Consider the following 461373-nt stretch of genomic DNA (forward strand, 5'->3'; position numbering starts at 1 on the left):
GGTAACGTGTTGAGTTGACCGGTACTAATAGGCCGAGGGCTTAACCACCCTAAACATTTTACTTGCGTCCACTGTGTGATTCACAGCAAACGAACAACCACCCTGGGAAGGGAACTTCTTGGGTTGCTGGTTGGTTCTGCTGATGGCTGTTTCGGTGGTCATAGCGGAGGGGAAACGCCCGGTTACATTCCGAACCCGGTAGCTAAGCCCTCCAGCGCCGATGGTACTGCACTCGGGAGGGTGTGGGAGAGTAGGACGCCGCCGGACTTAACTTGAAGAAACGCCCACCCCTCGCGGGGTGGGCGTTTCTTTTTTGTGCCCGAAAAGCTGGCACGTGCAGTGCTCAAGCACGTGGGGGTTGGTTCAGGAAGGGTTTCGTAGGCCGGCTGAGATTATTTCGATCATCCGGGAAGGGTCTGGCGCTGCGACGCATGCCACCAGTAGGGCTTTTACGTCTCCTCTGGTGACCTCGGGGCGGATGACGCCGGCCGCCTGGGCCTGGGTCAGCAGCTCCTGCTCCACGCCTTCCAAGTCGTGTTCCGTTCGGTTGGCGGCGGACTCCACGTCGAAGCCACCGCCGTTCAGGGCCTGGGCCAAACCCCGGTTGGTGGCTGCCTGAGTGACCAGGTAGGTGAAGAAGCTGAAGAAGGCTTCTCCTGGGGGCTCGGCTGTCATCAACGTGCGAGCCCGGCTGACGATCTCCTCGACCTTCGTCAGGACTATCGCGGCGTAGAGGGACTCCTTGGTGGGGAAGTGGCGGCTCACCGTCCCGGTGCCGACGCCTGCCCGCCGGCCGATCTCGGCTATGGACACCGCGAGCCCCTCGGTGGCGAAGGCGGCCATGGCGGCTTCGATGACCTTTGCGCGGTTGCGTTCGGCGTCCGCTCGCACGGCTGTGACCTCCACGAATGACTCGACCGCAAGTCGAGGATTGACAAACGGGACGGGCGTCCCGCATCTTCGAATAAGCGGGACGGCTGTCCCGATTCTAGGAGGTGCGGCATGTGGAGCTCCACTGACATCCCTGACCAGGCCGGGCGGGTCGCTCTGATCACCGGTGGATACTCCGGGATCGGGCTGGTGACAGCCCGGGAACTGGCGGCCCGCGGTGCGACGGTGGTGATCGCCGGGCGGGATCGGGAGCGGGCCGCGGCGGTGGCCGGCGAGCTCGGTGGATGGCCGCTGTACCTGGACCTCGGTGACATCGGATCGGTGCGGCGGGCTTCCGGGGAGTTCCGTGACCGTTTCGGGCGGCTGGACCTGCTCGTCAACAACGCCGGGCTGATGATTCCGCCCTATGGCCGTACCGGAAGTGGCTTTGAATGGCAGTTCGGAGTCAACCATCTCGGGCATTTTGCGCTGACCGGGTTGTTGCTCGACCTTCTGCGGGCGACCCCGGAGGCCCGGGTGGTGACGGTCAGCAGTAATGGGCACAAGGGTGCCGTAATCGACTTCGAGGACCTTCAGTCGGAGCGCGGCTATGACGCGATGCGTGCCTATCGACAGTCGAAGCTGGCCAATCTGCTTTTCGCGTTCGAGCTTCAGCGACGGCACCCGGAGCTGATCAGCGTGGCGGCGCATCCCGGGGCGGCCCGGACTCGGTTGCTGCGGAGCAGCCCCTGGGTGTTTCGGGTGGTGGTCTCACAGCGTACAAAAGCGTTGTTCTCGTGGTTGGTTCAGAGTGAGTGGGCTGGAGCGCAACCAGTTCTGCGGGCGGCGACCGATCCTGGGGTTGGCGGCGGGGAATACTTCGGGCCGGACGGGTGGAAGGAGTTCACCGGGCGGGCGACTCGGGTCACGGCTGAGGAGAATGCGCATGATCTGGTGGTGGCCCGGCGATTGTGGGTGGTGTCGGAGGGGCTAACCGGTGTGACCTACCCGGCGGGCGCCGGTATGCTGGCGGACGGGCCGTGACTGGCGCGTTCGGATGGTTGACCATCGGGGAGCGGCCTCGTCGAGACGACGACATGCCGTGCGCCTGGGCCTCTTCACTTCGTGATAGGGAGGTCCCATGACTGAGCTCAACGCTGAATCGATCGCTTTCCGTTCTGCCCTCGAGGTGGTCCGGTCCGTCGAGCCGCGTATCGCCGACGCGATCGCGAAGGAGCTGACCGACCAGCGCGAGTCGCTGAAGCTGATCGCCAGCGAGAACTACGCTTCCCCCGCTGTCCTGCTCGCCATGGGTAACTGGCTTTCCGACAAGTACGCCGAGGGCACGATCGGCCGCCGCTTCTACGCCGGCTGCCAGAACGTCGACACCGTCGAGTCGATCGCGGTCGAGCACGCCAAGGCGCTCTTCAACGCTCCGTACGCGTATGTGCAGCCGCACTCCGGCATCGACGCGAACCTGGTCGCCTACTGGGCGATCCTGGCCGACCGCGTCGAGGTGCCGTACCTGAAGAAGTTCGAGAAGCGGCAGATCAACGACCTGACCGACGCCGAGTGGGCCGAGCTGCGCCAGGCCTTCGGCAACCAGCGGCTGCTCGGCATGTCGCTGGACGCGGGCGGTCACCTCACCCACGGCTTCCGGCCGAACATCTCCGGCAAGATGTTCGACCAGCGCAGCTATGGCGTGGACCCGGCGACCGGCCAGATCGACTACACGGCGCTGCGCGAGTCCGCGAAGGAGTTCAAGCCGGCCGTGATCGTCGGCGGGTACTCGGCGTACCCCCGCAAGGTCAACTTCGCGAAGATGCGGGAGATCGCCGACGAGGTCGGTGCGACCTTCATGGTCGACATGGCGCACTTCGCCGGCCTGGTCGCCGGTGGCGTCTTCACCGGCGACTACAACCCGATCCCGCACGCGCACATCGTCACCACCACCACCCACAAGAGCCTGCGCGGCCCGCGCGGTGGCGCGGTGTTCTGCCAGCCGGAGCTCTCGTCGCAGGTCGACCGCGGCTGCCCGATGGTGCTCGGTGGTCCGCTGCCGCACGTGATGGCCGCCAAGGCGATCGCGTTCGCCGAGGCCCGCCGGCCGGAGTTCGCGTCGTACGCCCAGCAGATCGTCACCAACAGCCAGGCGCTGGCCGAGGGCCTGCTCAAGCGGGGTGTGCAGCTGGTCTCCGGCGGCACCGACAACCACCTGGTGCTGATCGACGTGCACCCGTTCGGGCTGACCGGCCGGCAGGCCGAGCAGGCCCTGCTGGACAGCGGCATCGTCACCAACCGCAACGCGATCCCGTCCGACCCGAACGGTGCCTGGTACACCTCCGGCATCCGGATCGGCACCCCGGCCCTGACCTCGCGCGGCCTGGGCACCGCCGAGATGGACCAGATCGCCGAGCTGATCCACACCGTGCTGGTCGGCACCACGCCCGACCCGGCGTCGAAGGCGAAGTTCACCCTCGACGCGGCGCTCTCCGAGGGCGTCTCGAAGCAGGCGTCCGACCTGCTCACGCCGTTCCCGCTCTACCCGTCGGTCAGCCTCGCCTGATCGTCATTCATCGGAACCCGCCGTCGACCGTCACTCGGTCGCGGCGGGTTTCCGCTTTCCAGCAGCTCCAGCACGAGGTGGCGCAACAGGCCGACGTCGCTCGTGGCGCGGTGGCCGGGCCGGCTCAATTCGAGAGTCCACTCGTCCGGTGGGTTCTGACTCTCCTCCGAGTCCCACGACATCGACTCGTGCATCACCCAGGAGACCGTGTCGCCGGTGGCGGTGGAGCCGGCCGGAAGGCGGTCGACGAAAGGGTGGGGGTCGGTGATGAACCGCGAGCCTCGGATCGGAGCCGGGATCTCGTCCGGAGACAGCAGGGTGAGGTAGCCACCCAGGGTGATCGGGCCATAGGTGTCCATCAGCCAGCGATAGTCGGCCGGAAGCGGACGAGACGTCGTAGACCAGTCGATCACGGGAGGCTCGATCGGCGGCGGGATCAGGGCGGTCAGGCGGCCGGGTAGGTCGGCGCCCCAGGTGAAGTCGGCGACGGCGACGATCGGCAGGTCCGAGCCGTCGTTGACGGTGCCGAGGCTGACCACCCAGTGACCTGAGCGCGACCGGATGCGATCAGGTGAGTACCTCAGCTCGTCTGCGTCGAACGGACCGGCCGGTGGCAGATCGAGCGCCCCCGCCGTCCTCGCCGCGGCCTTGGCAGCGTCGACGTAGAGCTGATCACGGGCGGCTTCGTAGGGCTCAGCGTCGTCGAAATCGTCGTAGTCGAGATCGTCCACGGCGCCGAAATCGGCCAGCTCGACTTCGATCTGGCGGTCGCGAGCCCAGGCGATGAGACCGTCGCCTTGGAAGAAGCGGTGCCGACGCCAGGGGGCCGGTTTCCAGCCGAGGCCGGTCAGGAGCACCGCGAGCGATTCTTGATCGAGAGGATCCGGATGGTCGGCCAATCTGCCGGCCAAGGCGGCGAGACGCTCGTCAGCAGCGAGTTGATCGGTCACGGACGGGGTCGGTCGATCCACTCGATCATGATGGCCCGCGGGCTGGGAGCGAGATCACCGCCTGAGTTAATAATCCGGTTTCACGGCTAATAGGTGTTGTGGCGGACGTCGGCGGAACCGGTTTCGGAAGAGCTGTTATCGGCGGCTGCGACATACGTCATGACGATTGTTAACAAGGCTCTGAACTGCGCAGACGCTGTCGAGCAGCGGCGCAAGCCCGGTGACCGGCGGCTCTGTCGGTACCGGTTCCGGAACCTCGCAACATCCTGGACATCGATCGGTAATGACTTTTAGCGTCGTGGCGCGGGTGAGCGCTCTCCCAGTCCTGGCTCTCCCGCCCCGTCCTCCCCTAGGAGACCCCATGAGACGCTCCCGCTGGCGCAGCGGCGCGATTGTCGGCCTCACGGCCGCGGTCGTCGCCGGTTATGCCGCGATCACCACGACCGGCGCCTCGGCCGCCGAGGCGTTGCTGTCGCAGGGCAGGCCCGCGACCGCTTCCTCCACCGAAGCGGCCGGCGCCTACCTCGCCTCGGAAGCCGTCGACGGCAACACCGGGACCCGCTGGTCGTCCACCTTCGCCGACCCGCAGTGGCTCCAGGTCGACCTGGGCAGCTCGAAGACGATCACCCGGGTCGAGCTGAACTGGGAGACCGCGGCCGGCAAGGCGTTCCAGATCCAGGTCTCCGAGAACGCCTCCACCTGGACCTCGATCTACTCCACGACGACGTCGACCGGCGGCAACCAGAACCTCACCGTCAACGGCACCGGACGGTACGTCCGGATGTACGGCACCCAGCGCACCACCACCTACGGTTACTCGCTCTGGGAGTTCAAGGTCTACGGCGACGACGGCGGGACCACCGTGCCCGGCGGCGGCAGCCTCGGCGCCCAGGTGACGGTCTTCGACCCGACCATGTCGAGCGCGACGATCCAGGCCCAGGCCGACGCGATCTTCAAGCAGCAGGAGACGAACCAGTTCGGCACCCAGCGCAACCTGCTGGCCTTCAAGCCGGGCACCTACAACGGCCTGAACATCCAGGTCGGCTTCAACACCTCGGTGATCGGTCTCGGTCAGAACCCGCAGGATGTGCGGATCAACGGGGACATCACCGTCGATGCCGGCTGGTTCCAGGGCAACGCGACCCAGAACTTCTGGCGGTCGGTGGAGAACATCTCGCTCTACCCGGTCAGCGGCGCCGACCGCTGGGCTGTCTCGCAGGCCGCGCCGTTCCGGCGGATGGACGTGCACGGTGACCTGAACCTGGCGCCGAACGGCTACGGCTGGGCCTCCGGTGGCTACATCGCCGACTCCCGGATCAGCGGCTCCGAGCAGCAGTACTCGCAGCAGCAGTGGTTCACCCGGAACAGCCAGATCGGCTCCAGCCTGAACGCGGTCTGGAACCAGGCGTTCGTCGGGGTGCAGGGCGCTCCGGCGAACAGCTTCCCGAACCCGCCGTACACCACGATCGGGCAGACCCCGGTGATCCGGGAGAAGCCGTACCTGTACCTCAGCGGCGGCGACTACGCGGTCTTCGTGCCGAACCTGCAGACCAACTCTGCGGGCGTGAGCTGGGCGAACGGCAACACTCCGGGCACCAGCATCCCGCTGAGCCAGTTCTACGTGGCGAAGCCGGGCGACAGCGCGGCGACGATCAACCAGGCGCTCGCGCAGGGCCTGAACCTGATCTTCCAGCCGGGCGTCTACCACGTGAACCAGACGATCAACGTGACCCGGGCGAACACCGTGGTGATGGGCCTGGGCTACGCGACGATCATTCCGGACGGCGGGGTCACCCCGATGCAGGTGGCCGATGTGGACGGCGTGAAGATCGCCGGCCTGCTCTTCGACGCGGGCACCACCAACTCGGCGAACCTGCTGGTCGTCGGCCCGACCGGGTCGTCCGCCAACCACGCGGCGAACCCGACCACGATCCAGGACGTGTTCTTCCGGATCGGCGGCTCGATCGCCGGTAAGGCCACCAACAGCCTGCTGGTGAACAGCAACAACACGATCATCGACCACATCTGGGCGTGGCGGGCCGACCACGGCAACGCCGGAACCTACGGCTGGACCGTCAACACGGCCGACAGCGGACTGATCGTCAACGGTCAGAATGTGACGGCGTACGGGCTGTTCGTCGAGCACTACCAGAAGTACGAGGTGATCTGGAACGGCAACGGCGGCAGGACGTACTTCCTGCAGAACGAGCAGCCGTACGACCCGCCGACCCAGGCGGCCTGGCGCAGCGGTGCCAACGGGTACGCGGCGTACAAGGTGGCCGACTCGGTGACCAGCCACGAGGCCTGGGCGTTGGGCAGCTACTGCTACTTCAACGTGAACCCGAGCATCCACTCGGACCGCGGCTTCGAGGTGCCGGTCAACTCCGGCGTCAAGCTGCACAACCTGCTGACCGTCTCGCTGGGCGGCAACGGGGTGATCGACCACGTGGTCAACACGACCGGCGGGCCGGCGCAGGGGACGGACACCGTGCCGTCGTACCTCGTCAACTTCCCGTAAGCGGACGGCGCCGGCGGCGCGGGACCCGGCCCGGTCCCGCGCCGCCGGCGCGTTTTCTCAGGAGATCTTGAAGATCGTCTCGACCGGCGCGCCGCCGGGGGCCGCAAAGCTGAGCTCATACGCCGGCTTCTTCTCCCGCTCCTTCGGGAAGACCCAGCCGTGCGGCCCGCGGGCGTCCCCGGACCAGATGCCCGCCACCCGACCGGTGGTCGCGATCGTCAGCCGCTGGCCGGACGGGTGCCGGAACGTCAGCTCGTCGTCGCCGACCGCGCCCGAGACCAGCATCCACGCCGGATCGAGATGCCAGCTCTGCGACCAGGCCCGCACGCCCTCGAACGCGTCACGCACCACCAGGCGGGCCTGGTGCTGAGCAATCGTGATCTCGCGGCGGTGGGGATCGCCGTAGACCTCGTCGAACACCTTCACTCGATGGGTGTCCGGCTTCGTCACGGCGGTGATCGTGCTCGTGCCGCTCCTGTGGATCCTCCCGTCGGCCGGCGCCGCCACGTTCTGGCTGCGCGGCGCGCGGCGGTAGGTGCTGAGCGGCTCCTTCGTGTCGTAGTTGTACCGGCCGGTCCCGACCAGGATTCGGGTGCCCAGGGCCGACCAGGTCAGCCCGCCGGCGCGATCCTCCTGGCCGTGCGCGCGGCGGCCCGGGCCGTAACGCACCGTGTAGTGGATCGCGTTCGGATCGGTCCAGCTGGTCCGGCCGATCATCCAGCCGGTCTCGTTGTCCCGGAGCACCAGGTCGCCCCGCACCGCCCGCTTCCTGCCGGCGACCCGGTCGGCGTCACCGACCTGCACGATGTCGCCGTCGGGCGCGGTCATGAAGGCTTGGACCCGTTCCGCCTTCCGCACCAGAGCGCGGATCTTCGCCGCCTGCGCGCCGTATCCCGGGAATCCCTCCAGCGCCTTCGCGGCGTTCTCCCACAGGCCCGCATTGACCTGCTGGTACAACGACGACTGCTCGAAGGAGACGCCCTGCGCCGAGAAGGCCAGAGGTGCCTCCGAGAGGATTCGGTTGACCGCGACGCCGGCCCATTCGGGCCGGCCCAGAATCTTCGCGGCATCGATCATTCTGAGGTTGGCCATCATTCCGTGGTTGTGGACCGCCATCTTCGGCGGCCCGGCATAGCGCTTTCCGGTCAGCACCGCGACGTCGGCTTCCATGCCGTCGACGAGGGCCGGTTCCCGGGTCAGGGCGTAGAGGCAGTTCTCCGTCGCCAAACGGCGCAGGGCGGTGCCCTCGTCCCAGCCGAACCGGATGTCGCCCGGATCCGGGTTCACGACGTGGAAGGTCACCATCTGGCGGATCATGGCGGTCAGTGAGCCGAGCTGGTGGTCCCGCGCGGCGCGCACGGCCGGGGCCGACATCCACGTCAGAGCCTGGAAATTGAGCCACCAACCGGGGTCGGTGACCGGTGGCTTCCGCCACCACTCCGCCGGGATCTCGCCCACGACCAAGGGCTGAGCCGGCTTCAGGTCGACGCGGATGGGCCGGCCGTCCAGAACCGGAGTGAGGGCCGGGTCAGGGCACACCTTCCGCACCATGGGATCGCGGTAGGGGTCGACGGGCAGGGACCAGATCACCGGCAGGGCTCCGAAAGTCGGCTGAGCAGCCGCTCTCGATGGCGGTTCGAATCTGATGACGGCGGCGCACAGCAACGCGAGCCCCACTCCGAAGAGCAGCACCCGTTTAAATTTCGTCCCCGTGCGCGCCGCCGCAAAAGCGGAGCGGCGCAACGAAATTCCCCCGTTTATTTAGGTGTGTGGAGGGACGACGCTATTCATCGCTCGTCGCGCGGAATTCCCGCCTTCGTGCCAAGGTGAGACCTCTTCCGGTTCCGTGACCTTGCGCGCCTGCTGGGCGATCAGTCCGTATACAGATGTATTTCGCACGGGAGGCAAGTCTGCGGTGTCCACAGGGTTATCCACAGAAAGGCGATAGTTATCCACAGCCTGTGTCTCGTCAGTCGAAGGTGGCGACGCGACGGTGGGTGGCGCCGCCGATCCGGGTGAAGTCGCCGCCGGCCACGATGGCGCCGAGGGCGGGACTGGCCGCGATGGCCCGGACGCCCTGCACGCCGTTGGCCTGCGGGGCCCAGTCATCGAGGTCGCCGTCCGAGTCGATGGCGGCGAGCTTGATCCGGGACCGGGCGCTGTCGACACAGTCGCCGAACCTGTCGACGTTCGGACGGGTGCAGGCACGGTCGAAGTGGCCTCCGATGTAGGCGGTGCCGTCCAGTGCGGTGACCGCCTGCACATCCCCGTCGAAGGCGCGGGACCAGCGCAGCCGGCCGTCTGCGGTCCACGACTCGGCGCGGCCGCCGAGACCGCCCAGGCCGGCGTAGACGCCGGTGTAGTCGGCCGCGACGGCGAAGACGACCGCGGTCGGTCGCGGCCGGAAGCCGGGATCCAGACGGCCGGTGGCGGCGTCGACCGCGGACAACCTCGGGGCAGCGGGGGAATCGTTGGTACGAAGGAAACTGCCACCCAGATAGACCCGGCGACCGGCCACGGCCAGCGCGTGCACCGGCGCGTCCGCGGCCGGCGTCCAGCCCCGGTCGAGCCCGCCGTCGGAGAGCCGGAAGGCGGCCAGTCGTCTGCGCGTCGCATCGTCCACCGCGGTGAAGTCGCCGCCCAGGTAGAGCCGCCCGTGCGCGACGGCCAGCGCGCGGGGGACACCGTTCACCCGGTGCGCGAAATCGCCCAGCTCGCCGGAGGCGGCGTCGAGCCGGGCCACCGCGTCCCGGGCGGCACCGGAGACCCGGCCGAAGTCGCCGGCCGCGTAGACCGAGTCGCCGGTCACGGCCAGCGCGCGTACCGTCCGGTCGGCGGTCGGTGCCCAGTCGAGCAGCTCACCGGTGCGCACGTCGAAGGCGGCGAGCCGGGCCCGTCCGACCTGGCGCCCGTGCCGGGTCGCCGCGGTGAAGTCGCCACCGACGTAGACCGTGCCGCCGCGGAACGCGACCGCGTGGACCGAGCCGTTGAACGACGGCAGGTCGCCCCGGGCCGCCGTGCCGACCGCGGCGTGGGCCGGTGACCAGCCGGGTACGCTCACGGCCGCGGCGACGCCGGCGGTGAGCGCGAGCCGCAGCCGCTGTGAGATGCGCATGCCGGGTCAAACGGTGCCGCGCCCGCCGGGGATGCGGCGAAACTCTCAACCTGGACCGCCCGTCGTCGATCAGTTGCCCATGCGGTTGCGTCGACTCGATCCGCGGGCGGGCGCGCGGACCAGTTCCCGCCTGTTCGCTACCTACGCTGCCGCCAGCTTGATTCCAGTCGTGGTGCTGGGCACCGTGATGCTGCAGGGATACCGCAGCGCCGGCACCGTCCAGGGGCGCGAGCAGGGATTGGCACAGGCCCGGGTGATCGCCGAGATGGCGGTCGCCCCAGCGCTGGATGGTGCCGATCTCGACGAGGGACTGACCGCCGGCCAGCTCGAGCGCCTGCGGAAGGCGACCGAACTGGCCGTTTACCACGGATCGGTGCTCCGGCTGAGGGTCCGCGGATTCACCGGGCAGGTGGTCTTCTCCGACGACGGCTCGACCAGTGGTGGGTTGCCCGTGGCGGATCCGGACTTCCAGGACGCAGCGAACGGGCAGTCGCGGGCGAAGGTGATCCGTGGGCCCGGGCGCGAGGTGATCCGAGCGGTGCAGCCGCTGGTGCCCAACGCCTCGGGGCAGTCCGTCGGGGTGCTCGAGCTCTATCTGCCGTACGAGAAGATCGCCGATCAGCTGCACGTCCAGCTCATGAGCTTCGCCAAGCGAGTGGCGGGCGGTCTGGCCGCCCTCTACCTGGTCCTGGCTCTGCTCGCCTGGTGGACCACCCGCTCGCTGCGGCGGTACGCGTCCCGCCAGGAGTTCCACGCCACGCACGACATGCTGACCGGCCTGCCGAACCGGGCGGCGTTCCGGACCCGGGCCGAGGCGGTGCTCGAGGCCGCCGTGCGCGACGGCGGGCAGGGTGCCGTGGTGCTGATCGACCTCAACCGGTTCAAAGAGGTCAACGACACGCTCGGCCACCACGCCGGGGACGAGCTGCTGCGAGTGCTGTCGGCCCGGATGCGGGCCGCCCTGGGCGACGGCGATCTGCTGGCCAGGCTCGGCGGCGACGAGTTCGCCATCATGCTGCCCGGCCGCGACGCCGCGCAGGCGGTGAGCGCGATGGAGCAGATCCGCGGCCGGGTCGCCGAGAAGCTGGTGCTGGACGGCGTGCCACTGAACATGGAGGCCAGCTTCGGCATCGCGCTCTACCCACAGCACGGGACCCAGCTGCAGGAACTTAACCTGCGCGCGGACGCCGCGATGTACCAGGGAAAACGCGGAGCCGAGAACATCGTGGTGTTCGCCGGCGGGACGGACGTGCACCCGCATCAGTGGTTGAAGACCCAGGCGGAGCTGCGGCACGCGCTGGAGCGTGACGAGCTGGTGCTCTGGTACCAGCCCAAGGTCGGGCTGCCGGGCGCCGAGATCAACGGGGTGGAGGCGCTGGTCCGCTGGCAGCACCCGGAGCGCGGACTGCTGCCACCCGTCGAGTTCCTGCCGGCCGCCGAGCACTCCGGGCTGATCGCGCCGCTCACCGAGTGGGTGCTGCGCCGGGCCCTGGCCGACCAGGCCGGCTGGAACGCCGTCGGCCAGGACTGGACGCTGTCGGTGAACGTGTCGGCCCGCAACCTGGAGACGCCCGGTTTCGTGGACTTCGTCGCCGGGCTGCTCGCCGAGACCGGCGCCCGGCCGGATCGGCTGATCCTGGAGGTCACCGAGACCGCGCTCGCCGGTAACGCGGACACCGCGGTCCGCGGGCTCCGGGAGCTGGGCGCGCTCGGGGTGGGCATCTCGGTGGACGACTTCGGCACCGGGTACACCAGCCTGTCGCACCTGCGCGGGCTGCCGATCACCGAGATAAAGATCGACCAGGCGTTCGTCGCGGACGTCGACTCCGACCCGCAGGGCCAGGCGATCGTCCGGTCGGTGATCGAGCTGGCGCACGGTCTGGGCTGCCGGGTCACCGCCGAGGGCGTGGAGACGCCGGAGATCCACCACTGGCTCGTCGCCGCCGGGTGCGACGAGGGGCAGGGCTACCTGTACGGCCACCCGGTGCCCTGGCCGCAGGTCGCCGTCGAACCGATCACCGAGAGGATCGCCCGATGAACGGGTTCCGCCGTGTTCTCGCCCTGTCCGGTGTGCTGGCCGTCCTCGCGGCCGGCGGCTGCGGTAAGCCCGCCGGCGGGACCGCCGACACCGGCCTGGACCTCACCGGGGCGGTGACCGTCGACGAGGGACTGCGCGCCCAGTTGCCGCAGAGCGTCCGGGACCGCGGCGCCATCCGGCTGCTGACCGACGCGAGCTACGCGCCGATGGAGTTCTTCGGCGTGGACGGCCGTACCGTCATCGGCTTCTCACCGGACCTGGCCACCGCGCTCGGTCGCGTGCTGGGCATCCGGGTCGAACTGGTGGTCGGTAACTTCGCCACCTCGCTGGAGGAGATGAACAAGGGCACCTACGACGGGGTGTTCTCCTCGATGACGGACAGCGCGGAGCGGGAGAAGAAGGCCGACTTCGTGGACTACTTCAGCGCCGGTGTCTCGATCCTGGTGCAGAGCGGCAACCCGGCGCACATCAGCAAGCTGACCGACCTGTGCGGGCAGCCGGTCGCGGCCGAGGCCGGTACCTACCAGGAGGACATGTTCCTGCGGGCGCAGAAGACCTGCGGCGACCGGCCGATGGCCATCGAGTCGACGAAGACGAACGCGGACGCGTTGCTGAGGCTGCGCACCGGGCGGGCGGTGGGCGTGCTGCAGGACTTCCCGATGGCGTCATACCTGGTCAAGAACTCGAAGACGAGCATGTACTTCCAGTTCGCCTCGACCGAGCAGTACGAGCCGGGTCTCTTCGGGATCGCGGTGTCGAAGAAGAACACCGGGCTGCGGGACGCGCTGTGCGGGGCGTTGAACCGGCTGATCAAGACCGGCACGTACGGCGAGCTGATCAAGCGCTGGGACCTCGGCGACGGTGCGGTGACCGAGGCGACGATCAACGCCTGGGATTGACGAGTCTTGTGACTACACGCATGTGTAGTAGCCTACACGTGTGAGTAGTGACAGCGACCTGACCGCTCGCGCCCGGATCCGCGACGCCGCCATCGCGCTCTTCACCGAGCGTGGCGTCGCCGGCGCCACCATCCGGGACATCGCGCAGGCCGCGGGGGTCTCCTCGGGCCTGCTCCGGCACCACTTCGGGTCCAAGGAGGGCCTGCGCGACGCCTGCGACGAGTACGCGTTGTCCCGCATCGCCCAGGTGCAGACCCGGTTCATCGAGAGCCGGACGCTGGCCCCCATCCCGCCGGACGTGCTCCATCTGCAGCAGTACCTGATCCGGGCGCTGATGGACGGCTCGCCGCGGAGCACCGAGATGTTCCGGCAGGCCATCGACCACGGGGAGCGGCTGATGGCCGGCTTCGGCCTGGAGACCTCCGATCTCCGGGCGTTCGTGGCGGTGCTCGGCGCCATGAAGATGGGCATGTTCCTGATGCGCGACCAGCTCACCGCGGTGCTGGGCGAGGACGTCGGCGTGATGCCCGGATATCTGCGGCTGTTGCGGGCCTCGGTCGAGATCTTCTCCCAGTCGCTGCTCACCCCGGAACAGGCCGACCAGGCGTTGAAGGCGCTGGATCGGCTTGCAACCCAGGAAGGGGAGCTGTAATGAGCATGGTGCTCCAATGAGCGAGCTTGTGAGCGAATCAGCTGGCTCAGTTTCAGAGTCATGCCGGCGCCGGAGCGCGGCGGAGGCGATGGCATGACCGAGGCTATTGATGTTGAAGGACTGATCAAGCGGTTCGGGAAGGTCACCGCCCTGGACGGGCTCGACCTCAAGGTCCGGACCGGTGAGGTGCACGGGTTCCTCGGCCCGAACGGTGCCGGCAAGACCACCACGATCCGGGTCCTGCTCGGGCTGATGCGCCACGACGGTGGCAGCGCGCGCCTGCTCGGCGGAGACCCGTGGGCGGACGCGACGAACCTGCACAAGCGGCTGGCGTACGTGCCCGGCGACGTCACGTTCTGGCCGAACCTGACCGGCGGTGAGGTGATCGACCTGCTCGGCCGGCTGCGTGGCGGGCTCGACCCGAAACGTCGCGACGACCTGATCGAGCGGTTCGAGCTGGACCCGCGGAAGAAGGGCCGGACGTACTCGAAGGGCAACCGGCAGAAGGTGGCGCTGATCGCCGCGCTCGCCTCCGACGTCGAGTTGTTGCTGCTGGACGAGCCGACCTCCGGGCTGGACCCGCTGATGGAGGAGGTCTTCCGTGAGGTGATCCTCCAGGAGAAGAGGCGCGGCGACCGGACCGTGCTGCTCTCCAGCCACATCCTCGCCGAGGTGGAGGCGCTCTGCGACCGGCTGACGATCATCCGGGACGGCCGGTCGGTGGAGAGCGGCACCCTCGACGAGCTGCGGCATCTGACCCGCACCACGATCCGGGCCGAGCTGACCGGGCCGGTCAACGGCCTGGCCGACCTCGCCGGGGTGCACGACCTGATCAGCACGGATGGCCGGGTGACGTTCGATGTGGACGCCGAGGCGCTGGAACCGGCGCTGAAGAGCCTGGTCGCGGCCGGGGTGCGCAGCCTGGTCAGCCAGCCGCCGTCGCTGGAGGAGCTGTTCCTGCGGCACTACACGCGTGGCGAGGCCGGGAGCGCGAAATGACCGGCACCGGCAAGCTGTTGCGGCTGATCCTGCGCCGTGACCGGGTGATCCTGCCGCTCTGGGTGTTCCTGCTGGGCATCCTGCCGCAGGTCTACCTCTCCAGCTTCGAGAAGATCTTCACGACCGACGCGGAACGTCTCGACTACGCCCACCTCGGCGCGGCCAACGCCGGGTTCGTCGCGCTCTACGGGCTGCTGCCCGGTGACAGCATGGGTGAGCTGGTGGTCTGGCGGGCCGGCTTCGTCCCGGTCATGATCGGGCTGATCACGCTGCTGACCGTGATCCGGCACACCCGGGCCGACGAGGAGGCCGGCCGCAGCGATCTGATCAGGGCCACCGTCGTCGGCCGGTGGGCCCAGCTCGCCGCGGCGCTGCTCGCCACCATGCTGGGCTCCCTGGTGATGGGCCTGATCGTGACCGCCTCGATGATCGGTGGCGGGCAACCGGCCGGCGGTTCGGTCGCGTTCGGCGTGCTCTTCACCCTCAGCGGCTGGATCTTCGCCGGGGTGGCCGCCATCGCAGCGCAGCTGACCAGCAGCGCGCGGGGTGCCCGGATGATCGCGGTGCTGGTGCTCGGGGCGGCTTACGTGCTGCGGCTGGGCGGCGACATCTCGGCACAGGGGGACGGCCGGTTGGAGTGGCTCTCCTGGCTGTCGCCGATCGGCTGGGTACAGCGGATCTTTCCGTACGGTGCGAACGACTGGTGGCCGGCCGTGCTGGGCCTGCTGTTCACCGTGGCGTCACTCGGCGTGGCCGGCTATCTGCTGACCCGGCGTGACCTGGGTGCCGGTCTGCTCGCCTCCCGGCTGGGTCCGGCCCATGCCGGTCCTGGGCTGTCCTCGCCGTTCGGCCTGGCCTGGCGGTTGCACCGAGGGCTGCTGCTCGGTTGGACCGGCGGGTTCGCCGCGCTCGGCCTGGTCTTCGGCGGGGTCGGCGGCAGCGTCGTGCAGATCGCCGAGAGCAGTAGCGGGGTCGCCGACACCTTCGCCAAGATCGGCGGAGCCGGGTCGATCACCGACGCGTACTTCACCAGCACCGCGGGGATCTGCGGCCTGATCATCGCGCTCTACGCGATCCAGGCCTGCCTGCGGATCCGTGACGAGGAGCAGAGCGGGCACGCCGAGTTGATCCTGGGCACCGCCGTGCGGCGGACCGCGTGGGCCGGCGGCCACCTGTTCTTCGCCCTGCTCGGGCCGGCGGTGGCGATGGCCGTGGAGGGAGCGCTGGCCGGCGCGACCTTCGGCGACTTCGGCCCGGTCCTGGGCGCCTCGCTGGCTCAGCTGCCGGCGGTCTGGGTGCTGGGCTCGGTGGCGGTGCTGCTGATCGGGGTGCTGCCCAGGTTCGCCGGGGTGGCCTGGGGTGCGGTGGCGGTGTGCCTACTGCTGCTGCTCTTCGGTGAGTTGGTCGAGTTTCCACAGTGGGTGATGGACGTCTCGCCGTTCACGCACGTGCCGCAGCTGCCCGGGGCGGACTTCACGGTCGTACCGGAAATGGTGCTGGTCCTGATCGCGGCCGCCGTCGGCGGCGCCGGGCTGACCGCCCTGCGCCGCCGCGACATCCCGGCCTGACCGGTCCCACGTCGTGATCCCGGCTGATGCCGGGATCACGACGTGGCGTCAATGGCTCTTGTTGCGCCGGGGTAGGACGAGCTCCTCGTGGTCCAGCTCGCGGTTGAGGATCCGCAGGTTCTCGTCGTCCAAGCGACCGGCGTCCCGCCAGCGCAGCAGCTCCTCACGCTCGGCGTCGATCACCGCCTGCCGGACCGTCAGCGCCGCCTCGTACTGCGCCGACGGTGGCGCCTCCGGCGAGTCGGCCTGTTCCAGCACGTCGAGCCGGTGCCGGTAACGGTCGAGGCGGACCTGGAGCTGCTTGCGCATGGTCTCCATGGCCTCGTCCTCGATGTGGTCGTGGTGCTCGCTCTGGATGTCGTCGAGCCGGTTCAGCGCGGCGCGGACCGCGGCCGATCGGGCCTCGTTGCGCAGCCGGGCCTTGTCGGCGTTGTTCGCGCGCAGACCGAGCCACCGGACCAGCGGGGCGAAGGTCAGGCCCTGGCCGATCAGGGTCACCAGCACCACGGAGAACGCGCAGAACGCCAGCAGGTCGCGGTTGGGGAAGGTCGTCGGGAGGCTGTAGACGGCGGCGAGGGTGATGACGCCGCGGGTGCCCGCCCAGCTCAGCGCCACGGTCTCCCGGCCGCCGAGCGGTTTCTCCCGCTGCTTGCCCTCCGGGGTCTCCGACTCGTCGTCGTCCTCACCACCCAGCCGGGTGTGCAGCGAACGGGGCAGCAACTGGGTGAGCATCAGCCAGAGCGGGCGGAGCAGCAGGACGACCCCGAGCGTGACGCACAACGCGATCACTATCGTGCTGGTGTCGTAATTCCTCAGCTCGTGCAGTACGGACCTCATGTGCTGGCCGATGAGCAGGAAGACGACGCCCTCCAGCAGGAAGTCGATCAGCCGCCAGACGGCGGCGGTCTGCAGGCGGCTGGCGCCGGTCGCGTAGCGCGGCGTGTCGTGCCCGATGACCAGCCCGGCCACCACCACCGCCAGCACGCCGGAGACATGGATGTGCTCGGCGGCCAGGTAGGCGGCGAGCGGGGTGGCCAGGGAGAGCGCGTTGGCGGTCAGCGGGTCGGCGCGCAGCACCCGGAGGAACCGCACGAGGTAGGCGACGCCGATGCCGACCAGCACACCGCCGGCCGCGGCGATCACGAACTCGCCGACCGCGGCCTTGTAGGAGAAGTGGGTCTTGCCAGTGGCGACGTCACTGGCGACCAGCAGGATGGTCAGCGCCGTCGCGTCGTTGAGCAGGCCCTCACCCTGGATCAGGGTGATCAGCTTGGTCGGCAGGCCGGCCTTGCGGCCGACCGCGAGCGCGGCGACCGGATCGGGCGGCGCGACGGCCGCGCCCAGGGCGACGCCCGCGGCCAGGGTGACCCCGCTGACCAGCAGCGAGAAACCGAGGCCGACCAGGAGCGCGGTGGCTATCACCAGGGCCACCGAAAGGCTGATCACCGTACGCATGTTGCGCCGGATGTCGAGCAGCGATGAGTCCAGTGCCGCGTTGTAGAGCAGCGGCGGAAGGATGAACGTGAGAATCAGGTCCGGTTCCAACTCGAGGTTCGGACCGGGCAGGTAGGCGTAGGCGATTCCGAAGATGGTCAGCAGGACAGCGGCGGGCAGGCCGGTCTTCCCGGTGATCCAGTGCACCGTCACGATGACCGCGATGGCGCCCAGACCGAAAAGAAGGGTCTCCTCGTGGCTCATCTGCCTATTCTTCGCTACTCCCGATCACGTCGTTGTGGCAGGTCGATGACGTGATCGGGAGGAACGGCGACAAATCAGCGACGACTGGCCAGCGCCAGCTGCGCGGTGTGCTGCTTGATCACCGGCAGACTGGCCGCGGCGATCTTCCGCACCAGGGCCTCGTCACCGTCGGCCAGTTCGGTGCGAACGAGCCGGTCGGCCTGCGCGTGCAGCGCCGTCTGGCTGGTCAGGAAGAGCGTGTCGAAAGCGGCCGTGCTGGCCGACTGGTACGCGAGGATGCTCTGCCGGACGGTGGCGTTCGGCGTCGACTCGAGCGGCACACGCAGGGCCTTCGCGACACTCTGGACGCCGATGTCGTGCTTGGTGCTGTCCGCCGCGAAGCGGGCACCCAGGCTGCGGACGGTCGGGGAGGTGCCGCGCTTCGCGGCGATCTGACCGAGCGCGATCTGGGCGAGATTCGCCTGGTGAGCGGTGACCAGGAACGAGACGTCCGGGTCCAGCCGCTGGGTTACCGGGGCCGTCTGCTCGGCGGCCACGGACATGCTTGCGGGTGCGACTGTCGCCGCGACGACCGCGAGAACTACTGCGAGATGGCGCGATCCCATAACCAATACCCCCTATGTCGGAGTCTGCAGCCTAACCGTTACGAAACCGACATAGGGGGATAATTGGGACGTTGTACCTCAGTAGCGGTAGTGCTCCGGCTTGTACGGGCCCTCGATGTCGACGCCCAAGTACTCCGCCTGCTTCTTGCTGAGGGTGGTCAGCTTGACCCCCAGCGCGTCGAGGTGAAGCCGCGCGACCTTCTCGTCCAGGTGCTTCGGCAGGACGAAGACCTGCTTGTCGTACTCACCCGGCTTGGTCCAGAGCTCGATCTGGGCCATCACCTGGTTGGTGAACGAGGCGGACATGACGAAGCTGGGGTGGCCGGTGGCGTTGCCCAGGTTCATCAGCCGGCCCTCGGAGAGCACGATCACCGAGTGGCCGTCCGGGAAGCGCCACTCGTGCACCTGCGGCTTGATCTCGATCTTCTCGATGCCCGAGACCTTGTTCAGCCCGGCCATGTCGATCTCGTCGTCGAAGTGACCGACGTTGCCGACGATCGCGTTGTGCTTCATCGCCGACAGGTGCTCGACGGTGATGATGTCGGTGCCGCCGGTGGTGGTGATGAAGATGTCGGCCTGTCCGACCACGTCCTCCAGGGTCACGACCTGGAGACCGTCCATCGCCGCCTGCAGCGCGCAGATCGGGTCGACCTCGGTCACCACGACGCGGGCGCCCTGGCCGCGCAGCGTCTCCGCCGCGCCCTTGCCGACGTCGCCGTAGCCGCAGACCACGGCGGTCTTGCCACCGAGCATGACGTCGGTCGCCCGGTTCAGGCCGTCGACCAGCGAGTGGCGGATGCCGTACTTGTTGTCGAACTTGCTCTTGGTGACCGCGTCGTTGACGTTGATCGCGGGGAAGAGCAGCGTGCCCTCCTTGGCCAGCTTGTAGAGCCGGGCCACACCGGTCGTGGTCTCCTCGGTCACGCCGCGGATCTCCGACGCGATCTTGGTGAACCGCTGCGGGTCCGACGCGAGGCTGGCGCGCAGGGTCTCCAGGATGATCGAGTACTCGTGGTTGTCGTTCTCGGTGGTCGCCGGCACCGCGCCGGCCGCCTCGAACTCGACGCCCTTGTGCACGAGCAGGGTGGCGTCACCGCCGTCGTCCAGGATCATGTTCGGACCCAGGCCGTTGCCGAAGTCGAACAGCTGGGTGGTGGCCCACCAGTACTCCTCCAGGGACTCGCCCTTCCAGGCGAAGACCGGGACGCCGGAGGGGGCGTCGACGGTGCCCTCGCGGCCGACGACGGTCGCGGCGGCCGCCTCGTCCTGGGTGGAGAAGATGTTGCAGGAGACCCAGCGCACCTCGGCACCGAGCGCGACCAGCGTCTCGATCAGGACCGCGGTCTGCACGGTCATGTGCAGCGAACCGGCGATCCGAGCGCCGGTCAGCGGCTTGGAGTCGCCGAACTCGGCGCGCAGGGACATCAGGCCCGGCATCTCGTACTCGGCGAGGCGGAGCTGGTGGCGGCCGGCCTCGGCCAGGTTGATGTCGGCGATCGCGAAGTCGAGACCGTTGACGGATCGAAGTTTGTCGCTCATGGAAAGAGGGCTCCTCCCTCTCAGGAGGCGCCCTTACGTCAACAAACCGCACCGAGCGTGGCGGACAGGGTTGTCCGTTGCAGCGCCTCTCGGATCGGCGTGCCTACTTTATCGTGTTCGTCGCTTGATCACATGCGCCGGAGAGTTCCGTCGGTATCGGTGATGAGGTACGTCCTGTCACCCAGCGGCTCGAGGTCTGTCTCGTCGATCGTGACGATGCCCAGGTCACCGAGGACCTTGCCGGATCGGGTGTCGACCCGGTAGTGCCGCCACCAGGGTCCCCCGGTGTCCTCCTCCTCGCCGTAGACCACCACGACCGCGGTCTCGTCGTCCAGGTAACCGCCGGTCCACTCGACCACCCCGATCTCAGGGTCTTCGCCGAAGTCCGCGACCGCGAGCCGAAAGAGCGTCTCACCGCCGGGGAAGGCGTGCAGAATCATGTCCTCCTGTCCCTGGTGGTCGACTGTCATGAACTGCCGGCGACCAGGGGCGACATCGATCAGGACACGGTCGTCCCACCCGTAGTCGTGCACGTTATCGCCGGGCGAGGCGAGGAAGATCCGCGAGCCGTCCTGGCCTTCGCCGACGTCCAGCATCATCCGGCCGTCACCGAGCGGGAACTGCTGACCGCCCTGGCCGGCGGTCGCGATCGGGAGGCGGCTGCGTGGCTCTCCGGTGGCCGCGTCGAGAACGATCCACTCGTCGGTCTCGGCCCGGCCCGACAGGAGGCTCGGTGCGTAGACCCAGACCAGCGAGTCGTCCGCGGAGAAGGTGGCATCCGACATGTTCGTCTCCCCGCCGGGGCCGGGCGGGTCGAACTCGAAGCGCCATTGCTCGCCGCCGTCCGGGCCGAGGCGAACCACCTCGTCGCAGGTGGCGTAGACCAGCGAGTCGCGGCCCGAGGAGATGCTCCAGCTCCCGGCGAATTCCGGCAGCGGGAAGACCCGGAGAGGCTCGAGGGATTCGTCGAACACCTGGATGCCGGCGTCGGTCCGGCGGGAGATCACTCGCACGACGGGAGCCTAGCGATGGTTCGGATAGTCACGTGATGGGATGAGAAAACATCAAGGACCTTCCATGCAACCTCAGAAACCCATCATCCTGTACGGCGTGAAGCACCCGTACCGGATCCAGGAGATCGCCACGCGCGCCGGCCTGAGCCCGGCCACCGTGGACCGAGTGCTGCACCGGCGCGGAGGTGTCCGGGAGAGCACCGCCAACCAGGTCCACCAGGCGATCGCGGACCTGGACCGGGAGTCCTCGACCGGCCGCACCCTCACCGTCGACCTGGTGCTGCCCCGTGAGTTCGGCGCCGAGATGCCGGCCGGGCTCGACCCGGAGCTGCCGGTCCAGCTCCGTCCGCACCTCACCGACGACCCGGTCGGCGCGCTCGACCAGGTCGCCCGCTCCCGCTCGGACGGGGTGATCGTGCTGGCCCCGCCGCTGCCCGAGGTGGCCGACGCGGTGGGCAGGCTGGACGTCCCGGTGGTGACGCTGAACGTGGACCTGCCGGTCGGCAAGCGGATCGCGCACGTCGGCGTGGACGACTTCGAGGCCGGCGCGACCGCGGCATACCTGGTCGAGCAGTGGCTCCACGACCGGGCCGGCGACGTGCTGGTGGTCGGCGGAGCGGGCACCCAGGAGCGGATCGCCGGGTTCCGTTCGGTGCTGGGGCCCGCCCGGCGTCGGCACACCGTGACCGATCCGGATCGGGTGCGACCCACGCTGGCCTGGACCCACACGGTGCGGGCGGTCTACGCGCCCCGGAGCGGGGGCTGCGCCGAGGTCGTCGCGGCCTTCGCGGCCGAGGACCGCAACTACGACGTGTTCGTGGCACACGGCCTGGATCGCGACAGCCTGGCCCTGCTCCGCGCGCAGCGGATCAACGCGGTGCTGCACCAGGATCTCGGCGCTGACCTGCGGCACGGCTGCCGGGCGATCCTGCGGGCGCAGGGCGCGCTGCCCGGCCCGATCCGCTCGCACCCGGCCGTGGTCCAAGTAATCACACCTTTCAACGCTCCGGTGTCCTGATCCGGCGATCCCGTTCGTCATGGTGGTAGGACCGAGGAGAGGGAATCGATGAAGTACATGATGTTCGTCTGCACCGACACCGAGCCGGAGACCGAGCTCGAGGCTCCCGACATCCACAAGTGGGTCGCCGAGAACGACGCGAACGGCCGGCGGGTGCTGGGCAACCAGCTCGTCTCGCCGTCGGCGGCCACCACCGTCCGGGTGCGCGGTGGCGAGCTGCTGCTGACCGACGGGCCGTTCGCCGAGACCAAGGAGGTGATCGTGGGCTTCGACATCCTGGAGTGTGCCGACCTGGACGAGGCGATCGAGGTGGCCCGCGCCCACCCGATGTCCTGGGCCGGCCGGGTGGAGCTGCGGCCGTTCCACGGTGAATGAGCCGATCTTCCGGGAGGCGTACGGCCGGATCGTCGCCACGCTGATCCGGCTCACCGGCGACTGGTCGCTCGCCGAGGACTGCGCGATGGACGCGGTCGAGGCGGCGCTGGAACGGTGGCCGCGCGACGGCACACCGGCGAATCCGGGCGGCTGGCTGATGACGGCCGCCCGGAACCGCGCCATCGACCAGCTCCGGCGCGCCGCGCTGGCCGACCGGAAGCTGCGTGACCTGTCGTTGCTCCAGGACCTGGAGCCGGCGCCCGCGGGGGACGACCGGCTCCGGCTGATCTTCACCTGCTGCCATCCGGCGCTGGCGATGGAGTCCCGGGTGGCGCTCACCCTGCGTACCGTCATCGGGGTCTCCACCGCGGAGATCGCGCGCCTCTTCCTGGTCGGCGAGTCGGCGATGACCCGGCGGCTGAGCAGGGCGAAAGCCAAGATCTCGCAGGCTCGGATCCCGTACCGGGTGCCGTCCGGCCCGGCGCTCGCCGAGCGGCTGCCCTCCGTGCTCGCCGTCCTCTACCTGCTCTTCACCCGCGGTTACGACGGCGAGCCGGAGCTCGCCGAGGAGGCGATCCGGCTCGCCCGGCTGCTGCCACCCGAGCCGGAGGTGAACGCGCTGGTCGCGCTCTGCCTGCTGCAACACTCGCGGCGGGCGACCCGGCAGGACGAGGCCGGCGATCTGGTCACCCTGGAGCACCAGGACCGTTCCGGCTGGGACCACGCGGCGATCGCCGAGGCGGTCGGCCTGCTCGCGGGCACGCCGGTGACCGGGCCGTACGCCATCCAGGCGCACATCGCGGCCTGCCACGCGACCGCGCCGGATTTCGCCTCCACCGACTGGCCGACCCTGGCGGCCTGGTACGACCAGCTCGCCCGGGTCCACCCGTCCCCGGTGGTCGAGGTGAATCGGGCGGTCGCGCACGGCTACGCGTACGGGCCGGCGGCCGGGCTCGAACTGCTCGCCGCGGTCCAGGACGCGGTCGCCGGATATGCGCCGGCCCTGGCCGCCCGGGCCGAGCTCACCGAGCGGGCCGGCGACCCGGCGGCCGCCGCCGGCCTGTTCCGCCAGGCCGCGGAGGTCGCCACCTCGGACGCCGAGCGGCGCGCGCTGTTGAAGAGGTCCGGCGCGATGCACATGTCGTGAGCTTTGACCAGGGCCGGTTAGCTCTCGGTTGCGGTCGTCAGTCCCACCGGAACGGTGCCGAACAGCGGACGTACCGATCGAGGGGGGATGGACATGGCGGGGAATCGTGGACTGGTGCAGTGGCTTCGGGACCGGAAGGTCTCGACGAAGGTGCTCGCGGTCGCTGGGGTGACGCTGGCCGGGACTGCGGTGATCGGCGTCCTCAGCGCGACCGGCATCAACGAGTTGGAGCAGACCCGCAACTCCGAGATCGGCCGTATGGTGCCGTATGTCCAGAACCTGAACGGCGCCGCGATCGAGCTCAAGAGTGCCGCCAACGACGAGCGGGGCTACCTGCTCAAGGGCGACACCAAGTTCCGTGACGAGGCGCTCGCCCGGCAGGCGAAGGTCAACGACTCGCTTGCCGCGGCGCGCAAGCTCGGCGACACCGGGGACGTCGCGGCCGTGGACGCGATCCAGGCCGCCACCGACACCTGGTTCAAGGCCCTGGGCTCGGAATTCGCTCTCTATCCGAGCAAGCCGCAGGATGCGATCGAGGTGGCCCTGGGCGCCAACCGGGACCTGCGCAAGGCGTACGAGGCGTTGCTCTCCACCGAGACCAACGACGCCGGCCAGGACATGATCGCCGGGAAGGACTTCGGCAACTCCGCGGATCGCACCCGCACGCTGGTGCTCGTGACGCTGGGCGTGGCCCTGCTGCTGGGTGTGGCCTGCGCGCTGATCGTGGCCCGGTTGATCAACGTGCCGCTGCGCAAGGTGAGCGAGGTGCTAAGCCTGATCGCCAAGGGCGACCTCTCCGGCGACGCCCAGGTGAACCAGCGCGACGAGCTCGGCCAAATGGCCGGTTCGCTGCGGGCGGCGACCACTTCGCTGCGGCAGACCGTCACCGAGCTGACCGACTACTCGGAGTCGCTGGCGAACGAGGCGGGTTCGCTCGCCGAGACCAGCCGGAAGAGCTCCGGCAGCGCCGAGGAGGGCGCCCAGCAGGCCGCGACGGTGGCCGACTCGGCGGCGACCATGTCGCTGAACATCCAGACCGTGGCGGCCGGCTCGGAGGAGATGGGCGCGTCGATCCGGGAGATCAGCCAGAGCGCCACGCAGGCCGTGCAGGTGGCGAACCGGGCGGTCGAGGTGACCGCGAACACCAGCACGGTGATGGCCAAGCTGGGCGAGTCGTCGGCGGAGATCGGCGACGTGATCAAGACGATCACCGCGATCGCCGAGCAGACGAACCTGCTCGCGCTGAACGCGACCATCGAGGCGGCCCGCGCCGGTGAGATGGGCAAGGGCTTCGCGGTGGTGGCCAGCGAGGTCAAGGAGCTGTCCCAGGAGACCGCCCGGGCCACCGAGGACATCGGTCAGCGGGTCGCCGCGATCCAAACCGACACCGCCGGCGCGGTCGCCGCGATCGCGGAGATCAGCGAGATCATCGGGCGGATCAACGACTTCCAGACCACCATCGCGTCGGCGGTGGAGGAGCAGACCGTGACCACCCAGGAGATGAGCCGCAACGTCACCGAGGCGGCCGAGGCCGGCTCTCTGGTCGCCGAGACGATCACCGGGGTGGCCGAGTCGGTACAGCTCACCACGGTCGGGGTGACGGAGGCGGATCGGGCGGCCACGCACCTGGCCGGGATGTCGGTCGACCTGCGACGGATCGTCGAGCGCTTCAAGCTCTGATTCTGCAAGAAGCGAGCAAGAAAGACGGTCCAGGGTGAAAGATTATGGCAAGTTCTCGGCAAAACGAGACTGACCCTTGTGGAGCAGATCACAGGACTTCTATGGTCGGCGGCATGTTCGCTCCGCCCCGCTGGGCCGCTCTCCTGGCCACGCCGCTGGTCACCCTCGGCGTGGCGATCGGCCCGGCCGACGCTGCCGCAGCCCATCCGTCCACCAGCCCCGCGGCCACCCGTGCCGCTCTCGATCCGGCTCTGGTCGCCGGGCGCGGCGCCACCGTCGCGTTCGCCGAGCAGGAGGCTGAGCACGCCGTCACCACCGGCGTCGTGCTCAGCCCCGGCCGGACCGCTTACACGCTCGCCGCCGAGGCCTCCGGTCGCTCCGCCGTCCAGCTGGACCCGGGGGAGTACGTCGAGTTCACCTTGCCCCGGGCCACCAACGCGATCACCGTGCGATACAGCATCCCGGACGCCCCGGACGGCGGCGGGATCACCGCGCCGCTCTCCGTCGGCACCCCGGGCGGCACCCGCACGATGACCCTGACCTCGCAGTACTCCTGGCTCTACAACCAGTACCCGTTCACCAACGACCCGCGGGCCGGGCTGCTGCACCCGGACTGGTGGATCACCGAGTGCGGGTGTGTGCCGGCCGCCACCACGCCGGTTCCGGAGATCGCCAAGCCGTTCCGGCCCATGCACTTCTACGACGAGCAGCGGCTGCTGCTGGGCCGGACCTACCGGGCCGGTGAGAAGATCCGGCTCACCGCGCGCCAGGTGACCACCACGATCGACCTGCTCGACTCGGAGCTGGCCGGGGCGCCGAAGATCGACCTCGGCGCGGTGAACGTGCTGCTCTTCGGCGCCGACCCGACCGGGCGGCGGGACGCCGCGCCGGCGTTCGAGCGGGCCATCGCGTACGCGAAGAAGGTCCATCGCGCGGTCTACCTGCCGCCGGGCACGTTCCAGGTGAACCGGCACATCGTCGTCGACGACGTGACGATCACCGGCGCCGGCAACTGGTACACCAAGGTCAAGGGCCACGAGGTGGCGCTGGACACGCCGGATCCGGACGGCTCGGTGCACACCGGGGTGGGCTTCTACGGAAAAGCGGGTGGCAGCCGCAACGTGCACCTGGCCGACTTCGCGATCGAGGGCGACGTCCGGGAGCGCATCGACACCGACCAGGTGAACGCGATCGGCGGCGCGATGAGCGACTCGACGATCTCCGGCCTGCATCTGCGGCACACCAAGGTCGGCCTCTGGTTCGACGGTCCGATGTCGAACACCAGCATCACCGGCAACGTCATCGTCGACCAGATCGCCGACGGGCTGAACTTCCACACCGGCGTCACCGGGTCCCTGGCGCGGAACAACTTCATCCGCAACACCGGGGACGACGGGCTGGCGATGTGGGCGGAGAAGACCACGAACCGTGGCAACACCTTCGACCGCAACACGATCCAGACGCCGACCCTGGCGAACGGGATCGCGATCTACGGCGGTACGGACAACACGGTGTCCCGGAACCTGATCGCCGATCCGATCCGGGAGGGCAGCGGGATCCACGCCGGTTCGCGGTTCGGGGCCGAGCCGTTCGCCGGGCACCTGTGGATCACGGACAACACCACGGTGCGGGCCGGGACGTACGAGCTGAACTGGAACATCGGTCTCGGGGCGATCTGGTTCTACGCGCTCGACAAGAGCATCGACGCGGACTTCCGGGTGACCGGGGACCACTTCCTGGACAGCACCTACAACGCGATCATGCTGGTCTCGGACTGGCCGGTGAAGGATCAGTACTCGATCAACGGGGTGCACTTCAAGGACGTCCGGGTGGACGGCACCGGCACCAGCGTGGTCAGCGCGCGGGCGGCCGGCGGCGCCACCTTCGAGAACGTCGACGCGCGCAACGTCGGGGCGGTCGGAGTGAACAACTGTGGCTCGTTCCACTTCACGCCGAGCGGGTCTGAGTTCACCCTCGGTGATTTCGGCGGGAACGACGGGGGCTGGCTCGGTCCGTACGTCCCGAACGTCATCACCTGCGACGACCGTCCCGCGGTCGTGCCGCCTCCGGCGCCTTCTTCCTGGTGACCATCGTCTTCGAAGTCTGAGGTGAGGGCTCGCGGCCGCACCCGACCCGTTCGGGTGCGGCCGTGGTGCTTGGTAGCCTTGTCCGCGCATTCGCCGCGGCTGAAGAGGTTGGGAACTACGTTGAGTCAAACTCTGCTGGTCACCGGTGGTGCCGGATTCGTCGGTGCCGCCCTGATCAAGTCCTTGCTGACCGAGTTCCCGGACGCCGCGGTGGTCTCCCTGGACAACTACTTCACCGGCACGCCGGAGAACCACGTCCACGACCCCCGGGTGACGTACCTGGAGGGTTCGACCGGGGACATCGCCAAGATCTGGGCCGATCGCGGCCTGCCGGCTCCCGCGCTCGTGTTCCACCTGGGGGAGTACTCGCGGATCGTGCAGTCCTTCGAGGATCACGACCTGACCTGGGACTTCAACGTCCTGGGCACCAAGGAAGTGGTGAAGTTCGCCGCGGCTGCGGGTGCCAAGCTGATCTACGCCGGCTCCAGCTCGAAGTTCGGCAACGACGGGGACGACGAGAACCTCAACCCGTACGCCTGGACCAAGGCGAAGAACATCGAGTACATCAAGAACTACTCGAACTGGTTCGGCCTGGACTTCGCCATCGCATACTTCTACAACGTGTACGGACAGGGACAGATCACCAACGGCAAGTACGCCACGGTGATCGGCATCTTCGAGCGGCAGTACCTCGCCGGCCAGCCGCTGACCGTGGTCGCCCCGGGCACCCAGACCCGCGACTTCACCCACATCGACGACATCGTCCGTGGCCTGATCATGGTCGCCCGCGGTGGCGAGGGCGACGGTTACCTGCTCGGCACCGGCCGCGAGTGGCCGCTGGTCGAGGTCGCCAAGATGTTCGGCGCCGCAGTCGAGATGATCCCGGCCCTACCCGGCGAGCGGGTGCGCGGCAAGGCCGACCTCACCAAGGCGGCCGGCCTGGGCTGGCAGCCGGAGAACCGGCTCGACGACTACATCGCCAAGTTCGTGGCCGCCAACCCTCGCTGATCCTCGCCGGAGAGGGAACCGACCACCCGGTCGCTCACGCCCGGGTGGTCACCACCGACAGCGGCGTGGCCACGTCCTCCAGGGCCTTGCCCTCGGCGTCGACGCCCAGGAAGATCTCCACGATGCCGCCGATCGCCATCACGGCCGCGCCGATCAGGTAGCCGATGAAGAGCCGGCCGGGGTCGTGGCCCTCGCCGATCAGCCAGCCGTAGAAGACCGGCCCGATCGCGCCGAAGCACTGCGCGATCGCGAAGAACACCGCGATGGCCTGGGCCCGGATCTCCAGTGGGAAGATCTCGCTCACCGTCAGGTAGGCCGAACTGGCCCCCGCCGACGCGAAGAAGAAGATCACGCACCAGGCGACGGTCTGGGTGATCGCGTTCAGGATTCCGGCGTTGAACAGGACTGCGCTGATCGCCAGCAGCACCGCCGAGGTCAGGTAGGTCCCCGCGATCATCTTGCGGCGTCCGAGGATGTCGAAGAGGTGGCCGATGGTGAGCGGCCCGATCAGGTTCCCGGCCGCGAACGCGATCAGGTAGAGCGGCGCGTTCTTCTTGTCCACCCCGTAGAAGTTGGTCAGCACCAGCGTGTAGGTGAAGAAGATCGCGTTGTACAGGAACGACTGCGTGATCATCAGGGTGGCGCCCAGGATCGACCGCTGTGGCAGCTGCCGGAACAGCACCTTGATCAGCGACAGGTACCCGTGCGCCGGAGCGGGCCGGATCTCGATCGCCCTGGACTCGTCGACCGCCGCGAGCGTCTGCCCGGAGGACTCCACCGCCCGTTCGATCCGCTGGATGCTCTCCTCCGCCTCAGCCTCCCGGCCGTGCATGATCAGCCAGCGCGGGCTCTCCGGCAGGTGCCGGCGCAGGGACCAGATGCAGGCACCGATGATCGGGCCGATCAGGAAGCCGAGTCGCCAGGCGAGGTTCAGCTCCATGTGGTTGAGCAGGACGAAGGTGCCGAGGGTGCCGAGAATCGCGCCGGCCCAGTAGGTCCCGTTGACCCCGATGTCGACCCGGCCGCGATACCTCGCCGGCATCATCTCGTCGATCGCGGAGTTGATGGCGGCGTACTCGCCCCCGATGCCGGCACCGGCGATGAACCTCGTCAGGTACAGGAAGATGATCGCTGCGACGCCGTTTCCCCAGGTCAACGCGGTGAGCGCGTTACCGGCGAGGTAGACGCCGAGGGTGATGACGAAGAGGTTCCTACGCCCCAGCCGGTCGGAGAGGCGCCCGAAGAACAACGCGCCGAACACCTCGCCGAGCAGGTAGACCGTGGCGATCGCGCCGACCTCGGCCGAGGTCATCGCCAGGGTCTCCCGCTCGGTCAGCACCGGGCCGATGGCGCTGGCGATGGTGATCTCCAGGCCGTCGAGCACCCACGCGGTGCCGAGCGCCAGGATCATCTTGGTGTGGAACGGCGACCAGGTCAGCCGGTCGATACGCGCGGGGATCAGGCTCCGGATGGTTCCCGGGCCGGTGGCGGGGGCCGGCACTCCAAGACTGTCCGGCATCGGCACACACCTCCAGATTGCCGTGATGTAGGTCACCACATACCCAGTGCGCCGTTTACCATGCGAAGCGATGGATCCGATCGGTGTCGCGATCGTCGGACTCGGCTGGATGGGCCGGGTGCACACCCAGGCGTACCTGCGGGTGCGGCAGCACTACCCGGCGCTGCCCGTACCGGCGCTGGTGGCCGTGGCTGACGACGTGCCGGGCCGGGCCGCGGACGCCGCCGCCCGGCTGGGTTTCGCCACCGCGACCACCGACTGGCGCGCGTTGCTGGATGATCCACGGATCGGCGCGGTGAGCATCACCGCCCCGAACTTCCTGCACCGGGAGATGGGCGCGGCGTTCGCCGCGACCGGCCGGCACCTCTGGATCGAGAAGCCGGTCGGGTTGAGCGCCGCCGACGCCCGCGCGATCCGGGGCGACGGGCACGTGACGGTCGGTTTCAACTACCGGCACGCGCCGGCCGTGCAGAAGGCCCGCGCGCTGCTGCGGTCCGGTGGGATCGGCGCGGTCACGCACGCCCGGTTCCAGTTCCTCAGCGACTACGCCGCCGCGCCCGAGAGTGCCCTGACCTGGCGCTTCCTCCGCCGTTACGGTGGCAGCGGGGTGCTCGGCGACCTCGGAGCGCACGCCGTCGACCTGGTCCGGCACCTACTCGGTGAGATCGACAAGGTGGTGGCCGCGGACACCGCGACCTTCATCCCGCGCCGGCCGGTGCCGAGCGGCGCGACCACCGGCCACGAGCGCGGCACCGGCCCGCTGCGCGAGGTGGAGAACGAGGACTGGTTCGCGGCGCTGCTCCGGGTCGGCGCGGCCCGGGTGGTGGTCGAGGCGAGCCGGGTCGCGGCGGGTGAGCAGAACAACTACGGCTTCGCCATTCACGGTACGAACGGCGTGCTGAGCTGGGACTTCCGCCGGATGAGCGAGCTGCTCGTGGACGGCCGCCCGATCTTCGCGGGTCCCGGCGACGGCGAGTACACGGCGTTCCAGCCCGGTCCGGGCATCGCGATGAGCTACGACGACCTGAAGGTGATCGAGGCGGCGCTCTTCCTGCGCTCGATCGCCGAGGGCGCCCCGCACGGTCCGGTCCTGTCCGACGCGATCCGTGCCGCCGAGGTCCTGGAAACCATCGAAGCGAAGGCGATTGACCGCGAATGATCAGGACCTCATGATCATCGATCGTGTCGATGACCATCCAGCAGTCCTGCCCGAAGTGTTACGCGGCGCTGAGCGTGCTGCCCGAAGCCGACCCCTGGTGCGGTACGTGCGAGTGGAACCTGGACGTGTTTCCGAGGCTGGAGGGCGTGAGCTGGTTCTGGCGCGCGATCGTCCGCCTCGATCAGCGGGCCGGGTTCCGGGCACACCGCCGACTGGCGACGGCCGATCCCGACAAACGGGGATCCCGCGTCCCCTATCTCCTCCTGGCCCTCCTCTCCGTGGTGATCGTGCTGGCCGACCTGGCGCTCGCCGGGGCCGGGATCTGGGTGCTGATCCACGGCGGCTCGCTGTTGCCGTGGCTGTTCGGCCTGCTCCTGATCGGCTTCGCGGTGCTGCTCCGGCCGCGGTTGGGCCGGGTGAAGCAGCTGCAGGACGAGAGCACGTACGTGGTGACCGCCGAGGACGTGCCGGAGCTGCACCGCCTGGTCGGTCAGGTCGCCGCCGAGACCGGTGCGCCCGTACCGGACCGGATCCATCTGGATTTCGACGCGAACGCGAGCGCCGCGGTGGTCGGGCTGCGCCGAACCCGGGTGCTCACCCTGGGCGTGCCGCTGATGCTGGCGCTGCGCCCGCAGGAACTGGTCGCGCTGATCGGCCACGAGTTGGGCCACCTCAAGTACGAGGACGGCAACCGGGCGCTGCTCATCCAGCCGGCGCGAACTCTGTTCGGGCGTCTCTCGCGCTTGGTCCGGCCGAAGATCTCGGTGATCGTGGTGCTCAACAGCGGCGTGTTCGGCGCCTTCTACCTGCTCCTGCAGTACGTCGGTGGGCTGCTGTCGCTGCTGTTCGCGACCCTGCACACCGGGCTCGCCGTGCTCGCGGCGGGCGACCAGCGGCAGGTCGAGCTCCGGGCCGATCTGATGTCCGTCCGGGCCGCGGGCTCCGAGGCGGCTCTGTCCACGATGGATGTGCTGGCGATGCACGAGATGCTCGTCGGGCACATCTCGCCGCACGTGCGCAGGGGCGAGGCCGGAGCGATGTGGCGCCGGCTGCTCGCCTCGGTCCGGGAGCGGGAGGAGCCGAACCGGGCGGCCTACCGGCAGCTCTCCAACCGGACCGACGCGTCGCTGCTGAGCGGCCACCCGTCGGCCGGCCGGCGGTACCAGTGGCTCGCCGCGCGCCCGGCCGAGTCGGCCCGCGTGGTGGTCGACCAGGCGATGGCCGCACGGCTGGAGCGGGAGATCAATCCGTATGCCGACGCCATGCACCGGCAGTTCACCGACCACCCGAGCTACTGGGACTGAACAGCAGGATCGCAAGTGCTGGCGGAACCTCGTCCGACAGACTGATTATGCCCGTGAGAAATGACATCTTGGCTGGCAACTACGAGCGACTAGGGTGAGTGGCATGACGGTGTTCCAGATCGGCGAGGCGGCCGAGTTGCTCGGGGTCAGCCCGGACACGGTGCGCCGCTGGGTCGATGCCGGGCGGCTGACCGCGTCTCGCGACGAGCACGGTCACCGGGTGATCGACGGGGTGGACCTGGCCGGATTCGTTCGCGCCCAGGCCGCCGAGCCGGACGAGCGCTCGGACTCCTCGTCGGCCCGCAACCGGCTGCGCGGGATCGTGACCGCCGTGGTCAAGGACACCGTCATGGCTCAGGTCGACATCCAGGCCGGTCCGTTCCGGGTGGTGTCGCTGATGAGCCGTGAGGCCGTCGACGAGCTCGACCTGCGGGTCGGCTCGGTGGCGGTGGCTGTCATCAAGTCGACCACCGTCGTGGTGGAGCGATCCACTCTGGGGAGGACCAGTTGAAGCTCAAACTCGCGGCCGCGGGGCTGACGGCCGTGCTCGCCTTCGGCCTGGCCGGGTGCGGGGACAAGGAGGCCGGCACGCCGGCCGCCGGCGCGAATTCCGGGTCGGCGGTCACCGGCACCGTCAACGTCTTCGCGGCGGCGTCGCTGACCGAGTCGTTCACCACGCTCGGCAAGCGGTTCGAGGCGGCGCACCAGGGCACCACGGTGAAGCTCAACTTCGCCGGCAGCTCGGCGCTGGCGACCCAGATCAACCAGGGCGCTCCGGCCGACGTGTTCGCCTCGGCCGCGCCGAAGAACATGGCGACCGTCACCGACGCCGGCAACGCGGCCGGGCCGCCCACCACATTCGTCAAGAACCAGCTGGTCATCGCGGTCGCCAAGGGCAACCCGAAGAAGATCGCCGGCCTCGCCGACCTGACCAGGGCCGGGACCAAGGTGGCGCTCTGCGCCGAGGCGGTGCCCTGCGGCGCGGCCGCCAAGACCGCGCTCGACGCCGCCGGCGTCAAGCTCACCCCGGTCACGCTGGAGCAGGACGTGAAGGCGGCGCTCGCCAAGGTCAAGCTCGGCGAGGTGGACGCGGCGCTGGTCTACCGCACCGACGCCAAGGTCTCCTCGGCCGACGTCGAGGCGATCGAGTTCCCGGAGTCGGACAAGGCGATCAACGAATACCCGATCGTCGTGCTGAAGAACGCCGCGAACGCGGCCGGCGGCCAGGCGTTCATCGACTATGTACTGTCGGCGGACGGCAAGGCTGTGCTGACCGAGGCGGGGTTCCAGGCACCGTGACACGTGGGCGGATCCCGGGGGCGCTGCTGGTGCCCGCGATCTGCGGCCTGATCTTCCTGGTCCTGCCGCTGGTGGGGTTGCTGTGGCGCACCCCGTGGTCCACCCTGCCGCAACGGCTCACCGAGCCGGAGGTGGTCGAGGCGCTCCGGCTCTCGCTGGTCACCGCGAGTCTCGCCACCGGGTTCTGCCTGCTCCTCGGTGTCCCGCTGGCCTGGCTGCTGGCCCGGGTGACCTTCCCGGGCCGGCGCCTGGTCCGGGCGCTGATCACCGTGCCGCTGGTGCTGCCGCCGGTGGTCGGCGGCATCGCCCTGCTGCTCGCTCTGGGCCGGCGCGGCCTGCTCGGCGGCTGGCTCGACTCGACGTTCGGGGTGAGCCTGCCGTTCACCACGGCCGGGGTGGTGGTCGCCGAGATGTTCGTGGCGCTGCCGTTCCTGGTCATCTCGGTGGAGGGCGCGCTGCGCGGCGCCGACACCCGTTACGAGGAGGCCGCCGCCACCCTCGGAGCGACCCGCTGGACCACGTTCACCCACGTGACGTTGCCGCTGGTGGCGCCCGGGATCGCGGCGGGCGGGGTGCTCTGCTGGGCCCGGGCGCTGGGCGAGTTCGGGGCGACGATCACCTTCGCCGGGAACTATCCGGGGATCACCCAGACCATGCCGCTCGCGGTCTACCAGACCATGGAGAGCGGTGACCTGGACGGTGCCGTGGTGCTCAGCCTGATCCTGCTGGTCGTCTCGGTGACGATCCTGGCCGCCCTCCGCGATCGGTGGCTGACGGCACCATGACCCTGATGGACGCGCACCTGATCGTGGAACGCGGCGGATTCCGCCTCGACCTCGAGCTGACGATCGGCCGGGGCGAGACGGTCGCCCTGCTCGGGCCGAACGGTGCCGGCAAGACCACCGCCCTGCGCGCGCTGGCCGGGCTCACCCCGCTCTCCGGGGGCTTCCTGACCCTCGACGGGCGGGACCTTTCGGCGACCCCGCCCGAGCAGCGCCCGGTCGGCGTGGTGTTCCAGGACTACCTGCTCTTCCCGCACCTCAGCGCGCGGGACAACGTGGCGTTCGGCCCTCGGCGGCACGGTGTCGACCGGCGGACCGCCCACGCGACCGCGGACCGTTGGCTGGAGCGGGTCGGGCTGACCGATCACGGTCGCCGCAAGCCACGGAACCTCTCCGGCGGGCAGGCGCAGCGGGTGGCGCTGGCCCGGGCGCTCGCCGTCGACCCGGTGCTGTTGCTGCTGGACGAGCCGCTGGCCGCGCTGGACGCGCGGACCCGGTTGGAGACCCGGGCCGAGCTGCGCCGGCATCTGGCCGCGCATCCGGGCGCGACGCTGCTGGTCACGCACGATCCGCTGGACGCGCTGGTGCTGGCCGACCGGCTGGTGATCGTCGAGGATGGCCGGGTGGTCCAGGAGGGTGACGCGGCGACGATCACGGCTCGGCCGCGTACGGACTACGTGGCCCAACTCGTCGGGCTCAACCTCTATCGCGGGCGGGGCGAGGGTCACGCCGTACGCCTGGAGTCGGGTTTCGAATTGACCGCGACCGACGTCGTGCACGGTGACGCGTTCGTGGCCTTCCCGCCCGCGGCCGTCGCGCTGCATCCGTCGCGGCCGGACGGCAGTCCGCGGAACACCTGGCCGGCGACCCTCACCGACATTCAGCGGCACGGCGACAACCTGCGGGTTCGGCTGGACGGGCCGATCGTGGTGGCGGCGGACATCACGCCGGCCGCCGCGGCGTACCTCGACCTGGTGCCCGGGCGGGAGCTGTGGGCCGCGGTCAAGGCGAGTGAGACCCGGGCCTACCCGGCGGAGTGAGGATCTTCCCGGTCAGGGTGCACCACCGGTCCAGCTCGTCCGGGGTGAGCGCGGCGAACCACTCGGCGACCGCGGCCTCGTCACCCGAGTCGCGCTCCGACCAGTAACGCGCGCCGGACTCGGTCGGCACCAGCCGCCGTCGGCGCTTGTCCGCCGGGTCGGGCTCGACTCGCAGCATGCCCTTGCGCTCCAGTGCGGCGACCAGCTGTGCCGCGTTCTGGTGGGTGGTGCCGAGCGCGGCGGCGGCCTCGGTGAGCGCCGGCGTGCCGAGCGCGCGCACCGCGGTGAGCAGGGCGGCCTGCTGGGTGGTGAGGCCGTCGGCGCGGAGCCGGTCGTCCATCAGGTACTGCATGCGCCGGCCCAGGACCAGGGCGAGCCGGAAGGCGCGGACTGCCGGGGTCAGGTCAGAGCCGGGGCCCAGATCGAAGAGGGTCTGTTCAGGCTGAGACATCGGCAATATATTACATAGATGGTTCGCATCTGTCTGCTGCCGCACTGCGCGTTCCTCTCCCAGACCTCCCGGATGATCGAGATCTACCGGGCGCTGCGGGATCGCGGGGTCACCCCGCGCGTCGCCACCCACGGGGGCACCTACGAGTCGGCGCTGCGTGCGGCCGGCATCGAGTACGACCTGACCGGGCCCCGGATGGACGAGGCCCGGTGCGCGCGGTTCCTCCGTGAGCAGCCGAGCAGCGGCCCGGTCTGGCAGAGCGCGTACAGCGACGACGAACTGCGCACCTACGTTCTCGCCGAGGCGGAGTATTTCGCCCGCCACCGGATCACCACGGCGGTCACCGGATTCACGCTGACCACCACCCTCTCCACCCGGCTGGCCGGAGTCCGCCTGGTCAGCGAGCACTCGGCGAGCTTCGTGCCGCCGATCTTCGAGCGTGGCCTGGTCCCGGCGCCGTCGAAACCGTTCCTCGGGCTCCGGTCCGCCTGGCTGTCGAACCGGTTGCCGAGCCGGGTCAGGTTCTACTGCGGCGGGTTCAACCGGATCGCCGGCGAGCTGGGCCTTCCCCGGATCCCGAGCCTCGCCGCGCTGATCCTCGGCGATCTCACCCTGGTCACCGAGGATCCGTCGGTGCTCGGGATCCCGCGGCTGGAGATCGAGTCCTGGCGGCCCGGCCGTGGCTACCGACCGGAGACCCGGCTCGCGGTGACCGGGCCGCTCTTCGCCCACCTCCCGATCCCGATCCCGGACGAGGTCGAGACGTTCCTGAGCGGCCCCGGGCCGATCATCTACGTGGCGATCACCTCCAGCCCGCCGTCCCTGGTCCGCGCGGTGGTCACGGCGCTGCGCCCGCTGGCCGCCCGGATCCTGGTCGCCGGGACCGTCCACGACCTGGGCGATCTGAACGACGACCGGGTGCTGGTCGGTGGCGTGCTGCCCAGCCATCTCGTGATGCCGCGGGTCGATCTCGCGGTCACCGCCGGTGGGCAGGGCAGCGTGCAGACCGCGATGGCGGCGGGAGTGCCGTTGCTGGGAATTCCGCTGCAGCTCGAGCAGGACCTCAACGTGACCCTGCTGGAGCGTCGCGGCGCGGCTCGATGGCTGCCGCCCCGGCAGGCCGGGACGGCGCGCCTGGCGGCGCTCGCTCGCAACCTGTTGTCCGATTCCGCCTATCGGCGCGCGGCGCAGGACATCCGCGCGGCCTACGCCGCGTCCGACGGCCCCGGTCGCGCCGCCGACCAGATTCTCGCTGGTGCGGCCTAGCTCACGCGTTATGACCGATTCGGTATGCCGATCTGGAGATCAAACACAGCTTATTCATAGCCTTCGATGTTCTGCTGCCTGCTTCGCCTCACAAAGGTCGAACAGGAGGAAAGTGCCCATGACATCGAGACCGGATCCCGACAACGAGGCCTACGTCCGCGAGGTACACGACAAGGGCCTCGCGTTCGACCTCGGCACCATGTCCCGCCGGCGGATGCTCACGGTGCTCGGCGGCACCGGCGCGGTCGCGCTCGCCGGTGGCGCCGCGCTGTTCGGAAGCGGTGCCGAGGCCGCGACGATCAGCTGTGCCGAGGAGGTCGAATCGGAGACGGCCGGCCCGTTCCCCGCCGACGGCTCCAACGGCATCGACGTGCGCACCGTCGCAGGCGTCGTCCGGCAGGACATCCGGAGCTCCTTCGGCGGCTCGACCACGCAGGCCAAGGGCGTGCCGCTGGTCTTCAGCCTGGTCGTCCGGGATCTCGAGTGCAAGCCGCTGGTCGACGCCGCGGTCTACGTCTGGCACTGCGACCGGGAGGGCCGGTACTCGCTCTACTCCGCCGGTGCCACCGAGGAGAACTACCTGCGCGGCATCCAGGTCACCGACCGATTCGGCCGGGTGACCTTCACCAGCATCTTCCCGGCCTGCTACACCGGCCGCTGGCCGCACATCCACTTCGAGGTGTACTCGTCGCTGGCGGACGCCACCGGCGGTGCCGGCCCGATCCGCAAGACGTCGCAGATCGCGTTCCCCGAGACGGTCGCCGACCGGATCTACGCCGAGGCGCCCGGCTACGAGCAGAGTGTCACGAACATGGAGCGCATCACCCTCGCCACCGACATGGTCTTCGGCGACGACCTCGCGGCCCGCGAGATGGCCACCATCGTCGGCGATCCCCGGGTCGGGTACGTCGCACTGCTCACCATCACCGTCGATCCGACCGCGGTGGAGGAGCCCGGTGGCGGAATGCCGCCCGGCGGCCCGGGTGGCCCGCGGCCCAGCGGTCCGCCGCCCACGGCCTCGCCCTCCGCGACAGCCACGTCCGCCTAGGTTCCCGGGAACGGCCTCGTCGGGCGGTAGACGTCCAGCTTTGGGAAGGGGGAACCCAGAGCTGGACCCCGCACGGTCCCTTTCGCAGTGCGGCGCTCAGGCCACGGGGACCAGATCTTCCGGGTACGCGGTACCGAGATCCTGGAATACCGCCGAGTTCAGCGTGAAGGCCCGCTGGGACTCGTCGACCAGGGTGTCGAGGTCGGCCGGCGGCAGGTCCAGGGCGTCGAGCCGGGCGCGATAGACGGTCTTGTACGCCTTCGGGTCGTTGATCTGGTCGAACCGGTAGAAGGCAGTACCCGGCAGGTCCAGTCGGTACGTCGCGGCGACCTTGCGGCCGACCAACTGACCGCCGGAGAGGTCACCCAGGTACCGCACGTAGTGGTGGGCCACGAAGTGCGCCGGCGAGGTGCGGCAGAACTCGCGGACGCGGGCCGCGTAACGCTCGGTGGCCGCGACCGGCTCGACCCGCGCCGCCCAGTCCGGGCCGTACAGGTGGGCCAGGTCGGACTCCAGGGCGGCGACCCGGGACAGGACCGGGTCGGCGAAGTCCGCGGCGACCGGGTTGTCACGCATGACGGCGGCCGCGGCCTCCAGCTCCCGATAGATGATCAGATACTGCGCGGTGAGCGCGGCGAAACCGTCCCGTGGGACCGTGCCACCCATCAGCCGGGTGATGAAGCCGCGGGTCTCGGCGTCGCGGTGCTCGGACATGGTGGCCTTGCGGAGACGTGCGGCGAATCCGGTCATCTGTCGGCTCGTCCTTCCTGGCTGTGGTGGGGAATCGATCAAGCTGGGACGGCCGGGAGGCCGTCCTGAGGCGTGGTGCGGGCCCGGCGGCGGCGCCGGACGAGCCGGACGAGCGCGTGGAGCAGGCCCGCGGCGATCAGCGCGACCAGGGCCCAGGGCCAGGCCCAGACGCCGGTGCCGCGAGAGACCGCGGGAAGTCTCTGGTCGAAGGAGGCGGGCACCACGGCGACGTCGACGGCCAGGCGGACCGTCGGCTGCACACCGGAGATCCGCTCCGTCACGGTCACCGAGCCGCCGGGCAGCAGTTCGGGGATCGTCAGGTCGCCGGTGCGGGCCAGCTTCCAGCCGAACGGGCCGGTCACCCGGACCGTGCCGGTGCCGCTGAGCCGGAGGTTGCCGGCGTTGTGGACGAGGTATCGGACGGTCATCACGCCGCCGTCGACCGGGTTCGCCGACTGGGCGTACTCGAGCCGGACGGAGTCGATCTTCAGCGCGGGTGCCACGGCGCCCGCGACGGTGAGGTAGACGCGGGCCGCGATCCGCCGGTCGACCAGCACCTTCTGCCCGTCCGCGGTGGTCTGCTCCTCGGCGATCGAGGCGATCACACCACCGGCGTGGTCGCCGGGCGTGGCGTTCGCCGGCACCGAGATCGAGAACGGGATGTCCAGCCGGGTGTTCGCCGGCACCTCGTAACGGTTGGCGCCGAGGGCGATCCAGGAGCCGAGGTCGGTGGGCTTCTGCGCGGCCGGGAGCAGCGCGAACGAGCCGTCCTCGGTGGTGTACGCGTCGCTGCCGTACACCGTGAAGGTGAGCGGCCGGCTGGTCAGGTTGGTGACCCCGACGTAGTCGGTCAGCCGCTCGCCGGCCGCCGCTCGCCGGATGATGTAGTCCCGGCCGTCCGGTCCCTTCGCCGTCGACGGGCGCACCGACCAGCGCACGTCGGAGCCGCCCGGCGCGGCCGGTGCCGGGGAGGCCGGCGCCAGGACCAGTAGCGACACGACGGCGGCCAGCAGGCCACGTACGAACATGGTGCTCCTTACGATGGGTGCGGGCCGGCCGGGAATCGTTGCGGAATTCCCGGCCGGTTCCCCGCCCGTGGTGAGCCCGCGGGCTCAGGCGAGCGTCAGGGTGAGCACCGCGCTGTACTCACCGGCCGCGCTGGACTCGGGGATACCGAGGCTCAGCGCCGCGCCGCAGGTGGAGCTGCCGAGGCTGCTCCCGGTCCCGGCCTTGCAGAGGGTGTGGCTGGTGCCCAGGCCGGTGCCCGCGGCGACCGGGCCGCCGGGGACGACCGCGCTGGTGACGCCCTTCGCGGAGACCAGGCCGGTGTTCGCGACCGCCGCGACCGGGGTCCAGCCCAGGTTGGCCGCCGGGATGCTCGCCCCGCCGGTCGCCGTGAAGTCGGTGACCTGGCCGACCAGGTCCCACCCGGCGTTGGTGCCGCGCAGGTCGCTGACCGTGACCGCGTTCAGGTTGCCGGTCGCGGTCTGGCCCGGCGTGGCCGCGGAGAGCGACACGGTGGAGCCGGACGAGGTGAGCGTGAGCGCCCCGCCGGTGACCGCCGCGGTGATCTTCTGCGACGCCGAGCCGTTACCGTTCCCAGGCTCTTCCGGGTCCGTCGGGTCGGTGGGATCCGTCGGGTCGGTCGCGGTGGGCGACGCGGACGCGGTGATCGGGTCGAGCGCCGAGCCGGCCGGGTAGAAGCCGGCGAAGGCGCTCGCGCCCGCACTGGTCAGCGTGGCGGCCAGGTTCGAGAACGAGACCGCGCCGTCGGTCACCGCCGGGGCGGTGGTCGCCACCGTGGCGATCTCGGCCTGGTCCAGGTGCTGCTCGGTGCTGCCACCGTTGGCGACCAGGTCCACATCGGCCAGCAGCGACCCGGTGCCGTCGCCGTCGACGACCAGGGTCGGGTTGGCCAGCGTGATCTCGAACATGTGGGCCGGGTGGGAGAAGACCACGGTCCCGCCGTAGTTGACCTTCGCGGTGCCGGCGGCGGCGTCGTAGGTGCCGCCGGCCGACGGGAAGTCGAACGTCCCGTCGGCGTTGCGGGAGGCGCCGTCCTTGGTGGCGATCGGCGGGTTGCCGTTGCCGCTGGAGACGTACGCCCGGAACGACGCCTTGAAGCCCCAGTCCAGGCTGCCGCCACCGACGGCGACCGGCGCGGCCAGGGCGGGTACGGCACCGACCAGCGCCGTGGCGGCGCCGAGGGCCAGCGCGCCGGTCCATAGTGCGGCCCGATGCGAGCCGTGAGATGTGCCCATGCTCGTGAGTTCCTTCCGAATTGGGCTGTGCCCGCTGATGCAGACTCGGTTAGGGTAGCCTCACCTAAGTTCTTGATCAAAAGCAAGATCGGGGCGGCTCGAATGTTGTGGGAGCGACAGTGCGCATCGGCCTGAGAACGGCGGCCGCGGTGCTGACTCTGCTGGTGGTGTCCCTGAACGGCACCCCGGCGCAGGCGGCGAAACGGCTCTCGGTGTCCAAGACCAGGGGACTCGACCGGGCGGGCGAGACGGTCACCGTCACCGGCCGCGGCTACGACGTGACAAAAGGCATCTATGTGGCCTTCTGCCTGGACAACGGCGCCGGTGTGATGCCCGCGCCGTGCGGTGGCGGCGCCGACCTGGGCGGTACGTCCGGTTCCTCGGTGTGGATCTCGTCGAACCCGCCGTCCTACGGCGAAGGACTCGCGAAGCCCTACGGCAAAGGCGGTTCCTTCACGGTGTCCATCAGGGTCGGTCAGCTGATCGGGGACATCGACTGCGTGGTCCGCGCCTGTGCGGTCGTCACCCGCGCCGACCACACCCGGACCGGCGACCGGTCGCAGGACGTCCGGATCCCGGTCCGGTTCGCGGCGGCCAGGGCGGGATCACCGGTGGCCACCGCCACGGCGGCCACCGGAGCGAAAGGGGCGGCGACCGGAACCCGGGCGACGCCGGTCGGGCCGCCGACCGGGCGGCTCGCCACCGCCGCGCCGCCGGTGGCCACCACGGCGGCCGTGGTGCCGGCGACCGGACTCGCGCTCACCCGGACCAGCGCGGCCACGCCGCTCGGGCACTGGTGGGCGATCGGCGGGGCGTTCCTCGGCGGGCTGCTCGCCGCCGCGGTGATCGGCCGGCTCCGCCGCCGGAAGCGGGTGACCGCGTGATCCGCCGGATCTCCGCCGCGACCGTCGTGCTCGCCCTGCTGCTGACCGCGGTGGCCGGGTGCACCGCGGTCAGCGAGGTCGGACCCGAGACGGAGACCGCCGCCGGCGGATGCGGCGTCACCACCGCGAAACTGGCCGTCGACGACATCGTCCCGCTCGATCCGGTGCCGGTGCCGAAGCTGCCGGTCACGGTGGACTCCGCGGACGGCCGGAAGGTCACCGTGCGCAGCGCCGACCGGATCCTCGCGGTCAACCTGTACGGCTCGCTCGGCGAGATCGTCTTCAGCCTCGGCCTGGGTGACCGGGTGATCGGCCGGGACACCTCCACCACGTTCCCGGCCGCCCGGAAGCTCCCACTGGTCACCCCGCAGGGGCACGATCTCTCCGCCGAGGCGATCCTCAAGATCAACCCGACGGTGTTGCTCGCCGACGACAGCATCGGCCCGAAGACCGTTCTCGATCAGGTGCGGCAGGCCGGGATCCCGGTGGTCGTCGTGGATGACGAGCAGACGCTGGCGGCGGTGCCCGAGCACATCCGCGCGGTCGCGGCCGCTCTCGGTGTCGCCGAGGCCGGCGAGCGCCTGATCAAGCGTGTGCAGGGGGAGATCGACGCGGCGCGGAAATCCATGCCGGAGAGCGCCGGACCACCGCGAATCGCCTTCCTCTACGTACGGGGGACGGCCGGCGTCTACCTGATCGGCGGCAAGGGCGCCGGCTCGGACGCGATGATCGAGGCGATCGGTGCGGTCGACGCCGGAAGTGCGATCGGGCTCGAGAAGTTCCGGCCGATGACCAGCGAAGGGCTGATCAACGCGGCACCGGACGTGATTCTGGTGATGACCGAGGGGCTCAACTCGGTCGGCGGCGTGGACGGCCTGCTCAAGCTCGCCGGGGTCGCGCAGACGCCGGCCGGGGTGAACCGGCGGATCGTCGACATGGACGACGGGGCGCTGCTGAACTTCGGGGCACGCACCGGGCAGGCGGTCGCGGCGCTGGCCAAGGCGGTCTACGGCCCATGCACCTGAGTTCCACGACCGCGGAACCCGAGGTCGAGAGCGGGCGTACGACGTACCGGCAATCGGTTCTGCTCGGCGGCCTCGCCGCCGCCCTGGTCGTCGTCGCCCTCCTCGCCGCGGGCCGCGGTCAGGTCCCGATCTCCCCCGCCGAAGTGGCCGGCTCGCTGCTGCACCGCCTCGGTCTCGACCTCGGCCCGTTGCCTTCCGCGGTCCAGGGCGAGAACGCCCTCTGGCTGGTCCGCTTCCCTCGCGTGACCCTCGCGATCCTGGTCGGGGCGTCGCTGGGCTGCGCCGGAGCGCTGATGCAGGGCGTCTTCGGCAACCCGCTGGCCGAGCCCGGTGTGGTCGGTGTCTCGGCCGGCGCGGCGGTCGGTGCCGCCGCCGCGATCGTCGGCGGGGTCACGTTTCTCGGAAACTGGAGTACCGCGGCGGCCGCCTTCGCCGGCGGCGTCGTCACCACCCTGATCGTGTACGCCATGTCCCGGGCCAACGGCCGCACCGAGGTGGTGACCCTGGTGCTGACCGGCGTCGCGGTGAACGCCACCGCCGGCGCCCTGCTCGGTCTGCTGATGTTCCTGACCGACGACGACGGTGTCCGGGCGATCGCGTTCTGGCAGCTCGGCAGCCTGGCGCAGGCCACCTGGGGCGCGGCCGGGGTGGCGCTGCCGTGCGCCGCACTCGGCCTCACGGTGGCCGTTGTCTGCTCGCGGAAGCTCGACCTGCTCGCCCTCGGCGAGGGCCCGGCCCGGCACCTCGGGGTCGACACCGAGCGGCTGCGGATCACCGCGATCGTGGCGACCGCGCTGCTCACCGCGTCGGCGGTGGCGTTCACCGGGATCATCAGCTTTGTCGGCCTGGTGGTGCCGCACCTGATCCGGATGGTCGCCGGCCCCGGGCACCGGGTGCTGATCCCGGCGAGCGCGCTGGGCGGCGCGATCGTCGTGGTGCTCGGCGACCTGATCGCCCGGACCGCGGTCGACTACCAGGAGTTGCCGCTCGGCGTGCTGACCGCGGTGGTCGGCGGGCCGGCCTTCTTCTGGCTGCTGCGCCGGACCCGGGCGCGGGCGGGAGGCTGGGGATGAGGGCTTCCGGGGTACGTGTCCAGCTCGGCGGCCGGTACGTCGTGGACGGCGTCGACCTGCACGCCGACGCCGGTGAACTGATCGCCCTGGTCGGCCCGAACGGCGCCGGCAAGTCGACGCTGCTCGCCGCGCTCGCGGGCGACGTCAGAGCCGAGGGCCTGGTCGAGATCGCCGGGCTTCCGATCGGTCGCCACCGGCCGGCCGAGCTGGCCCGGCTGCGTGCGGTCCTGCCGCAGAAGGCGGTCCTGTCGTTCCCGTTCACCGCGGGCGAGGTGGTCCGGATGGGTCGCGCGCCGTGGGCCGGCCGGCCGGAACGCGCCGAGGACGAGGCCGCGGTCGCCGAAGCGATGCGGCAGACCGAGACGACCGGGTTCGCCCGGCGGCCGTTCCCCGCGCTCTCCGGCGGGGAGCAGGCCCGGGTGGCGCTGGCCCGGGTGCTGGCGCAGCGGACGCCGCTGCTTCTGCTCGACGAGCCGACCGCGGCGCTCGACCTGCGGCATCAGGAACTCGTGCTGAGCACGGCCCGGGAGCGGACCCGCGCCGGTGCGGCCGTGGTCGTCGTGCTGCACGATCTGGGGCTGGCCGCCGCCTACGCGGACCGGGTCTACCTGCTCGCCGCCGGAAAGGTCCGGGGCGCCGGGCCACCCGCCGAGATCTTCACCGAGGAGCTGCTCAGCGAGGTCTACCAGCACGAGGTCGAAGTGTTGCCGCACCCGGCCGGAGGCGCCCCGCTGGTGATCCCACGCCGGTTGCCAGGAGTTCCAGCACAGTGATCCGGGCCGGGCGCCGGCCGGCGCCCGACCCGGATCCGCGGATCTCTGTTACCGGCCTTCCGCTCAGCCGCCGAGGCTGGCCGCGGCGGAGGCGATCGTCGAGGCGAAGTAGCTGACCTGGGTGTAGACGCCCGGCTTGTTCGGCCGCGCGCACCCGTCGCCCCAGCTCACGATGCCGACCTGGATCCAGGCGTTCGCGGAGTCCCGGCGGAACATCGGGCCGCCCGAGTCACCCTGGCAGGTGTCCACCCCGCCGGCGGTGTACCCGGCGCAGATCTCGTTGCTGGCGATGATCTCGCCGTTGTACATCGAGCTGGAGTTGCAGGTGGTGTCGCTGACGAACGGGACGGTCGCCTTGAGCAGGTAGCGCTGCTGCGAGCCACCCTCCGTGGCGGCACCCCAGCCGGAGATGGTGAAGGTCCCCGAGTCGTACGCGGTGGTGCTCGCGATCGGCAGCGTGGCCAGGCCGGTGACCGGGCTGGCCAGCCGGATCAGCGCCCAGTCCTTGCCGTTGCCGTTGTAGCCGGGAGCCCGGTAGACGTAGTTCGACTTCCGGGTGATCTTGCTGCTGGAGTTCAGATCGACCACGCCCAGGGTGGCGGTGATCGACGTGTTCGTGCCGGTCCCGCTGACACAGTGCGCCGCGGTGAGCACCAGGTTCGGGCTGTAGAGCGCGCCGCCGCAGCCCATCGAGAGCCGCACCATGAACGGGAACTCGCCCTGGGTGGCCCGCGTGCCGCCGACCACGTTGGCGTCGGCCTGTGCCGCGCCGGGTGCGGCGAGCACGCCCATCGTGGCCGCGGTGGCCGCGGCGGCCAGGGTCGCCAGAAGGGTTCGCCATCTGCGCATCTTCGGATCTCCTCGTCCCAGGGGGTACGCCGGTGGGGCGCTGAGGAGAGAATTTCATTCATATATGTAAATGTGGGTATCCCAATTCACTCATACCGTCGAGGGTGGCTAGGCGTGCGGCAGCCTCGGCGGGGTCCCCGGCCAGGGCGACCTCGGTGCCGCGGGGGCGCAGGGCGCCGAGCACGCCGTCGCGGACCGGGGTGTCCGAGGTCAACAGGCTGCCGGCGAGCACCACGGGGCCGGGGGAGCCGAGGCTGTCCAGGGTGCGGATCAGTCGCCGGACCGCGTCGGTGACGATCGCGGCGGCGTCGGGGTCGCCGCCCCGGGCCGCGGTGCAGACCATCGGGGCCAGGGCGGCGATGGCGTCGAGGGGCAGGGACTGCGCCCAGCGGACCAGTTCGTCGCCGGAGGTGACGCCGGCGTGCGCGGCGACCCGGGCGGCGAGCGGGGAGTCGAAGCGGCGGGCGGCGGTGCGGACGGCGCGCAGGCCGAGCCAGCGCCCGGACCCCTCGTCGCCGAGCAGCCAGCCGAGCCCGTCGGCGGTCTTCGTGATCACGTATCGGTCGATCCGGGCGGCCGTCGCGCCGGTCCCGGCGATCAGCACCGCGCCGGACGGTGCGGTGGTGCCGGCCGCGAACGCCGTCACCGCGTCGCCGACCACGGTCATCGGGCAGGTCAGGCCCAAGTCAGTCCACATGCTACGGAACCGCTCGTGGACGGCGGGGTCGTCGAGGGCGCTCGTGCCGGAGAGGCCGAGCACGGCCGTACGTACCGAATCGGGTGGGTGGTGACCCAGCGCCTGCCGGATCGCTGACGCGATCGCCTCGATCGCGGCCGGCCCGGCCGAGATCGGATTGCCGGGCCCGGCCCGGCCCCGACCGATGATCCCGGACGGGTGGGCGAGCACGGCGCGGGTCCCGGTGCCACCCGCGTCCACTCCCAGCACCAGCTTCATGCCGATTGATCGAAGCATGGATATTTGTTGTTGACTAGAGGTGAAGACGGTCGTAATTTTCATCAGCAACGGTAATCGATGAAAAGGATGACCACGTGACCGGTGAGAGCGGCGGACTGCTGGGACGGCTGCGGATCGAGGGCCCGGGCATGCCGGAGGCCCTGGCCCGGATCGCCGAGACGATCCTGGCCGACCCGGAGACCTCGGCACACGCCAGCATCGTCGACCTGGCCGAGCGGTCCGGCACCTCGACCGCCACCGTCACCCGGTTCAGCCGCACCCTCGGCTTCAAGGGCTACGCCAGCCTGCGGGTCGCGATCGCCACCGAGACCGGCCGTGCCGAGCAGGCCCGCTGGGAGACGGACATCAGCGGCGACATCGCCCCCGACGACCCGCTCACCGACGTGCTCGGCGTGGTCACCGCGGCCGACACCCGGGCCATCCAGGGCACCGCGGCCGGCCTGGACGTGACCGCCGTCGAGCGGGTCGCGGCCGCGATCGCCCAGGCCGGCCGGGTGGAGCTCTTCGGCCTCGGCAGCAGCGGCACGGCCGCGCGGGAGATGGCGTTCCGGCTGGAGCGGATCCGGGTGCCGGTCTGGCACCGGGTGGACTCGCACACCGCGCTGACCAACGCGGCGCTGCTGCTCCCCGGCGACGTGGCGATCGGCCTGTCGCACTCCGGCCGCACCCGCGAGGTGATCGAGACGCTGGCCGAGGCGGCCGACCACGGAGCGCTCACCGTCGCGGTGACCAGTTTCGGCCGCTCCCCGCTGGCCGAGGTGGCCGATGTCGTCTTCACCACCTCGGTGCAGGAGACCACGTTCCGGCTGGCCGCCCTCTCCGCCCTGCACTCCCAGCTGCTGGTGCTCGACCTGATCTACGTCGCCGTCGCCCAGCGCACCTACGAGCGGACCGCCGAGGCGCTGGAGCTGACCGTGCGCGCCGTCGACGCCCACCGACTGCCCGAGAAGATCCCGACCCGCAGGCGCGGACGTGCGAAAGGACAACCGTGAGTGTCACCAGCGAGGATTACCTGCAACAGATCCGGGCCGTCGTCGATCGGGTCGGCGCCGGTCAGGCCGAGGAGAAGCGGCGCGCCGCCGGCCTGCTCACCACGACCGTGCGCAACGGGGGTGTGATCCAGGCCTTCGGCTGCGGCCACTCCGAGGCGCTGGCCATGGAGATCGCCGGCCGGGCCGGTGGGCTGGTTCCGACCAACCGGATCGCGCTGCGCGACATCGTTCTGTACGGCGGCGACCCGCTCGACGCTCTGGCCGGCGGGACCGTGGAGCGCGACCCGGCGATCGCCCACCGGCTCTACCAGCTCGCCCCGGTGAAGCCGGACGACGCGTTCGTGATCGCCTCGAACTCCGGGATCAACGGCGCGGTCGTGGAGATGGCGCTATTGGTCAAGGAGCGCGGCCATCCGCTGGTGGCGATCACCTCGGCGCGGCACTCGGCCGGCGTCGCCTCCCGGCATCCGAGCGGCCGCAAACTCGGCGACCTCGCGGACGTGGTGCTGGACAACGGGGCACCCTACGGCGACGCCGTCCTGCCGTTGCCGGGCGGTGGCGCGGTCGGCGCCGTTTCCTCGATCACCGCGGCGCTGCTGGCCCAGCAGCTCGTCACCGAGGTGGTCGCCAACCTGCTCGCGGCCGGGATCACCCCGCCCGTCTACCTGTCGGACAACGTGCCCGGCGGCAAGGAACACAACGCTGAACTAGAGGCGCGGTACGCCGGGCGCATCCGGCGTACCGCATAGGAAGAGAGCCCGCTGATGAACTCAACAACCCAGGCCAGACCGTACCCCAATCGGAGAACCCTGCTCAAAACGGCCGTGAGCGCCTCGATTGCCGCGCCCCTGCTCGGCGCGTGCGTCACCTCGGGCGGGAGCGACGACAGCGGTGCCGCGGCCGAAGGCGCGCCGAAGACGGCGGACAACCCGCTGGGGGTCAAGGCGGACGCCCCGCTCGAGGTCGTCGTCTTCAAAGGAGGGTACGGCGACGAGTACGCGACCAGAGCCGAGGCCCAGTACGCGCAGAAGTATCCGCAAGCGAAGATCGACCACAAGGGACTGCAGAAGGTCGGCGAGGCCATGCAGCCCCGCTTCGTCGCCGGGAACCCGCCGGACGTGGTGGACAACACCGGCGCCGGTCGACTGGACATCGCCACCCTGGTCGCCGCGGGCCAGACGGGTGACCTGAGCGACCTGCTGGACGCGCCCGCCCTGGACCAGCCCGGCAAGAAGGTCCGGGACACGCTGCTGCCCGGCGTGGTCGACGACGGCACGTTCGGCGGCAAGCCCGTCGCGCTCAACTTCACCTACACGGTCTGGGGGCTGTGGTACTCGAAGTCGTTCTTCGCGGAGCGGGGCTGGCAGTACCCGAAGACCTGGGCGGAGATGCTCACGCTCTGCGCGACGATCAAGAAGTCCGGTGTCGCACCCTGGACCTACCAGGGCAAATACCCCGAGTACCTGAACGACCCGCTGCTCAGCATGGCGGCCAAGGCCGGTGGCCTCGACCTGATCAAGGCGGTCGACAACCTGGAGCCCGGCGCGTGGAAGCAGCCCGGCCTGGTGCAGGCGGCAACCGCCTTCGCCGAGCTGGCCGGCAAGGGCTATCTGCTCGCCGGCTCGGAGGCGCTGTCGCACACCGAGGCGCAGGCCGCCTGGTGCCAGCGGAAGGCCGCGTTCATCCCGTGCGGCTCGTGGCTGGAGAGCGAGCAGAAGGGCGTCGCGCCGGCCGGCTTCGACATGGTCCTGGGCACGGTTCCGGCGGGCGGCCCGAGCGACCGGCTGCCGGTCACCGCGGTGCAGGCGGCCAGCAGCGAGAGCTTCCTGGTGCCGACCAAGGCGACGAACCCGGCCGGCGGCCGCGAATACCTGCGGATCCTCTTCTCCAAGGCGTCCGCGACCGCTTTCGCCCAGGCCAACAGCACGCTGCCGGCGGTCGCCGGGGCCACCGACGGGCTGACGCTGAGCAGCGGGCTGGGCTCGGTCCGCGACGCGGTCACGGCCGCGGGTGCGGACACCTTCACCTACCGATTCCGTACGTGGTACGCCCCGCTCGCCAAGGCCGTCGACGACGCCACGGGCGAGCTGGCCAACAAGCGCATCAGCCCGGCCGACTGGTCCACGCGGATCCAGAAGGCGGCGGACGCGCTGGCCAAGGACACGTCGGTGCAGAAGTACACGCGCTGATGCGGCACGGGCGCTGGCGGTTCCTGCTCGGCGCGCTGGTGCCGGCGCTGGTGCTGCACGTCGTCTTCGTGCTCTCGCCGTACGCCCAGGCGTTCTACCTGTCGCTGACCGACTGGACCGGGGTGGCCGGCGCGGCGCACTACGTCGGGGCGGGCAACTACGCCCGTCTCGGCGGCGACACGCTCTTCCTGGACGCGGTCCGGAACAACGCGGTCATGCTGCTGGTGGTGCCGGCCGTGACGATCGGGCTCGGGCTGTTCCTGGCGAGCGCGCTGCACCGGGGCGGGCGCGGGTCACGCGGCGGATCGGCGTACCAGATCGTCTATTTCTTTCCGCAGTTGTTGTCCCTCGTGGTGATCGCGGTGCTCTGGGGATTCGTCTACAACCCGAACACCGGGCTGCTGAACTCGGGTCTGCGGGCGATCGGGCTGGGCGGGCTGGCGCACAGCTGGCTGGCCGAGCCACGGTTCGCGCTGGTCGCGGTGATGGCGGTGCTGATCTGGTCGTCCGTCGGGTTCTACGTGGTGCTGTTCCGGGCGGCGATCGACGCCATCCCGCTGGAACTGTTCGAGGCGGCGAAACTGGACGGCGCCGGAGACTGGAGCTCGTTCCGGCACGTCATCTTTCCGCTGCTCAGGGAGAACGTCCGGGTCGCGTTCGTCTATCTGGGGATCGCGGCGCTGGACGGCTTCGCCGTGGTGCAGGTGATGACGGTCGGACCGGGCGGCCCCGACGGGGCGACCGAGGTGATCGGGCTGTCGCTGTACCGGAACGCTTTCACGTACGGAAGATTCGGGTACGCGTCGGCGATGGGCGTGGCCCTGTTCTTCGCCACCCTGACGCTGGCCCTCCTCGCACTGCGCTCCGGGCGGGAGGAGCGGCATGCGCTCTGAACGACGGTCGAACCCGCTCCCGCCGATCGCGATGTTCTGCTGGGCGGTGGTGACCGCGTTGCCGCTGCTCTGGGCCGTGGTCAGCTCGGTCAAGTCGGATGACGAGATCCTCAACCATCCGTGGGCGCCGCCGGCCACCCCGCGCTTCGACAACTGGGTGCGCGCGTGGACCGCGGCGAACATCGGGCGGTACTTCCTGAACAGCCTGATCGTGGTCGGCGGGGCGCTGCTGCTGACCATGCTGCTGGGCGCCCTGGTTGCGTACGCGCTGGCCAGATACGAGTTCCGGGGCAACCGGACGCTCTACTACACGTTCGTCGCGGCGATGTTCTTCCCGGTGTTCCTGGCCCTGGTCCCGCTCTTCTTCGTGGTCGACCAGCTCGGCCTGCTCGGCACGTACCCCGGCCTGATCCTGGTCTACACCGCCTACGCCGTACCGTTCACGGTCTTCTTCCTGCACGCTTTCTTCCGCACCCTGCCCGCCGAGATCGCCGAGGCGGCGTTCCTGGACGGGTGCTCGCACGCCGCGGTGTTCTTCCGCGTCATGCTCCCGCTGGCGCGACCGGGCCTGGTCGCGGTCGGCATCTTCAATTTCCTCGGGCTCTGGAACCAGTACCTGATCCCCCTGGTTCTCAACCCCGACCCGGACCGGTACGTCCTGGCGCAGGGTCTGGCCGCCCTGTCGGTCAGCCAGGGCTACCGCAGCGACTGGGGCGGCCTGTTCGCCGGACTCACCATCGCGATGCTCCCGGTACTGGTCGCCTACGTCGCGTTCCAACGGCACATCCGCGCCGGAATGACCGCCGGCGCGGTCAAGTAGCTCCTTCGGAAAGGAGTCCCCTGTGCTTGGCATACGTCAAACGGCGGGAATCGCCGCAGCGGTACTCGCCGCCTCGGGCATCGTCGCCCTCGGCTCCGGCGCCCCCGCCGCGGCCGCCGACTGCGGTTACCTGTTCGACGACTTCCACTACAACTCCTCCTCGGACGCGGCGCTGACCGCGAACGGCTGGACCCCGCGCAGCTACAGCGGCGGTCCGGGCGTGGCCGGGGCAACCTGGTCACCCGCCAACATCACCTTCCCTGCCTCGAACGGCGACAGGGTCGCGCAGCTCACCGCGTACACCGACGGCACCGCGGCCGGTACCGGGCACGCCGAGCTCTACTCGACCCAGAAGCGGTACCTGGAGGGCACCTACGCCAGCCGGATCCGCTTCACCGACGCACCCACCGGTGGCGCCGACGGGGATCACATCAACGAGACGTTCTTCACGATCAGCCCACTCAACGGCGATCTCGACCCGACCTACAGCGAGCTGGACATCTCCGAATACCTGCCGAACGGCGGGTGGGGGGAGACGGGGCCGATCAACTACCAGACGACCTGGTACACGTATCGGAACGAGCCCTGGTACGCCGACAATCTGCACTCCTCGCAGCGGTCCAGTCTGGACGGCTGGCACGACCTGGTGGCGCAGGTGGCGAACGGGCACGTCGTGTACTGGATCGACGGGGTGCAGGTCGGTGACCACGGGGGGAAGTACTTCCCGCGGCAGACGATGACGATCAACTGGAACCTGTGGTTCATCGACACCGCCGGGCACACCGGTGGGCGAAGCACGTACATCGAGCAGGTCGACTGGGTGCTGTTCGCCAAGAATCAGGTGCTGTCGCCGGCACAGGCGAAGGCGCAGGCGGCCGGCTACCGCACCGGTGGCACCGCGTTCCTGGACACCGTCGCCGCCACCGGCGGGTGCACGAACCCGACCACCCCGCCGACCTCTCCGCCGACCAGCCCGCCGACCTCACAGCCGCCGGCGACCGGCTGCTCGGACGCGCCGGAGTGGTCCTTCGGCGCCGTCTACCTGGGCGGCAGCCTGGTCAAGCACGAGAAGAGCAAGTACGGCGACCCGAGCGGCCCGCCGTCCGGCCAGGGTAAGCACCTCTGGAAGGCACGGTACTGGACACAGGGTTCGGAACCCGGCTGGACCCAGCAATGGCAGGACCTCGGTCCCTGCTGACGTCTCGCACACCGCCGGAACGGCGGGGCCTCGCCCCGCCGTTCCTCTTCCGCGCGGCGGTAGGGCACGGTTCTTGTCGTACCCGCGTGCTTCGATGCCGTCATGGGTGCTTCCGGTTGGAGTTACTACGTCGCCTACCAGCCTGACCTCGGTCAGGCGCTCGACGATCTGCGGAAAAAGGTGTTCGACGAAGGCGACTACTGGTGGGCCGAGCCTTACGAGTTCGGCAAGTCCGCGATGGACTTCCCGAACCGGCCACGGATGGAGAAGGATCTTTGGGCCTCCGAGGCGGTCAAGGAGTCCGGTACCCACTCGATCCTCGACGTGCGCCGGGTGCTGCAGCCCGGTGAGAAACCGGATTACGGCACGGTCGAGCCGGTCAGTGAGCAGGAGGCGCGGGAGTGCGCCGGGGTGACGAAGCTGACCCGGGCGCACGTCACGGCGATCGACAATCTCGTTGAGCACCGCTGGTCCGGCCGGTGTGCGGTGCTGCACGACGACGCCGGTAACCCGTCCGAGCTCTACTTCTGGGGCTGGTCGGGAGACTGAGGAGGGGCCCAGGGGTGGCTTGTGCGACACACCATGTGGCGTTGCGGAGTGAGAGACGGTCCCATATATAGTGTCGATCGCAGCTGGTTCGGCGCGCCTTCGCGGGTGAGCCGAGGCAAGAGGGAATCCGGTGTGAAACCGGGACTGCCCCGCAGCGGTGAGTGGGAACGACCGCCGTCACCAAGCACTGGACCGTGAGGTCTGGGAAGCGACGGCCAGTAGGTATTGCACGACGCCCACGAGTCCGAAGACCTGCCAGCGCGCCGCACACGACCGTGTGTGGTGGTCGAAGGCCGCGTGGGACGGCCGACGCCAAGGTTCTCCGGGCTCACCCGTGCGTCCGTCGAGAAGTGGTGTCTTTCCGCGTGGTCCACGACCGTGTTGACTCGCGAGGGAAGAGGGCCATGACGCTCACGCCGGAGAAGACCAGCGTGCCGGGACAGCGCCGGCAAGTGATGCAGGTGCGCAAGCGCAACGGCGAGCTGCAGCCCGTGGACGTCAACAAGATCGTCACGGCGGTCGAGCGGTGGACCAGCGGCCTCGACGAGGTCGACCCGCTGCGGGTGGCCACCAAGACCATCAGTGGCCTGTACGACGGCGCCACCACCGAGGAACTGGACAAGCTCTCCATCCAGACCGCCGCCGAGCTGATCGGCGAGGAGCCGCAGTACTCGAAACTGGCCGCCCGCCTGCTGATCGACCTGGTCGAGCAGGAGGTCCGGGAGCAGGGCGTGACCACGTTCAGCGAGTCCATCGCGCTCGGTCACCAGCAGGGCCTGATCGGTCCCGGCACGAACGCGTTCGTCGAACGGCACCGGGCCGAGCTCGACGCCGCGATCGACACCGCCAACGATCTCCGGTTCGAGTACTTCGGCCTGCGCACGGTGGCCGACCGTTACCTGCTGCGGCATCCGACCCGGCGGATCCCGGTCGAGACCCCGCAGTACTGGCTGATGCGGGTCGCGTGCGGCCTGTCGCAGACCGCCGCCGAGGCGATCGGCTTCTACCGCCTGATCGCGTCGCTGGCCTATCTTCCCAGCTCACCGACGCTGTTCAACTCCGGCACCCGGCACACCCAGATGTCCTCGTGCTTCCTGGTCGACTCGCCGAGGGACGAGCTGGACTCGATCTACGAGCGGTACCACCAGGTCGCCAAGCTGTCGAAGTTCTCCGGCGGCATCGGGATCGCCTGGTCGCGGGTGCGCGGCCGGGGTGCCCTGATCCGCGGTACGAACGGCAAGTCGAACGGCATCGTCCCGTTCCTGAAGACCCTCGACGCCGGGGTGGCGGCGGTCAACCAGGGCGGCCGGCGCAAGGGCGCGGCCTGCGTCTACTTGGAGCCGTGGCACCCGGACATCGAGGAGTTCCTGGAGCTGCGGGACAACACCGGCGAGGAGTCCCGGCGTACTCACAACCTGAACCTCGCCAACTGGATCCCGGACGAGTTCATGCGCCGGGTCGAGGCCGACGGGAACTGGTCGCTGATCGACCCGTCCGACGCCCCTGAGCTGCCCGATCTCTTCGGCGACGAGTTCACCGAGGCCTACCGGATCGCCGAGAAGAAGGCGGTCAGGACGGTCAAGGCCCGGGACCTGTACGGCCGGATGATGCGCACGCTCGCGCAGACCGGCAACGGCTGGATGACGTTCAAGGACCGGTCGAACGCGCTGTCGAACCAGACCGGTGCCCCCGGCAACACCATCCACCTGTCGAACCTGTGCACCGAGATCCTCGAGGTCAACTCGGACGACGAGACGGCGGTGTGCAACCTGGGCTCGATCAACCTGGGCGCGCACACCACGGCCGAGGGCGTGGACTGGGAGCGGCTGCGGGCTACGGTGCGGACCGCGGTGATGTTCCTGGACCGGGTGATCGACATCAACTACTACCCGTCGGAGCAGGCGGCGGCGTCGAACCCGCGGTGGCGGCCGGTCGGACTCGGGCTGATGGGCCTGCAGGACGCGTTCTTCACGCTCGGGCTGCCGTTCGACTCGGCGCAGGCCAAGGAGCTGTCCACGCGCGTACAGGAGGAGATTCTCCTGACCGCGCTGGAGAGTTCGGCGTCGCTCGCCGAGCGGTTCGGGGCGCACCCCGCCTTCGCCGAGACCCGGGCGGCCAAGGGCGACCTGCACCCGGAGTTGTGGGGCGCCACGCTGGGGCAGCCGGCTCGCTGGGCCGTGCTCAAGGAGCGGATCGCCGCGCACGGCCTGCGTAACTCGCTGCTCGTGGCGATCGCGCCGACGGCCACCATCGCATCGATCGCCGGTTGCTACGAGTGCATCGAGCCGCAGGTCTCGAACCTGTTCAAGCGCGAAACGATGTCCGGCGAATTCCTCCAGATCAACACCTATCTCGTACGCGAACTGAAGTCCCGTGGCCTGTGGAACGCCGAGATCCGCGAGCAGATCAAGCGTGCCGAGGGTTCGGTGCAGGACATCGCGTCCCTGCCGGCGGATGTCCGGGAACTCTTCCGGACCGCGTGGGAGCTGCCGCAGCGCGCGCTGATCGACCTGGCCGCGGCCCGGGCGCCGTTCATCGACCAGTCCCAGTCGCTGAACCTGTTCCTGGCGGCCCCGACCATCGGCAAGCTCTCGTCGATGTACCTCTACGCCTGGAAGTCCGGGCTGAAGACCTCGTACTACCTGCGCTCGCGCCCCGCGACGCGCATCCAGCAGGCCACCACCGCGGTCAGCGCCGGCCCGGCCGTCACCCCGCCGGTCGCCGCGGCCGTCGTCCCGGCCCGGACCACCACGCTGGTCGCCGGCCCGTCCGGTTCCGGCCATGTCGCCACCCTCAGCCTGAACCTGCTCGGCGACACCGACGGTGCGCTCGCCGCGTCCCTTGAGAACCCCGACATCTGTGAGGCGTGCCAGTAATGCTGCTCGACCCTGGAATGGACCTGACCCTGCGGCCGATGAAGTACCCGCACTTCTTCGACCGTTACAAGGACGCCATCAAGAACACCTGGACGGTCGAGGAGGTCGACCTCCACGCCGATCTGGCCGACCTGGCCAAGCTGACGCCGGCCGAGCAGCACCTGGTGTCCCGGCTGGTCGCGTTCTTCGCCACCGGCGACACGATCGTCGCGAACAATCTGGTGCTGAACCTCTACCAGCACGTGAATTCGCCGGAGGGCCGGCTCTATCTCTCCCGGCAGCTGTTCGAGGAGGCCGTGCACGTCCAGTTCTATCTGAACCTGCTGGACACCTATGTGCCGGACGAGACCGAGCGGTTCGAGGCGTTCGCCGCGATCGAGAACATTCCGTCGATCGCGCGCAAGGCCGAGTTCTGCTTCAAGTGGATCGACTCCGTTTTCAACCTGCGCAGGCTGGAGACGAAGGCGGACCGGCGGGCGTTCCTGCTGAACGTGATCTGTTTCGCGGCGTGCATCGAGGGGCTGTTCTTCTACGGTGCCTTCGCGTACGTGTACTTCCTGCGTTCCCGCGGCGTCCTGCAGGGCCTGGCCTCCGGCACCAACTGGGTGTTCCGCGACGAGAGCATGCACATGGCGTTCGCGTTCGACGTGGTCGAGACCGTTCGGCAGGAGGAGCCGGACCTGTTCGACGCGGAGATGGAGAAGCAGATCCGGGACATGCTCGCCGAGGCCGTCGAGTGCGAGGTCCAGTTCGCGGCCGATCTGCTCGAGCAGGGTGTCAGCGGAATGTCCCTCGGTGACATGCGCGAATACCTCCAGCACGTCGCCGACCGGCGGTTGCAGATCCTCGGGATCGAGCCGATGTACGGCAGCAAGAACCCGTTCGCGTTCATGGAGTTGCAGGACGTGCAGGAGCTGTCGAACTTCTTCGAACGCCGCGTCTCCGCCTATCAGGTCGGCGTCACCGGCACGGTCACCTTCGACGACGACTTCTGATCAAAACCATTCCTCCGGTACGAACAATGGAGCCCCGCGTCCAGCCTTTTCGGGCCGGGCTCCGGGACGATCCCGCGCGGGATCGCACGTGACTCGGCTCGTAGCCCGCGGACGGGACTCCATCGGGCGTACCGGAGGAATGGTTTTTGAAGTGGAATGCGGAAGCCCGGGACTGGAGTGTCCCGGGCTTCCGCGGCCGTGTCAGACCCGGCGGCGACGCCGGGTGAGGGAGAAGCCGAACAGGCCGGTGATCGCGGCGAGGACGCCGCCCCCGGCGGTCCAGAACCAGCGGCCGGAGAAGTCCGGCAGCCAGTCCAGGCTGAAACTGCTCTCGTCGGCATCCGCCGCGGCGCTCGGCGAGGCCGCCGGTGCCGGCCCGCTCAGCACCGTGCCCGGCTGGTTGTTCGGGACCAGCGGCTTGGCCAGCTCGCCCTGGTCGGCATCGAGGTCGCCCTTGGGTGTGGCGAGACCCAGGCTGACCTTGAGAGGCAGGCCGAGGTCCGCTTCCGGCATCGTCGTGCTGGACAACCGGACGTAATACGTGCCGGGGAGCGGGTCGCCGTCCTGCGGCTCGGCCCACGACCGTACCTGTCGGAGCCGGCAGCCGAGGGTGACCTGCGCGGCGTCTTTGGCGGCGACCGGGCTCTGCTCACCGGCCACGCAAGCCTGCCGGCGGCGCAGCCCGTCGAAGACCTCGATGATCCACGACTCGTCGCCGGTCCGGCCCTTGTCGGGCAGCGTGACCGTGGCGGTCAGGTCCGGGCGCTGCCCGGCCTCCGCGGTGAACTGCCAGTACAGGTAGTCACCGGTGACCGCGCCGACCTGCACCTGCTGGCTCGAGACGATCGGTACGGCGGTCAGGAACGAGGTGCCGGCGGTGTTCACCGCGGGTGCCGGGGACGGGTCGTCCGCGAACGCGGCGCTCGGGACGGCCGCGACCAGGAAGGCCGCGACCCCGGTGGCCGCGAGGTGCTTGATCTTCATCAGTTCTCCCTCCAGGTGGCCACCCAGTAGCGGGTCACCCAGCCGGCCAGGATGCCGGCGAGCAGGCCGGCGATCGCCAGGACCAGCAGGAACAGGAAACCGCGGCCGAGGCCGGGGGCGTCCGGGACGTGCGAGGCGTCGACCAGGTCGATGCTCAGCTCGACCGGCATGCCGTTGGCGCTGACCACGTTGGACGCGAACGAGTTGGCGACGATCAGGCAGACCTCGGTCGCGTCGGTGTCCTCGGCGGCCTCGGTGGCGTCGTTGTCGGCGGCCTCGGCCGATGCTTTCGCGTCCGCCTTCTGCTCATCGGCCGACCAGCGCAGGCCGGCCGACAGGACGTCGGTCCGCCCGCTGCCGGCGTCGAGCCCGCGGACCAGTTCCCGGCCGTCCTTGGTGGCGGCCTTCAGGAGGACGCCGTAGTCCGGGTTGATCGCCCGGTCGAGCGCGATGCTCACCGACGCGCGCAGCTCCTGGTCGGCCTGGACGGCGACCCGGTAGTACCGGTGCTCGCTGATCTTCTCCCGGTCGGTGTAGACGCCGGGAGCGAGCAGCGGGGCGTTCGTGCAGTCCGCGGTGCCGGTGACCACGGCCGGCTGCACCGGCGGCGGAACCGCGGCCCGGTCGACCAGTTGCTTGACCCGGTCGGTCAGCTCCGCTTCGCTGTTCGCGGCGGCGTACGTGCCGCCGGTCGCGGTGGAGATGCAGACCAGCTGCTTGCGGGTCTTTTCGTCGGGGGTCAGGCCCAGTGTGTCGACGACCAGGTGGGTGCCCTGCGCGGCCAGGTCCCGGGCGACGTCGCAGGGGTCGGGCGGGGTGCAGGTGTCCTCGCCGTCGGTGATCAGGACGATCCGCCGGGTCGAACCGTTGTCACCGAGATCCTCGGCGGCCTTCTTCAGCGCCAGCCCGATCGGCGTGTGGCCGGTCGGCTTCAGCGTGGCGATCGCGTTCTTCGCCTGGACCGCGTTGACCGGCCCGACCGGGACGATCTGCTGGGTGTCCTGGCAGGCGATCTTCTTGTTCTTGCCGGCGTAGGTGGCGCCGAGGACCCGGATGCCGAGCTGAGTGTTCTCCGGCAGCGCGTCGACCACCTTGTTGAAGGCGCGCTTGGCCACCGCGATCCGTGTCTCACCGTCGATGTCGGCGGCCTTCATCGAGCCGCTGACGTCGAGGACCAGTTCGACGGTGGGTGGTTCGGAGTTCTCGGTCTCGTCGGCGTGGGCCGGGGCGGCGCCGAGCAGGCTGGTGGCGCCGATCAATCCAGTCGCCACCAGTATGGACAGACGTTTATGGATCACGCGCCAAGATCATAAAGGTAGGTCTGATCCATCATGGTCGGCGGGGTGACCGGCCGGCCGGGCCCTTGTGGAGCCCGGCCCGCGGTTCCGGTCGCCGGGGCGGGCGCTTGTGGCGCGCTCTCCAGCCGGCGAGCCTGACCGTGGCGGCTTTCCCGCCATCGGTTCAGCGTCTTGGCCGCCTTGTGACGGCGGGATTCAAGCACGGCGGGCGTACGTCGTCACCTGGCGCCGCGCCAGGTCGTCCAGGATCTCGGCGGTCACCGAGGTGCCGAACCGGGTGACGCCGGCCGCCGTCATCGCCAGCAGGGTGTCCAGGCTGCGGATTCCGCCGGACGCCTTGACCTGCACCTTCGCCGACACGGCCGAGCGCATCAGGGCCAGGTCGTCGATCGTCGCGCCGGTCGGGGCGAAGCCGGTCGAGGTCTTCACGAACGCCGCGCCGGCCCGCTCGGCCGCCCAGCACGCCGCCAGCTTCTCCTCGTCGGTCAGGTACGCCGTCTCCAGGATGACCTTGACGTGGGCCGCGCCGGCCACCCGCACGATCTCCTTGATCTCGGTCTCCACCGCGGCGATGTCCCCGGAGCGCAGCCAGCCGATGTTGATCACCATGTCGACTTCGGACGCACCGCGGGCCACCGCCTGCTCGGTCTCGGCCGCCTTCACCTCGGTGCTGGTGTCCCCGTGCGGAAAGCCGATCACGGTGCCGACGCGCACCTCGGTGCCGCGCAGCAGTTCCACCGCGAGCGGGACGTCGGAGGGGCGCACACAGACCGAGGCGACCTGGTACTTCGCGGCGACGGCGCAGCCCCGGCGCACGTCTTCGGTGGTGAAGTGGGGCTGAAGGATGGAGTGGTCGATCATGCGGGCGATCTGCGACACCGTGAAATCCATGACATCGAACCGTACCTGTCTAGACAACCACCTGTCTAGACAGGTTGGCTCCGTAGGCGGTCAGCCCGATCGGTAGGGTGTCCCCCATGTCCGCCGGACCAGACTTCGCGCCGCGCTACTTCCGCATCGAGCAGGAGCTCCGAGCGCGGATCGCGCAGGCCAGGCCCCATGACCCGCTGCCCTCCGAGCCGGAGCTGGCCCGCGAGTTCGGGGTCAGCCGGATGACCGCCCGGGCCGCGGTCACCCAGTTGGTGAACGACGGGCTCGCCTACCGCGCGCCCGGCCGGGGCACGTTCGTCGCGGTGCCCACCGGTCCGCGCCGTGCCGACAACCTGATCCGCCTCAGCGAGGAGATCCGCAAGCAGGGCAAGGTGCCGTCGTCCCGGGTGGTCAGCGCCGAGCTGCGGCCGGCCACCGTGATCGAGGCGACCCGGCTGCGGCAGCGGGCCGGCGACGTGGTCGCGATCTACCGGGTCCGGCAGGCCGACGGCGATCCGTTCGCCTTCGAGCACGCCTGCTATCCCGGGGTGCTGAGCGCGCTGCTCGACTTCGACCTCTCCGGATCAGTGCACGAGGCGCTGGTCGCGCTCGGCCGCGTCCCGACCCGGGGCACCTCGACGATCACGGCCCAGCCGGCGAACGAGGAGGACTCCCGGGAGCTCGGCGTCCCGGTCGGCACCTCGCTGCTGGTCGAGGACCGGCTGATCCTCGACCATGAGGGCCGCCCCCTGGAATTGAGCGAATCCCGCTACATCGGTACGAAATACCGGCTCGACGTCGCGTTCGGGGTCGAACCGCACCAGTGACCTCGGCACGAATCGGGGAATACAACCGGGCGCTGAGCGGCTAGCTTCGGTCTCAACCTGGAGTATCGACTCCGGCAGCTCCGACGGAGGCCACGGCCATGAAGGGGACCATCGCACTCATCGTCATCACCGCGCTCGCCGGCGTCACCGGTTGCGCGGCCCGGAACACGCCCGCTCCGGCGGCCACAGCGGCGCCGGCTCCGACGCCGACCGCGGTGCCGACCGGGACCACCAACGTCGCCGCGGTCACCTGGCCGACCACCCCGGTGACCGTCACCCACCAGCCCGCAGTCCCGCCGGTCCCGGTGCTCGAGGGGGTCCGGTACGCCACGCACGACGGCTACGACCGCATCGTCCTGGACATCCCCGGCGCGCTGCCCGGCTACACCGCCAAGTACGTCACCGAACTACGCCAGGACGGCTCCGGTGACAAGGTCACGATTCCGGGGAAGGCGTTCCTGCTGATCGTGCTGAACCCGGCGCAGGCTCACCGGGACGACGGCACCGCGACGGTGACCGGGACGCACCGGATCAACCTGCCCGGGATCACGTCGTACGCGGTGATCGGCGACTACGAGGGCTACGTCTCGTTCGCCTTGGGCCTGTCCGCGAAGCGCGGCTTCCGCATCGGCGAACTCTCCAACCGGATCTACTTCGACATAGCCGTCTGATGTAACCGGCCGGGCGGCGACGGCGCCGCCCGGCGGTTCAGAGCCAGACCGTGCCCAGCCAGGCGGTGACCGCGGCGGCCACCAGCAGGCCGATGTTCAGGCCGATCACCTTGATCTCACCGCGCGACACGTGCGTGACGATGCCGCCGATCTGGATCAGCACCAGGCCGATCGCCGCGGCGATCGCCGCGGCGATCGCCAGACCCGGCGCGATCCCGGTCAGCGGCGGCAGGATCAGCCCGATCGCGCCCAGCACCTCCAGCGCGCCGATCACCCGGACCACCGGCATCGGGATCTGGTCGACCCAGCCCATCATCGGCCGCAGCTGATCCTGGCTCTGGAAGACCTTGATACCGCCGCTGTAGAGGTAGAGCAGGGCGAGCAGCCCGGCCAGGATCCAGTACGCGATCTCCATGTCAGCTCCCAATGGTTACTGGTCGTAAGTGACCACATGATGCGTCACTATTGGGAGGCTTACAAAAGGCACACGCGTGTGCGTCAGGCACAGGGGGATGTCATGTCGGAGTACGAGCACACCTGCCTGATCCGGGGCGATGGCGGGCAGACCCTCCGCGCGATCCTCGACCGGATCTGCAACAAGTGGACCCTGCTCATCGTGGCCACGCTCGATCGGGGCACGCTGCGCTTCAGCGACCTGGCCCAGCAGATTCCCGGCATCTCCCAGCGCATGCTGACCCTGACCCTGCGGAACCTGGAGCGCGACGGCCTGGTCAGCCGCGAGGTCCACGCTGAGGTCCCGCCCCGCGTCGAGTACACGCTGACCCCGGCGGGCAAGAGCCTGATCCCGCCCGCGCTGGCCCTGGCGAGTTGGGCCATCGAGCACGTCCCGCACATCGAGGCGAGCCGGGCGGCGTACCAGGCCCGCTGATCCGGCGGTGGCCGGGCTACCCGGCGATACGGGCAGCCCGGCTCACCCGGGGTGGAATGCCTACTTGCAGTGCCAGACCACCGGTTGGATCACCCCGTTCGCGTCGTTGGACTGGCCCCCGATAGTCCGCCCATCGTCGCTGAGGGTGTTGGCGATGTCGGCCAACGCGTCGTCACCGAGCGGGGCCAGCCCCGGCAGCCGGATCACCTTGCCGTCGGCGAACAGCCTGGCGCCGCCCTTCTTGGCGACGAAGGTCTGCCAGCCCAGTGCGTTCATCGCGTCCGCACTCGATTCGGTCTCGTCGACGAAGACCTCGTCGGTGCGCAGGTTCCAGCGGACCGTGTGGATTTGAGCCCCCGCCCTGCCCTGCGGGGACTTCACCTTGGCGCCGCCGATGTTCGCCACCCCGGACACCCAGCCGTCGCGGATGTAGCGGACTCGCGCCTCAACGTTCTCGCTGTCCAGAGCCGGGAGGGGGAGGGCGTGGGGGGTGCCGTTCGCGGGCCAGATGTACGGCTGCCGGTTGTCGATCGTGCCGATGACGGTCCCGTCCTCGTCGATGTCCACCACCAGCACCGACGTGCTGCCGGCCGGCACCGGCAGCCGGCGCGGCTGCGCCATCGCCGACTCCCAGAGCAGCGGGTGCTCCTCGTCGTCCCCCACGATCTGGCCCTTGTCATTGATCGCGTACGCCGATCCGCGCTCGGCGCCGGGCAGCCGGGTGGCTTTGCCGTCGATGTAGACGTACGGAACCGACCTGGTCGCCGTGATGTAGCCGTAGCCCACCGCGGTGCCGCTCGCGTTGACGTCGCGCAGATCCTCCTCCCCGTCGTCCCCGGGGATCGGCACCTCCTTCCCCACGCCGTCGTGCCAGATGACCGCCTGGTAGCCGCCGCCCTTCGGATACGACCGGCCGACGAAGTACCTACCGGCCGGATCCGCGCCGCCGATGATGGCCATGGGCGCGCCCTTTGGCGCGGGCAGCTTCTCGACCGTGCAACGCGACGGCGGAACCACCTTCGGTGCGGTCGCCGTCGCGGTCGCTTTTCCCGTGGCGGTCGCCGTCGGGCCGGCCTTCGTTCCAGGGTTCAGGGCGATCGCCACCCCGGCGATGGCGACCGCGGTCAGCGCCGCGGTCCCGGCATAACCGGCGCCGCGGACCGCCCGCTTGCGCCGCGCGTCGATGATCGCCCGCTGGACGTCCACGGTGGACTTCGCGCGTGGATCCGGATCGAGGGCGCGTAACAGATCGAAGTCGGAGGATGGCATGTCAGCTCCTCAGTTCATTACGGCGAGTTCCGGCTCGCCGAGAAGGCGTCGCAGGGTGGAGAGACCGCGGGAGGTGTGACTCTTGACCGTGCCGGTGGAGCAGCCGAGCGTCGTGGCGACGTCGTCGACCGACAGGTCGTAGAAGAACCGGAGCACCAGTACGGCCTGCTGCCGGCGTGGCAGCCGGGCCAATGCGGCCCGTACGACCTGGCGCTCCTCGACCCCGCCGGGTTCGAGCGGCGGTGGTTCGGGGGCGTGCCGGAACAATCGCACGCGGGCCCACGCCAGCCGCCGCTCGTCCACGTACGTCCGGACCAGCATGGTGCGCACGTAGGCGTCGAGATGATCGGCGGCGCTCGCCCGCCGCCACTTCAGGTACAGCGTCGTGATGGTCTGCTGCACCAGGTCATCGGCGCGGTGCTCGTCACCGGAGAGGAGATACGCCAGCCGCCGCAACGCGGGTATCCGCGCCGTGACGTACTCGATGTACTCCTGGTCCGCACCATCCGGCATCGTGTCCCCTCCCCTTGGGTCATCACCACTCAGACGGGCCCGGCCGGACGTCCGGTTGTCATGCCGTACCCATGAGTTTCGATTCTTTGTCCCGGCTTCGGCCCTGACCCTGTTCCGAAACGAAAGTGGCCCAGGCCCGGGAGAAATCCCCAGGACTGGGCCACTTTGCGTAGAGCGGCTGTCGCTGTCGGTCAGGTTCCGCGAATTGTGAAGACTTTGGAGAGGCCGCCGACGACGGCGTAGTCACCCGGCGCGTAAACGCGGTAGGAGTAGGTGGCCCTGCCCGGCGGCGTCGCCACGAGCGTGAAGCGGCCACTGGCCCGCACCGTGGCGGTGCCCACCTTGCGCCAGGTCTTGTCGGCGTAGAGCCGCTGCAACTGGACGAGTTTGCCCTTCACGTAATTGGGCTTGATACCGCCGTTGATGTTGACGTTCGTACCGGCCTTCACCGACTTGGCGGCCAGCGTCGCGTTGACCGAGTAGCGCTCGGTCCGGACGTGACCGCCGTCGGACGCGATCTTCGTCGGCGGTTCCGGCATGGTCGGCTGGTTGACCCCGGGCACCCAGGCACACTGCAGCCACTGCGCGTTGGCCGCGCTGAGGGTCCGCTGGTACGTGCCGTTCGCCCCGGTCCGCGCCGTCCAGACGCTGCCCGGCTCCACGCAGCCGTTGTCCATGCTGAGTTTGAACGACAGGTTGGGCCAGGGCTTGCCGGTGGTGGCGTCCCAGGCCCGGATCTTCTGGACGACCGGCTTGCCCTTGGGCAGCGGCTCCGGCGAGAAGGTCATGTCGATCATCGGTCGGTGCGAGCTCTGCACCTGGATGCTGGGCGTGTCGACGACCGTCCGAGGGTCGACGTCCAGCGTGTTCGCAGGCGTGAGCGTCTGGTCCATGGCGTAGATGCCGACCGGTTCGATCTTCCCGCTCCAGGCGCTGGTGACCGGGATGGAGCCGGTCCAGATCCCGTCCTGTGCAGTGCCCTCGGCCAGCCGGAGCAGGACGAAGCTGTTCAGCGAGGCGTTGAAACGCAGGTAGGGCGAGGCCAGTTCCTGGCTCGCCTGGTAGTCGATGGGCTGGACACCGGTCTCGTCGGTCAGCCGGACCCGCACGCCCACGAATTGGGTCTGCAGACCGGAGACGGCGACCGAGGATCTGTCGAAAGTGATCGAGTGAAGTTGAGGCGGCGCGGTGTCCGCAGCCGGCGCGGCCGTGGCCGGGACGGCGAGAATGAGCGACAGCGCGAGGAGAGAGGCTGCCGGCGCGACGTGAGACGTACGCATGGATTTCACTGTACGAGCTGGGGCTGCTGAAACACCTCCGTGCCGAAGGCTGACACCTCTCGGCGACCCGTCCGTCTACGGCGTGCTGCGCCGGTTGGAGCAGGACGGTCTGGTCGAGGCCCGCCTGGTGCGCTCCGCCACGACCGGCGAGGCACGCTGATCGAGCCCAGCGCGAACCGTTCGGGCGAATGCCCGAACGGTTCACGGGATCAAGGCTGACCGCTGGAACGCCTCCCGGGTGCAGCCGTCGTCGAGAGCCCCGACCTCGCGGAGATAGCGCACGGTGGCCTTCGCCGCCCGAGCGATACCGGCCGCCGTCTCCTCCCGCGGGTGGCTCTCGGCCAGCACCTGCTCGACCTCGGCATCGGTGAGGCCGACCTCGAGCAGCGCATAGCTCAGCGCCTGGAAGTCGGGCTCGAGGAAGATGGTGATGAGTTCCGGCAGTAGGGGACCGAGTTGCTGCTGCTGCCCCTTCGTCAGAGCCGGCCAGAAGGTCGAGATGAGACTTCGGAAGTAGGCATGGTGTTTGCCCTCGTCCTCCGCATGATCGGCGACGACCTCCCGCACCGCGCCTGGCAGACGCCGGTCTTTCGGCAGGTCCCTCAGGATGGACGAGATCAGAGTCTCGCTCACGATCGCGAAGGCCAATGGTGCCGCACCGCGCACCGAGGGCTCGATGCTTTCGCGCACCACAGCCAACCGCGACAGGAACGACGGCTGGTCCGGTAGCGTGACCGGGACGCCGGTGTGCGCGACCACGTCGGCGATGAGGTCGTCGGAGAACTGGGCATGCCAGGCCTCGTCGGTGGTGATCTTGAAGGCATCGCGTCGCATCCGCGCGTCAAGCTGCAACCCGCACCGGCCGATGCCGATGTCCGAGGTCACCGGGATGACGGCGGAGGTCTCCAACAGGGTCGTGAAATTGAGGTACTGGTAGAGACGATGCACCAGGATGCGACGGATCACCTCCGGTCCGCGCTCGGTGATGTACGGATGCGCTACGACCGGCACCAGTTCCGGAGGGAAGTAGATATCGGATCCGTCATCGGCGTCGAGCGACCGGCGCGGGCCGACGCGGACACTTGCGCGCTCCTCCCAATTCGAGAATGCGCTTCTGTAGCGCGCGACGGTCGGCCGTTCGGGAGCATCGGAAATCTGATACATATGTGCCTCACCTGATTAAGAAAGGTGGCAGCGCAGATTCATGTGGGCAACCCGATTTCGGGCGAATTAACATGCGGCCATCTTTTATAATCGAAGTATAGCCATCGTTTGATGGCGATCGTGGACATTTCGGCTGACACCGAATAGTCCGGTCCGCCATCACACCTCGACGTCGAGAGCGATCTGTCGGCATACGTCCAGCACATCTTCGACCCAGGCCTGCGGGCGGCTGGGATCGAACGTCTGCATCGTTGTGAGCTCCCAGAACCGATCGAAGGACAATGTCGCGGACTTGATAGCCTCCATGCGCCGAGCCCGCCATTTCCGGTCCAAGCCGAATTCGTGGTAACTCAAAGCGAGCGCGTCCACTGACGCACCCAGCGCCATTTGTGCCGACAGCACGGCGGAAGTGTGGTCACCCGCCTCCATCATGCCGAGAGCGCCGCGCACATGGCCGTCGGCCTCGCCGAGCCAGCGCAGGGTCCACATGGAACGGAATGCACATTCCACCAGCTGCTTCTGTCGCTCGGCCATCCAGTCCTCCCCGGAAATGATGATGGCCTGGCCCAGCCTGCTGAGGAATATTGCCTCGGTGCCGCTCAGTCGCTGGCCGATCGAGTCACCGTTCTGGAACTCCTCCCAGGTGGCCTTAGCGAACGTCTGGTCCACCTGGTCGTCCAGCCAATAGCGGAGTTCGACGCGCTCGCCGTCGACAAACGCCCCGACGGTGGGGACGGTGGCGGGTGTGAGGGCGACGGTGTTGACGCCGTTGGTCTCACCGGTCCAGGGCTTGTCGCAGATGACGTACAGGTCCGTGTCGCTGCGGGCGTGCTGCCACCCGCGGGCGACCGAACCCCCGATGAACACCGCCAGGCAGTCATCGGAGATCAGGCCGTTCTCAGCCAGGGCGGCACGCAGACGCCGTACCTCGGCGGCGGGAAGCTGCACGGTCTTGGGTAGGTTCATGTGTGTCTGACTCCTTCGTCTAAAACGTCCAGGGGCGGATCGGTCGCGCCGGCCTCAGACTCCGGCGGATCCGCCGGAGTCTGAGGCGATCACTTGAAGCAGGCCGAGGTCGATGAGGTCCCGCAGCACCTCCAGAGTGTCGGCCAACGCCTCACTGCGGTCGATCCCGTAGTAATTGGCGACACTCGATGCCACATCGGCGACCGCCCGCCGGCCATCAAGTTGGCGCCAGATGAAGAAGGTGGTCTCCGACAGCTCGAACGCCTCCTCGTCCCATCCCACGGTGACCGTGCCCGCCACCCGCCGTACGCCCACGTCGGCCCGGGGTTTGACGACGGTTCCCGTCTCAACCGTTTCCGGCATTGTGTGTTGACCTCCTGGTATGGCTCTCACAGAGCGTGATCGGATGTGATTCCGGCGGGACACAACACCTGGGGGACCCGGTCACCGGCATACGCACGCAGCAGGGCGTGACCCACTCCGGCCGCGCCGTGGCGAAGGCCGGGCACCCACAGGCCGGTTGGTGCCGCACACACCGGGCCGTCGCTGCGGACTCGCTCGGCCGCGGCGGCAAGCAGCGCTCGCGAGCGGTCCCACATCGCCTCGCCTCCGCCGGGAACGTCGACGGTGAGCATGAGGGCCTCGGCAAGCCCAGTTGCCCCGTGGCAGAGACTGTCATCCCGGACGACCGGGTCGGGACCGGTGACCGATGAGCGCAGCGCCGAGGTGGTGCGCTGCTGTACGACGGTCAGCTGCTCCCGCCAGGCCCGGGCCAGAGGAAGCTTGAGGATTCCCGTAGCAGCGATCAAGGTCCCCGACAAGCCCCGGCACCAACTCACATCGCCGGCCGAGGCGTCCACCGGGCTGGGAAGCAGCGTCAGGATCCGGACGGCTGCGGCGATCAAAGCGGGATCGTCGAGTTCCGCGCCGACCCTCGCCAGCGCGTACGCGATGCCGTCGTCACCGCGACCGAAGCCGGCGTGGCGGTTGTGCTCGGGAACATGGCCGAGCAACTGTCGGCCGGCCCGGACAAGCATCTCCCGGCTGGCCTCGACGGCGCCCGTGCGATGCAGCGTAACCAGGGTCAGCGCCGCACCGGCGGCTCCGCCGAGGACGTCGCCGCCGACGGCGTCAGCGAGTCCACGGTCGACGGCGGCGGCCAGCCACGGAGCCGCTCGACGCTCGACGCCGGGACCCCACAGGACCCGGAGCCGGGCCAGCAGGTAGCCGAGGCCGCCGAGGTCGCCGAAGATTCCCGTGGTGCAGCCCAAGAGGTCCTCGGGATCCGGCTCCTGGTCGGGATCCAGGACTCCGCCGAGCAGATCCTCCACGACCACGCGATATCTCGGCTCGTCGAGGACGGCGCCGATCTCCGCAAGGAACAGGGCGATTCCGGTGACGCCCGATGACAGACTGAGATCGGTGGCGCCGATCGACCAGTGCTCACTGCCGAGCGGGTTCAGGGTCGCCCACTCCGGCCCGCTGCCGTCGTCATGGCGGGTGGCCAAGAGTCGGTCCGCGATCGTCCGGGCCGCGTCGAGGCACCGCTCCGGCCGGTAAACGCCCGCCCCGGTCGACGACAACCGGAGCGGGGGCGGATCCTGGCCGACCATAACGGTCGCGAACGCCGCGCGGATGCACCAGACCTGAGCGTCGAGGTCTTCCTGGGTCAACGCCGCGACGCGAGCGGTGGCAGCGGCCCAACCACTCGTGGAGAAGAAGTCGGCGACCAGTTCGCCCGTCTCGTCGGTCAATGCGGTACCGGCGACGCCCACCTGGAAGACCGGGACGTCGCCCTGCCGGAGCTGCCGGACCTCGCTGCGTAGGAACGCCTCTTGGCGCAGCTCGCCGCGATCCCCGAGCTGGGAGGTCATGAAGTCCCGGTCCGCGCCGTCCCGGAGAAGGCTCGGCTGCCAGGAAGCGGTCAGCAGTTCGGTGTACTCGCTCGTGTTGCGCAGCACGGTCCGCACCTCCGTGGTGCGGAAGGCCGACAACGGCCCACCGTCGCTAACCAGAGCGTCCTTTGTGGTCATGAGGATGCGGTAGCAGTCGACGAAGCCGCCGACCACCTGCTCGATATCGGCCGGGTCGACGCGGCCGCCGTCGCGGGTGGGCAGGTTATCCGCACGGGACGGCCGCATCCGCTGTCGGACCGTGCGCATCCGGTCGGTGCCCGCGTCGAGGATTTGGACGGTTCTCCGGGTCTCACGGTCGGTGGGACAGGAACCCCCGGTCATGCCGCTTACGTCGAGCTGATGTGTTCCCTCGTCGTCCTGCGCGATGCGCTGCTGAGGTAGGAGCAGCGTCGTGAGCACGGACTCGCGCAACTTCCGGGCGATCTGAGCGCCGTCGTCCTCGAAGTCCGCCGGCGCGTGGAACAACACCTCCAGGTCGAAGAACGAGGGGAACTCTCCGTCGGCGATGACGTTATGCATGTGCATGTCGTAGGCCCGCAGCACATAGAAGAGCGCCAGGAACGCGCCCTGCCGCCACCAGAAGCGCCGCAGTTCCTCGGCATCGGCGCACGGCCGGACGCTCACGTGCACCGCCCAGCTGTGCGTTTGGCGGTCCACCACGCCGACGGGTCGTAGGGCGTGGGTGAGCCCAGCTTCGTTTACGTACTGGACGAGACCCGCGAAGCACCGTTCAGGCGCTGCGCCGCGCGGCTTGTACACCACCCGGACCCCATCCTCGAACGTCAGGATCGTGACGCTGCGCCCGCCTCGGTGCGGGTCTCCCGCGCCGAATCCGACGGCGACGACCGCGTCGAGACCCTTCGCCGTGGTCCCGGTCAATGTGCGGATGAGGTCGAGGTCGGCGACCGTTCGTACGGCCAGCTCATGGCGCACCTCGATCCACCGCCGGACGTGCTCGACCAGCTCACGTGCCAGGACGGGATATCCCATCAGGAGCCGCGCTCCGGTGCACGGATTGGCCAGCGCGGTGGCGAAGCAGGCGAAGCGGTCCTCCGGTGCGGCCCCACACAGACGGCCCGCGGACCGGGCGGTCTCCAGCTCGAGAAGGGCCGGCTGTTGAACCATGCTCAGCAGCGTGTCGTCGTCGGCCGACAGCAGAGGATGACGGTATTCCAGGTCCACAGGGGAATCGCGGAGTCGATCGGCGAGCTCTTCGCGCGCCCATCGCACCAACGGAGCCACCCAGCCCAGCAACGACCGGACGGGGTCGTGACCCCTCGTGGGCCGGCCGCCACACAGACAGCGGGCGTCGGCGTCGACAGGTGCCGCCTCGTGAGCGGTCCACGCGGCTCGGATGATTGTCAGCCACTCCGGACGGGCCGGAAATCGTGACTTCAGCTCCGCGGAGGTCTCCCCGAGCGCGGCCGTCAACTCTTCGACACTGCTCTGTTCTGCCGCACACAGCGCGTCGAGTGACGCCACGGCACCGTGGGGCAGCCGTCTCTCCTGCAAGGCGCGCACCTTTGCCATGCCCCGTTCCCGCCGCCGCGGGTCGGTCCGCGACGGCGGTTCCGACAGACGTTCGGCGAGCGTGGTCGCGAGCCACCAATGCGCGTCGTCCCAGATATTTGCCACCGTTGTCGCCGACCTCTCGCCGCGGGAAGGTGTGGTCCGTGCGTCCGTGACGACGTATTTCCCTCGCTATTCTGTGCCGTGTTTCTATCCGAGTCGCTGCACGAATGTCAATGTAGAGAGGTGCAGTATCCGGGCAGATTCGGATTGAGCCGAAAGGTCTGGCGCCGGAGGTTGGACCCCGTATAGCGTCATCTCATCCGCCGGGGTGAACGGTTACGCACACTGAATGGACGTACCCGTCGCACGCAACTATTCCCGGGAATTAGATATACCCAGGCGAGCCTTTTCTGGGGTCGAGGAGGTGTCAACCATGAAGAAGTACTCCAAGCCGGGCGTGAAGCCCGTTTCGCAGAGCACGATGCTCCGCAACACCGTCTGATCGCAGCTTCTAAGGACGAGGAAGTGTCAACCATGAAGAAGTACTCCAAGCCGGGCGTGAAGCCCGTTTCGCAGAGCACGATGCTCCGCAACACCATCTGATCGCAGCTTCTAAGGACGAGGAGGTGTCAACCATGAAGAAGTACTCCAAGCCGGGCGTGAAGCCCGTTTCGCAGAGCACGATGCTCCGCAACACCATCTGATTGCAGCGGCGTCGCACGGTGTCCTGCGGGGCGCCGTGCGACGCCGTGCTCTTCGGGTAAGCCCTAGTCAAGTAAGGAGTCACCATGTGCGGAATCGGGGCTGTGGCATGCCTCGACGGCAGCCACCTCGGCGAGAGTGGAGACGTGCTACTGCGGGGCCTGGTCGATGCTCTCGCCCATCGCGGACCCGACGACCGGGAGATTCTCCGGGACGGCCCCGTCGGAATGGCGTTCACCCGGTTGTCATTGACCGACCCGGTTTCAGGCTCCCAGCCACTGAAGACCGACGACGGCTCACTGGTGCTGATCGCCAACGGCGAGGTCTACAACCATCGTGAATTGTTGGCGTCGCTGCCGGCGGGAACCACAATGCGCACGGGATCCGACTGCGAAGTGCTGCTGCACCTCTATCGCCAACACGGACTGAATTTTCTCGACGATGTCCGCGGAATGTTTGGCCTCATTCTGTGGGACAAACGGAACAACCATCTGATCCTTGCCAGGGACCGGTTCGGTATCAAACCGCTCTATTATCACCGCGACGGCCGCCGGATCATTCTCGCCTCGGAGATCAAGGCCCTCTTCACCGACCCGCGTACGCCCCGTCGGTTCGACTGGGAACGAGCGCTGACCACGCCGGCCGTTCCGGCGGCCGTCTACCTGACCGAGGACGCCTATCCCACGACGTGGTTCGAGGGGATCTCCTCCGTCGGTGCCGGGACCATCCAGCGCATCGACCTCACCGACGGGAGCACTCGGGAACACCGCTACTGGAAATTCCCGGGGGACGCGGACGACGTCCCGACCACCGCGGACGGGTTCGTCGAGAAATACCGCGCTCTGCTCGCCGAGTCGGTCCACGAGTGTGCGACGTCGGATGCGGAACTGGGCCTGTTCCTGTCAGGCGGCATCGACTCGGCAGCGGTCGCCGCGTTCGCCGCCGAGCGGGTGAGTGAACTGCACACCTTCACCGTGCTGGCCGCGACCACATACCACAGCGGGGACGCTTACTACGGCCATCGGGTCGCCAAGGACCTCGGGCTGCCCAACCACCAGGTCGTCTTCGACACCCAGCGGGTGCCAGACGCGCAGGAGTGGAAGCGCCTGCTGTGGCTCGTCGAGTCGCCGTTCTGCGGACCGGAGATGTACTACAAACACGAGCTGCACCGGTATGCGAAGTCCGCGCGGCCCCAACTGCGGGGGATGCTGCTCGGCGCCGCCAGTGACGAGTTCAATGGTGGGTATTCGGCGGACGTAGCGGGCGACGGCGCCTGGTCCGATTTCGACCGAAACATCCGTGCAATGCATCGGGTGGGATCGCTACGCAACCGGCCCGACCTGGCCCCGTGGTGGTCGTTGCCGGGCCAGTCGTTGATCTCCGACGAGGCCGTACGACGCTGGGCGCAACCAGCGCACGATGACGCCTATCTCGCCTACCTGGCCGGCCAGTACAGCAAGCTCCAGCAGTACAACGTCTGGCACGAGGATCGCACCGCGGCGGGCAGCGGGATCGAGGCTCGGGTCCCGTTCCTTGATCACCGGCTGGTGGAACTGGTCGCCGCCGTGCCTCCGCACCTACGCGAAGAGCTGCTGTGGGACAAGACCATTCTCCGCAGGGGTATGCGGGGAACCCTCGCCGATGATGTCGTCCACCGGCCCAAACAACCGTTCTTCCACGGTCCGGGGCTTCAGTACACCTACCGGATGGTGCTGGCGATGCTGGAGCGTGACGGCGGCGCCCTGGTCGAGGAGTCGCTGGCGGCACCCGGCGCCGCCGACCTCATCGACGCCGATGGACTCCGGCGCACCCTGAAGGACTTGCGCGAGCGCCCCGCGGACGCCCAGGTCGAGATCGCGCTTCGTGTCGTGAACCTCGGTCTGCTGTCGGCCATGGCCCATGACCTGCCGGCGCCCGTCAAGCAATTGCCGCTGTCGGCGCCTCCCTCCTCCGTCGAGGTGGCGGATTGGGCAGCACAGGAGCGGACGCTCGAGGAGGTGACGGGGCTGAGTCTCGGCCTGCGTCCCGACGATGTACCTCGGCTCGCCCCCTCGGTGCTGCTGCTGACCGAACCGGCGGACGAGCGGCGGCGCTATCTCGCCGTCGACGGCGTCATCGAGTACGTCCTGGACGACGATGAGCCGCAGTACCGGGACTTCCTGGCCCGAGTCGACGGGGTCACGCGGTTGCAAGAGGTCTTGCAGGAGATCGAATGCGACTGGACCAGCGCGGAGCGGATGCTGCGCGATCTGGTCGAGCAAGGAGTCGTCGAGTTCCGTTGATGCCGTGTGCGCGGCCCGGGCACCGGGCCGCGCACACGCCGTCAGCCACGGCTACGCGACCGCGTCCTCGGAAATCGCGGCGAGATCCACCTTGTCGTCCATGATCCGTACCCGCCTGGTTGAGCTCGTGGCGCACGTGGCGGCCTACCCGCTGTCGGCTCACGAGCCCGCTGTTCGCACCCGCCATGGTCCTGCCAGAGGAAGCCCCCATAGGCACGCTGCCGATTACTCAGCGGCTTGTGATCGATTGCTATCGATAAAATTGGGGTCGGCGTCAATGGCACGAGGAAGCGATATCGGCGGCCGTGCCTTCGACTCCGCGTCCAGGTAACGCAGCAGAGCGACACCCGCCCCCTGTAACACGTAGATGACCCGCGCTCCTGACCGCTGCTTGCGGACGACGTCGGCGGCCACCATTGTGCTGAGATGTTCGGAGATCGTGCTCGGTGACATGCCGAGTGCCTGGGCGAGCTCCGAGGTCGTCGTCGGCTGCGCCAGGCCCCGTAGCACTGCCGCCTTTCCGCGGCCCACCATGAGACCCAGGCGGTCGTGGTGAGACCGCGCGCTCGTCGCCTGCCTAGGGGCGCTGTGCAGCGTGCCGAGAGCCCCCGCGCCCTGCGCCTGATAGGTCACGGCCACGGACCCGGAACGGCTCAAAACGCACCGGGTCGTCCGGCGCCCGAAGATCTGCGGCACCAGCACGAGCCGATCGGCGCAGCGCAGCCGACACGAAGGCACGGCGGTGGGCAGTTCGAGTACCGGCGCGTTCCACCGGATCCGCCGGTCGAACCCGGCCAACGCGTTGGTCACGCCTTCACTGGCGAGCATGTGCGCTCTGGTGAGCACATCCGCCCGCAGCGCGGTGCCCACGGTGTCCCAGTACGGCGCCAGTGCCGCCTCCCAGTAGTCGAGGATCGCGGTGGGCAGCCACCTCAACCACGCCTCGGGGTGCAGGGTCGTCGGACCGGCCGCCGTCATCACCGCGCGCAGGTGGGCGTCCGGGAGCTCGGTGAGCTGGTCGACTAGGGTTTTGACCTCATCTTCGATGGACTGCTCGCCCTCCGGCACCGGAGTGAGAACGTTCGGGACGACGCCGTGCAGCCTGCGGATCCAGGCGACCAGCTCCGCGCCGGGACGCCGTTGGACAGCGCGTTCGGCTTTCCTTCCCCACTCGCTGTAGGGCCAGGGCGAGACCCGTCCCCAGGCCAACATCGAGAGGCTGGCGAAGGCCTCCCAGATCGGACTGACGACGATCCGCAGGTCACCGAGTGCCTCGTTACTCACCTCGACGTGGATCATCTCTGCCTCCGCCGGGCATCGCTTCGTGCCATGACATCGTGAACCCCCGAACCATCCGTCAGGCTGGCATCGCTCTCTTGGGATCAGTGCGGCAGCGGCTGCGCCACGGCCTGTTGGGAGTCGAGGTCGGACAGCTCCCGAAGTCCTCGCACAGGGCTGAACCACAGGAGGAGGGTGCCGATGAACACCGCCACGCACGCCTCCACCAGAGCGACCCGCGGTGACCACACCTCGGCCAGCAGTCCCGCCGTCACCGAGCCGATCGGGATGACGCTCCACGAGACGAATCGCACCGAGGCCATGACTCGGGACAACAGCTCCGGAGGCGAGGCCGTCTGACGGTGGGTGCGAGTGATCACCGATGCCACGACGGCGGAGAAGGCGAATGCGCCGAGGCCGAAGCCGAAGATCGCGGGAGCGTAGCCCGTCACGGCCAGTGGCATGGCCAGCACGAACACTGCCCCGGCCGTGGCGGTAAGCAGCAGCGCCGGCGCCGTGCCGAAGCGCCGGGCCACTCTGGCCGTAACAGCGGCGCCGAGGACCGACCCGACACCGTCGAGAGCGAACACCAGGCCCACGAACGCCGGCTCCAGACCCAGCGTTCGCACGAGGAACGGAGCGAGAACCGCGAAGATCACGCCGTTGGCAAAGTTCACCGCGGTCGCGTACAACGCGGCCACCCTGATGATGGGGTGCGAGAAGACGAAACGAAGACCGGTACCCATCTCCCGGAACAGAGGCTTCCGGGAGATCGGCGGCCTCGTACCGGTGATGCGGATGCTGCTCAGCAACAGCGCCGAGACCAGGTAGGAGATGGCGTCGATGACCATGGTGAACGCGGCACCGACAGCCTGCACCAGCAGTCCGCCCAATGACGGGCCGACGAGCTGGGTCGTTGCGACGGTGCTCGACATGAGACCGTTGCGGGCGATGAGCTGCGAGGTCGGCACGATTCCCGGAAGGAACGTCGAGTTGGCCACGTCGAAGACGTTGTTCGCCATTCCGACGAAGAATGCGACCACCAGCAGGTGCGGCAGCGTCAGCATGTCCCACCAGGCAGCCAGGGGGATTGTCGCGATCGCGGCGAACCGGAACAGGTCCATGCTGACCTGCAGCGAGCGCAGGGCGAACCGCTGGGCGATCACGCCGGCCGGAAGACCCATGACGATGATGGCCGCATAGCCGACTGCCGTCAGGACGCCCATCTCGAAGTTGGAGACGTCCAGGACGGTGAGGGCCACGAGGGGAAGCGCCAGGCTCGTGGCACCCGAACCGGTGGTGCTGATCGTGGAGGCGGCCCAGTATCGCCAGAAGGCGGACGATCGCTCCTTGCCCTGCTTCTCGGGAATCGTGTCGACGTTCATCAGCTCACCAATCTCGATGACGGCCGCTACTGCTGGCGCCTACCTGCCGTCCAGGTTTCAGCCGGAGCTGGCGCGGGCTGCCGCCGGCGGGTAGACATCGTCGAACATCCCCTCCGTGAGTCCTTCGAGATAGCCGAGGACCTCGTCGAGCCCGGTGACGTCGGCGTACTTCATATGAATGTCCATCAAGCTCACCTTGTGGGAGAGCACCGCCCGATCGAAGACCGCCTCATGCGGGACGGTGACACGAAGGTCGTAGGAGATGGCGTCCACGGCCGTGGCCCGCACGCAACCGCTCGTTGTCGTGCCCGTGATGATCAGTGAGTCGGCGCCGAGCATCGTCAGGTGACTCATCAGTGGCGTACCGAAGAAGGCCGAAGGCTTCCGCTTCTCGACGAGAATGTCATCGGCCTCCGGTGCGATCTCGGCGACGATCCGGTTGCCCATGTGTCCGTTCACGTCCACCACGTCACCGCTGCGCGTGCTCTTCGCCGTCCAGACGCCGAGGTCGAATCCATCCGAGCGCCGTGGGTTGGTCGTGTAGATCACCGGCAGCCGTTTACGCCGAGCGACCTCCAGCAGCCGTGCGATCGCCGGTATCGCGGTGGTCCACGCGACCTCGCCGCAGGAGTACCGCCAGCGTTCGATCGACTCGAGGATCGGCTCGGGCCGGTCTCCGCAGAAGTTGTAATTTACGTCGACAATCATCAGCGCCGGTCGTCGGCCGAATCCTGCCCGACGTCCCCAGCCTGCCGCTTCAAAGACCATCCGGTCGGTCTCACCAAGGACATCCGCCCAAACTTCGTCGTTGACGGCCGTCTCTTTGGCGATGTCATCACCCCGGGTGTTGTCCCTCATCGCCCGGTCTCCCCGCGCCCGTCCGCGCGCACGGAGGTGTAGAGCTGGGTCTCCGGGCTGAAGCCGGGCCGGTTGAAATCCGAACCGCTCCACCGGCGGTGCGACAGGTCGACGGCGGTCGGCTCGGCGATCGGGTAAGTGCGCGATGTGCTTTGCGGGTACCGAGCCAGATACTCGCCGCGGGCTTCGGCTACCGGACGCATTCCAGGGGAGTCGTCGGCCCATTCGGCGGTGACCTTGCCACGCATGATCGTCTTGACCGGCCAGCCATGGAAGGTGTGGCCTTCCATGATTGACCACCCGGCCCGAGTGTTGATGTGCTCCTTGCCGACGGTGACCTCGCGTCCGGCGTCGACGATGACCATGTCCGCGTCGAAGCCGGGCAGCAGCGAGCCCTTGCGGCCCCAGAGGCCGCTGGTCTTGGCCGGATTCTCGCAACTGACCTGTACCAGGCGCTCCATGCTGATCCGGCCCTTGTGCACGCCTTCGGACAGCAGAACGGGCAGGAAGAGTTCGACCCGGCTGAAGCCGGTACGGCAGTCCCAGATATTCGGGTTGTACATTTCCTCAAAACTCGCCGGTTCCCAGCCGACCACATGATCGGACCCGACGACGTCCACGGTGCCGTCGGCCAGCGCCTCCCACAGGGCGTCGATGTTTTCCCGGCGACGCAGCGGCACGTTGATCCGCCAGCCGTCCTCCGGCTGCGCCCACAGCCACGCCGGCCCGGTCTGCGCGAACACCCGCGCGCCCTCGGCGCGCGCCTTCGCGACCTCCTCGAAGCTGAGGCGCGTGGTGCAGTGCTGAAGGTACAGCGGAGGATTTCCCGGGGTCTGCCGCGCCAGATACGCGTAGGCCCGGATGTGCTGTGCCTCTAGGAAGTCGGGGGAACGGTCCGTCCAGGCGCCGAAGTCGGTGCGGTCGGCCGCGCGCAGACGGTCCTCGAAGACTCGGCCGATCTCCCAGTTCTCCGGGTGGATGTGCACCATCCCCGGGTAGCCGAGGTGGGCCACCTGCTCCATCACCTGGTAGACGGTTCCGTCGTCGATGCCCGTACCAAGACCCGCACGCCGAGACGGCCAGTTGCTGTCGTCACCGTCTCGCATGGCCTTGAGGCCACGCGTCTGCAGGTAGAGCTTGAACGAGGTGACGCCATGTCCCTCGGCATACTCCTGGATCTCGTGGGCCTGCTCATCGGTCTCGAGCATGTAGGTGAGATAGGCGTCGACGTGCGAAACGGTCTCGATCACCTTCCGCGCTGAAGGGAACGCCTGGTGGAACGAGACCACGTCGGCCCGGTTGACGACCTCTTTGAACGGCTCGGTACCCATGCGCGTCACCGGCGCCTGGATGCCCCATGTGGTCACGCCGGCGCACGCCGCGGTCCGCGACTCGGTGCGCATGTCGTATTCGAAGGGCACGTAGCAGCCGGGATGGGCCTCCGAATCGACGATGCCCGGCAGGATGTAGTTCCCGTGTGCATCGATGCGTTCCTTCGCGGGTGGCAGTAACTCCTCGGGTGCGAGGGCGACCACCTTTCCGTCCTTGACGCCTACCGCCACCCGGTGGCGTCCGTCGCCGAGTACGACGGTTCCGTTAGCTACGACGAGATCAAGGATTTCACCAGCCACGATAGTTCCTCCGGTAAGTGCGCGATACATGACGAGCGCGTAGAGCGTGATGGAACCCGCGCATTGACAGGGCGATTCGCCGATCGGCGGACGAAGTGCAATATGACCTGACGCGATCTCGCGGCGACAATACGGCGGTTTCTCGTCGCGTGCACGTTTGTGTTGCGCAAGCCAATCCGTCTCCCGGAGACGTCTTGTGCGACTGAGGATTATCAGCAGTTGGACAGAGACTCGGCTCCGGCTGCGGCTCACCGGGCCTTGGCCGCCGTGCTTCCGCTGGGCACCGCTGTCCTAGAAGCGGCGAACCGGTCAACCATTGACTGGTACCCACTGGTCTCGAACCCTGTCGCCGCCGAATCCTCCGCGACTGGCTGCTCAACATCAGCCATCAAATCTGCATGAACGGACCAGTCGCCGGCCGAACAAGAAACCCGGCCGAACCGACTCGACAATCACTCCGCCGAGCAAGTAGAAAGACCGCACGCGGCCCCGGCCCAGGGAAATTGCACGAGCTCAAACCCGCGGAATTCCGTGAGCGCCGACATTGACGGAAGCCTGCTGCGAACTGGAGGAGAGCTTGATGGCTGAAAGAACCGATGAACTCGCACGCGACGCGACATGGTGCGAGGAAGAACGAGAGGGTGACTGCAGGGAAATCCGACAGACCGCAGCGACCACTGCTGTCACCGTTCGGCACAACTTCGAATCCGCGCATCGTCTGCCGCAGCTGGGCGGAAAATGCCACAACCTCCACGGTCACTCCTGGTGGGTGGAGGCAACCGTCGCGGGCGAAGCCGGAGCCGACGGCATAGTCGTGGAGTTCCATGACTTGAAGAGCTATCTGCGGGAGTGGATCGACGAGAATCTCGATCACGGCGCCATGCTGGGAAGCGAGGACGAACTCGTGCCGGCGCTAAATGCGGCGAACTCCAAGGTATTCGTGTTCGGCAAAGCGGATCCCTCGTTCGGCCTTAGCTGGCCGACGGTAGAGAACGTCGCCGAGCTTCTCAGCCGGGTCACGGCCGGATACCTCCAATCGCGGGGGTGGCCAGGTGTGCGCGTGTCCCGGGTCGTGGTACGGGAAACCCATGTCAATGCCGCAGAGGTTTCTTGGTGAAGACAGACGAGGCCGACATAGGCTTGCTTGAGTCCAGTGACGGCGGCATGCCTGCACTGCCAGTCTCCGAGGTGTTCGGACCGACCATCCAAGGCGAGGGCCCGTATGCCGGCCGGAGCGCCTGGTTCGTTCGGCTCGGCGGCTGCAATCTCTCGTGTTCCTGGTGTGACTCGCCGTATACCTGGGACGCGCAGCGCTTTGACCTGCGGCGCGAGATCCCGATGACACCGGTGGAGGAGGTTATCGCCGGGGTTGCCTCGTCGTCGCTTGTCGTCGTCACCGGTGGAGAGCCGCTGCTGCACCAGAATCGGCCTGCGTGGCGCGCACTATGCACCGGGTTGAGAGCGCGCGGTTGCACGCTGCAGATCGAGACCAACGGAACGATCGTACCGAACTCGACCACTCGAGGCTTGGTCCAGACATTCGTCGTGTCACCGAAACTCGCGAATGCGGGTGCTCATCGCGGCAACGTCGATCCGGCACTGCGTACCGGGTGGGTCGAGGTCGCAAAATCCGGCCACGCGCACCTGAAGGTGGTGTGCACCTCGGCCGACGATGTCGCCGGCGTCGTCGACATCGCTCGCACCACCGGTTGGCCCCTTAGCCAAGTCTGGGTGATGCCGGAGGGGACGACCGCACAAGAGCTGAACGGCCGCTGGCGCGCGATCGCAGACGCGGCTGCGCAGGCCGGTATCAACGCCACCCACAGGCTGCACATTCTCGCCTGGCAAGATCGTAGAGGTCACTAAATGATTGACATCGAAAAGGTCGCATCGAGTGTTTCCGACCTTCTGCTTGCGCTTGGTGTAGAGCGTGACTCGCATACGTACGACACGCCCCGACGCGTCGCCGAAGCATGGGCCGAGTGTCTCGCCGGATACGACAACGATCCGGTCATCCACCTGGACGCGACATTCACCGGGCCGTCGGATCCCGGCCTAGTCGTGCTCAGCGGGATCCGCTTGACCTCCACCTGTGCGCACCACCTGCTGCCAATCACCGGCACCGCGACAGTCGCGTACCGCCCGCGACCGGGAGCACCCATCGTCGGACTGTCCAAGCTCGCTCGCGTGCTTCACGGGTATGCGCGGCGGCTGCAGGTCCAAGAGCACATCGGCTACCAGGTGGTGGAAGCGATACGCCAGAAGCTCGACCCGGTCGGCGCCGCGTGCATCATCACGGCGGAGCACGGCTGCATCAGCACGCGGGGCGTCCTGGAACGCGGTGTGCTGACGACGACGCAGGCGACCGGCGGCGAGTGGGAGCCGGGGCACGCCGATCTTCAAGCGATTCTCGCGGAGCACGCGGCCCGGAGCGTCTGAACATTCGAGCCGGCGCGACTCCGGCGGCGAAGGAATTCCAGATCTCCGCCTTCCTGGCCGGGCTGTGCAACTGAAGAAAATCCTCAGTTGCACAGCCGGGATCGGTTCTGCGATCGGCGTATCGCATCTACGAATGGAGAACACTGATGACCACTGTCACGAATGTGACCAGGCCCTGGTGGGCGCCGTGAAACTCGGCATTATCGCGTGGGAGAAAGCGGAGCCGGAAGCGATTGGGACGGCGGACGTCGCCAGAGAACGTGGGCACAGCGCGGTGGTGTTCGAACTCGACGACGTACGCTGTGATCCCAGCCCTGGGGGTGCGGTAGCGAGCGTCCAAGGGACCCCGTTGTCGGAGTTCGACGTCATCCTCTGCCGGTGTGACCTCAGCACGCCGCCCTGGACGGAGAAGATCCAGCAGCTTCTGCTGCTCAACGGCGAACCGGGCGTGATCGTCCTCGACCCGCTGGACGTGCACATCAGAGCGGCGAGCAAGCGAGCCATGCTCCAGCAGCTCACGTTGCACGGCATCCCCGTCCCGCCGACCAAGGAGTGCCGCAGCGCCGCCGACGTGCGTGCCGCGCTTGATGCATGGGGCCAGGTGGTGGTCAAGCCCGCTCTGGGCTACCGAGGGCTCGACGTCGAGCGCATCCTCGAAGGCCCGACCACCGCGGCCCTGCAACTCATCGACGCACTACTCGAACGGCACGGCACGCTCCTCTGTCAGCCCTATCTGGAACACACGGGCGACTACCGAGTGCTCATCATCGGGTCGAAGGTCTCCAGCTCCATGCGGTTCGACACCGCCGCCGACGGCGACTGGAAGCCCTTCTCCGGTGACCTCGCCGACGATCCGGTCAGTTCTGCCTTCGTCGAGCCGCCGGACGAGCTCACGTCCCTGGCCCTGCGAGCTGCGAAGGCGGCTGACCTGACGATCGCTGGCGTCGACATCATCATGACCGAGGCCAGCCTGACGGTGATCGAGGTGAACCCGGTGCCGGGCTGGGCCGCATGGACCCCGGAGTTGGCACGAGTCCCCAACGGTCAGCTCGTGGACTTCGCGGAGAGCCAGGCCAACGCCCAGGGTGGCGTCGGTGCGACGTCGGCGCAGAGGTGGCGATGATGAGCCACGGGGCGAAGAGCCGGTCGCAGGGCCGCAGGGACCATGCCATGGCGGAGTCGCCGACGGGAATCATCGGCACTGGTTCGTGCCTGCCGAGCACTGTTGTGACCTGCGACGAGATTGATCGGGCGCTCAATGCCAGGCCCGGATGGACCCAGCGGGCGACGGGGATCCGTGAACGGCGCTGTGCCCCCGCCGAGACATCGCTCACCGACCTGGCCGTCGGGGCGGGCCGGGAAGCTCTCCGCGCCGCCGGCGTCAGCCCTAGCGAGGTCCGCACCATCATCGTGGCTACGGTCAGCCCCGACCCGCCGGTCCCGGCGGTCGCCGCCCGGGTCCAGGACCGCCTCGGCGCGACGCACGCCTTTGCGTTCGACCTCAACGCGGCGTGCGCGGGGTTTGTCTTCGCGCTGGAGGTCGCACGGCCACTGGTCGGGGTGGATGTCGAGCGGCCGTTCGTTCTGGTCATCGGCTGTGACCTCTGGTCGCGGATGACCGACCCGCTCGACCGTCAGACCTGGCCGCTCTTCGGAGACGGGGCGGGGGCAGTGGTCCTTGGCCCGGTCAAGGAGGGCGGGTTCATGGCGACGGAGCTTGCGACGAACGGCTCGCTGGGCGATTACGCCGTGGGCGGCTTCTCACCTCCGTTGCCGGGCCAGGCACCAGAGAGCACAGGCCATCTCTTCAGGATGCGCGGCCGGGAGATCTCCGAGTTGATGTTCGAAAAGCTGCCGAAGTTGGTGAATACGGTGACGCAGATGGCGGGTGTCGCCGTGGCGGACGTCGACTATCTGATCTGTCACCAGGCGAATCCCAAACTCGTGGCGCGATGCGCCGAGGAAGCGGGATTCGCCGGGGACCGGAATGTGAGTACCGGCGAAGTGTTCGGCAACACCGTCGGAGCGTCGGTGCCACTCGGAATCGACGCGGCGGTGCAGGACGGCCGGCTGCGAGAGGGGTCTTTGGTACTGCTCGCAGCCTTCGGCGCGGGAATGTCGTGGGGAGGCACCCTGATCAGGTGGTCGAAACCGGGTGCCAGAGTGGAGGAGCGGTGAACACTAGCTGGAACAAGCGTCAGTTAGAGATCCGAGAGCGGTTCCATGAGTTCGCCACCGATCTCGTGGCGGTCGGCACCGATGCCCGCGATCGAGACGGATCCTTCGACCGGGGGATCTGGAAGGAGCTGGCGGCCACCGACTTCTGGCGGCTGCAGGTGCCGGCCGAGATCGGAGGTCTCGGCCAGGACGGCTGGGACTGGCTGGCAGCTTTGGAGGGCCTGTCGCTCGGTGCGCGCGATCTCGGTTTCCTCATGTCTGTCGCGTCGCAGAGCGGCCTGATCCGGCTGCTGGTGACGGCCGGCACCCGGGAGCAACAGGACACGTGGCTGCCGGGCCTGACATCCGGAGACATCGCGGCCACAGCGTCCACCGAGGAGTCCGGCGGATCCGACGTCCGGGGGTTCTCGACCCGGGCGGTCCCCGCGGCCGGTGGCGGCTTCATCCTGAACGGCGGCAAGGCGCACATCACGAACGCGCCCGTCGCGGATGTCGTCATGCTGGCGGCTCGTACCGACACCGAGCCCGGGGCCTTCGAACTCAGCCTGTTCGTGACGCGCACCACCGCCGACGGGGTCGAGATCGGACCCGGTGAGGACCTTCTGGGACTCCGGACGAGTCCGACCGGGCCGATCACGTTCCGCGACGTGCACCTCGATGCCGACGCAGTGATCGGCGGCGTCGGTGAGGGCCTGACACGCCTCTACAGCACATTGGCGTACGACAGGATTCTGTTCGGGATCATCGTCGGGAGCTCCCTGGAGGCACAGCTTGAGCCACTGGTGCGACAGCTCGAGACCAGGCACGCGTTCGGCGCACCGCTGAGCGGGCAGCAGTACATGCAGGAGAAGGTCGTGTCGCTCGCCATGGCCGTCGAGGGGTCCCGCGCACTGGCCTATCGGTCGTTTGGCCAGTTGGACGGCCGGCACGATGGATACAGCCTCAGTGCCTCGGTGACGAAGCTGTTCGCGTCGACAGGTCTCGTCGGCTCGGGTCTCGACCTGGTCCAGGCATTCGGCCACTCGGGCTACGAATCCGGCAGTGCGGTGGAGCGCAACCTGCGCGACTCGGTGGCCTTCAAGATCGCCGCCGGGACGGACGAGATGCAGAAGAAGAACATCTTCAACCACGTGCGGCGTGCGTACCGGTCCGACGAGACCGCTCGAGGTTCGAGCGGGTCGGGGACGTGATGACGGGAGCATCCGCACTGCCGATGGTGGATCGGGCCGAGGGGGTCATGATCGTTGACACCGACGGCCGGGAGTACGTCGATGGGTGCTCGGGCACGATCTGCGTGAACATCGGCCACGGCGTGCCCGACGTGCTCGAGGCGATCTCGAGGCAGTCGCGGCTCGTGACGTTCGCCCATCGCAGCCAGTTCCGCAATCAGCCCGTCGAAGACCTGTCCGCCGTGATCCTTTCGATCACCGGCCACGGGTACAGAGAGGTCGTCTATACCAATTCCGGCTCCGAGGCGATGGAGACCGCACTCCGGCTCGCCATGCACCACCACGCCGGGACCGGGCGGAACATCATCGTCTCGCAGCGGCCGAGCTATCACGGCATGACCGTCGGCGCGCTCGCGGTGTCCGGACATCCGCCTCGCCGTCGCAACCTTGAGGGTCTGCTCAATGGGGCGGCGAAGCTGGAGCAGGTGTCATCCTCGTGCGACACCGAGATCCTCCCTTCGCTCGAGGATTGGTTGTCTGTCCTTGAACGGATGGATCCCGCACGCGTTGCCGCCGTCGTCCTCGAGCCGGTCGGCGGGGCGGCTAGCGGAGGAGCGGAGACGGATGTCCGGACGCTCCGCGGGCTCCGTGAGTTCTGTGACCGCACGGGCGCTCTGCTGATCGCCGATGAGGTCATGACCGGATTCGGCCGGGTCGGTGAATGGTTCGGTGTCACGAAGTCCGCGATCACGCCCGACCTCTTGGTCACCGGGAAGGGTCTTAGCGGCGGTTACCTTCCGATCGGGGCCTGCATCGTGGGGGAACGCGTGATGCCCGGTATCTCGGTTGCGGAGGTGTCGATGGGGCACACGATGAGCGGCAACCCGCTGGCCGCTGCGGCGGCGCTTGCCGTGCTCACGTACACCCGCGACCACCAACTCGTCTCGCGAGCGCGGGAGGTGGGCGCCTACCTTCGGCGGGAGCTGGCACTGATCGCAGAGTCGGTTCCCTTCCTCCGGCCGCCGCGTGGACGAGGTCTGCTCCTCGGCGTGGGGATCGAACAGGACCCGGCCGATTTCGCGACCACGCCGTTGAACCGCCGGATCGTCGATGCTGCGCTGCGGAACGGACTCCTGGTGTACCCCTCGGGCGTCGACGCGCGTTCGCAGTCGGTGATGGTGTGCCCACCACTGACGATCCGTGACAAAGAGGTCGAGATGCTGATCGCACGCCTTACCCGTGCGGTGTCCGAGTCGTTCGTAGCAGAGCACGTCGGAGGAGCGTGACGATGGCGACCTTGTACGTCGGAAACTCGTTCAACGAGACCCTTGTCGGTGACCTCAGCCAGCTCGACCCCCAGACGCGCCGGATCGGCGGCAACCTGTCCTGTCGGTTGGTCTGGTTAATGGAGCCCGGCGACCTCCTGGTCAGTCCACAACCCATCAGCGACGAGTTCCTCGCCTACGCCTCCTGGCTGAAAGGCACGCCGGTCACCTCGGCAGATGTCATCGTTCCCCCGCCTGGGGAGGCCGGCGGAGACGTGCTGATGGCGGACCGGCTTCGGGGGGCCCGGTTCGTCGACGAGTTGCGAGCGACGGTCGCCGAGCGAGGACTCGATCGCATCGTCCCTTACTGCTACGACCAGATCATCGCGTCGCTCGCCCGCGACGTCGGAATCGGGTCGCGCGAGGCGAGTGTCGCGTTCTGCGAGGCCGGCGGTGCCGACCTGCTCAACCGGAAGACGGTGTTCCGGGCGCTCTGCGGGGGTGCCGGCGTCCCCATCGCAGAGGGCCTGGTGACCCGGTCGGTGAGCGACGCGGTCGACTTCGTCGCCTCGTTCATCGAGGCGGGGCGGTCCGTGATCGTCAAACAGGACGCGCTCGAATGCGGTCACGGCAATGAGATCCTCACGCCTTCGGTGGACACCGTTCAGCTGGGAGCCGCTGTGCTCACCGTCGTCGCGGACCGCCACGCCGTCGAGAAGCGGCTGGGCGAGCAGTGGCCGCGCTTCAGTTCGAACGGCCGTGATCCGGTCGTCATCGAGCACTACCTACAGGACGCGATTTCCTTAGGGTGCGAGGTGGACCTGACCGGCGAGTCCGCGGTTATGCGCCACACCGCGGAGATGCGGATGACGCCCGTCTTCGGCGGACTCCTGATACCCCCGAGTTCGATCTCCAAGGAGTGCGACACCGAGTTCTCGCGGTACGCGCTCGAACTCGCCGACGTCGTGCACGCGATGGGCTATCGCGGGCTGATCAACATCGACGGACTGGCGGCCGACGACGGCAAGACCGTCGTCCTCAATGAGTTCAACGGTCGCCTCGGGGGCTCCACCCATCTCCACTGGATCGGCCGGACGCTCGTCGGCGACGACTACCTGCTACGCCGGCACCTCATCAGCAAGAACGACCTGAAGGCGAATTCGTTCACGAGCGCCGTAGCGGCGCTGAAGCGGGCCGGCTTGGCGTTCGATCCCGAGCGTGGCGAGGGCGTCATCCTCACCTGCGATCACACCGCCCAGTCCGGTGCGGTCGAGTACTGCGCAGTCGGGGCCGACGTCGCCGCAGCCGATGACTACGAGCGCCGGCTCAACCTACTGCTGACGTCGCGCTGACGACATCGGCGGACAACTGAGCGAACGTCGGACAACGAGCCATGGCTTCCCCGGTCTGCAGTGACCAGCAGCCGTGAGGGAGCCTCGACATGTCAGGAGAAATCGCCGTGGTCAGCAATGAACGCCGTATCACCGTCAGCCCAGAGGACTCCGCTTCGCGCTGGGGAAATCCCGGTGTCGAGGTGCTGTCGACACCAGCCATCCTCGGCCACGTGGAGCGTCTGTGCGCCGACCTCCTTCAACCGCAACTGGCACCCAGCGAGATGACGGTCGGCGTGCGGGTCGTCATGAATCATCGTGCCCCCGCCCGGATCGGCGAGGTCGTCGTCATCCAGGCGACCGCTGCCGGCGACGTCTCGCAGCCTCAATTCGATTTCGCCGTTAAGAGCGTCGACGGCAGTGTGCTCTGCGACGGTGTTCACCAGCGCGCCGTGGTCGACGCCGACCGGTTCCGAGCCCGCATTTCCGGCTGAAGCCCCGATGGCACTCTGCACCTCGGCCGCTGGCGGTCCGACGACAGTCGTCGTCGACGAGCGGCCGAGGTGCGAGTCATGGGCGCCGGAGCACGGTCAGCCCCGTACCGCCGTCTGGATCAGGCCTCGGCGGACCGGGAAGTGCTCGAGCAGTGACGACGTGCCGTCGACGGCGAGGGCGAGCACCTCGACGAGCCCGTCGCCGGGGCAAGGGTGGTAGACCTTGGCCATGTCGATACGAAGCCGCCACAGTTCCGTCAGCGCGGTCATCACGTGGTCCCACAGGATCCGCTGCTCGGCCGTGTCGTCGCCGTCCAGCGGAGCGACGGCCCGGTAGCCGGCGAGAGCGACCTCGACCAGGTGCAGGGGAATCTGCGCGAAGTCGATCGCCGGATCGAACCAACCCGCGTCATCCCAATCGATCAGCGCGCCAAGCCGGCCGTCGCACTGCAGGATGTTCCCAGGCTTGAGGTCGCCATGCACGAAACGGCGATAGCGGTGGGCGTCGCTGACCGAGGGCTTCAGGGCGTTCAACAATTCGTCGAACCACTCGGCCAGATGCGAGGCCACCACGCCCGCTTCGACGAGTCCTGTCAGGATCGCGGCGTGGTCGAGCGGGCGGGTCCACTCCTCGAGCCAGCCCTTGGGATCGTCCACGTGACCCACGGTGTGGTGGAGTGTCGCGAGTTCACGTCCGACGTCGTGCCAGACGGCCGCGTCGGACGGCAGGACCCGTGCGGACGGGGTCACCGAGTCGCCGCGCACGTACTCGAAAACCGAGAACGGGACGCTGAATATCTCCAGGCTGTCGTCGAACGCAACGAGTGATCCGGTTCGAATGCCGGCGGAACTGGCGGCGGGCGCTGCAACTGACGCAGTCAGTGTTTCTCCGATCGCCCGCGGATGGTCTCGCGGTATCTTCAAGATATATTTGTCGCCGAGCCGGTACACCGAATGCACATTACCCGACGAATTGAGACGCTTCGTCTTCCGCGGGTCAATGTCGAGCTGGTACCGTTCGATAACCGCCGAGGCCTGGACCAGTGTCACGGTCGGGAATGGTGCTCCATCGTAAGGCGGCCGAATTGGGCGTCGAATCGATGTCATGGTGAAATACTCCCCGCACTAATCATGTCGATCTCCGGTTCGATTAGGTGAGATGCGCATGCCCAAACTACCTCCCCCGGCACCGATGCAAAACACTTGGAAGGAGTGTGCAATGGCTGAATCCGAGACAGGGCGACCGGAGCCGATGGCGCGGCTGGTGAGAGAGGGGTCGGTCAGTTCCTCGATCGGTCACCTTCAACAAGTGTTTTCCGGGATCACCGACCGCCTCCGAATGACACCGATCGAACAAGTCGCCACCCGGCTTCGAGCCTGGGATAATTACCAGCGCGCTTCCTTGGGGCGCGGCGAGACCCCGGCGCTGGTTGCCGGCGCCATCAAGTCTTCCTTCTCGCTGTCCGAGACCAAGTTTCAGCCTCGTGGAGAAGCGGGACTAGAACTCCCCGACTCGACCGAGGTGCCGGCGTTCGCATATCTCGACGGCATCGTGCGTCTTGCGGCGCAGCTGGCGATCCCGGAGGAATTCGACGAGCAGCGCCTTGTCGTGACACTGTTCCTCTACCGGGTGATAGCGCGCGCTGGGCAGGTCTACGAAGGATTTCTCCACCGCGACATCGCTTCTGAGCAGGAGCCGGTGGGCAGTGTGATCTTCTATCCCACGGTGCGGACGCAGAACATCGAGGGAGCCGAATTCGGGGCCCACTTCTCCGACCTTCCCACCGAGGAGCTACTGGGCCGCGACCACGACGTCACATTTACGCCCGAGGAGTACGAGGGTGCCGCACTCGTTCTTGGCTACCCGCACAATCTCGCGCACGGCGTCCGGCTGGGAAAGAACCCTCACGCTGCCCTGACGGACCCGACGAGGGCTCGCGCCGACGATGTGCGGGATCTCATCGATCCTCGCGAGACCACCTTCGTGAAGGACATGGCGGTACTGACCTTCACGAAGGCGCCGGCGATCGAGGTGGACATGGAGCCGATCCGCGCCACTCCTTGATCATCCAGCGGTCCAGATCGGCCGTCCGTCGGGCACGGTGACGATTTGAATGTTCCACCGTGACTGTGTGTTTTTTCGATCGCCAGGGCCACCGGCAACGATCCAGATCCCGTCGAAGTCGATGCCGGTGGTCGGGCCTTCGGTGGTGCACCGGTCGGTCTCGATGATTGTTCCATCGATGCTGACATGGCTGTAGTCTGCGGCCGTCGCGGCGATCAGCGTCGATTTCCGAACCTTTTCGACGACGCGGCGGATCGGAGGTGTTCGGGTACGCCGTGTACGGAAACAGCCCGGATTCGGCGTGTCAGGCGTGGAGGAGAACGTTGGATGAATGATTCTAACGGTGGCTATGGTGATCTGGATTTCCGCATCGGTATGCGACGTCATACCTGGCCCGGGAAGCTCATCGCGGTTTCAGGCATCGATGCCAGCGGAAAGACAACATTGATCCGGTGTATCGCATCGGAGGCGAGGCGCCGCTCGGTCGTGGTGCGGCGGTTCAAGTTTCCGTCTCGGAAGTTGAAGGAAACAGCGCTATTCCGCGAGTTTGACAGGGACCGCCAAGGGAGTCTGGACCGTGGGTTCATCGACCCGTTTGGGTTGACGCTCGTCCTGATGGGGGACCGCCTCCTCACACTGCACAATCAGGTGAAAAGCCATCTTCAGGCGGGGCACACGGTAATTATCGACCGGTATTTGTTCACTACGCTGGTGGAGTTCTTGCTGACGCCGTACTCGGCCGCCGAACGGCGCATCGTCTGGGACTGCGCCGGGCATTTTCCCCGGCCAGACTGCTATTTTTTCGCCGATGTTCCAGTGGATGTTGCCGCTGATCGGCTGCGGGACCGCGGGGGAGCAGAGGCGGAATCGGTCGATCTGGAAGGCATGTCCATGAGGGCGAAGCTCTTTCGCGAGTTCGCGGCGCTGAACGACGGTGTATCGATTCGAACGGATATCGGCCTTGCGTATTCCATGGGAGCTGTCAGGGAGCGTCTCACCGCCATCGGTGCGCTGCCTTCGCAGACCTGCGATACCGGGAGAGTAACGAGCGCGAGGGAGTCGCAGTGAGTCACACCGACCGAAGCGAGGATTGGACTTCTGTCGTATTAGACGGGCCGTCCCATGAATACCCCGGCCGGCTTTTGGCCGTCGAAGGGTCGGACGGGTCCGGAAAGTCCTATTTCGTTTCGTGGCTCATGGCGGCCATGCGTGACGAAGTCCCGTGCACGCACGTGTTGATGCCGGGAGAGCACATGCGCGCCTATGACCTCTGGCGGGCATGGAGCGACGAGTCTCTCGGCTTCGAACGAAGCCTCATTGACGATATTGGATTGAAGCTGATGGCGGTCGGCGATCGCTTGGTCCGGCTGCGGGCGATCATTGAACCCGCCCTTCAGCAGGGGCACCTCGTGATCTGCGAGCGATACGCCCTAACTCCGCTGGTGTTCAATTCCGAAGCGATGTTCTCGGAGCCGCTACGACGACTTTACCGACCGGACCTCGGGCTGTTGTTCGACGCGCCGAGCGATCTCCTTTTCGACCGTGTGCTGGCGCGTGCTGACTCACCCGTGCACCCGCAGACGCGACACGACAAGGATGTCGAGGTCAGGCGGTTTCGTGAGGTGGCCGAAAAGAATCTCTATTCAGTTGTGGACACGAGGCAGCCCAACGACTTCGAAGACATCAGACCCCTCTTGCGGGAGATGTTGCGACCGAGAGCGGGCGAGCTCTCACGGGTTCCGGCGAACCCCGAGGACTCCACTAATCCGCCACCACAGGCCGATGCTGCTCGTATTCCATTGGTGCGAACGTTCCTTGGGGGTATGAACCGATGAGTGATGGCGTAATGCCAGCGAAGATTCAGGGCCGCGCCCGACGGTCCGCCCGCATCCTGGGGATCGGCGCCTATCGGCCGAACCGCGTCGTGGGTAACGAGGAGATCAGCAAGCACATCGACTCTGACGACAGTTGGATCCAGGCCAGGTCGGGTATCGTCTCGCGCCGATTCGCGGCCGCCGAGTCCATCCCCGAGATGGCGGCCTGGTCCGCGAGCAAGGCGCTCAGTGCCGCCGGTCTCACTCCGAAAGACGTGTCGTGCGTCATCCTCGCGTCGATGTCCTATCTGCACCAGGCGCCGCCAGCGGCTGCCGCGTGTGCCGCGGAACTCGAGGCGACCGGTGCTGCGGTTTTCGACATCGGAGGGGCCTGTGCAGGATTCTCCCAGGCCCTTGCGTTGGCAAACAGTCTCGTTTCATCGGGCGACGCGCAGTATGTGGTGGTCGCCGGCGCCGAGCGGATGAGCGACATCGTCGACATCACAGACCGGTCCACCGCATTCCTGTTCGGCGACGGCGCGGGCGCGGTCGTGGTCGGACCCTCGGAGCAGCCGGGCATCGGGCCCGTCGTCTGGGGCAGCGACACCGAGCATCTACACGCGATCGAGCAGAGTGCGTCCTTCGCGGCCTTGAAGACACCGAGTGCTGCCCGGTGGCCCTACCTGGAGATGGCAGGTCCAGAGGTGTTCCGGTGGGCGATCAGCGCACTCGCGGATGTCATACGTGAGACGTTGGACGCCGCGGGCCTCAAGCCCGGGGACATCAACGCGCTCGTACTGCATCAGGCGAACGAACGGATAATCGAGAGAGTCGCGAGTCAACTCGAACTGCCGGCGTCCGTCGTCGTGGCGCGCAGTGTCCGTGTGGACGGCAACACGTCGGCGGCGTCCATTCCGATGGCGCTGGAGGTGTTGTGTGCCACCGGACAGGTCCGGCCCGGCGACCTGGCGTTGCTGGCCGGATTCGGCTCCGGGCTCGGCTACTCGGCGCAGATCGTCACCGTTCCCTGAGCCTACTGGCCTTCCCCTCGTTGCGTAGAGACCGTGACTGCAAGGAAGCTGAGGGTAATGGCGGGTAAGGGACGGAAGTTTGACCCTACGGGTCGGCGAGAACCCTTTGCCCAGGTTCAAGGTCATTGTCGCCAGTGACAGGTTGGTCGATCGGCAACCGGTGATTGTTGTGTCGCCGTGCCTGGTATCGATACGGCCGTTCTTGACGCCCGGTCTGAGGCTCATCCGTTACGCCAACGAGCCCTCCATAAGTGGATAAAGCCCCTCGCCGATGTCTATTGGCGAATCCAACAGCGTGAGGCCATCTGCGGGTCGGAAACGGCCTACGCGCTTCACCTCGCGAGAAACGGGGAAAGAGAACTATGACGATTACTGACCGAATCGATGGTCTCCGGCCGCCGTCACCAGCAGTCACGCGACAGCTCGGTCCGGCCGCCCGGCAAGGTACCGGCTCGTGCCATGCGCACCACGGGGAGATCCTCCAGGGCGTTTTCCCAGATCGGGATGCCCATCATCATCATGCATTGGTCACAATGCCGTTTCCGCTCTTCGCCTCGACGGCTTGCTTTACCCCGGTACAAGACGCGGACGTCGAAGGCGGGCCGCTGCTCTGGAAGGCTGTCCGCAGCGCCGAGGAGACCCTCTTGCGCATCGGGGCCCCGGACTGGGGTGGCACTGTCGAGGTTCACTCGACCATTCCGAGAGGACGAGGTCTCGGGTCCTCCACCGCCGATGTCGTGGCGACAGCACGCGCCGTCGCGCATGCCTTCGGTCGGCGGCTCAGCCCGCAGGAGATCGGAGAAATCGCAGTCGCAGCCGAGGCCGCGTCAGACTCGTTGATGTTCGATCTGCCGGTGTTGTTCGCCCAGCGGGAGGCGCTTACGCTGGAGGCATTCCCGCATAGCCTGCCGCCTTTCACCTTGATCGGCGCAGATTTTGGCGGCTCAGATGTGGATACGCTCGCCGCGCCTCAGATCCGTTATGACGCCAGGGAACGCGCCGATTTCCGAGCCCTTCGTGGTGCCCTGCGCCGGGCACTGCATCTCGGCGACAGCAGCCTACTGGCCCGGGTGTCGACCGCGAGCACCGTGATCAACCAACGGTATCGCCCGATCGCCCAGGTTGACGCTCTGCTGGCAGAGCACGCCAGCTGGGGTGCGATGGGCATCCAGGTCGCACACAGCGGCACTGTCGCCGGCGTGATCTGCCCGCTCGGAGATATGGACGCGGCGAAACGTGCCGCCGCACGGCTTGAGTCACTCGGAGCGATGGAAATTTGGAGGTTCGATGTCGGTGTCTGTTGAGGTCGCCTCGGACGTGGTCGAGGCAGCATGTCTGCCGCGGCTGATCCGGCTCGCACCGAATCTGGTCGGCGCCGCGTTCGACGTCATGAAGATGCTGCCAGCCGCCCACATGGTGGATGAGGCGATTCGGGAGGGCCGGATTGGGCCCGGCACCACGGTCATCGACACCACGTCCGGAACTTTTGGCCTGGGCCTGGCTATGGTTTGCGCGCTGCGTGGTCTTCGGCTTCACCTGGTCAGCGACCCGGCGGTCGAGGGGTTTCTGGCGCAGCGGCTGATGGACCTCGGCGCGGAGCTGACCGTGGTGCGCGAGCCGGCCGCCGATGGCGGGTTCCAGGCTGCGCGGTTGGCCGTGGTCGAGCAGCTGTGCGCTCGTTACCCAGACCATTTCGTCCCCTCTCAGTACGGCAACGTCAACAATCCGTTGGCGTACGCGGCAGTGGCTGAGCAAATCGCCCAGGTCGTGGGCGACGTCGCCTACCTGGTGGGTCCAGTCGGGTCGGGCGGTTCCATGTGTGGCACCGCCCGGGCTCTGCGGTCGGTGTTCCCCAGCCTGCGGGCTGTCGGTGTCGACACCCATCACAGCCGGCTGTTCGGCCAGCAGGACGGACCGCGGCTACTTCGCGGTCTCGGCAACAGCCTGTTGCCATCCAATCTCGACCACACCGTCTTCGACGAGGTGCACTGGGTCGACGCTTCGCCGGCATACGCCGCAACCCGGGCGCTGCATCGTCAGCACGCGCTGTACATGGGCCCCACCAGCGGTGCCGCGTACCTGGTGGCTAAGCATCTCGCCAGACGCCGTGAGGGGACGGTGGTGACGCTGCTGCCGGACGCCGGGCACCGGTATGAGGCCACCGTTTATGACAACACCTGGCTGGCCGGTGTCTGCCCGGACCTACGCCTCGACGACCGCCTGCCGACCGATCCCGAGATGGTGACGGCCGTGCCCATGCGGGGCGAAGGATGGCAAGCGATGGCCTGGGAACGGCGCAGCTTGCATGACGTGCTCGCTGATCAGGACGGGAAGTCATGAACGGGAAACTGGTGATCGTCGAGGCCCTCGGCACCGGACACGGGCTTCGCCTGCTCGAGACCGCCTGCCGGATGGAAGTGCCGACGGTATTCATCACCACCTCGGTAGATCGTTACTCGCGGGACGTCAGCCGAGAGGTGCTCGACAGCCCGCCGCCGTCGCTACGCATCTACTCCGGTGTCGACACGCGTGATGCCGGCGCGATTGCCGATTCTCTAACACGGGTTGGTCGGATCGGCGGAATCCTGGCCCCGGTCGACCGGTCGCTGTCCGCCACCGCGCAGGCGTGCGCGAAACTCGGCCTGCCTTTTCTAGATTCGGACGTGGTCGGTCGTTGCGCCGACAAGGCCGCATTCCGTGAAGCCTGTAACGAAGCTGGGGTTGCCCAGGTCCGCGCGATCGCCGCGGACACCGTCGGGGGCGCCCTGACCGCGGCGGAACAACTCGGTTATCCGGTGGTGGTCAAGCCGGCGACCGGAACGGCGAGCCTCGGCGTGCGGGCTGCGTCGTCTAGCGATGAAGTGACCCGGGCGGCGGAACTGATCCTCTCCGGCGCCGAGGGGCTGAGTTCCCGGGTCCTGGTCGAGGAGTATCTGGTGGGCCCGCTGGTCAGTGCAGAGGTATTCCGCCGGGACGGGCAGACGTTACTGCTTGGGCTCACCGACCGGATACTCAGCGCGCCCCCAACCTTCGCCGAACTCGCTTGGACGTTTCCGCTGGCGCTGCCCCCCGACACGTCGGATCAGATCCGGGATGTCTGCGTTCGCGTCCTCGACGCTGTCGGATTCACTCAGGGACCCGCCCACGTTGAACTCGTTCTCACGGCGTCCGGGCCCCGGGTGGTGGAGATCAACCCGCGGATGGCTGGCCGGGGACTCAGCTACCTGGTCAGCACGCTGTCCGGGTATGACGAGTACGCACTGACGGTCGCCGCCGCTATCGGGGCGCCTGCACCGGCCGCTGCGGCCCCGACCACGGGCAGGTACGGCGCTGAGCACGTTGTTTCAGGCCCCGTCGGTACCACGGTCGGCGAGAAGGACATGGAGATCGTCCGGAACCTGCCAGGCGTCGAATTTGTTCGACTTGCTCCTGGCGGCCGGAACGTGACCCCAATCGGCGACGGGCACTACGACCTTGGCGAGGTTCTGGCCTGGGGCGCGACCTTCGCTGAGGCACAGATGCGGGCCCGATCCGCGGCCCAGTTCCTGATGGGCCGCCTACGCCCAGATCACCCCTGAACGAAGGACAAACCACCATGCGCATTCTGCTGCTCGTCGGCTCACCCGCCGACCTCGACATCAGCCACGCTCTCTACGCCAACAACCTTGTCGACCTCGGCCATGAGGTACGGCTGGGCGTAGTCAACAGCATTTCGGCCCACGGCCCACGTCTGCGTTGTCTGTCCGGGCCAGTCACCGCCACGCTCGAACCGTACGGCGCCTACCCCGGAGAGATGACGGTCACCGACATGACCGACTGCGACCTGGTGTGGGTACTCAACCAGCCGCATCCAAAGATCAGCGCGGATGTCTGGCAACTGCTCTGGCGTGCGAATCTGCAGGTTCCGTTCGTCAACGACGTAGTCGGGCTGCTGATGCTGAACAACAAGAACAATCTGCCCCTCGTGGTTCCCTCCGAGCATCTGCCGCAGACCTGGACGGCGAACACGTTTGCCGCGCTGTCGGCGGTGTACGAGCAGAATCCACAGCAGAGGTGGCTGGTCAAGCCGCCGAACTCCGGTGCGGGCGCCGACGTGTTCGTGCTGGAGCCGGGTTCGACCAACAACCGGGCTCTGCTGCAGTCGATGACCGGCAATGACACCGCCGCTGGTTCGATCACCCGTGGCGGACTGGAGGGCCTACGCAATCGCTACTGCGTGCTGCAAGAGTTCGTCGAACACCGTGAGGAGAAGCGGGTGGCACTGGCCAACGGCCAACCGGTCCGTTCGCAGGTCAAGCGCATCTCAACGGCCGACCACCGTGGCAACATCACGCAAAGCGCCGACTTCGCGATCTGTGACCTTGATGACGACGAGCGCAAGCTGGCTGGCCGGGTCGGCGAGGCGTTGCTGGAGTTCGGCATCCGGTTCGCCGGTATCGACGTCGCGTATCCCTACGTCTTCGAGGTCAATCTGGTTAATCCGGGCGGCTTGGTGGAACCGGTGCAGTTGGGCCTACCCGACGACTCGCGCGAGGTAATCGCCGAGATTATCGCCTCCGTGCCGGATGTCGCGAAGCGGAGTCAATGAGATGAGTCGCGTTCTCATCGTGGGGGCCCGCGACTCCAGCATCGACTATCTCGATGACCGCTCGATCACAATCGACCTTTTGCAGTCGCCGGAACGGCTCACCGCTCGCCAGTCCGCCGTTGCCGACCGGGTCAGACTGGTCGACCTACACGACATGCCGGCAGCGCTGGAGGCTGCCGCGGAGCTCCACGCTGATGCACCGCTCGACGGCGTGACCGCGTTCCACGAGGCGTTCCTGGTGCTCGCCGCACGCATCCACGAGGCGTTGGGGATCGCCGGCAACCCCCTGCTCGCCACACGGGCCGCGCTCGACAAGGCGGCTACGCGGGCCGCCGTCGGCAGGTCTGGGCTGCGTAACCCGTACCACCGGGTGGTGCTTGATGCAGGGCAGCTGATAGACGCGGTACGCGAGGCCGGCCTGCCCTGCGTCGTCAAGCCGGTGGACGGGGCGGGCAGCGCCGGCGTGCGGGTGATCTCCGACCCAGCGCAGCTCGTCCCGGATACCGTCAATAGGCGATGGCCGTTGCTGGTCGAGTCCTACATCGACGGACCCGAATTCAGCGTCGAAACCGTTTCCCGAGACGGTCGACACGAGGTAATCGCGATCACCGAGAAACTGGTCACGGACGGCCAGTGGCGGGTGGAACTGGGTCATCAGCTGCCGGCGCGGCTTCCAGCCGAACTCGCCGCGCATATCTCTGAGAGTGTCGCCGCGCTGCTTGACCGCCTTGGCCACCGCGTCGGGCCAGCACACACAGAGTTTCGGCTCCGAGACGGAGAACCGTACCTGATCGAGACACATACTCGTTACGGCGGTGACCGCATCTGGGAGATGACCGGACTGGTCACAGGATGTTTCCCGCAGCCGGCCACGATCGCTGCCCTGGCCAGCCGGCCGCACCCACGGCGCGACCCGATTGCGCCTGCGGCGGCCATCCGATTCCTGACCGGGGAGCCGGGCGTCGTCGACGAGGTGACCGGGGTGGAGGAGGCACAAGCCTGTCCGGGCGTGCACGAGGTTGTGATCGATGCGGTTCCCGGTACCGAGGTCCGCCAACTTCGCAGCTCCGAGGACCGTATTGGTTACGTTCTGGCAACCGGTGACGATGTGGTTCAGGCGATCGCCGCAGCCGAGCATGCCGCGAGCCGCGTCCGGGTACGGCTTCGATGAGCGCGGCGGTCAGTGTCGATGCCAGCGCGGCAGGTCACAGGTTGTTCGCGGTCCCGGCGTTCCGGGCCATGGCGATCTCGACGATGGTTGCCGCGATCGGAAACGGGTTGTTCGCCGCGACGAGCTTCCTGTACTTCACCCGAATGCTGACCATGCCGTCGACCTTCGTTGGCACGGTACTGACCACTTCCGGCATCATCGCGATCTGTGTCGGCGCGCCGATCGGACGGCTCATCGACCGGGTGCCGGTGGCGCGGGCAAACATTGTGGTCCTCGTGGCGCAGGCGACCAGCGTGGCAGCGCTCGCATTCATACAAGGACCCATTCCATTCGCGCTGGCCGCTGGACTGGTAGCCCTCACCGGCAAGGTGAAGCTGGCCGCCAGGGGTGCACTGATTGCGTTGGCTTTCGCCGGCACTGACCGGGTGCGTACGCGTTCATGGCTGCGTAGCCTCAGCAATCTCGGAATGGCCGGCGGTAGCGCTATCGCCGCAATCGCCACCGGTGTGGACAAGCCGTGGTTGTATCGGCTGGCCCTGTTGCTTGTCTCAGCCACGTACCTGGTCTCCGCGGGACTGCTTCGCCCGCTGCGCACGGTGACCGCGTCGCCTCGGGCTGACGCGGGAGCCGGCGGCCGGCGCGGCGCGCTGCGCGACCGCGTCTACCTGACCATCGCATTGCTCAACGGCCTGCTCGGCGTGCACTACCTGTTGATCGAGGTGGGTGTGCCGGTGTGGGCGCAGAACGGTCCGCTGCGCGCGCTCTGGCTGGTATCGGCCGGCCTGATCATCAACACTGTCGTTGTGGTACTCGGCCAGGTGCCGTTGACCGCCCGTCTCTCCGGCGTCAGCTCGGCGATTCGCGCCCAGATCTTGGCGGGAGGGCTGTTCGTGGCATTCGGCGCGATGCTGCTGATCGCGGGGCACTTACGGGGTGTGCCCCAGGCCGTCTGGGCCTGCGGCGCGTTCACGGTGTACAGCCTCGGCGAAGTGCTGCAAGCCGCGGCGGCATGGGAACTCAGTTTCGAGCTAGCCGATCCGAACCGTCCAGGCGAATACCAGGGAGCGTTCGCGTCCGGCGCTGCGCTGGGGCCAGCGCTGGCCCCATTGGTCATTACCGGCGCACTCAATGCTATCGGCGATGTGGGCTTACTCGCTCTCGGCGTCGGCCTACTCGTCCTGGCCCTGCTGCAGGGCCCGATAGTAAGTCGAGTTCAGCCGTGTTGAACTGGGCCGAACTGCGTACCGAGCGGTTGTGGCTGGACCGGCCCAGGATCGACGACCTAGCGCAACTGCACGCCGTGCATGCCGACCCGCGGACCAACATGCACAACCCGGCAGGGCCGACGACCGATATGGTCCGCAGCCGAACCATGGTCGAAGAGTGGCTGACGCACTGGGATCAGAACGGGTTTGGGTACTGGGTCGTTCGGGAGGACCCGCCCGGCGAGGTGATCGGCGCCGGCGGCCTTCGCCGCCACGACGTGGATGGGGTGAGTTCTCTCAATCTCTACTACCGGTTTGCGGTGGCGGCATGGGGCCGAGGCTATGCGGCCGAGCTGGCCACCAAGGCGGTAGAGCTGGCCGCCCGGGACCTGCCAGGGGTGCCGGTCGTCGCCATCGTGCATCCGGACAACATTGCATCCTGGAAGGTGGCGGTGCGGGCCGGGCTCCGGCCGGCCGGTCACACCCAACACCATGGTGGAACCCGGCTGCTCCTTTCGACACCAGCCCACCAGAAGGCCTTTGGGTTCGACACCGCGTCAACCGTGAATGAAGTTTTACCTTCGAGCCGAACACCTTGAAACCAGACAGGGGCCCGGCGGAACGATGTTCAGCTCGACGACGGCGAACATCTGAACCGCCTGCCGCCGAACCCGCTCACGCTGAGCGCGTTCGGCCTGGTCCACCCCCGCCGCCATCGCCGTACCGGGTGCGATCAGCAGAACCCGACGCCATACACCCAGTCGATCACCCAGAAGCCTCACAGTGGACCTGAGCCAGACCCTCACCCCAAAAGGTGTCTAGACTGCCCGATGGCACATGACAACGTGTCACACACGATGGGAAAGCCACAACGGAGCCGAGCGACCTCCGCAGATCGCTCGGCGACATGGAAGGACGAATGCTGATGAGGTCGGCGGAAATCCGCAAACGCTGGCTCAAATTCTTCGAAGAGCGAGGGCACGCGGTCGTGCCTTCAGCATCGTTGATCGCGGACGACCCGACCCTGCTGCTGGTACCTGCAGGCATGGTGCCGTTCAAGCCATACTTCCTCGGTCAGGAAAAGCCGCCCTTCCAGCTGGCCACGAGTATCCAGAAATGCGTGCGCACCCCAGATATCGACGAGGTTGGCAAGACCACGCGCCATGCCACGTTCTTCCAGATGTGCGGCAACTTCTCGTTCGGGGACTATTTCAAGAAGGAAGCGATCACCCTCGCTTGGGAACTGCTGACCTCACCGCAGGACGCGGGGGGCTACGGCATGGATCCCGAGCGGTTGTGGATCACCGTCTTCCACGAGGATTCCGAAGCTGAGGCGATCTGGCGCGATGTCGTCGGCGTCCCGCCGGAGCGGATCCAACGCCTGGGCATGGGGCCGAACTTCTGGTCCATGGATGTGCCGGGACCCTGCGGACCTTCGTCCGAGATTTGCTACGACCGCGGCCCGGAGTACGGCCCCGAAGGCGGCCCGGCCGTCAACGACGAGCGCTACATCGAACTGTGGAACCTCGTGTTCATGCAGTACGAACGAGGTGAAGGAACCGGCAAGGAGGACTTCGAGATCCTCGGGGAGCTGCCGGCGAAGAACATCGACACCGGTCTCGGCCTCGAGCGGCTGGCGATGATCCTCCAGGGCGTGAACAACATCTTCGAGATCGACACCTCGCGTGCCGTCATCGACAAGGCGACCGAGCTGACCGGAGTTCCGTACGGCGCGGATCCAAAATCAGACGTCTCGCTCCGCATCGTTTCGGACCACATGCGGGCGTCGGTCATGCTGATCGGAGACGGGGTCACACCCGGCAACGAGGGCCGCAGCTACGTGCTGCGCCGGATTCTGCGCCGCGCCATCCGCAATATGCGGCTACTCGGCTCCACGGGGCCGGTGGCCAAAGCGCTGCTCGACACCGTCCTCGAGATCATGGGCGAGCAGTACCACGAACTGCTGGAAGACCGCGCGCGTATCGAAATTGTCTTGCTGGCGGAAGAGGCCGCATTCCTCAAGACATTGAAGACCGGCACCGCCATCCTCGACGAGACGGTCACCGAGACTAAACGCCGTGGTTCCTCCGTCCTGAGCGGCGACCAGGCGTTCATGCTGCATGACACGTACGGCTTCCCTATCGATCTGACCCTGGAAATGGCGGCGGAACAGGGGCTGCAAGTCGACGAGGGCGGCTTCCGGCAGCTCATGAAGCAGCAGCGGGATCGGGCCAAGGCCGACGCCCGGGCGAAGAAGGCCGGCCACGCCGACCTTTCCGCCTACCGGGAGGTGGCAGACCAGGGCGGGGCCGTCGAGTTCACCGGATACGAGTTGTTGGAGGACGAGGCTTCGGTCATCGGCCTGCTGGTCGACGGCGTCCCCTCGCCTGTGGCGTCCGAGGGCGACGAGGTCGAAATCGTCCTGAGCCGGACGCCTTTCTACGCCGAGGGCGGCGGCCAATTGGCGGACCACGGCCGAATTCAGACACACGCGGGCGCCACCGTGATCATTCACGACGTGCAGCAACCGGTGCCGGGCGTCCTGGTGCACTCGGGCACGGTGTTGGTCGGCGAAGTCACTCTCGACTCGACGGTGCTTGCGACGGTTGACGTCGAGCGCCGTCGTGCCGTCTCCCGTGCGCATTCGGCGACTCACCTGACGCATCAGGCGCTGCGCGACGCGCTTGGCCCGTCGGCCGCGCAGGCTGGCTCGGAGAACTCGCCCGGGCGATTCCGCTTCGACTTCGCCTCACCGTCCGCAGTGCCGCACTCCGTGCTCACGGACGTGGAGCAGAAGATCAACGACGTGCTGGCCCGCGAGCTGGAAGTTACCGCCGCGGTGATGACCATGGATGAGGCCCGCAAGCAAGGGGCTGTCGCGATGTTCGGCGAGAAGTACGGCGACCGGGTGCGCGTCGTTACCATCGGCGACTACTCCAAGGAGCTGTGCGGCGGAACGCATGTTCGCAATACTGCGCAACTCGGCCTGGTGAAGCTGATGGGCGAGTCGTCAATCGGCGCGGGTGTTCGGCGGGTCGAGGCCCTGGTCGGCGTCGACGCGTACCGCTTCCTGGCCCGCGAGCATATGTTGGTGAGGCGGCTGACCGAGTTGGTCAAGGGTAGGCCGGAGGAACTGCCGGAGAAGGTCGCCGGAATGATCACGCGGATCCGGGACGCGGACAAGGAGATCGACCGCTTCCGGCTGGACAATCTCATGCAGGCGAGTGAGTCGCTGGTGCAATCAACCGAGCACGTCGGCGGCGTTGCGCTGGTCGCTACGAAGGTGCGCGACGGTTTCGCCATGGACGACCTGCGGCGGATGGCACGGGACGTGTGCGGGCGATTGACGTCCACAGAGGCTGCGGTTGCCTTGTTCTCCGTCAAGGACGGCCGCCCGTTGTGTGTGGTCGTGGTGAATGAGAGGGGGCAGGCGAACGGGCTGAAGGCCGGCGAACTGATCCGTACGGCGATGACTGTCCTTGGAGGACACGGAGGCGGCAAGGACGCCATGGCGCAGGGAGCGGGCACCGACCCAGGCACCGTGGACCAGGCAATCGCCGCAGTGCGTCAGGCCGTTCTCGCAAAGACCTCGTCGTAAATCTTTAGAACTTTCGTTCCGGAATCAATTCGCAGGCCGCGGACTCAGGTTCGCGGCCTGCGGGATGTTCTCAAGTATTTTCGAACATTGATTGTTATCTGCTCTGTAGCGTTGGTAAGGCCGCCGGGCAGCCGTTGTGGTGCCTGGGCGTAGAACACGCGGTCGTCCTCGACGGTCAGCTGGATTGGGTTGTCACCGCCGTCGAACGCGAACAACGCCGGCAACCCCAGAGGCGTCCCAACTCGCCCTTGGCTAAGAGGGCTTCGCCGAAGCTGCCCTCTTAGCCCGATGTCGCGAGCATCGACAGTGCCCCGAGACCTGCCCGCTGAGCTAGGCATTGGGCCAGCCGGCGCGATTCGCGCACCACGGCTGGCACGTCAACGCCCAGCAGTTCGCCGTCGGCGATCCGTCGCTGTCCTGCCACCCAGACATCTTTTACCTCGCGAGGTCCCGCACAGTAGACGATTGCCTGGAAGGGGTCGTGGACATTGGCGAGGGCTGGCGAATCGCCGTTGAAGACAACCAGGTCGGCGGCCTTTCCGGGTTCCAGCGAGCCGACCGCGGTGTCGAGGTGCAACGCGGCGGCGCCTTCGATGGTCGCCATGCGGAGGGCTGCACGCGCGCTCAGTGCTGTGGGGTTGAGCTGATCCAGTCGTTGGAGGAGAACGCCGGTCTTGATCGCTTCCAGCATGTCCTGACGATCGTTGCTGGCCGGGCCGTCGACGCCGAACCCGACCTTGATCCGACTGCCGCGCAGCCGCGAGACCGGGCACACCCCCGATGCAAGGATCATGTTCGATACCGGGTTGTACGCCACGCCGACGCCGTGTGATGCCAGGAGGCGGACGTCGGCGTCCGTGAGCCAGACGCAGTGTGCGGCGAGTGTCGGCGAAGCGAACAGCCCGTTCTGCGCGCAGTACGCAATTGGACTCATGTGCCGAGACTGCCGAATGAACTCGATCTCCTCGCGTGACTCGTGGAGGTGGATGTGTACTCCGTCCGCAAGCGACGATGCGAATTCAACTGACCGGGCGAACATCGACGGACTTTGGGCCGCTACGGTCGCGATCCCGACGCGGAACCGGGACAGCGTGCTGCTGGCCGCGGCCTCACGTAGCGCGGCATGCTCGGCGAACGCTTCCTCTACCGAAGTCCCTGGCCGGCGATCGCTCGCACCATAGGAGACGATGCCCTTCAGCCCCAGCGCCTCCAGGCCATCGACGACTCCAGGCGTTACTGGAGTCGTCCCCGGGTCGCAGACGAACATGTCGTTTGTCAGCGTGATCCCGGTCCTCAGCATCTGAATGCCGCCGAGCAGCGTACCGATGAAGGCGCTTTCCCGGTCGAGGTGGGGGGCGACAGCGTCGATCAGGACCCGAAGCCAGTCACTGAGAGCGTAGTTCTCCGCGATTCCCGTCACGAGGGCTTCGGAGAAGTGTCCGTGAGTGTTGATGAATCCAGGAGTGACGATATCGTTCGGCCCGCCGAGAACGACGGAGGAAGGAAACCTGGCGGAGAGATCGGCGAATGACCCGACGTCTGCGATCGTGTCGCCCACTACGCGCACGGCGCCATCCGAGATCATCTCGGGTTCGGATGATGTCAGAACGTGTTTGCCGCGGATCAGGAAACCGGCATCCTGCTGACGGAGATGGGAGTTCCCCTCCGAAGATATCGCTGCATGCAGGATATCGGACCGTTCAGTCATCGGTTTGCGCCCATTCCCTATTTAATGTCGGAGTCAGTCTGATTTCGCCGGCCGATGTGGGACATCGGAGATCTACGCCTCCCTCGCTCTGCTTTCGGGCATGAGACGGGCGGACCCTTCCAGTTCCTGAGCGAAGTCGTCCCACCACTGCGCGTACCGCCGCGCGAGTTGCACCATGATGGGCGCACTGTATGAAGGGACCGCCGAGGCGAGCGAGGCCGATTCCAGCAGGCTTGACGCATTGGCCTGCAGCAATCGCAGAAGCTGGCGTCCGGCCTGCTTGTAGCGCAGCGAGGGATCATCGGCGAGCTTGGTGACGATGCTGGCCGGATCCGCCACGGCCGACAGCGAGGCCCGCAGCGGGCGTGACTCCCCGCGGCGTCGGGCCGACGAAAAACGGGCGTCCGGTCGGCGGCTCTCGTCGGACGAGAGCCCTTCCCGTATCGGATCCTCGCCTCGCGCCAGGCGGCGGCGCACATCGGCCACCGTGCTCGGCGATATCCCAGAATTCTTGGCCACCTCTCGCAGCGATGACTGCGGTTGGTCCGCCAAAATCTTTGCGGCCTTGAGCCGACCTTCCACCGTGCTCAGCGGCCGGATTCTGCCATCTCGCCCCACCCGAGCGGTCGGCAGCAACGATACGTCCTGGGTCATGTGCCGTATCTCTGCGACGGTCTTGGCCGCCATGCCGACGACCTCGGCGATCGCGCGATCGGACATCTCGGTGTGCGACACGATGATGCGTGCCGCAGCGGCGCGCCGGTCCGCTCGCGACAGAGGGAGACCATGCTTCACATTTGCCTCAACGGCGCAGAGGAACGCGTCGTCGGCAGTTCCGTCGAAGAACTCGACGCTGATGGATTCTTCCCCGTTGAGCACCGCAGCCATGAATCGATGGGCGCCGTCGATCACTTCCATCGTCCGCCGATCCACGAGAATCGGCGGGAATTCGGCGTCAACCTCCGCGAGGCGCGCGACATGCTCCTCGTCTGTTCCGTCCTGCCGTGGAGACCGCCCGAGCGAGAGGCTGGCCAGCGGAACAACCCAGGGCCCCCGCCCTGCGGGGCGGGCGTCGATCGTGACACCGCTGGACGTGGGCATCGGGTCTTCGGCGAGAGCCGATATCGACATCGCATCAACCTGGTTCAAAGTTGCAGTCCCCCGGGTCCGACCATGGCTGCGGTGGGTGACTCGACGAGCAAGCCAACTTCACTGAAACAGCCGCCTCGTTTTCGACGAGAAGAAGTCTGCCGGTGTGCGCTATCGAGCGGCTCCTCGTCCGATACCGACGCCCTCCGGGTTCGGCCGGGACTTCCCATCAACCGCGGCTCAGCCCCTGCTCAGTACCCGAGAACGCGACGCCGCCACCTGTTCCGGAAACTGACCGAGCGAACCGACCTACTGCCGGTGCGGCTGCACGACCTGCGGCACGGCGCCGAGTCCCTTCACGCACGAGGCCGGCGGGATCTGCTCGAGCAATCGACCATCGGGTCCGGCCGAGCAACGAGATCATGGACGCCTGAGACAACACAGGCGAGGCTCCCGGTAGGGGCATCTGGTCTTGGCCGATTGGTGTCCTACCTGGAGTCTCGCCTTCGTCGATCTCCTGACCGCCCAGTCCGCCTATGTTGTGGGCCGGGTGCGACGCCTCGACATCCACGACGGCTTGTCAGCCTCGTGTGCGTCTTGATCTGCCGGCCTGTCGACACGTCAACTGAACCGGTCAGCGATCGTGTTAGGCAGTCACGAGTGCCGTTGCGGTGGCGTCAGCTCGCCCGAATGTAGGCCCGTAGACCGATGTAGAGACCAGAACGCCCGTCAGGCAGTTGCACGAACGTGGCTGGCCGCCAGCGACGCTGGCCGGGCTCGCGATAGAGCAGCAAGTCACCACCGGCCGCGATCGCTTCGTATTCGCCTTCGGTGGTCGGCATGACGTCGACGAGGGAGCCGGTGGCAGCCCACCGCAGAGATGGCACGCCGTCGTCATCCAGGACCTCGTGTTCATGGTTGTATCCCAGGTAGGTGCCCACATGGTGCCCCGTGTCGAAGCCGGACGAGCCCTGAGGTGGATGCAGAGGCGAAGGCATAGCGACCCCTGCGAGTTCGGCGAAGATCTCGCTATACAACGCGCGGTACAGGTCAGGGGCCGGTCCACCGTTGGCCAGCAGTACCACGGCGAGCTGGTGCGACGGCAGTAGGCGAAGGAAAGCATTCTGGCCTACGGTGTAGCCGTCATGGCCGATGAGCGACTGTCCGTCCCAGGTCTGCCGGAACCAGGCCAGGCCAAGGGCATTGTTGTCACCGTCGTAAAAGGGCAGCTCGATCTGCGTGGACCGCATATCCCGAACGAGCGCACGGGGTAGAAGCGTGTTGCCGTCCGGGACGCGTCCGTCATTGAGATGGAAGCGACTGAACGCGAGGACATCACGTGCGGTGCAGACGATCCCGCCGGCCGGACCGTTGGATCGAGGCAGTCCCCATCGGGCCGCTGGCTGGAGTGTTCCGTCTGCCTGATGTTCATGTCCCATGGCTGCGCTATGCAGCAGTGCTTCCTCTGGGAGCGTCATCGTGGTGTCGAGGCCGAGTGGCGCAAACAGGAGGTCGTGCATCGCTCTGTCCCAAACCTTGCCGGTGACCTGCTCGATCACCCTGCCCACCAGGGAAAAGCCGGAGTTGCAGTACGAGAAGCCGGTCCCGGGTGGCAAGAGTTGCGGGACGGAGGCCAAACCGTCGACGTAGCGTTCAAGGCAGTCGTCACCTCGACCGGTGTCGGTGAACACGTCACCGGCGATACCGCTCGTATGCGTCAGCAGATGCCGCAAGGTAACCCGGTGGGCCGCGTCGTCCGCCAAGCGGAGCGTCGGGAGCCATGTCGAGATCGGCTTGTCCAGGTCGAGGACTCCATCGGCGACCAGGCGCAGCGCGGCCGTGGCCGAATAGACCTTGGTGATCGAGCCGATCTGAAAAACCGTGTCGGTTTGGACAGGAGCGCCGGTTCGCATGTTCGTCACGCCGAACGCGGCAGACATCATGTCGTCACCATGCAGAATTCCCAACACCGCGCCAGCTACGCCATGGTTCTCGGCAAGAACATCTAACCGACGCTGCCAATGTGCAGCATCAAGCGACGACGATCGGGCGGTCACGCGATTCACCTCGAACATGTTCGCATCCTAACAATCCTTCTTCCGGAGAACTAGAACCGTGAATATAAGCTGTGGGCGGAAGGTTCTCGCGCCCCTGAGTCCGATGTCGCCGAACTTATTCGCTGGAAATGCCTTAGGGTAGTCGGATTGACTTTGTCGAAATGCCTCATATTGTCATGGGCTGGTGGTCGTTTTCTTCTTCTCAGCCAGGCCGCGCCGCATTGTCCGTGGAGATATCGCCCCGACCTTCTGCGATACACAGACGATGAGAAGAAGGCCGATCATCACGAGGCCAAAGCTCGGGAGCCGGAGAATTACGACGATTCCGATATGGAATATTACGCCCAGAGCAAGTGCAATCGATCGCGCTCGACGGCCCGAGCAGATAAGAATGACAATCGCACCCTGAAGCGTGATAACAGACCACGTCAACATCGGCGAAAACCAGGGCCAACTCAGAGCGGTCTGCATCGCCTTGCCAATCAGGGGGTGCGGACCAAAAGAGGGGTTAGCTGCCAGGATGCGTAAGGCGCTGCCATCCTGCCATGCTTGATCCCTGAGCTTGGAAATTATTGCGATAAGGTAGATCGCGACTATTTGCACACGTAGCGTCGCCAGTACGGCGAAAGAGATTCCTTGCCACCGAGGTGTTAGCGGGCGGACCGGAGGTGTCCAATGCCATCGCCGGGTGTCACCGAGGCATATGAGTACCAACAGCATGGTCACTACTTGCGCGACCCTGTCTCCGCCATCATATGGCACGATGCTCGACGTGAAACTGAACGTCACATACCAATGAGGGATGCAGGTCCATTGCGGTCTAAACCCTGAGGCCACCAAGCATAGAGTCCCGATGGCCAGGAGCCGGCCGATCGTCAATGCATCGTTGCTGATTCCAGTTATGCACCACAGGCCGGCGGCATGGATGCCGCTGCAACGAGCTCCGTTCCGGGACATGGTCGCGTCCATGAAGAGCAGGTCGTTGGGCGTGAACACAATTGCTGACAGTTCCGCAACGGCGATCAGGCTTCGTCCGAATGCGAGTGGCCGGCCTCTGGGATCGAAGTCCGCCGGTAGGCGCGTCATCCGAACGATTGCGTTGATCAGCCTGCGCATGCCAAGTCCACCAAAGCGATCTTTCGGACAACATGCTCCGGTGGACGTGCACGTACGATCACCGCTGCACCGCACCAGGTGTTCGGAATGGAAAGTCCTCGGACCTCGAAAACTGCCGGTGGATCTAGATCAGTCGAGCAGTCGATTAGTTCTTTCTTCTGGCATGTTCGCCAGAAGGCATCAGGAACTCTGTCGGCGAGAAAAGAACCGAGAAGGAACTCGTTGTTGGCAATTCGGTTCAGGCCCAAAAACCGTTCATCTTCCGCGGGGCGTGACGCTCTACGAAGGTCCCAATCGCCCCCTGCCAGCTTGTAAATGGCGATCGAATCCTGCTCGGTTAAGCCGGTAAAGAATCTCCCGCTCTGCGGCCATAGCGTGGCATAAGCGTTTAGGCGCCCAGAACCGGAAAATAAGTCTGGGCAAATTTGGGTCGCCACGGAAATGAGCAGGCTCGACAGCAGTATGGTCGCTGTCACCCTGAAGGAGTGAGTCCCTCGCGCAGCGGACTCGTCCTCCTCCTCCTCTTCTTCGGGGTTGACTGACACGTCTAACGGCTCGGCGTGAGTGTTATCTCGCTATCCTACGGCCGGGACTACAGCGGCTGTCACCGAAGGATTGCGGTCGGCACCGTTATCGGGATCTAGCTGGCCGACAAGCAGCGCTACAGCAGCGATCACCGCGGAAGCGAGCATGCCTACGAGAATGGACCGCTTCATGACGCAAACTCCTCATTCGTTGTGCTGGGCGATGCAAGTCCGACGTGGCTCGACGCAGTTCAAGCCTTTTCCTGAAAGTTGCCTGAACGTCTTCCTGAAAGTTGCCTGAACGTCGCCGGCTAGCGTCGGTGCCATTGTTCCACAAGGTGGCTACTTTTTCCCTATCGGGTCGATACTCCTCGATGACGTTGTTCCGGTATCATGTCGAGCTCGGGGTTGACCTCAGTGAATATTGCATGCGAGCTGGGCAGACTCCGGTCGGGGTGACGACGTGCATGGGGCTGGTCACTTGGCGCAGCTCCGGTGAACAGGGGGAGCAGTGACGGAATTTTCGATTCTGGGTCCGTTAACGGTTCTATCTTCCGGCAAGGAGATAAGAATCGGCGGATTGCGGCAACGAAAGCTCCTCGCACTCCTGCTGCTTGACGCCAACTTGGCAACGTCGCTCAATCGCCTGGTGGATGAGCTGTGGGAAGATCCGCCTCAATCGGCCCGTCAGCAGATTCACAATGCAGTTGGCGACCTCCGTCGGACTCTGCTCGCCGCTTCGGTCGACTGTGCGATCGTCACGAATAGCGTGGGGTATCAGCTCAAGGTCAACAAAGAGTCAATCGATTCTCATGTGTTCCATGCGCGAGTCCAGGAGGCCAGGAGTGCTGATGAGCACGGGCAACTCGCGGACGCGATTCGGCTTCTCACGTCAGCGCTCGCGTTATGGCGAGGAGAAGCGTTTGCGGGCATAGACAGCCCATCGGTGCTCAACGCGGCAACGACGCTCAATGAAGATCGGCTCGTAGCCGTTGACCTACTGATGTCCGTGCGCTTGAAAGCCGGCGAATCGGCCTCTGTAGTCGGCGAACTGCAGAGCCTGGTCGCCGAACACCCCCTCCGGGAGTCGCTGCGATACAGCTTGATGACCGCATTGTTCAGGAGCGGTAGGCAGGCCGAGGCGCTCGCGGTTTTCGACGAAGGCAGACGTCAACTCGCTGACGAACTCGGCCTTGATCCAAGTCCACGGTTGAGTTCGCTACAGATAGAGATCCTCAATGGCACGTACGAGGCTGGCGGTGCGGTCTCCGATGAGGGAGGCCGCAAGCTGGACGTGGGATCGGCGGCGAGGGCCCAGAAAGCGGACATAGCGACGTCCGCATCCTCATGGTGCTCTATACCGCACGACATCAGAGACTTCTCCGGCCGGTCTGCAGAAGTCGACAGCCTCCTCGCCGAGGTTCGACAGGCCCGGACGACGGCGCTCTTGATCTCTGCGATCGAGGGCATGGGCGGAATCGGCAAGACCACGCTCGCGGTCCATCTCGCTCACCTCGTCGCCGACGACTACCCGGACGGTCAGTACTTTGTCGATCTTCACGGTTACAGCCTCGGGATAGACCCGGTCACTCCAAACCAGGCGCTTGGAACGCTCCTCCGGGCAAGCGGGATGCCGCCGGAACTCATTCCATCGAGCTTGGAGGACCGCAGCGCCGCCTGGCGATCCCGAATAGCTGGGAAGCGGGCTTTGGTCGTTCTCGATAACGCTACTGATGCGGTACAGGTGAGACCACTGCTCCCAGGAACACCGACAAGCCTGGTCCTCGTGACAAGCCGCCGGAGGCTTGGGGCGCTGGATGGCTCCGTTCCTGTCTCCTTGGACCTATTGTCCAGGGAGGATGCTATGGCCCTGTTCGCTCAGATCGTCGGAGATCAGAGGCTTGCTGACGATTCGAGCATTGTTGGCAAGGCTGTGGAGCTGTGTGGACGCCTGCCGCTTGCGATCCGGATCGCCGCGGCCCGGTTGCGAGACCGGACTAGCTGGACGGTCGCCGACCTCGTGGAGCGCTTGGACAGCCACACACGGCGTGTTCAGTTTCTGCAGGTTGACGACCGAAACGTGATGGCCGTACTCAAGTTGTCCTATCGCTACCTGAGAACACGGGAGCAGAGGATCTTCCGGCTGCTCAGTTTGCATCCGGGGTCCGATTTCGATCTCTACAGTGCGGCGGCCCTTACCGGTCTTTCGCTGGAGGACCTCGAGCAGGGACTGGAAGTACTCTTCGAATTCAACCTACTTAGACAGGGTAAACCAGGCAGATATTTCTTTCATGACCTTGTCCGCGACTGCTCGCGCCAGTTGCTATCCGATGTCGAGAATGACATGGAGCAGCAAGACTCATTGCGGGCACTTCTGGACTTCTACGTCCACGCTGCCTATCAATGGTGCAGGCGGCTAGACTCGGGCGCTTATCTGATGTCGCCATACGGCTGCGAGCACCCAAAATTCCTCCGGAAAGCCAACTCCCATCAGGAGGCGACTCGCGTCCTCGGGACTGAGTATCACAATCTTATAGCCGTTTCTAAATTCGCGGCTGCAAATGGTTGGAACAGCCACGCATGGAAGCTCCCCGTCATGCTGGTGCCCTTTCTTAAGCTTTCCAACTACGGAGAGGGCTCACTCGACATGTTCGACAAGGCGTTGTCGGCTGCTCGAATGGACGGAGACCTGCGAGGTCAGTCGTCCTGCCTGCACGCTTCAGCCGTTATCGCCGGCGAACGCCGGTCTCAACCTGACGGCGAGGCGAATCTCAAGCAAGCAATCGCGCTGAGCCGGGAAGGTGGCGACCGGAAAGCAGAAGCCCTGCAACTGGTGGATCTAGGAAACCTGTATTTCAACGATGATCGCCTGGCCTTGGCCGAAAAAGCGTACCTTTCTGCGCAGCGTGTCGATTCGAGTGCGGTTGACGAAAACTTACGTACCAGGATATTCAACAATCTGGGCACCATCTACCGCGATTGGGGGAAGTTTGATCAGGCCATAGAGATGTTAGAGAACTCGTTGGTCTGGAACTCCTCAGGTGGACCTTTGCACATGCGGTGCAATATTTCGTGGAATATCGGCATGGTGTCTCATCTCAAAGGTCAGCACCATGAAGCCGTGGAAAAATTTGAGGAAGCGCTGCAGATCAGCAAAGATGCAGGCTTTCGTTTCGGCGAGGCGCTAGCTCTGAGCGGACTATGCTCCGCGCGGCGGTCGCTCGGAGACTTCGTCAGGTCAGTGGGGTTGGGCAGGGCTGCGTTGGACATCTCTCGCGACTTCGGCCTCAGCATGGTGGAGTGCGAAGCACTGTGCTCTTTGGGCGAGGCGGCGACTTCCTCGGGCGACATCGATCGCGCGGAGGCGACGTTTAAGCAAGCTGAAGAGCGTGCTCGTCTATATGGCTATCCACGCTATCTGGCTCGCTCATTGGAAGGCATTGCGCACGTTTCCCATGCGCGGGGGCAGATTGACCAGGCGCAACAATTCTGGAAGCGCGCCATATCTACCTACCCAGATGGCATGGCTGAAGCGGCCTACCCGAGGAGACATGTAGAACTTAGCGGTACCAACGCCGCCCGCTGCTTCCGATGCGAAGTGGCGACGTAGCAAGCGGGCAGGCCTCAGGCCCTGACCTACCTCAAGACCTCCCTTGCCAACATATGTTTAGCTCAGCTACTCAGGGCCTGCCCTCCGTGAATCGGGACTGCACGCCGCTACCTGGCTCTCCTGGTCGGACGCGGCCGTTCAGCAGATCTGCTACAGCGGTTGAAGACCGACGTCTGTCGGCGTGTCTACGTGGTCGGTCGTGCACGGTTGGGACCATGCACGCTGCACTCTCGCGCGGGTCGCCGAGGTGATCGAACGCCGCTTCCACCGGGCTTGCCAGCGTGCGATCGGCCTGCTCCAGATGCGATCCGGCGGCCGGATCGTCCCGCCTGGGATACGCCTGCTCAGCGGTGGGTGTTATCGGGTGCTGGTAGTCGCCCGTGGTCAGGTAGCATGAGCAACCGCGCCCTCGTAGCTCAGGGGATAGAGCAACGGTTTCCTAAACCGCAGGTCGCAGGTTCGATTCCTGCCGGGGGCACCCAAACGATCACCCGAAACGCCCCTTGAACTGGGCGGACGGAAAATCATCGATGTGCTGCGATATGCAGCCGCGCGCCTCCGAAAGCCGCCGTTTGTCGCCAGCCGTGCAAAATACGTGCAATGGATCTTGGGGATGTTTCCCCAGGTCGGGAGCCGGATTGGTGGAGCCGCCGTGATCCTGCCGTGGCCTAGGCTGGCGGCCATGGAGCTTCCGGAGTTCGACGCTCTGGCCGGACCCTTGCGCCAGGAATCAGCGGCGGCGGAAGCCGAGTACGGTTTCGCGCTCATCGAGGGACGGACTGCCACGCCGGATGACTTCGCGAGCGTTGAACGGCAGATGGGCGTGATCCTCCCGGAGAAGTACAAGGCGTTCATGACGCGCTACGGCGGAGGCATGTTCGGCTCCGTCGAGCTGTTTCCGGTCGTCGCCGAACCGGAGGAGGGTGGCGACGATCTCTGGAGCATGAACGAGCGGGAGTTTCCCGATCGCGGCTTTGTCGCGATCGCGCCGGTCGGCACCGGTGATCACTGGGGATTCCCGGTCGCTGACGGACAGTGCCACGAGCAGGTCTGGTTCCACTTCCACGACGCCGGCGACGACGAACCGGTCGCTGCGGATTTCCTTGAGTTCGTCGCCACCCGAGGGCTCAAGAACTGACTGAAGACCGCGTCCCCGCAGATGAGGGTCGTCTTCTGAGTAGCCCGGGCGAGGTCGGAGCGCATCCGGTCGCGGATCGGGACGAGGCTGTTTCCGGTTTACTGTTGTGCGGCGCTCAGCATGCCGCCGACGACAGCGGCCACGGCCCAGAGGGCCAGTAGAACGAGGCCGATGACGACTACGGCTCTCCGCCAGCCGTGCCGCGGTTGCTTGATCCCCTCGGCGATCTTCGTCGCCTGTTCGATCTCGCCCAACGGCGTCAACGCGCTGTGCTCGGTCTGGGGGAGACCCGCCCACACCTGTGATTCAGGCTTACCGTAGGTGTTCATGGCGTCAGTATGTGCTGATCGTCAAAGCGGCCGTGCCAATTGCGGTCTTCGATCATGATGCAGGTCAGCCGGCGCCGAACCAGCAGGGCCGGTGAAAGCCACGATTCGCCCAGTGGTGCAACTGCGAGTCATCAGCTGCGCGTCAAGGTCCACAGAGGCACGCCAGCGGAGCGCCGGGGCCGGGTCGTGGGAACCTTCCAGGCCGCCGCTACGTCTCAGCCCGAGACCGACCGCCGACCTGGAGGGGCAACCACATGCACGCACGAGCGACCGCGACGACCGTCGCTCTGCTCGCCGTCCTCACCGGCGGCTGCACCGCACCCCTCGACACCGCTGGCAGCGTGCCCGCTCCGGCCCGCAGCGGTCCCTCGGCCCCTGTCGTTCGCGACCGCTGGGAGTCCTGCGACACGACGGCACCGGCCTCGGCGGAGGACCAGTTCAGCGGCGCCCAGGACGCACTCACGCTGCCGCGTCTCGGCGACGGCTTCCAGCCGGTGGCGGCGGTTGTCTGCGGCATGAGCATGCGGGAACGCCCGGGCGGCGGCTGGGAGATGGTTGCCGAGGAAGCCCGCGTCGATGATCTGACGACCCTGCTGCCCGCTCTGCGCCTGCCCGATGAGGCCGCCACCGCAGCGGCCTGCACCGATGACCTGCCGGCGGTGCCCTGGCTCGTTCTGCTCGACAGCGACGGCCGTTGGATCCGTCCCGGCATCCCGATCGACGCCTGTGGCAAGCCCCGCGGGGAGTTCCGCGAGGCTTTCGGGAAGCTGGCGACCACCACGGTGCGGAGCCGGGTGGTCCGGCGGATCGAGTCCGACTGACCCCTGCTGGGATGCCGCTGTGAGCAGCGCAAAGGCGGCTGACCGGGAGGGGCGAGGGTATAGTCGGCTGGCGTGTCCCGGGCTTCGTGGACGGCGACGAACGGCGGTATGAAGATCCCCACCACCCGATTCGGCCGGGCCCGGACGCTGCTGTTGTGGGCTGCGGTCCTGCCCACCTTCGCCTGGGCGGTGCTACGGGCCGGCGGGTGGACGCTGGAGATGCTCGCCCCACTGTTCGCCTTCACGCCGTACGCGGCAATCTGGTCTTTGATTCTGCTCGGCGCGGCCTTCTGGCTGCGGCGTTACGCCGCGGCGTCCTGCGTGTTCGTGGCAGCGCTCCTGCTGTTCCTCTGCGTCGTGCCGCGTGCGCTGCCGGACGCCGATCGCGGGCCGCGCACCGGTGTCGCCCTGCACGTTCTCACCGCCAATACGCTGGCCGGCACGGCCGATCCGGCGACGCTGGTCCGGCTGGTCCGGGAGAACGATGTCGGTGTCCTGGCGCTGCAGGAACTCACGCTCGCGGGCCGGGCCGCGCTCACCGAAGCGGGACTGGACGTGCTGCTGCCGTACTCGTCCGTGGCGGATCCTCTTTCAAAGAGTTTCGAGGACACCACCGGCTCCGCGCTCTACTCCCGGTTTCCGATGACCGATTCGGGAGTACGGCTGAACGCCGGCGGTTTCCAGCAGGCGTACGGAACGATCCACCCACCCGCCGGCGTCCCCCTGCTCGTCGAATCGGCGCATCCGGTCGCACCGCACAGCCTCGGCACCATCGACGGCTGGCGGCTTGACCTGGCGAACGAGCCGGTTCCCGAGCCGAACGGGCCACCTCGGGTGCTGCTCGGCGACTTCAACGCCACGCTCGATCACGAGCCACTGCGCCGCCTGATCGGGCGTGGGTACCGGGACGCAGCCGACACCGTGGGTAAGGGGCTGATCCCGACCTGGGGGCCGGTCGCCCTTCAGCCCGCCCGGCTGGTGACGATCGACCACGTACTCGTGGACCGGCGGATCGGCGTGTTTCGGGTCACGATTCACAATCTTCCGCGCAGCGATCACCGGGCGGTGCTGGCTGAACTTTTCGTGCCTTACTCCTAGCGGTTATGTTGTTCGGCGTGACGTTTTCCCCTCGGCGCCGTGCCCTTTCCCCGCACCTCGGGAAGGCCATTGCGGCCTCGCTCGCCCTCACTCTCTGCATAGGCGGGGAGAATTCGGTCGTGCCGACCGAGAAGACGGCTCACACTGCCGCTCAGGCCAGTCGTGCCATTAATGCCGGGTTGGCCTATGGTGACACTTTGGTCTGGATGTCCGATAAACGCCTTGGACAGGCTTTGGACGACGCCGTCACCGTTGGCGCGAAATGGATCCGTGTCGACCTTTCGTGGCAGGACATCCAGTACGACGGGCGTGACTCGTACCGGTGGGACCGCTTCGACAGGATCGTGCGCGCGGCGACGAAACGCCACCTCCAGGTGCTCCCGACCATCTCCTACACGCCGCCCTGGGCTCGCACCGCGGGCTGCGACGACTTGCGGTGCTCCCCGAAGAACACGAAGGAATTCACGAAGTTCGCCAGCGAGGCGGCGCACCGATATGCGCCGATGGGCGTTCATACCTGGGAGATCTGGAACGAGCCGAACATCCTTTTCTGGAGGCCGGCACCGAACCCTGCCGCGTACACGAAGTTGTTGAAGGCGTCGAGCACCGCGATCCGCGAGATCGACCCCTCTGCCATGATCATCATGGGCGGTCTGGCTTCGAACAAAACCCGCGGAACCTCGAAAATCGCGGAATATGAGTTTCTCGATTCGGTTCTGAAGCTGGGTGCGGCCGACTATGTGGACGCGGTGGCCTTCCATCCGTACACGTATCCGTACCTGCCGAGCGATGAAACGGACTTCCGCACCGGTTGGGAGAAGATCCACTCCGGTAAAGAGAGTCTGCAAAAGGTGCTCGAGCGCAACGGTGCTCAGCGACTGCACATCTGGATCACCGAGACCGGCGCGCCCACCGGTGGCCCGGGCAAGGCCGCGAACGGCGGCGTGGATCTTGCTCAGCACGGCATCACCCACGTCACGGAGAAGCGGCAGGCGACCATCGCGGTGGACACCATGACCACGGCGGCGGCCGATCCGCTGATCGATGCCGTGTTCTGGTACTCGCACCGCGATCTCAGCACGAACAAAGAGGAGCGGACGAACTTCTTCGGGCTGCGCCGCGCCGACGGCACGGCCAAGCCGGCGTTCGACGCCCTGCGTAACGCGATTCAGGCGATCCAGGCTCCGAGCCAGAAGCCCGAGCCGGTCAAATCCGACTGACCGGCGTCCCGTAAGCCGGTCGGGCTCCGAGTCAGGAGCCCGGACCGGCTAAGGCCGACCGGCCGGCGTCGTGCGAGCGGGCGCCAGATCCTCGAAGATGCCGAGGTAGCGGTCGGTGAGATGAGCCCAGTCGTAGCACTTCACGGCCTGCTCCCGACCGCTGCGGCCGAGCCGATCAGCGACCTGCGGGTCGCTCAGCACCCGGCGGCACGCCGCCGCCAGGGCGTCGTGATCCCCGGGCGGGACCAGCAGCCCGGTGACCTCATCGGTGATGACGTGCGGGATCCCGCCGACGGCGGATCCGATCACCGGTGTGCCACAGGCCATCGCCTCGATCAGGACCATGCCGAACGACTCCGCCGGGGTGAGCGACGGCAGGACCAGGACCGCGGCCTGCTGCATCGCGGCGACCAGGTCGGATCCGCGGAGTTCACCCGCGAAGTCGACCCGGTCGGCGATGCCGAGCTCGGCGGCGATCCGGCGGTGGTCCTCGGTGGCGTCTCCGTCGCCGATCACCCGGAGCCGCGCCCCGGGAACCGTGCCGATCGCCCGGAGAAGAACATCGAGACCCTTCCATGCGGACGTGCGATCGATCCGGCCGACGTAGAGCACGGTCGGCTGACGTTCGGACGGCGCGGGTCCCGGGGTGAACAGGGTGATGTCGACGCCGGGGGTGATCGCAACGGCATGCCGCTCACCGGACGCCAGCGACGTCGGGGAAACCGGCACGACGACGTTCGCGCGTGCGAAGAGGCGTGGCAGAGCGAGCTTCTCGTAGAGGCCGACCAGCAGGTCGGCCTTGGTTCCCTTGCGCATCGACCCGGCGTGATAGGTGAGGACCGTCGGGCGCCGGCCGGCCGCGAACACGGCGAAGTCGGCGAGTCCAGGCACCGGGGCATGCCCGTTGACGACATCGACCTTCAATCGGTGCAGCCAACGGCGGACGAGGAAGGGCCACAGCGGATTGAGCGGGGTGTTCGACAGGCGCGCCCAGGTGCCCAGCCGGATCACCGGCACGTCACCGTCCAGCTCCACCTTCGTGCGTACCCCGGTGGTGTTCGAGGTGAGCACGACCGCGCGCGCCGCCGGCGCGGCAGCGGTCGCCTGAGCCACCCGCGCCGCGTAGTTCTCCACCCCGCCGACCTTGGGCGGATAGTACGGCGCGACGACCGCGACGGTGGTCGTCCGTCGCCGGTCCAGGGCCCGCTGGAACACCTCGACGGTCCGCTCGGCCTGCCGCTGCCAGGTCAGATTGGCCGCCACGAAAGCGGCACCCGCCGCACCGAAGCGGGCGGCGAGCTCGTCGTCGCTGAGCAGGACCTGAATCTTCGCGGCCAGATCGTCGATGTCACCGGCCTCGACGAGAGACCCGGACACACCGTCGGCCACCAGCGCCGGAATGGAGCCGACCCGGGTGGACACGACGGGACGCCCGCTCGCCATGGCCTCGATGATGGCCGTGGGGAAGCTGTCGAAATGCGTCGGCAGGACGAAGACCCGGCCCCGCCGGTACGCCGCCGCCAGCTCCTCGCCCCCGAGCTTCCCGGCGAACGTGACCCGGTCGGAGATTCCCAGTTCAGCGGCGAGCTCTTGGTAGTCGCCCAGTGCCGAGCCGCTGCCGAGGACCTCCAGATGTGCCGTCGGCAGGGCCACGACCGCCCGCAGCAGGTCCGGCAGGGCCTTGTAGGCGGTCGTGTGTTCCAGCGACGCCGCGAAGACGATGCGCTGCTCGGCCGGGACCGGGGTGGGCCGGAAGCGCCGCATGTCGGCACCCGGCTCGATGACCTCGGCCCGCCCGGCGAACAGGTCCGGGAACTCCTCGACTATGTATCGCGACCCGCAGATCACCTGCTGCGCGCGCCGAGCCGTCGCGGCCAGCACGGTGTGTTCGTACACCGCGCAGATCGTGTCCGGCGCCAGCCGGCCCTTCCGCATCCGGCCACCGTGGTAGGTGAGCACGAACGGCAGGTCCCCCGCCGCCTGCCGGGCGGCGTCGGCGAACAACGGCACCGGCCCGTGCCCGTTGACGAGGTCGATCTTCTCGTCGCGGATGATCCGGCGGATCGCCCGGACCCAGCCGAGGCCGAGCGGTGTCTGCGAGATCTGGCCGCGAACCGGCAGGCGGTAGACGGTGATTCCGTCGGCGTCGGTCTGCTTGCTCGCCGGCGATCCGGGGTCGGCCGTGGTCACCACGACGACCCGGTAGTCGTGCCGGGTTTGCAGCATGCGAGCGAGGTTGGCCACGTACTGCTGCACTCCGCCGAGGTTCGGCGGGTAGTACGGCGTCGCTAGCAGGACGTTCACGCGCAGACCTCCCGGTAGTGCTGTTCGAGCGCATCGAGGAAACGGTCACGGTCGTACCGGTCGGCGCGGGCGGCGGAGGCCGCTCCCAGCCTGTTGAGCAGGTCGGCACGGCCGAGCAGCCCGTTCAAGGCGGTCGCGAGCGCGGCCGGGTCGCCCGGCGGTACCAGGACGCCGTTGTCCTCGGCGACCAGTTCGGGCAGGCCGCCGACCCGCGAGGCCACCATCGGACGTCCGGCCTGCATCGCCTCGAGGGCGACCGTCGGGAAGTTCTCCGGCCAGAGTGACGGCAGCACCACCACCGAGGCCGCCGACACCTGCTCGGTGACGGCCGCCGACGAGAGCCAACCGGTGAAGACGACGGTTCCGGCGGAGCGAAGGTCGGCGAACTCCGTCTCGAGGCGTTCCCGGTCCGTACCGTCGCCGACGATCGTGAGGCGTGCCCGGGGGTGTTCCTTCGTGATCTCACGGAAGGCCCGCAGCAGGATCTCGACGCCCTTGACGTGCTCCAGCCGGCCGACGAAGAGGAGGTTCGCGGTGTCCCGGATCGGTGTCGGCCGCGCGGTCCGCTCGATGCCGTTGGGTACGACATACGTCCGTTCGGCACCGACGTCAGGTGTCACGGCATCCGCGAAATACCTGCTCGGCGTGATGATCCGATCAATTCCGCGAAGCTTCGGAAGGTACGCGGGCCGCTGCACGAACCGCAGGTAGGCGTACCGTGCCCGATCGGCGACGGACAGGCCGCCCGGCCCGGTGGCGCTCGCGAGGTTCCAGCGGAGCAGGTTCAGCGTCCAGTCCTCCGGCCCGTGCACGGTGAGCAGCCGCGGGATGCGTGCCGTCGCCGCGAGCACCGACGGGCTCAACTCGCCGATGGTGTGCAGGTGCACGCAGTCCGGTTCGAAGTCGTCGAGAACGGCGCGGGCCCGGTCGTAGGCCTGCTGATACCAGAGCTTCCGGACGAACCGCCGCGGCGCCGATCCCCGGATCGACGGCACCAGGTGGTGTGCGAAGACCCGCTGGCCGGCGGAGAGCAGATCGGTGGCGAGGACCTCGACGTCGTGGCCGCGCTCGATCAGGCCGTCGGTGATCAGACGAACGCTTCGCTCAGCGCCGCCTGCCTCGTAGCCGATGTTGACGACTTGCAGAATCCTCATGGCTGGACCGCCGTCCGTACGTTGCCGCGACGTCCCCGCGGAAGGAGCGCCGCACCGGCGACCAGACCCGAAAGCAGATTGCCGATACCCCATGCGGCGGCGGCCCAGTTCAACCCGTCCGGCACCTTGTAGAGGGCGACACCCAGGATGACCACTACGAAGACGACGTTCGCGTACACCATCGCGCGCAGCTGACGTCGCACCTTGAGCAGGAAGTTCGCCCAGGTGTTGAACGCCACGGCCAGTGACGAGACGGTGAACAGGATCAGCGTCGTGGTGCCGGTCTCCGCGTACTCGGCGCCGAAGAGCTGCAGGATCGGCTTCGCGAGCAGGGTCACCACCACGACGCCGGCACCGACGATGGCGAGCATCAGCTTGCCGGAGCGCAGCGCGAGGACCCGTAGGCTGCCGCTCTCGTGCGAGCCTTCCGCGAAGAGCGACTCACCGATCGCGTACGACGCGGAGCTCACCAGGTTGGAGATCTGGAAGGCGACGAAGTACACGGCGGCGACGACCGCGCCGAGCTGGTGCAGGATGATGATCGGCAGCGCGATCTGCGGAATCAGGTTCAGGCTGCCGGAGAGGTAGTTGCTGAGCGAGTACTTCAGCATGCCCTGGATGGCGGCCCAGGAGATCTGTGGCCGGATCCGGATCCGCAGACTCCGGCGGATCACCACGATGCTGGCGACCGCGGCGACGGCCGAGGCGATACCGCTGGCCGCGAAGATGCCGAACGCGCCGAACGGCACCGCGAGCGCGGGCAACGCGAGCTTCGCGATGCTCATGAACACACCGTTGATGAGCAGGTTCGAGTTGGTGGCCCGGCAGGCCACGAAGATCGAGTCGGTGAGCAGGTTGACGGCGGCCCCCGTCGCCAGCAGCACGAAGAGCAGGACGTGGGTCCACGACGACCGGACGAAGCCCAACTCGTCCGCGAACATCGGCCCGATCAGCGCGAAGCTGAGCGACACGAGGATGCCGCAGAGGAACACCGAGGAGATCGCGGTGCTCGTGTCCTCCGCGCGGTTCCGGCTCGTGGGCAGATACCGGACGAGGGCGCTGCTGAACCCGAAGAGGCTGAAGTACGAGAGCAGGGCGACGCTCGACAACAACGACGACGCCTGGCCGACCTCGGCGGTCGGGTAGAGGCGGGCCACGATGAGCCAGAAGAAGAAGCCCGAACCGGCACCGAGCCCGGTGGTCAGGATGAGGAAGAGCGAGTTGCGCACCAGCGGATCACGGAGCATCGAGCTCAACTGGTGAAGCAACCGCGGTCGTGGCGCCACGCGGGTCCCGGTCATGCGCCGGTCACTGCGCAGTAGCGCCGAAGGAGTGCGTCGGCATGGTTGGACCAGGAGAAATTCCGCTGGGCGTAGTTCCGGGACCAGTGGCCCATCCGTGCCCGTCGCTCCGGATCCGCCGCGAGCGCCGTCAACGTCTTCCGGATCACCTCGGGATCGCGGGGCAGCAACGTCACGTGCTCACGGTCGAGGCCGTACGACGCGTAGCCGGGGTCGTCGGTCGTGATCACCGGCAGCCCGGAGACCATGGCCTCCTGAACGGTCAGCGGAAAGCCCTCGGAGGTCGACGGCAGCGCGAACAGGTCACAGGCGCGGTACGCGTCCGCCAGCTGTTCCGGGGTCATCCGGCCGAGGTGGTGCACGCCGGGACCGGACTCCGGGACCCCCTGGTGCCCGTCGCCCGCGAAGACCAGGTCGAACGCCGGATCGGCGGCGGCGAGCAGCAGGTCGTAGCCCTTCTTCGGCACCAGACGGCCGGCGAACAGCACCAGCGTCCGGTCCACCGGCAGCCCCAGCCGCTCCCGGATCGAACGCCGCTCCGCCAGGGAACCGCACGGCCGGAAGAGCTCGGCGTCCACGCCGTTGGGCAGGTGCCGGACCCGGTCAGGGCGTGCGCCGTTGGTCGCGACGAACTTCGCGACGGTGTCGTTGAGGACGAAGACCCGCTCGGCACGACGCAGCAGGAGCCGGCCGAGACTCGACCACACGGTCTGCTGGACGAGCCGGACCAGGCTGGACGGGTGGTCGACGATGGCCACGTGCTGAGTCATGAACATCGGCTTGCGCCGGAGCACGACCGCGGCGAAGGCCGCCCAGGAGGTCAGGTACGCCCCGTCGTGCACGTGCACGACGTCCGCCCACGCGACCAGGCGCATGGCCTGGACGAGCAGGCGGGGCCCGGGCACGGGGAACGGAATGCCGGCCCGCTCGTGCAGGCCGTCCCAGGCCGGCACCCGGACCACCCGGGCGCCGTCGGAGAGCGTCTCCGCACCCCCGGGGCGACCGGTGGTCAGGACGGTGACCTCGGCGCCGGCCGCCGCCAGGTGCCGCGCCTCCTCGGCGACGACGTTCTCGATCCCGCCGAGGTGCGGCGGGAAATAGTGGCTGACGAGCAGGACGCGGAGGGGCCGGTTCGCGTTCATCGGTAGATCTCCGCACCCTCACTGCTGTAGATCTTGTTCTTGGTCTCGTCGAGAAGATCGACCGGATAGCGGTAGGTCACCAGGTCTCCGCGATAGAAAATCGTGGCCTCGCCCTTCTGCACGGTGGTGAAACCGAGGAACACGTACGTGTTCGGGCCGACCAGCGTCGGGAAGATGTCGTTGGTCGCGGGGCGGTCGAGCACGCTCTGCATCCGGCCGAAGGTGTACCGGTCGGTCTGGATCTCGGACTGGACGTCGTCGCGTTCCGCTTCCGAGACGTGCGTCTGCAGCCAGTCGATGCTGGCGCGCTCCTCCGGGTGCAGGTAGTAGATGTCGTAGTACTGCCCGGCGTTCGCCAGGTGCAGCTGCGGCGGATAGCCCCCGGTCAGCTTCGGCACGATGCCGACCAGGTCGACGAAGAGGAACATCGCCATGACGCACGCCATGGCGGTCGCACGCTTGCCGGCCCACCGGAAGATCCAGATGGAGGCGCCCGCGATGAACGGGGCGAAGAAGAACAGCCCCTGCTGGAACGCCCGCAGGACGCCGTAGTCGACGGAGAGCTCCGGAAGCACCGTGAGCAGGGCGAGGACCCCGAGTCCGCCGGCACCGAGAGCGACGTGTTCGGGTGCCGGCCGGTAGATCCGCCGCCGTGGCACGAAGACCGCCAGGATCAGCCCGACGAGCAGCAGCACCTGCAGCAGCTTGGCGACCGACTGCCGGACGACGGTGTTCACCGTGGCGACGTTCACGCCGACCTTCTCCAGCACGGTGCCGAGCCCGGTCAGCGGCATCTTCGCCTGCTCAACCGCCTCCGCGGGATGCCGGTTGATCACGTCGAGGGGCAGGTACTCACCGTCCGCGCGATCCTCGGAGGTCTGGCTGAGGGTGTCCTCGGCGTAATCCGCCAGCCGTTCCGCCGTGCTGACCTTCGCGCCACCGAAGATGCTGTACGCCGTGTCCGAGGAGGCGCTCGCGAATTTTCCGCTGAGCAGTTGCAGGACGGTGTTCTTGGCGGTCAGCCGGGCCTGGTCACCGGTGTGGGTCAGAGGACCGGTCCACACCACCGCGGCGATCCCGGCGATGCCGATCATCCACCACGTCACGAACAGCCGGCGCCGGGTCGCGGCGATGGCCCGCTTACGGACCGCGAGCCCCCAGAAGAAGCCGAGGACGTACGCGAGACCCAGCGCGGCCAGCACGACGTAGGTCGTGGAGTAGTGGGTCAGCACGATGCCGATCAGCATGATGGTGGCGACGTTCTGCCGGATCGCGCGTGGCCGGGCCGCATCGGCGAAGAGCACCATGATGCAGCCGAGCATCACGAACGCCACCTCCTGGCGTACCAGGAAGGCCATGTCGGTGAAGAAGGTCGGGAAGGCCACGAAGTAGACCGCCGACAGCAGCGCGACGATCTGCGAGCCGCCGTGGCGCACCGAGCGGTAGAGCGCGACCGGCGCGACCGCGAAGATGACCGGGAAGACCGCCTTGAAGACGTAGACGCTCGGGATGCCGGTCAGCCGCACGATGGAGGTCGGCAGCAGGTTGAGGCTCAGGCAGGCGTTGTACGCGTTCCGGAAGTCCGCGATGTTCCACCGGCTCGCCTGGTACGTGATCTCGAAGACCTTGAACTCACGCTGGATGTCGTGCCCGGTGATGTTCCAGCCGCGCAGCGAGGTGAGGAGCAGGAGAGCGAGCGCGATGAAGAAGATGCCGACGCCCGTGACGATGGGGAGGTGCCGGCGCCGCCGGACGAGCAGGAACGTCATCAGCGCGGCGACGACGACCAGTGCCGCCATCGAGACGGTTCCGCCGAGACCGTTGTTCAGCCGGATCGCTCCGGCGACCGCCAGCAGCACCGCGACGGAGCCCAGCGCGACGATCGGGATGAGGTCCGGCGCGGGCTGCGCGCGCCACCACGGCACGCTGTTCGCGGACGGCTCACTGACCGGCGCGATCGCCGCGAGGCCGACGATGAACAGCAGAGCGCCGACGGTCAGCGGGATGGTCTGCAGTGGTTTGTCGAAACCCGCTACCGGCAGGATCGTGTTGACGCCCAGGGCGATGACGATGTCGCTGAGAACCGTGCAGCCGACGGCGAGGATCGTCCGCCCGTCCCGGGTGGAGACGAAGGCGTCGGCCGCCGCGTACCAGAGCATGATCGGGGCACCGAAGAGCAGCCACAGGCCGGCCGGCGCGAGCGCGAGTCCGGGGACCCCGGGAACGCATTCGATGACCACCGCGAGCAGGGTCAGCAGGAGCAGCGCCCGGCGCCGGAGTAGGCGTTGGGTGACCCTGCCGACCAGGCTGTCCGGACGGGTCCGCGTGGGTGCGACCGTCTCCGGCGCGGCGGTCTCCCGCGCGGCGGGCAGGTGCAGGATCTCGGTCGGCTGCTCCGCCAGCACGTCGGCGGGCCGGAGCGGGATCCGCTGGGTCGGCTGGTCCGCCAACGACGCGGAACGCTGGTGCGGGGCTCGCCGAATCGGCTGGTCCGCCAACGACGCGGGCCGCTGAAGCGGGATCCGCTGGGTCGGCTGGTCCTCGATGCCCGGCGTCTGGGGAAATTTCAAGATCGACTGCTCTCCGGCTGGATTTCAGGGCAGTGCAGGAATCACGCGAGCGCCTCGGCGTAGGCCACCTTGACGCTGTCCACCACCGCCGTCCACGTGTAGAGGCGGGCCTTGTCGGCGCTCTGCCGTGCCAGCCGTTCGAACAGTTCGGCGTCGCCCGCGACCGAGTCCAGACCGGCGGCGAGCGCCTCCGGGGACGGCTCGGTCAGGACGGCCGTGTCCTGGAGCAACTCGATGTTTCCCGGCACCGCGGTCGCGACGACGGGCAGGCCCGCGGCCATCGCCTCGAGCGCCACCAGGGGCATGCCCTCGCGGTCGGAGGGCAGCACGAACGCGTCCGCGTGCGCGTACTGCTCACGCAGTTCGGCGCCGAGCCGTGAACCGGCGAACGTGACGTTCTCCAGCCGCAGGGTTCGCGCCTGCTCCTCCAGCAGCTGCCGCTGCTCACCGTCGCCCACCACGGTCAGGTGGATCGGCTGCCGGCACAGCGCCAGCGCGTCGAGCAGGCGGGTGACGTTCTTCTGCGGGCTCAGGCGGCCCACGTAGAGCAGGCGGAGCGGCTCGCCCACCCGGGCCCGGCGCGGCGGCAGGAAATGCTCCTCGGCCACCCCGTTGGGCACGATGTGGATCCGGTGGCGAGGGACGCCGTACCGGCGCTCGACGAACTCCGCCTGCGATTCGGTGAGCACGATGACGCCGGCGGCCGCCCGCATGACCCGCCCGAACAGGTGCTTCTTGTAGTACGGCAGCAGCCGGCCGAGCGGCCCGGAAGCGTCGACGTCGAGGTGGAAGTGCAGCAGGAAGCGCTGACCGCGCAGCCGCGCGAGGACGGCGACGACCTCCGGGATCAGCGCGTGGGCGCTGTGCAGGTGCAGCACAGCGTCCTTCGGCGTACGCCAGAGCGAGCGCAGCAGGCCCGGGGCGATCGGCGTGTGGGCGAACTCCCAGGCCCGATGCCGCCGGACGGTGACCCGGCCGTTCCGGGACCGTCGCGGGGCGCCTTCCGAACCGAGGGTCGTGGTCAGAACCGTGACGTCGCTGTCGACCCCGAGGCCCGCGGCGACGTTCTCGACGACCCGCTCCATGCCACCGAGGTGCGGCGGGTAATAGGGCGAGATCTGGATGAACGTCATGCGATCAGAGCACCGTTCGGGACGTACTCGACGTCCGGGCGGCGGCAGATGTAGTCGAGCACCCGCTCCAGCCGAGCCCAGTCGCCGCGCGCGTCGACCTCCCAGCTGTGCCCCCACAGGTGGTAGACGCCGCCTTCGCGCAGGCACTTGTCGAACCAGGCCATGGCGAAGTCTTCCCAGTTGAAGTACATCTTCACCGCGGCCGCCGGACGCATCCGCGCAATCCTGAGGATGGTCGGCCCGTCGACGAGGTGGGCGTACGCGTTGATGGTCGTCTTGGCCTCGAAGAGGTCACCCACCTCGAGCGAGTGACGGTCCACCGTTCGCGCCAGCCCGAACCCGCTCTCGCGGACCATGCCGACGTGCTTGGCGTTGTACTCGCCCCGCGGGTAGCAGAACGTCGTGATCGGAGCGCCGATGATCTGCTCGAGCTCGTCCTTGCCCGCCTGGATCTCGTGTCGTGCCTCGTCGTCGGAGAGGAACGGCAGCCGCTTGTGCGACAGGGTGTGCCCGCCGATCTCGTGCCGCTCGGTGAGCTCGCGGATCCCGTCGTGGCTGAGCCGGTTCGCCGGGTCGATCTCGATGTTGCGGGGCGCGATGTAGAAGGTGCCCGGCACGTCGTACTTGTCGAGGAGCGCCGCGAGCTTCGGGTCGAGATGATGTCCGTCGTCCCAGCTCGTGGTGACCACGACTCGCGGCTGGTTCGTCATTTCGGTCACGCGTCGTCCTTGGTGTCGAGCAGATAGTGCAGGGTCTGCGAGTGTCCGGGGAGAGTCACGTCGACGACGTACGCCGTATCGCGGGCGGCCTTCACGTCGAAGCTGACCGACGCCGCCGTTCCGGGCGAGGCGTCCACCGTCTTCTCGACCGCCGGCTGGGCCGTGCCCTTGTTCCTGGCGGTCACCACGACGCGGACGGTGAAGGTGATGTCGGCCGCGCCGTGGCGCATCAGCGAGACCGGCACGGTGACCACGGGCGCCCGGGCCGTACCGCCGATCGACGGGTTCCTGGTGAAGTAGAGCTCGGTGTACTCGCTCGGCAGGCGCGTGAAGGAGGCCCGCAGCTCGGCGCGCACGGCCGGCGACACCGCAGCGGCGGCGACGAGGGCCAGCAGCAGCGCGCCGATGAGCCCCAGCCAGGCACCGGGGCTCCGCCACGCGCCGGTCACACCGCTCCCAGGCTCTCGGGAAGCGAGGACCCGGAACGCTCCCGGATCACGTGGCTCACCGGCACCGGCGTGACCTTCCGGAACCGGTGCGCGAAGAGCTGGCGGAGGTTCTCCACGCCGTCCGGCAGGGCGTTCAGCTTGACCTCGCCGCCGCGCGGCCGGTACTCGATCGGCACCTCGGCGTAGCGGAAGCCGGCCGACGTGGCGGCGTTCTTGATCTCCTGCGAGAAGGCCATGCCGCCGGAGCGCAGGTTCAGCCGCTCCCAGACGTAGCGCCGGAACATCCACATCCCGGACTGCGAGTCGCGCAGACCGTTACGGAACAGGCTGCGGCTGATTCCACTGAGGACGTGGTTCGCCGCCGTGTGGGAGACCTTCATCGCGCCGCGGTTGCTACGCAGCAGCCGGTTGGTGTTGAGGAACTCGAGCTGGTTCTCCTCGAACGTCGCGAGCAGGTGCGGAAGCGCGTCGAAGGGGTACGTGCAGTCCGCGTCGCCGGTGGCGATGACGTCGCCGTGAGCCGCGTCGAGACCGGCCCGGTACGCGTTGCCGTAGCCACGTTCGCCCTGGAAGACGACGCGCGCGCCCATGCTGCGGGCGAGCTCACCCGTTCCGTCGGTGGAGTTGTTGTCCACCACCACGAGGTCGGTCTCCCAACCCATCCGGCGCAGCTCGTCGGCGGGGATGAGCGGCATCAGGTGAGGGAGGTTCTCCGCCTCATTGAAGGCGGGGATGACGATCGAAAGCGTTCTCATCGCGGGTTCTTCCTATGGAGCGCGGACTAGCGCGGGGGGCGGGAGGGTGACGGGGATGGTCAGTACTGGGCGCGCCGCCGGCGGCCGGATTCGACGAGGTTCTCGAGCAATGCAGCGGTCTTGGCTACGTTTTCCCGGTAATAGGCCAATGGCTCCCGGACCGGCTCCTCCATCGCGGCGAGGGCTGCGCAATGGGTCGCGGCATCGAGGTCGGGGTGCTCGGCGAAGATTCGCCGGTCCAGCTCGGTGTCAGCTATGTCACTCCGATAGAAGATGCGATCTTCTACGAATTCCGCGTTGCCGGTCGACAGGTTGTCCAAGATGACGGGAGTGGTGGCGAAGTCGATGCGAGCCGAGGCCACGGTGCTGCTGATGCGCCCGGCGCCGCCGGTTGTCAACACCTTCAAGGCTCACTCCCGAGAATGGTCTGGCCATAGGAGAGAAGGCGTCGCCGAACCGGCGTAATGCCGCTTCGGTGCCCGCTCTGGGCAGCGTTCTTCTTACGTGGCGGCCTGATCAGCAGTTCATCAACCGCACTACTCCGGATGGCTATAAAGGGTGGCGCGCAGCACTCATCGACCTTCTTTGAAAGGTTGCGAGTCGGTTGCCGGGATGCATTCAACACCCTACGTCAGGAGATCTTGGAATCCAGACACCCAGAGTGAACCGACCGTACGTCTGGGCAGTCGGAGAGCCGATTTCGTGCAGGCCCTCGGCCATTCGGCCTATCGCAAACCGGACGGCGAGTTCGAATCTCCTACATGGCACCCGCTGACGAGGTGGCGATGGTTGGGCTCTCGGCCTTTTTCCGCAGGCGGCCATCCGAATGGACGACTTGCATTTACGGGAATGGGACAGTCCGGAAAGCCAGGCACGGACATGCGGTTTCGGACGCCAGTTTAGTTTCAAAACAAATGATCGTTAACCGACTTCGGCACTCTATGGAGTCAGCTGGTGCACGGGTGGTGATCGTGGCAGTTGGGCGCGGCGATGGCGGACCTCCTGCGTCTGAACTCACAGCTTTTCGCCATCAAGATCACTAATTACGCACCGTGACTTTCGGTCCGTCGAGTGCATGTACAGAAAGTGATCGCGTCGAAGCAAGCGCACCGCAGGGGTGGATCAGCGGGTGAAGGCGGCCCGCAGGAAGGCCGCGATGACCGTATATGTCGGGTAAGCGGCGTCCGGTGTCAGCCCCGTGCCGGTGTGCCGGACCGTGGCGCGAGGCCCCGGCCGGGCGACGATGTTCCGGTTGTGGCCGGCGCCGGGGACCGTATAGAAGGTCGCCGGGACCGAGGCCGCGGCGAGGGCCTCGAAGAGCAGCCGGCTCTGCTCCAGCGGGACCAGCCCGTCCTCCGTGCCGTGGATGATCATGACTGGGGGCGCGGACGGGGTCACCCGGAAGAGCGGGTTGGCCGCGGCGACCCGGTCGGGGCAGGTCTGGATCGGGCAGCCGAGCAACGCGGACTCCGGGGACCTCGCCGAGGAGTGGCAGGCGTCCAGGTGGAACGCCCGGTTGAACGACGCGCACGCGCCGGGCGGCATGTGCGGGTCCATCCGCAGGAAGTCGATCGGGGCGTACAGGTCGACGACCGCGCGTACGCCGGTGCCGGTGAATCCGGCCATCAGGGCGGTCCAACCGCCGGACGAGTCGCCGAGCACGGCCATGCGCCGCGGGTCGAACTCGAAGCGATGGGCGTTGTCGCGCAGCCAGCGGATCGCCGCCCGCACGTCGTCCACCTGCCCGGGGAACTTCGTCTGGTGGCTGGAACGGGTGGAGACACCGGCGACCACGAAGCCGTGCGTGGTGAAGTAGGGGGCCAGGGCCGGGGCGTACCCCTTGCCGTCGTCGGCGAACCAGCCACTGCCGCCCATCACGATCAGCAGGGGCTGCGGGGTCGCGGCCGGCTGCGCTGGGAGATACAGGTCGAGCAGGTGGCCGTAGGTTCCGGCGGGCTGCGCGGGGGCGTATGCGAGATCGCGGAAGACCCGCGGCGGGAGGGTCGCGGCGGAGGTCGGCGGTCCGGCGGCGACCACCGCGGTCAGGGTGGTGGCCAGGAGCGCGGCCAGCGCCAGGGATCGGGAGAGCGGGGGGTTGATCATGACGAGCCTCCCGGTGTCCACGGTGTAGACCCGATGGTCACCTGCGGTGACAACCTCACGATCCGGCCTGCGCCCACCTCGCGAAATCCCCCGGCACGGTTACTCCGCCCCATGCCATGACCGCCGCTGCTGGTTCGTGGGTGGGTGTGTTTGCTGGCCGGGGTGCGGCGGGATTGCGGAAACTCACGGTCCGGCTGGTGGTGAGAACGCGACGAGAGCGATGGAGGTAGCGGCCCGGGACGCCGAACTCGGTGACGCCTCTGACGGAGGTCAGCCGGTGACCGCGGGGAGGATCTTGCCGGTGATCTCGCGGAGTTGATCGATTTCGGTCGCCGAGAGCCGGTCGAAGATCAGGCGACGGACCTCGGCCACGTGCCCGGGCGCGAACGCCTCCAGCGCCGACCGGCCCTCCTCGGTGAGGGAGGCGATCTGGCCGCGCTTGTCGAAGGCACAGGCTTTCCGGGTCATCCAGCCGCGCTGCTCGAGGCTGGCGACGGCGTGCGACAGCCGGCTGGTGGTGGTGCCGACCAGGCGGGCCAGGTCGGTCATCCGCATCGAGTGGCCGGGAGCGCCGCTGAGCGTGGCGAGGATCTGGTAGTACGCGTGTGGGATGCCGGCGTCGTCACGCAACTGCCGGTCGAGCGCGCTGGGCAGCAGCATCAGCAGCTGCGTGAGGTTCAGCCAGGCGGCCATCTCCGGGCTGGTGAGCCAGCGCGGTTCGGTGTCGAGGGCCAGGGTGGCGTTCTGAGTCATGTCGTCTGCATCCCCATGACATGCGCGTTGATGTCCCGGACCGCGTCGCCCAGGTCCGGGATCTCGATCACCTCGATGCCCCCGGACAGGAGCGTCTCCACGCCCGTGCAGTCGGCGAAGCGCAGCGGTTCGCGTAGCGCCAGCACCACCCGGCGGAGGCCGGACGCCATGATCAGCTCGGTGCACGAGACCGGGCGGGACTTGCGGGTGGTGCACGGCTCCAGCGAGGTGTAGATGGTCGCGCCGGAGAGGTCGAAGCCACGCCCGGCCAGCTTGGCGAGGGCCTCCTCCTCGGCGTGGAAGTGCGCGTCGGTCTCGCCGGTGTACCCGGTGGCCATCGGATTGCCGGCGGGTCCGACCACGACCGCGCCGACGGCGTAGTGGGCCGGTGACGGCGGGGAGAGCCGGGAGAGGTCGATGGCCGAGCGGGTCCAGAAACGGTCGGCCTCGGAGGGAAGCGTCATGCGGCACCGGTCAGGTCGAGGGTGTGTGCGGTGTGATCGCGCTTGGCCTCAAGGTACCGGGCGTTTGCTGCGGACAGGTGAACGCCGGTCCGGATCTGCTCGGTCACTTCGACGGCGAGGTCACCGAGCTGGCCGGCCTTGTCCGGGTTGTTGCTGAGCAGCTGGATCCGGTCGACGCCGAGCGCTTGCAGCATCTGCGCGGCGGCCGTGTAGTCGCGCGCGTCCTCGGCGTGCCCGAGGGCCAGGTTCGCCTGGTAGGTATCCAGCCCCGTGTCCTGCAGGGCGTACGCGTCCAGCTTCGCGTAGAGGCCGATCCCGCGACCCTCCTGGCGCAGGTAGAGCAGGAATCCGCCGGCCTCGGTGATGCGCTCGGCGGCCTCGCGCAACTGCGGGCCGCAGTCGCAGCGCTGGCTGCCGAAGACGTCCCCGGTGAGGCATTCACTGTGCGGCCGGACCAGGGGGTTCGCGGCGTTCTGCCAATCACCGAGGGCGAGTGCCAGGTGCTCGCGCCCGTCGGCGAGGCCGGTGAAGGTGAACACCTCGGCGGTGGTGCGGTAGCCGTCCGGGAATTCCAGTGGCACCGTCACCTGGGTGCGGATGCGTGCAGCCGGAGGCCTCACCTGCGCCGTCGCCTGGCCGATCGTCATCGTCATCGCAACCCCCATGGTTGTTGAAGTTTCACTGACACTATTCGCCGGTTGCTCTTGAAACTTCAACAAGCGGGGGAGTGGGTTACATCACGACCGGTCCTGCACCGCATACGCCGACGGGGAGGCCGTGAACCGCGTCAGCGCGGTTCACGGCCTCCCCGTTCATGCCTTGGACTCCCGGTTCAGGAGTCGTCAGCGATGGGGTCGAGGACCCCAAGGGCCTGGGCCGCCGTTGCCCGGATACCCCGGTCCGCCGTTGCCCGGATAACTGGGGCCGCCGTTGCCCGGATAACTCGGCCCGCCGTTGCCGGGATAGCTCGGGCCGCCGTTGCCCGCGGGGTAACCCGGGCCGCCGGTGTCCGGCCGGCCGGGGCCGCTCGGACCGGTTGGACCACCCGGACCCGTTGGGCCACCGGGACCGGTCGGGCCTGTTGGCCCGGTCGGTCCTGCCGGACCCGCGGGGCCTGCCGGTCCTGCCGGACCCGCCGGTCCAGGCGGACCCACTGGACCGGTCGGGCCGACCGGACCACCCGGGCCTCCCGGGTGCCGGCCCGGGCGCCCCTGGCCGGGCCACTGCGGGCGGTCCGGCCAGCCGCTCGGCCACTGACCCGGCCGCCACCGGTTGCCCCAGCGGTAGTCCCAGTCGTCCTCGTCGACGATCAGGGCCCAGGCTCCCCGGCGGAAGCCCCAGCGCACCCTGTCGCACTCGTGGTGGTTCCAGGCGCGGAACCGCCGGCCGACCAGCCCGGCCCGCTCGCACGACCACAAGTCGCGGTAGTACCCCACGGTCCGCTCGTCGTCCCCCGGGCGCTGGGACCCCGTCGAGCTTGCTCCGGATCGGCCGTCGGCAGGCGCCGCCATCGCCGGAGCGCCGGCCATTGTTAGGCCGGTCAGCAGGCCGAAGCCGGCCAGCGCCACCAAGCGCAAGGTCTTCTGCATCTTCATCCCTTCTGTCGCCGCCGAAATCCCCATAACCGTGACAGAACGGACTAAAACCACCTAATACCTCAGGTCATATTTTCAGCTTCTTGTTGATCACAAAAAGGCATCAAATCCAAGAACAAGGACTATTTCCCCAGTACGACCGGTGGAGTCCCGTGCGCGGGCTACGAGCCGAGTCCCGTGCGGCACTCACGCGATTTCCGGCCCACCGAGGTCGCGGCGGCGCGCCGCGGCCCGGCGTGGCGGCGGCGCCGCGCGAGATTCCCACGGGGCGTGGCCGAGAGGCCTGGCCAGGGGGCTCCATCGGTCGTACCGAGGGATGGGTTTATGGGGTTTTCGGACGGGCCGGGAGGCCGTTTCCGTCCCGTCGTGACGCCTACGTTTCGTTACCCGCTGTATAGACAGCCAACAGGTAACATTCCGTAGTGGACAGTCGATAGCGCGGGATTGATGGGTCGCACTGGTCATTAAGGACCGATTCGGCAGTGTCCTTAGTGGGTCCAACCCCTTTCTGTTACCTAACCGAGAAGAGATCGTCACCGGGCCTACCTACGCTCCGGCGCACTCACTTCCACAGAAGGACCTGTTTCGATGCGTCCAGATATACGTAGCGTGAGCGCCGCTGCGGGCCCTCAGGCTCTCCGAGCCTTCGGCGCCGCGGCTCTGGCGACCGCCCTCGGGTTGGGCTTCTCCGGGCCGGCGTTCGCGGCCGAGGCTCAGATCCCGTTCATCAGCGAGATTCACTACGACAACGCCGGTGCCGACACCGGCGAGGCGATCGAGATCCAGGCTCCGGTCGACTTCGACCTGACCGGCTGGCAGATCGTCCTCTACAACGGCTCCAACAACCAGACGTACGACACGAAGACCATCAGCGGCGTGGTTCCGGCCGCCGGCGTGTACGTCCAGACCTACCCCACGGACGGCGTCCAGAACGGTGCTCCCGACGCGATCGCGCTGGTCAAGCCGGACAACACGGTCGTCGAGTTCCTCAGCTACGAGGGCACGCTCACGGCCGCCAACGGCCCGGCGAGCGGCCGGACGAGCACCGACATCGGCGTCGCTGAGACGACCAGCACCCCGGTCGGGCAGTCGGTGCAGAAGATCGACGGCAAGTGGCAGGCCCCGGCCGCCAACACGTTCGGCACCCTGAACCAGGCCGGGACCGGCGAACCCGACCCCGGGCCGGGCACCGGCTGCACCACCGCGGTCACCAACACGATCGCCGAGGTGCAGGGCACCGGCGCCGCGTCCCCGCTGGCCGGCCAGAAGGTCACGGTCGAGGGCGTGGTCACCGCCGACCACCGCACCGGTGGCTTCAACGGCTTCTACGTCCAGACCGCGGGCAGCGGCCACCCGGCCGCCGAGGGCGTCGCCTCCGACGCGATCCTCGTCTACGCCTCGGCGGCCAACCAGCCCGCCATCGCGATCGGCGACCAGGTCCGGGTGACCGGCACGATCAGCGAGTTCAACTCGCTCACCGAACTCACCGTCTCGGCCAAGACCGACACCGAGATCTGCGCCCACGGCGCGACCGTGCCGACCGCCTCCGCGCTGGCCCTGCCGGCCACCGACGCGGTCCGCGAGTCCGTCGAGGGCATGCTGGTCGCGCCCGCCGGCACCTACACCGTCTCGGACCCGTACTACCTCACCCAGTACGGCGAGGTCGTGCTCACCGCCGGCGACAAGGTGGCCAAGGTCCCGACCGACGTGGCCAAGGCGGGCAGCGACGAGGCGGTGGCGCTGAAGGCCGCCAACCGGGCGAGCCGCATCCTGCTCGACGACGGCAAGACCACCACCCTCTCCTCGGCCGGCCTCGCTCCGCCGTACATCAGCAAGGAGCAGCCGATCCGGGCCGGCGACAAGGTCGCCTCGTTCGGTCCGGTCGTGCTCGACTACGCGTACGGCGACTGGCTGCTCGAGCCGACCACCCCGGTCTCCGCCGACACCCCGGCCGCGAGCCGGACCACCTTCACCGCCGCCAACCCGCGCACCGCCGCCCCGGCGGCCGTCGGCGGCGACATCAAGGTCGCCAGCTTCAACGTGCTGAACTACTTCGTCCACTTCGGTGGCGACGCGCGTGGCGCCACCGACGCGGCCGCGCTGGCCAAGCAGCAGGCGAAGATCGTCTCGGCGATCACCTCGCTGGACGCGGACGTGGTCGCGCTGATGGAGATCGAGAACTCGATCCGGTTCGAGGCGAACGACCCGCAGTTGGCGCTGAAGACCCTGGTCGGCGCACTGAACGAGAAGGACGGCGCGGGCACCTGGGACTACGTCCGGACGCCGGCCGAGCTGCCCGCCGCGACCGCGCAGGACTTCATCACCACCGCGATCATCTTCAAGCAGGCCAAGGTCACGCCGAAGGGCGCGTCCCGGTCGGTCAACGACGAGACCGTGTGGTCGAACGCGCGTGAGCCGATCGCGCAGACCTTCACCGCCGGCAGCATCGACTTCACCGTGGTGGCCAACCACCTCAAGTCGAAGAGCGCCTCGGTGGCGCCGACCGGTGACAACGTGGACGCCGGTGACGGGCAGGGCCCGTACAACGGTGACCGCAAGCGCCAGGCGGCCGCGCTGGTCGAGTTCGTCAAGGGTGTCGAGAAGGACAGCGGCACCGACAAGGTGATCCTGCTGGGTGACTTCAACGCGTACACCCAGGAGGACCCGATGCAGGTCCTCTACGGCGCCGGGTACACCGACGTGCACACCACCAAGGCGCCGGGCCGCAACTCGTACGTCTTCGGTGGCGAGTCCGGCTCGCTGGACCACGCGCTGACCACGCCGTCGCTGACCGACCGGGTCACCGGCGTCGACATCTGGAACATCAACTCCGTCGAGTCGTACGCGTTCCAGTACAACGGCTACGCGCCGTTCTACAACGCCGACCCGTACCGGGCCAGCGACCACGACCCGGTCGTGATCGGCCTGGACACCAGCGCGCCGAAGCCGGTCGACCTGCAGCTGCTGAACATCAACGACTTCCACGGCCGGCTCGAGTCGCCGACCACCGGGGTCGGCGGCGCGGCCCAGCTCGTCGGGCTGGTCGACAAGCTGCGGGCGGAGAACCCGAACACGGTGTGGAGCTCGGCCGGTGACAACATCGGCGCGTCGACCTTCATCTCGTCGATCGACGGTGACAACCCGACGCTCGACTCGCTGAACACGGGCGGCCTGGCCGTCTCCGGGGTCGGCAACCACGAGTTCGACAAGGGCATCGCCGACCTGACCGGCCACGTGCAGGACCGGGCGGACTTCCCGTACCTCGGTGCCAACGTCTACGTCGGCGGCAAGCGCGCGCTGCCGGCCTACCACGTCGTGAACGTCGGCGGGGTCAAGGTCGGTTACGTCGGTGTCGTCACCGAGCAGACCACCTCGCTGGTCAGCCCGGACGGCATCAAGGGCGTGGAGTTCCACGACCCGGTGGCCGAGGCGAACACGGTCGCGGCCGAACTCTCCGACGGCGACGCGTCGAACGGTGAGGCGGACGTGGTCGTGCTGCTCGCCCACGAGGGCGCGGCGACCGAGAACATCACCAGCGCGGAGAGCCTGCAGAACGACCCGGTCTTCGGCGAGTTCACCCGGCTCAGCGCGAACGTCGACGCGATCTTCAGCGGGCACACGCACCAGCCGTACGCGTTCGAGATCGCGATCCCGGGCACCGACAAGAAGCGTCCGGTGATCCAGGCCGAGGACTACGGTCTCCGGCTCGGCCGGGCCACCCTCACGTACGACCCGGTGACCAAGTCGGTGACCAACTCCACCGCCGAGCTGATCGACGTCAAGGGCTACACCGCGAACGCCGCCGTCGCCGACATCGTCGCCAAGGCCAAGGCGAACGCCGCGGAGCTGGGCAAGCGGGAGCTTGGCAAGATCACCAAGGACATCAAGCGGGCGTACTCGAGCACCGGGTCCGAGGACCGCGGCGCCGAGTCGGTGATGGGCAACTTCATCGCCGACGTGCAGCTCGACCAGACCAGCGACGCCGGTCGGGGCGGGGCGCAGATCGCCTTCATGAACCCGGGCGGCCTGCGGAGCGACCTGCTGGTCGGCGACGACGGCGTGATCACCTACTCCGAGGCGTACGCGGTACAGCCGTTCTCCAACGACGTGGTCACCCAGACCCTCACCGGCGCCCAGATCAAGCAGGTGCTGGAGGAGCAGTGGCAGCCGGCCGGCGCGTCGCGGCCGATCCTGCACCTGGGCTCGTCGGAGGGGCTGACCTACTCGTACGACCCGGCCGCGGAGCGTGGCTCGCACATCATCGCGTCCACGCTGAAGCTGAACGGGGTCGTCATCGACCCGGCCGCTTCGTTCCGGGTCACGTCGAACTCGTTCCTCGCCTCCGGTGGCGACAACTTCACCACCCTGGGCAAGGGCACCAACAAGGTCACCACCGGCGACAACGACCTGACCATGCTGGTCAGCTACTTCGCCGGGCACACGCCGATCACCGCGAAGACCGCGCCCCGCAGCAGCGTCTACGTTCCGGCGGACACCACGGCGCCGACCGGCTCGTACTCGGTGAACGCCGCCGACGTCTGGACCGGTCAGACCGTCACGCTCACCCAGTCGGCGCTCACCGATGACGTGAGCACCGCCGAGGAGATCACCCAGGTGGTCAACTGGGGCGACGGCAGCGCTACCGAGACGCTCACGGCGGGCTCGAAGGCGGCCACGCACAAGTACGCCGGCGCCGGCAACTTCACGATCACGGTGACGATCACCGACAAGGCCGGCAACTCGGCCTCGGTGAGCGGCGGTGCGGTGACCGCTGTCGCGCAGACCGGCAAGTACAGCCTGGACAAGGGCTCGATCTGGGCCACCCAGGCGGTCACCGTCCGGGTGAGCGGCGTGAACGGCACCTCGGTGCGGATCGCCTGGGGTGACGGGTACACCAGCAGCGCCTCCGCGAACATCCCGGTGTCGCACACCTACACCAAGGCCGGGACGTTCTCGGTCAAGGTGACGCCGGTGAACGTGCTCGGCGCGGGCGCCACCGTGACGGCCGGCTCGGTCAAGGTCGTCAAGGACGTCTTCGCTCCGACGGTCTCCCTCAACGTGCCCCGCGACGCCGGCGCGGCGTCGTCCTGGGCGAAGGTGACCGGCTCGTACAGCGACACCGGTGTCGGGATCCGCAGCGTGCGGGTCAAGCTGATCGAGGCGCGGGGCAGCTACTGGTACTACTACAGCCAGGGCAAGTGGACGAAGGCGTCCTCGCGGACGGTCGCCCAGGCCAAGGCCGAGGGCGTGTACGCCACGTTCAGCGGCAGCAAGTGGAGCGTCCGGGTCCTCGGGGTCCGGACGGGCACCCTGCGGGTCAGCTACTGGGGCATCGACAAGGTCGGTAACACCTCGGCCGCCAAGGTCTTCTTCCAGAAGATCACTCGGTAACACCGGGTAGCTCGGGAGGCCCTCGCCGCGGTCGCGGCGGGGGCCTTTCCGCTTCGCTCAGCCCATCGGTTCGAAGGCCGTGCGGCAGTGCCGCAGGAACGCGGCCAGTGCGGGGCTCGTCCGTTCCTGCCACACCAGGGCGAGCAGCGCCAGGATCTCGACGCCCTCGATCGGGACGCACACCAGGTCGGAGTGCGCGGCCGCCATCGATTCGCTGAGGACGGCGACCCCGAGGCCGCGCCGGGCGAGCCCGGCGACGGTGTCCGGCGCGGTCGCGACGAGCGCGACCTCCGGTCGCAGCCCGGCTCCGGCGGTGAAAGCCTGGTCGAGCACGTCCCGGATGCCGGTGCCACGGGGCAGGCAGATCAGCGGGTACGACATGAGCTCGGTGACCGTGACGCCGTCACGCTCCGCGAGCCGGCCGCCGGGCGCGGTCAGCGCCACCAGCCGCTCGCCGACGATGACCTGCGACGCGAGATGTTCCGGCGGTCCACCGGCCAGCCCCGCCAGGACGATGTCGAAGGCCCCGGCACGGACACCGGCGACCAGCTGGTCCGAGTTCGCCTCGGCCAGCTCCAGCTCGATCCCGGGGTGCTCGTGGTGGAACGCGGCGAGCGCGTCGAAGAGTGGGGCGATCTCGCAGCCGGTCACCATGCCGATCGTCAGGCGTCCACGGATCAGCCCCTTGACGTCGTCGATCGCGTCTCGCAGGCCGAGCGTCGAGTCGAGCGCGGCCCGGGCGTGGCGCAGCGCCGCGGAACCGGCCTCGGTGAGCCGGGCGGTCCGGCCGCTGCGCAGGAAGAGCTCCGCGCCCAGCTCGTGCTCCAGTGCCTTGATCTGGGCGCTCACCCCGGACTGGGTGATGTGCACCCGCTGTGCGGCGCGAGTGAAGCTGCCGGTCTCGGCCACCGCGACGAAGTACTCCAGCTGCCGCAGATCCATGAGTGGAAATTGTAGCTACTAGAAGAACTATGCGTTGGACTTGTTGATTGCGGCGCGAGAGGGTGGAGTCATGAGCGAACGCGAGAAGGCACTGCGACCGGAAGACCTGACCCGCCTCTTCGTCGAGCGCGCCAACGCGAAGGACGCCGAGGGCCTCGCGCTGCTGTACGAGGAGGATGCCGTGATGGCCTATCCGCCCGGCAGCCAGACCGTCGGCCGCGCGGCGATCCAGCGACTCTGGACGCAACTGCTGCCGAAGATGCCCAGGTTCGAGCCGGAGCCGCCGCTGCCCACCCTGATCAGCGGCGACCTGGCCCTCACCTCGACGCCGCCGAAGGACGGTGCTGGGGCGAGGGCACAGGTGGTTCGCCGGCAGCCGGATGGCACCTGGCTGCGGGTGCTCGACCAGCCGGAGTTCAACCGGCCGGCGAGCTGAGGCTCACAGCGCGAGCCGCTGACCGACCCTGAGGCTGTTCGGGTTGCTCAGGCGGCTCGCGTTGATGCGGTAAAGAGCCTGCCAGCCGCCTTTGACGTTGTAACGCCGGGCAATGCCGGAAAGGGTGTCGCCAGGTTGCACGACATAGGAGCGCGTGGCCTTCGGTGACGTGTCGTAGGAGGCCAGGCGATAGGTGACCGAAGTGCTCTTGCGCGTATTGGTCAGGCCGCGGCGACCGCAGGTCGGCCAGGCGCGGATGCCCTGACTGCGTAGCACCCGTTCGGCGATTGCGATCTGCTGGCTCTTGGAGGCGAGATTGGCGGTGGATCCGTATTTTCCGCCGCCGTGGGCACGCCACGTGGAGCGGCTGAACTGCAAACCGCCGTAATAGCCGTTGCCGGTGTTGATTCTCCAGTTGCCGCCGGATTCGCACTTGGCCACGGCGTCCCAGTTGACGTTCGTGGCGGCGCCGGCGGGAGAGGCCTCCGCGGTGAGCAGGCCGACAGCACCCGCCAGGCCGGCCACCGCGATGGCGAGGGTGTGTCGTACGCGCCGGGCCGGAGACGGCCGGGAAAGGGCGCGCGGCGACTGGGCTCGCCGAGACAGGACACGACGAACCCGCTTGTTCAGTTGAAGCATGAAGTTTTTCCCTCCACGCCTGCGAGGTGAGCTGTCGGGTTCGGGCCGAGGAGCCCGGCCGCTTGAAAATGCGGCTTCACCCCGAGGTGCGCTCAATTCGAGTGCACCGAGGAACTGTGGGTCCCCCGCTCCATGCCTGTGTGTTTGTTGACCGTGACCAGCAGGCAGGACTCGGCGTTCCGGCCACGGTGTCCGCTGATGCGGACTGCCGACGGTAGCCACTGCCGTACGAGACCGACATGTCCGTAAGCAGGGCCGGTGACTTTGTTCTCACAAATTAGCCGCTTTAATCTTCCTTTGTGTGAATAACCCCGGGAGTACTTCGGTCGCGTCGCGACTTGCCGCCTGCACGGTCGGCCGTCCGAGGGAAACCTGACTGCAACGCATATCGGGATCCGGAGTGACCGGAGGTCGTCTGCCGACTCTGATTTTTCGGCTACGCGCAAGGATTTGCGGGATTTGCGATGGTCTGGGTGGACCGCGTGGAGTCCGGGCGGGAGCTTGTTGCTGGCGGGTGTCCCATCGGCACGGTGCGGGGTGCACAATCTCCGACCATGAGCGATCGTTCACGTGACTTCGAGGTGATCGTCTACGGTGCCACGGGCTTCGTCGGCGTACTGGTGGCACGGCATCTCGCCGGCTACGCCCCGGCCGGCACCAGGATCGCGTTGGCCGGGCGCTCAGCGGCGAAGCTGGAGGCGGTCAAGTCCCAGCTCAACGTCGACTGGCCGATCCTGGTCGCCGACTCCGCCGATCAGGCCGCGATGGCCACCCTGGCCGGACGCGCGCACGTCGTCATCACCACCGTCGGGCCGTACGCGAAGTACGGCCGGGCCCTCGCGAACGCCTGCGCGGCCGCCGGTACCGACTACGTCGATCTGACCGGTGAGGTGCTGTTCGCCCGGGACAGCATCGACGAGAACCATGAGCTCGCTCGCGGCACCGGTGCGCGCATCGTCCACTCCTGCGGCTTCGACTCCATCCCGTCCGACCTGGGCGTGCACGTCCTGCACAAGCTCATCGCGGCGGACGGCGCGGGTGAGCTGACCGACACCACGCTGGTGGTGACCCGGATGCAGGGCGGGGTGAGCGGCGGGACCATCGACTCGATGCGCAACCAGGTCGACGTGCTGAAGAAGGACCCGACCCTGCGCCGGGTCGCGGCGAGCCCGTACTCGCTGAGCCCCGACCGCCAGGCCGAACCGAAACTGGGCCGGCAGAGCGACATGGACACCTTCCCCGCTTCCGAAGTGGATCCCAGCCTGCGTGGCCGCCTCGCCCCGTTCGTGATGGCGTCCTACAACACCCGGGTGGTTCGCCGCAGCAACGCGTTGCGCGACTGGGCGTACGGCCGGACCTTCAAGTACCGCGAAGCGATGAGCGTCGGCGCCTCGCCGCTCTCCCCGCTGCTCGCCGTCGGCACGAAACTGGGCCTGGGCGCTCTGATCATGGGGCTCGCGATGCCGCCGACCCGCTTCGTGCTGGACCGCCTCCTGCCCGCGCCGGGTACCGGCCCGAGCGAGAAGACCCAGCAGGCGGGGCACTTCACGATGGACATCTTCACCGTGACGACCACCGGGGCGCGTTACACCGCACGGGTCCGGGCCAAGGGTGACCCGGGCTACGCGGCGACGGCGGTGATGCTCGGGGAGTCGGCGCTGGCCCTGGCGCTCGACCGGGCCGCGCTGCCGCAGTCCGAGGGCGGGGTGCTCACCCCGGCCACCGCCATCGGGGACGCCCTGGTCGACCGGCTCCGTCAGGCCGGCTTCGAGATCACCGCCCGCAAGCTCTGAGCGGGACGGCCGGCGGGTGGCGGTCGATCGCCACCCGCCGTCGGCCCAGTTGATCGGCCGGAACGCGATCGGTAATCCGACGAATGGGCGGTCAAGAATCGTTAATCGCGAGCTGGGGATCGGCACTAGCCGCATACGGGTCTTTATGGGCAGGATTTGAGACGTGACCGCCAGCCCGCTGCCGCACCCGCTGACGTTGGCGGGCAATGGCATCGTGCTGCGGGAATGGACTCCTGACGATCTCGAAGATCTGGTTGCGATCCTGGACGAGCCAGACATTGCACGCTGGACACCGATGCCGTCGCCGTTCGACATCGAGGCCGGACTCGCCTACCTGAAACGTGCTCGGCAGGGGCGGCTGACCGGTCGGCGGATCCAGCTCGCGATCACCGCGGACGGGGGTGCTCCGCTGGGCGAGATGCTGCTCTTCGGGGTCGATCCGGCGCTGCGCGAGGCGGAGCTGGGATATCTGGTGGGCGCGCCGTTCCGTCGCCGAGGGCTGGCGGTGGCGGCGCTGTCGCTGCTCACCGACTATGCGTGCGGAACGCTGCGGCTCAGCCGGCTGCTGCTGCGGATCGATCCGGCGAACACGGCGAGCACCGCGGTGGCCCGGCGGTGCGGGTACCGGCTGACCGGGGAGCCGCCGATTCCGCAGGCGGGGCCGTACGGGCCGACGAACTTGGACACCTGGGAATACGTGGAGGGCCTGCCGGGCGCGCGGCGGGAGCGGCTGAAGAATGTCGCGTCCCGGCGATACGGTCGGCGTACCTGACGGACCGGGAGGTGCCGCGAGTGAACACGATCGGGTTTCTGCACACGGCCGAGGTGCACGTGGCGACGTTCCGCGCCCTCGTCGCGGAGCTGGCGCCGGGGTGGCGTGATCGGCACGTGGTCGACCCGAGCCTGCTGGCGGACGCGCGTGCCGGGCTCCCGGTCGAGCAGCGGGTGCGAGCCCGGCTGGCGGAGCTGGCCGGGGCTGACGTGATCGTCTGCACCTGTTCGACGATCGGGGCGGAGGCCGAGCGGGCCGGGGTGCTGCGCGGGGACCGGCCGATGGCGCGCGCCGCGGTCACGGTGGGCGGGCGGATCGCGGTGGCGTACGCGGTGGAGTCCACCCTGGAGCCGACGACCGCGCTGCTGCGGGACGAGGATCCGGACGCCGATCTGGTGCTGGTGCCCTGCCTGGAGGCGTGGAAGTACTTCGAATCGGGTGAATTGGGGCGCTACTACGAGGTCATCGCTGAGCGGTTGAGCGAGGTGGACGCCGAGGTGATCGTGCTGGCGCAGCCGAGCATGGCTCCGGCCGCCGGCCTGCTTCCCGGGCGGATCGTGTTGTCGAGCCCGCGCGCCGTGGTGCTGGCCGTGACGAGCGTCGAACAGGGTTGACCGGGCGGGTCGTGCCGCGGGCCCGCGTGCTGGTATCGGCCGTGACGAGCGTCGAACAGGGCTGACCGGGCGGATCGTGCCGCGGGTCCGCGTGCTGGTACCGGCCGCGACGGAGTCGACCGGGTCACGGATCGGCCGGTGCGGGAAAGCGATCGAGCCCGCGCCGTGCCGGGCGCGGGCTCGATCAGGTGGTGGTCAGCGACCGCGGAACTTGTGGAGGCGGTAACCGGCGGCGATCGCGGTGCCGACGCCCCAGACGGCGACGATCACGGCGGCGATCCACCAGCCGGCCGCGCCGAGGACGATCGCGACTGCGGCGATCGCGGCGGCGAGGAAGAAGAGGGCTAACGGTGGCCGGGGCGTTCGAACACTGAAGTTGCCGCCGCCCATCCGAGCGCAGAAGTCGGGGTCGTCGCGCCGGAGCTGGCGCTCCAGCTGTGCCAGCCGTCGGCTGTCCTCTTTGCTGAGCATGTTTTGCTACCTTCCGGTCGCCGCGCCGGTGAAGCAAGGATCGAGAGCCGGCTATCCCGATCAAAGCCCATTGTTACCTCTGAGTTGCCTCCGTGATACGTCTGCGTGTGCCGATTTTTTCGGCCGATCCACCCGTGACGCGGGTCGCTGAGCCCACGGAGTGAGATGACCGGAAAGGTGTTCGGTTACCGGTACAACGGCTTTGCCGTGTTTCGATGACGGTGCGAACAGTCCAAAGTACGTCTCACTTTTCGGACCATCGGGTCAGATAGCGATAGAAACGACTCGGCGCGGGGGTGCGGGAACGCGGTGCATGTGGTGGCGGTGCTTCGGGTTCAAGCTCGCCGATCGGGCGCTGTCGCGGCGCCTCGAGCGCGATCCCGGGACGGCGCTTCGGGCGCGGTCCCGGGATCGGTGTTTGCGGTGCGGTTCGGGGGCGGCGCTTCAGGAGCGGTCCCGGGGACGGGGGCGGGCGCTTCAGGAGCGGCCCCGGGAACCGCGGAAGACCCAGACGCGCATCAGGAGGAAACGGACCGCGGTCGCGATCAGGTTGGCCAGGATCAGGACCACCAGCTCGACGAGGCGGGACGGTTGAGTGGACGCGGCGTCGAGCAGGGCCAGCGAGCCACTGGTCAGCGCCAGCCCGATGCCGAACACCACCAGCCCCTGAGCCTGGTGGCGGAGGGCGCCGTCCGCGCCGCTCACCCCGAAGGTGAGCCGCCGGTTCGCCGCGGTGTTCGCCACCGCCGTGACCAGCAGGGCGATCAGGTTCGCCGCCTGCGCACCCACCCCGACCCGGAGCAGCGCGTAGAGCACCAGGTACGCCAGCGTGCTGGCGACGCCCACGCCGGCGAAGCGGATCAGCTGACCGGTGAGGCCGCTCGGTACGCCCTGAACCGGCAGCGGGTTGCGCCCGAGCTGCTGGCGCAGTGCCGCGATCGGCAGCTTTCCGGTGCTCAGCGCGCGGGTGATCCGGACGATGCCCTTCAGGTCGGCGATCGCGGTCGACACGATGTCGACGCGGCTGTCCGGGTCGTCCACCCAGTCGACCGGCACCTCGTGGATGCGCAGGCCGGCCCGCTCGGCGAGGACCAGCATCTCGGTGTCGAAGAACCAGCCGGTGTCCTCCACCATCGGCAGCAGCCGGCGGGCAACATCGGAGCGGATCGCCTTGAAACCGCACTGCGCGTCGGAGAATCGCGCGGCCATGGTCGTACGCAGGATGAGGTTGTAGCCGCGAGAGATGAATTCTCGCTTCGCGCCGCGGACCACCCGCGAGCCGCGCGCCAGCCGGGATCCGATCGCCAGATCGGAGTGGCCCGAGATCAGCGGCGCGACCAGCGGCAACAGCGCGCCCAGGTCGGTGGAGAGGTCGACGTCCATGTAGGCCAGCACGGCCGCGTCGGAGTGCGTCCAGACGTGGTTCAGCGCCCGGCCGCGGCCCTTCAGCGACAGGTGTACCGCCTCGACCTCGGGGAATTCGGCCCTGAGGCGCTGCGCCACGGCCGCGGTGCCGTCGACGCTCGCATTGTCCGCGATGGTGATCCGGAACCGGTAGGGGAAATGGGCCGTGAGGTAGCCGTGCAAGCGCCGGATACACGGTTCGAGGTCGATTTCCTCGTTGTAGACGGGCACGACGACGTCGAGCACCGGAGTGGTGACGAGGGTCGAACCGGTGTCCTGCGAAGGCATCGTCAAAAGGCTCATGAGAAACAATTTCCGCCCGGCTTCTTTGCGCCCTGTATAAGAATGCTGTGGGCCGACTGTGAGTGCTTCCGTCCGTTTTGCGAGGGGGCGTATCCGGCGACGAAAACGGGCGGCCCCCGTCAGGGAGCCGCCCGCGTCGTCCGGGTGTGGAGGGTGCTCAGGCGGTCGTGCCGGAGACGCCCGTGGTGAGGTCGTAAACGGTGGTGCTGCCGACGGTCTTCGCGGTGAAGTTCTCGGCCACCCATGAGGCGATCTGGCCGCTGTCGCTGTTGCTCGACCCGCCTCCGCCGAAGCCGCTTCCACCGATGAAGTAGTGGATCTTTCCGGCGGCCACGTAGTCCTTGAACTGGGCCAGCGTGGGTGAGGGGTCGGTGCCGTTGAAGCCGCCGATCGCCATCACCGGCTTCTCGGTGGCTAGCTGGTAACCGGAGGCGTTCTGCGAACCGACGGCCGCGGCGACCCAGGTGTAGCTGTCCGCGTCCTGCTCCAGCAGGGTCTTCATCTCGGTGCTGACCGACGCGGCGTTGAGCAGGCCGCCCATGCCCCCGCCGCCCATGCCCCGACCGCCGCGGTTGCCGCCGTCGCCCTGGTTCTGGCCGTCACCGCCCGGGAAGCCGCCGCCGGGCAAACCGCCCGGGTTCTGGCCACCCTGGTTCTGGCTTCCTTGGTTCTGACCGCCGAGGTTTCCGCCGCCGGGGAAGCCGCCCTGGTTCTGGCCGCCGGGGAAGCCGCCGTTCTGGCCGCCGGGGAAGCCCCCGCCGTTGCCACGACCCCCACCGCGACCCCCGCCGCCCGGCCCGCCGAAGCCGCCGGCGACCGACGGACCGGCCGTCGGGATCGACCCGCTGTGCGGCTCCGACGCGGTCTGCACGGCGTACGCGGCCGGCCCGGCCAGCGCCGTGACCAGCGCGACCACCCCACCCACCAGCGCGACCCGCCGGGACCTCCGGAACGAGGCGACCACCGCGACCGCCGCCACGATCCCGACGATCAGGACCGGGGTGCGCAGCCAGGGCAGGAAGTCGGAACTACGGCCCAGCAGCCGGTACGACCACCAGGCGGTGACCCCGATCGCCGCGCCGAGGGTCAGCGCCGCGAAGAGGTTCGACCGGTGCTTCCAGAGCAGGCTCACGCCCATGCCGACCACCGCGCCGACGGCCGGCGCCAGGGCCACCGTGTAGTACGCGTGGAAGATGCCCTGCATGAAGCTGAAGATCAGTCCGGTGATCAGCAGCCACGAGCCCCAGAGCACGAGACCCGCCCGCTGCAGGTCGGTCCGAGCCCGGCGAGCCGTGATCACCAGGCCGGCCACCAGCACGATCAGCGCGGCCGGCAGCAGCCAGGAGATCTGACCGCCCTGAGAGCTGTCGAACATCCGCAGCCAGCCGGTCTCACCCCACATCCCGCCGCCACCGGCACCGCCGCCACCGACGCTGCCGGTCTCCTCGCCGTTGAGCCGGCCCAGGCCGTTGTAGCCCAGCGTGAGCTCGAGCAGGCTGTTGTTCTGCGAGCCGCCGATGTACGGCCGGGCGGACGCCGGCACCAACTCGACGATCGCGATGTACCAGCCGGCGGAGACGACCAGCGCGGCCAGCGACAGCAACAACTGCCAGATCCGTTTGAGCAGCTTGGGCGGGCCCGCGATCAGATAGGCCAGGCCGTATGCGGGTACGACCAGCAGGGCCTGCAGCATCTTGGTGAGGAAGCCGAAGCCGACCAGGGCGCCGGCGAGCACGATCCACCTGGTGGAGCCGCTCTCCACGGCGCGCAGCGTGGCATACGCCCCGGCGACCATCAGCAGTACGAGCAGCGCGTCAGGGTTGTTGAAGCGGAACATCAGCACGGCCACCGGGGTGAGCGCGGAGACCGCGCCGGCGATCAGACCGGCCGCCGGGCCGAAACCGCGCCGGACCGTGGCGTAGAGCAGGCCGGTGCTCGCCACGCCCAGCAGCGCCTGCGGGACGAGGAGGCTCCAGGAGCTGAGGCCGAACATCCGTACCGAGAGTGCCATGATCCAGAGCGAGGCCGGCGTCTTGTCCACGGTGATCGAGTTCGCCGCGTCGGACGAGCCGTAGAAGAACGCCTTCCAGCTCACCGAGCCGGCCTGGACCGCGGCCGAGTAGAACGCGTTCGCCCAGCCGGACGCGCCGAGACCCCAGATGTAGAGCAGTGCGGTGCCCGCGAGCAGCACGAACAGGGAGGGACGGATCCACGGGGCGTCGGTACGGCCGAGCAGGTAGCGCGCGGGGCCGATCCGTGGTGGCTTCTCCGCGGGCGTGGTCTCGTCGAGGGCTTCTTCCCGGATCGCTTCGCGGTCGATGACCGGTGCGGGGGTTTCAACGGCGGCCGGGGACGGTTCGGTGTCCGTCGGGGCCGGCGAGGTCGAGGGCATCGAGGTACTCCCAGAGCTGGCGGATGCGTACTCGATGAACTCTCGGCGTCGGCGCTGTCGCGTCCTTGTGCCGCTACTGTGCGCTCCCTGTGAGTCCCGCCGACCGGGGCGGGACTCACAGCAGGGGGACGGGTCAGAGGGCCCGGCGCTTGGCGGCCGCCGCGGCGAGCCGGTCCAGCACGGTGACCGTGCCGTCCCAGCCCATGCAGGAGTCGGTGACCGACTGGCCGTACGTCATCTCGCCGCCCAGGTCCTGCCGGCCCGGCACCAGGAAGCTCTCCAGCATGACGCCGCTGATCGCACGCTGCCCGGCCTCCATCTGCCCGGCGATGTCCTCGGCGACGATCGACTGGCGGTTGTGGTCCTTGCCGCTGTTGCCGTGCGAACAGTCGATCACCAGGCGCTCCGGCAGCCCCGCCTTGCGCAGCAGGGCCAGCGACGACTCCACGTCCGCGGCGCTGTAGTTCGGCTTGCCGCCACCGCCGCGCAGCACCAGGTGGCAGTCCGGGTTGCCGGTGGTGTGCAGGATCGCCGGGGTGCCGGAGTAGTCGATGCCGGGGAAGACGTGCTGCACCGCGGCGGCCTGGATGGCGTCGACGGCGGTGGAGACGCTGCCGTCCGGGCGGTTCTTCATGCCGATCGGCATCGACAGGCCGGACGAGAGCTGGCGGTGCACCTGCGACTCGACGGTCCGGGCGCCGATCGCGCCCCAGGCCACGGTGTCCGCGATGTACTGCGGGGTGATCGGGTCGAGGAACTCGACAGCGACCGGCAGGCCCCGGCCGACGACCTCGAGCAGGAGCTTGCGCGCGATCCGCAGGCCGCTGCCGACGTCACCGGCGCCGTCCAGGGTCGGATCCATGATCAGGCCCTTCCAGCCGACCGTGGACCGCGGCTTCTCGAAGTACACCCGCATCACGATCAGCAGGTCTTCGCTGAGCCGCTCCGCCTCGACCTTCAGACGGTCGGCGTACTCGCCGGCGGCGGCGGGGTCGTGCACCGAGCATGGCCCGACCACGACCAGCAGGCGCTGATCTCGGCCGTTGAGCACATTCTCGACCTGCTTACGGCCGGCCAGCACGGTGTCGTGCATCTCGGAGGTGAGGGGCAGCTCGTGGTGCAGCAGCGCTGGGCTCATCAGCGGAACGATCTTGCCGATGCGCTGGTCGCGGACGCGCTGTACTTCGGGGGCGGTCACGGTGATCTCTCTCCTTCAACCGGCCCTGACGAGAGCCGGTTTGCTCGGGGCAAACAAAAAGGCAGCGACGCTCGTCGCTGCCTTGCCGGCTCTGGCAGGGTGTCTCAGGTCATGCGGTCATGGCCGAGGCACCGGCGCGAGCCGGCCTCGTAAACCAATAGAAAGACCACGTCCTGGACACGCCCGCCAGCATAGCCCGAATCAGGCCGCCCCAGGCAGATAAGAGGTGTGAAGTTCAGCAGTTGGGATGATCGCCTGCGGGGCGTGCGGCAGCATCACGGTGAAGATCGTCTGCCCGGGCCGGCTCTGCACACCGACCTTTCCGCGGTGCGAGCTGACCACGGCGTGCACGATCGACAGGCCGAGGCCGGTGCTGCCGGCCGCCCGGGACCGCGAGCTGTCCCCGCGGGCGAAGCGTTCGAAGATGTGCGGGACCAGCTCAGGATTGATGCCCGGGCCGTTGTCGATCACCTGGAGCACCGCCGCGTTCGGCATGGTGCCGACCTTGACCGTGACCGTCGAGCCCTCCGGGGTGTGGGTGCGGGCGTTGGCCAGCAGGTTCGCGACCACCTGATGCAGCCGGGCGCCGTCGCCGATCACGGTGACCGGCTCGTCCGGCAGGTCGAGCTGCCAGTAGTGGCGCGGGCCGGCGGCGTGCGCGTCGCTGGTCGCGTCGACGGCCAGCATGGTCAGGTCGACCGGGTCCTGGGCGAGCGGCCGGCCGGCGTCCAGCCGGGCCAGCAGCAGCAGATCCTCGACCAGGGTGGTCATCCGCTTCGCCTCGGACTCGACCCGGCCCAGCACGTGGGCCAGCTCGTCCGGGATCGGCTGCCGGCTGCGCCGGCTCAGCTCGGCGTAGCCACGGATCGCCGCCAGCGGCGTGCGCAGCTCGTGGCTCGCGTCCGCGACGAACTGCCGGACCTGCATCTCGCTGGCGTGCCGCGCCTCCAGGGCGTTGCCGACGTGGTCAAGCATGCGGTTCAGGGCGGCGCCGACCTGGCCGACCTCGGTCCGTGGGTCAGTGTCGGCCTCGGGCACTCGCTGCGCGAGTTGCACCGCGCCGCGGTCCAGGCGGAGCTCGGCGACGCGGCTCGCGGTCGCCGCGACCCGATCAAGAGGCTTGAGGGTACGACGGATGATGAGCGCCCCCGCCCAACCCGCGATCAGCAGCGAACCCAGGATGACGCACCCGGTGAACCCGGCGACGGCGAGCAGCGTCGAGTTGGCGTCGGAGAGCGGTATCGCGAGGACGGAGTAGCCGGCATCCTGAATGTCCGAGCTGCTGCCCGGCCGGCCCGTGCGTGTCCGAACGATCGAAACTCGGTAGTTGCCATGATTCCCGACGGAGACGGTCTCCTTCTCCTCGCCCGGATCGACCGAGAGCAGTGCGGCCATCTCCGTGTCCGTCAAATCCTGGTACTGGAAGTAAATGTAGTGACCGGAGCTCATCATTGTTGGGGTGGCCCGATTCTGAATCAGGCCACCCTCCAGCTTGGCCATCGACGAATTCAGGGTGAGATTGATCCATCCCGCTCGTGCGCCGGGCGGGAAGTTCGGGCCCTCGTCCTGGGCCGGGTCATTCGATCCGGGACCCTTCTGCCCACCCGTATTTTTGGGGATCGCACCCTGGTCCGGGCCACTGGATCCGGAATTTCGTTGCCAATCCGAACCTCTGGGGCCGCCGGCCATCAGCCGCTGGACCTCGCCCAGTCGATCGTCGATCTGGTCGTAGAGGGACTGCTTGAGGTAGAGCTCGGCGGTGCCGCCGACGACGAGGCCCAGCACCGCGAGCAGGGCGATCATGGTGGTGACCAGCCGGGTGCGCAGCGGCCAGCCCGCCGGGCTGCGCCAGCGGGCGGGGCGGGGGTGGGCCGGGTCGGCGGCGCGCATGGGTCAGTCGGCCGGTTTGAGGACGTAGCCGGCACCGCGCATGGTGTGGATCATCGGGGCGCGGCCGGCGTCGATCTTCTTGCGCAGGTACGAGATGTACAGCTCGACGACGTTGGCCTGCCCGCCGAAGTCGTAGTTCCAGACCCGGTCCAGGATCTGCGGCTTGCTCAGCACCCGGCGCGGGTTGCGCATCAGGTAGCGCAGCAGCTCGAACTCGGTCGCGGTCAGGGTGATCAGGTCGCCGCCGCGGCGCACCTCGTGCGAGTCCTCGTCCAGGCTCAGGTCACCGACGATGAGCTGCGATTCGGTACGCATCGGGGCGTGCCCCATCCGGCGCATCAGCCCGCGCAGCCGGGCCACCACCTCTTCCAGGCTGAACGGCTTGGTGACGTAGTCGTCGCCACCGGCGGTGAGCCCGGTGATCCGGTCCTCGACCGCGTCCTTCGCGGTCAGAAAGAGCACCGGCACCTCGGGTGCCTCTCCGCGCAGCCGGCGCAGCACCTCCAGCCCGTCGATGTCCGGAAGCATCATGTCCAGGACGACGGCGTCCGGCCGGAAGTCCCGGGCCGTACGCACCGCGGTCAGCCCGTCGCCGGCGCTCTTGACCTCCCAGCCCTCGTAGCGGAGGGCCATCGAGAGGAGCTCGGCCAGCGTCGGCTCGTCATCCACCACGAGCACCCGAACCGGGGTTCCGTCCGGCCGCCGGAGTTCGGTGCTGGAGTCTGCGTTCGCCATCGTCATGCCCCCTACTGTGGTGGGCGACGCTCTGCGCCGGCTTTCCATTTCCTGTGTAGCAGCTGTGAGCCTGGCGTACAGGAAGATCGTCTCCCCCGCACAGCGGGTTGATACGGCGCGCCGTCATGGTCTTCGGCATGGCCTTCCGTACGTCAAGCGTTAGCGGCATTTCTCCGCCGTTCTTCTGGGTGTTTCAGATGTTTCGCCGGGAACCGTGAGCCTCGGAACACTCGCTGTGGCCTCGATGTTGTGCAAGCGTTGGTCATTGTCGGCGGCGCGAGCGTGGGGAGCTGCACGTGGATCTTCTCGAGGAGTACCGCAGGGCCAATTTCTTCTTCGAGTCCGGTGACCCGCTCGGCGCGGCCAAGCTGCTCGAACCGATAGTCGAGGCGGAGCCGCACAACACCGCGGTCCGTCAGTTACTCGCCCGGGCCTACTTCAACTCGGCCCAGCTGAGCCGCGCGGAGACGCAGCTCAGAGCACTGATCGAGCATGATCCTTCGGACCATTACGCGCACCACGTGCTCGGCCGGACCCTGGAACGGGCCGGCCGTTTCCGTGAGGCGCTGCCGCACCTGCGGCTGGCCGTCGCGATGAAGCAGCAGACCGACTACCAGGAGGCGCTGCGCCGCGTCGAGGCCTGGCTCGGCAAGTCGGCCGCGGAATAAGGTCTGATCATGAAGCTGAAGCTGGACCTGCACGACATCTTCAACAAGGGCCAAGAGATCGACCGGGCCCTGCGGGGGATCATCGACGAGGCGATCCAGAAGAAGGCGACCCTCGTCGAGATCATCCCGGGCAAGGGCAGCGGCGCGCTGAAGAAGAAGGTGATCCGCTTCCTCGACCAGAAGGAGATCAAGCAGCTCTACCACCGGGTGGAGAAGGACGGCGACAACTGGGGCCGCCTCTTCGTGCACTTCCGCTTCGACGCCCCGACCGGCCGCCGCGGCCGGGGTCGGTGATCTCGGGTCAGAAGTTGTAGGTCTTGGTGACGGCGACCATCTCGCTGCTGTGCGAGCCGAGGACGCCGACGCCGGACGGACGGGCCTGGAAACCGGGCATCTCGGTGATGTTGTCGCTGGCGTCCATCGCCCGCACCTTCACCGGCCCGGTGCCGTGGATCGTCAGCACGACCTTCACCCCCTCGGCCGGTGGGGCGTGGAAGACGAAGCCGAAGCCCCACCCGCCGCCGGCGGACTTGTCGACCGGGACCGTCTGGCCGCCGATCGTGGCGCTGACGACCTGGGTCGCCGCGGCCACGTGCAGGGTGGTGAAGCGGACCGCGCGTTGCGGTTTGAGCAGCAGGCTGACGACCCGGTCACCGTTCGCCGCCGGGACCTCGGACTCCTCGGTGACCTCCGGCGCGGGCAGGACGGCGGCCTGGGCGGGGCCGGTCCGCAACTCGGCCGCCCCGAACGCCGGCAGGGTCTCGGCCACCGGCTTCGGGTCGCCGGAGACGTACCGCGAGGTCCACTCCTGGGTGCTCGCCTCCGAACTGAGCCACTGGGCCCTGCCGGTGTCGGCGTCCAGCGCGTACATCAACTGGGTGAGCGCCGGGTGGCCGGCGTCGAACCGGTCCACGACCAGGCCGGCCACCGTGCAGGCAATCGCCACGAGCGCGGCGACCAGGGTGGCCAGCGTGCCCCTGCGGCGGGCGCGTAGCGCGGGCAGGCCCTGGACCGGCTCGGCGGACGGGTGGATCAGGTCGATCACCGGCAGCAGCGCCAGCAGGAGCAGCACGGTCAGGAACGCGCCCGCGGCGCCCATCCCCATGCCCAGCGCGGGGAAGAGCATGACGACGGTGGGCAGCAGGATCACCACGGCGACTCCGGCGCCGACGGTGATCGCGGCGGTCGCGGCCCACTCCCGTACGAAGAGGGCCACCAGGGCGGCGAGCGCGCCGGCCAGCGCCGGCAGCGTCGCCAGGTAGGCGCCGCCCGGGGTGAGCGCGGCCAGCAGCACGCCGAGCCCGGCGAGCCAGCCCAGACCGGCGACGGCCAGCGCGGCCGCGCCGAGCCGGCGGCGCAACAGGGCGAACCAGCAGAACACCACGGCCGCGGCGATCGCGACCACCGCGACGCGGTAGAAGCCCGGACGGTACGGATCGATCGGCAACGCTCCGTACTCCGGACGGATCAGGGTCAGCACCGTCCAGAACAGCTGGGCCAGGACCACCGAGACCACGATCGGAGCCAGCGTGAACGCCCCCGCGATGGCCAGGCGTTTCCCGGTCAGCCGGCCCCGTCGCCGGGCCAGCACGGCCAGCGCCCCGACCGCGAGCACCGCCAGCACGGCCAGCGGCCAGACCAGCCCACCCGGGTAGCGGACCAGCAGGCCGGGCACCGGGAAGTAGGTGGCGTCCCCGCCGGGGTGCCGGACCTCGTCCAGATCGATGCCGGCCAGCTCACGGGTGACCGCCAGCGCGTTCGCCCCGTGGTGCTGCAGGCTGTCGCGGTCCATCGACGACGGCAGGTCGGTGGGCGCGTGGTACACCGCCGCGCCGTCGATGTACGCCGAGTTCAGACCGGCGAAACCGGCCTCGCGGAACGACGTGAAGTCGGTGTCGTTCGGCAGCCGGCGGTAGATCTCGACGGCGAACGACGTGCCGACCGGGTAGGGCGCGTGCGCGTACGCCCCGACCAGCTTCGCGTTCCCCTCCGAGGTCTCGAACATGATCGCCGGGCCGGAGCTGCCGCGCGCCTCCAGGTTCAGCACCACGCCGCCCTCACGGGCCAGTTCGTTCTGCCGGACGAACGCCTCGGCCCCGCAGAGGCAGGCCTCCTCGGCGTCGGTGAGCACCAGCACCACGTCGTTTCGCGGCTTGGCGCCCTTGGTCAGGGCGCGGGCCGTCTCCAGGATGGTGGAGGTGCCGGCCGCGTCGTCGTTGCCGCCCGGGCCGGTCTGCGCCGAGTCGTAGTGCGCGACCAGGAAGATCCGCCCGGTGGAGGCGCTGCCCGGGATCACCGCGACCACGTTGCGCACCCGGGCCAGGCCGGTGCCGCCCGCGCTGGCGGAGAGCTCACCGCCCTGCACCGAGACGGTGTCCTGCACCTGCGGGCTCAGGCCCAGGCCGCGCAGGGTCTCGACGAGGTAGTCGCGCACCCGGTCGTTGGCGGCGCTTCCGGCCGGGTGGGGGAGGGCGGCGATCGTACGGACGGATTGGAAGGCTCTCTCGGCGCTGAACTCGTCGGCCGGTGCGGAGGCCGGAACCGCGGGCGGCGGCAGGATCGAGCGGACCGCGGCGAAGCCCGCCAGGGCGAGCACGGCGAGGACGGCCAGCGCGGCGAAGCCGCGCCGAGCCGGCCGGAGAAGAGCGGCGTCACGCATGGGTGACATCTAATCGTGGAGGTACGACATCCGGGTACCCGGTAGATCGATTGGCGCGTGCAATAGCGTTGTCGGAGTGACTACCTCGTTCGACCCGGCCGCCGTCATCGCGGAATTCATCGACGCGGTGGCCCCCTACGACCCGCAACCGGACTCCTCGCCGGTGGCGCTGCTCGGGCTGCGCACCGCGCTCGGTGATGAGACCTTCGCCCTGAGTGATCACGTGATCCGGGCGATGTGCCGGGCCCTGGCGTCCTATCGCGACCCGGAGGATCGCGGGGAGTGCGTCGCGTGCGGCGGTCGCCACCTGGACGAGAACCTGCGCTGCCAGGAGTGCGGACGGCTGCACGGCGTCCTCGGCCAGGTGATCGCCGATCATGTCCGCCGGGTGGCGGAGGCCGCCGAGGGCGGCGCTCCCAGCGGGTCGGCGTGAAGGGTGATCACTCCGGTGGTGACCGTTGTTGTGCCGCCGCGCCCGGTGGTACACGATTCCGAGGTCACCTCTGCGTGAAGTGGGGATTCTTAGATGATGGAGCGTTCGCTCGCATCCCGCACCTACGCGCTCGATCAGATGGAGCGGTTACGGGTTCTGCTGGTCGAGGACGACGAGGGCGACGCCTTCCTGGTCAGTGAGCTGCTCAGCGAGGCCGAGGCACCGTTCGAGCTGACCGTCGCCAGCAGCCTGCGCGAGGCTCGCGACCGGGTCGCCGACGCCGAGTGCGTCCTGCTCGACCTGGGCCTGCCGGACGCCGAGGGCATCGACGGGCTCCGCAAGCTGCTGGCCGTCGCCGGCCGCGCCGCGGTCTGCGTGCTGACCGGCCGCTCCGATGAGCACCTGGGGGTCCAGGCGGTCGCCGAGGGGGCCCAGGACTACCTGGTCAAGGGCCAGGTCGACGGCGTCTGGCTGGTCCGCGCGCTGCGTTACGCGGTCGAGCGGAAGCGGGCCGACGAGGCGGCCCGCCGGCTGCGCGAGGTGGAGCTGCGCCAGGCGGAGTCGGCCCGGCTGGAACGCGGTCTGCTGCCCAAGCCGCTGATGCAGACCACCGAGGTCCTGGTCGAGACGTTCTACCGGTCCGGGCGCGCGGCCGGCCTGCTCGGCGGTGACTTCTTCGACGTGGTGCAGATCGGGGACGACCGGCTGCACGTGATCGTCGGCGACGTCTGCGGGCACGGCGTGGACGAGGCCGCGCTCGGTGTCGAGCTCCGGGTCGCCTGGCGTGCGCTGGTCCTCGCCGGGGTTCCCGAGGAGAAGGTGCTCGCCTCGCTGGAACAGGTGCTGATGACCGAGCGGCGGGCGCGGGAGGTGTTCGCCACGGTCGCCTCGGCCACGATCGATCTGGCCGGCAACCGCGCGACGGTACGACTGGCCGGCCATCCGCCACCGATCGTGCTCACCGGCGGCCGCGCCGCGCCGGTGCGCGCGCGTACCGGGATCGTGCTCGGGGTACGTCCTACTCCCACACCGGCTACCGAGTTGGAGTTCCCCAGCGATGACTGGTCCCTGTTGATGTACACCGACGGCCTGATCGAGGGGCGTACCGGCGTCGGCGAGGAGCGCCTGGACGTCGACGGGCTCTGCGCTCTGCTGGCCGAGCCGGCCGCCCGCGAGGTCCCGCTGACCGAGCTGCCGGGCTGGCTGGTCGACCGGGCCGACCAGGACAACGGTGGCCCGCTCACCGACGACGTGGCGATGCTGCTGATTTCCCGGGGCGGTGGACGGTGAGCCTGCATCACTGGTCCCTTCGCGGGCGGATCGTCGCGCTCTGTGCCATGGTCGGCCTGATCCTCGTCGGCCTCGGCGTCTTTGCCGCGTTCACCGCCGCGGAGCACAACAACCAACTGGACGACGTGCTGAACCGGGCCGGCCCGATGCGTGCCGCAGGCGAGAGCCTCAGCACCGCGGTGGTGGACCAGGAGACCGGTGTTCGTGGCTACGCGATCACAGGCCGGGACGCGAACCTGGATCCGTACCGGCAGGGACGGAGCGACGAGGACGCTCAGATCAAGCGGATCGAGAGCCTGCTGAAGCCCGGCGACCAGGCGATCCGGGACTCGTTGGAACAGGTGAAGAACCGGATCGGCGCCTGGCACCGGGAGGTGGCCGAGCCGGTCATCGCGACGGTCCAGCGCGACGGTGTGCAGGCCGCCCAGGAGCAGATCGAGGCCGGCAGCACCACCCGGTTCGACGAGGTGCGTACCGCGATCGGTGAGATGCAGGGGCACATCCAGGTGCTTCGCGACAAAGGCGCGCAAGCCGCCAAGGACTCCAGTCAGACCATGGTGGCCATCGAGATCACCGCCGCGGCGATCGTCGTACTGACCGGCGTCTTCCTGCTGCTCCTGCTGGACCGGTTGATCACCCGCCCGATCCTGGACCTGGCCGGACAGGTGCGCCGGGTGGCGGCCGGCGACTACCAGCGGCACATCGAGAGCCGGTTCGGAGTGCCCGAGCTCGTCCGGCTGGCCGAGGACGTGGATCGGATGCGTCAGCAGATCGCGTCCGAGCTCGACGAGGTGCGGGACACCCGCCACCAGGTCGAATGGGTCAACCAGCAGCTGCAGAGCCAGACCGAGGAGCTCACCCGGTCGAACCGGGACCTGGAGCAGTTCGCCTACGTCGCCTCGCACGACCTGCAGGAGCCGCTGCGCAAGGTGGCCAGCTTCTGCCAGCTGTTGCAGCGCCGCTACGCGGGCCAACTGGACGAGCGCGCCGACCAGTACATCGGCTTCGCGGTGGACGGCGCGCAGCGCATGCAGCGGCTGATCAACGACCTGCTGGCGTTCTCCCGGATCGGTCGTCTGACCAGCGGTTTCACCGACGTCGACCTGAACAAGGTGCTGGGGGAGGTGCGGTCGCAGCTCGAGTCCCGGGCGGGCGCGGACGCCGAGATCAGCTGGTCCACCCTGCCCACTGTGGAGGGTGAGGAGCCGTTGCTCACCACGCTCTTCGTGAACCTGGTCGGCAACTCGTTGAAGTTCCGCCGGCCGGACGTGCCGCCCGAGGTTCGGATCAGTGCCGAGCGGGACGGCGACGAGTGGACGTTCAACGTGCGGGACAACGGCATCGGGATCGAGGCCGAGTTCGCCGACAAGGTCTTTCTGATCTTCCAGCGGCTGCACGCCCGGGACGCGTACGACGGCACCGGCATCGGACTCGCGATCGTCAAGAAGATCGTCGAATACCATGGCGGGCGGATCTGGCTGGACGTCGACGTCACTCCGGGTGCATCGATCTGGTTCACGCTGCCCGCGCTGATCGGCGCCGACGAGCCGGGCGAAGAACTTCAGACCCGAGAGGTGGTGGACGCGTGAGTATCGAACGGGAGAGTGGCACTCCGATCGAGGTCCTGTTGGTCGAGGACGATCCCGGTGACGTCCTGATGACTCAGGAGGCGTTCGAGGAGCACAAGGTCCGGAACCGGCTGAGTGTGGTGTCCGACGGCGCCGAGGCACTGGCGTACCTGCGCCGCGAGGGTCAGTACGCGGACGCGGTGCGCCCCGACCTGATCCTGCTCGACCTGAACCTGCCGCGGCGCGACGGCCGCGAGGTGCTCGCCGAGATCAAGAAGGACGAGGACCTGGGCCGGATCCCGGTGGTCGTGCTCACCACGTCGTCGGCCGACGAGGACATCCTGCGCAGCTACCAGTTGCACGCGAACGCGTACGTGACCAAGCCGGTGGACTTCGAGCGGTTCATCGCGGTGATCCGGCAGATCGACGAGTTCTTCGTCAGCGTCGTGAAGTTGCCGCCGCGTGCTTGATCAAGTTTCCGAACTGATCCGTGAGGTCGCGCAGACCGTCGTGCTGCCCCGTTTCCGGAGGCTGACCGCCGACGAGGTGTACCAGAAGTCACCCGGGGACATGGTCACCATCGCCGACCAGGAGTCGGAGCGGGCGCTGACCCGTGGGCTGACCGCCCTGCTGCCCGGCTCCGTGGTGGTCGGCGAGGAGGCGGTCGCGGCCGATCCAGCGGTCCGCGACCGGATCGGTGCGGGTGGTGCGGTATGGATCGTCGACCCGGTCGACGGCACCAACAACTTCGCCGCCGGACGGACGCCGTTCTGCGTGATGACCGCGCTGGTCCGGGACGGCGAGACGGTGGCGGCCTGGATCCTCGACGTGGTCGAGGACCGGCTGACGGTGGCCGAGCTAGGGGCCGGGGCGTTCCGGGACGGGGTCCGGCTCAAGGCTCGCGCCGACGCGCCGGCCGCCGCCGGGCTGCACGGCGTGATCTCCCGTAAATACCTGCCGGAGCAGCTGCGGAACCAGGTCGACGCGTACGGCGACGGGCTGGGCGGATACACCGGCGGGCGGCACTGTGCGGGGCACGAGTACCCGGCGATCGTCGCCGACGCGCAGCAGTTCGGGCTGTTCTGGCGGATCCTGCCGTGGGACCACGCGCCCGGCACGCTGATCGTCCGGGAGGCCGGTGGGGTCGCCCGGCATCTGGACGGCGCGGAGTACCGGCCGACGAACCGGCGCCGGGGCCTGCTGGTCGCGGCGAACGGGGAGATCTGGCAGGCCGTGCACAGCACCCTGTTTCCGGATGGACCGCCCGCCATTGAGGACTGATCGCTGGCGAGTGTCCGATATCACAGTGTGATTCGACGCGGTCGCTCGGCGATCTAGCGTGCGGGTATGACCTCGTACCTCGATGAGCTCTTCGGGTTGGGCGGGCGGACTGCGGTGGTGACCGGCGGCAGCTCCGGGATCGGCCGCGACATCGCCCTCGCCCTGGGGCGTGCCGGCGCCCGCGTCGTGCTGGTGGCCCGGCGCCCGGCGCCGATCGCCGAAGTGCTCGCGGAGCTGGAGAAATTCGGTGCCGAAGGCGGCGCGGTCACTGCGGACCTCGCGGATCGCGACGCGGTGCGAGCCGCGATCGCCGAAATCACTTCCGGGTACGGCGTTCCGGACATCTTGGTCAACTCGGCCGCCGTGAACCTGCGCCCGCCGCTCGACGAACTCACCGAGGAGGTCTGGGACATCACCCTGGCGGCGAACCTTACCTCCCCGTTCCTGCTCGGGCAGGCGTTCGGCCCGACGATGGCCCGCCGCGGCTGGGGCCGGATCATCAACATCGTCTCGCAGCAGGCGTTCCGGGCCTACGGCAACAGCGGGGCGTACGGTGCGGCCAAGGCTGGTCTGGTCGGCCTCACCCGCTCGCAGGCCGAGGCGTGGTCCCGGCACGGTGTCTGCTGCAACGCGATCGCGCCCGGAGTGGTGCACACCCCATTGACCGAACAGGTCTTCGCCGATCCCTCAAAAGTGTCCGCGCACGCCGGCCGGACCATGATCGGTCGGAACGGACTGCCAGAGGATTTCGCCGGATGTGCCGTTTTCCTGGCGAGCGGTGCGAGTCGAGCGGTAACCGGTCAGACACTCTTTGTAGACGGTGGATATTCGGCAACCTGATCGATCTTCTTCCCTCCAGGTCCGGCGCGGTAAAGTACCGGCGCTCCCGACTTGGAGGTTTCCGTGGCGGCCATCCCCCCGCGCCGGCGGACTGCTCTGTTCGCCCTCTTCACGACCGTGGTCGCGGCTGTTCTCGTAGTGTCCGGAACCCCGGCGTTCGCCGCCGATCCGGAAGGCGGGACCAAGAAGCTGCGGGCCAACCTCACGGCTGCCGCCAAGGGGTACGACCAGGCGAAGACGAAGCTGGCCGCCTCCAAGAAGCGGCAGACTCAGCTCGACGCGACGCTGAAGGCGGCACAGGGGCGGGTCGAGAGACTCACCAAGCGGGTCGCCGCCGTGGCCAACCGGTCCTATCAGCTGGGCCGGATGAGCACCGTCATGCTGCTGTTGAACAGCAGCTCGCCGGACAGTTTCGTCGAGCGGGTGCAGGGGCTCGACATGCTCGCCCAGGTGGACGGCAGCACACTCGCCTCCTACCAGGAGGACATCGACACCACCAAGAAGGCGCAGGTCGCACTGGCCGCCGAGGTCAACGAGCAGAAGCGCCAACTCCTGGTGATGGAGCGGAAGAAGAAGCAGGCCGAGGCCGCGCTCGCCGAGGTCGGCGGCGGGGCGGCCGGCGGATTCATCGACGCGTCCTCGCCGGCCGCCGCCGCGGCGCCGCGCAACTCCGACGGGTCATGGCCGACCGAGTCGTGCACGATCGACGACCCGACGTCGACCGGATGCATCACGCCGCGCATGCTGCACGCGTACCAGGAGGCTCGGGCGGACAGCTTCACGCACTACACGGTGTGTTGGAGCCAGCGGTCCTCGGGCGAGCATCCGAAGGGTCGGGCCTGCGACTTCTCGTCCAACGCCAGCACCTTCAAAGACGCGGCCGCTACCGGCAGTGACAAGGCGTATGGTGACCGACTCGCCGCGTACTTCGTGAAGAACGCGGACAGCCTCGGGGTGTTGTACGTGATCTGGTATCGCCAGATCTGGATGCCGAGCACCGGGTGGCGTGCCTACAGCGCCAGCGGCGGTCCGTCCGTGGTTCACACCAACCACGTACATCTCTCCATGATCTGACCTCCTTCTCGCCGAGGCCCGTCCCGTTCAGGGGCGGGCCTCGTGTGCTGTTCAGGGTGAATCCTGGGCGTCCACCTCGCCCAGAGACGCCGTCGAACGCGAGGCGGCCCGGCGGCAGGCGGGCAAGCGGCCCTGGCGGCGGGCGGTCCCGGCGGTGGGCGGCTCAGCGGCGGGCGTCCCGGCGGTGGGCGGCTCAGCGGCAGGCGGCCCCGGCGGCAGGCAGGCGGGCGGCCGCTTTGCGCAGGGGGAGGGGTGGCTGACTCCAGGTGGGCGGCCGTCTTGCCCGGACGGGCGAGCGGCCATCCTGCCCAAGGTCGAGGGCTGTCAAGCTCCTGTCCGACCCCGGGCTGACCGTCTGCATCGGTGGTGCCGGGGTTTCGGCAGACGACTTCGGCCCGGTAGCGCAGTTCCTTCCGAGGTGAGTTCAGTACCTCTGGCTCGGCCTGCCTTCGCCCTGGCTGAGGCGAGATTTGCCCTGTGGCCCGCTTTGAGTGGTCCGGGCCGCGAATCCGAGCGGTTTTCGGTGTGCGGCTCCGGTGGGCGAGCGACGCGGGCGAGAATCGGCGCATGGGGCGTACGGAGCGAAACGGTCAAGAGGGGCCGCTTCGCATCGCCGGGCGATATCGCCTCGTCGAGAAGCTCGGCATCGGTGGTATGTCGGTGGTCTGGCGTGGTTACGACGAGACGCTGGGTCGCGAGATCGCGGTCAAGGTGCTCTCCCCGCGACTGGCCACGGATCATGCCTTCCGCGACCGCCTGCGTCAGGAGGCGCTGGCCGCGGCCCGGCTCTGCCACCCGCACATCACCGGCGTCTACGACTTCGGTGAAGCTCTGCTCTCGGAGCATCTGACCGTCCCTTACGTGGTGATGGAACTGAACGATGGCGAGTCAGTCGGCGCCCGGATCGGCCGGCAGGGCTCGCTGGAGTGGCGGGAAGCCGTGATGGTCTGCGCCGAGGTCGCCTCCGCGCTGGCCACCGCGCACGCGCGCGGCGTCGTGCACCGTGATGTGACCCCGGCCAACGTGATGCTCACCGGAGCCGGCGCGAAGGTGGTCGACTTCGGCATCTCGGCGCTGGTCGGCCAGCGCGACGCCGGCCCGGACGGGAGTCTGCTCGGCACCCCCGCATACCTGGCTCCGGAACGCCTGGGCGGCGCGCAGGTCTCCCCGGCCACCGACGTGTACGCCCTCGGTCTGCTCCTCTACCGCGCGCTCACCGGGCGGATGCCCTGGCCCGCCGAGAACACCGCGGAAGCGCTCCGTGCCCACCTGTACGCCGACCCCGACCCGGTACCGCACTTCCCCGGGATGCCGGTCACGGTGGGCGACCTGTGCCTGCGCTGCCTGGCCAAGGATCCGGCCGACCGGCCGCCCGCCGCCGAGCTGGCCCGCGCGCTGGCGGCCACCGTCGGAGTACGCCCGATCATCCCGCCGCTCCGCCCCGGGGAACGGCCGTGGGCCCCAGCGGTGCGAACCGCGGCGGACGTCCCCAGCTCCACGGCCGAACGCGGGCGTCGCCTCGTGTGGCTGCCGAGCCCGCCAAGCCGCCAGGTTCGCAAGCTGCGGCTGCGCGCCGGCCTCAGAATCGGCGCCGCGCTGCGGATCGGTGAGGTGCGGCCGCTGGGCGGCGGCCTCTTCATCGGCACCCGGCGGCGGCGAGCCGGTGCGGCCGACGCCTGGATCCGCCGCGGCCATTTGACCCGCGACCGGCGTCGCTTGTCCGTGGTCGCCGCGTTGGCCTCCATGGTGCTGCTTGCCGGCAGCGCGTTGAGCTGGTCGGCCCGGCGTCAGCCCGCCGAGGCCGATCAGTCCAGTGCCTCCGCCGGCGGAACCGCCGCGGGTGGCGTCACTGCGCAACGGATCCGCTGCCAGGTCCGCTACCAGGTGCAACGCGACTCTGGCGGTTCCTTTGAAGCGCGGATGACGGTGCTCACCACGGGCGGGCCCGATGGCTGGTGGATCAATTTCACCTTCCCTGGCACGCAGCGGCTCGCCGGTGTGCCCCCGGCGGTCACCCAGCGCGGCCAGCACGTCATGGTGCACGGCCAGGGCCGGAGCCGGGTGCTCACCCTGCGCGGCGATTACCGTGACGGCAACCCGCTGCCGCTCTCCTTCGCCATGAACGGTCACCCGTGCCGGACCGAGGTGCTGGGCAGCATCAACGGCCCCGCGCCGGTGAAGGGCGACTCGGTGAGCGCCACCTCTGCGAAGGAGCGTCCCGGGCCGGACGAGGCGATCGGCAAGGCCAAGCGCCAGCCGTCGCGCCCGGGTGGTGCCGCGCGAGGCCGGGTCACGCCACCTCCGGTCGAGCGTTCCCCGGCCGTGCCGGCCAAGCCGAGTGGCGGTTTCTCGCTCGCACTCTGAGATCCGTGTCCTGGATTGCTGGATAGGGTCGAGGTCATGACAAGACTGGCTGTGGTCACCGGCGGAGGCACCGGGATCGGCAAGGCGACCGCCGGCATGCTGGCGGGCGAGGGCTTCGACGTGATCATCGTGGGACGCCGTCCCGAGGTGCTCGCCGACGCGGTGAAGTGGATCGGTCCGCAGGCCACCGCCGTGACGGCGGACGCCTCCGACCCGGCCCAGGTCCTCAAGGTCGTGGAGGCGGTGGCCGACCGTGCGGTGGATGTCCTGGTCAACAACGCTGGGGCCTATATCGACGGCGACGAGAGCACGCTCGACGCCGTGGCCGCACAGTGGCGGGCGAACTTCGACTCGAACGTGCTCACCGCCGTACTCATGACCACCGCACTGTTGCCGCGGCTCCGCCGGCCCGGCGGAAAGATCATCCTGACCAGCTCGATCGCGGCCCAGCGGGGCGGCGGCGGGCCCTACTCCGCGGCCAAGTCCGCCCTTCACGGGTATGCGATGAGCCTCGCCACCAGCCTCGGCGCGGAGGGGATCACGGCCAACGTGATCTCGCCCGGTTACGTCATCGACAGCGAGTTCTTCGGCGGCCGGATGACGCCCGAGGGGCATGCCGCCCGGGTCGCCACCACGCTGGTCAACCGGCCGGGCGAACCGCAGGAGATCGCCGAATCGGTGCGCTGGCTGGTCGGGCCGGGCGGCGGCTTTGTGACCGGCCAGATCATCAATGTCAACGGCGGCTCCGTCCTCGGCCACTGACCGCGCGACCCGGCTCGGCAGGGCTCTCCGCGGCCACCCGGTCCCGGCGGCTGGAACGACCGGCCGCCGGAGCGGGTGTCCGCGGGTCATCGGCCGCCTCCGGTGAATCGGCCCTCGCCCGGACGGTTCGGCCGGAAGCGCAGCCCGGACCAGCGATCGTCGATCGCCACCTGGCCGCATGGGCGCATGTCGAAATCGGCCACGATGGGCCACAGAGTGTCCCGGTTGATGTCCGCCTTGTTGCCCTTCGGATAGGCGATCCAGAACACGCCCGGCTTGTCCAGGTCGGCCCGGTGCTCGGTGAGCTGCTCACGCACGGCGGCGGCATTCTCGGCGAAGAGCACGGCGGTGCCGGCGGTGAGCAGCTCCGCGCTCTCCCGCACACCCTCCGGCATCGGGGTGAGCAGCGGGAGCAGGGCCGGCTGATTGACCCAGACGGTGGAGTTCGGCTTGATCAACAGCTTTTCGGCGATCGTTTTGCTCATGTCCTGACACTTCCATTCAGGAGTCGGTCCGGGTCGGAATCGCTGAAGCGGGGGCCGGCCGCCCGGCCGCCGGCCGGGCGGCCCTGGTGGCGGTCGGGCTCCGGTGCCGCGATCGGCCGGCCGGAGTCGCCGGCGCGGGCTCGGCCGGGGTGCTGTGCGCATGGCTTCCTCCCGTCGGTGTGGTTCGGGTGCCTCAGCAGCTTGGCTCGGTGCCGCGACCGTCGCTCGACTTTCTGTTCGGCCTGTGGACAACGGCGGACTGTGGATAACTCCGGTTCTGTCGGTGCGGGCTGATAGACATGCCGGGTGACCGAGACGACGCGGATGACGGCCGACGCTGCTGAGCGGGCGAGTGTGCGGGAGCGCGCCGAGGAGGTGTTGCGCCGGCTCGCCGGGGAGCACGCGAGACTGCGCGAGGATCAATGGCGCGCCATCGAGGCGCTCACCGTCGACCGTCGCCGGGTGCTCTGCGTGCAGCGCACCGGGTGGGGCAAGTCGGCGGTCTACTTCGTGGCCACCGCCCTGCTGCGGGCGGATGGCTCGGCCGGCCCCACGGTGATCGTGTCCCCGCTGCTCGCTCTGATGCGCAACCAGGTGGACGCGGCGGCCCGGGCCGGCATCCGGGCCCGCACGATCAACTCGGCGAACCTGGACGAGTGGACCGAGATCGAGCGGGAGATCCGGGCCGGCACCGTGGACGTGCTGCTGATCAGCCCCGAGCGGCTGAACAATCCCGATTTCCGTGACAACGTGCTGCCCGGCCTCGCGCACACCACCGGCCTGCTGGTGGTCGACGAGGCGCACTGCGTCTCCGACTGGGGTCACGACTTCCGGCCGGACTACCGGCGGTTGCGGACGTTCCTCGCCGGGCTCCCGGCCCGCACGCCGGTGCTCGCCACCACCGCGACCGCCAACGCCCGCGTGACCACCGACGTCGCCGATCAGCTCGGCGACGCGCTGGTGCTGCGCGGCACGCTCGACCGCGACTCGCTGCGCCTCGCGGTGCTGAACCTGCCCGACCCGACGCACCGGCTGGCGTGGCTCGCCGACCAGCTGGACCAGCTGCCCGGCTCCGGCATCATCTACACGCTGACCGTCGCGGGAGCCACCGAGACCGCCGACTTCCTGCGCTCACGTGGCTTCCCGGTCGCTTCGTACACGGGGCAGGTGGAGGACGCCGAGCGTCGCGCCGCCGAGCAGGACCTGCTCGACAACAAGATCAAGGCGCTGGTGGCGACGTCCGCGCTCGGTATGGGCTTCGACAAGCCGGACCTCGGCTTCGTCGTGCACCTGGGCGCGCCGAACTCGCCGATCGCGTATTACCAGCAGGTCGGCCGGGCTGGCCGGGCGGTCGAGCACGCCGAGGTCGTGTTGCTTCCCGGCCCGGAGGACGCGGCGATCTGGCGTTACTTCGCCTCCCTCGCCTTCCCTCCCGAGGAGCAGGTGCGTTCCGTGCTGGCCCAGCTCTCCGCCGAGCGGCCGATGTCCACTCAGGCCCTGGAGCCGCTGGTCGACCTGCGCCGCAATCGCCTGGAGCTGATGCTCAAGGTCCTCGACGTGGACGGCGTGGTGCGCCGCACCCGCGGCGGCTGGCTCGCCACCGGCGAACCGTGGACCTACGACACCGCACGGTTGCGACGCGTCGCCGAGGCACGCGACGCCGAGCAACAGACCATGATCAAGTATGCGGAGACGTCCACTTGCCGCATGGAGTTCCTCCGTCGCTGCCTGGACGATCCGGAGGCGGCGCCGTGCGGCCGGTGCGACAACTGTGCCGGGGCGCTCTTCGACACCGAGGTGTCGTCCGGCTCGCTGGCCGCGGCCGGGGCGTTCCTCGGGCGGCCCGGGGCGGAGATCGCACCGAAGAAGATGTGGCCGACCGGGATGGCCGCGGTCGGCATCTCGCTGAAGGGCAAGATCGGCCCGGCCGAGCAGATCGAGCCCGGCCGGGTGGTCGGTCGCCTGTCCGACCTGGGGTGGGGCACGCGGTTGCGCGGCGTGGTCGGCCCGGAGTCGCCCGACGCGCCGGTCCCGGCCGAGTTGGCGGGCGCGGTCATCGAAGTGCTCCGGGCGTGGGCGCGTGGCGACGATGCCTGGCTGCAGCGCCCGGTCGGCGTCGTGGCTGTCGGTTCACACCGTCATCCACAACTTGTCCACAGCCTGGCCGAGCACATCGCGACGGTCGGCCGGCTGCCTTTGCTCGGCGCGCTGCACTCGGCGCGGTCCAGCGCGGAGAGTTTCCGCGGCAACAGCGCCCAGCGGGTTCGCGCGCTGCATGACGCCTTTACCGTCCCGCCGGAGGTCGCGGCCGGCATCGAGGCCCATCCTGGCCCGCTGCTGCTAGTCGACGACCTGGTCGACTCCGGCTGGACGATGACGCTGGCCGGCCGTGCCCTTCGCCGAGCCGGTGCTGCGTCCATTCTCCCCTTGGCTCTTGCTGTGGCCGGTTGACCGGGAGAGCCCCGCCCGGGGTGGCCGGTTGACCGGGAGAGCCCCGCCCGGGGTGGCTGTCTGTCCGGGAGGGCCTGCCTTCGGGTGGCTGTCTGTCCGGGAGGGCCTGCCTTCGGGTGGCTGTCTGTCCGGGAGGGCCTGCCTTCGGGTGGCTGTCTGTCCGGGAGGGCCTCCCTTCGGGATGGCTGCCTGCCCGGGAGGGCCTGCCTTCGGGTGGCTGCCTGCCCGGGAGAGCTTCCCTTCGGGATGGCTGCCTGTCCGGGTGCCGATCTGTTGCCGGCTCGCTCTGAATCCGGGTCAGGTGAGGCCGAGGACGGCGTTTCGGGTAGGGCGCTGGTCGATCTCCATGTAGCGGTCGGGGCCGGCCAGGGCGGCGAAACCGGAGCGGCGATAGACCTCGTGTGCGTCCTTGGTGGCGAGCAGGAGACGGAGGATGCCACGGCCGGCCATGTCCTCGACGATGCTGTCGACCATCCAGCCGCCCAGGCCGCGACCGCGGTGCTGCTGGTCGACGAAGACGTCGCAGATCCAGGCGAAGGTGGCGCCGTCGGTGACCACGCGGGCGAAGGCCACTTGCTCGTCGCCGTGGAGGACCGAGTACGGCATCGAACCCTCGATCGAGCGGCTGACCAGTTCGTGCGGTCGGCCGGTCGCCCAGTACGACTCCTCGGCCAGCCAGCGGTGCACGCGATCCACATCGACCCGGCTCGTGTCGTCGGTCAGGACGTAGCCGTTCCGTTCGCGGTCTCCCACAGTGACTCCTTCGCGGTTTCCAGGTTCCGCCGCATCGTGTCATGGAGGCCGGACCGCCCCGCCAATACATTCCCAGCGTCTGGGGAGGCGGTACGCCCACCTCTGACACCGATGCCCCGGACAGGCCGGCTTCGAGATACCGCCGGGGGGTATGCTCAGGGCATGTCTGAGGAGGCGCACCCGCAGCACGGCCCGCACGGCTACTCCGGTGACAAGGCCGCCGTCCTCGGCCGCCTGCGTCGCATCGAGGGCCAGATCCGCGGATTGCAGCGGATGGTCGACGAGGATACGTACTGCATCGATGTCCTGACTCAGATCTCCGCGGCGAAGAGCGCGCTGCAAGCGGTCGCGGTCGGCCTGCTGGAAGACCACCTGTCGCACTGCGTCGTGGACGCGGCCCGGGCCGGTGACCCGTCCGCCAAGGTCAAAGAGGCGTCCGACGCGATCGCCCGATTGATCAAGTCCTGAGCGGACACCGCTGAAATAGCGGAAATCTCCAAAATCTCCGAAAGGCGAATGTCATGGCTGTGACCAGCACCTACACCGTCAAGGGCATGACCTGCTCGCACTGCGTCAAAGCGGTGACCGAGGAGATCTCGGCGCTTCCCGGCGTCTCCGATGTGCAGGTCGACCTCGGTTCCGGCGGGGTGTCGGTGACCAGCGCGGCGCCGCTGACCGACGACGCGGTGCGCGCGGCGGTCGATGAGGCCGGCTACGAGCTCGCGGATGCCTGACCGAGAGACGGGCATGGCCGAGCCTCGCAAGAAATCCAGGTGGGCCCTGGATCTGACGGACGCGGAGCTGACCGGAGCGGAGCTGACGGATTCGCACCCGACCGATGAGGCCGCCGCGCCGGCCCGCTCCGGCCCCGAGGGGCGTGACGCCTTCCGCCTGGCCGCGTTCGGCGCCCTGCTGATCGTCGTGCTCTTCGCGGGGTACGGCCTGGGCCGGCTCAACAACGGCACCTCCGCCGACATCTCCGTGACTCCCACGGCCACGACCACCGCCGGTACCCCGGTGATGAACGAGGCCATGCCGCACACGCACGGCACCACCGGCGCCGGCCTTCCCCTGGCCGCCGGTGCCGCGGTCGGGGGCCTCTCGCTCAGCTCCGACGGCCTCACCCTGCGCCCGGCCGGCACCATGTTCCAGGCGGGCAGGAAACAGCGGCTCAGCTTCACGATCGTGGCGGCGAGCGGCGTCCCGGTCACGTCGTACGCGATCGTTCACGACAAGCCGTTGCACCTGATCGTGGCGCGCCGTGACCTCACCGGCTTCCAGCACCTGCACCCGGAGATGTCCGCCGACGGCTCCTGGGGCATCGACCTGACCCTGGCCGAGCCGGGCAGCTATCGGATGATCGCCGATTTCACCGCGCTGGTCGGTGGTCAGCAGGTGGCCACGACGCTGGGCAGTGACCTGACGGTCGCCGGCGACTACACCCCGAAGCCGCTCCCCGCGCCGGAGCGGACGACCACGGCGACGGCGGGCCTCACCGTCACCTACGAGGGAACGCCCAGCACCCGGGCCGTCCAGCCGCTGCTGATGACGGTGACCGGCACGGACGGCAAACCCGCCGCGGTCGAGCCGTACCTAGGCGCCTACGGCCACCTGGTGGTGCTGCGCCAGGGCGACCTCGCCTACCTGCATGTCCACCCCGAGCAGCAACTCGTCGACGGCAAGGTCAAATTCTGGCTGACCGCCCCCAGCCCCGGTGACTACCGGATGTTCTTCGACTTCCAGGTCGGCGGCCGGGTGCAGACCGCCGAGTGGACGCTGAAGGTCAACTGAGCATCAGGGCCAGCGCCGGTTTCACACCCCACTGCCCGACCAGCGCGTCGTATTCCGCGCGCTGTTCGGCGGTGGGCGTCGCGCCCGTCCGGCGGGCGCGCAGCAGCAGGTTGCGTGGGGTGTGCGCGGAGTCGACGAACTCCACGACGTCCACCCGGTAACCGTTCAGCCGGAGCAGGGCGGCGCGCAGCGAGTCGGTGAGGACGTCGGCGAAGCGCTCCCGGAGGATCGCGTGCCGGGTGATCTCACCGTACGGCGACGGGGCGGTGTTGCCCTTGAGCTGTGCGGCGATGTCGTGGTGGCAGCACGGCGCGGCCAGCACCCAGTGGGCTCCCCAGCGCACGGCCTGGGCCAGCGCCTGATCGGTCGCGGTGTCGCAGGCGTGCAGCGCGAGCACCAGATCCGGGGTGAACGGCAGGTCGGCCGCCTCGATCGTGCCGGCCACGAAGGTCACCTCGGCGGAGCAGCCGAGCTGCTCGGCGACGGCACTGTTGCGTACCCGCTGATCCTCGCGGACGTCGACGCCGGCGACCTCGACCGCAACGCCGCGCTCGGCCAGATACCGGTAGGCGGCGAAGGTCAGATAGGCGTTTCCGCAGCCCAGGTCGACGACGCGGAGCGTCGGCGGCAGCTGCTCGGGCAGTGTGGCGGCCAGCGCCCGCAGGAAGGCGTCGATCTGCCGCCGCTTGGCCGCATTACCCCCGAGCACCTCGAAGAGCGGGTCGCCCGGGTCGAGCAGCCACTGCTTGGCGCGGTCATGCGTGGTCTCCGGGGAAGGCCCGGCCGCGGCGGAGCGATGCACCTGGGCCTCGCCCTTCTTGGTGATCCGCAGTTGGAAAGTGACCGAGCCGGTCTCCACGTGCCAGTTGCCGAACGGCTCGGCGAGCAGCTCGTCGATCGCGGCGGTGGCCTCCGCGCCGGGCGTGACGTTCCGCGTGTAGGGCCGGGAACCGTCATCGGTGACGATCTGCAGCCTCGGACCGCTCTTCAAAGAGACGGGGCGAATCTGGGCACGGGTGACCGAGGGCACCTGCCCGCGGCGCCGGCCGGCCGCGACGGCACGGGTCAGCCCCGGGGTGAGGAGGAGTTCGCGCACCTCGGCGAGGGCTTGATCGAGCGGTTGTGGCATGACTCCATTCTGCCCGCCCCGTCAGATCAGGCTGAGGGGCTGTGGACAGCGGCTCCACGCCGCTAGGTTGATCGATGGGCGGCGAAGGGAAGCTCCGATGTGGCATCTGACGGACCTACCGGCCACCGGCGCGCTCTCGGCCCAGCTGCGGAGCATCCTCTCGGACGCGTTCGCCGCCACGCGCCGTAGCCGCTTCGTCGAGTGCCTGTCCACCGGCCGCCTGCCGATCGCCGCCTATGCGGAGCTCGTCGCCCAGCACTGGTTCGTCTACGAATCGCTGGAGCTGGCGACGGCCGCGATGACCGACGACCCGGTGGCGGGCCGGTTCTACTTCCCGGAGCTGTACCGGGTCCCGGAGCTCGAGGCCGACCTGCGTTTCCTGCACGGCCCGCGCTGGCAGAGCCGGATCGCCGCGCTGCCGGCCACCACGACCTACTGCACCCGGATCAGGTGCGCGGCGTTCGACCGGGCGACCGGCTATGTCGCCCACCACGGCGCGCGCTATCTCAGTGATCTCGACGGCGGCCAGTGGCTGGGCGCGGCAGTCCTGGAGGCGTACGCCTTCCGCCGCCAGGGGTACCGCTTCTTCGTCTTCGAGGGCGTCGATCCGGAGCTGTTCCGGGCGCGTTACCTCGACCGCCTGGACACCACGCCGTGGAGTCGTACCGAGCGGGAGGCGTTCCTGGCCGAGGCGGCCGCGGCCGTCCGGCTCAACCTCGACCTGCTGACCGACCTGGGGAACCGCTGGACCTGAGGCGGTACGGCGGAGGAATCCTGGGACCGGAAAGGCGATCCCAGGACTCGGCGAACGCCTCAGGCCTCGGCGGTGCCGACGCCCGCCTCGGAACCGCCGGTCATGCTCTCGGCCGGCTGATCCGTGCCGGCATCCCGGCTGGTCCGCCGGCGGCGCCGCGGACGGGACTCCTCCGAGGAGTCGGCGGGGCCTTCGGGAGAAGGCGCCAGCGGGGCATCGGCCGACGATTCCAGTGGAGCGGAATCCGAGAACGGCAGCGCGGTGGTGGTCCGGCGACGACGGTTTCGGCTGCGCGGAGCCTGCTCCTCAGGAGCCGAGGGCGACTCCGCCGACGACTCGTCCGTTGTTCCGTTCGTACCGCCGGGCTCGGAACCCTGGTCCTCGACGACCCGGCGCCGGCGCCGCTGCCGTGCGGGCCGCTCCGCGCCTTCCTCGGAGGACGACGCGGCCGAGCCGTCGGACGAGGCCGGACCGGATCCGCCACGTGACCGCCCACCGCGATCGCCGCGGTCGCCGCGTCCACCCCGGTCGCCGCGCGACCGGCGGCGTCCGCCACCGCCGAGGTCCTCCTCGACCTCGGCGGAGAGGCCGGCCCGGTTCCGCTCCGCGGTCGGCAGGGTGCCCGAGATGTCGGTCGGAATGTCCAGGTCGGCGTAGAGCGCGGGGCTGGTGTGGTACGTCTCCGGCGGCTCCGGCATGCTCAGCCCGAGCGACTTGTCGATCAGTACCCAGCGCGGCATGTCCTCCCAGTCCACGAACGTCACCGCGACACCGGTGGCGCCCGCGCGGCCGGTCCGGCCGATGCGGTGCGTGTAGGTCTCCGGGTCCTCCGGGCAGTCGTAGTTGAGGACGTGGGTGACGCCGGAGACGTCCAGGCCGCGGGCGGCCACGTCGGTCGCGACCAGCACGTCGATCTTGCCGCTGCGGAAGGCCCGGAGGGCCCGCTCGCGCGCGCCCTGGCCCAGGTCGCCGTGGACCGCGGCGACCGCGAAGCCACGGAAGTCCAGCTCCTCGGCGACCTTGTCGGCGGCCCGCTTGGTCCGCGTGAAGATCATCGTGAGGCTGCGGTCGTTGGCCTGGAGGATCCGCGCCACCATCTCGATCTTGTTGAGCGGATGGGTGCGGTAGACGACCTGCTTGGTCAGCGGCGACGGGCCGCTCTCCGTCGTGTGGCCGGCGTGGATGGTCATCGGGTTACGCAGGAACCGGCGGGACAGCGCCACGATCGGGTCCGGCATGGTGGCCGAGAAGAGCATGGTCTGGCGCTGAACGGGGAGCATCGCCAGGATCTTCTCGACGTCGTCCAGGAAGCCCAGGTCGAGCATCCGGTCCGCCTCGTCGAGCACCAGCGCGCGGACCGAGCCCAGCTTCAGGTGCTTCTGCTTGGCCAGGTCGAGCAGCCGGCCGGGGGTGCCGACGAGAATCTCGACGCCCTTCTTCAGGGTGTCGACCTGCGGCTCGTACGCGACACCGCCGTAGATCGGCAGGACCCGGACACCCCGGGTGCTGCCGGCCGCGGCCAGGTCGCGGGCCACCTGCAGGCCCAGTTCACGGGTCGGGACGACGATCAGGGCCTGGGGCTGGCCGTCGGCGCCCTCGGAGGGGGCGAGAACCCGCTCCAGCAGTGGCAGGCCGAAGCCCAGGGTCTTGCCGGTGCCGGTCGGGGCCTGGCCGATGAGGTCGGTGCCGCGCAGCGCGACGGGCAGCGCGTACTCCTGGATGGCGAAGGCGTGCGTGATGCCGGCCTTGGCCAGCGCCTCCACGGTCTCGGGGCGGACGCCCAGCTCGGCGAAGGTGGGACTGTCCGAGCGGACCGGAGCGCGGTTCGTTACGGGGATCAGAGCTTGCTCATTGTCGGTCATGAAGATTTACGGGTGCCCTCTCGTGGTGCGCCCGTCGAATGTTCTGGGGCGCGGTCTGTAGTGAGGCGCGGGCCGCACGCTCGAAAGCGGGCCACACGCCGGGGCCGCCGACCTTGTCAAAATCGGATCTTGACAGATCGACGTCGGCGGCGACACCAGCCACTCTACCCGACCCAATAGCAGACACACCTGAGAGCAGTTGCAGGAGGGAACCCTGCGACCAGGGTCCCCTCCTGTCAATTCAGCGAGTGGTGAAGCCGAACGGCCGGTGCGAGGCCTCGGCGATCTCCACGTAAGCCAGCTTGGCGACCGGAATGATCACCTTGCGGCCCTTCTCATCAGCGAGCGAAAGGACGCCGTCCTTGGCCAGAGCCTCGGACACTGCCTGCTCGACCTCCGCCGGAGTCTGAGCACTTTCCAGCACGAGCTCACGCGGCGTATGTTGCACGCCGATCTTGACCTCCACGGAGTCCTCCTTTGTCAACCGTGTACCGCTTCGAAAGGCTATCCGATTTCCGGTGTGGTTCCGGCCGTTGAACCGCCCTGGAGGGGGAAGCTCGCGATCCCACGCCAGATCAGAGCGGCGACGAGGCTCTCCGCTTCAGCTTTGGGCGTACGCCGGCCGTTCGCCAGCCAGTACTGAGCGGCCGCGCCGGAGGCCCCGGCGAGCCCGGAGGCGAGCAGCTGAGCCTGGTCCGGTCGCAGGCCGGTGTCCGAGATGATGGTCTCCGTCAGGGCCTCGATGCAGCCCTGCTCGACCCGCTCCACCCGCTGCCGCACCTGCGGGTCGTTCCGCAGATCGGACTCGAAGACCAGACGGAACGCCTCGCTCTCGTGATCCATGAAGTCGAAGTAGGCCTGGACCGCGCCCTTCACCCGCTCCTTGTTGTCCGGCGTGGCCAGCAGCGATCCGCGCACCTTGGCGATTATCGCGTCGCAGTGCGTGTCCAGCAGGGCCAGGTAGAGCTCGAGCTTGCCGGGGAAGTGTTGGTAGAGCACGGGCTTGGAGACGCCCGCGCGTTCCGCGATGTCGTCCATCGCGGCGGCGTGGTACCCGTGCGCGACGAAAATTTGCTGGGCGGCGGCCAGCAGTTGCTTACGGCGTGCCGAGCGTGGCAGCCGAGTGGGGCGAGTGGTCTGAGCCCCGCCGGACGCGGCGGTCATATCTGGTGAACCTCCAGGGGGTCGGTCCCCGCGGTTTGTCGGCGCGGATTGCCCGGATCGGCGCTTGTCGCGGTCGTGTGGGCAATTGTCGCGACGCTGCAACTTATCGCCACTGCAACCACACGGTAGCCTCAGCGGGGGCGAGCGAGGAGCACGCGGTGGATGAAACTGGGCATTCCGGAGACACCGGAGCCGCGGGTGGCGGCAACGGTGCCGACGCGCGTGACCACAATCGGATGAATGGCTGGGTAAACGGCGAAAACCCGTGGTCGAACGCCGGTGCGGCGCTGGAACAGGAGGCTGACGTGCCCTCGTGGCGGCGCGCCAACATCAGCCGGCAGCCGTTCCCGGAGCGTCCGTTTGGGCCCGCTCCCAGTTCGGCCGTGCCGGCCCAGGTGCCACCGCCACCGGGTTTCGTGGACCCCCCGCCGCTCACCGAGATTCCCCCTTCCGGGAACAACGACATACCGTCGGCCTGGCCCGGCGATCGCAGCCGGTTGGCTGACATTCTCGGTCACCGACCGCGTCCGGTCGATCCTGACCCGGGCGCGTCGCCCTCCAGCGCACCCCCTTATCCGTACGAGGGGGATCTCGACGATTCCTACCGCGTCGCCCCGCCGGCCCCCGCGCAACGCGCCGCTGTCCCGCTGGCACGGCCACCCGCCTCCGCGCGCACCGATTGGACGCCCGGCGAGCCGGGCCAGAACCAGGGAGCTCCACTGAGTCGTACCGACGCGCAGTCCGAACCGATCCGCTCCAGGCACGCGCTGGTCAACGACACGTTGGCGCAGGGCCTGCCCCGGGCGGAACCTGTCGCGCAGGCGGGCGACCAGCGGTCGGCGGATGGCGAGCCGGGGCTGCCGACGTACGATGCCGCCAGTTTCTCGCGCCGGAGCTACGAGCCGGTGCCGGTCCCCTTCGGCCCGCCCGGCTACCCCGGCTCCGCGGAGGATTCCAGCTCCGCGCCGGGTGACGAGCCGAGCGGGGCACTGCCCCAGCGCGTCCCGGCCCAGCCGGACGTGCCCCGAGTTCCGGAGCCGCCCTCCGTGGAGCCATCGGCCGAAGCGCCCGCCCTGGCGCGAATCGCCACACACCTGCGCCGCGGTGACGTCGTCCCGGCGCAGGAGCGCCAGGAGGGCTTCGATGTGCAGGCCATCCTCGCCGCGGTACGTGAGGTGCCGGGCGTGCGTGACGCCTCGCTGCGCGCCACTCCGGCCGGTGCGCACAGCCTCCGGCTGGACCTCGCCGACGGCGCCGACGCGGCCGAGGTGAGCCGTCAGGTGGCCCGCCTGCTGCAGGACCGGATGGGTCTGGACGCGGCGATGCCCGGCGCGTTCGGGGGCGCCCCGATCGCGCCGCCGGCCCGAGTCGTGCCCACCCAGGCCACCCGTCCCGGCCGCGCCCCGGTCCGGCCGGTCTCGTCGGCTCCGCTGCCGGCCGCCACGACCTCCGCGCCACCCGCCCCGGCCTTCGTGCCGCCCGCCGCTCCCGCTCCCGCTCCGGTGCCGGTCTCCGCGGTTCCGGTGGCGCCGGTGTCGCCGGCGCCCCTGGTGGAGAAGCCGGCCGCCGTCCTCCCGCGCGACCTCAACCAGCCTCGCCCACTCGACCCGGGCGATCGTCCCGGCCCCCGCGTGTTGATCGAGAACGTGCACGTCAACACGTTCGGTGCGGACGCCACCGTGGAGGTGCGGCTGCGCGCCGGTGACCGGAGTACCTCCGGTGTCGCCACCGGCCCGGCCGTCGACGGTTATCTGCTGCGTCTCTGCGCCACGGCCACCGCCGGCGCGGTCGACGAGCTGCTCTCCACCACCACGCACGCCGATGGCCCGGCCCGCTGCTTCGTGGAGCACGCGGCCGCCGTCTCGTTCGGATCCACCCAGGTCGCGGTGGTGGTGCTGCTGCTCTCCTGCGGGGGCGGCTGGGTCGAGCAGCTGGCCGGCTCGGCCGTGGTCACCGGTGATGACCGGCACGCCATGGTCCGCGCCACACTGGCCGCCGTCAACCGCCGCGTCGAGGCACTGTTGGCCTAGTGAAGGGCGCGGTTCTGGCCGGGGACAGCGAGCTGTTGCCGGAAGGTGAGGTGCCGCCACCCTGGCCCGCGCGGCGGGTCCTGGTGGGCGGCGCGATGGTGCACGTCCGTGACACCCCCGCGCTGCGGCCCGACGCCGAGCCCGCGGTCTACGTGCACGGCCTCGGCGGCTCCTCGCAGAACTTCACCGACCTGGCCGGCCTGCTCGCCGACCGGTTCGCCGGGCAGGCCGTCGACCTTCCCGGGTTCGGCTACAGCGACCCCAGCCCGCGGTATTCGATCCCGGCCTTCGCCACCACGTTGATCGACTATCTGGAGGCGTCCGGCCGGGGCCCGGTCCATCTGGTCGGCAACTCGCTCGGCGGCTCCATCTCGGTGCGGGTAGCCGCGCTCCGCCCCGACCTGGTGCGCACCTTGACGCTGGTCTCCCCGGCCATGCCGTTCCTCAACCCACGCCGCACCGCGCAGGGCCCGCTGCTGCCGCTGCTCGCCCTGCCCAGGGCGGAACGCCTGATGGCCTGGGGACTGACCCGGATCACCGCGGAGCAGATGGCCGAGCAGGTGCTCGCCGCCTGCTTCGGCGACACCAGCAAGGTGCACCCGCAGCGCCGCGCCGAGGCGATGGAGGAGATCCAGCTCCGCTACACGATCGCCCACTATCCGCGCGCCTACCTGGGCACCCTGCGCGGACTGGTGGGCAGCTTCCTGCGGGCCTACCTGCCCGGCGTCAACTCGCAGTGGCGCCTGGCGGAGCGGGTGAAAGCGCCCACCCTGGTGATCGGCGGCCTCACCGACAAGATGGTCGATCCACGAGTGCCGGCCCAGGTGGCCAGGGCCATCCCGGACAGCCGGCTGCTGATCCTGCCCGGCGTCGGTCACGTCGCCCAGATGGAGGTGCCGCGCCTGGTCGGCCGGGCGATCGTCGGCATGCTCGAGGACGTGCGCTCCACCACGGCATAACGCCCATTACAAGATCGACTTGGGTGGGTGTGAGCGGTGCTCATGTGCGAGGCTGAAACTCAAGATGATCTCTCCAGTTTCGTCCGTTCTCGACCCGGAGGCTCCGCCGCCCGCGGAGGACCGCTGGCGCCAGTGGTGGCTCGCGCTGTTCGCGGTCACGATGGTGCTGCTCACGGTGGTCGCGGTGATTTCGCGCCGATCCGGTTCGCAGTCCGGGGCCGCCTCGCCTGCGGCCGCCCTCTCGCCGTCCGCGCGGCCCTCCGCGGTGCCTTCGGCGCGGCATCCGGAGTCGGCCCCGGCTTCGCCTTCGGCCACCTCGCCGCTGGTCGACCCCGAGGTGCTGCAGATCGCGGGCGCGGTCCCGACGCGCGGTTCAGGCACTTTCCGGTACGCCGACAAGCGCGGCCCGATCATGGGAACCAAGGGACCGGTACGCCGTTTCCGAGTGGCCGTGGAGAAGGGCAGCGGCGAGACCGCGGACGCGTTCGCCGCCCAGGTGGTGAGCGCGCTCGGTGACAAGCGCAGCTGGATCGGCGACGGAACGCTGCGCATGCAGCTGGTCGGCGAGCACGAACCGGCCGACTTCACGGTGTTCCTGGCCACCCGGGACACGGCCGGCGCCATGTGCCAGCGGGGTGGCACGAACATCCGGATCGGTGGGGTGCCGTACACGTCCTGCCGGGCGACCGGTCAGGCGATCATCAACCTGGACCGGTACCGCAAGTCGGCCAAGCCCTACCTGAACGCCAAGGTCCCGCTCGCGGTGTACCGCGACTACGTGATCAACCACGAGGTCGGGCACGAACTGGGCCATCACCACGAGGGCTGCCCGAGAGCGGGCGGCCCGGCGCCGGTGATGGTCCAGCAGACCCTGACCACCCGTGGATGTGTCCCGTACGCCTGGCCTCGCCTGCGCGGCAAGCCGCTCGTCGGACCCGGGCTCTGACTCCCGCCCCGCCGGCCGGTCCGCCCGGTGTCGCCGGATCGCGCGAGGCGGACCGGCTCTACGCGCGGGCCGACTCGGATCCTCCAGGTGGGTGCGGGTGCGCGGTGGGGTGTGGTTCTTCCGGTGGGGAATGCGATTCCCCTGTGACGGGCGGCGAGTCATGGCAGGCTGGCCATTGTTATGGCAAACGCGACAAATGCCTCTTCTGATCCGGCAGCCGGCGCGACCCCGCCCGCCGCCGGTCGGCGTGCCCGCAACGAGCCCGCCGACCGACGCGCCCGCAATGAACCGACCCGAGCGAAGGCGACGGCCGCGGCGACCGGGACGTCGACGAAGAGCGTCGTCACCGCACCGGCCGACAGCGCGAAGACCACCCGGGCGAGGAACGCCGCCGGCGAACCGGCCAAGCCCCAATCCGCTGAAAAATCCCCGGTGCCGAAAGCGGCCAAGACCTCCGGGCCGCGCGGCGACGTCACCGAGGAGCAGGCGGCCCCGCCGCGGTCCGCCCGGGCCACGACGCCACGCAAGACCGTCACCCAGGCCGCCGATCAGGTCCCGCATGCCACAGCCGAGCAGGAGGAGCCCGGCCCGTCCGGCGGCCGGCATCGTCGCAAGGCCGAGCCGCTCGAGAACTCCACCGGCCGCCACCGGATGACCGCGGACAGCCCCCGAGCTCGGCACCGAGCCGAACCGTCCGCGGAGGCGCCCCAGTCCCCGCCGGACGTCGACCCGGAGACCGGATTGCCGCCCGGCATGACCCGCGGAATCCTGGAGCTGGCCGCGGAGCGCCTGGCCGCGTCTCGTTCCGTTCAGCCCACCGACGGGGAAGAGCCCGAGCCGGCCGAGGAGCCCCCGCGCCCAGCCGCACGTCGAACCGGGCGTTCCGCGGGGACTCCCGGCCTGCGCGCCCCGGGCGCGTCGACCGCCGGTACCCGCCCGGGTCTCGGCTCCCGGCCGCCCCTGGCCTCCCGCCCGCCGGCCGGCCCGCCCGAGGCGGTACGCCCGCCGACCAACTATGCCGAACCGGAGCCGCGCCGCCCGCGAGCCACTTCACCCGACGAGACCGCGGCTGACCCGTCGGATTCGGATTCCGGGCCCGGACGTCCCGCCCGCCGCCGTCCGATCGTCCGCCCGGCCCCGCCGGTGTCGCCCGCACCGCTGAGTCACCCGGCCCCGCCCGTGTCGCTGAGCCATCCGCAGCAGTTTGTCCAGCCGCTGGTGACGGCAGCGGGCGACTCGTCGTGGCAGCCCGAGTCCTCGGCGGCGTACCAGGGATCGGGCGTACCGCAATCGCCTGCGGTTTTCCAGCCGGAAGAGCTGCTCGCGGCCCCGCCAGGTGACACCGCGCCCGATACCGCCGAGATCCCTCAGGTGGTCCCCGAGCCGGAGACCGAGAGCCCCGTCGGGTTCTGGTCGACCACCGATCATCCGCCGGCGGGTCTGCCGCGCAGCGTCCGTCTCCCCGCGACTCTTCCCGAGGGCCTCTGGCACCAGACCATCCGTCGGCCGGCCCCCGACGACCACCCGACTGACGAGCAGCCGGCTTGCGTCGAAGCGCCGGAGAACGCGCCGCTGGCCAGCACGGCACCGGACAGCACGGCACCGGACAGGGCAGCACCGGACAGGGCAGCACCGGACAGCGCAGCACCGGACAGCGCAGCGCCGGACAGTGCAGCGCCGGACAACGCGGCGCTGGTCAGCCCGGTGCTGGAGGACGAGGTCCCGGAGTTCGAGCCGCCCGCGAACCGGCTCCCGCATCAGCCCGTCCCCGCCCGGCCGCCCTCCGGTGACGACGCGCCGATCGTCGAGATCGACCGCACCGTCCCCCCGCCGGACGTCGACGGGCCCGCCGAACTCCACGCGCGGCTGACCCCGTCCGGCCGCAAACTGCTACGTCGGCGCCGCCGGGTCACCTTCATGGCGTACCTCCTGGTCGTCGCCATGGTCCTGGTGATCGGCCATGAGCTGCGGGATCGGCGGCAACCCGCCGCGGTCGAGGGCGGGGCCGCGCGACACGCGGCCGAGCCGATCGGCGCCGCCGCGCCGCGGCAGGATCCGGACCGGACGGATCAGGTGGGCTCGGTGCAGGGCGCCGAGCCGACCGCCGACAAGCCGTCCGGCAGGCCGGGCTATCTGACGTACGTCACGACGCGCGGCCCGATCCTCGGCGAGTCGGGCGACCTGTACCAGTTCAGGGTCGCTGTCGAGGAGACGGTGCCCGGCGTCTCGGCCGACGACTTCGCCGAGATGATCGATCGCACCCTGGGCGACGAGCGGAGCTGGATCGCCGACGGCAAGGTGCGCCTGCGCCGGATCCCGAAGCCGGACGGCCACCCGGACTTCACGATCTACCTGGTCTCTCCCGAGACGTCGGAGAAGATGTGCGCCGTGGGCGGCCTGCACACCGAGGGTTTCACGTCGTGCCGGGTGCCCCGCCAGGTGATCATCAACGGTGACCGCTGGGCTTCCGGGATCCCGGATTACAAGGGCCACCTGGACGAATATCGCCAGTACACGCTCAACCACGAGGTCGGGCACGAGTTCGGGCACGGTCACGAGGCCTGTCCGGGCAAGGGGAAGCCCGCGCCGGTGATGCAGCAGCAGACGTTCGGTCTGGACGGCTGCACCCGCAACTCGTGGCCGTTCCTGCACGGCAAGCGGTACGCCGGTGAGCCGAGCCCGTGAATATTCCGCGATCCCGCATGTCGGGCCGTGGCCGACGTCATGGGCGCGAAGCCGTCGAACGAGCAACAATGGGCGGCGATCCTTACCACCGAACCCGGGGAGTGAATTGTGGCTCTGCCCCCGCTCGTCGAGCCGGCCGCTGAGCTGAGCGTCGACGAGATCCGCCGCTATTCGCGTCACCTGATCATCCCCGACGTCGGGATGGACGGGCAGAAGCGGCTGAAGAACGCGAAGGTCCTCGCGGTCGGCGCGGGCGGCCTCGGCTCGCCGACGCTGATGTACCTCGCCGCGGCCGGCGTGGGCACGCTCGGCATCATCGACTTCGACACCGTCGACGAGTCCAACCTGCAGCGGCAGATCATCCACGGCGTCTCCGACGTCGGCACGCCCAAGGCGGAGTCGGCCGCGCGCAGCATCGCGGAGATCAACCCGCTGGTGAACGTGGTCATCCACAACACCGCGCTGGACCGCGACAACGTCAAAGAGATCTTCAGCCAGTACGACCTGATCGTCGACGGCACCGACAACTTCGCGACGCGTTACATGGTCAACGACGCCGCGGTGCTGCTCGGCAAGCCGTACGTCTGGGGTTCGATCTACCGCTTCGACGGTCAGGCCTCGGTCTTCTGGGAGGAGCACGGTCCCTGCTACCGCTGCCTCTACCCGGAGCCTCCGCCGCCCGGCATGGTTCCGAGCTGCGCCGAGGGCGGCGTCCTCGGCGTGCTCTGCGCGTCGATCGGCTCGATCCAGGTCAACGAGGCGATCAAGCTGATCACCGGCATCGGTGAGCCGCTGGTCGGCCGCCTGATGGTCTACGACGCCCTGGAGATGGAGTACCGCAGGATCAAGGTCCGTAAGGACCCGAACTGCGCGCTCTGCGGGGAGAACCCGACCGTCACCGACCTGCTCGAGGACTACGAGGACTTCTGCGGCGCGGTCTCCGAGGAGGCCCAGGAGGCGGTGACCGGCTCGACCATCACCGCCCGTGAGCTCAAGGAGTGGCAGGACTCCGGCAAGGACGTGTTCCTGGTCGACGTCCGTGAGCCGGCCGAGTGGGAGATCAACCGGATCCCGGGCGCGGTCCTGATCCCCAAGGGCGAGGTCCTCTCCGGCGAGGCGCTGTCGCGGTTCCCGCAGGACCGGCAGATCGTGCTGCACTGCAAGTCGGGCGTGCGCTCGGCGGAGGCGCTGGCGGCGCTCAAGGCGGCCGGCTTCAAGGACGCGGTGCACGTCCAGGGCGGCATCGTCTCCTGGGTCAACACCGTCGACCCGTCGCTGCCGTCGTACTGATCGTTTCGGAGGTCGGCGCCGCGGTGCCGACCTCCGAAGTGTGACAGCCCAGTGTCAGAATCGGACCATTGCGACAGATGGTCGAACGTGACGGCGAATCACGAGATCGGCGGGTAGCTTCTCTATCGTGGTCGATATCGATGCCGCCATCGGTTACGTCGTGGCCCATGGTGACCCAGTCGAGCGCGCACGCCTGTCCTACCTGCGGACAGGTCAGCCAGCGTCTCCGGAGATCATTGACCGGCTCTCCGACGGTCAGATGGCGGCGGGCGGCTGGCCCGCGTCAGCCGACGGCCAGGTCCCATCGATCGATGCCACCTGCTTCCGCCTCAGCGAGCTCGACGACCTCGGTGGTCTGCAGGCCGGTCCGGTCGCCGAGCGCGCGCTGCAGTGGCTGGCCGACGCCCAGCGCTCCGACGGCACCTGGCAGGAGCACGAGTCGCTGGCCGGCGAGGCCCCGGCCTGGGCGATGCCCGGCGACCCGGAGGCCACGCTCTACCTGACCTCGGTGGCCGGCTTCTGGCTGACCGCGGCCGCCGTCGAGATCGACCCGTACCAGACTCGCGGCCGCTATGCCGATGTGCTCGCCCGCGCCGCCGGCTTCGTCGCCTCCCAGTTGCGGCCGGACGGGTCGTGGCCGTCGTTCCTCGCGGCCGGCTGGCACGCGATCGGGCTGCTTCACCAGCAGCAGTACTTCTACGAGTCGTCCCGGGTGCAGATAGTCCTCGGTGAGCGGCTGTCCGAGATGGCACCGGCCGATGCGGCCGCGATGGCGGCCGCGCTGCGCCGGGTCAACCTGGGCGACGACTGGCTGCTTCGGAACGCGAGGAAGAGGCTGGCCGAGACCCAGCGGCCGGACGGCGGCTGGGACAGCAACGAGGGCCCGATCTTCGACGTCAACATCACTCTGACCGCGCTGCGCGCCTGCCGCTGAAACGAACGTGGGCCCGGCCGATCGAGATCGGCCGGGCCCACGGACAGACCTCAGACGGCGAACCCGCGGTGCCGTCGGACCAGCTTGCGCAGCATGAAGACGGTCTGCGAGATGGTGGCGAGGTAGAGGATCGGCCAGCCCAGCGAGAGAATCGCCGACTGGACCCCCACGCTCTGCTGGCTCCACGCGTAGATCGCCCCGCCCAGGACGGCGATCAGCACCACCAGCGGCATCACGTAGGCGGAGCCCTTGCCCTTCTCGGCGTTCGCCTGCGCGGCCCAGTTGTCCTTGTCGGTCTGGGCGAGGAACTGGGTCCAGGCGGAGACGAAGTGGCCCATCCGGATCCACATGTACAGCTCCGCCGGCAGGAACAGTAGGGCGTAGAGGATGTCCGAAGCGCTCTTGTCCTTCATCGCCAGCGCGAGCCGGAGGTTCAGCAGCGCCGCGACGGCCGGCGGGATCAGCCAGATCGGGTTGAAGACGAACGCGTGGATCGACAGCGCGGCCACCAGCAGCATCAGGAAGCCCAGCCGCGAGGAGATGTTGAAAATCATCGAGATGTTCTCGTACCACCGCAGGCGCAGGTTGGGGTGCAGCGGCTGGCCCTTGTTGTCACCCCGCTGGCCGGGCCAGAAGAGGTCGATGGCGCCGAAGTTCCACTTGACCTGCTGACCGTGCAGCGCGCGGAGGTTCGTCATCGGACCCACGAAGGCACGGGCGGTGGCGCTGATCTTGGTGCTGAAGCCGGCGTCCTTGATCTGGAGCGACAGCTTGCTGTCCTCCACCTCGCTGTCACGGACCCACGGCGCCTGCTGGTGGTGGCGGACCATCACCATCTCCAGCGCCCGCATGCTGAACAGGCTGCACTGCCCGCCCAGCACGGCCATGTTGCGGCCACGCAGGAGGTTGTCCATGTTGAAGGCGCCGAACTGCGCCCGCTGGCCGGCGACCAGGAAGCGGGCCATCAGTCCGCGGTACCGGCTCTTGTCGATGGTGTAGATGGCGCTCAGCCCGCCGATCCGCGGGTCGTCCGTCATTTCCAGCTCGAGCCGCTCCACCGTGTCGCGGGCCAGCGTCGTGTCGCCGTCCACGCCCAGGATGTAGTCGTAGCCGCGGGACAGGAAGTAGCCGTAGTTGAGGGCTCCGACCTTCTTGTCCGGGTTCACGCCCATGTCGTGGACGTGGACCGTCGTGGTGAACTCCTCGCCCTTCACGGTCCGGGTGTGGTAACCCTCGAAGCCGCGGGCGATCTCGGGGGTGTCGTCATCGGTGTTGTTGATGATGACGTGGATGACGTCCGGGAGCCGCGTCTGGGCGAGGAGGCTCTTCAGGACGTCGCCGATGGTCTCCTGCTCGTTGTAGCAGGGGATGATGCAGCTGATGGTGGCGTGCCGGGGCCGGGCGGCGGCGACCTGGTCGGCGACCACCTCCGCGGCCTCCAGAACGGCCAGCTGTGGCACGGCGGGCGGGAGCGCCAGCGTCCCCGCCTTGGCGCTGCGGGGCAGCAGGATTCGGCGGTCGGTAGCTCGGCGAAGGCCGGGACTTCTCTCGGTCATCGTGTGGTGCCATTCGTCAGCAGCGGCAGGGTCAGGGTGTCCAGGGCGGTGGAACGGTAGTAGCTGTTCGACTTCGGGGTGGTCTCCACCAGGAGATCCAGCCGAACGGAGAGCGTGAGCGCCGCTGCTCCCGCTGTCGCCGCCGGCAGCGTCACCACCGTGTTGTAGGGGTACGGCGGAGTGACGTCGAACTGGCCGCTGTCGGTGGCGACCGTGTCCCGCTTCGTGCCGTCGTCCTGGATCACCTCGAAGGTGCTGACGGTGACGCGGTGGGTGCTGTCGGCGTCCTCGATGTGCGCGGAGACATTGATCGTCTTGATCGACTCGGCGGTGTAGAGCTTGGCATTGTCCGCGGTCCAGTAGGTCAGCTGGACCGAGAAGTTGCCCTGCTTGAGGCGGTGGGTGACCGTGCCGGGGTCCAGCGCGCCGCTGGCCCGAGCCGGTACGGCGACCGACGCGCTCGTCGAGGGCGCGGGTTCGGCACCGGAGTTGCTGGTCGGCTTGTCGTCGACCAGCGGCCTACTGCTGCTGGTCAGCTGTTCGAGGCTGTCGCAGCCGGTCAGGCTGCCACAGAGCACAGCGGCTGCGATGCCGACTGCCACACTTCGGGGGAGACGCACTAGTGATCTCTCGCTTCGGGATCCGGCTGACGACTGCTGGCGCTGCGCCTGATCGGAGACGTAGTGCAAGAGCCGCGGCGGGGCCGCAGCTCTTGCACTGTTGGCTCGACCTCTCCCCAATCGGTGCAAGGGTTCGCACCGAATCGCTTGCTCAGCAGCGTGTTGCCGCTCGTGACGGCATGTCGGTTGCCAGTGGGGAGGTCGCCGAGCAAAGTCGGCAAACCGTTCTGCAACCTGAGCGATCCCGTCGCTCAACCGAGGATCGGGCACCTTCGGCCGACGCTCATCGCCGTACGGACGGATGGCTTTATCTGTTGATATTTCGGGTGTCAGCCGATCGGCCGACGCCGCGGCGAACCGCGGGCCGGCCGATGAGATCGTCTAGCGGGTGTGGCCGTTGCCGGTGACGATGTACTTCGTCGAGGTCAGCTCCGGCAGGCCCATCGGGCCGCGCGCGTGCAGTTTCTGGGTGCTGATGCCGATCTCCGCGCCGAACCCGAACTCGCCACCGTCGGTGAACCGGGTCGACGCGTTCACCATCACCGCGGCCGCGTCGACTCCGGCCACGAAGCGCCGGGTGGCGCCGACCGACTCGCTGACGATCGCCTCGGTGTGCCCGGTCCCGTGCCGCCGGATGTGGTCCAGCGCGTCGTCGAGCGAGTCCACGACCGCGACCGCGATGTCGGCGGAGAGGTACTCCGTGTCCCAGTCCTGGTCAGTGGCGGCGATCACCGCGTCGCTGTAACCGGCCACCCGGGCGTCGCCGTGCACGGTCACGCCCCTGGCCGCCAGTTCCTCCAGCACCAGGGGCAGGAACGAGTCCGCGATCTCGATGTGCACCAGCAGCGACTCGGCGGCGTTGCAGACCGAGTTCCGCTGGGTCTTCGAGTTGATCGTGATGGCGAGCGCCTTCTCCAGGTCGGCGGCGGCGTCGACGTACACGTGGCAGTTGCCCACCCCGGTCTCGATCACCGGCACCGTGGACTGCTCGACCACCGTCCTGATCAGGTCGGCGCCGCCGCGCGGGATCAGCACGTCGACCAGGCCGCGGGCACGCATCAGGTCCTTCACCGAGTCGCGGGTGGTGGCGTCCAGCAGCTGGATGGTGTTGGTGGGCAGGCCGGCGTCGGCGACCGCCTTGCGCAGCACCGAGACGATCGCCGCGTTCGACGAGAAGGCCGAGCGGGAGCCGCGCAGCAGGGCCGCGTTGCCGGACTTGAGGCAGATGCCGGCGGCGTCCGCGGTCACGTTCGGCCGACCCTCGTAGATCATGCCGACCACGCCGAACGGCACCCGGACCTGCCGCAGCTCCAGGCCGTTGGCGAGGGTGGAGCCGCGCACCACGTCACCGATCGGGTCCGGCAGGGCGGCGAGCTGGCGCAGCCCGTCGGCCATCGCGGCGACCCGCTCCGGGTTCAGCGCGAGCCGGTCGATGATCGCCTCCGAGGTGCCGTCCTGCCGGGCGTTGGCGATGTCGACGGCGTTCGCCGCGATGATGTCGTCGGTCCGTTCGACCAGGCGGTCGGCCATCAGCAGCAGAGCCGCGTCCTTCTCCGCACGGGTGGCCCCGGCGAGGTCGATAGCGGCAATCCTGCCCGCAGCAGCCTGCTCCAGCACGCTCATGGCAAACCTCTCTACAGCAGCACGAGGTCGTCGCGGTGGACGACCTCTCTTTCATAGCCCGGCCCCAGCTCCGCGGCCAGCTCCGGAGTGGACCGCCCGAGCAGGGCCGGCAGCTCCACGGCGTCGTAGTTGACCAGCCCACGCGCCACCGGCGTGCCCGAGCCGGCGTCGACCAGGTCGACCGGGTCGCCGGCCGCGAACGAACCGTCCACCGCGGTGATCCCGGCCGGCAGCAGCGACATGCGCCGGGCCACCACCGCGGCGACCGCGCCCTGGTCCAGGTGCAGCCGGCCGCGCGGGGCGGTGGCGTGGGCCAGCCAGAACAGCCGGGCGGCGGGCCGGCTGGCGGCGGCCTCGAAGAGGGTGCCGACCTCGTCACCGGCGAGCGCGGGCGCGGCCAGCGGGGCGGCGGTCAGCACCACCGGGATGCCGAAGCCGGTGGCGATCCGGGCCGCCTCGACCTTGGTGACCATGCCGCCGGTGCCGACCCCGGACTTGCCGGCCGTGCCGATGGTGACCCCGGCGAGGTCGGAGTCGTCGCGGACCAGCGGGATCCGCCGCGAGGCCGGGTCGGAGGGGCTGCCGGTGTAGAGCGCGTCCACATCGGAGAGCAGGACCAGCAGGTCCGCGTCGACCAGGGCGGCGACCAGCGCGGCCAGCCGGTCGTTGTCGCCGAACCGGATCTCCTCGGTGGCGACCGTGTCGTTCTCGTTCACGATCGGCAGCGCGCCCAGGTCGAGGAGCTTCCGCAAGGTCTGGTACGCGTTCCGGTAGTGCACCCGCCGCGTCACGTCGTCGACGGTGAGCAGCACCTGCGCGACGGTCAGACCGTGCCGGGCGAAGCCGGCCGTGTACCGCCCGATCAGCAGGCCCTGGCCGACCGCGGCGGCGGCCTGCTGGGTGGCCAGGTCACGCGGCCGGCGTGGCAGTCGCAGCGGGGCCAGCCCGGCGGCGATCGCGCCGCTGGAGACCAGAACCACCTCTCGACCCTCGCCGGCCAGTCCGCCCAGGGTGTCGACCAGGGTGCCGACCCGCTGCTCGTCGATGCCACCCGCCGTGGTGGTCAGCGAGGACGACCCCACCTTGACCACGATCCGGCGCGCACCGGTCACCAATTCCCGCACTCGACCCATTCTGCTCGGCTGCCCCGTGAGGAACGGTTCCGGTTCCCATATCGTGGCCGGTGATGACACCCCAGGAGTACGTCGAAGAGGTTCTCGAACTGGTCGAGCGCATCCCGGAGGGCCGGGTGATGTCGTACGGCGCGATAGCCGACGCCTTGGCCGAGCGTTCCGGCCGCAACTCGCCCCGCCAGATCGGGACCATCATGGCCCGGCACGGCGGTGGGGTTCCATGGCACCGGGTGGTGAACAGTGCCGGGCGGCTGCCACCCGGGCACGAGCGGGAGGCACGGGCACGACTGCTGTCCGAGGGCGTACCGTTGCGCGGCGACCGGGTATTGATCGAAGAGGCCGGGTGGACACCTGATGCAGACCGGACAGGCGAGTAAGACCGCGTACAGCGCGGCGCGTTATCGCGCCGCCCACCAGGTGCTGGAGCAGGGTTCGGTCTTCCGGGACCCGCTCGCCCTGCGGATGCTCGGCGCGGATGTAGAGGACCTGCACGCCGACGCGCCCCGGCGCGGGATGCGGATGTTCATCGCGGCCCGGCACCGGTTCGCCGAGGATCATCTGGCCGCCGCGGTGAGCCGTGGGATCGGTCAGGTGGTCGTCCTCGGGGCCGGGCTGGACACGTTCGCCTACCGCAACCCCCACCCGGGGCTGCGGGTGGTCGAGGTCGATCACCCGGACACCCAGGAGTGGAAGCGTCAGCGGCTGGCCGAAGCGGGCGTCACCATTCCGGGCGGCATGCGCCACGTCGGCGTCGATTTCGAGCGGGAGAGCCTCGCCGACCGCCTGCGGCTCGACGCGCCCGCGTTCTTCCTGTGGCTCGGCGTCGTGCCCTACCTGACGTCCGAGGCGTTCGCCCAGACGCTCGGCTTCATCGCCGGGCGGGCCGGTAACGAGGTGGTCTTCGACTACGCGCAGTCGCCGGAGCGGATGCCGGCCGAGCGCCGGGCCGCCCTGGAGGCCCGGGCCGCCCGGGTCGCCAAGATCGGTGAACCGTGGCTGACCTTCTTCGAGCCCGAGGAGATCGCGGCGGATCTGGCGGAGCGCGGCTTCGGCGAGGTCGAGGACCTGGGCCCGGCGGGCCTGGCGGCACGCTTCTTCAACCGCCCCGACGTCGCGCCGGAGACCCCGGGCGGCCACGTCCTGCACGCGAGGCGCCGCTAGGCGAGCCCGGCGAAGGCGGCGGTGGCCCGCGCCTGCCACTCGAAGAAGCCCCGGCGGTCTTCGTCGATCGACTTGTTGAGCTGCCCGAACAGCTCCGCGCTGATCGCGCCGCAGAGGTGCACGAAGCCGTACATCGTCGCGCCCACCAGGTGCGCCGGCACCCCGGGCCCGAAGTGCGCGGCGACCGCGGCCATCTCCTCCCCGAACCGCCCGGCGGGTTGTTCCGGCACCGAGGTGAGCCGGCCCTCGGCGAGCGCGTCCCGCAGCACCCCGGCGAGCAGCATGATCACCCGGGTGGCCGGCACGACGGTGTCCTGCGGCGCCTCGTACCCGGGGACCGGGCTGCCGTAGATCAGCGCCCACTGATGCGGGTTGGCCAGCGCCCAGTCGCGGACCGCGTGCCCGATCGCCACCCATCGCTCGGCGGGGTCCGCCTGGGCGGCCGCGACCTGCTCGGCCGTCGAACCGACCGCGTCGTACGCGTCGATGATCAGCGCGGTGAGCAACTCGTCCCGGCTGGCGAAGTAGCGGTACACCGCGGACGAGGCCATGCCCAGGTCGCGGGCGACCGCCCGTAACGAAAGGTTCGCCCCGTCAGTTGCCAGGTGGCGCCGGGCCACCTGCTTGATCTCTTCGGTCATCTCGGCCCGGACCCGGGCGCGCAGGTTGGCGGCTTTCATGGTGCCAGTGTGCCACAACGAGAGCAGTGCTCTTGCGGACCTGCGGAACATGTGGAACAGTTGCCCTCAGCAGAGAGCAGTGCTCACAAAGGAGATCGCTATGCATGTCATCGTCGGTTCCGGTGCGATCGGCTCCCATGTCGCCCGCATCCTCGTCGAGAGAGGCGAGCGGGTCCGCGTCATCACGCGTGGCGGCAGCGGCCCGGAGAGCCCCCAGGTCGAGCGGGTCGCCGCGGACGCCTCCGACGCCGGCCGGCTGATCGAGCTGACCCGGGACGCCGAGGTGATCTACAACTGCGCCAACCCGAAGTACACCGAGTGGGCCGACAAGTGGTTCCCGATGAACGACGCGATGATCGCCGCGGCCAAGGCCTCCGGCGCCGTCTACGCGATCACCGGCAACCTGTACGGGTACGGTCCGCAGACCGACGGCCGGATGACCGAGCACACCCCGCTCACCGCGGTCGGCCGCAAGGGCAAGATCCGGATCAAGATGTGGCAGGACGCGCTGGCCAGCGGCGTCCGCACGATCGAGGTCCGCGGCTCGGACTATGTCGGAGCCGGTGCGGCCAGCGTCTTCTCGCTCGTGCTCCTGCCGGCCATCCACAAGGGCCGCGCCGCGTGGGGCCCGGCGAACATGGACATGCCGCACACCTTCACCTACACCGGCGACATGGCCCGGACGCTGGTCACGCTGGCGCGCGACGAGCGGGCGTGGGGCCAGGCCTGGCACGTGCCCTCACCCGCCCCGATCACCATCCGCCAGATGGCCGCGCGGTACTGCGAGATCGCCGGCGTGCCGCAGGTGAAGGTGCACAGCCTCCCGCGCCTCGTGATGCGCGCGGCCGGCCTGGCCGTCCCGATGGCCCGCGAGGTGGCCGAGATGGATTACCAGTTCTACGCGCCGTTCCACATGGACAGCACGCACACCGAGCGCACCTTCGACCTGGCCCCGACCGACCTGGACGTGGCGCTGCGGGAGGTCGCCGACGACGCCGTGGCGACCGCCGCCCGCCGGATGTGAGGTCAGAGCAGCAGGCCGACCCCGCCCCGACGAGGATCGCCGGCGGCGCCCGCCTGGCCGACCGCGGTCACCCCGCCGAAGTAGTGGTTGAGCTCGGGCCACTCGATCACCTGCCACCCGGCAGCCCGTAACGCGTCCAGTTCCGCGGGCGGGCAGCCGTTCTCCACGTGGATCGCGTTCTCCACGGCGTGGAATCGCGGCCGGGCGATCGCGTCCGACACGTCCAGCCCGTCGACCAGCACCCCGAGCAGCGTGTCCACCAGGGCGGTACGGATCCGCGACGCCCCCGCCGAGCCGGCCGCCACCATCAGCGTGTCGTCCGGCCCGATCACCACCAGCGGGCACATGTACGACGACATCCGCCGCCCCGGCACCAGCTCCCCGGTGAGCAGTTCCCCCTCACCGAGCATGGAGTTCAGATTGATCCCGAGTCCGGGCAGCCACACTCCGGCGCCGAGCCCGAGCGTCGTGGTGATCACGCAGGCGTTGCCCTCCGCGTCGACCACCGAGACGTTCGTGGTGTCGCCCAGCCGCTGCCCGCCGAGATTGCGCAGCGCGGAGGCCACCTCGACGGTGCGGCCGGGCCGGGACAGGTCGGCCGGCAGCGCCCTGATGGTCTCCACGGTCCGGTTCAGGTCGTGCCGGGCGCAGACCCGGTAACCGGCCATGGTGGCGTGGTCCACCGGCACCTCGGCCACCCGGTAACCGGCCAGGTCGGCCGGCCCGAGCGTGCCGCCGGCCGCGCGGACCGTGCAGACCATCAGGTTCGCGTACTCGCCGGTGTAGAACATCTCCGGACCGTCCGCCGCCAGCGCGTCCATCGCGGTCGAGAGCCCCTGGTGAAAGAGGAGTTCGTCGCTCTCCAGGAGCCGGCCGCCGGGCTGGTAGGGCGCCGCCCCCTCGCCGTACGCCAGCGCCGGGGCGCACGACTTCAGCGTGTGGGCGTGCGCGGCCGGCAGCAGCACCCCGGTCCGGGCCAGCCCGGCCGCCGGGGCGACCACCTCGGACCAGGGCAGCCGGCCCCAGCGCCGGTGCACCTCGCCCAGGCCGGCCGGCACACCCGGCACCGCCACGCTGGCCCCGCCGATCGAGTAGATCTGTGGGAGCCCGCCGAAGAACACGTCGACGGCGACCATCGGCTCCGGCTTCCGGTCGCCGTCCAGGCCCGGGACCGCGACGAAGAAGTCCAGGCAGGTGACCTCGCCGGTGCGCGCGTCGAAGTAGGTCCCGAAACCGCCGCCACCCAGCCCGGTGTAGATCGTCTCGGCCACACAGCAGGCCAGAACCGCGGCGACCGCGGCGTCGGCGGCGGTTCCGCCGGCCTCGAGAACCCGCACGCCGGTGCGGGCGGTCGCCGGATGGCTGGCGGCGACGCCGGCCGCAACGCTTCCCATGCGAGCGAGCGTAGGCGGCAAGGCCCGATCATGGTTACGATGCGCGTCGATGACGCCCAGTGGTCCCCCTCCCGTGGTAACCCGGCCGAGTGTCCTTCCCAGGAACGTTTTGACTGGGTATGCCCTTGGCTCGCTGGTCACCGGCGCTTTCGGCACGGTGCCCGGTTTGTTGCTTCTGCCCTATCTGACAGACACGCTGGGTGTCACAGCGGGTGTTGCCGGCCTGCTTGTGCTGCTGCCCAAGGCATGGGATGTCCTGGTCAATCCGCTGGCCGGTCGGATCTCGGACCGGCGTGGCTCCCGGAGCCGGTTCCTGCTGGTCGCGGGACTAGTCCTGGGCCTGCTGTTCGCGGCCATCTTCGCGGCGCCGTTCGCCGGCGGTGCGGCCTCCGGCGCCTACGTCGCGGTCGCCTTCCTGCTGGCCGCCACCGCCTACGCGTTCTTCCAGGTGCCGTACGTCGCGATGCCCGCCGAGCTGACCGACGGCTACGCCGAGCGGACCCGCCTGATGACCTGGCGCGTCGCGGTCCTGGCGCTGGCGATCCTGATCTCCGGCGCGGTGGCCCCGCTGATCGTCGAGACGACCGGCGGCGGCCGTTCCGGCCACCGATGGTCCGGATTGTTCGTCGGCGCGCTGATCGTCGTGGGCACGGTCGCCACCTATCTGGGTACGCGGCGAGCCGACTCCCGCATCGCCCACGAAGCCGAGCCGAGCCTCTCCGCCCAGCTGCGCGTCGCCTCCGGGAACGCCCCCTTCCGGGCCCTCCTGCTGTGCTGGATCGTGCAGGCCGCCGGAATCGGCACGATGCTCGCCGGTGTGCAGTACTTCGCCGACCACGTGATCCGGCAGGAGACCGGCGGGACGTTCCTGTTCGCCGCGTTCGTCGGTCCCGCCCTGCTGGTGATGCCGCTCTGGAGCCGGATCGGCAAGCGGCACGGCAAACTCCGCTCGCTGATCGGCGGCTCGCTGCTCTTCGCGGTCGGCGCGCTGCTCCTGCTAGGCTCCCCGGCCCTGCCGCCGGTCGCCGTCTACCTGATCGTCGCCGTGGTCGGCGTCGGCTACGCCGGCCAGCAGGTGTTCGCGATGGCGATGCTGCCGGACTGCATCGCCCACGACACCGCACGCACCGGCCGTCGGCAGGCCGGCGTCTTCACCGGCCTGTGGACCGCGGGGGAGACCCTCGGCCTGGCACTGGGTCCCGGCATCTACGCCCTGGTCCTGCAGATTTTCGGGTACGTTTCCTCGGCCACCGGGGAAGCCGCCGAGCAGTCCTCAACGGCCCGGCTCGGCGTGCTGCTCGGCTTCACCATCCTTCCGGCGCTGCTGGTCGGGGTGGCGGTGTTGCTGCTCCGTGGCTATCAGGAGCGCCTGGGCCCGCAAGAAAGGCGAGAGGCATGATCGACGCGTTGCCGGAGAAGGGCGTGCCCGCCGACCAGATCCTCGCGGAGCTGCGGGAGCTGCGGGCGGCCGATCTTCCCACGCACGGCGGGCGGCTTTTCGCGTACGTCTACGACCCGGCCCTGGACGGCCTGGACGAGCTGGCCCGGGCCGCACACGCGCTCTCCGCCTCGGTGAACGGCCTCGACCCGACCGCCTTCCCGTCGCTGCTCGCGATGGAGAACGCGCTGGTCGCAGCGGCCGCCAAGCTGCTCGGCGGGGACGCTTCGACGGTCGGCAGCGTGACCAGTGGCGGCACCGAGTCACTGATCCTCGCGGTCAAGGCGGCTCGCGACGCGCACCCCTCGCTGCAGAATCCGCGTCTGGTCGTCCCGTCCACCGCGCACGCGGCGTTCGCGAAGGCCGCTCACTACCTGCGGGTCGGGCTCGACGTCGTACCCGTGCGAGATCTTCGTGCCGACCCGGCGGCGATGGCGGCCGCGATCGGACCGGAGACCGTGCTGGTCGCGGCGTCCGCGCCGTCCTACGCGCACGGCGTCGTCGACCCGATCCCGGAGCTCGCGGCCGTGGCCGCGGAACGCGGCGTGCGTTTCCACGTCGACGCCTGCTTCGGCGGCTGGATCCTGCCCTACCTGCGCCGCCTCGGCGCCGACCTGCCGCCGTTCGACCTCGCCGTGCCCGGCGTCACCAGCATCTCGGTCGACCTGCACAAGTACGCCTACGCGCCGAAGGGTGTCTCGATCCTGCTGCATCGCTCGGAGGAGCTGCGGCGCCCGCAGTACTTCGCCTACGCCGACTGGCCCGGCTACACGATGATCAACCCGGTCATCTCGTCCACCCGCTCCGGCGGTCCGATCGCCGCGGCGCTGGCCACGTTGCGTTCCATCGGCGACGCCGGCTACCTCGACCTTGCGGCGTCGACCCGGGAGGCGGTCCGGATCCTCGCCGCGGCGGTCGAGGCGACCGACGGGGTGCGCCTGTACGCCCCGCCGGAGACCAGCGTGGTGTGCCTGGCTTCGGCCGGTGTCGACCTGTTCGTGCTCGCCGACGAGCTGGCCGCGCGCGGCTGGCACACCCAGCCCCAGATGGCGTACCGGGAACTCGAACCGACCATCCATCTCACCGTGACGGCGTCGGTCCGCTCGACCGTCGCATCGTTCGCGTCCGATCTCTCCGCCGCCGTCGAGGCGGCCCGGGCCCGCGGCCCGGTCGAACTGCCCCCGCTCCCGCCGCTGACCCCCGAGATGATCACCCCGGAGTTCATCGCCGTCCTGGCTGAGGGGCTGGGGCTCGGCGGCGGTGACTTCAGCCGGATGGCCGAGGTCAACACGGTTCTCAACGCCGCGCCGCCCGCCCTGCGTGAGGCGCTGCTCACCGGCTTCCTGAGCCTGCTGCAGCGACCTGTGCAAGGTGCTTGACGTGATGGATGCGTTTGATTCGTGTTCTCTATCCGACTCCTGACCTGACACCCGCGGGTGCTGGAGGTCGTGCGCCGCCCGATGACCCTGACCCAGCCCTACCCGGATGCAGTAGGTTGACCGAATGGCCCTACCTGGCGTGCTCGGTGAACCCATCCGGTTCGTGCTGAACTGGGGTCGCCGGTATTCGCTCTGGGTGTTCAACTTCGGTCTGGCCTGCTGCGCGATCGAGTTCATCGCGTCCAGCATGAGCCGCCACGACTTCATGCGGCTCGGCGTGATCCCGTTCGCACACGGGCCTCGACAGGCCGACCTGATGGTCGTCTCCGGCACGGTCACCGACAAGATGGCGCCGGCGATCAAGCGGCTCTACGACCAGATGCCCGAGCCGAAGTACGTGATCTCGTTCGGTTCCTGCTCCAACTGCGGTGGGCCGTACTGGGACTCTTACTCGGTCACCAAGGGCGTCGACCAGATCATCCCGGTCGACGTCTACGTGCCCGGCTGCCCGCCGCGCCCGGAGGCGCTGCTCCACGGCATCCTGCGCCTGCAGGAGAAGATCGCCGCCGAACAGTCCGGCCCCGGTGGCGTCTCCCGCCCCGACCCCCTGGCCAAGGACGCCGCCGCCCTCACCGCACCACCGGTCACCCGCCCGACCGCCTGATAAGCCACGGGAACCAGCCACGTCACTGTCGTCGGTTCGCTCCGCCGGTCTAGCGTGATCGGCATGACCGAAGCGTCTCGTGCTGACTTCATCATCGACGTCCTGACCCGCGAGTTCGGCGAGCTGATGGCGATCGATCCGACGGCGTTCCGCCGCAAGTTCCGGAAGATGGCCGCCTCCCCGTTCGCGTTCTACCGGGGCAGCGCCTCGCTGTTCTACGCCGACCAGGTCGGTGCCTACCGCGACGGCGACTACCTCGACGAGCGGACCAGCCGGGTGTGGATCCACGGCGACCTGCACGCCGAGAACTTCGGCACCTACATGAACTCCTCCGGCCGGCTGGTCTTCAACGTCAACGACTTCGACGAGGCGTACGTCGGGCCGTTCACCTGGGACCTGAAACGGTTCGCGGCCAGCGTCGCCCTGATCGGGTACTCCAAGGCGCTCTCCGACGACAACATCACCACGCTGGTCACGGCCTTCGCCGAGTCCTACCTGACCGAGCTGCGGGCGATCGCGCACGGCGGCGACGACGCGATCGGCTCGATCACCCTGGAGAACGCGACCGGGGTGCTGCACCGGGTGCTCCAGCAGGCCCGGCTCAACACCCGGGTCGAGCTGCTCGGTGAGCAGACCACGATCGACGACTTTGAGCGCCGGTTCTCCCTCGGTGAGGGCGTCTACGAGGTCGACGAGCAGACCGCGGTACGGGTCACCGCGGCCTTCCAGGAGTACCTGGGCACGCTGCCGGAGGCCGGCCGGGCGGTCGCCACCCGGATCAAGGACATCAAGCTGCGCAAGGGCGTCGGGATCGGTTCGGCCGGGCTGCCGTCGTACAACCTGCTGCTCGAGGGGCACACCGAGGCGCTGGAGAACGACGTCATCCTCTACATGAAGCAGGCCCAGGTGCCGGCCGTCGCCCGGTGGATCGACGACGACCGGGTCAAGGGGTACTTCCGGCACCAGGGTCACCGGACCGCCGAGTCGCAGCGGGCGCTGCAGGCGCACGCCGACCCGTGGCTCGGGTTCACCGAGCTGGGCGGGGTCGGGCAGCTGGTCGCCGAGGTCTCGCCGTACGCCGCCGACCTGGACTGGTCGGACGTGAACGAGCCGGATGAGCTGTCCGGCGTGGTCGCCGACCTGGGCCGGGCGGTGGCCCGGATGCACTCGGTCGCCGACGACGAGTCGAGCCACGACCTGGTCGACTTCTCGACCGAGGAGGCGATCGTCGCGATGATCGACAAGAACGAGGCGGGCTTCGTCCGGTACCTGGTCGATTTCGCACACAAGTACGGCGACCAGGCCCGCGAGGACCACCAGGACTTCGTCGACGTCTTCCGCAACGGCCGCATCCCCGGTCTCTAGGAGCGGTCAGGCCACGTCGAACATGGCCCAGCTGACCAGGGCCAGTCCTGGCGAGTCGGACCGGTGGCCGAGGTGCACGTCGGAGAGTTTCCCCTGAGCGTTCGCGTCGGCTATTCGGCCGATCGGGAACTCCTGCTGGACGGCTGGTGACCCACACCGCATCTCGGTGCGGAACAGAAGTTTCTCCTTGTGATGCAGTTCGAAGGTCACGGTCCCAGAGCCGAGGCAGACGAGGAGAAGGCGGTATTCGCCGTCCGGCATACCGCCGCGGCTCAGGATGCTGGTCGGCTTTACATTGCCGCCGATGGTCTTGTGGTTGCCGAAGACGCCCTGCCCGCTGCGGTGCATCAGCGATTTGAGAATTTCGGGACTGATGAGGGAACTGTCGCGATTGGGGACGCCGAAATACAGGGGCCGCGCCGGGTACGGCTTCCCGGTGTCGCTGGTGGCACGGTAGGCGAATCCGGCCTGTCCAGCGGACGTTCCCGGGTCGGCCAGCCGGAGGACGACCTGATCCGATACCCAGTCGAAGCCGAATGTGGTGCTGGTCGGCTCCGGATCGGCCGAGCAGTTCGCATCGACCCGGGCGATCTCCTTGTACGGGGCGGCGTCATGCTCCCTGGCCTCGACGAGCAGGGTGATCTTTCCGGTGCCGGCGCAGGCGAGATGCAAAGTGATCGCACCGTAGTAGGCCGTCTGCGCTGCGCTGTAGTCGGCGGTGACCGGGGCCGCGGCCTCGAACAGCGCCGTTCCACCGGTGCTCTCATGCAGCGCGCGCCGCGCTGTTTCGGCCAGCGTCGCTGGATCGGCGGGCAGCGTGGATGTTCGCGGCAACCCGGTCAGTCCGACGACGACGCCGATGGCGACCAGAGCGGCGACCGCGGCGCTCACCGCCCCGGTGGTCCGGCGCCGCCGGACGGTGCGGTGCGCCGCGTCCGTACCCGGTGACTTGATCTCACGGATCACCTCGGCCCGCATGCCGGCGAACAGTTCCTCGAGTTGGTCGGTCATCACGCACCCCCTTCCTTGTCGGCCGGATCGAGTTGAGCTGCGAGCGCTGACCGCCCGCGGTGCAGCCAGGAACGCACGGTCGCCTCGGCCACCCGTTCCCGCGTGGCGATTTCCGCAGTACTCATGTCGGCCAGGTAGTGCAGGACGATCGCTCGTCGCTGTTTGGGTGGCAGCGTCCCGAGCGCGGCGACCAGCGCCACCCGTTCCGGGCTGGGCCCCGCGGTCTGCGGCTCGACGGCGGGTTGCCGGCGCAGGAAGGTCAGCGCGGTACGAGCCCGGCGCCACCGGCTGATCGCCAGGTTCCAGGCGATCCGGCGGATCCAGGCGACCGGGTCGTCGTACCCGGCCACGGTGTTCCAGCGGGCGAGGGCACGGCAGAACGCCTCCTGAGCCACGTCCTGTGCTTCCTGCCGATCCCCGAAATACGCGTAGAGCTGCACCGTCAGGTCGGCGTAGTGCGCGGCGTACATCTCGTCGAAGTTGGGCGGATGGTCTCGGGCAGCGATCGGTATCTCCGATTGGGCGGCAACGGTCACGCGGACTACACGTCCCGCACCGGCGGAACGTTGCAGACCGGTCCTGGACCATAGGATGACCTCCATGACGCCCGAAGAGGTCGGAGACCGGCTGGTCCAGCTGATGGCGACGGATGACCCGGCCCCAACCAACGTCACCGCCGGTGTCTCCGGTGGCGGCCCCGGCCACGCCCGGGCCGTGGTCGACGTGCCGGTCGGCCGCTGGTGGCAGGCCGCCGGGATCGTCCGTGACCCGGGCGCGCTGGGCTGCGACTACTTCGACTGGCTCTCCGCGGTGGACGAGCTGGAGGACGGGTTCGACGTCGTCGCCCACCTCTGGTCGACCCGGCGCCGGCACGGTGTCCTGCTGCGGACCCGGGTGCCCCGGGCCGATCCGGAGGTGGAGTCCCTGGTGGATCTCTACCCGGGCGCGGCGTGGCACGAGCGGGAAACGTTCGAGATGTTCGGCATCGTCTTCGCCCGCCATCCGGATCTGCGGCCGCTGCTGCTGCCACCGGGCTTCGAGGGGCATCCGCTGCGCAAGGAGTTCGTGCTGGCCGCCCGGGTGGCGAAGCCGTGGCCGGGCGCGAAGGAGCCGGGGGAGTCGGAACACGGCGCGGCCAAGCGCGCCCCGATGCGCCCGCCCGGCGTTCCCGACCCGAACGAGTGGGGCCCGATGAAGGGCAAGATCCCGCCGCCGGAAACCCCGGCCCGACCGGCACGTGGCGAGCGCCCGGCCCGCCCGGCCAGACCCACCCCGGAAACCCCGGCGCGTGGTGAGCGCCCGGCCGGGCCCGCCCCGGAAACCCCGAAGACCGAGGAACGGACCGACTGATGCCGCTCTGGCTGGATCTTCTCGTCCGGGTCGTCGCCGTGATGGTCGGTTTCCTGGTCCTCCCGCTGCTGGTCGGCCAGGCCGAGCACAAGGTCATGGCCCACATGCAGGGCCGGGTCGGCCCGATGTACGCCGGGGCCTTCCACGGCTGGGCTCAGCTCGTCGCCGACGGCGTGAAGTTCGTGCAGAAGGAGGACGTTCACCCGCACGGCGCCGACCGTACGGTCTTCCGTCTGGCCCCGATCGTCGCTCTCTTCCCGTACCTGATCATCATCCTGACCATCCCGCTCGGTCCGAACGGCCTGGTCGCCCAGCGCCTGGACATCGGCCTCTTCCTGGTCCTGGCCATCCTGGGGATCGGCGTGGTCGCCGTGCTGATGTCCGCTTGGGCCTCGGCCAACAAGTACAGCCTGCTCGGCGGCCTGCGCGGCGCCGCCCAGCTGCTCGGCTACGAGCTCCCGCTGGTCCTGGCCGCCGCCAGTGTCGCGATGGCGGCCGGCACGCTCAGCCTGCCCGGCATCGTCGAGGTGTGGCGCCCCTGGTGGCTGATCTGGCAGGCACCGGCCGCCCTGGTCTTCTTCATCGCCGGCCTGGCCGAGATCCGCCGCCCCCCGTTCGACATGCCGATCGCGGATTCCGAGCTGGTCTTCGGCTACATGACCGAGTACACCGGCCTGCGCTTCGCGTTCTTCCTGCTCGCGGAGTACGTCGGCATCATCGTGATCGCCGGCCTGACCACGGTCCTGTTCCTGGGCGGCTGGCACGGCCCGTTCGCCGATCAGCTCGGCTGGCTCTGGACCCTCCTCAAGATGGGCGTCCTGTCCTTCGTGATCATCTGGTTCCGGGTCACCTACCCGCGCCTGCGTGAGGACCAGCTACAACGCCTCTGCTGGCTGATCCTGGTCCCGGTCTCCCTGGCCCAGCTGGTCCTGACAGTCGCGGTGAAGTCCCTGCTCTGACTAGAGGTGGCGCGGCCGCAGGCGGGCGATCGGGATCTCGATGTCCCAGGGTTCGTCGAGCTTGATCGTCTCCGTGAAGATCCCCACGGGCTGGTACACGTCGTCGCCCTCCGCCAGCCTGTGCGCGTGCACGGTCAGACCGCCGCTCCACTCGATCAGCCAGTAGAACGGGATGCCCGCCTTCGCGTAGAGGGCGGGCATCAGCACCCGATCCATGCTCTGCGAACCCGGCGACACGATTTCGACGGCGAGCACCACTTCTTTTGCGATGAACTTGCCGTCTCGCTCGGCTGCCTCGTCGGTGGTCACGAGAACGTCCGGAACGAAGAGGCGCTGCATCGAGAGGATGACGTCGTTGGCCTGGCTGACGTGTAGGTGGCCCGGGCAGTTCTCTTCCAGCGCCACCAGAAGACGAGCAGCGAGGACTTGGTGGGTCGGCGCCGGGGAGGGGGTCACGTGAAGAACTCCATCGATCAGTTCACGTCGCGCGCCATCCTCGGGAAGCGCATCGAGATCGTCAACAGTCCAACCATCCGTTGGCGTATCGCTCATGTGGGCGAACATTCGGGCCTCCACAGCGGGCGCGCTCTCCCGTCCGTCAACCCTACCGGAAGATCGGATGGGGTCGAGGTCGCGTCGCCGGTCCGAAGCGGGCAGGATATGCCCTTGTGACTGATGACGGCGAGCGCGGTTTGCCCGGCAAGGGTTTGATCAATGGCCTTGCCGTCACGCTCAAGACGTTGACCAAAAAGACCATCACCCAGCAGTACCCGGACGTCGAGCCCGAGCTCCCCCCACGCTCGCGCGGCGTGATCGCCCTGCTCGAGGAGAACTGCACGGTCTGCATGCTCTGCGCCCGGGAGTGCCCCGACTGGTGCATCTACATCGACTCGCACAAGGAGGAGGTCGTCGTCCCCGGCGCCGCCCGCGCCCGCCAGCGCAACGTGCTGGACCGGTTCGACATCGACTTCTCCCTCTGCATGTACTGCGGGATCTGCATCGAGGTCTGCCCGTTCGACGCCCTGCACTGGACGCCCGAGTTCGAGTACGCGGAGACCGACGTCCTCTCCCTGCTGCACGACAAGGGCCGGCTGGGCGAGTGGATGCGGACGGTTCCGCCCCCGCCGGCGCACGACGTGCTCGGCGAGCCCTCGAAGGAGGAGGCGACCGCGGCGCGCAAGGCGGCCGGTCCGGGCGCGGCCACCGCCGCGAAGACCGCAAGACCTGCTCCGGTACGACCTGAGCCGCGCCCGGAGTCCGACCGGTGACCGTCGCCGACATCCTCCTGCTCGCCCTCGGTGCCGTCGCGGTCGGTGCCGGCGCCCTCGTGGTGTCCAGCACCCACCTGGTCCGCTCCGGCCTCTACCTGGTGGTCAGCCTGGGCGCGATCGCCGGCCTCTACCTGGTCCTCGGCGCCGAACTGGTGGCCTGGGTGCAGGTCCTGGTCTACGTCGGCGCCGTGGTCGTCCTGCTGCTGTTCGCGGTGATGCTGACCCGTGCCCCGATCGGCCCGAGCACCGACCTGGACCGTCCGCCCGGCCCCTCCGCCCTGATCGGCGCCGGGGTCGGCCTGGGCCTGGCCGCGCTCTTCGTCGACGCGTTCCGCTGGATCGAGTTCCCGCGGGCCGACCCGGGCACCGCCGAGCAGGTCGGCCGGGAGGTCTTCGGGACCTGGGTGCTGCCCTTCGAGGTGCTCTCCATCCTGCTGCTCTCCGCACTGGTCGGCGCGATCGTGCTGTCCCGCCCGGACCTCGGCGCGCGCCCGGCCCCGCCGGCCGCGGAAGAGGGATCAGGCGAACAGGAAGCGGAGGTTCCGGCCTGATGCACGTGACCATTCCGTACGTCGTCGGCGCCCTGCTCTTCGGCCTGGGTGTCTACGGTGTCGTCCGCCGCCGCAACGCGATCCTGGTCCTGATGGCCGTCGAGTTGATGCTCAACGCGGTCAACCTGATCCTGGTCACCGCGGACGTCTCGTTGCGTTCGGCGCTGCGCGCAGTCCCCGGCGAGGCGTGGGCCACGCCGAACTCGCAGGCCGGCTCGGGCGGCGTCTTCGCGCTCTTCGTGATCGTGCTGGCCGCCGCGGAGGTCGGCGTCGGCCTGGCGATCGTCCTGCAGTACTACCGGATGCGTAAGGCCGTGGCGATTGACGAGGTCCCGCTCGCCGAGGCGGAGAACGAGCAGGTGCGCGGGTGACGGCCACCGGAGTGTTCGGGGCGCTGCTCCCCGGCGTACCCCTGCTGCTGGGTTTGCTCGGTCTTCTGCTTCCGCCGGGTGACGGCGGACCGCGCCGGGCCGCCGCCGCGCTCGGCATCGCCGGCGCGGCCTTCGCCCTGGCCGACGCGATCGCGCTGCTCGCCGTCGTGACCAGCCGGAGCGAGCCGCTGGCGGCGAGCACCCACTGGGTGAGCTTCGGCGACATCGAGATGGTGCTCGGCTTCTCGGCCGGCGCCGCCGCGCTCTACGTGGCGCTCGCGGTCTGCACGGTGGCCCTGTGCGTGCAGGTCTACTCGGTCACGTACCTGCACGACGATTCGCGGTACGCGCCGTACGCCGCCCAGGTCAGCCTCTTCACCGGCGCGATGCTGCTGGTGGTGACGTCCGGCGACCTGATCGGGCTGTTGATCGGCTGGGAGGTGATGGGCGCCTGCTCCTACCTGCTGATCGGCCACGACCGCAGGCTGCCCGAGGCCCCGGCCGCCGCGATGAAGGCGTTCCTGGTCACCCGGGTGGGTGACGTCGGCTTCCTGCTCGGCATCGCGCTGCTGATCGCGGACTCCGGCACGTCGAGGCTCAGCGCGGTCCTCGCCCACGACTATTCGAGCGCCACGCTGACCGCCGCGTTGCTGCTGCTCCTGGCCGGTGTCGCGGGCAAGAGTGCGCAGTTCCCGCTGCACACCTGGTTGCCGGACGCGATGGCCGGCCCCACTCCGATCTCCGCGCTGATCCACGCCGCGACCATGGTCGCCGCCGGCGTGTACGTGGTGTTCCGCACCTTCCCGCTCTTCCAGCGATCCCCGGCCGCCCTGGCCGTGCTCGCGGTCATGGCCTCGATCACGATCCTGCTCGGCGCGCTCTCCGCGACGGCCCAGGACGACCTGAAGCGGGTGCTGGCCTGGTCCACGGTCAGCCAGATCGGCTACATGACCGGTGCGCTGGCCGTCGGATCGCCCGCCGCCGCGCTGTTCCACCTGCTCACCCACGCCGCCTTCAAGGCGCTGCTGTTCCTCGCCGCCGGCGCGGTGATCCACGCGGTGGGCACCAACTACCTGTCCCGGATGGGCGGGCTGCGCGAGCACATGCCGGTCACCTTCTGGTCGTTCGTGATCGGCTTGGGCGCGCTGGCCGGACTGCCCCCGCTGGCCGGCTTCTGGTCCAAGGAGAACGTGCTGACCGCGGCCGCGCACGCGACCGACGGCGGCACGGCCGTGCCGGCCTGGGCCGCCTGGGTGGTCTGGGTCGCCGCCCTGCTCGCGGTCGGTGTGACCGCCTGGTATTCGACCCGGTTGCTGCTCCGCGCGTTCTTCGGACCCTCCCGGTCGTACGGACCGGACGGCCCGGACTGGGAGGTCGGCTTCGACGACGCGCGTTACCGGACGCCGGCCGTGCCGCACGACCCGCCGGCCCTGATGCGCTGGCCGATCGTGCTGCTCGCGATCCCGGCCGCTCTGCTCGGCCTGGCGGCGTTCGCGCCCGGTTTCCGGCACGCTCTGGAGCTGGACGATCCGCACCTGGGCGTCGCGATCCTGCTGCCGTTGCTGCTGCTCGCGGCCGGTGCGGGGACCGCCTGGTGGCTCTGGTGGGCGGTGCCCGGCGTCGACCCGGTCCTGGCGCTGGGCCGGGCCAGGCCACTGTTCGCCGCCGGGTTCCATCTGGACCGGGTGCAGAGCGTGCTTGTCGTACGTCCGGTCAGGGCCCTGGCCCGGCTCGTCACCACCGTCGACGAGCGGGTGGTGGACGCGGCCGTGGAGGGCACCGGCACCGTCACCCGCGGGCTCGGCGGGGTGCTCGCCCGGGCGCACCGGATCGCCCTGCCCGGCGCCGCGGTCCTGGTCCTGTTCGGGGCGCTGGTCCTGGGCATCGTCGCGTGGTTGGGAGCTGTGGCCTGATGGTTCTCACCGGGAACGATCCCGCCTGGCAGGCGCTGTTGGTCGCGCTGCTCGCCGTGCCCGCCGGGGGCGCGGCACTGGTCGCGCTGCTGCCCGCGGCCCGCGACCGGCTGGCCCGGATAATCGCCACGATCTTCGCCGCGATCACCTTCGTGCTCTCCATCGCCCCGGTCTTCGCGGAGCGGGACCACGGCTGGTCCGGTTACGGCGATCGGGCCACGACGCCACCGGTGCCGTGGATCAACCTGGATCTGCCGTGGGTGCCGGCTCTCGGGCTGCGCTTCCATCTCGGTGTGGATGGCGTCTCGTACCCGCTGGTGGTGCTGACCGGCCTGCTCACGCTGCTGTGCTGCGCTTATACGGTGCGTAAGGTGCCTGAGGGCGGCTCCGGGCGTACGTTGTCGGCCTTGCTTTTGATCTTGGAAGTCGGCGTCCTGGGCACGTTTTTGGCGCTGGACCTGATCCTGTTCTTCGTGTTCTTCGAGGTCGTCCTCCTGCCGATGTACGCGGTGATCGCCGGCTGGGGCGGACCCGAGCGCCGGGCGGCCGCGCGGAAGTTCGTGCTCTACACGCTCTTCGGTTCGGTGCTGCTGCTGCTCGGCGTGATCGTGGTCGTCACCGGGACCGGCACCGGTGACCTGGTCGCCCTGACCGGCGCCGGCGAGCTCACCCGGACCACCCAGTGCGTGGTGTTCGCCCTGCTCGCGGTCGCGTTCGCGGTGAAGGCGCCGCTCTGGCCGCTGCACACCTGGCTGCCCGACGCGCACACCGAGGCGCCGACGGTCGGCTCGGTGATCCTGGCCGGCGTCCTGCTGAAGATGGGCACCTACGGCCTGATCCGGGTCGGCGTCGGCGTCGCCCCTCTCGGCGCGGCCTGGGCCGCCCCGGCCCTGGGCATCCTGGCCGTGATCGCGATCCTCGCCGGGTCCCTGATCTGCCTGCGCCAGCGCGAGCTGAAGCGGCTGATCGCCTACTCGAGCGTCGGTCACATGGGTTTCGTACTGCTCGGCATCGCGACCCTGACCATGATCGGCATGCAGGCCGCACTGCTCGGCAACGTCGCTCACGGCCTGATCACCGGCCTGCTGTTCTTCCTGGCCGGGACGATCAAGGACCGCGCCGGTACGGGCTCGCTGGACCGGCTCGGCGGCCTGCGCGAGAGCGCGCCGCGCCTGGCCGGCCTGCTCGGCTTCGCGGCGATCGCGTCCCTGGGCCTGCCGGGCCTGGCGGGTTTCTGGGGTGAGGCGTTCGCGGTCGTGGCGGCGGTCCGCCGGGGTGGCCCGCTGTGGCTCACCCTGGCCGTGCTGGCGGCGATCGGCGGGGCACTGACCGCCGCCTACTTCCTGCGCCTGCTGCGACGGCTGACCCACGGCCCGGCGACGCCGGCGGTCCAGGCCCTGCGGCCGTCGATCGCGGGGGCCGAGTGGTTCGCCTGGACGCCGCTGATCCTGCTGACCCTGGCCCTCGGGGTGATCCCGGCCCTGGTCCTCGCCGAGACCTCCCTGCCGTTGACGACCCTGCTGGGAGGCCACCCGTGAGCCAGTCGGTCGACCACTTCGCGCTGCTTCCGCTCTACGCGGCGGCCGGCACCGCGATCCTGGCCTTCCTGGCCGACCTGTTCGTCGCCAGGCGCGGCGCGGTCATCGCGGCCACCGTTCTCGGTGGGCTGGCCACCGCGGTGCTGGCCCTGGTCGTCGGAGCGGAACCGGGCACGTTCTGCACGACGGGCGCGTGCTCCTGGGTTCCGACCTGGCCGGCCGCGACCACCGCCGTACTGTTCGCCGCCCTGACCGTCGGTGTGCTGGCCCTCTCGACTCCGGCCCTGCGCGAGGGGATCGCCCCGGCCGGCGAGTTCTGCTTCCTGCTGGCCTGCTCGATGACCGGCGGTGTGGTGGTCGCCTACGCCGGCGACCTGATCACCCTGATCGTCGGCCTGGAGACGCTGACCCTGCCGCTGTACGTTCTGGTCGGCCTCCGCCGCTTCGCCCCCGGCGAGCGGGTCACCACCGAAGGCGCCTCGGCCTCGCTCACGTTCTTCCTGATCAGCGTCGTCTCGACGGCCGTGACGCTGCTCGGCGCCGCCCTCAACTACGCGGCCACCGGCGCACTCCACCTGGCTCTGCTCACACCGGCCACCGGCGTGTTCCGGCCGCTGGCGGGTGTCGGCGTGGCCCTCCTGGTGATCGGTTTGGCCTTCAAGGTCGCCGCGGTTCCGCTGCACGCCTGGGCCCCGGCCACCTACGACGGCGCCCCGATCCCGATCGCGGCCTACCTCTCGACGGCCTCGAAGCTCGGCGGCGTCCTGGCCCTGGCCGCGGTCGTCGCTCGCCTCGACGCCCAGGTCGTCATGGCGATCCTGGCCGTAGTGACCATGACGCTCGGCAACCTGGTCGCCCTGCGCCAGACCCGCATGGTCCGCCTGCTGGCCTGGTCCTCGATCGCCCAGGCCGGCTACATCCTGGCGGCGCTGGCGCTGGGCGCACCCGGCGTCCCCGCCGCTCTGGCGTACGCGGTGCTCTTCATGGTCCTGGAGTTCGTCGCGTTCGCCGTGGTGGTCGCCCTGCGCCCGCCCGGCGCCGACGGCGGCCTCCTCACCGACTACCGCGGTGCCGGCCGCCGCAGCCCCTGGCTCGGCGCCGCTCTCGTGCTCTCCCTGGCCGGCCTCGCCGGTCTGCCACCGGGCCTGGCCGGCCTCTTCGCCAAGCTGTCCGTGGTCGACGCCCTGGTCCAGCAGAACTGGTCCTGGCTGGCTGCCGTGGTGGTCCTGAACGCGGTCATCGCCCTGGCCTACTACGTCCGCGTCGCCGCGTCCCTCTACACCGCACCGCCGCGGATCGACCCGGTCGTGGCGGACCCCGTCCCGCTCGACGCGGCCCCGCACCCGCGGCTACCGGTCTCCCGCCCGGTCGCTGTGGCTCTGGCCGCCTCGGTCCTGGTCGCCGTGCTGCTGGGCTTCGCCCCGCAGCTTCTCTTCGACGCCCTGACCTGAGCCGTTACTTGATGTGGCGGGTGGTGCGGGCGACCATCGACTCGTACTCCGGGTGCTTCTTCAACCACTCCAGGACGAACTCGCAGATCGGCACCACGGTCCGGGACTTGGCGCGGGCGTCCTCCATGGCGGCCTGGGCCAGCGCCGACCCCACGCCCTGCCGCTCGAAGCCGGGCTCCACCGAGGTGTGCGTGTAGACGACGATCTGCCCGGTCACCTGATAGGTGAGGATCCCGGCCAGAGCCCCCGCCTCGTCCCGGGCCTCGAAACGACCCTTCTCCGGCACATCCTTGATTTCCATCGGGCCATCCAATCACTCGCTCCCGGCGACCCTCTCCGAGACCTCGGCCAGCAGCTCCGGTGGCAGTTCTGGCGCGACCAGCAGCCGCGCCAGGCGGGCCGGGTCGTGCATGTAGATCTCGAAGGACTCGGCCACGGTGAGGCCGTGCGCCGGACGGTCCACCACCGAGATCCGATCGCCCGGGATCAGTGAACCGGGCGTGACGACCCGCAGATAGGCCCCGGTTCGGTTCGCCCGGGCGAACCGCTTCACCCAGCGTGGCTCACCCATCCGATTCTGGAACGTCACACACGGGATCCGTCCGAACGTCACCTGCAGCACCAGGCCCGACCCGAACTCCCACTTCTCGCCGATCACCGCGCCGACCAGATCCAGCCCCGACGTCGTCAGGTTCTCCCCGAAGATTCCCGGTGGCAGGTCGCGGCCCAGCTCAGCGGACCACCACGCGTAGTCCTCTCTGGCGTACGCGTAAACTGCCTGGTCATTGCCCCCGTGGTGCTTCGTGTCCCCGATGTGGTCGCCGACGACACCGCTGTGCAGCCCGGTGCTCTTCAGCCCGGGCGCGCGCACCGGCACCGGCGCCGAGACCGGCTTCTTGCGGATCCCGGTGGTCGGTACGTCCTTGCCCATGCTCGGCTCGGACGACCCCACGTTGACGGACGCGGCGAACGCCGGGAACCAGACCTCCGCCCGATCCTCCACCGGCTGATACCCGAGCCGCTGGTAGAGAGCGTTGCTGGTCGGGTTGGCCAGGTCGGCGTTGAGCACCACCTCGGTCGCGCCGTCGTTGAGCGCGGCCGCTGTGGCGGCCGTGGTCACCGCGCCCGCATAGCCGTGGCCGCGCAGCGCGGGAGGCGTCCAGACGTGCAGGATGCGAACCATGCCGGCGTGCGGCCGGGAACGGACCGCCATCGAGACCGGCACCCCGTCAACGGTCCAGAGGGTGATCCCGGAGTGCGCGAGGTGATCGTCGGCCGCGTCCCCGGCCTCGACCTGTGGCCCCCCGATGTATTCGAAGAAGGCGTCGAGCCATTCGATCAGCAGATCCCGGTCGGCCGCGGTGGCGAAACGGGCGGCGCCCGGTGGCGCCGGATCGGGTGGGGTCAGGGCGCCGAGCCGGTACAGCCGGGTCCGCATCCCGTCCTGCTTCGGCAGTTGCCCGCCGGCAGCGAGGCCGGTGACGAAGGCATCAACGTCCTCGGCCAGCATGTTGACCCCAAGGATCGGCCGATCGGCGAGCACTCGCACCGCCGCGGGCACCGCCTCGGCCGGCATCTCGCTGAACATCACCGGATGGGGCGGGGTCTGCAGAAGCGCACCGGCGACCACCCCGTCCGGCGTTGTCCACCAGCCGAGGACCGGATCGGTCGGTCCGTACGCATGCGGCCCACGCGACCGCAGATTGTCGGCTGCCGTGAGGAAGATGGTGTTCCGGACCGAATCGGACCGCAAAAACTCCCCCGCGGCCGAAGCGAACTTTTCCACATCGGACGTCAGTTCCCAGGCCATCGGGTCATCCTAGAACCGGCTACATCCCCCACGCCTTCGCAATTCGCGCGAGGCTGTCCCGCCGTGTCGCCGGGTCGTAGACCGCCCCGGCGAGGATCAGTTCGTCCGCCCCAGTCCGGGTGACCAGTGCGTCAAGCGCGGCCACGACCTCCTCGGCGGTCCCCGCGTACTGGGTGCCCGGCAGCGAGTCGAGCACCTGCAGATCCAGGTCCGACAGCTCCCGCTCGGCCGCCGCCGAAGGCGAGATCATCGGCCCGAGCCGTCCGGTACGCAGGCTCAACGCCATGATCCGGCTGGGCCCGGCCAGGTACCGCGCCTCCTCGGTCGTCTCCGCCGCGAGCACCGAAGCGCTCACCATCAGGTGCGGCTCCGGGAAGCGCTCCGACGGCTGGAAACCCGACCGGTACAGCCGCGCCGCACTGTCCACGTCGGACGCGATCGCGAAGTGATATGCGTAACAGAACGGCAGTCCCAGCGCCGCCGCGAGCTGCGCCCCGTAGGTCGACGACCCGAGAATCCAGACCTCCGGGTACGTCTCCGGCGCCGGTGTCGCCCGCAACCGCCCGGCCATCCCGGCCGACCGCTCGTCCCCGAGCAGCCCGAGCACCGTTCGCAGGTGCTCCGGGAACTGCTCCACGGTCAGGTAGGGCGAGACCCCGCGCAGCGCCGCCGCGGTCGCCTGGTCGGTGCCCGGCGCCCGCCCGATGCCCAGGTCGATCCGCCCCGGGTAGAGCGCCTCCAGGAGCGCGAACTGCTCGGCGACCACGAACGGCATGTGGTTGGGGAGCATCACCCCGCCGGAGCCCACCTTGATCCGCCCGGTCTGCGCGGCGACGGCCCCGATCAGGACCGGAGGCGCGGTCGACGCCACGGCCGGCATGTTGTGGTGCTCGGCGACCCAGAAACGGGCGAAGCCCAGCTCATCGGCCGCCTTCGCGATCTCGATGGTGCCGCGCAGCGCGTCGGCGCTGCCGTGCCCCTCGCGAACGGTGGCCAGGTCCAGCACGGAGAGGGGTACACGGGTCATGAGGTAGTCCATTCCGGAGATTGCAGGAGGGCGAAGCCCTCGTCGATCAGGCGGTGCAGCCCAGCGATGCCGGTTTCCGTGTCCCAGCGCGGCAGCACCGTGCTGAGCACCGTGCGGGCGGTGTTGATCAGGAGGTCGAGTCGCAGCCCGGTCGTGGCGGCGTCGCGGCTCGAGGCCCAGTGCCGGACGGCGTCCCAGAACCGGTCGCACACCTCGCGTGAGCAGACGGCCAGCTCGGGGGAGGCCCGGAGCACCCGGTGCTGCCGGATCATCCGCTCCGCGGTGGCCGCGGTGTAACCCAGGATCAGCTGGTGCAGGGCGGTCCAGAGCGGCTCGTCCGGCGGCCGGGCGCCGGTCAGCTCGGCCCACAGCCGCGGATCGTCCGGGTCGGGGTCGAAGAGCACCGACTCCTTGCCGGCGAAGTAGTTGAAGTAGGTGCGGCGCGAGATGCCGGCGGTGGCGACGATGTCGTCGACCGACACCGCGTCGAAGCCACGCTCGGCCATCAGGCCGACCGCCGAGTCACGAATCGAGCGCCAGATCTCCGGGCTGCGTTGTCGCACGCTCCGACCCTAGCTCGGCGTGCACTGAGTGCAAGTTACAGCGGTCCCGGGGTGGCCGACGCCTCAGTCCCGATGCTGCTGGTGGCGAATCACCTGCACGCCGACCGTCACCGCGCCCAGCGCCGCCCCCGGCACCAGCAGCCAAGCCGGCCACGGATAGACCCACTCGTCGACAGTCGACCTGACCAGTACATAGACGACCAGGTTCACCGCGGCGAGGGACGCCCAGATGGTCCACAGCACCAGCAGCGCGACCGGCAGCCGCCGCATCGCACGACGCGCCTCGCTGGCCCGCCGAGCGTGCACCTCGGCCGCGCTGGTGCCCGGCCGCGGCAGGTCCTGAACGATGACGAGCAGTTCCGCGTACGTCCGGGCGGCGTACGCCGCGGCGACACGCTCGTCGTACTCGTGCAGGGAGAGCCGGCCCTCGTCGAGCGCGCCCTTCAGCAGATCGGCGATCTGCTGCCGATCGGAATCCGCCGCCCGCAGCGTCTCGATCTGCTCGGAGCGCCGGCCGGGGCCGGGGACCTCTTTCGCCATCTCCGGGCTCCTTCACATACGCCGCGTCTGGGCGTCAGGCTACCCAAAACCGCGAGGGCGATGGGGCCGCCGCGAGCCGGTTTCCGCGGCGGAGTAACCCCGGGGGAGGGCTCAGCAGCCGAGGTGCGAGCGGACGTCGGCGGGGACGCCGGTCTCGCAGTAATCGCCGGTGCCGCCGTTGATCGCCTGCCAGCCTCCACCGGTGTAGTGGAAGACCACGTGAGCGTTGTCGACGTCGCGCGGGTGGGTCAGCCCGATCGCGTAGCCCTTGTAGCAGTTGATGTCGCTCAGGGTGTCGGTCGGCGCGAGAGACTTGGCCACATCGCTGCTGCGGAACGCCTTGAGCAGCGTCGCCTCCGAAGCCGGACAGCCCGTGCCGGCCGCGGAACCCCCGCTCGCGACCGGCGCCGCGGTGCCGGTCGCCGATCCCGGCGTCGCGCCGCCGGCGGTGGTGGGGGCATCGGTGCTCGAGCACCCGGCAACGGCGAAGGCAGCAGCGGCGGCGGCGAGGACGAGCGACGTACGGGCGTTCATGAATCTGCTCCCTAAGCGATGACGCGCATCCCATGCCGTGGTGCGCGGACAGGAGTCAGTTTTGTGGTTCGACAACCCGCACGAATCACCGATACGTGCCAATGGATCAACAGCCGAGCGCCTTGCCGCCGCCCAGCCGTTTGCCCAGGTGTGGAGTTCGACTCACTCGGAATCCCGCGGGTCACGCACATCTACTCCGAAGCGCTCGCGGACCTGGGCCTCCAAGTCCTTCCGTTGCTCCGGGGTCAACTCCGACTCCCACTGCCGGTACCTCTCGATGCCTTCGATCATCGGGGCGGAGTACACCGAGGTGGTGGCGAGGTCGCGCAGCCGGATACGACCGTCCAGCAGATCTCTCGCCATCTCCGCCATGTCCGGGCCGGCCTCGCCGTTCTTCATCCGCCGAAGGCTCTCCTTGACCGCTTGGGCGACCCGCGCGTGACCCGCCATCGCCTCGAGCTCACGGTCGATCGGCTCTTCTCCACGATCTCGCACGTCACGCTCCCGGAGGGGCATATGCCGTCGCCGGCAACGGGATGTTGTCGAGGCTTCCGCCCTGATAAGCCATGTCCATACCCATGCCTCAAGACCTGGAGAATCCGGGCCAAGCTGCGTTGCTGCCCACGCCGCGCGACCGCGATCGTGCCGGCCATCCTCGTCCTGCGCCACATCGAAGCCAACCGCTACGCAGGATGAAAAGGCTCACAGGGCATAGAACGCCGAACCAGCCGTAGGGCCGGTGAACGTTTGCGCCGCGTCCTGGACCCCTGTACATTGCTCCGCGCCAGAATGATCATCGTAATTGCTACATTTCGCTGGTTCGATGGACGGTTGGAGTCACGGGGTATGAAATCGCGCAAACTTCTATACGGCTTCATGGCGATCGTGGGGGCGGTGGCGGGGACGGCCATCGCGTCGCCCGCATTCGCCGCTGACAGTGGTCCCTGGGAGGTTCAGACTTTCGGCAAGTGCCTGGAAGTCCAGGGCGGGTCGACTGCAAACAGCGCGCAGATCCAGAACTGGACCTGCCCATCAGCGACCGGAAAGATCGCTCCGCTGCACCAGCGATGGATCTGGCGGAACCTCGGAAATGGATATTTCCGATTGATCAATGGCAAGAGCGGAAAATGCGCGAATGTAAAAGGCAATTCACAGGAAACCTCTGCCAAGATCATTCAATACCCGTGTGGCGGCTCCACGACGTACAACGACCAGTGGCGCATGGTGCTTGAACTAAAAAACCACAACGGCCACGACTACTACAAGATCGTGAGCAGGAGCAGCGAATTCTGCCTTGGCGTGCAAGACAACAGCGCCGCCAACGGAGCAGACATCATTCAGCGCTCATGTCACTCCGGAGCGGCCCTCATCACGTGGGTTCCGGCGAAGCAGTCCTAGGGCCCCGGGCCGGAACGGCTGTTGAACCGGCAGCCGGATCCGGCTGCCGGTAGCACCACACCGAGGGGTGTACGGCAGCTGCCGTACACCCCTCGGGCGTGCCCATAGGCGCTCTAGGTTGCTGAAGTTCCGGGCGAACCCGCTCCACCAGGTCACCCACAGGATCTCGCGCCCGCCAACCACGAGGGCGTAGAGCCGGCCGACGTAGTCGACCGCCAGCCACGGTGCCGCCGGCGCGGCGCGGGCCGGCCGCGCTCGGCCTGCTGGCGGTCTCCGGCCGGCATCGGACGGCGCGCCGGCCGATTCTCGACTCCACTCAAGGCCGTGACGATCGCCGCTGGGGTAAGCCGCCGTCGTTGCTTCCGGCGATCGCTGCCGCACCACTTCGCGGCTTGCCATTGAATGCGGGCCGACGGGTGCTCGGGAGCGCAGCTGGGGTGGTGCGCGTGATCTTCACGCGATCGGCTGACGGATGATCCACCTGCCCACGATCCCTTCACAACCACTTGTGGAGAGCCGGACTCGGCTGGACCCCGCTAGATCAAACGAAGAAGGCCCCTGCACCGCGTTTCCGCTGGTGAGGGGCCTATCGTGCCTGTTGGTGGCGGGTAGAGGATTCGAACCTCTGTAGCTTTCGCGACGGATTTACAGTCCGCTCCCATTGGCCGCTCGGGCAACCCGCCTGGGCAACTGCCGCAGTCTCCCGCAGCAGCGGACATCAGGATAGCCGTACCGCGGGGCCGGGTCACAACCGGGTACGGTCGGCATGTCGCGGGCCGGGTCCGGTCCAACGGCGACATCGACAAGAATCCAGCCGCAGGAGTTTGATCATGGCAGCCAACCCGTCGTTCGACATCGTCTGCAAGGTCGACCGGCAGGAGGTCGACAACGCTTTCCACCAGGCGGAGAAGGAGCTGAGCACCCGGTTCGACTTCCGGGGGACGGGCACCGAGGTCGCCAAGTCGGGCGAGGCCTTCACCATCACGTCGGAGACCGAGGAGCGGGCCCTCGCCGCGCTCGAGGTGTTCAAGGAGAAGCTGGTGAAGCGGAACATCTCGCTGAAGTCGCTGGATGCGGGGGAGCCCCGGCAGTCCGGCAAGACTTTCAAGATCGACCTGAAGGTGGTCGAGGGGATCGAGGCCGACAAGGCCAAGGCGATCAGCAAGAAGATTCGCGATGAGGGGCCGAAGGGTGTGCAGGCCCAGATCCAGGGCGACCAGCTTCGGGTGACCGGTAAGAAGCGGGACGACCTGCAGGCCGTGATCGCGATGCTCAAGCAGGAGGACTTCGGCGTCGCGCTGCAGTTCGACAACTACCGGTAATGGGGTTCGGCCGGTCCTGGAACAAGAGGACCGGCCCCTGGTAAGCCCAGGTCGATTACCGCCAACCGGCGGAACGCCGCCCGATCCGGTCGCAGACTGAAGCGATGGGTGTCGCGGTGCTGGGCGGTGTGCTGGGTCTCGCGCTCTCCGTCTTCGGCGTGCGGATGCTGGTGCGGGGCCAGGCCCCGGAGATGATCACTCGTTCGTTCCGGTCGGTCCGGGACGCGGGGTTCTATCACCTGCTCTTCGGGCTGGCCATGTTGATCTACGTGGGTGGACTGCACCTACCCGGTGCCGTACCCGCGCAGGCCGCCGCGCTGGTCGCCGTGGCCCTGGTCGGTGTGGCTCTGTTCCGTTTCCGCCCGCGAGGCCGTGGGCCGACCCCAGGGGCTTGACCGCGAGCGACAGATTTCCGTGGGAGGCCGCGGGCCGGCCCGAGGGGCTTGACCGCGAGCGACAGATTTCCGTGGGAGGCCGCGGGCCGGCCCGAGGGGCTTGACCGCGAGCGACAGATTCCGTGCGAGGCCGCGGGCCGACCCGAGGAGCTTGACCGCCGGCGACGAAGCACACGCTGTTCAGATCGGCGCGGACCGGCTAGGAACGGCGATATGGACCTGACTCACGCCGTCCTCTCCTTCGCTGTTCTCGGCGCCCTGCTCACCATCACCCCCGGCCTGGACACCGCCCTCGTCCTGCGCGCAGCGGTGACGATGGGCCGGGGCCCGGCCTTCGGCACCGCGCTGGGTGTCGGCGCGGGCGCCCTGCTCTGGGGCGCGGCCGCCGCGGTCGGCGTCTCCGCGCTGCTCACCGCTTCCACGGTGGCGTACACCGTGCTGCGGTTGGCCGGCGCCGCGTACATGATCTTTCTTGGGGTCCGGATGGTCCGAGCGGTCTTCGCGCGCTCCGGCGCCGACGACCGTGCCGAACTCGCCGAGCCGGTGGCCCCGACCGGGTGGAGCACCTTCGCCAAGGGGCTGTTCACCAACCTGCTCAACCCGAAGGTCGGCGCCTTCTACATCGCGGTCCTGCCGCAGTTCGTCCCGCCGGACGCCAACCCGCTCGGCGTCGGCCTGCTGCTGGCCCTGGTGCACGATCTGGAGGGTCTGGCCTGGTTCTCGTTGATCATTTTTGGGGCGCGGGCCGCGCGTGGTTTCCTCGCCCGGCGTTCGGTCCGGCGTACCGTCGACGCCGGAACCGGCACGGTCCTGATCGGCTTCGGTCTACGCCTGGGCCTGTCCAGCAGTTGAAAGCTCGGGTTGTCCGGTGGATGAGGGCTTGATGGAGAGGTGGCGAACACGGTGATCAACCCCGTGGTGGACCTGGACTGGCTGCGTGCCCACGCCGGCGACGTGGTTCTGGCCGACGTCCGGTGGTACCTCGACGGACGCTCCGGCCGTGCCGCGTACCAGGAGGGTCATCTGCCCGGCGCGGTCTTCATCGACCTGGACACCGCGCTGGCCGGCCCGGCGTCGCCGGCCGAGGGCCGGCATCCGCTGCCGGATCCGAAGGTCTTCGCGGCGGCGATGTCCGCCGCCGGTGTCGGCGACGCGGCGACCGTGGTGGCTTACGACGACGCCGGCGGTGTCATCGCCGCCCGGCTGGTCTGGTTGCTGCGGGCGATCGGGCGCGAGGCCGCGCTGCTCGACGGAGGATTGCTGTCGTACGGGGGTGAGCTCACCACTGACACCCCCGTCCCGCCCCCGGCCTCCTTCACCCCGCGCGAGTGGCCGTCCGAGCGGCTGGCCTCGCTGGCCGACACCGCCGAGGGCGGCCATGTGGTGCTCGACGCCCGGGAGGCTGGCCGTTTCCGCGGCGACAGCGAGCCGATCGACCCGCGCCCCGGCCATATCCCGGGCGCCCGCAACCTGCCCTGCCGGGAGAACGTGGCCGAGGGCGGCCGCTTCCTGCCGGTCGCCGAGTTGCGCGAGCGGTTCGCGACCGTGGGCGTGACCGGGGACGCGGAGGTGATCTCCTACTGTGGTTCGGGTGTGACCGCCTGCCACAATTTGATCGCGATGGAGCACGCCGGCCTCGGGCAGGGGCGGCTCTACCCGGGCTCGTGGTCGCAGTACAGCCACACCGACCGCCCGGCGGCCACCGGCGACTGACCCGGCCGGGTGCGTCGTCCGGCGGTTCCGGTCCCGGACAGCCGGTCTATTCCTGCTGCCGGGCCGCCTGGTTCTCGATCCAGCGCTGGTGCGCCTCCCATGCGGCCTGTTTGCTGGTGCCGAGCGCCGTTCCGATCTGGGTCCACGAGGCGCCGGCCGCGCGAGCCGACCGGACCATGGCCTGCCGGCCGTACCCCGCTTTCCGGATCACCACCTCGCTCAGGGCCAGCATCTCGAGGGTCTCGAAGGGGGAGAGGGCTCTGCCCCCGTCCGGGTCCATGGCCGCGAGAGCGTCTCGCATCCTCAGTTCGTCGTAACGCTGAGTAGCGGTGGTGAGGGTGTGCCGTCGCTCCAGGTCGTCGGGCGTTGCCATGAGGAGTCGCCTCTCGTCAGGCTGTCTTGACGTCAAGATACCCTGACGCACGTGAGTGAATTGCTCTCACTTCTACGCTTAAATCACCTATAAAGCCGCTAATCCTTCAGTGTTGCCGGTCGGCATCGCCTCAGCCGTTCGGCCAGGATTCGTCCGAGCATCGCCGCGACCCGCCGATGAACACTCCCTGTCGCACATCCGGTGTGGCACCATCAGGTAACCCCGAGAAGGGCACGACTCCGAAAAGGAGCACAACAATGTCTGCGAAGAAGCTGGGCCGCCTTGCCGGCTTGGTTCTGGCGCTCGTCGTGCTGGCCGGGGGTGCCGCCGCCGGGGGCGGGGGGCGCGCTGCGGCGTCCGAGGCGGCCGCGACTCAGGCCTCGACACTTTCGACGCTTGAGTACGTCTGGAACTGAGCCGTGTGGCGCCAAGCGCCCGGCCATTACGGGGCCAGTTGACGAGGAGCGCTATGGGTAAGCGTCCGGATCCTCGGCAGCGCTCTGAGCAATATGCGTGGTTCATCACCGCTCCCATGGCCGCTTTCGCGGTCGTTTGCACCCTCGCGTTCTGGATTTCCGACCCCGATTGGTACAAGACATGGGCTGTCGGGGTCCTGATTTTCGTGCTCTATTCCGTCGCGTCGCTCGCGGCTTTCAGCATCGTCATCAGGCGCAGTGCCTTCAGCATCCTGGTTACCGAGATGCCGCTGGTTCTCGGCCTGTTCTATCTGTCGCCCGTACTGATGGTTCTGGTGATCGTCGGGGGCCACCTGCTGACCTTGCTCCGGGGCTCGTTCACGCCGGTCAAGATCTGGTTCAATCTCGCTCGAGCGGCGGCCAGCGTCTGTGCCGCTCTGCTCGTGATAGAGAAGTTCCGTCCGCTGGTGGCGACCAGCCCGGCCACCTGGGTCGTGCTCTTCGTCGCGGCGATGGTGATGCTCCTGGTCCAGTTGGCCAGCCTGGCCGGTGTGATGATCCTGGTGCAGGGCCTGCAGGGTGGGCAGAACGTGATCCGGGCCAGCCTTTCCGGCCTGGTCATTCCCGCCATCAACGTCGTCGTGGGCCTGTTCTTCCTGATCGCGCTGGACGCGACGCCGTGGTCGGTGATCCTCCTCGCCGTCCTGGTCATCGCGCTCTTCTTCTTGCTGCGATCGTTCGCCGGCTTCTTCCGGCAGCACCAGACCCTCGCGGACGTCTACGAGATCACCCAGGCGATCCGCAACGAGAGTTCGGACAGCACTCTGCCGGACGCCCTGCTCGGCCGGGTTCGGACCCTGATGAGTACGGAATTCGCGACCCTCTGGCTGGCGCCACAGGAGCGTCATCCTGAGGTGCTGCTGACCGCGCAGGTCGACAACGACGGCCTGATGGACCTGTCACCGGTGCCGGCCGTCGTGCGCGAACGTGCTTTGCGGGATGAGACCCGGATCGCCGTCGGCTCCCAGTTCCCGGAGACCAGTGACCTGCGCGAGTCGCTGCGGAGCGCCCGGGTGAACGACGCGATCGTGGTGCCGTTGCGTTCGGGTCGTGCCGTCATCGGCACCCTCGAGGTGTCCAACCACGTCGGCGAGGGCCGGACGTTCCGCGAGAGCGACGTGCAGGTGCTGGAGACCATCGCCGCGCACGTCTCGGTCGCGGTCGAGAATCTACGGCTGGTCGATCGGCTCCGCTACGACGCGTACCACGACCGCCTCACCGCCCTCCCGAACCGGCGCCGGATGCTGGACGCGCTGGCCGAGGCGGTGACCGTGCGGGTCGAGGACGAGGTCGTCGCGGTCCTTCTCTTCGACGTGGACGGACAGCGCAACGTCAACGAGTCGATGGGGCACGCGGCCGGCGACAAGCTGCTGGCCGAGGTCGCCGAGCGGCTTCGGGGCATCGCCGGTTCGGGCGCGTTGGTCGGCCGGGTCGGCGGGGACGAGTTCATGGTCACGCTGCGCACCGAGGGCATCGAGGCCACGATCGAGCTGGCCACCCAGATGCGGGAGCGGCTGCGCGGCCCGATGGCGGTGGGATCACTGACCCTGGACGTGGACGCCGCGGTCGGCGTCTCGGTCTACCCCGACCACGGCAGCGACCCGGAGACCCTGTTGCAGCGGGCCGAGCTGGCCGCCAACGCGGCCAAGGTCCTGCCGTACGGCGTGCAGCCCTTCCACCCGGCCCTCGAATCACGAGCGGTCCGCCGCCTGGGCATCGCCGCGGACCTGCGCTGCGCGATCGACAACGACCAGCTGGAGGTCTACTTCCAGCCCAAGGTGACGCTCGCCGACCGGCACGTGCTCGGGGTCGAGTGCCTGGCCCGCTGGGTGCACCCGACGCACGGCGAGGTCGCCCCGGAGGACTTCGTGGCGGTGGCCGAGCACACCGGTCAGCTGGGCCGCCTCACCGAGGTGGTGCTCACCGCCGGACTGCGACACTGCCGGGCCTGGGCGGACGCGGACCGTCCGCTCTCCATCGCGGTCAACCTCTCCGCCCGCACCCTGCTCGACTCCCGCTTCCCGGACCTGGTCCAGGAACTGCTGGAGGAGCATCGGGCGGAGCCCGGTCAGGTCACCTTCGAGATCTCCGAGCCGGGCATGCTGCACGACATCGAGCGGGTCCTGCCGACCCTGTACCGGCTTCGTGATCTCGGCGTCCGGCTGAGTGTGGACGACTTCGGCACCGGTGCCTCGTCGCTCGCCTACCTGCGCCAGTGGCCGGTGCACGAGGTGAAGATCGACGATACGTTCGTGCAGGGCATGGCGACCGACTCCGGGGATCTGGCGATCGTCCGGGCGGTGATCGGCCTCTCTCGGGAGTTCGGCCTCACCGTGGTGGCCGAGGGGGTGGAGAGCGAGCTCACCCTGGAGCTGCTGGAGGAGATGGGGTGCGAGATCGGCCAGGGCTACCTGTTCAGCCGCCCCCTGCCCTTCGAGCGGCTGGAGGCGTGGCTCAGCGCCCGGACGGAGCCTGAGTCGACCCCGACCGGCGAGGTCCGCAGGCTTCGAGCTGTGATCTGACCTGGGCTTTTACTGTCCCGGGGGTACCGATTTCACCCCTCTGGCCGGGCCGTGTAGTCTTACTCCTGCAGCGAGCGAGAGATCGCAAGCAGCAAGCCCCCTTAGCTCAGTCGGCAGAGCGTCTCCATGGTAAGGAGAAGGTCTACGGTTCGATTCCGTAAGGGGGCTCTACCGGGTTCGTTCCCGCCGAGCCGGCGTTGGACGTGAGCCTGGCTCGGCGGTGTAGCTCAGATGGCAGAGCAAGCGGCTCATAATCGCTGTGTCGCCGGTTCAAGTCCGGCCACCGCTACTCTTAGTGGGGAACTCAATCCCGAGGCCCACTTTGCATAGCGACCAACTGAGCGTCTACGCTGGTTCGTCGTCAAGTTAGATTCCGTTAGCAGGAAGGCACCCCGCCGTGGCCAAGGCGACAGACGTACGTCCGAAGATCACCCTGGCGTGCACGGAGTGCAAGGACCGGAACTACATCACCAAGAAGAACCGGCGTAACGACCCCGACCGCGTCGAGCTGAAGAAGTTCTGCCCGCGCGACGGCAAGCACACCCTGCACCGCGAGACCCGCTGACCTCTCGCAACGCCACAAATTCATCCCTCTGCGCCGCTCGGAGTTACTCCGAGCGGCGCAGAGTAGTTTGTGGGGTATGCCCCTGGATCAGACATTCGCCGGCCGCACCTGGCCGCCCACCGAGACCTATCTCGTCGGCCGGGAGAAGATTCGCGAGTTCGCCCGCGCGATCGGCGCCACCGAGGCGGAGTATCACGACCCCGAGGCGGCTCGCGCGCTCGGCTATCCGGATGTGGTGGCCCCGCCCACGTTCCCGGTGACCATCACGATGGCCGCCAGCCGGCAGGTAATCAACGACCCCACGCTCGGCCTCGACTACACCCGTGTGGTGCACGGCGACCAGAAGTTCGCCTACACCCGACCGATGGTCGCCGGCGACGCGGTGGTCTGTGTGAACACGGTGGACGAGATCACCACCCGGGGTGGCCACTGGTTCATCACGGTCCGCACCGAGGTCCGCACCGAGGACGGCGAGCCGGTCGTCACGGCCTGGTCGAAACTGGTTCAGCGCGGCGAGGAGAGTGCCTGATGGGCGATGTACTGGAGCCGCAGACCTTCCGGATCACCCGGGCCGACCTGGTCCGTTACGCCGGTGCCTCCGGCGACTTCAACCCGATCCACTGGAGCGAGCGCACCGCCACCGGCGTCGGCCTGCCCGGGGTGATCGCCCACGGCATGTTCACCATGGCACTGGTCGGTCGCGCGGCGACCGCCTGGGCCGGCGCCGGGGACGCGGTGAAGGAGTTCAGTGTGCGATTCAGCCGGCCGGTGCCGGTTCCGGACACCGACGAGGGCACCGAAGTGATCGTCACGGCCGCGGTGAAGGAGGTCACCGAGAACGGGGACACCCGGCTCGCCCTGACTGCCACGTGCAACGGAGACAAGGTACTGTCTCTGGCACAGGCGCTTGTCGGTAAGCGGTAGGCCCGGGTTGGGATAACCACGGGCGTACCCGTACACTGGTGCGCCGTGGGGCTGTGACTCGCAAGACAAACAGTCCCGCAAAGGGGTGTAGCTCAATTGGCAGAGCAGCGGTCTCCAAAACCGCAGGCTGCAGGTTCAAGTCCTGTCACCCCTGCGCAATCCTCCTCGACGTGCCCGCCCGGTGCGCGGTTCGCACAGTCCGCATCGGTCGAGTGCTGACGGGAACTCAACACCACCGACGACGGAAGTAGGGCGAAGTGGCCGACAAGGACCGGCCCGGTGACGACGTCCCGGGCGACGACGAGCTGCTCGCCGACGCCGTCGGCGGTGATGATGCTGATGAGGCCGACGACGCGCCGGTCAGCCGTGGCGGCGGGACCGCGGTCGCCGAGCGCACGAAGGACGGTGCTCCGAAGGAGAAGAAGGAGCGCAAGCGCGCCGGATTCTTCGGTCGGATCGGCGGGTTCTTCCGCGAGGTCATCAGTGAGCTGCGCAAGGTTATCTGGCCGACGCGCAAGGAGCTGCTGACCTACACCGGCGTCGTGATCGCCTTCGTCTCGGTGATGACCGCGATCGTGGCGGTGCTGGACTACGCCTTCGGTAAGGGCATCCTCAAAGCGCTCGGTGGCTAGTAGCCCTGAGCCTGAACAGAGCGACTTATTGGAAGTGAGCGAGCGTGCCTGAGTACGACGACGAGACCGCGCAGTCTGCTGACGAGCAGTCGTCGCCCGTCACCGAGGAGTCGGTCGAGGCCGGCGACACGGCGGTGGCGGTCCAGGCGCCCGAGGCGGACGAGGACTACGACCCGGTCAAGGAGCTGCGGCAGAAGCTGCGGTACGCCCCCGGTGACTGGTACGTGGTGCACTCCTACGCCGGTTACGAGAACAAGGTCAAGACCAACCTCGAGACCCGGATCACCAGCCTCGACATGGAGGATTTCATCTTCCAGGTCGAGGTGCCGACCCGTGAAGAGGTCGAGGTCAAGAACGGCAAGCGCAACCAGGTGCAGGCCAAGGTCTTCCCCGGCTACATCCTGGTCCGGATGGACCTGTCTCCCGAGTCGTACTCGTGCGTGCGCAACACGCCCGGCGTGACCGGCTTCGTGGGCGCCACCGACCGGGTCGACCGGCCGGCCCCGCTCTCCCTCGACGAGGTGCTGAAGTGGCTGGCCCCGGCTGTCCAGGCCGAGGAGAAGAAGTCGAAGCCCGAGGTCAAGGTGCTTGACTTCGAGGTGGGCGACTCGGTCACGGTCACCGACGGCGCGTTCGCCTCGCTGCCGGCGTCGATCAGCGAGATCAATGCCGACCAGCAGAAGCTGAAGGTCCTGGTGTCGATCTTCGGCCGGGAGACCCCGGTCGAGCTGAACTTCAACCAGGTCACCAAGATCTGATCGCCGGAAGACCGGCGATATCAGTGGGAGGGGCCGGCACGTAGCGGCCCCGCCATCAACCACAGGAGTACTGAGAAATGTCGCAGCGCAGCAAGGCGTTCCGCGCCGCCGTCGAGAAGATCGACGCCAGCAAGATCTACGAGCCCCGTGACGCGGTCGCTCTCGCCAAGGAGACCAGCTCGGCGAAGTTCGACGCCACCGTCGAGGTCGCCATGCGCCTCGGTGTCGACCCGCGTAAGGCCGACCAGATGGTCCGCGGCACGGTCAACCTGCCGCACGGCACCGGCAAGACCGCCCGCGTCATCGTCTTCGCCCAGGGCGCGAAGGCCGAGGAGGCCGTGGCCGCCGGCGCCGACGAGGTCGGCACCGACGAGCTCGTCGCCCGGATCCAGGGTGGCTGGCTGGACTTCGACGCCGCGATCGCGACGCCGGACCAGATGGCCAAGATCGGCCGGATCGCCCGCATCCTCGGCCCGCGTGGCCTGATGCCGAACCCGAAGACCGGCACCGTCACCATGGACGTGACCAAGGCCGTCAACGAGATCAAGGGCGGCAAGATCACCTTCCGGGTGGACAAGCACTCGAACCTGCACCTGATCATCGGCAAGGCGTCGTTCTCGGCCGAGCAGCTGATCGACAACTACGCCGCGGCGCTCGACGAGGTCCTGCGGGCCAAGCCGTCGGCCGCCAAGGGCAAGTACCTGAAGAAGGTCACCGTCAGCACCACGACGGGCCCGGGCATCCCGGTCGACCCGAACGCCACGAAGAACCTGCACGGCGATAAGGGGTCCGAGGCCTGAGCGCCTGGTCACTGATACGTCGAAGCCCCCGGGGATCTCTCCGGGGGCTTTTTCGTGGCCTGCCCGCGGTGTCTCGTCGGGACTCACACGCCCGGCGGGGCCCGCTGACCGGCGGGTGGAGGCGGGGCTTGGCCCGAGAGGGCTGGGGGCGGGAGGCGTAGGGCGTACCGGAGAAGGGTTTTGATGGTGTGCCCGCCGGAGGCGGGTGGCAGGGCCGGCAGGGACGATTTGGTCTTTCGGGGTCCAGCCGCGTAGTCTTACTTCTCGAAGTTCCACCCATAGACCGCTGGTCGCCGCAGCGACCGTCGTCAGACGGACGCCGCGGCCGAAGGTCCCGCAAGAGCGGGCGACCTGCGCAGGGAGAACGGTTCGTGATGTGTCAGCATGCGTTCGCGTGTGCTGGAGGTCCGCCCCGTGCCCTGCGCCGGGGCGTTTTGCTTTTCCGGGCCCTCTCGACCAGTGGCAATAGCACTGAGGAGAGGAGGGACATGGCGGACAAGCCGGTCCGGGCCGATAAGGCTTCGGCCGTCGCCGAGCTCACGGACAACTTCCGTGACTCGTCGGCCACCGTGTTGACCGAATACCGCGGCCTCACCGTCAAGCAGCTCACCGAGCTGCGGCGGGCGCTGGGCCAGCAGGCCAAGTACTCCGTTGCCAAGAACACGCTCGCGAAGCGTGCCGCGGGCAACGCGGGCATCGAAGGCCTCGACGCGCTGTTCACCGGTCCTACCGCGCTCGCTTTCGTGAGCGGTGACGTGGTCGAGGCGGCCAAGGGCCTTCGTGCCTTCGCCAAGGCCAACCCCGCTCTCGTCATCAAGGGCGGCGTCTTCGAGGGCAAGGCCATCTCGGCGGCGGATGTCACCAAGCTTGCCGACCTCGAGTCCCGCGAGGTGCTGCTGGCCAAGCTGGCCGGCGCCATGAAGGGCAACCTGAGCAAGGCCGCGGCCACGTTCCAGGCTCCGCTCTCCCAGGCCGTGCGCCTGGTGGACGCCCTGCGTGACAAGCGCGAGAAGGACGGTTCCGCCGAGGCCGCCTGACGGCCTCGCGAACCGAGCAACGTTCTACATCAGAAGCTAGGAAAGGTTGCCAATCATGGCGAAGATCAGCACCGAGGACCTGCTCGAGGCGTTCAAGGAAATGACCCTGATCGAGCTCTCTGAGTTCGTGAAGACCTTCGAGGACGTCTTCGACGTCAAGGCCGCCGCTCCGGTTGCGGTCGCCGCCGCCGGCGCTGCCCCGGCCGCCGAGGCTGCGGTTGAGCAGGACTCGTTCGACGTCGTTCTGGAGAACGACGGCGGCAAGAAGATCCAGGTCATCAAGGTCGTGCGTGAGCTGACCGGCCTGGGCCTCAAGGAGGCCAAGGACGCCGTTGAGGCCGCCCCGAAGGCGATCCTCGAGGGTGTCAACAAGGAGAAGGCCGAGGCCGCCAAGGCCAAGCTCGAGGGCGAGGGCGCGAAGGTCACCCTCAAGTGATCTGACGCTCCACAGCGTTTTCCTCGTCGATGGCGGAGATCCGACCCGGATCTCCGCCATCGGTGTTTCCTCCCGACGCGCCGCCCCGGTGAGGGAAGGATGTTCGAGCAGGTCAGAGCGCTGGCGACAAGCGTCACAAAGCTCGCTGACCATGCAGTAAGGTCCCTCTGACGCACCGGCCAGACGACCGGACCGGTCCGACCCGCGGCACAGCCCTTGACTGAGTGTCCGCTGACAGGCACGCTGATGGCAGCAAGTTTCCGCGCTTGCAACAGCCGCCCCGCGGGTAATCGGGTGACCCGAAGACCACGGACCGGCACCAGAGGAAGAGTCGCTGCGTTTCTTGAGCGGCCCCGGCACGGCACTGACCAGTCAAGCGCAGGTCAGCAGCGCCGGGGACACGTTCCGCAGGTCACCTCAGGTGTGGGCTGGACAGCGGTTAGCCGAGCGGCTACACTGCTAGTTTGCGCTGCCTTCTGTCTTGACGCCTGCCGTTGTATCCATCTCTGTGGATCCCGGCGGGTGTCTTTTGGAGTGCACGCAGACCAGTTGCATCAGCAACTCAGCCGCATAGCAGCACCGGTCCTCGGAAGGACGCATCTTGGCAGCTTCCCGCCCTGCGAAGACCAGCCGTACGTCGAGCGCTTACGCACCCCGCCGGGTCTCTTTCGGCCGGATCACCGAGCAGCTAGAGGTCCCCAACCTCCTCGCCCTCCAGACGGATTCGTTCGACTGGTTGGTCGGCAACGAGGCTTGGCAGGCCCGGACGACGGACGACCCGCACGCCCACTCGGGCCTCGCAGAGATCCTCGAAGAGATCAGTCCCATTGAGGACTTCTCCGGCACCATGTCGCTGTCCTTCTCGGCTCCGCGATTCGACGAGGTCAAGGCCTCGATCGAGGAGTGCAAGGAGAAGGACCTGACCTACTGTGCCCCGCTGTTCGTGACCGCGGAGTTCACCAACAACACCACTGGCGAGATCAAGAGCCAGACCGTGTTCATGGGTGACTTCCCGATGATGACCCCCAAGGGGACGTTCGTCATCAACGGCACCGAGCGGGTCGTGGTGAGCCAGCTCGTCCGTTCGCCGGGCGTGTACTTCACCAAGGAGCCGGACAAGACCTCCGACCGTGACCTCACCAGCGTCAAGGTCATCCCGAGCCGGGGTGCCTGGCTGGAGTTCGACATCGACAAGCGCGACACCGTCGGTGTCCGCATCGACCGCAAGCGTCGCCAGGCCGTCACGGTCCTGCTCAAGGCGATCGGTTGGTCGGCCGACCAGATCCGTGAGCGTTTCGGCTGGTCCGAGCTGCTCATGACGACGCTGGAGAAAGACCACATCGCGGGGCAGGACGAGGCCCTGCTAGACATCTACCGCAAGCTGCGCCCTGGCGAGCCCCCGACCCGGGAGAACGCGCAGACCCTGCTCGACAACCTCTTCTTCAACCCGAAGCGGTATGACGTCGCCAAGGTCGGCCGGTACAAGTTCAACAAGAAGCTCGAGATCGACGTCCCGATCGTCCGGGGCACGCTCTCCGAGGAAGACATCGTCAAGACCGTGGACTACCTCTGCCGGCTGCACGCCGGTGAGGAGGGCTACGAGGCCGACGACATCGACCACTTCGGCAACCGTCGTCTGCGCACCGTCGGCGAGCTCATCCAGAACCAGGTCCGCGTGGGCCTGTCCCGGATGGAGCGCGTCGTCCGCGAGCGGATGACGACCCAGGACGTCGAGGCGATCACGCCGCAGACCCTGATCAACATCCGTCCCGTCGTGGCGGCGATCAAGGAGTTCTTCGGTACGTCGCAGCTGTCGCAGTTCATGGACCAGACCAACCCGCTGGCGGGCCTGACCCACCGGCGGCGGCTGAGCGCGCTCGGCCCCGGTGGTCTGAGCCGTGAGCGGGCCGGCTTCGAGGTCCGTGACGTGCACCCGTCGCACTACGGCCGGATGTGCCCGATCGAGACGCCCGAGGGCCCGAACATCGGTCTGATCGGCGCGCTCTCGACGTTCGCGCGGGTCAACCCGTTCGGCTTCATCGAGACGCCGTACCGCAAGGTCGAGAACGGTGTCGTCACCGACGAGGTGCACTACCTCACGGCCGACGAGGAAGACCGGTACATCAAGGCGCAGGCGAACGCCGTGCTGTCCAGCGACAACACGTTCGCCGAGGACCGCGTCCTGGTCCGCCGTAAGGGCGGTGAGGTCGACTACGTGCCCGGCACGGAGGTCGACTACATGGACGTGTCGCCGCGGCAGATGACCTCGGTCGCGACCGCGATGATCCCGTTCCTCGAGCACGACGACGCCAACCGTGCCCTCATGGGCGCGAACATGCAGCGCCAGGCCGTGCCGCTGGTCAAGGCCGAGGCTCCGCTGGTCGGCACCGGCATGGAGTACCGCGCCGCGGTCGACGCCGGTGACGTGGTCGTCGCCGAGGTCGCCGGTGTGGTCGAGGACCTGTGTGCCGACTACGTGACGGTGCACCAGGACGACGGTCACCGCCGTACCTACCTGCTGCACAAGTTCCGCCGCTCGAACTCCGGCTCCTGCGTCAACCAGAAGCCGGTCGTCTTCGAGGGTGACCGGGTCGAGGCCGGCCAGGTCATCGCCGACGGCCCGTGCACCGACGAGGGGGAGATGGCCCTGGGCCGCAACCTCCTGGTCGCGTTCATGTGCTGGGAAGGCCACAACTACGAGGACGCGATCATCCTGTCGCAGCGCCTCGTGCAGCAGGACGTGCTCACCTCGATTCACATCGAGGAGCACGAGGTCGACGCCCGCGACACCAAGCTCGGCCCGGAAGAGATCACCCGCGACATCCCGAACGTCAGCGAAGAGATGCTGGCCGACCTGGACGAGCGCGGCATCATCCGGATCGGCGCGGAGGTCGTGCCCGGCGACATCCTGGTCGGCAAGGTCACGCCCAAGGGTGAGACCGAGCTGACCCCGGAGGAGCGGCTGCTGCGCGCGATCTTCGGTGAGAAGGCCCGGGAGGTCCGGGACACCTCGCTGAAGGTTCCGCACGGCGAGACCGGCACCGTCATCGGTGTCCGGACGTTCTCCCGCGAGGACGGCGACGAGCTGCCCCCGGGCGTGAACGAGCTGGTCCGGGTCTACGTGGCGCAGAAGCGGAAGATCCAGGACGGTGACAAGCTCGCCGGCCGGCACGGCAACAAGGGCGTCATCTCCAAGATCCTGCCGGTCGAGGACATGCCGTTCCTCGAGGACGGCACCCCGGTCGACATCGTGCTCAACCCGCTCGGTGTCCCGTCGCGTATGAACATCGGCCAGGTCCTGGAGACCCACCTCGGGTGGATCGCCAAGACCGGTTGGTCGGTCGAGGGCGACGACGAGCCCTGGAAGCGCCAGCTCCGGTCGATCGACGCGCACGAGTCCGTCGCCGACAGCAACGTCGCGACCCCGGTCTTCGACGGTGCCCAGGAAGAGGAGATCAAGGGTCTGCTCGAGTCGACCCTGGTCAACCGCGACGGCAAGCGACTGGTCAACGGCGACGGTAAGGCGCAGCTGTTCGACGGCCGCTCCGGTGAGCCGCTGCCGGACCCGATCTCGGTCGGCTACGTCTACATCCTCAAGCTGAACCACCTGGTCGACGACAAGATCCACGCACGGTCGACCGGCCCGTACTCGATGATCACGCAGCAGCCGCTCGGTGGTAAGGCCCAGTTCGGTGGCCAGCGGTTCGGTGAGATGGAGTGTTGGGCGATGCAGGCCTACGGCGCCGCTTACGCGCTGCAGGAACTGCTGACCATCAAGTCCGACGACGTCCTTGGCCGCGTGAAGGTCTACGAGGCCATCGTCAAGGGCGAGAACATCCCGGAGCCGGGAATCCCCGAGTCCTTCAAGGTGCTTCTCAAGGAACTGCAGTCGCTGTGCCTGAACGTCGAGGTGCTGTCCAGCGACGGTGTGGCCTTGGAGATGCGCGAGACGGACGACGAGGTCTTCCGGGCCGCGGAGGAACTCGGCATCGACCTGTCCCGACGCCCGAATGAGGGCGTCAGCAGCGTCGAAGAGATCTGACGGAGAGCGTCCCCGTCGGTCCTGAAGCGTTTGGGACCGACGGGGACGCCCCCGCCGGCCTTGAATTCACCCGAGCAACGAAACACGAGGGATAGTCCAAGTGCTCGACGTCAACTTCTTCGACGAGTTGCGCATCGGCCTGGCTACCGCTGACGACATCCGGCAGTGGTCGCACGGCGAGGTCAAGAAGCCCGAGACGATCAACTACCGCACCCTCAAGCCCGAGAAGGACGGACTCTTCTGCGAGAAGATCTTCGGTCCGCAGCGGGACTGGGAGTGCTACTGCGGTAAGTACAAGCGGGTCCGGTTCAAGGGCATCATCTGTGAGCGCTGCGGCGTCGAGGTGACCCGGTCCAAGGTCCGCCGTGAGCGAATGGGTCACATCGAGCTGGCCGCCTCGGTCACGCACATCTGGTACTTCAAGGGTGTGCCGAGCCGTCTGGGTTACCTGCTCGACCTGGCTCCCAAGGATCTCGAGAAGATCATCTACTTCGCCTCGTACGTGATCACGAGCGTTGACGCCGAGTCGCGTCACCGTGACATGTCCACGATCGAGAACGAGATCTTCGCGGAGAAGCGGCAGTCGGAGAACGGCCGCGACTCGGAGATCGAGAAGCGTGCCGCCAAGCTGGAGCAGGACCTCGCCGAGCTCGAGGCCGAGGGTGCCAAGGCCGACGTGCGCCGCAAGGTCAAGGAAGCCGGCGAGCGCGAGATGCGCCAGATCCGGGACAAGGCGCAGCGCGAGATCGACCGTCTCGACGAGGTGCTCGACACCTTCCGCAAGCTCGACTCCAAGCAGCTGGTCACCGACGAGCTGCTCTACCGCGAGCTGCGCGACCGCTTCGGTGAGTACTTCACCGGTGGCATGGGCGCCGAGGCGATCAAGGCCCTGCTCCAGAACATGGACCTGGACGCCGAGGCGGAGAACCTCCGGGAGATCATCCGTACCGGTAAGGGCCAGCGGAAGATCCGGGCGCTCAAGCGGCTGAAGGTCGTCGCGGCGTTCCTGAACACCCGCAACTCGCCGCTCGGCATGGTGCTGGACTGCGTCCCGGTCATCCCGCCGGACCTGCGCCCGATGGTGCAGCTCGACGGTGGCCGGTTCGCGACGTCGGACCTGAACGACCTGTACCGCCGGGTCATCAACCGGAACAACCGGCTCAAGCGACTGATCGACCTCGGCGCGCCCGAGATCATCGTCAACAACGAGAAGCGGATGCTGCAGGAGGCCGTCGACGCGCTGTTCGACAACGGCCGCCGTGGCCGGCCGGTCACCGGCCCGGGTAACCGCCCGCTGAAGTCGCTCTCCGACATGCTCAAGGGTAAGCAGGGCCGGTTCCGTCAGAACCTGCTCGGCAAGCGCGTCGACTACTCCGGCCGTTCGGTCATCGTCGTCGGCCCGCGGCTCAAGCTGCACCAGTGCGGTCTGCCCAAGCAGATGGCGCTGGAGCTGTTCAAGCCGTTCGTGATGAAGCGCCTGGTCGACCTGAACCACGCGCAGAACATCAAGTCCGCCAAGCGGATGGTCGAGCGTCAGCGTCCGGTCGTCTGGGACGTGCTGGAGGAGGTCATCAGCGAGCACCCGGTGCTGCTGAACCGTGCTCCGACCCTGCACCGACTGGGCATCCAGGCCTTCGAGCCCCAGCTGGTCGAGGGCAAGGCGATCCAGATCCACCCGCTCGTCTGTACCGCGTTCAACGCGGACTTCGACGGTGACCAGATGGCGGTGCACGTGCCGCTGTCGTCCGAGGCGCAGGCCGAGGCCCGGATCCTGATGCTGTCGTCGAACAACATCCTGAAGCCGGCCGACGGCAAGCCGGTCACCATGCCGACCCAGGACATGGTCATCGGCCTGTACCACCTGACGCACCTCACCAAGGGTGCCAAGGGTGAGGGCCGGGTCTTCAGCTCCGACGCTGAGGCGCGGATGGCGTTCGACAACGGTGAGCTGCACCTGCAGGCCCCCGTCAAGATCCGTCTCCGGGACGTCATCGGGGTCGACAACGGCGCGAAGGCCGACGCGGCGGAGATCCCGGAGGGCTGGGTCGAGGGTGACCCGCTGCTCGTCGAGACCACTCTCGGCCGGGTGATCTTCAACGAGACGCTGCCGCCGGGCTACCGCTTCGTGAACTACGAGATCCGCAAGGGTCAGCTGTCGGCGATCGTCAACGACCTCGCCGAGCGCTTCCCCAAGGTCGCCCTGGCCGCGACCCTGGACGCGCTCAAGGAGGCCGGCTTCCACTGGGCCACCTGGTCCGGTGTGACGATCGGCATGGGCGACGTCATCGGTCCCCCGCGCAAGCCGGAGATCCTGGCTCGCTACCAGGTCGAGGCCGACCGGATCGACAAGCAGTACCAGCGTGGTCTGATGACCGCCGAGGAACGTCGCGGCGAGCTCATCGAGATCTGGACCAAGGCGACGAACGAGATCTCCAAGGAGATGGAGACCGCGCTGCCGCAGGAGAACCCGCTCTGGGTCATGATCAACTCCGGCGCTCGCGGTAACCTGCTCCAGCTCCGGCAGATCGCCGCGATCCGTGGTCTGGTGGCCAACCCGAAGGGTGAGATCATCCCGCGGCCGATCACCTCGTCGTACCGCGAGGGTCTGACCGTGCTGGAGTACTTCATCTCCACCCACGGTGCCCGTAAGGGTCTGGCCGACACCGCGCTGCGTACCGCCGACTCGGGTTACCTGACCCGGCGTCTGGTGGACGTCTCGCAGGACGTCATCATCCGCGAGGAGGACTGCGGCACCGACCGCGCCATCCCGATGGCGGTCGGTGAGCGGGTCGACGGCAACCTGGTCGTGCACACCCACTCGGAGACCGGTGCGCACGCCCGCACCATCGCCGACGACATCACCGACGCGAACGGCAACCTGGTCGTCGCCCGGGGCACGGACCTCAACTCGATCATCGTCGACCAGCTGGTCGCCGCCGGTGTCGAGAACGTCCGGGTCCGCAGCGTGCTGACCTGTGAGTCGAAGCTGGGCGTCTGCGCGGCCTGCTACGGCCGTTCGCTGCCGACCGGCAAGGCGGTCGACATCGGCGAGGCGGTCGGCATCATCGCGGCCCAGTCGATCGGTGAGCCGGGTACCCAGCTGACGATGCGTACCTTCCACACCGGTGGTGTCGCGGGTGAGGACATCACCCAGGGTCTGCCGCGTGTTCAGGAGATCTTCGAGGCTCGGGTGCCGAAGGGTAAGGCGCCGATCGCCGACACCCCCGGTCGCATCCGGATCGAGGACGGCGAGCGGTCGCGGAAGATCATCGTGATCCCGGACGACGGCAGCGAGGAGATCGTGTACGACAAGATCTCCAAGCGGGTCAAGCTGCGGGCGCACGACGGCGACCACGTGCAGGTCGGCGAGAAGCTCACCGAGGGCACCATCGACCCGCACGAGCTGCTGCGCATCATGGGCCCGCGCGCGGTCCAGGTCCACCTGACCAGTGAGGTCCAGGAGGTCTACCGCTCGCAGGGTGTGCTCATCCACGACAAGCACATCGAGATCATCATTCGCCAGATGCTCAAGCGGGTGACGGTCATCGACTCCGGCGCGACCGAGTTCCTGCCGGGCATCCTGGTCGACCGGGCGCTCTTCGAGTCGGAGAACCGCCGGCTCGTGGGCGAGGGTGGCGAGCCCGCCGCCGGTCGTCCGGTGCTGATGGGTATCACCAAGGCCTCGCTGGCGACCGACTCCTGGCTCTCGGCGGCCTCCTTCCAGGAGACCACCCGGGTGCTCACCGACGCTGCGATCAACTCGCGTAGCGACTCGCTGGTGGGCCTCAAGGAGAACGTCATCATCGGTAAGCTCATCCCGGCCGGTACCGGTATCTCCAAGTACCGCAACATCCGGGTCGAGCCGACCGAGGAGGCCAAGGCCAAGGTGTACTCGATGACCGGGTACCCCGAGACCGACTACGGCTTCGGGCCGGCCAGTGGCCAGGCGGTTCCGCTGGACGACTTCGATTTCGGGTCGTACCGCTAAGGTTCTGCATCCGGTGGGGCGGTCGCGCATGGCGCGGCCGCCCCACCGGCGTTTCTAAGATGGTCGGGTGACCGCTCAACTCGTGCCCGCACGCCACCCACTGGACCCGGAGCCGACGGCCTCGACGAAGGCCCGGGCGGTGTTCGTGCTCGGTCTGGTGGGGCTGCTGACCGGTCCACTGGTCGGCGGAGTGATTCCCGCCACGGTCGCGTTGCTGCTGGCCCGTCAGACCGCCAGAGAGGCGTATGCGGCCGGTGGCTACCTCACCGGCGGCAAGTGGATCCGCCGCGGCCGCAAGCTGGCCTGGGCCGGGCTGGTGCTGGCGCTGACCTCGCTGGTGGTGGCCATGATCGCGGGCCTGCTGCACCTGGCTGCGGCGCCGGTCGGGACGGATTTCGCTCCCGGCACCGACTGAGTCGCCGCGATGCCGGCGGTGCCGCGGCGTACCGGGCGGGATGCGCGACGGCTCGTCCGGGTGACATGCTTCTGAACATGATGCAACCCCCACCTCCGCCGCCGTACGGTCAGCCGCCCTACGGCCCGCCGCTGCCGCAGCAGTCGGTGAGCGGGTGGGAAACCGAGCGGGTGGACGTCCTGGGCGGGACCGGGTTCGGGCTGGTCCAGCTCCGGGTGGTGCCGATCACCTCGGGCCTGGCGATCGGTGCCCTGATCGCCGGGATCGCCTCGATCCTGGTGTCGATCCTGGTCATCTGTTTCGGCGCCGGCGGCGCGGGCCCGTGGGTTGCCGGCGCATTCACACTGCTCAGCGCGCTGGCCGGCGGGGGAGCCGCGGTCGCCGCGGTGCTGGCGCTGCGGCAGATCCGCCGCTCGGGAGAGCCGGGCCGGGTCCGGTTCACCGGGCGCGGACTGGCGATCTCGGGCATCGTCTGTGGTGGTGCCGGAGCGGCGATATCGTTCCTGGCGTTGTTTCTGGGAGTGTTGTTACAGACTTCCTAACGGTGGCCGGTGCGTGGATCCGGCACCGCGGCATTGCCGTGCCGAGGCACCCGGTACACTGGTATACGGAGATGTCCATCGTGGGAGTCTGGGTTCATTTTGACCTGGGTGCTTAGGGTGGGTACTCTTTCCCCTCGTGCCCGGGCTCGCCCGGGCAACTCGTGCGTGCACCCGAATCGGTAGGTACGACGGGTATTGCGGCACGACGGGCAGGACTCGGTGTGAGCCCCTGTCCCGACAAAGACAAGATCCGGAACGCGTGCGTTGTGCACGCGCGAAGGGACCGTGAGCCGGACGACACGCCCGACCGCGGGTGCGGGACACTCCCTCCAGGGAGGCCTCGCACACAGTGGCATAAAACGACGGTGCGGCCGCTAACAGGAAGCGGCCGAAGGGAGCGGAGAAACCCGGTGCCCACGATCCAGCAGCTGGTCCGTAAGGGCCGCCAGGCGAAGACGACCAAGACGAAGACGCCGGCACTGAAGGGAAGCCCTCAGCGGCGCGGCGTGTGTACCCGCGTGTACACCACCACCCCCAAGAAGCCGAACTCGGCGCTCCGCAAGGTCGCTCGCGTGAAGCTGAGCAGCCAGATCGAGGTCACGGCGTACATCCCGGGTGTCGGTCACAACCTGCAGGAGCACTCCATCGTGCTCGTGCGCGGCGGCCGTGTGAAGGACCTCCCCGGCGTCCGCTACAAGATCGTTCGTGGTTCGCTCGACACCCAGGGTGTCCGGAACCGCAAGCAGGCCCGCAGCCGATACGGCGCGAAGAAGGAGAAGAGCTGACATGCCGCGTAAGGGCCCCGCTCCGCGTCACCCGGTGGTCGCTGACCCGGTGTACAACTCGCCGCTGGTGACCCAGCTGGTGAACAAGATCCTGATCGGTGGCAAGCGTCAGCTCGCCGAGCGCATCGTGTACGGCGCCCTCGAGGGTGCCCGCGAGAAGAGCGGCACCGACCCGGTGGTCATCCTCAAGCGCGCGATGGACAACGTGAAGCCGACCCTCGAGGTCCGCAGCCGCCGCGTTGGTGGCGCGACCTACCAGGTGCCGGTCGAGGTCCGTACCCCGCGTCAGACCACCCTCGGTCTGCGCTGGCTGGTCCAGTACTCCAAGGCCCGCCGTGAGAAGACCATGATCGAGCGGCTGCAGAACGAGCTGCTCGACGCCAGCAACGGCCTCGGCGCCGCGGTCAAGCGTCGCGAGGACACCCACAAGATGGCGGAGTCCAACAAGGCCTTCGCGCACTACCGCTGGTAAGACCCTGTTGTGGGCCCGGTAATCCGCCGGGCCACGGCAGTCGTACCGGTTCACGAGACGACGACGAAGAAAAGTAGGGATGGACGTGGCCGCCGCAGACGCGCTCGCCAAGGTTCGCAACATCGGCATCATGGCGCACATCGACGCTGGTAAGACGACGACGACTGAGCGCATCCTGTTCTACACCGGCATCACCTACAAAATTGGTGAGGTTCATGAGGGCGGCGCCGTCATGGACTGGATGGAGCAGGAGCAGGAACGCGGTATCACCATCACCTCCGCCGCCACGAAGTGCGAGTGGAAGGGCCACACGATCCAGATCATCGACACGCCCGGCCACGTCGACTTCACGGTCGAGGTCGAGCGGTCGCTGCGGGTCCTGGACGGCGCGGTGGCGGTGTACGACGGTGTGGCCGGCGTGGAGCCCCAGACCGAGAACGTCTGGCGCCAGGCGGACAAGTACCACGTCCCCCGGATGTGCTTCGTCAACAAGCTCGACCGGACCGGCGCCGACTTCTTCCGCTGCGTGCAGATGATGATCGACCGGCTCAACGCCACGCCGCTCGTCCTGCAGATCCCGATCGGGCTCGAGGGCGACCACATCGGTGTCGTCGACCTGATCAACATGAAGGCGCTCACCTGGCGCGGGGAGACCCAGAAGGGTGAGGACTACGCGGTCGAGGAGATTCCGGCCGATCTGGTCGACTCCGCGAACGAGTGGCGCGACAAGCTCATCGAGACCCTGGCCGACGTCGACGACGCGGTGATGGAGAAGTACCTCGAGGGCGAAGAGGTCTCGATCGACGAGATCAAGGCCGCCATCCGGCGCGCCACGATCGCCAGCAAGGCCAACCCGGTTCTGTGTGGCTCGGCGTTCAAGAACAAGGGCGTTCAGCCCATGCTCGACGCCGTCATCGAGTACCTCCCGTCGCCGCTGGACATCCCGGCGATCGAGGGCACCGCGACCGACGGTGAGACCCCGATGCTGCGCAAGCCGTCGAACTCCGAGCCGTTCTCCGGCCTGGCGTTCAAGATCCAGACGGACAAGCACCTCGGCAAGCTGACCTACGTCCGGGTCTACTCCGGCACGCTCGACTCCGGTTCCCAGGTGGTCAACTCCACCAAGGACCGCAAGGAGCGGATCGGCAAGATCTACCAGATGCACGCGAACAAGCGTGAGGAGCGCGCCACCGCGCAGGCCGGCGACATCATCGCCGTCCAGGGTCTCAAGCAGACCACCACCGGTGACACGCTCAGCGACCCGGCGAACCCGGTCATCCTGGAGTCGATGACCTTCCCGGAGCCGGTCATCCAGGTCGCCATCGAGCCGAAGACCAAGTCGGACCAGGAGAAGCTGGGCACCGCGATCCAGCGCCTGGCCGAGGAGGACCCGACCTTCCGCGTCTTCAACGACGAGGAGACCGGCCAGACGATCATCGCCGGTATGGGCGAGCTCCACCTGGACATCCTGGTGGACCGCATGCGCCGCGAGTTCAACGTCGAGGCCAACATCGGTAAGCCGCAGGTGGCGTACCGTGAGACGATCCGCGGCACCGTGGAGAAGCACACGTACGTCCACAAGAAGCAGACCGGTGGCTCCGGCCAGTACGCGAAGGTCGTTGTCAACGTCGAGCCGCTTTCGCTCGACGCCGACGGCCCCACGTACGAGTTCGTGAACGCCGTGACCGGTGGTCGCATCCCCAAGGAGTTCATCCCCTCGGTGGACGCGGGCGCGCAGGACTCCCTGCAGTACGGCGTCCTCGCCGGCTACCCGCTGGTCGGCGTGAAGTTCACGCTGGTCGACGGTCAGTACCACGAGGTCGACTCGTCCGAGATGGCGTTCAAGATCGCCGGCTCCATGGCGATGAAGGAAGTGGCCCGCAAGGCCGACCCCGCGCTGCTGGAGCCGATGATGTCCGTCGAGGTCACCACCCCTGAGGACAACATGGGTGACGTGATCGGCGACCTCAACTCCCGTCGTGGCATGATCCAGTCGATGGAGGAGCGTCACGGCGCCCGCGTCGTGAAGGCTCTGGTGCCGCTCTCGGAGATGTTCGGCTACGTCGGCGACCTGCGGTCGAAGACTGCCGGCCGGGCTAGCTACAGCATGCAGTTCGACTCCTACGCCGAGGTTCCGCAGAACGTGGCGAAGGAGATCATCGCTAAGGCCACCGGCGCCTGACGCGTTGAGGCACGTGCGGCCTGTCGAGGGCCGCACGTGCACGAGCAGTCGACAGAGTCCTGAGCGCCTTATCGGCGTGCCGGGCGAAAAGTAATGATCAGTCCACAGGAGGACACCAGTGGCGAAGGCGAAGTTCGAGCGGACTAAGCCGCACGTCAACATCGGCACCATTGGTCACATCGACCACGGTAAGACGACGCTGACTGCGGCCATCACGAAGGTCCTGCACGACGAGTTCCCGGACCTGAACCCGTACACCCCGTTCGACGAGATCGACAAGGCGCCGGAGGAGAAGGCCCGCGGCATCACGATCTCGATCGCGCACGTCGAGTACCAGACCGCGGCGCGCCACTACGCGCACGTGGACTGCCCCGGCCACGCTGACTACATCAAGAACATGATCACCGGTGCCGCGCAGATGGACGGCGCGATCCTGGTGGTTGCCGCGACCGACGGCCCGATGCCGCAGACCAAGGAGCACGTGCTCCTGGCCCGCCAGGTCGGCGTTCCGTACATCGTCGTCGCCCTGAACAAGAGCGACATGGTCGAGGACGAGGAGCTCCTGGAGCTCGTCGAGCTCGAGGTCCGCGAGCTGCTGAGCACCTACGAGTTCCCGGGCGACGACCTGCCGGTCGTGCGCGTGTCGGCGCTCAAGGCGCTCGAGGGCGACCCGGAGTGGACCGGCCGTCTCATGGAGCTGATGAACGCGGTCGACACCGCGATCCCGCAGCCCGAGCGTGAGACCGAGAAGCCGTTCCTCATGCCGATCGAGGACGTCTTCACGATCACCGGTCGTGGCACCGTGGTGACCGGTCGCGCCGAGCGCGGCATCCTCAAGCCGAACGAGGAGGTCGAGATCGTCGGTATCCGCGAGAAGTCGACCAAGACCGTTTGCACCGGCATCGAGATGTTCCGCAAGCTGCTCGACGAGGCCCGCGCGGGTGAGAACGTCGGTCTGCTGCTCCGCGGCATCAAGCGCGAGGACGTCGAGCGCGGCATGGTCGTGGTCAAGCCCGGCACCAGCACTCCGCACACGGAGTTCGAGGGCCAGGTTTACATCCTCTCGAAGGAGGAGGGTGGCCGGCACACGCCGTTCTTCCAGAACTACCGGCCGCAGTTCTACTTCCGTACCACGGACGTCACCGGCGTCGTCACGCTGCCCGAGGGCACCGAGATGGTCATGCCCGGCGACTCCACCTCGATGGCCGTGAAGCTGATCCAGCCGATCGCCATGGAGCAGGGCCTGAAGTTCGCGATCCGTGAGGGTGGCCGCACCGTCGGCGCCGGCACGGTCACGAAGATCACCAAGTGATTGCGGGTTGTCCAGGGCAAACGTCCTGGACAACCCTCATCGGTGACCCCGATTAGCAATGCTGGGTTTGATCCGGCATACTAGTCAGGTTGCGTCCGCGCGGGGTGGATGGCTGCTGCTGTAGCTATCCACCCTCGCCGGGTGTCCGGGTGTGTTTCTTGCCGCCCGGCGCCCCAGATCCCCGCGATCGCGTTCGTCCCGGAAAGATCGGGGCGGAGGCCGGAAGCAGAGTGCCCAGCATTCTGTGACGAGGCGCGACACGCCCGACCGCGGGGGTCGGACAACGCAGGATCAACGGTCCTGCGGGCATGCGGAGGCCACCCGCTTCCGCACGTAGCGGCATCGAGAGAAGGAAACAGAAGCCACCATGGCGGGACAGAAGATCCGCATCCGGCTCAAGGCCTATGACCACGAGGTCGTCGACTCCTCGGCGCGGAAGATCGTCGAGACGGTGACGCGTACCGGGGCGCAGGTCGCGGGCCCGGTGCCGCTGCCCACGGAGATCAACCGTTTCTGCGTGATCCGTTCGCCGCACAAGTACAAGGACTCGCGCGAGCACTTCGAGATGCGCACGCACAAGCGTCTGATCGACATCATCGACCCGACTCCGAAGACGGTCGACTCGCTCATGCGCCTCGACCTGCCGGCTGGCGTCGACATCGAGATCAAGCTGTAGGGATCCGGACAAATGGACAGGCAAGTAAAGGGGATCCTGGGCGCCAAGCTCGGCATGACCCAGGTCTGGGACAACAACAAGGTCGTCCCGGTGACCGTGGTTCAGGCCGGCCCGTGCGTTGTGACTCAGGTCCGTACTGACGAGAAGGACGGCTACTCGGCTGTCCAGCTGGCCTACGGCGCGATTGACCCTCGCAAGGTCAACAAGCCCGAGAGCGGCCACTTCGCGAAGGCTGGTGTGTCGCCGCGGCGCCACGTCGTCGAGCTGCGTACCACCGACGCCGGAGCGTACGAGCTCGGCCAGGAGGTCACGGTCGAGGCGTTCGGCGCGGGTACGTCGATCGACGTCACCGGCAAGACCAAGGGCAAGGGCTACGCCGGTGTCATGAAGCGGCACGGCTTCCACGGTCTGCGCGCCAGCCACGGTGTCGAGCGCAAGCACCGCTCGCCCGGTTCGATCGGCGCCTGCGCGACCCCGGGTCGCGTCTTCAAGGGCGTCAAGATGGCCGGCCGCATGGGTAGCAAGCGCTTCACCGTGCAGAACCTGACGGTTCAGGCGGTCGACACCGAGCGCAACCTGATCCTGGTCCGCGGCGCTGTGCCCGGTCCGAAGGGCGCGCTGATCCTGGTCCGTACTGCGGCCAAGAAGGGTGGTGCCAAGTGAGCTCGGTTGACGTGATCAACGCTGAGGGCACCAAGACCGGCTCGGTCGAGCTGCCCGGCAACGTCTTCGACGCGCAGGCGAACATCCCGCTGATGCACCAGGTCGTCGTGGCGCAGCTGGCCGCGGCCCGGCAGGGTACGCACAAGGCGAAGAGCCGCGGTGAGGTCGCCGGTGGCGGCAAGAAGCCGTACAAGCAGAAGGGCACCGGTCGCGCCCGTCAGGGCTCGATCCGCGCGCCGCAGTTCACCGGTGGTGGCGTCGTGCACGGCCCCGTGCCGCGTGACTACAGCCAGCGGACCCCCAAGAAGATGAAGGCCGCCGCTCTGCGTGGCGCCCTCTCCGACCGGGCCCGTGACGGCCGCGTGTTCGTCGTCGAGTCCTTCGTCACCGGCGAGACGCCGTCGACCAAGGCTGCCGTCGCCACGCTGCGGAAGGTCGCGCAGACCAACAAGATCCTTGTCGTGCTGGACAGCCAGGACGAGCTGAACTGGATCTCGCTGCGTAACGAGCCGACCGTGCACCTCATCGAGGCCGGCCAGCTGAACACCTACGACGTGCTGGTCTCCGACGAGGTCGTCTTCACCAAGGTCGCGCTCGACGAGTTCCTGGGCGGGTCCGAGAAGTCCGAGGAGGGCGACAAGTGAGCACGATCGCCGACCCGCGCGACATCATCGTCGCCCCGGTGGTCTCCGAGAAGAGCTACAGCGTTCTCGACCAGAACTGGTACACGTTCCTCGTCCACCCGGACGCGAACAAGACCGAGATCAAGATCGCGATCCAGCAGATCTTCAATGTCCGCGTGCTGACGGTGAACACCATCAACCGCCAGGGCAAGCGCAAGCGCACCAAGACCGGTTTCGGTCAGCGCAAGGCGACCAAGCGCGCTCTGGTGAAGCTGGCTGACGGTGACCGTATCGAGGCCTTCGGCGGCCCGGTCAGCTAAGGGGTTGTGAAACATGGCTATCCGTAAGTACAAGCCGACCACGCCGGGCCGTCGTGGCTCGAGCGTCGCCGACTTCGCCGAGATCACCCGGTCGACGCCGGAGAAGTCTCTGCTGGTTCCGCTGCCCAAGAAGGGTGGTCGCAACGTCCACGGCCGCATCACCACGCGGCACCAGGGTGGCGGTCACAAGCGGCAGTACCGGTTGATCGACTTCAAGCGGAACGACAAGGACGGCGTGCCGGCCAAGGTCGCTCACATCGAGTACGACCCGAACCGTACGTCCCGCATCGCGCTGCTGCACTACGCCGACGGCGAGAAGCGCTACATCCTCGCGCCGAAGGACCTGAAGCAGGGCGACCGCATCGAGTCCGGTGTCGGCGCGGACATCAAGCCGGGGAACAACCTTCCCCTGCGCAACATCCCGGTCGGTACGACGGTCCACGGTGTGGAGCTTCGTCCCGGCGGTGGAGCCAAGCTGGCCCGCTCGGCCGGCGTGGGCATCCAGCTGCTCGGCCGTGAAGGCGCCTACGCCACGCTGCGTATGCCCTCCGGTGAGATCCGGCGCGTCGACATCCGTTGCCGCGCGACGGTCGGCGAGATCGGCAACGCCGAGCAGTCGAACATCAACTGGGGTAAGGCCGGCCGTATGCGGTGGAAGGGCAAGCGCCCGACCGTCCGTGGTGTCGCCATGAACCCCGTCGACCACCCGCACGGTGGTGGTGAGGGTAAGACCTCCGGTGGTCGCCACCCGGTCAACCCGGCTGGTAAGCCGGAGGGCCGTACCCGCCGCAAGGGCCAGGAGAGCGACAAGCTGATCGTTCGCCGCCGCTACGCCACCCGCAAGCGCGGGTAACGGGAGTTAAAAGATGCCTCGCAGCCTGAAGAAGGGCCCGTTCGTCGACGACCACCTGCTCAAGAAGGTGGAAGTCCAGAACGAGAAGAACTCGAAGAACGTCATCAAGACCTGGTCGCGGCGTTCGACCATCATCCCGGACATGCTCGGACACACGATCGCCGTGCACGACGGGCGCAAGCACGTCCCGGTGTTCGTCACCGAGGCGATGGTCGGGCACAAGCTCGGCGAGTTCGCTCTGACCCGCACGTTCAAGGGTCACGAGAAGGACGACCGTAAGAGCCGTCGTCGCTAGTCAGTCCACGGATAAGAAAGGGGTTACAGCGATGTCAGTAAAGAACGACGCTCCGGCGCTTCCGGGCTCTCGCGCAGTTGCGAAGCACGTGCGTATTTCGCCGAGCAAGGCGCGCCGCGTGGTCAACCTCGTCCGCGGTCTGCCCGCGAAGGAGGCTCTGACGGTCCTGCAGTTCGCGCCGCAGGCGGCGAGCGAGCAGGTCTACAAGGTGCTCGCGAGTGCGATCGCGAACGCGGAGAACAACGAGCGGCTCGACCCCGACGCACTCCTCGTGAGCGAGGCGTTCGTCGACGAGGGTCCCACGCTCAAGCGGTTCCGTCCGCGGGCGCAGGGCCGGGCTTACCGGATCCGCAAGCGCACCTCTCACATCACTATCGCGGTCGAGGCGGTCCAGGTGGCCCGCCCGGCGAAGAAGGCTACGGCGAAGAAGGCCACCAAGGCCGCTGAGCCGGCTGCCGCCGAGTCCCAGAGCACGGAGGGTGCCGAGTAATGGGTCAGAAGGTTCACCCCACCGGGTTCCGCCTCGGCATTTCCACTGACTGGAAGAGCCGCTGGTTTGCGGACAAGCTCTACAAGGACTACATCGGCGAGGACGTCAAGATCCGCCGGATGATGTCCAAGGGCCTGGAGCGGGCCGGCATCTCGAAGGTGGACATCGAGCGGACCCGTGACCGGGTTCGCGTCGACATCCACACCGCCCGGCCGGGCATCGTCATCGGCCGTAAGGGCGCGGAGGCCGACCGGATCCGCGGCGAGCTCGAGAAGCTCACCGGCAAGCAGGTCCAGCTGAACATCCTCGAGGTGAAGAGCCCCGAGTCGGACGCTCAGCTCGTGGCGCAGGGCGTCGCCGAGCAGCTGTCCTCCCGGGTCAGCTTCCGTCGGGCGATGCGCAAGGCCATGCAGTCGGCCATGAAGAACCCGATCTGCAAGGGCATCCGTGTGCAGGTCTCCGGCCGTCTCGGCGGCGCGGAGATGAGCCGCACGGAGTTCTACCGTGAGGGTCGTGTTCCGCTGCACACGCTGCGGGCGAACATCGAGTACGGCTTCTTCGAGGCCCGTACCACGTTCGGCCGGATCGGCGTGAAGGTCTGGATCTACAAGGGCGACGCTGTTCCCGGTCGCGAGGTCGTCACCGAGGCTCCCGCGCGTCCGCGCCGGGACCGCGCTGACCGGCCCGAGCGTCCGCGTCGTGGCCGTTCCGGTTCGTCCGGCACGACCGCGGGTGGCACCGAGGCCGGCCGCGCTGCGGCTCAGGCCCGTGGCGGCGACAGCGACACCGCGAACGAAGCCGCGGCTCCGGCCCAGGCCGAAACGCAGCAGGAGGGCTGACACATGCTGATGCCGCGTAAGCCTCCGAAGGGCTTCCGCAAGCCGCACCACCCGGACCGCAGTGGCGCGTCCAAGGGCGGCAACCGGGTTGTCTTCGGTGAGTTCGGTATCCAGGCGCTGGAGCCCGCGTACGTGACGAACCGGCAGATCGAGTCGGCGCGTATCGCGATGACTCGCCACATCAAGCGTGGCGGCAAGGTCTGGATCTCGATCTTCCCGGACCAGGCTCTGACCAAGAAGCCGGCCGAGACCCGGATGGGTTCCGGTAAGGGTTCTCCCGAGTGGTGGGTGGCGAACGTCAAGCCGGGACGCATCCTGTTCGAGATGTCCTTCCCGAACGAGACGGTCGCGCGTGAGGCGATGCGCCGCGCGATCCACAAGCTCCCGATGAAGTGCCGCATCGTGACGCGCGAAGTGGGTGAAAGCTGATGGCAGCGGGCGTTAAGGCAGCCGAGCTGCGCGAGAGCTCCGACGAGGAGCTGGTCGTGAAGCTGCGGGAGGCCAAGGCGGAGCTGTTCAATCTTCGCGTGCAGCGCGCGACCGGGCAGCTCGACAATCATCGTCGGCTGCAGGTCGTCCGCAAGGACATCGCGAAGATCTACACGATCATGCGTGAGCGCGAGCTGGGGCTCTCGATCGCGCCGGATGAGGTGACGGCATGAGTGAAGAAACCACCACTGCCCCGCGCGCTCAGCGCAAGGTGCGTGAGGGTCTCGTGGTCAGCGACAAGATGGACAAGACTGTCGTCGTCGAGGTCGAGGACCGCGTCAAGCACGCGCTGTACGGCAAGGTCATCCGTCGTACGCGCAAGCTGAAGGTGCACGACGAGCAGAACGCTGCGGGCACCGGCGACCGGGTTTCGATCATGGAGACCCGTCCGCTCTCCGCCACCAAGCGCTGGCGGCTCGTGGAGATCCTCGAAAAGGCCAAGTGAGTACGCTGGGCCGGCTACGGCCGGCCCAGCGGACCATCGTTCCGCCAAGCTTCGGTACGCACGAAGAACTGGCAGACATAGGAGACAGACGTGATCCAGCAGGAGTCGCGACTGCGCGTCGCTGACAACACGGGTGCCCGGGAGATCCTGTGCATCCGCGTACTCGGCGGTTCCGGTCGCCGTTACGCGAGCATCGGCGACGTCATCGTGGCCACGGTCAAGGACGCCATTCCGGGTGCCGGTGTGAAGAAGGGTGACGTCGTGAAGGCGGTCGTCGTCCGCACCGCCAAGGAGCGGCGTCGCCCGGACGGCTCGTACATCCGCTTCGACGAGAACGCCGCCGTCATCATCAAGGACGGCGGAGACCCCCGCGGTACCCGCATCTTCGGCCCGGTCGGGCGCGAGCTGCGCGACAAGCGGTTCATGAAGATCATCAGCCTGGCGCCGGAGGTGCTCTGACCGTGAAGATCAAGAAGGGCGACACGGTCGTCGTCATCGCCGGCAAGGACAAGGGTGCCAAGGGCAAGGTCATCGCGGCCTTCCCGCGGCAGGACAAGGTCCTGGTCGAGGGCGTCAACCGAGTCAAGAAGCACGAACGCATCCGCACCAACCAGCGTGGTTCGAAGACCGGTGGCATCGTCACCCAGGAAGCCGCCATCCACATCTCCAACGTGCAGGTGGTGGACGACCAGGGTAAGCCCACCCGCATCGGGTACCGGATCGACGACAACGGCAACAAGGTCCGGATCGCGCGTACGACCGGTAAGGAAATCTGATGACCGCCGAGACCAAGACGCTGCCCCGTCTCCAGAGCAAGTACCGCACCGAGGTTGTGGCGGCGCTTCAGGAGCAGTTCCAGTACGGCAACCCCATGCAGCTCCCCGGCCTGGTCAAGGTCGTGGTGAACATGGGTGTCGGCGAGGCTGCCCGGGACGCCAAGCTCATCGACGGCGCGGTTCGTGACCTGACCACCATCACCGGCCAGAAGCCGCTGGTGCGTCGGGCGACCAAGTCGATCGCGCAGTTCAAGCTCCGTGAGGGCATGCCGATCGGCGCCAAGGTCACCCTGCGTGGCGACCGGATGTGGGAGTTCCTGGACCGGCTGCTGTCCATCGCCCTGCCGCGTATCCGCGACTTCCGCGGGCTGGACGGCCGCAAGCTGGATGGCCACGGCAACTACACGTTCGGCCTGACCGAGCAGTCGGTGTTCCACGAGATCGACCAGGACCGGATCGATCGCACGCGGGGCATGGACATCACGGTGGTCACCACTGCCACGACCGACGACGAGGGCCGGGCGCTGCTGAAGCTCCTGGGCTTCCCGTTCAAGGAGAACTGAAATGGCTAAGAAGGCGCTGATCATCAAGGCGGCCGCGAAGCCGAAGTTCGCCGTGCGCGCTTACACCCGCTGCCAGAAGTGCGGTCGTCCGCACTCGGTCTACCGCAAGTTCGGCCTGTGCCGGGTTTGCGTGCGGGACATGGCTCACCGTGGTGAGCTGCCCGGCGTGTCCAAGGCCTCCTGGTAACCGACTTAGAAATACCGCTTCGCCGTAGGCCTGCGTCCTACGCGGGAACCCCGGCGAGAAAGGTTGACGAATACCCATGACGATGACGGACCCGATCGCAGACATGCTGACGCGTCTGCGCAACGCCAACCAGGCGTACCACGACAAGGTGACCATGCCGTACTCGAAGATCAAGGCGAACATCGCCGAGGTCCTCAAGGCCGAGGGTTACATCGCGTCGTGGACGTCTGAGGAGCCCGAGGAGGGCGCGGTCGGCAAGCGTCTGGTCGTTGAGCTCAAGTACGGCCAGAACCGCGAGCGCAGCCTCGCCGGCATCAAGCGCGTCTCGAAGCCGGGCCTGCGGGTTTACGCCAAGTCCGACGAGCTGCCCCGCGTGCTCGGTGGTCTCGGTGTCGCGATCATTTCGACGTCCCAGGGACTGCTGACCGACAAGCAGGCCCGCAAGCGGAGCGTTGGCGGGGAAGTCCTCGCCTTCGTCTGGTAACTGGAGACTTTGACATGTCGCGAATCGGACGTAAGTCGATCCCGGTCCCGGCCGGCGTCGATGTCACCATCACGGGGCAGACCGTCAAGGTCAAGGGCCCCAAGGGCGAGCTCTCGCACACCATCGCCGAGCCGATCACGGTCTCGCAGGATGGTGGCGAGCTGGTCGTCAACCGCCCCAACGACGAGCGCAAGGCCAAGGAGCTGCACGGTCTGTCGCGCACCCTGGTCAACAACATGATCGTGGGCGTGACCGAGGGCTACAAGAAGACCCTCGAGATCAACGGCACCGGTTACCGCGTCACCGCGAAGGGCAAGGACCTGGAGTTCGCTCTGGGCTTCTCGCACCCGGTGAACATCGTGGCGCCGGCCGGGATCACCTTCTCGGTGGAGAAGCCGACCCAGTTCTCCGTGGCCGGCATCGACAAGCAGCTGGTCGGCGAGGTTGCCGCCAACATCCGGAAGATCCGCCCGCCGGAGCCCTACAAGGGCAAGGGCGTCAAGTACCAGGGCGAGGTCATCCGCCGCAAGGCTGGAAAGGCAGGTAAGAAGTGACCGCCACGCTGCTCAAGCGCCGCAATGGCGGCGGTGTCGCCTCCCGGCGGGCCGTTGGCAAGGCGCGTCGGCACTTCCGGGTCCGCAAGAACGTGCGCGGCACTGCCGAGCGTCCCCGTCTGGTCGTCACCCGGTCCTCGCGGCACATCACCGCGCAGATCATCGACGACCTCAAGGGCCACACGCTGGCTTCGGCCTCGACCCTCGACACCTCGATCCGGGGCACCGAGGGCGACAAGAGCTCGCTGGCCGGCAAGGTTGGTGCGCTCCTCGGGGAGCGCGCCAAGGCCGCGGGTATTTCCAAGGTCGTCTTCGACCGCGGTGGCAACAAGTACGCGGGGCGTATCGCCGCGCTTGCCGATGCCGCTCGCGAAGCCGGACTCGAGTTCTAGGAGGGATTGACCAATGCCTGGTCAGCAGCGCCGTGGCGGCGGGTCCGGCGGTAACACCGAAGGTGGCGGCCGCCGCGACAACCGTCGTGAGGGCGGTCGCGGTAACGCGCCCGTCGAGAAGACCCCCCACCTGGAGCGGGTCGTCGCGATCAACCGTGTCGCCAAGGTCGTGAAGGGTGGTCGTCGCTTCAGCTTCACCGCCCTGGTGATCGTCGGCGACGGTGACGGCACCGTCGGTGTCGGTTACGGAAAGGCCAAGGAGGTGCCCGCGGCGATCGCCAAGGGCGTCGAGGAGGCCAAGAAGCACTTCTTCAAGGTCCCGCGGATCGGTGCGACCATTCCGCACCCGATCACGGGTGAGGCTGCCGCGGGTGTCGTCCTGCTCAAGCCGGCGTCCGCTGGTACCGGTGTCATCGCCGGTGGTCCGGTGCGTGCCGTGCTGGAGTGCGCGGGCATCCACGACATCCTCTCGAAGAGCCTCGGCTCCTCGAACCCGATCAACATCGTGCACGCCACCGTGGCGGCGCTGAAGGGCCTCGAGTCCCCGGAGGCTGTCGCGGCTCGCCGTAGCCTGCCGGTCGAGGACGTGGCGCCGGCTGCGATGCTGGCGGCGCGTGCGGAAGCGGCGGTGCACTGATGGCTCGCTTGAAGGTCACCCAGATCCGGTCCGAGATCGGTCGTAAGCAGAACCAGCGGGACTCCCTGCGGTCGCTCGGCCTGAAGCGGATCAACGATGTGGTGGTCAAGGAAGACCGTCCCGAGATTCGGGGCATGATCTTTGCCGTGAACCACCTCGTCACTGTCGAGGAGGTCGAGTAATGGCGATCAAGATTCATGACCTGAAGCCGGCGCCGGGTGCCAAGACCAAGAAGACCCGTGTGGGTCGTGGTGAGGGCTCCAAGGGCAAGACCGCCGGTCGCGGTACCAAGGGCACCGGAGCCCGCAAGAACGTCTCGGCGGCGTTCGAGGGTGGGCAGATGCCCATCCACATGCGCCTGCCGAAGATGAAGGGCCTCCGGAACCGGCCGCGCAACAAGGTCGTCTTCCAGGTCGTCAACCTGGAGCGGCTCGCCGAGCTGTTCCCGAACGGCGGCGTGGTCGGCCCGACCGAGCTCGTGCAGGCCGGCGCGGTCCGCAAGGGCCAGCCGGTCAAGGTCCTGGGCTCGGGTGAGCTGGGCGGCGTGTCGCTGACGATTTCGGCGCACGCCTTCAGTGAGTCCGCCAAGGAGAAGATCGCAGCCGCTGGTGGTTCCACCACCGAGCTGTGAGGCTTGCGGGGATGCTCGTCCGGACACGCGTTCGGCGAGCATCCCCTTGTGGCGTCTGACCTGCACTTTTGTGTTTAGTTGTGACGCATTGCCGTACTGACGGCTACCGTGGCTGACCACGGCCCGCCAAGACTGTTAGAGTCCGTTCCCAGCTAGGGATATCGGTCATCCGGGCCGATGCCTTCCCCCCATACCGCCAACGAGGCGGTTACCTCGCGCAGGAGGAAGAAGTTGCTTTCCGCCTTTTGGAGTGCGTTGCGGACGCCTGACCTGCGCAAGAAGTTGTTGTTTACGGTGGCGATCATCGCCCTCTACCGGCTCGGCGCCACGCTGCCCAGCCCGGGCGTGTCGTACACCAATGTGCAGGCGTGTCTCAAGCTGACCGAGCAGTCGGACAACCAGGTGCTGAGCCTGTTGAACCTGTTCTCCGGCGGCGCATTGCTCCAGCTCTCCGTCTTCGCGCTCGGCATCATGCCGTACATCACCGCGTCGATCATCCTGCAGCTGCTCACCGTGGTCATCCCGCGCCTCGAGCAGCTCCGCAAGGAGGGTCAGTCCGGTCAGGCGAAGATCACCCAGTACACCCGCTACCTGACGCTGGGACTGGCGATCCTGCAGTCCTCGGCGTTCGTCGCCCTGGCGCGGACCGGCCAGCTCTTCGGCGGTCTCTGCGACCAGGACAACCCGCAGTACCAGATCATCCCGGAGAACAGCGGCATCCCGATCTGGCTGACCCTGACGGTCCTGGTGATGACCATGACCGCCGGCACCGGCATGGTCATGTGGCTCGGCGAGCTGGTCACCGACCGCGGCGTCGGCAACGGCATGTCCGTCCTGATCTTCACCTCGATCGCGGCCCGCCTTCCCGGTGAGGGCTGGACCATCAAGGAGTCCGCCGGTACCGGCAAGTTCCTCCTGGTGATCGCGCTGGTCCTGGTGATCATCGGCCTGGTGGTCTTCATCGAGCAGGCCCAGCGGCGCATCCCGGTGCAGTACGCCAAGCGCATGATCGGTCGCCGGATGTACGGCGGCACCTCGACCTACATCCCGCTGAAGGTGAACCAGGCGGGTGTCGTGCCGGTCATCTTCGCGTCGTCGCTGCTCTACCTGCCGACGCTGTACCTGCAGTTCTTCGACAAGAACAACCTGAAGCCCTACCAGGTCTGGATCCAGAACTGGCTCACGACCCCGACCAGCTGGCTGTACATCACGGTGTACTTCCTCCTGATCATCTTCTTCACGTACTTCTACGTGTCGATCACGTTCAACCCGACTGAGGTCGCGGAGAACATGAAGAAGTACGGTGGGTTCGTGCCGGGTATCCGCCCGGGCAAGCCGACCGCCGACTACCTGGACTTCATCCTCAGCCGGATCACCCTGCCGGGCGCGCTCTACCTGGGCCTGATCTCGGTCCTGCCGAACTTCTTCTTCATCTGGCTGGACAAGCAGCAGTACCAGAACTTCCCGTTCGGTGGCACCGCTGTACTGATCATGGTCGGTGTGGGTCTGGAGACGGTGAAGCAGATCGAGAGCCAGCTCATGCAGCGGAACTACGAAGGGTTCCTCCGGTAGTGGGTACGCGGAGCCGGGGGGCTCTGGCGTCGGCGGTTGGCGTGGCATCTTGCGACCGAAGCGAGGCGATGTAGGTGCGGCTGGTACTGGTGGGCCCTCCAGGGGCCGGCAAGGGGACCCAGGCTGAGTTCATCGCCGCCCATCTCGCCGTACCGAAGATCTCGACCGGGGACATCTTCCGGGCGAACGTGTCCCAGGGCACGCCGCTCGGTGTGGAAGCCAAGCGGTACATGGACGCCGGCCAGCTGGTGCCGGACGAGGTGACCATCAACATGGTCCGGGACCGGCTCGCCGAGCCGGACGCCGGCGACGGGTTCCTGCTGGACGGGTTCCCGCGCACGGTGCCGCAGGCGTCCGCCCTGGACAAGTTGCTGGCCGACCTCGGAACCGCGCTGGACCTGGTGATGGAGCTCGTGGTCGACGACGACGAGGTGATCCGGCGGCTCTCCGGCCGCCGGACCTGCCGGGGTTGCGGGAAGATCTGGCACGTCGAGTTCGACCCGACGAGCAAGGAGAACATCTGCGACCGGTGCGGGTCGGAGCTGTTCCAGCGGGACGACGACAAGGCCGAGACCATCGCCAACCGGCTGGTGGAGTACTCGGACAAGACCGCGCCGCTGGTCGACTACTACGGTGCCCAGGGCAAGCTCGTGGGCATCGACGCGACCGGGCCGGTCGAGGACGTCACCGTGCGCGCGATCGACGCCCTGCGGTCGTACGGGGGCTGAAATGCGTCGTCAGGAGCTGGACATTCAGCTGAAGACGCCGGAGCAGATCGAGAAGATGCGGGCGGCGGGCCTGGTCGTGCACGCCGCCCTGGAGGCGATGCGCGACGCGGTCGCGCCCGGCGTCTCCACCGCTGATCTCGACGCGGTCGCCGAGAAGGTGATCCGCGACGCCGGGGCCGTGCCGTCCTTCAAGGGCTACCACGGCTTCCCGGCGTCGATCTGCGCCTCGCTCAACGCGCAGGTGGTGCACGGCATCCCGAGCGCTCAGCAGATCCTCGCCGAGGGCGACCTGATCTCGCTGGACTGCGGCGCGGTCCTGGACGGCTGGCACGGCGACTCGGCGATCACGGTCGGCGTGGGCGAGACGGACCCAGCGCTGCTGCGGATGGCCGAGGTCGCCGAGGACGCGATGTGGGCCGGGATCGCGGCGGCGGCTCGTGGCGCGGCGAACGGCCGGGGCCGGCTCACCGACATCTCGTTCAACATCGAGAAGGTGATCCGCAAAGCCGGCCGGTACGGCATCGTCGACGGTTACGGCGGTCACGGCATCGGCACCGAGATGCACCAGGAACCGCACGTGCTCAACCACGGCAAGCCGGGTCGTGGCCCGCGGGTGATCCCGGGCATGGCGCTGGCCATCGAGCCGATGATCACGATGGGCTCGCCGCGCACGGTGGAGCTCTCCGACGGCTGGACCGTGGTGACCCGGGACGGGTCCCGCGCGGCCCACGTGGAACACACCATGGCGCTGCTGGACGACGGGGTGTGGGTGACCACCGCCCTGGACGGTGGCCGGGCCCGCCTGGGCGATCTGGTGACCGCGCGGCAGCCCTGAGCGGACCGGCCTAGGAACGCTGGCGCGAGCCTGGCATGCTGTGACCCATGGGGCGCGAGGGGATGCGGGCCGGCGACAGTGATCGGCAGCGCGTCGCGGATCAATTGAAGTCCGCGTTGGACGAGGGCCGGCTCGATCTGAACGAGTATGACGAGCGGGTCCAGCGGGCGTACTCCGCCCGGACCTATGCCGACCTTGACGGACTCCTCGACGACCTGCCCGGCACGGTTCCGGTGCAGCATGCCCAGGTCGAGCCGGTCCAGGTCGCGCACCCGGCGCCCGACGCGGCGCGGGTGCGGAAGGACCACAGCAGCCGGCACACCTTCCGGTCGGCCCTGACCGCCTTCCTGATCTGCACCCTGATCTGGGCGATCAGCTCCCTCAGCGCCGGCCAGGCGTACTATTTCTGGCCCGCCTGGGTCCTCATCCCGGTCGTGATCACGGCTGTCGGAGCGCTGACGGACCGCAATCGCCGCAGTCGCTGAGCGGGGCGTGACACGCCCGACCCCGGGTATGGGCGACCTCGGTTTGGTGTCCCCGAAACGTGCGCGTAGACTGGCTTGCTGGCGCGCAGCGTCCACTCCTTCATGTCCTCAGCGCTTCGAGGAACGGGGGAGCCGCGGCTGGTCCGAGCCCTCAGTGGCTCGGGTACGACGTTGCACAGCCTGCCCCAGAACCCGATGTCAGGTAGCGGAGGACATGCCTAAGAAAGACGGAGCCATCGAGATCGAAGGCCGAGTGATCGAGCCCCTGCCGAACGCAATGTTCCGCGTCGAGCTCGCTAATGGTCACAAGGTCCTGGCACACATCTCCGGGAAGATGCGCCAGCACTACATCCGCATCCTTCCCGAGGACAGGGTCGTCGTCGAGCTTTCGCCGTACGACCTGACCCGTGGGCGAATCGTCTACCGCTACAAGTGAGCGCCCTTCAACACGCCGGAGTCGTGTTGAAGGTGGTTCATCGGGTCGCGGGGATTTCACATCCCGTCTGACTGAGAGTTAAGGCAAACCGTGAAGGTCAAGCCGAGCGTCAAGCGGATCTGCAACAACTGCCGGATCATCCGGCGGCACGGCCGGGTCATGGTCATCTGCAGCACTGACCCGCGCCACAAGCAGCGCCAGGGCTGACACCCGCGCAGGATCCGCAACAAAGAACGAGCTCGTTCGGGTCGTCTCTCCTAGAGAGCGACCACACCCCCGGTCGGAGGCCGGGGCCCGCCCGGGCAGGCGGGGTGGAACGGGCACAGACCTCCGCGACAACAACGAGGAGTACGCCCAGCGATGGCACGTCTCGTCGGCGTCGATCTTCCCCGCGAAAAGCGGATGGAGATCGCGCTCACCTACATCTTCGGGATCGGGCGCACCCGGTCCGTCGAAGCTTTGAACGCTACGGCGATCGACCTGAACAAGCGCGCCAAGGACCTCACTGACGAGGAGCTGCTCAAGCTCCGCGAATACATTGAGGCCAACTTTAAGGTTGAGGGCGACCTGCGCCGCGAGGTCGCCGCGGACATCCGCCGCAAGGTTGAGATCGGCTGCTACGCCGGCATCCGCCACCGCAAGGGCCTGCCCGTGCGTGGACAGCGGACCCGGACCAACGCGCGTACCCGTAAGGGCCCGAAGCGCACGGTCGCCGGTAAGAAGAAGCCCGGTCGGAAGTAATAGGAGCGCACTGACTTATGCCACCGAAGGCACGCGCAGGGGCCGCAGTCAAGAAGGTCCGGCGCAAGGAACGCAAGAACGTCGCCCACGGGCAGGCGCACATCAAGAGCACCTTCAACAACACCATCGTGTCGATCACCGACCCGACCGGTGCGGTCATCTCCTGGGCCTCTTCCGGCCAGGTTGGCTTCAAGGGCTCCCGCAAGTCGACTCCGTTCGCCGCCCAGCTGGCCGCCGAGGCCGCCGCGCGCCGGGCCATGGAGCACGGCATGCGCAAGGTCGACGTGTTCGTCAAGGGCCCCGGCTCCGGCCGGGAGACCGCCATCCGTTCGCTGCAGGCCGCGGGTCTCGAGGTCGGTCAGATCTCCGACGTGACCCCCCAGCCGCACAACGGTTGCCGTCCGCCCAAGCGTCGTCGGGTCTAAGGGAGATCTAGAGCAATGGCTCGTTACACAGGTGCGGACTGCAAGCGCTGCCGCCGCGAGAAGATGAAGCTGTTCCTCAAGGGCAGCAAGTGCGATGGGCCGAAGTGCCCGTTCGAGTCGCGTCCCTTCCCGCCCGGCCAGCACGGCCGCGGTCGGACCAAGGAGACCGAGTACCTGCTCCAGCACCGCGAGAAGCAGAAGGCCCGCCGCGTCTACGGCGTGCTCGAGAAGCAGTTCCGCGGTTACTACGAGGAGGCTGTCACCAAGCCCGGCAAGACCGGTGAGGTGCTGCTGCAGATCCTCGAGTCGCGTCTCGACAACGTCGTCTACCGGGCCGGCTACGCCGCGTCCCGCGACGCCGCCCGCCAGCTGGTCAAGCACGGCCACTTCCTGGTGAACGGCGTCAAGGTCGACATCCCGTCGTACCGGGTGAAGGAGCACGACATCGTCACGCTCCGCGAGAAGTCGAAGGAGATGACCCCCTTCGTCGTCGCGCAGGCCCAGGCCGGTTCCCGTCCGGTGCCGGCGTGGCTCGAGCCCATCCCGAGCGAGATGAAGATCCTGGTGCACACGCTCCCGGCCCGCGCTGTCATCGACACGCAGGTCCAGGAGCAGCTGATCGTCGAGCTCTACTCGAAGTAATGACATGCCCGGTGCTTGAGAGAGCGCCGGGCATCTCAGACGGCCATCAAATAGCGGTTGGCCTGACAGAAAGAAGAACAGCGTGCTCATCAGCCAGCGGCCGACTCTCTCGGAAGAGTCGATCAGCGAGACCCGCTCCCGGTTCACCATCGAGCCGCTGGAGCCGGGTTTCGGCTACACCCTCGGTAACTCGCTCCGGCGCACCCTGCTGTCGTCCATCCCGGGCGCGGCGGTGACCAGCATCAAGGTCGACGGCGTGCTTCACGAGTTCACCACGATCCCCGGTGTCAAGGAGGACGTGGTCGAGCTGGTCATGAACGTCAAGGAACTGACCGTCAGCTCTGAGCACGACGAGCCGGTCAGCATGTACCTGCGCAAGCAGGGCCCGGGCGACGTGACCGCCGGTGACATCCAGCCGCCGGCTGGTGTCTCGGTGCACAACCCCGACCTGAAGCTGGCCACGCTGAACAGCAAGGGCCGGCTGGACATGGAGCTGACCGTCGAGCGGGGTCGTGGCTACGTCACGGCGGCGCAGAACAAGAACGCGGGCGCGGAGATCGGCCGGATCCCGGTCGACTCGATCTACTCGCCGGTGCTCAAGGTCACCTACCGCGTCGAGGCGACCCGTGTCGAGCAGCGCACTGACTTCGACCGCCTGATCATCGACGTCGAGTCCAAGGCGTCCATCTCGCCGCGGACCGCCCTTGCCTCGGCCGGATCCACCCTGGTCGAGCTCTTCGGTCTGTGCCGGGAGCTGGACGAGACCGCCGAGGGTATCGACATCGGCCCGTCGCCGCAGGACGCGCAGCTCGCTGCCGACCTGGCCCTTCCGATTGAGGAGCTGGACCTCACCGTCCGGTCGTACAACTGCCTCAAGCGCGAGGGCATCAACTCGGTGGGCGAATTGATAGGGCGTACCGAGGCCGACCTTCTGGACATCCGGAACTTCGGCCAGAAGTCCATCGACGAGGTCAAGATGAAGCTCGCCGGAATGGGCTTGGGCCTGAAGGACAGCGCGCCTTCCTTCGACCCGGCGCACGTCGTGGACTCGTTCGGCGACGTGGACTACGACACCGACGACTACCGCGAGACCGAGCAGCTCTAAGCTGTCGGGCTGGCGCCATCTTTTCAAGGAGCATCTGAAATGCCCACGCCCACCAAGGGTGCCCGCCTCGGCGGCAGCCCGGCACACGAGAAGCTCATCCTGGCCAACCTGGCCACCGAGCTCTTCCGGCACGGGAAGATCAAGACCACCGAGACGAAGGCCAAGCGGCTCCGCCCGCTGGCCGAGCAGCTCATCACGAAGGCCAAGCGCGGCGATCTGCACGCCCGTCGCCTGGTGCTGGCCACCGTGAAGGACAAGGACGTCGTGTACGCCCTGTTCGAGCAGATCGCTCCGCGGTACACCAGCCGTCCCGGTGGCTACACCCGGATCACCAAGACCGGCCCCCGCAAGGGCGACGCCGCTCCGATGGCGATCATCGAGCTGGTCGAGGAGGCCACGGTCGCGGCCACCGCTCCCGCGGCCGCCGCCGCTCGTAAGGCCACGGCGCAGCAGGACAAGGTCGAGGCTCTGGCCCCGGAGGAGACGGTGCCCGCCGCCGTCGCCGACGACCAGGACGCCGAGGGTGCCAAGCCCGAGGGCGACGACACCAAGGCGTAAGTACTTCTGGATCGGCCCGGCATCCGAATGGGTGCCGGGCCTTTCCTTTGTTCGCGGAAGTTCAAGTTCAACCCCATTTCGCTGTACGACCTACGACTCCCGTCCGCAGGCTCGCGCCACGCCCCGTGGCAGCGGCGACGCGAGGCTCGTCGTGGTCCGGGCCGAGGAGCGCGCTGCGGCATGACGGAAACCATCCGCCTACGACTCGACGTCTCGTACGACGGCGCCGAATTCTCCGGCTGGGCCGCCCAGCCCGGCCGGCGGACGGTCGCCGGCGTCCTGGTCGAAGCTCTGCAGCGCATCCTCGGCGCTTCGGGGCCCGAGACGCCGCTGGGCCTGACCGTGGCCGGCCGCACCGACGCCGGGGTGCACGCCACCGGCCAGGTGTGTCACATCGACTTCCCCGCCGAACGCTATGCCGAACTCTCCGCGTCCCTGCTCCGGCGACTGAGCGCGCTGATGCCGCCGGACGCCCGGGTCAAGAGCGTGGTGCCGGTGCCGGACACCTTCGACGCGCGGTTCTCGGCCACGTTCCGGCGGTACGAGTACCGGGTCTGCGACGACGGCTGGGGTCCGGAGCCGCTGCGGCGCTACGACACCCTGGGCTGGCCGCGGCCGCTCGACCTGGACCGGCTGAACGCCGGCGCGGCGGGGCTGCTCGGCGAGCACGACTTCGCCGCCTTCTGCAAGCGCAAGGAGCACGCCACCACGATCCGCGCGATCGCCCGGCTGGACTGGCGCCGCGAGGCGGACCGGACGCTGGTGCTGACCGTGCAGGCCGACGCGTTCTGCCAGGCGATGGTGCGCAGCCTGGTCGGCGCGATGCTCGCGGTCGGTGAGGGCCGCCGCGCGCCGGAGTGGCCGGCGAAGCTGCTCACCCTGCGGGAACGCTCCAGCGAGGTGGCGGTGGCTCCGGCGCACGGCCTGACCCTGGTCGCGGTCGGTTACCCGGAAGCCGACGAGTACGCCGCCCGCGCCGACGCCACCCGCCGCCTGCGCGCCTGAGCCACCGTCAGCGGTCGCTCGCCGCGTGCGCGCTCCGCGGATCGCCTCAGCCGCGGCGGCCGAGGACCTGGTCGCTCAGATAGGTGTCGAGCAGATGCCCGGTGATCTGCGGCAGCCGGGGATCCCCCTGGATCGGGACGGGCCCGCCACCCGGCGCGGTGATCGCGCAGTAGATCAGGTAGTGCCCGCGCGCCCGCCAGCCGATCGGAGTGCCCGGCGGCATCGGCCCGCCCGACATCCCGGTGAAGCTCCCGTCACCGGTCTCGACCAGGACACGGACCCGGTCGGCGACCGCGGCCGCGCTCTGCGAGTCGGCGAGGTTGAGGATCCCGGCGGTCATCTCGTATCCGCCGTCCGGGACGGTCAGGACGGCGCGGACCGCCTGGGAACAGCCGTACCCCGAAAGGGTGGATTGCAGGTCGCCGGTGACCGCGACCGTGCAATCGGTCTGGACCAGCGCGTTCTCCACCCGGTAGCCGCCGGCGCCGGCCGGGAACGCCTCCGGCACCGTCAGCGGCTCCGGGTCGGCCGCGCGGGAGACGAGACCCTGGTCCCGGGTGGCCGGAGCGGAGCGCTCGTCGGCGACGATCAGGAAGCCGAGCGTCATGCAGATGCCCAGCACGATCAGGGCGGCCAGGCCGCGGGTCAGCAGGTGCATGGTCGGATACGGCTCACGCCAGACGTGCCGCCGGCGGCGGGCCTGAGTCCGGGGATGCTGGCGGTGCTGACCGGCCGAGGCCCGGGGGAGGCGTCGGATCAGGAGACTCAGGTCGAGGGCCGGGGTGGCGCGATGGGCGGAGCGGTTCGGGGTGGCGTACCGCATGGATGACAACGTAGGAGCGCACGTCGATCTATGAACGCACAACCAGTCCGGCACCCCGTCGCCGCCGGGTCGTTGTGGCGCGGGAGACTGACCGGGTGACCGCCGAGCATTACTTCAGCACCGACCCGGACGCTCCGATGCGCCGGAGTGAGATCGAGTTCAGCGTGGCCGGCCGGGACTACCGGCTCGCCGTCGCCTCCGGGGTGTTCTCCGCGGGCCGGTTGGACCCCGGCACCGCGGTGCTGCTGCGCAAGGCCGGCCTGCCCGGCCCGGACACCGAGGGCGCGCTGCTCGACCTCGGCTGCGGGTACGGCCCGATCACCTGCGTGCTGGCCACCGAGGCGCCCCGGGCCACCGTCCACGCGATCGACGTCAACTCCCGCGCCCGTGACCTGACCGCGGAGAACGCCGCCAAGCTCGGTCTGGCCGCCCGGGTCCGGGTCGCCGCGCCGGACGACGTGCCGGGCGACGTTCGGTTCACCCAGATCTGGAGCAACCCGCCCACCCACGTCGGCAAGGCCGAGCTGCACGCCCTGATGGACCGGTGGCTGCCCCGGCTCGCCCCGGACGGTGTCGCCTGGCTGGTGATCAACCGGAACCTCGGCGGTGACTCGCTGCACACCTGGCTCACCGAGCGGGGCTGGCAGGTCGAGCGGATCGCCAGCCAGAAGGGTTTCCGAGTGCTGAGGGTGACAGGGAAACCGGCTGTCGCCTGAGGCCGCGACCCGGCAGGATGCCGGACATGGGTTACGTGGATGTCGCCGGCGTCGGGTTCGTGCTGCCGGACGGCCGGGAGCTCTTCACCGACGTCGCGTTCCGGGTCGGTGAGGGTGCCAAGGTCGCACTGGTCGGGCCGAACGGGGCGGGCAAGACCACGCTGCTGCGGATGGTGGCCGGGGACATCCCGACCCAGAGCGGCTCGATCGCGCGCTCCGGTGGGCTGGGCGTGATGCGCCAGTTCATCGGCATGATCGGTGACGACCGGACGCTGGAGGACCTGGCCCTCTCGCTGGTCGCCCCACCTCTGCGGGCCGCGGGCGAGCGGCTGCGGAGCGCCACGGCGGCGCTGGACGAGACCGAGAAGAGCCAGCTGGCGTACGCGAACGCGCTGGCCCACTGGGGCGAGGCCGGTGGCTACGACGCCGAGGTGCTCTTCGACACGGTCGCCGTCTCGATCCTCGGCAAGCCGTGGGACGAGGCGCGGAGCCGGATCGTGCGGACTCTCTCCGGCGGCGAGCAGAAGCGGTTCGCCCTGGATCTGCTGCTGCGCGGCGGCGACGAGGTGCTGCTGCTCGACGAGCCGGACAACTTCCTGGACGTGCCCGCCAAGCGCTGGCTGGAGCAGCGGATCCGGGAGTCGAACAAGTCGGTGCTGTTCATCTCGCACGACCGGGAACTGCTGGCGCAGACCGCCGACCGGGTGGTCGCGGTCGAGGGCGGGGGCGCGTGGACCCATCCCGGTGGGTTCGCCTCCTGGCACGAGGCCCGGTCGAACCGGCACGACCGGATGGAGGAGCTGCGCCGGCGCTGGGACGAGGAGCACGAGAAGCTCCGTGAGCTGGTGTTCACGCTCAAGAACAAGGCGGCCTTCAACGACGGCCTGGCCTCGCGTTATCAGGCCGCACAGACCCGGCTGCGGAAGTTCGAGGAGGCCGGTCCGCCGCCGCTGCCGCCCAAGGAGCAGTCGGTACGGATGAACCTGCGCGGTGGCCGCACCGGCAAGCGCTCGGTGATCTGTGAGCAGCTCGAGCTGGAGAACCTGACGTTCCCGTTCGACCTGGAGATCTGGTACGGCGACCGGGTCGCCGTGCTGGGCGCGAACGGCACCGGCAAGTCGCACTTCCTGCGCCTGCTCGCGGCCGGCGGCAGCGAGCCGGACCTGGAACACAAGCCGGTCGACGGCGCGCCGCTCGCGCATGTTGCGCACGCCGGGGTGGCCCGGCTCGGCGCGCGGGTCCGGCCCGGTCACTTCTCGCAGACCCACGACCGGCCGGAGCTGGTGGAGAAGACTCTGGTCGAGATCCTCTGGCGGGGCGACGAGCACCGGTCCGGCATGGACCGCGCCGGGGCGATGAAACACCTCAGCCGGTACGAGCTGTCGGCCCAGGGCGACCAGCGGTTCGGCACCCTCTCCGGTGGGCAGCAGGCGCGTTTCCTGGTGCTGCTGCTGGAGCTTTCCGGGGCGACCCTGCTGCTGCTCGACGAGCCGACCGACAACCTTGACCTGGCCTCGGCGGAAGCGCTGGAGGAGGGGCTGAAGGGGTTCGACGGGACGGTGATAGCCGTCACCCACGACCGCTGGTTCACCCGGTCCTTCGATCGCTTCGTGCTGTTCAGGGGCGACAACGAGGTGGTGGAGGTTCCCGAGCCGATTTGGGACGTGCGCTGAGTTCAATGGCTCCGCTTCGCTCCGCGAGCGAATGCCTTGTAACCGAGTCACAAGTCATCGGCGGCATCCGCTGGCTTTCTCAGTCACCAACGGGTTATGGTCCCGTTACAACAACCCCACGGGAGTCCGGGCATCGGGCTGAGAGGGGGGCTGACGCCGCCCCCGACCGTCGAACCTGATCCGGGTCATGCCGGCGCAGGGAGGAGTGCGTCATGGGCGCTTTTTTGTTCCCGAAACTGCACGTCATCACTGATTCACTGGACGTCGTCCGTGGTGTGGCTCAGCCGGGCGTGGCCGTTCAGATCCGGGTCAAGACCACCGAGGCGCAGGCGTACGCGCTGGCCGTCGAAGCGGTCGGAATCTGCCGGGCGGCGGGCGCGATGTGCCTGGTCAACGACCGGGTCGGGGTCGCGCTCGCGGCCGGCGCGGACGGTGTGCACGTGGGCGCCGACGACCTGCCGGTCGCGGCCGCGCGGCGGGTGCTCGGACCGGGCGCGGTGGTCGGGGCGACGTGTCGTACCGCGGAGTCGGCGCGGACCGCGGTCGCGGACGGCGCGACCTACCTCGGCGTCGGGCCGGCCTTCGACACCTCCACCAAGGACGGGCTGCCACCGCCGCTCGGGCCGGAACGCGTGGCGGCCGTGGCCGCGGCCGTTCCCGGCACCCCGGTGCTGGCGATCGGTGGCATCACCCTGAACCGGGTTCCGTTGCTCGCCACGCACGGGATCGCCGCCGTCGCGGCCTTCACGACCGATCCCGAGGAGACGGCCGCCGCGTTCCTGGCTGCGCTGGCATGAGGGCCGGCATCGTCGGCGGCGGGATCATCGGACTGGCCATCGGTGCCGAGCTGCTGCGGCGCGGCGCGGACGTCACGGTCTACGACCCGGAACCGGCCGGCTCCGGTGGCGCCTGGCACGTGGCGGCCGGGATGCTCGCCCCGGGTGGTGAGTCGGTCTTCGAGTTCCCGCGGCTGGAGCAACTCCTCGAGGCCGCCAACGCGCTGTGGCCGGAGTTCGCGGCCGCCCTCGGCGACGTCGGCTACGACGACGCGGGGACCCTGGGCGTGGCGCTGACCGCGGACGACGTGGCGGAGATGGCCCGCGAGTGGAAGCACCAGAAGCTGTCGCCGCTCACCGGATCACAGCTGCGGGACCGGGAACCGGCGCTGTCACCGCGGATCCGGGCCGGCGCCTACGCGGCGACCGAGCGGCAGGTCGATCCACGCCGGGTGGTCGCGCGTCTCCGGGAGATCCTGAGTGGACGAATCCGGGCGCGGCTCGTCTCCGACCTGTCGGGGCTGGACGAGGACGTCGTGGTCGTGGCGGCCGGATGCGGCACCGCGACCCTCACCGGGCTGCCGATCCGGCCGGTCAAGGGCCAGGTGCTCCGGCTGCGTGGCGAGCCCGGCCTGCTCCGGCACGTGATCGACGGCGCCGCCGACGGCCGGCACGTCTACCTGGTGCCCCGCGCCGACGGCGAGGTGGTGGTCGGCGCCACCCAGGAGGAGCGCACCGACCGGCAGCCGACCGCCGGCGGCGTGCACGACCTGCTGCGCGCCGCCCTGGATCTGGTGCCCGGCCTGTCCGAGCACGAACTGGCCGAGGTCACCGTCGGCCATCGCCCGGGGACCCCGGACAACGCCCCGATCATCGGGCGGCTGACCGATCGCGTCGTGGTCGCCGCCGGGCATCACCGCAACGGGGTGCTGCTCACCCCGATCACCGCACAGCTCGTCGCCGACCTGGTGCTCACCGGTTCGGCCGACCCGATCATCGACGAGTTCACTCCCGGGAGGTTCGGATGCGCCTGATCATCAACGGCCGGCACGAGACCCGGCCGGCAAGTTGCTCGGTGGCCGTGCTGGTCGCCGAGATCACCGAGGCACACCGCGGCGTCGCGGTCGCGGTGAACGGCTCGGTCGTGCCGCGCTCCACCTGGTCGCAGGTCGACCTGACCGACGGCGACGCGGTCGAGGTCCTCACCGCGGCCCAGGGCGGTTGACCATGGATCTGTTGCCGGAGAACGGACTGATTCTCGGCACGGGCGGCGCCAACAGCCTCGCGGCGCTGGAGGAGGCGATCCGGGCGTCGCAGACCGACCTGGTCACGGTCGCGTTGCGGCGGGTCGAGGCGGCCGGTCCGGGTCTGCTGCCGATGCTCGAGCGGGTCAAGGTGCGGATCCTGCCGAACACGGCCGGCTGCTTCACCGCCGGGGATGCGATCAAGACGGCGCGGATGGCCCGGGAGGCCTTCGAGACCGATCTGATCAAGCTGGAGGTGATCGGGGACGAGCGGACCCTGCTGCCGGACGGTGTCGAGCTGCTCCGGGCGGCGGAGGTGCTGGTCGCGGAGGGGTTCACGGTGTTGCCGTACACCTCCGACGACCCGGTCCTGGCTCGCCGGCTGGCCGACGCGGGATGTGCGGCGGTCATGCCGGCCGGCTCGCCGATCGGCTCCGGCCTGGGGATCGCCAACCCGCACCACATCGAGCTGATCCGGCAGAGTGTGGATGTTCCGGTGGTGCTGGACGCCGGCATCGGCACGGCCTCGGACGCCGCGCTCGCGATGGAGCTGGGCTGCGACGCGGTGCTGGTCGCGAGCGCGATCACCCGGGCCGACGACCCGGCGGTGATGGCGACGGCGATGCGGCACGCGGTGGCGGCCGGGCGGCTGGCCCGGGAGGCCGGGCGGATCCCGCGACGCTTCCACGCTCTCGCGTCGACCTCGGACGAGGGGATCCCGGTGTGGTGACGCCGGACGGTCTCGTGGTGCTGACCGATCGCCGGTCTGCCGCTGGGCCTACCGATCGGCGGTCCGGTTCCGGGCCGCTGGTGGAGGTGGTGGCGGCGGCGGTACGCGGTGGCGCCGGCTGGGTGGTGCTGCGCGAACGTGATCTGCCGTACGAGGAGCGGGTCGCGCTCCTTGAGGAGCTGCGGGTGGTCGTTCCGCCGGGGCGCCTGATCGTGGCCGGCGCCGACCCGCTCGGTGGTGGCGCGGTGCACCTGGCCGCGGCGGATCCGGTGCCGGCCGGGGTGTCACTGATCGGGCGCTCCTGCCACGGCACCGAGCCGATGTCCGACGTGGACTACGTGATGCTCTCGCCGATCTATCCGACCGCGACCAAACCCGGGTACGGGCCGCCGCTTGGTGCTGGGCACGCGGCCGAACTGGCCGGTGACGTGCCGTGGCTGGCGCTGGGCGGCGTCGACTCGGCGGCCCGCGCGGCCGAGTGCGCGGCGGCCGGAGCGGCCGGGATCGCGGTGCTCGGCGCGATCATGCGGGCGGCGAATCCGGAGCGGGTCGCCCGGGTGCTCTCCGGTGCTTTCGCCGCCGCCAAGGCCGCTTCCCGGCCGGTCGAGCGTGCCATGGGTGCCGGCCAGGGAGGTGGGGCGTGGTGACGCCGCCGGTGGTGCTGACGATCGCCGGGTCGGACTCCGGTGGGGGCGCCGGGATTCAGGCTGACCTGAAGACGTTCGCGGCGCTGGGGGCGTACGGGGCCTCGGTGCTCACCGCGATCACCGCGCAGAACACCCGCGGCGTGACCGGGATTCATCCGGTGCCGGCGGAGAGCGTCGCCGCGCAGCTGGACGCGGTGCTCGGTGACCTGCCGGTGGCCGCGGTCAAGGTCGGGATGATCGGGGACCCGGCGGTCGCCAAGGTGATCGCCGAACGCGCCGCCGACCTGCCCAACCTCGTCGTGGATCCGGTGCTGGTGGCGACCTCGGGGAGTCGGCTGGGGGAGGCCGCGGTGGTCTCGGTGCTCATGCCGTACGCCCAGGTCGTCACGCCGAATCGGCATGAGGCCGGCGCCCTCGTCGGGCGTCTCGTCGAGACCGCCGAGGAGATGGCCGCGTCAGCGGCGGAGATCGCCGCGACCGGGCCGCGCGCCGTGGTGGTGACCGGCAGCGAGCTCGCGCTCGACGTCCTCTGGCACGACGGCGGCCTGTCGACGCTGCGCGGGGAGTCCGTGCCGACGCCGAACAACCACGGGTCGGGGTGCACGTTCTCATCCGCGATCGCGGTGCGGCTGGCGGCGGGTGACCCGGTGCCGGTGGCGGTCGCCGCGGCCAAGGAGTACGTGACCGGGGCGCTGCGGGGCGGCGCCGGATGGCGGCTGGGCGCCGGGCCCGGACCGCTTGATCACTTCTGGAACAACCGGGTCTGAGCGGCCCGGTCGTCTGATGGAACAGCCGGGCTCAAGCGGCCCGGTCGTCCGAGGAAAGTTCGAAAAGGACAAGCTCCGGCGGGGGCGCTCGTGGGTTCCACGCTGCCACCTCTCGCCGGTTTGCACATATTTGGGAGGAATCATGAGGCGCAAGGTCTACGTGGAGGGCTCCCGTCCGGAAATCCGGGTGCCGTTCACCGAGGTGGTGCTGACCGGCGACAACCCGCCGGTCCGGCTCTACGACACGTCCGGCCCGGGCGGTGACCCGGCGGACGGACTGGCGAAGCTGCGGAAACCGTGGTGGGACGGCCGGACCCAGTTCGCCGCGGCGCGGGCCGGCGACATCACGCCGGAGATGGAGTTCGTCGCGGTCCGCGAGGGCGTCGACGCGTCGGTCGTCCGCGACGAGATCGCGGCGGGCCGCGCGGTGCTGCCGGCCAACCGCAACCACCCGGAGTCCGAGCCGATGATCATCGGGTCGAGGTTCCTGGTGAAGGTCAACGCGAACATCGGCACCTCGGCGGTGACGTCCTCGGTCGCCGAGGAGGTGGAGAAGCTGACCTGGGCCACCCGGTGGGGCGCGGACACCGTGATGGACCTGTCCACCGGGCCGCGGATCCACGAGACCCGGGAGGCGATCGTCCGGAACTCGCCGGTACCGATCGGAACCGTGCCGATCTACCAGGCCCTCGAGAAGGTCAACGGTGATCCGCTCAAGTTGAACTGGGAGCTGTTCCGGGAGACCGTCATCGAGCAGGCCGAGCAGGGGGTCGACTACATGACCATCCATGCGGGGGTGCTGCTCGAGTACGTCCCGCTGGCCGCCGAGCGGGTGACCGGCATCGTGTCCCGGGGCGGGTCGATCATGGCGGCCTGGTGCCTCGCCGGGCACCGGCAGAACTTCCTCTACACGCACTTCCGGGAGCTGTGCGAGATCTTCCGGGAGTACGACATCACCTTCTCCCTCGGCGACGGCCTGCGGCCCGGGTCGATCGCGGACGCCAACGACGAGGCGCAGTTCGCCGAGCTGCGCACGCTCGGCGAGCTGACCCACATCGCCTGGGAGTACGACGTCCAGGTGATGGTCGAGGGCCCCGGTCACGTGCCGATGCACAAGATCAAGGAGAACGTCGACCTGCAGCAGGAGCTGTGCTCGGGGGCGCCGTTCTACACGCTCGGGCCGCTGGCCACCGACATCGCGCCCGCTTACGACCACATCACCTCCGCGATCGGGGCCGCGATGATCGGGATGTTCGGGACGGCGATGCTCTGCTACGTCACGCCGAAGGAGCACCTCGGGCTGCCGAACAAGGAGGACGTCAAGGCCGGGATGATCGCCTACAAGATCGCGGCGCACTCGGCGGACCTGGCCAAGGGCCACCCGGGTGCCCAGGCGTGGGACGACGCGCTGTCGCACGCCCGGTTCGACTTCCGCTGGGAGGACCAGTTCGAGTTGGCCCTCGACCCGGAGACGGCGCGGGCGTACCACGACGAGACGCTCCCGGCGGCCCCGGCGAAGACCGCGCACTTCTGCTCGATGTGCGGCCCCAAGTTCTGCTCGATGAAGATCAGCCATGAGCTCAGGGCGGCCGGGATGAAGGCGAAGTCGGACGAGTTCGTCGACGCCGGTGGCCGGGTCTACCTGCCGGTCACCCCGTAGTACGCGGCGCGGCGGCCGTCCTCGGACGGCCGCCGCGTACGTACCCGAGCAGGGGTCTAAAGCTTGTAGAAGGTCACGTAGTGATCCGGGGTGAAGTACGCGACCTTGGTGCTCCGATTGACCACGATCCGGTACGCGTCCCGCGACGCGCCCCTGGCGCGGGAGTACACGTCGTACTCGTTGTAGGTGGCCGTCGGCAGGTAGCCCTCCCGGTTCTGGAAGGTCCCGCCGGTGTAGTTGTAGTTGCCGTAGGGCCAGGAGTACCAACCGGCGCTGAGCGGCCAGCCGAGCGACTGCCAGCCGGTGTACGCGGTGCGCGCCGCCGAGCAGCGGCTGATCGTGCACGTGGAGTAGACGGCGGCCTGCGCGGCCGAGGTGTGGGTGGGGGCGACCACGGCCGGGGCCACGAGGGCGGTGCCGGCGAGCCCGAAGACCAGCGCGAGGCTGAGCAGGAGCTTGCGGACGCGCGACAGGGGATGAGTCACGTTCGAACTCCGATGCATGGAGGGGATGAGGCTCGGACACCGGTCATCGTTTCGGCCCGAGCGGTCCCGCGGTACCTCCCAGTCGCATCATTCCATCGGAGTTCACGAATGCTTCACTGCCTTACGGCCGACGCACCCAATTGCCACGATCTGTTTCCTGACCAGGGTTGTTGCGCCCCGGCGCCGAACGGTACGGGCCGCTGATCGAGGTGGGTTCCACGACCGGTCCGCGCGGCGCGGTGACCCGCGGCTGCTCGGCCGTGATCGAACCGGCCCGGCCGGCGCCCTGAGCCGCCGTGAATCCGTCGAAGGAGTCCGGCGCGGGCGCCGGGGCCTGAGCCGACCTGCGGGCTCCCCAGCCGGAGAGGGGCTTCGGCTGCTGGCCGGAGAAGCGCGGCGGATTCTCCGGAGCCGGCGCCTGCGGCGGCGGCTGGGTCGGGGTCGGGGCCGGGCGGACCGGCGCACCGGCCCGGAACGGGCTGCCGGTGCCACCCGAGAACGGGTTGTTCGGGGTGCCGGGTGCCGCCGTCGGGATGACCCCGGTGTCGGAGGGGTGCGGCTGCACCCCGTGCTGGGCGGCGGCACGTGCGATGGCCGAGTGCACCGGCGCGTCCCGCTTCGGCAGGGAGGCCGGCGAGTCGCCGGTGGGGAGGGCCGCGGAAGCGGTGCTCTCCGGCTCGTCCTCCTCGGCCGGCGCTCCGCGGACGATCGCCGCCAGCACCGAGCCGAGCACGCCGGCGCCGCACGCGGTCATCGCGGACCAGTACGGGTTGGTCTGGAACCCGGTCGCGCCCTGTTCCGGGCCGGCGATCAGGTACGCCACGGTCAGCAGCGCCGGGCCGACGAGCCCGGAGAGTCCGGAGGCGAGCGTCGACAGCCGGCGCCCGCGGGCCATGAACCCGATCACCAGGCCGGCGAGCAGCGCGATGGTCGGCATGGTGAGGAACGCGGTGTGCGCGGTCACGGCCGACGGGATCAGGCTGCCGTTCAGCACGCCGAGGCGGATCTGGATCGGGGTGCGGCCGTGCAGCAGCGACGGGCCGACCGAGACCAGCGCGACGATCCAGATGAGGGCGCTGAGGACCGCCGCGTTCCAGCGCGCCGCCGGTTTGGCGGCGGCCGCCCAGCCGGCGAGGATGCCCGCCGCAGCGCCCAGCCCGGCGACCACGCCGATCACGAAGACCGGCTGCACGCCGGGGACCTGCGCGGACCGGGCCGGCTGCATGGTCAGCGGCAGGACGGCGAGCGCGCCGAGGCCGGCCGCGATCCCGACCGGCAGGGCGCCGCCGGCGCCGATCGGGCGGGGAAGCCAGCGCGGGCGCAGACCGGAGGCGACGGTCGCGCCGATCGCGGCGGCGCCCATGGTGATCCACGCGATCCAGGCGAGTTGTGCGGTCCATTGATCACGGGCAGTGACGTCGAGGACGCGGTCCAGCCGGACTATGCCGAGTCCGTAGGCGACGCCGAGCTGGCCGGCTCCGACCACCGCGGCTGCTGTGGCGGTGGTGGCCAGTAGCTTCACCCAGCTCCGAAATGCCATGCAGGGCACGTTACGGAATGCGGTGACCGATACGCCAGTGGGGGCGTGGCTTCTTAAGGCGGCCTAAAGTCTGGATCTTCAATGATTGAAATACATCGATTGCTTTACGGTTACGCTCGGTTACTTGAAGGCGACGTACGGGATGGTTGCCAGATCAACACTCCAGAGTGGACACTGGGCGACACGGACAACGAGTCCGTCGCGTCCTGTCGATCCTTGCGAACGTGAGACCCCTGCTCAGATGCCGCGGTTTCGCCAGGCGCGGGACAGCGCTCTCACATAGTGGTTGGAATCGTGAAGCTGTTCAGTGGCCGTGACCGCAGAAACAGTCGCGGATGAAGTATTCGCGCACGTCAAAGCCCTTAAGGTGGCCGCCGACCGTTTTCACGCGCGGCTACCACTCGGACAGCCAGGTGGTTTCCGGGAGGTTCCAGGCTTCCCAAAACCGTCGAAGGTCTGATGAAATCGCCGCCGTGCCTTTTTCGGCACGGACCTTGCTGCGCGTGCCGGACGGGGCCGGACCGCAGGGCCCGGGCTCCGCCGCAACGGCGGCGACGACAGCACTCCCGGGTTCCCACCGATGCGGGACGATCGCGAAGGAGATGTCGTGAGCACGGGATCCTCGGGCCTGGCTGTGCGACGTGGGCTACTCCCGCTGGTGCGGGACGCCCGAATCCGCGCCAAACTCGCCGGACTCCTGGTCATCCCGCTGGTCGCGGTGCTGGTGCTGGCCTCCGGGCGCCTGATGGACGTGCGCGGCCGGGCGACCGACGCGGGCCGGGTCGCCGACCTCACCCGGCTGGGCACCGACCTCTCCGGCCTGAGCCTGCTGCTGCATCGCGAACGGATGGCCGCCGCGGTGTTCCTGGCCTCGCCGGAGGCGTCGCCCGATGCGTTCCGGGCGGCGTCCGAGCACGCCGACGCCCAGATCCTGGTGTTCCGCGGCCATCGCGGCGGGCTCACCGAGGTGCCGGCTCGGGTGCGCGCCCGGCTCCAACTGATCCAGGATCGGCTCGGTGCGCTCACCGACCTCCGCGGTGCGGTCGCCGCCCGCAAGGAGGTGACCCTCGTCAGCGCGGTCGAGCGCTACGACGAGGTCCTCGATGGGCTGTCCGACTACGAGGAGACGGTCAGCCAGATCGCCGAGCCCGGCGCGGTCGCCGACGGGTTGCGCGCGCTCGCCGCCTTCACCCGGCTCCAGTCGGCCGCCGCCGACCAGGAGGTGGCCGCGTATGTCGTGCGGGTCGGCGGTCCGGCCGGCGCGGCCTGGCGTCAGCAGCTGATCGGGGCGCAGGCCGCCCGGCAGGACGCGTTCGACGACTTCCGGCGGATCGCCACCGCCGGCCAGACCGGCCGGGTCGAGGCGACCCTGGCGAACGATGCGATGGTCAAGGCGGACCGGCTGGTCACCCGGCTCATCGGGGCCGGGGCGGGGACGGTCACGGTGACCGAGCTGACGAAGACGTACACGGAAATCCTTGATCTTCTCCGGGACACCGAGACGGACCTGGAAGGCGAGGTCGTCAAGGTCGCCCAGGACGACAGCTCGACCACCGGCAAGCGCGCCACCCTCGAGTTCGTCGTGGTGCTGCTGGTTCTGATCGCGGCCATCGCGCTCGCCTTCTACCTGGGCCGCAACCTGACCCTGTCGCTCCGACGGCTGCGGGAGGGCGCGCTCGCGGTGGCCCACCGCGATCTGCCCGAGGCGGTCAGCCGGCTGCAGGACGTGGAGAGCCTGGGCGAGGGGGGCGTCGACCGGATCGTCGCGGAGACCCGGGACCCGATCCGGCTCACCGACCGGGACGAGTTCGGTCAGGTCGCCGAGGCGTTCAACATGGTGCACCGGGAAGCGATCCGGGTCGCCGCCGAACAGGCCGCGCTGCGCACCAGCGTGTCGGCGATGTTCCTCAGTCTGGCCCGGCGCAGCCAGGCGCTGGTCGACCGGATGATCGGCGAACTCGACCAGATCGAGCGCGTCGAGGAGGACCCGAAGCGGCTGGCCAAGCTCTTCGACCTGGACCACCTCGCCACCCGGATGCGCCGCAACGACGAGAACCTGCTGGTGCTGGCCGGTGCCGACGTGGGCGCGCCGCGCCGCGAGGACGCCCTGCTGGTCGACGTGCTCAAGGCCTCGCAGTCCGAGGTGGAGATGTACCACCGGGTCGAGTTCGGCGCGACCGACACGGACGTCTCGGTCACCGCGGCCTCGGTCAACGACGTGGTCCGGTTGATCGCCGAACTGCTCGACAACGCCACCCGGTTCTCCCCGCCGACCACGCTGGTGATGGCGCACGGACGACGCTCCGGGGACCATGCGGTGGTCCAGGTCGAGGATCGTGGCCTGGGCATCTCCGCGGAGCAGCTGGAACTGATCAACCGCCGGCTGGCCGAGCCGAACGCGGTCGACGTCACCGCGTTCCGGTTGATGGGATTCGCGGTCATCGCCCGGTTGGCGGCGCGGCACGGCATCGCGGTGCGGCTGCTCCCGCATCACGAGGGCGGGACGATCGCCGAGATCACCCTGCCGGCCGAGATCGTGGTGCTGCCCGGTCAGGCGAGCGGTACCACCGGGCGTGCGGCGAGCTGGACCCGGCCGGGCCCGGCGCCGCAGACGACGCGGGGCACCGGGCGTACGTCCGAGATCCGGCCGCCGATCCGCTCCGCGCCGGCTCCGGCCGGGCAGCGCTGGGCACACGTGGTGGCGTCCCCGGCCGCCGAGCTGGATCTGCGTCCCACGCCGGACCGGCCGGCGCTGCCCACCCGGATTCCGCAGCCGACCGCGGCGATGGATCTGCCGCCGGCCCCGCTGTTCAACCCCGCCCCGGCCGCGCCCGTCTCGGCCCAGCCGGTCTCGGCCCAGCCGACCTGGGTGCAGCCGAGTTCCGGGCAGCCGTTCTCGGCCCAGCCGGTCTCCGCCCAGCCGGCCTGGGCGCAGCCGGTATCGGCCCAGCCGTTCCCGGCCCAGCCGGTCTCCGCGCAGCCGTTCCCGGCCCAGCCGGTCTCCCCGCAGCCGGTATCGGCCCGGCCCGTCTCGGCGATGCCCGCGCCCGCGCCCGCGCCGATCCAGGTGCAGATGCAGCACAACTGGTTCGAAGCGGAGGCGGAAACGTCCGCTGCCTCGGCGATGGGCGGCATGCCGACCGCCGGGTACGCGCCCGCTCCGGTCTCCGCGGCGCCGGCCAGTGCCCCGCCGGTCCGTCCCGCTCCGGTCTCCGCGGCGCCGGCCAGTGCCCCGCCGGTCCGTCCCGCTCCGGTCTCCGCGGCGCCGGCCAGTGCCCCGCCGGTCCGTCCCGCTCCGGTCTCCGCGGCGCCGGCCAGTGCCCCGCCGGTCCGTCCCGCTCCGGTCTCCGCGGCGCCGGCCAGTGCCCCGCCGGTCCGTCCCGCTCCGGTCTCCGCGGCGCCGGCCAGTGCCCCGCCGCACCGTCCCGCCACCGAGGGCGCGGCGGTGCCCAGGCCCCGCTCGGCCGCCGAGGACCGCTGGCAGACCGTGGCCGACGACGGCTGGCAGCGCGCCCTGGCGGCCGCCGTTCCCGCGGACGCCGGCATCACCCGATCGGGCCTGCCGAAGCGGATCCCACAGGCACAGCTCGTTCCGGGCGGGGTACAGGAACGGCCCCGCGCACAGAATCGTCGCAGCCCCGACGACATACGCGGGCTCCTCTCCGCGTACACCCGTGGGGTGCAGCGAGGGCGGACGGACGGCGTCGCCGAACCCGCCGCCGCGGCATCGCAGGCTCCTAAGGAGAACAAACAGTGACCAGGCCTCCCACCATGCACGACATGGGCTGGCTGCTCAACAACTTCGCCGACAGCATCGCGGGCATCGCGCACGTGATCGCGGTCTCGGCGGACGGGTTGTTGCTGGCATCCTCGCGGGATCTGCCGGCCGACCGGGCCGAGCAGCTGGCCGCGATCACATCCGGCGTGGTCAGTCTGACCGACGGCGCGTCCCGGATGTTCACAGCCGGAAAGGTGCAGCAGACCATCATCGAAATGGATAGCGGCTATCTTTTCCTCATGTCCATCAGCGACGGATCGTCGATGGCCGTGCTGGCGGCGCGCAGCTGCGATGTCGGCCAGGTCGGCTATGAGATGGCCTTGGTGGTGGAGCGCGTCGGCGCGGCCCTGTCGCCGGCGGCACGCGAGGCTGTCAGCCACTAGGCGCCGGGGTGGGTTGAACCCCGGTGGAGATGAGGTGACCGCGAGATGACAGAGCCGCACGATCCCAGGGGAAACCTGGTGCGGCCGTACGCGGTAACCCGCGGCCGGACCGAGCCGATCCGGGACATCCCGATCGAAGCGGTCCTGGTCGCCACCCCGGCGGCCGTACAGGAAGCGCGTTTCGCCGGACATGACAAGTACCGCATCGCCGTGCTGTGTGAGCCGAAAGCTCAATCGCTGGCTGAACTCGCCGCGCTCACCCGGCTGCCTCTCGGGGTGGCCCGGGTCCTCGTCGCCGACATGGTCGCCGACAGTTTGCTCACGCTGCACAGTGCCGCTCCCCGCAAGGGTTTCACGGAGCGGATGGATCTTCTGGGAAGGGTTTTGAGTGGACTACGCAAGCTCTGAGCGGGCGGGCGCACCTCCTTCGGAGATCATCTCCGCGAAGATCGTCATCGCTGGTGGCTTCGGCGTCGGGAAGACGACCATGGTCGGCGCGGTCTCCGAGATCGAACCGCTGACCACGGAAGCCGTGATGACCTCCGCCGGCGCCGGCATCGACGACGCCTCCAAGGTGCCGGAGAAGGGCACCACCACGGTGGCGATGGACTTCGGCCGGATCACCATGGCCGAGGACCTGATCCTCTACCTGTTCGGTACGCCCGGCCAGACCCGCTTCTGGTTCATGTGGGACGAGCTGATCCGGGGTGCGGTGGGCGCGGCGGTCCTGGTCGACACCCGTCGGCTGACGGACGCGTTCGCCCCGCTCGACTACTTCGAGAACCGGCATCTGCCGTACCTCGTCGCGGTGAACTGTTTCGACGAGGCCCCGCGCTACGAGCCGGAGGAGGTCCGGGAGGCGCTCGCCATCCCGGCCCGGGTCCCGCTGATCATGTGTGACGCCCGGCACCGTGAATCGGTCAAAGCCGTCCTCATCGGTGTCGTCGAGCACGCCATGGCCACCCTGGTCGCCGAACACGAACAGGGCGTCGGAGTCGGCTGACCGGCAGCTTCGCCACGCACCGGCCCGGCTCTCGGCCCGGCCGGTGTGGCCGCCCGCTCGTGGCGCGGTGGCCTCGCCCGGCTTCGGCACGCCTCGTGGCGCGGTGGCCTCGCCCGGCTTCGGCACGCCTCGTGGCGCGGTGGCCTCGCCCGGCTTGGGCACGCTGAGCACGTCCGGGTCGGCGAGGGCGGTCAGACGGGGATGCGGTAGCCGCGTTTGACGACGGTCTGGATGAGGCCGGGGACGGCCAGTCCGGCGCGGAGCCGGGCGACCGCCATCTCGACCGCATGCTCGTCAGCGTTGCGGGGCAGCGCCTGGAGCAGGGCGGCCCGGGAGAGGACGTGCCCGGGGGACGTGGCCAGGACGCGGAGCACCGCCATCGGGCCGGGGGCCAGCGGACGGAGTTCGCCGTCGACCACCGCCGCGTGGCCGCGCAGGGTGATCGCGTGCCCGTTGACCTGGAGTGACACGGCGCGCTTGGGCAATTCGTCGATCAGGGTGCGGACCAGGGCGCTGAGCCGGGCGCGGTTCGGGGTGGAGACCGGGACGTCCAGGCGGCGCAGCGGGGCGGCGGTGACCGGCCCCACACAGGCGGCCAGCACGTCGGTCCGGACGGCGTCCAGCAGGGGATCAGCGGCCGGACCGGCCGCGCGCAGCAGGGCCTGCACGGCGGCGGCCGAGGTGAACGTCACGGCATCGACCAGCTTGCCGACGATCAGGTCGACCAGGCGGTGCAACGGGGCCAGATCGGTCGGTGGCGCCCAGCGGTAGACCGGGACCTCGATCACCCGGGCGCCGGCGGCCTCCAGCGCCTCGGTGTACTCCGGCTGACTCTCGCCGTGCAGTTGCATGGCGACGGTGAGGCCGGCGATGCCGCGGGCGGTCAGGTGCTCGACGACCTCCTCGTAGCTCTCGCCGTCCGGGGTCCACTGCTCGTGCAGGCCGGCGGTGCGGACCGCGGCGCGGGCCTTGGGCCCCCGGGCCACCAGGTAGGCGTGGCTCAGCGCGGTGCGCAGGGGATCGGCCAGGCCCCAGCCGTCGGCCGCCTCCAGCCAGCCCCGCATGCCGATGCCGGTGTTGACCAGCACGATGTCGGGGGGAGTGTCGAGGCAGGCACGGGTCGCCGCACGCAGCTCGGCGTCGTCGGCGATCGGCACGATGCGCAGCGCGGGGGCGAGCACCACCCGGGCGCCGCGCTTCTCCAGGAGGCCGGCCAGCTCGTCGAGACGGCGGTCGGAGGTGACGCCGACGGTGTAACCGGAGAGGGTGGCGGTCGGCTCGGCCAGTGCGGACGCGGTCAGCACCGGCCGGCGTGGCGCCGGAGTCCGATCCGTCATCCGGCGACGAACCCGCGCTCGGTGCTGCTCGGATCGGTGCCGTCGAGGTCGAGAAGTCGCGGCGTGGCCGGGCGGTCCACCGAAGGGCACGCTCGAGAACCGTCGTCCTCAGCGTCGACCCGCTCCCACGTCACGCTTACGGTTCTCGCCATGCCTCCGTCCGGGGCACGCCGCGACTTCTCCTCACCACACCGGCGAACCGGTGTGGCGAACACCGTCAGGTCCGTCCTCAACCCTGACGGTGGTCTCTCCATGGTGCGCCCGAATACGCCGTACCCGCCAATGCCGGGCCGCGTCGTCCGGAGTTCCGCACCGTTGGGCATGTCAGGAAGCGTGCCGTTGCCGAATTTCGGCCAAGCGTCCCATTTGTTTCGAGCCTGCTAAGAGCCGTCGAGCTACGGATGGTGAACCCGCGGCCGGGTCGCCCAAGAGACCGAGTATGCTGGATACCGTTTGAGGTCCCGCCTCGGGCCAATTCACCCAGGGGCAGCCTGTTTTGACCACGCGCCGCGCGGCCGGGTATTGTTGCCTGCTGTTGTGCGATAGCTGCGAGCGCTCCCCCTGGGGTGTGCTTGATGTCGTGTCGGCGTCGAGTTCGACGCGACCAGCGCGCGCCCCAAGACCGACGACGAGACAAGGTAATTCTGTGCGTACGTACAGCCCGAAGCCGGGTGAGATCGAGCGTCAGTGGCACATTATCGACGCTTCTGACGTCGTCCTGGGCCGCCTGGCTACCCACACCGCCACCCTTCTGCGCGGCAAGCACAAGCCGACGTTCGCCCCGCACGTCGACACCGGCGACTTCGTGGTGATCATCAACGCGGGCAAGGTCGCGCTGACCGGCAACAAGCGGCAGACCAAGGTTGCCTACCGGCACTCCGGCTACCCGGGTGGTCTGAAGCAGGTCGGTTACGAGGAGCTGCTGACCAAGCGCCCCGAGAAGGCGATCGAGCTGGCCGTCAAGGGCATGCTCCCGCACAACAAGCTCGCGCGGCAGATCATCAAGAAGCTGAAGGTCTACCCGGGCGCCGAGCACCCGCACGCCGCGCAGCAGCCCCAGCCGTTCGAGATCACCCAGGTCGCGCAGTGAGCGCGGGAGAAGGCAGCAGCATGACCGACATCATCGAGCCCGAGGTCGTCGAGGCCGTCGAGACCATCGAAGAGCCCGCTGAGACGGTCGTCGTGGTCGAGGCGTCGGCGCCGGTCCGCACTCCGCGCCCGGGTGACCGCCCGGTTCAGACCGTTGGCCGCCGCAAGGAGGCCATTGTCCGGGTGCGCCTCGTGCCCGGCACCGGCAAGATCACCTGCAACGGCCGTGAGCTCGAGAACTACTTCCCGAGCAAGGTCCACCAGCAGCTGATCCGCGAGCCGCTGGGCACCGTCGAGCGCGCCGAGCAGTTCGACGTCTTCGCCAACCTGCGTGGCGGCGGCATCACCGGCCAGGCCGGTGCGCTGCGTCTCGCCATCGCGCGGGCGCTCATCTCCACCGAGCCGGACGACCGTCCCGCCCTGAAGAAGGCCGGCTTCCTGACCCGTGACGCCCGGGTCAAGGAGAGCAAGAAGTACGGTCTCAAGAAGGCCCGTAAGGCTCCGCAGTACTCGAAGCGTTAATTTTCCTACGACGGCCGAGCGCCCTCCCGATCTGTGGGAGTGTGCTCGGCCGTCTTGGTTTTTCGGCAACTTGATTTTGGCAAGACCCCCCTCCCCCCAACTAGCCGTTCCGGTACTCTCGCCCTGGCCGCATGGTGATGCACGCTTGAGGGCACGTGTCACCGGCGAAAGGAAGCCGCCATGGGGCGACTCTTCGGCACCGACGGCGTTCGCGGTCTTGCGAACGGCGACCTGCTCACCCCGGAACTGGCCCTCTCGGTCGCGGTCGCGGCCGCCCGGGTCCTGGTCGAGAGCGACAGCAGCCATCAGCCGCTCGCGATCGTCGGGCGTGACCCGCGGGCCAGTGGCGAGATGCTGGAGGCGGCGGTCGTCGCCGGCCTGACCAGCGCGGGAGCCAACGTGGTCCGGGTCGGGGTGCTGCCGACGCCCGCAGTCGCGTACCTGGTGGGGCAGACCGGTGCCGATCTCGGTGTGATGCTCTCCGCATCGCACAACCCCATGCCGGACAACGGCATCAAGCTCTTCGCCGCCGGTGGCCAGAAGCTGCCGGACGAGCTCGAGGCGCGGATCGAGAAGGCCATCGAGGACGGGCACGGCCTGGTCGGGCGGCCCACCGGCGCCGGGATCGGGCGGGTGCACGACCTGCTGGACGGCGCCGAGCACTACATCAAGCACCTGGTCGAGTCGATCCCGAACCGCCTCGAGGGCATCAAGGTCGTGGTGGACTGCGCGAACGGCGCGGCCAGTGAGGCCGGCCCGGTGGCGTACCGCGAAGCGGGCGCCGAGGTGATCGCGATCCACGCCGAGCCGGACGGCTTGAACATCAACGACAACTGCGGCTCGACGCACCTCGACGAGGTCCGCGAGGCGGTCCTGCGCGAGGGTGCCGACCTGGGCCTGGCGCACGACGGGGACGCCGACCGCTGCCTGGCGGTCACCGCCGCCGGTGACGTGGTGGACGGCGACCAGATCATGGCGATCCTGGCGCTGGCCATGCGCGACGCCGGCACGCTGACCGGGGACACCCTGGTCGCGACCGTGATGAGCAACCTGGGTCTGCGGATCGCGATGAAGCAGTCCGGCATCAAGCTGATCGAGACCAAGGTCGGCGACCGGTACGTGCTGGAGGAGCTGCAGAGCGGCGGCCTGGCGCTGGGCGGCGAGCAGAGCGGGCACATCGTGATGCCGGCCTTCGCCACCACCGGCGACGGCGTGCTGACCGGCCTGCACCTGATGGCGCAGCTGGCGTCGAGCGGCAAGTCGCTGGCCGACCTGGCCGCCGTGGTGCACCGGCTGCCGCAGTCGCTGATCAACGTCAAGGTCGGCAACCGGGAGGCCGGGGCGGCCGCGCCGACCGTGCAGGCCGCGGTGGCACTGGCCGAGGCCGAGCTGGGCGAGACCGGACGGGTGCTGCTGCGCCCCTCCGGGACGGAGCCGCTGGTCCGGGTGATGGTCGAGGCCGCGACCGAGGAGAAGGCCCGCACCGTGGCCGAGCGGATCGCCGACGAGGTCCGGGCGGCGAGCCCCGTCTGACGTCTCACTGGCCCCTGGGGACCCCGGGGGCCAGTTTCCTCAGGCGCTCCACCGCCTCGTCGACGACCTCCGGACGCTTGCAGAAGGCGAACCGGATCAGGTGCCGCCCCGCCTCCCGGTGGTCGTAGAAGACCTGGGTGGGCACCGCCACAACGCCGCACCGGCCGGGCAGCTCACGGCAGAACTCGACGCCGTCGGTCCCGCCCAGCGGCCGGATGTCGGCGGTCACGAAGTACGTCCCCTCCGGCGGCAGCACCCCGAAGCCGGCCTCGGTGAGCCCGGCCACCAGCCGGTCCCGGTTGGCCCGCAGCCCGGCCGTGAAGCCGCTGAAGTAGGAGTCCGGCAGGCCCAGGGCGACCGCGACGGCCGGTTGCAGCGGCGACGCGTTGACGAAGGTCAGGAACTGCTTGACCCGGAGCACCGCGGAGACCAGGCGGGCCGGTCCGGTGGCCCAGCCGACCTTCCAGCCGGTGCAGGAGAACGTCTTGCCGGCCGACGAGATGCGCAGGGTCCGCTCGCGCATCCCGGGCAGGGTGGCCAGTGGGGTGTGCGGCACCCCGAACACCAGATGCTCGTACACCTCGTCGGTGACGGCGTAGGTGTCGTACTCCTGGCAGAGCCCGGCGATCAGAGCCAGCTCGTCGGGGGTGAAGACCTTTCCGGTCGGGTTGTGCGGCGAGTTGAGCAGCACCAGCCGGGTCCGCGGCCCGAACGCGGCCCGCAACTCCGCCTCGTCGAACCGGTACCGCCCGTCCGGCTCCGGCCGCAGGGTGACCGGCCGCCGGACGGCCCCGGCCAGGGTGATCGAGGCCGCGTACGAGTCGTAGTACGGCTCGAAGCAGACCACCTCGTCACCCGGCTCGCAGAGGGCCAGGATCGTCGCCGCGATCGCCTCGGTGGCGCCGGCGGTGACCACGACCTCGGTGTCCGGATCCCGGGTCAGTCCCCAGAACCGCTGCTCGTGCTCGGTGATCGCGCGCCGCAGCACCGGGATGCCGGGCAGCGGCGGGTACTGGTTGGCGCCGTCGGCCAGGGCCTGTGCGGCGGCGGCCAGCATCTCCGGCGGGCCGTCGGTGTCCGGGAAGCCCTGCCCGAGGTTGACCGCACCGGTGCGGACGGCGAGCGCGGACATCTCGCTGAAGATCGTGGTCCCGAACGGGCGCATCCGCTCGATAAGCGGGTCGGAGTTCACCGTGCTCCTTGTCGGCTTCAGTTGAACAACGTCAGCTTGTTGCAGGTGGCCGTGGCGCCGACCCCGGAGGCGGTGTGCTCGGACACGGTCTTGCCGTCGATCGTGGCCCGGCAGGTGATGCTGCCGTCGGTCAGCGAGGTCCGCACCGCCGACACCGAGACGAACGACAGGCCCTCCATGGTCACCGACAGCTTCCACGGCAGCTTCGCCTCGTTGACCGTCTTCGGCAGGCCCAGCTTTTCGGTGTAGATGACGGTGGCCGGGCCGTCTCCGGTGACCTCGTACTTCACCGTGATCGGCTCGCCGTCGGTGAGACCCGGGATGGCCGGCAGGTCGCTGGGCAGGACCTCGGGCGTCTTCGTCGGCACGATGTCGGGGATTTTTTGCACCGCGTCCTTGGCCTTGTCGGTGGCCCGCTGGACCAGCAGCACGCTGACGGTCACCACGCCGCCGCAGAGCAGCAGGGTGACGGCGAGGATCAGGGCGATCAGCGGGGTGTTGCTGCGGCGCGGGGGCGGCGGGCCGTAACCGGGGTGTCCGGCGGGTCCGGGTGGGGGCTGCTGACCCGGATACGAGCTCTCCGGCCCATACCCGACCGGCGGAAACTCAGAGGTCGGCGGATAGTCCGGGGACGGCTCCCACCGCGGCTCGCGCTGATCGCTCATCTCATCCTCCCGGCGGAGCCACTGGCAGGGCCTGCGCCGACGGTACGCCAGGGCCGCACTCCCGTGTCGCCGACCCGCGCGCCCGGGCTGGCGGTCAATATTTTCGATCACGTACGATGCGCAGAAGACTGCCTCCCGAGCATGACGTTTGCGCAAAAGTCGGCTACGCTGCGCCGCATGTGTGGGATCGTGGGATACGTAGGCAATCGCCCGGCTCTGAGCATCGTTCTCGATGGCCTCCGACGGCTGGAGTACCGGGGATATGACTCGGCGGGCGTCGCCGTCATCGACAACGGCGCGCTCCGGACCGGAAAGCGGGCCGGCAAGCTGGCCAATCTCGAGAAGGCTCTCGCGGAGCGGGCCGCTGACGGCATCGCCGACGGCCGGACCGGTATCGGGCACACCCGGTGGGCCACCCACGGTGGGCCGACCGACCGCAACGCCCACCCGCACCTCTCGGCCGACGGCCGGGTCGCCGTCATCCACAACGGCATCATCGAGAACTTCTCCCGGCTGCGCGCCGAGCTTGAGGCCGACGGCATCGAGTTCAGCAGCGACACCGACACCGAGTGCGCGGCGCACCTGCTCGCCGCCGAGATGCGTACGCTGCGCGCGGCCGGTGCGGAGGGCGGCCCCGCGCTGCTCGCCGAGGGCATGCGGCGCGTCGTGCGCCGGCTCGAGGGCGCGTTCACGCTGCTCGCGGTCGACGTCGAGGTGCCCGACGCGGTGGTCGCGGCCCGGCGCAACTCGCCGCTGGTCGTCGGTCGCGGCGACGGGGAGAACTTCCTGGCCAGCGACGTCTCGGCGTTCATCGAGCACACCCGGGAAGCGATCGAGCTCGGTCAGGACCAGGTCGTCCTGATCACCCCGACCAGCATCGAGATCACCGACTTCGACGGCGCCCCGGCGACCGGGCAGGAGTACCACGTCAACTGGGACCTGTCCGCCGCCGAGAAGGGTGGCTACGAGTACTTCATGCTCAAGGAGATCGCCGAGCAGCCGCAGGCCATCGCGGACACCCTGCTCGGGCGCCTGAGCGAGCGCGGCGAGATCATCCTGGACGAGGTGCGGCTCACCGACCAGGATCTGCGGGACGTGGACAAGGTGTTCATCGTGGCCTGCGGAACGTCGTACCACGCCGGCATGGTCGCCAAGTACGCCATCGAGCACTGGGTGCGCATTCCCTGCGAGGTGGAGCTGGCCAGCGAGTTCCGCTACCGCGACCCGATCCTGGACCGCTCGACCCTGGTGATCGTGATCAGCCAGTCCGGCGAGACCATGGACACCCTGATGGCGCTGCGGCACGCCAAGGAGCAGAAGGCCCGGGTGCTCGCCATCTGCAACACCAACGGCTCCACCATCCCGCGTGAGTCGGACGCCGTCCTCTACACCCACGGCGGGCCGGAGATCGCGGTCGCCTCGACCAAGGCCTTCCTCACCCAGTTGGTCGCCTGCTACCTGATCGGTCTGCACCTGGCGCAGGTCCGCGGCGTGATGTACGCCGACGAGGTCGCCGCCGTGGTCGAGAAGCTGCAGAACACCCCGGACAGCCTGCGTACGCTGCTGGCCGGCATGGAGGACGTCCGGGAACTGGCCCGCGACCTGCGGACCGCCTCGACGATCCTCTTCATCGGCCGGCACGTCGGCTTCCCGGTGGCCCTGGAGGGCGCGCTCAAGCTCAAGGAGCTCGCCTACATGCACGCCGAGGGCTTCGCGGCCGGTGAGCTCAAGCACGGCCCGATCTCGCTGATCGACGAGGGCACCCCGGTGGTCTGCGTGGTGCCGTCCCCGGCCGGTCGCGGCGTCATGCGCGACAAGGTCGTCTCCAACATCCAGGAGGTCCGGGCCCGGGGTGCCCGGACCATCGTGATCGCCGAGGACGGCGACGAGGATGTCCGCGCCTTCGCCGACCACCTGATCGTGGTGCCGCCGACGCCGACCCTGCTCGCGCCGCTGATGACGACCGTGCCGCTGCAGATCATGGCCTGCGAGATCGCCGCCGCCCGTGGCCACGACGTGGACCAGCCGCGCAACCTGGCCAAGTCGGTCACCGTCGAATGATTCTCGGACCGGTTGCCGGGCGACGGCCCGGCAACCGGTCACGGCGTCCCACCCAGGGCGATGGCGGCCAGCGAGTCCAGGGCCGGCTTGCCGCGATCCCAGTAGCCCAGGTGGCCGCCGTCCCGCTGGCTCCTGAAGACCCGCGCGCCGAAGGCGGGATCGCTCGGGTCGTGCCCGAACCACAGGTCATCGGAGGGCCCGGGCATCTTCGGCAACGGGCCGGGCAGCGCCGAACCCGGCGACACCGCGAGCCACTGGATCGGGTCGCTCGCGGACGTCGAGGCGAAGATCCGGTCGGCCGGTAGGCGCAGCCCCGCCGCCGAGTCGACGCCGACCCCGGGTGAGCCGACGAAGACGACCCGGTCCGCGTCCAGCGCACCGGTCGCGGCCTTGCCCACCACCAGCGACCCGTAGCTGTGCCCGAGCACGGTCTGCCGCGCGGCCGGCCCGTCGTGGGTGGCCCGTAGCCCCTCCTGAAATCGCCGCAGCCCGGCCGCGGCGTCCTCGGCCTGCCGCGCCGACCAGGCTTCGTGAAGGAAGTCCGGCGCGTCGTAGTCCAGCCAGAGCACGGCGCTGGTCGCCGCCCGCGGGCCCAGCTCGGTGGCGCGGGCGGCGACCCGCTCGGCCCGGGTCAGCTCACCGCCGAGCGAGGCCAGGTCGGCGGTCATCCCGGGCACATGGGTGAGCACGTTCGCCGCGCGGTCCGGGTCACCTAGGGCGACCACGGCGCGGCCGTCGCCGGCGATGTCCAGCCCCATCAGGTACGCCCGCGGACCCTTGTCGTCCTCCAGCCGGGCGGCCAGCCGGTCCAACCCGCGCAGCTCGCCCGCGTCCCCGCCGGTGCGCCGCAGGTAGTCGCGCTTGTCGGCCAGCAGCAGCCGGTTGGCCAGGTCCCGATCGGCGACCGGGATCCCGTCCAGGCCGGCGACCGTGCCCGGCTCGGCGGCCAGCAGCCACATCCGCTCGGCCGGGGACAACCCGTCCCACCACTGCCGCACCCGCGCCGGGGTGGCCGTGCAGTCGGGGCGTCCGGTCCCGCTCGGAGCGACCGGGACGACGGCGAGCTCGGCCAGGCGGGCGGCGGCGCTCTCGTCAGCGTCGGCCGCCACCCGCAGAGCGCTGGTCAGGTCGGCGGCGCCCGGGCCGGACCCGTCGATCGCCGGCTCGGTGGTGCCGGCGGCGGTGCGAGCCCGGTCGAGCAGCGCGCGGGCCCGGGCCAGCGCCGCGGCGAATTCGCTCAGCACCTGGTCGGCCCGCCAGCAGAGCAGCCGGAACAACAGCAGCCGGCGGCGGAACGCGCTGAGCACGGCGACCGCGGCGTCGGCGGCGGCGCCGGTCCAGGCCGCGCGCAGCCTCTCGACCAGCGGGCCGCACTCCCCGCAGAGCACGCCGGCCAGCGCCGCCCAGCGCCGCCAGGCGAGTGCGGCGGCGGACCAGCGGGCCGGGTCGGTGACGCGGAGCCGCGCGTAGGTCACGGCGACGCTCATCGGGTCGCCCCGAGACGCGTCGCGGCCCGGGCGTCGGCGTCCCCGTACGCCGTGATCGTGTTCTTGATCTGTTGTGCGGTCTCCGAGAGATCCGTGCCGAGCTCGCGCAATCGTCGCTCGGCCGTGTCCGCGGCCGAGCCGGCGGCGCCGGTCGTCGCCCAGCTCGGACCCGGCACCGGTGACGGCGCCGCGGCCACCGCTTCCCGCACCCGGGACGCCGTCGCTTCGATCGAGGTGGCGGCGTCCCGCAGGGCCGCGGCGTCGACGTCGAGATCGGGATTCATGGCGGTCGCCTCCTGGGCTCCGGGGGAACGGACGCGCCGACGGTAGGCCGATCTCCGGGCCGCCGGGACGGCCTGTGGACAACGCTCCGCAGCTTGTCCACAGGCGTTGGGTGACCGTTAGGGTGTCCGTTGTGATCGTGTCTGTCGGCATCGACGTCGTCTTGGTGGACCGCTTCGCCCGGGCGTTGGACCGGACCCCGCTCCTCAGCGACCGGCTGTTCACCGAGGCGGAGCGGCTGACCGGCTCGGGCAACCCCCGTTCGCCGGAGTCGCTGGCCGCCCGGTTCGCCGCCAAGGAGGCGGTGGCGAAGGCGCTCGGCGCGCCGGCCGGGCTGCGCTGGCACGACTGCGAGATCGTCACCGACCCGGACGGCCGGCCCTGGTTGACCGTTTCCGGTACGGTCGCCGCCGCCGCGTCCGAGCGCGGCATCAACCGATGGCACCTGTCGCTGTCGCACGACGGCGGGATCGCGTCCGCGATGGTGGTCGCTGAGACATAGGGGGAGAGATGCGGCAGGCATGGCGCGTCGCCGATGTACGCGCGGCGGAGAAGACGCTGATGGCGACGTTGCCGGAGGGGACGCTGATGCGGCGCGCCGCGACCGGCCTCGCCCGGCGCTGTGCGCTGCTGCTGGAGGCCACCGGCGGCGTCTACGGCGCCCGGGTGCTGCTGCTGGTCGGCAGCGGCGACAACGGCGGCGACACGCTCTACGCCGGTGCCATGCTGGCCGCCCGCGGCGCGCAGGTGCGGGCCCTGCTGCTCAGCCCCGACCGGGTGCACCTGGCCGGGCTCGCCGCGCTGCGCCAGGCCGGCGGCTTCACCACCGTCGACCTGCCGACCCGTTCCGACCTGGTGCTGGACGGGATCGTCGGGATCGGCGCCTCCGGCGGTCTGCGGCCCCTGGCCGCCGCCATCGTGAAGAGCATCGGTGACCTGCGCGGGCGTACGGGTCAGCGGGCCGTCGTGGTCGCCGTCGACGTGCCCAGCGGGGTCACGGTGGACACCGGTCACGTTCCGGGCGACGCGGTGACCGCCGACGTCACGGTCACCTTCGGCTGCCTGAAGCCGGCCCACGTGGTGGGCCCGGCCGCGGCCCGCTGCGGTCAGGTCGAGCTGGTCGACATCGGATTGGGCCCGGTGCTGGTCGCCGACCCGGCGGTCCGGGTGGCCGAGGACGCCGACATCGCCGCCTGGTGGCCACGTCCCGGGGCGGCCTCGGACAAGTACAACCGGGGCGTGGTCGGCCTGGCCACCGGTTCGGCCCGGTACCCGGGCGCCGCGCTGCTCTCCACGGCCGGCGCGCTGGCCGGCCCGACCGGAATGGTCCGCTACGCCGGCAGCGCCCACCAGGAGGTGGTTCGCGCCCACCCGTCGGTGGTGGCCGCGCCGAAGGTCGCCGACGCCGGCCGGGTGCAGGCCTGGGCCTGCGGTTCCGGGCTGGGCACCACCGCCGAGGCGCGCACCGCGCTGCGCAGCGTGCTGGCCACGTCCGTGCCGGTGCTGCTGGACGCGGACGCGATCACCCTGCTGGTCGGTGGGGAGTACGCCGAGGACCTGCGCCGGGACGCGCCGCTGGTGCTGACCCCGCACGACGGCGAGTTCAAGCGGCTGGCCGGGGAGGAGCCGGGCGCCGACCGGATGGCCGGCGCGGCCCGGCTGGCCGCCTGGACCAACGCGGTCGTGCTGCTCAAGGGCGACCGGACGATCGTGGCGACGCCGGGCGGCGAGATCTGGGCGAACCCGACCGGCAGCCCGGCACTGGCCACCGCGGGCAGCGGCGATGTGCTGGCGGGCCTGCTCGGGTCCCTGCTCGCGGCCGGGCTGCCGGCGGTCCGGGCGGCGGTGGCCGCGGCGTACGTGCACGGGCTGGCCGGCCGGCACGCGGCGCTGGGCGGCCCGGCGACAGCGCCGGAGGTGGCCGCCGCGGTCCGTCCGGTCCTGGCCCGGCTGGTGGCGTAGACACCCGGTCCGGCGGGAACTGTCATACCCCTCAGTAGGGTGGGTGACATGTGGCAGGCCGAAGTCCGCGTCGATCTGGACGCCATCCGGGACAACGTCGCACGGCTGTGCGCCGGCACCTCCGCCGAGGTGCTGGTCGCGGTCAAGGCGGATGGATACGGCCACGGCATGGTCCCGGCGGCCCGGGCCGCCGTGGCCGGCGGTGCGACCTGGCTCGGGGTGGCCACCCTCGACGAGGCGCTGGAGCTGCGCCGGGCCGGCATCGAGGCCCGCGTGCTCTCCTGGCTGATCGCCCCCGGGCTGCCGCTGCACGAGGGCATTACGGCCGGCATCGACCTGAGCGCCGCGACCCCCGGCCTGATCGACGAACTGGTCGCCGCCGCGCGCCGGGCCGGCGAGCCGGCCCGGGTGCATCTGAAGCTGGACACCGGGCTGTCCCGGGGCGGCGCGGTGCCCGCCGAGTGGCCGGCGCTGTTCGAGGCGGCGGCCAAGGCGCAGGCCGGCGGCGACGTGGAGATCGTCGGGGTGTGGAGTCACCTCGCCTGCGCCGACGTGCCGGGGCACGAGTCAATCGACCGGCAGCTCGCCGCCTTCGCCGACGGCCTCACCCTGGCCAAGCAGTACGGTTTGACCCCGCACTATCGCCACATCGCGAACTCGGCGGCCACCCTGACCCGGCCCGACGCGCACTTCGACCTGGTCCGGGTCGGCATCGCGGCGTACGGGTTGTCGCCGATCCCCGGTGAGACGTATGGGCTGCGGCCCGCGATGACCGCCCGGGCCCGGGTCACCATGACCAAGCGGGTGCCGGCCGGCCAGGGCGTTTCGTACGGCTTGACGTACCACACCGCCCGCGAGACGACCCTGGCCTTGGTGCCGCTGGGCTACGGCGACGGCGTGCCCCGGCACGCGTCCAGCACCGGCCCGGTGCGCATCGGCGACACGACCGCCCGGATCGCCGGCCGGGTCTGCATGGACCAGGTGATGGTCGATGTCGGTGACGCCCCGGTCATGGTGGGGGACGTGGCGACGCTCTTCGGGCCGGGTGACGACGGTGGCCCGACCGCTGACGACTGGGCGGCCGCCACCGGCACCATCAACTACGAGATCGTCACCCGCTTCGGTAGCAGCCGGGTTCCGCGGGTCTACACCGGGGAGATCTTGTGAGCCGATCCCGTGTGGCCAAGCGGGCCGGGATAGCCGGAGCCGTGGTCGGTGTCGCGGCGGCCGGGCTGGCCACCGCGTTCGCCGTGGAGCGGGCGCTGGTGCGTCGCTCGGTCAACAAGCCCGGCGACCCCTATGTCGACGAGCCCTTCGGCGACCAGCCGTTCGACGAGGAGTCGACGGTCACCGCGGCGGACGGCACCGACCTGCATGTCGAGATCGTCCGTCCGGCGAAGGGCCGATCGGGCGGGAAGCCGACGATCGTCTTCGTGCACGGGTTCGCCCTGGACATGGGCACCTTCTACTTCCAGCGCCAGGCGCTCGCCAAGCGTGGCGAGCACCGGCTGGTCTTCTACGACCAGCCGGGGCACGGCCGGTCCGGCAAGCTGCAGTCCGGGACGTACGACATCGCGGCGCTCGGCCGCTCGCTGGCCGCGGTGCTCGACGCGACCGTGCCGGAGGGCCACATCATCCTGGTCGGGCACTCGATGGGCGGTATGACCATCATGGCCTTCGCCGAGCAGTACCCGGAGTGGTTCGGCAACCGGGTCACCGGGGTGGTGCTGATGTCCACCTCGGCCGGCCTGTTCGACAAGGCCACCCTGGGCCTGAGCAACGTGGTGGCCCGGGTCAGCGCGCCGTTCTTCCCGCTCTGGGACCGGGCGGCCAAGCTGGGCGGCGGCACCATCGACCGGGCCCGGGTGGCCTCCTCCGACCTGGCCTGGCTGCTCACCCGGAGGTACGGCTTCGGCGAGACCCGGCCCAGCCCGACGCTGGTCACCTTCGTCGAGAGCATGAACTCGAAGACCTCGGTGGAGACCCTCACCAAGTACCTGAACACGCTCTACCGGCACAGCCGGCGGCCGGCTCTCTCCGCGCTGCGCGGCGTGCCGGTGCTGGTGGTTGTCGGCACCCGGGACTACCTGACCCCGGTGGTCCACTCGGAGGAGATCATCGAGCAGCTGCCCGAGGCCGAGCTGCTGAAGATCGAGAACAGTGGGCACGTGGTGATGCTGGAGAAGTCGGACGAGGTGAACGCGGCCCTGATCCCGTTCCTGGAGAAGATCTCGTGAAGCTGACCACCGTCGAGGAGACCCACGCCTTCGGGCGCCGGCTCGCCACCGTGCTGCGGCCGGGTGACCTGGTGCTGCTCACCGGGCCGCTGGGGGCCGGCAAGACCGCGCTGGCGCAGGGTATCGGCGCGGGGCTGGGGGTGCGGGGGCCGATCACCTCGCCCACCTTCGTGATCGCCCGGGTGCACGGCGGCCCGGTGCCGATGGTGCACGCGGACGCGTACCGGCTCGGTGATCGACCCGACCCGCGCGCCGAGATCGACGACCTGGACCTGGACGCCTCCGCCGACGAGGCGGTCACCGTGGTGGAGTGGGGCGCCGGCCTGGTCGAGCAATTGAACGACGAATATCTGCTCGTCCGCATCGATCGGCTGGACGACGACACCCGAGTGATCGAATTGGTGCCGCACGGCGGCGACTGGGCCCGACGACTGGAGAGAATGTGAACCTGACCGAGCTGCTTCCCACCGAGTGGCGCGCCGAGCTGGCACCCTTCCTGGACGAGCGGGCGACGGCGACGCTGGGCGAGTTCGTCGCCGCGGAGTACGCCGAGCACACGGTCTACCCACCGGTGGAGGACCTGTTCGCGGCGTACCGGCTGTGCCTGCCGGAGCAGACCCGGGTGCTGATTCTGGGCCAGGACCCGTACCACGGCGCGGGGCAGGCGCACGGGCTGAGCTTCAGCGTGCGTGACGGGGTCCGGGTGCCGCCGTCGCTGCGCAACGTCTTCAAGGAGCTCGCCGAGGACGTCAACATCGTCCCGCCGAAGAGCGGCAATCTCACCGGGTGGGCGCAGCAGGGTGTGCTGCTGCTCAACGCGGTGCTCACGGTCCGGGCCAGCAAGGCCGCCTCGCACGCGGGCAAGGGCTGGGAGACGTTCACCGACGCCACCATCCGCGCGCTGAACGAGCGGAACGAGCGGATCGTCTTCCTGCTCTGGGGCAACTACGCGAAGAAGAAGGCCGGGCTGATCACGAACCCGGTGCACGCGGTCGTCGAGGCCGGCCACCCGAGCCCGATGAACCCTGCCGGTTTCCTCGGCAGCCGCCCGTTCAGCGCGGCCAACAAAGCCCTCGCGGACGGTGGCCGCCCGGTGGTGAACTGGGACCCCCAGGCCACCGTCTAGGGTTTCTAGCGTGCTCGTACTCGCTCTGGACACCGCTACGCCCGCTTCGACGGCGGCGCTGGTCGAGGTCACCGCGGACGGTCTGTTCGGGGTGGCGGAGAACCGCACCGTCGATCCCCGGGCGCACGGCGAGAAGTTGGCGCCGGAGATCACGGCGGTGCTCGCGGAGGCCGGGTTCCGGCCACGTGACCTGACCGCGATCGTGGCCGGCCTGGGGCCGGGGCCGTTCACCGGCCTCCGGGTGGGGCTGGCCACGGCGGCGAGCATGGGCCAGGCGCTGGGCATCCCGACGTACGGGGTGTGTTCGCTGGACGCGCTGGGCCGCGCCGCCGGTCCGGGCCGCGTGCTGATCGCCACGGATGCGCGGCGGCGCGAGGTCTACCACGCGACGTATGCCGACGGCGTACGGGAAACCGGTCCTGATGTGGCGAAGCCGGCCGATGTCGCGGTGAACGCGGACAAGGCGGCCGGTGAGGGTGCGCTGAAGTACGGCGACGTCTTCGGTCTGCCCGTGGAGGAGCACCTGCTCTATCCGCCCGGTGCCGCCCTGGTGGCGCTCGCCGCCGACCGGATCCGCGAAGCCGCGCCCAGCGAGATTCTCACCCCGCTCTACCTGCGCCGGCCCGACGCGGTCGAGCCGGCCGGCCGCAAGCCGGTGCTGACCTGATGCGCATCGAACGGCTCCGCTGGTGGCACATCGAGGAGATCCTCCCGATGGAGGAGGATCTCTTCGGCGCCGAGAAATGGTCGGCCGCGATGTTCTGGAACGAGCTGGCCCAGCGGCATCACTACGTCGTGGCGACCCGTGACGACGAGGTCCTCGGCTACGCCGGGCTGTCCGTTGTGGATCAGGACGAGTCCTGGGTGCAGAACATCGCTGTCCGCCGTGACGCCCAGCGCCTCGGCATCGGCCGCGCGCTGCTGGAGGATCTCCTCGGCGAGGCGGCCCGGCGGAAGGTGCACAAGACCCTGCTCGAGGTGGCGGTCGACAACCGTCCCGCGCAGACGCTCTACGCCACCTATGACTTCGAGCCCGTCGGCATCCGGCGCGGCTACTACCAACCCAGCAACACCGACGCCCTGGTGATGATGCGAGATGCGTGACGAGCCCCTGGTCCTCGGGATCGAGACCTCCTGCGACGAGACCGGAGTCGGCATCGTGCGCGGGCACACCCTGCTCGCCGACGCGCTGGCCTCCAGTGTGGACCAGCACGCCCGCTTCGGCGGTGTGGTGCCCGAGGTGGCCAGCCGGGCACACCTGGAGGCGCTGGTGCCGACCATGCAGCGGGCGCTCGACGAGGCCGGTGTCACCCTGGCCGACGTCGACGCGATCGCGGTGACCAGCGGTCCCGGCCTGGCCGGCGCGCTGCTGGTCGGCGTCGCCGCGGCCAAGGGGTACGCGCTGGCCGCCGAGAAGCCGATCTACGGCGTCAACCATCTGGCCGCCCACGTGGCGGTGGACACCCTGGAGCACGGCCCGCTGCCCGAGCCGGCGGTGGCCATGCTCGTCTCCGGCGGCCACTCGTCGCTGCTGCTGGTCGACGACCTGACCGCGGGGGTGACCCCGCTCGGCGCGACCATCGACGACGCGGCCGGTGAGGCGTTCGACAAGGTGGCGCGGCTGCTCGGGCTGGGCTTCCCGGGCGGGCCGGTCATCGACCGGACGGCCCGCGACGGCGACCCCGGATCGATCGCCTTCCCGCGTGGCCTGACCGCGCCGAAGGACCAGGCCAAGCACCGTTTCGACTTCTCGTTCTCCGGGCTGAAGACCGCGGTGGCCCGCTGGGTCGAGGCGCGCGAGCGGGCCGGCGAGCCGGTGCCGATCGCGCACGTCTCGGCGAGCTTCCAGGAGGCGGTCTGCGACGTGCTCACCGCCAAGGCGATCGACGCGTGCGTCAGCAACGGCGTGGGGACGCTGGTGATCGGCGGGGGCGTGGCCGCCAACTCGCGGCTGCGGGTGCTCGCCGAGGAGCGGGCGGCCAGGCACGGCATCGTGGTGCGCGTACCCCGTCCGCAGTTGTGCACCGACAACGGCGCGATGGTCGCCGCTCTCGGCTCGCACCTCGTCGCGGCCGGCGTCGCGCCGAGCCGCCTGGATCTGCCGGCGGATTCCGCGATGAGTTTGACCTCGGTCAGTGTCCCAGGGTAGGAAGCGAGCATGATCGCGCGGATGTGGGAGGTGCGGGCCTCGCGCAGCGGCTTCGACGAGCTGCTGAGCTGGGTCTGCGACACAGCGGTGCCGGGACTCGAGGTCCTGCCACAACATGTGTCGAGTGACGTCTATTCGTCCACGGATCATCGCATCGTCGTCATCACCAAATGGCGAAATACTCCGGAGAGCCTGCCGACGCCGCCGGACAAGCTGGTGGCACGCGCTCCGCACGTCTGGGATTTCACCCCCGTCGATCGCTGAGTGGTCGCAGCGCGGGCATCCCGGCCGTACCGTCGGGACCTGATGCGCAGACTGCCCGTTCCTGACCCAGGCCTGCCCGATGCCCGGTCCGCCACCCGCTTTCTGAGCTGGCTGGTCCGGCGCTCCCGTATGACGATCATCGCTGCGGTCGCGCTCGCGGCCGCCTGGATGGGGTTCCAGTCGCTGGTGCCGGCGATGGTCGGCCGGGCCATCGACGCGGCCGCCGAGGAGCGCGGCCGGGCGCTGCTCGGCTGGGGACTCGTGCTGCTCGCCGTCGGCGTGGTGCAGGCGCTCACCGGGATCAGCCGGCACCGCCTCCAGACGGCCAACTGGCTCGCGGCCGCTTTCCGGACCGTGCAGGTGACCGTGCGCCAGGCGAACCGGCTCGGCTCGTCGCTCCCGCGGCGGCTGGAGGCCGGCGAGGTGGTGGCGATCGGCACCTCCGACATCACCCACATCGGCGGGGCGGTGGACGTCGCCTCCCGGGGCACCGGAGCGTTGCTCGCGGTCGGCACGGTGACCGTGCTGCTGCTGCACACCTCGGTCCCGCTCGGGATGGTGGTGCTGATCGGTGTGCCGGCGCTGATGGCCGTCGTGGGTGGACTGATCAAGCCGCTGCACGCCCGCCAGCAGCTGTACCGGGAGCAGCAGGGCCGGCTCACCGGTCAGGCCGCCGACCTGGTGACCGGGCTGCGGGTGCTGCGCGGCGTGGGCGGCGAGACGACCATGGTGGCGCGCTACCGCGCGCAGTCCCAGGCGCTGCGCGCGGCGGGGGTACGTACGGCGACCGTCGAGTCCCTGCTGGAAGCCGCCCAGGTGCTGCTGCCCGGCACGTTCCTGGTGCTGGTCACGTGGCTGGGCGCCCGGTTCGCCGCGGAGGAGCGGATCACGGTCGGCCAACTGGTCTCGTTCTACGCCTACGCCGCCTTCCTGGTCGCGCCGCTGCGGCAGCTCACCGACTCGCTCGACAAGCTGACCCGGGGGCACGTGTCGGCCCGCCGGGTGGTGAAGATGCTCAAGCTCGCCAGGAACCTGCCGGACGCGCCCGTCGCGATCCCGCCCCCCGGCGAGGAGCTGGCCGATCCGGAGTCGGGGGTGCGCGTCCTCCCCGGCCGGCTGACCGCGATCGTGGCCGAGGACCAGGCCGACGCGGCCCGGATCGCGGACCGGCTCGGCCGGTACGCCGACGGCGCCACGCTCGGCCGGGTGCCACTGGGCGCCCTGCCGCTGCCGGTGGTCCGGGAGCGGATCCTGGTGGCGGAGAACGAGGCCCGGCTCTTCTCCGGGCAGCTGCGGGCGGACCTGGATCCGTACCGGAGCGGTCGGTTGCCGGCGGCGCTGGAGGCCGCGGCCGCGCAGGACATCGTGGACAGTCTGCCGCGCGGTCTGGACAGTGTGGTGGCCGAGCGCGGCCGGACCTTCTCCGGCGGCCAGCAGCAGCGGCTGCGGCTGGCCCGGGCGCTGGTCGCGGACCCGGAGATCCTGATCCTGGTGGAGCCGACCAACGCGGTCGACGCGCATACGGAGGCTCGGATCGCCGAGCGGCTCCGGGCCGTACGGGCCGGGCGCACCACGGTCATCTGCACCTCCAGCCCGCTCGTGCTGGGCCACGCCGACCGGGTGCTCTACCTGGAAGAGGGCCGGGTGGTGGCCGCCGGAACCCATCACGAGCTGCTCAAATCGGAGCCACGATACGCCCGAGCGGTGCTCCGTGAGGAGCAGCCGTGAGCCCTGCTCTACCAGTCGCCAGCCGCGTCCAGGCCTGGCGCTACGCCCGATCGCTGTTCCGCCGCTACCCCGGCATGTTCCGGGCCGCTGTCGGACTGCACCTGCTCGCCGCCGTCGCCGGGCTGTCCGGCCCGCGGCTGCTCGGCGACCTGGTGCAGGTCGTTCAGCGCGGGGGGCACGCCGCCGAGCTGAACCGGCTGGCCGCCGCGCTGGCCGGGTTCGTGCTGCTGCAGTCGGTGCTGATCCGGTACGCGTACCTGGCCTCGGCCCGGCTCGGCGAACAGGTGCTGGCCGAGCTCCGGGAGGAGTTCATCGCCCGGGCGCTGACCCTGCCGCTGGGGACGGTGGAGTCGGCGGGGGCCGGGGACCTGCTGACCCGGACCACCCGGGACGTGGACGCGCTCTCCAAATGCGTCCGGCTGGCCGTACCGGAGACGTTGATCGCGGTGCTCACCGGCGGCTTGGTGGTGGTCGCGCTGATCGTGGTGAGCCCGGTGCTGGCCGCGCCGCTGCTGGTCGGGGTGCCGATCACGGTGGCCGGGACCCGCTGGTACGTCCGGCGCGCCCCGTCCGGCTACCTGCGGCAGAACGCGGCCTACTCGGAGGTCACCGACGGACTGGCCGAGACGGTCGAGGGCGCCCGCACGGTCGAGGCGCTGGGGCGCCAGGGGCAGCGGGTCGCGCGTACCGACCGGGACCTGAGCCGGTCCTGGCGGGCCGAGCGGTACACGCTGTTCCTGCGGACCGTCTGGTGGCCGGTGATCGAGGTCAGCTACGTGCTGCCGATGGTGCTGACGCTGCTCACCGGCGGCTGGCTCTACCTGCGCGGCACGGTCAGCCTGGGCCAGCTGACCGCCGCGGTGGTCTACGTCCAGCAGCTGATCCACCCGCTCGACCGGCTGCTCTCCTGGCTGGACGAGTTGCAGGTCGGCGCCGCCTCGCTGGCCCGGCTGCTCGGGGTGACCGCCGCGCCCGAGGTGGACCGGCCGGGCACGCCGGCGCCGGACGGCACCCGGATCGAGGTGCGCGGCGTGCGCTTCGGCTATGTGGAGGGCCGTGAGGTGTTGCACGGTGTCGAGCTGACCCTGCGTCCGGGGGAGCGGCTCGCCGTGGTCGGCCCGTCCGGCGCCGGCAAGTCCACCCTGGGCCGGCTGCTGGCCGGCCTCCATCAGCCCACCGAGGGCAGCGTCACGGTCGGCGGGGTGCCGCTCGGCGCGCTCACCCCGGAACGGTTGCGTGCCGAGGTGGCGCTGGTCAGCCAGGAGCACCACATCTTCATCGGCACGTTGCGGGAGAACGTGGCGATGGTCCGGCCGCGGGCCGTGGAGCCGGACGTGCGGACCGCGCTCGCCGCGGTGCACGCCCTGGAGTGGGCGGACGGGCTACCGGACGGCCTGGACACCGTGGTCGGCGACGGAGGGCATCCGCTGACCGCGGCTCAGGCGCAGCAGATCGCGCTGGCCCGGCTGGTCCTCGCCGACCCGCACACCCTGGTGCTGGACGAGGCGACCGCGCTGCTGGACCCCCGGGCGGCCCGGGACCTGGAGCGCTCGCTGGCCGCGGTGGTGCACGGGCGGACCGTGGTGGCGATCGCGCACCGGCTCTTCTCGGCGCACGACGCGGACCGGGTGGCGGTGGTGGAGAACGGGCGGATCACCGAGCTGGGGTCGCATGACGAGCTGGTGGCCGCGGAAGGGTCGTACGCCGCCCTGTGGAGGTCCTGGCAGGGCGTTGACGCCCCGGAGAAGCCTCCGGATACGGCAAGGGCGCGCCCCCGGGAGGACGCGCCCTTTTGAGAACCGATCAGAAGCCCGGACCGTGCTGGTGGCCGTGCCCGTGACCGTGGCCGTGCCCACCGGCGGCCGCGGGGGCCGACTCGGCCGGCTTCTCCACGACGAGGCTCTCGGTGGTCAGCAGCAGACCGGCGATCGAGACGGCGTTGGAGACCGCGTTGCGGGTCACCTTCACCGGGTCGATGATGCCGGCCGCGGCCAGGTCGACGTACTCGTCGGTGGCCGCGTTGAGGCCGTGGCCCCAGCCGAGCTCGGCCACCTTGCCCACCACGACGTAGCCGTCGTGGCCGGCGTTCTGCGCGATCCAGCGCAGCGGCTCGACCAGCGCCTTGCGGACGATGGCGACGCCGAGCGCCTCCTCGCCGGTCAGGCCCAGGCCGCCGTCGAGGTCCTTGGAGACCTGCGCGAGGGCGGCGCCGCCGCCGGGGACGGTGCCCTCCTCGACGGCCGCCTTGGTCGCCGCGATGGCGTCCTCGATGCGGTGCTTGCGCTCCTTCATCTCGACCTCGGTCGCGGCGCCGACCTTGATCACCGCGATGCCGCCGGAGAGCTTGGCCAGCCGCTCCGAGAGCTTCTCGCGGTCCCAGTCGGAGTCCGACGCCTCGATCTCCTTGCGGATCTGCGAGACCCGGTCGGAGATGTCGGCGGAGTTCCCGCCACCGTCGACGATGGTGGTGTTCTCCTTGTCGACCACGATGCGCCGGGCGCTGCCCAGCTGCTCGAGGCCGACCTGGTCGAGCTTGTAACCCAGCTCGGGGGCGATCAGCTCACCGCCGGTGGCGATCGCCAGGTCCTGCAGGATCGCCTTGCGGCGGTCGCCGAAGCCGGGGGCCTTCACCGCGGCCACCTTGATGGTCTTCCGCAGCGAGTTGACCACCAGGGTGGAGAGCGCCTGGCCCTCCACGTCCTCCGCCACGATCAGCAGCGGCTTGCCGGTCTGCAGCACCTTCTCCAGCAGCGGGAGCAGCTCCTCGATGCTGGAGATCTTCTGGGTGGTGATGAGGATGTGCGCGTCCTCGAGCACCGCTTCCTGCGACTCGGCGTCGGTCACGAAGTTCGGCGAGATGAAGCCCTTGTCGAACTGCAGACCCTCGGTGACCTCGAGCTCGGTCAGCATGGCCGAGCCCTCCTCGACGGTGATCACACCGTCGCGGCCGACCCGGTCCATCGCCTCGGCGATCAGCTCGCCGATGGTGGCGTCCTGCGCCGAGATGGTGGCCACGTTGGCGATCGCCTTGTGGTCGGCGACCTCGACGGCCTTGGCCAGCAGCGCCTTGGAGACCGCCTCGGCGGCCACGTCCATGCCGCGCTTGAGGCCGATCGGGTTGGCACCCGCGGTGACGTTGCGCAGGCCCTCGCGGACCAGCGCCTGCGCGAGAACGGTCGCCGTGGTGGTCCCGTCGCCGGCGACGTCGTTGGTCTTGGTCGCCACCTCCTTGACCAGCTGGGCGCCGAGGTTCTCGTACGGGTCGGTGAGCTCGATCTCCTTGGCGATGGTGACACCGTCGTTGGTGATCGTCGGAGCGCCGAACTTCTTGTCCAGGACGACGTTGCGACCGCGCGGGCCGAGAGTGACCTTGACCGTGTCGGCGAGCGTGTTGACGCCGTGCTCCAGCAGGTGCCGCGCGTCGTCAGAGAAGCTGAGAATCTTCGCCATTTATTGGTCCCTTCACGCACCGACGCCCTGCCCCGAGAATCGGAACAGGGCGTCTGTGCAGTCAGTTAGGTCTTACTTCTCGATGACCGCGAGGACGTCGCGGGCGGAGAGCACCAGGTACTCCTCACCGGCGTACTTGACCTCGGTGCCGCCGTACTTCGAGTAGAGGACCACGTCGCCGACCTTGACGTCGAGCGGAACGCGGTTGCCCTTGTCGTCGATCCGGCCGGGGCCGACAGCGAGGACGGTGCCCTCCTGCGGCTTCTCCTTGGCGGTGTCGGGGATCACGATGCCCGACGCCGTCGTGGTCTCGGCCTCGTTCGCCTGGACCACGATGCGGTCCTCGAGCGGCTTGATCGCAACCTTGGTCGCGGTAGTCACGGGCATACCCTCCTGGGTACAGGTTTCGCCGGCCATGAAACAGGCCGGTCAGATGCCTCATGCCACCGGGCGGGGCCGTCGTCGCGGGTGCCGGTCCGCCTGGTGCCTAACCTCCCGGGCCAGGCCCGGGCGGCTGGCACCCTCATGTTGAGAGTGCTAATCGGAGATTATGCCGGAACTAGCACTCCGTCAACCAGAGTGCCAACCTGTCACGCCGGGGAGAATGCCTGGTGTGACCCCTGAACTTCTCGCTCTGCTGCAGACCCCCGAAGGGGTGGAAGCCCTGGCCGCGGCGGCTGTGCTCGTCGACGGCGAACCGCTCGCCGCCGCCTCGGCGTTACGGGCCCGGGGCTTCGGCGCGGAGCTGGCCGCGGCCGCACTCACCCAGGCTAGTTTGCGACACCGGGCGGCGGTGAAGTTCGGCTCGGACGCCACCCGGATGTTCTTCACCCGGCACGGCCTGGAGCAGGCCACCCGGGCCGTGGTCGCGGATCGCCGGGCGGCCCGGCTCGCCGCCCACGGCGTCGAGACCCTCGCCGATCTGGGCTGCGGGCTGGGGTCCGACGCGCTCGCCGCGGCCCGGCAGGGCATCTCCGTGTACGCCGTGGAGGCCGACCCCCTCACCGCCGCGCTGGCCGCCGCCAACGCCGCGGCCGCCGGCCTGTCCGACCTGATCACGGTCACCTGCGCGGACGCGACCACGGTCGAGGTGGAGAAGTACGACGCGGTCTTCGCCGACCCGGCGCGGCGGCAGACCGGCCGGGGCCGGGTGTTCGACCCGAAGGCGTACTCACCGCCCTGGGACTTCATCGCCGGCCTGGCCGAGCGGGTCCCGCGGACCGTGCTCAAGCTGGCCCCGGGCATCGATCACGGGCTGTTGCCGCCGGGTGCGGAGGGCGAGTGGGTGAGCGTCGGGGGCGACCTGGTGGAGGCGGCGTTCTGGTGCGGCCCGCTGGCGCGGGTGCCCCGACGGGCGACCCTGGCCGGCACCGGGGAGCTCACCGGCACGGGGACCGAGCGGGCACCGGTCGGCCCGGTCGGCGCGTGGTTCTACGACCCGGATCCGGCGGTGGTCCGCTCGCACCTGGTCGCCGAGTTCGCCGCGCTGATCGGCGGGCGGCTGGGTGACCCGGAGATCGCGTACGTCTACACCGACGACCCGGTGGACACGCCGTTCGCGCGGCGGCTGGGGGTGACCGACGTGCTGCCGTTCTCGCTCAAGCGGCTGCGCGCGCTGCTGCGTGAGCGTGGCGTCGGCACGTTGGAGATCCGCAAGCGGGGCTCCGCGCTCGTGCCCGACCAGTTGCGCAAGGACCTGAAGCTGTCCGGCCCGCACGCGGCCGGGCTGGTGCTGACCCGGGTGGAGGGGCAGCCGACCGTGTTGCTGACCGAACATTCCCGCCCGCCGATGCCGTAGGCGCGATCGGGTTCGCGTCGTAACGCTACCGAATCGTCGCAACGCGTCCGAATCGGTCGAGCGTCGCGAATCCACCCGTAGTACCCTGCCGCGCATGCCGAAGAGAGCGGCCGGAACCCCGGCCACCGTGCTGCTGGCCGCGGAACGGGTGCCGCACACCCTGCACCCGTACGAGGTCTCGCCAGACGCGCCGAACTACGGCGCCCTGGTCGCGGCGGCTCTCGGCGTGGCACCGGAACGGCTGTTCAAGACGCTCGTGGCCGACGTCGACGGCCAACTCGTCGTCGGCGTAGTGCCGGTCACCGGTGATCTCGATCTGAAGGCGCTGGCGCACGCGGCGGGTGGCAAGCGGGCGGCTCTGGCCGACCGGGCCGCCGCCGAGCGCAGCAGCGGGTACGTGCGCGGCGGGATCAGCCCACTGGGTCAGCGCAAGCGACTGCCCACAGTGATCGATGGGTCGGCGGTCGGTCTGGACCTGATGTACGTCTCGGCGGGGCGTCGCGGGCTGCAGGTCTCCCTGGCGCCGGCTGACTTGATCAGGTTGACCAGCGCGACCGTCTCGGAGATCCGGACGTGACCCGACGTCCCGGCGACCGGGATCGGTGACCGCCGGGAAATTCTGCTCGCAATTACTCAGCGTCACTTCGCGTGTTGCGATTCGCGACTTTCCGGGGCAGCTCGCGCGGGTTGCAGCACGGCCGTGTTGCTGGATTGTTATCCAGCGTTACGAGATAGATCACCAGAGCGGCTTGTGTTCTAGGCCACCGCCGGAATACGTTGCCGGGCACAACAAACCGGTACCTGCTCGATCGGCCGCCCAGGGGAGCGACACTCCCAGGCACGCACCACCCCCTGAAAAATCCGAAGAAGGCCCCGGATTTACCCCTCGAAAGGACATACGGAAATGCGTAAGGGACTGTTCGCCCTTGCCGCGGTCGGCCTCATGGCGACCGGCAGCATGGCCGCCTGTGGCGACAAGAGCGACGACACCGCCACCACCGGCACCGGCAGCACCGCCAAGGCCGGCAAGGTCGGCGTGATCCTGCCGGACACCAAGAGCTCGGCTCGTTGGGAGACGGCGGACACCAAGTACCTGACCGAGGCCTTCAAGGCCGCGGGCGTCGAGGCTGAGATCAAGAACGCTCAGGGCGACAAGAACTCGTTCCAGACCATCGCCGACGGCATGATCCAGAGCGGCGTCAAGGTCCTGGTCATCGTCAACCTGGACTCGGGTACCGGCAAGAACGTCCTGCAGAACGCCAAGAAGGCCGGCATCGCGACGATCGACTACGACCGTCTCACCCTCGGTGGTGGCGCCGACTACTACGTCTCGTTCGACAACACCGAGGTCGGCCGTCTGCAGGGCCAGGGCCTGATCGACTGCCTGACCGCGGCCAAGGCCACCAAGCCGATCGTCTCCTTCCTGAACGGCTCGCCGACGGACAACAACGCGACCCTGTTCAAGCAGGGCGCGGACGAGATCCTGAAGCCGAAGTTCGACTCGGGCGACTACACCAAGGGCCCGGACGAGGCTGTTCCGGACTGGGACAACGCCAAGGGCGGCACCATCTTCGAGCAGCAGCTGACCAAGGAGCCGAAGATCGCCGGCGTGCTCGCCGCGAACGACGGTCTCGGCAACGCCGCCATCGAGGTGCTGAAGAAGCAGAAGCTGAACGGCAAGGTTCCGGTCACCGGCCAGGACGCCACCGTGCAGGGCCTGCAGAACATCCTCGCCGGCGACCAGTGCATGACGGTCTACAAGGCGATCAAGAAGGAGGCCGACGCGGCCGCCGAGCTCGCGATCGCGCTGGCCAAGGGCGAGAAGCCGACCACCGCCACCGGCAAGGTCACCGACACCGAGACCAAGGCTGAGGTCAACTCCGTGCTGCTCAAGCCGGAGTCGATCACCAAGGCGAACGTCAAGACGGTTGTCGAGGACGGCTTCGTGACCAAGGCGGAGCTCTGCACCGCCGCCTTCGCGAAGGCCTGCACCGACGCGGGCATCAGCTGACCCGTCAGCATCACCGCTAGATCCGGCGTCGGCGCCGCTCACGTCCGCGTGGGCGGCGCCGGTGTCGGTTCCGCGGTTCCCCTGAACGGTCGGTCACCGAACGAAGGAGAAACATCCGTGGCCGCGACACCCCTCTTGGAACTGAGCGGGATCAACAAGAGCTTCGGTCCTGTCCAGGTCCTCCACGATGTGGAACTCAGCGTCTACCCCGGCGAGGTCACCGCCCTGGTGGGCGACAACGGCGCCGGTAAGTCGACGCTGGTCAAGTGCATCAGTGGCATCTACCCGATCGACTCGGGCACGGTGACCTTTGATGGCAAGCAGGTCTCCGTACACAGCCCCCGTGACGCCTCCGAGCTCGGCATCGAGGTCGTCTACCAGGACCTCGCGCTCTGCGACAACCTGGACATCGTCCAGAACATGTTCCTCGGTCGCGAGAAGAAGCGTGGCATCGTCCTGGACGAGCCGACCATGGAGCAGCTGGCCGGGGAGACCCTCGCCAGCCTCTCGGTGAAGACCGTCAAGTCGCTGCGCCAGCTGGTCGCGAGCCTGTCCGGCGGTCAGCGCCAGACCGTGGCGATCGCCAAGGCCGTGCTCTGGAACAGCAAGGTCGTCATCCTGGACGAGCCGACCGCGGCGCTGGGTGTGGCACAGACCGCCCAGGTGCTCGAGCTGGTCCGCCGGCTGGCCGACAACGGCCTCGGCGTGGTGCTCATCTCGCACAACATGAACGACGTCTTCGCGGTCTCGGACCGGATCGCCGCGCTCTACCTGGGCCGGATGGCCGCCCAGGTGAAGGCGAGTGACGTCACGCACGCTCAGGTCGTCGAGCTGATCACCGGCGGGCGCAGCGGCAACCTGGGTCTCCCGCCGGAGAAGCCCACCGACTTCGTTGAGATCACGCCGGGAGCCGCGCAGTGACCACCACCACCCTTGAGACCGCCGGCGGCGTCAAGGTCGTCAAGCCGACCGTCGCCAGCCACATCCGGGACTACTGGGGCCGCGTCCGTGGCGGCGACCTCGGCTCGCTGCCGGCCGTGCTGGGCCTGGTCGTCCTCGTGCTGATCTTCGGCACCGCCCGCAGCGAGACCTTCTTCAGCGCCGGTAACTTCGCGAACCTGTTCAACCAGGCCGCAGGCGTCACGATGATCGCGATGGGCCTGATCTTCATCCTGCTGCTCGGCGAGATCGACCTGTCGGCCGGTTTCGGCGCCGGCGTCTGCGGCGCGGTGATGGCGATCCTGCTCACCGAGAAGGGCTACTCGCAGCCCGTCTCGCTCGCCGCGGCGCTGGTCACCGGCATGGTGATGGGCACGGTGCTGGGCCTGCTGGTGGCGAAGGTCGGCATCCCGTCCTTCGTCGTCACGCTGGCGGCCTTCCTCGCCTTCCAGGGTGTCCTGCTGAACCTGCTCGGCGAGGGCAAGAACATCTCGATCCCGGACGGCTGGATCAAGTCGCTGAACAAGGACAGCCTCTCGGTCACCTGGAGCTGGACCCTCGCCATCGGGGCGGTGCTGATCTTCGCCGCGGTGCAGCTCATGCGGTACCGGGGCCGGGCCGCCCGTGGCCTGGTCACCGATCCGATGGGCATCATCCTGCTCCGCATCGCCGGCCTCGCGGCGCTGCTGCTCACCGCGACCGCGATCCTGACCCAGGAGCGCGCGATCAACACCGCGATCGCCTCGCTGAAGGGCGTTCCGATCGCGGCTCCGGTGATCGGCGGCTTCCTGGTGCTCTGGACGTTCGTCCTGGGCCGCACCACGTACGGCCGGCACGTCTACGCGGTCGGTGGCAACGCCGAGGCCGCCCGCCGGGCGGGTATCCCGGTCGACCGGATCCGGATCTCGGTCTTCGTGATCGGCTCGTTCATGGCGGCTGTCGGTGGCGTCATGCTCGTCAGCCGGGCCGGCTCGGTGGACCCGAACACCGGTGGCAGCACGATCCTGCTCTCCGCGGTGGGCGCCGCCGTCATCGGTGGCACCAGCCTCTTCGGTGGCAAGGGCAAGGTGATCCACGCCGTGATCGGTGGCGCGGTGATCGCGGTGATCGCGGTGATCGACAACGGCATGTTCCTGATGGACTTCTCGTCCGGCATCCGTTACATGTTCACCGGTGTCATCCTGCTGATCGCGGCGGGCGTCGACGCGCTGGCCCGGCGTCGGTCCGCGGCCAGCCGATAACCGATAACCGATGAGCAAACCTTGGAAGCCGGGGACGGGGCGCTGATGCGCGCCGGCCCCAGCCAGGAAGAGGTTCGCCGGCACAACCTCGGAACCCTGCTGCGGTACGTGCATGTGCACGGCGCCACCTCCCGGGCGGAACTGACCACCCGGCTCGGCCTCAACCGCAGCACGATCGGGGCACTCACCGCCGAGCTGACCAGCGCTGGTCTGGTCAGCGAGGCGGTCCCGAAAGAGACCGGCCGGGCCGGGCGACCCTCGCTGGTCGTCCGGCCCGAGTCGGAGAAGATCTTCGCGTACGCCCTCAGCATCGAAGTGGATCGCCTGCGTGCCGCCCGCATCGGGCTGGGCGGGAAGATCCTGGAACAGTACGAGACCGTCCGGCCGCCCGGGATGAGCGCGGACGAGGCGGTCGAGCCGCTGGCCCGGTTCGTCCGGGCGATGCACGACCAGGTTCCGGACGACAGCCGCTGCGTGGGCAGTGGCCTCGCGGTGGCCGGCATGGTGCGCCGCGAGGACGGCATGGTCCGGCTCGCGCCGACCATCGGCTCGGTCGAGGAACCGGTCGGCGCGGCCCTGCGGGCGGAGCTCGGCGCGCCGGGCGCGCTCAGCATCGCCAACCACGCCGACGCCTGCGCGCTCGCCGAACACGCCCGGGGCGCGGCCGTCGGCTGCGACAACGTCGTCTACCTGTACGGCGACGTCGGTGTCGGCGGCGGCATCGTGACCGGCGGGCGCCGGGTCACCGGGCACGGCGGGTACGGCGGCGAGGTCGGCCACATGGTGGTCAACCCGTACGGCCGGCCGTGCCACTGCGGCTCCCGCGGCTGCTGGGAGACCGAGATCGCGGAGCACGCGCTGCTGCATCTGGCCGGGCGGGCCGATCGGACCGGCCGGGACGCGGTGCTCGACGTGGTGGACGCCGCGGTCCGCGGGGACAGCCAGGCCCAGCACGCCCTGCGGCACGTCGGCGACTGGATCGGCTTCGGCGTCGGCAACCTGGTCAACATCTTCAACCCGGAGGTGGTGATCTTCGGGGGCACGCTGCGCGACGTCTACCTGGTCGCCGCCGCCCAGATCCGCAGCCGGCTCAACGCGGTCGGCCTGCCGGCCTGCCGGGAGCACGTCCGGTTGCGCACCCCGGAGCTCGGTTCGGACGCAGCCCTGATCGGTGCGGCGGAGCTTGCCTTCGAGCACCTTCTGGAAGATCCGCTGCTGGGCGCGGAGCACTGATCGCCCGATCACCCGGGACGCGCGAAGGGCTCCGGAAGATCTATGCTGCCGCGCATGCCCCCGCACCACCCGGTACTGGACCCCGCTGTCGCGTATCCGAAGATCACCCAACTTCGTTCCGTTCTGGACGCACGGGACTGGCCCGCCGCCCGGAAGCTGCTCGACACCGCCGAACCGATCGAGCGTGACTGTCTGATCCAGGACCGCGACGAGAGCGCCGGCCTGGAGGAGTTCCTGCGCGGCGTGCTGCTCGAGGATCCGGACGACAGCACGGCCGGCGCGCTGCTCGGTCAGCACCTGATCCACGCCGCCTGGGAGATCCGGACCAGCCAGCGGGCGAACAAAGTCAGCCGGGAGCAGTTCGCCGGCTTCCGCCGGGTACTGCTCCAAGCGGAGATCGCGCTGATCGACGCGGCCGCGCGCACCCCGGGCGATCCGGCGATCTGGACCGCCCGGCTGACCACCGCCCGGGGTCTGCAACTGGGTCTGTCGGAGGCCCGCCGCCGGTACGACCGGCTCGCCGAGGCCGCCCCGCATCACTTCCCCGCCCAGCGGCAGCTGCTGCAGGAGCTCTGTCCAAAGTGGAGAGGCACCTGGGAGAAGGTGCACACGTTCGCTCGAGAGGCGGCCGGGGCCGCGCCGCCCGGCGCGCTGAACGCGGTGCTGATCCCCGAGGTGCACCTGGAGCACTGGGGGGACTTGGACAGCCATTCGGAACGGCAGGCCTACCTCCGGTCGGACCAGGTGCGCAACGAGGTGTACGAGGCGGCCCGGCGCTCCGTCTGGCATCCCGACTTCCGTCGTACCCACGGCTGGGTTTCCGTGATGAGCACCTTCGCCGCGGTCTTCGCGCTCCTCGACGACATGCCGGCGGTCGCCTCGCTCTTCACCGCCCTGGGCGATCTGGCCTCCGAGCGGCCATGGTCCTACCTCGGCGACCCGGCCACCGTCATCAGCCAGTACCGGGCCCGCGCGCTGCCCGGCGGAGGCGCCGCGTGATCAGCCAGGTCGAGGTCGACGGGGTGCCGGCGGTGCTCGCGCCGACCACCGGCCCGTTGCACGCCGGCCTGGTCTTCCGGGTCGGGGTGGCCGACGAGCCGTTGCCCCGCCGGGGAGTGACCAGGCTCGTCGAGCACCTCGCGCTGGACGGCCTCGGCACCGCGGACCAGCAGCACAACGGCATGACCGGCACGGAGCACACCTTCTTCCACGTGCAGGGCACCGCGGAGGAGATCACCGGGTTCCTCGGCGCGGTCTGCGACGCGCTGCGCGAGCCGGACTCCGGGCGCATCGAGCGGGCCCGGGAACGGCTGCGCGCCGACGAGAGCGGCACCGACCCGCTCGCGCTGTGGCGGCACGGCGCCCGGGACTTCGGCCGGACCGGCTACCCCGAGTGGGGCCTGGACGGGCTCGGGGAGCAGGAACTGCGGGACTGGATCGCGCGGTTCTTCAACCGGGAGAACGCGGCGCTCTGGATCGCCGGCGACGGGGTGCCGGACGGGCTGAAACTGCACCTGCCCTCCGGGGAGCGGCAACCCGGCCCGGAGCCCTCCTCGGCGCTGCCGGTCACCCCGGCCTGGTTCGCCGGGCCGGACAACGAGGTCGCCTGGGACACGACGGTCCGTCGCGAGGCGCGCGCCGCGATCTTCGCCAACGTGCTGGAACGGCAGATGTTCCGGGAGCTCCGGCAGCGCGACGGGATCTCGTACACGGTCCGGACCGATTACCAGCCGCGGTCCGGCGGCACCGCACGGATCGTCGCCTACGCCGACGCGCTCCCGGAGAAGCGGGAGGCGGCCCTCGGCGGGCTGGCCGACGTGCTGGCGGCACTGCGGGTCGGCCGGATCGACCCGGACGACGTGGCCACCGTGATCGCGCTGACCGCGGACGGGCTGACCGAGGCGGACACCCGCGGCGGCCGGCTGCCCGGGCAGGCGTTCAATCTGCTCTCCGGTCGTGCGGTGACGGATCTCGAGGAGGCGGTCGCCGAGGTGCGAGCCGTCACGCGAGAGGACGTGGCCGAGGTGGCGGTGGCGGCGTACGAAGCCGGCCTGCTGATGACGCCGGCCGGCACCCGCGCCGACTGGGCCGGGTACACCGCCGCGCCGACGCACTCCGAGTCGGCCGTCGCCGGCCGGGTCCACAGGGCGGTCCGCAACCCCCGGCACCACCTGGTCAGTGGCCCGGACGGGGTGAGTCACGTGGCCGGCGAGGAGGCCACCACGGTTCGGTACGACGAGTGCGCGGTCCTGCTCGCCTGGCCGGACGGCGCTCGGCAGCTGATCGGCCGGGACGCGATCGTGGTCGGCGTCGAGCCGCGGGTGTACCGGAAGGCCGACGCGGTAACCCGCGAGGTGGACGCCCGGGTGCCGGCCGAACTGCGGATCGCGATGCCGGCCCGGGACCCGGACCGGATCCCACAGCCACCGCCGAAACAGCGGCGATCCCCGATGGAGTGGATTGCGCCGTACTGGAATCTTCTGGTCTTCGGTTCCGCGGGTCTGGTTCTGGTGGGCGTCGCGGCGACGTCGATCGGGTTCGTCCTCACCGGGCGGTCGTTGTTCGGCGACGGCCGACAAACCGATCTCGGCATCTCGGCCATGTGTCTCGTGCTCGCCGGCGTGCTGAACCGGACAACCCTGCTTGATCTGCGGGAACTGCGCAACCGATGGGTGAACCGATGATCACGCGACGCGAAGTGGACGGGGTGCCGACGCTGCTCGCCCCGACGAGCGGGCCGATGCACGCCGGCCTCGCGTTCCGGGTCGGGTTCGCCGACGAGCCGCTCGCCAAGCGCGGCATCACGCACCTGATCGAGCACCTCGCGCTGTACTCGTTCGGGGTGGCCGACTACCACTACAACGGTGCCACCGGAGTGGAGTACACCTACTTCCACATGCGGGGCAGCGAGGCGGACATCGTCAGGTTCCTGAACGGGGTCTGCGCCAGCCTGATCGACCTGCCGATGCAGCGGCTCGCGGTGGAGAAGGAGATCCTGCGGACCGAGCAGAACGGCCGGGGCGAGGGCCCTACCGACGGGCTGGCCCTCTGGCGGCACGGTGCCCGGGACTACGGCATGCCGTCCTACCCGGAGTGGGGGCTCACCGGCTTCACCCCGGACGACCTGCGGGCCTGGGTGGCGCGCTGGTTCACCACGGAGAACGCGGCGCTCTGGATCGCCGGGCCGGATGTGCCCGCCGGGCTGCGCCTCACCCTGCCGCGCGGCGAGCGCCGCCCGGTGCCGGCCGCGTCGTCCGCTCTCCCGGTACGCCCCGCCTACTTCCCCGGCCCGGCCAACGTCGTGGCCTGGAACACGGTGGTGCCCCGGCAGCCCGCCGCGGCAGTGTTCGGCGGCGTGCTGGAGCGGGCGCTGTTCCGCTCGCTGCGCCAGGAGAGCGGCCTCTCCTCCACCGTGCAGACCGACTATGACCCGCGGGGCGATGGCAGCGCCGTGCTCACCGCGCTCGCCGACGCGCTGCCGGAGAAGCAGGACGCCCTGCTCGGCGGATTCGTCGACGTGCTGGCCACGGCCCGGGTCGGCCGGATCGACCCGGCCGAGGTGGCGGCCGTGGTGAGGCAGCGCTGCGAAGACCTGGTCCGGGCCGAGGAGGTCGGCGCCCGGCTGCCGGGGCAGGCGTTCAACCTGCTCACCGGCCGCCCGGTGCAGAGCCTCGACGAGGTGCTGGCCGAGCTGCGCGCGGTCACCCGGGAGGACGTCGCCGAGGTGGGCCGGGCCGCGGTCGCCGAAGGGCTGCTGATGACGCCGGAGCGGACCACCGCCGACTGGGCCGGGTACGCCGAGGCGCCGCACAACTCACCGAAAGCGGTGCAGGGCACCGTCTATCCCTCGCTGGAGCGGCCGGACTGGCGGCTGATCGCGGGTGAGCAGGGCGTCAGCTCGATCGACGGGGAATCGACGGCAACGGTCCGGTTCGACCACTGCGCCGCGGTGCTGGTCTGGCCGGACGGCGCCCGCCGGTTCGTCGGCGACGACGGCATCCAGGTCCACATCGAGCCGACCCTGTTCGGCAGCGGACACGCCGTGGTCGCCGCGCTGGACGCCCGGGTGCGGCCGGAGCTGCGCGCCACGATGCCGGCGCGAGACCCGTCGCGGATCCCGGTGCCCCGGCCCCCGGCGGCGCCGGTGCCGGTGGTCCCGGAGCCCAGTAGGGCCAGCATGATCGTGCTCCTGGTCGTGCTGATCCCGGTGCTGGTGCTCTGCGGCGGGTTCGGCCTGCTGATGGGCGTCGACGCGATTGTCGAGGCCGAGGATCGCGGTTACGCGATCGGTATCGCGCTGTTCAGTCTCGGTCTCGCGGCCGGCGCCGGGTACGGGGTGCTCCAGGCCGTGCGGCGGTTGCGGAGCAGCTGACCCTCAGGTTCACGAGGCAGGATGACGGGGTGAGGAAATCGTTCCGGGCCGGGTTCTCCGGCGTGGCGGCGGCCGCGGCCGCGCTCGGGATGGCGGAGCTGCTCGCGGTCTTCGCCGGGGCGCGATCGGCGCCGCTGGTGGCGGTCGGCGGCGTGGTCGTCGATCACGTGCCGGCCGCGGTGAAGGACTTCGGCGTCGCGGTGTTCGGGGTGCACGACAAGACCGCCCTGCTCAGCGGCACGGCGATCCTCCTCGGTCTCTACGCGTACGGGCTCGGGGTGCTGGCCCGCCGCCGGTGGCCGGTCGCGATCGGCGGGATCGTGCTGTTCGGGGTGGTCGGCGCGGTGGCCGCGCTGACCCGGCCGGGTGCGGGCCCCGGTGCCGTGGTGCCTTCGCTCGCCGGGGCCGCGCTGGCCGTCCCGGTGCTGCGTCACCTGCTCCGCCTCGCCGACGAGACCCCGTCGGGCACTTCTGAGAGCCGGCCGGATTCCTCGTACGCGGTAGAGAGCCGGCGCCGGTTCGTACGACAGCTGGGGATCGTGGCGGCCGTCGCCGCCGGCGGCGGTCTGGCCGGCCGATGGCTCACCGCACGCGGCGCGGCGACCTCGGCCCGCGACGAGCTCCGGCTGCCGGCCACGAGCGAGCCGCCCCCGGTGGTGCCGGCCGGCGCCCAGGTGGAGGGCGCGGTGCCCTACGTGACGCCGAACTCGGACTTCTACCGGATCGACACCGCGCTGGTCTCCCCGCTGGTCGACCCGGCGAGCTGGACCCTGCGGATTCACGGGATGGTCCGGAACCCGATCACCATCACCTGGGACGAGCTGCTGAAACGCCCGATGGTGGAGCGGTACGTGACACTCGCCTGCGTCTCCAACGAGGTCGGCGGCGACCTGATCGGCAACGCCCGCTGGCTGGGCACGCCGATCAAGGCGCTCCTCGACGAGGCGGACCCGTTGCCCGGAGCGGACCAGGCGGTGCAGCGTTCGGTCGACGGCTGGACCTGCGGCACGCCGACCGCGGTGCTGCGGGACGGGCGCGACGCATTACTGGCGATCGGGATGAACGGTGAGCCGCTGCCGGTCGGGCACGGCTTCCCGGCCCGGATGATCGTTCCCGGACTGTACGGCTATGTCTCCGCCTGCAAGTGGATCACCGAGATCGAGCTGACGAGATTCGCTGACTTCGATGCGTACTGGGTGCCGCGCGGGTGGGCCGCCCAGGCTCCGATCAAGACCCAGTCGCGGATCGACACGCCCCGCGACGGCGCCTCGCGCAAATCCGGCCAGGTCGTCGTCGCCGGCGTCGCCTGGGCCCAGCATCGCGGCATCGCCAAGGTCGAGGTGCAGGTCGACGACGGTCCGTGGGAGGTGTCGTCGCTGGCGCCGGCGGTCTCCGACGACACCTGGCGGCAGTGGAGTCACAGCTGGGCGGCGGAGCCCGGCGAGCACGTCCTGCGGGTGCGCGCGACCGATCTCGACGGTTACACCCAGACGTCCGAACCCGCTGATCCGGCACCGGACGGGGCGACCGGATGGCACGAGGTGACGGTCTCCGTCGGGTAGCTGAAAGCCGCACTTTCGGTCCGACTCGAAAACGCAAGTCGCTCATACGGTGGGTTGCATGTCCACCGATGCGGTTGAAGAACCGCTGAATCACTCGACACGGTCCCCTGGGGAGGACCGTGTCGCCAGTCGTGTGGTGATGCCGCGTTCCGGGCGGTCTCAGGCCGCCGGTGCCTGCCGCTGTGCGGGTACCGCCGACTTGTGGGGCCGGCCGAGGCGTGCCTCGAGCCGGACAAGGTCGACGCGTCCGTGACGATCGGCCAGATCCTCCCAGCCGACCGCGAGCAGCCGCAGCCGCTCCGATTCGCTGAACCCTCCCCACACCCCGTACGGCTCGCGCACCGCGAGGGCGTGTGCGGCGCACTCGGCCCGGACCGGGCAGGTGCCGCACATCGTCTTGGCCTTGGCTTCCCGGCGATTACGGGCCGATCCGCGCTCGCCGTCGGGGTGAAAGAACTGTGCACTGTCCCGGCCCCGGCAGAGTCCCAGGCGCTGCCAGTCCCAGAGATCAGCGATGGGCCCGGGCAGCCTGCGAACGTTCGACATCAACTTCCTCCTCACCGCGCGGCACCGCGGAGTGGTCGACATGGCGGCCTGAGACAGGCTTCCCGCCGGTGTACCCCCGCAAATGGGGGCTCACACGCAACATGTCGATGTCTCTGTGGGCGATGTGGCAAAGAGGTGGCAAGTCATACGTTTCTTTCCCGTTTTTTCCATCTAAAGCGCGTAATGCTGCGGCCCTCGCGTGATCTCCTCTGAGAGAGAAGGAGGATCACTGTGCGTACCGTCCTCGTGTGCGTCCGAACCCCGCTGGCGGCCCAGACCGTCGCGTCCACCGCGGCCCGGCTCGGTATGACCGGCGTCGTCCGGACCGCCGTCAGCGAGACCGAGGCCATGATCCGACTGGCGGAACGGCCGGCCGAAGTCGTATTGGCCGACACCGCCGTGACCCGACCCGACAGCGTCGGTTTCACCCGGCGCGTACTCGCCCGAGCCCCGCAGGCCCAACTGGTGCTCTTCGGGGCCGAAGATCCTCGGGTGGCGGCGGCGGCCGTCGCCGCCGGTGCCCGAGGCGTGATCCGTGGCGTGGAGCACGACCTGGTCAGTGTCGTCGCCAAGGCGTTGCTCCTGCTGCTGTTGCCGGTCCGCCCGCAGGGCATGCCGATCAACAGCGCGAACGCCCAGCCGGCCGCGGTGGCCGGCGGGATGCGCAACAGCAACTCACCGGCCACCCGTGGGCAGTACCGCGACGGGATGGCCATGGGCGCGCCGAACGCGGCGGCGGTCCCGGCCATGTTGCCGAACTCGCCGATGGTTCCGGTGCAGCGCGGTGACGCGCCGATCGACCCGGCGACCGGCCGGCCGATGGTCGCCTGGCCCGGCAACGAGAACGGGCTGGGCGACGCGGCGCCGACCGGCCGGCGGCTCACGCTCACCGAACGGGAATTGCAGGTCCTGCGCGGAATGGCCGACGGAAAGAGCAACGCCGAGATCGGCCGCGAACTCTTCGTCTCCGAGGACACCGTGAAGACGCACGCCCGCCGGCTGTTCCGCAAGCTCGGCGCCCGCGACCGAGCACACGCGGTCGCCGCCGGCTTCCGCGCCGGCCTGGTCGCCTAAGGAGAGGTTCTCGGGCGGGGCCTGATCGCCCAGGAGAGATCAGCCGGGGGCGGGTCGCTTCGACATATCAGCCGGGGGCAGCATCACTGCTCCCGGCTGGTTCCGCGAACAGAGCCGGCGCGAGGCAGGCGGTCGGGTCTGTGCCAAGACCTTTTCCAGGTACGACCTACGCCGCCCGTGGCCAGCCCTTTCGGGCCACGTCCCGGGCAGATCCCGCGCGTCGTCGTCGCGGTGCGGGGCCGCCGCGCGCTACCGGATCCAGCGTGCGGCGCCCGACCTCACTCGTCGTCGGAGCCCTCGGTCAGGGTGTCGTGGACGCCGTCGGCGTAACCCCGCGCGTACTCCCACGTGACGTAGTGATCCGGGTCGGGGTCGTAGGCCGGCTCGTGCACGCGCGGCCGGCCGTTGCTCAACAGGTGCCGCAGGTTGCCCCGGAGCAGGTCCCAGTCGAAGTAGTGCGGCTCGTGGCAGTCCTCGCACTCGATGACCAGTCCGCGGATCCCGGTCGGGCTCAGCAGTGCCTGGTAGATCTCCAGGTCGGAGAGGTCCTCCAAGACGTCATGCCGCTCATCCTCGGTCAGCGGTTCGTTCTCGGCGTCCTCGTTGAGGTCGTCGAGTTCCGCGGCCGGGTCGGCGGGGTCGCCGTTGAACGGGTCGATCGGCTCTTCTTGCACCCCCATACCGTACTCACCTCCCGGGCGGGTGTGCTGGCCCGCACGTTCTGTCCGCCGCCCGGGTGCCCCCCTCCGGGATGGGTAGGATGATGAACTCCGCCTCTTCTCTAGGGATGATCTGTGGATTCTGACAGCGCTCGTACCGTTCCCCTCGGTCTGACCTTCGACGACGTGCTGCTGCAGCCGGGTGAGTCGGACGTCGTGCCCAGCCGGGTCAATACCGTCACGCGGCTGACCCGAAACGTCGAGCTGTCCATCCCGTTGCTGTCGGCCGGCATGGACACCGTCACCGAGGCGCGGATGGCGATCGCGATGGCCCGCCAGGGCGGTATCGGTGTGCTGCACCGCAACCTCTCGATGGAGGACCAGGCGGCCCAGGTCGACCTGGTGAAGCGGTCCGAGTCCGGCATGATCACCAATCCGGTGACCTGCGGCCCCGACGACACCCTGCGCCAGGTCGACGCGCTCTGCGCGCGCTACCGCATCTCCGGCGCCCCGGTGGTGGACGCCGAGGGCGTGCTGGTCGGCATCGTCACCAACCGGGACATGCGGTTCGTCAGCGACCTGGACGCCAAGGTCCGCGACGTGATGACCAAGACGCCGCTGATCACCGCGCCGGTCGGGGTCAGCAAGGACGAGGCGCTGGCGCTGCTCGCCAAGCACAAGGTGGAGAAGCTGCCGCTGGTCGACGCGGCCGGCCACCTGCGCGGCCTGATCACGGTCAAGGACTTCACCAAGTCCGAGCAGTTCCCGAACTCGGCGAAGGACCCGCAGGGCCGCCTGCGGGTGGCCGCGGCGGTCGGCGTCGGCGACGACTCCTACAAGCGGGCCCGCCTCCTGGTCGACGCCGGCGTCGACGTGGTGATCGTCGACACCGCGCACGGCCACCAGCGCGCGGTGCTGGAGATGGTCGCCCGCCTGAAGAAGGACGTCCCGATCGACATCGTGGGCGGCAACGTCGCGACCTACGCCGGGGCCAAGGCCCTGGTCGAGGCCGGTGCCGACGCGGTCAAGGTGGGTGTCGGCCCGGGCGCCATCTGCACCACCCGGATCGTCGCGGGTGTGGGGGTGCCGCAGATCACCGCGATCATGGAGGCCAACCGGGCCTGCGCGCCGGCCGGTGTCCCGGTGATCGGCGACGGCGGCATCCAGTACAGCGGTGACATCGCCAAGGCGATCGTGGCCGGCGCCAGCACGGTGATGCTCGGCAGCCTGCTGGCCGGCTCGGAGGAGAGCCCCGGCGAGCTGATCTTCATGAACGGGAAGCAGTTCAAGTCGTACCGGGGAATGGGCTCGCTGGGCGCGATGCAGTCACGCGGTCAGGCCAAGTCGTACTCCAAGGACCGGTATTTCCAGCAGGATGTGAACGAGGACAAGTTGGTACCCGAGGGCGTCGAGGGTCAGGTGCCCTATCGTGGTCCTCTGTCCAGGGTGGCGCACCAGCTGATCGGCGGGCTGCGCGCGGCCATGGGCTACGTGGGTGCTGAGACCATCCCCGATCTTCAGGAGCGGGGACAGCTCATCCGGATCACGGCGGCCGGGCTCAAGGAGAGTCACCCGCACGACATCCAGATGACGGTCGAGGCCCCCAACTACCACTCCCGGTAGGCCCTCGAACCACCCCACCCACCGCCTCAAGAAGGACTGAAGGCACCCTCATCATGCGCGACGTAGTGGAGATCGGCCTCGGCAAGACCGCCCAGCGTGGGTACCACCTGGACGACATCGCGATCGTGCCGAGCCGTCGGACCCGGGACGTGGACGACGTCTCGACCGAGTGGAAGCTCGACGCGTACCCGTTCAAGATCCCCTGCGTAGCGCACCCGTCGGACGCCACGATGAGCCCGGAGTCGGCGATCGCCCTGGGCCGCCTCGGCGGCCTCGGCGTGCTCAACGCCGAGGGTCTCTGGACCAGGTACGAGGACCCCACCAAGATCCTCGAAGAGCTGGCCTCGCTGGACGAGGACGCGGAGGCCACCAAGCTCCTGCAGGAGGCGTACTCCGCGCCGATCAAGCCGGAGCTCATCGGCGAGCGGGTCCGTGAGATGCGCGAGGGCGGCGTCACCGTGGCCGTCCGGGTGTCGCCGCAGCACACCCTGGCGCTCGCCCCGGTGATCCTCGACGCCGGCGTGGACCTGCTGGTCATCCAGGGCACCTTGGTCTCGGCCGAGCACGTCTCCACCACCGACGAGCCGCTGAACCTGAAGGAGTTCATCGCCGACCTGGACCTGCCGGTCATCGTCGGTGGCTGCACCGACTACAAGACCGCCCTGCACCTGATGCGGACCGGCGCCGCCGGCGTGATCGTCGGGGTGGGCGCGGACGAGTGGTCGACCACCGACACCGTGCTCGGCATCCGGGTCCCGATGGCGACCGCGATCGCGGACGCCGCCGCGGCCCGCCGGGACTACCTGGACGAGACCGGTGGGCGCTACGTCCACCTGATCGCCGACGGCGGCATCGCCACCTCCGGCGACATCGCCAAGGCGATCGGCTGCGGCGCGGACGCGGTGATGCTCGGCGAGCCGCTCTCGCTCGCCGAGGGTGCGCCCGCGGGTGGGGCCTGGTGGCACTCGTCGGCCAGCCACCCGGCGCTGCCGCGCGGCGGTTTCTGCATCGCCGGCGAGCCGGACGGGAGCCTGGAGCAGCTGCTCTACGGCCCCGCCGACCGCCCGGACGGCCAGCTCAACCTGTTCGGCGGCCTGCGCCGGGCGATGGCCAAGTGCGGGTACCGCGACGTCAAGGAGTTCCAGAAGGTCGCGCTGGTGCTGGACCGCCCCTGACGGGGCTCACTCCGTCGCACCCAGCGGCGAACGCCTTGCCACCGGTGAGGAAGCCGGCGAATGATCGCCGGCTCCCTCACCGGAAGTGTCTTGCGGGTCGTTCCGGTTCACCGGGGGCCGGGTCGTTCCGTTCAGCCAGGCCGCGAAGAAGCCGTCCAGATTCTTTCCGGAGATCTTCTCGGCGGCGGCGATGAACTGCGCGGTGTCGACGTTGCCGTTCCGGTGTTCGCTGGTCCAGGTCTTCAGCAGGCGGAAGAACGCGTCGTCGCCGATCGCCTTGCGCAGGGCGTGCACGACCATCCCGCCACGCTGGTAGACCGCGTCGCCGAAGATCCGCGCCGCGCCGGGATCGCCCGGCGTGTTCTTCCAGTCGAACGACGCGTACGCCTTGTCGAAGAGCTCCTGTGCCGTCTGCTTGCCGCTCTGCTCCGACCAGAGCCATTCGGCGTACGTCGCGAACCCCTCGTTGAGCCAGATGTCCTGCCACCGGCTGAGCGACACGCTGTCCCCGAACCACTGGTGCGCGATCTCGTGCGCGACCACCCCTTCGTTCGGCTCGGCGCCGGTGAAGAAGGGGGCGCCGTAGACCGGGCGGGACTGGTTCTCCAGGGCGTACCCGATCCGGTCGTCGGTGACCACCACGCCGCCGTTCGCGTCGAACGGGTACGGCCCGAAGATGCTCGCCAGGTAGTCGGTGATCTCCCCGGTCCTGGCCAGCGACCGCGCGGCCGGGCTGGTCGCCGGCATGGAGTCGGGCACCGCGATGATCATCGGCTTCCCGTCGTGGGTGCTCGTGGTGATCCGGTACTGCCCGATCACCACGGTGGAGAGGTAGCTGGCCATCGGGGAGCTCTCGGTCCACCGCCAGGTGGTCCAGCCGTCCTGGCTCCGGCGCGGCCCGGGCACTCCGTTGCTGATCGCTTCGAGCCCGTCCGGCACGGTCATCGCGAGGGTGAAGGTGGCCTTGTCGGACGGGTGGTCGTTGACCGGGTACCAGGTGCTGGCCGACTCCGGCTGGCCGAGCGCGATGCCGCCGTCCCCGGTGCGGATCCAGCCCCCGTTACCCAGCGACTTGTTCTCCAGCTGGTCCGGGGTGCCGCCGTACTCGACGACGACGGTGAACTTCCGCCCGTTCGGGATCCCCGCCGCAGGGGTGACGATCAGCTCGTTCCCGGTGGCCCGGCTCGTCGCGGCGGCGCCGTCCACAGTGACCTTGGAAGCCTTCAGGTGTGCCAGGTCGAAGTCGAAGCGGGACAGGTCCTGGGTCGCGGTCGCGGTGATCGTCGCGCGGCCGCCCAGCTTCCCGGTCTTCGGGTCGTACCGCAGGTCGAGGTCGTAGCCGGCCACGTCGTACCCGCCGTTGCCGTACTTCGGGAAGTACGGGTCGCCGGCCCCGTCCGCACCGGGCCGAAAATGCGGCGCGGTGATGGGGGACGGCGATGGGGGTGGTGCGGGCCGGTTCCTCGTACACCCGCCGGCGACGAGCAGCACGGTCAGCGTGGCAGCCAGCAGGGAACCCCGTCGTCTCATACTCCGAGGTTACGGCCGAAAGGCCGGTCAGCCCTTGCTGACGAGTTTCGGGTGCGCCTTCAGGTATGCGGCGATCTTGCCGGTCGCCACGGCCTTGAGGAAGCCGCGGGCCTCCGAGTTGAGCTGTTCGCCGAGGTAGCCGCTGCCGCTGCCGACCCCGCCACCCTCCAGCTGGACCGAGGTGATGTTCGCCGGGGTCAGGTCACGCAGGGCGTACGCGTACTCCGCCGGCTGCCGTCCGCCCAGGGTGACCAGGGACTTACCCAGCGCCGTGATGACCGCCGCCAGCTTGGCCGGATCGCTGAGCTGCTGGCTCAGCGCCTTGTCCAGGATCGCCTTGACCAGGGTCCGCTGGTGCAGCTGCCGGTCGTAGTCGCCGTTCGGCAGGCCGTAGCGCTGGCGCGCGTAGTCGATCGCCTGCCAGCCCACCAGGTGCCGCTTGCCGGGCAGGTAGACCGCCTGCGGTCCGATGTAGTCGTGGCCGACCAGCTTGCGCAGCTTCCCATTCGGCTGGCGGTGCCGCGACTTCACCTTCCGGTCCACCGTGATGTCGATCCCACCGAGCTCGTCGACCAGCTGGTCCAAACCGCCGAAGTTGAGGATCGCCCCGGCCTGGATGGTCTTGATGCCGGTGTAGTTGCTGATCGTCTTGGTGAGCAGCTCGTAACCGTTCGCGATGTTCTTGGTGCTCTTGCCCGGCACGCGTGAGCCGTAGGCCATCGCCTCGGTGATCTTGTGTTTGCCGCCGGGGAAGCCGGACTTCTTGAACGCCGGGACCTGCACCCGCAGGTCGCGGGGGAGCGAGTAGAGGTACGCGGACTTCAGGCCGGGCTCGACGTGCAGCAACATGATCGCGTCGGCGTGCGGCTCCCAGTCCGGCACGTTGATCCGAGTGTCCACTCCGGCCAGCAGCAGGTCCAGTGGGCCGGTGATGTCGGCGCCGGGGGAGGGCGCCGGCGATGGTGACGCGGAAGGGCTGGGGGCCGACTCCGTCACGCGTGTGGACGGTGCCGCGTCGTTGTTGCTGGAGCTCCGATTGACGGCCACCGCCACGCCGACTCCGGCGAGCGCGGCGACAACCACCCCGGTGACCACGGCCCACGTGATCTTGCTGTTCCGCATAGGCGGAACCCTAGATGACGCGGCCAAGCGCGCTCAACGCCATAGATCCCGCTGTCCGAAAGGGGGATTACGAAATGGATGATCGCCAGTACGCTAGCCGGGCGATTTGCCATTTCACGGCATCGCCTACGGGGAGGCAATCACATATGAACCGTACAGCCCGGCGGTTGACCGTCGGACTCCTCTCTGCTGCCCTGATTACGGCCACCGGTGCTGTCACCAGCCCGGCCGTGGCAGCGGACTCCCTACCGGTTCGGCTCCTGGTCGGGCTCAAGCCCGGCTTCGACGCCAAGGCCGGCATGTCCACTTTGGACAAGCTGGGCTTGCGTGGTGCCGAAGCGAACGGTCAGAAGCGCAACGGGCTCCTGGCCGAGCTCGGGGTGAAGTCCCTGAGCGTTCCGAAGAGCCGGGTCAGCTCCGTCCTCGCCGCGCTGCGGCAGGACTCCTCGGTCGCGTACGTGGAAGTTGACCAGAAGCGTCACACGTCCGCGGTCACCCCCAACGACCCGGTGTACACAGGGGGTCTCCAGAAGGAACTGGGCCGGATCAAGGTGCCCACCGCCTGGCAGACCACCACCGGCTCGGACGTGACCGTCGCGGTCATCGACACCGGCGTCGCCGCGGTCGGTGACCTGGCAGGCAAGGTGCTGCCGAACGGTTACGACTACGTCAACGGCGACAACGACCCCACCGACGACGCCGAGTTCCCGCACGGCACGGTGGTGTCCTCGCTGATCGCCGCCAACACCGACAACGGTGCGGGCATGGCGGGTGTCTGCTGGCAGTGCAAGATCCTGCCGATCAAGGTGCTGGACGCGACCGGCTCGGGCTGGGACACGGACATCGCCCAGGGCATCCTCTACGCGGCCCGCAACGGCGCGTCGATCATCAACCTGTCGCTGGGTGGCCCCGGCTACAGCAAGGTCCTGGCGGGCGCGGTGGCTTACGCGAACGCCAAGGGTGTCCTGGTGGTGGCCGCGGCCGGTAACGACGGCAGCAGCATCAAGTCGTACCCGGCGGCGTTCCCGGACGTGCTGGCGGTCGGTGGCACCGACACCAGCAAGCCCGGCGACTCCCGGGTCTGGTTCTCGAACTACGGCAGCTGGGTGGACGTGTCCGCCCCGGCGATCACGGTCGGCATGTTCAGCGACGGTTCGTACCAGACCGACCTGCAGGGCACGTCGTTCGCCACCCCGCTGGTCGTGGGTACCGCCGCGCTGGTCAAGTCGGCCCACCCGGAGTACAGCGGGTGGAGCCTGGGCAGTGCCATCGTCCGATCCGCCACCCCGGCGGTGAAGAAGTGGAACAACTACGGCCTGATCGACGCCGCCAAGGCGCTGACCTTCGGCACCGACACCACGCCGCCCACCGTCGCCCGGGCCCTCCCGGCCCAGAACACCGCGGTGCGCGGCACGGTCACGATCACGCCGTACGGTCTCAAGGACGCCGGTAGCGGGGTCCGGCTCGTGGAGCTCTACGTCAACGGCGCGTTCCACAGCTGGTCGTACACGGGTCCGGCGTTCGCGCCGAAGCTGAACACCGCGGCGTTCAGCGGCCCGATCTCGCTGCGGCTGAAGGTGACCGACAAGGCCGGCAACGTGACCTGGTCCGGTTACCGGAACCTGATCGTGGACAACGCCAAGCCGGTGTTCGCGGTCACCAGCTGGCCGAAGGACAAGGCCAAGGTCAAGGGCACCATCACGATCAAGGCCAACGCCACCGACGCGATCAGCGGCGTTTCCAAGGTCGTGGTTCTGGTGAACGGCAAGGTTGTGGCGACCGACACCCGGGCCTCCTGGGTCCTGGCGGTCAACAGTGCCAAGCAGCCCAAGACCATGAAGGTCCAGGTCCGGGCGTACGACAAGGCGGGTAACTACGCGTACTCCGCGACCCGTACGTACACCCACTCCTGACGCACGACGATCACGAGGGGTCGCCGAGGTATCGGCGGCCCCTCGTTTCGTTCCCGGCCGGGACACGCCGGTAAACTCGCCGGGTGAGCACCCCGCGTCCCGTCCTCGTCGTCGATTTCGGCGCCCAGTACGCCCAGCTGATCGCCCGCCGGGTCCGTGAGGCCCGTGTCTACTCGGAGATCGTCCCGCACTCGATGCCGGTGGCCGAGATGCTGGCGAAGAACCCCGCCGCGATCATCCTCTCCGGCGGCCCATCCAGCGTCTACGAGCCGGGCGCGCCCTCGCTCGACCCGAGCCTGTTCGACAGCGACGTGCCGGTCTTCGGCATCTGCTACGGCTTCCAGGCGATGGCCAGGGCGCTCGGCGGCACCGTCGAGCAGACCGGCTCCCGGGAATATGGGCGCACCCTGCTGACCGCGCAGGGTGGTTCCCTGCTCCGCGACCTGCCGGACGACCTGCCGGTCTGGATGAGCCACGGCGACAGTGTGTCGGTCGCCCCGTCCGGTTTCATGGTCACCGCGTCCACCCCGGGCGCCCCGGTCGCCGCCTTCGAGGACCTCGCCGCCAAGCGGGCCGGCGTGCAGTTCCACCCCGAGGTGGCGCACACCGAGCAGGGCCAGGAGATGCTCAAGCGCTTCCTGTACGACATCGCCGGTCTCGAGCCCACCTGGACGCCCGGCAACATCATCGAGGACCAGGTCGCCGCGATCCGTGCGCAGGTCGGCGACAAGCAGGTGCTCTGCGCGCTCTCCGGGGGCGTCGACTCGGCGGTCGCCGCGGCGCTCGTCCAGAAGGCCATCGGTGACCAGCTCACCTGTGTCTTCGTCGACCACGGGCTGCTGCGCGCCGGCGAGGCCGAGCAGGTCGAGAAGGACTACGTGGCCTCCACCGGGGTCCGGCTGGTCGTCGTCGACGCGGAGGAGCAGTTCCTCGGCCACCTGAAGGACGTCACCGACCCGGAGCAGAAGCGCAAGATCATCGGGCGTGAGTTCATCCGGACGTTCGAGGCCGCGGCCCGCGACCTGGATGCCGAGCGGCACATCGAGTTCCTGGTCCAGGGCACCCTGTACCCGGACGTGGTGGAGTCCGGCGGCGGCACCGGCACCGCGAACATCAAGTCGCACCACAACGTCGGCGGCCTCCCCGACGACCTGCAGTTCGCGCTGATCGAGCCGCTGCGTACGCTCTTCAAGGACGAGGTGCGCGCGATCGGCAAGGAGCTCGGCCTGCCCGACGAGATCGTCCAGCGGCACCCGTTCCCGGGTCCCGGTCTGGCCATCCGGATCATCGGCGCGGTGGACCGGGAGCGCTTGGACATCCTGCGCCATGCCGACCTGATCGCCCGCGAGGAGCTCACCGCGGCGGGTCTGGACCGGGGTGTCTGGCAGTTCCCGGTGGTGCTGCTGGCCGACGTGCGCAGTGTCGGCGTGCAGGGCGACGGACGCACCTACGGACACCCGGTGGTGCTGCGGCCGGTCTCCTCCGAGGACGCCATGACCGCCGACTGGTCGCGTCTGCCCTACGACCTGATCGCCAAGATCTCGAACCGGATCACGAACGAGGTTCGGGAGATCAACAGGGTCGTGCTGGACGTCACGAGCAAGCCGCCGGGCACCATCGAGTGGGAGTGACGCCCAGTAGTGGATCAATCGCCCAGGGCGGTTAAATCTGCCCTGAGCTGCGGTTACGCAGCGCGATTCAACTGTCAGGAACCCGACAATCGTCCCGGATAGGTAAGAAAATCCGGGCAGAATGCCGCTTCGTGACCCCCGCACTGGAACCGCTCCGCAGGATCGCCGCCTACGCCGTCGCGACCGACGGCGAAGGCCGCGTCCTCCTGGTCCGGGCCTCGGCCAAATCCGGTACTCCCGGCGTCTGGTCGCTGCCCGGCGGCGCCGTCGACCACGGCGAAGATCCCAATCACACCGTCGTCCGCGAGACCGCGGCGGAGACCGGGCTCTCCGTCGCCGTCAGCGGGCTGCGTGACGTCCTGGCCGACATGCGCTCGCTGCCGCACCGAGGCGTCACCATCCACACCGACCGGCTGATCTACAGCGTGTCGGTGCGCGGTGGCAATCTGATCGACCGGGTCGGCCACTCCACCGACCTGGCGCGCTGGTACACGCTCGAGGAGGCCGAGCAGCTGAAGCTGCGGCCGTTCGCCGCGGCCGCGCTCGGGCTCAGCGCGGCCTCCGCCGACCTGAGACCCGACTCGGCGCCGGACTTCCCGTCGTTCTACGCCTACGAGGGGCCGGACGGGTTGCATCGGGCCCAGCGCTTCGCGGCGTACGCGATCGCCACCGACCCGTACGAGAATCTGCTCCTGACCCGGATCTCTCCGGGGTATCCCGGAGAGGGCTGCTGGCACCTGCCCGGCGGCGGTACCGACTACGGCGAACAGCCCGGCACGGCGCTGATCCGCGAGCTGGTCGAGGAGACCGGCCAGGCGGGCCGCCTGATCGAGTTGCTCGGGGTGGCCAGCCATCGCGATGCCGCCTCGCTCGGCCCGGAGGGTTATCCGATCGACTGGCACGGCGTCCGGGCGTTCTACCGGGTCGTGGTGGACCAGCCGACCGAGGTGACCATCCACGACGTCGGGGGCTCCACCTCCGAGGCCCGGTGGATGCCGCTCAGGGACGTCGCCGCGCTCGGTGCCGACCAGCTCACCGAGGTCACGGCCGACGCCCTGCGGGCGGCGAAGCTAATCTAGGTCCGGCTTCGCGGTCGCGCGAGGCGCGACCGCGAGACGGGACCGAGCCTGATGAAGATCAGAAGGGTGGCGGCGTACGGCGTGTGCCGTACCGCTGACGGCAGTGTCCTGCTCACCCGCGGGTCGGAGCTCAGCGCCTTCCCCGGTGCCTGGTCGCTGCCCGGCGGTGGCGTGGAGCACGGCGAGCACCCGGCCGACGCGGTCGTCCGGGAGCTCGCCGAGGAGACCGGCCTGGTCGTCACCGTCACCGGGGTGCGAGCCGTGGTCGCCGACGTGGTCGCGCTGCCGGACGGGCCGTTGGAGCACACCGACCGGATCCTCTACGACGTCACGGTCACCGGTGGTGAGCTGCGCCCCGAGGTCGGCGGCACGAGCGACCTGGCCGAGTGGGTGACGCCGGCCGCGACGGCCGGGCTGCCGCTGCTGCAGTTCACGGCGCGGGCGCTCGGTGTGCGGTCCACGGCGCCGGACGAGGAGACGCCGCTGAGCGACGAGCCGGTGCACCGGTCCGACCGGGTGCAGCGGTTCGGGGCGTACGGGCTGGTCACCGACCCGGCCGGGCGGATCCTGCTGGCCCGGATCACGCGGGGTTACCCCGGCGGCGGCCGCTGGCACCTGCCCGGCGGTGGCACCGACTTCGGGGAGACGCCGGAGCGGGGCCTGCTCCGGGAGCTGTTTGAGGAGACCTCGCAGCGGGGCCGGATCGCCGGCCTGCTCACCGTCGGGCACCGGTACGACCCGGCCACCCTCGGCCCCGAGGGCGTCCCGATGGACTGGCACGTGATCCGGGTGGTGTATCGCACAGAAGTGGATGAACCGGTCATTGCCGCCGTTACCGAGGTGGCCGGTGGGTCCACCGACCGGGCGTCCTGGTTCACCCCCGGTGAGGTGGCGGAACTGCCCCTCACAGAGCTGGCCCAGGAGGCTCTGGCCCAGGCGGGCTAAAATCGTCGTACGGAAGATGGAGAGCGCCCGTTGCACAGCGCAACTGAACGGCCTCTCGCCAAGGCCGCCTCGCTGTGCGATGGTGTAACCCGCAATTTCGCCGGGCTTCAAGGACGACGCCGGTGACCACGAACTCCATGGAGGAACCACGTGCCGAGTACCCCTTGGCGCCGGCGTCGATCGACGGATAGTCCCCGTCCCGCTGGACGCCGTTGGGCAGGTCGCTTGCGTCATGGCGGGACTCTCGCCCGGCAAGCTCTATTGGTTCGGGTGGGTCGCCGGAACACCGAGACGAGCCGGGCCGCCACCGCGGTCCGTGCCGAGGTGCTGTACACCGGGCCGGAGCCGGCGCTGAGCCACATCATTCCCACCCCCGGAGTTCCGCTGAACGCGTCTGCCCCCTTCCAAGAGGAGCAGGTGCCGACGACCATCCCCCTGCTTCCCGGTGAGCACACCATGGCACGCCGGGCGCGTTTCGCGCTGGTCAACGCCTGCACTCTGGCCAGTCTCGGGCTCGGCCTGCTGGCCATCTTCCTGGCCATGGAGGGTGAGCCCAAGGCCGCGGCCGGCTGCCTGGTCGCCTGCGTCGTCTTCGACGGCCTGGACGGTGCGCTGGCCCGCAAGCTCGGTGTCGCCAGCCCGTTCGGCGCGCAGATGGACTCGCTCGCCGACATGAGCTCGTTCGGCCTGGCCGCCCCGGTCGTGGTCTACGCCTCGCTGGTGGCGCACCAGGTGCCGCACGCGGCCGCCGCGCTCGCCTGCGCCCTGGTCGCCGGCTGCGCCGCGATCCGGCTGGCCCGCTTCAACGTCTCGCCGAAGGACGGCCGCTTCTTCTGCGGTGTCCCGACCACGATGGCCGCGGCGGTGCTCGCCCTCGCCGTGCTGATCGACCTGCCGCTGCCCGGCATGGTGGTCCTGGCCGGGGTCGCGTTGCTGGCCTTCGCGATGGTCTCCAGCTTCCCGTACGCGAAGCTTGCCCGCATCCTGCGGCTTCCGCCGTGGCTCTGGCTGCTGCCGGTGGTCGGCGCGCTGGTGCTGGAGCCGCAGATGATGTTCGTGCTGGTCGTCGCGACGTACCTGGTCAGCGGCCCGATCCTCTGGGTCCGCGCCAAGCGCGCCTGACCTTTCGAAAAAGGCCGCCTCCGATCAGGAGGCGGCCTTTTTCGTTACCCGGAGATCTACTTCCAGCGGGCGATGACCGTGGCGCCGCCGACCACTCGCTCGTCGACGCTCACCAGGGCTTCGGCCTTGTCGGCCGGCAGGTACACGTCGGTGCGGGAGCCGAACCGGATCAGGCCGAACCGCTCACCCTTGGCGATCAGGGTGCCGGCCGGCGTGCGCTGCACGATGCGGCGGGCGATCAGGCCGGTCCGCTGGGCCACCACGACCGTGCCGTGCTCGGTGTCCAGGACCGTGTAGGCGGCGACGTTGTGCTCCGCGGCGGCGGTCGCCGCGTTGGCGTAACCGCCCTCTTCGACGAAGTAGTCGGCGACCCGGCCGGCCACCGGCGCGCGGTTGACGTGCACGTCGAAGACGGACAGGAAGACCGCGATGCGGAGGAACTCGCCCGGCCCGAACCGGTCGTCGCGCATCCGCTCGATCGAGAGCACCTTGCCGTCGGCGGCCGCGACCACGGCGGACGGGTCGCCGGGCACGTCGCGCTCCGGGTCGCGGAAGAACGCCGCGACCGGGACGGCGGCCAGCGCCGGGAGCAGCCAGAGCTTGGACTTGGGCCGGGCCCGGCGGGCCAGGGCGGCCAGGCCGAGCGCGATGCCGGCGGCGGCGACGCCGTTCGAGTCGATGTGCATGGTCCGGGTCAGCGGGACGCTGGACGTCCGGAATGCCGGGGCCAGGGTCGACGCGGCGGCCACGGCGGCCTGGGTGAATCGCAGCTTGTGCACCCGCAGCGGCGGCTGGTTGCGGAGGACCAGGTCGGAACCGACCCCGAAGAGCGAGCCCTGCCGGAACAGCTCGGCCGCGGCGCCCGCGGTCCGGCCCGGGCCGGCCGGGGTGGCGACGGTGAGCACGGCGCCCTCGTTCAGGTACTTCGCGAGCTTGTCGAGCAGGCCGCGGGTCTCCTCGGCGGTGCCGGTCAGCGGCTCGCCGACGATGACGACGTCGGCCGGCTGCGCCTCGTCCAGCGACTCGAGGATCTTCACTCGGTCGGCCACCCAGCTGCCGAGGCCGGTGATGTGGCCCCGGAGCAGGTCGGAGCTGCTGTACTCGCCGGCGACGAGGACCAGGGTGTCTCCCGGCAGCAGCGCCTCGACGGCGGCGGCCACCACGGCGGAGGCGTGGTCGGCGCCGATCAGCAGGGCGGTGGTGGCCTCGTTCTGCCGGGCGAACTCAGCGGTCAGGGCACGAGCGGCCCGGGCTCCGACGGCCGGAACGGGTGTGGCGGACACGGCGGGAAACTGGGTCATTCCGCGAGCATATTGCCCCGCCCACGGGGGTTGGCCCGTGGGCGGGGCATCACGCTATTTCTCGGCTTCGGGTTCGGTCCGCTTCTGCTCGGACTCGAAGCGCGTCGCCGGGTCGTCCAGCAGCTCCTGAACGATCGAGGCGTGCATCTCCGGCGGCAGGTCGCCCGGCGTGGTCTCGACCCGGGCCGAGGCTGCGACAGGGGCCGCTACCGGCTGCTCCCGGCGTCCGGAACTGATCGCTCCGAGCAGGCCGACCGCGCCGAACAGGATCAGACCCCCGGCGACCGTCCAGCCCAGTGCGGGCAGGTGCAGGGTGACCACCTGGGAGACCGCCCACCAGCCCGCGATCACGAGGAAGAGCAGGCCGAAGGTGAGCGAGACCGCATCCGTCCGGTGGGGTTTCATCGGATCACCTCCAGGTTTCCGGTGTCCAGGGTCAGGTCGAGCTGGAGCTTGCCGCCACCGGCGCCGTCCGGGCCGAGGTTGGTGACCGACTGTGAATCCGCGGCGGAGCCGTTGTACACCTGGCCGAAGGCCACGGCCCGGCCGCCGACCCGGATCTGCGCGGTGGTGTCCACCTGGTCCGGCAGCAGTACCCGCAGCTGGCCGACCTTCATGTTCACCACGGTGGTCTGGTCGGCGCCGGTGAAGTCGACGCCGCGCAGGTCCAGGGTGACGTTGCCGAGGGTGAAGTCGTAGGAGTCGGCGACCTCGGCGAGGGTGGCCGGACGGTAGACGCTGTTTCGGAATTCGCTGCCCCACCGCTCGGTGCCGGTGGAGATCAGAAGACCGATTGTGGTCATGATCGCCAGGAAGATCAGCCCGCGGGCCCGGCCGAACCAGGCGCCGACCACCAGGCCGAGCCCGATCGTCACCAGAGCGGCCGCGAAGTACGCGGAGACGGCGACGTCGAGGCCGGCCATGTCCAGCGCGGCCAGCACGCCCATCACCACGATGATCATGAAGAAGGTCAGCCGTCCGAGGATCGAACGCTCCTTCGGCGGCTTGGGCGGTTTCGGGGGCCTCGGCGGAACGGGCGGGATCGGCGGGTGACCACCGGAGCTCGCGAACGGCCCGTGCGGCGCGAACGGCGGCCGGTAACCGGACTCGGCCGGCGGCGTCCAGCGCGGCGGCTCGTACGGCGGTGGGGCCGGCGGCGTCACCGGTTCACCGGCCGGTGCGGCCGTGGCCGGCTGCGCGAACGCGACCGTGGGCTGCTCGGGCGGCGTCGCCGGGCCGGGAGGTGGCGCGGCGTGCGGCGGAAACGTCCCGGCGGGAGCGCCCCGCTTGATCAGCAGGAACGCGCCGACCAGCAGCGCGGCCGCGAGCATGCTGGCCCGGGCGCCGTTGCCGACGATGAAGGAGAAGGTCAGCAGCGCGCCGCCGCCGAGCAGCACCACCGACAGCGGCGTCATGCTGGACCGCCCCTTGCCGAGCAGCGACTCCACCGGCGACGCGGTGTCCCCCTCGGACGGGATGATCAGCCAGCCGATCAGGTAGAACAGCACGCCCGCTCCGCCCAGCACACCGAGCACGGCGAGCAGCACCCGCCAGAGCACCGGGTCGGTGTTGGTGGCCCGGGCCAGCGCGCCGCACACACCGGCGATGTACCGGCCCTGTCGCGGGCGGACCAGCTGCTGACGGGCGAAGGCGGCCTGCGCGGCCGACAGCCAGGGCGGCACGTTCGAGCCCGGCGGGGGCGGCGGGGGCGGCGGGGGCGGCGGGGGCGGGGGAGGTGGCGCGGAGGCGGAAGGTGCCGGCCCGCCCTCAGGACCGGTACCCGGGGTACGGGGTTCGGCAGCTTCGTCGTTCATGCCTTCGATCCTGCTTCCCGACCGGCCCGAGCCGCCTCAGGAAGTGACCCTGAGGCCACCCTGAGATCCAGGGCCGCCGGTACCCGGGAAGTTACCCGTGGTCTGGGCCCGCCGCACGTGTGACGATCGAAGGGTGACCACAACCGCAGTGCCGCCGCAACCGCGCCGGCTCTACCGTCCCCGCGACCAACGGATCGTGGCCGGCGTCGCCTCCGGGCTGGCGCGGCACCTCGGTGTGCCGGTGCTCGCGGTGCGTATCAGCCTGGTGGTCCTGCTCGGCTTCAACGCGCTCGGCCTGCTGCTCTACGCGGCGTACTGGGCGGTGCTGCCGCAGGAGGCGCGTAACGACCAGGAGCCGCCCAGCCGCGATCTCGCCGCGCTGTTGCCGTTCGCCGCGATCGGCCTCGGCGTGATCATGCTCCAGGCGCTGGTCTTCCAGGACCAGGTGGCGACGACGGTGGGCTGGATGATCGCGGTGGTGGCGGTCGGTGCCGGGGTGATCTGGCACCAGTCCGACCCGAGCCGCCGCGAGCAGTGGTCCGATCCGAACGCGCCATCCGGCTGGATGGCCGCGATCGTCGGCGAGACCGACCGGCGCTCGTTCATGCTCCGCTTCGTCGGCGGCGGCATCCTGGTCGCCATCGGGGTCATCGGCGCGGTCGCGGTGTACGCGCCGGCCGAGTCGCTCGGCTCGGTGCTGAACGGCGTGATCTTCGCGCTGGTCGGCCTGCTCGGCGTCGGCGTGGTGGTCGCGCCGCTGGTCTGGCGCACCTTCGGCCAGCTGCGCGCCGAGCGTGAGGGGCGGATCCGGGAGCAGGAGCGGGCCGAGGTGGCCGCGATGATCCACGACCAGGTGCTGCACACGCTGGCCCTGATCCAGCGCAACTCGGCGGACATCAAAGAGGTGCAGCGGCTGGCCCGTGGTCAGGAGCGCAGCCTGCGCAACTGGCTCTACAAACCCACCGCCTCGCCGACCGAGCGGTTCGCGGCGGCGCTGGAGCAGGCCGCGGCCGAGGTCGAGGACACCTATGCGATCGAGGTGGAGACCGTGGTGGTCGGTGACACCCAGTGCGACGAGCGGGTCGCGGCGCTGGTCGCCGCCGCGCGCGAGGCGCTGGTCAACGCCGCCCGGCACGCCGGAGTGCAGACCGTCTCGCTCTACGCCGAGGTGGAGCAGGACGAGCTGAGCGTTTTCGTCCGCGATCGCGGTGCCGGTTTCGAGTTGAGTGGTGTAGCCGAGACACGGCACGGGGTCCGTGGTTCGATCATCGGGCGCATGCAGCGCCACGGCGGGCGCGCGGAGATCCGCAGCGCCACCGGTAACGGTACGGAGGTACGCCTCACGCTTCCCGTCTCCCGGGAGAGTGTGGCCGCCGGTAAGGAGTCAGCACGATGACCGAGCCCGTGACGCAGTCGGCCGGCCGGCTGACCGTCTTCCTGGTGGACGACCACGCGATGTTCCGCGCCGGCGTGCGCGCCGAGCTGGGCCGCCATGTCGAAGTCGTCGGCGAGGCCAGCACGGTGGCCGAGGCGGTGACCCGGATCGGCGCGATCCAGCCGGACGTGGTGCTGCTCGACGTGCACATGCCGGATGGCGGTGGCCGGGCGGTGCTGGAGGCGATCCGGCGTACCCACCCGCAGGTCCGTTTCCTCGCGCTCTCCGTCTCGGACGCGGCCGAGGACGTGATCGGCCTGATCCGGGCCGGTGCCCGGGGCTACGTCACCAAGACGATCTCGCCGGACGAGCTGGCCGCCGCGGTGCGCCGGGTGGCCGACGGCGACGCGGTGTTCAGCCCGCGGCTGGCCGGTTTCGTGCTGGACGCGTTCGCCTCCCGGCCGGACGTGCCGGTCGCGGACCCGGAGCTGGATCAGCTCACCAACCGGGAGCGAGAGGTGCTGCGGCTGCTCGCGCGGGGCTACGCGTACAAGGAAATCGCCAAAGAACTGTACATCTCGATCAAGACGGTCGAAACGCATGTGTCCAATGTGCTGCGAAAACTCCAGATGAGTAACCGTTACGAGCTGTCACGCTGGGCCGCGGACCGCCGGCTCGTCTGAGCTCGCGCCGACCCGGGCATCGCTGAAGATCGCACTAACGGCTGCGCTCGGTGTACGTTTAGCCACTGCGGGGAGTACTAGCAGCTCAGTCCCGTTGCCTCAGCCGTAACAGTGATCTTCGCGCGTTCGTACGGACGTAAACGGCTAATATCGGCTTGATAACGGCTCTCTTTGGTTTCAGTGCCTCTGTGTCACAGTGGCAGCTACTCACACAACCCCTCGTGAGCGCCCTTGAAGGAGACACTCCCATGCCTGGGAAAGCCCCATGGAAGATGGCGGCCGGTGCGACCGCCATCGCCTTGTTGGCCGCTGGTTGCGGTGGTGGCGGGTCTGAGGACTCGGCCGCTACTTCGAACACGGTCGTGATCGGTATCGGCGAGCCGCAGCACCTCATCCCGACCAACGCCACCGAGTCGAACGGCTCCGAGGTTCTGTCCTCGCTGTTCTACCCGCTGGTCGACTTCGACGCTGAGAACAAGCCCGTCGTCGTCGCGGCCGAGTCGATCACGCCGGACTCGAAGAACACCGTCTGGACCGTCAAGCTGAAGCCCGGCTTTACGTTCAGTAACGGTGAGCCGGTCACCTCGGAGAACTACATCAACGCCTGGAACTATGGCGCCTACGGCCCGAACGGCCAGGGTGCGTCGTACTTCTTCGAGAAGATCAAGGGCTACGCGGACCTGCAGTCCAAGGACCCGGACGGCGAAGAGGGCCCGAAGAAGGCTCCGGATCCCAAGGCGAAGACCCTTGAGGGCCTGAAGAAGGTCGACGACGCGACCTTCACCATCACGCTCTCCGCGCCGTTCGCCGGCTGGGAGTCCGTCATGGGCTACACCGCGTTCTACCCGCTGCCGAAGGCCGCCTGGAAGTCCGAGGGCGTCATCGCCGAGGGCTTCGAGGACGCGATCATCGGCAACGGCCCCTTCAAGATCAAGGGCAAGTGGGAGCACGACTCCCAGATCGTCGTGGAGAAGGTCGCCGACTTCAAGGGCGAGGCTCCGAAGGTCGACGGCGTGACCTGGAAGATCTACCAGGACCAGCAGGCGGAGTACGCCGACCTGGTGGCGGGCAACGTCGACGTGCAGACCCAGATCCCGATCGAGAGCCTGGGCAAGGCCTCCGCCGACCTGGGTGACCGGTTCAAGAAGAGCCCGAACTCCACCTTCCAGTTCGTCGGCTTCCCGACGTTCCAGAAGGAGTACCAGGACGTCCGCGTCCGCAAGGCGATCTCGATGGCGATCAACCGCCAGGAGATCACCGACCAGATCTTCCTGGGTTCGCAGTCGCCGGCGACCTCGTTCGTCTCCCCGGTCGTCGCCGGTTACCGCCCCGACACCTGTGGCGCGAACTGCGTGTACAACCCGTCCGAGGCCAAGAAGCTGTACACCGAGGCCAACGGTCCGAAGGAAATCAAGATCACGTACAACGTCGACGGCAACCACAAGGCGTGGGTCGACGCGACGTGCAACCAGATCAAGGCTGCCCTCGGCATCAACTGCGTCGGCGGCGAGGAGCCGAAGTTCGCGGACCTGCTGAGCAAGGTCGAGAAGAAGCAGCCGGTCGGCCTCATCCGCCTCGGCTGGATCATGGACTACCCGCTGATGGAGAACTACCTCGGCCCGCTGTACAGCACCGACGGTTCCTCCAACTACTACGGGTACAGCAACCCGACCTTCGACAACCTGGTCAAGGAAGGTTCTGCTGCGGCGACCGAGGACGAGGCCATCAAGAAGTGGCAGGCGGCCGAGGACATCCTCGCCCAGGAGATGCCGGTCATCCCGCTGCGTAACGGCCAGAACGTCTACGGCTACTCGACGAAGGTCAACAACGTGACGGTCGACCTGTTCCAGAAGGTCAACCTCTACAAGATCGAAGTTGTCGGCTGATCTGATTTACCTGCTCGACCGGTGGTGGCGTCACGGAGAATATGAAACCGTGGCGCCACCGCTGTGTTACCCCAACCTCATCGTCGCCGTGCTCACGAGGCCGGCGCTCTTCCGCGGAAGAGGCTAAACCCGTATGTTCCGCTACATTGTGCGGCGCTTACTGCAGATGGTGCTCACCTTCTTCGGTGCCACCTTCATGCTGTTCGCGCTGGTGTTCGCCAACCAGAAGGACCCTATCCAGGCGCTGGTCGGCGAACGTCCCGTATCCGAGAGTCAGCGCATCGCGCTGACCGAGCGGTACCACCTGGATGAAGGCTTCTTCATGCAGTACTGGTACTACATGAAGGGCCTGTTCACCGGCGACTTCGGCACCTCGATGACCGGCCGCAAGAACTGGGAGATGATGGCCGACGCGTGGCCGGTCACCCTGCGGCTGGCGCTCATCGCGATCGTCATCGCCGCGACCTTCTCCGTGACCATGGGCGTCTACTCCGCGCTCAAGCGGGGCGGCGTCTTCGACAACGTGTCGCTGTTCATCACGCTGGTGCTGCTTGCCATGCCGATCGTGGTCATCGCGCCCTTGTTCCAGTTGATCTTCGGCATTGAGCTGGGCTGGTTCCCCCCTACCGCAACACGCGACGCGACCGTCTGGCAACTGCTTTTGCCAGCGATCGTGCTGGCCTGCATCGTGATCGCACCAGAGATGCGGGTGACGAGGACGGCGGTGGTGGAAAACCTCCGCGCCGACTACGTACGCACCGCGCGGGCCAAGGGTCTGACCCGGACGCGCGTCATCTGGGTGCACGTGCTGCGCAACTCGCTGATCCCGGTGGTCACGCTGATCGGTGTCGACCTGGGCGGCCTGATGGCCGGCGCCATCGTCACCGAGCACGTCTTCAATATTCCCGGCGTCGGTTTCAACCTGGCCAGGGCCATCAAAACCGAGGATGGTCCGCTCGTGGTCGGGTTCGTGAGCATCCTGGTGATCCTGTTCCTGTTCATCAACCTGCTCGTCGACCTGCTCTACGCCGCCCTCGACCCCAGGATCCGCTATGAGTGACTTGAACACCGTGACCACTGCCGAGGCGCCCGGCGGTCAGCCGAACGTTCCGCGCAGCCCGGTCAAGAAGGACAAGCCGCGCAGCCTCGCCGGCGATGCCTGGGCCGATCTGCGCAAGCGGAAGATCTTCTGGGTCTCGGTCGTGATGGTCGCGATCGTCCTGGTGATGGCGGCTTGGCCGACGCTGTTCACCACGGCCGACCCAGGTGCCTGCGCGCTGTCGAACCAGTACAAGGGTCCGACCGGCGCGGCGTTGTTCGGCTTCGACTACCAGGGCTGCGACATCTACGCCAAGGTCATCCATGGCGCCCGGAACTCGATCGTCGTGGGTGTGCTCTCCACCGCGCTGGCCGGCGTCATCGGCCTGTTCTTCGGGCTCGCCGCCGGTTACTTCGGCGGCTGGCTGGACGCCTTCCTGTCCCGGTTCGTCGACATCATGCTGGGTGTGCCGTTCCTGCTGGCCGGCATCGTGCTCTCCAACCGGCTCTCGTCGGACCCGAAGAGTGACGGCATCTTCGCGGTGACCCTCACCCTGGGCCTGCTGAGCTGGACGTCCGGTGCCCGGGTGATGCGTTCCGCGGTGATCTCGGCCAAGAACCAGGACTACGTCGCGGCGGCTCGGATGCTGGGATCCAAGCCGTCCCGGCTCATCTTCCGGCACATCGTGCCGAACTCCATCGCGTCGTACGTCGTCCTGCTGACGCTGCTTCTGGGCATCAACATCGCCAGCGAGGCGACCCTGTCGTTCCTCGGCGTCGGCCTCAAGAACAACGCCATCAGCTGGGGCATCATGATCTCCGAGGGCACGCAGTTCGCCCGGACCGAGCCGTGGCCGCTCGTCTGGCCGGCGCTCTTCCTCGGCGTGACGGTGCTCGCCTTCATCATGCTCGGCGACGCCGTGCGCGACGCCTTCGACCCGAAGTTGCGGTGACCCTGTGACTGATATCAAGGCGCAAATGGATGTCCTACCGGGCATCGACCCGCGCGCACCCCTGCTCGAAGTGAGCGACCTGCACGTCGAGTTCCGTACCCAGTACGGTGTGGCCAAGGCCATCAACGGCGCCAACTTCTGGCTCTCCGCGGGCGAGACGCTGGCGATCCTGGGCGAGTCCGGCTGTGGCAAGTCGGTCACCGCGCAAGCGATCATGGGCATCCTGGACACCCCGCCGGGCTATGTCACACAGGGCCAGATCAAGTACCGCGGTGTCGACCTGCTGAAGCTGTCGGAGAACGAGCGGCGCAAGGTCCGGGCCAACCGGATCGCGATGATCTTCCAGGACGCGCTCTCCGCGCTGAACCCGGTCTACACGGTCGGTTTCCAGCTCGGTGAGGTGTTCCGCAAACACCGCGGAATGTCCCGGAGCGCTGCCAAGCAGCGCGCGATCGAGTTGCTCGACCAGGTCAAGATTCCGGCCGCCCGGACCCGGGTCGACGACTACCCGCACCAGTTCTCGGGTGGTATGCGGCAGCGCGTCATGATCGCTATGGCGCTGGCGCTCGACCCCGAGGTGCTGATCGCCGACGAGCCCACCACGGCGCTCGACGTCACGGTGCAGGCGCAGATCATGGGTCTGCTCGCCGACCTGCAGCGGGAACGCAACATGGGCCTTATCCTGATCACGCACGACATGGGCGTGGTCGCCGACGTGGCCGACCGGATCTCGGTGATGTACGCGGGCCGGGTCGTCGAGGAGGCGCCGGTCTACGACATCTACTCGCGTCCGGCCCACCCGTACACCCGGGCCCTGCTCGAGTCGATTCCCCGGCTCGACATGAAGGGGCAGCAGCTCAGCGTCATTCGCGGCCTGCCGCCGGTACTGACCGACGTCCCGAAGGGCTGTGCCTTCAACCCGCGGTGCGCGTACGCACGGGACGCCTGCCGGCAGGACCCGGCACCGCCGGTCTACCAGGTGTCGCAGCAGCCGCACCGTACCGCCCGCTGCCACTTCTTCCGGGAGGTCATCGGTGAGTGACGTCGTCCTCGAGGCCAAGGGTCTGGTCAAGCACTTCCCGATCACCCAGGGCATCGTCTTCAAGAGCAAGGTCGGCGCTGTCCGGGCGGTCGACGGAGTCGACCTGCACCTGCGCCGTGGCGAGACGCTGGGCGTGGTCGGCGAGTCCGGCTGCGGCAAGTCGACCCTGGCCAAGCTGCTGGTCGGCCTGGAGACGCCGACCTCCGGCTCGATCAACGTCCGTGGCGAGGACATGGTCCGGCTGAAGGGTGCCGCGCTGCGGCGGGCCCGTCGCAACATCCAGATGGTGTTGCAGGACCCGTACACGTCGCTGAACCCCCGGATGACGGTCGGCGACATCATCGGCGAGCCGTTCCAGATCCACCCCGAGGTGGTCCCGAAGAACGGCCGGCAGCGTGCCGTGCAGGACCTGCTGGACACGGTCGGTCTCAACCCCGACCACATCAACCGGTACCCGCACCAGTTCTCCGGCGGTCAGCGCCAGCGCATCGGCATCGCCCGCGCGCTCGCGCTCAAGCCCGAGATCATCGTCTGTGACGAGCCGGTGTCGGCGCTCGACGTGTCCATCCAGGCCCAGGTGATCAACCTGCTGGAGCGGCTGCAGAACGAGTTCGGCCTGTCGTACATCTTCATCGCGCACGACCTCTCGGTGGTCCGGCACATCTCCGACCGGGTCGCCGTGATGTACCTCGGCAAGGTCATCGAGACCGGTCACGATCACGCGATCTACGACCAGCCGACGCACCCGTACACCCAGGCGCTGCTCTCCGCCGTGCCGGTCCCGGACCCGCGCCTGCGCGGTCACCGCGACCAGATCGTCCTGGAGGGCGACGTCCCGTCGCCGGCCAACCCGCCGTCGGGTTGCCGCTTCCGCACCCGGTGCTGGAAGGCCACGCAGCTCTGTGCCGAGCAGGAGCCCCTGCTGCAGGTCCGCGAGCGTTCCCCGCACCCCAGCGCGTGCCACTACGCGGAGATCCGCGACGTCGTGCACCGTCGCTGAGCAACGAACAGCACAGGCCGGGCCGGATCACTCCGTCCCGGCCTGTGCTGTTTCCGAGGCGTCGTCCGCCGATTACAGCGGGCCGCGGCCGGAGCGCAGCAGGAGCAGGGCGACCTGGGTGCCGTCGGGGCCCAGAGCGGTGCGGAAGCGCTCGACGATCTCGCGCTCGCGGGCCAGGACCAGGCGGGTGCCGCCGGAGGCCATGCGGGTCTTGCCGACCTCCCGGGAGAGCCGGGATCGTTCCAGCCAGAGGTCGATGATCGCCTGATCGATCTCGTCGATCCGCTCGCGCATGCCGCGGATCTCGCTGGCGGCCAGGGGCTTGCCCGCGCCGGTGTAGTTGTCGGTCCCGGTGGACTCGTCCGGCGTGGCGGCCGCGGGGGAACCGGTGGTCGGAGACTTGTCGGCGTCGGTGGACTGGGCCATCACGTCGGCGGTCATGTTGTGCTCCTCGGGTGCTGGCGCCCCGGACAGGCCGGCCCGGGAAGCAGACAAGCCCCGGGCTGGGAAAGCCCGGGGCTTGAAGTAGGTCTGTCGATCAGGGGCGACCCACGGCTGCCGGACTTCCGGAGCCATAGTAAAAGAATCGCGCCTGCTGGATCACGAGCCGAGTATGCCCCGCTCCCGGACCGGCCCGCAAGAAAACTGCCCGAACGGTGGGACACGGGTCAGCGGTACGGTGCTCAGGGCGTACAGGAAAAGGTTTTGCCTGGTCCGGGTGGGGGCGGCCCGGCGCCTACGCGCCGGGCCGCCGGGGGTCAGGGGATCGTGGTGATGCGGTCGGCCGGACCCGGCGGGATGGTGCCGGTGCCGAGCAGCGCGGTCAGGGCGTCGATGTCGAAGCCCGGAGCGGTGACCCGGCCGGTGCCCTGCGCCAGGATGCCGAAACCGTCGCCGCCGTTGGCCAGGAAGTCGTTCGTGGTGACCAGGTAATCGGCGGCGGGGTCGATCGGGGTGCCGTTCAGGGACAGGTTGCTGATCCTAGAGCCGAGGGCGGCCGAGGCGCTCCAGGTATAGGTGAGTCCGGCGGAGACCTGGAGGATCTTCGTCGAGGTCTGGCCGCTGTAGCCGGCGAACTGCTGCTCCAGCACGTTCTTGAGCTGCGCGCCGGTCAGGGTCTGGGTGACCACCAGGTTGTTGAACGGCTGGACGGTGAACGCCTCGCCGTAGGTCACCTGGCCGTAGGCCTCACCGCCGGACGACTGGTCGGCGTCCAGATCGGCGCGGATGCCACCCGGGTTCATCAGGGCGACGACGGCACCACTGCTCTTGGTGTACGCCAGCTGGGCGTCCGCGATCACGTCGCCGAGCGGGCTCTCGCCGGCCGCGTTGCCGGTCCGCGTGATGTCACCGGTGACGGCGCCGACCAGCCGGTTGGCGATCGGGGCGACCGCGGTGCGGTACTTGTCGGCCACCTTCTTCGCCGCCGCGTCGACGGTGTCCGGGTTCTTTAGGTAGACGCCGGACGCGTCCTTCTTCCAGCCGCCGTTGCCGTCCGCGACACCGTTCTCCACGATCACGTTCTTCGCGGTGATCTCGGTGAACTTCCCGGTGCGCCGGTCCAGCGAGTAGTCGATGTCGGTGATCAGCTGGCCGTTGCTCCCGGCGCTGGTGACCACGGTCTCGCCGCTCGCCTTGTTCGGCAGCTTGCACGAGTAGAAGCGGTGGGTGTGCCCGGAGACCACGACGCCGATCTCCGGGTTGAGGCCCTTGACGATGTCGACCACCGGGCCGGAGAAGCCGGCGCAGTCCGAGACGCCGGGGGTCGGCGTGGCGGAACCCTGCGCGCCGCCCTGGTGCAGCAGCAGCACCTGGGCCTTGACGCCGAACAGCTTGAGCAGGTTGCTCCACTTGTTCGCCGTCTCCACCTCGTTGGTGAAGTGCACGTTCTTGATGCCGGCCGGGTTCACGATGCCGGCCGTGCCCTCCAGGGTCAGGCCGATGAAGCCGACCGGCACGCCCTTCACGAGCTTGATCTCGACGGGCGGCAGGATCGGCAGCCCGGTTTTGTTGTCGATGGTGTTGGCCGCGAGGTAGCTGAACTTCGCGCCCTTGAAGCCGTCGCCGTCCTGGCAGCCGTCGACCGGGTGGCAGCCGCCGCGCTGGATCCGGATCAGCTCGTCCACACCCTCGTCGAACTCGTGGTTGCCCACCGAGCTGACCTGCAGGCCGACGGTGTTCATCAGCTCGATCGTCGGCTCGTCGTGGAACGCGGCGCTGACCAGCGGGGTCGCGCCGATCAGGTCACCGGCGCCGACCGTGAGGGTCTCCCGGTCAGCCGCCTTCGCCTCGGCGCGCAGCTTCTTCAGGTAGGTCGCGAGGTACTCCACACCGCCGGCCGGGGTGCTCGTGCCGCTCGCGTTGACGACCGCGCCGCTGCCGCTGGGCGGGTCGATCGCGCCGTGGAAGTCGTTGTAGCTGAGGAACCGGCCCTTGACGACGGAGGCGCCGTGGGACGCGCCGTAGCTGGCCGTCACCGGGGTGAACTCGGCGGGCGGCGCGGCGGCGGCGGACTGGGCGGCGGGCACGGCGGAGAACGCGCCGGCGACGGCGAGCGCGACGGCTGGAACGCCGATCCGCCGCCGAAGTAGAGACTTCATAATCTTCGATCCCTCGTCTTCAGTGGACGTTCGAGCAACTCGATCAGACTCCTGGATCGGCCGATCCGGCGCCACCACGACGAGATGACAACTCGATTGCCGGCCGCCGATGTCGCCGCCGTTGCGGTGCGACTTCCTGTCAGGGGTTCGGCATACACTTGCTCCCGCGATGCGACCTTCCTCTGAACCTGCCGACGATGCCCTGTTCCCGCTGCCCACAGCCGCCGTGGTGCCGCCGGTCAAGCCGGCCCCCGCGGTGCCATCGGCCCGGCCGGTGGCCAGACCCTCCCGGAGTATCGATCCGGAGGCGCTCCTGGAAGGCCTGAACGGGCCACAACGGGACGCGGTCACGCACGCCGGCTCCCCGCTGCTGATCGTGGCGGGTGCCGGTTCGGGCAAGACCCGGGTGCTGACCCACCGGATCGCATACCTGCTGGCGGCGCGGGACGTGCACCCCGGCGAGATCATCGCGATCACGTTCACCAACAAGGCGGCCGGCGAGATGAAGGAGCGGGTGGCCGACCTGGTCGGCCCGCGCGCCCGGCTGATGTGGGTGTCGACGTTCCACTCGGCCTGCGTCCGGATCCTGCGGGCGGAGCACGAGCACGCCGGGCTGAAGAGCACCTTCTCGATCTACGACGCGGACGACTCGCGCCGGCTGATGCAGATGGTCGCCCGCGAGCTCGACCTGGACCCGAAGCGGTACACCGCGCGCGGCCTGGCCGCCCAGGTGTCGAACCTGAAGAACGAGCTGGTCGACCCGGAGGAGTTCAAGGGCAAGGCGAACGGGCCCAACGAGCGGGCCGTCGCCGAGGCGTACGAGCTGTACCAGCGGCGGCTGCGTGAGGCGCACGCGCTGGACTTCGACGACATCATCATGGCCACGGTGCACCTGTTCCAGTCGCATCCGCTGGTCGCCGAGGCCTACCGGCGGCGCTTCCGGCACGTGCTGGTCGACGAGTACCAGGACACCAACCACGCGCAGTACACCCTGATCCGGGAGCTGGTCGGCGTCGCCGGCGGCGAGGTCGAGCCGTCCGAGCTCTGCGTGGTCGGTGACGCGGACCAGTCGATCTACGCGTTCCGCGGCGCGACGATCCGCAACATCCTGGAGTTCGAGCGCGACTACCCGGACGCGCGCACGATCCTGCTGGAGCAGAACTACCGCTCCACCCAGACCATCCTCTCCGCGGCCAACGCGGTGATCGACCGGAACACGTCACGCAAGCCCAAGCGGCTCTGGAGCGACCAGGGCGCCGGTGAGCAGATCGTCGGGTACGTCGCCGACACCGAGCACGCCGAGGCGGACTGGGTGGCCCGGGAGATCGACCGGCTCTCCGACAACCACGATGTCCGCCCCGGTGACGTGGCCGTCTTCTACCGCACCAACAACCAGTCCCGGGTGTTCGAGGAGGTGTTCATCCGGGTCGGGTTGCCGTACAAGGTGGTCGGCGGGGTGCGCTTCTACGAGCGCAAGGAGGTCCGGGACGCGCTGGCCTACCTGCGCGCGATCGTGAACTCCGACGACACGGTCAGCGTCCGCCGGGTGCTGAACACCCCGAAGCGGGGGATCGGTGACCGGGCCGAGGCCTGCGTCGAGGCGCTGTCGAACCGGGACCGGATCTCGTTCGGTGAGGCGCTGCGGCACGCCAAGGGCGCGCCCGGCATCTCCACCCGCGCGGTCAACAGCATCGCCGACTTCGTGCAACTCCTCGACGACCTGCGGGAGTTGTCGCTGACCGCCCCGCCGGAGGCGGTGCTCGAGGCGGTGCTGCAACGCTCCGGTCTGCTCAGCGAGCTGGAGGAGAGCCTCGACCCGCAGGACCAGGGCCGGGTGGAGAACCTGCAGGAGTTGGTGAGCGTCGCCCGGGAGTACACCGAGCGGGTCGAGTCGCAGGCCGACCCGGAGAACCCCGAGGCGCCGGCGGCCACCCTGGCCGGGTTCCTGGAGCAGGTGGCGCTGGTGGCGGACGCCGACCAGATCCCCAGCGACGACCCCGACCACCAGGGCGTGGTCACCCTGATGACGCTGCACACCGCGAAGGGCCTGGAGTTCCCGGTGGTGTTCCTGACCGGCATGGAGGACGGCGTCTTCCCGCACATGCGGGCGATGTCCGACAACACCGAGCTGGAGGAGGAGCGCCGGCTGGCGTATGTCGGGATCACCCGTGCCCGGCAGCGCCTCTACCTCTCCCGGGCGGTGACCCGGTCGGCGTGGGGGCAGCCGCAGTACAACCCGCCGTCCCGGTTCACCGACGAGTTGCCGACCGAGCTGGTGCGCTGGGCGCGGACGGGTGGGTCGTACACGTCCTGGTCCGGCACCGGCGGCGGGATCGGTGGCCGGGGCGGGGACCGTCAGCGGGGCGGTGGCTTCGCCGGCGGCACGCCCAAGGCACAGCGGATCGCCGAGCGGCTCGGGATCGACGGCAGCAAACTGACCACCGCCAGCGAACTCAAGCAGACCCCGAAGGTCGAGGCCGGCGATCGGGTCAACCACCAGAGGTACGGCCTGGGCCGGGTCGTCACGGTCGAGGGGCAGGGCGCCGGCGCCCGAGCTCAGATCGACTTCGGTGACCAGGTGATGTGGCTGATCCTCCGGCACGCCCCGATCGAGAAGATCTAGAACGCGGCGCAGCCGGGGATCTCCACCCCGCGCTCGTGCAGCCACGCGGTCGGCTCGACCGGGTTCTTGTAGTGCCCCTGGTGCACCTCGAAGTGCAGGTGCGGGCCGGTCGAGCGCCCGGTCGAGCCCTCGTCGCCGATCCGCTGCCCGGCCTGGACGACCTCGCCGGCGGTCACCGCGATCCGTGCCAGGTGGCCGTACTGGGTGAGCCAGCCGTTGCCGTGATCGATCAGCACGGCGTTGCCGTACCCCTCGACCGGTTCGGCCCGGACCACCACACCCGCCCCGGCGGCGACGATCGGGGCGCCGTCCGGTCCGGCCAGGTCGACACCGGCGTGCAGCCGGCCCCAGCGCTCGCCGAAGCAGGAGGTGACCTGGGCCGCCGGGTTCGGGTTCACCCAGTCGGCGCCGGTGCTGTGCATGGTCGACACCCGGATGGGCTTTTCCTTGCGCTTGGCCGGAGCCGCCGCGGCGAGGATCACGCCGGTGTCGTCCCCGAAACCGGGCTGCCGGGGGTACGCCTTGCCGGGCGCCTCGTCACCGGCCGGCGGGACGATCGGCGGTGCGTCCGGGGCGTGTGCGGCGGTGCGGCCGTCGCTGGTGGCCTGGTGTGCCGGCGCGGCCGAGGCGGCGCCGGCCGCCCCGATCCCGCCGGCGAGGGTGCCGGCCGCCCCGATCCCGCCGACGAGGGTGGCGGTCAGCGCGGTGAGCGAGATGGTCGATCGGCTACGGCTGGCGAGGAGGGCTGGGAAGGCCGGGGCGCGGTGCCGGTGCAGGCGTTCCTGACGGTGCCGTCCGCCTGCTGCTGCGTGCCCCACGCGAGATGCCCCTCCCGACGACCGTGATCTGTGCTGCCACGGTTTTGTCGGCCCGGTCTGGGGAGCGTTGAGGGGTGGGCGGCAGGTTCAACCGACCTGCAACCGAAAGGATCAGGAGTCGGCGCCGGTCGAGGAGAGCATCAGGTACTGCGACTCGGTCTGCAGCAGGATGTCGACCCCGTGGGCCTGGAGGAACTTGATCGGGTCGGTCGGCGTGCCGTTCACGTGCACCTCGAGGTGCAGGTGCGTGCCGTACGAGTACCCGGTGTTGCCCACCTCGCCGACGACCTGACCGGCCTTGACCACGTCGCCCTTCTTCACCAGCAGCCGCCGGGAGTGCGCGTAGATGATCTCGGTGCCGTCGTCCTGCCGGACGGTGATCGAGTAGCCGTACCCACCGTTGTAGCCGGCCGCGGTGACCGTGCCGCCGTGCACCGCCTTGTACGGCGTGCCGTCCGGTGCGGCCAGGTCGATGCCGGCGTGCAGTTTGCCGAACCTGACCCCGAACGGAGAGGTGTACTGGTAGTCGTCGACCGGGAGGAGGTAGACCTCGGCGGCGGCCTCTTCCTCGGTGAGCTTGGCGCCCGCCTTGGCGGCGGCATCGCGGGTCTCGCCGCGGGAAGCCCGGGTGGAGTCACCGCGGTTGTTGATCGCGTCGGCGGCGGCCTGTGAGTCCTGGGACTGGGACAGGCTCTGCAGGACGTCGGGGCTGACCGTCTTGGCGTCCGGGAAGTTGGCGGCCGCACCGATGGCGACGACACCCGCGCCGAGGAAGGCGGCGGCACCGACCGCGGCGTAACGGCTGCGCGGAGGGGTGGGTACGCGGCGGCGGCCGCGATAGCGATCGGGCTCAGACGACAAGCGCTGGCGCACGAACAACCCTCCGTCGGTGGCATTGCGGCGGCGCGCTCTGCCCCGCGTCAAGCGGTTAACGAGTGTCGGCCGGGCGGTCGCTTGGGGGTGAACCTCTGCGACAGCCGTGGCCACGTTAACGAAACGGCAGCCGCGTCACAAGTCGCAGCGCCAATTTCATGACAGTTCCGCGCCGGTATTGATCAGCTATTGTCCGAATTGGTTACGTTTCTCGGAACACCAATTAGCAACGGTCTGTGATCGCGTATAAAACGGAAAGTAATGTGACCGGCGCAACTGTTCCCTCGCCGTGTCCAGGTGCGGGGTGCTACCCGTGGCCCGGGGCGGCGGGTTACCGTTCGTTCAGCTGGACACCGAGGTCCTTGGCTCAAGAGGGGTTGGCATGCAAGCACGGATCAGGGTTGTGGTCGCGAAGCCCGGGTTGGACGGGCACGACCGGGGCGCCAAGGTGGTTGCCCGGGCGTTGCGTGACGCCGGCATGGAGGTTGTCTACACCGGGCTGCACCAGACGCCCGAGCAGATCGTCGAGACGGCGATTCAGGAGGATGCCGACGCGATCGGCCTGTCGATCCTCTCCGGCGCGCACATGACGCTGTTCCGCAAGGTGCTGGAATTGCTCGCCGAGCGCGACGCCACCGACATCGTGGTATTCGGCGGCGGCATCATTCCGGAGGACGACATCACGGAATTGGAATCACTCGGTGTAGCGAAGGTATTCACTCCGGGTGCTACCACCGCGTCCATCATCGAATGGGTCCGCGCCAATGTGGGAGCTCAGGTGGCCTGAGCTTAGGGGAGAGGCCGGACGCACCCCTCACACGTCCGGCCTCTCTATGCGCGATGCCCCGCCGCCACCCCTCGACCGACAGGGCATCGGCCGTACCTGCCGGGCCGCCCCGGGGAGCAGCGCGCCGACATCACACTCAACGACGTCCTTCTCCGCCGGGTTACGCGCGCCCGCGTGACTTTTTCCGCCCAGTTTCGTGGGGCCCGCCTGAGAGATCGAAAGCGAAGCTCGCGAGGGTGCACCGCAGGCCACCGCGGTATCTCCGGGCACAACTGACTCCACCGTCCCGGAGCTGCGGTTTCGCCCCTCTGGTGTGTGGTCTTGCACACCGTGTACCCGCGCGGGCACGAAGCCCGAATCGGTCGCTACTCTGCGGGTGAAGGCCATTCGGCAGGGACTGCGACTGGCCGGACGATCCTCACGCTGGCGGCGCCAATGCGACGCGCCGCGCACACAACAGGTCGGGACGCAATGGTGCGGCTTGCCGGCGCTTGGCGTCGCGAGCGAAAGGAGACACGTGGACCTGTTCGAGTATCAGGGGCGCGATCTGTTCGAACGGCACGGGCTGCCCGTGCTGGGCGGCGGCGTCGCCGAGACCCCGCAGGAGGCCCGGGCGATCGCCGAGCGCCTCGGTGGCAAGGTCGTCGTCAAGGCACAGGTGAAGGTCGGGGGCCGCGGTAAGGCCGGCGGCGTCAAGCTGGCCGATGGCGCGGACGAGGCCGAGGCCCGCGCGACCGACATCCTGGGCATGGACATCAAGGGCCACACCGTCCACAAGGTGATGCTGGCCGAGACGGCCGACATCAAGGAGGAGTACTACTTCTCCTACCTGCTGGACCGGGCGAACCGCACGTTCCTCTGCATCGCCAGCGTCGCCGGCGGCATGGAGATCGAGACGGTCGCCGAGGAGGACCCGGACCGGGTCGCCAAGATCGCCATCGACGCGAGCAAGGGCGTCGACGAGGCGAAGGCACGGGAGATCGTCACCGCGGCCAAGTTCCCGGCCGACGTCGCCGACCAGGTCGTGAACATCGCGGTGAAGCTGTGGCAGGCGTTCGTCGCCGAGGACGCCCTGCTGGTCGAGGTCAACCCGCTGGCCAAGGTCGGCGACGGCCGGGTGCTGGCGCTGGACGCCAAGGTCACCCTCGACGAGAACGCCGGCTTCCGGCACCCCGACCACGAGGTGCTCGAGGACAAGTCCGCGGTCGACCCGATCGAGCAGGCGGCGAAGGCGAAGAACCTCAACTACGTCAAGCTCGACGGCGAGGTCGGCATCATCGGCAACGGTGCGGGCCTGGTCATGTCGACCCTCGACGTGGTCGCCTACGCGGGCGAGCGGCACGGCAACGTGAAGCCGGCGAACTTCCTCGACATCGGCGGTGGCGCGAGCGCCCAGGTGATGGCGGACGGTCTGGAGATCGTCCTCGGTGACCCGGCCGTGAAGTCGGTCTTCGTGAACGTCTTCGGCGGCATCACCGCCTGCGACGCGGTGGCCAACGGCATCATCCAGGCCCTCGCCCTGCTCACCGAGCGCGGCGAGACGGTCAACAAGCCGCTGGTCGTACGCCTCGACGGCAACAACGCCGAGGCCGGTCGCGCCATCCTCGACGGCGCCAACAACCCGCTCGTCACGCGGGTCGACACGATGGACGGAGCGGCCGAGCGCGCCGCCGAGCTCGCGGCTGCGGGGAAGTGAACTAATGGCTATCTGGCTCACCAAGGAATCCAAGGTCATCGTCCAGGGGATCACCGGCGGTGAGGGCTCCAAGCACACCCGCCGGATGCTCGCCGCGGGCACCCAGGTGGTCGGTGGCGTGAACCCGCGCAAGGCCGGCACCAAGGTCGACTTCGACGGCACCGAGCTCCCGGTCTTCGCGACCGTGGCCGAGGCGATCAAGGAGACCGGCGCCGACGTGTCGGTCATCTTCGTGCCGCCGGCGTTCACCAAGGCCGCGGTGCTCGAGGCGATCGACGCCGAGATCCCGCTCGCCGTGGTGATCACCGAGGGCGTGCCGGTGCAGGACTCGGCCGCGTTCTGGGCGTACAACGTCGCCAAGGGTGAGAAGACCCGGATCATCGGCCCGAACTGCCCGGGCATCGCCTCGCCGGGCGCGTCCAACGCCGGCATCATCCCGGCCGACATCACCCCGCAGGGCCGGATCGGCCTGGTCAGCAAGAGCGGCACGCTGACCTACCAGCTCATGTACGAGCTGCGCGAGTTCGGCTTCTCGACCGCTGTCGGCATCGGTGGCGACCCGATCATCGGCACCACGCACATCGACGCGCTGCGGGCGTTCCAGAACGACCCGGACACCGACGCGATCGTGATGATCGGCGAGATCGGCGGCGACGCCGAGGAGCGGGCGGCCGAGTTCATCAAGGCCAACGTGACCAAGCCGGTGGTCGGCTACATCGCCGGCTTCACCGCCCCGCCCGGCAAGACCATGGGGCACGCCGGCGCGATCATCTCCGGTTCGGCCGGCACCGCCGACGCGAAGAAGGCCGCGTTGGAGGCGGCCGGCGTCAAGGTCGGCAAGACGCCGAGCGAGACCGCGCAGCTCATGCGTGAGGTCATGAGCTGACCCTGGTTCATCGAACCGAACACCCATAGTTACGAACGGCGCGTCGTCGAGCGGATCAATGCGATCCGTTCGGCGGCGCGCCGCTCTATCTGCATCGCCGTGAGCGCCACGGCGTGACAAGGTAGTCGCGATGCCCAGCACAACCGACCGTCCCGGCGGCTCGGAGGACCCGTTCGCGGTCGCCGAGGCGCTCCAGTCTGTCGTGCGGGACGACGACGCGCCGCCGCCCCGCGAGGACAACCGGGACACCGTCGTGGTCGATGAGGCGGTGCTCGCCCGGCGGGAGACCGTCCGGGTGCCCGTCCAGCGGCGGCCGCCGGAGCGGAGCAGCCACGCGCCGCTGCCGGTGGCGGTCTCCTTCGCCACGGTGTGGGCCGCATTGTTGACGTATCTGCCGGTCGCCGCGGCACTCGGGCTGGCCCGCACCCTGGAGGGCGAGGGCGGGCTGCGCGGGGCGGCTCACGCCGGGGCGGCCGCCTGGCTGCTCGGCCACGGCGTGCCGATCGGCACCTCGCTCGGCCCGCTCGGGCTCGCGCCACTGCTGCTCACCGTGCTGGTGCTGTGGCGGCTCAACCGGGCCGGGCTGCACGTCGTCCGGGCGATCGGGGCGCGGCGCTCCGGGTCGATCGGGTCCGCGCTGCTCGTGGCGGTGTGCGTCGCCGGCGCGTACGCGATGGTCGGTGCCCTGACCGCGCACCTCGTCGACGGCCGCGGCACCCAGGTCTCGACCGCCCGCGCCGCGTCGGACTTTCTGCTCCTCGGCCTGGCCGGCGCGCTGATCGGCGCGCTGCGCGGCACCGGGGCGATCACCACGCTGGCCCGGCGGGTGCCGGCCGCGCTGCGACACGGGGTGCGTACCGGCCTGGTCGCGGCGTTCCTGATGGTCGGGGCGGGCGGGGCGGTCGGCGGGCTGTCGGTGGCGCTCAGCGGCGGTGACGCCGCGAAGATCCTCTCGGCCTATCACACCGGGGTGGCCGGTCAGGCCGGGATCACCCTGATCAGCATCGCCTACGCGGCGAACGCCGCGATCTGGGCCACCGCCTACCTGCTCGGACCGGGCTTCGCGCTGGGCACCGGCACGATGATCCGGCTCACCGAGTTCTCGGTCGGCGACCTGCCCGCCCTGCCGCTGCTGGCCGGCCTGCCGAACGGGCCGTTGGGCGCGGCCGGCACCCTGCTGCTGATGCTCCCGGTGGTCGTCGGCGGGGTGGCCGGCTGGGGGCTCACCCAGCGGCTGCGCTACGGCCGGGCACACGCCTGGGGGCCGGGACGTGGTTCCGGCGCGGACGCGCCCGAACCGTCCTGGTCGCTGCTGATCGGCGCGGGCCTGCTGGCCGGTCCGGTGGCTGGGCTGCTGGTGGCGGCGCTCGCCTGGTACTCCGGCGGGCCGATCGGAAGCGGGCGGCTGGCCGAGATCGGGCCGGCGGCCGGTCCGGTGGGCCTGGTCGCGGCGGCCGTCACGGCGATCTCGGTGATCGCGGGCGCGAGCGCGGCCCGGGGCCTCACCGCACCACGACGCCCGAAAAGCCGGAAGTAACCAGGCGATTTCGGCGGGCCCGAGCGCCCCGGATAGGGTGCTGAGGTGACTGACCCCGCGCCCGCCCGCCTGGTCGTCCTCATCTCCGGATCGGGCAGCAACCTGCAAGCTCTTCTCGAAGCGGCCAAGGACCCGGCGTACGGCGCCGAAGTGGTCGCGGTCGGCGCGGACCGGGACGGCATCGCCGGTCTCGAGATCGCCGCCGAGGCCGGCATCCCGACGTTCGTGGATTCGGTGAAGGCCTACCCGACCCGTGACGACTGGGACGCCGCGCTCACCGAGCACGTCGCCGCGTACCGTCCGGACCTGGTCATCTCGGCCGGCTTCCTGAAGCTGGTCGGCAAGCAGTTCCTGGACGCGTTCGGCGACCGGTACGTGAATACGCACAACGCGCTGCTGCCGTCGTTCCCCGGCATTCACGGGCCCCGCGACGCGCTCGCCTACGGCGTGAAGCTCGCCGGGGCGACGCTCTTCTTCGTCGACGCCGGTGTCGATACCGGACCGATCATCGCCCAGGTCAGTGTCCCCGTGCTCGACGACGACACGGAGGAGACGCTGACCGAGCGGATCAAGGTGGCCGAGCGGGCCCAGCTGGTCGACTGCGTCGGCCGCCTGGTCCGCGACGGCTGGACCATCAAGAACAGGAAGGTGCGGATTCCGTGAGCGCTGAGAGCCGTCGTCCGATCAAGCGGGCGCTGCTGAGCGTCTGGGACAAGGCGGGCATCGTCGAGCTGGCCCAGGCCCTGCACGCCGCCGGGGTTGAGGTCGTCTCGACCGGCTCCACCGCCGCCACCGTGGAGAAGGCCGGGGTGCCGGTGACCCGGGTCGAGGATCTGACCGGCTTCCCGGAGATCCTCAGTGACCGGGTGAAGACCCTGCACCCGAAGGTGCACGCCGGTCTCCTCGCCGACCTGCGGCTGGAGAGTCACGTTCAGGAGCTGGCCGAGCACGGCATCGAGCCGTTCGACCTGCTGGTCAGCAGCCTCTACCCGTTCTCCGAGACGGTGGCCTCGGGCGCCGGCGAGGAGGAGTGCATCGCCAAGATCGACATCGGTGGTCCGGCGATGGTGCGCGCCGCCGCGAAGAATCACGCCTCGGTCGCGGTGGTCGTCTCCACCGACGGCTACCCGCTGATCCTGGAGGCGCTGCGGGACGGCGGCTTCACGCTCGCCCAGCGCAAGGTGCTCGCCTCCCGCGCCTTCATCAACATCGCGGAGTACGACATCGCGGTCGCGAACTGGACCGCCACCACGCTCGCGCCGCAGGAGTGGCCGGCCTTCGCCGGGATCGCGCTCAACAAGTCGGCGGTGCTGCGCTACGGCGAGAACCCGCACCAGCAGGCCGCCCTCTACCTCGACCCGGACGCTCCCGCCGGGCTGGCTCAGGCCGAGCAGCTCAACGGCAAGGAGATGTCCTACAACAACTACGTCGACGCGGACGCCGCCTGGCGCACCGCGAACGACTTCACCGACCCGGCCGTGGCGATCATCAAGCACGCCAACCCGTGCGGCGTGGCGATCGGCGCGGACGTGGCCGCGGCACACCGCAAGGCGCACGAGTGCGACCCGGTCTCCGCGTTCGGCGGCGTGATCGCCGTCAACCAGGAGGTCACGCTCGAGCTCGCGAAGCAGATCGCGGAGATCTTCACCGAGGTCATCGTGGCGCCGTCCTACGCGCCCGAAGCGCTCGACGTGCTGCGCGAGAAGAAGAACCTGCGCGTCCTGGTCGCCCCGGCGTGGAACCCGCCGCCCGCGGAGATCAAGCAGGTCGGTGGCGGCGTGCTGGTGCAGCTGTCCGACCGGATCGACGCCGACGGCGACGACCCGGCGAACTGGACGCTGGCGACCGGCGCCCCGGCCACCGAAGACGTCCTGCGCGACCTGGCCTTCGCCTGGCGGGCAGTGCGCAGCGTGAAGAGCAACGCGATCCTGCTGGCGCACGACGGTGCCACGGTCGGCATCGGGATGGGCCAGGTGAACCGGGTCGACTCGGCCAAGCTCTCGGTGGCCCGGGCCGGCGCCGAGCGGGCGGCCGGCAGCGTGGCCGCCTCGGACGCCTTCTTCCCGTTCCCGGACGGGCTGGAGGTGCTGATCGAGGCCGGTATCAAGGCGGTCGTCCAGCCGGGCGGCTCGGTCCGCGACAACCTGGTGATCGAGGCGGCGGAGAAGGCCGGGCTCACGGTCTACCTGACCGGAACTCGGCACTTCTATCACTGAGCTCGGCTGGGCTAGCTTGGCTTCGCTTCGCTTCGCGCACAAAACGCCTGTTGACCGTTGAGGAGTCAGATGATTTTCCGCCACCCGCAAGACCGGCGGGCGTCGGAAAATCAGCTGCCTCCTCAGCGGCGGCGTTTTGTGGGGGGCCGATGAACGGGCGTACGGGGGAGCGGTTTTCGGGGGAGGACTGGGCTCTCGCTGGGGTGGAGCGCGTTCGCTACGAGGACTGCGTCTTTTATGACGTGGACTGGAGTGAGTCGACGTTTATCGCGTGTACGTTCGAGCGCTGCGAGTTTGGGAACGTCAAGTTCAACGCGGGGACCTTTGAGCGCACCGCGTTCCTGCAGTCGACGCTGCAGAGGTGCTCGTTCTTCGACGCGACCTTCGACGACTGCAAACTGACCGGCACGAGTTTCGTGGACTGTGCGCTGAGGCCGCTCACCGTGACCGGCGGGGACTGGGGCTTTGTGTCGCTGCGGGGGCAGAACCTGGCCGGCGTCAAATTCGGCGGGCTGCGGCTGCGGGATGCCGACCTGACCGGGGCGGATCTGTCGAAGGCCGACCTGCGCGGTGCGGACCTGTCCAACGTGCGGCTCAAAGGCGCTGTGCTCAAGGGAGCTGACCTGCGCGGCGCCGACCTGGACGGGGCGCCGATGCGCGACGTCGACATCACCGGGGCGAAGCTCGACATCGCGCAGGCGGCGCACTTCGCCCGTGCGTACGGCGCGATCGTCAGCTGACCTCGGCGATTCCGGGCCGCCCGGACTCGACCACGAACTCGGCCTCGGTCCGTACGTTCGCCGTGGTTGCCGACACCGTGTCCACCAGCCGCAGACCGCTCACCATCCGCGCGCCGTCCACCTCGCAGCGCACGTACCCGCGCTGGTTGTCGATGTACCGCCAGTGCGGGCTCTCCGCCATGATCGGGTCGTAGGTGGCGTGGAACGACGCGGTGTTCGGGTTTCCGCCCGAAGTGATCGACGTCCCGGTGATCTCCGCGCCGACGACCGGGGTGGACGGGTCGTCGAAGTCCGGCCGCAGGTCGGAGACCCAGGTGCAGTGCCGGTCGCCGGTCAGGACGACCGGGTTGCGCACCTGGCCGGTCCCGAAGAACTCCAGCAGTCGCTCGCGCTGCACCCGGTAGCCGCTCCGGGAAATAGACATTCTCCGATATGACCCTTGCCGGGTTACGTTGTTGCCAACGGCGGTGGCTGATATGGCGTACCGAAGGCGAAGCGTTTCAGGTTTGCGCCGGCAGCGGCTTCGCCCGACCTGACGTTTATTGGCCCGCGCGGTCTTCGTCGCCTGGGATGGTAGAGGCAGATCACCAGTTCGGGGCCGCCCGGCGATCTTCAGTGGGCGGGCAGTACGCTCGTACTGCTAAGCATGTGTTTCGGGAGAGGAGCGCCGGCCGATGGCGAAAATCAAGGTCAAAAACCCGGTCGTTGAGATCGACGGCGACGAGATGACCCGGATCATCTGGAAGCAGATCCGTGAGCAGCTGATCCTGCCGTACCTCGACGTCGACCTCGAGTACTACGACCTGTCGATCCAGTATCGGGACGAGACCGACGACCAGGTGACGATCGACTCCGCCAACGCCATCAAGCGGCACGGGGTGGGCGTCAAGTGCGCCACCATCACGCCGGACGAGGCCCGGGTTCAGGAGTTCGGGCTCAAGAAGATGTGGCGGTCGCCGAACGGCACCATCCGCAACATCCTCGGCGGCGTTGTCTTCCGTGAGCCGATCATCCTGAAGAACGTACCCCGCCTGGTACCGAGCTGGACCAAGCCGATCATCATCGGCCGGCACGCGCACGGTGACCAGTACAAGGCTTCCGACTTCGTCGCGCCCAGCGCGGGCAAGATGACCGTCACCTTCACCCCGGATGACGGTTCGGAGCCGATCGAGATGCACGTGGCCGACTTCCCGGCCGGCGGCGTCGGCATGGCCATGTACAACTTCGACGAGTCGATCCGCGACTTCGCGCGCGCCTCGTTCCGGTACGGCCTGGCTCGCAACTACCCGGTCTACCTCTCCACCAAGAACACGATCCTGAAGGCCTACGACGGCCGCTTCAAGGACCTGTTCGCGGAGATCTTCGAGACCGAGTTCGCGGAGGAGTTCAAGGCCGCCGGCATCACCTACGAGCACCGGCTGATCGACGACATGGTCGCCGCCGCGCTCAAGTGGGAGGGTGGCTACGTCTGGGCCTGCAAGAACTACGACGGTGACGTGCAGTCCGACACCGTGGCCCAGGGCTTCGGCTCGCTCGGCCTGATGACCTCTGTCCTGATGACGCCGGACGGCCAGACCGTCGAGGCCGAGGCCGCGCACGGCACGGTCACCCGGCACTACCGGCAGTGGCAGAAGGGCGAGAAGACCTCGACCAACCCGATCGCGTCGATCTTCGCGTGGACGGGCGGTCTCAAGCACCGCGGCAAGCTGGATGGGACGCCGGAGGTCACCCAGTTCGCCGAGGCGCTCGAGAGGGTCTGCATCGAGACCGTCGAGGGCGGCCAGATGACCAAGGACCTGGCCGCGCTGATCGGCAAGGACGCGCCGTGGCTGACCACGGACGAGTTCATGAACGCGCTCGACGAGAACCTGGCACGCAAGGTCGCCTGATCTCGCACTCGCAAACGAAGCCCGTCGGCCAGGCCGGCGGGCTTCGCCTTTTCTCCCCACGACCGTCACCCTGCGCCACCGTCGCCACCCGCCACCTACCGTCGCCACTCGCTACCGTCGCCACCCGCTACCTACCGCCTCCGCTTGCTGCCGTCTCCGTCCAGCACGCCGTTGTCTCCGCCCTCCTTGCCGCTGTCCCTTCCCGCCGTTGTTTCCGGAATTCCTGCCGCCGGATCGCGCCCAGCCTTCAGCCACCGGCGCGCCCCACTCCCGGCCGCCAAATCCCGAAAACCTTGCTCCGGTACGACCGATGGAGTCCCGCAGCCAGGCCTTTCGGCCACGCCCCGTGCTGCTCTCGCGCGACGCCGACCCGACGCCAGGCCGTCCGGCGCTTGCCGGTCGCGCTGTTGTCTCGGGTGGCGTAGTTCGGGTGTTAGGCCGTTCGGCGGCTGTCGGTTGCGCTGTTGTCTCGCGTGGCGTAGTTCCGGCGCCAGACCGTCCGGCGCCCGCCGGCCACGCTCCTTATGAAAGCGTCCCTGGACCTCGGCTGGCATTGCCGACCCCTCCACCCCCCGTATACGGCTGGGTGGTCTAGCCCGGCTTCGTGGGCTGGGTCTGGTGGTGCTTTCGGGGGCTGAGGGCAGGAGTGTGCGAGCGAGCCGGGGGCGCGCAGCGGTCTGGGGTCGCGGGTGCCTTGCGCGAGAGTGCCACGGGGCTTGGCCCGCGAGGGCTGGACACGGGACGCCATTGGTCGTACCTGAAGGTCTTTGTAATACCGCAAGCGAAGGATAAGGCGGCAAAAGGAGGTTTTGGGACGTAACCGCCAGCTATGGGGATTCGTTTCTTTCAGTGGTGCGGGTGGCGGGCTTGGGTGCGCCGCTCGCTGTCCCCTTCAGCGGGGGCCTTGTCCCGGGCCCCCGCTGGTCCCCCCGTTCCGCCGCCCGCACCCCCGCAGGCCAAATGAAACGGCCCCGCGCGAGGCGAGGCCATTCGGTCGTGCGGACATCTTTGCGGCGGCCGTGCTGGCGCTGATTGCGTGAAGCTGTTCGATTGTGCGGGCTTCACTGCGCGACGCCGTCTGGCTGTCGCGAGGCGTACCAGATGCCGCGAAGCAGCACGCACGCTGCGGATAGAGCGGACCGCGCGGATGCTGCGGATAGAGCCGACCGCGCGGATGGCGCGGATGCTTCGGACCGAGCGGATGCTGCGGGGTGGCGCGATGCTGCGGCCCGTGCAGATGCTGCGGGGGTGGCGCGGATGCTGCAGGGGTAGAGCGATGCTGCGAGGCAATGCGGACGCTGCAGGATGAAGCGGATGCTGCGAGGCGGTGCGGTGGAGCGGATGCTGCAGGGATACAGCGATGCTGCGAGGCAACGCGGACGCTGCAGGGAAGAACGATGCCGCGAGGCGGTGCGGCAGAGCGGATGCTGCGCGCGGGCGCGGTGGCGTGGCTGGGCGTCAGATGGCGTCGCGGAGGAGCTGTGCGGCCTTCTCCGGGACGACGTCGCTGACGAAGGCGCCCATCGCGGATTCCGAGCCGGCGAGGAACTTCAGCTTGTCGGCGGCGCGCCGGATGCTGAACAGCTGAAGGTGCAGATAGCCCAGCTCGCGGCCCTCCCCGACGACCGCCTGGTGCCAGGCCGAGATGTACGGCATCGGCTTGCCGAAGAGCCCGTCGAAGCGGCGCAGGATGTCCAGGTAGAGCGGGCCGAACGCGTCCCGCTCCGCGTCGGTCAGCGCGGGCAGGTCGGGGACCTGCCGGTGCGGGGCGAGCTGTACCTCGAACGGCCAGCGGGCGGCGGCCGGGACGTAGGCCGTCCAGTGGTCGTTGGCGGCGATCACCCGTACCTTCGCCTCCTGTTCCGCGGCCAGCACGTCCGCGTAGAGGTTGCGGCCGCCGGTCTTCTCGGCGTGCCGTGCGGCGGCGCGGAGCATCGCCGCGGTCCGTGAGGGCACCGTCGGATATGCGTAGATCTGTCCGTGCGGGTGGTGCAGCGTCACGCCGATCTCGACGCCCCGGTTCTCGAACGGGAAGACCTGGGCGACGCCGGGCAGCGCAGACATCTCGGCGGTGCGGTCGGCGAGCGCGTCGATCACCGTCCGGACCCGGGACGGCGGGAGCGACCCGAAGGCGCTGTTGTGGTCGCTGGTGAAGCAGACCACCTCGCACCGGCCCAGCCCCGGGCGGACCGGCACCATGTCGGTCAGCTCGGTGATCTCACCGCCGGGCACCTCGCGGTAGCTGAACGACGGGAACTGGTTCTCGAAGACCACCACGTCGTAGTCGGGCGCGGGGATCTCGCTGGCGAACCGGGGCGTCGTCGGGCAGAGCGGGCAGGCGTCCGACGGCGGCAGGAAGGTCCGGGTCTGCCGGTGCGCGGCGACCGCGACCCACTCGTCGACCAGCGGATCGTAGCGCAGCTGCGAGGCCGGCGGGGGTGGCGGGAGCTCGCGGGTGTCCACGTGCGCCGCGCGACCGGAGCCGGGCGTCTCGTCGAAGTAGATGAGTTCGCGGCCGTCGGAGAGTTTGACGGCGGAGCGGAGGGGTGTCACTGGGGATTCACCACCACGAGTTCAGGGACGGTTTCGGCGAGCAGGGAACGCGTGGCGGTGTCCAGGCCGTCATCGGTGATGAGCACGTCCGCACGGTCCAGCGGGACGATCGAGGAGATGCCGACGGTGCCCCACTTGGTGCTGTCGGCGAGCACGACCAAACGCTCCGCCGCCTCCACCAGGGCGCGGTTCACGTCCGCTTCCATCAGGTTAGGCGTGGTATAGCCGGCGCGCTCGCTCATCCCGTGTACGCCCAGAAAGAGCATGTCCAGGTGGAGGGTGCCGATCGCGGCCACCGCGACCGGGCCGACCAGTGCGTCGGACGGGGTCCGGGTGCCGCCGGTGAGCACGACGGTCTGGTCCGGCCGGCCGGCGCGGTAGAACACGTCGGCGACCGGGATCGAGTTGGTCACCACGGTCAGCGACGGGACGTCGACCAGTCGCTGGGCCAGCACCGCCGTGGTGGTCCCGGCGGAGAGCGCGATGGCGTCGCCGGGGGAGACCAGGGCGGCCGCGCGGGCCGCGATCGCGGCCTTCTCGTCGCGCTGGCGCACCGACTTGGCGGCGAAGCCCGGCTCGTGCGCGGAACCGGGGCTGACCGTGGTCGCTCCGCCGTGTACCTTCGCGAGCAACCCGCGGTCGGCCAGCGCCTCGAGGTCGCGGCGGATGGTCATGTCGGAGACGCCGTACTCGGTGGCGAGCTCGCTGACCCGGACGCCTCCGGTGGCACGGACCCGGTCGAGGATCGCGGCCTGGCGCTGCTGCGCCAGCATCAGCACCCCACCAACTTCACGCACTCAACCGGCTTCGGGTCCTCCACCAATTTCGAGCACTTCACCAATTTCAATCGCTGGTTCCGCACTATTTCGAACACACTTGAACAGTACCGCGACCTTGGGTGTGCGCGAAAGAGTGACTTCAGATACCCCGGCCGCGTTTGTGCAGCGCTGAAAGGACATTTTCCACCTTCACCGCCCCGGTTATCGCGGCAAGTGCGATAGCCGTACGCGGTTCCTTCCAGTTCGCCCGGACCGCTTCCTTGCTGAACTGCCACGCCTGGCTGCGGTTTCCGGTCGCGGCCGACCAGCAGGCGAGCTGCCCGTACACCCGGGCCGCCCCGGGCCGGCAGCCACTGATCTCCGGGTGCCGTTGCATCATCCAGCGCAGCGAGGAGATCTTGGTGGCGTATTCGTAGGCGTAGTGCGAGCTGCGACCCCAGAGCACCTGCACCAGCGGCTCGTCCAGATGCGCGATCGGCGCCCGTCGGGCCGCCCTCAGCAGCAGATCCCAGTCCTCGTTCTGGCTGCCCGGTGCGTCCTCGGCGACCAGTCCGATGGCGTCCTCGGTGAGGGACTCCCGGCGGATCAGGAACGACGACGAGTGCAGCATCGCCATCCGGGAGCGGGCCAGGTCGTCCACGGTGACCCGGCTGAGGCCGGCGAGCCGGGGCGTGGTGCGCCCCTCGAACTCCACTTCGATCGCGCACGTGGCGAACTCGGCGTCCGGCTCGGCCAGCAGCGCGGCGACCTGGCGGCGCAGCTTGTCGGGCAGCCAGCGGTCGTCGTCGTCGCAGAACGCCACCAGCTCGGTGTCGAGCGACAGGATGCCGGTGTTGCGGGCGCCGGCCAGGCCGGCCGCTCGCCAGTTGGTCAGCACCAGCACCGGCACGTCCTCGGTGCGGGCGAGCTGGTAGTCCGGCTCGGTCTGGTCGTAGACCACGACGATCTTGAGATCACCGGGGTAACGCTGGGCCCGGACCGCGGCGATCGAGCGACGGACCAGCTCCGGGCGGTTCCGGGTGGGGATGACGACTCCGACCGACGGCCAGTTCATCGCGTCTCCTGAGGGTTCAGCGGGTAGCCGTACGCCCGCAGCATCGGCCCGCACACCGCGCCCACCAGGCGTCGCTGAGCGGCCGGGAGGGAGCGCACCCAGGCGTCGTCCCGGCGCAACGGCAGGCGGCCGACGGTGAAGCGCATCGGATTGCCCGCCGCGCTGTGACCGACCCCCAGATCGGCGTGCCCGGGGCGGAGGAAGTCCAGGTCGGTCGGCTGCAGGGTGATCCCGGCGAAGTCGGCCAGCCGGATCAGCCCGGCCCGCGGATCGGCCAGGAACTCCTCGTAGCGGATCCGGCGAACCGGTACGCCCCGCCGGGCGAGCAGGCCGAACGCGGCGTTGTGCGCGTTCCAGAGCAGCGCCGAGCGGCCGGGGGAGTAGCGGGTCATCTCGTCGGTGCCGTCGCTCTCCGGGCGGGCGACCCGCTTGGTCCAGGAGTACGCGACGCCGCGCGCGTCTCGGACCACGTGCACCACGCGCAGGTCGATGTCGCCGGCCGCGCGCAGCACGTGGGCCAGGGCGGAGTGCTTGGAGGAGTCGACGACCAGCTTCGCCCCCGAGACCTCGGCCGCGGCCTGGTAGATCCGGGCGTAATAGGAGGCGTATTCGAGCACGTCGACAGCGGGTTTGGCGGCGGAGGCGAGGCGCGGGATGTGCCGGGTCCGTTCGACCGCGTCGCGGAGCGCCTGCACCCGTTCGACGTCGACGTTGTCCCAGCCGTCGAAGGCGGTCTTGCCCACCTGCCGCCAGAACTCGCACGCGGAGAATCGCTCCCCGCACCCGCACCGCTCGTCGTCGCGCAGGTCCCGCTGCCACAGGTGGACGACCTCGCCGAGCGCGCAGACCCCGGGTATCTCGCCGAGCAGTCGTTCTACGAGCGTGGTGCCACTTCGTCCCAATCCACCCAGAAATAGCACTTGTGCCACTTTGCCCGCCTTTGCTCGTTTCGTGCTGGTAACGAGTGAAGCAGGCAAAAGGAGGCGTCAGGTGTTTATCGAGGCTTTCGACCGCGTGCACTTGGGTGGCACCGGCATCGATCGGATCACCGAGGACGAGGTGGTCGCCGTGGTCCGGGACGCCCTGGACCACGGCCGCGGCGGCCGGATCATCACCCCGAACGTCGACATCCTGCGCCGGGCGGCCTCCGACCCGTCGGCCCGGCGCCACCTCGACAACGCCGATCTGATCGTCGCCGATGGCATGCCCTTGATCTGGGCCAGCCGCCTGGGTGGCGTGCCACTCCCGGAGCGGGTCGCCGGCAGCAGTCTGATCTGGACCCTGTCGCAGGGGCTCGGCCGGGACGCCCGCTCCGTCTTCGTCATCGGGGGCACTCCCGAGCCTCAGGGCCGTGCGGCCCTGACCGGTCCGCCCGCGCAGACCTCGATCGTCGATGTGCCACGGGGCGCGGTCGTCTCCGGAGAGATCGACGGTGCGGCCGAGGGCGCGGTCGCCGCCGCGGTCAAGGTGCGTGCGGTGGACGGCGCTTCCGGCGCGGTGCGTGCGGTGGATGACGCCTCCGGCGCGGTGCGCGCGGTGGATGACGCATCCGGCGCGGTGCGCGCCGCGGCACGGCTCGCCACCGCGAGTCCGGGCCTGCGCATCGCTGGCGCGATCAGTCCTCCGTTCGGATTCGAGGCGGACGAGGCGACCTACGCCGAGGTCTGCTCTCAGGTCATCGACGCCGAGCCTGATCTGGTCTTCGTCGGTCTGGGCTTCCCCAAGCAGGAGCTAGTGATCGAACGTCTCCGCCGGCACCTCCCGTCCACCTGGTTCGTCGGCTGCGGCGCGGCCGTCAACTTCGTCGCCGGCGACGTGCACCGTGCCCCGCGCTGGATGCAGCGCAGCGGCCTGGAATGGGCACACCGCCTCAGCGTCGAGCCCCGCCGTCTGGCCCGCCGTTACCTGCGTGAGGACGCCCCATACGCTCTCCGCCTCCTGGCCCGCGCCCCACGTCGCTTCCGCCGGGCCTGAGCGGCCCGTGGGAGGGTGCCCGCTGCTTCCCCGCCTGCTGGGCTCGCGCCCCGCTTCCGGCGGCCTGAGCGGCCTGTGGGAGGGCGCGCCCACTGCTCCCGGCTCGCGCCCCGCTTCCGGCGGGCTGAGCGCTCTGCGGGAGGGCGGGCCCATTGCTGCAGTCGGCTCTGAATGGCCTGCGGAGAGGGCTCATTGCCGCCGTCGGGCCTGAGTGGCCGGCCGTTGCTTCCACCGGGCGCTTGAGCGGCCCGCGCGTTTCAGGCGGTGCGGCGGCCCCGGCGCGTGGCGGAGCGGCGGCCGCGAGGCCCGGCGAGACTGCGTGGCGCGCGGCAACGGACGGCGGTCGCCGCGGGCGCGTCGATCAGCGGCTGGCAGTACTCCTCCGCCGGATAGTCCTCCTGCCACGGGAAGCGATCGTCCGGGTCGGGCCAGACCAGCTGTTGCAGCCGCAACTTGGCTCGCCCGTAGCGCGCCAGCGCGGCGCCCGGCCACAACTCGTCGGTGGGCCGCCCGGCCAGCACGACCACGTCCTGGTCGACGATCAGGTCGGAGACCCGGCGACCGTGGCCCAACCGGACCCCCTCGTCGTGCACCCGGCCGGCCACCTCGTTGATCAGCTGATGGGAGAGGTCCGGCGGCAGCCCGGCGATGATCAGCTCGGCGCGGTCGGCGGCGGTGAGACCGACCGTGTACGCGAACGGGACCGCGTCCGCGGGGTCCTCGTCGGAGGGCAGCACGTGCACCACGGCCCAGCCGAACTGATGGATGATCTCGGAATGCTCGCGAAAGAAGTCGGACATCGGTGACCTCTCGGGCTCGGTCGGAAAGACTCAGCCCACTATGGAACACACGTACGACAGTTTTTGAGTGAGCAGAAAGCAGTACGCCCGTACTGTTAGATTGTGGTCATGGCCTTCCGTGTTGATGATCTTCACCATGTCCAGCTCCTGATCCCGCCGGGCGGCGAGGCGGTCGCGCGAGCGTTCTACAGCGGTGTCCTCCGGATGGCCGAAGTGGTGAAACCGCCGGTCCTGGCGGCTCGCGGCGGCTGTTGGTTCCGCGCCGGCGGCTGGGAGGTCCACCTCAGCCCGGTCCCGGACTTCGCCCCGGCCGCCAAGGCGCACCCGGGCGTGCTGATCCACGGTCTCGACGCGCTGGCGGAGACGCTGGAGGTCGCCGGCCACCCGGTCGTCTGGGACCCCCACTTCCCGGGTCATCGCCGGCTCTACTCCGCGGACGGCCACGGCAATCGCCTGGAGTTCCTCGAACCGATTCGAGCCTGACCCGAGATCGAAGGCGGCCGGAGGGCGGGGTTCGCCGGCCCTCCGGGACTCCTCTCAATCGACCTGGCGCGCGTTGAAGTACGGATCCTTGACGAGCGAGTGGAACGCCTTGAACGCCGCGTTGTCCCCGGTGAGCTGGAACTGCTGATTGGGGCTGTTCCCCTCCGGGTCGGACTCGAAGTACGCCACCGCCTTGATCTGCTGGTTCGCCTTGAACGTCCGCTCCGCGTCCCGCAACCAGGCCGCCCGGTTCGCCGACCCCCAGGCCTTCGCCACCCCGAACTCCCCGACCACGATCGGTTTCGGACGCTGCGCCGCCCACCGCAGGAACGGCCCCATCAGCTCCCCGATCGGCTGGAACAACGCCCCGGCGTACACGTCCACGCAGGTCCAGTCCACCTGATCGTCCCCGGGGTAGAAGTCCGGCGCGTCCCCCCGGATGAATCCCTCCGCGGTCGGGCACCACACCCAGGACACGTTGTCCGCGTGCTGCTGCCGGAAGATCGCCCGGACGTACTTCCAAGCGGCGATGTAGTCCGCGCCGGACCACATGGTGGCCCGCAGGTTGGGCCGGTCCATCTCCCAGCGCATTCGCAGCAGCACCGGCTTCTTGATCTTGCGGATCGCCCGGGCCTGCTGCCGGATCAGCCGGTCGTGCTCACCGTCCAGGATCGATCGGTTGTCCCCGGTCGCCCAGCTGATCATCAGGGACTGCCCCTGAGCCAGGAACTCCCTGTCCGACTCGGTTCCGACCATCTGCTCGAACCGCCGGTAGGTGTTCAGGATGTCCAGCCGGCGCCCGAGCGAGCTCTCCAGCGTGCCGACGGCGGCCAGCCGCCCCACGTGGGTCAGCTCCTCGGGTTTGATCCAGGCCCCGACGTACGCACCGCTCGGCGGGGGTATGAACGGCCCGGCCGCGAACGGGCCGGGCCGGACCGCCACGGCCTGCGGCCGGGTGGAGAGATCCGGCGCGGCCGGGGGGCCGGGTCGCTCCGGCTTGTCCCCGGTGCAGGCCGACAGGAACACGAGCGTGGCCACCAGTACGCCGGTGAGCGCCCTACGCATGGACACGCCGGGCGGTGTAGAGGACGTTCACCGCGTACCCGTCCGTGCCGGGCAGCCGCTGCGCCGCCGCGTCCGCGATCCGGGCCAGCCGATTCTCGTACAGCGACGGGGTGAGCATGGAGAACCCGCGCCGCTCCACGATCTCGAAGCCGTGCCGGTCGAGGAGCGCCGCCACGTCCTCGTGGGACAGTTCGGCGAACCAGCGCTCGCCGCGGTGCCGCCGGGCCCGCAGGTGCCGCACCGAGCCGGCGTTGCCGTGGTTCTCCACCACGAGCAGCCCGGAGCCGCGGTGCGGCAGCGCCTTCGCGGCGAACGCGAGCGCCCGGTCGCGGATCGTCTCGTTCACGTTGAGCAGCAGCCGGAAGATCGTCACGATGGCCGGGAAGCCGGCCGCCACCGGGGCCGGCACCGGTCCGTCGGTGGGCACCTGGTGCCAGTACGCCCGCGACCCCACCTCGGCCGCCTTCGCCATCATCTCGGCCGACGTGTCGTATCCGTGCGCCTCCCGGACCAGGCCGTGCAGGGTCCGGATGGCCCGTCCGGTGCCGCAGGCGAAGTCGTGCTGGACCGGCGGGTGCTGCCCCTCGAACTCGCGGCGGACGAGGGTACGCAGGTAGTCGCGCTGCCGCTGGTTGATCCGGGATGCGTAACTGTCCGGTGCGTAGGTCACCGATTCGTACTTCTCCACCGCCTGGGTGTCCCGGAACACCTCGGTGTAATCGCTGGTCAACTCTCCTCCTGGGATTTTCTTCGGGTGAACGCGCCGAGTTCGAGCCGGTCGCGCAGCAGCCAGGCGCCGGCGCAGAAGGCCGGCACCGCGGCCGCGACGGCGAGCGCCAGACCGGTCGGGCCGGCCCCGAACAGGGCGGTCACCGCCCAGGGCAGCAGGCCGAAGCAGCCGAGCGAGAGCAGCGCGGCGGCCCGGGTGCCCGGGCCGAACGGGTGCAGGCGGGCGCTGCGGAACACCTGGATCAGCGGTAGCAGGTTGTTGGCGACCATCGCGCCGGCCAGCCCGGCGGCCGCGCCCATCGCGCCGAATCGCGGGATCAGCAACACGTCCAGGCCGATCGTGACGGCCAGGGCGATCAGTACGTTGCTGAGGTTCAGCGAGGTGCGGCCGGCCATCGCCAGCACCATGTCGACCATGCCGCAGCCGGTGGCGACCAGCATCGCGACGGCCAGCAGCCGGACCACGGGCGCTCCGGCGGTGTACTCGTCGCCGAAGAACCGCAGGTAGTACGGCGCGAGGAGGACCACCAGCAGGTTCACCGGCCAGGTGATCAGCACCAGCCAGCCGGTGGCGACCTGGTAGAACCGGTTGGCGGCGTCCCGGTCACCGGTGCTCAGCGCCTCGGCCAGCCGCGGCTGCACCGATTGGGAGATGCCCTGGTTGGCGAACTGGATCAGGATCACGAACCGGCCGGCGACCGCGTAGACGGCGGCCGGACCGAGCCCGCCGAGCACCGCCACCAGCAGCACGTCCACCCGTTGCAGCGCGAGCTGGGCCACCGCGGCGAACGCTCGCGGGCCGGTGAACCGCCAGAACTCCCGCCGCAGCTGGCGTCGCTCAAGGGGTTCGCTGGTCGCGCCCGGGGGACGTCCGGCGAGGTAGACGCGGCGGGTGAGGTACGCGGCGAGCAGGGCGACCGGGAGGTACGGAGCGGCCCAGGCCAGTGCGAAGACTGGCAGCGAGGCCGCCGTCCAGAGCGTGGCGATACCGGCCGCGCTCACCGTGAGCAGCTGCAACGCGCTGCGCAGCACCCGGTCGACCAGCACCGTCGGGCGCATCGAGCGGTACCCGCGGGTGACTGTGAGCAGCACGTCGGTGAGCACCTGCAACGGGATGAAGACGGCCAGTACGCGCAGTCCGCCGGCGTGCGCGGCGGCGAACTCCGGCGTGTGGCGCGCGGTCAGCCGGGCCAGCTCCGGCGCGGTCGTCCACACCGCTACGGAGAGCACCAGCGAGAACGCGAAGGCCGGGCCGAGCCCGGTGCGCAGGCACGCGCCGAGCAGGTGGCTGCGGCCGGTGGCCCGCAGCCGGGCCGGCCAGTAGACCAGCCCGGTGCCGGTGCCGAGCTTGGCCAGGCCGCCGGCGAGGACGAACGCGGCGGTGGCGGAGAAGAACGCACCGGCCTCGGCCTTGCCCAGGCTGCGCGCGACGACCCAGGTCACCACCACCCCGGTCGCCCCGGCCAGGGCGGATCCGGCGATGTTGGCCAGGCCGCCGCGGGCCAGGCCGCGGGTGCCGCGACCGGGATCGGTCGCGGGCGGGGCCGGCTCGATCAGGGCGCCGGCGGTCACCCGCGTCGCCAGATCGGGGTGTGCCCGAGCCAGCCGCGCAGCGCCTCGTCGTGCGGCTGGTAGTAGGCGTACAGCTCACGCCGCAACTGTGGGTCCATGTCGGCCTGCCGGGGGCGGGCGTTGTGCTGCTCGAACGGCGGGCGTTCCAGGTTCGACGGGAGTCCGAGGAACGCGCAGACCTCGTCGTAGACCGGCTCCGGGTCGACGAAGAACCGCTCGCTCTCCACCACGTGGATGCGTTCCCGGCCGATGTGCTGAGCCATCACGCTGAGGTAGCGGGCGTACTCCCCGCGGGCCCGGTAGGCGTGGTGCTGATGGGCGAAGCTGTAGTACTCCGGGTCGGCGGCCAGCCGCTCCTCCTGGCGATGCAGGCGGGCCGGCTCCAGGGCGATCGCGGAGCCGAAGTCACGCTCGGTGTCGAAACCCCGGGCGACCTCGTGGTGGTGCTGTGAGTAGGCACGCTCCACCGGATCCCGCACGAGCACGACGATCTTGGCGTACGGCAGGTCGTGCGCGATCCGGGCCACCGCCTGCGGGTGGTACATGTAGTACGGGCTGGACTCGAAGGTCTGCGCCGGCACGCCGTACCGTTCGGCGACCTTCTCCGCCGCCCGCCGGGCCGGGAAGTGCGCCCGGTACCAGTCGATCCCCTGGTGGTACGACGTGTCGAAGTAGTGCACTCCCTTGTGCAGGACGGCCTTGAGCACCACCGGGTGCGCGGCCAGCGCCCGGTACAGCGACGTGGTGCCGCACCGCTGACCGCCGCAGATCAGGAACGACGGCAGCATCCGCTGGTCGGAGGTGAGCCGGCCGTACGAGCGGGAGCCCAGGTGCACCACCCGCTTCATCGGGGCGGGCAGGTTACGGACGTTCATCTAGAGCTCCTCCACACGCCGGATGAGCACCGGCAACAGCCAGGTTCCGAGGACGCCGAGCCGGGCTCCGGCCTCGGCCTGCCGATCGGTCAGGTAGCGGACGGCCAGGTCCATCAGGTACAGCAGGGCGGTCGTCTCCCGGGCCACCGGCGCCACCCCGAACGGGGCCAGCAGCTCGTCGGCCTTGCGGACGGTGGCCTCCACCGCGCCCCGCGCGTCACCGCTGCTCTGAATACGTTTCTGCAGCTCGTGGTGGATGGCGTCGAAGCCGAGCGGCACCCCGGTGGCGAACCGTTCCCAGTCCCAGACCAGCAGCGCGTCGGCGACGTTCGCCATGTTCCACGGGGCCCAGTCGCCGTGCCAGGCGCCGTAGCGCAGCGTGGTCTCGCCACTGTGCGCGGCGAGCAGGTCGATCGCGCCGAAGAGCGCCGCGCCCTCCTCCCGGTCGCCGACCGCGGCCAGCCGGGCGCGCAGCTCGTGCCAGTACGCGCTCTGGACCAGCGGCCCGGTGGTGTAACCGCAGCATCCGGCGATGTCGAGCATCGCGGCGGTGAGCCGGCGCGAGTTCAGGGTCGCCCGGGGCAGCCAGATCGGCAGCGACGACTGGACCAGCACCTGCATGCCGCGCCACTGCCCGGCGTGCAGCACCCGGGGCACGGTCAGTTTGGTCAGGCCGCTGGTCTGCAGCGCGTTGAGGGCAGCCGTCTCGGCACGGACCAGGCGCTGGGTGAGCGGGCCGGTTCCGATCTTGCCGAAGCCGAACGTGTCGCCGTCCGGGGTGAGCAGCTGTAGTACCGGCTTGCGGTTGGCTCGAGCCGGACCAATATGAACACTTACGGACAAATCGCGCCTAAGTGCGTCGCTCAGATATCCGTCGACGCTGGCCGAGACCGGGCCGGTGACCCGGATCCGGTTGCGGAACAACAGCCGATCGGCGCGGGCGTGCACGGCGGCCACCACCGCGTTGCGCTTGAGGCGGGCGATCCGGGACTGGGGCTCGGCGTACCGGCGGACCGCGGCGGCGGCGACGGAACGGGAGGCGGTGGGGACCAGCAGGCGAGGGCGGTGCGCGTTCGGCACCACCAGGTACTCCGTGATGACGTTGCGCTCGCCGTCGTCGTCACGGCTGGTCCGGCACGGCTGCGGATAAAGCAGTGCGAGAACCTCGGTCAGGTACTGCGTGCGCAGTGCCGCGTCATCCGCGGTCAGTTCCGCGGGCGCGGTCTTGACTGGGCTCAATTGTTTGTCCCCTCGATCCAGTTGCGCCAGAGCAGCGCGTAGGCCAGAACCATGAAGGCCAGGGGGGTGACCAGCGAGTTGTACCAGAGCATCGCGGAGAACGAGCTGACCAGCGCGGCGCTGCCGGCCACCCCGATCGCGGTCCGGTCGCGGCGGAAGCGCCACAGGCCGTACCCGAAGAAGCCCAGATACCCGGCCGTGCCCACCGCGCCGTGCGAGAAGAGCAGTTGCCAGAGCTGGCCGTTGCCACCGATGGTGAAGTTGCCGCAGCGCTCGCAGTCGGAGCTCTCGCCGACCGTGATCGAGTTGCGCCCGCCGACGGTGTTGCGGGTGCCGCCGTACCCGATCACCGGCGATTCGATGAAGCCGTTCAGCGCCCGCTCGGTCAGGAACGCGCGCACCCCGTTCGACTTGCCGTTGTCCAGCCGGGCCTGCACGGTCGTGCCGAGCGGGGTGGCGGCCAGGGCCACCGCGATCATCCCGGCGGCCAGCGCCAGCACGCCGAGGACCCACAACTTGCCGGCGATCACGTAGCGGGCCGCGACGTACAGCAGGATCACGCCGAGGCCGATCCACAGTCCCCGGTTCAGCGAGGCGACCGCCGGCGCGATCGAAGCCAGCAGGCAGAGCCAGGTGAGGACCCAGCGACGCCGGCTGGCCGCCGCCCCGGCGGCCACCAGCAGCCAGCCGACCAGCAGGCAGAAGTTGTTGCCCCAGGTGTTGGTGTAACCCCACGGCGCGGCCGGGCGCGGCGCGTCGCCGCCGACGAGATCCATGATCTGAGCGGCGTACGGATGCACCAGTGACCGGATGAACCCTTTGCTCCGGAGCCCGTGCGGCAGCAGCCACTCCACCGGCGAGGTGAACTCGAAGCCACCGGCCACCATGCCGAGCAGCCCACCCAGCACGGTCAGCACGAACATCCCGGCGAGTAGCCGGACCAGCCGGTGCCGGGACAGTTCCCGCTCGGTCAGGTTCCCGGCGTAGAGCAGCAGGACGGTCAGCGAGCCGTACATCACCAGCTTGTAGACCACCGCCGGCAGCCGTCCGGCGGCCCGCTCGACCACCGTCCCGGCCGGGTCCGCGCCCAGCGCGGCGATGCTCACCACCACCGCGGCCAGGAAGATCATCCACCAGGCGAAGCCCGGTGGCAGCCGCAGCGGCCGTCCCGCGGCCCGGCGCCGGACCAGCAGGAACAGCATCGGCGCGGCCATCAGCGGGAAGATCAGCACGCCGAGGCCGAGCGCCCACCAGAGTGGATAGAACAGCAGGATCCCGGCGACCGGCCAGGCCGGCAGGGTCAGGTCCTTCTCAGCGTTCCGGTGTGCCGGTCCGGCGGGTGGTGCTGCCGGGACGACCGTGATCACTTCTCGTCGCCGTCAGGGACACTCGTGCTGGAAACGTCGACGATCGCGGTGTCCTCGACCTTCTCACCCTCCGCCGGACGCTGCCGGATCGCCGCCGGGACCGGCTCGACGCGCTCCGGCTGGATCGCCGAGAACTGCTGCGTGGCGTCGTCGAGCATCGGCCGCCGCCCGGCCGGCGGCAGGGTCACGGCCGGCGCGGGCAGCGTCGTGACCCCCCGGGTCGCGAGCCGCGGCAGCACCACCGCACCGAGCAGCCGGGTGCCGACCCGCTGCAGCTGCTCGGTGGCGTCCAGCAGCGCGGGGCGCCGGGTGCGGCGCAGCTCGACCGCGAGGATCGCCGCGTCGGCGAAGCTGGCCAGGCTCTGCGCGTCGGCGCTGCTGCTGGTCGACGGCGCCTCGATGACCACGTATCCGCCCTGCCGGCGCAGCGCGTCCAGGGTGTCGCGCAGGCGCTGGGACTGCATCAGTCCGGCCGCGGTGGCCGAGCCGCCGGTGGTGATCACCCGCAGGGACGGGATGCGCGCGGTGCGCTGTAGCACGCGGTTCAGGCTGACCCGGCCGGCCAGCAGTTCGGAGAGGCCGGGCACGGCCGAGACCCCGAGCATCCGCGCCAGCGGCGCGGCGTCGACCACGCTGTCCGGCAGGTGCGCGCCGATCAGCACGACATCACTTCCGGTACGGGCGAGCGCCGCCGCCAGGTTCGCCGAGACCAGCGTGCTGGCCGATCCCCGGCTGGTCCCGGTCACCACGATCACCCGGTCGTCGCTCTTCAGGCTGGCCAGCACCTCGTTGCGCAGCCGGTTGAAGACCCGGCCGCCCGGCCCGTAGGGCTGCACCACGTCGTCGAAGTTCGGGGTGGTCCGCTCGTCCAGCGCGGCCAGCACCGGGACCCGGCCACGGTCCCGGACGTCGACCGCGCTGACCAGCCGCCGGTCGAAGCGTTCCCGCAGGTACGCCAGCGCCAGCCCGAGGAGCAGTCCGATCATGCCGCCGGTGGCGATGTCCAGCAGTGTGTTCGGGCTGGACGGGGACTCCGGCAGCCGGGCGTCGCTGATGATGCTGCCGGCGCCGACCGTGGTGGTGGTCAGCTCGTTCAGCCGGCCGGTCAGGCTGTTCAGCTGGTTCTGCGAGTTGCTGCGCAGGCTCAGCAGGTTGCTCTCGACGGAGCTGCCCCGGCGGGCCCCGGCCAGCCGGGCGTTGATCCCGGTGAGCGCACCGGTGAGCTGCTTGACCTTCAGGTTCAGCGAGGCGATCTGCTTGTCGAGCTGGGAGCGCGCGGTCTCCTCCCGGTTGCGCAGGTACGCCTCGGCGAACGCGTGCGACCCGGCCTGCGCCTTCAGCGGGTTGTCCGCCATGAAGGTGATCACCAGCACCGTGGTGTTCGCCGGCACTTCCACCGACACCGCGTGCGCCAGCTCCAGTGGCGGCGCGTCGGTACGCAGCAGCGCGGCGGCCTTCGCGGCGACCGCGCCGGAGCCGACCAGCTGGGCCTCGGTGTCCAGGTTGACCGAGCCCTTGGTGCGCCCGCCCTGTGCGTTCGTGTCCTGATCGACCGACTGCACCAGGACCGACGAGGAGGATTCGTAGATTCGGGGCAGCGATTGTGTCACCGCGGTGCCCACGCCCAGCCCGGCGACCGTCGCCGCCAGAGCGATCCACCAGTGCCGGCGAACCGCGCCCAGGTAGTGCGCGACATCGGAGGACGGTGGGCGAGACGCTTCCATCGGTTTCCGCGGCCTTTCGAGGAGGAGTGTCGGCTTTGGGCGTTTCGCCCCAAGGGGGTCAACGCCCGACTCCTGCCGCGAGTGATGGGCCTACGTCAGTTTTGGCTCCACCCAGCCGTTTTCCACCAGATAGCCGAGAACCTGCTCAACCGCCTCCGCGACCGACATCGTGGTGGTATCGACGGTCAGTTCGGCGTCCAGCGGCTCCTCGTACGGGTCGTCGATGCCGGTCATCCCGCGCAACTGGCCGGCGCGGGCCCGGGCGTACAGGCCCTTGCGGTCGCGGCGCTCGCAGACCTCGAGCGGGGTGGCCACGTGCACCAGCACGAACCCGGCGCCGGCCTCCACCGCCATCCGGCGCACCGCCGTCCGGGCGGCCTCATAGGGCGCGATCGGGCAGGCCACCGCCATGCCGCGGTGCCGGCCCACCTCGGCGGCCACCCAGCCGATCCGGCGCACGTTGCGGTCCCGGTCGCCCTTGCTGAAACCGAGCCCGGCGGTCAGCTCCCGGCGCACCACGTCGCCGTCGAGCAGGGTCACCGTCCGGTCGCCGGTCTCCCGCAGCGCGTCGGCCAGGTTGCGGGCGATCGTCGACTTGCCGGAGCCGGACAGGCCGGTGAAGAAGACCACCAGCCCGCGGTGCCGGCGCGGCGGCCGGATCCGGGACAGCTCCTTTGCCACCGCGGGCGGGGTGTGCCACTCGGGTAGCGGGAAGCCCCGGTCCAGCAGGTCGTCGATCTCCGCCGGGGTCATCGCCAGGCGGCGGTTGCGCAGCGGGATGTCGTCGCGCCAGCGCCACTGACCGTCCCGGTTGTCGTACGCCAGCTCGCGCGGCACCAGCACCCGCAGTCCGGCGCCGGAGAGCGTGTCGCCGGTGGAGAGCACGTGCGTGACGCCGTACGCGGCGGCCACCCGCGAGCGCAGCAGCGCGTCGCGCATCTCATCGCCGTGCGGCATCAGCGGCACCGCGACCACGGTCGCCGGGGGCATCCGGTCGCGGGCCGCGAAGACCGCCCGGACCAGCGCCTCCGGCGGCAGGCCGTCGGGGCCGTGGCCGCTGATCGGGATCAGGATCAGCAGGTGGGCCGCGAGCGTACGGGCGGCGTGCGCGATCTGCGCGAGCTGCGGCCGGTGCAGCGGGCGGTCGGCGATCACGCCGAGCACCCGGCCGGGTGGGAGCAGGGACCTGACCTCTTCCGGCGTGCGGCGCAGGCGCTGGAACGGCCCGTGCCCGCCGTCGCCCATCTTGTGCACCGGGCCGCCGATGCCGTACCGGTTCTCGGCGATCCGCCAGACGTCCCGCGCCTCGACCGTCGCGATCGGGGCGCCCTCCAGATCGGTCAGCACGACGGTGCGTCGCGCCGGATCGGCCGGGTCCAGCCGCTCGGCCAGTTCCTGCGGAATCTCACAGGTCACCGGCGTCGGCCAGGGTGTGCCGTCGGCGAGCCGGCCGGTGCGCTTGAGCGCGGCCAGGTCGGCGCGCCCCAGGAACCCGGTCAGGGGCGCATACGCCCCGGAGAGCAGCAGTTCGAGATCTGCCAGCTCAAACGGGCGTGGGGCGAACGACGGTGCGTCCCGCAGGACGTCTTCGGGCAGTACCGAGCCACTCACCTTGCGATCCCCTTGCCGCGGCTGACTTGGGTGACAGTTTCGCAGCCCGGTTCGAGTCGGTCGAGGCGGGATCACGATCTAGCGTCCGCGTCGACAAAATCATACTTTCGCCCGATACCTATCGTGACACCCGTTATATGGACAAAACGCCGAGATACCCTAATATCGGCCCATTGTGAGACAAATCGTCCGTGCTGTCGCTCTCAGCACTATCCTCGCGATGTCCGTGACGGCCACCCTCGTCTGGGCCTGGACCGGTGAGGTGGACCGGTCCGGGCTGTCCCCCGACGGCGGCCCGGTGGCGACGGAGGTACCGGTCACGAGCCGGCCCACGGCGTACCGGCAAACGTCCTCGCTCCTGCCCGCAACGCGCACCGCGACCTTCACGGGAAACCTCGGCCAGCGCGCCCGGATCCGGCCGAACCTGATCGGCGACGGCGTAGGCCGTCGTTCGCACGCCGGCCTGCCGGCCGGTGCCGCGTCGTCGCGCAGGCACTGCCGCCTGGGCCAGAAACTCGTGCCCACCTGTGGCGTGCTGTGGGGCGTGGCACCCGGCGCGCGGACCGAGGAGCACGGCTTCGAGGCGCTCGTCGACTTCGAGCGCAAGACCGGCCGGCACCAGGCCGTCTACCACGCCTACCACCACGGGATCCGGCAGCTCTTCCCGACGCCGCAGGAGATCGCGATCGCCCGGCAGCCCGGCCGTGAGCGGGTTCTGCTGCTCAACTGGAAGCCGGAGAGCGTCTCCTGGGCGAGGATCGCGCGGGGCGACCGGCGGACCGACGAGTTCCTCGACGAGTTGGCCTGGCACCTGCGCCGGAACTACCGGGAACCGTTCTTCTTCGCGATCCACCACGAGGCGGAGGACCAGGTGCGGGAGCGCCCCGGGTCCGGGTACACGGCGCGGGACTACGCGGCGATGTTCCGGCACGTGGTGAAGCGGCTCCGGGCGCACGGGGCGAACAACGTGATCACCGTGCTGATTCACATGGCGTATGTCCCGCACACCACGAAGCGCTGGTTCAGCCACATGTACCCGGGGGACGACGTCGTCGACTGGATCGGGTTCGACACGTACTCGTACAGCGACCCCGGTTACGGCCACGGTGACTTCGCCGAACTGCTCAACCGGAGGTCGTCGCTCACGCCCCGGTGGCCGGGCTTCTACAACTGGGTGGGAACGCACCATCCGGACAAACCGCTGATGGTGGCCGAGTGGGGAGTCTGGTTCAGCAAACGCAACCCCGGGCACATGGCGGAGTTCTACCGCGAAGTGGGGCAGCAGATCCGGTACTTTCCGGCGATCAGGGCGATGGTGCACTTCGAGACACCGGCCAACCAGAAGGGCCAGGACTCGTCGGTGGACTCCACGCCGGCCGCGCTGCGGGAGTACCGCCGTCTGGGAAGACTCCCAGTCTTCCAGGTCGCCCTGCGGTAAACCGGCTCCACAAACCTGTGAGAACGCTGAGGGACCCTGAGAGAGCCTCAGGGTCCCTCCGGATTCGCGAGGATGCGTCGGCTTCCTAGGCTGAGCCTGTGAACATCATCGCTACTCAGGCGCTCACGAAGACGTACGGGGGCGGGGTGACCGCCCTGGCCGATCTGTCCGTCGAGGTCGAGCCCGGCGTCATCGGCCTTGTCGGCGCCAACGGCGCCGGTAAGAGCACGTTCATCAAAATCATGCTCGGCCTGATCGCGCCCACCTCGGGCACGGTTCGGGTCTTCGGCCTCGACCCGGTCACCGAGACCGACAAGGTGCGGGCCCGGGTCGGCTACATGCCGGAGAACGACTGCCTGCCACCCGACATGTCGGCCTCCGAATTCGTCACCCACCTGGCCCGGATGAGCGGCCTGCCGGCGACCGCCGCGCGCGAGCGCGCCTCCGAGGCGCTCCGCCACGTCGGCCTCTACGAGGAGCGGTACCGCCAGATCGGCGGCTACTCGACCGGCATGAAGCAGCGGGTCAAGCTCGCTCAGGCGCTCGTCCACGACCCCGACCTGCTGCTCCTCGACGAGCCCACCAACGGTCTCGACCCGGCCGGCCGGGACGCCATGCTCGGCCTGATCCAGCGGATCGGCACCGATTTCGGCATCTCCGTCGTGGTCTGCTCACACCTGCTGGGCGAGGTCGAGCGGATCTGTGACTCGCTGATCGCGATCCAGGCCGGCCGGCTGCTCCGCGCCGACCGGATCTCCTCCATGACGGAGGCGTCCGACGTGCTGGCGGTCGAGGTCAGCGAGGGTACGGAGGAACTCGCCGCCCGCCTCACCGAGATGGGTTTCCCGGTCTCCCGGGACGGCCGGATGCTGCTCGTGCCGCTGGACTCCGACGCCGCGTACGACCGGATCCTGCGCGCGGTCGCCGACCTCGAACTCAACCTGCACCGCCTGGACCAGCGCCGGCACCGTGTCGCCGAGCTCTTCACCAAGAAGGAGACCGCCGATGTCTGAGACCGGCGTCATCCATGACATCGGCTATCAGCGGTACGAAGGGCCACGCCTGGGCCGCGCCGCCGCGATCAAAGCGCTCTACGTGCACGGTCTGCGGGCCGCGTACGGGCTGGGCCGACCCCCCAAAGCCAAAATCTTCCCGTGGCTGGTCGCCGGGGTCACGCTGCTCATCGCGGTGATCCTGGCCGCGGTGAGATCGCAGGTCCCGGAGTTCGAGTTCACCTACGCCCAGTTCGACGACTCGCTCAGCTGGCTGATCATCTTCTTCGTCGCGATCCTCGCGCCGTCCCTGGTCTCCCGGGACATCCGCTCCGGCACGCTGCCGCTCTACTTCAGCCGCCCGTTGCGCGCCGCCGACTACGTGCTCGCCAAGTTCCTCGCCATGGTCAGCGCCGTCTGGCTGCTCCTCGGCGTCCCGCAGTTCATCATGTTCCTGGGTGCCGCGTTCACCACGGACAAGGGCATGACCGGCGTCTGGGACGAGGTGCGGGAACTGGTGCCGGGCTGGGCGTACAGCCTGCTCTGGGCGTTGCTCTTCACCAGCATCGGCCTGCTGGTCGCGTCGCTGACCGGCAAGCAGGCGTTCGCCGCCGGCGGCATCGTGGCGATCTTCCTGATGACCACACCGGTGGTCGGCGTGCTCGCCTCGCTCCCGGCCAGCGCCGCCAATCACCTGGCGTTCCTGGCCAGCCCGATGACCCTGGTCAGCGGGGTGGGCGCCTGGGCGCTGGGCAACGACATCGGCATCGACATCGGCCGGTACGGCCCGATCTACGGCATCGAGGCGTTCTGCCTGATCACCGCTTGCCTCCTGCTCCTGCTCGCCCGGTACCGGAAGGTGGCCGCGCTGTGACCATCGAAACCCAGCCCACCGCGCCCACCGCCCCGGCCGGCCTCGCGCCCGGGGCGGTCGAACTCCTCAACGTGTCCCGCTGGTACGGCAACGTGGTCGCGGTCAACGACATCACCATGTCGCTCGGCGCCGGCGTGACCGGCCTGCTCGGCCCGAACGGCGCCGGCAAGACCACGCTGCTGCACATGATGGCCGGCTTCCTGGCCCCGTCCCGGGGCTCGGTCACCATCGACGGCAAGCCCACCTGGCGCAACCCCGCCGTCTACCGCGACCTCGGCCTGGTCACCGAGCGGGAGGCGGTGCACGCCTTCCTCACCGCCGAGCAGTTCGTCCTGGCCTGCGCCAAGATGCAGAAGCTGCCGGACCCGGCCGCGGCCACCCGCCGCGCGCTGGAACTGGTCGAGATGACCGACGCGGCGCACCGCCGGATCGGCACGTTCTCCAAGGGCATGCGGCAGCGCACCCGGGTGGCGGCCGCGCTCGTGCACCAGCCGCGGGTGCTGCTGCTCGACGAGCCGTTCAACGGCATGGACCCGCGTCAGCGGATGCACATGATGGAGCTGCTGCACTCCCTCGGCGACAACGGGCACACCATCCTGTTCAGCTCGCACATCCTGGAGGAGGTCGAGCAGATCGCCGGCCTGGTCCAGGTGATCGTGGCCGGCCGGCTCGCCGCCTCCGGTGACTACCGCAAGATCCGGCGGCTGATGACCAACCGGCCGCACGTGTTCGCCGTCCGCAGCTCCGACGACCGGGGGCTGGCCGTCGCCCTGGTCGCCGAGAAGTCGGTGAGCGGCATCGAGATCGGGGAGGCCGGGTTGACCGTACGAGCCTCGGACTACGGCGACTTCACCCGTGCCCTGCCCCGGATCGCCCTCGACCAGGGAATTCGGCTGCACCAGCTGGTGCCGTCCGACGAATCCCTGGAGAGCGTCTTCTCCTACCTGTTGGAGGCCTGATGTCGACCGTCGCCATGATCACGGCGCGTGGCCTCTTCGGCCGGCGCCGGGCGCTCCTGCTCCTGCCACTGCCGTTGCTGCTGATCGGCCTGGCCGCGATCTGCCGGGCGTACGGCTTGGACTACAGCCACTGGGGCAAGTCGGTGATCGAGGGCCTCGGCTTCGCCGTGGTGCTGCCGGTGATCGCCCTGATCGTCGGCACCGGGGTCCTGGGCTCCGAGGTCGACGACGGCACCCTGGTGCACATCCTGACCAAGCCGCTGCCGCGCCGGGAGATCATCCTGCCGAAGTTCGCGGTCGCCGTGACCGCCACCGCCGTCACCACGGCGCTCCCGCTCTACGTGGTCGGCCTGCTCGCCGGCTCGGCGAGCCTCGGCGCCGCCCTGGCGGCCGCCGCGGTCATCGGCTCGTTCGCCTACACCGCCCTCTTCCTCCTGCTCAGCCTGCTGAGCCGGCGGCCGGTGCTGCTCGGCCTGGTCTACATCCTGATCTGGGAGGGCCTGCTCGGGCGCTGGGTGAGCGGCACCCGGGTCCTCTCCATCGAGCAGTACGTCATCACACTCGCCGACAAGCTCGAGCCCACCACCATCCTCGACGCCAAACTCAGCGTGCTGACGGCGGCGGTGATGACCGCGGTGTTCGTGGTGCTGAGCCTGGTGGGCGCCATCAACCGCCTGGGCTCCTTCAGCCTCGCCGGCGAAACAAGCTGACCTCACCGGTCACGGAAACGGCTCGCGCCCTCTGGCGCGAGCCGTTTCCGTAGGCGGGTGGGATTGTGCTGCGCTGCCGTCTGTCCGTTTCCGGACCGGCCGCCATTGGCGCCCGACTACTAGTCTGGTGCATGTCGCTTTCGGGTAGGGCGAGGCGGGCGGAGACCGTGACGTGCACAAGAACGTTCATCAGGGCCTGCACGGTGAGGGCTTCATTCACGCGCTCGCATGCGCCGGCGGGTTCATCACGGCCCGAGCGACCCTGGACGTCGATGGGGTCGATCTGCAGATCGCCTTCCCCGGGCCGCGCGGCACCGTCCGGTCCCCCAAGATCGAGGTACAGGTCAAGTCCGCGTCCAGCCCGTCGATCCGGGACGGTGTTCTCTTTCACCGGCTCTCGGCGATACACCACAATCACCTTGCGGGCCCGGGTTTCCAGGTCCCGAGGTTTCTCGCTGTGGTGATCGTTCCTCAGGAGACGGCCGACTATGCGGTCTGCACCGACGAACACATGCGGCTCTCCACCGCTGCATACTGGCGTTCGCTGGCAGATCAAGAACTCCGGCCGGTCGGGGAGGGGCATCCGGAGAGCGTCACGGTCGAGGTGCCATTGCGGAACCTGCTGACGGTGCGGGCGATCCGTTGTCTGCTGGAGGGCGACTTGGAAGGGGCGGCGCGATGATTCGGGCACAGGTCACCGACCGGGATGCCCTGGCCGCCCGATCGCCCTCTGAACTGGCCATGTACCTCCGGGCGAATGGTTGGGCGACCCGTGGGCGGGCCGGGAGCAGTGTGCAGTGGGTGAAGTCCATCGGCGACGAGGAGTTCGAGGCCCTGCAGCCGCGAGAGTCCACGATCCGCGACTATCCGCTGCGAGTGCGAGATCTCCTCGCGATGCTGGCGGCGGCCGAGGAGCGCTCCGAGCTCGCGATCCTGAGCGACATCACCAGTGTCTCCATGGACGTGCACGAAGTCCGGGCCTTTCCGGTGGACACCGGCCCGGGAACGATCGGGCTCGACGACGGCGTGCAAGCGTACGAAAGCCTCCGGAATCTGGTCCTGGCCGCCGCGTGCGCGGCGGCCACCGATCAGCCGCGCGCCGTCCAGCCCACTCGTAAACCGGCCGATGTGCTTAGCTTTCTCCGCGAGGTGAGGATCGGCGCACCGGCCGAGGGCAGCTTCGTCCTGTCGGTGCACACGCCGGTGCCGCCGCGACTGTCGTCAGCGCAGGCGTCGTTCTTCGACGAGGACGTGGCCGATGCACTGGAGCCGGCCGAGCCGTTCGAGCGCCGGGTCTCGCTGAAGCTGTTCGACGCGGTGCGTGCCGCGCACTCCGCGGCGAACGACGCCCTGGTCGCTGCCGAAGGGCTGGACGTGTTTACCGACGCGGTGCCGCTCGGTGTCAGCGCGAATCTCTGCGAGGCGCTGGTCGGCCTCGGCGGCGAGGCCGGGCACCCGTTCGACTTCTCGTTGCGACTGGCGCCGGCCCGGCCGCTGCGCGCTCGGAGCTTTCCGCCGATCCGGTTTCGCCGGGACCATCTGCCGCTGCTCGCGTCCGCCGCGCAGGAATTGCGTGAACGGGTTGCGGACGAGGGTGTGCTGCTGGTCGGTAACGTGGTCCGGCTGCACCGGGAGGGCTCCGGGCCCGGCGAGATCAGCATCGCCGGGACGATCGAGGGTGACGATCGGCTGCGCCGGGTCTGGATGAGTCTCGGCGAGGAGGACTACTTCCGAGCGACCGAAGCCCACCGCGGAATGCTGCTCGTCTCGGTCCGCGGCGACCTGGTACGGAGAGGAACCCGGCACCATCTGATCAATCCGTCGGCCTTTCAGCCGGTGCGAGATCCCGCGAGCTGACCTCACCGATCGTGGAGCGGCTCGCGCCTCCAGCGACCAGCCGTTTGTGTGGGTAGCGGTGCGGGTCCGGCCTACGGTCTGTTCCCGCCGCGCCGGGTCGACGACGGCTGGCGGTGGGAGGGTGACGGTGCCGGCCTGACCGAATGGGGGCGGCCGGGGGAGGCGTTTCCGCGTACAGAAGCGTTCGACCCGACCGAGGGCATGCCGGAACCACCGGACGAGGCCGAACGCTCGACAGCCTGACCCGCGTCCATCCGCGAGATGCAAGAAGCCCGGAAGTCGAAGACTTCCGGGCTTCTTTCGGTGGAACAGATCAGCCGGTGTTGCGCATGCCGGCGGCGATGCCGTTGACCGTGGTGAGCAGGGCCCGCTCCAAGGCCGTCGATTCCGACGGCCCGCGGCGAGCGCCCGGGGCGGTCGGCATCTGGCGGCCGTTCTCGCCCAGGTCGCGGTACTGGCGCAGGAGCGCCACCTGCAGGTGGTGCAGGGGCTCCAGGTACGTGTCGCGGACCCCCAGCGTGCGGGAGAGCTCCGGCTGCGCGGCGAGGAGCTGCGATCCGCCGGTGATGGCGAGCACCTCCTGGACGGTCCGCTCGTACTCCTGCTCGATCATGGTGAAGATCGGGTGCAGCTGCTCCGGGACGAGCGTCTCGACGTACCGCCGGGCGATCGACAGGTCGGTCTTGGCCAGCATCATCTCGACGTTGGAGAGGAACGTCCGGAAGAACTGCCAGTGCTCGTGCATCGCGTCCAGCTCCGCGCCGAGGCCGGCCTCGCGGACCGCGGCCAGGCCGGTGCCGACGCCGAACCAGCCGGGCACGATCTGCCGGGTCTGGGTCCAGCCGAACACCCACGGGATGGCCCGCAGGCCGCCCAGGCCGGCGTCCGCGTTCGGGCGCTTGGCCGGGCGGGAGCCGATGTTCAGGGCGCCGAGCAGCTCGGTCGGGGTGGCCGCCCAGAAGTAGGCGGCCAGGTCCGGGTTCTCGACCAGTTTGCGGTAGGCCGCGAACGCCGCGTTCGAGGCGGTGTCCATGGTGGCGTCCCAGACCTCGAGCCGGACCGGGTCGACCGAGAGCGTGGTGTGCAGCAGGGTCGCCTGCAGCACCGCCGCCACGGTCAGTTCCAGGTTCTCCCGGGCGAGCGCCGGCACGGTGTACTTGTCCGAGATGACCTCGCCCTGCTCGGTCACCTTGATCGCACCGTCGAGCGTGCCGTACGGCTGCGCCAGGATCGCCTCGTGGGTGGGGCCGCCGCCCCGGCCGACGGTGCCGCCCCGGCCGTGGAACAGCCGCAGCCGCACGCCGTGCCGCGCGGCCACGTCCCGCAGCGAGCGCTGCGCCTTGTGGATGCGCCACTGGCTGGTCGTGATCCCGGCCTCCTTGTTGGAGTCCGAGTAGCCGAGCATGACCTCCTGCAGGTCGCCGCGCGCCCGGACGATCTCCCGGTACGCCGGCAGCGACAGCATCTCGTCCAGCAGGTCACCGCCGGCGTCCAGCTCGGCGGGGGTCTCCAGGAGCGGCACGATGCCGACCCGGGCCCGCCCGGTCTGGATGTCGATCAGGCCGGCCTCGCGGGCCAGCACGGCCGCGGCGAGCACGTCGTCGACGCCGAGGGTCATCGAGATGATGTACGACTCGATGACGTCCGCCCCGAACCGGTCCTGCGACTCGCGGATCGTGTGGAACACATCGAAGGTCTTGCGGGCCGAGTCGGTCAGCGGCGTGTCCGCGCTGGACAGCGGCCGCCGGCCGGTCAGCTCGGTGGCGAGCAGCTTGGTGCGGTCGGCCCGGTCCAGGGTGGCGTAGTCGTCGACCTCGCCGACCTGGGCGTACATCTGCTGCAGCACCTCGTGGTGCTTCTCGGCGTGCTCCCGCACGTCGAGCGTGGCCAGCTGCAGGCCGAACGCGGACGCCTGGCGGATCGCGGTGGCGACCACGCCGATCGCCGAGAGCTGGCCGGAGTTGCGGGCCAGCGAGGCGCGCATCAGCTCCAGGTCGGCGATCAGCTCCTCGCTGCCCAGGTAGTCACGGCCGGGCACGTGCGAGGTGCCGTGCTGCAGCCGGGACCGGGTGTTGGTCAGCTTCGCCTTGATCGCCCGGACCTTCAGCCGGTACGGCTCCTCGGCGTTGACCCGGCGGAACCGGGCCGCGATCTCGGGCAGGTTGTCCAGGTCCTGGGCGAGGCTGGCGGAGAGGTCGAGGGAGACCCCGCGCAGCCGCCGGGAGACGGACAGCTCGTCGATCAGCTTGTCCATCGCCTTCTCGGCGGCCTGGATGCCGTGCTCGTGCTGGATCAGCAGCACATCGCGGGTGACCTTCGGGGTGACGAACGGGTTGCCGTCCCGGTCGCCGCCGATCCAGCTGCCGAAGGTGAGCGGCCGGGACGTCGGCGCGGTCTCCACGCCCAGCCGGCGCAGCGTCTCGGCCAGGTCGTCGAGCACCTGCGGGGCGGCCTCGGCGTAGAGGTCTTTCAGGTAGTAGACGGCGTTGCGCGCCTCGTCGGTCGGGTCCGGCCGGTCCAGGCGCAGCTCGTCGGTCTGCCAGAGCAGGTCGATCAGCTCGGCGAACCGCTTGGTCGACACCGTGGTGTCGGTGTCGCCGTAGAGCGCGGCGGCGGCGGACTCGGCGTCCAGCGAGTCGGCGACCTGGCGCAGCTTCGACAGGATCGAGCGGCGGGCGGCCTCGGTCGGGTGCGCGGTGAAGACCGGGCGGACCGCGAGCCGGCGGGCGGCCGAGGCGATCTCGTCGGCCGGCACGCCGTGCTCGGCGATCCGCTTGGCGGCCTGGTCCAGCCAGCCGCCCTCCTTGGCGCGGCGGCGCCGCAGGTCCCGGGCGCGGTGCACCTGCTCGGTGATGTTGGCCAGGTGGAAGTAGGTGGAGAAGGCCCGGGCCAGCTTGGTGCCGGTGGTGATGTCCATCGCGCCGAGCCGTTCGGCGGCCGCCGGTACGTCCTGGCGGACCAGCGCGCGGATCTCCTCGACCAGGTCGAGCAGGGGCCGGCCTTCCTGGCGGGCCAGCGTCTGCCCGAGCAACGTGCCGATACGGCGGATGTCGGCACGTAGCGCGGCGTCGGACCCTTCTCGCTCGTCGAGATGGGCGGGCAGCTCTGTCATCGGGGGCGCTCCTTCGCTTGGATGGCTCCAGGACGGCGCTGTCCCGACTTTGCAGATCGTATCGGGGTCCCCCGGCGCGGGGGTGAATTGAGTCAAGAGTCTCACGGTCGTTAAGTCGACCGGCTGGAGGATCAGGCGGAGACCGGCACCGCCGGGCGGACCGCTGCGGAGGTGTGCCGCTCGGCGGCCGGCCCGGTGTCGCCGGTGCGCGGCCACGGGGCGGGGATCGGCCCGGCGTCGCCGGTCAGCAGCAGCCGCCGGGGCGTGGCGGAGGGCCGGAGCTTGCCGACGAACGCGTGCCGGGCCGCGGCGAAACCGGACCTGTCGGTGTAGATGTCCCGGCTCATCTCGGCGAGTTCGCGGGTCTCGTAGACGTCGAGCGGAATGCGCTCGGCGGCGAGCCGGCGCGCTTTGGCCGCCCGCCGCTTCCGCGCGGCCCGCGCGTCGCCGTGGCGTTCGGCGAGCAGGGTCAGCCACTGCCCGTACGCCTCGGGGTGCCGGGGCCCGACCTCGTCGACCAGCCCGGTCCGGACCGCCTGGGCGGTGCTCATCGGCAGCTTGTCGTCGATGAGTCGCTGGGCCCGGTCCGCGCCGACGCGCCGCGGCAGGGTGTAGGTGTGCAGTTCGGAGCCGAACAGCCCGATGTCGTAGTACGGGTTGAGCACGATCCCGTCCCGTGCCGCGACCACGTCCGCACCCAGCCCGAGCATCACCCCACCGGCGCCCGCGCTGCCCGCGTAGGCGGCCACCACCACCTGCCTCGTGCAGGCGATGATCTCCCGGCACACCTGGTTGATCGCCCGGATGTTGGCCCACGCCGCCGCGGCCGGGTCCGGTGCCGCCTCGATCACATTGAGGTGGACGCCGTTGCTGAACGCCTCGGTCCCGCCGCGCAGCACCAGCACCCGGGTGTCCTGGCCGGCCGCGTGCCGCAGCCCGGCGAGCAGCCGCCGGCAGTGCCCGGGCGCCATGGCCCCGTTGTAGAAGTCGAAGAGCAGCCAGCCGATCGCCCCCGTGCGCCGGTAGCGGACCTGCCGATAGGTGTTCGGCGCCTCCGCTTCCGCGTACGCCTCGATCGGTGAGTTCGGCACGCCGCGCAGCCGTTCGCCGAGCGCGGTGGTGGCCGGCAGCTTGATCCCGTACTGGCCGGCCGGGCGCAGGTGGCCCAGCCACAGGCTGCCGTCGCCGGTGGCCACCTGCACCGCGCCCTGGCGGCGGCCGAGCAGCGTCCCCGGCCGGCTGCCGCGGGCCAGCCCGGGGTGCGCGTCGTAGGCGTACACGGCGAGTCCGCCGACCTCGGTGCGGACTCCGGGCGAGCCGTCCGCGGCGCGGATCCGGCGCAGGATCGTCTCGGTCGGCTCATCCCAGCCGAAGGCGCGGTCGGTCTGTCGCATCAGGGCCCGGGGCCGCGCACCGGGCGTCTCGGTCGGCGTGTTCTCGGTCGGGACCGGGCTGAACGACGGGTCGGCGGCCTTGGTGACCACCTCCAGGGCGCACTCCAGCGCGGCGTCCGAGACCGGGCCGGCGTAGAGCGCCGACTTGCGGGGCGGCAAGGCCGGCAGGGGGAAGGTGCGGCTGGCCCAGATCGGGCCGGCGTCCAGCTCCTCGACCGCCTGCAACGCGGTGACGCCCCAGCTGCGCATCCCGTCGCTGATCGCCCAGTCCAGTGAGGACGGTCCACGGTCGCCGACCGGCCCGGGGTGCAGGATGACGGTGCGCCAGCGCTGCCAGACCACCGCTGGCACCCGTTCCTTCAGGTACGGACAGAGGATCAGCTCCGGAGCGGCGGCGCGCACCCCGTCGATGATCTCCCGTTCACTGATCGACAGCAGCACGCCGACCTCGTGCCCGGCGTCCCGCAGGGCGCACCAGACCCGCTGGCTCAAGCCGTTGAAAGCACTGACGAGCAGCAGGATACGCACGATGCCCTCCCCGGCGCGCTGGGCCTGTATGCGGGTACTTTTCACGATGCCATCGCCCACATGTCGGACATGTTGTCCGATAAGGCGCACGCTGCCGGAACTGTCAGGGGGTCGGACTAAGCTGTTCGCACACACCCCCGCCCCCTGATCGGGCGTCGGGTGCCGTTCGTCGTGCCCTCAGGGGGTCCTCGCCATGCAACTCGCCGGTCTGATCCCCGCCGCTCTCCGCGACCGAGGGCTGTCCCGTGCCCGGGATCTGGCTCGCAAGGGTTTCGTCGACTCCGATTCGATGGATCTCACCGCGCCCGTCGCGCTGCGCCCGTTCGTGGTGGCGACCGTCGCCGGCCCCGGTGACATCGGCGGCGCCCAGCGCCCGGTGCTCGCGGTCACCGCCACCTCGCGGGAGGCCGACGACCTGGCCGACGCGCTCGGCTGCCTGATCGACCCGGACCGGGTCGCGGTCTTCCCGTCCTGGGAGACGCTGCCCCACGAGCGGCTGTCGCCCCGCTCCGACACGGTCGGCCGGCGGCTCGCCGTGCTGCGCCGTCTCGCCCACCCCGGTGGGCAGCCGCTCCAGGTGATCGTCGCCCCGGTCCGGTCCCTGCTGCAGCCGCAGCTCAAGGGGCTCGGCGACCTGGAGCCGGTGGAGCTGGTGACCGGCCGGGAGGCGGGGCTGGAGGAGGTCGCGCACCGGCTCTCCGACATGGCGTACGCCCGGGTCGACCTGGTCACCAAGCGCGGCGAGTTCGCCCTGCGCGGCGGCATCCTGGACGTGTTCCCGCCCACCGACGAGCACCCGTCCCGGGTCGAGTTCTGGGGCGACGAGGTGGAGGAGATCCGCACCTTCGCGGTCGCGGATCAGCGGACGATCGAGCAGGTCGAGCGGCTCTGGGCGCCCCCGTGCCGGGAGCTGCTGCTCACCCCGGCGGTTCGGGAGAAGGCGGCGCTGCTCGCCGCCGCGCACCCCGAGCTCGCCGAGATCCTGGAGCGGCTGGCCGAGGGCATCCCGGTCGAGGGCATGGAGTCACTGGCCCCGGCGCTGCTGGACGGCACCGACAGCATGGAGTTGCTGCTGGACTGCATGCCGGCCGGGACGCACGTGCTGCTCTGCGACCCCGAGCGGATCCGGACGCGGGCGCACGACCTCACCCGTACCTCCGATGAATTCCTCGAGGCGTCCTGGGCCGCGGCCGCCGTCGGTGGCCAGGCGCCGATCGATGTCGGCGCCGTCGCCTTCCGCAGCCTCGCGGACGTGCGTGCCCACGCCGGGACGCTGCACCAGCCCTGGTGGACGATTTCGCCGTTCGGCATGGCCGCCCCCGACGCGGCCGACGTCCTCCCCTGGGAGGACTCGTCCCCGGTGGAGGTCTCGCCGGATGCCGGTGACACCGTCGCGCTGGCCGCCCAGCCCGTCCCGCTCTATCACGGCGACACGGCCCGGCTGGCCGGCGACCTGTCCGGGTGGGCCGCCGCGGGCTGGGCGATCGCGCTGGTCTTCGAGGGCAAGGGGACCGCCCAGCGGGCCACCGAGCTGCTCCGCGACGCCGGCATCGGCGTCACCCCGGTCGACTCGATCGCCACGCCGATCGCGGACAACCAGATCCTGATCACCTGCGGTGGGCTGAACCACGGCTTCATCGACGAGGCGTCCCGGCTCGCGGTGATCACCGGCAACGACATCTCCGGCGGCCGTGGCGCGTCCATGAAGGACATGCGCAAGATGCCGGCCCGGCGGCGCAACACGATCGACCCGCTCGAGCTGAAGACCGGCGACTTCGTGGTGCACGAGCAGCACGGCATCGGGCGCTACGTCGAACTGGTCCAGCGCACCGTCAACGGCGCCGACCGGGAATACCTGGTGATCGAGTACGCGGCGTCCAAGCGCGGCCAGCCCGGCGACCGGCTCTACGTTCCCACCGACCAGCTCGACCAGCTGTCCCGCTACGTCGGCGGCGAGGCGCCCACGCTGCACAAGATGGGCGGCGCCGACTGGCAGAAGAGCAAGGCCCGGGCCAAGAAGGCGGTCAAGGAGATCGCCGCTCAGCTGATCCAGCTGTACGCCGCCCGGCAGGCGTCCAAGGGCCATTCGTTCGGGCCGGACACCCCGTGGCAGCGCGAGCTGGAGGACGCGTTTCCGTACACCGAGACGCCCGACCAGATGGCCGCGATCATCGAGGTCAAGCAGGACATGGAGCTGCAGGTCCCGATGGACCGGCTGATCTGCGGCGACGTCGGTTACGGCAAGACCGAGATCGCGGTGCGCGCGGCGTTCAAGGCGGTGCAGGACGGCAAGCAGGTCGCCGTCCTGGTGCCCACCACCCTGCTCGCCCAGCAGCACTTCAACACGTTCACCGAGCGGATGAGCCAGTTCCCGGTGCAGATCAAGCAGCTGTCCCGGTTCCAGACGCCGAAGGAGGCGACGCTCACCCTGGAGCACGCCGCCGAGGGCACCGCGGACATCGTGATCGGCACCCACCGCCTGCTGGCCAAATCCACCCGGTTCAAGAACCTCGGCCTGATCATCGTGGACGAGGAGCAGCGCTTCGGCGTCGAGCACAAGGAGCAGCTCAAGGCGCTGCGCGCCTCCGTCGACGTGCTCACCATGTCGGCCACCCCGATCCCGCGGACCCTGGAGATGGCGATCACCGGCATCCGCGAGATGTCGACCATCGCCACCCCGCCCGAGGAGCGGCACCCGGTGCTGACCTATGTCGGGGCTCAGGACGACAAGCAGGTGGCCGCCGCCATCCACCGTGAGCTGCTGCGTGACGGTCAGGTGTTCTACCTGCACAACCGGGTCGAGTCGATCGACCGGGCGGCCCGCCGGCTGCGCGAGCTGGTGCCCGAGGCGCGGGTCGCGGTGGCGCACGGCCAGATGAGCGAGGAGCAGCTGGAGAAGGTGATGGTCGGCTTCTGGGAGAAGGAGTTCGACGTGCTGGTCTGCACGACCATCGTCGAGTCCGGCATCGACATCCCGAACGCCAACACCCTGATCGTCGAGCGCGCCGACCTGCTCGGCCTGGCCCAGCTGCACCAGATCCGGGGCCGGGTCGGCCGCGGCCGGGAGCGGGCGTACGCGTACTTCCTCTACCCGCGGGAGAAACCGCTCACCGAGCACGCCCACGAGCGGCTGGCCACCATCGCCCAGCACACCGAGCTCGGCGCCGGTATGTACGTCGCGATGAAGGACCTGGAGATCCGCGGCGCCGGCAACCTGCTCGGCGGCGAGCAGTCCGGCCACATCGAGGGCGTCGGCTTCGACCTGTACGTGCGGATGGTCGGCGAGGCGGTCAGCGCGTTCAAGGGCGAGCGCCCCGAGGAGGAGCCCGAGGTCAAGATCGACCTCCCGATCGACGCGCACCTGCCCACCGACTACATCTCGGTCGAGCGTCTGCGCCTGGAGATGTACCGCAAGCTCGCCGAGGCCCGCGACGACGTCCGCCTGGAGGAGGTCATCGCCGAGATGACCGACCGCTACGGCGAGCCGCCGGAACAGGTGGTCAACCTGATCGCGGTGGCCCGTTTCCGGCACCTGGCCCGGGCGTACGGCCTGACCGACGTCTCGATGCAGGGCAAGCACATCCGCTTCGCCCCGCTCGGCCTGCCGGATTCGAAGCAGTTGCGGCTCAAGCGGTACCACCCGGACTCGGTCTACAAGGCGGTGAACGAGCAGGTCAGCGTCCCCCGTCCGAGCACCCGCCGGATCGGTGGGGAGCCGTTGCGCGACCAGGCGCTGTTGCAGTGGTGCGCCCAGTTGCTCAAGGACGTGCTCGGCGAGGTCCCGACGGCGGCCCGCGTGTGACGGATGACACTGAGCGTGAGACAGTGTTGACCATGCAGCGTACCCGCCGACTCGCATCCATGACCGTCGTCGCGTCCCTTGCGCTCGCCGGCCTGTCCGCCTGCCGTGCTGGAACGGACGTGGCCGCCTCCGTCGGTGACGCCCGGATAACCGAGGAGCGGGTTCAGGCGGTGCTGGACGACGCGCGCAACGCCCTGGGCGAGAACGCGGCGAACCTGCCGATCACCCGCGAGGACGTCGTCAACGTGCTGGTCAGCCGGGACCTGATCGACCGGGTCGCGGCCCGGCACAACGTGCGGTTGCCGGCCAGCCCCTCGTACGACCAGTTCGCCGCCCTGGTCCGGCTCCCGGCGACGACCGAGTACGTGCGGCTCTACACCGAGTACAGCACCCTTCAGTACGACGTCGAGCAGTCGATGACCAGCACGACCCCCCTCAGCGACGACGACCTGAAGGACGTCTTCCACCGGCTCACCGCGAACGGCGGGATCGAGCCGGGCACCACCTTCGACACCTTCCGGACCAGTGTCCCGCCCGAGGCCCTGAAGGAGCTGCAGGCCGCGGTCGCGCTCCGCGACGAGGTGCACGAGGTCGCCGACCCGCTGAACGTCTCGGTCCACCCGCGGTACCAGCCGCTGGAGCTCGGCGTCTACGGCGTTCGGAACCAGAAGACCAACGCGATCTACCAGCTCGTCGCGGCCGAGGTGGGCACCGACGTGACCGTGCCGGTCTCCGACGTCTCTTGAGCACCCGGATCGTCCTGCTGGTCACCTCGCCGCGGCTGCCGGCGGGGCTGCTCACCGCCGAGGCGTGGGACACCGTGCGCGCCGGGCTGGTCTTCGCGGCGGCGGAGTCCGAGCAGACGGCGGCGCTACGGGCGACCGGTGTGCCGGTGACCGTGCTGGACACCGACGCGCAGGGTCTTCTGGACGAGACGCGCGGTGCGCCGCTGGTGGTCTGGCTGGCCGGCCCGCACGGCGATCAGCCGTTCGCGCGCCAGCTCGGGTTGCGGCTGGCCCGTGAACCCGGCCTGGCCGAGCTGGAGCTGATGTACGGCAGCTGGGATCCGCCCGGCGCCCGGCTGCTGGACGCGGTCGCGGTGATGGACCGGCTCGTCTCGCCCGGCGGGGACGCGTGGAAACGCGCGCAGACCCATCGCACGCTCGCCCCCTATCTGCTGGAGGAGAGCTACGAGGCGTACGACGCGATCGAGCGGGGCGACCTGGACGAACTCCGCGAGGAGCTGGGCGACGTGCTGCTGCAGATCGTGCTGCACGCCCGGCTCGCCGAGGAGCTGCCGGACGGGCGGGCCTGGAACGTCGACGACGTGGCCGGAATCCTGGTCGAGAAGATGATCAGGCGGAACCCGCACGTCTTCGCCGGCGAGCGGGTCGAGGACCTCGAGGAGATCACCGCCAACTGGGAGCGGATCAAGCGCGAGGAGAAGGCGCGCGAGTCCGTGTTGGACGGGGTGGCGCTGAGCCAGCCGGCACTGGCGCTGGCCGCGAAGCTGCTGCACCGCGTCGCGCGGGGCGGGCTGGAGGTTGCCCTCCCTGAGGGCGACGACCTCGGCGCGGTGCTGCTGCGGCTGGTCGCCGAGGCGCGGGCCGCGGGCCACGATCCCGAGGCCGAGTTGCGGCGGGCCGCTCTGGCGTACGGCGAGGCGGTGCGGGTGGCGGAAAAAGCGGGTCCCGCCGAGTAGGTTTCTTGGCATGCCGGAGTTCGTACCGCTCGCCGAACGCATCACCGACGCTCTGCTGGAGAGCGATCCCGTGACGGCTCTCTACGCGGGTGACCATCGCTTCGACGATCGGCTGCCCGACCTCTCCGCCACCGCGGTCACGGGTCGGGTCAGCATGCTGCGCGACGCCGCCGACGCGCTCAGCGGTGTCGACGCCGACGGGCTCGACGCCGAGGACCAGGTCGACCACGCGATTCTCACCGCCCAGGTGGAGCGCCGGCTGTTCGAGTTCACCGAGATCCGTGAGCACGAGTGGAACCCGCTGGAGCACAACCCCGGCCCACTGCTGCACGGGCTGCTGTCCCGCCCGTTCGCGCCCGCCGCCGAGCGGCTGGAGAGCCTGCGCGGCCGGCTCGCCGCGATGCCGGACGCGCTGGCCACCGCCCGGGCCGTGCTCAGCGACGTGCCCCGGATCCACGCCGAGACCGCGGCCGGCCAGTTCGCCGGCACGGCCGGGCTGATCCGCGACGAGTTGCCGGTCCTGCTGGCGCGGGAGCCGGGGCTGCGGGGCTCGGTCGAGCCGGTCGCCGCGGCCGCGCTGGCGGCGCTCGACGAGTTCGACGGCTGGCTGCGCCGTGGGCTGGAGAGCGGCGAGCCCGGCCGGGACCCACGGCTCGGCCGCCGCCTGTGGGAGGCGCGCCTCTGGCACACACTGGACACCGAGCTCTCGGCGGCCGACGTGCTCGCCCGGGCCCGGGAGAACCTGGACCGGGTGAGCGGCGAGCTGCGCACGCTCGCGGCCGAGCTGGTCGGCGGAGCGGCCGACGACGAGACCGTGCGCCGCGCCCTGCACACCATGGCCGAGCGGCACCCGGACAACGACACGATCGTCGGCCTGGCCAAGGGCACATTGGACGAGGCGACCGAGTTCGTCCGCGACCACGACCTCGTGTCGCTGGTCGACGACCCGTGCGTCATCGAGGAGATGCCGGAGTTCGCGCGGGGTGTCGCGGTGGCCTACTGCGATCCGCCCGGGCCACTGGAGACGGCCGACGTGCCGACGTTCTACTGCATCGCCCCGGCACCGTCCGACTGGCCGGCCGAGCGGGTCCGCAGCTTCTACCGTGAGTACAACAACGAGATGATCCGGGACCTGACCGTGCACGAGGCGATGCCGGGGCACTTCCTGCAGCTGGCGCACGCCCGCCGGTTCCGGGGGAGCAGCCGGGTCCGCGCGCTCGGCTGGTCCGGGCCGTTCGTCGAGGGCTGGGCGGTCTACGCCGAGGAACTGATGGCCGGCCTCGGCTTCGGCGGGCTGCCGGTCAGGTTGCAGCAGCTCAAGATGCAGCTCCGGATGAGCCTCAACGCGATCATCGACCAGTTGACGCACTGCGAGGACCTGCCCGAGTCCGAGGCGATGGCGCTGATGACCGGGCGTGGTTTCCAGGAGGAGGGGGAGGCCGCCGGCAAGTGGCGCCGGGCCCTGCTCACCTCGACCCAGCTCTCCACGTACTTCGTCGGTTACCTCGAGGTGGCGGAGCTGGCCGCCGCGCGGCCGTTCGGTGCCACCCCCAAGGCCTGGCACGACGCCATGCTCGCGCACGGTTCACCGCCGCCGCGCCACCTGCGTAGCCTCCTCGGCGTCTGATCCACCGCCAGGCGTGGTCACGCAGCGGGATCCGTCGCTGAATGGGGCGGCGGATTCCGTAATTGTTTCCCGAACGTTTGTTCAGATCGACTCGTTGGCCTTGGCGCGCTCCAGCCTCTGCAGCTGCATGATGTAACCCCGAATGATCTTCGCCTGTGATTCGTGCAGCTGATAGAGCGCGATCAGCTCGATCGACAAGTCCTCCTCGCCCGGCGCCCGCCGATGTATCGGACTGACCTTTGCCACGGTGGCCGACAGGTTGATCACCTCAGAGCCGAGCTGCACCTCCATGGTCACCTTGCTGTCCGCTTCCACCTCGAAGTCGGGGAATCTCGCCCGCACCGCGCCCTCGCTGATGTCCTGCACGAGACCGGTCGCCTCCTGCCCCGCGCGGGTCATCACGATCGGCTCGCCACCGCCGCCGCGCACGTAGAGACGGCTCTGGGTGATTTGCGGCACGCCTTCCGCCCGGAGCTCGACCCGGTTCTCGTCGATCCCGATCACCGTGGCGGGCACCGCGTACTTTCCCCGGGGTGCGGCCCACCGCACGGTCACCGTTGATCCGATCAGCGGCACTTCTGCGAGTGGAAGCGAAACCGTGACGACCTTGGCGGCGACCGTCACGACACGGACCTCGGGGTGGACAACACCCGCGGCCTCCAACTCGAGGGGCAGGCCGTCCTGGGGAAACAGGCTGCTACTCATAGTGCCCACTGTTTCGGCAGGAAAGCCGCGGTCTTGAGGCATACCGCCCGGTGAAGTTGCCCGGGCGGCCGAACGGGCGGCCCCTGGGATCGTTAGGCTTCCGGGTGTGGTCGGCCCGCAGGGTCGCGGACCGAAACTGTATCCGTACAACCATTTAGGGAGCGACACCACAAATGGCCACCATTGAAGCAATCGTCGCCCGAGAGATCCTGGATTCTCGGGGCAACCCGACCGTCGAGGTCGAGGTCGGCCTGGACGACGGCACGGTCGGCCGCGCGGCGGTGCCGTCCGGCGCTTCCACCGGCGCGTTCGAGGCGCTCGAGCTGCGTGACGGCGACAAGGGCCGCTACCTCGGCAAGGGTGTCGAGAAGGCGGTCGCCAACATCGAGGACAAGATCGCCGACGAGCTGATCGGGTACGAGGCGAGCGAGCAGCGCCTGATCGACCAGAAGATGCTCGACCTGGACGGCACCGACGGCAAGTCGGAGCTGGGCGCCAACGCGATCCTGGGCGTCTCGCTGGCTGTCGCCAAGGCCGCGGCGCTCTCCGCCGAGCTCCCGCTGTTCCGCTACATCGGTGGCCCGAACGCCGCTGTCCTGCCGGTCCCGATGATGAACATCGTGAACGGTGGCGCGCACGCCGACTCGAACGTCGACGTGCAGGAGTTCATGATCGCCCCGATCGGCGCGCCGACCTTCCGCGAGGCGCTGCGCACCGGTGCCGAGGTGTACCACGCGCTGAAGTCGGTGCTGAAGAAGAAGGGCCTCTCCACCGGCCTGGGCGACGAGGGCGGCTTCGCGCCGAACCTGCCGGCCAACGCCGCCGCGCTGGACCTGATCGCCGAGGCCGTCCAGGCCGCCGGCTTCTCCCTGGGCAGCGACATCGTGCTGGCCATGGACGTCGCCGCGACCGAGTTCTACAAGGACGGGGCGTACGTCTTCGAGGGCTCCTCGAAGTCGACCGACGAGATGATCGCGTACTACGCGAAGCTCGCCGCCGACTACCCGATCGTCTCCATCGAGGACCCGCTGGCCGAGGACGACTGGGCCGGCTGGAGCGCGATGAGCGAGCAGCTCGGCAACAAGATCCAGATCGTCGGCGACGACCTGTTCGTCACCAACCCGCAGCGCATCGCCCGCGGCATCGCCGAGGCCGCCGGTAACGCCGTGCTGGTCAAGGTGAACCAGATCGGCTCGCTGACCGAGACCCTGGACGCCGTGGACCTGGCCCACCGGGCCGGCTTCAAGACCATGATGTCGCACCGGTCCGGTGAGACCGAGGACACCACCATCGCCGACCTGGCGGTGGCGGTCGGCTCCGGCCAGATCAAGACCGGCGCTCCGGCCCGTTCGGACCGCGTCGCGAAGTACAACCAGCTGCTGCGCATCGAGGAGCAGCTGGAGAGCGCCGCCCGGTACGCCGGGGCCGGCGCGTTCCCGCGTTACCGGGTCGCGTAACACCCGACCGGCAGATCATGGAGTTGTGGCACCCGCGCTCGGCGGCATAGGTTTCCGGACGGGTGCCACAATCCGTGATGGCCATCGAAGCGGGGGAGGGGTGGACATGACGCAGCGGCGCATGCCGAGCGGTCAGGGTCCGGCCCGCCGTTCCGGTGCGAGTGGCCGGCCCGGCGTCCCGCGTTCCCGCAACACCGGCACGGTCCGGGTCGAGGCCCGCCCGACCGTTCGCGTTCCGACTTCTCGCACGGCGCGGCCGACCGGCTCACGGCGTACGTCGCAATCCGGCGGCCCCGCCGCGAAGCGCACCGCGGCACCGCGCCCTCGCGCGCTGACCACCCGGGCCACCATCCTCCTCGCGGTCTTCGTGGTCCTCGCCCTCGCCTACACCTACCCCATCCGGGTCTACCTGCAGCAGGAGTCGCAGATCGCCCAGATGGAGCGGGCCCAGGCCGAGCAGCGGGTGCACATCGCCGAGACGGCGAAGGAGCTGGCCAAGTGGCGCGACGACGAGTATGTGCGGATCCAGGCCCGGAAAGAGCTGTACTACGTTCGCCGCGGTGAGGCCCCGCTGCTGGTGATCAACGACCCGGAGGGCGCCGCGCGCGACTCCGACAGGAAAGCCCCGGCGGCCCTTCCGGACCGCTGGTACGACACGCTGTGGCACAGCGTCCGAGCCGCCGACGCGGAGCCCTCGAACTGATGGAAGCACCAACCCCCGCCGACCTCGACATCGTGGCGGCCCAGCTCGGCCGGCCGCCCCGCGGCACTCGGGCGATCGCGCACCGCTGCCCGTGCGGCAACCCGGACGTGGTGGAGACCGCGCCGCGGCTGGACGACGGCACGCCGTTCCCCACGATGTACTACTTGACGTGTCCACACGCCACCGCCGCGTGCAGCCGGCTGGAGTCCGCCGGCGTGATGCGGGACATGCAGGAGCGGCTGAGCACCGATCCCGAGCTGGCGGCCCACTACGCGCGGGCGCACCAGGACTATCTGGACCGTCGCCAAGCGATCGAGGACGTCCCGGAGATCCGGCACGTCTCCGCCGGCGGCATGCCCGATCGGGTGAAGTGCCTGCACGTCCATCTCGGGCACGCGCTGGCCGCGGGCCGTGGGGTGAACCCGTTCGGCGACGAGGTCCGCGACGCCATCGAGCCCTGGTGGATCGGCGGTTCGTGTGTGAAGAAAGACGAATGCTGATCCGGCGCGCCCGGACCGGGGACGTCAAGGCGATCCGCGCCCTGGTCGACACGTACACCACCGACCGGCGGCTGCTCAGCAAGGCCACGGTCACCCTCTACGAGTCCGTCCAGGAGTTCTGGGTGGCGGTCGACGAGGAGGACGGCAGGGTGGTCGGCTGCGGCGCCCTGCACGTGATGTGGGAGGACCTGGCGGAGATCCGCACGGTCGCGGTGCACCCGTCCCAGCGCGGAAAGAGGATCGGCCACCGGATCGTCGCGGTGCTCCTCGAACAGGCTCGTGAGCTCGGCGTGCGCCGGGTCTTCTGCCTCACGTTCGAGACCCGGTTCTTCGGATCGTTCGGGTTCACCGAGATCGACGGGGCGCCGGTCCCGCACGCCGTCTACGAGCAACTGCTGCGCTCGTACGACGAGGGCGTCGCCGAGTTCCTGGACCTGGAGCGGGTCAAGCCGAACACCCTGGGGAACAAGAGAATGTTGCTGCACCTATGAGAGTGGCCGCGATCGACTGTGGGACGAACGCGATCCGGCTGCTGATCGCGGACGTGACCGGTGACCGGCTGACCGACGTCTCCCGCCGGATGGAGATCGTCCGGCTGGGTGAGGGCGTGGACCGGACCGGGATGCTCTCCCCGGCCGCGATCGCGCGCACCCGGGCCGCGCTGGCCGGCTACGCCGCCGAGATCAAGGAATCAGAAGCGGTCAGGGTACGGATGTGCGCCACCTCCGCCTCCCGCGACGCCTCGAACGCGCGGGACTTCCGCGACATGGTGCGTGGCGTGCTCGGCGTCGACCCCGAGGTGATCACCGGGGAGCAGGAGGCCGGGCTCTCCTTCCTCGGCGCCGTCAAGGGCCTCGCCGCCCCGGGCCCGTACCTGGTCTTCGATCTGGGCGGCGGCTCCACCGAGTTCGTCACCGGGACCGACTCGGTCGACCGGGCGATCTCGGTGGACATCGGCTGCGTCCGGATGACCGAGCGGCATCTGCACGGCGACCCGCCCACGGCGCGGGAGCTGGCCGCGGCGGAGCGGGACGTGACGGCGGCGGTGGACGCGGCCCTGGCGGCCGTCCCCGGCCGGGAGGCACGGACCCTGGTCGGACTCGCGGGGACGGTCACCACCGTCGCCGCGCTGGCTCACGACCTTCCCGAGTACGACTCCACGCGCATCCACCACAGCGAGATCAGCCGCACGGCGGTCGCCCGGGTCACCGGGGAGCTGCTGGGGATGACCGTCGAGCAGCGCCGCGCGCTGCCGGTGATGCACCCGGGCCGGGCCGACGTGATCGGCGCCGGTGCTCTGATCATGCGGATCGTGATGGAGCGCTCCGGCCACGACACGGTGATCGCCTCGGAGCACGACATCCTGGACGGCATCGCGTTCGGCCTGGCCGAAGCGGCCTGAGGCGCTGAAGGGGCAGCTCCGGCTGCCCGTTCGGCCATATTTCGCCGTCGGTGAGTCGTCGCGACGGCACCCTCGGTGATCTTCCCAGGAAGGTCACAGCACTTTGTGAGCAATCTCCGATAACCCCAGGTAAACCGGGGTCGCGCGACGCCCTGACCGGTCGTTATTCTCGCCTGCCAAACGATCGGGCGGTCGCCGTCCGCGAAAGGAATCATCGATGTCCAATCCGGTTGAGCCGACCTCGGGCGCCGCGCAGGCCTTCCCGCCGCCGAACAGCGGCCAGGGCTTCCCGCCGCCGAACAGCGGCCAGGGCTTCCCGCCGCCGAACGCGGGCGTTCCCGGTGCTCCGGGCACCGAGGGCTTCCCGCCGCCGATCCCCGCCGAGCCGAAGAAGTCGGCCGGCAAGAAGATCCTCAGCATCCTCGGCGTGATCGTCGTCGCCGTGGTGATCTTTGGGCTGAAGTTCGGCCTGCGCACGGCGCTCGCCGATGACCCGACCGCGGACGCCAAGGTCGGCGACTGCATCTCGGTGTCCGACAAGGTCAAGGACAACGAGACCACCGAGACCGAGGCCGACATCGTCGACTGCTCCTCGAAGGAGGCCCTGTTCGTCGTGGTCGGCCGCGTCGAGGGCACCAGTGACGTCGAGGGCCCCGCCTGCGACAAGTTCTTCACCGAGAACGACAAGGACCCGGCGGCCCTGGGCAGCGCGAAGAAGGACGACTACCTGCTCTGCATCAAGGCCAAGGGCTGATCGCAACAGGCTGTACGGGGGCGGTGTCTCGGTCGAGACGCCGCCCCCGGTTGCATCCCGGTGTGCCGGAGATGCTCTGCTGTTCCGGTGCAACCGTCCGAGACCTCACCGCGTACCCCGCAAGAGGTTGTCGCGCGAGCGGCGCAAGCCGCCTCGCTGAGCGTGCTCGACGCCGGCATCGCGGATTGTTTCGCCTGCCCCCGCCTGGTCGAGTGGCGCACCGAGGTGGCCACCGTCAAGCGCGCCGCGTTCCGTGACCAGCGATACTGGGGCCGCCCGGTGCCCGGCTACGGCCCGGACGACGCCGCGATCGCCATCCTCGGGCTGGCCCCCGCCGCGCACGGCGGCAACCGCACCGGCCGGATCTTCACCGGGGATCGCTCCGGCGACGTTCTCTTCGCCGCCCTGCACCGCGCCGGCCTGGCGAATCAGCCGACCAGCGTCTCCGCCGACGACGGGCTCGAACTGCGGCACACCCGGATCTTCGCGGCGGTGCGCTGCGCGCCGCCGGACAACAAACCCACGCCGGAGGAGCGGGACACCTGCGCTCCCTGGGTCCGCCGCGAGCTGGAACTGATCAGACCCACACTGCGGGTGGTGGTCGCGCTCGGCGCGTTCGCCTGGGCCGCCTGGTGGCCGGCGATGAGATCCGCGTACGGCGTGGACGCCCCCGTCCCCCGTCCGAAATTCGGGCACGGCGCCGAGGTGCACCATCCCGGCGTGCCCCCGGTGGTGGGCTGTTTCCACGTCAGCCAGCAGAACACTTTCACCGGCCGGCTCACCCCCGCGATGCTCGACGCCGTGCTCTTCCGTGCCAAGGCCCTGGCGGGCCTGGCATGATGCGAGTCCTGTCCGCACCCCGCCTCGAGTCACGGATCTGACGCGCCCGATGGACCTAGCTCAACTGCGCCGCTGGTGGCCGCTGGCCGCCGTCATCGGGTTGCTCTTCGTGGCCTCGCTGGCCGCCACCCGGTCGGCGCCCCAGCTGGACCGGATCACCCCGCGGGCGACCCCGACCACCACCGCACCGCCGCTGCTGCCGCCCACCCCGCACCCGTCCGCCCCGCCGACCCCCGAGACGCCGGTCGAGGCCGCCAGCGGTCTGCCCGACTGGGTCGGCTCGGTGACGCTGGTGATCCTCGCGGTCCTGGTCGTCGCGATGATCATCATTCTGACCTGGGCGCTGGTGCGGGACGTGGCCCGCCGCCGGAAGAACCGCACCGGCCGCCACGGTCGCCGGCGCGCCGGGAACACCGCTGAGGACCTGGTCGCCGCGCTCGACGCGGGCCTGGAAGAGCTCTCCGACACCGACCGCGACCCGCGCCGCGCGGTGATCGCCTGCTGGGTGCGCCTGGAGCAGGCCGCCGCCGTGGCCGGCACCCCGCGCAACCCGGGCGACAGCCCGACCGACCTGGTCGGCCGGCTGCTCGCCGAGCAGCAGGTGGACGCGGCGGTGCTGGCCGCACTGATGGAGGTGTACCGGGAGGCCCGGTACGCCACGCACACCGTCGACGACCGGATGCGTCATCAGGCCCGGTACGCCCTGGAGCGGCTGCGCGCCGACCTCGGAACGGGGGTGCCGGCATGAGCGGATCGGTCGGCTCAGGTCACCGCCGGAGCGCGGGGGAGGTGCCGGTATGAGCGACGGGGGGCTCGAAGAGCTCTTTGGGATGACCGCGCCGCCCCCCGCGGCGGCTCCGAAAGCCCGCAGGCGCCGCTCGCCGGCGCTCCGGGTCGTCGGCAACGTGGCCCTGGTGGCCGCGGTCACCGTGGTCGTCGTGGCCGCGCTGCGGGCCGGCTCGGTGCAGGCGCCACTGCTGCTGGTCGTCGCCCTGATCGCCGGCCTGCGGCTGATCACGATCGCGGCCACGGCGGTTCGCCCGCCCCGCCCGATGAAGGGCCATGCCAACGCCGGCAACGCCGCGGCCCGCGCCACCGACTCGCTGCGTGCCACGGTGCGCCGCTGGGAGCAGACGTTGGACAAGGCGCACTCCGACTCGGACACCTATGCGCGTAACGTCTTGCCGGTGCTCGGCGAACTCGCCGACGAGCGCCTGCGGTTGCGGCACGGCCTCACCCGGGCCAGTGATCCGCGCCGCGCCCGGCAGTTACTCGGCGAGGAGGCTTGGGCGGTACTGTCCGACCCCGGCCGGCGCGGGCTCAAAACGCGCGACCTTGAGACGTACGTACAAGCGATGGAACGACTGTGAGAAAGGTGCGCCGGTGACGCAGACAGGCGTACAGGCTCTTCCCCCGCACGAGGTCGGGCGGCTTGCCGAGGCCGTTCTCGACGCCGTGAACAGCGTCCTGGTCGGCAAGCGGGAGGCGCTCGAGCTGGTGCTCGCCGGTATTCTGGCCGGCGGCCACGTCCTGCTCGAGGACCTGCCAGGGCTCGGCAAGACGCTGACCGCCCGCTCCTTCGCCCAGGCGCTCGGCCTGGACTTCCGGCGCCTGCAGTTCACCCCCGACCTGCTGCCCGCCGACGTCACCGGCTCCTTCCTGTACGACCAGCGCAAGGGTGACTTCGCGTTCCGGGCCGGCCCGGTCTTCACCAACATGCTGCTCGCCGACGAGATCAACCGGACTCCGCCGAAGACCCAGTCCGCCCTGCTCGAGGCGATGCAGGAGAAGCAGGTCTCGGTCGAGGGTGTGACGTACCGTCTCGACCCGCCGTTCCACGTGCTGGCGACCGCCAACCCGATCGAGTACGAGGGCACGTACCCGCTGCCCGAGGCCCAGCTGGACCGCTTCCTGCTCCGCGTCTCGTTCGGTTACCCGACGGCCGAGGAGGAGTGGGAGGTCATGCGCCGCCGGATGTCCCGGCGCCAGGAGGAGACCCAGCTCGCACCGGTGGTCGACGCCCGGACCCTGCAGATCATGCAGGCCGCGCTGGAGTCCGTGGCGGTCGAGGACTCGATCGGGCGCTACATCGTCTCGCTGGCCGCCGCCACCCGCGAGCACAGCGCGGTGCTGGTCGGCTCGTCGCCGCGTGGCTCGCTGGCCCTGCTGCTACTGGCCCGGGCCCGGGCCGCGATGGCCGGCCGGGACTACGTGGTGCCCGAGGACGTCAAGGACGTCGCCGTGCCCGCGCTGGCCCACCGGATCACGCTCCGGCCGGAGATGTGGCTGCGCCAGGTGAACCCGGCGTTCGTGGTGCAGGAGGTGCTCAGCGCGGTGCCGGCCCCGGCCAGCGGGGCGCTTCCGACCTACGCGCGGCATGACTGAACCGACCGCTCCGAGCTGGGCGCCGACCCGTGCGCTCGGCCGCTCGGTGCTGCTCACCGGCCTGTTGTTGCTGCTCGGGGTGGCGCTCGGCCGGGTCGACCTGGTGCTGCTGGCCGCACCGTTCGCGATCGGCGCGGCGCTGAACCTGCGGCGCAGGCCGCAGTCGGCGCCCGAGGTGACCATCACCGCGGACGAGGCGTACCTGGTCGAGGGCGGTGCGGTGCAGGCCGGGCTGACCGTCGCCAACGCCGACGTGCTCGGGTACGACCTGGTCGTGGTGCGTACCAGGACGTCGCCGTGGCTGCGGCTGGAGCACGCCGACCGGCCGTTCGCGATCACCGTGCCGTCCGACGGCTGGGCCGCGATCGACCTGCCCGGCGAGGCACTGCGCTGGGGCCGGCACGACGTCGGGCCGGCCGCCGCGCGGGCCGCCGCTTGTGGGGGACTGCTGGCCTGCCGCCCGGTGGTGACCGCGGCCCGCGGCGTCCGGGTCTACCCGGTCACCGAGCCGTTCAAGGCCACCGAGTCGATGCCGGCCGCGGCCGGCCTGGTCGGCGCGCACCGCTCGCGACGCCTCGGCGAGGGGGGCGAGCTCGCCGGGGTGCGCCAGTTCGCACCCGGGGACCGGCTGCGCCGCATCGACTGGCGGGTGTCGCTGCGCACCCGGGACCTGCACGTGGCCTCCACCCTCTCGGACCGGGACGCCGAGGTGCTGCTCCTGCTCGACCTGCTCGGCGAGGTCGGCGTCTCCGGCGGCGTCGGTGGCAGCACGTCGGTGCTGGACACCACGGTCCGGGCGGCCGCCGCCGTCGCCGAGCACTACCTGCACCGCGGTGACCGGGTGTCGCTGCTGGAGTACGGCGCGACCGCCCGCCGGCTACGCGCCGCGTCCGGCCGCCGGCAGTACCTGACCGTCCTGGAGTGGCTGCTCGACGTGCGCGCCGACCCGGTCGACGAGCAGTACGAGCCGGCCCTCGGTGCCCACCACATCTCCACGTCCGCGCTGGTCGTGGTGCTCACCCCGCTGATCGACCCACGGGCCGCGGACATGCTGGCCCAGCTGACCCAGGCCGGCCGGTACACCGTCGCCGTGGACACCCTGCCCGAGGACACCGCCCCGCCGGTCCGCAACCAGTGGACCCCGCTGGCCACCCGGCTGTGGCGGATCGAACGGGAGAACGTGCTCGGGCGGCTCCGCGAGCACGGCGTGCCGGTGGTCGCCTGGGCCGGGGCCGGCAGCCTCGACCTGGTGCTGCGCGACGTGGCCCGGATGGCCGCCGCGCCGAGGGGGCGATGACGTGCTGAACGACCTGCTCCGGCGGATCGGCCGGATACCCACCGCGATCCGGCGCGCCACCGTCGTGCCGACGCTGGTCCGCTGCGGCATCGCACTGTGCGGCGTCCTCGCCGTGGCGGTGTCCTGGCCCACCGAGCTGCTCGCGAGCCAGTTCGTCGTGCTCCTGGTGGTGATCGCGGTCTGGCCGGCGGTCGCCCCGCGTGGCCGGGCCGCGACCTTCGCCGCGCTGGTCGTGGTGACCGGCTGGATCCTCGACACCGCCGGTTTCGACTCCCGGATCGCGCTGTGGCGGGTGCTCGCCATCGCCACGTTGCTCTACCTGGGGCACACCCTGACCGCCCTGGCCGCCGTTCTCCCTTACGACGCCGTGGTCAACCTCGACGTGCCCGGGCTCTGGCTGGGCCGTGCGCTGATCGTCGTCCTGGTCTCCGCGGTGTTGACCGTGTTGGCCCTGGGGCTCACGGCCGACCTCGGGGGCGGTGCGTTCCAATTGGCCACCTTGGCGGGATTGGCTGCTGCGATCGGTGTGACGATGCTTTTGGTCCGCCTTACCAGGCGAACCTGAATTTCGGGGAGTTTCTGTGGCTTTCGACACTTGACTTTCAAGGTTGCGATGGTCACAGAACGACGCACGAACTGGCCCCGCGCGGGAGAATGAGGGCGTGAATCCGCCGCGCATAGTCGTCGTAGGAGCAGGTCACGTCGGGCTTTACACGGCCCTGCGCCTCTCCAAGAAGCTGAACCGGAACCACGCCGAGGTCGTTGTCATCGACCCCGTGCCGCACATGACCTATCAGCCGTTCCTGCCCGAGGCAGCGGCCGGTAGCATCTCGCCGCGCCACGCCGTTGTGCCGCTGCGCCGTGAGCTGAAGAAGTGCCGCATCGTTTCCGGTGAGGTCACCAAGGTCGAGCACGCCAGCAAGACCGTGACCATTCAGCCGATCGACGGCCCCGCGTACGACATGGCCTACGACCACATCATCGTGGCGCCCGGCTCGGTCTCGCGGACCCTGCCGATCCCCGGCCTCAGCGAGATCGGCATCGGCCTCAAGACCATCGGTGAGGCCATCTACCTGCGCAACCACATCCTCGACCGGCTCGACGTCGCCGCCGTGACGCCGGACCCCGAGGTGCGCAAGGCGTCGCTCAACTTCGTCTTCGTCGGCGGTGGCTTCGCCGGCATCGAGGCGCTCGCCGAGATGCAGGACGTGGTCGCGGACGCGCTGAAGTACTACCCGGAGCTGGACCCCAAGGAGGTCCACTTCATCCTGGTCGAGGCGACCAACCGGATCCTGCCCGAGGTCGGCCCGCAGATGGGCGCGTACGCCGCCCGCCAACTCGCCGCCCGCGGCATCGACCTGCGCCTGGACACCTTCCTCAACTCCTGTGTCGACGGCCTGATCGAGCTCTCCGACGGTGACTCGTTCCGTGCGGAGACGCTGGTCTGGACGGCCGGCGTCAAGCCGTCGCCGATGCTCCAGCAGACCGACCTGCCGCTCGGCCCGCGCGGGCACGTCAACTGCCTGCCGACCCTGCAGGTCGCGACGCTGGACGGCGAGGTGCTCGAGGGCGCCTGGTCCGCCGGTGACTGCGCGCAGGTCCCCGACCTGACCAACCCGGGCGGCTGGTGCTCCCCGAGCGCCCAGCACGCGGTCCGGCAGGCCAAGGTGCTCGCCGACAACATCCGCCAGGTCGTCCTGGGCGGTGCCCCGAAGGAGTACCGCCACAAGCACGTCGGCGGTGTCGCGGGCCTCGGCATCAACAAGGGTGTCGCGTACGTCTACGGCATCAAGGTCAAGGGCTACCCGGCGTGGCTGATGCACCGGTTCTACCACGTGAGCCGGATCCCGTCGTTCAACCGCAAGATCCGTGTGGCCGCCGACTGGGTGCTGGCCTTCGTGCTCAAGCGGGAGACCGTGGCGCTCGGCCAGCTGCACCGTCCGCGTGAGGAGTTCCTCGAGGTCACCCCGCCGGTCGCGCCGAAGCCCAAGGCGGAGAAGGTCGAGGACAAGGTCACCTCCGGCTCGCGCTGACGGTAAGGCCGTATCCCATCGCCCGGGCGGCACCAGCTACGGTGTTCGCAGGCCGCCCGGGTGGTGGAATGGCAGACACGGCCGCCTTAAAAGCGGCTGCCCTCACGGGCGTGCGGGTTCGAGACCCGCCCCGGGCACAGTTTTGGCGAAGCGGCCGCGACGATCCGTCGCGGCCGCTTCGCTTTTCTGTCTTCGCTTTTGTTCGCGTTCAGGCGGATTGAGATCATCCGTGTAGCACTGGACAGCAGCGTTTGCCCATGACACATGTCATTTTCAGCCTGCTCACAGCTTCGAAGGGCGGCAGTCCGAGCGCACAGCGCTTACCCTGGAGCGACAGGCATTCGTTGTGCCGAACCAAGGGAGGCTGGACACAGTGAAGACTTCTAACCCGGTGCTCTCGCGCCTCGGCCAGGCGGCCGAGCGAGAGCGGACGGCCGGGTACGGGCCATACGGGCCGACCGGCCAGGCGGGTTACGGTCAGCCGGGTTACGGCGCACCCGGATACGGTCAGCCGTATCCGACGGCGCAGGGCTACCCCGCCGCTCCGCCCGCCGTTCAGCCGATGACCATCGATGACGTCGTCGTCAAGACGGTCACCCTCCTCGGCATCACCGGCATCTCCGCGATCGCCGCGTGGAACCTCATTCCGCTGGACCTGACCGTCGGCGCCTGGATCGGCGCCGCGATGGTCGGCCTGGTGCTCGGCATGGTCATCTCCTTCATGCGGATCGCCAATCCGGCCCTCGTGCTCACGTACGCGGTTGTCGAGGGTGTCTTCGTCGGCATGGTCAGCAAGGCCTACCAGGACATCTTCGGATTCGAAGGCATCGTCCTACAGGCGGTGGTCGCCACCTTCGGCGTCTTCTTCCTGATGGCGGCGCTCTATCGAGCGCGGGTCATCCGGGCCAGCGCGAAATTCCAGCGGATCATGATCGCCACCATCGGCGGTCTCTTCATGGTCATGCTGATCAACTTCGTGCTGGCGCTGTTCGGCATCAACACCGGACTGCGCGACAACGGCCCGCTCGGCTACATCTTCAGCCTGGTCTGCATCGTGGTCGCCGCGCTCAGCTTCATCCTCAACTTCAACGAGATCGAGGAGGGCGTGCGCCTGGGACTCCCGCGCAAGTACTCCTGGACCGCTGCCTTCGGCATCCTGGTCGGCTTGGTCTGGCTCTACATCGAGATCCTGCGCCTGCTGAGCTACCTGCAAGGCGACGACTGACGGTTCGTCAGCCGTCATCCGCAGCGCCCGGCCCGCCTCCCCGCGGTCCGGGCGTTGCCCCCCGCTTCACCAGATGCCCGGACCGCTCCCGCGGTCCGGGCGTTGTGCTTGCATCGGCCGGCGTGTGGCCTGCTGCCGCGCTGAAGATCCGCTGGGCCTGCGTGACGTTGTGGAAGTGGCGGGTAGGCTCGCCGGATGTCCGACTTCGCGACGTCCGTCGAGCGGTTGCTCACCCAGGTTCGGCACTGGGAGGAGGGACGCTGGAAGGCGAGCGTCGGCGCCGGGACAAAAGGCGATCTTGTGTTCGGCCTGGTGCAACGGCTCGCCGACCTGGGCGCCGAGGCGGAGAGTCGTGCCGCGCGTGAGGTTCCGCGCACGCATGACCTGGTGCTGCCTGACCAATTGCGGGTCGTCGCCGACGACATCATCGCCGCCGACCCCGCCGAGGAACTGCTCGCTCGCGCCACCAGCGCGGTTGATGATCTGCGCTCCACCATCTGACCGCTGACCGGCGGTGGCGGGTCAGGGCTGAGCGAGCAACGGCAGGCTGAGACTGGTGAGACCGTCGACGGGGCGGAAGCCGGCCGCTGAGTAGAGCGCCAACGCCGGAAAGTTGTCCAATTCGGTCTGGAGCGAGACACGTAACGCACCTGCGGCCCGAGCCTCGGTGGTGACGTGACCGAGCAGGGCCCGGGCAGCACCGGCACCGCGATGGGCGGGCCGGACGAACAGGTCACGGACGAGCCAGAACGTCGCCAGTCGCAGCGAGGCGGGTAGAACCGCGCTGGTGATGAAGCCGACGGCCGGATGGTCGGCGAGCGCTGCCGTGCAGGCCCGGAGCTGCCCGGATCCCAGTTGATCCGCCAGCCAGGCGGCGGTCCGCCCCGGATCGGAGGTCTCCCCGTAGTGCACCCGGTACTCGTCGAACAGGTCTACCAGCGCACTGAATTCCGGCCCGTCGGCATCCACTCGCGTGATCGTCAATCCCATCCGCCAAGCCTGGCCGGGCTGCGGTCGTACCACCAGTGAATAAGTAGCCGGGAGGAGGGCCTGGCGGGGTGCGTGCGGGCCTTCGGGAAGGTTGGGCGAGCGGGGGTGGGGGCCGCGCCTTTGAGGTCCGCCTGGAGGGGGAAGAGCGGGCGGGGTGCGGTGGGCCTTCGGGAAGGCGGGAAGGACGAAGGCCCGGCGGGGTGAGCGCCGGGCCTTCAGAAACGCCAGAAGATCAGCTGAGGCGCTCCATGATCAGGGCCATGCCCTGGCCGCCGCCCACGCACATGGTCTCGAGGCCGATGGACTTGTCGTGCCAGTTCAGGGAGTTGAGCAGGGTGCCGGTGATGCGGGCGCCGGTCATACCGAACGGGTGGCCGATGGCGATCGCGCCGCCGTTCACGTTCAGCTTCTCCAGCGGGATGCCCAGATCCTTGTAGGACGGGATGACCTGGGCCGCGAACGCCTCGTTGATCTCGAACAGGTCGACGTCGTCGACGGTCATGCCGGCCCGCTTGAGGGCCTGCTTGGAGGCCTCGACCGGGCCGAGGCCCATGATCTCGGGGGAGAGCGCGGTGACGCCGGTGGAGACGATCCGGGCGAGCGGGGTGATGCCGAGTTCGCGGGCCTTGGTGTCGCTCATGATGACCACCGCGGCGGCGCCGTCGTTGAGCGGGCAGCAGTTGCCCGCCGTGATCCGGCCGTCCGGGCGGAAGACCGGCTTGAGGCCGGAGACCGCGTCCATCGTCACGCCGGCACGGGGGCCGTCGTCCGTCGACACGACGGTGCCGTCGGGGAGCGTCACCGGGGTGATCTCCCGCTCCCAGAAGCCGTCGGCGATCGCCTTCTCGGCGAGGTTCTGCGACCGTACGCCGAATTCGTCCATCTCCTCGCGGGAGACGTTCTTCAGCTGCGCCAGGTTCTCCGCGGTCTGGCCCATCGAGATGTAGATGTCGGGGGCCAGGCCGTCCTCACGCGGGTCGTGCCAGACCTTGCCGCCCTGGGCGTATTCGGCGGTCCGCGCCTGGGCGGGGGCGAAGTACGGGTTCTCCCAGCCGCCGCCGAGCAGGGCCTGCGCGGCCGAGGGCAGGCCGTCGGAGCTGCCTCGAGCGAACCGGGACACGGTCTCGACCCCGGCCGAGATGAAGATGTCGCCCTCACCGGCCTTGATGGCGTGGAACGCCATCCGGGTGGTCTGCAGCGAGGACGAACAGTATCGGGTGATGGTGGCGCCCGGCAGGCCGTCCAGGCCCAGCTTGGTGGCGACCACGCGGCTCATGTTGAAGCCCTGCTCACCACCGGGCAGACCGCATCCGAGGTAGAGGTCCTCGATGAGGGTGCGGTCGAGCTGGGGCACCTTGTTCAGCGCGGCGTCGACGATGGTGGCGGTGAGGTCGTCGGGGCGCAGGTCCTTCAAGGAGCCCTTGTGCGCGCGGCCGATCGGGGAGCGGGCAGTGGCGACGATGACAGCTTCCGGCATTCACCCAGTTTACTCATCGGTAACATTGTCGGAAGTGTGGATTCGTCACACCGATCCGATCGCCCCGCCCGGATCGGAGTCTCAGACCCCGCTCATGGCGGCGCGGGCCACCGCCGGGTACAGGGCGTGCGCCCAGACCCGGTAGCCGTCGGCGGACGGGTGGAAGCCGTCGTAGCAGAGCGTCCCGGCGTCGGCCCGGAACACCGTGCCGGTCTCCGCGGCCAGGTCGACCACCGCCCCACCGGCCGCGGTCACCACCTTTGCCTGTGCTTTCGCCATCCGGCGACCGAGCGCGCCGGCGATCTGCCGCAGCGGCGGGGCCATCGAGCGCATCGCGCCCAGGTCGGGGCAGGTGCCGACGACCACGCGGACGCCGGCCGAGCGCAGCCGCCGGACCGCCTGGACGAGGTGGCCGGCCGCCTCCTCCGGGGAGCGGAGCGAGGTGGCGTCGTTCGACCCGATCAGGATGACCGCCACGTCCGGCTTGGCGCCGAGCAGCGCCCGCGCCACCTGTGTGGACAGGTCCGACGAGCGGGATCCGGCCACACCGACGCTGGAGAGCAGCACGTGCCGTGGGCCGTTTCCCGGGCCGCCGTCGGCGACGAGCCGGGCCAGTTGGCCGCCGACCGTGTCGGAGAGCCACTCCACCCCGACCCCGACCGCCGCGGAGTCGCCGAGCAGCACGAGCCGCAGCGTCGGGGCGTTCGCCGGGCCCATCGAGGTGCGCAGGGCCAGACCCATGGTGGGTTTGGCGTAGCGGCGGGCGCTGGCGGCCAGGATCTCGCCGGCTAGCAGGGCGGCACCGCCCAGTGCGCCGGCGAACAGGCCCGTAGCCGCGGCCTTGATGAGTCGGTCCGGCAGCCCAGCCATGTCTCGCCTCCCTGCGTCGCGTCGACTTCGATGATCCTTACCCCTCTTACCCTACGGCCCGGATCGCACTCGGCGCGCTGCCCGGCTTCGGCCCATGGCCCAGCGGCCAGCGGCGGGACTCGCCGAACCAGGGATGCCGGCGCAACTGTGCCCACCGGCCACCGGCCCGGAGCGGGCTGACCTCGGTGCCCGGCGCGCGGACCGCCTCATCGGCCGCCTCCGAAAGGGTGCACATCCCCTCGGCGACCGGAACGGCCGGCCGATGGTCCTCGCCGAGGGCGGCCATCACCGTCGGCATCATCACGGCCGCCGCTCGTGCGTACCCCTCGGCGGAGGGGTGGAAACGGTCGGAACCGAACATCCGGGTCGGATCGGCCTCGAACATCGGGCCGAGCAGGTTGCCGAGCGAGACCGTACGCCCGCCGGCCCCGACCACCGCGATGGTCTGCGCGGCGGCCAGCTGCCGGCTCCAGCGCCGGGCCAGCCAGCGCAGCGGTGGCTTGATCGGCTGGATCGCGCCGATGTCCGGGCAGGTGCCGACGACCACCTTGCAGCCGGCGTCGCGCAGCCGGCGGACGGCATCGCCGAGGTGCCGGACGGCGTCGGCCCGGGCCGAGACGTGCGTGACGTCGTTGCCGCCGATCAGGATGATCGCCAGGTCCGGCTCGTGCTCCAGCGCGGTGTCCACCTGCCAGGGCAGGCCGGACGAGACGCAGCCGACCACGGCCAGCCGGTGCAGCCGCACCGGGCGGTGCAGGCGGCGTGAGATCCCGGTGGCGAAGAGCGCGCCGGGGGTTTCCCGGGGCCGGTGCACGCCGTAGCCGGCCGCCGACGAATCGCCGAGGACCACCAGGCTGAGCGGCTTGCCGTGGAATTTCGCGCCGTACACACCGTCGCCGCGGGGCGGGGGCGCCTCGGCAAGTGGGATGATCCGGCGCGCGTCGGCGGCCTGCCGGAGCAGGAGCCCGGCGGACAGGACGGTCACGCCGGCGAGCGCTCCGGTCACCTGGCCGGCGAGCCGGCCGGCCGAGCGGATCCGCTGCCGCTCCTCTGCGGTCAGTGCGCGAAAGTTCATAACGGTGCTGTTCACGTTCTCCCTCGCTGTCGTCCGAAGGGAACCGTCCGGCCCGGTAAGCCCCTCTTCGGTGTTGAGCTGGCCGTCCGGTACGGCCAAGATCGGCACTCGGCGTTGGGATTCGAGGCTAACTCGCGATGGCGAGAGGCAATCATGGCGGGCTCAGGTCATGCTGGAGTTGCGGAAAGGGGAACAGACATGGCCAAAGCTCTGAAACGTACGGCGGCACTCACCGCGCTCGGCAAGGCCCTGACGTCCGGCGCCCGGGGCGGGCCTTCGTTGGGCAAGCGGATCGCGGCACTCCCACGGATGATCAGGGCGACCGCCAAGGGTGAGTACGACGGCGGGATGCGGCTGGCGCTGATGGCGGTCGCCACGGTGTACGTGGTCTCGCCGGTCGACGCCGTGCCAGAGGCGTTCCTCTTCGTCTTCGGCCTGATCGACGACGCGGTCGCGGTGACCTGGCTGGCCGGCTCGGTGCTCAGCGAGACGGAGCGGTTCCTGGAGTGGGAGCGTTCGGTGAAGGTCGTCGGCGTACGCTGAAGCGTGCGCTATTACGACAACGTGGTCGAGATCATCGGCAACACTCCGCTGGTCCGGCTGAACAGCGTGACCGAGGGCATCAGCGCTACCGTGCTGGCCAAGGTCGAGTACATGAATCCCGGCGGTTCGGTCAAGGACCGGATCGCCCTGCGGATGGTCGAGGACGCCGAGGCCGCGGGGCTGCTCAAGCCCGGCGGCACCATCGTCGAGCCGACCAGCGGCAACACCGGGGTCGGTCTGGCCCTGGTGGCGCAGCGGAGGGGCTACAAGTGCGTCTTCGTCTGCCCGGACAAGGTCAGCGAGGACAAGCAGAACGTGCTGCGGGCGTACGGCGCGGAGGTGGTGGTCTGCCCGACGGCGGTGGCGCCCGAGGACCCGCGCTCGTACTACAACGTCTCCGCTCAGCTGACCCGGGATATCCCGGGCGCCTGGAAGCCCGATCAGTACAGCAACCCGGCGAACCCGCGCTCGCACTACGAGCAGACCGGGCCCGAGCTCTGGGAGCAGACCGGCGGGAAGATCACCCACTTCGTCGCGGGGGTCGGCACCGGCGGCACGATCACCGGTGTCGGGCGCTACCTGAAGGAGCGGGGGCCGGTGCGGGTCATCGGCGCCGACCCGGAGGGTTCGGTGTACTCGGGCGGGACCGGGCGGCCCTACCTGGTCGAGGGCGTCGGTGAGGACTTCTGGCCGACGGCGTACGACCCGAAGGTCACCGACGAGGTGATCAAGGTGAGCGACTCGGACTCCTTCGAGATGACCCGCCGGCTGGCCCGCGAGGAGGGCCTGCTGGTCGGCGGCTCGTGCGGGATGGCCGTGGTGGCGGCGCTGGAGGTGGCCCGCAAGGCCGGTCCGGACGACGTGATCGTGGTGCTCCTGCCGGACGGCGGCCGCGGTTACCTCTCGAAGATCTTCAACGACCGGTGGATGGCCCGGTACGGGTTCCTTCGTACGCCGGGCGACGCGCCGACCGTGGCCGACGCGCTCGCCGCCAAGGGCGCCGAGATCCCGCCGCTGGTGCACGTCCACCCCACCGAGACGGTCCGCGACGCGATCGACTACATGCGGGAGTACGGGGTCAGCCAGCTTCCGGTGCTCAAGGCCGAGCCGCCGGTGGTGACCGGCGAGGTGGCCGGCTCGATCTCGGAGAAGGCGCTGCTCGACGCGCTCTTCACCGGGCAGGCCCACCTGCACGACACGATCGAGCGGCACATGACCGAGCCGCTGCCGATGATCGGTGGCGGGGAGTCGGTGAGCGAGGCGGTCGCCCTGCTGGAGAAGGCGGACGCCGCGATGGTCCTGGTCGACGGTAAGCCGGCGGGAGTCTTGACCCGGCAGGACCTCCTGGCCCATCTGTCCTGATCGGAGTTCGGGGCCCGGAGCGCGATGCGCCGGGCCCCGCCAGACCGCACGGCCTGTGTCCCCGTCCAGGTCGATGCCCGTTGATCGTCCGGCGCCGTGCAGCCACCGGCGCAGAGCACTGTGGACATCCGTGGTTACTGATAGTTGCCACAATCGCACACTCAGTCCGACCAGGCGATGGTCCAGTGCGGTTGTATGTGACGTGACGGAGCTATGAGCCACTCCCGGACGAAGGGGTAGGGGATGGTCGACGTCGAAGAGGCGGCCACTGGCGACATCGTGGATCGCCTGCTGTGGCGGGACGCGCAGCAAATGCTCGACCGGCACACGGCGGCCGGTCGGGACGGCAACTGCGTCTGGTGCGGATGGCAGTGGCCGTGCTCGGCCCGCCGGCTGGCGGAGCGAGCCGACGCGGTGTCCCGCCGGCCCTGGCGTGAGGCCTGGACCCTACGGCACGACTTGAACAGCCTGCCGAACGCGATGACCGACCGCGGTCGCGCGGATCGCGGCAACCACAATCATCGGAGGTACGCCGACTGACCCACGGATTTAGACGTGCGACGAGCTTGACCGTCCCCCGGCAAGCCCAGGCTCCCGGCCCGGCGTACGTCTCCCGGCGGTGACGCCGGGGCGCCCCGCCAGCGCTCCGGTATTCCCGCGCCCAAAGCCCGCTTCTGAACCGGACCACGGACCGGCACGCCTCCGCCGGTCCGCGCCTCCGGCCAGGCGCAACCGGTTCGAGCGGGGCGGTTGGCGGGAGCGCGTGACCACAGGTTCCCCCGCATTCACTCGGTCGCGCGTTCCCGTCCAACCAGCGAGCCCGTCCTGTCGGCGGCGGGCCGCCCAGCGCTGATCACAGCGGATGTGTGTAACGCAGCTGCATGACCGGGACGCCGTTGATCGGCTCGAGCCGGGTCTCACCGTCCGCCTTCCAGCCGCCGTTCTCGTAGAACGCGCGCGCGGCCCGGTTGTCACTCAACACCCAGAGGACCGCGCGGTCACCGCCGAAGCCCGGCAGGTCGGCCAGCGCGCGGATCATCAGTTCCCGGCCGACTCCAGTCCCGACCCTGGACGGGTCCACGTGGATGGCGTACAGCTCGACGGCACCGGGGGTCTCGCTCGGGCCGATGTAGCTGAAACCGACCAGCTCGCCGTCCTCCTCGGCGACGGTCATCCGGTGCGTGTCCCGTTCCCAGCGGAAGCGCTCGGCCCACCACTCGCCGAACGACTCGGCCGTCCGAGCCTCCAGAACCTCGAGTGGCAGGAAGCCCGCGTAGGCGGCCACCCGGGAACGCTGGTGCAGAGCGCCGACCCGCACCGGATCGGTCCCGTCGGCGAGGCGTAGCAGAAGGGTCATGATCCGAATCTAACGGCGCGCGGGGAATGGGACGCGCAGCAGATCCTCGGCGATCACGATCGGTCCGTCGAATTCCTTGCGGGCCTCGTCGAGGAAGCGGGACTGGTCCGGGTAGCGCTGCGAGAAGTGGGTCAGGACCAGCTGGCGTACCCCGCACTCGCGCGCCACCGCCGCCGCCTGCCCGGCGGTCAGGTGTCCCACCTGCGCGGCCAGCTCGGCGTCCTCGGCCAGGAAGGTCGACTCGATCACCAGCAGGTCCACGCCCTGGGCCAGGGCGTACACGTTGTCGCACAGGCCGGTGTCCATCACGAACGCCATGCTCTGCCCGTGCCGCACGGTGCTGACCTGCTCCAGCGTGACCGGGCCGAGGCGACCGGCGCGTTGCAGCTCGCCGACGGCCGGCCCGCTGATGCCGTGCGCCGTGAGCAGCTCAGGAAGCATCCGGCGGGAGTCCGGTTCGGTCAGGCGGTAGCCGTACGTCTCGATCGAATGCCGGAGGGGGAGCGCCGTGAGGCGCCCGGCGGACGTCTCGGTGACGAACGCCGCGCCCACCGGGGACGGCACGATGTCGGCGTTGTCCCAGTAGCTGGTGGCGTACCGGAGCCGGTCGTAGAACTCCTGGCCGCCGGCCGGGTAGTGGACGGCGACCGGGTGCGGCACCCGGTCGAGCGAGACGCGTTGCAGGATGCCGGGCAGGCCGAGGCTGTGGTCGCCGTGGAAGTGCGTGACGCAGATCCGTTTGATCGGGGTGATCGGGAGGCCGGCCAGCAGCAGCTGACGCTGGGTGCCCTCACCCGGGTCGAAGAGGATCACCTCGTCGTCGAAGCGCAGCAGATAGCCGTTGTGGTTGCGGTGCCGGGTCGGCACCTGGCTCGCGGTGCCCAGCACGACGAGTTCACGCATCGGAACACCTTCCGGATATGAAGCGACCCCCGGGGACTTCCACGCCGCGCGAACGCGAAAGTGGTCCGGTCGGACTAGGCCGGATCCCCAGGGGTCGGGTGGCTGCCTGATACTCGCCGGGCCGCTGCCACACGGTCTCGACGCTGAACAAAGCTGTCAAGGACAGCGGCTAGCGGACAGCCACCTCACGAGTCCCGTTGCTATACAACTTCGGACCACCTCCTCTCACGTGTACGGCCACGTTAACCACCCGTCGCCGAGCGCGCCAACGGTTTTGAATCACTTACAGGCGCGGGAATACGTGCGGGGACTCGTCGGTGTTCTCGACCACGAGAGAGGCGGCGCCGACGACCTGCGAGTCGGGTACCCCGACCAGGTTCTCGTCCTTGCCGGCGTAGTCGAAGCGGTGCAGGACGTGCCGCATCGCCTCCAGCCGGGCCCGCTTCTTGTCGTTGCTCTTCACCACGGTCCACGGCGCGTCGGCGGTGTCGGTGTAGAAGAACATCGCCTCCTTGGCCTCGGTGTAGTCGTCCCACTTGTCCAGCGACTCGAGGTCCATGGGGGAGAGCTTCCACTGCCGGACCGGGTCGACCTGCCGGATCGCGAAGCGGGTGTGCTGCTCCTTCTGGGTCACCGAGAACCAGAACTTGACCAGGTTGATGCCGGAGAGGACGAGCATCCGCTCGAGTTCGGGCGTCTGCCGGAGGAACTCCAGGTACTCCTGGCGGGTGCAGAAGCCCATCACCCGTTCGACGCCGGCCCGGTTGTACCAGGACCGGTCGAAGAGCACGATCTCACCGGCGGACGGCAGGTGCTTGATGTACCGCTGGTAGTACCACTGGGTGCTCTCCCGCTGGTTCGGTTTCTCCAGCGCCACCACGGACGCGCCGCGCGGGTTCAGATGCTCCATGAAGCGCTTGATGGTGCCGCCCTTGCCGGCCGCGTCCCGGCCCTCGAAGAGGATCACCAGTCGCTCGCCCGTCTCCTTGCACCAGTTCTGCAGCTTCAGCAGCTCGATCTGGAGCAGACGCTTGTGGTGGTCGTACTCGGCGCGCGACAGCCGCTCGTCGTAGGGATAGTCCTCCCGCCAGGTGTCGACCGGGCTGCCGTCCGCGTTCAGCAGGCGTGGATCGTCGTCCTCGTCGTCCACCACCCGGTATCCGGTCAGTTCCGCGATCGGCCCCGCGTACGGCAGTGTGATCGCCTCCGCGTACTGCGACTCCGTCTCAGTGCTCATGTCTCACGCCTTTACAAGCCAGCGCCGAACTCTCTTCCGCCGGGACGCCCGCACCAACGCGGGGACCGCGACGAGAGTCTCCTTACCCACTGCTTCCTGTCGGCCGTAGAGGACGCCGAAGTAGAAACTGTCCGGCCCGATCTCGTGCAGGGTCTCCCTGGCGATGGACGAGTCCTGGTGCGCGCCCAGCCCGTCCTGAAGGTCGGTGAGCGCTCTGACCAGCCGTTTGGCGGGTTTCCCGGCCTCGGGGGCGATCAGCTCGACCGCGTACCGCGCCTGCTTGTACCGCTTGCGGGCGGCGTGCAGTTCCTCATCGACGCCGCCGGCGATCGCGGCGTCCAGCTCGCCGTCCGCCTTGGCCAGCACCTTGCGGGCGCGCTCGGCCGGGTCGTCGTCGTCCGGCAGCGGGCGGTCGACCAGCGCGTCGATCCGGTCCAGCAGGTCCAGGTAACGGTCCGAGTCGAGAGCGGCGGTCAGCTCCTCGCGGCCTTGCGCCACCCGCTGCTCCAGAACGGTCCGGATCCGCTCCGCGGCGGGCTGGAAGTCGGGGCCGGCGTCCTCGACACCGGAGAGCAGTTTCGCCTCCAGCACCTGCGGGTCACGGACCGCGCCCAGCACGGCGGCCAGCCAGCGGAGCTCGTCGCCGAGCTCGGCCGTCTCCCGCTCGGGGAACCAGCGCCGGAAGCTCTTCAGGGTGCTGCGCAGCCGCCGGGTGGCGACGCGCATCTTGTGCACCGGCTCCTCCGCGCCGCGGCGGGCGGCGGGATCGTGCTCCAGGATCGCGTCGCGCTGCTCCCGGGCGTACCGGGAAACGGGGTTGACGCTGTCCTGGCCCGGTTCCGACCCGAGCCGGCCGGCCAGGGCCCGGGCCACCTTGGAGGGGCCCGCTGCCAGGCTCGCACCGGCCTCGAGAAGCAGTTTCTCGACGGCGGCGAGCACTCGCACGTCGCCGTCGACGAGCTCCACCTCGATCTCCTGCCAGGCGCTGTGGTCGTCGCCGGACTCGGCGCGGACCCGATCCTGCGCGACCAGCGCCAGGGTGCGGCCCTTGGCGTCGCGCAGCGGGGTCTCCACCCGGTGCGTGCGCAGCCGGGCCACCGGCGCCAGTGGGCGGCGCCGGACGATGCCGCGCACCAGGGCGTGCAGCTCGTCGGGAACCTCGTCGCCGGCGCCGGACATCCGGTGCTCCTTGCGGCCGTCGCCGTCACCCGGGGTCTTCAGGTGCCAGCCGGCGTCGTGCCCGCCGGATCGTCGCCGCAGCGTCCGGCGATTCTTCATCAACCGGAGGTCTTCGGTGTCGAAGTACGTGGCGTCGAGATCATGTGTCTCGGCGGTGTCGACCTTGGCGATGCCCGCTGCACCGGTCAGGTCCGGAAGCTCGAAGGACTCGGGGACGTCGTACTTGCGCTCGGTCTCGGTCGCGGTCTCCACGCGATCAATGGTGCCCGGTCGGAGCGTTTTGGCACAGCGATCGCTCAGGATCCGCTGGCATCGTAAAGAATCGCCTCGGTCTTAGGAGTGGTTCATGGAAAGTTCGGATCTTCGCCAGGTCTCGCTCGCCGGCCTTCGTCTGATCGGTGCGGGCGCGGTGCTCGGGCTGGCGCTCGCGGCGCCGGCGAGCCCGGCGCAGGCGGCGCCGCGGCCGGATGCCGCCCCGGTGGCCGAGCACGACACGCCCAAATCCGAGCGTTAGGCCGCTTCTTCCGCCTTTGTTTTTCCTTGCTCCGCCCGGTTCGCTCGGGCGCGGCGCCGCACGATTTCCGCTTTTTCGGTACGCCGTTTCCGCGCTCAGATTCGAGCCGCGTCGCGACTGCGCAGATAGAGCGCGCGTGAATAACTCGCCGACGCCGCGCCGTAATACATCTGCGCGAGCGTGACGTAGAAGTTGTTGGCGCTGATCGCGTTCTTCGCGGTCGCCGTCGCCGCCCAGCGGATCTCCGCGTCGGTCTCGCTGATGCCCCGGTGCTTGCAGTACACCCGGTTCATCTCCTTGCCGACCTTCCAGGTCTCCATGGCGGTCTCGGCCTCGCGCATCATGGCCCGAGCCTGTTCCATCATGGCCTCGGCGTGCGCCCAGGCGTGGTGTTCATCGGGGTTTCCGTGGCGCTCTCCGTCGTCCCGGTTACCGGAATATCGCGCCTCGTTCGTAGAGCTCGGTGACATGATCCACCTCCCGCGTGTCTCACTTTTCGAGTGTGGGCGGGATTTCGTAACATGTCGATTCTTTACCCCCGACGGCGTGAATGCTCGACGTGGACTCACGCTGAAAATGGTCGCCGGCGCTGTTACCCGAAACGTGGTGAACCGGCCGTGTGCGGCCCGGTTCCAGCCCTCCGGTGATGCACCGACCCCATCGACGAAAATGATCGGATGCTGGAGGAGTTGCGAAGCAGGGTCGAGCGTTGCCGCGCCGCGGCGGCCGAGTCGGATCTGGCGGTCGAGATCGGGCCGCCGCTCGCGTTGCCGGAGGCGCCCGCGGACGCGCCGCCGGCCGCCGTGGCGGCGTTCCGGCTGTTCGAGTCGGCCGGCGGCCCGCTCTTCCGGTTCGAGTGCCCCGACGAGCTGCGCTCGATCGAGGGGTGGCGGGCGCGGCCCGACGTCGAGATGCTCCTGCCGATGCCGATCGATCTCGGCTGGGAGATGTGGTCGTGGCAGTCGTTGACGAGGGGCCGTCTCGGCGTGCGCGGCGGCGAGGGCATCTCTCTCGACCCGGTCACGGGCGACGTGTACTACGTCGAAGACTGGGCGTGGTTCCAGCGGAACATCGACTGGGAGGTCGTGAAGGAGATCCACCACCCGATCGCGCCGGACGCGGTGACCTTCTTCGCCGACTGGGTCTTCGGGCCGCGCTATCCGGAGCTGGTCTCCCTCGTGCTCGGCCCCGGCCTGCTGGAGCACCGCATCCGCAAGGGCCGGAACAAGGGCGAACTCACCGACGCCTGGCTGCGCCTGCTGCAGCGGGCAGAGCTTCTCCAGGACCGGTGACCGGTAGCGGCGAACGTGTGGCCGCCGGCGTGGCCGGCGGCCGGACGGTCAGCTCTCGTCGGGGACCTGGGCGACGCCGACCGGGCAGGTCAGGCCGTTCGGGCCGTGGTTGCAGTAGCCGTTGGGGTTCTTAGATCCTGACGACCGGTGTTGTACTGTCCGCCGCATGACCACCGCACTTCCCGCCATCTATGTCCGGCAGTCCAGTGCGCGCCGGAACAAGTCCGAAGCCAGCCCAGAGACCCAGCGCGCCGCGACGGTGGAGCGCGCCACCCACGACCACCCGGGCTCCGAGATCTTGCGGTACGAGGACATCGGCAAGAGTGGCTACGACACGGAGATCATCCGGCCCGACTATGACCGGCTGATCGCGGACATCAAGGCTGGCCGGATCACGCACGTCTACGTCTACTACGTCTCGCGGCTGACCCGGCAGGACCCGAAGCAGGCGCTCCACGAGTTGCTGCCTTTGCTCGTCAACGGTCTGACGATCATCTCGACCACCGAGGGCACCTTCGGCCCGGACAACACGATGGATCTCATCCACCTGTTGCTCCGACTAGACGCGGCCCACAACGAGAGCGCCAACAAGTCGAAGGCAGTCCGAGGCGCGAAAGCGCTCGCCCGCGCCGCCGGTGGCCATCTCGGGGGAGTTCCGTATGGCTTCACCACCGTAGAAAGGATCGAGCGGACTCCGGACGGAGCCCCAGTGGCCATCCGGGCTCTCGTGGTCGAGCCAACCGAGGCCCATTACCTACGGTTTGCGGCGCGTGCTGTCCGTTGGAATCACGCCGTCCACGCCGTTGCGCGGTACTTCGAGCGCCGGGGCGTACCGACCCGTGGTGCAACCGTGGGCCGGAGCCGCATCGACTCGGGATGGTCGGATCGGTCACTTGGCTTGCGCCTACGTGACCCGCGTATCGCTGGCCTGCCTGCCGTCGTGATCACGGACGCGAAGGGCAACACGACCGGATACGCCCTGGCCAGCGGGGTACCCGGCGAGCGGTCCCTCCCGGCTCCCGATCGAGCCATCATCACGACTGATGAATTCTGGGCTCTTCAGACCGCGCTCAACAGGCGAGCGGGCGCGCCCCGACGACCCAGCGACACGCCTTCGCTGCTCTCCGGCCTCGGCATCCTGTTCTGCGAGTGCAAGCGGCCGAAGAAGGCCCGGCGATTCAATGCTTCACCTACTCGCAACTCCTACCAGTGCAGTGCGCCCGCAGGGCGGCACTCTTGCACGATTTCTATGGCGACGCTTGACGCCTACGTCCGATTCCGTATCGGGCGACTGATCGACAGCTTCGATCCGGATAACCCGGATGATGCCGAGGTTGGAGCCATCCTCGCGGAGGCCACACGCCGGTACGCCGTGGCGCACGCCGACCCGGCAACCGCCGCCCAGCGCGCCACGGTGGCCGCTGAACTCGTCGATGCGACCACCACGCTGAACCGGCTCGGGGAGACTCTGGCGACCGCCAAGGGTGCCGCCGCCCTGGTGGTGGAGCGTCAGGTGACCACGACGGGTGCCCGAGTCGACGAACTCACCGCGTCGTTGGCCGCGCTGAACGAGGCGATGACGCCCACCATTCCCCTGACCGGGTGGACCTCTAGCGAGCACGGCGACGAGGGCTCCTGGTGGGACTCCGCACCGATCGAGGAGCGCCGCGAGTTCGTCGGATTGTTCATAGACCGGCTGACCGTTCGTCGCGCCGCCGCGAAGGGCGGACGGCCGACCCGCTCGGACCCGTGGGGTGCCGTCGCTCCGCGTGTCGAGATCGACTGGGCCAAGGCCCCCTCGAACTGACCAGAACGAGCCCGATAAGCAGGCCCCGGCCGAGCGATTCCGCCGCCGACCGAGGCCCTAACGGAACACTGGAGGTTCCGCTACCGATGCACCCTACTTCCCTGAACGTTCTTCCCCGCTCGGGTCGAGGTGTGGCCTACCTTGGCGCGCTGCTTGGCGCGGCCGTTTCGATCGCGGCCAACGTCGCGCACTCGTTCATCCCGCCGGACGGCGCCCCAGCCGGCTGGTCGCCGCGTGTCGGCGCGGTGTTGCTCTCGATCTTCTGGCCGGTCGCCCTGGCGGTCGTGATCGAGCTGGCGGTCCGCGTGCCGTGGCCGAGCGGCTGGCAATACATCGTCGTGCGGGCCGTCGGCCTCCTCCCGGTCGCGGCCGTCGCGGCGGTCGTCTCTTACCGGCACGGTTCCGGCCTGCTCACGTACTACGGTGAGGACCCGATCACGACGAGGTTCGGGCCGGTCGCGGTCGATGGCCTCCTACTGATCGCGACGATGGCGATTGTGGTTACCGGCGACCGCGCAGCCGTGGTCAAGGCTGCCCTTCCGGTTGTCGCATCCGCAGCGCCTCGCCCAGTGCCGCTCGTTGTTCCGGCGGGCATCCGGGTGCTGCCGCTGGTGACGCTCAGAAATTCGCAGGCGAACGCAACCGGAGCGCCGGTACCTCCGTCCACCGCGAGCGGGACCGGAGCCGCAGAGAATTTCTCAGGCGGTGAGCCGGCCATCCCGCCGCCGCCTCCTGGTGGCCGTCCAGCCGCGCAGACTCGGCAACTCTGGGAGGCGCTGAAGAAGGTAAACCCGAAGCTCACCCAGACGCGCGCCGCCGAGCGGCTCGGGATCTCCCGGTGGGCGTTGCGGTCAGCGCTCGAAGCAACCGTGTGACGTGAAGAAGGCCCGGCCCCGGCAGCTCACGAAGAGCGGCCCAGGCCGGGCCTGCGGCCGTCCGGGGCCGCACCAGCCCGCGCATCGTTGGGGGCGAATCAAACGGGCCGGAGTTCGCACCCGGCCCGGCAGGCGCCACGGGGAAGAGCCCGCCGAGCCGGGCGGTGAGCGGCGCCGACTACGTTCCCTGGGACGTCCGCCGGCAAGCAGACAGCCCGAGGCCGGCGCCACGACTTGATCGCCTGTTCGGTTAGATCTCCAGGCTGCGGCGGTGCGAGGCCCAGCTTTCAGATGCCTTGACCAGGCGAAGGGTCCACGCGTCCTGAGTCCGCTCGCCTTCGCTCAGCCAAAATCGGGCATTGGCCGCCGCGAACCGGGTAACCGCCTCTGGTGAGCCGCTCGACCAGGTCGAGACTTTCTCCGCCCACTGCTCCGCTGCCGGCGGGGTGTGTCCGGCCGCGATCAACCAGATCACCCAAAGCGCAGGGTCCAGCCAGGCCGCGCCCCGAGTGGCCCATCCCCAGTCGACGAGTCGGGCGCGGTCACTGATCAGAACGTTGGTGTCGTTCCAGTCGGTGTGAAGTAGTGACGATCCGGCGAGTTCTTCTGCCGCTGCTGGCCGGTCAACGTACTCGGCCCACCGGACCTCCGCGCGGCGGAGATCAACGGGCGGACACTTCATGGCCGCGATGTCGTGCAGAAGCCCTACGACGAGGGGCAGATCGGCGGAGCCGGGGCGGTAGTCGACGTGTCGGCCCTGGAGAGCCGTGAATACGAGCAGGTCCCATCCGCCCGACACGATGTGGCCGGCTAGGTCTGCACCGACATCTTCGAGGTAGGGGGCGATATCGGCCTCGCGCTGCTGGGTGAATACCCATCGGTGATCACTCGGCAGGCCCTTCACGAAGTAGGTGCCGCCCGCAGCCTCCAGCCGGATAGCAAGATGGCTGTTCTTACCCGCGTCAACCTGTTGAGCGGCATGTACTGGACCCGTGACCTCTTCGATCAGCGATCGAACCGAGTGCGGGAGAGCGAAGTACTGGATGCGGACGCTTGGCACGGATCGCCTTCCTGGGATCTCCGGTCGGGTTGCCCCGGACGGCAGCGCCATGGCACGCCGGCCGCCCGGGGCTAAGGGGTAACTAGTCGCCGTACGGGTTCGAGTCGCCGCACCCGCGGGTGTTGCCGACGGAGATCTGCTCGACGGTGGTGATGACGATGCCGACCGGCTCCGCCGACGGGGCCTGCGAGACGACCGTGGAGGTCGCCGACTCGGGACGGCGGGACATGATCTGAACCGGGGTGGGGCTCATGACTTCTCCTTCATGCCGTGCTGACAGTAATGACCTAGTGGTGCCTTCGCTTCCTGGTACACGCGCGCCATGGGTCGGCATACCCGGCAGGTGGACGAGAGCTTGCAGCCCGTACATCCACCCGTGCGAAGCATTTGGGCGTCTGCGATTCCAGGCAGACGCAGGAGGCCGGCTGGGCCTTCGACCAGCAGGTTGATGGGGTTGTCGCGCCCGACCTGGCACATGGTGACCATGCCGTGGGGGTCGACGGCGAACGACGTATGACCGGCCGGGCAGCCCGCGAAGGCATCCGTTTTGCCGATGTAGGCACCCGCCTGAGCGTCGAGAGGACCGCGCTCACCTCGCCAGGTCGGCGAAAGCGAGCCCACGATGCGGTGCGAATCGCTGAGCTCGTCGGCGAGCGACTTCATGTCTTGCACTTCGTGTTCGTTGTGCTTGGTGACAAGAATCGTCACCTCGATCGGCAACCTGGCTGCCTTCGCGGCCTGGAGGCCACGAAGAGTCATGGTGAAGGCGGTCTTGTTCCTGGTGAGCGCCTCGGTGGACTCGGGGGTTGCCCCGTAGATCGAGACGGTGATCTTGTGCGGCGGCCGGTTTGTGAACAGGTCGATCAGCTCAGGGCGAGCGAGCCGGGAGCCGTTCGTCAAGATCTCGATCATCATTCCGGCGTCATAGGCGCGCTCGTAGGCGGGGATGAAGTCTGGGTCGATGAGCGGCTCACCGCCCGTGATCTTGAAATAGAGCACGCCCATATCGCGCAACGTGTCGATCATGGTCAGCTTGGCGTCTCTGGACATGCCGGCGAAGGGGCGCTCCGGTAGGTAGCAATGCTCGCAGGCGAAGTTGCAGCCGAGGTTGATCTCCCACGAGGCGCGGCTGTACGTGACCGGCTGGGTTGACGGCGGCCGAACCAACAGCGTCTCTCGGATGGGCCGGGATCTGAAGGCCACGCCTGCCCATGCTTGCTCGGCGGCGTCAGCGAACCAATCGGGAACATCGCCGCCCTGGTCCGCTACGTCGCCGAGCAGAGCGTAGAAGCGCGATGGCAGTTGTAGGGCTTCAGAGCAGCCGGGCCGGACGGCGACGAACTTATCCTCTTGCGGGCTAACGATTGCCTCGAACACCTGGTGCCTCCCTCTGACCTTGCGGAAGCTCTACGGATTTGCCTTCCGTGCTTGCGCGGCCCTGACCTACGCCGCCGTCGCGCTGTCAAGCACGAGGTCCCATGCCGTCCGGATCTAGCTCCAAGGTCTAGCGACCTTTAGAAGGCGTTTCCGGGTCAGGGATCCAGACCTCGCGGCCGGGACCACTCCCGGTATCGATCCAGATCAAATCGCCCGGTCGCCCATCGGGGCCGTCCTGTCGGGAAATGACGGCGAACGTGGGTGGATCGTCCTCCGGGTCGCACGCTCCGCTGACCCGGCTCATCGGCTCGCCTCCCTGATCTGCGGGGTCCAGTGGAGGAACCGCTCGAACAACTCGGGCGCCGAGACTGGAGGCAGCTCTCGGGCGGCTTTCTCAAGGAGCCCCCACATCAGAGTGCGTAGCTCCGTCGGGTTCATCGCCCCGACCAGGTGCTCTCGCGCCGGGCTGCACGGCCAGGCCTCGCCGCACACGTTGCAGTCCCAGCGGGGCCGTTCGCCCTGGTGGTCCATTCGAGGAACTACCACGAGGAGCCCCCTCTTGCACGGCGCTCCTGGGCCGGGGTCAACGCACCTGCGCGGCCGACCTGGAACAGCGGCTTTGTGTTCGCGTTCCAAGCTGGAGCGCTCGGCGGAGGGTCGCTGACCGATGTCTGAGTGCGGCGCTCCTCATGCTGTCGGCTCTCTTCCATCCATGCCTCGATGCACGGCCAGGGCAAGCCGCAGGTGCAGCGGGGATGGCTGAAGAGCCACCACCTACGCGCCCTCTTGCGATGCTGCATTGCGCCTCCTACGGTTGCCAGCCGATAGGGCCACGCCGGAGAGTTGAACGCAGCGGTGACGAGGTCACCGACAGCGTTGCGGACAATCTGAACGAGGTGTGTCGTGGCCGGGCATCGTTTGATGCTCCACTCGCCGCACCGCCGCAATGGCAGGTGCGGCGAGCGAGGATCTTGTGACGCCGTGTTGCCAGTCTTGAGCGAACTCGGCCGGCTCTCCAGGTGTTGTCAGTTGGCAACCCTTGCCTTGACAACACCCTCCGTGCGATCAGGATGATGGAGCGTGGCCGAAAGAGAATCCTTTAAGGATGCGTTGCGTCGTATTCGAGAGGCACGTGGCCTCTCGCTTCGAGCGCTGTCGCGCATCGCACCGCTTGACGCTGGCCACTTAAGCAAGATCGAAAATGGGCGTCGCGCTCCAACCCTGGATGTTGCCAAGGCACTCGATCGGGCCCTACAGAGCAAGGGCGAACTAATAACACTTGCTCACCTTGAAAGGTCCGAACGTGTGCGACGAGCGCTACCGTTTGATCCCATGAGACGACGAAGTCTTCTCGCGTTGGGGGTAACGGCAACCGCCATCGCCAGCACGGGACCTGTGAACACACCTCGTAGTGCCAAGATCGGCATTGCTGATGCCAGGGAACTCCAAGACGCCGCCGCATGGCTGTATGGCCTTGACTACCAGCACGGCGGTGCGACCCTTTGGCGCGCAGCTAAGGCCGCAGCCCAGGATGGCCATGACATGCTCGAAAATGGGCTATATGGTGACGTTGTCGAGCAGCAGATAATTAAGGCAACAAGCCGCGTTGAAATGTGTGCAGGATGGTTAGCGTTCGACGCTGGCCGACACGATCTTGCCCGGTCGTGCTACACGGAAGCGCTTGCCCTTGCCCGCCAAGTTGGTGATGCAGAGGTTGAGGTTCACGCCCTATCGAATCTCGCCTTCCAAAGTAACGTACTTGGTCGCCCGCGCGAGGCAATGCGTTTCATTGAGGGCGCAGTGCGCGCGGACTCGGCGCCACATGGGCAAGCTTTCCTTTCGGCAATCCCGCACCTTCGGCGCTCTGTGGCGCTCTCTCTTAGCAATGACAAAACAGGGCACGAGAAGGCGATCGGGGCGGCACGAAAGGTTCTTGATAGAGACCACGACAAGCCGGCCGAGGAGTGGTGCTCTTTCCTCAGCGCGGCAGAGCTGGATGGCGTCGAAGGGACTTGTCTGGTTGAGCTAAGGCAACCAAAGCGGGCTGGAATCCTACTAGAACGCGCCATTCGGGGGTTGGATCTCAACTATGCCCGCAACAGGGCGCTATATCGCGTGAGATTGGCGCGCGCGCGACTTGATTCGAAACTCGCCGACGGGGCAGCAGAGGCCGCCGTTGCAGCCCTGGACGATCTTGATAATCAGGTCGCAAGCTGGAGGGTTGAAAGCGAGCTCGCCACCGTTGTGACACGTTTGACAGAGTTTCCGCACGAGGGCTCAGTCAGAGATTTCTTGGATCGATACCACGCTAGGAAGTAAATAGCTTAGATCCCGCTCGACGAGAAAGGTGACCATGGCCTCACCCGCAGAACTGAACGTCTCGACCCTGCAATCTCCAGATTTGGAGAAGCGCCGAAAGGTGTTGCTTGACGTCTATGAAGAGGTCTATCGCGAGCGGCTTGGAGACCCATTTTTCTCAACACCGCGGTACTGGGAAAGGCTCCAGGGCTACGCATCCCGACAGGGTTTCGCAATATCGATCGGCGAGGCAGGCGGGACCCCCATCGGCTACGCGCTCGGCTACACGCTTCCCGCCGGAAGTGGGTGGTGGCGAGGACTGTCGTCCGACGTCAGCAAGGACGAATTGCACGAGGATGGACACCGAACGTTTGCGTTGACAGAAATAATGGTGCGCGAATCTTGGCGCCGTCGCGGCTTCGCGCGTCGACTGCATGACGAGCTATTAGCGAATCGGAAAGAGGATCGGGCAACCCTCTTGGTTCTTCCGGACAACACTCCCGCAACGACTGCATATGCGTCTTGGGGATGGCAGAAGCTAGGCGAACTGAAGCCTTTTGACGACTCCCCAACTTACGATGCAATGGTCGTTTCACTGCCGATTGCGTCATGACGCACGCTGGCAGCCGCAGCATGACGAACGCCTTCACCTGATCGTGATCAGTGCTTGTAGGCGGGCTGCCTGATCGGTATGCCGAGCGAGAGCAGGAAGCAGCCGCCCGGACGAAGCGGGCGACGGCGTCGGGCGCTGATGCGCCGTGCGCGAGCGCGGCAAGGGGGCCGACGGCCCATCGTCAGAGGGTTACGCAGTCGGGCGCCGGGGAGACCCGGCCTGCTTGCGTCTGTGACGAAGTGACGGAACGAACGTCACTCTGTATTGCTGCTATAGGAGTCGTCGTCGTCCTATAGCAGCAATAGAGAGTGACGCAACTTCCGTCACTCCGTCACACCGGCCGAGCCCTGTAAGTCCGCCACCCTCCGCGTGCACACGTCCGCGCTCCCGGCCCACTTGCCACTCGGGCGCACCGCTCGCGCTGCCCACCACCACCGCCACACACGACCGTCCCGCCGCCTCGGCAGGCCGGTCGCGCCGCCGCGCCTCGACCCTCTGGGCGGGAGTCGAGGCGGGGCGCCGCAATGTGCAGCAGCTCCCGGGCGGAGCCGGAAGCCTCTCAGTACCAAGGCTCCGCCCGGTCACCCCCTACCGCCCGCCAAACCACCGTGGCCCACGCCGCCCGGGACCGCCCCTGCCCGCCCAACGACAAGGAGCCTCACCGCCCATGCCGCGCCGCACACCCGCCGCGCTCCGCCATCGCCGCCAGCGGCGGCGTTATCCGGCTGCCCGCCCGAATGGCGGTCCCCGCCCGGCCCTCACGGTCAACCGCCAAGACGTCAGCGCCATGCACGGCGGGTACCGCCTCATCCGAGTACAGGGCGAGACCCCGGTCTACGCCTACTCGGACGCTGCCTGAGCACCCCGCCGCCTCACCGCCCAACAGGAAGCAGCATCGATGAACGTAGACCCCAAGACCGCTCGCGAAATCCGAGCCGGACTCGGCGGGCACGGCGCGCACACCGCCGAGCCCGAGTGCCCCATCCCGTACAGCGCGCTCGACCGCCCGGAGTTCGCCGACCTCGCCAAGGCGGTCACCGCCTGGGAGGCGGCGGTACACAAGCGCGAGGATGCCCAACTCGACTACGAGGACGCCGAGAGCGCCTACGGACGCGACCTCGCCGCGTGGAACCGCGATCAGCAGGCGCTCGCCGTGCGAGTCGCCCAGGGCGATGCTGTGCCGGCCGAACTCCCGGCCCGTCCGGTCGAGAGCAGCTACGAGCCGCATACGGATCTCATGAGCCGTCTCGCCGAGCGGGCCATGGTTGCCGAGCGGCGCGCGACCCGCGCCGTCGAAGCCGAGTACCGCAAGGTGGCGGCAGCAATCACCGCGTACGCCGCCGAGCAGCAGCGAGAGCGCAGTGCTCACGTCCGCAGCGTGCTCGCCGAGGCGCTCGCCCAGGTCGAGACTCTCCGCGCTGCACGCGCACTTGCCCTCGCATCGCGAACGGTCCAGACCGCCGACGAGATCGGCGAGGCCGCGGGTTGGTCGCCGGAGCGCGCCCGCCAGCGTCACGCGCTGGAGCGTGCCCACTTCTACGCCGCTGAGCAGTTCGGCAGGCGAGCCGCGCGAGAGCATGAACAGCACCTCGGCGAGGCCATGTCCACGCTGCGCGGGTATGTGGAGGCGGTAGCCGCTGAGAACTTTGCCGCCGCGTGGCCGGACCATGCCGATCCGGCCTTCAACGCCCGGCGGTCGTCCACCGAAGAACGAGCACGAGGAGCGTCCTTCCGTGGTATCTGATGAGCGCCTGAGCGAGATCGTCGCGAAGGCGACCGCGCCCCGCCCGCCCGCGCCGACGCGGGAAGACTTCGTGAACTCCACGGCGCGCCGCTTCGACCTGACGCCTGAGCAGGCCGCGCGCATCGACGCGGAGACGCCTGGCGACATCACCCGGCAAGCCCGCGAGCTGAGATATCAGGCCGCACTCGCTCGGGCGACCCCCGAGGACGGTCCAGTCATCCGCCTCGCCCTGGTGCCGGGCCACGGTGTCCCAGACCAAGCACCGGAGAACTTCGACCCTGACACGATCGTGCGACGTCTCCGCGCACGCTGACCAAGCATCGCTGACCGGTCCGGCCGCACCTCCGCGCGGTCGGGCCGTTCGCCTATCACCGCCGCGCTCGATCGAACTCACGCCGCACTATCACCGAGCAGGCCGCGACGCCGCGTGATGTCACTCTGCGTGCCCTGGGGGAGGAGCCCCTCCGGCTCAGTCTCCCCACCGAAGCTGCATAGCACCCGCCCCGACAAGCGCATGGCTCCTCTGCACACCGTAACCAAGCGTGACCGGCCTCCGTGCCCGCCTACGGTCACCAGAAAGGCCCTTGCCTTGACCTATTCCGCCCCGATCGAGCCGCCCGGCAACCTCACGCCCGACGCCCTGGACGTCTTCGAGGACGTCGTCTCCGAGCGCGGCGACAAGATGACCCCGGAAGCCTTCGCCGCCCTCGTCCAGGCGTGCCGATTGATCAGTCTCGCCGACCGTGCCGAAGACGCGATCGGTGACGCCTGGATCATCCAGGGCTACCGAGGACAGCCCGTGGCTAACCCGCTCCTTGGCGAGGCCCGCATGGCACGTGCCTCCGCCGTACAAGCCCTCAAGGTCGTTGGCATCGTGCCCGGCAGTACCTCAGCGAGCCGCGCGGGCGCGGCGCTGGCCGGCGCTCGCTGGCGGCGCTCGTGAGCCGCCGCACCGCCGGACGGCCGCCCGCGTCCGTATTCGCCGTACCCATCCGCGACCTTCCAGACTTCGTGCCCACCGACCATGCGACACCGCCCGCCGACGGATGGACAGCAGAGACGCTCTGGGCCGCCGCTTGGTCGTACGCCGACCAGAACGCCGACGGCCACCCACCGACCGCGCTCAACGCATTCAAGACCGCAGCGCGCCGGTATGACGCCGCCCGTGGCATCTCCGCCAGGTCGATGCCGTCTGTCGCCCGTCAGGACCTCATAGCCCGCCTCAATGGCACCGACTACGCCAGGCGTAGGCACCACGCGCCATAGACAAGGCCCCACTTCGGACGTATCCGGAGTGGGGCCTTTTGTCTTCGGCCTGACCAGGGCGTTTAGGTCGCCTGATGGCTACTCGGCGACCTTCGCGACCCCGACGGGGCATGTCATCCCGTTGGGACCAATACCACAATATCCGCTGGGGTTCTTGGTCGGGGCCAGGTACTGCTGGTGGTAGTCCTCGGCGAAGTAGTACTTGCCCAGCGGGGTGATCTCGGTGGTGATCTCACCGAGCCCGGCCTTGGTCACCACCGGCTGGAACGCCGCCAGGGACGCTCGCGCCGCCGTGGCCTGCGCCTCGGTGGTGGTGTAGATCGCCGAGCGGTACTGGGTGCCGAGGTCGTTGCCCTGACGCATGCCCTGGGTCGGGTCGTGGTTCTCCCAGAACGCCTTCAGCAGCTGCTCGTAACTGATCCTGCTGGGGTCGTAGACCACCCGGACCACCTCGTTGTGGCCGGTGGCGCCCGAGCACACCTCTTCGTAGGTCGGATTGGCGGTGAAGCCACCCGCGTACCCGGCCGAGGTGGAGTGGACGCCCGGCAGTTGCCAGAAGATCCGCTCGACGCCCCAGAAACAGCCCATCCCGAAGACGGCGGCCTCGTAGCCGTCCGGCAGCGGGCCCTCCAGCGGGGTCCCGAGGACCTCGTGCCTGTCGGCGACCGGCATCGAGATCAACCGGCCCGGCAGGGCGGTCTCGGCGGTGGGCAGGTCAAGCTTCTTGTGCCGCAGGAACACGGTCACTCCCTTCGTCCGCTGTCTGTAACGCCGCGACGGCGGAATTCCTTACCGATGTTCCCGGCGATCTCCGCCGCCTCCTCGTCGCCGGCGTACTTGCGGCGGGGCCAGAAGAAGCCGCGCAGGCCGTCGCCCTTCGTCCGGGGTACGACGTGGGTGTGCAGGTGCGGCACCGACTGGGAGACGAGGTTGTTCATCGCGACGAACGTCCCGGTCGCGTTCAGGGCGGCGGGCACCGCTTCGCTCAGCTGCTGAACGAGCCGGAAATATCCGGGCAGCAGCGGTGGCGGCAGCTCGGCGAACTGGACGATGTGCGGGCGCGGGACGACCAGGACGTGCCCTTTGAAGACCGGCCGGGTGTCGAGGAACGCCATCCCGGCCTCCTCGTCGGCCACCACGAACGCCGGGACGGTTCTCGCCACAATCGCACAGAACACGCAGTCGGCCACAACGTGAGACTAGCCTTGCGCTACATGACAACCGATGACTACGGGTTCGACACCCTCGCTATCCACGCGGGTCAGGACCCGGACCCCCGCACCGGCGCGGTGGTTCCGCCCATCTACCAGACCAGCACGTACGCGCAGGACGCGGTCGGCGCGCCACGGCTCGGCTACGAGTACAGCCGGTCCGGCAACCCGACCCGGGACGCGCTGCAGGAGTGCCTCGCGGCGATCGAGGGGGGCCGGCGCGGGCTCGCCTTCGCCAGCGGCCTCGCGGCCGAGGACACCCTGCTGCGTACGGTCTGCCGGCCCGGCGACCACGTGGTCATCCCGAACGACGCGTACGGCGGCACCTACCGGCTCTTCTCCAAGGTCGCCGAGCGCTGGGGGCTGGACTGGACCGCGGCGCCGCTGGACGACCTGGACGCGGTGCGCGCCGCGTTCCGCCCCGGGCACACCCGGCTGATCTGGGCCGAGACGCCGACCAACCCGCTGCTCAACATCGCCGACATCGCCACGCTGGCGGGCCTGGCCCACGAGTACGACGCGCTGCTCGCGGTGGACAACACGTTCGCCTCGCCGTACCTGCAGCAGCCGCTCACCCTCGGCGCCGACGTGGTGATCCACTCCACCACCAAGTACCTGGGCGGGCACTCCGACGTGGTCGGTGGCGGTCTGGTCGTGGCGGACGCCGGGTTCGGCGACGAGCTGGCGTTCCACCAGAACGCGATGGGCGCGGTGAACGGGCCGTTCGACGCGTGGCTGACCCTGCGCGGGATCAAGACTCTGGGCGTACGGATGGACCGGCACTGCGACAACGCCGAGCGGATCGTCGGCTACCTCAGCGAGCACGAGAAGGTCGCCAGCGTCCTCTACCCGGGCCTGGACACCCACCCGGGTCACGAGACCGCGGCCAAGCAGATGAGCCGCTTCGGCGGGATGGTCTCGTTCCGCGCGGCCGGCGGTCCCGAGCAGGCGATCGAGATCTGCAACCGGACGAAGCTGTTCGTGCTCGCCGAGTCGCTGGGCGGAGTCGAGTCGCTGATCGAGCACCCGGGGCAGATGACACATCTGTCGGCTGCGGGCTCAGCGCTTGAAGTTCCCGCCGATCTCGTGCGACTGTCTGTCGGCATCGAAACCGTTGACGATCTGCTCGCTGATCTGGAGCAGGCGCTCGGCTAGGGTCTTTGCCCACAGCACCGGAGAACGCGGGAGATTTCTCGATGGAGAGCACGACCTGGGTTGGCGCCACCGCTAAGCAGATCGCCCGGGCGGTGCGGCGCGGGGACACCAACGCCACCCAGGTCGTGGCCGACCATCTGGAACAGATCGCCATCTCCGACCCCGAGCTGGGCGCCTTCCGGGTGGTCCGGGGCGGTGAGGCGATCACCGAGGCGGAGAAGGTCGACGAGCAGGAGGACCTGGCGAACCTTCCGCTGGCCGGCGTGCCGGTGGCGGTCAAGGAGAACACCGCGGTCGCCGGCCTGCCCTCCTGGCACGGCTCGGCGGCGGCTCGCACCCGTGAGGTGGCCGAGGAGGACCACGAGGTGGTCCGGCGGCTGCGCGGGGCGGGCGCGGTGGTGGTCGGCGTCACGAAGATGCCGGAGATGGGCCTCTGGGCGGTCACCGACGACGAGAACGGGCCGACCCGGAACCCCTGGGACCTCAGCCGTACGCCCGGTGGGTCGTCCGGCGGCTCGGCCGCCGCGGTGGCGGCCGGGCTGGTCCCGATCGCACAGGGCAACGACGGGCTGGGCTCGATCCGGATCCCGGCCGCCTGCTGTGGGCTGGTCGGGCTCAAGCCGGGCCGTGGTGTGGTGCCGGTCGACTTCGGCGACAAGGACTGGTTCGGCCTGGTCGAGAACGGCGTGCTGACCACCACGGTGGCGGACGCCGCGCTCGGTTTCAGCGTGCTGGCCGGCCAGGCGCCGGTGAAGCTGGTCGAGCCGGGCAAGCTGCGGGTCGGGGTGTCGCTGCGGTCGCCGGTGGCCGGCGTCAAACCGGACGAGGCGAACGTCTCGGCGGTCGCCACCGCCTCGAAGCTGCTGGTCGACGCGGGGCACGACACGGTCTCCGCGGATCCCCGCTACCCCACCGGGGTGGCGCTGGGCGTGCTGGCGACCTGGTTCGCCGGGGCGTACCAGAACTCGCAAGGTCTTGACGTGCGCGACCTGCAGCCGCGCACCCAGCGGCACATCCGGCTGGGCCGGGCCGTGCTGCGGGCCGGGCTGGTCCGCCAGGCACAGCGCGCCGCCTGGCGGGAGCGGTCGATCCGGTTCTTCGCGGATCGCGGCGTCGACCTGTTGCTGACCCCGGCGCTGGCCACCGCGCCGCCGTCGGCGCTCTCCTTCTCCTCCCTCTCCTGGTACCAGAACATGCAGGCCAACGCCCGGTACGCGCCCTACCAGGCGCCGTGGAACTTCGCCGGGCTGCCGGCCATCGTGGTGCCGGTCGGCTTCCGGCCGGACGGCCTGCCGCTCGCCGTGCAGCTGGTCGGCCCGCCCGACTCGGAGCTGCTGCTGCTCTCCGTGGCCGGGCAGTTCGAGCTGCAGAACCCCTGGCAGCGGCACGCCCTGGTGTGACGGCCGGTCTCCGGCCTGTTCCGGGGTGTGTTGGGACACGCCTGGTGACCAGCTCGGAACCGGTCAGGGGACGGGTGGCACGATGAGTTCTCATGACGGACCTGCTCTCCCTGGCGGACGTGGAATCGGCTCGGGAACTGCTCGGCGAGGTCGTGAAGACCACGCCGCTGGTGACCTCCCGGCCGCTCACCGAGATCACCGGGGTGCCGGTCTGGCTCAAGTGTGAGAACCAGCAGCGTGCCGGGTCGTACAAGGTGCGCGGGGCGTACACCCGGATCTCCCGTCTCCCCGAGTCCGACCGGGCCCGTGGGGTGGTCGCGGCCAGTGCGGGCAACCACGCCCAGGGGGTGGCGCTCGCCGCCGGTCTGCTGGGCATCAAAGCCACCGTCTTCATGCCGGAGGGCGCGCCGCTGCCCAAGGTCGCCGCGACCAAGGGGTACGGCGCGACCGTCGAGTACGCCGGCAGCAGCGTCGACGACGCGCTGGAGGCGGCGAACGACTTCGCCCGCCGGACCGGGGCGGTGGTGATCCACCCGTTCGACCACCCGGATGTCATCGCCGGGCAGGGCACGCTCGCGCTGGAGATCCTCGAGCAGTGCCCGGAGGCGGGCACGATCGTCACCGCGGTCGGTGGCGGCGGGCTGGTCTCCGGCCTCGCCGTGGCGGCCAAGGCGTTGCGCCCCGACATCCGGATCGTCGGGGTACAGGCGAGCGGAGCGGCCGCGTTCCCACCCTCGCTGGCCGCCGGGGTGCCGCAGAAGCTGGAGTCGTGCCAGACGATCGCCGACGGCATCGCGGTGCTGCGGCCCGGCGACCTCACCTTCGCGCACGTCTCCAAGCTGGTCGACGAGGTCGTCACGGTCACCGACGACGATCTGTCGGCGGCGCTGCTGATCCTGCTGGAGCGGCACAAGATGGTGGTCGAGCCGGCCGGCGCCGCCGGGGTGGCCGCCCTGCTCACCGGGGCGTACAAGCCGCCGCACGACGGCGGCCCGGTGGTGGCGATCCTGTCCGGCGGCAACATCGACCCGATGTTGCTGCTGAAGGTGATCGAACACGGTCTCGCCTCGGCCGGCCGGTACCTGCGCCTGGCGGTGCGCTGCACCGACCGCCCGGGCCAGCTGGCCCGGATGCTGGCCGAGATCGCCGAGCAGCGGGCCAACATCGTCGACGTGGTGCACTCCCGGCAGAGCCCGCGGCTGGGCTTCGGCGAGGTGGAGGTGGCGCTCTCGGTGGAGACCCGGGGCCCGGCCCACTCGTCCGCTCTGATCAGCGCCCTGCGTGAGGCCGGTTACCGGGTCGCCCTGCTCTCCGACGCCACCCCCTGAGGAACCGGCTTGCCGCAGTCCCGATGGGCCGTGGATGATCACCAGCCGTGTCTAACGCGGAGAGCTGCCCGAAGTGTGCGGCGGTGACGATCAGCAAGCGCTCAGCCGTACCGTGGTGCCCGGCGTGTGAGTGGAACCTGGACCTGTTCGATCCGGAGAGCCGGGGGCCGGAGCTGGGTTGGCGGTGGGTGGACCGGCGACTGTTCCGGACCGCGTACTGGCTGACCCGGCGGCAGTTCGCCGAGCTGAAGGGCAAGCCGTTGGCCGATCGGGCGCCGTCCGCGGCTCGGATCGCCACGGTGGCCGTCTCCGCGCTGCTGCTCGGCGCGGTCGGCACGCTGCTGGTGACCGGGGTCTGGCTGCTCACCTACGACTTCTTCAACCTGGTCAACCTGATCGGTGCGCTACTGATCGTGATCGCGGTGTTCCTCCGGCCGCGGCTGGGCCGGCTGTCCCGCCTCACCGACCACGCCACGCCGCTCGACCGGGCCACCGCGCCGACCCTGTTCACGGTCGTCGAGCGGGTGGCCGGGGCGGTCGGCGCGCCGATGCCGGACGTGATCCTGCTGTCCGCCGAGCGCAACGCGTTCACCGCCACGGTCGGGCTGGGCCGGCGCCGGGTGATCTGCCTCGGCGCCCCGCTCTGGAGCGTGCTGGACCCGCAGGAGCGGATCGCGCTGCTCGGGCATCAACTCGGGCGTTTCGTGAACGGCGACATTCGGCGAGGCCTGGTCACTCAGGCGGCGGAGACCACGCTCGGGCAGGTGTCACAGCTGCTGCGCCCGGCGGGCAGCGGGGGTAGCTCCGGGCCGCTCTTGAGCCTCATCGCCGAGTGGGTGGTGTCGATCCTGTCCCGGCTCGTCGCCCGGATCTTCCTGCTCCTGCACCTGATGCTGCTGTGGATCAGCCTCCGGGACTCGCAGCGGGCCGAATATCTGGCCGACGAGCTGGCCGCGCGGGCGGCCGGCAGCGCCGCGATGATCCGGCTGCTCGACCAGTTCCTGCTCAACGACGCGATCGACACCGTGGTGCGCCGGGAGGCCAGGGCCGGCAACGGTGCGGCCGCCTGGCGGACGGCGGCGCACGACGCGCGGGCCAACCTGGCCGCTGACATGACGGCGTACCGGCAGCTGAGCCGGCGTACCGAAGCGTCTCTCTTCGCCACGCATCCGCCCCTCGGGATGCGGGCCGACCTGATCGAGGCCCGAGCGGCGCAGCCGGCCGCCGTGGTGAGCATCGAGCCGGAACAGGCTCGGATAGACGAAGAGCTCGCGGCGCACTACGAGCGAGCGCGCCGCGAGCTCGCCGTCGCGGCCTGGTGAGGGCTCCGCCCTCGAAGACGGCTCGGTGAGGTTCGGCCTTCGAGGGCGGCTTGGCTGAGGCTCAGCCCTCGAAGGCGCCGAACTTGACGACGGTGACCTTGATGTCGGCGCCGCTGGGCGCCGTGTAGGTCACGGTCTGGCCCGGGCGGGCGCCGAGGATCGCCTTGCCGAGCGCTGACTCCGGCGAATACACCGTCAGGTCGGTGGTGGAGGAGATCTCGCGCGAGCCGAGCAGGAAGGTCTCGGTGTCGCTCTGGTCGTCGTCGAAGTAGATCGTCACGACCGAGCCGGGCACCACCGAGTCGGCGGCCTGGACCTCGCCGACCTCGGAGTTGCGGAGGAACTCCTTCAAGTAAAGGATCCGGCCCTCTTGGCGGCTCTGCTCCTCACGGGCCGCGTGGTAGCCGCCGTTCTCCCGGAGGTCACCCTCCTCGCGCCGTGCGTTGATCTCCGCCGCTATCGCCGGGCGACCCGCGATCAACTCGTCGAGCTCGGCCTGCAGCCGGTCGTATGCGTCCTGGGAGAGCCAGGTCTTCGGCGCCTCGGAACTGGACACGGTCGATCTCCTTGTTGGAACGGCAGTGCACGAAGCTGGATCGGGCAGTGCACGGAGCTGGGATGGGCAGTGCGCGGAGCTGGAACGAGCAGTCTGTGATTGGGTGCGTTGTGAACGCAGCGAATCACCAACCTTACCAGCGGTGCGCATTCCAGCGGATCGGTCGATCTCTCGCCGGGCCTCAGCCGACCGGGCGGCAGCTCATCACGTCGCCCACCGAACCCCGCGCCGTCGTCGGCACCGACTCGGTCACCACGATCTCGCCGCCACCCGGTTTCGCGGGCACCGTGATGGTGCGAGTGCCCACCTCATAGCCCTGATAATCCCGGGCGCGCAGCCGGCAGCTCGCGGTCTCGCCGTCCGGCACCCGGACCGCAAACTTGATCACCATCTCGGCGTCGGTCGGCTCGCTCCACCCGATGATCTCCGGGCGGTAATCCGTTTGGCCGAATTTCTGGTAGTAAGCCCAGGTCACGGCCAGTGCGGCGAGCAGGAAGACGCCGGCGGTCACGGTCAGGGCGATCGGTCTGCCGCGCCGCGGTTCCCGGCGGCGGCCGTACCGCCCGGGTGGGAAAGCCGGGGCTGTGGCGCGCGTCTCGCTCACCTGGCGGCCTCTCGTGCGTTTGTTGTCGGTGGCATCGGCCAGAATGGCAGAGTCCATCTTCGCAGCCGATCCCGGCCCGCCGTCGGCAGGCCTGGTCGAGAGGGTAATCAACGTGGCAGAGCAACTGCGTCTCATGACCGTGCACGCGCACCCGGACGACGAGTCCAGCAAGGGTGCCGCCACGATGGCGAAGTATGTCGCCGAGGGCGCCCAGGTGCTCGTCGCCACCTGTACCGGGGGTGAGCGGGGCAGCGTGCTCAACCCCAAGATGGACCGGCCCGAGGTGCTGGCGGACATCACCAACATCCGCCGCGCGGAGATGGACCGGGCGCGCGAGATCCTCGGCGTGGAGCAGGCCTGGCTCGGCTTCATCGACTCCGGGCTGCCCGAGGGCGACCCGCTGCCGCCGCTGCCGGACGGCTGCTTCGGCCTGCAGGACCCGCGGGAGGCGGCCAAGCCGCTGATCAAGCTGATCCGCGAGTTCCGCCCGCACGTCATGACGACGTACGACGAGAACGGCGGCTACCCGCACCCCGACCACATCATGTGCCACAAGATCTCGGTGGTGGCCTTCGACCAGGCCGGTGACCCGGAGCTCTACCCCGAACTCGGTGAGCCCTGGCAGCCGCTGAAGCTGTACTACAACTCCGGCTGGACCCGGGCCCGGATGCTCGCGCTGCACGAGGGCATGCTCGCGGCGGGCCTGGAGTCGCCGTACGCGGAGTGGCTGGAGAAATGGTCGGACCGGCAGGACCGGGGCGACAAGATCACCACCCGGGTCGAGTGCGGGGAGTACTTCGCGGTGCGCGACGACGCGCTGCGCGCGCACGCCACCCAGGTCGATCCGGACGGGTTCTGGTTCCACATCCCGCTGGAGATGCAGCAGAAGGTGTGGCCGACCGAGGACTTCGAGCTGGCCCGCTCGGTGGTGGACAGCCCGGCGCCGGAGTCCGACCTGTTCGCGGGCATCCGGGAGAAGGTCGAAGCCGCCTGAGCAGTACGCTGAGGGCGTGGACATAATCGCGGTCAACAACTTCGGGGACACCCGTGACGGCGGCCTGGCCGGCCCGATGGGTCTGTTCCTGATCGTGCTGATGTGTATTGCGACCGTGCTGCTGATCCGCAACATGAACAAGCGCATTCGTCGGCTTCCCGACAGTTTCGAGGACGAGGCCGAGCGCGAACGTGTGGCGGAGATCGCGCGGCTCAATGCAGATCTCGAGCGTTCCGGCGGCGACGTCGCGGACGGTGTCGAAGCGGATCGATCGGCCAAGACCGTCGGCGCCGCGGAAGACGAGGTGGCAGCGGTGCCAGAGGCGAAAGCGGAGTCCCCGTCGGAGTCCGGTCGTACCGCACAGTGATCGTTTCGTTGCCCACCGCGCCGGTTCTGCGGTCTGCGGTGGGTGGCGAGTGCCCTTGTTCGCCTTCCGTCAAGCCCTGTTGCGTTCACCGCGATTGATTTAGCCTTCCGCCCGGGGGCCATACGGCTTCTGGACCCTGCGCGGAAGGGGGCGCCGACATGACCGCTGTCCGGCGCCGACTCTCGGTTCCGCAACTGCACGTGCATCTTCCTGTGCCATCGGTCCGGGCGCGATCATGATCCCCCCGATGTCGCCACACCGTCGCGCGTGGATCGAGCTGACCGGGCGCTCCCGGCCGGTCCGCGTTCTCACCGTCACCGTCGTCGTGGCCGCCCTGGCGGCCGTGCTCCTCGGCGCGCTGCAAACCGCCCACCTGCCGACCGGCAGCCCGCTCTCCCCGGTCGACGGCGGCTGCGTGGCGGTCGTGCTGGCCGCCATCGCGCAACTGGCCGGCCTGCGCTTCCGGCTCGGCCCGGACGCGGTCTCGGTGAGCTGGGCCGAGGCGGCGGTGGTGGTCGGGCTGGTGATCTGTCCGGCCGGCTGGCTGCCGGCCGCGACCCTGGCCGGCATCGGTGCCGCCTGGCTCCTGCTGGCCTGGCTGACCGGGATGCGGAACATCGCCGAGATCGTCCACCTGGTCGCCTCGATGACCCTGGGCGTGTCCGCCGCCGCCCTGGTCACGTCCCTGCTGGCCGGGGACGCCGGGGTGCGCAGCGGGCGGCTGGCGCTGGCCCTGGTCGCCGGCGCGGCCACCTATCTGCTGATCACTTTCGGGCTGGTGGTGCTCACCCTGACCCTGCAGCGGGGCACCTCGCCCGGCCAGGTCGCGGCCAAAGTGCTCTACGCGAAGGCGCCGATGTCGACCGGCAACGTGCTCGTCGGGCTCTGCGCGGTGTACGCGCTGGTCCGTGAGCCGTTCTGGCTGCTCGCCTTCGGGCCCGCGCTGTGGCTGCTGCACCGGACCTACCGCTTCCACCTGCGCGCCGGCGAGGAACGCCGGATGTGGGAGGCGTTCGCCGCCGCCACCGTCCGGCTGCCCGGCACCAGCGAGGCCGAGGTGGCCCGGGCCGGGCTGCGCGGGGCACTGGACGTCTTCGGTGCCCGCCGGGCCGAGCTGGAGCTGCACTCCGAGTACGGCAGCCGCAGATACAGCCAGGACGGGCCGGGACAGGACCCGGGCGGGGCGCGCTCCGGCCCGGCGGTCACCCGGAGCATGGCGGTGGCCGGGCGGCCGGTCGGTGAGTTCACCGTCTGGCTCGGCGAGCCGACGCTGCCGGTGCCGAACGACGAGGCGGTGATCACGGCGTACGGGGAGGCGCTGGCCGGGGCTCTGCACGACGCGGCCGCGCACCAGCGGATCGCCGAGCTCGACGCCCGGGTCGCGCACAACCGGGTGCACGACCCGCTGACCGGGCTGATCAACCGGTCCGCGCTGGTCTCCGACGGGGACGCGGTGCTGCGTACCGGCCGGCGTGACCGTCCGGCCGCGCTGCTGCTGCTGGACGTGGTCGACTTCCGGGGCGTGAACAGCACGCTCGGCCACGGCGGCGGCGACGAGGTGCTGCGGGTGATCGCGGAGCGGCTCACCGAGCAGGCTCGCCCGGGCGAGCTGGTCGCCCGGATCGGTGACGACGAGTTCGCGCTGCTGCTGCCGGCGCTGACCACGCTGGCCGACCCGGCCGGCTGGGCGCACGGCGCGCCGCACAGCCTGTCCCACGCCCTGCGCCGGGCCCGCGAGCTGGTCGAGCAGCTGCGGCTGCCGATGCAGGTGGCGGGGGTCCGGCTGGCCGTCGAGGTGACCGTCGGCGCGGTGGTCGCCCAGGCCGGGCACGTCGAGCTGAACGAGCTGCTGCGGCGGGCCTCATTGGCCGCCGGGCGGGCCAAGGAGCAGGGGCTGACCGTCGGGACGTACGACAGCGGTCAGGACGCCAGCAGCACCGACCAGCTGGCGCTGCTCGCCGAGCTGCAGGACGCGTTCGCCGCCGACGACCAGATCGTGCTGCACCTGCAGCCCGCGGTCGACCTGATCACCGGCGAGCCGACCGGCTGCGAGGCCCTGGTCCGCTGGCGACATCCGCGGCGCGGGCAGCTCTCCCCGGGCGAGTTCCTGCCCGCCGTGGAGCGCAGCGAGCTGCTGATCCCGTTCACCCGGCGGGTGCTCGACCTGGCCCTGGCCGCCGCCGCCGACTGGACCGCGTACGGCATCGACGTGCCGGTCTCGGTGAACGTGTCGGCCCGCAGCCTGACCGATCCGACCTTCCCCGCACAGGTCACCGAGGCGCTGCGCCGGCATCGCACGCCGGCCTCCCGGCTGGTTCTGGAGATCACCGAGTCGGTGGCGGTCAGCGAGCGGGACATCGTCGACGACGTGCTGGCCCGGCTGCGGGCCACCGGGGTGCAGCTGTCGCTGGACGACTTCGGCACCGGCTTCTCGTCGCTCTCCTCCGTCACCCGGATCCCGGTCGACGAGATCAAGATCGACCGATCGTTCGTCGACGAGATGATCGACAAAGCCGCGGCCGGCGCTGTGGTGCGCGGCGCGGTCGAGTTGGGCACGCGACTGGGCGTCCGGGTGGTCGCCGAGGGCATCGAGACCGTCGAACAGCGGGCCGCGCTGATCGCGCTCGGCTGTCCATCCGCCCAGGGGTACCACTTCTGCAAGCCGATGCCGGCCGACAAGATCGTCCAAGCCCTCTCCCAACTGCGGAAATCCTCCTCCGCCACGGTGACGCCACTGCGCGCCGACGGAGCCTCCTGACCGTCGCGCCCGGCCCGGCGTGAGAGGCTTGGGACATGGCCAACCGTCTCGCCGACGCCACCTCGCCGTACCTGCAGCAGCACCGGGACAACCCGGTGGACTGGTGGGAGTGGTCGGAGGAGGCATTCAAGGAAGCGCGCGAGCGGGACGTGCCGGTGCTGATCTCCGTCGGCTACGCGGCCTGCCACTGGTGTCACGTGATGGCGCACGAGTCGTTCGAGGACGAGGCCGTCGCCGCACAACTCAACGCGGACTTCGTGGCGATCAAGGTGGACCGTGAGGAACGGCCCGACGTGGACGCCGTCTACATGACCGCCACCCAGGCGATGACGGGGCAGGGCGGCTGGCCGATGACGGTCTTCGCCACCCCCGGCGGCGACCCGTTCTACTGCGGAACCTACTTCCCGAAACAGAACTTCACCCGGCTGCTCGCCTCGGTCACCAAGGCCTGGCGGGAGGAGCGGGAGGGGGTGCTCAAGCAGGGCGCTGCGGTGGTCCAGGCGGTCGGCGGCGCCCAGGTCGTCGGCGGGCCGACCGCGGCGATCTCCGCGGAGCTGCTGGCGGCCGCGGCCACCGGGCTGGCCAAGGAGCACGATCCGGCGTACGGCGGTTTCGGCGGCGCCCCGAAGTTCCCGCCGCACATGGACCTGCTTTTCCTGCTGCGCCACCACGAGCGCACCGGCTCGGCCGAGGCCCTGGAGCTGGTCCGGCACACCGGCGAGCAGATGGCCCGTGGCGGCATCTACGACCAGCTGGCCGGAGGCTTCGCGCGGTACGCGGTGGACGCCCACTGGACCGTGCCGCACTTCGAGAAGATGCTCTATGACAACGCGCTGCTGCTGCGGGTCTACACCCAGCTGTGGCGGCTCACCGGGGACGTGCTGGCCCGGCGGGTCGCCGACGAGACCGCCGAGTTCCTGCTCCGCGACCTGCGCACACCGGCCGGTGGGCTGGCCTCGGCGCTGGACGCGGACACCGACGGGGTCGAGGGGCTGACCTACGCCTGGACCCCGGCCCAGCTCACCGAGGTGCTCGGCGACGAGGACGGTGCGTGGGCCGCCGACCTGTTCCGGGTCACGCCGGGCGGCACGTTCGAGCACGGGAAGAGCGTGCTGGTGCTGGGGCGCGACATCGACGCCGCCGACCCCGAGCTGATCGGCCGCTGGCAGGACCTCCGCGCCCGGCTGCTCACCGCCCGCGCCGAGCGCCCGCAACCGGCCCGCGACGACAAGGTGGTCGCGTCGTGGAACGGGCTGGCGATCACCGCCCTGGCCGAGCATGGGGTGCTGACCGGCTCCGCCTCGTCGCGCGACGCGGCGATCGGGCTGGCCGGGGTGCTCGCCGAGCGGCATCTGGTGGACGGGCGGCTGCGCCGGGTCTCCCGGGACGGCAAGGTCGGCGAGCCGGTCGGGGTCCTGGAGGACTACGGCTGCGTCGCGGAGGCGTTCCTCGCCGTGCATCAGATCACCGCGGATCCGCGGTGGTTGCGGGCGGCGGGCGGGCTGCTGGATGTCGCCCTGGCCCATTTCGGTACGGGGTCAGGCGGGTTCTACGACACCGCCGACGATGCCGAGAAGCTGCTCACCCGGCCCGCCGACCCGACCGACAACGCGACGCCGTCGGGTCTGGCCTCGATCTGCGCGGCGCTGGTGTCGTATGCGGCGCTGACCGGGGAGACGGCGTACCGGGAGGCGGCGGACGCGGCCCTGACGACGGTGGGTCCGCTGATCGAGGGTCATCCGCGCTTCGCCGGCTACTCGGCGATGGTCGCGGAGGCCGTGCTGACCGGCCCTTACGAGATCGCGGTCGCCACCACGGACCTCACGGATCCGCTGGTCCTGGAGGCCTTCCGGGAGGCGCCCGGCGGTTCCGTCATCGTGGCGGGCACACCGGACCTGCCGGGTGTCCCGTTGCTGGCCGACCGCCCGCTGATCGACGACAGGGCCACGGCCTACGTCTGCCGCGGCTTCGTCTGCGACCGTCCGGTCACCACGCCCCAGGAGCTGATCGCCCGCCTCCAGCGTTGAGGTTTCAGGCGGCGGCCGGCAAGTGGTCGTTGGGGGAACTCCGCAGCAGCCAGGCGAGCGGGAGCTTCGTCGTCGTCTCGTAGTCGCCGGCCGCAGTGAGGCGGTGAAGCGTGGCCGCCGTCGCCATCGAGACCTGGGATGCGGATGCCTGCGGCTTGTAAGATCTGCCGTGCTGGCCATCCGGCTGCAAAGAGCCATTTCATGAGTTCAGAAGCGATTCCGGCATGATCCGTATCAGGCGGCGGTGTGATGGTGACCGCTCCATCGGGACTCAACTCGAACCGATGGCCGTACTTGGCTGCCTCGATCATGGTGCTTAGATCCGTGAGCGTGATGGTGGGCGGTAGGGACCTGGTGAATGCCTCCGCGCTCATAGAGGCATGTTACTGGGTGTGATTGGTTGATATCTGGCTCAGATTGCCCGCCCGGAGGCGCGTTGCGGGCCGGGGTTGGGATTGCCTCGCGGGGCTGTGGAGGCGGGGCTTGGCCCGAGAGGGCTGGGGGCGGGGCGCGTAGGGCGTATCGCGAAATGGTTTTGGTTTCGGGTTTGATGCTGAGCGTGGGATGACGTCGGGTTGATTTCCGGAAGCGGAAGCCGCGTCGCTAGGCTGGGCGGGCGATGGATACCCAAACCGGTCTGCCCGTAGTCGGCATGGTGGGCGGTGGCCAGTTGGCCCGGATGACCCACCAGGCTGCGATCTCCCTCGGCCAGTCACTGCGTGTGCTCAGTGAGAAGCCTGATGACAGTGCCGCGCTGGTCGCGGCGGATGTTCCGATCGGGTCGCACACCGATCTTTCCGCGTTGCGGGAGTTCGCGAAGGGGTGCGACGCCGTCACCTTCGATCACGAGCACGTGCCGACCGAGCACATCGAGGCGCTCGAGGCCGAGGGCGTGAAGATCTTCCCGGGGTCGAAGGCGCTGGTCTTCGCCCAGGACAAGGGCCTGATGCGGGAGCGCCTGGCGGCGTTCGGCGCGCCGGTGCCGCGCTGGGCGCGGGTGCGCACCGCGGACGAGATCGAGGCGTTCGCCGGCGGGTCCTGGCCGATCGTGGCCAAGGCGACCCGTGGGGGGTACGACGGTCGCGGCGTCTGGATGGTCGGCTCGCGGGAGGCCGCGGAGGACCTGGTGTCGACCGGGATCCCGCTGATCGTCGAGGAGAAGGTGCCGCTGCGGCGCGAGCTCGCGGCGCTGGTGGCGCGCTCGCCGTTCGGGCAGGTCGCGGCGTACCCGGTGGTGGAGACCGTGCAGCGGGACGGCATCTGCGTCGAGGTGATCGCGCCGGCGCCCGACCTGGCCGAGGAGCGGGCGCTCGCCGCCCAGCAGCTCGCCATCGACCTGGCCAACGATCTAGGCGTGGTCGGCCTGCTCGCCGTCGAGTTGTTCGAGACGGACGCCGGGATCGTGGTGAACGAGCTGGCGATGCGCCCGCACAACTCCGGGCACTGGACCATCGAGGGGGCCCGGACCTCGCAGTTCGAGCAGCACCTGCGGGCCGTCCTGGACTATCCGATGGGCTCCACCGCGCTGGCCGCACCGGTCGTGGTGATGGCGAACGTACTGGGCGGCGAGCCCGGCGGGATCTCCATCGACGAGCGGCTGCACCACCTGTTCGCACAGGACCCGGGCGCCCGGGTGCACCTGTACGGCAAGGAGGTCCGGCCCGGCCGCAAGATCGGTCACGTGACGGTGCTCGGCGACTCGCTGAACGAGGTGCGCGCCCGGGCCGCGCGCGCCGCCCAATGGCTGCAGGAGGGCAAGTGATGGCACCCGTCGTCGGCATCGTCATGGGCAGCGACTCGGACTGGCCGACCATGGAGGCGGCCGCGCTCGCGCTCGCCGAGTTCGAGGTGCCGTTCGAGGTCGGTGTCGTCTCCGCGCACCGGACCGTCCACAAGATGGTGGACTACGCCGAGTCGGCGGCCGGTCGCGGCATCAAGACGATCATCGCCGGTGCCGGCGGCGCCGCGCACCTGCCCGGCATGGTCGCCGCGCTCACCCCGCTGCCGGTGATCGGCGTTCCGGTGCCGCTCAAGCACCTCGACGGGATGGACTCGCTGCTCTCGATCGTGCAGATGCCGGCCGGCGTCCCGGTGGCGACCGTGTCGATCGGCGGGGCGCGCAACGCGGGCCTGCTCGCGGTGCGGATCCTCGGCGCGTCCGACCCGGCGCTGCGGCAGCGGATGTCGGACTTCCAGACGGGCCTGGAGAAGCTTGTCGCGGAGAAGGACGCGGCGCTCCGCGACAAGCTGCTCGGCTAGCGCATCTGCGACACCCGGTTGCGCAGGTCCTGGGTGCGGCGGCGGCTTTCGCTCGTCGCGCCCAGGAAGATCAGGACGACGCCGACCGGCACCAGCATCAGCCACGGGCCGCCCAGGCTGAAGACGAACTTCAGCGCCGCGACGACCGTGGCGACGGCGCCGACGAGCACCGGCGCCTGCTGCCGGATGCGGGAGCCGATGATCAGCGTGATCACCCCGCCGAGCAGGAGCAGGACCTCGCGGATGTCCTCCTGACCGCCGCCGGTCAGCACCAGCGCGATGGTGGGCACGAAGGCGGCCAGCAGCGCCGGGCCGTACGCCGCCCAGCTGCTCAGCTCCGGCCGGTGATGCGCCTCGACGACGCCGACGGCCAGCGCCAGCGCGGCGAACGGCAGCGTGTACGCCTCCGGCAGCGCGACCTCGGCCAGCGCGATGAACAGCCACCAGCCGACGATCTCGAAGGCGACCGCCAGCCAGAACAGCATGCGCCGCTGGCTGGGCGTACGGTCCGGGCGTGACGCGGTCAGGCCGAGCACCGCACCCCAGGCGGCGAGCAGCGCGGCCAGATGGGCCGGTGAGTCGAAGGCCAGGGCCCCGGCGATGGCGGCGGACGCGTATCCGCTCCACTCGACGGTGACCGCCTCGGCGCGGTACTGCGCCAGGCCGAGGCGGGGGAGCAGTGATTCCAGGGCGAGCAGTCCAGCACCCACGGAGAGCACCCCGAACGCCGCCCAGTGCCGGTCCAGCCCCAGCGCGATCGCTCCGGCCAGCACGAACATCTGACCCATCAGCGCGGCGAAGAGCCAGCCCAGCAGGCGGGCCATCGCGGTGCGCCCGGCGATCGCGGCGACCAGGCCGACGCCGACCGCGGCACCCAGGGTGAACAGCGTGAGGTCGGAGCGGGCCAGGCTGCCGGCGAGCCCGGCGCCCCCGGCCAGCAGGCCGATCACGAACACCACCGTCCGGGTGCCGCGCAGCAGCGGCGCCCGGCTCGCCGCCGGGGGCGGGGTGAGCGCCAGTCCCAGCATCGAGATGGTGAAGACGATCAGCGCCGCGCCGGTGGCCGCCGGGAACCCGGCATGCAGTGCGATCGGGGTGATCAGCAGGGTCAGCGCGACCCCGGGCAGGACCACCGGGACCGTCTCGGCGGGCCGGCCGCCGAAGCCGAGCGCGGCAAGCGCGGCCGCCCCGGTGAGCAGCACCGCGGCCAGCGCGCTGGTCGCGTCGACGTTGCCGGCGTCCGGGACGAGCAGGGCCGGGACCGGGCCCTCCCAGACCGCCCCGAGCTGCCGCAACGGGGCGAGCAGCGCCGCGCGCAGGGCCGGAGCCAGAGAGAAGAGCGCCAGCACGGTGGGCAGCAGCGCGAGCAGGACCGCACCGGTCGCCGGGTCGTTGAGCCAGCGCTGGAACAGGCTCGCGCCGCGCAGCCGGCGGGCCCGCTGGTAGCGGATGTCCCCGGCCGGGAACTCGTCGACCACCGTCGGGCGTGTCGGCGCCGGCACCGAGCCGCGCAGCATCTCGGCGAGCACACCGAGGAGCGCGGCGGCCGCCGCGTAGAGCGCGGTCGGGTAGGAGGTGGGCACCGAGACGAGCGCGGTCGCGGTCGCGCCGGTCACCAGCCCGATGGTGGCCCAGGGAAGGTACTGCGGGACGTGCCGGCCGAGCAGCGCGAGCAGGGCCAGACCCAGGCTCGAGCCGGCCAGCGCGGCGGTCAGCACCACCTGGGCGCTGTCGCCCTGCTCGGCGGAGAACGCGGCGAGGGTGCCGGGCAGGGCGAGGAGCACGGCACCGGTGGCGGCGCCACCGATCTGCGCACGATGGCTCGGAAGCACCAGTTGCCCGGCCACCGGATCGAAGCCGTAGTCGGCGTCGCCGCCGAGGGCCGGGATCCGGGCGGTCACCGCCACCAGGGTGCCGAGCAGCACCACGGTGAGCAGCGCCATCCCGGTCGACCAGGGGCGGGCCAGGCCGACCGCGGCCGCGTGCAGCAGCACCAGGACGGCGACGGCGACGCGGGCCCGGGCGGTCTGCGGCTCGGCGGTGGCCAGGGCCGCCATCGCGTACGCGGTCGCCACCGCGGCGCCGATCAGCAGCGGGGACCACCAGGGCAGCCCGAGCGCCCACGGTGCGCCCATCGCGGCCAGCGCGGCGCAGACCCCGGAGGCGTAGTGCGACCACGGCCTCGGCAGCGCGATGGCCGCCGTGATGGCGACCATTACCAGGGCGAACGGCGCCTGCCAGGCACCCGCCGGCGCGGTGCCGGTGAACTGGTCGACGTCGGCCGCCCAGAGCGGGCCGGGCGCGGACAGGATCCGCAGGCTGCCGCCGACGGCCTGCCAGCCGGCGAGCCCGCCGACCACCAGCGCGGCGATGCCCAGGCCCCGGGACGGGCCGCGCTTCCAGTCCTCCATCAACACGGTCACGCCCATGCCGACCAGTAGGATCACCACCGCGGCCACGGCCAGCGGGGCGGTCGGGAAGGCCAGCGCCGCGACCCGGGACAGGGCGCCGCAGATCGCCACGGTGGCGGCCGCGGCGGCCCAGTCCGGCCCGTCCATCATCCGGTCCGTGCGCCCGCGGTTGTCGATGCTCTTGGCGAAGAAGAGCAGCAGGGCAGCGGCCAGCAGCAGCGCCCCGACGGCCACGTCGGCCGGGGTTCGGCCGGGCGCGAACAGGGCGGCCGCGGCCAGTGCCAGCGCGCCCAGACCGGTGCCGGCGGTCAGCGGGAGGCTGATCTCCCGGCGGGCCACCTGGAACACGGCCGCGTAGCTGAGCGTGCCGGCCACCGCGAGGAAGCCGGCGGCGAGCGCCGGGACGGTGGCCGCGGCGGTGGGTGGCGGCCCCTGGCCGGTGTCCGTGATGGCCAGCGTGGCGGAGACCGCGGCGCCCGGGATGGCCAGTACGGCCGCACCGGACGCCCAGTCGCCGACCAGCCAGGCGAAGAGCCGGACCGGAATCTGCCGGGCGGCGATGGTGACCATCACACCGGCGCCGGCCAGGGCGGTCAGCACCGCGGCGGTCAGCCAGCACGCGGAGAGCGCCGCGCCGGCCCCGAACAGGCCGACCGTGCCGGCCGCGGCGATGTGGGTGATCGCGATCCGCCGGGTGGTCGACCAGAGGCCCCCCACGCCGAGCGCGATCGCGGCCAGCACCAGTGGCCAGGGCGCCTCGGACCAGTTCAGGCCGAGCGAGGCGGGCAGGGCGAGGGCCGTCATCGAGATGCCGATCACCGCGCCCTCGTGCCGGATCTCGATCGGCAGGGCGAGCGCCGCGGCGATCGTCACCAGCAGCGCGCTGAACACCAGCAGCCAGCCGGTCGGGCCGACGGCGTCGGAGAGCACCTGGGCGTAGCCGGCGGTGTCGGCGTGCCAGATCGGGCGGGCCGCGGCCACCGGGGCGATCGCGGCCCGGATCGCGTCGAGCGCCACCAACAGGCCGATCAGGCCGAGGGCGCCGGTCGAGGCGTACTGCGGGCCGCCGCGAACGTTCTCGGGCAGCAGGCCGACCACCGCGCCGGTGACCGCCACCGTGGCGGCCGCGACCACCAGCGTCCAGCGCGGGTCGATCACGTCGGCGATCCGGGTGGTCGCGCCGATCACCGCGAGCGCCAGCACGCCGCCGGCGATGTGCCGGGCCAGCGGGTGGTCCAGCAGCTTGGCCGCGGCGACCCCGGTGAGCGCGGCGGCGATCAGGATCAGGCCGGAGCGCAGCGCGTCCGGCACGGTCCTGGCCTGCAGCAGGGCCACCGAGGAGTAGAGCAGCGCACCCGCGCAGGCGAGGCAGAGCAGGGCGAAGGTCAGCTCGCGCAACCAGTCCGCGGAGGGCGGGTTGGCCGGCGGGGTGAGCGGGACGGAACCGGCCGGTGCGGCGCCCTCCGGCCGCGGGCCGGGGAAGATCCGGGTCGGGATCCAGCGGCGGCGCCGGGGCCGGAGACCGGAGATGATCAAGTCCGGCTCCTCCGGCTGCGACTCCGGCCGGGGGGCGTCCGGGCGCCGGGCGGCCTCGGCGTCGGCCTCCGCCTCGGCGGCTGACAACCGGTCGGCGGCGGTCGGCCGGCCCAGGGGCCAGCGGGGGATCAGCCGGCCGCGCCGGATCACCCGGGTCAGCAGCAGGAGGTCGAGGGCGGCCACGACGGTCAGGGCCAGGCCCCAGCCCGCCGGGCTCTGAATCCACGGGTACGCCAGCAGCGGTGCGACCGGCTGGGTGGCGATGACCGTCGCGTACCGCGGGATGGCCAGCCGGGTGGCGCCCGCGTACAGGAAGCTCGCGATCGCGGTGACCGCGAAGGTGATGCCCAGGTAGAGCGGGGTGTCGACGTCCGGACCGCCGCCCAGCGCGCTGCCGTGCAGCGTGTACAGGGTCATCGGCAGCAGGATCAGGCCGATCGCGGCGATCGTCTCGGCGGTCGAGGTCAGCGTCCGGCGGGCCACACCGGGCGCCACGGTCAGCGCGATCGCGGTGAACAGGGCCAGGATGACCGCCCGCGCCACCGGGTTGGAGAAGGCCACGCCGGCGAAGACCACGGCGGCCACGCCGATCAGCAGGGCGCCCAGGCCGAGCAGGATGTTCTGGACGGACTGGGTCGACGCCTCCGGCCCGTGCTCGGTGGGGGCCATCGGCTGCCGGGCGGGGCCTTCGGCGGCGGGCCGGCGGGGCGGGCTCTTCGGTGGTGGGGGAGGCGGCTCCTCGGCCGGGCGGGCGCCGGCCGGGCGCCGGGCGGCCGAGGCCGGACGCCGGGACTTGCTGCCGGCCCGCTTCTTCTGCGCGTGGGAGAGGATGTCGCGCTGGAACTGAGCGGCCTGGATCTTGCTGGCGATCTGGGTGCGGGTGCCCGCGGCCTCCATGTCCTGCACCTTGAGCGCCGCGATCGAGGCGTCGATGCGAGCCAGTTCCTCTGCGTAGTCAGGCTCGTCAGCCTTGGCCACTCCGACCTCCCTGCGGCGCTTCGCTCAGTAGTTAGAGCATGCCGGTACGCCACCTCATTAGAACAGCCTCAACCGGGTGGAGATCTGTTGAAACGGCGCCGAACCCGGCATCGATCGCGGTCGCCCGTCGGTGGCGGCGATATTCGGCACAGTCAGGTTCGGGTTGCCCGGCGTACGCTACGCGCCAGTAACATTGCGGCGGGACCGTTGAAGAGGGAAGGGCAAGGCGACATGTCTGATTTCGACGTCTACCGGTTGCCGGAGGACCACGAGACCATCCGCGCGGCCGTGCGCGAGGTCTGTGACGCCCGGGTGGCTCCGAACGCCGCCGAGGCCGATGAGACCGGAGAGTTCCCGAAGGCGTCGTACGACGCGCTGCGCTCCTCCGACTTCCACGCCCCACACATCCCGGTCGAGTACGGCGGTGCCGGCGCCGACGCGCTCGCCACCGCGATCGTGATCGAGGAGGTGGCCCGGGTCTGCGCCGCGTCGTCGCTGATCCCGGCGGTCAACAAGCTCGGCTCGCTGCCGCTGATCCTGTCCGCGTCCGAGGAGCTCAAGCAGAAGTACCTGAGCAAGGTCGCGGCCGGCGAGGGCATGTTCTCGTACTGCCTCTCCGAGCCGGAGGCCGGCTCGGACGCCGCCTCGATGACCACCCGGGCCGTCCGCGACGGTGACTTCTGGGTGCTCAACGGCGTCAAGCGGTGGATCACCAACGCCGGCGTCTCGGAGTACTACACGGTCTTCGCGGTCACCGACCCGTCCGCCCGCTCCCGCGGCATCTCGGCGTTCGTGGTGGAGAAGTCCGACCCGGGCGTCAGCTTCGGCGCCCCGGAGAAGAAGCTCGGCATCAAGGGCTCGCCGACCCGCGAGGTCTACTTCGACAACGTACGCATCCCGGCCGACCGGATGATCGGCGCCGAGGGCACCGGCTTCGCCACCGCGATGCAGACCCTGGACCACACCCGGGTCACCATCGCCGCCCAGGCCATCGGCATCGCGCAGGGTGCGCTCGACTTCGCCCTCGGGTACGCCAAGGAGCGCAAGCAGTTCGGCAAGTCGATCGCCGAATTCCAGGGCCTGCAGTTCATGCTCGCGGACATGGGCATGAAGCTGGAGGCGGCCCGGCAGCTCACCTACGCCGCGGCCGGCAAGAGCGAGCGCGGGGACGCCGACCTGACGTACTTCGGCGCGGCCGCCAAGTGCTTCGCCTCGGACGTCGCCATGGAGATCACCACGGACGCGGTGCAGATCCTCGGTGGCTACGGCTACACCCGCGACTACCCGGTGGAGCGCATGATGCGCGACGCCAAGATCACCCAGATCTACGAAGGCACCAACCAGGTTCAGCGGATTGTGATGGCGCGCCAGCTTTTGAAGGACTAAAAGCAGCTGTTTTCGCAGCTCAGAGGTGCTGTGGCCGGGCGTAAACGCCCGGCCACTTTCTGTGTCCGTGCAATCGCATTGCGTGTTACTTTCGGTCATTCGTGGTTGTTTTCGGTTGTCATCCTGGCCAAATCCTGGCCAAGTCCATCGATACATCTAAGATTGCCTGTCGATTGGGTCCTCAATCGACGATGAGATCACCGCCAATGGGCTGCGGTGATCTCTCCCGGGCTGCCCGTCGCGGATCGTCAGGCTGGTGGATTCGGAGCCGCGGTTACCCTGCGTAGTCAAATGCTGATTCGCCTTTCTTGGCCATTCGGCGGGGCTCATAGCCCGAAGTTCGCAGGTCAAAAGAAGCTGTGGTGCCTCTGCACAGGGCAGGCCCGGCGTGGCGCTGGGTGTAACGGACGCGGTCGCTGCGGCAGACGACCCGGCACCCAGCTGGCTTGCGATCTCCCTGCTCGCGGGCAGGCGGCGGAGGCGCTCCTCGACACGGAGTAGTGAGGTTGGTTCGCGGAATGCTGCCATACTCGCGGCGTGCCCCAGGTTCATGCGCTCGATGTAGTGGGATTGCTGCTGGCGTTCGTCACGTTCGGGTTTCTCGCCAGCATGTGGACCGCCGGTGGCATTCGCGGTGCCCACGACGAGGTTGGTGCCCGTCGCTTCGAACGCCGGACAACGCTGACCGGGGTCCTGGCCGCCATGACCGCTGTCGTCGCGGTCATCACCGAGGACCCGATACGGGTCGCGATGTTTGCGATCTTGGCCGTCGCGATGGCCGCAGTGTGGATCCGTTCGCGGCGCCGCGAGTCCTGAACTACGAAGACCGGTTTACCCGAGCGGCTCTGCCGCTCGTGGGAGTGGCTTTCGGCCCTGATGGCCGAGCCGACGAGGCGGCACGACGTACGACCGTCCGAGCGCTGCGGCACCTTCGGAGTCCGTCCTTCGCCATCTATCAGCAGCTACAGGGCGGGGGTGTGCAGCGCAACGATCAGGAAGTGGGCTCGGGGCTATGCCGGCCTCCACGCGGGCGCATTGTGACGCCGGCCAGTTTTAGCATCCGGTGGGTGCCGCCATACGAGCGACTCGTTGCGGCAGCGACCTGCCGGATGGACGCACCCTCGTTGTATTGCTGCACAACCTTCTTTTCGAGGGCGGCGAGCTCGGTTCCTGAGAGTCGCTTCGATCGGGGTTGCTCGGTTTCGTCGGCGGTTCGCTGGGTGGTCTCGGTGTGATCAGGCGAGTGAGGGGCCATCGATGTCTCCGAATCAGGGTCGGGTTGGTGCCGTGTTGGGCCTTTTGATCGACTCGGGATGCCCGGCGCGCAGAGCCAGGTGCCGGGACGAGAGCTGCTGTGGACAGCGAGGTTGCGGCGACCCGGCTGCGGCTGCGCCGGTAAGCGTTTTAGAGCGCTTTGGCCAGGGTGCCGGGTGCGCATCCGGCGACGGGATGCGCACCCGGCGGTTTCCGAGGTTCACGCCTTGTGGCGCGGCCCCGGTGTTGCCACCGCACGGTTGGCGGGGGTTCGGGCGGTGGCGGGTCAGCGGGGTGCCTGGCGACTGGCTGCGCTGACCTGGAATGGGGCTTGCGGCTCCGGACCGATGTGGCCGGGTCGGGTATGCCGGTGGCCCCTGGTGGTTCATGTGGTGGTGATGAAGGCCCGCCACATCGGGTGCAGGTTCGGGCCGTCTGCCGTGATCGGGTAGGGGCCGAGTGGCTGGTAGCCGTGCCGGGCGTACAGCGCGCTGTTCTTCGCGCCGGTTGCCTCCAGGTAGCTGGAACAGCGCTGGCGGTCGAGTTCGGCGTGCCGGTGTGACAGCAGGGCGGATCCGTGGCCTTGGGATTGCCGGTCCGGGATGACCGCGAGGAACGCGAGGTAGGTGTGCGGGTCGCGGGGGTGGTGGGTGTGCATGGCTTCGTCGAGGGCTTGGAAGCGGTGCAGGGCGGGGCCGGTGATCGCGGCAAGCCGCTGGTCGTAGTCGTCGATTGTGCTGGTCGGCTCGGCGCCGACGTTGTACCAGAAGGCGGCGGCCCGGTCGCCGATGACGTCGACGTGCCCGTGCTCGATGGCGTGCTCGGCCAGCATCGCGAAGTAGCGCGGGTAGGTGCGACGGCGCAGGAGTTCGTCGGGGATGAGCCATGGGGCGAGGTCACCGTCCTGGAATGCGGCGGCGAGAATGCTGGTGACTGTGGCGGTGTCCTGGATGGTGGCGCGGCGGATGCGGGTCGCGGTGTCGGCCGGAGTCGTCATGGATTTACCTGCCGCCCGCGGTGGCCGGCTGTAGGCCGGTGGCGTCGATCAGGGTGTTGTGGGCGCCGGCGCCGATGACCGCGTACACGCGGGGCCGGGCCGCGCGTAGGTACAACGCCCACAGCATGCCCAGGATGGCGGCAGCACCGAACGCGACTGGGAAGATCCACCGCCATGGCGAGGCGGTGTCGACGCCGAGCAGGACGTTGAACTGCTGCAACGTGATCACCAGGATCCAGCCCAGCGCAGCTGTGGCCAGGATCGGGGCGAGCAGGCCCCGGCTGATGCCGACTCCGGCGCGGTTCGCTGGGCGCAGGAAGTAGCCGACGACGGCGACTGAGGTGATCAGCATGAGGATGAGTACACCGAGGCCGCCGGTGACGGTGATCCAGAAGAACAGGTTGATCATGGGGTCCCAGCCGGCGTAGGCGTAGAGGCAGAGTGCGGCGAATGCGATGGCCGTCTGGGTGATCGACGCGGTCTGCGGGGAGCGGCTCCGGACGCTGGTGCGCGCCAGCGCACGAGGTAGGACACCTTCGCGGCCGAGCGCGAAGAAGTACCGGGCGGCGGTGTTGTGGAAGCTCAGCAGCGCGGCGAACAGGCTGGTGATGAACAACAGATGCCCCAGGATGAGAATCGTCGACGGCACGTATGGGGCAGCGAGGTCGAAGATCAGCTCGGTGCCGTGATCGGTGGCCGAATCCACGATCTTGTCCGGGCCGACCGCGACGGTCATGGCCAGGGCGCACAGGCTGTAGAGCACGCCGATGATGGCCAGAGCGATGTAGGTCGCCCGTGCGACGGTCTTCTGGGGATCCTTCGACTCTTCGGAGAAGACGGCGGTGCCTTCAAAGCCGACGAACCCGGTGATCGCGGTGACCAGCACGGCACCGATCCCGGCGGTGAAGAGCTGAGACGGGCCGATGGCGGTGAGGTCGATGTGCCCGTCGGCCGGGTGCGTGAAGTGGACGGCCGCCAACCCGAGCGCGACGGCGATCTCTCCGATGAGCAGGATGGCCAGGATCCGGCCATTGAGATCGACACGCCGGACGCCGAGGATTCCGACAGCCGCCCAGCCGACCAGCGCCCACAGCCACCATGGCGCGGACCAGCCCAGGTGCGCCTCGATGAAGTCGGCGGTGACCTTGCCGAACCCGCCGTAGAGGCCGATCTGCATGGCGTTGTACGCCAGTACCGCCACGGCCGACGCGCCGACGCCGGGGATCCGCCCGAGTCCGTGGGTGACATAGGTATAGAAGGCACCGGAGTTGACGACCTGGCGCGACATCGCGACGTAGCCGACCGAGAAGACCGCGAGGACGAGTGCGACGGCCAGATAGCCGAGAGGGATGCCGATGACGCCGGTGACGGCCCAGCCGGTAGTGGCACCGCCGGCAATGACGGTGAGCGGGGCGGCGGCGGCCATCACGATGAAGACCACCGGCCACACACCAAGCCGGCCCGCGGCCAGAGCCTGCGCGACCGTGCTGCGCGGGCGAGAAGCAGGGGGATACGACACGCAGAAACTCCTGTCAGAAGAATCCGAAGGGCAGAAGGGTTCACGGGCGCGGGCAGCCTGGTCAGGAGCCGACCACGATGGTGTTGCCCACGAGCCGGTCGAGGTGACGCAGCAGGACTGGCACCGGTGGCCGGGTCTGCCGGCTGGCGTCACTCAGCCGGTTGATCACCTGGTCAGGGCTGCTGAAAACCCTGCGGTACACCCCGGTCGACAGACACAGACCGACCAGCACCCTGTCGAAAGCGTCGAGGGCGCGACCCCGCTCAGCGGCGGTATTCAACCGCGCGCAAGCCCAGTAAGCCTTGTTGTTGTCGGTCGGTTGAAAGACGGTGCGAGGTGGGCCGAACAGCCGTTTCCGGGGGACCTCGACGAGGTCACCGGAGAGGACCAGACGGTTCGCGACCTGCTCGTAGGCGTCGGAACGGACCGTCGCATACCCCGCTGGGCGGGCGGACAGGTACCGCAACCAGTCCGGCACCGGCAGCGGCTCGGGCTGGCTCAGGATCTCCGTGAGAACGGTGTGCGCGAGGGCATCCGGCGGCGGGCGCCGGTCGATGACCACCAGGATGTCCTCGTCGATCGCGAGGTGACCCATGACGGCCAGCTCGGTCAGCATGGCGCAGGCCAGCCCGACGGCGATGAGATCCCGATCGACGTAGAGCGCGGCTCCATCGTGGGCCAGACGGAACAGATCGTCGGCGAAGCGTGGCCACCGAGTGTCGTTCACGGGAGCCGGGGTGTATCCGTAGGCAGTGGCTCGGTCCGCGTCGATCTGCTCGACCGGCGACCGCCCCGTCGGCACGGCGGGAACCTGTTGCTGCCAAACGGGCGTGGAATGGCCGTAGGCGGCACCACTGGGCGCGCGGCTACCCGGTGGAAAGCTGTCGTGGGCGGAACCTGCAGCGTGGCGGGCTTGCGCCGGGAATCGGCGAGGATCACGGTGACTCGGCGGATCTGAGAACGACATTGGAACCCCAGTTCAGTACGGGCGAACATCGCGCAACGAAGAAAGCAGGAGGGCGGTGGGCGCGGAACTCGATGCGTGGAGAGAAGCGCCCACCGCCCATTAGGCCCTGGCCCAGGTGTCCGGCCTGGCCAGGGACGTCTATCACCGCTCGCCGCCACGCCCTTCAGGCGATGCCACAAGGACCGAGACGGCCGGGGTCGCAATGACCAGACGTGGCGGCTGAAGTCGACCAGTCTTGCGGCTGGTGGCTGCGACTACGGGTGATGAGGCGCCCGCGGGCTGGCTGGCTGCGGGCGCGGTCCTCTACAGCGATGTGCCAGAAGGCGCAGCGCGCCGTGATCACATGACGACAATTGAGGTCAGCGACGCGGTACTCGAGGTCGTTCCGTGAGTAATCCCTGGCTGGGAGGTGTGCACGCCCGTCGACAGCGCAGCCTGCATGCGGGACGCTCCGATAGTCGGGCCCTCCGGAACCGGGATTTGGGTTGGCGGAGAGTCCCTCCCGCCGCGGGGATCGAAGAGACCAATCGATCTATCAGACCGAGCGCGGAGGGCGACACGAAGTCCCCGTCGACGCTCTGCCCAGGGCAAGGACGTATAGCCCAGCTCGAGGTCCTTGATCCAGCGGCTTGTGACCCGCAGGCCACGTTGCTTTGGATACCAGGCGCGGAGAAGCTTGTTGACAGCGCCGGCCAACTGCGCACGCGACATCCCGCAGTCTTCGCGGCGTTGTTTGAGTTTCGTGTTCGGTATGTGCATGTCGTTCTGGCGAGCCAACGCAACCTCCTTCGCTTCCGGCCGTGGGCGTAGAGCTCTCGAGGTGTACCCCGCAGCGTTCATACGGACCGGCTGCTGGATCGTTACGTAGATCGATGGACGGCGTCACCGCGTATTCGGACGTTCACGAGGACGTCCGGGACGTTTAGCCCGACGCGAAGGCACTCAGCAGAGTCAGGAAGCGCTCGGTATTCGCGAGGCTGGGTAGGACGTGGTTGGCGCCGGCGGCCATCAGGTCCTGTTCGGAGTCGGTTCCAGTGGCGACTGCGATGACCTCTGCTCTGGCCGCCAACGCTGCCTCCACATCTCGGGGGGTATCACCGATGAGCACGAGAGGGGCGTTCGGCGGTGCACCTCGGTCGCGGCGGATCCGTGTACGAGCGATCTCTACGAGGTCTGTGCGCTGCAGCGCGTCGGCCCCGTAGGCGCCGACGGACATGTCCAGCCACCTGTCAAGGCCGAACGCGGAGAGCTTGACCTGGGCGTTAGCTGCGATATTGCCCGTCAGGACCGACGACACCCAATTTGTCCTAGCAGCGACCGCGGTCAGCGCCGCGGACGCACCGGGTAGCGGCCAACCCCGTTTGACGAGATCCTCACGAGCGTCCTTCCCGGCACGAGCGAGAGCTTCCTCGATCAACGGCCAGGCGGGTTCCGGCTTGCCATGGCGATGGAAAAGGTCGCGCATGATCAAGCGATCAGTGCGTCCTTCTGTCACGGCGGGGTGGGATGGCGCAACGCCGGCGAGGGTATGGAAAGCGGCAGCGTAGATCTCCTTGCTGACGCCGGCGTTCTCGATGAGAGTGTGGTCAATGTCCCACAAGATGATCAATGACACTTCATTAGCGTAGATCCCGGGTGCCTCGTCGTTCATCTGGACGAACCTTGCACTCGGAGACATTCTCAGCTTGTATGTGGAAGTGAACGAGCGACTCCACTCTGTGCTCGCCGCACAAGGCGTTTCACCTGAAACATTGGCAGCGGCATGCGAAGTCGACCCCAAGACGGTTGGTCGCTGGCTAAACGGGCGACGGCCTCATCCGCGACATCAGCTCAGTGCGGCGAGGCGTCTCAGGGTAGCGCCAACGTTCCTCTGGCCTGACACGCGTGAGTCCCCAGAAGCTACGAGAAGGGCCGACAAGGAGCTCGTAGCCGTCTACGAGGATCGGGCGAGCGTTCCGCGTGAAACCTGGCTTACGCTTCTTCGTGAGGCTAGGAGTCGCATCGATGTACTCGTGCTGGCTGGTACATTCTTCGCGCAATCAAATCCTGCTGTCGCTGAAATGCTTTCAGAGCGCGCCGCCTGTGGCGTGCAGGTGCGTCTCTGCTTCGGAAACCCGGCTGGTCGGGCGGTTGCCGTCCGTGGCCAAGAGGAGGGTATCGGCGATACTCTCGCGGCGAAGATAAAGGCGTCACTTACATATTATCGGCCTATCGTAAATGTCGATAGGTGCTCAATTCGGCTGCATGATACTACGTTGTACAGTTCACTATTCAGGTACGACGACAATCTTCTTGTGAACCCGCACATATATGGCCAGCCTGCAAGTGCCAATCCGACGCTCCATCTACGGGAATCCGGCGTAGGTGGCTGGTTTGAAAAGTATCTCCGCAGCTTTGAAGAGATTTGGGCGGAAGCTCAGCCGTGGGTGCCGAATTAAGGAGGATTTGCAATGGGCAGGATTGAGTACTACGACGACCCGAAGGCGCCGAAGGCGAACACGCTAATTCCGGCAAGTAATCTGCTCGTGGTTAATGAGGATGGCGGCATCCTCTTCCAACGGCGGCGTGACACTGGCCAGTGGGCGCTTCCTGGTGGAGCGCAAGACATTGGAGAAACTCCAGCTGAGTGCGCGGTGCGTGAATGCCTCGAAGAGACGGGGATTATTGCCGAGGTAACCGGCTTCCTTGGCGTTTACAGTAACCCCAAGCATATTGTCGCCTACACTGACGGGGAGATCCGGCAGCAGTACGAAGCGACCTATATCGGAAGGCCGATCGGTGGAGACTTCACAGTGAATGAAGAGGCCGACGCGGTTCGCTACCTCCTTCCGGAGGACCTGGGTGGTTATGACATTCATCCGAGTATGATCCAGCAGATGGAAGATTATCTAGGTGGCTCATACCCCTACCTGGGGTGAGTTGCTAGCGCTTCATCGATTCGTCTTGCGGCCTTGTGGATCTCGGGCGAAGCCCTACTGATGAATCTGCCAATCAGACTGTGAGTGCCGTACCGCTGGCATATTTCCGCGATCCTCTCTGCGGTGGTCGTGGGCTCGCCGTCAGGCGTCGTTGTCATATCGCACCACACCAGCGCGTCTGTGAGGGACTCGGTTGACGACTGCGGGAACTCGCTTTCCAGGTCGCTGCGAAGCCCGCGTTCCTCGGCTTCCAGTAGTGCGAACGAGTGGTTCGCGACGAGTTTCATTAAACGTGCATCCGAGCCGTGTTCATCTCGGAGGAACCGGGCGCCATCAAGTGCATGAAATCCCGTATGCGCTAGTCTCGGTGCATATCCGACATCATGAAGCAGGGCGGCGGCGCAAAGAAGGTCAAAGTCGTCTCCGGTTATGCTGGCGAGCAGTGCGGCACGTTTGGCTACTCCTAATGAGTGCATCCATCGCCGAGGCAAGGCGCTCATGAGTTCCTTCTGGGCAACATTCAGTGCCCAGGCCGTCAAGTTCGCGGTTTGTCGCACTCTTCAGTCCTAGGGGTTGTTCGGTCAGATGTTCAACCTGGGACAGAGCTTAGGATCAAAACCAGTGAAGGCAGCTCATGACTCCTTGTGTGGCCCGGGCGGGCAGCTCCGTGGCCGCCGCACAGGAAGCCGCCGAGGTGTCCGAAGGTATACTCTTTGAGCTTTTGGCCGTCCGGCGATACGAAACGAGAGCAGCCACATGCGTTGGTCGCAGATGCATATTCCCACTCTTCGTGAGGATCCCGCCGACGCTGGAGCGCCCAGCCACCGGCTGTTGATCCGTGCGGGTTACATCCGGCAGTTGACGGCCGGGCACTACTCGCTACTGCCGTTGGCGACGCGCGTGCGCCAGCGGATCATCGAGGTGATCCGTGAAGAGATGGAGCGCATCGGCGTCCAGGAGTTCGTTTTGCCCGCCCTGCACCCGGCGGAGATCTGGCGGCGCACTGGACGCTGGGAGATCATGGGCGACGAGATGTTCCGGCTCAAGGACCGCCGAGGTGCCGACTTCTGTCTAGGCATGACACACGAGGAAATTTTCACGACGCTCGCCGGCGAGCTGTCCTCGCATAAGTCGTTGCCGCAGATGTGGTACCAGTTCCAAACGAAGTTTCGGGATGAGCCGCGCCCGAAGGCCGGTCTGATGCGCACGCGCGAGTTCACCATGAAAGACTCGTACAGCTTCGATCTGACCCCCGAAGGGCTTGACCGATCATTCCGGCTGCATCACGACGCCTACGTGCGGATTTTCGAGCGGCTCGGCATCCGTGCTATCCCTGTCGACGCGTCCAACGGCACGATGGGCGGCTCCGGGTCCACAGAGTTCATGTCGCCGTCGCCCGTGGGCGAGGACTTCGTCGCGCACTGCGCGAAGTGCGGCTACGCGGCGAACACCGAGAAGGCGACTTCCGGCCGCAGTGCCGGCGCGAACGGCCCGGCGGCTGCCGCACCGGAACAGTTCGCGACTCCCGGGATCAGGACGATCGAGGATCTGGCAAACCGGTTCGGCGTGCCCGGCGACGAGCAGATCAAGACGCTGGTGTACATGCTCGATGAGCAGCTCACCATCGTGCTGATGCAGGGTTCAGACGCGCTCAACGAGCAGAAGCTCATCGACGCGACTGGGGCGGCGGCGCTTCGTCCGGCACACCCTGACGAAATCAAGGCCGCACTCGGTGCCAGTCCCGGCAGCCTGGGCGCGGTAGGCGTCACAGGTGTCCCGATCATCGCCGATGAACTACTGCGCGGTAGAGAAGGACTGGTCACTGGGGCGAACGTCGACGGAGCACATCTTCGTGGAGTGGCCGTCGACCGCGATATCTCGGTCGGTTCATGGGCTGACCTGCGCGAGGTGGCCGAGGGCGAGCCGTGCTCTCGTTGTGGCAGCGCGTTGAAGGTGGAGAAGGCGATCGAGGTCGGTCACATCTTCAAACTCGGTCGCCGCTTCACCGAGGCGCTGGACGTGACGGTGCTGGACGGCGAGGGTAAGCGGGCCTCGGTGATCATGGGAAGCTACGGCATCGGTGTGGAACGCGCGATGG

Annotated in this window: 427 protein-coding genes, 6 tRNA genes, 1 rRNA gene, 3 pseudogenes and 5 riboswitches (1 of these 442 only partly in view); of the genes and pseudogenes, 288 read left to right on the forward strand and 149 right to left on the reverse strand. The window is 69.3% G+C overall.

The features are described from left to right. Positions 1–150 precede the first annotated feature (150 nt). Positions 151–267 (forward strand): 5S ribosomal RNA (gene rrf, locus CHC09_RS09540). A 96-nt stretch (positions 268–363) separates the two neighbouring features. Here the strand turns inward: rrf and CHC09_RS09545 are convergent. Continuing rightward, positions 364–891 (reverse strand): TetR/AcrR family transcriptional regulator, encoded by a 528-nt coding sequence (locus tag CHC09_RS09545; RefSeq protein WP_089293167.1) that lies wholly within the window; start codon positions 889–891, stop codon positions 364–366. A gap of 111 nt (positions 892–1002) precedes the next feature. Between CHC09_RS09545 and CHC09_RS09550 the strand changes: the two genes are divergently transcribed. Further along, positions 1003–1914: an oxidoreductase gene (locus CHC09_RS09550; RefSeq protein WP_089292679.1), complete on the forward strand. Its 912-nt coding sequence runs from the start codon at positions 1003–1005 to the stop codon at positions 1912–1914. Then, a riboswitch (ZMP/ZTP riboswitch) is annotated at positions 1901–1991 on the forward strand. (Overlaps the previous gene by 14 nt.) A gap of 20 nt (positions 1992–2011) precedes the next feature. Continuing rightward, the gene (locus CHC09_RS09555) at positions 2012–3436 is read left to right on the forward strand and encodes a glycine hydroxymethyltransferase (protein ID WP_089292680.1); all 1425 of its coding nucleotides are present in this window, start codon (positions 2012–2014) and stop codon (positions 3434–3436) included. Here CHC09_RS09555 and CHC09_RS09560 read toward each other — a convergent pair. Beyond that, a complete protein-coding gene (locus tag CHC09_RS09560) occupies positions 3412–4407 on the reverse strand; it encodes a hypothetical protein (RefSeq protein ID WP_089292681.1) in 996 nt (331 codons plus the stop codon). The two genes, CHC09_RS09555 and CHC09_RS09560, sit on opposite strands and share 25 nt — an antisense overlap. Positions 4408–4747: 340 nt before the next feature. Between CHC09_RS09560 and CHC09_RS09565 the strand changes: the two genes are divergently transcribed. Next, on the forward strand, positions 4748–6904 hold the full coding sequence (locus CHC09_RS09565; RefSeq protein WP_089292682.1) for a discoidin domain-containing protein: 2157 nt from the start codon (positions 4748–4750) through the stop codon (positions 6902–6904). Positions 6905–6961: 57 nt separating this feature from the next. Here CHC09_RS09565 and CHC09_RS09570 read toward each other — a convergent pair whose 3' ends face one another. Together CHC09_RS09570 and CHC09_RS09575 are read right to left on the reverse strand one after the other, a co-directional pair. Beyond that, complete coding sequence (locus tag CHC09_RS09570; protein ID WP_143232263.1) at positions 6962–8647, reverse strand: hypothetical protein; 1686 nt, start codon at positions 8645–8647, stop codon at positions 6962–6964. A gap of 226 nt (positions 8648–8873) precedes the next feature. Next, positions 8874–10019, reverse strand: a complete 1146-nt coding sequence (locus CHC09_RS09575; RefSeq protein ID WP_089292684.1) for an NHL repeat-containing protein — start codon at positions 10017–10019, stop codon at positions 8874–8876. Between the two features lie 157 nt (positions 10020–10176). Here CHC09_RS09575 and CHC09_RS09580 point away from each other — a divergent pair, with 157 nt between their 5' ends. From CHC09_RS09580 to CHC09_RS09600, 5 genes are all read left to right on the forward strand, one after another. Next, positions 10177–12057 carry a putative bifunctional diguanylate cyclase/phosphodiesterase gene (locus CHC09_RS09580; RefSeq protein WP_239138325.1) on the forward strand — a complete coding sequence of 627 codons (1881 nt, stop codon included), beginning with the start codon at positions 10177–10179 and terminating at the stop codon, positions 12055–12057. Beyond that, entirely contained in the window at positions 12054–12956 is a 903-nt protein-coding gene (locus tag CHC09_RS09585) for an ABC transporter substrate-binding protein (RefSeq protein WP_089292686.1), read from the forward strand. The genes CHC09_RS09580 and CHC09_RS09585 overlap by 4 nt, the downstream gene beginning before the upstream one ends. A gap of 40 nt (positions 12957–12996) precedes the next feature. Then, positions 12997–13608 carry a TetR/AcrR family transcriptional regulator gene (locus CHC09_RS09590; RefSeq protein WP_089292687.1) on the forward strand — a complete coding sequence of 204 codons (612 nt, stop codon included), beginning with the start codon at positions 12997–12999 and terminating at the stop codon, positions 13606–13608. 93 nt (positions 13609–13701) lie between these two features. Beyond that, positions 13702–14607 (forward strand): ABC transporter ATP-binding protein, encoded by a 906-nt coding sequence (locus tag CHC09_RS09595; RefSeq protein ID WP_089292688.1) that lies wholly within the window; start codon positions 13702–13704, stop codon positions 14605–14607. Next, positions 14604–16175, forward strand: coding sequence for an ABC transporter permease (locus CHC09_RS09600; RefSeq protein WP_089292689.1), 1572 nt, complete (start codon positions 14604–14606; stop codon positions 16173–16175). The genes CHC09_RS09595 and CHC09_RS09600 overlap by 4 nt, the downstream gene beginning before the upstream one ends. 48 nt (positions 16176–16223) lie before the next feature. Here the strand turns inward: CHC09_RS09600 and CHC09_RS09605 are convergent, their stop codons facing one another. The 4 genes from CHC09_RS09605 to CHC09_RS09620 all read right to left on the reverse strand — a co-directional run bounded on the left by CHC09_RS09605 (position 16224) and on the right by CHC09_RS09620 (position 21030). Further along, positions 16224–17873, reverse strand: a complete 1650-nt coding sequence (locus tag CHC09_RS09605; RefSeq protein ID WP_089292690.1) for a Na+/H+ antiporter — start codon at positions 17871–17873, stop codon at positions 16224–16226. Positions 17874–17947: 74 nt separating this feature from the next. Beyond that, the gene (locus CHC09_RS09610; RefSeq protein ID WP_089292691.1) at positions 17948–18478 is read right to left on the reverse strand and encodes a DUF4142 domain-containing protein; all 531 of its coding nucleotides are present in this window, start codon (positions 18476–18478) and stop codon (positions 17948–17950) included. Between the two features lie 78 nt (positions 18479–18556). Beyond that, positions 18557–20017 (reverse strand): adenosylhomocysteinase, encoded by a 1461-nt coding sequence (ahcY, locus tag CHC09_RS09615; RefSeq protein WP_089292692.1) that lies wholly within the window; start codon positions 20015–20017, stop codon positions 18557–18559. Positions 20018–20035: 18 nt separating this feature from the next. Further along, positions 20036–20114: riboswitch (S-adenosyl-L-homocysteine riboswitch) on the reverse strand. A gap of 31 nt (positions 20115–20145) precedes the next feature. Next, a complete protein-coding gene (locus CHC09_RS09620; RefSeq protein WP_143232264.1) occupies positions 20146–21030 on the reverse strand; it encodes a hypothetical protein in 885 nt (294 codons plus the stop codon). Between the two features lie 64 nt (positions 21031–21094). On the opposite strand from CHC09_RS09620, the gene CHC09_RS09625 reads away from it, so the two are divergent. The 6 genes from CHC09_RS09625 to CHC09_RS09650 all read left to right on the forward strand — a co-directional run bounded on the left by CHC09_RS09625 (position 21095) and on the right by CHC09_RS09650 (position 28345). Then, complete coding sequence (locus CHC09_RS09625; protein WP_239138326.1) at positions 21095–22048, forward strand: substrate-binding domain-containing protein; 954 nt, start codon at positions 21095–21097, stop codon at positions 22046–22048. A gap of 48 nt (positions 22049–22096) precedes the next feature. Beyond that, positions 22097–22423: a YciI family protein gene (locus tag CHC09_RS09630; protein ID WP_089292694.1), complete on the forward strand. Its 327-nt coding sequence runs from the start codon at positions 22097–22099 to the stop codon at positions 22421–22423. Further along, entirely contained in the window at positions 22416–23570 is a 1155-nt protein-coding gene (locus CHC09_RS09635) for an RNA polymerase sigma factor (protein ID WP_089292695.1), read from the forward strand. Before CHC09_RS09630 ends, CHC09_RS09635 begins: the two co-directional genes overlap by 8 nt. A gap of 114 nt (positions 23571–23684) precedes the next feature. Then, positions 23685–25250: a methyl-accepting chemotaxis protein gene (locus CHC09_RS09640; RefSeq protein WP_179277011.1), complete on the forward strand. Its 1566-nt coding sequence runs from the start codon at positions 23685–23687 to the stop codon at positions 25248–25250. Between the two features lie 113 nt (positions 25251–25363). Further along, entirely contained in the window at positions 25364–27337 is a 1974-nt protein-coding gene (locus tag CHC09_RS09645) for a glycosyl hydrolase family 28-related protein (protein ID WP_239138327.1), read from the forward strand. Between the two features lie 120 nt (positions 27338–27457). Next, positions 27458–28345, forward strand: a complete 888-nt coding sequence (locus CHC09_RS09650; protein WP_089292698.1) for an NAD-dependent epimerase/dehydratase family protein — start codon at positions 27458–27460, stop codon at positions 28343–28345. Between the two features lie 34 nt (positions 28346–28379). Here the strand turns inward: CHC09_RS09650 and CHC09_RS09655 are convergent, their stop codons facing one another. After that, the gene (locus CHC09_RS09655; RefSeq protein ID WP_089292699.1) at positions 28380–29864 is read right to left on the reverse strand and encodes an MFS transporter; all 1485 of its coding nucleotides are present in this window, start codon (positions 29862–29864) and stop codon (positions 28380–28382) included. Positions 29865–29934: 70 nt separating this feature from the next. On the opposite strand from CHC09_RS09655, the gene CHC09_RS09660 reads away from it, so the two are divergent. From CHC09_RS09660 to CHC09_RS09685, 6 genes are all read left to right on the forward strand, one after another. Next, entirely contained in the window at positions 29935–31023 is a 1089-nt protein-coding gene (locus tag CHC09_RS09660; RefSeq protein WP_089292700.1) for a Gfo/Idh/MocA family protein, read from the forward strand. A gap of 29 nt (positions 31024–31052) precedes the next feature. Next, the gene (locus tag CHC09_RS09665) at positions 31053–32327 is read left to right on the forward strand and encodes a M48 family metalloprotease (protein WP_089292701.1); all 1275 of its coding nucleotides are present in this window, start codon (positions 31053–31055) and stop codon (positions 32325–32327) included. A gap of 103 nt (positions 32328–32430) precedes the next feature. Then, positions 32431–32838: a TOBE domain-containing protein gene (locus CHC09_RS09670; RefSeq protein ID WP_089292702.1), complete on the forward strand. Its 408-nt coding sequence runs from the start codon at positions 32431–32433 to the stop codon at positions 32836–32838. Then, a complete protein-coding gene (modA, locus tag CHC09_RS09675; protein WP_089292703.1) occupies positions 32835–33626 on the forward strand; it encodes a molybdate ABC transporter substrate-binding protein in 792 nt (263 codons plus the stop codon). Before CHC09_RS09670 ends, modA begins: the two co-directional genes overlap by 4 nt. Beyond that, entirely contained in the window at positions 33623–34411 is a 789-nt protein-coding gene (locus CHC09_RS09680) for an ABC transporter permease (protein ID WP_089292704.1), read from the forward strand. Before modA ends, CHC09_RS09680 begins: the two co-directional genes overlap by 4 nt. Next, the gene (locus tag CHC09_RS09685) at positions 34408–35448 is read left to right on the forward strand and encodes an ABC transporter ATP-binding protein (RefSeq protein ID WP_089293169.1); all 1041 of its coding nucleotides are present in this window, start codon (positions 34408–34410) and stop codon (positions 35446–35448) included. Before CHC09_RS09680 ends, CHC09_RS09685 begins: the two co-directional genes overlap by 4 nt. Here CHC09_RS09685 and CHC09_RS46180 read toward each other — a convergent pair. After that, on the reverse strand, positions 35411–35899 hold the full coding sequence (locus CHC09_RS46180; protein WP_179277012.1) for a MarR family winged helix-turn-helix transcriptional regulator: 489 nt from the start codon (positions 35897–35899) through the stop codon (positions 35411–35413). The two genes, CHC09_RS09685 and CHC09_RS46180, sit on opposite strands and share 38 nt — an antisense overlap. A gap of 18 nt (positions 35900–35917) precedes the next feature. Between CHC09_RS46180 and CHC09_RS45020 the strand changes: the two genes are divergently transcribed. Next, complete coding sequence (locus CHC09_RS45020; protein WP_143232266.1) at positions 35918–37165, forward strand: glycosyltransferase; 1248 nt, start codon at positions 35918–35920, stop codon at positions 37163–37165. Between the two features lie 118 nt (positions 37166–37283). Beyond that, the gene (locus CHC09_RS09695) at positions 37284–38213 is read left to right on the forward strand and encodes a dioxygenase family protein (protein WP_089292705.1); all 930 of its coding nucleotides are present in this window, start codon (positions 37284–37286) and stop codon (positions 38211–38213) included. A 96-nt stretch (positions 38214–38309) separates the two neighbouring features. On the opposite strand, the gene CHC09_RS09700 is transcribed toward CHC09_RS09695, so the two are convergent. From CHC09_RS09700 to CHC09_RS09710, 3 genes are all read right to left on the reverse strand, one after another. Next, positions 38310–38963: a biliverdin-producing heme oxygenase gene (locus tag CHC09_RS09700; RefSeq protein WP_089292706.1), complete on the reverse strand. Its 654-nt coding sequence runs from the start codon at positions 38961–38963 to the stop codon at positions 38310–38312. A gap of 38 nt (positions 38964–39001) precedes the next feature. After that, on the reverse strand, positions 39002–39991 hold the full coding sequence (locus CHC09_RS09705; RefSeq protein ID WP_089292707.1) for a WxL protein peptidoglycan domain-containing protein: 990 nt from the start codon (positions 39989–39991) through the stop codon (positions 39002–39004). A gap of 84 nt (positions 39992–40075) precedes the next feature. Continuing rightward, complete coding sequence (locus CHC09_RS09710; protein WP_089292708.1) at positions 40076–41224, reverse strand: HtaA domain-containing protein; 1149 nt, start codon at positions 41222–41224, stop codon at positions 40076–40078. A 119-nt stretch (positions 41225–41343) separates the two neighbouring features. Between CHC09_RS09710 and CHC09_RS09715 the strand changes: the two genes are divergently transcribed. Genes CHC09_RS09715 through CHC09_RS09730 form a run of 4 tightly spaced genes read left to right on the forward strand, consistent with a single transcriptional unit; the run spans position 41344 to position 44979 of the window. Then, positions 41344–42108, forward strand: a complete 765-nt coding sequence (locus tag CHC09_RS09715) for a hypothetical protein (protein ID WP_089292709.1) — start codon at positions 41344–41346, stop codon at positions 42106–42108. Continuing rightward, positions 42105–43133, forward strand: a complete 1029-nt coding sequence (locus CHC09_RS09720; protein WP_239138328.1) for a heme/hemin ABC transporter substrate-binding protein — start codon at positions 42105–42107, stop codon at positions 43131–43133. The genes CHC09_RS09715 and CHC09_RS09720 overlap by 4 nt, the downstream gene beginning before the upstream one ends. Continuing rightward, positions 43124–44206 carry a FecCD family ABC transporter permease gene (locus CHC09_RS09725; protein WP_089292710.1) on the forward strand — a complete coding sequence of 361 codons (1083 nt, stop codon included), beginning with the start codon at positions 43124–43126 and terminating at the stop codon, positions 44204–44206. The genes CHC09_RS09720 and CHC09_RS09725 overlap by 10 nt, the downstream gene beginning before the upstream one ends. Then, a complete protein-coding gene (locus tag CHC09_RS09730) occupies positions 44203–44979 on the forward strand; it encodes a heme ABC transporter ATP-binding protein (RefSeq protein WP_089292711.1) in 777 nt (258 codons plus the stop codon). The genes CHC09_RS09725 and CHC09_RS09730 overlap by 4 nt, the downstream gene beginning before the upstream one ends. A 63-nt stretch (positions 44980–45042) precedes the next feature. Here CHC09_RS09730 and CHC09_RS09735 read toward each other — a convergent pair whose 3' ends face one another. Both CHC09_RS09735 and CHC09_RS09740 read right to left on the reverse strand, forming a co-directional pair. Next, the gene (locus CHC09_RS09735; RefSeq protein ID WP_089292712.1) at positions 45043–45828 is read right to left on the reverse strand and encodes a serine protease; all 786 of its coding nucleotides are present in this window, start codon (positions 45826–45828) and stop codon (positions 45043–45045) included. 58 nt (positions 45829–45886) lie between these two features. Then, complete coding sequence (locus CHC09_RS09740) at positions 45887–46801, reverse strand: N-acetylglucosamine kinase (protein ID WP_239138329.1); 915 nt, start codon at positions 46799–46801, stop codon at positions 45887–45889. A 77-nt stretch (positions 46802–46878) separates the two neighbouring features. On the opposite strand from CHC09_RS09740, the gene CHC09_RS09745 reads away from it, so the two are divergent. The 9 genes from CHC09_RS09745 to CHC09_RS09785 all read left to right on the forward strand — a co-directional run bounded on the left by CHC09_RS09745 (position 46879) and on the right by CHC09_RS09785 (position 57316). After that, complete coding sequence (locus tag CHC09_RS09745; RefSeq protein WP_089292714.1) at positions 46879–47796, forward strand: MurR/RpiR family transcriptional regulator; 918 nt, start codon at positions 46879–46881, stop codon at positions 47794–47796. Continuing rightward, positions 47793–48545 (forward strand): sugar isomerase domain-containing protein, encoded by a 753-nt coding sequence (locus CHC09_RS09750; RefSeq protein ID WP_089292715.1) that lies wholly within the window; start codon positions 47793–47795, stop codon positions 48543–48545. The genes CHC09_RS09745 and CHC09_RS09750 overlap by 4 nt, the downstream gene beginning before the upstream one ends. 75 nt (positions 48546–48620) lie before the next feature. Next, the gene (gene ngcE, locus CHC09_RS09755) at positions 48621–49985 is read left to right on the forward strand and encodes an N-acetylglucosamine/diacetylchitobiose ABC transporter substrate-binding protein (RefSeq protein WP_239138330.1); all 1365 of its coding nucleotides are present in this window, start codon (positions 48621–48623) and stop codon (positions 49983–49985) included. Continuing rightward, positions 49985–50878 (forward strand): carbohydrate ABC transporter permease, encoded by an 894-nt coding sequence (locus tag CHC09_RS09760; RefSeq protein WP_089292717.1) that lies wholly within the window; start codon positions 49985–49987, stop codon positions 50876–50878. Before ngcE ends, CHC09_RS09760 begins: the two co-directional genes overlap by 1 nt. Then, positions 50868–51698, forward strand: coding sequence for a carbohydrate ABC transporter permease (locus CHC09_RS09765; RefSeq protein ID WP_089292718.1), 831 nt, complete (start codon positions 50868–50870; stop codon positions 51696–51698). The genes CHC09_RS09760 and CHC09_RS09765 overlap by 11 nt, the downstream gene beginning before the upstream one ends. A gap of 22 nt (positions 51699–51720) precedes the next feature. Beyond that, entirely contained in the window at positions 51721–52896 is a 1176-nt protein-coding gene (locus tag CHC09_RS09770; protein ID WP_089292719.1) for a glycosyl hydrolase, read from the forward strand. 102 nt (positions 52897–52998) lie between these two features. After that, on the forward strand, positions 52999–53445 hold the full coding sequence (locus tag CHC09_RS09775; protein WP_089292720.1) for a hypothetical protein: 447 nt from the start codon (positions 52999–53001) through the stop codon (positions 53443–53445). A gap of 64 nt (positions 53446–53509) precedes the next feature. Further along, a riboswitch (cobalamin riboswitch) is annotated at positions 53510–53719 on the forward strand. 130 nt (positions 53720–53849) lie between these two features. Next, positions 53850–56321 carry a ribonucleoside-diphosphate reductase subunit alpha gene (locus CHC09_RS09780; RefSeq protein WP_089292721.1) on the forward strand — a complete coding sequence of 824 codons (2472 nt, stop codon included), beginning with the start codon at positions 53850–53852 and terminating at the stop codon, positions 56319–56321. Next, a complete protein-coding gene (locus CHC09_RS09785) occupies positions 56321–57316 on the forward strand; it encodes a ribonucleotide-diphosphate reductase subunit beta (protein WP_089292722.1) in 996 nt (331 codons plus the stop codon). The genes CHC09_RS09780 and CHC09_RS09785 overlap by 1 nt, the downstream gene beginning before the upstream one ends. Before the next feature lie 201 nt (positions 57317–57517). On the opposite strand, the gene CHC09_RS09790 is transcribed toward CHC09_RS09785, so the two are convergent. The 3 genes from CHC09_RS09790 to deoC form a co-directional block, all read right to left on the reverse strand. Then, positions 57518–58300 carry a peptidase gene (locus CHC09_RS09790; protein ID WP_089292723.1) on the reverse strand — a complete coding sequence of 261 codons (783 nt, stop codon included), beginning with the start codon at positions 58298–58300 and terminating at the stop codon, positions 57518–57520. Continuing rightward, on the reverse strand, positions 58300–59598 hold the full coding sequence (locus tag CHC09_RS09795) for a VWA domain-containing protein (protein WP_089292724.1): 1299 nt from the start codon (positions 59596–59598) through the stop codon (positions 58300–58302). Before CHC09_RS09795 ends, CHC09_RS09790 begins: the two co-directional genes overlap by 1 nt. Before the next feature lie 195 nt (positions 59599–59793). Beyond that, the gene (deoC, locus tag CHC09_RS09800) at positions 59794–60489 is read right to left on the reverse strand and encodes a deoxyribose-phosphate aldolase (RefSeq protein ID WP_089292725.1); all 696 of its coding nucleotides are present in this window, start codon (positions 60487–60489) and stop codon (positions 59794–59796) included. A gap of 86 nt (positions 60490–60575) precedes the next feature. On the opposite strand from deoC, the gene CHC09_RS09805 reads away from it, so the two are divergent. Further along, entirely contained in the window at positions 60576–61295 is a 720-nt protein-coding gene (locus CHC09_RS09805; protein WP_089292726.1) for a GntR family transcriptional regulator, read from the forward strand. Positions 61296–61393: 98 nt separating this feature from the next. After that, complete coding sequence (locus CHC09_RS09810; RefSeq protein ID WP_089292727.1) at positions 61394–61966, forward strand: AMIN-like domain-containing (lipo)protein; 573 nt, start codon at positions 61394–61396, stop codon at positions 61964–61966. Positions 61967–62003: 37 nt separating this feature from the next. On the opposite strand, the gene CHC09_RS09815 is transcribed toward CHC09_RS09810, so the two are convergent. Further along, positions 62004–62381, reverse strand: coding sequence for a DoxX family protein (locus CHC09_RS09815; RefSeq protein ID WP_089292728.1), 378 nt, complete (start codon positions 62379–62381; stop codon positions 62004–62006). Between the two features lie 102 nt (positions 62382–62483). Here CHC09_RS09815 and CHC09_RS09820 point away from each other — a divergent pair, with 102 nt between their 5' ends. After that, positions 62484–62855 carry a winged helix-turn-helix transcriptional regulator gene (locus CHC09_RS09820; protein ID WP_089292729.1) on the forward strand — a complete coding sequence of 124 codons (372 nt, stop codon included), beginning with the start codon at positions 62484–62486 and terminating at the stop codon, positions 62853–62855. Positions 62856–62915: 60 nt separating this feature from the next. Here the strand turns inward: CHC09_RS09820 and CHC09_RS09825 are convergent, their stop codons facing one another. The 7 genes from CHC09_RS09825 to CHC09_RS09855 form a co-directional block, all read right to left on the reverse strand. Continuing rightward, complete coding sequence (locus CHC09_RS09825; RefSeq protein ID WP_089292730.1) at positions 62916–64124, reverse strand: hypothetical protein; 1209 nt, start codon at positions 64122–64124, stop codon at positions 62916–62918. Between the two features lie 9 nt (positions 64125–64133). Next, positions 64134–64637 carry a SigE family RNA polymerase sigma factor gene (locus CHC09_RS09830; RefSeq protein WP_089292731.1) on the reverse strand — a complete coding sequence of 168 codons (504 nt, stop codon included), beginning with the start codon at positions 64635–64637 and terminating at the stop codon, positions 64134–64136. Between the two features lie 191 nt (positions 64638–64828). Further along, positions 64829–65917, reverse strand: coding sequence for a hypothetical protein (locus tag CHC09_RS09835; RefSeq protein ID WP_089292732.1), 1089 nt, complete (start codon positions 65915–65917; stop codon positions 64829–64831). Between the two features lie 201 nt (positions 65918–66118). Beyond that, positions 66119–67081 (reverse strand): diiron oxygenase, encoded by a 963-nt coding sequence (locus tag CHC09_RS09840; protein ID WP_089292733.1) that lies wholly within the window; start codon positions 67079–67081, stop codon positions 66119–66121. A gap of 159 nt (positions 67082–67240) precedes the next feature. Then, positions 67241–68047, reverse strand: coding sequence for a nucleotidyltransferase domain-containing protein (locus CHC09_RS09845; protein WP_089292734.1), 807 nt, complete (start codon positions 68045–68047; stop codon positions 67241–67243). 54 nt (positions 68048–68101) lie between these two features. Beyond that, positions 68102–68410 carry a PqqD family protein gene (locus CHC09_RS09850; protein ID WP_089292735.1) on the reverse strand — a complete coding sequence of 103 codons (309 nt, stop codon included), beginning with the start codon at positions 68408–68410 and terminating at the stop codon, positions 68102–68104. A gap of 26 nt (positions 68411–68436) precedes the next feature. Next, positions 68437–71493 carry a type 2 lanthipeptide synthetase LanM family protein gene (locus CHC09_RS09855; RefSeq protein WP_089292736.1) on the reverse strand — a complete coding sequence of 1019 codons (3057 nt, stop codon included), beginning with the start codon at positions 71491–71493 and terminating at the stop codon, positions 68437–68439. 770 nt (positions 71494–72263) lie between these two features. Between CHC09_RS09855 and asnB the strand changes: the two genes are divergently transcribed. Next, complete coding sequence (asnB, locus tag CHC09_RS09860) at positions 72264–74459, forward strand: asparagine synthase (glutamine-hydrolyzing) (protein WP_089292737.1); 2196 nt, start codon at positions 72264–72266, stop codon at positions 74457–74459. A 225-nt stretch (positions 74460–74684) separates the two neighbouring features. Here the strand turns inward: asnB and CHC09_RS09865 are convergent, their stop codons facing one another. The 4 genes from CHC09_RS09865 to CHC09_RS09880 form a co-directional block, all read right to left on the reverse strand. Then, positions 74685–75758, reverse strand: a complete 1074-nt coding sequence (locus CHC09_RS09865) for an ArsR/SmtB family transcription factor (RefSeq protein ID WP_089292738.1) — start codon at positions 75756–75758, stop codon at positions 74685–74687. 83 nt (positions 75759–75841) lie between these two features. Next, on the reverse strand, positions 75842–77122 hold the full coding sequence (locus CHC09_RS09870; protein ID WP_089292739.1) for an MFS transporter: 1281 nt from the start codon (positions 77120–77122) through the stop codon (positions 75842–75844). Positions 77123–77179: 57 nt separating this feature from the next. Then, the gene (locus CHC09_RS09875; protein WP_089292740.1) at positions 77180–77980 is read right to left on the reverse strand and encodes an isochorismatase family protein; all 801 of its coding nucleotides are present in this window, start codon (positions 77978–77980) and stop codon (positions 77180–77182) included. Then, on the reverse strand, positions 77977–79641 hold the full coding sequence (locus CHC09_RS09880; protein WP_089292741.1) for a dihydroorotase: 1665 nt from the start codon (positions 79639–79641) through the stop codon (positions 77977–77979). Before CHC09_RS09880 ends, CHC09_RS09875 begins: the two co-directional genes overlap by 4 nt. Before the next feature lie 550 nt (positions 79642–80191). On the opposite strand from CHC09_RS09880, the gene CHC09_RS09885 reads away from it, so the two are divergent. The 9 genes from CHC09_RS09885 to CHC09_RS09925 all read left to right on the forward strand — a co-directional run bounded on the left by CHC09_RS09885 (position 80192) and on the right by CHC09_RS09925 (position 88487). After that, a complete protein-coding gene (locus CHC09_RS09885) occupies positions 80192–80728 on the forward strand; it encodes a 6-pyruvoyl trahydropterin synthase family protein (protein WP_089293172.1) in 537 nt (178 codons plus the stop codon). Next, positions 80725–81477, forward strand: coding sequence for a 7-carboxy-7-deazaguanine synthase QueE (locus tag CHC09_RS09890; protein WP_218827162.1), 753 nt, complete (start codon positions 80725–80727; stop codon positions 81475–81477). Before CHC09_RS09885 ends, CHC09_RS09890 begins: the two co-directional genes overlap by 4 nt. Next, on the forward strand, positions 81478–82050 hold the full coding sequence (gene folE / locus CHC09_RS09895) for a GTP cyclohydrolase I (protein WP_089292742.1): 573 nt from the start codon (positions 81478–81480) through the stop codon (positions 82048–82050). It abuts the gene before it with no gap. A gap of 64 nt (positions 82051–82114) precedes the next feature. After that, positions 82115–83173 (forward strand): ATP-grasp domain-containing protein, encoded by a 1059-nt coding sequence (locus tag CHC09_RS09900; RefSeq protein WP_143232270.1) that lies wholly within the window; start codon positions 82115–82117, stop codon positions 83171–83173. A gap of 47 nt (positions 83174–83220) precedes the next feature. Next, complete coding sequence (locus tag CHC09_RS09905) at positions 83221–84228, forward strand: 3-oxoacyl-ACP synthase III family protein (protein ID WP_179277014.1); 1008 nt, start codon at positions 83221–83223, stop codon at positions 84226–84228. Then, a complete protein-coding gene (locus CHC09_RS09910) occupies positions 84225–85418 on the forward strand; it encodes an acyl-CoA dehydrogenase family protein (RefSeq protein WP_089292745.1) in 1194 nt (397 codons plus the stop codon). The genes CHC09_RS09905 and CHC09_RS09910 overlap by 4 nt, the downstream gene beginning before the upstream one ends. Positions 85419–85441: 23 nt before the next feature. After that, complete coding sequence (locus CHC09_RS09915) at positions 85442–86683, forward strand: aminotransferase family protein (protein ID WP_089292746.1); 1242 nt, start codon at positions 85442–85444, stop codon at positions 86681–86683. Positions 86684–86685: 2 nt separating this feature from the next. After that, positions 86686–88014 carry a preATP grasp domain-containing protein gene (locus tag CHC09_RS09920; RefSeq protein ID WP_089292747.1) on the forward strand — a complete coding sequence of 443 codons (1329 nt, stop codon included), beginning with the start codon at positions 86686–86688 and terminating at the stop codon, positions 88012–88014. Between the two features lie 89 nt (positions 88015–88103). Next, positions 88104–88487: a thioesterase family protein gene (locus tag CHC09_RS09925; RefSeq protein WP_143232271.1), complete on the forward strand. Its 384-nt coding sequence runs from the start codon at positions 88104–88106 to the stop codon at positions 88485–88487. Positions 88488–88583: 96 nt separating this feature from the next. Here the strand turns inward: CHC09_RS09925 and CHC09_RS09930 are convergent, their stop codons facing one another. After that, the gene (locus CHC09_RS09930) at positions 88584–89537 is read right to left on the reverse strand and encodes a phosphotransferase enzyme family protein (protein WP_179277015.1); all 954 of its coding nucleotides are present in this window, start codon (positions 89535–89537) and stop codon (positions 88584–88586) included. A gap of 169 nt (positions 89538–89706) precedes the next feature. Here CHC09_RS09930 and CHC09_RS09935 point away from each other — a divergent pair, with 169 nt between their 5' ends. Continuing rightward, on the forward strand, positions 89707–90552 hold the full coding sequence (locus CHC09_RS09935) for a hypothetical protein (protein WP_143232272.1): 846 nt from the start codon (positions 89707–89709) through the stop codon (positions 90550–90552). Here the strand turns inward: CHC09_RS09935 and CHC09_RS46185 are convergent, their stop codons facing one another. After that, a complete protein-coding gene (locus CHC09_RS46185) occupies positions 90553–90939 on the reverse strand; it encodes a hypothetical protein (protein WP_179277016.1) in 387 nt (128 codons plus the stop codon). On the opposite strand from CHC09_RS46185, the gene CHC09_RS09940 reads away from it, so the two are divergent. The 11 genes from CHC09_RS09940 to alaS all read left to right on the forward strand — a co-directional run bounded on the left by CHC09_RS09940 (position 90928) and on the right by alaS (position 103959). Continuing rightward, a complete protein-coding gene (locus CHC09_RS09940) occupies positions 90928–91620 on the forward strand; it encodes a dTMP kinase (protein WP_179277017.1) in 693 nt (230 codons plus the stop codon). The two genes, CHC09_RS46185 and CHC09_RS09940, sit on opposite strands and share 12 nt — an antisense overlap. After that, the gene (locus CHC09_RS09945; protein ID WP_179277018.1) at positions 91617–92387 is read left to right on the forward strand and encodes a nucleoside/nucleotide kinase family protein; all 771 of its coding nucleotides are present in this window, start codon (positions 91617–91619) and stop codon (positions 92385–92387) included. Before CHC09_RS09940 ends, CHC09_RS09945 begins: the two co-directional genes overlap by 4 nt. Before the next feature lie 11 nt (positions 92388–92398). Then, positions 92399–93397, forward strand: a complete 999-nt coding sequence (locus CHC09_RS09950; protein ID WP_089292753.1) for a beta-ketoacyl-ACP synthase 3 — start codon at positions 92399–92401, stop codon at positions 93395–93397. A 533-nt stretch (positions 93398–93930) separates the two neighbouring features. Next, positions 93931–94701: a GHMP family kinase ATP-binding protein gene (locus CHC09_RS09955; protein ID WP_179277019.1), complete on the forward strand. Its 771-nt coding sequence runs from the start codon at positions 93931–93933 to the stop codon at positions 94699–94701. Continuing rightward, entirely contained in the window at positions 94691–95737 is a 1047-nt protein-coding gene (locus CHC09_RS09960; protein ID WP_203833135.1) for a cysteine synthase family protein, read from the forward strand. Before CHC09_RS09955 ends, CHC09_RS09960 begins: the two co-directional genes overlap by 11 nt. After that, entirely contained in the window at positions 95734–96975 is a 1242-nt protein-coding gene (locus CHC09_RS09965; RefSeq protein WP_089292756.1) for an ATP-grasp domain-containing protein, read from the forward strand. Before CHC09_RS09960 ends, CHC09_RS09965 begins: the two co-directional genes overlap by 4 nt. A 17-nt stretch (positions 96976–96992) precedes the next feature. Beyond that, positions 96993–97985 carry an ATP-grasp domain-containing protein gene (locus tag CHC09_RS09970; protein WP_089292757.1) on the forward strand — a complete coding sequence of 331 codons (993 nt, stop codon included), beginning with the start codon at positions 96993–96995 and terminating at the stop codon, positions 97983–97985. A gap of 1 nt (position 97986) precedes the next feature. Continuing rightward, positions 97987–99156 carry an ATP-grasp domain-containing protein gene (locus CHC09_RS09975; protein ID WP_179277020.1) on the forward strand — a complete coding sequence of 390 codons (1170 nt, stop codon included), beginning with the start codon at positions 97987–97989 and terminating at the stop codon, positions 99154–99156. After that, a complete protein-coding gene (locus CHC09_RS45030) occupies positions 99153–100382 on the forward strand; it encodes an MFS transporter (protein WP_143232273.1) in 1230 nt (409 codons plus the stop codon). The genes CHC09_RS09975 and CHC09_RS45030 overlap by 4 nt, the downstream gene beginning before the upstream one ends. Next, positions 100376–100960: a GNAT family N-acetyltransferase gene (locus tag CHC09_RS09985; RefSeq protein ID WP_179277021.1), complete on the forward strand. Its 585-nt coding sequence runs from the start codon at positions 100376–100378 to the stop codon at positions 100958–100960. Before CHC09_RS45030 ends, CHC09_RS09985 begins: the two co-directional genes overlap by 7 nt. Before the next feature lie 326 nt (positions 100961–101286). Continuing rightward, the gene (gene alaS, locus CHC09_RS09990) at positions 101287–103959 is read left to right on the forward strand and encodes an alanine--tRNA ligase (RefSeq protein WP_089293174.1); all 2673 of its coding nucleotides are present in this window, start codon (positions 101287–101289) and stop codon (positions 103957–103959) included. A gap of 280 nt (positions 103960–104239) precedes the next feature. On the opposite strand, the gene CHC09_RS09995 is transcribed toward alaS, so the two are convergent. The 5 genes from CHC09_RS09995 to CHC09_RS45040 form a co-directional block, all read right to left on the reverse strand. Next, positions 104240–105667 carry an amidohydrolase family protein gene (locus tag CHC09_RS09995; protein ID WP_089292761.1) on the reverse strand — a complete coding sequence of 476 codons (1428 nt, stop codon included), beginning with the start codon at positions 105665–105667 and terminating at the stop codon, positions 104240–104242. A gap of 72 nt (positions 105668–105739) precedes the next feature. After that, complete coding sequence (locus CHC09_RS10000; protein WP_203833136.1) at positions 105740–106816, reverse strand: ParB/RepB/Spo0J family partition protein; 1077 nt, start codon at positions 106814–106816, stop codon at positions 105740–105742. Positions 106817–107433: 617 nt separating this feature from the next. Continuing rightward, positions 107434–108831 carry a serine hydrolase domain-containing protein gene (locus tag CHC09_RS10005; RefSeq protein ID WP_089292762.1) on the reverse strand — a complete coding sequence of 466 codons (1398 nt, stop codon included), beginning with the start codon at positions 108829–108831 and terminating at the stop codon, positions 107434–107436. Positions 108832–108987: 156 nt separating this feature from the next. Next, positions 108988–109929 carry a sporulation-delaying protein SdpB family protein gene (locus CHC09_RS45035; protein WP_143232274.1) on the reverse strand — a complete coding sequence of 314 codons (942 nt, stop codon included), beginning with the start codon at positions 109927–109929 and terminating at the stop codon, positions 108988–108990. After that, on the reverse strand, positions 109917–110474 hold the full coding sequence (locus CHC09_RS45040; RefSeq protein WP_143232275.1) for a hypothetical protein: 558 nt from the start codon (positions 110472–110474) through the stop codon (positions 109917–109919). Before CHC09_RS45040 ends, CHC09_RS45035 begins: the two co-directional genes overlap by 13 nt. Positions 110475–110964: 490 nt before the next feature. On the opposite strand from CHC09_RS45040, the gene CHC09_RS10010 reads away from it, so the two are divergent. From CHC09_RS10010 to CHC09_RS10020, 3 genes are all read left to right on the forward strand, one after another. After that, positions 110965–114063: an AfsR/SARP family transcriptional regulator gene (locus CHC09_RS10010; protein WP_089292763.1), complete on the forward strand. Its 3099-nt coding sequence runs from the start codon at positions 110965–110967 to the stop codon at positions 114061–114063. Positions 114064–114468: 405 nt separating this feature from the next. Then, positions 114469–114541 (forward strand) — tRNA-Arg (locus CHC09_RS10015). Between the two features lie 204 nt (positions 114542–114745). After that, complete coding sequence (locus CHC09_RS10020) at positions 114746–115201, forward strand: SMI1/KNR4 family protein (RefSeq protein ID WP_179277022.1); 456 nt, start codon at positions 114746–114748, stop codon at positions 115199–115201. A 98-nt stretch (positions 115202–115299) separates the two neighbouring features. Here the strand turns inward: CHC09_RS10020 and CHC09_RS10025 are convergent, their stop codons facing one another. Further along, positions 115300–115530, reverse strand: a complete 231-nt coding sequence (locus CHC09_RS10025; RefSeq protein WP_143232277.1) for a hypothetical protein — start codon at positions 115528–115530, stop codon at positions 115300–115302. 254 nt (positions 115531–115784) lie between these two features. Here CHC09_RS10025 and CHC09_RS10030 point away from each other — a divergent pair, with 254 nt between their 5' ends. The 3 genes from CHC09_RS10030 to CHC09_RS10040 all read left to right on the forward strand — a co-directional run bounded on the left by CHC09_RS10030 (position 115785) and on the right by CHC09_RS10040 (position 118669). Next, positions 115785–116351, forward strand: coding sequence for a hypothetical protein (locus CHC09_RS10030; RefSeq protein ID WP_089292766.1), 567 nt, complete (start codon positions 115785–115787; stop codon positions 116349–116351). 72 nt (positions 116352–116423) lie between these two features. Then, on the forward strand, positions 116424–117449 hold the full coding sequence (locus CHC09_RS10035; protein WP_239138332.1) for an endonuclease/exonuclease/phosphatase family protein: 1026 nt from the start codon (positions 116424–116426) through the stop codon (positions 117447–117449). A gap of 119 nt (positions 117450–117568) precedes the next feature. Continuing rightward, on the forward strand, positions 117569–118669 hold the full coding sequence (locus tag CHC09_RS10040; protein ID WP_179277023.1) for a cellulase family glycosylhydrolase: 1101 nt from the start codon (positions 117569–117571) through the stop codon (positions 118667–118669). Positions 118670–118717: 48 nt separating this feature from the next. Here CHC09_RS10040 and CHC09_RS10045 read toward each other — a convergent pair whose 3' ends face one another. From CHC09_RS10045 to CHC09_RS10110, 14 genes are all read right to left on the reverse strand, one after another. Beyond that, positions 118718–120973, reverse strand: coding sequence for a glycosyltransferase family 4 protein (locus CHC09_RS10045; RefSeq protein WP_089292769.1), 2256 nt, complete (start codon positions 120971–120973; stop codon positions 118718–118720). After that, the gene (locus CHC09_RS10050) at positions 120970–122127 is read right to left on the reverse strand and encodes a glycosyltransferase family 4 protein (RefSeq protein WP_179277024.1); all 1158 of its coding nucleotides are present in this window, start codon (positions 122125–122127) and stop codon (positions 120970–120972) included. The genes CHC09_RS10045 and CHC09_RS10050 overlap by 4 nt, the downstream gene beginning before the upstream one ends. Further along, positions 122124–123374, reverse strand: a complete 1251-nt coding sequence (locus CHC09_RS10055) for a lipopolysaccharide biosynthesis protein (RefSeq protein ID WP_218827163.1) — start codon at positions 123372–123374, stop codon at positions 122124–122126. The genes CHC09_RS10050 and CHC09_RS10055 overlap by 4 nt, the downstream gene beginning before the upstream one ends. 50 nt (positions 123375–123424) lie before the next feature. Beyond that, on the reverse strand, positions 123425–124570 hold the full coding sequence (locus CHC09_RS10060; protein ID WP_089292772.1) for a glycosyltransferase family 4 protein: 1146 nt from the start codon (positions 124568–124570) through the stop codon (positions 123425–123427). Continuing rightward, complete coding sequence (locus CHC09_RS10065; RefSeq protein WP_089292773.1) at positions 124567–127140, reverse strand: DUF2206 domain-containing protein; 2574 nt, start codon at positions 127138–127140, stop codon at positions 124567–124569. The genes CHC09_RS10060 and CHC09_RS10065 overlap by 4 nt, the downstream gene beginning before the upstream one ends. Positions 127141–127181: 41 nt before the next feature. After that, positions 127182–128273 (reverse strand): glycosyltransferase family 4 protein, encoded by a 1092-nt coding sequence (locus CHC09_RS10070; RefSeq protein WP_089292774.1) that lies wholly within the window; start codon positions 128271–128273, stop codon positions 127182–127184. Then, positions 128270–128983, reverse strand: coding sequence for a polysaccharide deacetylase family protein (locus CHC09_RS10075; RefSeq protein WP_239138340.1), 714 nt, complete (start codon positions 128981–128983; stop codon positions 128270–128272). The genes CHC09_RS10070 and CHC09_RS10075 overlap by 4 nt, the downstream gene beginning before the upstream one ends. A gap of 5 nt (positions 128984–128988) precedes the next feature. Next, complete coding sequence (locus CHC09_RS10080) at positions 128989–129441, reverse strand: hypothetical protein (protein WP_089292776.1); 453 nt, start codon at positions 129439–129441, stop codon at positions 128989–128991. Further along, positions 129438–130196, reverse strand: coding sequence for a glycosyltransferase family 2 protein (locus CHC09_RS10085; protein ID WP_089292777.1), 759 nt, complete (start codon positions 130194–130196; stop codon positions 129438–129440). Before CHC09_RS10085 ends, CHC09_RS10080 begins: the two co-directional genes overlap by 4 nt. A 59-nt stretch (positions 130197–130255) precedes the next feature. Beyond that, entirely contained in the window at positions 130256–130597 is a 342-nt protein-coding gene (locus CHC09_RS10090) for an NAD-dependent epimerase/dehydratase family protein (protein ID WP_239138341.1), read from the reverse strand. A 721-nt stretch (positions 130598–131318) separates the two neighbouring features. Further along, the gene (locus CHC09_RS10095; RefSeq protein ID WP_089293176.1) at positions 131319–132299 is read right to left on the reverse strand and encodes an alpha/beta hydrolase; all 981 of its coding nucleotides are present in this window, start codon (positions 132297–132299) and stop codon (positions 131319–131321) included. A 270-nt stretch (positions 132300–132569) separates the two neighbouring features. Beyond that, positions 132570–133052: a MarR family winged helix-turn-helix transcriptional regulator gene (locus CHC09_RS10100; protein ID WP_089292779.1), complete on the reverse strand. Its 483-nt coding sequence runs from the start codon at positions 133050–133052 to the stop codon at positions 132570–132572. Beyond that, positions 133049–133516 (reverse strand): cytidine/deoxycytidylate deaminase family protein, encoded by a 468-nt coding sequence (locus CHC09_RS10105; RefSeq protein ID WP_089292780.1) that lies wholly within the window; start codon positions 133514–133516, stop codon positions 133049–133051. Before CHC09_RS10105 ends, CHC09_RS10100 begins: the two co-directional genes overlap by 4 nt. Continuing rightward, positions 133513–134169, reverse strand: coding sequence for a GTP cyclohydrolase II (locus CHC09_RS10110; RefSeq protein ID WP_089292781.1), 657 nt, complete (start codon positions 134167–134169; stop codon positions 133513–133515). The genes CHC09_RS10105 and CHC09_RS10110 overlap by 4 nt, the downstream gene beginning before the upstream one ends. A gap of 1551 nt (positions 134170–135720) precedes the next feature. Here CHC09_RS10110 and CHC09_RS10120 point away from each other — a divergent pair. After that, positions 135721–140502, forward strand: coding sequence for an ExeM/NucH family extracellular endonuclease (locus CHC09_RS10120; protein WP_239138333.1), 4782 nt, complete (start codon positions 135721–135723; stop codon positions 140500–140502). A 57-nt stretch (positions 140503–140559) separates the two neighbouring features. Here CHC09_RS10120 and CHC09_RS10125 read toward each other — a convergent pair whose 3' ends face one another. Further along, positions 140560–141444, reverse strand: coding sequence for a LysR family transcriptional regulator (locus tag CHC09_RS10125; RefSeq protein WP_089292783.1), 885 nt, complete (start codon positions 141442–141444; stop codon positions 140560–140562). 91 nt (positions 141445–141535) lie between these two features. On the opposite strand from CHC09_RS10125, the gene CHC09_RS10130 reads away from it, so the two are divergent. Further along, positions 141536–141880 (forward strand): YybH family protein, encoded by a 345-nt coding sequence (locus CHC09_RS10130; RefSeq protein ID WP_203833139.1) that lies wholly within the window; start codon positions 141536–141538, stop codon positions 141878–141880. A gap of 3 nt (positions 141881–141883) precedes the next feature. On the opposite strand, the gene CHC09_RS10135 is transcribed toward CHC09_RS10130, so the two are convergent. After that, positions 141884–142519, reverse strand: a complete 636-nt coding sequence (locus CHC09_RS10135) for a LysM peptidoglycan-binding domain-containing protein (RefSeq protein WP_089292785.1) — start codon at positions 142517–142519, stop codon at positions 141884–141886. 4 nt (positions 142520–142523) lie between these two features. Continuing rightward, positions 142524–142696, reverse strand: a riboswitch (cyclic di-AMP (ydaO/yuaA leader). A 377-nt stretch (positions 142697–143073) separates the two neighbouring features. Between CHC09_RS10135 and CHC09_RS10140 the strand changes: the two genes are divergently transcribed. From CHC09_RS10140 to CHC09_RS10150, 3 genes are all read left to right on the forward strand, one after another. Next, positions 143074–144312 (forward strand): saccharopine dehydrogenase family protein, encoded by a 1239-nt coding sequence (locus CHC09_RS10140; RefSeq protein ID WP_089292786.1) that lies wholly within the window; start codon positions 143074–143076, stop codon positions 144310–144312. A 163-nt stretch (positions 144313–144475) separates the two neighbouring features. Then, positions 144476–145084, forward strand: coding sequence for a GNAT family N-acetyltransferase (locus CHC09_RS10145; RefSeq protein ID WP_089292787.1), 609 nt, complete (start codon positions 144476–144478; stop codon positions 145082–145084). Between the two features lie 20 nt (positions 145085–145104). Beyond that, entirely contained in the window at positions 145105–145698 is a 594-nt protein-coding gene (locus tag CHC09_RS10150; RefSeq protein WP_089292788.1) for a hypothetical protein, read from the forward strand. 195 nt (positions 145699–145893) lie between these two features. Here the strand turns inward: CHC09_RS10150 and CHC09_RS10155 are convergent, their stop codons facing one another. The 6 genes from CHC09_RS10155 to CHC09_RS10180 all read right to left on the reverse strand — a co-directional run bounded on the left by CHC09_RS10155 (position 145894) and on the right by CHC09_RS10180 (position 154097). Then, on the reverse strand, positions 145894–146169 hold the full coding sequence (locus tag CHC09_RS10155) for a DUF3040 domain-containing protein (RefSeq protein WP_089292789.1): 276 nt from the start codon (positions 146167–146169) through the stop codon (positions 145894–145896). A 477-nt stretch (positions 146170–146646) separates the two neighbouring features. Further along, entirely contained in the window at positions 146647–147876 is a 1230-nt protein-coding gene (locus CHC09_RS10160) for a bifunctional glycosyltransferase family 2/GtrA family protein (protein ID WP_089292790.1), read from the reverse strand. 157 nt (positions 147877–148033) lie between these two features. Beyond that, positions 148034–150268, reverse strand: coding sequence for an ArnT family glycosyltransferase (locus CHC09_RS10165; RefSeq protein ID WP_089292791.1), 2235 nt, complete (start codon positions 150266–150268; stop codon positions 148034–148036). Between the two features lie 133 nt (positions 150269–150401). Continuing rightward, complete coding sequence (locus CHC09_RS10170; RefSeq protein WP_089292792.1) at positions 150402–151466, reverse strand: 3-deoxy-7-phosphoheptulonate synthase; 1065 nt, start codon at positions 151464–151466, stop codon at positions 150402–150404. Positions 151467–151667: 201 nt separating this feature from the next. Next, complete coding sequence (locus tag CHC09_RS10175; protein WP_089292793.1) at positions 151668–153356, reverse strand: sensor histidine kinase; 1689 nt, start codon at positions 153354–153356, stop codon at positions 151668–151670. Between the two features lie 3 nt (positions 153357–153359). Beyond that, positions 153360–154097, reverse strand: a complete 738-nt coding sequence (locus tag CHC09_RS10180; RefSeq protein WP_089292794.1) for a response regulator transcription factor — start codon at positions 154095–154097, stop codon at positions 153360–153362. A 290-nt stretch (positions 154098–154387) separates the two neighbouring features. On the opposite strand from CHC09_RS10180, the gene CHC09_RS10185 reads away from it, so the two are divergent. Then, positions 154388–154759: a tetratricopeptide repeat protein gene (locus CHC09_RS10185; RefSeq protein WP_089292795.1), complete on the forward strand. Its 372-nt coding sequence runs from the start codon at positions 154388–154390 to the stop codon at positions 154757–154759. 9 nt (positions 154760–154768) lie between these two features. Continuing rightward, entirely contained in the window at positions 154769–155053 is a 285-nt protein-coding gene (locus CHC09_RS10190; RefSeq protein ID WP_089292796.1) for a Smr/MutS family protein, read from the forward strand. A gap of 7 nt (positions 155054–155060) precedes the next feature. Here the strand turns inward: CHC09_RS10190 and CHC09_RS10195 are convergent, their stop codons facing one another. Further along, entirely contained in the window at positions 155061–157418 is a 2358-nt protein-coding gene (locus tag CHC09_RS10195) for a M28 family peptidase (RefSeq protein ID WP_089292797.1), read from the reverse strand. Positions 157419–157494: 76 nt separating this feature from the next. Between CHC09_RS10195 and CHC09_RS10200 the strand changes: the two genes are divergently transcribed. The 9 genes from CHC09_RS10200 to CHC09_RS10240 all read left to right on the forward strand — a co-directional run bounded on the left by CHC09_RS10200 (position 157495) and on the right by CHC09_RS10240 (position 167030). Beyond that, positions 157495–157851 (forward strand): hypothetical protein, encoded by a 357-nt coding sequence (locus CHC09_RS10200; RefSeq protein WP_089292798.1) that lies wholly within the window; start codon positions 157495–157497, stop codon positions 157849–157851. Between the two features lie 93 nt (positions 157852–157944). Then, a complete protein-coding gene (locus tag CHC09_RS10205; protein ID WP_089292799.1) occupies positions 157945–159141 on the forward strand; it encodes a PP2C family protein-serine/threonine phosphatase in 1197 nt (398 codons plus the stop codon). Then, positions 159138–160730 (forward strand): sensor histidine kinase, encoded by a 1593-nt coding sequence (locus CHC09_RS10210; RefSeq protein ID WP_089292800.1) that lies wholly within the window; start codon positions 159138–159140, stop codon positions 160728–160730. Before CHC09_RS10205 ends, CHC09_RS10210 begins: the two co-directional genes overlap by 4 nt. After that, on the forward strand, positions 160727–161179 hold the full coding sequence (locus tag CHC09_RS10215; RefSeq protein ID WP_179277026.1) for a response regulator: 453 nt from the start codon (positions 160727–160729) through the stop codon (positions 161177–161179). Before CHC09_RS10210 ends, CHC09_RS10215 begins: the two co-directional genes overlap by 4 nt. Next, on the forward strand, positions 161172–161990 hold the full coding sequence (locus tag CHC09_RS10220; protein WP_089292801.1) for an inositol monophosphatase family protein: 819 nt from the start codon (positions 161172–161174) through the stop codon (positions 161988–161990). The genes CHC09_RS10215 and CHC09_RS10220 overlap by 8 nt, the downstream gene beginning before the upstream one ends. Before the next feature lie 66 nt (positions 161991–162056). Next, positions 162057–162830 carry an SDR family NAD(P)-dependent oxidoreductase gene (locus tag CHC09_RS10225; RefSeq protein ID WP_089292802.1) on the forward strand — a complete coding sequence of 258 codons (774 nt, stop codon included), beginning with the start codon at positions 162057–162059 and terminating at the stop codon, positions 162828–162830. A 63-nt stretch (positions 162831–162893) separates the two neighbouring features. After that, a complete protein-coding gene (locus tag CHC09_RS10230) occupies positions 162894–163904 on the forward strand; it encodes a coiled-coil domain-containing protein (RefSeq protein WP_089292803.1) in 1011 nt (336 codons plus the stop codon). Positions 163905–164471: 567 nt separating this feature from the next. Further along, positions 164472–166268 carry a serine/threonine-protein kinase gene (locus CHC09_RS10235; RefSeq protein WP_089292804.1) on the forward strand — a complete coding sequence of 599 codons (1797 nt, stop codon included), beginning with the start codon at positions 164472–164474 and terminating at the stop codon, positions 166266–166268. Between the two features lie 36 nt (positions 166269–166304). Further along, the gene (locus CHC09_RS10240; protein WP_089292805.1) at positions 166305–167030 is read left to right on the forward strand and encodes an SDR family NAD(P)-dependent oxidoreductase; all 726 of its coding nucleotides are present in this window, start codon (positions 166305–166307) and stop codon (positions 167028–167030) included. Between the two features lie 86 nt (positions 167031–167116). Here CHC09_RS10240 and CHC09_RS10245 read toward each other — a convergent pair whose 3' ends face one another. Beyond that, positions 167117–167515, reverse strand: a complete 399-nt coding sequence (locus CHC09_RS10245; protein ID WP_089292806.1) for a hypothetical protein — start codon at positions 167513–167515, stop codon at positions 167117–167119. Positions 167516–167839: 324 nt separating this feature from the next. On the opposite strand from CHC09_RS10245, the gene CHC09_RS10250 reads away from it, so the two are divergent. Then, entirely contained in the window at positions 167840–169966 is a 2127-nt protein-coding gene (locus tag CHC09_RS10250; protein ID WP_089293178.1) for a RecQ family ATP-dependent DNA helicase, read from the forward strand. 297 nt (positions 169967–170263) lie between these two features. Here CHC09_RS10250 and CHC09_RS10255 read toward each other — a convergent pair whose 3' ends face one another. Next, positions 170264–170719 (reverse strand): GNAT family N-acetyltransferase, encoded by a 456-nt coding sequence (locus tag CHC09_RS10255; RefSeq protein WP_089292807.1) that lies wholly within the window; start codon positions 170717–170719, stop codon positions 170264–170266. A gap of 162 nt (positions 170720–170881) precedes the next feature. On the opposite strand from CHC09_RS10255, the gene CHC09_RS10260 reads away from it, so the two are divergent. Genes CHC09_RS10260 through CHC09_RS10270 form a run of 3 tightly spaced genes read left to right on the forward strand, consistent with a single transcriptional unit; the run spans position 170882 to position 172510 of the window. Then, on the forward strand, positions 170882–171187 hold the full coding sequence (locus tag CHC09_RS10260) for a metal-sensitive transcriptional regulator (RefSeq protein WP_089292808.1): 306 nt from the start codon (positions 170882–170884) through the stop codon (positions 171185–171187). A gap of 53 nt (positions 171188–171240) precedes the next feature. Next, positions 171241–171453, forward strand: a complete 213-nt coding sequence (locus CHC09_RS10265) for a heavy-metal-associated domain-containing protein (protein ID WP_089292809.1) — start codon at positions 171241–171243, stop codon at positions 171451–171453. Next, complete coding sequence (locus CHC09_RS10270; RefSeq protein WP_239138334.1) at positions 171446–172510, forward strand: hypothetical protein; 1065 nt, start codon at positions 171446–171448, stop codon at positions 172508–172510. Before CHC09_RS10265 ends, CHC09_RS10270 begins: the two co-directional genes overlap by 8 nt. On the opposite strand, the gene CHC09_RS10275 is transcribed toward CHC09_RS10270, so the two are convergent. Continuing rightward, positions 172503–173639: a class I SAM-dependent methyltransferase gene (locus CHC09_RS10275; RefSeq protein ID WP_089292810.1), complete on the reverse strand. Its 1137-nt coding sequence runs from the start codon at positions 173637–173639 to the stop codon at positions 172503–172505. The genes CHC09_RS10270 and CHC09_RS10275 overlap by 8 nt on opposite strands. A 97-nt stretch (positions 173640–173736) precedes the next feature. Between CHC09_RS10275 and CHC09_RS10280 the strand changes: the two genes are divergently transcribed. Beyond that, positions 173737–174393 (forward strand): biliverdin-producing heme oxygenase, encoded by a 657-nt coding sequence (locus CHC09_RS10280; protein WP_089292811.1) that lies wholly within the window; start codon positions 173737–173739, stop codon positions 174391–174393. A 59-nt stretch (positions 174394–174452) separates the two neighbouring features. Here CHC09_RS10280 and CHC09_RS10285 read toward each other — a convergent pair whose 3' ends face one another. The 3 genes from CHC09_RS10285 to CHC09_RS10295 all read right to left on the reverse strand — a co-directional run bounded on the left by CHC09_RS10285 (position 174453) and on the right by CHC09_RS10295 (position 177419). Further along, positions 174453–176255 (reverse strand): DEAD/DEAH box helicase, encoded by a 1803-nt coding sequence (locus CHC09_RS10285; RefSeq protein WP_089292812.1) that lies wholly within the window; start codon positions 176253–176255, stop codon positions 174453–174455. Between the two features lie 241 nt (positions 176256–176496). Beyond that, positions 176497–176721, reverse strand: a complete 225-nt coding sequence (locus tag CHC09_RS10290) for a DUF3107 domain-containing protein (protein WP_089292813.1) — start codon at positions 176719–176721, stop codon at positions 176497–176499. 38 nt (positions 176722–176759) lie between these two features. Beyond that, entirely contained in the window at positions 176760–177419 is a 660-nt protein-coding gene (locus CHC09_RS10295) for a TetR/AcrR family transcriptional regulator (RefSeq protein WP_089292814.1), read from the reverse strand. A gap of 497 nt (positions 177420–177916) precedes the next feature. On the opposite strand from CHC09_RS10295, the gene CHC09_RS10300 reads away from it, so the two are divergent. From CHC09_RS10300 to CHC09_RS10335, 6 genes are all read left to right on the forward strand, one after another. Next, entirely contained in the window at positions 177917–179449 is a 1533-nt protein-coding gene (locus tag CHC09_RS10300) for a Daple (RefSeq protein WP_239138335.1), read from the forward strand. Beyond that, the gene (locus tag CHC09_RS10305; protein WP_089292816.1) at positions 179449–180408 is read left to right on the forward strand and encodes an alpha/beta fold hydrolase; all 960 of its coding nucleotides are present in this window, start codon (positions 179449–179451) and stop codon (positions 180406–180408) included. Before CHC09_RS10300 ends, CHC09_RS10305 begins: the two co-directional genes overlap by 1 nt. A gap of 64 nt (positions 180409–180472) precedes the next feature. Beyond that, positions 180473–181354: a DUF3152 domain-containing protein gene (locus CHC09_RS10310; RefSeq protein ID WP_089292817.1), complete on the forward strand. Its 882-nt coding sequence runs from the start codon at positions 180473–180475 to the stop codon at positions 181352–181354. Positions 181355–181534: 180 nt separating this feature from the next. Continuing rightward, positions 181535–184039, forward strand: coding sequence for a DUF3152 domain-containing protein (locus CHC09_RS47490; protein WP_143232279.1), 2505 nt, complete (start codon positions 181535–181537; stop codon positions 184037–184039). Between the two features lie 105 nt (positions 184040–184144). Continuing rightward, a complete protein-coding gene (gene moeZ / locus CHC09_RS10330) occupies positions 184145–185329 on the forward strand; it encodes an adenylyltransferase/sulfurtransferase MoeZ (protein ID WP_239138343.1) in 1185 nt (394 codons plus the stop codon). 127 nt (positions 185330–185456) lie between these two features. Continuing rightward, entirely contained in the window at positions 185457–186263 is an 807-nt protein-coding gene (locus CHC09_RS10335) for a prenyltransferase/squalene oxidase repeat-containing protein (protein ID WP_089292822.1), read from the forward strand. Between the two features lie 50 nt (positions 186264–186313). Here CHC09_RS10335 and CHC09_RS10340 read toward each other — a convergent pair whose 3' ends face one another. The 4 genes from CHC09_RS10340 to proB all read right to left on the reverse strand — a co-directional run bounded on the left by CHC09_RS10340 (position 186314) and on the right by proB (position 191186). After that, positions 186314–187819 (reverse strand): glycosyltransferase family 2 protein, encoded by a 1506-nt coding sequence (locus tag CHC09_RS10340; protein ID WP_089292823.1) that lies wholly within the window; start codon positions 187817–187819, stop codon positions 186314–186316. Further along, entirely contained in the window at positions 187816–188421 is a 606-nt protein-coding gene (locus tag CHC09_RS10345; RefSeq protein WP_239138336.1) for a hypothetical protein, read from the reverse strand. Before CHC09_RS10345 ends, CHC09_RS10340 begins: the two co-directional genes overlap by 4 nt. A gap of 399 nt (positions 188422–188820) precedes the next feature. Beyond that, positions 188821–190062 carry a glutamate-5-semialdehyde dehydrogenase gene (locus CHC09_RS10350; RefSeq protein ID WP_089292825.1) on the reverse strand — a complete coding sequence of 414 codons (1242 nt, stop codon included), beginning with the start codon at positions 190060–190062 and terminating at the stop codon, positions 188821–188823. Positions 190063–190073: 11 nt separating this feature from the next. Beyond that, positions 190074–191186, reverse strand: a complete 1113-nt coding sequence (proB, locus tag CHC09_RS10355; RefSeq protein ID WP_179277029.1) for a glutamate 5-kinase — start codon at positions 191184–191186, stop codon at positions 190074–190076. 62 nt (positions 191187–191248) lie between these two features. On the opposite strand from proB, the gene CHC09_RS10360 reads away from it, so the two are divergent. Next, on the forward strand, positions 191249–191572 hold the full coding sequence (locus CHC09_RS10360) for an MGMT family protein (protein WP_089293180.1): 324 nt from the start codon (positions 191249–191251) through the stop codon (positions 191570–191572). After that, complete coding sequence (locus CHC09_RS10365; RefSeq protein ID WP_089292827.1) at positions 191550–192356, forward strand: class I SAM-dependent methyltransferase; 807 nt, start codon at positions 191550–191552, stop codon at positions 192354–192356. Before CHC09_RS10360 ends, CHC09_RS10365 begins: the two co-directional genes overlap by 23 nt. Here the strand turns inward: CHC09_RS10365 and CHC09_RS10370 are convergent. Then, positions 192353–193036 carry a TetR/AcrR family transcriptional regulator gene (locus CHC09_RS10370; protein ID WP_089292828.1) on the reverse strand — a complete coding sequence of 228 codons (684 nt, stop codon included), beginning with the start codon at positions 193034–193036 and terminating at the stop codon, positions 192353–192355. The genes CHC09_RS10365 and CHC09_RS10370 overlap by 4 nt on opposite strands. Positions 193037–193136: 100 nt before the next feature. Here CHC09_RS10370 and CHC09_RS10375 point away from each other — a divergent pair, with 100 nt between their 5' ends. Then, positions 193137–194060 (forward strand): NAD-dependent epimerase/dehydratase family protein, encoded by a 924-nt coding sequence (locus CHC09_RS10375; RefSeq protein ID WP_307833935.1) that lies wholly within the window; start codon positions 193137–193139, stop codon positions 194058–194060. Positions 194061–194062: 2 nt separating this feature from the next. Here CHC09_RS10375 and CHC09_RS10380 read toward each other — a convergent pair whose 3' ends face one another. Beyond that, the gene (locus tag CHC09_RS10380; protein ID WP_089292829.1) at positions 194063–195454 is read right to left on the reverse strand and encodes a gamma-glutamyltransferase; all 1392 of its coding nucleotides are present in this window, start codon (positions 195452–195454) and stop codon (positions 194063–194065) included. On the opposite strand from CHC09_RS10380, the gene CHC09_RS10385 reads away from it, so the two are divergent. From CHC09_RS10385 to CHC09_RS10400, 4 genes are all read left to right on the forward strand, one after another. Beyond that, positions 195423–196853, forward strand: a complete 1431-nt coding sequence (locus CHC09_RS10385) for an MFS transporter (RefSeq protein ID WP_373871905.1) — start codon at positions 195423–195425, stop codon at positions 196851–196853. The two genes, CHC09_RS10380 and CHC09_RS10385, sit on opposite strands and share 32 nt — an antisense overlap. Further along, the gene (locus CHC09_RS10390) at positions 196850–198271 is read left to right on the forward strand and encodes a pyridoxal phosphate-dependent decarboxylase family protein (protein WP_089292831.1); all 1422 of its coding nucleotides are present in this window, start codon (positions 196850–196852) and stop codon (positions 198269–198271) included. The genes CHC09_RS10385 and CHC09_RS10390 overlap by 4 nt, the downstream gene beginning before the upstream one ends. A gap of 124 nt (positions 198272–198395) precedes the next feature. Continuing rightward, positions 198396–198935 carry an NADH-quinone oxidoreductase subunit B gene (locus tag CHC09_RS10395; protein ID WP_089292832.1) on the forward strand — a complete coding sequence of 180 codons (540 nt, stop codon included), beginning with the start codon at positions 198396–198398 and terminating at the stop codon, positions 198933–198935. A gap of 63 nt (positions 198936–198998) precedes the next feature. Continuing rightward, a complete protein-coding gene (locus tag CHC09_RS10400; RefSeq protein WP_089292833.1) occupies positions 198999–200300 on the forward strand; it encodes a DUF2252 domain-containing protein in 1302 nt (433 codons plus the stop codon). A gap of 6 nt (positions 200301–200306) precedes the next feature. Here the strand turns inward: CHC09_RS10400 and CHC09_RS10405 are convergent, their stop codons facing one another. Together CHC09_RS10405 and CHC09_RS10410 are read right to left on the reverse strand one after the other, a co-directional pair. Continuing rightward, positions 200307–201311: a hypothetical protein gene (locus CHC09_RS10405; RefSeq protein ID WP_089292834.1), complete on the reverse strand. Its 1005-nt coding sequence runs from the start codon at positions 201309–201311 to the stop codon at positions 200307–200309. Beyond that, positions 201311–201781, reverse strand: coding sequence for an RNA polymerase sigma factor (locus CHC09_RS10410; protein WP_239138344.1), 471 nt, complete (start codon positions 201779–201781; stop codon positions 201311–201313). The genes CHC09_RS10405 and CHC09_RS10410 overlap by 1 nt, the downstream gene beginning before the upstream one ends. A gap of 130 nt (positions 201782–201911) precedes the next feature. Here CHC09_RS10410 and CHC09_RS10415 point away from each other — a divergent pair, with 130 nt between their 5' ends. Both CHC09_RS10415 and CHC09_RS10420 read left to right on the forward strand, forming a co-directional pair. Then, positions 201912–202661, forward strand: a complete 750-nt coding sequence (locus CHC09_RS10415; protein ID WP_089292836.1) for an NADH-quinone oxidoreductase subunit C — start codon at positions 201912–201914, stop codon at positions 202659–202661. Continuing rightward, on the forward strand, positions 202661–203620 hold the full coding sequence (locus CHC09_RS10420) for a complex I subunit 1/NuoH family protein (RefSeq protein WP_089292837.1): 960 nt from the start codon (positions 202661–202663) through the stop codon (positions 203618–203620). Before CHC09_RS10415 ends, CHC09_RS10420 begins: the two co-directional genes overlap by 1 nt. Here CHC09_RS10420 and CHC09_RS10425 read toward each other — a convergent pair whose 3' ends face one another. Further along, on the reverse strand, positions 203621–204184 hold the full coding sequence (locus tag CHC09_RS10425; protein ID WP_089292838.1) for a Uma2 family endonuclease: 564 nt from the start codon (positions 204182–204184) through the stop codon (positions 203621–203623). Between the two features lie 104 nt (positions 204185–204288). Here CHC09_RS10425 and CHC09_RS10430 point away from each other — a divergent pair, with 104 nt between their 5' ends. The 6 genes from CHC09_RS10430 to CHC09_RS10455 are packed head-to-tail and all read left to right on the forward strand — an operon-like array spanning position 204289 to position 210715. After that, positions 204289–204888, forward strand: a complete 600-nt coding sequence (locus CHC09_RS10430; RefSeq protein ID WP_089292839.1) for a NuoI/complex I 23 kDa subunit family protein — start codon at positions 204289–204291, stop codon at positions 204886–204888. Next, complete coding sequence (locus CHC09_RS10435; protein WP_089292840.1) at positions 204885–205442, forward strand: NADH-quinone oxidoreductase subunit J family protein; 558 nt, start codon at positions 204885–204887, stop codon at positions 205440–205442. Before CHC09_RS10430 ends, CHC09_RS10435 begins: the two co-directional genes overlap by 4 nt. Further along, the gene (gene nuoK / locus CHC09_RS10440; protein WP_089292841.1) at positions 205442–205813 is read left to right on the forward strand and encodes an NADH-quinone oxidoreductase subunit NuoK; all 372 of its coding nucleotides are present in this window, start codon (positions 205442–205444) and stop codon (positions 205811–205813) included. Before CHC09_RS10435 ends, nuoK begins: the two co-directional genes overlap by 1 nt. Further along, complete coding sequence (locus tag CHC09_RS10445) at positions 205810–207726, forward strand: NADH-quinone oxidoreductase subunit 5 family protein (protein WP_089292842.1); 1917 nt, start codon at positions 205810–205812, stop codon at positions 207724–207726. Before nuoK ends, CHC09_RS10445 begins: the two co-directional genes overlap by 4 nt. Beyond that, positions 207726–209264, forward strand: a complete 1539-nt coding sequence (locus tag CHC09_RS10450) for a complex I subunit 4 family protein (RefSeq protein ID WP_089292843.1) — start codon at positions 207726–207728, stop codon at positions 209262–209264. Before CHC09_RS10445 ends, CHC09_RS10450 begins: the two co-directional genes overlap by 1 nt. Then, entirely contained in the window at positions 209261–210715 is a 1455-nt protein-coding gene (locus CHC09_RS10455; protein ID WP_089292844.1) for an NADH-quinone oxidoreductase subunit N, read from the forward strand. Before CHC09_RS10450 ends, CHC09_RS10455 begins: the two co-directional genes overlap by 4 nt. Before the next feature lie 4 nt (positions 210716–210719). Here the strand turns inward: CHC09_RS10455 and CHC09_RS10460 are convergent, their stop codons facing one another. The 8 genes and pseudogenes from CHC09_RS10460 to CHC09_RS10495 form a co-directional block, all read right to left on the reverse strand. Further along, positions 210720–211016 (reverse strand): GNAT family N-acetyltransferase, encoded by a 297-nt coding sequence (locus CHC09_RS10460; RefSeq protein ID WP_089292845.1) that lies wholly within the window; start codon positions 211014–211016, stop codon positions 210720–210722. Between the two features lie 12 nt (positions 211017–211028). Continuing rightward, complete coding sequence (locus CHC09_RS10465; RefSeq protein WP_089293182.1) at positions 211029–211646, reverse strand: MOSC domain-containing protein; 618 nt, start codon at positions 211644–211646, stop codon at positions 211029–211031. Positions 211647–211724: 78 nt separating this feature from the next. Further along, a pseudogene (locus tag CHC09_RS48675) lies at positions 211725–212525 on the reverse strand (GNAT family N-acetyltransferase); the annotation flags it as partial. A gap of 19 nt (positions 212526–212544) precedes the next feature. After that, positions 212545–213552, reverse strand: coding sequence for an LLM class flavin-dependent oxidoreductase (locus CHC09_RS10475; RefSeq protein WP_089293183.1), 1008 nt, complete (start codon positions 213550–213552; stop codon positions 212545–212547). Then, entirely contained in the window at positions 213549–214115 is a 567-nt protein-coding gene (locus CHC09_RS10480) for a TetR family transcriptional regulator (RefSeq protein ID WP_089292846.1), read from the reverse strand. The genes CHC09_RS10475 and CHC09_RS10480 overlap by 4 nt, the downstream gene beginning before the upstream one ends. A 63-nt stretch (positions 214116–214178) precedes the next feature. Then, positions 214179–214655: a DUF1707 SHOCT-like domain-containing protein gene (locus tag CHC09_RS10485; protein ID WP_089292847.1), complete on the reverse strand. Its 477-nt coding sequence runs from the start codon at positions 214653–214655 to the stop codon at positions 214179–214181. 111 nt (positions 214656–214766) lie between these two features. Continuing rightward, a complete protein-coding gene (locus CHC09_RS10490; RefSeq protein WP_089292848.1) occupies positions 214767–215189 on the reverse strand; it encodes a hypothetical protein in 423 nt (140 codons plus the stop codon). Positions 215190–215351: 162 nt separating this feature from the next. Further along, a complete protein-coding gene (locus CHC09_RS10495; RefSeq protein ID WP_179277009.1) occupies positions 215352–215684 on the reverse strand; it encodes a hypothetical protein in 333 nt (110 codons plus the stop codon). A gap of 87 nt (positions 215685–215771) precedes the next feature. Here CHC09_RS10495 and CHC09_RS45055 point away from each other — a divergent pair. Together CHC09_RS45055 and CHC09_RS10505 are read left to right on the forward strand one after the other, a co-directional pair. Beyond that, positions 215772–215885, forward strand: a pseudogene (locus tag CHC09_RS45055) (IS5/IS1182 family transposase); the annotation flags it as partial. A gap of 150 nt (positions 215886–216035) precedes the next feature. Then, on the forward strand, positions 216036–216587 hold the full coding sequence (locus tag CHC09_RS10505; RefSeq protein WP_218827164.1) for an RICIN domain-containing protein: 552 nt from the start codon (positions 216036–216038) through the stop codon (positions 216585–216587). A gap of 599 nt (positions 216588–217186) precedes the next feature. Here the strand turns inward: CHC09_RS10505 and CHC09_RS10510 are convergent. Continuing rightward, positions 217187–217270 (reverse strand) — tRNA-Tyr (locus CHC09_RS10510). Positions 217271–217417: 147 nt separating this feature from the next. Between CHC09_RS10510 and CHC09_RS10515 the strand changes: the two genes are divergently transcribed. The 4 genes from CHC09_RS10515 (at position 217418) to CHC09_RS10530 (ending at position 220017) form a co-directional block, all read left to right on the forward strand. Further along, positions 217418–217909 (forward strand): YajQ family cyclic di-GMP-binding protein, encoded by a 492-nt coding sequence (locus CHC09_RS10515; protein ID WP_089292852.1) that lies wholly within the window; start codon positions 217418–217420, stop codon positions 217907–217909. 104 nt (positions 217910–218013) lie between these two features. Further along, complete coding sequence (locus CHC09_RS10520; RefSeq protein ID WP_089292853.1) at positions 218014–218304, forward strand: hypothetical protein; 291 nt, start codon at positions 218014–218016, stop codon at positions 218302–218304. A 213-nt stretch (positions 218305–218517) separates the two neighbouring features. Next, positions 218518–219156 (forward strand): LysE family translocator, encoded by a 639-nt coding sequence (locus CHC09_RS10525; RefSeq protein WP_179277030.1) that lies wholly within the window; start codon positions 218518–218520, stop codon positions 219154–219156. Positions 219157–219207: 51 nt separating this feature from the next. Then, entirely contained in the window at positions 219208–220017 is an 810-nt protein-coding gene (locus CHC09_RS10530; RefSeq protein ID WP_089293185.1) for a sulfurtransferase, read from the forward strand. A gap of 46 nt (positions 220018–220063) precedes the next feature. Here CHC09_RS10530 and CHC09_RS10535 read toward each other — a convergent pair whose 3' ends face one another. After that, complete coding sequence (locus tag CHC09_RS10535) at positions 220064–220390, reverse strand: hypothetical protein (protein WP_089292854.1); 327 nt, start codon at positions 220388–220390, stop codon at positions 220064–220066. A gap of 257 nt (positions 220391–220647) precedes the next feature. On the opposite strand from CHC09_RS10535, the gene CHC09_RS46205 reads away from it, so the two are divergent. The 54 genes from CHC09_RS46205 to truA all read left to right on the forward strand — a co-directional run bounded on the left by CHC09_RS46205 (position 220648) and on the right by truA (position 260727). After that, the gene (locus CHC09_RS46205; protein ID WP_179277031.1) at positions 220648–220806 is read left to right on the forward strand and encodes a hypothetical protein; all 159 of its coding nucleotides are present in this window, start codon (positions 220648–220650) and stop codon (positions 220804–220806) included. A gap of 53 nt (positions 220807–220859) precedes the next feature. Next, positions 220860–223388 carry a GGDEF domain-containing protein gene (locus tag CHC09_RS10540; protein ID WP_089292855.1) on the forward strand — a complete coding sequence of 843 codons (2529 nt, stop codon included), beginning with the start codon at positions 220860–220862 and terminating at the stop codon, positions 223386–223388. A 95-nt stretch (positions 223389–223483) separates the two neighbouring features. Further along, positions 223484–223556 (forward strand) — tRNA-Thr (locus tag CHC09_RS10545). A 48-nt stretch (positions 223557–223604) separates the two neighbouring features. Further along, a tRNA-Met gene (locus CHC09_RS10550) sits at positions 223605–223677 on the forward strand. A gap of 108 nt (positions 223678–223785) precedes the next feature. Continuing rightward, positions 223786–223953: a 50S ribosomal protein L33 gene (rpmG, locus tag CHC09_RS10555; protein ID WP_014687739.1), complete on the forward strand. Its 168-nt coding sequence runs from the start codon at positions 223786–223788 to the stop codon at positions 223951–223953. Between the two features lie 76 nt (positions 223954–224029). Beyond that, entirely contained in the window at positions 224030–224482 is a 453-nt protein-coding gene (locus tag CHC09_RS10560) for a MaoC family dehydratase N-terminal domain-containing protein (protein ID WP_089292856.1), read from the forward strand. Beyond that, complete coding sequence (locus CHC09_RS10565; protein WP_089292857.1) at positions 224482–224877, forward strand: MaoC family dehydratase; 396 nt, start codon at positions 224482–224484, stop codon at positions 224875–224877. The genes CHC09_RS10560 and CHC09_RS10565 overlap by 1 nt, the downstream gene beginning before the upstream one ends. Positions 224878–224958: 81 nt before the next feature. After that, a tRNA-Trp gene (locus tag CHC09_RS10570) sits at positions 224959–225031 on the forward strand. A gap of 103 nt (positions 225032–225134) precedes the next feature. Continuing rightward, the gene (gene secE / locus CHC09_RS10575) at positions 225135–225509 is read left to right on the forward strand and encodes a preprotein translocase subunit SecE (protein WP_089292858.1); all 375 of its coding nucleotides are present in this window, start codon (positions 225135–225137) and stop codon (positions 225507–225509) included. A gap of 44 nt (positions 225510–225553) precedes the next feature. Then, positions 225554–226267 (forward strand): transcription termination/antitermination protein NusG, encoded by a 714-nt coding sequence (nusG, locus tag CHC09_RS10580; RefSeq protein WP_089292859.1) that lies wholly within the window; start codon positions 225554–225556, stop codon positions 226265–226267. A 77-nt stretch (positions 226268–226344) separates the two neighbouring features. Beyond that, positions 226345–227067: a 50S ribosomal protein L1 gene (gene rplA / locus CHC09_RS10585; protein ID WP_089292860.1), complete on the forward strand. Its 723-nt coding sequence runs from the start codon at positions 226345–226347 to the stop codon at positions 227065–227067. A 488-nt stretch (positions 227068–227555) separates the two neighbouring features. Then, positions 227556–228104, forward strand: coding sequence for a 50S ribosomal protein L10 (gene rplJ, locus CHC09_RS10590; RefSeq protein ID WP_089292861.1), 549 nt, complete (start codon positions 227556–227558; stop codon positions 228102–228104). A 55-nt stretch (positions 228105–228159) separates the two neighbouring features. Next, a complete protein-coding gene (rplL, locus tag CHC09_RS10595) occupies positions 228160–228540 on the forward strand; it encodes a 50S ribosomal protein L7/L12 (RefSeq protein WP_089292862.1) in 381 nt (126 codons plus the stop codon). A gap of 601 nt (positions 228541–229141) precedes the next feature. Further along, entirely contained in the window at positions 229142–232582 is a 3441-nt protein-coding gene (gene rpoB, locus CHC09_RS10600; RefSeq protein WP_089292863.1) for a DNA-directed RNA polymerase subunit beta, read from the forward strand. 100 nt (positions 232583–232682) lie between these two features. Further along, positions 232683–236570 (forward strand): DNA-directed RNA polymerase subunit beta', encoded by a 3888-nt coding sequence (locus CHC09_RS10605; protein ID WP_089292864.1) that lies wholly within the window; start codon positions 232683–232685, stop codon positions 236568–236570. Between the two features lie 67 nt (positions 236571–236637). After that, on the forward strand, positions 236638–236985 hold the full coding sequence (locus CHC09_RS10610) for a hypothetical protein (protein ID WP_089292865.1): 348 nt from the start codon (positions 236638–236640) through the stop codon (positions 236983–236985). A gap of 170 nt (positions 236986–237155) precedes the next feature. Further along, positions 237156–237527 (forward strand): hypothetical protein, encoded by a 372-nt coding sequence (locus tag CHC09_RS10615; RefSeq protein WP_089293186.1) that lies wholly within the window; start codon positions 237156–237158, stop codon positions 237525–237527. 410 nt (positions 237528–237937) lie between these two features. Next, on the forward strand, positions 237938–238312 hold the full coding sequence (gene rpsL, locus CHC09_RS10620) for a 30S ribosomal protein S12 (protein WP_007465318.1): 375 nt from the start codon (positions 237938–237940) through the stop codon (positions 238310–238312). A 1-nt stretch (position 238313) separates the two neighbouring features. Next, the gene (gene rpsG, locus CHC09_RS10625; RefSeq protein WP_043531103.1) at positions 238314–238784 is read left to right on the forward strand and encodes a 30S ribosomal protein S7; all 471 of its coding nucleotides are present in this window, start codon (positions 238314–238316) and stop codon (positions 238782–238784) included. 85 nt (positions 238785–238869) lie between these two features. Beyond that, positions 238870–240966: an elongation factor G gene (fusA, locus tag CHC09_RS10630; protein WP_089293187.1), complete on the forward strand. Its 2097-nt coding sequence runs from the start codon at positions 238870–238872 to the stop codon at positions 240964–240966. A gap of 118 nt (positions 240967–241084) precedes the next feature. Beyond that, positions 241085–242278 carry an elongation factor Tu gene (gene tuf / locus CHC09_RS10635; RefSeq protein WP_089292866.1) on the forward strand — a complete coding sequence of 398 codons (1194 nt, stop codon included), beginning with the start codon at positions 241085–241087 and terminating at the stop codon, positions 242276–242278. A 367-nt stretch (positions 242279–242645) separates the two neighbouring features. Continuing rightward, positions 242646–242954 (forward strand): 30S ribosomal protein S10, encoded by a 309-nt coding sequence (rpsJ, locus tag CHC09_RS10640; protein ID WP_007073037.1) that lies wholly within the window; start codon positions 242646–242648, stop codon positions 242952–242954. A 12-nt stretch (positions 242955–242966) separates the two neighbouring features. Beyond that, the gene (gene rplC, locus CHC09_RS10645; protein WP_089292867.1) at positions 242967–243617 is read left to right on the forward strand and encodes a 50S ribosomal protein L3; all 651 of its coding nucleotides are present in this window, start codon (positions 242967–242969) and stop codon (positions 243615–243617) included. Next, complete coding sequence (rplD, locus tag CHC09_RS10650; RefSeq protein ID WP_089292868.1) at positions 243614–244261, forward strand: 50S ribosomal protein L4; 648 nt, start codon at positions 243614–243616, stop codon at positions 244259–244261. The genes rplC and rplD overlap by 4 nt, the downstream gene beginning before the upstream one ends. Beyond that, the gene (rplW, locus tag CHC09_RS10655) at positions 244258–244560 is read left to right on the forward strand and encodes a 50S ribosomal protein L23 (protein ID WP_089292869.1); all 303 of its coding nucleotides are present in this window, start codon (positions 244258–244260) and stop codon (positions 244558–244560) included. Before rplD ends, rplW begins: the two co-directional genes overlap by 4 nt. A gap of 13 nt (positions 244561–244573) precedes the next feature. Further along, positions 244574–245413 (forward strand): 50S ribosomal protein L2, encoded by an 840-nt coding sequence (rplB, locus tag CHC09_RS10660; RefSeq protein ID WP_089292870.1) that lies wholly within the window; start codon positions 244574–244576, stop codon positions 245411–245413. A 13-nt stretch (positions 245414–245426) separates the two neighbouring features. Continuing rightward, positions 245427–245708, forward strand: coding sequence for a 30S ribosomal protein S19 (gene rpsS, locus CHC09_RS10665; protein ID WP_014687760.1), 282 nt, complete (start codon positions 245427–245429; stop codon positions 245706–245708). Positions 245709–245739: 31 nt separating this feature from the next. Beyond that, on the forward strand, positions 245740–246198 hold the full coding sequence (rplV, locus tag CHC09_RS10670; protein ID WP_089292871.1) for a 50S ribosomal protein L22: 459 nt from the start codon (positions 245740–245742) through the stop codon (positions 246196–246198). Beyond that, complete coding sequence (gene rpsC, locus CHC09_RS10675; protein ID WP_089292872.1) at positions 246198–247037, forward strand: 30S ribosomal protein S3; 840 nt, start codon at positions 246198–246200, stop codon at positions 247035–247037. The genes rplV and rpsC overlap by 1 nt, the downstream gene beginning before the upstream one ends. A gap of 3 nt (positions 247038–247040) precedes the next feature. Then, positions 247041–247466, forward strand: a complete 426-nt coding sequence (gene rplP / locus CHC09_RS10680; RefSeq protein WP_014440729.1) for a 50S ribosomal protein L16 — start codon at positions 247041–247043, stop codon at positions 247464–247466. Beyond that, on the forward strand, positions 247466–247699 hold the full coding sequence (gene rpmC, locus CHC09_RS10685) for a 50S ribosomal protein L29 (protein WP_089292873.1): 234 nt from the start codon (positions 247466–247468) through the stop codon (positions 247697–247699). Before rplP ends, rpmC begins: the two co-directional genes overlap by 1 nt. Further along, positions 247696–247971 carry a 30S ribosomal protein S17 gene (gene rpsQ / locus CHC09_RS10690; protein ID WP_089292874.1) on the forward strand — a complete coding sequence of 92 codons (276 nt, stop codon included), beginning with the start codon at positions 247696–247698 and terminating at the stop codon, positions 247969–247971. The genes rpmC and rpsQ overlap by 4 nt, the downstream gene beginning before the upstream one ends. A 90-nt stretch (positions 247972–248061) precedes the next feature. Beyond that, positions 248062–248430, forward strand: coding sequence for a 50S ribosomal protein L14 (gene rplN / locus CHC09_RS10695; RefSeq protein ID WP_007465279.1), 369 nt, complete (start codon positions 248062–248064; stop codon positions 248428–248430). Then, the gene (rplX, locus tag CHC09_RS10700; RefSeq protein ID WP_089292875.1) at positions 248427–248747 is read left to right on the forward strand and encodes a 50S ribosomal protein L24; all 321 of its coding nucleotides are present in this window, start codon (positions 248427–248429) and stop codon (positions 248745–248747) included. The genes rplN and rplX overlap by 4 nt, the downstream gene beginning before the upstream one ends. Beyond that, complete coding sequence (gene rplE / locus CHC09_RS10705; protein WP_179277061.1) at positions 248744–249310, forward strand: 50S ribosomal protein L5; 567 nt, start codon at positions 248744–248746, stop codon at positions 249308–249310. Before rplX ends, rplE begins: the two co-directional genes overlap by 4 nt. 1 nt (position 249311) lies before the next feature. Then, positions 249312–249497 carry a type Z 30S ribosomal protein S14 gene (locus tag CHC09_RS10710; protein ID WP_014440734.1) on the forward strand — a complete coding sequence of 62 codons (186 nt, stop codon included), beginning with the start codon at positions 249312–249314 and terminating at the stop codon, positions 249495–249497. Positions 249498–249573: 76 nt separating this feature from the next. Next, on the forward strand, positions 249574–249981 hold the full coding sequence (rpsH, locus tag CHC09_RS10715; protein WP_014440735.1) for a 30S ribosomal protein S8: 408 nt from the start codon (positions 249574–249576) through the stop codon (positions 249979–249981). 14 nt (positions 249982–249995) lie between these two features. Next, on the forward strand, positions 249996–250535 hold the full coding sequence (gene rplF, locus CHC09_RS10720) for a 50S ribosomal protein L6 (protein ID WP_089292877.1): 540 nt from the start codon (positions 249996–249998) through the stop codon (positions 250533–250535). Beyond that, positions 250532–250927: a 50S ribosomal protein L18 gene (gene rplR / locus CHC09_RS10725; RefSeq protein WP_089292878.1), complete on the forward strand. Its 396-nt coding sequence runs from the start codon at positions 250532–250534 to the stop codon at positions 250925–250927. The genes rplF and rplR overlap by 4 nt, the downstream gene beginning before the upstream one ends. 13 nt (positions 250928–250940) lie before the next feature. Continuing rightward, positions 250941–251564, forward strand: coding sequence for a 30S ribosomal protein S5 (gene rpsE, locus CHC09_RS10730; RefSeq protein ID WP_089292879.1), 624 nt, complete (start codon positions 250941–250943; stop codon positions 251562–251564). Then, positions 251564–251746, forward strand: coding sequence for a 50S ribosomal protein L30 (gene rpmD / locus CHC09_RS10735; protein WP_014687772.1), 183 nt, complete (start codon positions 251564–251566; stop codon positions 251744–251746). The genes rpsE and rpmD overlap by 1 nt, the downstream gene beginning before the upstream one ends. Beyond that, a complete protein-coding gene (gene rplO / locus CHC09_RS10740) occupies positions 251746–252195 on the forward strand; it encodes a 50S ribosomal protein L15 (protein ID WP_089292880.1) in 450 nt (149 codons plus the stop codon). Before rpmD ends, rplO begins: the two co-directional genes overlap by 1 nt. Positions 252196–252426: 231 nt before the next feature. Further along, the gene (gene secY, locus CHC09_RS10745) at positions 252427–253767 is read left to right on the forward strand and encodes a preprotein translocase subunit SecY (protein WP_089292881.1); all 1341 of its coding nucleotides are present in this window, start codon (positions 252427–252429) and stop codon (positions 253765–253767) included. Between the two features lie 74 nt (positions 253768–253841). Continuing rightward, the gene (locus CHC09_RS10750) at positions 253842–254495 is read left to right on the forward strand and encodes an adenylate kinase (RefSeq protein WP_089292882.1); all 654 of its coding nucleotides are present in this window, start codon (positions 253842–253844) and stop codon (positions 254493–254495) included. Between the two features lies 1 nt (position 254496). Next, the gene (map, locus tag CHC09_RS10755; RefSeq protein ID WP_089292883.1) at positions 254497–255330 is read left to right on the forward strand and encodes a type I methionyl aminopeptidase; all 834 of its coding nucleotides are present in this window, start codon (positions 254497–254499) and stop codon (positions 255328–255330) included. 47 nt (positions 255331–255377) lie between these two features. Next, on the forward strand, positions 255378–255815 hold the full coding sequence (locus CHC09_RS10760; RefSeq protein WP_239138339.1) for a DUF1707 SHOCT-like domain-containing protein: 438 nt from the start codon (positions 255378–255380) through the stop codon (positions 255813–255815). Between the two features lie 214 nt (positions 255816–256029). Beyond that, a complete protein-coding gene (gene infA, locus CHC09_RS10765; RefSeq protein ID WP_007073013.1) occupies positions 256030–256251 on the forward strand; it encodes a translation initiation factor IF-1 in 222 nt (73 codons plus the stop codon). A gap of 90 nt (positions 256252–256341) precedes the next feature. After that, complete coding sequence (rpmJ, locus tag CHC09_RS10770; RefSeq protein ID WP_014687778.1) at positions 256342–256458, forward strand: 50S ribosomal protein L36; 117 nt, start codon at positions 256342–256344, stop codon at positions 256456–256458. A 153-nt stretch (positions 256459–256611) separates the two neighbouring features. Beyond that, the gene (gene rpsM / locus CHC09_RS10775; protein WP_089292884.1) at positions 256612–256992 is read left to right on the forward strand and encodes a 30S ribosomal protein S13; all 381 of its coding nucleotides are present in this window, start codon (positions 256612–256614) and stop codon (positions 256990–256992) included. Between the two features lie 17 nt (positions 256993–257009). Then, the gene (gene rpsK, locus CHC09_RS10780; protein WP_014440747.1) at positions 257010–257417 is read left to right on the forward strand and encodes a 30S ribosomal protein S11; all 408 of its coding nucleotides are present in this window, start codon (positions 257010–257012) and stop codon (positions 257415–257417) included. 15 nt (positions 257418–257432) lie between these two features. Next, positions 257433–258059 carry a 30S ribosomal protein S4 gene (rpsD, locus tag CHC09_RS10785; RefSeq protein WP_089292885.1) on the forward strand — a complete coding sequence of 209 codons (627 nt, stop codon included), beginning with the start codon at positions 257433–257435 and terminating at the stop codon, positions 258057–258059. An 82-nt stretch (positions 258060–258141) separates the two neighbouring features. Next, positions 258142–259164 (forward strand): DNA-directed RNA polymerase subunit alpha, encoded by a 1023-nt coding sequence (locus CHC09_RS10790; protein WP_089292886.1) that lies wholly within the window; start codon positions 258142–258144, stop codon positions 259162–259164. Positions 259165–259203: 39 nt separating this feature from the next. Continuing rightward, positions 259204–259722, forward strand: a complete 519-nt coding sequence (gene rplQ / locus CHC09_RS10795) for a 50S ribosomal protein L17 (protein WP_089292887.1) — start codon at positions 259204–259206, stop codon at positions 259720–259722. A gap of 180 nt (positions 259723–259902) precedes the next feature. Further along, entirely contained in the window at positions 259903–260727 is an 825-nt protein-coding gene (gene truA / locus CHC09_RS10800) for a tRNA pseudouridine(38-40) synthase TruA (protein WP_089292888.1), read from the forward strand. Between the two features lie 46 nt (positions 260728–260773). Here the strand turns inward: truA and CHC09_RS10805 are convergent, their stop codons facing one another. Beyond that, the gene (locus CHC09_RS10805; protein WP_089292889.1) at positions 260774–261550 is read right to left on the reverse strand and encodes a hypothetical protein; all 777 of its coding nucleotides are present in this window, start codon (positions 261548–261550) and stop codon (positions 260774–260776) included. 95 nt (positions 261551–261645) lie between these two features. Between CHC09_RS10805 and CHC09_RS10810 the strand changes: the two genes are divergently transcribed. From CHC09_RS10810 to thiC, 9 genes are all read left to right on the forward strand, one after another. Continuing rightward, positions 261646–262266: a class I SAM-dependent methyltransferase gene (locus CHC09_RS10810; protein ID WP_089292890.1), complete on the forward strand. Its 621-nt coding sequence runs from the start codon at positions 261646–261648 to the stop codon at positions 262264–262266. Positions 262267–262292: 26 nt separating this feature from the next. Next, the gene (locus CHC09_RS10815; protein ID WP_089292891.1) at positions 262293–263939 is read left to right on the forward strand and encodes an ABC-F family ATP-binding cassette domain-containing protein; all 1647 of its coding nucleotides are present in this window, start codon (positions 262293–262295) and stop codon (positions 263937–263939) included. Between the two features lie 108 nt (positions 263940–264047). Further along, positions 264048–264158, forward strand: a riboswitch (TPP riboswitch). Continuing rightward, positions 264152–264736, forward strand: a complete 585-nt coding sequence (locus tag CHC09_RS10820) for a thiamine phosphate synthase (RefSeq protein WP_089292892.1) — start codon at positions 264152–264154, stop codon at positions 264734–264736. (Overlaps the previous riboswitch by 7 nt.) Beyond that, complete coding sequence (gene thiO, locus CHC09_RS10825; protein WP_089292893.1) at positions 264733–265749, forward strand: glycine oxidase ThiO; 1017 nt, start codon at positions 264733–264735, stop codon at positions 265747–265749. Before CHC09_RS10820 ends, thiO begins: the two co-directional genes overlap by 4 nt. Then, positions 265740–265940: a sulfur carrier protein ThiS gene (gene thiS / locus CHC09_RS10830; protein WP_089292894.1), complete on the forward strand. Its 201-nt coding sequence runs from the start codon at positions 265740–265742 to the stop codon at positions 265938–265940. Before thiO ends, thiS begins: the two co-directional genes overlap by 10 nt. A 2-nt stretch (positions 265941–265942) precedes the next feature. Beyond that, positions 265943–266689: a thiazole synthase gene (locus CHC09_RS10835; protein ID WP_089292895.1), complete on the forward strand. Its 747-nt coding sequence runs from the start codon at positions 265943–265945 to the stop codon at positions 266687–266689. Beyond that, on the forward strand, positions 266683–267336 hold the full coding sequence (locus CHC09_RS10840) for a thiamine phosphate synthase (RefSeq protein WP_089292896.1): 654 nt from the start codon (positions 266683–266685) through the stop codon (positions 267334–267336). Before CHC09_RS10835 ends, CHC09_RS10840 begins: the two co-directional genes overlap by 7 nt. After that, positions 267333–268103: a bifunctional hydroxymethylpyrimidine kinase/phosphomethylpyrimidine kinase gene (gene thiD / locus CHC09_RS10845; protein WP_089293189.1), complete on the forward strand. Its 771-nt coding sequence runs from the start codon at positions 267333–267335 to the stop codon at positions 268101–268103. The genes CHC09_RS10840 and thiD overlap by 4 nt, the downstream gene beginning before the upstream one ends. Before the next feature lie 142 nt (positions 268104–268245). After that, positions 268246–269763 carry a phosphomethylpyrimidine synthase ThiC gene (gene thiC / locus CHC09_RS10850; RefSeq protein WP_089292897.1) on the forward strand — a complete coding sequence of 506 codons (1518 nt, stop codon included), beginning with the start codon at positions 268246–268248 and terminating at the stop codon, positions 269761–269763. 56 nt (positions 269764–269819) lie between these two features. On the opposite strand, the gene CHC09_RS10855 is transcribed toward thiC, so the two are convergent. Beyond that, complete coding sequence (locus tag CHC09_RS10855) at positions 269820–270266, reverse strand: ribonuclease domain-containing protein (RefSeq protein WP_089292898.1); 447 nt, start codon at positions 270264–270266, stop codon at positions 269820–269822. 103 nt (positions 270267–270369) lie between these two features. Then, entirely contained in the window at positions 270370–271788 is a 1419-nt protein-coding gene (locus tag CHC09_RS10860) for a hypothetical protein (RefSeq protein ID WP_143232281.1), read from the reverse strand. Between the two features lie 607 nt (positions 271789–272395). On the opposite strand from CHC09_RS10860, the gene CHC09_RS10865 reads away from it, so the two are divergent. The 4 genes from CHC09_RS10865 to CHC09_RS10880 are packed head-to-tail and all read left to right on the forward strand — an operon-like array spanning position 272396 to position 276952. Continuing rightward, complete coding sequence (locus CHC09_RS10865) at positions 272396–275545, forward strand: sensor histidine kinase (protein WP_089292900.1); 3150 nt, start codon at positions 272396–272398, stop codon at positions 275543–275545. Next, positions 275542–275949 (forward strand): roadblock/LC7 domain-containing protein, encoded by a 408-nt coding sequence (locus CHC09_RS10870; RefSeq protein WP_089292901.1) that lies wholly within the window; start codon positions 275542–275544, stop codon positions 275947–275949. Before CHC09_RS10865 ends, CHC09_RS10870 begins: the two co-directional genes overlap by 4 nt. 45 nt (positions 275950–275994) lie before the next feature. Further along, a complete protein-coding gene (locus CHC09_RS10875) occupies positions 275995–276357 on the forward strand; it encodes a DUF742 domain-containing protein (protein WP_089292902.1) in 363 nt (120 codons plus the stop codon). Then, a complete protein-coding gene (locus CHC09_RS10880) occupies positions 276338–276952 on the forward strand; it encodes a GTP-binding protein (RefSeq protein ID WP_089292903.1) in 615 nt (204 codons plus the stop codon). The genes CHC09_RS10875 and CHC09_RS10880 overlap by 20 nt, the downstream gene beginning before the upstream one ends. A gap of 191 nt (positions 276953–277143) precedes the next feature. Here the strand turns inward: CHC09_RS10880 and CHC09_RS10885 are convergent, their stop codons facing one another. Both CHC09_RS10885 and CHC09_RS46210 read right to left on the reverse strand, forming a co-directional pair. Beyond that, entirely contained in the window at positions 277144–278289 is a 1146-nt protein-coding gene (locus CHC09_RS10885; protein ID WP_089292904.1) for a uroporphyrinogen-III synthase, read from the reverse strand. Then, a complete protein-coding gene (locus CHC09_RS46210) occupies positions 278286–278441 on the reverse strand; it encodes a hypothetical protein (RefSeq protein WP_179277032.1) in 156 nt (51 codons plus the stop codon). Before CHC09_RS46210 ends, CHC09_RS10885 begins: the two co-directional genes overlap by 4 nt. A 494-nt stretch (positions 278442–278935) precedes the next feature. Between CHC09_RS46210 and rplM the strand changes: the two genes are divergently transcribed. The 3 genes from rplM to glmM all read left to right on the forward strand — a co-directional run bounded on the left by rplM (position 278936) and on the right by glmM (position 281433). Further along, the gene (rplM, locus tag CHC09_RS10890) at positions 278936–279379 is read left to right on the forward strand and encodes a 50S ribosomal protein L13 (RefSeq protein WP_089292905.1); all 444 of its coding nucleotides are present in this window, start codon (positions 278936–278938) and stop codon (positions 279377–279379) included. A 20-nt stretch (positions 279380–279399) separates the two neighbouring features. Then, complete coding sequence (gene rpsI / locus CHC09_RS10895) at positions 279400–279900, forward strand: 30S ribosomal protein S9 (RefSeq protein ID WP_239138345.1); 501 nt, start codon at positions 279400–279402, stop codon at positions 279898–279900. Positions 279901–280080: 180 nt separating this feature from the next. Next, positions 280081–281433, forward strand: coding sequence for a phosphoglucosamine mutase (gene glmM, locus CHC09_RS10900; RefSeq protein WP_089292906.1), 1353 nt, complete (start codon positions 280081–280083; stop codon positions 281431–281433). Between the two features lie 4 nt (positions 281434–281437). On the opposite strand, the gene CHC09_RS10905 is transcribed toward glmM, so the two are convergent. Continuing rightward, entirely contained in the window at positions 281438–282625 is a 1188-nt protein-coding gene (locus tag CHC09_RS10905) for a pyridoxal phosphate-dependent aminotransferase (protein ID WP_089292907.1), read from the reverse strand. 17 nt (positions 282626–282642) lie between these two features. Further along, a complete protein-coding gene (locus tag CHC09_RS10910) occupies positions 282643–283290 on the reverse strand; it encodes an MmpS family transport accessory protein (protein WP_089292908.1) in 648 nt (215 codons plus the stop codon). A 177-nt stretch (positions 283291–283467) separates the two neighbouring features. On the opposite strand from CHC09_RS10910, the gene glmS reads away from it, so the two are divergent. Beyond that, on the forward strand, positions 283468–285351 hold the full coding sequence (gene glmS, locus CHC09_RS10915) for a glutamine--fructose-6-phosphate transaminase (isomerizing) (protein WP_089292909.1): 1884 nt from the start codon (positions 283468–283470) through the stop codon (positions 285349–285351). A gap of 38 nt (positions 285352–285389) precedes the next feature. Here glmS and CHC09_RS10920 read toward each other — a convergent pair whose 3' ends face one another. Together CHC09_RS10920 and CHC09_RS10925 are read right to left on the reverse strand one after the other, a co-directional pair. After that, positions 285390–286838 (reverse strand): alpha/beta hydrolase, encoded by a 1449-nt coding sequence (locus tag CHC09_RS10920; protein WP_089292910.1) that lies wholly within the window; start codon positions 286836–286838, stop codon positions 285390–285392. Beyond that, positions 286835–287122 (reverse strand): type VII secretion target, encoded by a 288-nt coding sequence (locus tag CHC09_RS10925; RefSeq protein ID WP_089292911.1) that lies wholly within the window; start codon positions 287120–287122, stop codon positions 286835–286837. The genes CHC09_RS10920 and CHC09_RS10925 overlap by 4 nt, the downstream gene beginning before the upstream one ends. Before the next feature lie 131 nt (positions 287123–287253). On the opposite strand from CHC09_RS10925, the gene CHC09_RS10930 reads away from it, so the two are divergent. Genes CHC09_RS10930 through CHC09_RS10985 form a run of 12 tightly spaced genes read left to right on the forward strand, consistent with a single transcriptional unit; the run spans position 287254 to position 298382 of the window. Continuing rightward, positions 287254–287622, forward strand: coding sequence for a holo-ACP synthase (locus CHC09_RS10930; RefSeq protein WP_089292912.1), 369 nt, complete (start codon positions 287254–287256; stop codon positions 287620–287622). A gap of 8 nt (positions 287623–287630) precedes the next feature. Then, positions 287631–289082 (forward strand): NAD(P)H-hydrate dehydratase, encoded by a 1452-nt coding sequence (locus CHC09_RS10935; RefSeq protein ID WP_143232282.1) that lies wholly within the window; start codon positions 287631–287633, stop codon positions 289080–289082. A 48-nt stretch (positions 289083–289130) separates the two neighbouring features. Then, complete coding sequence (gene alr, locus CHC09_RS10940; protein ID WP_089293191.1) at positions 289131–290249, forward strand: alanine racemase; 1119 nt, start codon at positions 289131–289133, stop codon at positions 290247–290249. After that, positions 290246–291319: an alpha/beta fold hydrolase gene (locus CHC09_RS10945; RefSeq protein WP_089292913.1), complete on the forward strand. Its 1074-nt coding sequence runs from the start codon at positions 290246–290248 to the stop codon at positions 291317–291319. Before alr ends, CHC09_RS10945 begins: the two co-directional genes overlap by 4 nt. Continuing rightward, positions 291316–291765 carry a tRNA (adenosine(37)-N6)-threonylcarbamoyltransferase complex ATPase subunit type 1 TsaE gene (tsaE, locus tag CHC09_RS10950; protein WP_089292914.1) on the forward strand — a complete coding sequence of 150 codons (450 nt, stop codon included), beginning with the start codon at positions 291316–291318 and terminating at the stop codon, positions 291763–291765. The genes CHC09_RS10945 and tsaE overlap by 4 nt, the downstream gene beginning before the upstream one ends. Beyond that, entirely contained in the window at positions 291762–292445 is a 684-nt protein-coding gene (ung, locus tag CHC09_RS10955; RefSeq protein WP_089292915.1) for a uracil-DNA glycosylase, read from the forward strand. Before tsaE ends, ung begins: the two co-directional genes overlap by 4 nt. A gap of 10 nt (positions 292446–292455) precedes the next feature. After that, entirely contained in the window at positions 292456–293112 is a 657-nt protein-coding gene (gene tsaB / locus CHC09_RS10960) for a tRNA (adenosine(37)-N6)-threonylcarbamoyltransferase complex dimerization subunit type 1 TsaB (protein WP_089292916.1), read from the forward strand. After that, positions 293112–293549 (forward strand): ribosomal protein S18-alanine N-acetyltransferase, encoded by a 438-nt coding sequence (rimI, locus tag CHC09_RS10965; protein WP_089292917.1) that lies wholly within the window; start codon positions 293112–293114, stop codon positions 293547–293549. Before tsaB ends, rimI begins: the two co-directional genes overlap by 1 nt. Then, a complete protein-coding gene (tsaD, locus tag CHC09_RS10970; RefSeq protein ID WP_089292918.1) occupies positions 293542–294594 on the forward strand; it encodes a tRNA (adenosine(37)-N6)-threonylcarbamoyltransferase complex transferase subunit TsaD in 1053 nt (350 codons plus the stop codon). Before rimI ends, tsaD begins: the two co-directional genes overlap by 8 nt. Positions 294595–294603: 9 nt before the next feature. Beyond that, the gene (locus CHC09_RS10975; RefSeq protein ID WP_089292919.1) at positions 294604–294858 is read left to right on the forward strand and encodes a hypothetical protein; all 255 of its coding nucleotides are present in this window, start codon (positions 294604–294606) and stop codon (positions 294856–294858) included. A gap of 42 nt (positions 294859–294900) precedes the next feature. After that, positions 294901–296586: an ABC transporter ATP-binding protein gene (locus CHC09_RS10980; RefSeq protein ID WP_089293192.1), complete on the forward strand. Its 1686-nt coding sequence runs from the start codon at positions 294901–294903 to the stop codon at positions 296584–296586. Then, positions 296583–298382 (forward strand): ABC transporter ATP-binding protein, encoded by a 1800-nt coding sequence (locus CHC09_RS10985; RefSeq protein WP_089292920.1) that lies wholly within the window; start codon positions 296583–296585, stop codon positions 298380–298382. The genes CHC09_RS10980 and CHC09_RS10985 overlap by 4 nt, the downstream gene beginning before the upstream one ends. A gap of 7 nt (positions 298383–298389) precedes the next feature. Here the strand turns inward: CHC09_RS10985 and groL are convergent, their stop codons facing one another. Both groL and groES read right to left on the reverse strand, forming a co-directional pair. Beyond that, complete coding sequence (groL, locus tag CHC09_RS10990; protein ID WP_089292921.1) at positions 298390–300036, reverse strand: chaperonin GroEL; 1647 nt, start codon at positions 300034–300036, stop codon at positions 298390–298392. Between the two features lie 72 nt (positions 300037–300108). Continuing rightward, the gene (groES, locus tag CHC09_RS10995) at positions 300109–300423 is read right to left on the reverse strand and encodes a co-chaperone GroES (protein ID WP_014440794.1); all 315 of its coding nucleotides are present in this window, start codon (positions 300421–300423) and stop codon (positions 300109–300111) included. A gap of 217 nt (positions 300424–300640) precedes the next feature. Here groES and CHC09_RS11000 point away from each other — a divergent pair, with 217 nt between their 5' ends. The 10 genes from CHC09_RS11000 to CHC09_RS11045 all read left to right on the forward strand — a co-directional run bounded on the left by CHC09_RS11000 (position 300641) and on the right by CHC09_RS11045 (position 313192). Then, the gene (locus CHC09_RS11000) at positions 300641–301834 is read left to right on the forward strand and encodes a THUMP-like domain-containing protein (RefSeq protein WP_179277033.1); all 1194 of its coding nucleotides are present in this window, start codon (positions 300641–300643) and stop codon (positions 301832–301834) included. Positions 301835–301928: 94 nt separating this feature from the next. Continuing rightward, positions 301929–302411, forward strand: a complete 483-nt coding sequence (gene ybaK, locus CHC09_RS11005; protein WP_089292923.1) for a Cys-tRNA(Pro) deacylase — start codon at positions 301929–301931, stop codon at positions 302409–302411. Positions 302412–302738: 327 nt separating this feature from the next. Further along, on the forward strand, positions 302739–303845 hold the full coding sequence (locus CHC09_RS11010) for a sugar ABC transporter substrate-binding protein (protein ID WP_089292924.1): 1107 nt from the start codon (positions 302739–302741) through the stop codon (positions 303843–303845). 117 nt (positions 303846–303962) lie between these two features. Further along, the gene (locus CHC09_RS11015; RefSeq protein ID WP_089292925.1) at positions 303963–304766 is read left to right on the forward strand and encodes an ATP-binding cassette domain-containing protein; all 804 of its coding nucleotides are present in this window, start codon (positions 303963–303965) and stop codon (positions 304764–304766) included. After that, the gene (locus CHC09_RS11020) at positions 304763–306025 is read left to right on the forward strand and encodes a sugar ABC transporter permease (protein WP_089292926.1); all 1263 of its coding nucleotides are present in this window, start codon (positions 304763–304765) and stop codon (positions 306023–306025) included. Before CHC09_RS11015 ends, CHC09_RS11020 begins: the two co-directional genes overlap by 4 nt. Positions 306026–306070: 45 nt before the next feature. Continuing rightward, positions 306071–307258, forward strand: a complete 1188-nt coding sequence (locus CHC09_RS11025; protein WP_089292927.1) for an ROK family transcriptional regulator — start codon at positions 306071–306073, stop codon at positions 307256–307258. Between the two features lie 54 nt (positions 307259–307312). Further along, complete coding sequence (locus tag CHC09_RS11030) at positions 307313–308257, forward strand: hypothetical protein (RefSeq protein ID WP_239138346.1); 945 nt, start codon at positions 307313–307315, stop codon at positions 308255–308257. After that, the gene (locus CHC09_RS11035; protein ID WP_179277034.1) at positions 308254–309942 is read left to right on the forward strand and encodes a M16 family metallopeptidase; all 1689 of its coding nucleotides are present in this window, start codon (positions 308254–308256) and stop codon (positions 309940–309942) included. The genes CHC09_RS11030 and CHC09_RS11035 overlap by 4 nt, the downstream gene beginning before the upstream one ends. Beyond that, the gene (locus tag CHC09_RS11040; RefSeq protein WP_089293193.1) at positions 309939–311630 is read left to right on the forward strand and encodes a M16 family metallopeptidase; all 1692 of its coding nucleotides are present in this window, start codon (positions 309939–309941) and stop codon (positions 311628–311630) included. Before CHC09_RS11035 ends, CHC09_RS11040 begins: the two co-directional genes overlap by 4 nt. A gap of 89 nt (positions 311631–311719) precedes the next feature. Beyond that, positions 311720–313192 carry a molybdopterin-dependent oxidoreductase gene (locus CHC09_RS11045; protein WP_089293194.1) on the forward strand — a complete coding sequence of 491 codons (1473 nt, stop codon included), beginning with the start codon at positions 311720–311722 and terminating at the stop codon, positions 313190–313192. A gap of 159 nt (positions 313193–313351) precedes the next feature. Here the strand turns inward: CHC09_RS11045 and CHC09_RS11050 are convergent, their stop codons facing one another. Further along, a complete protein-coding gene (locus CHC09_RS11050; RefSeq protein WP_089292929.1) occupies positions 313352–313738 on the reverse strand; it encodes a WhiB family transcriptional regulator in 387 nt (128 codons plus the stop codon). Between the two features lie 231 nt (positions 313739–313969). Between CHC09_RS11050 and CHC09_RS11055 the strand changes: the two genes are divergently transcribed. Further along, positions 313970–314812 carry a response regulator transcription factor gene (locus CHC09_RS11055; protein WP_089292930.1) on the forward strand — a complete coding sequence of 281 codons (843 nt, stop codon included), beginning with the start codon at positions 313970–313972 and terminating at the stop codon, positions 314810–314812. Between the two features lie 278 nt (positions 314813–315090). Here CHC09_RS11055 and CHC09_RS11060 read toward each other — a convergent pair whose 3' ends face one another. Beyond that, the gene (locus CHC09_RS11060; protein WP_089293195.1) at positions 315091–315486 is read right to left on the reverse strand and encodes a DUF5319 domain-containing protein; all 396 of its coding nucleotides are present in this window, start codon (positions 315484–315486) and stop codon (positions 315091–315093) included. A gap of 120 nt (positions 315487–315606) precedes the next feature. On the opposite strand from CHC09_RS11060, the gene guaB reads away from it, so the two are divergent. Further along, positions 315607–317094, forward strand: a complete 1488-nt coding sequence (guaB, locus tag CHC09_RS11065) for an IMP dehydrogenase (protein ID WP_089292931.1) — start codon at positions 315607–315609, stop codon at positions 317092–317094. Positions 317095–317147: 53 nt separating this feature from the next. Then, on the forward strand, positions 317148–318269 hold the full coding sequence (locus tag CHC09_RS11070) for a GuaB3 family IMP dehydrogenase-related protein (RefSeq protein WP_089292932.1): 1122 nt from the start codon (positions 317148–317150) through the stop codon (positions 318267–318269). Between the two features lie 6 nt (positions 318270–318275). On the opposite strand, the gene CHC09_RS11075 is transcribed toward CHC09_RS11070, so the two are convergent. Both CHC09_RS11075 and CHC09_RS11080 read right to left on the reverse strand, forming a co-directional pair. After that, positions 318276–319799 carry a M1 family metallopeptidase gene (locus CHC09_RS11075; protein ID WP_089292933.1) on the reverse strand — a complete coding sequence of 508 codons (1524 nt, stop codon included), beginning with the start codon at positions 319797–319799 and terminating at the stop codon, positions 318276–318278. Positions 319800–319826: 27 nt separating this feature from the next. Further along, positions 319827–320921 carry an LCP family protein gene (locus CHC09_RS11080; RefSeq protein ID WP_089292934.1) on the reverse strand — a complete coding sequence of 365 codons (1095 nt, stop codon included), beginning with the start codon at positions 320919–320921 and terminating at the stop codon, positions 319827–319829. A 230-nt stretch (positions 320922–321151) separates the two neighbouring features. On the opposite strand from CHC09_RS11080, the gene CHC09_RS11085 reads away from it, so the two are divergent. The 5 genes from CHC09_RS11085 (at position 321152) to CHC09_RS11105 (ending at position 327611) form a co-directional block, all read left to right on the forward strand. Beyond that, on the forward strand, positions 321152–322834 hold the full coding sequence (locus tag CHC09_RS11085) for a S8 family serine peptidase (RefSeq protein WP_179277035.1): 1683 nt from the start codon (positions 321152–321154) through the stop codon (positions 322832–322834). Positions 322835–322917: 83 nt separating this feature from the next. Then, entirely contained in the window at positions 322918–324465 is a 1548-nt protein-coding gene (guaA, locus tag CHC09_RS11090) for a glutamine-hydrolyzing GMP synthase (protein ID WP_089292936.1), read from the forward strand. 131 nt (positions 324466–324596) lie between these two features. Beyond that, positions 324597–325544 (forward strand): NUDIX hydrolase, encoded by a 948-nt coding sequence (locus tag CHC09_RS11095; RefSeq protein WP_089292937.1) that lies wholly within the window; start codon positions 324597–324599, stop codon positions 325542–325544. A 48-nt stretch (positions 325545–325592) separates the two neighbouring features. Then, a complete protein-coding gene (locus CHC09_RS11100; protein ID WP_239138355.1) occupies positions 325593–326489 on the forward strand; it encodes an NUDIX hydrolase in 897 nt (298 codons plus the stop codon). Between the two features lie 150 nt (positions 326490–326639). Next, positions 326640–327611 (forward strand): CDP-alcohol phosphatidyltransferase family protein, encoded by a 972-nt coding sequence (locus CHC09_RS11105; RefSeq protein WP_373871908.1) that lies wholly within the window; start codon positions 326640–326642, stop codon positions 327609–327611. A gap of 56 nt (positions 327612–327667) precedes the next feature. Here CHC09_RS11105 and CHC09_RS11110 read toward each other — a convergent pair whose 3' ends face one another. From CHC09_RS11110 to CHC09_RS11120, 3 genes are read right to left on the reverse strand one after another with little or no spacing between them, the layout of a single operon-like run. Continuing rightward, entirely contained in the window at positions 327668–328912 is a 1245-nt protein-coding gene (locus tag CHC09_RS11110; RefSeq protein ID WP_089292940.1) for a phosphatidylserine decarboxylase, read from the reverse strand. A gap of 54 nt (positions 328913–328966) precedes the next feature. Then, complete coding sequence (locus tag CHC09_RS11115; protein ID WP_089292941.1) at positions 328967–329317, reverse strand: hypothetical protein; 351 nt, start codon at positions 329315–329317, stop codon at positions 328967–328969. Continuing rightward, positions 329314–330726: a PspC domain-containing protein gene (locus CHC09_RS11120; RefSeq protein WP_089292942.1), complete on the reverse strand. Its 1413-nt coding sequence runs from the start codon at positions 330724–330726 to the stop codon at positions 329314–329316. Before CHC09_RS11120 ends, CHC09_RS11115 begins: the two co-directional genes overlap by 4 nt. Positions 330727–330859: 133 nt before the next feature. On the opposite strand from CHC09_RS11120, the gene CHC09_RS11125 reads away from it, so the two are divergent. The 7 genes from CHC09_RS11125 to CHC09_RS11155 all read left to right on the forward strand — a co-directional run bounded on the left by CHC09_RS11125 (position 330860) and on the right by CHC09_RS11155 (position 338703). Further along, a complete protein-coding gene (locus CHC09_RS11125) occupies positions 330860–332122 on the forward strand; it encodes an ATP-binding protein (RefSeq protein ID WP_275407871.1) in 1263 nt (420 codons plus the stop codon). After that, on the forward strand, positions 332119–332784 hold the full coding sequence (locus tag CHC09_RS11130; protein WP_089292944.1) for a response regulator: 666 nt from the start codon (positions 332119–332121) through the stop codon (positions 332782–332784). Before CHC09_RS11125 ends, CHC09_RS11130 begins: the two co-directional genes overlap by 4 nt. A 248-nt stretch (positions 332785–333032) precedes the next feature. Continuing rightward, on the forward strand, positions 333033–334670 hold the full coding sequence (locus tag CHC09_RS11135; RefSeq protein WP_089292945.1) for a peptide ABC transporter substrate-binding protein: 1638 nt from the start codon (positions 333033–333035) through the stop codon (positions 334668–334670). Positions 334671–334803: 133 nt separating this feature from the next. Then, positions 334804–335730 (forward strand): ABC transporter permease, encoded by a 927-nt coding sequence (locus CHC09_RS11140; RefSeq protein ID WP_089292946.1) that lies wholly within the window; start codon positions 334804–334806, stop codon positions 335728–335730. Beyond that, positions 335723–336661 carry an ABC transporter permease gene (locus tag CHC09_RS11145; protein ID WP_089292947.1) on the forward strand — a complete coding sequence of 313 codons (939 nt, stop codon included), beginning with the start codon at positions 335723–335725 and terminating at the stop codon, positions 336659–336661. The genes CHC09_RS11140 and CHC09_RS11145 overlap by 8 nt, the downstream gene beginning before the upstream one ends. A gap of 25 nt (positions 336662–336686) precedes the next feature. Further along, positions 336687–337703 carry an ABC transporter ATP-binding protein gene (locus tag CHC09_RS11150; RefSeq protein WP_089292948.1) on the forward strand — a complete coding sequence of 339 codons (1017 nt, stop codon included), beginning with the start codon at positions 336687–336689 and terminating at the stop codon, positions 337701–337703. Further along, positions 337696–338703 (forward strand): ABC transporter ATP-binding protein, encoded by a 1008-nt coding sequence (locus CHC09_RS11155; protein WP_089292949.1) that lies wholly within the window; start codon positions 337696–337698, stop codon positions 338701–338703. Before CHC09_RS11150 ends, CHC09_RS11155 begins: the two co-directional genes overlap by 8 nt. 72 nt (positions 338704–338775) lie before the next feature. On the opposite strand, the gene CHC09_RS11160 is transcribed toward CHC09_RS11155, so the two are convergent. Beyond that, positions 338776–339144 (reverse strand): chorismate mutase, encoded by a 369-nt coding sequence (locus tag CHC09_RS11160; RefSeq protein ID WP_179277036.1) that lies wholly within the window; start codon positions 339142–339144, stop codon positions 338776–338778. 317 nt (positions 339145–339461) lie between these two features. Then, positions 339462–341303, reverse strand: coding sequence for a bifunctional metallophosphatase/5'-nucleotidase (locus CHC09_RS11165; RefSeq protein ID WP_089292950.1), 1842 nt, complete (start codon positions 341301–341303; stop codon positions 339462–339464). A 169-nt stretch (positions 341304–341472) separates the two neighbouring features. Between CHC09_RS11165 and pcrA the strand changes: the two genes are divergently transcribed. Beyond that, positions 341473–343926 (forward strand): DNA helicase PcrA, encoded by a 2454-nt coding sequence (gene pcrA, locus CHC09_RS11170; protein ID WP_089292951.1) that lies wholly within the window; start codon positions 341473–341475, stop codon positions 343924–343926. Here pcrA and CHC09_RS11175 read toward each other — a convergent pair. Then, a complete protein-coding gene (locus CHC09_RS11175) occupies positions 343923–344744 on the reverse strand; it encodes a M23 family metallopeptidase (RefSeq protein WP_089292952.1) in 822 nt (273 codons plus the stop codon). The two genes, pcrA and CHC09_RS11175, sit on opposite strands and share 4 nt — an antisense overlap. Positions 344745–344855: 111 nt before the next feature. Further along, complete coding sequence (locus CHC09_RS11180; protein ID WP_089293197.1) at positions 344856–345617, reverse strand: M23 family metallopeptidase; 762 nt, start codon at positions 345615–345617, stop codon at positions 344856–344858. Between the two features lie 382 nt (positions 345618–345999). On the opposite strand from CHC09_RS11180, the gene icmB reads away from it, so the two are divergent. From icmB to CHC09_RS11215, 7 genes are all read left to right on the forward strand, one after another. Beyond that, positions 346000–346404, forward strand: coding sequence for a coenzyme B12-dependent isobutyryl CoA mutase small subunit (icmB, locus tag CHC09_RS11185; RefSeq protein WP_089293198.1), 405 nt, complete (start codon positions 346000–346002; stop codon positions 346402–346404). A 517-nt stretch (positions 346405–346921) separates the two neighbouring features. After that, complete coding sequence (sucC, locus tag CHC09_RS11190) at positions 346922–348100, forward strand: ADP-forming succinate--CoA ligase subunit beta (protein WP_089292953.1); 1179 nt, start codon at positions 346922–346924, stop codon at positions 348098–348100. Positions 348101–348104: 4 nt separating this feature from the next. Next, a complete protein-coding gene (gene sucD / locus CHC09_RS11195) occupies positions 348105–348986 on the forward strand; it encodes a succinate--CoA ligase subunit alpha (RefSeq protein WP_089292954.1) in 882 nt (293 codons plus the stop codon). Between the two features lie 130 nt (positions 348987–349116). Next, positions 349117–350523 (forward strand): cell division protein PerM, encoded by a 1407-nt coding sequence (locus CHC09_RS11200; protein ID WP_089292955.1) that lies wholly within the window; start codon positions 349117–349119, stop codon positions 350521–350523. Between the two features lie 45 nt (positions 350524–350568). Continuing rightward, positions 350569–351186 carry a phosphoribosylglycinamide formyltransferase gene (gene purN, locus CHC09_RS11205; protein ID WP_089292956.1) on the forward strand — a complete coding sequence of 206 codons (618 nt, stop codon included), beginning with the start codon at positions 350569–350571 and terminating at the stop codon, positions 351184–351186. Beyond that, on the forward strand, positions 351183–352739 hold the full coding sequence (purH, locus tag CHC09_RS11210; RefSeq protein WP_179277037.1) for a bifunctional phosphoribosylaminoimidazolecarboxamide formyltransferase/IMP cyclohydrolase: 1557 nt from the start codon (positions 351183–351185) through the stop codon (positions 352737–352739). Before purN ends, purH begins: the two co-directional genes overlap by 4 nt. Positions 352740–352789: 50 nt before the next feature. Further along, positions 352790–353479, forward strand: coding sequence for a pentapeptide repeat-containing protein (locus tag CHC09_RS11215; protein ID WP_239138347.1), 690 nt, complete (start codon positions 352790–352792; stop codon positions 353477–353479). Here the strand turns inward: CHC09_RS11215 and CHC09_RS11220 are convergent. After that, positions 353472–353903, reverse strand: coding sequence for an alkaline phosphatase D family protein (locus tag CHC09_RS11220; protein WP_089292959.1), 432 nt, complete (start codon positions 353901–353903; stop codon positions 353472–353474). The genes CHC09_RS11215 and CHC09_RS11220 overlap by 8 nt on opposite strands. Positions 353904–354153: 250 nt before the next feature. Here CHC09_RS11220 and CHC09_RS11225 point away from each other — a divergent pair, with 250 nt between their 5' ends. Next, a complete protein-coding gene (locus tag CHC09_RS11225) occupies positions 354154–355368 on the forward strand; it encodes an NADP-dependent isocitrate dehydrogenase (protein ID WP_089292960.1) in 1215 nt (404 codons plus the stop codon). A 1458-nt stretch (positions 355369–356826) separates the two neighbouring features. On the opposite strand, the gene galT is transcribed toward CHC09_RS11225, so the two are convergent. From galT to CHC09_RS11245, 4 genes are all read right to left on the reverse strand, one after another. Beyond that, positions 356827–357921, reverse strand: coding sequence for a galactose-1-phosphate uridylyltransferase (galT, locus tag CHC09_RS11230; RefSeq protein ID WP_089292961.1), 1095 nt, complete (start codon positions 357919–357921; stop codon positions 356827–356829). Beyond that, on the reverse strand, positions 357918–358694 hold the full coding sequence (locus CHC09_RS11235; RefSeq protein ID WP_089293199.1) for a DeoR/GlpR family DNA-binding transcription regulator: 777 nt from the start codon (positions 358692–358694) through the stop codon (positions 357918–357920). Before CHC09_RS11235 ends, galT begins: the two co-directional genes overlap by 4 nt. A gap of 145 nt (positions 358695–358839) precedes the next feature. Then, positions 358840–359754 carry a glycosyltransferase gene (locus CHC09_RS11240; protein ID WP_089292962.1) on the reverse strand — a complete coding sequence of 305 codons (915 nt, stop codon included), beginning with the start codon at positions 359752–359754 and terminating at the stop codon, positions 358840–358842. Further along, on the reverse strand, positions 359751–360683 hold the full coding sequence (locus CHC09_RS11245) for a sulfotransferase family protein (protein WP_089292963.1): 933 nt from the start codon (positions 360681–360683) through the stop codon (positions 359751–359753). The genes CHC09_RS11240 and CHC09_RS11245 overlap by 4 nt, the downstream gene beginning before the upstream one ends. Positions 360684–360744: 61 nt before the next feature. Between CHC09_RS11245 and CHC09_RS47500 the strand changes: the two genes are divergently transcribed. After that, positions 360745–361728: a WecB/TagA/CpsF family glycosyltransferase gene (locus CHC09_RS47500; protein WP_239138349.1), complete on the forward strand. Its 984-nt coding sequence runs from the start codon at positions 360745–360747 to the stop codon at positions 361726–361728. Positions 361729–361985: 257 nt separating this feature from the next. Here the strand turns inward: CHC09_RS47500 and CHC09_RS11260 are convergent, their stop codons facing one another. Next, the gene (locus CHC09_RS11260) at positions 361986–362528 is read right to left on the reverse strand and encodes a DUF4262 domain-containing protein (RefSeq protein WP_089292964.1); all 543 of its coding nucleotides are present in this window, start codon (positions 362526–362528) and stop codon (positions 361986–361988) included. A 108-nt stretch (positions 362529–362636) separates the two neighbouring features. Here CHC09_RS11260 and CHC09_RS11265 point away from each other — a divergent pair, with 108 nt between their 5' ends. After that, entirely contained in the window at positions 362637–363011 is a 375-nt protein-coding gene (locus tag CHC09_RS11265; RefSeq protein WP_089292965.1) for a VOC family protein, read from the forward strand. Positions 363012–363065: 54 nt separating this feature from the next. Here CHC09_RS11265 and CHC09_RS11270 read toward each other — a convergent pair whose 3' ends face one another. From CHC09_RS11270 to cysC, 8 genes are all read right to left on the reverse strand, one after another. After that, entirely contained in the window at positions 363066–364076 is a 1011-nt protein-coding gene (locus tag CHC09_RS11270; RefSeq protein WP_089292966.1) for a glycosyl hydrolase, read from the reverse strand. Next, entirely contained in the window at positions 364069–364806 is a 738-nt protein-coding gene (locus tag CHC09_RS11275; RefSeq protein ID WP_089292967.1) for a class I SAM-dependent methyltransferase, read from the reverse strand. The genes CHC09_RS11270 and CHC09_RS11275 overlap by 8 nt, the downstream gene beginning before the upstream one ends. After that, on the reverse strand, positions 364803–366377 hold the full coding sequence (locus CHC09_RS11280) for a lipopolysaccharide biosynthesis protein (protein WP_239138350.1): 1575 nt from the start codon (positions 366375–366377) through the stop codon (positions 364803–364805). Before CHC09_RS11280 ends, CHC09_RS11275 begins: the two co-directional genes overlap by 4 nt. Then, entirely contained in the window at positions 366374–367252 is an 879-nt protein-coding gene (locus CHC09_RS11285; RefSeq protein ID WP_089292968.1) for a sulfotransferase family protein, read from the reverse strand. The genes CHC09_RS11280 and CHC09_RS11285 overlap by 4 nt, the downstream gene beginning before the upstream one ends. Further along, entirely contained in the window at positions 367253–368491 is a 1239-nt protein-coding gene (locus CHC09_RS11290) for a hypothetical protein (protein ID WP_089292969.1), read from the reverse strand. It abuts the gene before it with no gap. Further along, on the reverse strand, positions 368488–369858 hold the full coding sequence (locus CHC09_RS11295) for an O-antigen ligase family protein (RefSeq protein ID WP_089292970.1): 1371 nt from the start codon (positions 369856–369858) through the stop codon (positions 368488–368490). Before CHC09_RS11295 ends, CHC09_RS11290 begins: the two co-directional genes overlap by 4 nt. Then, positions 369855–371582, reverse strand: coding sequence for a polysaccharide biosynthesis tyrosine autokinase (locus CHC09_RS11300; protein WP_089292971.1), 1728 nt, complete (start codon positions 371580–371582; stop codon positions 369855–369857). Before CHC09_RS11300 ends, CHC09_RS11295 begins: the two co-directional genes overlap by 4 nt. 90 nt (positions 371583–371672) lie before the next feature. Further along, positions 371673–373193, reverse strand: a complete 1521-nt coding sequence (cysC, locus tag CHC09_RS11305; protein WP_089292972.1) for an adenylyl-sulfate kinase — start codon at positions 373191–373193, stop codon at positions 371673–371675. 220 nt (positions 373194–373413) lie between these two features. Here cysC and CHC09_RS11310 point away from each other — a divergent pair, with 220 nt between their 5' ends. The 8 genes from CHC09_RS11310 (at position 373414) to CHC09_RS47090 (ending at position 380266) form a co-directional block, all read left to right on the forward strand. Next, the gene (locus CHC09_RS11310) at positions 373414–374631 is read left to right on the forward strand and encodes a glycosyl hydrolase (RefSeq protein ID WP_089292973.1); all 1218 of its coding nucleotides are present in this window, start codon (positions 373414–373416) and stop codon (positions 374629–374631) included. Between the two features lie 98 nt (positions 374632–374729). Further along, on the forward strand, positions 374730–375644 hold the full coding sequence (locus CHC09_RS11315) for an ABC transporter ATP-binding protein (RefSeq protein WP_089292974.1): 915 nt from the start codon (positions 374730–374732) through the stop codon (positions 375642–375644). Further along, a complete protein-coding gene (locus CHC09_RS11320; protein ID WP_089292975.1) occupies positions 375637–376497 on the forward strand; it encodes an ABC transporter permease in 861 nt (286 codons plus the stop codon). Before CHC09_RS11315 ends, CHC09_RS11320 begins: the two co-directional genes overlap by 8 nt. Before the next feature lie 2 nt (positions 376498–376499). Beyond that, positions 376500–377456 (forward strand): ABC transporter ATP-binding protein, encoded by a 957-nt coding sequence (locus CHC09_RS11325; protein WP_089293201.1) that lies wholly within the window; start codon positions 376500–376502, stop codon positions 377454–377456. Continuing rightward, positions 377456–378166, forward strand: coding sequence for an ABC transporter permease (locus CHC09_RS11330; RefSeq protein ID WP_089292976.1), 711 nt, complete (start codon positions 377456–377458; stop codon positions 378164–378166). The genes CHC09_RS11325 and CHC09_RS11330 overlap by 1 nt, the downstream gene beginning before the upstream one ends. 172 nt (positions 378167–378338) lie before the next feature. Further along, on the forward strand, positions 378339–378848 hold the full coding sequence (locus CHC09_RS11335; protein ID WP_089292977.1) for a DUF4365 domain-containing protein: 510 nt from the start codon (positions 378339–378341) through the stop codon (positions 378846–378848). Continuing rightward, complete coding sequence (locus CHC09_RS11340) at positions 378845–380023, forward strand: hypothetical protein (RefSeq protein ID WP_089292978.1); 1179 nt, start codon at positions 378845–378847, stop codon at positions 380021–380023. Before CHC09_RS11335 ends, CHC09_RS11340 begins: the two co-directional genes overlap by 4 nt. A gap of 48 nt (positions 380024–380071) precedes the next feature. After that, positions 380072–380266 (forward strand): hypothetical protein, encoded by a 195-nt coding sequence (locus CHC09_RS47090; RefSeq protein ID WP_089292979.1) that lies wholly within the window; start codon positions 380072–380074, stop codon positions 380264–380266. A gap of 70 nt (positions 380267–380336) precedes the next feature. On the opposite strand, the gene ppc is transcribed toward CHC09_RS47090, so the two are convergent. Further along, positions 380337–383135 (reverse strand): phosphoenolpyruvate carboxylase, encoded by a 2799-nt coding sequence (gene ppc / locus CHC09_RS11350; RefSeq protein ID WP_089292980.1) that lies wholly within the window; start codon positions 383133–383135, stop codon positions 380337–380339. 131 nt (positions 383136–383266) lie between these two features. Then, positions 383267–385057 carry a hydrogenase maturation protein gene (locus tag CHC09_RS11355; RefSeq protein ID WP_089292981.1) on the reverse strand — a complete coding sequence of 597 codons (1791 nt, stop codon included), beginning with the start codon at positions 385055–385057 and terminating at the stop codon, positions 383267–383269. A 193-nt stretch (positions 385058–385250) separates the two neighbouring features. Here CHC09_RS11355 and mfd point away from each other — a divergent pair, with 193 nt between their 5' ends. From mfd to CHC09_RS11375, 4 genes are read left to right on the forward strand one after another with little or no spacing between them, the layout of a single operon-like run. After that, the gene (mfd, locus tag CHC09_RS11360; protein ID WP_089292982.1) at positions 385251–388859 is read left to right on the forward strand and encodes a transcription-repair coupling factor; all 3609 of its coding nucleotides are present in this window, start codon (positions 385251–385253) and stop codon (positions 388857–388859) included. A gap of 32 nt (positions 388860–388891) precedes the next feature. Continuing rightward, complete coding sequence (locus tag CHC09_RS11365) at positions 388892–389605, forward strand: SurA N-terminal domain-containing protein (RefSeq protein WP_143232283.1); 714 nt, start codon at positions 388892–388894, stop codon at positions 389603–389605. Continuing rightward, the gene (locus tag CHC09_RS11370) at positions 389602–390561 is read left to right on the forward strand and encodes a nucleoside triphosphate pyrophosphohydrolase (RefSeq protein WP_089292984.1); all 960 of its coding nucleotides are present in this window, start codon (positions 389602–389604) and stop codon (positions 390559–390561) included. The genes CHC09_RS11365 and CHC09_RS11370 overlap by 4 nt, the downstream gene beginning before the upstream one ends. A 10-nt stretch (positions 390562–390571) precedes the next feature. Further along, on the forward strand, positions 390572–392188 hold the full coding sequence (locus tag CHC09_RS11375) for a DUF885 domain-containing protein (RefSeq protein WP_089292985.1): 1617 nt from the start codon (positions 390572–390574) through the stop codon (positions 392186–392188). A gap of 81 nt (positions 392189–392269) precedes the next feature. On the opposite strand, the gene CHC09_RS11380 is transcribed toward CHC09_RS11375, so the two are convergent. Further along, on the reverse strand, positions 392270–392812 hold the full coding sequence (locus tag CHC09_RS11380; protein ID WP_239138351.1) for a PilZ domain-containing protein: 543 nt from the start codon (positions 392810–392812) through the stop codon (positions 392270–392272). Between the two features lie 254 nt (positions 392813–393066). Here CHC09_RS11380 and eno point away from each other — a divergent pair, with 254 nt between their 5' ends. The 16 genes from eno to CHC09_RS11460 all read left to right on the forward strand — a co-directional run bounded on the left by eno (position 393067) and on the right by CHC09_RS11460 (position 405990). Next, positions 393067–394350, forward strand: coding sequence for a phosphopyruvate hydratase (gene eno / locus CHC09_RS11385; RefSeq protein WP_089292987.1), 1284 nt, complete (start codon positions 393067–393069; stop codon positions 394348–394350). 106 nt (positions 394351–394456) lie between these two features. Continuing rightward, the gene (locus CHC09_RS11390) at positions 394457–395053 is read left to right on the forward strand and encodes an FtsB family cell division protein (protein WP_089293202.1); all 597 of its coding nucleotides are present in this window, start codon (positions 394457–394459) and stop codon (positions 395051–395053) included. Then, positions 395053–395553: a DUF501 domain-containing protein gene (locus CHC09_RS11395; protein ID WP_089292988.1), complete on the forward strand. Its 501-nt coding sequence runs from the start codon at positions 395053–395055 to the stop codon at positions 395551–395553. Before CHC09_RS11390 ends, CHC09_RS11395 begins: the two co-directional genes overlap by 1 nt. Beyond that, positions 395547–396044, forward strand: coding sequence for an amino-acid N-acetyltransferase (locus CHC09_RS11400; RefSeq protein ID WP_089292989.1), 498 nt, complete (start codon positions 395547–395549; stop codon positions 396042–396044). The genes CHC09_RS11395 and CHC09_RS11400 overlap by 7 nt, the downstream gene beginning before the upstream one ends. Then, on the forward strand, positions 396041–396955 hold the full coding sequence (locus CHC09_RS11405; protein WP_179277038.1) for a Ppx/GppA phosphatase family protein: 915 nt from the start codon (positions 396041–396043) through the stop codon (positions 396953–396955). Before CHC09_RS11400 ends, CHC09_RS11405 begins: the two co-directional genes overlap by 4 nt. 217 nt (positions 396956–397172) lie before the next feature. Then, positions 397173–397709, forward strand: coding sequence for an LppU/SCO3897 family protein (locus tag CHC09_RS11410; protein WP_089292991.1), 537 nt, complete (start codon positions 397173–397175; stop codon positions 397707–397709). An 87-nt stretch (positions 397710–397796) separates the two neighbouring features. Continuing rightward, positions 397797–398549: a uracil-DNA glycosylase gene (locus CHC09_RS11415; protein WP_089292992.1), complete on the forward strand. Its 753-nt coding sequence runs from the start codon at positions 397797–397799 to the stop codon at positions 398547–398549. A 49-nt stretch (positions 398550–398598) separates the two neighbouring features. Then, entirely contained in the window at positions 398599–399297 is a 699-nt protein-coding gene (locus CHC09_RS11420; RefSeq protein WP_089292993.1) for a DUF4129 domain-containing protein, read from the forward strand. 49 nt (positions 399298–399346) lie between these two features. Continuing rightward, a complete protein-coding gene (locus tag CHC09_RS11425) occupies positions 399347–399919 on the forward strand; it encodes a hypothetical protein (protein WP_089292994.1) in 573 nt (190 codons plus the stop codon). 13 nt (positions 399920–399932) lie between these two features. Continuing rightward, the gene (locus CHC09_RS11430; RefSeq protein ID WP_089292995.1) at positions 399933–400934 is read left to right on the forward strand and encodes an AAA family ATPase; all 1002 of its coding nucleotides are present in this window, start codon (positions 399933–399935) and stop codon (positions 400932–400934) included. After that, on the forward strand, positions 400927–402231 hold the full coding sequence (locus tag CHC09_RS11435) for a DUF58 domain-containing protein (protein WP_089292996.1): 1305 nt from the start codon (positions 400927–400929) through the stop codon (positions 402229–402231). Before CHC09_RS11430 ends, CHC09_RS11435 begins: the two co-directional genes overlap by 8 nt. A gap of 1 nt (position 402232) precedes the next feature. After that, complete coding sequence (locus CHC09_RS11440) at positions 402233–402796, forward strand: hypothetical protein (protein WP_089292997.1); 564 nt, start codon at positions 402233–402235, stop codon at positions 402794–402796. A gap of 97 nt (positions 402797–402893) precedes the next feature. Next, complete coding sequence (locus tag CHC09_RS11445; RefSeq protein ID WP_089292998.1) at positions 402894–404264, forward strand: NAD(P)/FAD-dependent oxidoreductase; 1371 nt, start codon at positions 402894–402896, stop codon at positions 404262–404264. A gap of 54 nt (positions 404265–404318) precedes the next feature. Beyond that, positions 404319–404401, forward strand: a tRNA-Leu gene (locus tag CHC09_RS11450). A 236-nt stretch (positions 404402–404637) separates the two neighbouring features. Beyond that, positions 404638–405489 (forward strand): Bax inhibitor-1/YccA family protein, encoded by an 852-nt coding sequence (locus tag CHC09_RS11455; RefSeq protein WP_089292999.1) that lies wholly within the window; start codon positions 404638–404640, stop codon positions 405487–405489. Positions 405490–405684: 195 nt separating this feature from the next. Continuing rightward, positions 405685–405990, forward strand: a complete 306-nt coding sequence (locus tag CHC09_RS11460) for a hypothetical protein (RefSeq protein WP_089293000.1) — start codon at positions 405685–405687, stop codon at positions 405988–405990. Positions 405991–406011: 21 nt separating this feature from the next. On the opposite strand, the gene CHC09_RS11465 is transcribed toward CHC09_RS11460, so the two are convergent. The 4 genes from CHC09_RS11465 to CHC09_RS11480 all read right to left on the reverse strand — a co-directional run bounded on the left by CHC09_RS11465 (position 406012) and on the right by CHC09_RS11480 (position 409901). Beyond that, positions 406012–406479: a GNAT family N-acetyltransferase gene (locus CHC09_RS11465; protein ID WP_089293001.1), complete on the reverse strand. Its 468-nt coding sequence runs from the start codon at positions 406477–406479 to the stop codon at positions 406012–406014. A 232-nt stretch (positions 406480–406711) separates the two neighbouring features. After that, on the reverse strand, positions 406712–407956 hold the full coding sequence (locus CHC09_RS11470; protein WP_089293002.1) for an acetyl-CoA C-acetyltransferase: 1245 nt from the start codon (positions 407954–407956) through the stop codon (positions 406712–406714). A gap of 81 nt (positions 407957–408037) precedes the next feature. Then, complete coding sequence (locus CHC09_RS11475) at positions 408038–408826, reverse strand: SGNH/GDSL hydrolase family protein (RefSeq protein ID WP_089293003.1); 789 nt, start codon at positions 408824–408826, stop codon at positions 408038–408040. Positions 408827–408872: 46 nt separating this feature from the next. Then, positions 408873–409901, reverse strand: coding sequence for an SGNH/GDSL hydrolase family protein (locus CHC09_RS11480; RefSeq protein ID WP_089293004.1), 1029 nt, complete (start codon positions 409899–409901; stop codon positions 408873–408875). 198 nt (positions 409902–410099) lie between these two features. On the opposite strand from CHC09_RS11480, the gene CHC09_RS11485 reads away from it, so the two are divergent. The 3 genes from CHC09_RS11485 to CHC09_RS11495 all read left to right on the forward strand — a co-directional run bounded on the left by CHC09_RS11485 (position 410100) and on the right by CHC09_RS11495 (position 412346). Then, a complete protein-coding gene (locus tag CHC09_RS11485; protein WP_089293005.1) occupies positions 410100–410444 on the forward strand; it encodes a YkvA family protein in 345 nt (114 codons plus the stop codon). 3 nt (positions 410445–410447) lie between these two features. Further along, entirely contained in the window at positions 410448–411806 is a 1359-nt protein-coding gene (locus CHC09_RS11490) for a cystathionine beta-synthase (protein WP_089293006.1), read from the forward strand. A 243-nt stretch (positions 411807–412049) separates the two neighbouring features. Then, a complete protein-coding gene (locus CHC09_RS11495) occupies positions 412050–412346 on the forward strand; it encodes a hypothetical protein (RefSeq protein ID WP_089293007.1) in 297 nt (98 codons plus the stop codon). 313 nt (positions 412347–412659) lie between these two features. On the opposite strand, the gene CHC09_RS11500 is transcribed toward CHC09_RS11495, so the two are convergent. The 4 genes from CHC09_RS11500 to CHC09_RS11515 all read right to left on the reverse strand — a co-directional run bounded on the left by CHC09_RS11500 (position 412660) and on the right by CHC09_RS11515 (position 416734). After that, positions 412660–413163, reverse strand: coding sequence for a GNAT family N-acetyltransferase (locus CHC09_RS11500; protein WP_089293008.1), 504 nt, complete (start codon positions 413161–413163; stop codon positions 412660–412662). 9 nt (positions 413164–413172) lie between these two features. Beyond that, on the reverse strand, positions 413173–414066 hold the full coding sequence (locus CHC09_RS11505; protein WP_089293009.1) for a ribonuclease Z: 894 nt from the start codon (positions 414064–414066) through the stop codon (positions 413173–413175). Positions 414067–414349: 283 nt separating this feature from the next. Continuing rightward, entirely contained in the window at positions 414350–415303 is a 954-nt protein-coding gene (gene ppk2 / locus CHC09_RS11510; protein WP_089293010.1) for a polyphosphate kinase 2, read from the reverse strand. A gap of 3 nt (positions 415304–415306) precedes the next feature. Then, positions 415307–416734 carry a CYTH and CHAD domain-containing protein gene (locus CHC09_RS11515; protein WP_089293011.1) on the reverse strand — a complete coding sequence of 476 codons (1428 nt, stop codon included), beginning with the start codon at positions 416732–416734 and terminating at the stop codon, positions 415307–415309. Positions 416735–416828: 94 nt separating this feature from the next. Here CHC09_RS11515 and CHC09_RS46220 point away from each other — a divergent pair, with 94 nt between their 5' ends. Next, positions 416829–416996 carry a hypothetical protein gene (locus tag CHC09_RS46220; RefSeq protein ID WP_179277039.1) on the forward strand — a complete coding sequence of 56 codons (168 nt, stop codon included), beginning with the start codon at positions 416829–416831 and terminating at the stop codon, positions 416994–416996. 95 nt (positions 416997–417091) lie between these two features. Here CHC09_RS46220 and CHC09_RS11520 read toward each other — a convergent pair whose 3' ends face one another. After that, positions 417092–417466, reverse strand: a complete 375-nt coding sequence (locus CHC09_RS11520) for a hypothetical protein (protein ID WP_089293012.1) — start codon at positions 417464–417466, stop codon at positions 417092–417094. A gap of 207 nt (positions 417467–417673) precedes the next feature. On the opposite strand from CHC09_RS11520, the gene CHC09_RS11525 reads away from it, so the two are divergent. Beyond that, positions 417674–418288, forward strand: coding sequence for a hypothetical protein (locus CHC09_RS11525; protein ID WP_089293013.1), 615 nt, complete (start codon positions 417674–417676; stop codon positions 418286–418288). A 48-nt stretch (positions 418289–418336) separates the two neighbouring features. On the opposite strand, the pseudogene CHC09_RS47505 reads toward CHC09_RS11525, so the two are convergent. After that, positions 418337–418423: pseudogene (locus CHC09_RS47505) on the reverse strand (peptide-methionine (S)-S-oxide reductase MsrA); the annotation flags it as partial. A gap of 31 nt (positions 418424–418454) precedes the next feature. Between CHC09_RS47505 and CHC09_RS11530 the strand changes: the two are divergent. After that, a complete protein-coding gene (locus CHC09_RS11530) occupies positions 418455–420095 on the forward strand; it encodes a recombinase family protein (RefSeq protein WP_089293014.1) in 1641 nt (546 codons plus the stop codon). Positions 420096–420226: 131 nt separating this feature from the next. Next, positions 420227–420970 carry a hypothetical protein gene (locus tag CHC09_RS11535; RefSeq protein ID WP_089293015.1) on the forward strand — a complete coding sequence of 248 codons (744 nt, stop codon included), beginning with the start codon at positions 420227–420229 and terminating at the stop codon, positions 420968–420970. Between the two features lie 250 nt (positions 420971–421220). Here CHC09_RS11535 and CHC09_RS11540 read toward each other — a convergent pair whose 3' ends face one another. The 3 genes from CHC09_RS11540 to CHC09_RS11545 all read right to left on the reverse strand — a co-directional run bounded on the left by CHC09_RS11540 (position 421221) and on the right by CHC09_RS11545 (position 423407). Next, the gene (locus CHC09_RS11540; RefSeq protein WP_089293016.1) at positions 421221–422030 is read right to left on the reverse strand and encodes a protein kinase family protein; all 810 of its coding nucleotides are present in this window, start codon (positions 422028–422030) and stop codon (positions 421221–421223) included. Positions 422031–422112: 82 nt separating this feature from the next. Next, on the reverse strand, positions 422113–422283 hold the full coding sequence (locus tag CHC09_RS46225; RefSeq protein WP_179277040.1) for a hypothetical protein: 171 nt from the start codon (positions 422281–422283) through the stop codon (positions 422113–422115). Further along, positions 422280–423407: a radical SAM protein gene (locus CHC09_RS11545; protein ID WP_089293017.1), complete on the reverse strand. Its 1128-nt coding sequence runs from the start codon at positions 423405–423407 to the stop codon at positions 422280–422282. The genes CHC09_RS46225 and CHC09_RS11545 overlap by 4 nt, the downstream gene beginning before the upstream one ends. A gap of 1080 nt (positions 423408–424487) precedes the next feature. On the opposite strand from CHC09_RS11545, the gene CHC09_RS11555 reads away from it, so the two are divergent. From CHC09_RS11555 to CHC09_RS11575, 5 genes are all read left to right on the forward strand, one after another. After that, on the forward strand, positions 424488–425726 hold the full coding sequence (locus CHC09_RS11555) for a helix-turn-helix domain-containing protein (protein ID WP_089293019.1): 1239 nt from the start codon (positions 424488–424490) through the stop codon (positions 425724–425726). Between the two features lie 34 nt (positions 425727–425760). After that, a complete protein-coding gene (locus CHC09_RS11560; protein ID WP_089293203.1) occupies positions 425761–426318 on the forward strand; it encodes a GNAT family N-acetyltransferase in 558 nt (185 codons plus the stop codon). An 898-nt stretch (positions 426319–427216) separates the two neighbouring features. Beyond that, positions 427217–428062, forward strand: a complete 846-nt coding sequence (locus CHC09_RS11565; RefSeq protein WP_089293020.1) for a hypothetical protein — start codon at positions 427217–427219, stop codon at positions 428060–428062. Beyond that, entirely contained in the window at positions 428052–428375 is a 324-nt protein-coding gene (locus CHC09_RS11570; RefSeq protein WP_089293021.1) for a hypothetical protein, read from the forward strand. The genes CHC09_RS11565 and CHC09_RS11570 overlap by 11 nt, the downstream gene beginning before the upstream one ends. 276 nt (positions 428376–428651) lie before the next feature. Continuing rightward, the gene (locus CHC09_RS11575; protein ID WP_089293022.1) at positions 428652–429005 is read left to right on the forward strand and encodes a hypothetical protein; all 354 of its coding nucleotides are present in this window, start codon (positions 428652–428654) and stop codon (positions 429003–429005) included. A 401-nt stretch (positions 429006–429406) separates the two neighbouring features. Here CHC09_RS11575 and msrA read toward each other — a convergent pair whose 3' ends face one another. Then, positions 429407–430069 (reverse strand): peptide-methionine (S)-S-oxide reductase MsrA, encoded by a 663-nt coding sequence (gene msrA / locus CHC09_RS11580; protein WP_089293204.1) that lies wholly within the window; start codon positions 430067–430069, stop codon positions 429407–429409. 2 nt (positions 430070–430071) lie between these two features. Beyond that, positions 430072–430518, reverse strand: a complete 447-nt coding sequence (locus CHC09_RS11585; RefSeq protein WP_089293023.1) for an HIT family protein — start codon at positions 430516–430518, stop codon at positions 430072–430074. Between the two features lie 24 nt (positions 430519–430542). Here CHC09_RS11585 and CHC09_RS11590 point away from each other — a divergent pair, with 24 nt between their 5' ends. The 4 genes from CHC09_RS11590 to CHC09_RS11605 all read left to right on the forward strand — a co-directional run bounded on the left by CHC09_RS11590 (position 430543) and on the right by CHC09_RS11605 (position 435744). Then, entirely contained in the window at positions 430543–431694 is a 1152-nt protein-coding gene (locus CHC09_RS11590) for a cystathionine gamma-synthase (RefSeq protein WP_089293024.1), read from the forward strand. A gap of 41 nt (positions 431695–431735) precedes the next feature. Further along, a complete protein-coding gene (locus CHC09_RS11595) occupies positions 431736–433094 on the forward strand; it encodes an amidase (protein WP_089293025.1) in 1359 nt (452 codons plus the stop codon). A 92-nt stretch (positions 433095–433186) separates the two neighbouring features. Next, positions 433187–434422: a threonine ammonia-lyase gene (gene ilvA / locus CHC09_RS11600; RefSeq protein ID WP_089293026.1), complete on the forward strand. Its 1236-nt coding sequence runs from the start codon at positions 433187–433189 to the stop codon at positions 434420–434422. A gap of 83 nt (positions 434423–434505) precedes the next feature. Then, positions 434506–435744, forward strand: coding sequence for a M48 family metalloprotease (locus CHC09_RS11605; protein ID WP_179277041.1), 1239 nt, complete (start codon positions 434506–434508; stop codon positions 435742–435744). Between the two features lie 61 nt (positions 435745–435805). Here the strand turns inward: CHC09_RS11605 and greA are convergent, their stop codons facing one another. Then, entirely contained in the window at positions 435806–436300 is a 495-nt protein-coding gene (gene greA / locus CHC09_RS11610) for a transcription elongation factor GreA (RefSeq protein WP_089293028.1), read from the reverse strand. A gap of 181 nt (positions 436301–436481) precedes the next feature. After that, entirely contained in the window at positions 436482–436961 is a 480-nt protein-coding gene (locus CHC09_RS11615; RefSeq protein WP_089293029.1) for a DUF4307 domain-containing protein, read from the reverse strand. 55 nt (positions 436962–437016) lie between these two features. Between CHC09_RS11615 and mca the strand changes: the two genes are divergently transcribed. The 6 genes from mca to purE all read left to right on the forward strand — a co-directional run bounded on the left by mca (position 437017) and on the right by purE (position 445309). Further along, positions 437017–437898, forward strand: a complete 882-nt coding sequence (mca, locus tag CHC09_RS11620; protein WP_089293030.1) for a mycothiol conjugate amidase Mca — start codon at positions 437017–437019, stop codon at positions 437896–437898. 16 nt (positions 437899–437914) lie between these two features. Next, positions 437915–438265 (forward strand): hypothetical protein, encoded by a 351-nt coding sequence (locus CHC09_RS11625; RefSeq protein ID WP_089293031.1) that lies wholly within the window; start codon positions 437915–437917, stop codon positions 438263–438265. Positions 438266–438512: 247 nt separating this feature from the next. Then, a complete protein-coding gene (locus CHC09_RS11630; protein ID WP_179277042.1) occupies positions 438513–441023 on the forward strand; it encodes a putative bifunctional diguanylate cyclase/phosphodiesterase in 2511 nt (836 codons plus the stop codon). Positions 441024–441058: 35 nt separating this feature from the next. Beyond that, the gene (locus CHC09_RS11635; protein WP_089293033.1) at positions 441059–443050 is read left to right on the forward strand and encodes a thioredoxin domain-containing protein; all 1992 of its coding nucleotides are present in this window, start codon (positions 441059–441061) and stop codon (positions 443048–443050) included. A 619-nt stretch (positions 443051–443669) separates the two neighbouring features. Next, positions 443670–444812, forward strand: a complete 1143-nt coding sequence (locus CHC09_RS11645; protein WP_089293034.1) for a 5-(carboxyamino)imidazole ribonucleotide synthase — start codon at positions 443670–443672, stop codon at positions 444810–444812. Continuing rightward, the gene (purE, locus tag CHC09_RS11650; protein ID WP_089293035.1) at positions 444812–445309 is read left to right on the forward strand and encodes a 5-(carboxyamino)imidazole ribonucleotide mutase; all 498 of its coding nucleotides are present in this window, start codon (positions 444812–444814) and stop codon (positions 445307–445309) included. Before CHC09_RS11645 ends, purE begins: the two co-directional genes overlap by 1 nt. Here the strand turns inward: purE and CHC09_RS11655 are convergent. Continuing rightward, complete coding sequence (locus CHC09_RS11655) at positions 445306–450234, reverse strand: SCO7613 C-terminal domain-containing membrane protein (protein WP_089293036.1); 4929 nt, start codon at positions 450232–450234, stop codon at positions 445306–445308. The genes purE and CHC09_RS11655 overlap by 4 nt on opposite strands. Before the next feature lie 231 nt (positions 450235–450465). On the opposite strand from CHC09_RS11655, the gene CHC09_RS11660 reads away from it, so the two are divergent. Both CHC09_RS11660 and CHC09_RS11665 read left to right on the forward strand, forming a co-directional pair. Next, a complete protein-coding gene (locus tag CHC09_RS11660) occupies positions 450466–451620 on the forward strand; it encodes an acyl-CoA dehydrogenase family protein (RefSeq protein ID WP_089293037.1) in 1155 nt (384 codons plus the stop codon). Positions 451621–452157: 537 nt separating this feature from the next. Next, a complete protein-coding gene (locus CHC09_RS11665; RefSeq protein WP_143232284.1) occupies positions 452158–452436 on the forward strand; it encodes a YwiC-like family protein in 279 nt (92 codons plus the stop codon). 175 nt (positions 452437–452611) lie between these two features. Here the strand turns inward: CHC09_RS11665 and CHC09_RS48815 are convergent, their stop codons facing one another. From CHC09_RS48815 to CHC09_RS11690, 5 genes are all read right to left on the reverse strand, one after another. After that, entirely contained in the window at positions 452612–453058 is a 447-nt protein-coding gene (locus CHC09_RS48815) for a helix-turn-helix domain-containing protein (protein ID WP_373871911.1), read from the reverse strand. A gap of 201 nt (positions 453059–453259) precedes the next feature. Next, a complete protein-coding gene (locus tag CHC09_RS11675) occupies positions 453260–453871 on the reverse strand; it encodes a GNAT family N-acetyltransferase (protein ID WP_089293040.1) in 612 nt (203 codons plus the stop codon). A 4-nt stretch (positions 453872–453875) separates the two neighbouring features. After that, positions 453876–455390 (reverse strand): APC family permease, encoded by a 1515-nt coding sequence (locus CHC09_RS11680; RefSeq protein ID WP_373871912.1) that lies wholly within the window; start codon positions 455388–455390, stop codon positions 453876–453878. Positions 455391–455451: 61 nt separating this feature from the next. Beyond that, complete coding sequence (locus CHC09_RS11685; protein WP_179277043.1) at positions 455452–456192, reverse strand: GOLPH3/VPS74 family protein; 741 nt, start codon at positions 456190–456192, stop codon at positions 455452–455454. 1087 nt (positions 456193–457279) lie between these two features. Continuing rightward, positions 457280–458008: an HAD family hydrolase gene (locus CHC09_RS11690; protein ID WP_203833141.1), complete on the reverse strand. Its 729-nt coding sequence runs from the start codon at positions 458006–458008 to the stop codon at positions 457280–457282. Positions 458009–458807: 799 nt separating this feature from the next. Here CHC09_RS11690 and CHC09_RS11700 point away from each other — a divergent pair. Beyond that, positions 458808–459275 carry an NUDIX domain-containing protein gene (locus CHC09_RS11700; RefSeq protein ID WP_089293042.1) on the forward strand — a complete coding sequence of 156 codons (468 nt, stop codon included), beginning with the start codon at positions 458808–458810 and terminating at the stop codon, positions 459273–459275. On the opposite strand, the gene CHC09_RS11705 is transcribed toward CHC09_RS11700, so the two are convergent. Next, positions 459263–459775 carry an HD domain-containing protein gene (locus tag CHC09_RS11705; protein WP_089293043.1) on the reverse strand — a complete coding sequence of 171 codons (513 nt, stop codon included), beginning with the start codon at positions 459773–459775 and terminating at the stop codon, positions 459263–459265. The two genes, CHC09_RS11700 and CHC09_RS11705, sit on opposite strands and share 13 nt — an antisense overlap. Before the next feature lie 256 nt (positions 459776–460031). Between CHC09_RS11705 and CHC09_RS11710 the strand changes: the two genes are divergently transcribed. Continuing rightward, positions 460032–461373, forward strand: the 5' portion of a protein-coding gene (locus tag CHC09_RS11710) for a proline--tRNA ligase (protein WP_089293044.1). The gene runs 350 nt beyond the window's last position; only the first 1342 of its 1692 coding nucleotides appear in the window; it begins with the start codon at positions 460032–460034; its stop codon lies beyond the right edge, outside the window.

Source organism: Actinoplanes regularis (genome assembly GCF_900188005.1).
Lineage (GTDB): Bacteria > Actinomycetota > Actinomycetes > Mycobacteriales > Micromonosporaceae > Actinoplanes > Actinoplanes regularis.

Coding starts and splice junctions, on each gene's coding strand:
- CHC09_RS11675 (WP_089293040.1), bottom strand. CDS start 453,871: ATGACGACTCCGGCCGACACCGCGACCCGCATCCGCCGCGCCACCATC.
- CHC09_RS09705 (WP_089292707.1), bottom strand. CDS start 39,991: ATGTTCGTACGTGGCCTGCTGGCCGCCGTCGTGTCGCTACTGGTCCTG.
- CHC09_RS10920 (WP_089292910.1), bottom strand. CDS start 286,838: ATGAGCGTCGCCGTGACCTACGCGCGGCTCCGCGTCACCGACCCGGCC.
- ppc (WP_089292980.1), bottom strand. CDS start 383,135: ATGACAGAGCTGCCCGCCCATCTCGACGAGCGAGAAGGGTCCGACGCC.
- CHC09_RS47490 (WP_143232279.1), top strand. CDS start 181,535: ATGGCAAACGCGACAAATGCCTCTTCTGATCCGGCAGCCGGCGCGACC.
- CHC09_RS09775 (WP_089292720.1), top strand. CDS start 52,999: ATGGGTGCTTCCGGTTGGAGTTACTACGTCGCCTACCAGCCTGACCTC.
- CHC09_RS10180 (WP_089292794.1), bottom strand. CDS start 154,097: ATGACGATGGCGAACGCAGACTCCAGCACCGAACTCCGGCGGCCGGAC.
- CHC09_RS11410 (WP_089292991.1), top strand. CDS start 397,173: ATGTCCAATCCGGTTGAGCCGACCTCGGGCGCCGCGCAGGCCTTCCCG.
- CHC09_RS09735 (WP_089292712.1), bottom strand. CDS start 45,828: ATGCGCAGATGGCGAACCCTTCTGGCGACCCTGGCCGCCGCGGCCACC.
- groES (WP_014440794.1), bottom strand. CDS start 300,423: ATGCCCGTGACTACCGCGACCAAGGTTGCGATCAAGCCGCTCGAGGAC.
- CHC09_RS11260 (WP_089292964.1), bottom strand. CDS start 362,528: ATGTCCGACTTCTTTCGCGAGCATTCCGAGATCATCCATCAGTTCGGC.
- rplO (WP_089292880.1), top strand. CDS start 251,746: ATGGCGATCAAGATTCATGACCTGAAGCCGGCGCCGGGTGCCAAGACC.
- CHC09_RS46205 (WP_179277031.1), top strand. CDS start 220,648: ATGTCTGCGAAGAAGCTGGGCCGCCTTGCCGGCTTGGTTCTGGCGCTC.
- rpsS (WP_014687760.1), top strand. CDS start 245,427: ATGCCTCGCAGCCTGAAGAAGGGCCCGTTCGTCGACGACCACCTGCTC.
- CHC09_RS10005 (WP_089292762.1), bottom strand. CDS start 108,831: ATGTTCGAGGTGAATCGCGTGACCGCCCGATCGTCGTCGCTTGATGCT.
- CHC09_RS09865 (WP_089292738.1), bottom strand. CDS start 75,758: ATGATCCACGTCGAGGTGAGTAACGAGGCACTCGGTGACCTGCGGATC.
- rpsJ (WP_007073037.1), top strand. CDS start 242,646: ATGGCGGGACAGAAGATCCGCATCCGGCTCAAGGCCTATGACCACGAG.
- CHC09_RS11525 (WP_089293013.1), top strand. CDS start 417,674: ATGCTGGAGGAGTTGCGAAGCAGGGTCGAGCGTTGCCGCGCCGCGGCG.
- CHC09_RS11235 (WP_089293199.1), bottom strand. CDS start 358,694: ATGCTGGCGCAGCAGCGCCAGGCCGCGATCCTCGACCGGGTCCGTGCC.
- CHC09_RS09850 (WP_089292735.1), bottom strand. CDS start 68,410: ATGCCGGAAACGGTTGAGACGGGAACCGTCGTCAAACCCCGGGCCGAC.
- CHC09_RS11520 (WP_089293012.1), bottom strand. CDS start 417,466: ATGTCACCGAGCTCTACGAACGAGGCGCGATATTCCGGTAACCGGGAC.
- CHC09_RS10135 (WP_089292785.1), bottom strand. CDS start 142,519: ATGCTTCAACTGAACAAGCGGGTTCGTCGTGTCCTGTCTCGGCGAGCC.
- CHC09_RS10265 (WP_089292809.1), top strand. CDS start 171,241: ATGGCTGTGACCAGCACCTACACCGTCAAGGGCATGACCTGCTCGCAC.
- CHC09_RS10310 (WP_089292817.1), top strand. CDS start 180,473: ATGATCTCTCCAGTTTCGTCCGTTCTCGACCCGGAGGCTCCGCCGCCC.
- icmB (WP_089293198.1), top strand. CDS start 346,000: ATGCAAGCACGGATCAGGGTTGTGGTCGCGAAGCCCGGGTTGGACGGG.
- rpmD (WP_014687772.1), top strand. CDS start 251,564: ATGGCTCGCTTGAAGGTCACCCAGATCCGGTCCGAGATCGGTCGTAAG.
- CHC09_RS11495 (WP_089293007.1), top strand. CDS start 412,050: ATGGTCGACGTCGAAGAGGCGGCCACTGGCGACATCGTGGATCGCCTG.
- CHC09_RS11500 (WP_089293008.1), bottom strand. CDS start 413,163: ATGACCCTTCTGCTACGCCTCGCCGACGGGACCGATCCGGTGCGGGTC.
- tsaD (WP_089292918.1), top strand. CDS start 293,542: ATGCGTGACGAGCCCCTGGTCCTCGGGATCGAGACCTCCTGCGACGAG.
- glmM (WP_089292906.1), top strand. CDS start 280,081: ATGGGGCGACTCTTCGGCACCGACGGCGTTCGCGGTCTTGCGAACGGC.
- CHC09_RS10505 (WP_218827164.1), top strand. CDS start 216,036: ATGAAATCGCGCAAACTTCTATACGGCTTCATGGCGATCGTGGGGGCG.
- CHC09_RS11050 (WP_089292929.1), bottom strand. CDS start 313,738: ATGTCGAACGTTCGCAGGCTGCCCGGGCCCATCGCTGATCTCTGGGAC.
- CHC09_RS10125 (WP_089292783.1), bottom strand. CDS start 141,444: ATGGATCTGCGGCAGCTGGAGTACTTCGTCGCGGTGGCCGAGACCGGC.
- CHC09_RS09655 (WP_089292699.1), bottom strand. CDS start 29,864: ATGCCGGACAGTCTTGGAGTGCCGGCCCCCGCCACCGGCCCGGGAACC.
- map (WP_089292883.1), top strand. CDS start 254,497: ATGCGTCGTCAGGAGCTGGACATTCAGCTGAAGACGCCGGAGCAGATC.
- CHC09_RS09920 (WP_089292747.1), top strand. CDS start 86,686: ATGGCGACCTTGTACGTCGGAAACTCGTTCAACGAGACCCTTGTCGGT.
- CHC09_RS09550 (WP_089292679.1), top strand. CDS start 1,003: ATGTGGAGCTCCACTGACATCCCTGACCAGGCCGGGCGGGTCGCTCTG.
- CHC09_RS10525 (WP_179277030.1), top strand. CDS start 218,518: ATGGACCTGACTCACGCCGTCCTCTCCTTCGCTGTTCTCGGCGCCCTG.
- CHC09_RS09950 (WP_089292753.1), top strand. CDS start 92,399: ATGCCAGCGAAGATTCAGGGCCGCGCCCGACGGTCCGCCCGCATCCTG.
- ppk2 (WP_089293010.1), bottom strand. CDS start 415,303: ATGAGCACTGAGACGGAGTCGCAGTACGCGGAGGCGATCACACTGCCG.
- CHC09_RS09790 (WP_089292723.1), bottom strand. CDS start 58,300: ATGAAGATCAAGCACCTCGCGGCCACCGGGGTCGCGGCCTTCCTGGTC.
- CHC09_RS11165 (WP_089292950.1), bottom strand. CDS start 341,303: ATGAAGTCTCTACTTCGGCGGCGGATCGGCGTTCCAGCCGTCGCGCTC.
- thiS (WP_089292894.1), top strand. CDS start 265,740: ATGCGCCTGATCATCAACGGCCGGCACGAGACCCGGCCGGCAAGTTGC.
- CHC09_RS11075 (WP_089292933.1), bottom strand. CDS start 319,799: ATGAGACGACGGGGTTCCCTGCTGGCTGCCACGCTGACCGTGCTGCTC.
- CHC09_RS10140 (WP_089292786.1), top strand. CDS start 143,074: ATGAGCGATCGTTCACGTGACTTCGAGGTGATCGTCTACGGTGCCACG.
- CHC09_RS11030 (WP_239138346.1), top strand. CDS start 307,313: ATGCCCCCGCACCACCCGGTACTGGACCCCGCTGTCGCGTATCCGAAG.
- CHC09_RS10285 (WP_089292812.1), bottom strand. CDS start 176,255: ATGACCGACAATGAGCAAGCTCTGATCCCCGTAACGAACCGCGCTCCG.
- CHC09_RS10370 (WP_089292828.1), bottom strand. CDS start 193,036: ATGAAAGCCGCCAACCTGCGCGCCCGGGTCCGGGCCGAGATGACCGAA.
- rplA (WP_089292860.1), top strand. CDS start 226,345: ATGTCGCAGCGCAGCAAGGCGTTCCGCGCCGCCGTCGAGAAGATCGAC.
- CHC09_RS10475 (WP_089293183.1), bottom strand. CDS start 213,552: ATGACCCGTGTACCCCTCTCCGTGCTGGACCTGGCCACCGTTCGCGAG.
- CHC09_RS11225 (WP_089292960.1), top strand. CDS start 354,154: ATGGCGAAAATCAAGGTCAAAAACCCGGTCGTTGAGATCGACGGCGAC.
- rplQ (WP_089292887.1), top strand. CDS start 259,204: ATGCCCACGCCCACCAAGGGTGCCCGCCTCGGCGGCAGCCCGGCACAC.
- CHC09_RS09780 (WP_089292721.1), top strand. CDS start 53,850: ATGACGCTCACGCCGGAGAAGACCAGCGTGCCGGGACAGCGCCGGCAA.
- CHC09_RS09610 (WP_089292691.1), bottom strand. CDS start 18,478: ATGGGATCGCGCCATCTCGCAGTAGTTCTCGCGGTCGTCGCGGCGACA.
- rpsK (WP_014440747.1), top strand. CDS start 257,010: ATGCCACCGAAGGCACGCGCAGGGGCCGCAGTCAAGAAGGTCCGGCGC.
- CHC09_RS11435 (WP_089292996.1), top strand. CDS start 400,927: ATGACTGAACCGACCGCTCCGAGCTGGGCGCCGACCCGTGCGCTCGGC.
- CHC09_RS09785 (WP_089292722.1), top strand. CDS start 56,321: ATGCTGCTCGACCCTGGAATGGACCTGACCCTGCGGCCGATGAAGTAC.
- CHC09_RS11145 (WP_089292947.1), top strand. CDS start 335,723: ATGAGTGACTTGAACACCGTGACCACTGCCGAGGCGCCCGGCGGTCAG.
- CHC09_RS09670 (WP_089292702.1), top strand. CDS start 32,431: ATGACGGTGTTCCAGATCGGCGAGGCGGCCGAGTTGCTCGGGGTCAGC.
- CHC09_RS10110 (WP_089292781.1), bottom strand. CDS start 134,169: ATGACGATGACGATCGGCCAGGCGACGGCGCAGGTGAGGCCTCCGGCT.
- CHC09_RS09835 (WP_089292732.1), bottom strand. CDS start 65,917: ATGCGTACGTCTCACGTCGCGCCGGCAGCCTCTCTCCTCGCGCTGTCG.
- CHC09_RS09695 (WP_089292705.1), top strand. CDS start 37,284: ATGACATCGAGACCGGATCCCGACAACGAGGCCTACGTCCGCGAGGTA.
- CHC09_RS10295 (WP_089292814.1), bottom strand. CDS start 177,419: ATGACCGCCGCGTCCGGCGGGGCTCAGACCACTCGCCCCACTCGGCTG.
- CHC09_RS09665 (WP_089292701.1), top strand. CDS start 31,053: ATGACCATCCAGCAGTCCTGCCCGAAGTGTTACGCGGCGCTGAGCGTG.
- CHC09_RS10025 (WP_143232277.1), bottom strand. CDS start 115,530: ATGAACACCTACGGTAAGCCTGAATCACAGGTGTGGGCGGGTCTCCCC.
- CHC09_RS09840 (WP_089292733.1), bottom strand. CDS start 67,081: ATGTATCAGATTTCCGATGCTCCCGAACGGCCGACCGTCGCGCGCTAC.
- CHC09_RS10060 (WP_089292772.1), bottom strand. CDS start 124,570: ATGAACGCGAACCGGCCCCTCCGCGTCCTGCTCGTCAGCCACTATTTC.
- CHC09_RS11460 (WP_089293000.1), top strand. CDS start 405,685: ATGTCCGACTTCGCGACGTCCGTCGAGCGGTTGCTCACCCAGGTTCGG.
- thiO (WP_089292893.1), top strand. CDS start 264,733: ATGAGGGCCGGCATCGTCGGCGGCGGGATCATCGGACTGGCCATCGGT.
- CHC09_RS10910 (WP_089292908.1), bottom strand. CDS start 283,290: ATGAGCGATCAGCGCGAGCCGCGGTGGGAGCCGTCCCCGGACTATCCG.
- CHC09_RS09565 (WP_089292682.1), top strand. CDS start 4,748: ATGAGACGCTCCCGCTGGCGCAGCGGCGCGATTGTCGGCCTCACGGCC.
- CHC09_RS09825 (WP_089292730.1), bottom strand. CDS start 64,124: ATGCCATCCTCCGACTTCGATCTGTTACGCGCCCTCGATCCGGATCCA.
- CHC09_RS09915 (WP_089292746.1), top strand. CDS start 85,442: ATGGTGGATCGGGCCGAGGGGGTCATGATCGTTGACACCGACGGCCGG.
- CHC09_RS09760 (WP_089292717.1), top strand. CDS start 49,985: ATGCGGCACGGGCGCTGGCGGTTCCTGCTCGGCGCGCTGGTGCCGGCG.
- CHC09_RS11330 (WP_089292976.1), top strand. CDS start 377,456: ATGTCGACCGTCGCCATGATCACGGCGCGTGGCCTCTTCGGCCGGCGC.
- CHC09_RS46185 (WP_179277016.1), bottom strand. CDS start 90,939: ATGACGTCGCATACCGATGCGGAAATCCAGATCACCATAGCCACCGTT.
- CHC09_RS11040 (WP_089293193.1), top strand. CDS start 309,939: ATGATCACGCGACGCGAAGTGGACGGGGTGCCGACGCTGCTCGCCCCG.
- CHC09_RS10565 (WP_089292857.1), top strand. CDS start 224,482: ATGGGCGATGTACTGGAGCCGCAGACCTTCCGGATCACCCGGGCCGAC.
- rpsD (WP_089292885.1), top strand. CDS start 257,433: ATGGCTCGTTACACAGGTGCGGACTGCAAGCGCTGCCGCCGCGAGAAG.
- CHC09_RS10465 (WP_089293182.1), bottom strand. CDS start 211,646: ATGGGCAAGGACGTACCGACCACCGGGATCCGCAAGAAGCCGGTCTCG.
- mfd (WP_089292982.1), top strand. CDS start 385,251: ATGCAACTCGCCGGTCTGATCCCCGCCGCTCTCCGCGACCGAGGGCTG.
- CHC09_RS11135 (WP_089292945.1), top strand. CDS start 333,033: ATGCCTGGGAAAGCCCCATGGAAGATGGCGGCCGGTGCGACCGCCATC.
- CHC09_RS10820 (WP_089292892.1), top strand. CDS start 264,152: ATGGGCGCTTTTTTGTTCCCGAAACTGCACGTCATCACTGATTCACTG.
- CHC09_RS11635 (WP_089293033.1), top strand. CDS start 441,059: ATGGCCAACCGTCTCGCCGACGCCACCTCGCCGTACCTGCAGCAGCAC.
- rpsM (WP_089292884.1), top strand. CDS start 256,612: ATGGCACGTCTCGTCGGCGTCGATCTTCCCCGCGAAAAGCGGATGGAG.
- CHC09_RS09700 (WP_089292706.1), bottom strand. CDS start 38,963: ATGACCGGATTCGCCGCACGTCTCCGCAAGGCCACCATGTCCGAGCAC.
- truA (WP_089292888.1), top strand. CDS start 259,903: ATGACGGAAACCATCCGCCTACGACTCGACGTCTCGTACGACGGCGCC.
- rpsI (WP_239138345.1), top strand. CDS start 279,400: ATGACCGACATCATCGAGCCCGAGGTCGTCGAGGCCGTCGAGACCATC.
- CHC09_RS10155 (WP_089292789.1), bottom strand. CDS start 146,169: ATGCTCAGCAAAGAGGACAGCCGACGGCTGGCACAGCTGGAGCGCCAG.
- CHC09_RS09995 (WP_089292761.1), bottom strand. CDS start 105,667: ATGACTGAACGGTCCGATATCCTGCATGCAGCGATATCTTCGGAGGGG.
- CHC09_RS48815 (WP_373871911.1), bottom strand. CDS start 453,058: ATGCGCACCCGGCACCCTGGCCAAAGCGCTCTAAAACGCTTACCGGCG.
- CHC09_RS10235 (WP_089292804.1), top strand. CDS start 164,472: ATGGGGCGTACGGAGCGAAACGGTCAAGAGGGGCCGCTTCGCATCGCC.
- rplJ (WP_089292861.1), top strand. CDS start 227,556: ATGGCGGACAAGCCGGTCCGGGCCGATAAGGCTTCGGCCGTCGCCGAG.
- CHC09_RS09555 (WP_089292680.1), top strand. CDS start 2,012: ATGACTGAGCTCAACGCTGAATCGATCGCTTTCCGTTCTGCCCTCGAG.
- CHC09_RS09955 (WP_179277019.1), top strand. CDS start 93,931: ATGCCGTTTCCGCTCTTCGCCTCGACGGCTTGCTTTACCCCGGTACAA.
- sucD (WP_089292954.1), top strand. CDS start 348,105: ATGGCTATCTGGCTCACCAAGGAATCCAAGGTCATCGTCCAGGGGATC.
- CHC09_RS11475 (WP_089293003.1), bottom strand. CDS start 408,826: ATGGCTGGGCTGCCGGACCGACTCATCAAGGCCGCGGCTACGGGCCTG.
- rplB (WP_089292870.1), top strand. CDS start 244,574: ATGGCTATCCGTAAGTACAAGCCGACCACGCCGGGCCGTCGTGGCTCG.
- CHC09_RS10980 (WP_089293192.1), top strand. CDS start 294,901: ATGCGCAGACTGCCCGTTCCTGACCCAGGCCTGCCCGATGCCCGGTCC.
- CHC09_RS10375 (WP_307833935.1), top strand. CDS start 193,137: ATGCATGTCATCGTCGGTTCCGGTGCGATCGGCTCCCATGTCGCCCGC.
- infA (WP_007073013.1), top strand. CDS start 256,030: ATGCCTAAGAAAGACGGAGCCATCGAGATCGAAGGCCGAGTGATCGAG.
- CHC09_RS11300 (WP_089292971.1), bottom strand. CDS start 371,582: ATGGAAGCGTCTCGCCCACCGTCCTCCGATGTCGCGCACTACCTGGGC.
- CHC09_RS09805 (WP_089292726.1), top strand. CDS start 60,576: ATGTCCGCCGGACCAGACTTCGCGCCGCGCTACTTCCGCATCGAGCAG.
- CHC09_RS10280 (WP_089292811.1), top strand. CDS start 173,737: ATGTGGCATCTGACGGACCTACCGGCCACCGGCGCGCTCTCGGCCCAG.
- CHC09_RS11615 (WP_089293029.1), bottom strand. CDS start 436,961: ATGGACTCTGCCATTCTGGCCGATGCCACCGACAACAAACGCACGAGA.
- CHC09_RS10225 (WP_089292802.1), top strand. CDS start 162,057: ATGACCTCGTACCTCGATGAGCTCTTCGGGTTGGGCGGGCGGACTGCG.
- CHC09_RS09965 (WP_089292756.1), top strand. CDS start 95,734: ATGAACGGGAAACTGGTGATCGTCGAGGCCCTCGGCACCGGACACGGG.
- CHC09_RS10540 (WP_089292855.1), top strand. CDS start 220,860: ATGGGTAAGCGTCCGGATCCTCGGCAGCGCTCTGAGCAATATGCGTGG.
- CHC09_RS10070 (WP_089292774.1), bottom strand. CDS start 128,273: ATGACGTTCATCCAGATCTCGCCCTATTACCCGCCGCACCTCGGTGGC.
- CHC09_RS09975 (WP_179277020.1), top strand. CDS start 97,987: ATGAGTCGCGTTCTCATCGTGGGGGCCCGCGACTCCAGCATCGACTAT.
- CHC09_RS09645 (WP_239138327.1), top strand. CDS start 25,364: ATGTTCGCTCCGCCCCGCTGGGCCGCTCTCCTGGCCACGCCGCTGGTC.
- CHC09_RS09870 (WP_089292739.1), bottom strand. CDS start 77,122: ATGAACGTCGACACGATTCCCGAGAAGCAGGGCAAGGAGCGATCGTCC.
- CHC09_RS11505 (WP_089293009.1), bottom strand. CDS start 414,066: ATGCGTGAACTCGTCGTGCTGGGCACCGCGAGCCAGGTGCCGACCCGG.
- CHC09_RS10535 (WP_089292854.1), bottom strand. CDS start 220,390: ATGGCAACGCCCGACGACCTGGAGCGACGGCACACCCTCACCACCGCT.
- CHC09_RS11025 (WP_089292927.1), top strand. CDS start 306,071: ATGCGCGCCGGCCCCAGCCAGGAAGAGGTTCGCCGGCACAACCTCGGA.
- CHC09_RS46220 (WP_179277039.1), top strand. CDS start 416,829: ATGGAAAGTTCGGATCTTCGCCAGGTCTCGCTCGCCGGCCTTCGTCTG.
- CHC09_RS10425 (WP_089292838.1), bottom strand. CDS start 204,184: ATGTTCGCCCACATGAGCGATACGCCAACGGATGGTTGGACTGTTGAC.
- CHC09_RS09730 (WP_089292711.1), top strand. CDS start 44,203: ATGAGGGCTTCCGGGGTACGTGTCCAGCTCGGCGGCCGGTACGTCGTG.
- CHC09_RS11705 (WP_089293043.1), bottom strand. CDS start 459,775: ATGAGCGCCTTGCCTCGGCGATGGATGCACTCATTAGGAGTAGCCAAA.
- CHC09_RS11590 (WP_089293024.1), top strand. CDS start 430,543: ATGACAACCGATGACTACGGGTTCGACACCCTCGCTATCCACGCGGGT.
- CHC09_RS11395 (WP_089292988.1), top strand. CDS start 395,053: ATGGAAGCACCAACCCCCGCCGACCTCGACATCGTGGCGGCCCAGCTC.
- CHC09_RS11595 (WP_089293025.1), top strand. CDS start 431,736: ATGGAGAGCACGACCTGGGTTGGCGCCACCGCTAAGCAGATCGCCCGG.
- CHC09_RS11320 (WP_089292975.1), top strand. CDS start 375,637: ATGTCTGAGACCGGCGTCATCCATGACATCGGCTATCAGCGGTACGAA.
- CHC09_RS09765 (WP_089292718.1), top strand. CDS start 50,868: ATGCGCTCTGAACGACGGTCGAACCCGCTCCCGCCGATCGCGATGTTC.
- CHC09_RS11200 (WP_089292955.1), top strand. CDS start 349,117: ATGCCCAGCACAACCGACCGTCCCGGCGGCTCGGAGGACCCGTTCGCG.
- CHC09_RS10460 (WP_089292845.1), bottom strand. CDS start 211,016: ATGGAAATCAAGGATGTGCCGGAGAAGGGTCGTTTCGAGGCCCGGGAC.
- CHC09_RS11110 (WP_089292940.1), bottom strand. CDS start 328,912: ATGACCCAGTTTCCCGCCGTGTCCGCCACACCCGTTCCGGCCGTCGGA.
- nuoK (WP_089292841.1), top strand. CDS start 205,442: ATGCACGTGACCATTCCGTACGTCGTCGGCGCCCTGCTCTTCGGCCTG.
- CHC09_RS09905 (WP_179277014.1), top strand. CDS start 83,221: ATGGCGGAGTCGCCGACGGGAATCATCGGCACTGGTTCGTGCCTGCCG.
- CHC09_RS10350 (WP_089292825.1), bottom strand. CDS start 190,062: ATGAGCGTGCTGGAGCAGGCTGCTGCGGGCAGGATTGCCGCTATCGAC.
- CHC09_RS10275 (WP_089292810.1), bottom strand. CDS start 173,639: ATGCCACAACCGCTCGATCAAGCCCTCGCCGAGGTGCGCGAACTCCTC.
- CHC09_RS10390 (WP_089292831.1), top strand. CDS start 196,850: ATGATCGACGCGTTGCCGGAGAAGGGCGTGCCCGCCGACCAGATCCTC.
- CHC09_RS10100 (WP_089292779.1), bottom strand. CDS start 133,052: ATGACTCAGAACGCCACCCTGGCCCTCGACACCGAACCGCGCTGGCTC.
- CHC09_RS09585 (WP_089292686.1), top strand. CDS start 12,054: ATGAACGGGTTCCGCCGTGTTCTCGCCCTGTCCGGTGTGCTGGCCGTC.
- CHC09_RS11045 (WP_089293194.1), top strand. CDS start 311,720: ATGGCGGAGCTGCTCGCGGTCTTCGCCGGGGCGCGATCGGCGCCGCTG.
- CHC09_RS11310 (WP_089292973.1), top strand. CDS start 373,414: ATGTCCGTGACGGCCACCCTCGTCTGGGCCTGGACCGGTGAGGTGGAC.
- CHC09_RS10760 (WP_239138339.1), top strand. CDS start 255,378: ATGGGGCGCGAGGGGATGCGGGCCGGCGACAGTGATCGGCAGCGCGTC.
- CHC09_RS11140 (WP_089292946.1), top strand. CDS start 334,804: ATGTTCCGCTACATTGTGCGGCGCTTACTGCAGATGGTGCTCACCTTC.
- CHC09_RS10055 (WP_218827163.1), bottom strand. CDS start 123,374: ATGCTCCGTGATCCGCTGGTGCGCAACTCGCTCTTCCTCATCCTGACC.
- CHC09_RS10855 (WP_089292898.1), bottom strand. CDS start 270,266: ATGCATCGGAGTTCGAACGTGACTCATCCCCTGTCGCGCGTCCGCAAG.
- CHC09_RS11120 (WP_089292942.1), bottom strand. CDS start 330,726: ATGAACGACGAAGCTGCCGAACCCCGTACCCCGGGTACCGGTCCTGAG.
- CHC09_RS11565 (WP_089293020.1), top strand. CDS start 427,217: ATGAACGTAGACCCCAAGACCGCTCGCGAAATCCGAGCCGGACTCGGC.
- CHC09_RS09935 (WP_143232272.1), top strand. CDS start 89,707: ATGGCTGAATCCGAGACAGGGCGACCGGAGCCGATGGCGCGGCTGGTG.
- ybaK (WP_089292923.1), top strand. CDS start 301,929: ATGCCGAAGAGAGCGGCCGGAACCCCGGCCACCGTGCTGCTGGCCGCG.
- CHC09_RS10050 (WP_179277024.1), bottom strand. CDS start 122,127: ATGAGGATTCTGCAAGTCGTCAACATCGGCTACGAGGCAGGCGGCGCT.
- CHC09_RS09810 (WP_089292727.1), top strand. CDS start 61,394: ATGAAGGGGACCATCGCACTCATCGTCATCACCGCGCTCGCCGGCGTC.
- rpsG (WP_043531103.1), top strand. CDS start 238,314: ATGCCGCGTAAGGGCCCCGCTCCGCGTCACCCGGTGGTCGCTGACCCG.
- CHC09_RS11285 (WP_089292968.1), bottom strand. CDS start 367,252: ATGAACGTCCGTAACCTGCCCGCCCCGATGAAGCGGGTGGTGCACCTG.
- CHC09_RS11220 (WP_089292959.1), bottom strand. CDS start 353,903: ATGTCTATTTCCCGGAGCGGCTACCGGGTGCAGCGCGAGCGACTGCTG.
- CHC09_RS10975 (WP_089292919.1), top strand. CDS start 294,604: ATGATCGCGCGGATGTGGGAGGTGCGGGCCTCGCGCAGCGGCTTCGAC.
- CHC09_RS09845 (WP_089292734.1), bottom strand. CDS start 68,047: ATGAACCTACCCAAGACCGTGCAGCTTCCCGCCGCCGAGGTACGGCGT.
- CHC09_RS10105 (WP_089292780.1), bottom strand. CDS start 133,516: ATGACGCTTCCCTCCGAGGCCGACCGTTTCTGGACCCGCTCGGCCATC.
- CHC09_RS09970 (WP_089292757.1), top strand. CDS start 96,993: ATGCGCATTCTGCTGCTCGTCGGCTCACCCGCCGACCTCGACATCAGC.
- CHC09_RS09880 (WP_089292741.1), bottom strand. CDS start 79,641: ATGTATCGCGCACTTACCGGAGGAACTATCGTGGCTGGTGAAATCCTT.
- CHC09_RS10450 (WP_089292843.1), top strand. CDS start 207,726: ATGGTTCTCACCGGGAACGATCCCGCCTGGCAGGCGCTGTTGGTCGCG.
- rpsH (WP_014440735.1), top strand. CDS start 249,574: ATGACGATGACGGACCCGATCGCAGACATGCTGACGCGTCTGCGCAAC.
- CHC09_RS11465 (WP_089293001.1), bottom strand. CDS start 406,479: ATGGGATTGACGATCACGCGAGTGGATGCCGACGGGCCGGAATTCAGT.
- CHC09_RS09660 (WP_089292700.1), top strand. CDS start 29,935: ATGGATCCGATCGGTGTCGCGATCGTCGGACTCGGCTGGATGGGCCGG.
- deoC (WP_089292725.1), bottom strand. CDS start 60,489: ATGGATTTCACGGTGTCGCAGATCGCCCGCATGATCGACCACTCCATC.
- CHC09_RS10075 (WP_239138340.1), bottom strand. CDS start 128,983: ATGACGAACCAGCCGCGAGTCGTGGTCACCACGAGCTGGGACGACGGA.
- asnB (WP_089292737.1), top strand. CDS start 72,264: ATGTGCGGAATCGGGGCTGTGGCATGCCTCGACGGCAGCCACCTCGGC.
- CHC09_RS10245 (WP_089292806.1), bottom strand. CDS start 167,515: ATGAGCAAAACGATCGCCGAAAAGCTGTTGATCAAGCCGAACTCCACC.
- CHC09_RS10340 (WP_089292823.1), bottom strand. CDS start 187,819: ATGACCGAGAGAAGTCCCGGCCTTCGCCGAGCTACCGACCGCCGAATC.
- CHC09_RS10190 (WP_089292796.1), top strand. CDS start 154,769: ATGAAGCTGAAGCTGGACCTGCACGACATCTTCAACAAGGGCCAAGAG.
- CHC09_RS11630 (WP_179277042.1), top strand. CDS start 438,513: ATGTCGCCACACCGTCGCGCGTGGATCGAGCTGACCGGGCGCTCCCGG.
- CHC09_RS09925 (WP_143232271.1), top strand. CDS start 88,104: ATGTCAGGAGAAATCGCCGTGGTCAGCAATGAACGCCGTATCACCGTC.
- CHC09_RS10260 (WP_089292808.1), top strand. CDS start 170,882: ATGTCTGAGGAGGCGCACCCGCAGCACGGCCCGCACGGCTACTCCGGT.
- CHC09_RS10175 (WP_089292793.1), bottom strand. CDS start 153,356: ATGCGCGCCGCCGACCCGGCCCACCCCCGCCCCGCCCGCTGGCGCAGC.
- rpmC (WP_089292873.1), top strand. CDS start 247,466: ATGGCAGCGGGCGTTAAGGCAGCCGAGCTGCGCGAGAGCTCCGACGAG.
- CHC09_RS10835 (WP_089292895.1), top strand. CDS start 265,943: ATGGATCTGTTGCCGGAGAACGGACTGATTCTCGGCACGGGCGGCGCC.
- rpsC (WP_089292872.1), top strand. CDS start 246,198: ATGGGTCAGAAGGTTCACCCCACCGGGTTCCGCCTCGGCATTTCCACT.
- CHC09_RS10250 (WP_089293178.1), top strand. CDS start 167,840: ATGACGGCCGACGCTGCTGAGCGGGCGAGTGTGCGGGAGCGCGCCGAG.
- purE (WP_089293035.1), top strand. CDS start 444,812: ATGGCACCCGTCGTCGGCATCGTCATGGGCAGCGACTCGGACTGGCCG.
- CHC09_RS10415 (WP_089292836.1), top strand. CDS start 201,912: ATGACGCCCGAAGAGGTCGGAGACCGGCTGGTCCAGCTGATGGCGACG.
- CHC09_RS11645 (WP_089293034.1), top strand. CDS start 443,670: ATGGATACCCAAACCGGTCTGCCCGTAGTCGGCATGGTGGGCGGTGGC.
- CHC09_RS10560 (WP_089292856.1), top strand. CDS start 224,030: ATGCCCCTGGATCAGACATTCGCCGGCCGCACCTGGCCGCCCACCGAG.
- CHC09_RS11240 (WP_089292962.1), bottom strand. CDS start 359,754: ATGAACTGGCCGTCGGTCGGAGTCGTCATCCCCACCCGGAACCGCCCG.
- CHC09_RS45020 (WP_143232266.1), top strand. CDS start 35,918: ATGGTTCGCATCTGTCTGCTGCCGCACTGCGCGTTCCTCTCCCAGACC.
- CHC09_RS46225 (WP_179277040.1), bottom strand. CDS start 422,283: ATGAGCCCCACCCCGGTTCAGATCATGTCCCGCCGTCCCGAGTCGGCG.
- CHC09_RS09830 (WP_089292731.1), bottom strand. CDS start 64,637: ATGCCGGATGGTGCGGACCAGGAGTACATCGAGTACGTCACGGCGCGG.
- CHC09_RS09685 (WP_089293169.1), top strand. CDS start 34,408: ATGACCCTGATGGACGCGCACCTGATCGTGGAACGCGGCGGATTCCGC.
- CHC09_RS09740 (WP_239138329.1), bottom strand. CDS start 46,801: ATGCTTCGATCAATCGGCATGAAGCTGGTGCTGGGAGTGGACGCGGGT.
- CHC09_RS11375 (WP_089292985.1), top strand. CDS start 390,572: ATGCCGGAGTTCGTACCGCTCGCCGAACGCATCACCGACGCTCTGCTG.
- CHC09_RS10815 (WP_089292891.1), top strand. CDS start 262,293: ATGGGTTACGTGGATGTCGCCGGCGTCGGGTTCGTGCTGCCGGACGGC.
- rpsE (WP_089292879.1), top strand. CDS start 250,941: ATGCCTGGTCAGCAGCGCCGTGGCGGCGGGTCCGGCGGTAACACCGAA.
- CHC09_RS11365 (WP_143232283.1), top strand. CDS start 388,892: ATGCAGCGTACCCGCCGACTCGCATCCATGACCGTCGTCGCGTCCCTT.
- CHC09_RS10885 (WP_089292904.1), bottom strand. CDS start 278,289: ATGACGGATCGGACTCCGGCGCCACGCCGGCCGGTGCTGACCGCGTCC.
- folE (WP_089292742.1), top strand. CDS start 81,478: ATGATTGACATCGAAAAGGTCGCATCGAGTGTTTCCGACCTTCTGCTT.
- CHC09_RS11480 (WP_089293004.1), bottom strand. CDS start 409,901: ATGAACTTTCGCGCACTGACCGCAGAGGAGCGGCAGCGGATCCGCTCG.
- groL (WP_089292921.1), bottom strand. CDS start 300,036: ATGGCGAAGATTCTCAGCTTCTCTGACGACGCGCGGCACCTGCTGGAG.
- CHC09_RS10095 (WP_089293176.1), bottom strand. CDS start 132,299: ATGATCAACCCCCCGCTCTCCCGATCCCTGGCGCTGGCCGCGCTCCTG.
- CHC09_RS11270 (WP_089292966.1), bottom strand. CDS start 364,076: ATGCGTAGGGCGCTCACCGGCGTACTGGTGGCCACGCTCGTGTTCCTG.
- rplC (WP_089292867.1), top strand. CDS start 242,967: ATGGACAGGCAAGTAAAGGGGATCCTGGGCGCCAAGCTCGGCATGACC.
- CHC09_RS09820 (WP_089292729.1), top strand. CDS start 62,484: ATGTCGGAGTACGAGCACACCTGCCTGATCCGGGGCGATGGCGGGCAG.
- CHC09_RS10020 (WP_179277022.1), top strand. CDS start 114,746: ATGGAGCTTCCGGAGTTCGACGCTCTGGCCGGACCCTTGCGCCAGGAA.
- rplP (WP_014440729.1), top strand. CDS start 247,041: ATGCTGATGCCGCGTAAGCCTCCGAAGGGCTTCCGCAAGCCGCACCAC.
- CHC09_RS10205 (WP_089292799.1), top strand. CDS start 157,945: ATGATGGAGCGTTCGCTCGCATCCCGCACCTACGCGCTCGATCAGATG.
- CHC09_RS11115 (WP_089292941.1), bottom strand. CDS start 329,317: ATGAAACCCCACCGGACGGATGCGGTCTCGCTCACCTTCGGCCTGCTC.
- alaS (WP_089293174.1), top strand. CDS start 101,287: ATGAGGTCGGCGGAAATCCGCAAACGCTGGCTCAAATTCTTCGAAGAG.
- CHC09_RS10270 (WP_239138334.1), top strand. CDS start 171,446: ATGCCTGACCGAGAGACGGGCATGGCCGAGCCTCGCAAGAAATCCAGG.
- CHC09_RS11690 (WP_203833141.1), bottom strand. CDS start 458,008: ATGAACGACGAGGCACCCGGGATCTACGCTAATGAAGTGTCATTGATC.
- CHC09_RS09595 (WP_089292688.1), top strand. CDS start 13,702: ATGACCGAGGCTATTGATGTTGAAGGACTGATCAAGCGGTTCGGGAAG.
- CHC09_RS09575 (WP_089292684.1), bottom strand. CDS start 10,019: ATGCGCATCTCACAGCGGCTGCGGCTCGCGCTCACCGCCGGCGTCGCC.
- CHC09_RS10240 (WP_089292805.1), top strand. CDS start 166,305: ATGACAAGACTGGCTGTGGTCACCGGCGGAGGCACCGGGATCGGCAAG.
- pcrA (WP_089292951.1), top strand. CDS start 341,473: ATGCGACCTTCCTCTGAACCTGCCGACGATGCCCTGTTCCCGCTGCCC.
- CHC09_RS10485 (WP_089292847.1), bottom strand. CDS start 214,655: ATGGCGAAAGAGGTCCCCGGCCCCGGCCGGCGCTCCGAGCAGATCGAG.
- CHC09_RS11160 (WP_179277036.1), bottom strand. CDS start 339,144: ATGACCGCCGACGTGATGGCCCAGTCCACCGACGCCGACAAGTCTCCG.
- CHC09_RS10360 (WP_089293180.1), top strand. CDS start 191,249: ATGACACCCCAGGAGTACGTCGAAGAGGTTCTCGAACTGGTCGAGCGC.
- CHC09_RS09725 (WP_089292710.1), top strand. CDS start 43,124: ATGCACCTGAGTTCCACGACCGCGGAACCCGAGGTCGAGAGCGGGCGT.
- CHC09_RS11265 (WP_089292965.1), top strand. CDS start 362,637: ATGGCCTTCCGTGTTGATGATCTTCACCATGTCCAGCTCCTGATCCCG.
- rplV (WP_089292871.1), top strand. CDS start 245,740: ATGTCAGTAAAGAACGACGCTCCGGCGCTTCCGGGCTCTCGCGCAGTT.
- CHC09_RS11420 (WP_089292993.1), top strand. CDS start 398,599: ATGGACCTAGCTCAACTGCGCCGCTGGTGGCCGCTGGCCGCCGTCATC.
- CHC09_RS10195 (WP_089292797.1), bottom strand. CDS start 157,418: ATGCGTGACGCCGCTCTTCTCCGGCCGGCTCGGCGCGGCTTCGCCGCG.
- CHC09_RS11530 (WP_089293014.1), top strand. CDS start 418,455: ATGACCACCGCACTTCCCGCCATCTATGTCCGGCAGTCCAGTGCGCGC.
- CHC09_RS46210 (WP_179277032.1), bottom strand. CDS start 278,441: ATGGCGAGAACCGTAAGCGTGACGTGGGAGCGGGTCGACGCTGAGGAC.
- CHC09_RS11485 (WP_089293005.1), top strand. CDS start 410,100: ATGGCCAAAGCTCTGAAACGTACGGCGGCACTCACCGCGCTCGGCAAG.
- CHC09_RS11470 (WP_089293002.1), bottom strand. CDS start 407,956: ATGCCGGAAGCTGTCATCGTCGCCACTGCCCGCTCCCCGATCGGCCGC.
- CHC09_RS10380 (WP_089292829.1), bottom strand. CDS start 195,454: ATGGGAAGCGTTGCGGCCGGCGTCGCCGCCAGCCATCCGGCGACCGCC.
- CHC09_RS09885 (WP_089293172.1), top strand. CDS start 80,192: ATGGCTGAAAGAACCGATGAACTCGCACGCGACGCGACATGGTGCGAG.
- CHC09_RS11000 (WP_179277033.1), top strand. CDS start 300,641: ATGCCTGGTGTGACCCCTGAACTTCTCGCTCTGCTGCAGACCCCCGAA.
- CHC09_RS10365 (WP_089292827.1), top strand. CDS start 191,550: ATGCAGACCGGACAGGCGAGTAAGACCGCGTACAGCGCGGCGCGTTAT.
- CHC09_RS10490 (WP_089292848.1), bottom strand. CDS start 215,189: ATGAACGCCCGTACGTCGCTCGTCCTCGCCGCCGCCGCTGCTGCCTTC.
- CHC09_RS10410 (WP_239138344.1), bottom strand. CDS start 201,781: ATGTACGCCGCGCACTACGCCGACCTGACGGTGCAGCTCTACGCGTAT.
- CHC09_RS10085 (WP_089292777.1), bottom strand. CDS start 130,196: ATGAGAACGCTTTCGATCGTCATCCCCGCCTTCAATGAGGCGGAGAAC.
- CHC09_RS11080 (WP_089292934.1), bottom strand. CDS start 320,921: ATGCGGAACAGCAAGATCACGTGGGCCGTGGTCACCGGGGTGGTTGTC.
- CHC09_RS11010 (WP_089292924.1), top strand. CDS start 302,739: ATGCGTAAGGGACTGTTCGCCCTTGCCGCGGTCGGCCTCATGGCGACC.
- rplL (WP_089292862.1), top strand. CDS start 228,160: ATGGCGAAGATCAGCACCGAGGACCTGCTCGAGGCGTTCAAGGAAATG.
- CHC09_RS10405 (WP_089292834.1), bottom strand. CDS start 201,311: ATGACCGACCAACTCGAGGAACTGTTCGCCGGCATGCGGGCCGAGGTG.
- CHC09_RS11405 (WP_179277038.1), top strand. CDS start 396,041: ATGAGAGTGGCCGCGATCGACTGTGGGACGAACGCGATCCGGCTGCTG.
- CHC09_RS10935 (WP_143232282.1), top strand. CDS start 287,631: ATGCGGCAGGCATGGCGCGTCGCCGATGTACGCGCGGCGGAGAAGACG.
- thiC (WP_089292897.1), top strand. CDS start 268,246: ATGAGGCGCAAGGTCTACGTGGAGGGCTCCCGTCCGGAAATCCGGGTG.
- glmS (WP_089292909.1), top strand. CDS start 283,468: ATGTGTGGGATCGTGGGATACGTAGGCAATCGCCCGGCTCTGAGCATC.
- CHC09_RS11130 (WP_089292944.1), top strand. CDS start 332,119: ATGACCGAGCCCGTGACGCAGTCGGCCGGCCGGCTGACCGTCTTCCTG.
- eno (WP_089292987.1), top strand. CDS start 393,067: ATGGCCACCATTGAAGCAATCGTCGCCCGAGAGATCCTGGATTCTCGG.
- CHC09_RS10520 (WP_089292853.1), top strand. CDS start 218,014: ATGGGTGTCGCGGTGCTGGGCGGTGTGCTGGGTCTCGCGCTCTCCGTC.
- CHC09_RS09605 (WP_089292690.1), bottom strand. CDS start 17,873: ATGAGCCACGAGGAGACCCTTCTTTTCGGTCTGGGCGCCATCGCGGTC.
- CHC09_RS46180 (WP_179277012.1), bottom strand. CDS start 35,899: ATGTCTCAGCCTGAACAGACCCTCTTCGATCTGGGCCCCGGCTCTGAC.
- CHC09_RS10925 (WP_089292911.1), bottom strand. CDS start 287,122: ATGAATCCCGATCTCGACGTCGACGCCGCGGCCCTGCGGGACGCCGCC.
- CHC09_RS10860 (WP_143232281.1), bottom strand. CDS start 271,788: ATGGCATTTCGGAGCTGGGTGAAGCTACTGGCCACCACCGCCACAGCA.
- CHC09_RS11560 (WP_089293203.1), top strand. CDS start 425,761: ATGGCCTCACCCGCAGAACTGAACGTCTCGACCCTGCAATCTCCAGAT.
- CHC09_RS10165 (WP_089292791.1), bottom strand. CDS start 150,268: ATGCCCTCGACCTCGCCGGCCCCGACGGACACCGAACCGTCCCCGGCC.
- CHC09_RS10875 (WP_089292902.1), top strand. CDS start 275,995: ATGACAGAGCCGCACGATCCCAGGGGAAACCTGGTGCGGCCGTACGCG.
- CHC09_RS10400 (WP_089292833.1), top strand. CDS start 198,999: ATGACCGAAGCGTCTCGTGCTGACTTCATCATCGACGTCCTGACCCGC.
- CHC09_RS10395 (WP_089292832.1), top strand. CDS start 198,396: ATGGCCCTACCTGGCGTGCTCGGTGAACCCATCCGGTTCGTGCTGAAC.
- CHC09_RS10805 (WP_089292889.1), bottom strand. CDS start 261,550: ATGCGGTACGCCACCCCGAACCGCTCCGCCCATCGCGCCACCCCGGCC.
- CHC09_RS09855 (WP_089292736.1), bottom strand. CDS start 71,493: ATGGCAAAGGTGCGCGCCTTGCAGGAGAGACGGCTGCCCCACGGTGCC.
- CHC09_RS09940 (WP_179277017.1), top strand. CDS start 90,928: ATGCGACGTCATACCTGGCCCGGGAAGCTCATCGCGGTTTCAGGCATC.
- ahcY (WP_089292692.1), bottom strand. CDS start 20,017: ATGAGCGACAAACTTCGATCCGTCAACGGTCTCGACTTCGCGATCGCC.
- CHC09_RS09710 (WP_089292708.1), bottom strand. CDS start 41,224: ATGGGCACATCTCACGGCTCGCATCGGGCCGCACTATGGACCGGCGCG.
- alr (WP_089293191.1), top strand. CDS start 289,131: ATGTGGCAGGCCGAAGTCCGCGTCGATCTGGACGCCATCCGGGACAAC.
- CHC09_RS09815 (WP_089292728.1), bottom strand. CDS start 62,381: ATGGAGATCGCGTACTGGATCCTGGCCGGGCTGCTCGCCCTGCTCTAC.
- CHC09_RS11700 (WP_089293042.1), top strand. CDS start 458,808: ATGGGCAGGATTGAGTACTACGACGACCCGAAGGCGCCGAAGGCGAAC.
- CHC09_RS11340 (WP_089292978.1), top strand. CDS start 378,845: ATGATTCGGGCACAGGTCACCGACCGGGATGCCCTGGCCGCCCGATCG.
- CHC09_RS10515 (WP_089292852.1), top strand. CDS start 217,418: ATGGCAGCCAACCCGTCGTTCGACATCGTCTGCAAGGTCGACCGGCAG.
- ilvA (WP_089293026.1), top strand. CDS start 433,187: ATGACGGACCTGCTCTCCCTGGCGGACGTGGAATCGGCTCGGGAACTG.
- CHC09_RS10710 (WP_014440734.1), top strand. CDS start 249,312: ATGGCTAAGAAGGCGCTGATCATCAAGGCGGCCGCGAAGCCGAAGTTC.
- CHC09_RS45030 (WP_143232273.1), top strand. CDS start 99,153: ATGAGCGCGGCGGTCAGTGTCGATGCCAGCGCGGCAGGTCACAGGTTG.
- CHC09_RS10030 (WP_089292766.1), top strand. CDS start 115,785: ATGCACGCACGAGCGACCGCGACGACCGTCGCTCTGCTCGCCGTCCTC.
- CHC09_RS09630 (WP_089292694.1), top strand. CDS start 22,097: ATGAAGTACATGATGTTCGTCTGCACCGACACCGAGCCGGAGACCGAG.
- CHC09_RS11070 (WP_089292932.1), top strand. CDS start 317,148: ATGCGCGACGTAGTGGAGATCGGCCTCGGCAAGACCGCCCAGCGTGGG.
- rplF (WP_089292877.1), top strand. CDS start 249,996: ATGTCGCGAATCGGACGTAAGTCGATCCCGGTCCCGGCCGGCGTCGAT.
- rimI (WP_089292917.1), top strand. CDS start 293,112: ATGCGCATCGAACGGCTCCGCTGGTGGCACATCGAGGAGATCCTCCCG.
- CHC09_RS09625 (WP_239138326.1), top strand. CDS start 21,095: ATGCAACCTCAGAAACCCATCATCCTGTACGGCGTGAAGCACCCGTAC.
- CHC09_RS11425 (WP_089292994.1), top strand. CDS start 399,347: ATGAGCGACGGGGGGCTCGAAGAGCTCTTTGGGATGACCGCGCCGCCC.
- CHC09_RS11400 (WP_089292989.1), top strand. CDS start 395,547: ATGCTGATCCGGCGCGCCCGGACCGGGGACGTCAAGGCGATCCGCGCC.
- CHC09_RS11660 (WP_089293037.1), top strand. CDS start 450,466: ATGTCTGATTTCGACGTCTACCGGTTGCCGGAGGACCACGAGACCATC.
- CHC09_RS10420 (WP_089292837.1), top strand. CDS start 202,661: ATGCCGCTCTGGCTGGATCTTCTCGTCCGGGTCGTCGCCGTGATGGTC.
- CHC09_RS11390 (WP_089293202.1), top strand. CDS start 394,457: ATGACGCAGCGGCGCATGCCGAGCGGTCAGGGTCCGGCCCGCCGTTCC.
- CHC09_RS10160 (WP_089292790.1), bottom strand. CDS start 147,876: ATGAGCCTTTTGACGATGCCTTCGCAGGACACCGGTTCGACCCTCGTC.
- CHC09_RS09875 (WP_089292740.1), bottom strand. CDS start 77,980: ATGAGGGACAACACCCGGGGTGATGACATCGCCAAAGAGACGGCCGTC.
- CHC09_RS11150 (WP_089292948.1), top strand. CDS start 336,687: ATGGATGTCCTACCGGGCATCGACCCGCGCGCACCCCTGCTCGAAGTG.
- CHC09_RS09600 (WP_089292689.1), top strand. CDS start 14,604: ATGACCGGCACCGGCAAGCTGTTGCGGCTGATCCTGCGCCGTGACCGG.
- CHC09_RS45035 (WP_143232274.1), bottom strand. CDS start 109,929: ATGCGCAGGCTGATCAACGCAATCGTTCGGATGACGCGCCTACCGGCG.
- rpsQ (WP_089292874.1), top strand. CDS start 247,696: ATGAGTGAAGAAACCACCACTGCCCCGCGCGCTCAGCGCAAGGTGCGT.